General features: G+C 62.1%; 450 protein-coding genes, 2 tRNA genes, 5 pseudogenes and 1 riboswitch (2 of these 458 only partly in view). Of the genes and pseudogenes, 239 read left to right on the top strand and 218 right to left on the bottom strand.

Going from position 1 to position 444,025, the window contains the following annotated elements; translation table 11 throughout:
* Together J3R84_RS13800 and J3R84_RS13795 are read right to left on the bottom strand one after the other, a co-directional pair.
* Nucleotides 1-668, bottom strand: partial view of a helix-turn-helix domain-containing protein gene (locus J3R84_RS13800; protein WP_198956869.1) — the 5' portion only. The gene continues 19 nt to the left of window position 1, outside the view; only the first 668 of its 687 coding nucleotides appear in the window; it begins with the start codon at nucleotides 666-668; its stop codon lies off the left edge, out of view.
* 192 nt (nucleotides 669-860) lie between these two features.
* Nucleotides 861-1,553, bottom strand: coding sequence for a GntR family transcriptional regulator (locus tag J3R84_RS13795; protein WP_025428185.1), 693 nt, complete (start codon nucleotides 1,551-1,553; stop codon nucleotides 861-863).
* Nucleotides 1,554-1,675: 122 nt separating this feature from the next.
* Between J3R84_RS13795 and J3R84_RS13790 the strand changes: the two genes are divergently transcribed.
* The 4 genes from J3R84_RS13790 to J3R84_RS13775 all read left to right on the top strand — a co-directional run bounded on the left by J3R84_RS13790 (nucleotide 1,676) and on the right by J3R84_RS13775 (nucleotide 5,930).
* Nucleotides 1,676-3,043 carry a glutamine synthetase family protein gene (locus J3R84_RS13790; RefSeq protein ID WP_025428184.1) on the top strand — a complete coding sequence of 456 codons (1,368 nt, stop codon included), beginning with the start codon at nucleotides 1,676-1,678 and terminating at the stop codon, nucleotides 3,041-3,043.
* Nucleotides 3,040-4,353, top strand: a complete 1,314-nt coding sequence (locus tag J3R84_RS13785) for an NAD(P)/FAD-dependent oxidoreductase (protein ID WP_025428183.1) — start codon at nucleotides 3,040-3,042, stop codon at nucleotides 4,351-4,353. Before J3R84_RS13790 ends, J3R84_RS13785 begins: the two co-directional genes overlap by 4 nt.
* A 379-nt stretch (nucleotides 4,354-4,732) precedes the next feature.
* Entirely contained in the window at nucleotides 4,733-5,647 is a 915-nt protein-coding gene (locus J3R84_RS13780; RefSeq protein WP_025428182.1) for a transglutaminase-like domain-containing protein, read from the top strand.
* Nucleotides 5,648-5,780: 133 nt separating this feature from the next.
* Nucleotides 5,781-5,930, top strand: coding sequence for a hypothetical protein (locus J3R84_RS13775; RefSeq protein ID WP_025428181.1), 150 nt, complete (start codon nucleotides 5,781-5,783; stop codon nucleotides 5,928-5,930).
* A 16-nt stretch (nucleotides 5,931-5,946) separates the two neighbouring features.
* Here J3R84_RS13775 and J3R84_RS13770 read toward each other — a convergent pair whose 3' ends face one another.
* Nucleotides 5,947-6,339, bottom strand: coding sequence for a YybH family protein (locus J3R84_RS13770; RefSeq protein WP_025428180.1), 393 nt, complete (start codon nucleotides 6,337-6,339; stop codon nucleotides 5,947-5,949).
* Between the two features lie 46 nt (nucleotides 6,340-6,385).
* The gene (locus J3R84_RS13765; RefSeq protein WP_025428179.1) at nucleotides 6,386-7,003 is read right to left on the bottom strand and encodes a TetR/AcrR family transcriptional regulator; all 618 of its coding nucleotides are present in this window, start codon (nucleotides 7,001-7,003) and stop codon (nucleotides 6,386-6,388) included.
* 116 nt (nucleotides 7,004-7,119) lie between these two features.
* Here J3R84_RS13765 and J3R84_RS13760 point away from each other — a divergent pair, with 116 nt between their 5' ends.
* The 7 genes from J3R84_RS13760 (at nucleotide 7,120) to J3R84_RS13730 (ending at nucleotide 14,339) form a co-directional block, all read left to right on the top strand.
* Entirely contained in the window at nucleotides 7,120-8,214 is a 1,095-nt protein-coding gene (locus tag J3R84_RS13760; protein WP_025428178.1) for an ABC transporter substrate-binding protein, read from the top strand.
* Nucleotides 8,215-8,326: 112 nt separating this feature from the next.
* A complete protein-coding gene (locus tag J3R84_RS13755; RefSeq protein ID WP_025428177.1) occupies nucleotides 8,327-9,190 on the top strand; it encodes an ABC transporter permease in 864 nt (287 codons plus the stop codon).
* Nucleotides 9,190-9,981, top strand: a complete 792-nt coding sequence (locus J3R84_RS13750; RefSeq protein WP_025428176.1) for an ABC transporter permease — start codon at nucleotides 9,190-9,192, stop codon at nucleotides 9,979-9,981. Before J3R84_RS13755 ends, J3R84_RS13750 begins: the two co-directional genes overlap by 1 nt.
* The gene (locus J3R84_RS13745) at nucleotides 9,978-11,078 is read left to right on the top strand and encodes an ABC transporter ATP-binding protein (protein ID WP_025428175.1); all 1,101 of its coding nucleotides are present in this window, start codon (nucleotides 9,978-9,980) and stop codon (nucleotides 11,076-11,078) included. Before J3R84_RS13750 ends, J3R84_RS13745 begins: the two co-directional genes overlap by 4 nt.
* Nucleotides 11,079-11,082: 4 nt before the next feature.
* On the top strand, nucleotides 11,083-11,817 hold the full coding sequence (locus tag J3R84_RS13740; RefSeq protein WP_025428174.1) for an MBL fold metallo-hydrolase: 735 nt from the start codon (nucleotides 11,083-11,085) through the stop codon (nucleotides 11,815-11,817).
* Between the two features lie 16 nt (nucleotides 11,818-11,833).
* Entirely contained in the window at nucleotides 11,834-13,267 is a 1,434-nt protein-coding gene (locus J3R84_RS13735; RefSeq protein WP_025428173.1) for an aldehyde dehydrogenase family protein, read from the top strand.
* A gap of 226 nt (nucleotides 13,268-13,493) precedes the next feature.
* Nucleotides 13,494-14,339 carry a DMT family transporter gene (locus J3R84_RS13730; RefSeq protein ID WP_025428172.1) on the top strand — a complete coding sequence of 282 codons (846 nt, stop codon included), beginning with the start codon at nucleotides 13,494-13,496 and terminating at the stop codon, nucleotides 14,337-14,339.
* A 108-nt stretch (nucleotides 14,340-14,447) separates the two neighbouring features.
* Here the strand turns inward: J3R84_RS13730 and J3R84_RS13725 are convergent, their stop codons facing one another.
* The gene (locus tag J3R84_RS13725; protein WP_025428171.1) at nucleotides 14,448-15,626 is read right to left on the bottom strand and encodes an aminotransferase; all 1,179 of its coding nucleotides are present in this window, start codon (nucleotides 15,624-15,626) and stop codon (nucleotides 14,448-14,450) included.
* An 18-nt stretch (nucleotides 15,627-15,644) separates the two neighbouring features.
* On the bottom strand, nucleotides 15,645-16,691 hold the full coding sequence (locus J3R84_RS13720; RefSeq protein WP_025428170.1) for a LysR substrate-binding domain-containing protein: 1,047 nt from the start codon (nucleotides 16,689-16,691) through the stop codon (nucleotides 15,645-15,647).
* A 222-nt stretch (nucleotides 16,692-16,913) separates the two neighbouring features.
* Between J3R84_RS13720 and speB the strand changes: the two genes are divergently transcribed.
* The 11 genes from speB (at nucleotide 16,914) to J3R84_RS13665 (ending at nucleotide 26,828) form a co-directional block, all read left to right on the top strand.
* Entirely contained in the window at nucleotides 16,914-17,975 is a 1,062-nt protein-coding gene (speB, locus tag J3R84_RS13715; RefSeq protein ID WP_025428169.1) for an agmatinase, read from the top strand.
* A gap of 93 nt (nucleotides 17,976-18,068) precedes the next feature.
* Nucleotides 18,069-18,863 (top strand): transporter substrate-binding domain-containing protein, encoded by a 795-nt coding sequence (locus tag J3R84_RS13710; protein WP_025428168.1) that lies wholly within the window; start codon nucleotides 18,069-18,071, stop codon nucleotides 18,861-18,863.
* A 64-nt stretch (nucleotides 18,864-18,927) separates the two neighbouring features.
* On the top strand, nucleotides 18,928-19,596 hold the full coding sequence (locus tag J3R84_RS13705) for an amino acid ABC transporter permease (RefSeq protein WP_025428167.1): 669 nt from the start codon (nucleotides 18,928-18,930) through the stop codon (nucleotides 19,594-19,596).
* Nucleotides 19,593-20,240, top strand: coding sequence for an amino acid ABC transporter permease (locus J3R84_RS13700; RefSeq protein ID WP_025428166.1), 648 nt, complete (start codon nucleotides 19,593-19,595; stop codon nucleotides 20,238-20,240). The genes J3R84_RS13705 and J3R84_RS13700 overlap by 4 nt, the downstream gene beginning before the upstream one ends.
* A 73-nt stretch (nucleotides 20,241-20,313) precedes the next feature.
* A complete protein-coding gene (locus J3R84_RS13695) occupies nucleotides 20,314-21,393 on the top strand; it encodes an ABC transporter substrate-binding protein (protein ID WP_025428165.1) in 1,080 nt (359 codons plus the stop codon).
* Between the two features lie 119 nt (nucleotides 21,394-21,512).
* Nucleotides 21,513-22,550 (top strand): ABC transporter ATP-binding protein, encoded by a 1,038-nt coding sequence (locus J3R84_RS13690; RefSeq protein ID WP_025428164.1) that lies wholly within the window; start codon nucleotides 21,513-21,515, stop codon nucleotides 22,548-22,550.
* The gene (locus J3R84_RS13685) at nucleotides 22,547-23,401 is read left to right on the top strand and encodes an ABC transporter permease (RefSeq protein WP_025428163.1); all 855 of its coding nucleotides are present in this window, start codon (nucleotides 22,547-22,549) and stop codon (nucleotides 23,399-23,401) included. Before J3R84_RS13690 ends, J3R84_RS13685 begins: the two co-directional genes overlap by 4 nt.
* The gene (locus tag J3R84_RS13680) at nucleotides 23,398-24,198 is read left to right on the top strand and encodes an ABC transporter permease (protein ID WP_025428162.1); all 801 of its coding nucleotides are present in this window, start codon (nucleotides 23,398-23,400) and stop codon (nucleotides 24,196-24,198) included. Before J3R84_RS13685 ends, J3R84_RS13680 begins: the two co-directional genes overlap by 4 nt.
* The gene (locus J3R84_RS13675) at nucleotides 24,195-24,974 is read left to right on the top strand and encodes a carbon-nitrogen hydrolase family protein (RefSeq protein WP_025428161.1); all 780 of its coding nucleotides are present in this window, start codon (nucleotides 24,195-24,197) and stop codon (nucleotides 24,972-24,974) included. The genes J3R84_RS13680 and J3R84_RS13675 overlap by 4 nt, the downstream gene beginning before the upstream one ends.
* A gap of 214 nt (nucleotides 24,975-25,188) precedes the next feature.
* Nucleotides 25,189-26,142: a ring-cleaving dioxygenase gene (locus J3R84_RS13670; protein ID WP_025428160.1), complete on the top strand. Its 954-nt coding sequence runs from the start codon at nucleotides 25,189-25,191 to the stop codon at nucleotides 26,140-26,142.
* Between the two features lie 122 nt (nucleotides 26,143-26,264).
* The gene (locus J3R84_RS13665) at nucleotides 26,265-26,828 is read left to right on the top strand and encodes an NADPH-dependent FMN reductase (RefSeq protein WP_025428159.1); all 564 of its coding nucleotides are present in this window, start codon (nucleotides 26,265-26,267) and stop codon (nucleotides 26,826-26,828) included.
* A 230-nt stretch (nucleotides 26,829-27,058) separates the two neighbouring features.
* Here the strand turns inward: J3R84_RS13665 and J3R84_RS13660 are convergent, their stop codons facing one another.
* A complete protein-coding gene (locus tag J3R84_RS13660; RefSeq protein WP_025428158.1) occupies nucleotides 27,059-28,615 on the bottom strand; it encodes a VOC family protein in 1,557 nt (518 codons plus the stop codon).
* 95 nt (nucleotides 28,616-28,710) lie between these two features.
* Entirely contained in the window at nucleotides 28,711-29,568 is an 858-nt protein-coding gene (locus J3R84_RS13655) for an SDR family NAD(P)-dependent oxidoreductase (protein ID WP_025428157.1), read from the bottom strand.
* A 212-nt stretch (nucleotides 29,569-29,780) separates the two neighbouring features.
* Here J3R84_RS13655 and J3R84_RS13650 point away from each other — a divergent pair, with 212 nt between their 5' ends.
* A complete protein-coding gene (locus tag J3R84_RS13650; RefSeq protein ID WP_025428156.1) occupies nucleotides 29,781-30,536 on the top strand; it encodes a Crp/Fnr family transcriptional regulator in 756 nt (251 codons plus the stop codon).
* A 71-nt stretch (nucleotides 30,537-30,607) separates the two neighbouring features.
* On the opposite strand, the gene J3R84_RS13645 is transcribed toward J3R84_RS13650, so the two are convergent.
* Nucleotides 30,608-31,120, bottom strand: a complete 513-nt coding sequence (locus J3R84_RS13645) for a Dps family protein (RefSeq protein WP_025428155.1) — start codon at nucleotides 31,118-31,120, stop codon at nucleotides 30,608-30,610.
* 271 nt (nucleotides 31,121-31,391) lie between these two features.
* Here J3R84_RS13645 and J3R84_RS13640 point away from each other — a divergent pair, with 271 nt between their 5' ends.
* On the top strand, nucleotides 31,392-31,769 hold the full coding sequence (locus J3R84_RS13640; RefSeq protein WP_025428154.1) for a response regulator: 378 nt from the start codon (nucleotides 31,392-31,394) through the stop codon (nucleotides 31,767-31,769).
* A gap of 163 nt (nucleotides 31,770-31,932) precedes the next feature.
* On the opposite strand, the gene cysQ is transcribed toward J3R84_RS13640, so the two are convergent.
* Entirely contained in the window at nucleotides 31,933-32,709 is a 777-nt protein-coding gene (gene cysQ / locus J3R84_RS13635) for a 3'(2'),5'-bisphosphate nucleotidase CysQ (protein WP_025428153.1), read from the bottom strand.
* Between the two features lie 228 nt (nucleotides 32,710-32,937).
* Between cysQ and J3R84_RS13630 the strand changes: the two genes are divergently transcribed.
* From J3R84_RS13630 to ureG, 25 genes are all read left to right on the top strand, one after another.
* Nucleotides 32,938-34,188, top strand: coding sequence for a sarcosine oxidase subunit beta family protein (locus J3R84_RS13630; protein ID WP_025428152.1), 1,251 nt, complete (start codon nucleotides 32,938-32,940; stop codon nucleotides 34,186-34,188).
* A 185-nt stretch (nucleotides 34,189-34,373) separates the two neighbouring features.
* A complete protein-coding gene (locus tag J3R84_RS13625; protein ID WP_025428151.1) occupies nucleotides 34,374-34,652 on the top strand; it encodes a sarcosine oxidase subunit delta in 279 nt (92 codons plus the stop codon).
* Entirely contained in the window at nucleotides 34,649-37,606 is a 2,958-nt protein-coding gene (locus J3R84_RS13620) for a sarcosine oxidase subunit alpha family protein (protein WP_025428150.1), read from the top strand. The genes J3R84_RS13625 and J3R84_RS13620 overlap by 4 nt, the downstream gene beginning before the upstream one ends.
* Nucleotides 37,607-37,616: 10 nt before the next feature.
* Nucleotides 37,617-38,171, top strand: coding sequence for a sarcosine oxidase subunit gamma (locus J3R84_RS13615; RefSeq protein ID WP_025428149.1), 555 nt, complete (start codon nucleotides 37,617-37,619; stop codon nucleotides 38,169-38,171).
* A gap of 243 nt (nucleotides 38,172-38,414) precedes the next feature.
* Nucleotides 38,415-40,841 (top strand): GcvT family protein, encoded by a 2,427-nt coding sequence (locus J3R84_RS13610; RefSeq protein ID WP_057216132.1) that lies wholly within the window; start codon nucleotides 38,415-38,417, stop codon nucleotides 40,839-40,841.
* A gap of 291 nt (nucleotides 40,842-41,132) precedes the next feature.
* Nucleotides 41,133-42,035 carry a branched-chain amino acid ABC transporter permease gene (locus J3R84_RS13605; RefSeq protein WP_057206532.1) on the top strand — a complete coding sequence of 301 codons (903 nt, stop codon included), beginning with the start codon at nucleotides 41,133-41,135 and terminating at the stop codon, nucleotides 42,033-42,035.
* Between the two features lie 4 nt (nucleotides 42,036-42,039).
* Nucleotides 42,040-43,425: a high-affinity branched-chain amino acid ABC transporter permease LivM gene (livM, locus tag J3R84_RS13600; RefSeq protein ID WP_025428146.1), complete on the top strand. Its 1,386-nt coding sequence runs from the start codon at nucleotides 42,040-42,042 to the stop codon at nucleotides 43,423-43,425.
* Complete coding sequence (locus J3R84_RS13595) at nucleotides 43,425-44,312, top strand: ABC transporter ATP-binding protein (protein WP_025428145.1); 888 nt, start codon at nucleotides 43,425-43,427, stop codon at nucleotides 44,310-44,312. The genes livM and J3R84_RS13595 overlap by 1 nt, the downstream gene beginning before the upstream one ends.
* On the top strand, nucleotides 44,309-45,034 hold the full coding sequence (locus tag J3R84_RS13590; RefSeq protein WP_025428144.1) for an ABC transporter ATP-binding protein: 726 nt from the start codon (nucleotides 44,309-44,311) through the stop codon (nucleotides 45,032-45,034). The genes J3R84_RS13595 and J3R84_RS13590 overlap by 4 nt, the downstream gene beginning before the upstream one ends.
* A gap of 24 nt (nucleotides 45,035-45,058) precedes the next feature.
* Nucleotides 45,059-45,403, top strand: coding sequence for a DUF6867 family protein (locus J3R84_RS13585; protein WP_025428143.1), 345 nt, complete (start codon nucleotides 45,059-45,061; stop codon nucleotides 45,401-45,403).
* 115 nt (nucleotides 45,404-45,518) lie between these two features.
* Nucleotides 45,519-46,637 (top strand): branched-chain amino acid ABC transporter substrate-binding protein, encoded by a 1,119-nt coding sequence (locus J3R84_RS13580; protein ID WP_025428142.1) that lies wholly within the window; start codon nucleotides 45,519-45,521, stop codon nucleotides 46,635-46,637.
* A 226-nt stretch (nucleotides 46,638-46,863) separates the two neighbouring features.
* Complete coding sequence (locus J3R84_RS13575) at nucleotides 46,864-47,838, top strand: 2-hydroxyacid dehydrogenase (protein ID WP_025428141.1); 975 nt, start codon at nucleotides 46,864-46,866, stop codon at nucleotides 47,836-47,838.
* Between the two features lie 117 nt (nucleotides 47,839-47,955).
* Nucleotides 47,956-48,789, top strand: a complete 834-nt coding sequence (locus J3R84_RS13570) for an urease accessory protein UreD (protein WP_025428140.1) — start codon at nucleotides 47,956-47,958, stop codon at nucleotides 48,787-48,789.
* A gap of 25 nt (nucleotides 48,790-48,814) precedes the next feature.
* Nucleotides 48,815-49,117: an urease subunit gamma gene (locus J3R84_RS13565; protein WP_025428139.1), complete on the top strand. Its 303-nt coding sequence runs from the start codon at nucleotides 48,815-48,817 to the stop codon at nucleotides 49,115-49,117.
* A 12-nt stretch (nucleotides 49,118-49,129) separates the two neighbouring features.
* On the top strand, nucleotides 49,130-49,384 hold the full coding sequence (locus tag J3R84_RS13560) for a DUF1272 domain-containing protein (RefSeq protein WP_025428138.1): 255 nt from the start codon (nucleotides 49,130-49,132) through the stop codon (nucleotides 49,382-49,384).
* A 19-nt stretch (nucleotides 49,385-49,403) separates the two neighbouring features.
* Nucleotides 49,404-49,709 carry an urease subunit beta gene (locus J3R84_RS13555; protein WP_025428137.1) on the top strand — a complete coding sequence of 102 codons (306 nt, stop codon included), beginning with the start codon at nucleotides 49,404-49,406 and terminating at the stop codon, nucleotides 49,707-49,709.
* Nucleotides 49,710-49,714: 5 nt separating this feature from the next.
* The gene (locus J3R84_RS13550) at nucleotides 49,715-50,134 is read left to right on the top strand and encodes a lysozyme inhibitor LprI family protein (RefSeq protein ID WP_371412313.1); all 420 of its coding nucleotides are present in this window, start codon (nucleotides 49,715-49,717) and stop codon (nucleotides 50,132-50,134) included.
* A gap of 2 nt (nucleotides 50,135-50,136) precedes the next feature.
* On the top strand, nucleotides 50,137-50,784 hold the full coding sequence (locus J3R84_RS13545) for a hypothetical protein (RefSeq protein ID WP_025428135.1): 648 nt from the start codon (nucleotides 50,137-50,139) through the stop codon (nucleotides 50,782-50,784).
* A gap of 4 nt (nucleotides 50,785-50,788) precedes the next feature.
* Nucleotides 50,789-52,501, top strand: coding sequence for an urease subunit alpha (ureC, locus tag J3R84_RS13540; RefSeq protein WP_025428134.1), 1,713 nt, complete (start codon nucleotides 50,789-50,791; stop codon nucleotides 52,499-52,501).
* 13 nt (nucleotides 52,502-52,514) lie between these two features.
* Nucleotides 52,515-53,216, top strand: a complete 702-nt coding sequence (locus J3R84_RS13535; protein ID WP_025428133.1) for a TIGR02117 family protein — start codon at nucleotides 52,515-52,517, stop codon at nucleotides 53,214-53,216.
* Nucleotides 53,217-53,411: 195 nt separating this feature from the next.
* Nucleotides 53,412-53,951, top strand: coding sequence for a peroxiredoxin (locus J3R84_RS13530; RefSeq protein WP_025428132.1), 540 nt, complete (start codon nucleotides 53,412-53,414; stop codon nucleotides 53,949-53,951).
* A gap of 94 nt (nucleotides 53,952-54,045) precedes the next feature.
* On the top strand, nucleotides 54,046-54,342 hold the full coding sequence (locus tag J3R84_RS13525; RefSeq protein WP_025428131.1) for a putative quinol monooxygenase: 297 nt from the start codon (nucleotides 54,046-54,048) through the stop codon (nucleotides 54,340-54,342).
* A 1-nt stretch (nucleotide 54,343) separates the two neighbouring features.
* Nucleotides 54,344-54,817 carry an urease accessory protein UreE gene (gene ureE / locus J3R84_RS13520; protein WP_025428130.1) on the top strand — a complete coding sequence of 158 codons (474 nt, stop codon included), beginning with the start codon at nucleotides 54,344-54,346 and terminating at the stop codon, nucleotides 54,815-54,817.
* Complete coding sequence (locus J3R84_RS13515) at nucleotides 54,810-55,481, top strand: urease accessory protein UreF (RefSeq protein ID WP_203527925.1); 672 nt, start codon at nucleotides 54,810-54,812, stop codon at nucleotides 55,479-55,481. Before ureE ends, J3R84_RS13515 begins: the two co-directional genes overlap by 8 nt.
* Nucleotides 55,482-55,611: 130 nt before the next feature.
* Nucleotides 55,612-56,232 (top strand): urease accessory protein UreG, encoded by a 621-nt coding sequence (gene ureG, locus J3R84_RS13510; RefSeq protein ID WP_025428128.1) that lies wholly within the window; start codon nucleotides 55,612-55,614, stop codon nucleotides 56,230-56,232.
* Between the two features lie 201 nt (nucleotides 56,233-56,433).
* Here the strand turns inward: ureG and J3R84_RS13505 are convergent, their stop codons facing one another.
* The 9 genes from J3R84_RS13505 to J3R84_RS13465 all read right to left on the bottom strand — a co-directional run bounded on the left by J3R84_RS13505 (nucleotide 56,434) and on the right by J3R84_RS13465 (nucleotide 66,835).
* Nucleotides 56,434-57,114, bottom strand: coding sequence for a Crp/Fnr family transcriptional regulator (locus J3R84_RS13505; RefSeq protein WP_025428127.1), 681 nt, complete (start codon nucleotides 57,112-57,114; stop codon nucleotides 56,434-56,436).
* 235 nt (nucleotides 57,115-57,349) lie between these two features.
* The gene (locus J3R84_RS13500; protein ID WP_025428126.1) at nucleotides 57,350-60,664 is read right to left on the bottom strand and encodes an efflux RND transporter permease subunit; all 3,315 of its coding nucleotides are present in this window, start codon (nucleotides 60,662-60,664) and stop codon (nucleotides 57,350-57,352) included.
* Between the two features lie 14 nt (nucleotides 60,665-60,678).
* Entirely contained in the window at nucleotides 60,679-61,866 is a 1,188-nt protein-coding gene (locus J3R84_RS13495) for an efflux RND transporter periplasmic adaptor subunit (RefSeq protein WP_025428125.1), read from the bottom strand.
* Between the two features lie 536 nt (nucleotides 61,867-62,402).
* Nucleotides 62,403-63,395, bottom strand: coding sequence for an ABC transporter substrate-binding protein (locus J3R84_RS13490; RefSeq protein ID WP_025428124.1), 993 nt, complete (start codon nucleotides 63,393-63,395; stop codon nucleotides 62,403-62,405).
* 97 nt (nucleotides 63,396-63,492) lie between these two features.
* Nucleotides 63,493-64,362 (bottom strand): ABC transporter permease, encoded by an 870-nt coding sequence (locus J3R84_RS13485; RefSeq protein WP_025428123.1) that lies wholly within the window; start codon nucleotides 64,360-64,362, stop codon nucleotides 63,493-63,495.
* Complete coding sequence (locus J3R84_RS13480) at nucleotides 64,359-65,243, bottom strand: ABC transporter permease (RefSeq protein ID WP_025428122.1); 885 nt, start codon at nucleotides 65,241-65,243, stop codon at nucleotides 64,359-64,361. The genes J3R84_RS13485 and J3R84_RS13480 overlap by 4 nt, the downstream gene beginning before the upstream one ends.
* 2 nt (nucleotides 65,244-65,245) lie before the next feature.
* Nucleotides 65,246-65,581: a hypothetical protein gene (locus tag J3R84_RS13475; protein WP_025428121.1), complete on the bottom strand. Its 336-nt coding sequence runs from the start codon at nucleotides 65,579-65,581 to the stop codon at nucleotides 65,246-65,248.
* Nucleotides 65,578-66,000, bottom strand: coding sequence for a GNAT family N-acetyltransferase (locus J3R84_RS13470; RefSeq protein WP_225906277.1), 423 nt, complete (start codon nucleotides 65,998-66,000; stop codon nucleotides 65,578-65,580). The genes J3R84_RS13475 and J3R84_RS13470 overlap by 4 nt, the downstream gene beginning before the upstream one ends.
* A 43-nt stretch (nucleotides 66,001-66,043) precedes the next feature.
* Nucleotides 66,044-66,835 (bottom strand): ABC transporter ATP-binding protein, encoded by a 792-nt coding sequence (locus tag J3R84_RS13465; RefSeq protein ID WP_025428119.1) that lies wholly within the window; start codon nucleotides 66,833-66,835, stop codon nucleotides 66,044-66,046.
* Between the two features lie 121 nt (nucleotides 66,836-66,956).
* Between J3R84_RS13465 and J3R84_RS13460 the strand changes: the two genes are divergently transcribed.
* Nucleotides 66,957-67,370 (top strand): cupin domain-containing protein, encoded by a 414-nt coding sequence (locus J3R84_RS13460; protein ID WP_025428118.1) that lies wholly within the window; start codon nucleotides 66,957-66,959, stop codon nucleotides 67,368-67,370.
* A gap of 98 nt (nucleotides 67,371-67,468) precedes the next feature.
* Here J3R84_RS13460 and hydA read toward each other — a convergent pair whose 3' ends face one another.
* Both hydA and J3R84_RS13450 read right to left on the bottom strand, forming a co-directional pair.
* Entirely contained in the window at nucleotides 67,469-68,923 is a 1,455-nt protein-coding gene (gene hydA / locus J3R84_RS13455) for a dihydropyrimidinase (RefSeq protein ID WP_025428117.1), read from the bottom strand.
* An 82-nt stretch (nucleotides 68,924-69,005) separates the two neighbouring features.
* Nucleotides 69,006-70,256, bottom strand: a complete 1,251-nt coding sequence (locus tag J3R84_RS13450) for a Zn-dependent hydrolase (protein ID WP_025428116.1) — start codon at nucleotides 70,254-70,256, stop codon at nucleotides 69,006-69,008.
* Nucleotides 70,257-70,541: 285 nt separating this feature from the next.
* Here J3R84_RS13450 and J3R84_RS13445 point away from each other — a divergent pair, with 285 nt between their 5' ends.
* Entirely contained in the window at nucleotides 70,542-71,195 is a 654-nt protein-coding gene (locus J3R84_RS13445; RefSeq protein WP_025428115.1) for a TetR family transcriptional regulator C-terminal domain-containing protein, read from the top strand.
* A 12-nt stretch (nucleotides 71,196-71,207) separates the two neighbouring features.
* Here the strand turns inward: J3R84_RS13445 and J3R84_RS13440 are convergent, their stop codons facing one another.
* From J3R84_RS13440 to J3R84_RS13425, 4 genes are all read right to left on the bottom strand, one after another.
* Nucleotides 71,208-72,137, bottom strand: a complete 930-nt coding sequence (locus tag J3R84_RS13440; protein ID WP_051509177.1) for a DMT family transporter — start codon at nucleotides 72,135-72,137, stop codon at nucleotides 71,208-71,210.
* A 48-nt stretch (nucleotides 72,138-72,185) separates the two neighbouring features.
* The gene (locus tag J3R84_RS13435; RefSeq protein WP_203527928.1) at nucleotides 72,186-73,862 is read right to left on the bottom strand and encodes an adenylate/guanylate cyclase domain-containing protein; all 1,677 of its coding nucleotides are present in this window, start codon (nucleotides 73,860-73,862) and stop codon (nucleotides 72,186-72,188) included.
* Between the two features lie 139 nt (nucleotides 73,863-74,001).
* Nucleotides 74,002-74,160 carry a VOC family protein gene (locus J3R84_RS13430; RefSeq protein WP_143347943.1) on the bottom strand — a complete coding sequence of 53 codons (159 nt, stop codon included), beginning with the start codon at nucleotides 74,158-74,160 and terminating at the stop codon, nucleotides 74,002-74,004.
* A 128-nt stretch (nucleotides 74,161-74,288) separates the two neighbouring features.
* The gene (locus tag J3R84_RS13425) at nucleotides 74,289-75,188 is read right to left on the bottom strand and encodes a LysR family transcriptional regulator (RefSeq protein ID WP_025428111.1); all 900 of its coding nucleotides are present in this window, start codon (nucleotides 75,186-75,188) and stop codon (nucleotides 74,289-74,291) included.
* A gap of 106 nt (nucleotides 75,189-75,294) precedes the next feature.
* On the opposite strand from J3R84_RS13425, the gene J3R84_RS13420 reads away from it, so the two are divergent.
* Nucleotides 75,295-76,317 carry a zinc-dependent alcohol dehydrogenase family protein gene (locus J3R84_RS13420; protein ID WP_025428110.1) on the top strand — a complete coding sequence of 341 codons (1,023 nt, stop codon included), beginning with the start codon at nucleotides 75,295-75,297 and terminating at the stop codon, nucleotides 76,315-76,317.
* Between the two features lie 54 nt (nucleotides 76,318-76,371).
* Here J3R84_RS13420 and preA read toward each other — a convergent pair whose 3' ends face one another.
* A complete protein-coding gene (gene preA / locus J3R84_RS13415; RefSeq protein WP_025428109.1) occupies nucleotides 76,372-77,685 on the bottom strand; it encodes an NAD-dependent dihydropyrimidine dehydrogenase subunit PreA in 1,314 nt (437 codons plus the stop codon).
* A gap of 20 nt (nucleotides 77,686-77,705) precedes the next feature.
* Nucleotides 77,706-79,067, bottom strand: a complete 1,362-nt coding sequence (locus tag J3R84_RS13410) for an NAD(P)-dependent oxidoreductase (RefSeq protein WP_025428108.1) — start codon at nucleotides 79,065-79,067, stop codon at nucleotides 77,706-77,708.
* Nucleotides 79,068-79,379: 312 nt separating this feature from the next.
* Here J3R84_RS13410 and J3R84_RS13405 point away from each other — a divergent pair, with 312 nt between their 5' ends.
* From J3R84_RS13405 to J3R84_RS13365, 9 genes are all read left to right on the top strand, one after another.
* Nucleotides 79,380-80,333 carry a sugar-binding transcriptional regulator gene (locus tag J3R84_RS13405; RefSeq protein WP_025428107.1) on the top strand — a complete coding sequence of 318 codons (954 nt, stop codon included), beginning with the start codon at nucleotides 79,380-79,382 and terminating at the stop codon, nucleotides 80,331-80,333.
* A 209-nt stretch (nucleotides 80,334-80,542) separates the two neighbouring features.
* Nucleotides 80,543-81,853: an ABC transporter substrate-binding protein gene (locus tag J3R84_RS13400; RefSeq protein WP_025428106.1), complete on the top strand. Its 1,311-nt coding sequence runs from the start codon at nucleotides 80,543-80,545 to the stop codon at nucleotides 81,851-81,853.
* Between the two features lie 143 nt (nucleotides 81,854-81,996).
* Nucleotides 81,997-82,869 (top strand): carbohydrate ABC transporter permease, encoded by an 873-nt coding sequence (locus J3R84_RS13395; RefSeq protein ID WP_025428105.1) that lies wholly within the window; start codon nucleotides 81,997-81,999, stop codon nucleotides 82,867-82,869.
* Nucleotides 82,870-82,874: 5 nt separating this feature from the next.
* Nucleotides 82,875-83,705, top strand: a complete 831-nt coding sequence (locus tag J3R84_RS13390; RefSeq protein WP_025428104.1) for a carbohydrate ABC transporter permease — start codon at nucleotides 82,875-82,877, stop codon at nucleotides 83,703-83,705.
* A gap of 11 nt (nucleotides 83,706-83,716) precedes the next feature.
* Nucleotides 83,717-84,718: an ABC transporter ATP-binding protein gene (locus J3R84_RS13385; RefSeq protein ID WP_025428103.1), complete on the top strand. Its 1,002-nt coding sequence runs from the start codon at nucleotides 83,717-83,719 to the stop codon at nucleotides 84,716-84,718.
* Nucleotides 84,715-85,488, top strand: coding sequence for an L-iditol 2-dehydrogenase (locus J3R84_RS13380; protein WP_025428102.1), 774 nt, complete (start codon nucleotides 84,715-84,717; stop codon nucleotides 85,486-85,488). Before J3R84_RS13385 ends, J3R84_RS13380 begins: the two co-directional genes overlap by 4 nt.
* Before the next feature lie 40 nt (nucleotides 85,489-85,528).
* Complete coding sequence (locus J3R84_RS13375) at nucleotides 85,529-87,013, top strand: mannitol dehydrogenase family protein (protein ID WP_025428101.1); 1,485 nt, start codon at nucleotides 85,529-85,531, stop codon at nucleotides 87,011-87,013.
* A gap of 110 nt (nucleotides 87,014-87,123) precedes the next feature.
* Nucleotides 87,124-87,792, top strand: coding sequence for an HAD family hydrolase (locus J3R84_RS13370; RefSeq protein WP_025428100.1), 669 nt, complete (start codon nucleotides 87,124-87,126; stop codon nucleotides 87,790-87,792).
* Nucleotides 87,793-87,889: 97 nt separating this feature from the next.
* On the top strand, nucleotides 87,890-89,473 hold the full coding sequence (locus tag J3R84_RS13365) for an FGGY-family carbohydrate kinase (RefSeq protein WP_057206516.1): 1,584 nt from the start codon (nucleotides 87,890-87,892) through the stop codon (nucleotides 89,471-89,473).
* 319 nt (nucleotides 89,474-89,792) lie between these two features.
* On the opposite strand, the gene J3R84_RS13360 is transcribed toward J3R84_RS13365, so the two are convergent.
* Nucleotides 89,793-90,587, bottom strand: coding sequence for a response regulator (locus J3R84_RS13360; protein ID WP_025428098.1), 795 nt, complete (start codon nucleotides 90,585-90,587; stop codon nucleotides 89,793-89,795).
* A 135-nt stretch (nucleotides 90,588-90,722) separates the two neighbouring features.
* On the opposite strand from J3R84_RS13360, the gene J3R84_RS13355 reads away from it, so the two are divergent.
* The 3 genes from J3R84_RS13355 (at nucleotide 90,723) to J3R84_RS13345 (ending at nucleotide 93,137) form a co-directional block, all read left to right on the top strand.
* A complete protein-coding gene (locus J3R84_RS13355; RefSeq protein WP_025428097.1) occupies nucleotides 90,723-90,917 on the top strand; it encodes a NepR family anti-sigma factor in 195 nt (64 codons plus the stop codon).
* A gap of 8 nt (nucleotides 90,918-90,925) precedes the next feature.
* On the top strand, nucleotides 90,926-91,480 hold the full coding sequence (locus J3R84_RS13350) for an RNA polymerase sigma factor (RefSeq protein WP_025428096.1): 555 nt from the start codon (nucleotides 90,926-90,928) through the stop codon (nucleotides 91,478-91,480).
* Nucleotides 91,481-91,628: 148 nt separating this feature from the next.
* The gene (locus J3R84_RS13345; RefSeq protein WP_025428095.1) at nucleotides 91,629-93,137 is read left to right on the top strand and encodes a sensor histidine kinase; all 1,509 of its coding nucleotides are present in this window, start codon (nucleotides 91,629-91,631) and stop codon (nucleotides 93,135-93,137) included.
* Here the strand turns inward: J3R84_RS13345 and J3R84_RS13340 are convergent.
* The 7 genes from J3R84_RS13340 to hemP form a co-directional block, all read right to left on the bottom strand.
* Nucleotides 93,134-93,565 carry a hypothetical protein gene (locus J3R84_RS13340; protein WP_025428094.1) on the bottom strand — a complete coding sequence of 144 codons (432 nt, stop codon included), beginning with the start codon at nucleotides 93,563-93,565 and terminating at the stop codon, nucleotides 93,134-93,136. The genes J3R84_RS13345 and J3R84_RS13340 overlap by 4 nt on opposite strands.
* Before the next feature lie 80 nt (nucleotides 93,566-93,645).
* Complete coding sequence (locus J3R84_RS13335; RefSeq protein WP_203527930.1) at nucleotides 93,646-94,014, bottom strand: DUF883 family protein; 369 nt, start codon at nucleotides 94,012-94,014, stop codon at nucleotides 93,646-93,648.
* Nucleotides 94,015-94,173: 159 nt separating this feature from the next.
* Complete coding sequence (locus J3R84_RS13330) at nucleotides 94,174-94,965, bottom strand: heme ABC transporter ATP-binding protein (protein WP_025428092.1); 792 nt, start codon at nucleotides 94,963-94,965, stop codon at nucleotides 94,174-94,176.
* Between the two features lie 9 nt (nucleotides 94,966-94,974).
* Nucleotides 94,975-96,099: a FecCD family ABC transporter permease gene (locus tag J3R84_RS13325; protein ID WP_025428091.1), complete on the bottom strand. Its 1,125-nt coding sequence runs from the start codon at nucleotides 96,097-96,099 to the stop codon at nucleotides 94,975-94,977.
* Nucleotides 96,086-97,036, bottom strand: a complete 951-nt coding sequence (locus J3R84_RS13320) for a heme/hemin ABC transporter substrate-binding protein (protein ID WP_025428090.1) — start codon at nucleotides 97,034-97,036, stop codon at nucleotides 96,086-96,088. The genes J3R84_RS13325 and J3R84_RS13320 overlap by 14 nt, the downstream gene beginning before the upstream one ends.
* A gap of 10 nt (nucleotides 97,037-97,046) precedes the next feature.
* Nucleotides 97,047-98,108, bottom strand: a complete 1,062-nt coding sequence (locus J3R84_RS13315) for a hemin-degrading factor (protein ID WP_025428089.1) — start codon at nucleotides 98,106-98,108, stop codon at nucleotides 97,047-97,049.
* A 10-nt stretch (nucleotides 98,109-98,118) separates the two neighbouring features.
* A complete protein-coding gene (hemP, locus tag J3R84_RS38745) occupies nucleotides 98,119-98,346 on the bottom strand; it encodes a hemin uptake protein HemP (protein ID WP_081788881.1) in 228 nt (75 codons plus the stop codon).
* Nucleotides 98,347-98,511: 165 nt separating this feature from the next.
* Here hemP and J3R84_RS13305 point away from each other — a divergent pair, with 165 nt between their 5' ends.
* From J3R84_RS13305 to hmuQ, 5 genes are all read left to right on the top strand, one after another.
* Complete coding sequence (locus tag J3R84_RS13305; RefSeq protein ID WP_025428087.1) at nucleotides 98,512-98,949, top strand: hypothetical protein; 438 nt, start codon at nucleotides 98,512-98,514, stop codon at nucleotides 98,947-98,949.
* Between the two features lie 62 nt (nucleotides 98,950-99,011).
* The gene (gene tolA / locus J3R84_RS13300; RefSeq protein WP_025428086.1) at nucleotides 99,012-99,926 is read left to right on the top strand and encodes a cell envelope integrity protein TolA; all 915 of its coding nucleotides are present in this window, start codon (nucleotides 99,012-99,014) and stop codon (nucleotides 99,924-99,926) included.
* Between the two features lie 215 nt (nucleotides 99,927-100,141).
* A complete protein-coding gene (locus J3R84_RS13295) occupies nucleotides 100,142-100,558 on the top strand; it encodes a DUF2325 domain-containing protein (RefSeq protein ID WP_025428085.1) in 417 nt (138 codons plus the stop codon).
* Between the two features lie 62 nt (nucleotides 100,559-100,620).
* Complete coding sequence (locus tag J3R84_RS13290; RefSeq protein ID WP_025428084.1) at nucleotides 100,621-100,890, top strand: hypothetical protein; 270 nt, start codon at nucleotides 100,621-100,623, stop codon at nucleotides 100,888-100,890.
* Nucleotides 100,891-100,900: 10 nt separating this feature from the next.
* Nucleotides 100,901-101,215 (top strand): heme-degrading protein HmuQ, encoded by a 315-nt coding sequence (gene hmuQ, locus J3R84_RS13285; protein ID WP_025428083.1) that lies wholly within the window; start codon nucleotides 100,901-100,903, stop codon nucleotides 101,213-101,215.
* 31 nt (nucleotides 101,216-101,246) lie between these two features.
* Here the strand turns inward: hmuQ and J3R84_RS13280 are convergent, their stop codons facing one another.
* Nucleotides 101,247-101,615, bottom strand: a complete 369-nt coding sequence (locus tag J3R84_RS13280) for a DUF423 domain-containing protein (RefSeq protein ID WP_025428082.1) — start codon at nucleotides 101,613-101,615, stop codon at nucleotides 101,247-101,249.
* A gap of 7 nt (nucleotides 101,616-101,622) precedes the next feature.
* A pseudogene (locus tag J3R84_RS13275) lies at nucleotides 101,623-102,016 on the bottom strand (globin domain-containing protein).
* Nucleotides 102,017-102,155: 139 nt separating this feature from the next.
* On the opposite strand from J3R84_RS13275, the gene J3R84_RS13270 reads away from it, so the two are divergent.
* The 4 genes from J3R84_RS13270 (at nucleotide 102,156) to J3R84_RS13255 (ending at nucleotide 105,029) form a co-directional block, all read left to right on the top strand.
* Complete coding sequence (locus J3R84_RS13270; protein ID WP_025428081.1) at nucleotides 102,156-102,716, top strand: TetR/AcrR family transcriptional regulator; 561 nt, start codon at nucleotides 102,156-102,158, stop codon at nucleotides 102,714-102,716.
* 17 nt (nucleotides 102,717-102,733) lie between these two features.
* Nucleotides 102,734-103,075 carry a DMT family transporter gene (locus J3R84_RS13265; protein WP_025428080.1) on the top strand — a complete coding sequence of 114 codons (342 nt, stop codon included), beginning with the start codon at nucleotides 102,734-102,736 and terminating at the stop codon, nucleotides 103,073-103,075.
* Nucleotides 103,076-103,194: 119 nt separating this feature from the next.
* Nucleotides 103,195-103,980 carry a ThuA domain-containing protein gene (locus J3R84_RS13260; protein ID WP_203527933.1) on the top strand — a complete coding sequence of 262 codons (786 nt, stop codon included), beginning with the start codon at nucleotides 103,195-103,197 and terminating at the stop codon, nucleotides 103,978-103,980.
* Between the two features lie 5 nt (nucleotides 103,981-103,985).
* Nucleotides 103,986-105,029: a Gfo/Idh/MocA family protein gene (locus tag J3R84_RS13255; RefSeq protein ID WP_203527936.1), complete on the top strand. Its 1,044-nt coding sequence runs from the start codon at nucleotides 103,986-103,988 to the stop codon at nucleotides 105,027-105,029.
* An 8-nt stretch (nucleotides 105,030-105,037) separates the two neighbouring features.
* Here J3R84_RS13255 and J3R84_RS13250 read toward each other — a convergent pair whose 3' ends face one another.
* Both J3R84_RS13250 and J3R84_RS13245 read right to left on the bottom strand, forming a co-directional pair.
* The gene (locus J3R84_RS13250) at nucleotides 105,038-106,054 is read right to left on the bottom strand and encodes a substrate-binding domain-containing protein (RefSeq protein ID WP_025428077.1); all 1,017 of its coding nucleotides are present in this window, start codon (nucleotides 106,052-106,054) and stop codon (nucleotides 105,038-105,040) included.
* Nucleotides 106,055-106,119: 65 nt separating this feature from the next.
* Entirely contained in the window at nucleotides 106,120-107,343 is a 1,224-nt protein-coding gene (locus tag J3R84_RS13245; protein ID WP_239637579.1) for an alpha/beta hydrolase, read from the bottom strand.
* Nucleotides 107,344-107,677: 334 nt separating this feature from the next.
* Between J3R84_RS13245 and J3R84_RS13240 the strand changes: the two genes are divergently transcribed.
* From J3R84_RS13240 to J3R84_RS13215, 6 genes are read left to right on the top strand one after another with little or no spacing between them, the layout of a single operon-like run.
* Nucleotides 107,678-108,733, top strand: a complete 1,056-nt coding sequence (locus J3R84_RS13240) for a dipeptidase (protein WP_025428075.1) — start codon at nucleotides 107,678-107,680, stop codon at nucleotides 108,731-108,733.
* 49 nt (nucleotides 108,734-108,782) lie between these two features.
* Nucleotides 108,783-110,423, top strand: a complete 1,641-nt coding sequence (locus J3R84_RS13235; protein ID WP_025428074.1) for an ABC transporter substrate-binding protein — start codon at nucleotides 108,783-108,785, stop codon at nucleotides 110,421-110,423.
* A 42-nt stretch (nucleotides 110,424-110,465) separates the two neighbouring features.
* On the top strand, nucleotides 110,466-111,509 hold the full coding sequence (locus tag J3R84_RS13230) for an ABC transporter permease (RefSeq protein ID WP_025428073.1): 1,044 nt from the start codon (nucleotides 110,466-110,468) through the stop codon (nucleotides 111,507-111,509).
* A complete protein-coding gene (gene nikC, locus J3R84_RS13225) occupies nucleotides 111,506-112,438 on the top strand; it encodes a nickel transporter permease (protein WP_025428072.1) in 933 nt (310 codons plus the stop codon). The genes J3R84_RS13230 and nikC overlap by 4 nt, the downstream gene beginning before the upstream one ends.
* Nucleotides 112,435-113,268 (top strand): ABC transporter ATP-binding protein, encoded by an 834-nt coding sequence (locus tag J3R84_RS13220; protein WP_025428071.1) that lies wholly within the window; start codon nucleotides 112,435-112,437, stop codon nucleotides 113,266-113,268. Before nikC ends, J3R84_RS13220 begins: the two co-directional genes overlap by 4 nt.
* Nucleotides 113,265-114,029: an ABC transporter ATP-binding protein gene (locus J3R84_RS13215; protein WP_025428070.1), complete on the top strand. Its 765-nt coding sequence runs from the start codon at nucleotides 113,265-113,267 to the stop codon at nucleotides 114,027-114,029. The genes J3R84_RS13220 and J3R84_RS13215 overlap by 4 nt, the downstream gene beginning before the upstream one ends.
* A 192-nt stretch (nucleotides 114,030-114,221) precedes the next feature.
* On the opposite strand, the gene J3R84_RS13210 is transcribed toward J3R84_RS13215, so the two are convergent.
* From J3R84_RS13210 to J3R84_RS13180, 7 genes are all read right to left on the bottom strand, one after another.
* Nucleotides 114,222-114,959 carry a hypothetical protein gene (locus J3R84_RS13210; protein ID WP_038576354.1) on the bottom strand — a complete coding sequence of 246 codons (738 nt, stop codon included), beginning with the start codon at nucleotides 114,957-114,959 and terminating at the stop codon, nucleotides 114,222-114,224.
* Nucleotides 114,960-115,019: 60 nt separating this feature from the next.
* Entirely contained in the window at nucleotides 115,020-116,252 is a 1,233-nt protein-coding gene (locus J3R84_RS13205) for a class I SAM-dependent methyltransferase (protein ID WP_025428068.1), read from the bottom strand.
* Between the two features lie 7 nt (nucleotides 116,253-116,259).
* On the bottom strand, nucleotides 116,260-117,324 hold the full coding sequence (gene rfbG, locus J3R84_RS13200; RefSeq protein WP_025428067.1) for a CDP-glucose 4,6-dehydratase: 1,065 nt from the start codon (nucleotides 117,322-117,324) through the stop codon (nucleotides 116,260-116,262).
* Nucleotides 117,321-118,088 (bottom strand): glucose-1-phosphate cytidylyltransferase, encoded by a 768-nt coding sequence (gene rfbF / locus J3R84_RS13195; protein ID WP_025428066.1) that lies wholly within the window; start codon nucleotides 118,086-118,088, stop codon nucleotides 117,321-117,323. The genes rfbG and rfbF overlap by 4 nt, the downstream gene beginning before the upstream one ends.
* A 214-nt stretch (nucleotides 118,089-118,302) precedes the next feature.
* On the bottom strand, nucleotides 118,303-119,079 hold the full coding sequence (locus J3R84_RS13190; RefSeq protein WP_025428065.1) for a cephalosporin hydroxylase family protein: 777 nt from the start codon (nucleotides 119,077-119,079) through the stop codon (nucleotides 118,303-118,305).
* A 41-nt stretch (nucleotides 119,080-119,120) separates the two neighbouring features.
* Nucleotides 119,121-119,921, bottom strand: coding sequence for an NAD-dependent epimerase/dehydratase family protein (locus J3R84_RS13185; RefSeq protein ID WP_025428064.1), 801 nt, complete (start codon nucleotides 119,919-119,921; stop codon nucleotides 119,121-119,123).
* Nucleotides 119,918-120,349, bottom strand: coding sequence for an acyltransferase (locus J3R84_RS13180; protein WP_239637559.1), 432 nt, complete (start codon nucleotides 120,347-120,349; stop codon nucleotides 119,918-119,920). The genes J3R84_RS13185 and J3R84_RS13180 overlap by 4 nt, the downstream gene beginning before the upstream one ends.
* A 234-nt stretch (nucleotides 120,350-120,583) precedes the next feature.
* Between J3R84_RS13180 and rfbC the strand changes: the two genes are divergently transcribed.
* Together rfbC and J3R84_RS13170 are read left to right on the top strand one after the other, a co-directional pair.
* A complete protein-coding gene (gene rfbC / locus J3R84_RS13175; protein WP_025428062.1) occupies nucleotides 120,584-121,117 on the top strand; it encodes a dTDP-4-dehydrorhamnose 3,5-epimerase in 534 nt (177 codons plus the stop codon).
* Between the two features lie 89 nt (nucleotides 121,118-121,206).
* On the top strand, nucleotides 121,207-122,919 hold the full coding sequence (locus J3R84_RS13170; RefSeq protein WP_038577375.1) for an adenylate/guanylate cyclase domain-containing protein: 1,713 nt from the start codon (nucleotides 121,207-121,209) through the stop codon (nucleotides 122,917-122,919).
* A gap of 33 nt (nucleotides 122,920-122,952) precedes the next feature.
* On the opposite strand, the gene J3R84_RS13165 is transcribed toward J3R84_RS13170, so the two are convergent.
* A complete protein-coding gene (locus J3R84_RS13165) occupies nucleotides 122,953-123,696 on the bottom strand; it encodes an SDR family oxidoreductase (protein WP_025428061.1) in 744 nt (247 codons plus the stop codon).
* A 98-nt stretch (nucleotides 123,697-123,794) separates the two neighbouring features.
* Here J3R84_RS13165 and J3R84_RS13160 point away from each other — a divergent pair, with 98 nt between their 5' ends.
* Nucleotides 123,795-124,700 carry an AraC family transcriptional regulator gene (locus J3R84_RS13160; protein ID WP_203527939.1) on the top strand — a complete coding sequence of 302 codons (906 nt, stop codon included), beginning with the start codon at nucleotides 123,795-123,797 and terminating at the stop codon, nucleotides 124,698-124,700.
* Between the two features lie 192 nt (nucleotides 124,701-124,892).
* On the opposite strand, the pseudogene J3R84_RS39015 reads toward J3R84_RS13160, so the two are convergent.
* Nucleotides 124,893-125,033: pseudogene (locus J3R84_RS39015) on the bottom strand (TetR/AcrR family transcriptional regulator); the annotation flags it as partial.
* 400 nt (nucleotides 125,034-125,433) lie between these two features.
* Between J3R84_RS39015 and J3R84_RS13150 the strand changes: the two are divergent.
* The 3 genes from J3R84_RS13150 (at nucleotide 125,434) to J3R84_RS13140 (ending at nucleotide 129,552) form a co-directional block, all read left to right on the top strand.
* Nucleotides 125,434-126,885 carry a DUF1254 domain-containing protein gene (locus tag J3R84_RS13150; protein WP_025428058.1) on the top strand — a complete coding sequence of 484 codons (1,452 nt, stop codon included), beginning with the start codon at nucleotides 125,434-125,436 and terminating at the stop codon, nucleotides 126,883-126,885.
* Between the two features lie 379 nt (nucleotides 126,886-127,264).
* Nucleotides 127,265-127,783, top strand: a complete 519-nt coding sequence (locus J3R84_RS13145) for a GNAT family N-acetyltransferase (protein WP_081788909.1) — start codon at nucleotides 127,265-127,267, stop codon at nucleotides 127,781-127,783.
* 503 nt (nucleotides 127,784-128,286) lie between these two features.
* On the top strand, nucleotides 128,287-129,552 hold the full coding sequence (locus tag J3R84_RS13140) for a site-specific integrase (protein WP_203527942.1): 1,266 nt from the start codon (nucleotides 128,287-128,289) through the stop codon (nucleotides 129,550-129,552).
* Between the two features lie 12 nt (nucleotides 129,553-129,564).
* Here J3R84_RS13140 and J3R84_RS13135 read toward each other — a convergent pair whose 3' ends face one another.
* From J3R84_RS13135 to J3R84_RS13110, 6 genes are all read right to left on the bottom strand, one after another.
* Nucleotides 129,565-129,819, bottom strand: coding sequence for a hypothetical protein (locus tag J3R84_RS13135; RefSeq protein ID WP_203527945.1), 255 nt, complete (start codon nucleotides 129,817-129,819; stop codon nucleotides 129,565-129,567).
* Nucleotides 129,816-130,202, bottom strand: a complete 387-nt coding sequence (locus J3R84_RS13130; protein WP_203527948.1) for a hypothetical protein — start codon at nucleotides 130,200-130,202, stop codon at nucleotides 129,816-129,818. Before J3R84_RS13130 ends, J3R84_RS13135 begins: the two co-directional genes overlap by 4 nt.
* Nucleotides 130,199-130,465 (bottom strand): hypothetical protein, encoded by a 267-nt coding sequence (locus J3R84_RS13125; protein WP_203527950.1) that lies wholly within the window; start codon nucleotides 130,463-130,465, stop codon nucleotides 130,199-130,201. Before J3R84_RS13125 ends, J3R84_RS13130 begins: the two co-directional genes overlap by 4 nt.
* The gene (locus J3R84_RS13120) at nucleotides 130,462-130,650 is read right to left on the bottom strand and encodes a hypothetical protein (protein WP_203527953.1); all 189 of its coding nucleotides are present in this window, start codon (nucleotides 130,648-130,650) and stop codon (nucleotides 130,462-130,464) included. The genes J3R84_RS13125 and J3R84_RS13120 overlap by 4 nt, the downstream gene beginning before the upstream one ends.
* Nucleotides 130,650-131,147: a hypothetical protein gene (locus J3R84_RS13115; protein ID WP_203527956.1), complete on the bottom strand. Its 498-nt coding sequence runs from the start codon at nucleotides 131,145-131,147 to the stop codon at nucleotides 130,650-130,652. Before J3R84_RS13115 ends, J3R84_RS13120 begins: the two co-directional genes overlap by 1 nt.
* Nucleotides 131,148-131,222: 75 nt before the next feature.
* Entirely contained in the window at nucleotides 131,223-131,405 is a 183-nt protein-coding gene (locus tag J3R84_RS13110) for a hypothetical protein (protein ID WP_203527959.1), read from the bottom strand.
* 148 nt (nucleotides 131,406-131,553) lie between these two features.
* Here J3R84_RS13110 and J3R84_RS13105 point away from each other — a divergent pair, with 148 nt between their 5' ends.
* The 6 genes from J3R84_RS13105 (at nucleotide 131,554) to J3R84_RS13080 (ending at nucleotide 135,821) form a co-directional block, all read left to right on the top strand.
* The gene (locus J3R84_RS13105; protein ID WP_203527962.1) at nucleotides 131,554-132,096 is read left to right on the top strand and encodes a hypothetical protein; all 543 of its coding nucleotides are present in this window, start codon (nucleotides 131,554-131,556) and stop codon (nucleotides 132,094-132,096) included.
* 130 nt (nucleotides 132,097-132,226) lie between these two features.
* Entirely contained in the window at nucleotides 132,227-132,472 is a 246-nt protein-coding gene (locus J3R84_RS13100) for a hypothetical protein (protein ID WP_203527965.1), read from the top strand.
* On the top strand, nucleotides 132,469-133,230 hold the full coding sequence (locus J3R84_RS13095; RefSeq protein ID WP_203527967.1) for a DUF1376 domain-containing protein: 762 nt from the start codon (nucleotides 132,469-132,471) through the stop codon (nucleotides 133,228-133,230). The genes J3R84_RS13100 and J3R84_RS13095 overlap by 4 nt, the downstream gene beginning before the upstream one ends.
* 2 nt (nucleotides 133,231-133,232) lie before the next feature.
* Nucleotides 133,233-134,969 (top strand): bifunctional DNA primase/helicase, encoded by a 1,737-nt coding sequence (locus J3R84_RS13090; protein ID WP_203527970.1) that lies wholly within the window; start codon nucleotides 133,233-133,235, stop codon nucleotides 134,967-134,969.
* On the top strand, nucleotides 134,966-135,313 hold the full coding sequence (locus J3R84_RS13085; RefSeq protein ID WP_203527972.1) for a hypothetical protein: 348 nt from the start codon (nucleotides 134,966-134,968) through the stop codon (nucleotides 135,311-135,313). The genes J3R84_RS13090 and J3R84_RS13085 overlap by 4 nt, the downstream gene beginning before the upstream one ends.
* Nucleotides 135,314-135,485: 172 nt before the next feature.
* Nucleotides 135,486-135,821 carry a DUF6362 family protein gene (locus J3R84_RS13080; RefSeq protein WP_203527974.1) on the top strand — a complete coding sequence of 112 codons (336 nt, stop codon included), beginning with the start codon at nucleotides 135,486-135,488 and terminating at the stop codon, nucleotides 135,819-135,821.
* A 112-nt stretch (nucleotides 135,822-135,933) separates the two neighbouring features.
* Here J3R84_RS13080 and J3R84_RS13075 read toward each other — a convergent pair whose 3' ends face one another.
* On the bottom strand, nucleotides 135,934-136,161 hold the full coding sequence (locus J3R84_RS13075) for a hypothetical protein (RefSeq protein ID WP_203527976.1): 228 nt from the start codon (nucleotides 136,159-136,161) through the stop codon (nucleotides 135,934-135,936).
* Nucleotides 136,162-136,200: 39 nt separating this feature from the next.
* Nucleotides 136,201-136,521: a hypothetical protein gene (locus tag J3R84_RS13070; protein WP_203527978.1), complete on the bottom strand. Its 321-nt coding sequence runs from the start codon at nucleotides 136,519-136,521 to the stop codon at nucleotides 136,201-136,203.
* Nucleotides 136,522-136,584: 63 nt separating this feature from the next.
* Here J3R84_RS13070 and J3R84_RS13065 point away from each other — a divergent pair, with 63 nt between their 5' ends.
* The 15 genes from J3R84_RS13065 (at nucleotide 136,585) to J3R84_RS12995 (ending at nucleotide 152,489) form a co-directional block, all read left to right on the top strand.
* Complete coding sequence (locus J3R84_RS13065; RefSeq protein WP_203527979.1) at nucleotides 136,585-136,974, top strand: hypothetical protein; 390 nt, start codon at nucleotides 136,585-136,587, stop codon at nucleotides 136,972-136,974.
* Nucleotides 136,862-138,313, top strand: coding sequence for a terminase large subunit domain-containing protein (locus tag J3R84_RS13060; RefSeq protein WP_203527981.1), 1,452 nt, complete (start codon nucleotides 136,862-136,864; stop codon nucleotides 138,311-138,313). Before J3R84_RS13065 ends, J3R84_RS13060 begins: the two co-directional genes overlap by 113 nt.
* Nucleotides 138,313-140,370: a portal protein gene (locus J3R84_RS13055; RefSeq protein WP_203527984.1), complete on the top strand. Its 2,058-nt coding sequence runs from the start codon at nucleotides 138,313-138,315 to the stop codon at nucleotides 140,368-140,370. Before J3R84_RS13060 ends, J3R84_RS13055 begins: the two co-directional genes overlap by 1 nt.
* A complete protein-coding gene (locus J3R84_RS13050; protein WP_203527987.1) occupies nucleotides 140,367-140,606 on the top strand; it encodes a hypothetical protein in 240 nt (79 codons plus the stop codon). Before J3R84_RS13055 ends, J3R84_RS13050 begins: the two co-directional genes overlap by 4 nt.
* Before the next feature lie 32 nt (nucleotides 140,607-140,638).
* A complete protein-coding gene (locus J3R84_RS13045; RefSeq protein WP_203527991.1) occupies nucleotides 140,639-141,613 on the top strand; it encodes a hypothetical protein in 975 nt (324 codons plus the stop codon).
* Between the two features lie 24 nt (nucleotides 141,614-141,637).
* Nucleotides 141,638-142,633 (top strand): DUF5309 domain-containing protein, encoded by a 996-nt coding sequence (locus J3R84_RS13040; RefSeq protein WP_203527993.1) that lies wholly within the window; start codon nucleotides 141,638-141,640, stop codon nucleotides 142,631-142,633.
* 66 nt (nucleotides 142,634-142,699) lie between these two features.
* Nucleotides 142,700-142,903, top strand: coding sequence for a hypothetical protein (locus J3R84_RS13035; RefSeq protein WP_225906278.1), 204 nt, complete (start codon nucleotides 142,700-142,702; stop codon nucleotides 142,901-142,903).
* Nucleotides 142,900-143,223: a hypothetical protein gene (locus J3R84_RS13030; protein ID WP_203527996.1), complete on the top strand. Its 324-nt coding sequence runs from the start codon at nucleotides 142,900-142,902 to the stop codon at nucleotides 143,221-143,223. Before J3R84_RS13035 ends, J3R84_RS13030 begins: the two co-directional genes overlap by 4 nt.
* Nucleotides 143,224-143,389: 166 nt before the next feature.
* Complete coding sequence (locus J3R84_RS13025) at nucleotides 143,390-143,989, top strand: phage adaptor protein (RefSeq protein WP_203527999.1); 600 nt, start codon at nucleotides 143,390-143,392, stop codon at nucleotides 143,987-143,989.
* Nucleotides 143,986-144,588 (top strand): phage adaptor protein, encoded by a 603-nt coding sequence (locus J3R84_RS13020; RefSeq protein WP_203528002.1) that lies wholly within the window; start codon nucleotides 143,986-143,988, stop codon nucleotides 144,586-144,588. The genes J3R84_RS13025 and J3R84_RS13020 overlap by 4 nt, the downstream gene beginning before the upstream one ends.
* 2 nt (nucleotides 144,589-144,590) lie before the next feature.
* Nucleotides 144,591-146,201 (top strand): hypothetical protein, encoded by a 1,611-nt coding sequence (locus J3R84_RS13015; protein ID WP_373688521.1) that lies wholly within the window; start codon nucleotides 144,591-144,593, stop codon nucleotides 146,199-146,201.
* Nucleotides 146,198-146,644, top strand: coding sequence for a GNAT family N-acetyltransferase (locus J3R84_RS13010; RefSeq protein WP_203528007.1), 447 nt, complete (start codon nucleotides 146,198-146,200; stop codon nucleotides 146,642-146,644). Before J3R84_RS13015 ends, J3R84_RS13010 begins: the two co-directional genes overlap by 4 nt.
* Before the next feature lie 3 nt (nucleotides 146,645-146,647).
* On the top strand, nucleotides 146,648-148,249 hold the full coding sequence (locus J3R84_RS13005) for a tail fiber domain-containing protein (protein WP_203528009.1): 1,602 nt from the start codon (nucleotides 146,648-146,650) through the stop codon (nucleotides 148,247-148,249).
* A gap of 275 nt (nucleotides 148,250-148,524) precedes the next feature.
* Nucleotides 148,525-150,441 carry a phage tail tip lysozyme gene (locus J3R84_RS13000; protein WP_225906279.1) on the top strand — a complete coding sequence of 639 codons (1,917 nt, stop codon included), beginning with the start codon at nucleotides 148,525-148,527 and terminating at the stop codon, nucleotides 150,439-150,441.
* Nucleotides 150,441-152,489, top strand: a complete 2,049-nt coding sequence (locus J3R84_RS12995) for a hypothetical protein (RefSeq protein WP_203528013.1) — start codon at nucleotides 150,441-150,443, stop codon at nucleotides 152,487-152,489. The genes J3R84_RS13000 and J3R84_RS12995 overlap by 1 nt, the downstream gene beginning before the upstream one ends.
* Here J3R84_RS12995 and J3R84_RS12990 read toward each other — a convergent pair.
* The 4 genes from J3R84_RS12990 to J3R84_RS12975 form a co-directional block, all read right to left on the bottom strand.
* Nucleotides 152,459-152,704: a hypothetical protein gene (locus J3R84_RS12990; RefSeq protein ID WP_203528015.1), complete on the bottom strand. Its 246-nt coding sequence runs from the start codon at nucleotides 152,702-152,704 to the stop codon at nucleotides 152,459-152,461. The genes J3R84_RS12995 and J3R84_RS12990 overlap by 31 nt on opposite strands.
* A 72-nt stretch (nucleotides 152,705-152,776) precedes the next feature.
* Nucleotides 152,777-153,055 (bottom strand): hypothetical protein, encoded by a 279-nt coding sequence (locus J3R84_RS12985; protein ID WP_203528017.1) that lies wholly within the window; start codon nucleotides 153,053-153,055, stop codon nucleotides 152,777-152,779.
* A gap of 77 nt (nucleotides 153,056-153,132) precedes the next feature.
* A complete protein-coding gene (locus J3R84_RS12980) occupies nucleotides 153,133-153,402 on the bottom strand; it encodes a hypothetical protein (protein WP_203528019.1) in 270 nt (89 codons plus the stop codon).
* Between the two features lie 52 nt (nucleotides 153,403-153,454).
* Nucleotides 153,455-153,604 (bottom strand): hypothetical protein, encoded by a 150-nt coding sequence (locus tag J3R84_RS12975; protein ID WP_203528021.1) that lies wholly within the window; start codon nucleotides 153,602-153,604, stop codon nucleotides 153,455-153,457.
* Between the two features lie 94 nt (nucleotides 153,605-153,698).
* Between J3R84_RS12975 and J3R84_RS12970 the strand changes: the two genes are divergently transcribed.
* Nucleotides 153,699-155,111, top strand: a complete 1,413-nt coding sequence (locus J3R84_RS12970) for a hypothetical protein (RefSeq protein ID WP_057221847.1) — start codon at nucleotides 153,699-153,701, stop codon at nucleotides 155,109-155,111.
* The gene (locus J3R84_RS12965; RefSeq protein WP_203528023.1) at nucleotides 155,111-155,590 is read left to right on the top strand and encodes a hypothetical protein; all 480 of its coding nucleotides are present in this window, start codon (nucleotides 155,111-155,113) and stop codon (nucleotides 155,588-155,590) included. The genes J3R84_RS12970 and J3R84_RS12965 overlap by 1 nt, the downstream gene beginning before the upstream one ends.
* 176 nt (nucleotides 155,591-155,766) lie before the next feature.
* Here the strand turns inward: J3R84_RS12965 and J3R84_RS12960 are convergent, their stop codons facing one another.
* Entirely contained in the window at nucleotides 155,767-155,961 is a 195-nt protein-coding gene (locus J3R84_RS12960) for a hypothetical protein (protein WP_057221849.1), read from the bottom strand.
* A 77-nt stretch (nucleotides 155,962-156,038) separates the two neighbouring features.
* On the opposite strand from J3R84_RS12960, the gene J3R84_RS12955 reads away from it, so the two are divergent.
* The 5 genes from J3R84_RS12955 to J3R84_RS12935 all read left to right on the top strand — a co-directional run bounded on the left by J3R84_RS12955 (nucleotide 156,039) and on the right by J3R84_RS12935 (nucleotide 159,588).
* Nucleotides 156,039-156,761: a peptidoglycan recognition protein family protein gene (locus J3R84_RS12955; protein WP_057221850.1), complete on the top strand. Its 723-nt coding sequence runs from the start codon at nucleotides 156,039-156,041 to the stop codon at nucleotides 156,759-156,761.
* 25 nt (nucleotides 156,762-156,786) lie between these two features.
* On the top strand, nucleotides 156,787-157,110 hold the full coding sequence (locus J3R84_RS12950; protein ID WP_203528025.1) for a cell wall anchor protein: 324 nt from the start codon (nucleotides 156,787-156,789) through the stop codon (nucleotides 157,108-157,110).
* 12 nt (nucleotides 157,111-157,122) lie between these two features.
* Entirely contained in the window at nucleotides 157,123-157,293 is a 171-nt protein-coding gene (locus J3R84_RS12945; protein WP_203528027.1) for a hypothetical protein, read from the top strand.
* 99 nt (nucleotides 157,294-157,392) lie between these two features.
* Nucleotides 157,393-157,764, top strand: coding sequence for a hypothetical protein (locus J3R84_RS12940; protein ID WP_225906280.1), 372 nt, complete (start codon nucleotides 157,393-157,395; stop codon nucleotides 157,762-157,764).
* A gap of 492 nt (nucleotides 157,765-158,256) precedes the next feature.
* Nucleotides 158,257-159,588: a deoxyguanosinetriphosphate triphosphohydrolase family protein gene (locus tag J3R84_RS12935; RefSeq protein WP_225906281.1), complete on the top strand. Its 1,332-nt coding sequence runs from the start codon at nucleotides 158,257-158,259 to the stop codon at nucleotides 159,586-159,588.
* A 541-nt stretch (nucleotides 159,589-160,129) separates the two neighbouring features.
* Here J3R84_RS12935 and J3R84_RS12930 read toward each other — a convergent pair.
* From J3R84_RS12930 to xylF, 17 genes are all read right to left on the bottom strand, one after another.
* Nucleotides 160,130-160,597 carry a hypothetical protein gene (locus J3R84_RS12930; RefSeq protein ID WP_203528030.1) on the bottom strand — a complete coding sequence of 156 codons (468 nt, stop codon included), beginning with the start codon at nucleotides 160,595-160,597 and terminating at the stop codon, nucleotides 160,130-160,132.
* On the bottom strand, nucleotides 160,590-160,760 hold the full coding sequence (locus tag J3R84_RS12925) for a hypothetical protein (protein ID WP_203528031.1): 171 nt from the start codon (nucleotides 160,758-160,760) through the stop codon (nucleotides 160,590-160,592). Before J3R84_RS12925 ends, J3R84_RS12930 begins: the two co-directional genes overlap by 8 nt.
* Nucleotides 160,761-160,858: 98 nt before the next feature.
* The gene (locus J3R84_RS12920; protein ID WP_203528032.1) at nucleotides 160,859-161,092 is read right to left on the bottom strand and encodes a hypothetical protein; all 234 of its coding nucleotides are present in this window, start codon (nucleotides 161,090-161,092) and stop codon (nucleotides 160,859-160,861) included.
* Nucleotides 161,093-161,192: 100 nt separating this feature from the next.
* Nucleotides 161,193-161,438: a hypothetical protein gene (locus J3R84_RS12915; protein ID WP_203528033.1), complete on the bottom strand. Its 246-nt coding sequence runs from the start codon at nucleotides 161,436-161,438 to the stop codon at nucleotides 161,193-161,195.
* 55 nt (nucleotides 161,439-161,493) lie between these two features.
* The gene (locus J3R84_RS12910) at nucleotides 161,494-161,691 is read right to left on the bottom strand and encodes a hypothetical protein (protein WP_203528034.1); all 198 of its coding nucleotides are present in this window, start codon (nucleotides 161,689-161,691) and stop codon (nucleotides 161,494-161,496) included.
* 197 nt (nucleotides 161,692-161,888) lie between these two features.
* Entirely contained in the window at nucleotides 161,889-162,125 is a 237-nt protein-coding gene (locus J3R84_RS12905) for a hypothetical protein (protein ID WP_203528036.1), read from the bottom strand.
* Nucleotides 162,126-162,136: 11 nt separating this feature from the next.
* On the bottom strand, nucleotides 162,137-162,361 hold the full coding sequence (locus J3R84_RS12900; protein WP_203528038.1) for a hypothetical protein: 225 nt from the start codon (nucleotides 162,359-162,361) through the stop codon (nucleotides 162,137-162,139).
* Between the two features lie 20 nt (nucleotides 162,362-162,381).
* Nucleotides 162,382-162,690, bottom strand: a complete 309-nt coding sequence (locus tag J3R84_RS12895) for a hypothetical protein (RefSeq protein WP_203528040.1) — start codon at nucleotides 162,688-162,690, stop codon at nucleotides 162,382-162,384.
* 106 nt (nucleotides 162,691-162,796) lie between these two features.
* A complete protein-coding gene (locus J3R84_RS12890; protein ID WP_203528041.1) occupies nucleotides 162,797-163,474 on the bottom strand; it encodes a hypothetical protein in 678 nt (225 codons plus the stop codon).
* A gap of 117 nt (nucleotides 163,475-163,591) precedes the next feature.
* The gene (locus tag J3R84_RS12885) at nucleotides 163,592-164,059 is read right to left on the bottom strand and encodes a hypothetical protein (RefSeq protein ID WP_203528042.1); all 468 of its coding nucleotides are present in this window, start codon (nucleotides 164,057-164,059) and stop codon (nucleotides 163,592-163,594) included.
* A complete protein-coding gene (locus J3R84_RS12880; RefSeq protein ID WP_203528043.1) occupies nucleotides 164,056-164,478 on the bottom strand; it encodes a hypothetical protein in 423 nt (140 codons plus the stop codon). Before J3R84_RS12880 ends, J3R84_RS12885 begins: the two co-directional genes overlap by 4 nt.
* Before the next feature lie 455 nt (nucleotides 164,479-164,933).
* Nucleotides 164,934-166,217, bottom strand: coding sequence for a hypothetical protein (locus J3R84_RS12875; RefSeq protein ID WP_203528045.1), 1,284 nt, complete (start codon nucleotides 166,215-166,217; stop codon nucleotides 164,934-164,936).
* Between the two features lie 303 nt (nucleotides 166,218-166,520).
* Nucleotides 166,521-166,712: a hypothetical protein gene (locus J3R84_RS12870; RefSeq protein WP_203528046.1), complete on the bottom strand. Its 192-nt coding sequence runs from the start codon at nucleotides 166,710-166,712 to the stop codon at nucleotides 166,521-166,523.
* Between the two features lie 118 nt (nucleotides 166,713-166,830).
* Nucleotides 166,831-166,907: transfer RNA gene (locus tag J3R84_RS12865), tRNA-Arg, on the bottom strand.
* 394 nt (nucleotides 166,908-167,301) lie between these two features.
* The gene (locus tag J3R84_RS12860; RefSeq protein ID WP_025428054.1) at nucleotides 167,302-168,087 is read right to left on the bottom strand and encodes an ATP-binding cassette domain-containing protein; all 786 of its coding nucleotides are present in this window, start codon (nucleotides 168,085-168,087) and stop codon (nucleotides 167,302-167,304) included.
* 15 nt (nucleotides 168,088-168,102) lie between these two features.
* A complete protein-coding gene (locus J3R84_RS12855) occupies nucleotides 168,103-169,428 on the bottom strand; it encodes a sugar ABC transporter permease (RefSeq protein WP_025428053.1) in 1,326 nt (441 codons plus the stop codon).
* A gap of 340 nt (nucleotides 169,429-169,768) precedes the next feature.
* The gene (gene xylF, locus J3R84_RS12850; protein ID WP_025428052.1) at nucleotides 169,769-170,806 is read right to left on the bottom strand and encodes a D-xylose ABC transporter substrate-binding protein; all 1,038 of its coding nucleotides are present in this window, start codon (nucleotides 170,804-170,806) and stop codon (nucleotides 169,769-169,771) included.
* A gap of 576 nt (nucleotides 170,807-171,382) precedes the next feature.
* Here xylF and J3R84_RS12845 point away from each other — a divergent pair.
* Both J3R84_RS12845 and J3R84_RS12840 read left to right on the top strand, forming a co-directional pair.
* Nucleotides 171,383-172,603, top strand: a complete 1,221-nt coding sequence (locus J3R84_RS12845) for an ROK family transcriptional regulator (RefSeq protein ID WP_025428051.1) — start codon at nucleotides 171,383-171,385, stop codon at nucleotides 172,601-172,603.
* Between the two features lie 132 nt (nucleotides 172,604-172,735).
* Nucleotides 172,736-175,102 (top strand): bifunctional diguanylate cyclase/phosphodiesterase, encoded by a 2,367-nt coding sequence (locus J3R84_RS12840; protein WP_025428050.1) that lies wholly within the window; start codon nucleotides 172,736-172,738, stop codon nucleotides 175,100-175,102.
* 96 nt (nucleotides 175,103-175,198) lie between these two features.
* On the opposite strand, the gene iolG is transcribed toward J3R84_RS12840, so the two are convergent.
* Nucleotides 175,199-176,191, bottom strand: a complete 993-nt coding sequence (iolG, locus tag J3R84_RS12835; RefSeq protein ID WP_025428049.1) for an inositol 2-dehydrogenase — start codon at nucleotides 176,189-176,191, stop codon at nucleotides 175,199-175,201.
* 44 nt (nucleotides 176,192-176,235) lie between these two features.
* Here iolG and J3R84_RS38740 point away from each other — a divergent pair, with 44 nt between their 5' ends.
* Entirely contained in the window at nucleotides 176,236-176,802 is a 567-nt protein-coding gene (locus J3R84_RS38740) for a hypothetical protein (RefSeq protein ID WP_309141689.1), read from the top strand.
* A 7-nt stretch (nucleotides 176,803-176,809) separates the two neighbouring features.
* On the opposite strand, the gene J3R84_RS12825 is transcribed toward J3R84_RS38740, so the two are convergent.
* Nucleotides 176,810-177,250, bottom strand: a complete 441-nt coding sequence (locus tag J3R84_RS12825) for a hypothetical protein (RefSeq protein ID WP_025428047.1) — start codon at nucleotides 177,248-177,250, stop codon at nucleotides 176,810-176,812.
* 95 nt (nucleotides 177,251-177,345) lie between these two features.
* Entirely contained in the window at nucleotides 177,346-178,326 is a 981-nt protein-coding gene (locus J3R84_RS12820; protein WP_025428046.1) for a LysR family transcriptional regulator, read from the bottom strand.
* Between the two features lie 280 nt (nucleotides 178,327-178,606).
* Here J3R84_RS12820 and chvE point away from each other — a divergent pair, with 280 nt between their 5' ends.
* From chvE to araD, 6 genes are all read left to right on the top strand, one after another.
* Nucleotides 178,607-179,674 (top strand): multiple monosaccharide ABC transporter substrate-binding protein, encoded by a 1,068-nt coding sequence (chvE, locus tag J3R84_RS12815; RefSeq protein ID WP_025428045.1) that lies wholly within the window; start codon nucleotides 178,607-178,609, stop codon nucleotides 179,672-179,674.
* A 99-nt stretch (nucleotides 179,675-179,773) separates the two neighbouring features.
* Nucleotides 179,774-181,309 carry a multiple monosaccharide ABC transporter ATP-binding protein gene (mmsA, locus tag J3R84_RS12810; protein ID WP_025428044.1) on the top strand — a complete coding sequence of 512 codons (1,536 nt, stop codon included), beginning with the start codon at nucleotides 179,774-179,776 and terminating at the stop codon, nucleotides 181,307-181,309.
* Complete coding sequence (mmsB, locus tag J3R84_RS12805; protein ID WP_025428043.1) at nucleotides 181,309-182,517, top strand: multiple monosaccharide ABC transporter permease; 1,209 nt, start codon at nucleotides 181,309-181,311, stop codon at nucleotides 182,515-182,517. The genes mmsA and mmsB overlap by 1 nt, the downstream gene beginning before the upstream one ends.
* A 171-nt stretch (nucleotides 182,518-182,688) precedes the next feature.
* Entirely contained in the window at nucleotides 182,689-183,684 is a 996-nt protein-coding gene (gene araD1 / locus J3R84_RS12800; protein ID WP_025428042.1) for an AraD1 family protein, read from the top strand.
* A gap of 75 nt (nucleotides 183,685-183,759) precedes the next feature.
* Nucleotides 183,760-185,193, top strand: coding sequence for an aldehyde dehydrogenase family protein (locus J3R84_RS12795; protein WP_025428041.1), 1,434 nt, complete (start codon nucleotides 183,760-183,762; stop codon nucleotides 185,191-185,193).
* A gap of 53 nt (nucleotides 185,194-185,246) precedes the next feature.
* The gene (araD, locus tag J3R84_RS12790; RefSeq protein ID WP_025428040.1) at nucleotides 185,247-186,986 is read left to right on the top strand and encodes an L-arabinonate dehydratase; all 1,740 of its coding nucleotides are present in this window, start codon (nucleotides 185,247-185,249) and stop codon (nucleotides 186,984-186,986) included.
* 316 nt (nucleotides 186,987-187,302) lie between these two features.
* Here the strand turns inward: araD and J3R84_RS12785 are convergent, their stop codons facing one another.
* Together J3R84_RS12785 and J3R84_RS12780 are read right to left on the bottom strand one after the other, a co-directional pair.
* Nucleotides 187,303-187,644 carry a hypothetical protein gene (locus J3R84_RS12785; RefSeq protein ID WP_158071695.1) on the bottom strand — a complete coding sequence of 114 codons (342 nt, stop codon included), beginning with the start codon at nucleotides 187,642-187,644 and terminating at the stop codon, nucleotides 187,303-187,305.
* 33 nt (nucleotides 187,645-187,677) lie between these two features.
* Nucleotides 187,678-188,046, bottom strand: a complete 369-nt coding sequence (locus J3R84_RS12780) for a hypothetical protein (RefSeq protein ID WP_158071696.1) — start codon at nucleotides 188,044-188,046, stop codon at nucleotides 187,678-187,680.
* Nucleotides 188,047-188,070: 24 nt separating this feature from the next.
* Between J3R84_RS12780 and J3R84_RS12775 the strand changes: the two genes are divergently transcribed.
* Complete coding sequence (locus J3R84_RS12775; RefSeq protein ID WP_158071697.1) at nucleotides 188,071-188,883, top strand: GMC family oxidoreductase; 813 nt, start codon at nucleotides 188,071-188,073, stop codon at nucleotides 188,881-188,883.
* 172 nt (nucleotides 188,884-189,055) lie between these two features.
* Here J3R84_RS12775 and J3R84_RS12770 read toward each other — a convergent pair whose 3' ends face one another.
* Entirely contained in the window at nucleotides 189,056-189,397 is a 342-nt protein-coding gene (locus J3R84_RS12770) for a winged helix-turn-helix transcriptional regulator (RefSeq protein WP_025428038.1), read from the bottom strand.
* Between the two features lie 370 nt (nucleotides 189,398-189,767).
* On the opposite strand from J3R84_RS12770, the gene J3R84_RS12765 reads away from it, so the two are divergent.
* Complete coding sequence (locus J3R84_RS12765) at nucleotides 189,768-190,142, top strand: hypothetical protein (protein ID WP_025428037.1); 375 nt, start codon at nucleotides 189,768-189,770, stop codon at nucleotides 190,140-190,142.
* 152 nt (nucleotides 190,143-190,294) lie between these two features.
* Here the strand turns inward: J3R84_RS12765 and J3R84_RS12760 are convergent, their stop codons facing one another.
* The 4 genes from J3R84_RS12760 to J3R84_RS12745 form a co-directional block, all read right to left on the bottom strand.
* Entirely contained in the window at nucleotides 190,295-191,122 is an 828-nt protein-coding gene (locus J3R84_RS12760) for a transglutaminase family protein (protein ID WP_025428036.1), read from the bottom strand.
* 16 nt (nucleotides 191,123-191,138) lie between these two features.
* A complete protein-coding gene (locus J3R84_RS12755) occupies nucleotides 191,139-192,077 on the bottom strand; it encodes an alpha-E domain-containing protein (protein ID WP_025428035.1) in 939 nt (312 codons plus the stop codon).
* A 4-nt stretch (nucleotides 192,078-192,081) separates the two neighbouring features.
* Entirely contained in the window at nucleotides 192,082-193,476 is a 1,395-nt protein-coding gene (locus J3R84_RS12750) for a circularly permuted type 2 ATP-grasp protein (RefSeq protein WP_081788908.1), read from the bottom strand.
* Between the two features lie 235 nt (nucleotides 193,477-193,711).
* On the bottom strand, nucleotides 193,712-194,800 hold the full coding sequence (locus tag J3R84_RS12745) for a YeiH family protein (protein ID WP_203528047.1): 1,089 nt from the start codon (nucleotides 194,798-194,800) through the stop codon (nucleotides 193,712-193,714).
* A gap of 80 nt (nucleotides 194,801-194,880) precedes the next feature.
* Here J3R84_RS12745 and J3R84_RS12740 point away from each other — a divergent pair, with 80 nt between their 5' ends.
* The 3 genes from J3R84_RS12740 (at nucleotide 194,881) to J3R84_RS12730 (ending at nucleotide 197,370) form a co-directional block, all read left to right on the top strand.
* Nucleotides 194,881-195,750, top strand: a complete 870-nt coding sequence (locus tag J3R84_RS12740; RefSeq protein ID WP_025428032.1) for a LysR family transcriptional regulator — start codon at nucleotides 194,881-194,883, stop codon at nucleotides 195,748-195,750.
* A 96-nt stretch (nucleotides 195,751-195,846) separates the two neighbouring features.
* Nucleotides 195,847-196,335, top strand: a complete 489-nt coding sequence (locus J3R84_RS12735; protein ID WP_025428031.1) for a GyrI-like domain-containing protein — start codon at nucleotides 195,847-195,849, stop codon at nucleotides 196,333-196,335.
* 153 nt (nucleotides 196,336-196,488) lie between these two features.
* On the top strand, nucleotides 196,489-197,370 hold the full coding sequence (locus tag J3R84_RS12730) for a DMT family transporter (protein ID WP_038576343.1): 882 nt from the start codon (nucleotides 196,489-196,491) through the stop codon (nucleotides 197,368-197,370).
* A 113-nt stretch (nucleotides 197,371-197,483) separates the two neighbouring features.
* Here J3R84_RS12730 and J3R84_RS12725 read toward each other — a convergent pair whose 3' ends face one another.
* From J3R84_RS12725 to J3R84_RS12715, 3 genes are all read right to left on the bottom strand, one after another.
* Nucleotides 197,484-199,034 (bottom strand): DEAD/DEAH box helicase, encoded by a 1,551-nt coding sequence (locus J3R84_RS12725; protein WP_025428030.1) that lies wholly within the window; start codon nucleotides 199,032-199,034, stop codon nucleotides 197,484-197,486.
* 298 nt (nucleotides 199,035-199,332) lie between these two features.
* The gene (locus J3R84_RS12720) at nucleotides 199,333-200,307 is read right to left on the bottom strand and encodes a DNA alkylation repair protein (RefSeq protein WP_309141669.1); all 975 of its coding nucleotides are present in this window, start codon (nucleotides 200,305-200,307) and stop codon (nucleotides 199,333-199,335) included.
* A gap of 156 nt (nucleotides 200,308-200,463) precedes the next feature.
* Nucleotides 200,464-200,763, bottom strand: coding sequence for a hypothetical protein (locus J3R84_RS12715; RefSeq protein ID WP_057212598.1), 300 nt, complete (start codon nucleotides 200,761-200,763; stop codon nucleotides 200,464-200,466).
* A gap of 96 nt (nucleotides 200,764-200,859) precedes the next feature.
* Here J3R84_RS12715 and J3R84_RS12710 point away from each other — a divergent pair, with 96 nt between their 5' ends.
* Both J3R84_RS12710 and J3R84_RS12705 read left to right on the top strand, forming a co-directional pair.
* Nucleotides 200,860-201,534, top strand: coding sequence for a helix-turn-helix transcriptional regulator (locus J3R84_RS12710; RefSeq protein ID WP_025428028.1), 675 nt, complete (start codon nucleotides 200,860-200,862; stop codon nucleotides 201,532-201,534).
* 121 nt (nucleotides 201,535-201,655) lie between these two features.
* Nucleotides 201,656-202,105 carry a host attachment protein gene (locus tag J3R84_RS12705; RefSeq protein WP_025428027.1) on the top strand — a complete coding sequence of 150 codons (450 nt, stop codon included), beginning with the start codon at nucleotides 201,656-201,658 and terminating at the stop codon, nucleotides 202,103-202,105.
* A 108-nt stretch (nucleotides 202,106-202,213) separates the two neighbouring features.
* Here J3R84_RS12705 and J3R84_RS12700 read toward each other — a convergent pair whose 3' ends face one another.
* A complete protein-coding gene (locus J3R84_RS12700; RefSeq protein WP_025428026.1) occupies nucleotides 202,214-203,800 on the bottom strand; it encodes a trimethylamine methyltransferase family protein in 1,587 nt (528 codons plus the stop codon).
* A 135-nt stretch (nucleotides 203,801-203,935) separates the two neighbouring features.
* Complete coding sequence (mnmC2, locus tag J3R84_RS12695) at nucleotides 203,936-204,655, bottom strand: tRNA (5-methylaminomethyl-2-thiouridine)(34)-methyltransferase MnmC2 (protein WP_025428025.1); 720 nt, start codon at nucleotides 204,653-204,655, stop codon at nucleotides 203,936-203,938.
* 38 nt (nucleotides 204,656-204,693) lie between these two features.
* On the opposite strand from mnmC2, the gene J3R84_RS12690 reads away from it, so the two are divergent.
* Nucleotides 204,694-205,836: an NAD(P)/FAD-dependent oxidoreductase gene (locus tag J3R84_RS12690; protein WP_025428024.1), complete on the top strand. Its 1,143-nt coding sequence runs from the start codon at nucleotides 204,694-204,696 to the stop codon at nucleotides 205,834-205,836.
* Between the two features lie 65 nt (nucleotides 205,837-205,901).
* On the opposite strand, the gene J3R84_RS12685 is transcribed toward J3R84_RS12690, so the two are convergent.
* Nucleotides 205,902-206,291, bottom strand: a complete 390-nt coding sequence (locus tag J3R84_RS12685) for a PRC-barrel domain-containing protein (RefSeq protein WP_025428023.1) — start codon at nucleotides 206,289-206,291, stop codon at nucleotides 205,902-205,904.
* A 278-nt stretch (nucleotides 206,292-206,569) separates the two neighbouring features.
* Here J3R84_RS12685 and J3R84_RS12680 point away from each other — a divergent pair, with 278 nt between their 5' ends.
* From J3R84_RS12680 to J3R84_RS12655, 6 genes are all read left to right on the top strand, one after another.
* Nucleotides 206,570-207,370 carry a DUF1045 domain-containing protein gene (locus J3R84_RS12680; protein ID WP_025428022.1) on the top strand — a complete coding sequence of 267 codons (801 nt, stop codon included), beginning with the start codon at nucleotides 206,570-206,572 and terminating at the stop codon, nucleotides 207,368-207,370.
* Between the two features lie 78 nt (nucleotides 207,371-207,448).
* On the top strand, nucleotides 207,449-208,378 hold the full coding sequence (gene puuE, locus J3R84_RS12675) for an allantoinase PuuE (protein ID WP_025428021.1): 930 nt from the start codon (nucleotides 207,449-207,451) through the stop codon (nucleotides 208,376-208,378).
* Complete coding sequence (uraD, locus tag J3R84_RS12670) at nucleotides 208,378-208,881, top strand: 2-oxo-4-hydroxy-4-carboxy-5-ureidoimidazoline decarboxylase (RefSeq protein ID WP_025428020.1); 504 nt, start codon at nucleotides 208,378-208,380, stop codon at nucleotides 208,879-208,881. The genes puuE and uraD overlap by 1 nt, the downstream gene beginning before the upstream one ends.
* Before the next feature lie 96 nt (nucleotides 208,882-208,977).
* The gene (locus J3R84_RS12665; RefSeq protein ID WP_025428019.1) at nucleotides 208,978-209,475 is read left to right on the top strand and encodes an ureidoglycolate lyase; all 498 of its coding nucleotides are present in this window, start codon (nucleotides 208,978-208,980) and stop codon (nucleotides 209,473-209,475) included.
* 13 nt (nucleotides 209,476-209,488) lie between these two features.
* Nucleotides 209,489-209,851, top strand: coding sequence for a hydroxyisourate hydrolase (gene uraH / locus J3R84_RS12660; RefSeq protein WP_025428018.1), 363 nt, complete (start codon nucleotides 209,489-209,491; stop codon nucleotides 209,849-209,851).
* 99 nt (nucleotides 209,852-209,950) lie between these two features.
* Nucleotides 209,951-210,337, top strand: a complete 387-nt coding sequence (locus J3R84_RS12655; RefSeq protein WP_025428017.1) for a VOC family protein — start codon at nucleotides 209,951-209,953, stop codon at nucleotides 210,335-210,337.
* Nucleotides 210,338-210,626: 289 nt separating this feature from the next.
* Here J3R84_RS12655 and J3R84_RS12650 read toward each other — a convergent pair whose 3' ends face one another.
* The 4 genes from J3R84_RS12650 to J3R84_RS12635 all read right to left on the bottom strand — a co-directional run bounded on the left by J3R84_RS12650 (nucleotide 210,627) and on the right by J3R84_RS12635 (nucleotide 215,595).
* The gene (locus J3R84_RS12650; RefSeq protein ID WP_025428016.1) at nucleotides 210,627-211,763 is read right to left on the bottom strand and encodes an alpha-hydroxy acid oxidase; all 1,137 of its coding nucleotides are present in this window, start codon (nucleotides 211,761-211,763) and stop codon (nucleotides 210,627-210,629) included.
* 180 nt (nucleotides 211,764-211,943) lie between these two features.
* Nucleotides 211,944-213,260, bottom strand: coding sequence for a guanine deaminase (gene guaD, locus J3R84_RS12645; protein ID WP_025428015.1), 1,317 nt, complete (start codon nucleotides 213,258-213,260; stop codon nucleotides 211,944-211,946).
* Nucleotides 213,257-214,495 carry a urate hydroxylase PuuD gene (puuD, locus tag J3R84_RS12640; RefSeq protein WP_203528056.1) on the bottom strand — a complete coding sequence of 413 codons (1,239 nt, stop codon included), beginning with the start codon at nucleotides 214,493-214,495 and terminating at the stop codon, nucleotides 213,257-213,259. Before puuD ends, guaD begins: the two co-directional genes overlap by 4 nt.
* 158 nt (nucleotides 214,496-214,653) lie before the next feature.
* Complete coding sequence (locus J3R84_RS12635) at nucleotides 214,654-215,595, bottom strand: LysR substrate-binding domain-containing protein (RefSeq protein WP_025428013.1); 942 nt, start codon at nucleotides 215,593-215,595, stop codon at nucleotides 214,654-214,656.
* A 102-nt stretch (nucleotides 215,596-215,697) separates the two neighbouring features.
* Here J3R84_RS12635 and J3R84_RS12630 point away from each other — a divergent pair, with 102 nt between their 5' ends.
* Nucleotides 215,698-215,946: a hypothetical protein gene (locus tag J3R84_RS12630; RefSeq protein WP_025428012.1), complete on the top strand. Its 249-nt coding sequence runs from the start codon at nucleotides 215,698-215,700 to the stop codon at nucleotides 215,944-215,946.
* Nucleotides 215,947-215,998: 52 nt separating this feature from the next.
* On the opposite strand, the gene xdhB is transcribed toward J3R84_RS12630, so the two are convergent.
* The 3 genes from xdhB to J3R84_RS12615 form a co-directional block, all read right to left on the bottom strand.
* Nucleotides 215,999-218,338 carry a xanthine dehydrogenase molybdopterin binding subunit gene (gene xdhB, locus J3R84_RS12625; RefSeq protein ID WP_025428011.1) on the bottom strand — a complete coding sequence of 780 codons (2,340 nt, stop codon included), beginning with the start codon at nucleotides 218,336-218,338 and terminating at the stop codon, nucleotides 215,999-216,001.
* Between the two features lie 2 nt (nucleotides 218,339-218,340).
* Nucleotides 218,341-219,831: a xanthine dehydrogenase small subunit gene (gene xdhA / locus J3R84_RS12620; RefSeq protein ID WP_038577341.1), complete on the bottom strand. Its 1,491-nt coding sequence runs from the start codon at nucleotides 219,829-219,831 to the stop codon at nucleotides 218,341-218,343.
* 118 nt (nucleotides 219,832-219,949) lie between these two features.
* Nucleotides 219,950-220,726, bottom strand: a complete 777-nt coding sequence (locus tag J3R84_RS12615; RefSeq protein ID WP_025428009.1) for a 3-hydroxybutyrate dehydrogenase — start codon at nucleotides 220,724-220,726, stop codon at nucleotides 219,950-219,952.
* A gap of 264 nt (nucleotides 220,727-220,990) precedes the next feature.
* Here J3R84_RS12615 and glpK point away from each other — a divergent pair, with 264 nt between their 5' ends.
* The 5 genes from glpK to sbmA all read left to right on the top strand — a co-directional run bounded on the left by glpK (nucleotide 220,991) and on the right by sbmA (nucleotide 227,329).
* A complete protein-coding gene (gene glpK / locus J3R84_RS12610; RefSeq protein WP_025428008.1) occupies nucleotides 220,991-222,478 on the top strand; it encodes a glycerol kinase GlpK in 1,488 nt (495 codons plus the stop codon).
* A 258-nt stretch (nucleotides 222,479-222,736) separates the two neighbouring features.
* On the top strand, nucleotides 222,737-223,795 hold the full coding sequence (locus J3R84_RS12605) for an LLM class flavin-dependent oxidoreductase (protein WP_025428007.1): 1,059 nt from the start codon (nucleotides 222,737-222,739) through the stop codon (nucleotides 223,793-223,795).
* 87 nt (nucleotides 223,796-223,882) lie between these two features.
* Nucleotides 223,883-224,635 carry a type I methionyl aminopeptidase gene (map, locus tag J3R84_RS12600; protein ID WP_025428006.1) on the top strand — a complete coding sequence of 251 codons (753 nt, stop codon included), beginning with the start codon at nucleotides 223,883-223,885 and terminating at the stop codon, nucleotides 224,633-224,635.
* Nucleotides 224,636-224,717: 82 nt separating this feature from the next.
* Nucleotides 224,718-225,917: an MFS transporter gene (locus tag J3R84_RS12595; protein WP_164474910.1), complete on the top strand. Its 1,200-nt coding sequence runs from the start codon at nucleotides 224,718-224,720 to the stop codon at nucleotides 225,915-225,917.
* 152 nt (nucleotides 225,918-226,069) lie between these two features.
* Nucleotides 226,070-227,329: a peptide antibiotic transporter SbmA gene (gene sbmA / locus J3R84_RS12590; protein ID WP_025428004.1), complete on the top strand. Its 1,260-nt coding sequence runs from the start codon at nucleotides 226,070-226,072 to the stop codon at nucleotides 227,327-227,329.
* A gap of 21 nt (nucleotides 227,330-227,350) precedes the next feature.
* On the opposite strand, the gene J3R84_RS12585 is transcribed toward sbmA, so the two are convergent.
* Entirely contained in the window at nucleotides 227,351-228,370 is a 1,020-nt protein-coding gene (locus J3R84_RS12585) for a polysaccharide deacetylase family protein (RefSeq protein WP_025428003.1), read from the bottom strand.
* Between the two features lie 132 nt (nucleotides 228,371-228,502).
* Here J3R84_RS12585 and J3R84_RS12580 point away from each other — a divergent pair, with 132 nt between their 5' ends.
* The 3 genes from J3R84_RS12580 to der all read left to right on the top strand — a co-directional run bounded on the left by J3R84_RS12580 (nucleotide 228,503) and on the right by der (nucleotide 231,400).
* Nucleotides 228,503-229,090, top strand: coding sequence for an NnrU family protein (locus J3R84_RS12580; RefSeq protein WP_025428002.1), 588 nt, complete (start codon nucleotides 228,503-228,505; stop codon nucleotides 229,088-229,090).
* A gap of 93 nt (nucleotides 229,091-229,183) precedes the next feature.
* Complete coding sequence (locus tag J3R84_RS12575; RefSeq protein WP_025428001.1) at nucleotides 229,184-229,852, top strand: tetratricopeptide repeat protein; 669 nt, start codon at nucleotides 229,184-229,186, stop codon at nucleotides 229,850-229,852.
* 117 nt (nucleotides 229,853-229,969) lie between these two features.
* A complete protein-coding gene (gene der, locus J3R84_RS12570; protein ID WP_203528058.1) occupies nucleotides 229,970-231,400 on the top strand; it encodes a ribosome biogenesis GTPase Der in 1,431 nt (476 codons plus the stop codon).
* Nucleotides 231,401-231,509: 109 nt separating this feature from the next.
* Here der and J3R84_RS12565 read toward each other — a convergent pair whose 3' ends face one another.
* Complete coding sequence (locus J3R84_RS12565) at nucleotides 231,510-232,424, bottom strand: sugar kinase (protein WP_025427999.1); 915 nt, start codon at nucleotides 232,422-232,424, stop codon at nucleotides 231,510-231,512.
* Between the two features lie 179 nt (nucleotides 232,425-232,603).
* On the opposite strand from J3R84_RS12565, the gene bglA reads away from it, so the two are divergent.
* Together bglA and aac(6') are read left to right on the top strand one after the other, a co-directional pair.
* On the top strand, nucleotides 232,604-234,241 hold the full coding sequence (bglA, locus tag J3R84_RS12560) for a beta-galactosidase BglA (protein WP_025427998.1): 1,638 nt from the start codon (nucleotides 232,604-232,606) through the stop codon (nucleotides 234,239-234,241).
* Entirely contained in the window at nucleotides 234,241-234,702 is a 462-nt protein-coding gene (aac(6'), locus tag J3R84_RS12555; RefSeq protein ID WP_025427997.1) for an aminoglycoside 6'-N-acetyltransferase, read from the top strand. Before bglA ends, aac(6') begins: the two co-directional genes overlap by 1 nt.
* 12 nt (nucleotides 234,703-234,714) lie before the next feature.
* On the opposite strand, the gene ade is transcribed toward aac(6'), so the two are convergent.
* Together ade and aptA are read right to left on the bottom strand one after the other, a co-directional pair.
* A complete protein-coding gene (ade, locus tag J3R84_RS12550) occupies nucleotides 234,715-236,412 on the bottom strand; it encodes an adenine deaminase (RefSeq protein ID WP_025427996.1) in 1,698 nt (565 codons plus the stop codon).
* 89 nt (nucleotides 236,413-236,501) lie between these two features.
* Entirely contained in the window at nucleotides 236,502-237,830 is a 1,329-nt protein-coding gene (gene aptA / locus J3R84_RS12545) for an omega-aminotransferase AptA (protein ID WP_025427995.1), read from the bottom strand.
* Nucleotides 237,831-238,179: 349 nt separating this feature from the next.
* Between aptA and J3R84_RS12540 the strand changes: the two genes are divergently transcribed.
* Together J3R84_RS12540 and J3R84_RS12535 are read left to right on the top strand one after the other, a co-directional pair.
* Nucleotides 238,180-240,438: a glycoside hydrolase family 9 protein gene (locus J3R84_RS12540; RefSeq protein ID WP_239637558.1), complete on the top strand. Its 2,259-nt coding sequence runs from the start codon at nucleotides 238,180-238,182 to the stop codon at nucleotides 240,436-240,438.
* Between the two features lie 12 nt (nucleotides 240,439-240,450).
* Nucleotides 240,451-241,587, top strand: a complete 1,137-nt coding sequence (locus J3R84_RS12535; RefSeq protein WP_203528060.1) for a Gfo/Idh/MocA family protein — start codon at nucleotides 240,451-240,453, stop codon at nucleotides 241,585-241,587.
* Here the strand turns inward: J3R84_RS12535 and J3R84_RS12530 are convergent.
* From J3R84_RS12530 to J3R84_RS12505, 6 genes are all read right to left on the bottom strand, one after another.
* Nucleotides 241,582-242,628 (bottom strand): Gfo/Idh/MocA family protein, encoded by a 1,047-nt coding sequence (locus J3R84_RS12530; RefSeq protein WP_025427992.1) that lies wholly within the window; start codon nucleotides 242,626-242,628, stop codon nucleotides 241,582-241,584. The two genes, J3R84_RS12535 and J3R84_RS12530, sit on opposite strands and share 6 nt — an antisense overlap.
* Before the next feature lie 297 nt (nucleotides 242,629-242,925).
* The gene (locus J3R84_RS12525; protein ID WP_025427991.1) at nucleotides 242,926-243,270 is read right to left on the bottom strand and encodes an ArsR/SmtB family transcription factor; all 345 of its coding nucleotides are present in this window, start codon (nucleotides 243,268-243,270) and stop codon (nucleotides 242,926-242,928) included.
* Nucleotides 243,271-243,389: 119 nt separating this feature from the next.
* Nucleotides 243,390-244,133 carry a HugZ family pyridoxamine 5'-phosphate oxidase gene (locus J3R84_RS12520; RefSeq protein WP_025427990.1) on the bottom strand — a complete coding sequence of 248 codons (744 nt, stop codon included), beginning with the start codon at nucleotides 244,131-244,133 and terminating at the stop codon, nucleotides 243,390-243,392.
* A 90-nt stretch (nucleotides 244,134-244,223) separates the two neighbouring features.
* Nucleotides 244,224-245,273: a choline ABC transporter ATP-binding protein gene (gene choV, locus J3R84_RS12515; RefSeq protein WP_025427989.1), complete on the bottom strand. Its 1,050-nt coding sequence runs from the start codon at nucleotides 245,271-245,273 to the stop codon at nucleotides 244,224-244,226.
* Nucleotides 245,270-246,115: a choline ABC transporter permease subunit gene (choW, locus tag J3R84_RS12510; protein ID WP_025427988.1), complete on the bottom strand. Its 846-nt coding sequence runs from the start codon at nucleotides 246,113-246,115 to the stop codon at nucleotides 245,270-245,272. The genes choV and choW overlap by 4 nt, the downstream gene beginning before the upstream one ends.
* Before the next feature lie 81 nt (nucleotides 246,116-246,196).
* Nucleotides 246,197-247,153 carry a choline ABC transporter substrate-binding protein gene (locus J3R84_RS12505; protein ID WP_025427987.1) on the bottom strand — a complete coding sequence of 319 codons (957 nt, stop codon included), beginning with the start codon at nucleotides 247,151-247,153 and terminating at the stop codon, nucleotides 246,197-246,199.
* Nucleotides 247,154-247,423: 270 nt separating this feature from the next.
* Here J3R84_RS12505 and J3R84_RS12500 point away from each other — a divergent pair, with 270 nt between their 5' ends.
* The 8 genes from J3R84_RS12500 (at nucleotide 247,424) to J3R84_RS12465 (ending at nucleotide 257,306) form a co-directional block, all read left to right on the top strand.
* Complete coding sequence (locus J3R84_RS12500) at nucleotides 247,424-248,017, top strand: thymidine kinase (RefSeq protein WP_025427986.1); 594 nt, start codon at nucleotides 247,424-247,426, stop codon at nucleotides 248,015-248,017.
* A gap of 158 nt (nucleotides 248,018-248,175) precedes the next feature.
* Nucleotides 248,176-248,574, top strand: a complete 399-nt coding sequence (locus J3R84_RS12495) for a c-type cytochrome (protein WP_371412300.1) — start codon at nucleotides 248,176-248,178, stop codon at nucleotides 248,572-248,574.
* Nucleotides 248,575-248,739: 165 nt separating this feature from the next.
* On the top strand, nucleotides 248,740-249,828 hold the full coding sequence (locus J3R84_RS12490) for a hypothetical protein (protein ID WP_057205736.1): 1,089 nt from the start codon (nucleotides 248,740-248,742) through the stop codon (nucleotides 249,826-249,828).
* Between the two features lie 72 nt (nucleotides 249,829-249,900).
* A complete protein-coding gene (locus J3R84_RS12485) occupies nucleotides 249,901-251,049 on the top strand; it encodes a hypothetical protein (RefSeq protein ID WP_025427983.1) in 1,149 nt (382 codons plus the stop codon).
* 2 nt (nucleotides 251,050-251,051) lie between these two features.
* Entirely contained in the window at nucleotides 251,052-252,968 is a 1,917-nt protein-coding gene (locus tag J3R84_RS12480) for an AAA family ATPase (protein ID WP_203528062.1), read from the top strand.
* 19 nt (nucleotides 252,969-252,987) lie between these two features.
* The gene (locus J3R84_RS12475; protein ID WP_025427981.1) at nucleotides 252,988-254,277 is read left to right on the top strand and encodes a DUF6638 family protein; all 1,290 of its coding nucleotides are present in this window, start codon (nucleotides 252,988-252,990) and stop codon (nucleotides 254,275-254,277) included.
* Between the two features lie 3 nt (nucleotides 254,278-254,280).
* Complete coding sequence (locus J3R84_RS12470; RefSeq protein ID WP_203528064.1) at nucleotides 254,281-255,504, top strand: DUF2333 family protein; 1,224 nt, start codon at nucleotides 254,281-254,283, stop codon at nucleotides 255,502-255,504.
* A 122-nt stretch (nucleotides 255,505-255,626) separates the two neighbouring features.
* The gene (locus J3R84_RS12465; RefSeq protein ID WP_025427979.1) at nucleotides 255,627-257,306 is read left to right on the top strand and encodes a formate--tetrahydrofolate ligase; all 1,680 of its coding nucleotides are present in this window, start codon (nucleotides 255,627-255,629) and stop codon (nucleotides 257,304-257,306) included.
* A 306-nt stretch (nucleotides 257,307-257,612) separates the two neighbouring features.
* On the opposite strand, the gene J3R84_RS12460 is transcribed toward J3R84_RS12465, so the two are convergent.
* Nucleotides 257,613-258,119, bottom strand: coding sequence for a DUF1993 domain-containing protein (locus tag J3R84_RS12460; protein WP_025427978.1), 507 nt, complete (start codon nucleotides 258,117-258,119; stop codon nucleotides 257,613-257,615).
* Between the two features lie 228 nt (nucleotides 258,120-258,347).
* Between J3R84_RS12460 and J3R84_RS12455 the strand changes: the two genes are divergently transcribed.
* A complete protein-coding gene (locus tag J3R84_RS12455; RefSeq protein WP_025427977.1) occupies nucleotides 258,348-258,800 on the top strand; it encodes a YiiD C-terminal domain-containing protein in 453 nt (150 codons plus the stop codon).
* 96 nt (nucleotides 258,801-258,896) lie between these two features.
* Here J3R84_RS12455 and J3R84_RS12450 read toward each other — a convergent pair whose 3' ends face one another.
* Nucleotides 258,897-259,841 carry an extensin-like domain-containing protein gene (locus J3R84_RS12450; RefSeq protein ID WP_025427976.1) on the bottom strand — a complete coding sequence of 315 codons (945 nt, stop codon included), beginning with the start codon at nucleotides 259,839-259,841 and terminating at the stop codon, nucleotides 258,897-258,899.
* Nucleotides 259,842-260,136: 295 nt separating this feature from the next.
* Between J3R84_RS12450 and J3R84_RS12445 the strand changes: the two genes are divergently transcribed.
* The 3 genes from J3R84_RS12445 (at nucleotide 260,137) to J3R84_RS12435 (ending at nucleotide 264,710) form a co-directional block, all read left to right on the top strand.
* Complete coding sequence (locus J3R84_RS12445) at nucleotides 260,137-262,242, top strand: TonB-dependent hemoglobin/transferrin/lactoferrin family receptor (RefSeq protein WP_025427975.1); 2,106 nt, start codon at nucleotides 260,137-260,139, stop codon at nucleotides 262,240-262,242.
* A 120-nt stretch (nucleotides 262,243-262,362) separates the two neighbouring features.
* Nucleotides 262,363-262,407, top strand: a complete 45-nt coding sequence (trpLE, locus tag J3R84_RS12440) for a trpE operon leader peptide TrpLE (protein WP_178385073.1) — start codon at nucleotides 262,363-262,365, stop codon at nucleotides 262,405-262,407.
* Between the two features lie 113 nt (nucleotides 262,408-262,520).
* Complete coding sequence (locus J3R84_RS12435) at nucleotides 262,521-264,710, top strand: anthranilate synthase (protein ID WP_025427974.1); 2,190 nt, start codon at nucleotides 262,521-262,523, stop codon at nucleotides 264,708-264,710.
* Nucleotides 264,711-264,786: 76 nt separating this feature from the next.
* Here the strand turns inward: J3R84_RS12435 and J3R84_RS12430 are convergent, their stop codons facing one another.
* The gene (locus tag J3R84_RS12430; protein ID WP_025427973.1) at nucleotides 264,787-265,704 is read right to left on the bottom strand and encodes a LysR family transcriptional regulator; all 918 of its coding nucleotides are present in this window, start codon (nucleotides 265,702-265,704) and stop codon (nucleotides 264,787-264,789) included.
* A gap of 256 nt (nucleotides 265,705-265,960) precedes the next feature.
* Between J3R84_RS12430 and J3R84_RS12425 the strand changes: the two genes are divergently transcribed.
* The 3 genes from J3R84_RS12425 (at nucleotide 265,961) to queF (ending at nucleotide 268,963) form a co-directional block, all read left to right on the top strand.
* The gene (locus tag J3R84_RS12425; RefSeq protein ID WP_244494240.1) at nucleotides 265,961-267,427 is read left to right on the top strand and encodes an MFS transporter; all 1,467 of its coding nucleotides are present in this window, start codon (nucleotides 265,961-265,963) and stop codon (nucleotides 267,425-267,427) included.
* 154 nt (nucleotides 267,428-267,581) lie between these two features.
* Nucleotides 267,582-268,502 (top strand): cation diffusion facilitator family transporter, encoded by a 921-nt coding sequence (locus J3R84_RS12420; protein ID WP_057206125.1) that lies wholly within the window; start codon nucleotides 267,582-267,584, stop codon nucleotides 268,500-268,502.
* Nucleotides 268,499-268,963, top strand: coding sequence for a preQ(1) synthase (queF, locus tag J3R84_RS12415; RefSeq protein ID WP_025427970.1), 465 nt, complete (start codon nucleotides 268,499-268,501; stop codon nucleotides 268,961-268,963). The genes J3R84_RS12420 and queF overlap by 4 nt, the downstream gene beginning before the upstream one ends.
* Before the next feature lie 38 nt (nucleotides 268,964-269,001).
* On the opposite strand, the gene J3R84_RS12410 is transcribed toward queF, so the two are convergent.
* A complete protein-coding gene (locus J3R84_RS12410) occupies nucleotides 269,002-269,580 on the bottom strand; it encodes a HupE/UreJ family protein (protein ID WP_025427969.1) in 579 nt (192 codons plus the stop codon).
* Nucleotides 269,581-269,824: 244 nt separating this feature from the next.
* On the opposite strand from J3R84_RS12410, the gene J3R84_RS12405 reads away from it, so the two are divergent.
* Both J3R84_RS12405 and leuA read left to right on the top strand, forming a co-directional pair.
* Nucleotides 269,825-270,403, top strand: a complete 579-nt coding sequence (locus J3R84_RS12405; RefSeq protein ID WP_025427968.1) for an ATP-dependent Clp protease proteolytic subunit — start codon at nucleotides 269,825-269,827, stop codon at nucleotides 270,401-270,403.
* 451 nt (nucleotides 270,404-270,854) lie between these two features.
* Entirely contained in the window at nucleotides 270,855-272,564 is a 1,710-nt protein-coding gene (gene leuA, locus J3R84_RS12400) for a 2-isopropylmalate synthase (protein ID WP_025427966.1), read from the top strand.
* A 114-nt stretch (nucleotides 272,565-272,678) separates the two neighbouring features.
* Here the strand turns inward: leuA and J3R84_RS12395 are convergent, their stop codons facing one another.
* From J3R84_RS12395 to J3R84_RS12375, 5 genes are all read right to left on the bottom strand, one after another.
* The gene (locus J3R84_RS12395; RefSeq protein WP_025427965.1) at nucleotides 272,679-273,059 is read right to left on the bottom strand and encodes a DUF6481 family protein; all 381 of its coding nucleotides are present in this window, start codon (nucleotides 273,057-273,059) and stop codon (nucleotides 272,679-272,681) included.
* 37 nt (nucleotides 273,060-273,096) lie between these two features.
* Nucleotides 273,097-273,321, bottom strand: coding sequence for a hypothetical protein (locus J3R84_RS12390; protein ID WP_025427964.1), 225 nt, complete (start codon nucleotides 273,319-273,321; stop codon nucleotides 273,097-273,099).
* Nucleotides 273,322-273,506: 185 nt separating this feature from the next.
* The gene (locus J3R84_RS12385) at nucleotides 273,507-273,716 is read right to left on the bottom strand and encodes a cold-shock protein (protein WP_077503416.1); all 210 of its coding nucleotides are present in this window, start codon (nucleotides 273,714-273,716) and stop codon (nucleotides 273,507-273,509) included.
* 473 nt (nucleotides 273,717-274,189) lie between these two features.
* The gene (locus J3R84_RS12380; protein ID WP_203529128.1) at nucleotides 274,190-275,017 is read right to left on the bottom strand and encodes an anti-sigma factor family protein; all 828 of its coding nucleotides are present in this window, start codon (nucleotides 275,015-275,017) and stop codon (nucleotides 274,190-274,192) included.
* Between the two features lie 3 nt (nucleotides 275,018-275,020).
* Nucleotides 275,021-275,539, bottom strand: a complete 519-nt coding sequence (locus J3R84_RS12375; protein ID WP_025427961.1) for an RNA polymerase sigma factor — start codon at nucleotides 275,537-275,539, stop codon at nucleotides 275,021-275,023.
* 397 nt (nucleotides 275,540-275,936) lie between these two features.
* On the opposite strand from J3R84_RS12375, the gene J3R84_RS12370 reads away from it, so the two are divergent.
* Nucleotides 275,937-276,728: a DUF3313 domain-containing protein gene (locus J3R84_RS12370; protein WP_158268960.1), complete on the top strand. Its 792-nt coding sequence runs from the start codon at nucleotides 275,937-275,939 to the stop codon at nucleotides 276,726-276,728.
* Nucleotides 276,729-276,792: 64 nt separating this feature from the next.
* Here the strand turns inward: J3R84_RS12370 and J3R84_RS12365 are convergent, their stop codons facing one another.
* Nucleotides 276,793-277,341 carry a tetratricopeptide repeat protein gene (locus J3R84_RS12365; protein WP_038577333.1) on the bottom strand — a complete coding sequence of 183 codons (549 nt, stop codon included), beginning with the start codon at nucleotides 277,339-277,341 and terminating at the stop codon, nucleotides 276,793-276,795.
* A gap of 164 nt (nucleotides 277,342-277,505) precedes the next feature.
* The gene (locus J3R84_RS12360) at nucleotides 277,506-278,408 is read right to left on the bottom strand and encodes a metallophosphoesterase family protein (protein WP_203529130.1); all 903 of its coding nucleotides are present in this window, start codon (nucleotides 278,406-278,408) and stop codon (nucleotides 277,506-277,508) included.
* A gap of 110 nt (nucleotides 278,409-278,518) precedes the next feature.
* Between J3R84_RS12360 and J3R84_RS12355 the strand changes: the two genes are divergently transcribed.
* A complete protein-coding gene (locus tag J3R84_RS12355) occupies nucleotides 278,519-278,986 on the top strand; it encodes an NUDIX domain-containing protein (protein WP_107027893.1) in 468 nt (155 codons plus the stop codon).
* 107 nt (nucleotides 278,987-279,093) lie between these two features.
* On the opposite strand, the gene J3R84_RS12350 is transcribed toward J3R84_RS12355, so the two are convergent.
* On the bottom strand, nucleotides 279,094-280,071 hold the full coding sequence (locus J3R84_RS12350; protein ID WP_038576325.1) for a glutathione S-transferase family protein: 978 nt from the start codon (nucleotides 280,069-280,071) through the stop codon (nucleotides 279,094-279,096).
* Between the two features lie 259 nt (nucleotides 280,072-280,330).
* Between J3R84_RS12350 and J3R84_RS12345 the strand changes: the two genes are divergently transcribed.
* Nucleotides 280,331-280,888, top strand: coding sequence for a GNAT family N-acetyltransferase (locus tag J3R84_RS12345; protein WP_025427956.1), 558 nt, complete (start codon nucleotides 280,331-280,333; stop codon nucleotides 280,886-280,888).
* A gap of 13 nt (nucleotides 280,889-280,901) precedes the next feature.
* On the opposite strand, the gene J3R84_RS12340 is transcribed toward J3R84_RS12345, so the two are convergent.
* The 7 genes from J3R84_RS12340 to J3R84_RS12310 are packed head-to-tail and all read right to left on the bottom strand — an operon-like array spanning nucleotide 280,902 to nucleotide 289,872.
* The gene (locus J3R84_RS12340; RefSeq protein WP_025427955.1) at nucleotides 280,902-281,324 is read right to left on the bottom strand and encodes a GNAT family N-acetyltransferase; all 423 of its coding nucleotides are present in this window, start codon (nucleotides 281,322-281,324) and stop codon (nucleotides 280,902-280,904) included.
* Nucleotides 281,324-282,526, bottom strand: coding sequence for a glycoside hydrolase family 5 protein (locus J3R84_RS12335; protein ID WP_025427954.1), 1,203 nt, complete (start codon nucleotides 282,524-282,526; stop codon nucleotides 281,324-281,326). The genes J3R84_RS12340 and J3R84_RS12335 overlap by 1 nt, the downstream gene beginning before the upstream one ends.
* A gap of 54 nt (nucleotides 282,527-282,580) precedes the next feature.
* Nucleotides 282,581-283,054, bottom strand: a complete 474-nt coding sequence (locus J3R84_RS12330; RefSeq protein ID WP_038576313.1) for a GNAT family N-acetyltransferase — start codon at nucleotides 283,052-283,054, stop codon at nucleotides 282,581-282,583.
* Nucleotides 283,051-285,120 carry a membrane protein gene (locus tag J3R84_RS12325; protein ID WP_025427952.1) on the bottom strand — a complete coding sequence of 690 codons (2,070 nt, stop codon included), beginning with the start codon at nucleotides 285,118-285,120 and terminating at the stop codon, nucleotides 283,051-283,053. The genes J3R84_RS12330 and J3R84_RS12325 overlap by 4 nt, the downstream gene beginning before the upstream one ends.
* A gap of 10 nt (nucleotides 285,121-285,130) precedes the next feature.
* A complete protein-coding gene (locus tag J3R84_RS12320; protein ID WP_025427951.1) occupies nucleotides 285,131-287,938 on the bottom strand; it encodes a DUF4159 domain-containing protein in 2,808 nt (935 codons plus the stop codon).
* Nucleotides 287,935-288,855 carry a DUF58 domain-containing protein gene (locus J3R84_RS12315; RefSeq protein ID WP_025427950.1) on the bottom strand — a complete coding sequence of 307 codons (921 nt, stop codon included), beginning with the start codon at nucleotides 288,853-288,855 and terminating at the stop codon, nucleotides 287,935-287,937. Before J3R84_RS12315 ends, J3R84_RS12320 begins: the two co-directional genes overlap by 4 nt.
* A 3-nt stretch (nucleotides 288,856-288,858) precedes the next feature.
* Entirely contained in the window at nucleotides 288,859-289,872 is a 1,014-nt protein-coding gene (locus J3R84_RS12310; RefSeq protein ID WP_025427949.1) for an AAA family ATPase, read from the bottom strand.
* Nucleotides 289,873-290,067: 195 nt separating this feature from the next.
* On the opposite strand from J3R84_RS12310, the gene J3R84_RS12305 reads away from it, so the two are divergent.
* Genes J3R84_RS12305 through J3R84_RS12295 form a run of 3 tightly spaced genes read left to right on the top strand, consistent with a single transcriptional unit; the run spans nucleotide 290,068 to nucleotide 292,576 of the window.
* Nucleotides 290,068-290,691, top strand: coding sequence for a DUF1285 domain-containing protein (locus J3R84_RS12305; RefSeq protein ID WP_025427948.1), 624 nt, complete (start codon nucleotides 290,068-290,070; stop codon nucleotides 290,689-290,691).
* Nucleotides 290,688-291,320, top strand: coding sequence for a CoA pyrophosphatase (locus J3R84_RS12300; protein WP_025427947.1), 633 nt, complete (start codon nucleotides 290,688-290,690; stop codon nucleotides 291,318-291,320). Before J3R84_RS12305 ends, J3R84_RS12300 begins: the two co-directional genes overlap by 4 nt.
* Nucleotides 291,317-292,576, top strand: a complete 1,260-nt coding sequence (locus tag J3R84_RS12295) for a CCA tRNA nucleotidyltransferase (protein ID WP_025427946.1) — start codon at nucleotides 291,317-291,319, stop codon at nucleotides 292,574-292,576. The genes J3R84_RS12300 and J3R84_RS12295 overlap by 4 nt, the downstream gene beginning before the upstream one ends.
* A 108-nt stretch (nucleotides 292,577-292,684) precedes the next feature.
* Here the strand turns inward: J3R84_RS12295 and J3R84_RS12290 are convergent, their stop codons facing one another.
* Nucleotides 292,685-292,990, bottom strand: coding sequence for a hypothetical protein (locus J3R84_RS12290; RefSeq protein WP_025427945.1), 306 nt, complete (start codon nucleotides 292,988-292,990; stop codon nucleotides 292,685-292,687).
* Between the two features lie 381 nt (nucleotides 292,991-293,371).
* Complete coding sequence (locus J3R84_RS12285) at nucleotides 293,372-293,557, bottom strand: DUF1059 domain-containing protein (protein WP_025427944.1); 186 nt, start codon at nucleotides 293,555-293,557, stop codon at nucleotides 293,372-293,374.
* Between the two features lie 202 nt (nucleotides 293,558-293,759).
* On the opposite strand from J3R84_RS12285, the gene J3R84_RS12280 reads away from it, so the two are divergent.
* On the top strand, nucleotides 293,760-294,305 hold the full coding sequence (locus J3R84_RS12280) for an adenine phosphoribosyltransferase (protein ID WP_025427943.1): 546 nt from the start codon (nucleotides 293,760-293,762) through the stop codon (nucleotides 294,303-294,305).
* A gap of 6 nt (nucleotides 294,306-294,311) precedes the next feature.
* Here J3R84_RS12280 and J3R84_RS12275 read toward each other — a convergent pair whose 3' ends face one another.
* From J3R84_RS12275 to J3R84_RS12265, 3 genes are all read right to left on the bottom strand, one after another.
* Entirely contained in the window at nucleotides 294,312-294,524 is a 213-nt protein-coding gene (locus tag J3R84_RS12275; RefSeq protein ID WP_025427942.1) for a hypothetical protein, read from the bottom strand.
* Between the two features lie 265 nt (nucleotides 294,525-294,789).
* A complete protein-coding gene (locus J3R84_RS12270; RefSeq protein ID WP_025427941.1) occupies nucleotides 294,790-295,260 on the bottom strand; it encodes a MaoC family dehydratase in 471 nt (156 codons plus the stop codon).
* Nucleotides 295,260-295,712, bottom strand: coding sequence for a MaoC family dehydratase (locus J3R84_RS12265; protein WP_203529131.1), 453 nt, complete (start codon nucleotides 295,710-295,712; stop codon nucleotides 295,260-295,262). Before J3R84_RS12265 ends, J3R84_RS12270 begins: the two co-directional genes overlap by 1 nt.
* Nucleotides 295,713-295,964: 252 nt before the next feature.
* On the opposite strand from J3R84_RS12265, the gene J3R84_RS12260 reads away from it, so the two are divergent.
* The gene (locus tag J3R84_RS12260) at nucleotides 295,965-297,071 is read left to right on the top strand and encodes a hypothetical protein (protein WP_207207678.1); all 1,107 of its coding nucleotides are present in this window, start codon (nucleotides 295,965-295,967) and stop codon (nucleotides 297,069-297,071) included.
* Nucleotides 297,072-297,221: 150 nt separating this feature from the next.
* Here J3R84_RS12260 and ychF read toward each other — a convergent pair whose 3' ends face one another.
* Nucleotides 297,222-298,325, bottom strand: a complete 1,104-nt coding sequence (ychF, locus tag J3R84_RS12255) for a redox-regulated ATPase YchF (protein WP_057208775.1) — start codon at nucleotides 298,323-298,325, stop codon at nucleotides 297,222-297,224.
* Nucleotides 298,326-298,529: 204 nt separating this feature from the next.
* On the opposite strand from ychF, the gene clpS reads away from it, so the two are divergent.
* A complete protein-coding gene (clpS, locus tag J3R84_RS12250; protein WP_025427937.1) occupies nucleotides 298,530-298,841 on the top strand; it encodes an ATP-dependent Clp protease adapter ClpS in 312 nt (103 codons plus the stop codon).
* 3 nt (nucleotides 298,842-298,844) lie between these two features.
* Here clpS and J3R84_RS12245 read toward each other — a convergent pair whose 3' ends face one another.
* The 6 genes and pseudogenes from J3R84_RS12245 to J3R84_RS12220 all read right to left on the bottom strand — a co-directional run bounded on the left by J3R84_RS12245 (nucleotide 298,845) and on the right by J3R84_RS12220 (nucleotide 305,526).
* A complete protein-coding gene (locus J3R84_RS12245) occupies nucleotides 298,845-299,297 on the bottom strand; it encodes a GNAT family N-acetyltransferase (protein WP_025427936.1) in 453 nt (150 codons plus the stop codon).
* Between the two features lie 3 nt (nucleotides 299,298-299,300).
* The gene (gene pth, locus J3R84_RS12240) at nucleotides 299,301-300,020 is read right to left on the bottom strand and encodes an aminoacyl-tRNA hydrolase (RefSeq protein ID WP_025427935.1); all 720 of its coding nucleotides are present in this window, start codon (nucleotides 300,018-300,020) and stop codon (nucleotides 299,301-299,303) included.
* Nucleotides 300,021-300,082: 62 nt separating this feature from the next.
* Complete coding sequence (locus J3R84_RS12235; RefSeq protein ID WP_025427934.1) at nucleotides 300,083-300,817, bottom strand: substrate-binding periplasmic protein; 735 nt, start codon at nucleotides 300,815-300,817, stop codon at nucleotides 300,083-300,085.
* A gap of 30 nt (nucleotides 300,818-300,847) precedes the next feature.
* Nucleotides 300,848-303,219: pseudogene (locus J3R84_RS12230) on the bottom strand (putative bifunctional diguanylate cyclase/phosphodiesterase).
* A 283-nt stretch (nucleotides 303,220-303,502) separates the two neighbouring features.
* A complete protein-coding gene (locus J3R84_RS12225; RefSeq protein ID WP_025427932.1) occupies nucleotides 303,503-304,111 on the bottom strand; it encodes a 50S ribosomal protein L25/general stress protein Ctc in 609 nt (202 codons plus the stop codon).
* A gap of 233 nt (nucleotides 304,112-304,344) precedes the next feature.
* The gene (locus tag J3R84_RS12220; protein WP_025427931.1) at nucleotides 304,345-305,526 is read right to left on the bottom strand and encodes a benzoate/H(+) symporter BenE family transporter; all 1,182 of its coding nucleotides are present in this window, start codon (nucleotides 305,524-305,526) and stop codon (nucleotides 304,345-304,347) included.
* A gap of 248 nt (nucleotides 305,527-305,774) precedes the next feature.
* Here J3R84_RS12220 and J3R84_RS12215 point away from each other — a divergent pair, with 248 nt between their 5' ends.
* From J3R84_RS12215 to J3R84_RS12205, 3 genes are all read left to right on the top strand, one after another.
* Complete coding sequence (locus tag J3R84_RS12215) at nucleotides 305,775-306,731, top strand: helix-turn-helix domain-containing protein (protein WP_025427930.1); 957 nt, start codon at nucleotides 305,775-305,777, stop codon at nucleotides 306,729-306,731.
* Between the two features lie 267 nt (nucleotides 306,732-306,998).
* Nucleotides 306,999-308,507, top strand: a complete 1,509-nt coding sequence (gene adh / locus J3R84_RS12210; protein ID WP_203529133.1) for an aldehyde dehydrogenase — start codon at nucleotides 306,999-307,001, stop codon at nucleotides 308,505-308,507.
* A gap of 199 nt (nucleotides 308,508-308,706) precedes the next feature.
* Nucleotides 308,707-309,099: a DUF779 domain-containing protein gene (locus tag J3R84_RS12205; RefSeq protein ID WP_025427928.1), complete on the top strand. Its 393-nt coding sequence runs from the start codon at nucleotides 308,707-308,709 to the stop codon at nucleotides 309,097-309,099.
* Nucleotides 309,100-309,184: 85 nt separating this feature from the next.
* Here the strand turns inward: J3R84_RS12205 and J3R84_RS12200 are convergent, their stop codons facing one another.
* The 8 genes from J3R84_RS12200 to lgt all read right to left on the bottom strand — a co-directional run bounded on the left by J3R84_RS12200 (nucleotide 309,185) and on the right by lgt (nucleotide 316,522).
* Nucleotides 309,185-309,538, bottom strand: a complete 354-nt coding sequence (locus J3R84_RS12200; protein ID WP_025427927.1) for an EF-hand domain-containing protein — start codon at nucleotides 309,536-309,538, stop codon at nucleotides 309,185-309,187.
* 17 nt (nucleotides 309,539-309,555) lie between these two features.
* Nucleotides 309,556-309,795 carry an OmpA family protein gene (locus J3R84_RS12195; protein WP_025427926.1) on the bottom strand — a complete coding sequence of 80 codons (240 nt, stop codon included), beginning with the start codon at nucleotides 309,793-309,795 and terminating at the stop codon, nucleotides 309,556-309,558.
* Between the two features lie 516 nt (nucleotides 309,796-310,311).
* Nucleotides 310,312-311,244, bottom strand: coding sequence for a ribose-phosphate pyrophosphokinase (locus tag J3R84_RS12190; RefSeq protein ID WP_025427925.1), 933 nt, complete (start codon nucleotides 311,242-311,244; stop codon nucleotides 310,312-310,314).
* Nucleotides 311,245-311,452: 208 nt separating this feature from the next.
* Nucleotides 311,453-312,268 (bottom strand): hypothetical protein, encoded by an 816-nt coding sequence (locus J3R84_RS12185; RefSeq protein ID WP_025427924.1) that lies wholly within the window; start codon nucleotides 312,266-312,268, stop codon nucleotides 311,453-311,455.
* An 89-nt stretch (nucleotides 312,269-312,357) separates the two neighbouring features.
* On the bottom strand, nucleotides 312,358-313,509 hold the full coding sequence (locus J3R84_RS12180; RefSeq protein WP_025427923.1) for a M24 family metallopeptidase: 1,152 nt from the start codon (nucleotides 313,507-313,509) through the stop codon (nucleotides 312,358-312,360).
* A 1-nt stretch (nucleotide 313,510) separates the two neighbouring features.
* Nucleotides 313,511-314,305: a peptidoglycan editing factor PgeF gene (gene pgeF, locus J3R84_RS12175; protein WP_025427922.1), complete on the bottom strand. Its 795-nt coding sequence runs from the start codon at nucleotides 314,303-314,305 to the stop codon at nucleotides 313,511-313,513.
* Nucleotides 314,306-314,560: 255 nt separating this feature from the next.
* Nucleotides 314,561-315,664, bottom strand: coding sequence for a class I SAM-dependent methyltransferase (locus J3R84_RS12170; protein ID WP_203529135.1), 1,104 nt, complete (start codon nucleotides 315,662-315,664; stop codon nucleotides 314,561-314,563).
* Between the two features lie 12 nt (nucleotides 315,665-315,676).
* The gene (gene lgt, locus J3R84_RS12165) at nucleotides 315,677-316,522 is read right to left on the bottom strand and encodes a prolipoprotein diacylglyceryl transferase (RefSeq protein WP_025427920.1); all 846 of its coding nucleotides are present in this window, start codon (nucleotides 316,520-316,522) and stop codon (nucleotides 315,677-315,679) included.
* Between the two features lie 191 nt (nucleotides 316,523-316,713).
* On the opposite strand from lgt, the gene J3R84_RS12160 reads away from it, so the two are divergent.
* The 5 genes from J3R84_RS12160 (at nucleotide 316,714) to J3R84_RS12140 (ending at nucleotide 319,667) form a co-directional block, all read left to right on the top strand.
* The gene (locus tag J3R84_RS12160; protein WP_025427919.1) at nucleotides 316,714-316,974 is read left to right on the top strand and encodes an accessory factor UbiK family protein; all 261 of its coding nucleotides are present in this window, start codon (nucleotides 316,714-316,716) and stop codon (nucleotides 316,972-316,974) included.
* Between the two features lie 447 nt (nucleotides 316,975-317,421).
* On the top strand, nucleotides 317,422-317,922 hold the full coding sequence (locus J3R84_RS12155; RefSeq protein ID WP_025427918.1) for a type III secretion system chaperone family protein: 501 nt from the start codon (nucleotides 317,422-317,424) through the stop codon (nucleotides 317,920-317,922).
* Nucleotide 317,923: 1 nt separating this feature from the next.
* Nucleotides 317,924-318,742: a pyrroline-5-carboxylate reductase gene (gene proC / locus J3R84_RS12150; RefSeq protein WP_025427917.1), complete on the top strand. Its 819-nt coding sequence runs from the start codon at nucleotides 317,924-317,926 to the stop codon at nucleotides 318,740-318,742.
* A 15-nt stretch (nucleotides 318,743-318,757) separates the two neighbouring features.
* Nucleotides 318,758-319,099, top strand: coding sequence for a tRNA-binding protein (locus J3R84_RS12145; RefSeq protein ID WP_025427916.1), 342 nt, complete (start codon nucleotides 318,758-318,760; stop codon nucleotides 319,097-319,099).
* A gap of 4 nt (nucleotides 319,100-319,103) precedes the next feature.
* The gene (locus J3R84_RS12140; RefSeq protein WP_025427915.1) at nucleotides 319,104-319,667 is read left to right on the top strand and encodes a protein-tyrosine phosphatase family protein; all 564 of its coding nucleotides are present in this window, start codon (nucleotides 319,104-319,106) and stop codon (nucleotides 319,665-319,667) included.
* A 158-nt stretch (nucleotides 319,668-319,825) separates the two neighbouring features.
* On the opposite strand, the gene J3R84_RS12135 is transcribed toward J3R84_RS12140, so the two are convergent.
* The 4 genes from J3R84_RS12135 to J3R84_RS12120 all read right to left on the bottom strand — a co-directional run bounded on the left by J3R84_RS12135 (nucleotide 319,826) and on the right by J3R84_RS12120 (nucleotide 323,117).
* Nucleotides 319,826-320,329: a tetratricopeptide repeat protein gene (locus J3R84_RS12135; protein WP_198956839.1), complete on the bottom strand. Its 504-nt coding sequence runs from the start codon at nucleotides 320,327-320,329 to the stop codon at nucleotides 319,826-319,828.
* Between the two features lie 43 nt (nucleotides 320,330-320,372).
* The gene (locus J3R84_RS12130) at nucleotides 320,373-321,755 is read right to left on the bottom strand and encodes an ATP-binding protein (protein WP_025427913.1); all 1,383 of its coding nucleotides are present in this window, start codon (nucleotides 321,753-321,755) and stop codon (nucleotides 320,373-320,375) included.
* A 132-nt stretch (nucleotides 321,756-321,887) separates the two neighbouring features.
* A complete protein-coding gene (locus tag J3R84_RS12125) occupies nucleotides 321,888-322,589 on the bottom strand; it encodes a response regulator (RefSeq protein ID WP_025427912.1) in 702 nt (233 codons plus the stop codon).
* Nucleotides 322,590-322,634: 45 nt separating this feature from the next.
* Nucleotides 322,635-323,117: a MarR family winged helix-turn-helix transcriptional regulator gene (locus J3R84_RS12120; RefSeq protein ID WP_025427911.1), complete on the bottom strand. Its 483-nt coding sequence runs from the start codon at nucleotides 323,115-323,117 to the stop codon at nucleotides 322,635-322,637.
* Between the two features lie 271 nt (nucleotides 323,118-323,388).
* Between J3R84_RS12120 and J3R84_RS12115 the strand changes: the two genes are divergently transcribed.
* Nucleotides 323,389-324,279 carry a branched-chain amino acid aminotransferase gene (locus J3R84_RS12115; protein WP_025427910.1) on the top strand — a complete coding sequence of 297 codons (891 nt, stop codon included), beginning with the start codon at nucleotides 323,389-323,391 and terminating at the stop codon, nucleotides 324,277-324,279.
* 75 nt (nucleotides 324,280-324,354) lie between these two features.
* On the opposite strand, the gene J3R84_RS12110 is transcribed toward J3R84_RS12115, so the two are convergent.
* Together J3R84_RS12110 and J3R84_RS12105 are read right to left on the bottom strand one after the other, a co-directional pair.
* Nucleotides 324,355-324,621, bottom strand: coding sequence for a hypothetical protein (locus tag J3R84_RS12110; RefSeq protein WP_025427909.1), 267 nt, complete (start codon nucleotides 324,619-324,621; stop codon nucleotides 324,355-324,357).
* Between the two features lie 338 nt (nucleotides 324,622-324,959).
* Nucleotides 324,960-325,583, bottom strand: a complete 624-nt coding sequence (locus J3R84_RS12105; RefSeq protein WP_025427908.1) for a DUF1236 domain-containing protein — start codon at nucleotides 325,581-325,583, stop codon at nucleotides 324,960-324,962.
* A 243-nt stretch (nucleotides 325,584-325,826) separates the two neighbouring features.
* Here J3R84_RS12105 and J3R84_RS12100 point away from each other — a divergent pair, with 243 nt between their 5' ends.
* Nucleotides 325,827-325,991, top strand: coding sequence for a hypothetical protein (locus tag J3R84_RS12100; protein ID WP_164474916.1), 165 nt, complete (start codon nucleotides 325,827-325,829; stop codon nucleotides 325,989-325,991).
* Nucleotides 325,992-326,262: 271 nt separating this feature from the next.
* A complete protein-coding gene (locus J3R84_RS12095) occupies nucleotides 326,263-326,904 on the top strand; it encodes an MBL fold metallo-hydrolase (RefSeq protein ID WP_025427907.1) in 642 nt (213 codons plus the stop codon).
* A 106-nt stretch (nucleotides 326,905-327,010) separates the two neighbouring features.
* On the opposite strand, the gene J3R84_RS12090 is transcribed toward J3R84_RS12095, so the two are convergent.
* On the bottom strand, nucleotides 327,011-327,463 hold the full coding sequence (locus J3R84_RS12090; RefSeq protein WP_025427906.1) for a BA14K family protein: 453 nt from the start codon (nucleotides 327,461-327,463) through the stop codon (nucleotides 327,011-327,013).
* Between the two features lie 142 nt (nucleotides 327,464-327,605).
* On the bottom strand, nucleotides 327,606-327,821 hold the full coding sequence (locus J3R84_RS12085) for a cold-shock protein (RefSeq protein WP_203529137.1): 216 nt from the start codon (nucleotides 327,819-327,821) through the stop codon (nucleotides 327,606-327,608).
* Between the two features lie 219 nt (nucleotides 327,822-328,040).
* On the opposite strand from J3R84_RS12085, the gene J3R84_RS12080 reads away from it, so the two are divergent.
* Nucleotides 328,041-328,448 carry a hypothetical protein gene (locus tag J3R84_RS12080; RefSeq protein ID WP_128090426.1) on the top strand — a complete coding sequence of 136 codons (408 nt, stop codon included), beginning with the start codon at nucleotides 328,041-328,043 and terminating at the stop codon, nucleotides 328,446-328,448.
* Between the two features lie 77 nt (nucleotides 328,449-328,525).
* Here J3R84_RS12080 and J3R84_RS12075 read toward each other — a convergent pair whose 3' ends face one another.
* Nucleotides 328,526-329,422 carry a DMT family transporter gene (locus tag J3R84_RS12075; RefSeq protein ID WP_025427904.1) on the bottom strand — a complete coding sequence of 299 codons (897 nt, stop codon included), beginning with the start codon at nucleotides 329,420-329,422 and terminating at the stop codon, nucleotides 328,526-328,528.
* Between the two features lie 104 nt (nucleotides 329,423-329,526).
* Between J3R84_RS12075 and J3R84_RS12070 the strand changes: the two genes are divergently transcribed.
* Entirely contained in the window at nucleotides 329,527-329,979 is a 453-nt protein-coding gene (locus tag J3R84_RS12070) for a hypothetical protein (protein ID WP_038576303.1), read from the top strand.
* Nucleotides 329,980-330,014: 35 nt separating this feature from the next.
* Here J3R84_RS12070 and J3R84_RS12065 read toward each other — a convergent pair whose 3' ends face one another.
* The 3 genes from J3R84_RS12065 to J3R84_RS12055 all read right to left on the bottom strand — a co-directional run bounded on the left by J3R84_RS12065 (nucleotide 330,015) and on the right by J3R84_RS12055 (nucleotide 334,292).
* Nucleotides 330,015-331,163 carry a PQQ-dependent sugar dehydrogenase gene (locus tag J3R84_RS12065; RefSeq protein WP_051509213.1) on the bottom strand — a complete coding sequence of 383 codons (1,149 nt, stop codon included), beginning with the start codon at nucleotides 331,161-331,163 and terminating at the stop codon, nucleotides 330,015-330,017.
* A 125-nt stretch (nucleotides 331,164-331,288) separates the two neighbouring features.
* On the bottom strand, nucleotides 331,289-331,957 hold the full coding sequence (locus J3R84_RS12060) for a class GN sortase (protein WP_025427901.1): 669 nt from the start codon (nucleotides 331,955-331,957) through the stop codon (nucleotides 331,289-331,291).
* Nucleotides 331,947-334,292 (bottom strand): marine proteobacterial sortase target protein, encoded by a 2,346-nt coding sequence (locus J3R84_RS12055; protein ID WP_203529138.1) that lies wholly within the window; start codon nucleotides 334,290-334,292, stop codon nucleotides 331,947-331,949. The genes J3R84_RS12060 and J3R84_RS12055 overlap by 11 nt, the downstream gene beginning before the upstream one ends.
* A gap of 458 nt (nucleotides 334,293-334,750) precedes the next feature.
* Between J3R84_RS12055 and J3R84_RS12050 the strand changes: the two genes are divergently transcribed.
* Nucleotides 334,751-335,953, top strand: a complete 1,203-nt coding sequence (locus J3R84_RS12050) for a pyridoxal phosphate-dependent aminotransferase (RefSeq protein ID WP_025427899.1) — start codon at nucleotides 334,751-334,753, stop codon at nucleotides 335,951-335,953.
* 135 nt (nucleotides 335,954-336,088) lie between these two features.
* Here the strand turns inward: J3R84_RS12050 and J3R84_RS12045 are convergent, their stop codons facing one another.
* The 3 genes from J3R84_RS12045 to J3R84_RS12035 all read right to left on the bottom strand — a co-directional run bounded on the left by J3R84_RS12045 (nucleotide 336,089) and on the right by J3R84_RS12035 (nucleotide 338,222).
* Nucleotides 336,089-336,394 carry a hypothetical protein gene (locus J3R84_RS12045; protein WP_025427898.1) on the bottom strand — a complete coding sequence of 102 codons (306 nt, stop codon included), beginning with the start codon at nucleotides 336,392-336,394 and terminating at the stop codon, nucleotides 336,089-336,091.
* Between the two features lie 176 nt (nucleotides 336,395-336,570).
* Complete coding sequence (locus J3R84_RS12040) at nucleotides 336,571-337,437, bottom strand: NAD(P)-dependent oxidoreductase (protein WP_025427897.1); 867 nt, start codon at nucleotides 337,435-337,437, stop codon at nucleotides 336,571-336,573.
* Nucleotides 337,438-337,460: 23 nt separating this feature from the next.
* The gene (locus J3R84_RS12035; RefSeq protein WP_203529139.1) at nucleotides 337,461-338,222 is read right to left on the bottom strand and encodes an SDR family oxidoreductase; all 762 of its coding nucleotides are present in this window, start codon (nucleotides 338,220-338,222) and stop codon (nucleotides 337,461-337,463) included.
* A gap of 114 nt (nucleotides 338,223-338,336) precedes the next feature.
* Between J3R84_RS12035 and J3R84_RS12030 the strand changes: the two genes are divergently transcribed.
* From J3R84_RS12030 to J3R84_RS12020, 3 genes are all read left to right on the top strand, one after another.
* Complete coding sequence (locus tag J3R84_RS12030; RefSeq protein WP_025427895.1) at nucleotides 338,337-339,242, top strand: LysR substrate-binding domain-containing protein; 906 nt, start codon at nucleotides 338,337-338,339, stop codon at nucleotides 339,240-339,242.
* 93 nt (nucleotides 339,243-339,335) lie between these two features.
* Entirely contained in the window at nucleotides 339,336-340,094 is a 759-nt protein-coding gene (locus tag J3R84_RS12025; RefSeq protein ID WP_025427894.1) for an AraC family transcriptional regulator, read from the top strand.
* 30 nt (nucleotides 340,095-340,124) lie between these two features.
* The gene (locus J3R84_RS12020) at nucleotides 340,125-340,886 is read left to right on the top strand and encodes a sulfite exporter TauE/SafE family protein (RefSeq protein WP_025427893.1); all 762 of its coding nucleotides are present in this window, start codon (nucleotides 340,125-340,127) and stop codon (nucleotides 340,884-340,886) included.
* Between the two features lie 74 nt (nucleotides 340,887-340,960).
* Here the strand turns inward: J3R84_RS12020 and carA are convergent, their stop codons facing one another.
* Nucleotides 340,961-342,166 (bottom strand): glutamine-hydrolyzing carbamoyl-phosphate synthase small subunit, encoded by a 1,206-nt coding sequence (gene carA / locus J3R84_RS12015; protein ID WP_025427892.1) that lies wholly within the window; start codon nucleotides 342,164-342,166, stop codon nucleotides 340,961-340,963.
* 324 nt (nucleotides 342,167-342,490) lie between these two features.
* On the opposite strand from carA, the gene J3R84_RS12010 reads away from it, so the two are divergent.
* Nucleotides 342,491-342,940 carry a GatB/YqeY domain-containing protein gene (locus tag J3R84_RS12010; protein WP_025427891.1) on the top strand — a complete coding sequence of 150 codons (450 nt, stop codon included), beginning with the start codon at nucleotides 342,491-342,493 and terminating at the stop codon, nucleotides 342,938-342,940.
* Here the strand turns inward: J3R84_RS12010 and J3R84_RS12005 are convergent.
* On the bottom strand, nucleotides 342,921-343,178 hold the full coding sequence (locus J3R84_RS12005; protein WP_025427890.1) for a hypothetical protein: 258 nt from the start codon (nucleotides 343,176-343,178) through the stop codon (nucleotides 342,921-342,923). The genes J3R84_RS12010 and J3R84_RS12005 overlap by 20 nt on opposite strands.
* A gap of 236 nt (nucleotides 343,179-343,414) precedes the next feature.
* On the opposite strand from J3R84_RS12005, the gene dnaG reads away from it, so the two are divergent.
* The gene (gene dnaG / locus J3R84_RS12000) at nucleotides 343,415-345,433 is read left to right on the top strand and encodes a DNA primase (protein ID WP_025427889.1); all 2,019 of its coding nucleotides are present in this window, start codon (nucleotides 343,415-343,417) and stop codon (nucleotides 345,431-345,433) included.
* Nucleotides 345,434-345,490: 57 nt separating this feature from the next.
* On the opposite strand, the gene J3R84_RS11995 is transcribed toward dnaG, so the two are convergent.
* Complete coding sequence (locus tag J3R84_RS11995) at nucleotides 345,491-346,330, bottom strand: hypothetical protein (RefSeq protein ID WP_025427888.1); 840 nt, start codon at nucleotides 346,328-346,330, stop codon at nucleotides 345,491-345,493.
* Between the two features lie 198 nt (nucleotides 346,331-346,528).
* Here J3R84_RS11995 and recQ point away from each other — a divergent pair, with 198 nt between their 5' ends.
* The 4 genes and pseudogenes from recQ to tdh all read left to right on the top strand — a co-directional run bounded on the left by recQ (nucleotide 346,529) and on the right by tdh (nucleotide 351,693).
* Entirely contained in the window at nucleotides 346,529-348,406 is a 1,878-nt protein-coding gene (gene recQ / locus J3R84_RS11990; RefSeq protein WP_025427887.1) for a DNA helicase RecQ, read from the top strand.
* A 239-nt stretch (nucleotides 348,407-348,645) separates the two neighbouring features.
* Nucleotides 348,646-348,932, top strand: a pseudogene (locus J3R84_RS11985) (GIY-YIG nuclease family protein).
* Between the two features lie 411 nt (nucleotides 348,933-349,343).
* Nucleotides 349,344-350,534 carry a glycine C-acetyltransferase gene (locus J3R84_RS11980; protein WP_025431395.1) on the top strand — a complete coding sequence of 397 codons (1,191 nt, stop codon included), beginning with the start codon at nucleotides 349,344-349,346 and terminating at the stop codon, nucleotides 350,532-350,534.
* A gap of 124 nt (nucleotides 350,535-350,658) precedes the next feature.
* Nucleotides 350,659-351,693: an L-threonine 3-dehydrogenase gene (gene tdh / locus J3R84_RS11975; RefSeq protein ID WP_107028309.1), complete on the top strand. Its 1,035-nt coding sequence runs from the start codon at nucleotides 350,659-350,661 to the stop codon at nucleotides 351,691-351,693.
* Nucleotides 351,694-351,860: 167 nt separating this feature from the next.
* On the opposite strand, the gene J3R84_RS11970 is transcribed toward tdh, so the two are convergent.
* A complete protein-coding gene (locus J3R84_RS11970) occupies nucleotides 351,861-352,319 on the bottom strand; it encodes a GyrI-like domain-containing protein (protein WP_025427884.1) in 459 nt (152 codons plus the stop codon).
* A gap of 320 nt (nucleotides 352,320-352,639) precedes the next feature.
* On the opposite strand from J3R84_RS11970, the gene J3R84_RS11965 reads away from it, so the two are divergent.
* The 3 genes from J3R84_RS11965 to J3R84_RS11955 all read left to right on the top strand — a co-directional run bounded on the left by J3R84_RS11965 (nucleotide 352,640) and on the right by J3R84_RS11955 (nucleotide 355,978).
* Nucleotides 352,640-352,984, top strand: coding sequence for a GFA family protein (locus J3R84_RS11965; RefSeq protein ID WP_025427883.1), 345 nt, complete (start codon nucleotides 352,640-352,642; stop codon nucleotides 352,982-352,984).
* Nucleotides 352,985-353,443: 459 nt separating this feature from the next.
* Nucleotides 353,444-355,501, top strand: a complete 2,058-nt coding sequence (gene rpoD, locus J3R84_RS11960; protein WP_025427882.1) for an RNA polymerase sigma factor RpoD — start codon at nucleotides 353,444-353,446, stop codon at nucleotides 355,499-355,501.
* 183 nt (nucleotides 355,502-355,684) lie between these two features.
* Nucleotides 355,685-355,978: a GYD domain-containing protein gene (locus J3R84_RS11955; RefSeq protein ID WP_025427881.1), complete on the top strand. Its 294-nt coding sequence runs from the start codon at nucleotides 355,685-355,687 to the stop codon at nucleotides 355,976-355,978.
* 44 nt (nucleotides 355,979-356,022) lie between these two features.
* Here the strand turns inward: J3R84_RS11955 and J3R84_RS11950 are convergent, their stop codons facing one another.
* Nucleotides 356,023-356,817, bottom strand: a complete 795-nt coding sequence (locus J3R84_RS11950) for a DUF8605 domain-containing protein (protein WP_158268959.1) — start codon at nucleotides 356,815-356,817, stop codon at nucleotides 356,023-356,025.
* 34 nt (nucleotides 356,818-356,851) lie between these two features.
* On the bottom strand, nucleotides 356,852-357,265 hold the full coding sequence (locus tag J3R84_RS11945; protein ID WP_025427879.1) for a lysozyme inhibitor LprI family protein: 414 nt from the start codon (nucleotides 357,263-357,265) through the stop codon (nucleotides 356,852-356,854).
* Between the two features lie 234 nt (nucleotides 357,266-357,499).
* Here J3R84_RS11945 and J3R84_RS11940 point away from each other — a divergent pair, with 234 nt between their 5' ends.
* Nucleotides 357,500-358,069, top strand: coding sequence for a transglycosylase SLT domain-containing protein (locus J3R84_RS11940; protein ID WP_025427878.1), 570 nt, complete (start codon nucleotides 357,500-357,502; stop codon nucleotides 358,067-358,069).
* Between the two features lie 26 nt (nucleotides 358,070-358,095).
* Here the strand turns inward: J3R84_RS11940 and J3R84_RS11935 are convergent, their stop codons facing one another.
* Nucleotides 358,096-358,548 carry a VOC family protein gene (locus J3R84_RS11935; protein ID WP_203529967.1) on the bottom strand — a complete coding sequence of 151 codons (453 nt, stop codon included), beginning with the start codon at nucleotides 358,546-358,548 and terminating at the stop codon, nucleotides 358,096-358,098.
* Nucleotides 358,549-358,775: 227 nt separating this feature from the next.
* Here J3R84_RS11935 and J3R84_RS11930 point away from each other — a divergent pair, with 227 nt between their 5' ends.
* The 4 genes from J3R84_RS11930 to J3R84_RS11915 all read left to right on the top strand — a co-directional run bounded on the left by J3R84_RS11930 (nucleotide 358,776) and on the right by J3R84_RS11915 (nucleotide 361,058).
* Nucleotides 358,776-359,129 carry a DUF1428 domain-containing protein gene (locus J3R84_RS11930; RefSeq protein WP_025427876.1) on the top strand — a complete coding sequence of 118 codons (354 nt, stop codon included), beginning with the start codon at nucleotides 358,776-358,778 and terminating at the stop codon, nucleotides 359,127-359,129.
* A gap of 201 nt (nucleotides 359,130-359,330) precedes the next feature.
* Entirely contained in the window at nucleotides 359,331-359,753 is a 423-nt protein-coding gene (locus tag J3R84_RS11925; protein ID WP_025427875.1) for a secondary thiamine-phosphate synthase enzyme YjbQ, read from the top strand.
* Nucleotides 359,754-359,917: 164 nt separating this feature from the next.
* The gene (locus J3R84_RS11920; protein ID WP_025427874.1) at nucleotides 359,918-360,322 is read left to right on the top strand and encodes a ketosteroid isomerase-related protein; all 405 of its coding nucleotides are present in this window, start codon (nucleotides 359,918-359,920) and stop codon (nucleotides 360,320-360,322) included.
* Nucleotides 360,323-360,659: 337 nt separating this feature from the next.
* Nucleotides 360,660-361,058, top strand: coding sequence for a hypothetical protein (locus J3R84_RS11915; RefSeq protein ID WP_025427873.1), 399 nt, complete (start codon nucleotides 360,660-360,662; stop codon nucleotides 361,056-361,058).
* Between the two features lie 662 nt (nucleotides 361,059-361,720).
* Here J3R84_RS11915 and J3R84_RS11910 read toward each other — a convergent pair.
* The gene (locus J3R84_RS11910) at nucleotides 361,721-362,470 is read right to left on the bottom strand and encodes an SIMPL domain-containing protein (RefSeq protein ID WP_025427872.1); all 750 of its coding nucleotides are present in this window, start codon (nucleotides 362,468-362,470) and stop codon (nucleotides 361,721-361,723) included.
* 161 nt (nucleotides 362,471-362,631) lie between these two features.
* On the opposite strand from J3R84_RS11910, the gene J3R84_RS11905 reads away from it, so the two are divergent.
* Nucleotides 362,632-362,707: transfer RNA gene (locus J3R84_RS11905), tRNA-Ile, on the top strand.
* 113 nt (nucleotides 362,708-362,820) lie between these two features.
* Here the strand turns inward: J3R84_RS11905 and J3R84_RS11900 are convergent.
* Nucleotides 362,821-364,020: an IS256 family transposase gene (locus J3R84_RS11900; protein WP_025428899.1), complete on the bottom strand. Its 1,200-nt coding sequence runs from the start codon at nucleotides 364,018-364,020 to the stop codon at nucleotides 362,821-362,823.
* Nucleotides 364,021-365,207: 1,187 nt separating this feature from the next.
* Here J3R84_RS11900 and J3R84_RS11895 point away from each other — a divergent pair.
* Nucleotides 365,208-365,555, top strand: a complete 348-nt coding sequence (locus J3R84_RS11895; protein ID WP_038576297.1) for a hypothetical protein — start codon at nucleotides 365,208-365,210, stop codon at nucleotides 365,553-365,555.
* A gap of 180 nt (nucleotides 365,556-365,735) precedes the next feature.
* Nucleotides 365,736-366,758 (top strand): glycoside hydrolase family 26 protein, encoded by a 1,023-nt coding sequence (locus J3R84_RS11890; protein WP_051509175.1) that lies wholly within the window; start codon nucleotides 365,736-365,738, stop codon nucleotides 366,756-366,758.
* Between the two features lie 120 nt (nucleotides 366,759-366,878).
* Here the strand turns inward: J3R84_RS11890 and J3R84_RS11885 are convergent, their stop codons facing one another.
* The 3 genes from J3R84_RS11885 to J3R84_RS11875 all read right to left on the bottom strand — a co-directional run bounded on the left by J3R84_RS11885 (nucleotide 366,879) and on the right by J3R84_RS11875 (nucleotide 369,127).
* A complete protein-coding gene (locus J3R84_RS11885; RefSeq protein WP_025427868.1) occupies nucleotides 366,879-367,118 on the bottom strand; it encodes a DUF982 domain-containing protein in 240 nt (79 codons plus the stop codon).
* Between the two features lie 298 nt (nucleotides 367,119-367,416).
* Nucleotides 367,417-368,127 (bottom strand): GntR family transcriptional regulator, encoded by a 711-nt coding sequence (locus J3R84_RS11880; protein ID WP_025427867.1) that lies wholly within the window; start codon nucleotides 368,125-368,127, stop codon nucleotides 367,417-367,419.
* A gap of 205 nt (nucleotides 368,128-368,332) precedes the next feature.
* Nucleotides 368,333-369,127, bottom strand: coding sequence for a DUF1194 domain-containing protein (locus tag J3R84_RS11875; RefSeq protein WP_025427866.1), 795 nt, complete (start codon nucleotides 369,125-369,127; stop codon nucleotides 368,333-368,335).
* A gap of 160 nt (nucleotides 369,128-369,287) precedes the next feature.
* Between J3R84_RS11875 and J3R84_RS11870 the strand changes: the two genes are divergently transcribed.
* Together J3R84_RS11870 and J3R84_RS11865 are read left to right on the top strand one after the other, a co-directional pair.
* Nucleotides 369,288-370,598, top strand: a complete 1,311-nt coding sequence (locus J3R84_RS11870) for a glucoamylase family protein (RefSeq protein ID WP_025427865.1) — start codon at nucleotides 369,288-369,290, stop codon at nucleotides 370,596-370,598.
* Nucleotides 370,595-371,458, top strand: coding sequence for a (2Fe-2S)-binding protein (locus tag J3R84_RS11865; protein ID WP_025427864.1), 864 nt, complete (start codon nucleotides 370,595-370,597; stop codon nucleotides 371,456-371,458). The genes J3R84_RS11870 and J3R84_RS11865 overlap by 4 nt, the downstream gene beginning before the upstream one ends.
* A 75-nt stretch (nucleotides 371,459-371,533) precedes the next feature.
* Here J3R84_RS11865 and J3R84_RS11860 read toward each other — a convergent pair whose 3' ends face one another.
* The 3 genes from J3R84_RS11860 to J3R84_RS11850 form a co-directional block, all read right to left on the bottom strand.
* Nucleotides 371,534-372,328, bottom strand: coding sequence for a CbtA family protein (locus tag J3R84_RS11860; RefSeq protein ID WP_025427863.1), 795 nt, complete (start codon nucleotides 372,326-372,328; stop codon nucleotides 371,534-371,536).
* Nucleotides 372,329-372,525: 197 nt separating this feature from the next.
* Nucleotides 372,526-372,702, bottom strand: a complete 177-nt coding sequence (locus J3R84_RS11855; protein WP_025427862.1) for a CbtB domain-containing protein — start codon at nucleotides 372,700-372,702, stop codon at nucleotides 372,526-372,528.
* A 43-nt stretch (nucleotides 372,703-372,745) separates the two neighbouring features.
* A riboswitch (cobalamin riboswitch) is annotated at nucleotides 372,746-373,014 on the bottom strand.
* A complete protein-coding gene (locus J3R84_RS11850; RefSeq protein ID WP_025427861.1) occupies nucleotides 373,013-373,705 on the bottom strand; it encodes a TetR/AcrR family transcriptional regulator in 693 nt (230 codons plus the stop codon). Its footprint overlaps the riboswitch before it by 2 nt.
* 103 nt (nucleotides 373,706-373,808) lie before the next feature.
* Between J3R84_RS11850 and J3R84_RS11845 the strand changes: the two genes are divergently transcribed.
* Both J3R84_RS11845 and J3R84_RS11840 read left to right on the top strand, forming a co-directional pair.
* A complete protein-coding gene (locus J3R84_RS11845; RefSeq protein ID WP_025427860.1) occupies nucleotides 373,809-374,639 on the top strand; it encodes an NAD(P)H-binding protein in 831 nt (276 codons plus the stop codon).
* On the top strand, nucleotides 374,636-375,115 hold the full coding sequence (locus J3R84_RS11840) for an anthrone oxygenase family protein (protein WP_025427859.1): 480 nt from the start codon (nucleotides 374,636-374,638) through the stop codon (nucleotides 375,113-375,115). The genes J3R84_RS11845 and J3R84_RS11840 overlap by 4 nt, the downstream gene beginning before the upstream one ends.
* Nucleotides 375,116-375,161: 46 nt before the next feature.
* Here the strand turns inward: J3R84_RS11840 and J3R84_RS11835 are convergent, their stop codons facing one another.
* The 4 genes from J3R84_RS11835 to J3R84_RS11820 all read right to left on the bottom strand — a co-directional run bounded on the left by J3R84_RS11835 (nucleotide 375,162) and on the right by J3R84_RS11820 (nucleotide 377,840).
* The gene (locus J3R84_RS11835; RefSeq protein WP_025427858.1) at nucleotides 375,162-375,959 is read right to left on the bottom strand and encodes an SDR family NAD(P)-dependent oxidoreductase; all 798 of its coding nucleotides are present in this window, start codon (nucleotides 375,957-375,959) and stop codon (nucleotides 375,162-375,164) included.
* Nucleotides 375,960-376,069: 110 nt separating this feature from the next.
* Entirely contained in the window at nucleotides 376,070-376,633 is a 564-nt protein-coding gene (locus tag J3R84_RS11830) for an SRPBCC family protein (protein WP_025427857.1), read from the bottom strand.
* Entirely contained in the window at nucleotides 376,630-377,004 is a 375-nt protein-coding gene (locus J3R84_RS11825) for an ArsR/SmtB family transcription factor (RefSeq protein ID WP_225906551.1), read from the bottom strand. Before J3R84_RS11825 ends, J3R84_RS11830 begins: the two co-directional genes overlap by 4 nt.
* Nucleotides 377,005-377,048: 44 nt before the next feature.
* Nucleotides 377,049-377,840 (bottom strand): crotonase/enoyl-CoA hydratase family protein, encoded by a 792-nt coding sequence (locus J3R84_RS11820; RefSeq protein ID WP_025427855.1) that lies wholly within the window; start codon nucleotides 377,838-377,840, stop codon nucleotides 377,049-377,051.
* A gap of 95 nt (nucleotides 377,841-377,935) precedes the next feature.
* Between J3R84_RS11820 and J3R84_RS11815 the strand changes: the two genes are divergently transcribed.
* On the top strand, nucleotides 377,936-378,517 hold the full coding sequence (locus J3R84_RS11815) for a TetR/AcrR family transcriptional regulator (protein ID WP_203529968.1): 582 nt from the start codon (nucleotides 377,936-377,938) through the stop codon (nucleotides 378,515-378,517).
* Nucleotides 378,518-378,533: 16 nt separating this feature from the next.
* Here J3R84_RS11815 and J3R84_RS11810 read toward each other — a convergent pair whose 3' ends face one another.
* Together J3R84_RS11810 and J3R84_RS11805 are read right to left on the bottom strand one after the other, a co-directional pair.
* Nucleotides 378,534-378,920, bottom strand: coding sequence for a hypothetical protein (locus tag J3R84_RS11810; RefSeq protein ID WP_203529969.1), 387 nt, complete (start codon nucleotides 378,918-378,920; stop codon nucleotides 378,534-378,536).
* Between the two features lie 269 nt (nucleotides 378,921-379,189).
* Entirely contained in the window at nucleotides 379,190-380,257 is a 1,068-nt protein-coding gene (locus J3R84_RS11805) for an IS110 family RNA-guided transposase (RefSeq protein WP_025428410.1), read from the bottom strand.
* A gap of 219 nt (nucleotides 380,258-380,476) precedes the next feature.
* Here J3R84_RS11805 and J3R84_RS11800 point away from each other — a divergent pair, with 219 nt between their 5' ends.
* Together J3R84_RS11800 and J3R84_RS11795 are read left to right on the top strand one after the other, a co-directional pair.
* Complete coding sequence (locus J3R84_RS11800; protein WP_051509174.1) at nucleotides 380,477-381,409, top strand: LysR family transcriptional regulator; 933 nt, start codon at nucleotides 380,477-380,479, stop codon at nucleotides 381,407-381,409.
* Nucleotides 381,410-381,477: 68 nt separating this feature from the next.
* Nucleotides 381,478-381,828, top strand: coding sequence for a VOC family protein (locus J3R84_RS11795; RefSeq protein WP_025428215.1), 351 nt, complete (start codon nucleotides 381,478-381,480; stop codon nucleotides 381,826-381,828).
* Between the two features lie 55 nt (nucleotides 381,829-381,883).
* Here J3R84_RS11795 and J3R84_RS11790 read toward each other — a convergent pair whose 3' ends face one another.
* Entirely contained in the window at nucleotides 381,884-383,167 is a 1,284-nt protein-coding gene (locus J3R84_RS11790; RefSeq protein WP_025427853.1) for a cystathionine gamma-synthase family protein, read from the bottom strand.
* A 124-nt stretch (nucleotides 383,168-383,291) separates the two neighbouring features.
* On the opposite strand from J3R84_RS11790, the gene J3R84_RS11785 reads away from it, so the two are divergent.
* The 4 genes from J3R84_RS11785 to J3R84_RS11770 all read left to right on the top strand — a co-directional run bounded on the left by J3R84_RS11785 (nucleotide 383,292) and on the right by J3R84_RS11770 (nucleotide 388,115).
* Complete coding sequence (locus J3R84_RS11785; protein WP_025427852.1) at nucleotides 383,292-383,750, top strand: Lrp/AsnC family transcriptional regulator; 459 nt, start codon at nucleotides 383,292-383,294, stop codon at nucleotides 383,748-383,750.
* Between the two features lie 258 nt (nucleotides 383,751-384,008).
* Nucleotides 384,009-385,298 (top strand): mechanosensitive ion channel family protein, encoded by a 1,290-nt coding sequence (locus J3R84_RS11780; protein ID WP_025427851.1) that lies wholly within the window; start codon nucleotides 384,009-384,011, stop codon nucleotides 385,296-385,298.
* Nucleotides 385,299-385,611: 313 nt separating this feature from the next.
* On the top strand, nucleotides 385,612-386,244 hold the full coding sequence (locus J3R84_RS11775) for a LysE family translocator (protein ID WP_025427850.1): 633 nt from the start codon (nucleotides 385,612-385,614) through the stop codon (nucleotides 386,242-386,244).
* A 179-nt stretch (nucleotides 386,245-386,423) separates the two neighbouring features.
* Nucleotides 386,424-388,115, top strand: a complete 1,692-nt coding sequence (locus tag J3R84_RS11770) for an alpha/beta hydrolase (protein ID WP_025427849.1) — start codon at nucleotides 386,424-386,426, stop codon at nucleotides 388,113-388,115.
* Between the two features lie 15 nt (nucleotides 388,116-388,130).
* Here the strand turns inward: J3R84_RS11770 and J3R84_RS11765 are convergent, their stop codons facing one another.
* Nucleotides 388,131-389,021, bottom strand: coding sequence for a LysR substrate-binding domain-containing protein (locus J3R84_RS11765; protein WP_025427848.1), 891 nt, complete (start codon nucleotides 389,019-389,021; stop codon nucleotides 388,131-388,133).
* Nucleotides 389,022-389,168: 147 nt separating this feature from the next.
* Here J3R84_RS11765 and J3R84_RS11760 point away from each other — a divergent pair, with 147 nt between their 5' ends.
* The 4 genes from J3R84_RS11760 to J3R84_RS11745 all read left to right on the top strand — a co-directional run bounded on the left by J3R84_RS11760 (nucleotide 389,169) and on the right by J3R84_RS11745 (nucleotide 391,719).
* A complete protein-coding gene (locus J3R84_RS11760) occupies nucleotides 389,169-389,834 on the top strand; it encodes a cysteine hydrolase family protein (protein ID WP_025427847.1) in 666 nt (221 codons plus the stop codon).
* Nucleotides 389,835-389,895: 61 nt separating this feature from the next.
* The gene (locus tag J3R84_RS11755) at nucleotides 389,896-390,198 is read left to right on the top strand and encodes a GYD domain-containing protein (RefSeq protein WP_038576291.1); all 303 of its coding nucleotides are present in this window, start codon (nucleotides 389,896-389,898) and stop codon (nucleotides 390,196-390,198) included.
* A gap of 11 nt (nucleotides 390,199-390,209) precedes the next feature.
* On the top strand, nucleotides 390,210-391,025 hold the full coding sequence (locus tag J3R84_RS11750) for a transporter substrate-binding domain-containing protein (protein WP_025427846.1): 816 nt from the start codon (nucleotides 390,210-390,212) through the stop codon (nucleotides 391,023-391,025).
* Nucleotides 391,026-391,047: 22 nt separating this feature from the next.
* On the top strand, nucleotides 391,048-391,719 hold the full coding sequence (locus J3R84_RS11745) for an amino acid ABC transporter permease (RefSeq protein WP_203528234.1): 672 nt from the start codon (nucleotides 391,048-391,050) through the stop codon (nucleotides 391,717-391,719).
* Nucleotides 391,720-391,725: 6 nt separating this feature from the next.
* Here the strand turns inward: J3R84_RS11745 and J3R84_RS11740 are convergent, their stop codons facing one another.
* Nucleotides 391,726-392,592 (bottom strand): LysR family transcriptional regulator, encoded by an 867-nt coding sequence (locus tag J3R84_RS11740; RefSeq protein WP_025427844.1) that lies wholly within the window; start codon nucleotides 392,590-392,592, stop codon nucleotides 391,726-391,728.
* A gap of 128 nt (nucleotides 392,593-392,720) precedes the next feature.
* On the opposite strand from J3R84_RS11740, the gene J3R84_RS11735 reads away from it, so the two are divergent.
* The 3 genes from J3R84_RS11735 (at nucleotide 392,721) to J3R84_RS11725 (ending at nucleotide 399,149) form a co-directional block, all read left to right on the top strand.
* The gene (locus J3R84_RS11735; RefSeq protein WP_025427843.1) at nucleotides 392,721-395,168 is read left to right on the top strand and encodes a GcvT family protein; all 2,448 of its coding nucleotides are present in this window, start codon (nucleotides 392,721-392,723) and stop codon (nucleotides 395,166-395,168) included.
* The gene (locus tag J3R84_RS11730) at nucleotides 395,165-397,612 is read left to right on the top strand and encodes a GcvT family protein (protein WP_057211084.1); all 2,448 of its coding nucleotides are present in this window, start codon (nucleotides 395,165-395,167) and stop codon (nucleotides 397,610-397,612) included. The genes J3R84_RS11735 and J3R84_RS11730 overlap by 4 nt, the downstream gene beginning before the upstream one ends.
* A 250-nt stretch (nucleotides 397,613-397,862) precedes the next feature.
* A complete protein-coding gene (locus J3R84_RS11725) occupies nucleotides 397,863-399,149 on the top strand; it encodes an aromatic ring-hydroxylating oxygenase subunit alpha (RefSeq protein ID WP_025427841.1) in 1,287 nt (428 codons plus the stop codon).
* A 164-nt stretch (nucleotides 399,150-399,313) separates the two neighbouring features.
* Here the strand turns inward: J3R84_RS11725 and J3R84_RS11720 are convergent, their stop codons facing one another.
* Nucleotides 399,314-399,757, bottom strand: coding sequence for an Lrp/AsnC family transcriptional regulator (locus tag J3R84_RS11720; protein WP_225906328.1), 444 nt, complete (start codon nucleotides 399,755-399,757; stop codon nucleotides 399,314-399,316).
* A 114-nt stretch (nucleotides 399,758-399,871) separates the two neighbouring features.
* On the opposite strand from J3R84_RS11720, the gene J3R84_RS11715 reads away from it, so the two are divergent.
* Nucleotides 399,872-400,456: a cysteine hydrolase family protein gene (locus J3R84_RS11715; protein ID WP_025427839.1), complete on the top strand. Its 585-nt coding sequence runs from the start codon at nucleotides 399,872-399,874 to the stop codon at nucleotides 400,454-400,456.
* Nucleotides 400,457-400,480: 24 nt separating this feature from the next.
* Here J3R84_RS11715 and J3R84_RS11710 read toward each other — a convergent pair whose 3' ends face one another.
* The 10 genes from J3R84_RS11710 to J3R84_RS11665 form a co-directional block, all read right to left on the bottom strand.
* Complete coding sequence (locus J3R84_RS11710; RefSeq protein WP_025427838.1) at nucleotides 400,481-401,002, bottom strand: hypothetical protein; 522 nt, start codon at nucleotides 401,000-401,002, stop codon at nucleotides 400,481-400,483.
* A 160-nt stretch (nucleotides 401,003-401,162) separates the two neighbouring features.
* Nucleotides 401,163-402,275 carry an ABC transporter substrate-binding protein gene (locus J3R84_RS11705; protein WP_234907754.1) on the bottom strand — a complete coding sequence of 371 codons (1,113 nt, stop codon included), beginning with the start codon at nucleotides 402,273-402,275 and terminating at the stop codon, nucleotides 401,163-401,165.
* Nucleotides 402,276-402,310: 35 nt separating this feature from the next.
* Nucleotides 402,311-403,063: a siderophore-iron reductase FhuF gene (gene fhuF, locus J3R84_RS11700; protein WP_025427836.1), complete on the bottom strand. Its 753-nt coding sequence runs from the start codon at nucleotides 403,061-403,063 to the stop codon at nucleotides 402,311-402,313.
* Nucleotides 403,064-403,352: 289 nt separating this feature from the next.
* Complete coding sequence (locus J3R84_RS11695) at nucleotides 403,353-403,844, bottom strand: ester cyclase (protein ID WP_025427835.1); 492 nt, start codon at nucleotides 403,842-403,844, stop codon at nucleotides 403,353-403,355.
* Between the two features lie 67 nt (nucleotides 403,845-403,911).
* On the bottom strand, nucleotides 403,912-405,339 hold the full coding sequence (locus tag J3R84_RS11690; RefSeq protein ID WP_203528236.1) for a gamma-aminobutyraldehyde dehydrogenase: 1,428 nt from the start codon (nucleotides 405,337-405,339) through the stop codon (nucleotides 403,912-403,914).
* A gap of 25 nt (nucleotides 405,340-405,364) precedes the next feature.
* Nucleotides 405,365-406,180, bottom strand: a complete 816-nt coding sequence (locus J3R84_RS11685; RefSeq protein ID WP_025427833.1) for an ABC transporter permease — start codon at nucleotides 406,178-406,180, stop codon at nucleotides 405,365-405,367.
* Nucleotides 406,170-407,120 (bottom strand): ABC transporter permease, encoded by a 951-nt coding sequence (locus J3R84_RS11680; protein ID WP_025427832.1) that lies wholly within the window; start codon nucleotides 407,118-407,120, stop codon nucleotides 406,170-406,172. The genes J3R84_RS11685 and J3R84_RS11680 overlap by 11 nt, the downstream gene beginning before the upstream one ends.
* Entirely contained in the window at nucleotides 407,117-408,115 is a 999-nt protein-coding gene (locus tag J3R84_RS11675; RefSeq protein ID WP_025427831.1) for an ABC transporter ATP-binding protein, read from the bottom strand. The genes J3R84_RS11680 and J3R84_RS11675 overlap by 4 nt, the downstream gene beginning before the upstream one ends.
* A gap of 190 nt (nucleotides 408,116-408,305) precedes the next feature.
* Nucleotides 408,306-409,466, bottom strand: a complete 1,161-nt coding sequence (locus J3R84_RS11670; protein ID WP_025427830.1) for an ABC transporter substrate-binding protein — start codon at nucleotides 409,464-409,466, stop codon at nucleotides 408,306-408,308.
* Between the two features lie 205 nt (nucleotides 409,467-409,671).
* A complete protein-coding gene (locus J3R84_RS11665) occupies nucleotides 409,672-410,580 on the bottom strand; it encodes a LysR family transcriptional regulator (protein WP_025427829.1) in 909 nt (302 codons plus the stop codon).
* 160 nt (nucleotides 410,581-410,740) lie between these two features.
* On the opposite strand from J3R84_RS11665, the gene J3R84_RS11660 reads away from it, so the two are divergent.
* A complete protein-coding gene (locus J3R84_RS11660; RefSeq protein ID WP_373688527.1) occupies nucleotides 410,741-411,664 on the top strand; it encodes an alpha/beta hydrolase in 924 nt (307 codons plus the stop codon).
* A gap of 43 nt (nucleotides 411,665-411,707) precedes the next feature.
* On the opposite strand, the gene msrA is transcribed toward J3R84_RS11660, so the two are convergent.
* Nucleotides 411,708-412,385: a peptide-methionine (S)-S-oxide reductase MsrA gene (msrA, locus tag J3R84_RS11655; protein ID WP_038577286.1), complete on the bottom strand. Its 678-nt coding sequence runs from the start codon at nucleotides 412,383-412,385 to the stop codon at nucleotides 411,708-411,710.
* A 232-nt stretch (nucleotides 412,386-412,617) separates the two neighbouring features.
* Between msrA and J3R84_RS11650 the strand changes: the two genes are divergently transcribed.
* The gene (locus J3R84_RS11650) at nucleotides 412,618-413,019 is read left to right on the top strand and encodes an ACT domain-containing protein (RefSeq protein ID WP_025427826.1); all 402 of its coding nucleotides are present in this window, start codon (nucleotides 412,618-412,620) and stop codon (nucleotides 413,017-413,019) included.
* A 12-nt stretch (nucleotides 413,020-413,031) separates the two neighbouring features.
* On the opposite strand, the gene J3R84_RS11645 is transcribed toward J3R84_RS11650, so the two are convergent.
* From J3R84_RS11645 to J3R84_RS11615, 7 genes and pseudogenes are all read right to left on the bottom strand, one after another.
* On the bottom strand, nucleotides 413,032-413,451 hold the full coding sequence (locus tag J3R84_RS11645; RefSeq protein WP_025427825.1) for a GFA family protein: 420 nt from the start codon (nucleotides 413,449-413,451) through the stop codon (nucleotides 413,032-413,034).
* A gap of 124 nt (nucleotides 413,452-413,575) precedes the next feature.
* Nucleotides 413,576-415,171 carry an MFS transporter gene (locus tag J3R84_RS11640; protein WP_225906329.1) on the bottom strand — a complete coding sequence of 532 codons (1,596 nt, stop codon included), beginning with the start codon at nucleotides 415,169-415,171 and terminating at the stop codon, nucleotides 413,576-413,578.
* Complete coding sequence (locus J3R84_RS11635; protein ID WP_371412246.1) at nucleotides 415,164-415,631, bottom strand: SRPBCC domain-containing protein; 468 nt, start codon at nucleotides 415,629-415,631, stop codon at nucleotides 415,164-415,166. Before J3R84_RS11635 ends, J3R84_RS11640 begins: the two co-directional genes overlap by 8 nt.
* Before the next feature lie 133 nt (nucleotides 415,632-415,764).
* Nucleotides 415,765-416,332: pseudogene (locus tag J3R84_RS11630) on the bottom strand (TetR/AcrR family transcriptional regulator).
* Nucleotides 416,329-416,850 (bottom strand): HPP family protein, encoded by a 522-nt coding sequence (locus tag J3R84_RS11625; RefSeq protein WP_239637557.1) that lies wholly within the window; start codon nucleotides 416,848-416,850, stop codon nucleotides 416,329-416,331. Before J3R84_RS11625 ends, J3R84_RS11630 begins: the two are co-directional and overlap by 4 nt.
* Before the next feature lie 39 nt (nucleotides 416,851-416,889).
* Nucleotides 416,890-418,884: a CocE/NonD family hydrolase gene (locus J3R84_RS11620; RefSeq protein WP_057211091.1), complete on the bottom strand. Its 1,995-nt coding sequence runs from the start codon at nucleotides 418,882-418,884 to the stop codon at nucleotides 416,890-416,892.
* A 122-nt stretch (nucleotides 418,885-419,006) separates the two neighbouring features.
* The gene (locus tag J3R84_RS11615; protein ID WP_025427820.1) at nucleotides 419,007-420,596 is read right to left on the bottom strand and encodes an ABC transporter substrate-binding protein; all 1,590 of its coding nucleotides are present in this window, start codon (nucleotides 420,594-420,596) and stop codon (nucleotides 419,007-419,009) included.
* Nucleotides 420,597-420,724: 128 nt separating this feature from the next.
* On the opposite strand from J3R84_RS11615, the gene J3R84_RS11610 reads away from it, so the two are divergent.
* Nucleotides 420,725-421,519, top strand: a complete 795-nt coding sequence (locus J3R84_RS11610; RefSeq protein ID WP_057211094.1) for a helix-turn-helix domain-containing protein — start codon at nucleotides 420,725-420,727, stop codon at nucleotides 421,517-421,519.
* A 173-nt stretch (nucleotides 421,520-421,692) separates the two neighbouring features.
* The gene (locus J3R84_RS11605) at nucleotides 421,693-422,034 is read left to right on the top strand and encodes a PAAR domain-containing protein (RefSeq protein ID WP_057211096.1); all 342 of its coding nucleotides are present in this window, start codon (nucleotides 421,693-421,695) and stop codon (nucleotides 422,032-422,034) included.
* An 81-nt stretch (nucleotides 422,035-422,115) separates the two neighbouring features.
* Here the strand turns inward: J3R84_RS11605 and J3R84_RS11600 are convergent, their stop codons facing one another.
* From J3R84_RS11600 to bcoG, 9 genes are all read right to left on the bottom strand, one after another.
* Nucleotides 422,116-423,768: an ABC transporter ATP-binding protein gene (locus J3R84_RS11600; protein ID WP_025427817.1), complete on the bottom strand. Its 1,653-nt coding sequence runs from the start codon at nucleotides 423,766-423,768 to the stop codon at nucleotides 422,116-422,118.
* Nucleotides 423,761-424,588: an ABC transporter permease gene (locus J3R84_RS11595; protein WP_025427816.1), complete on the bottom strand. Its 828-nt coding sequence runs from the start codon at nucleotides 424,586-424,588 to the stop codon at nucleotides 423,761-423,763. The genes J3R84_RS11600 and J3R84_RS11595 overlap by 8 nt, the downstream gene beginning before the upstream one ends.
* Nucleotides 424,585-425,700 carry an ABC transporter permease gene (locus tag J3R84_RS11590; protein ID WP_025427815.1) on the bottom strand — a complete coding sequence of 372 codons (1,116 nt, stop codon included), beginning with the start codon at nucleotides 425,698-425,700 and terminating at the stop codon, nucleotides 424,585-424,587. The genes J3R84_RS11595 and J3R84_RS11590 overlap by 4 nt, the downstream gene beginning before the upstream one ends.
* Complete coding sequence (locus tag J3R84_RS11585) at nucleotides 425,700-427,289, bottom strand: ABC transporter substrate-binding protein (RefSeq protein ID WP_025427814.1); 1,590 nt, start codon at nucleotides 427,287-427,289, stop codon at nucleotides 425,700-425,702. The genes J3R84_RS11590 and J3R84_RS11585 overlap by 1 nt, the downstream gene beginning before the upstream one ends.
* A 340-nt stretch (nucleotides 427,290-427,629) precedes the next feature.
* A complete protein-coding gene (locus J3R84_RS11580) occupies nucleotides 427,630-428,412 on the bottom strand; it encodes a carnitinyl-CoA dehydratase (RefSeq protein WP_025427813.1) in 783 nt (260 codons plus the stop codon).
* Between the two features lie 4 nt (nucleotides 428,413-428,416).
* Complete coding sequence (locus J3R84_RS11575) at nucleotides 428,417-430,483, bottom strand: acetate--CoA ligase family protein (RefSeq protein WP_025427812.1); 2,067 nt, start codon at nucleotides 430,481-430,483, stop codon at nucleotides 428,417-428,419.
* Between the two features lie 230 nt (nucleotides 430,484-430,713).
* On the bottom strand, nucleotides 430,714-431,874 hold the full coding sequence (locus J3R84_RS11570) for an acyl-CoA dehydrogenase family protein (protein ID WP_025427811.1): 1,161 nt from the start codon (nucleotides 431,872-431,874) through the stop codon (nucleotides 430,714-430,716).
* 277 nt (nucleotides 431,875-432,151) lie between these two features.
* Nucleotides 432,152-433,642 (bottom strand): carnitine 3-dehydrogenase, encoded by a 1,491-nt coding sequence (locus tag J3R84_RS11565; RefSeq protein ID WP_025427810.1) that lies wholly within the window; start codon nucleotides 433,640-433,642, stop codon nucleotides 432,152-432,154.
* 11 nt (nucleotides 433,643-433,653) lie between these two features.
* Nucleotides 433,654-434,556: a 3-dehydrocarnitine:acetyl-CoA trimethylamine transferase BcoG gene (gene bcoG, locus J3R84_RS11560; RefSeq protein ID WP_025427809.1), complete on the bottom strand. Its 903-nt coding sequence runs from the start codon at nucleotides 434,554-434,556 to the stop codon at nucleotides 433,654-433,656.
* Nucleotides 434,557-434,664: 108 nt separating this feature from the next.
* On the opposite strand from bcoG, the gene J3R84_RS11555 reads away from it, so the two are divergent.
* Complete coding sequence (locus tag J3R84_RS11555; protein WP_025427808.1) at nucleotides 434,665-435,702, top strand: GlxA family transcriptional regulator; 1,038 nt, start codon at nucleotides 434,665-434,667, stop codon at nucleotides 435,700-435,702.
* Between the two features lie 232 nt (nucleotides 435,703-435,934).
* Here J3R84_RS11555 and J3R84_RS11550 read toward each other — a convergent pair whose 3' ends face one another.
* Nucleotides 435,935-437,131, bottom strand: coding sequence for a LysR family transcriptional regulator (locus tag J3R84_RS11550; RefSeq protein WP_025427807.1), 1,197 nt, complete (start codon nucleotides 437,129-437,131; stop codon nucleotides 435,935-435,937).
* Between the two features lie 209 nt (nucleotides 437,132-437,340).
* Between J3R84_RS11550 and J3R84_RS11545 the strand changes: the two genes are divergently transcribed.
* From J3R84_RS11545 to ertB, 6 genes are all read left to right on the top strand, one after another.
* Nucleotides 437,341-438,879, top strand: coding sequence for an aromatic amino acid lyase (locus J3R84_RS11545; protein ID WP_025427806.1), 1,539 nt, complete (start codon nucleotides 437,341-437,343; stop codon nucleotides 438,877-438,879).
* Nucleotides 438,880-438,921: 42 nt separating this feature from the next.
* Nucleotides 438,922-440,301, top strand: coding sequence for a hydantoin-5-propionate amidohydrolase (ertD, locus tag J3R84_RS11540; protein ID WP_057211100.1), 1,380 nt, complete (start codon nucleotides 438,922-438,924; stop codon nucleotides 440,299-440,301).
* A gap of 8 nt (nucleotides 440,302-440,309) precedes the next feature.
* Nucleotides 440,310-441,569: a Zn-dependent hydrolase gene (locus tag J3R84_RS11535; protein ID WP_025427804.1), complete on the top strand. Its 1,260-nt coding sequence runs from the start codon at nucleotides 440,310-440,312 to the stop codon at nucleotides 441,567-441,569.
* A gap of 1 nt (nucleotide 441,570) precedes the next feature.
* Nucleotides 441,571-442,668, top strand: coding sequence for a thiohydantoin desulfurase (gene ertC, locus J3R84_RS11530; protein WP_025427803.1), 1,098 nt, complete (start codon nucleotides 441,571-441,573; stop codon nucleotides 442,666-442,668).
* A gap of 111 nt (nucleotides 442,669-442,779) precedes the next feature.
* A complete protein-coding gene (locus tag J3R84_RS11525; RefSeq protein WP_025427802.1) occupies nucleotides 442,780-443,109 on the top strand; it encodes a TfoX/Sxy family protein in 330 nt (109 codons plus the stop codon).
* Between the two features lie 311 nt (nucleotides 443,110-443,420).
* A protein-coding gene (gene ertB / locus J3R84_RS11520) for a thiourocanate hydratase (protein WP_025427801.1) crosses the window boundary here: on the top strand, nucleotides 443,421-444,025 show its 5' end (the start). The gene runs 1,057 nt beyond the window's last position; 605 of the gene's 1,662 nt are visible here — the first part of the coding sequence; its start codon is at nucleotides 443,421-443,423; its stop codon lies beyond the right edge, outside the window.

The raw sequence follows: 444,025 nt of genomic DNA, 5'->3' as shown, positions 1-444,025 counted from the left end.
GGGCTTGCCGAGGCACTGCGACGGTCCTCGGCGCGTGTTACCGCGAATGCGCCTTCCGGCGTCTCCATTGCCTGCGCGTCGCCGAAGACATCCATCGTGCAGGTGTGCAGGATCACCGTCGGTTCGCTGGTGTGGTTCCAGGTGAGGTGGGTCAGACCCGACAGGAAATGTGCGGAATCGCCCGTTTCCAGCACCGTCTCTTCGCCATCAATCTCGATCGTCAGTGCGCCCTGGAGAACGAAGAACATCTCTTCGCCCTCGTGGGTCATGGCTTCGCTGCGGTGGCCGGGCGGTGTGTGCACCACGGTGCTGCGCAGAACGCTGCCGGGAAAGGAAGCCGACAGGCGTTCATAGGATATGTTGTTGTCGGGCGACCCAGCGAGCGCATAGGCGCGGCGCTGATCGTGGCGGGTAAATGGCGTTGCCACCCTCGGCGAATTGAGGAATGTCCCGACCTCGACCTTCAGCACCCGACAGACCGCGACCAGCGACGTCAGCGACGGCACGGTGATGCCGCGCTCGATCTGGGAGATGAAGCCCACAGAGAAATCGGCCCGATCGGCAACTTCCTTGAGCGTCAGCTTCAGGGCCTTGCGCCGCTCGCGCAGCCGATCGCCGAGCGAAGGAAGCTCCGATGCCGGATCACCCGGCCGAGACTGCGAATCCACTGTGAAATCCCCCTCATCCCACATCCTCCCCCAAGGGAAGATCTCCTGCGTGGGTACAGACATACACGCCCGGAAATCGCTAGGATTTCAGGGCTATGCACTTGTATTTCCTGAACTTTGCTGCGGCGATCGCGGCTTGTCAATGAAAATTTTAGCCACACTAAAATTTCAGTTGATGGCGTTGGTTTAATGTCAGGCTGCAAGCTTCAGCAGGCGCGCGACGGCCTGCTGGTCGAAGCCGCCGATACCCTCGCGAATATCGGCTGCAATGGCATCGGCAACGGCATCCTCGTCGCGGCGGCGCAAGGCGTCGATCGCCTCGCGATGGCGGTCGACGACATAGAGTTCGCTCACATGCTCCATGGCGATGCCGAGGATCGGACCCAGTTGCAGCCAGACGCTTTCGATCAGCGGCATGACGATCTGGTCCGGATTGGCGGTGTAGATCGTCCGGTGGAAGGCCTGGTTGGCGATCAGCGCCGCCACCTGGTCGCCGCGTTGGATTTCGTCCTCGATGCTGTCGTCGATCGCTGAGATTCGTTCGATCTGCCGCTCCGAAAGATGGGCGACGGCTCGGCGCGCGGCATGGCTCTCGAGCGCGATGCGAAGCGATATCAGCTCTTCGAAACGGGCGGGCGTGATGCGCGGCACGACGATGCGGCGGTTTTCAAGGAATTGCAGAGCGCCGATGGAAGTGAGCTGCCGCAGGGCCTCGCGCACCGGCGTCGGGCTGCTCTCCAGCGCTTCGGCAAGCCCCCTGATCGTGACCGAAGTGCCGGGGCGGAAGCTGCCGACCATGATCGCCTGGCGAAGCCTGGCAAAGGCATAGTCATGCGTGGTCATGCCCTCTGGCCGGTCGAGAAGAGGCAGCGATGGGGTCTTCAAATCAGCAGGCTCCTTCTGCCACGCGGGAATGATCGCGGGCTGATAACATCCGTCGAGGTTGACTCCAACTTCTAAATTATGTCAACTTTCTGCAAATGTGATCACAAAATGAGATTTGCGATATGTCCCTCGACGCGGAAGACCCGAGCGCCTTCAAGGCCTGGCTGGAGCAGAACGGCCCTATCGAAAGCATCCAGGCCGTGGTCTGCGACCTGAACGGTATCATGCGCGGCAAGCGTGTACCCGTGGAGCAGGCCTCCAAGGTGCTGGGGGGCGGCATCCGCATGCCGCTGTCGATCGTCGGCGTCGACGTCTGGGGCGAAGACATCATCAACAGCGAGCAGGTGTTTGCTAGCGGCGATAGGGACGGTATCTGCGCCGTTACCGGGCGCGGCGCGTTGCCGGTCAACTGGACCTCGCGGCCAAGTGCTCTGGTGCCGCTGTGGCTGCTGCTCGAGGACGGCAAGCCGTTCCTCGCCGATCCGCGCCAGGCGCTGGCGGCGATCGTACGCGAGTATCAGGAGTTGGGGTTGCGCCCCGTGGTCGCGACCGAAATGGAATTCTATCTGATCGACCCTGAGCCCGACAGCGCCGTGCCTCCGATTTCGCCCTATACCGGCAAGCGGCTCGATTCCGATGCGATCCTGTCGATCGACGAACTCGACGATTTCGGCGAGTTCTTCTCCGACGTCTACAAGGAATGTGCCCGCCAGAACGTGCCGGCGGATGCGGCGATCGCCGAGAATGGCATCGGCCAGTTCGAGATCAACCTGCTGCACACCGACGATCCCTTGAAGGCGGCTGATGACGCGATCTTCTTCAAGCGCATCGTCAAGGGCGTCGCCCGCAAGCACGGGCTGGCGGCGACCTTCATGGCCAAGCCCTATGGCACCCGCTCGGGCAACGGCATGCACATCCATTTCAGCCTGCTCGACGCTGATGGCAACAATGTCTTCAACGACGGCAGCGACGAAGGGTCGGCGGTCCTCAAGAATGCCGTCGCGGGCCTTTTGCGCGGCATGCCGGAAACGACGCTTATGTTTGCGCCGCATTTCAATTCCTACCGTCGACTGCGGCCGGATACGCACGCGCCGACGGCCGTGTGCTGGGGCTATGAAAACCGGACATCGGCGATCCGCATCCCCGGCGGCAATCCGGCAGCGCGCCGCATCGAGCACCGGGTGGCCGGCGCTGACGCTAACCCCTATCTCGTCATCGCCGCGATCCTCGGCGCGGCTCTCGTCGGTATCCGCAACAAATGGAAACCCTCGGCGCCGGTGACGGGCCGGGCCTATACGGCGGAGAAACTGCCCAAAATTCCCGCCGATTGGGGGCAGGCGGTCGATGCCTTCGAGGCAGGGCCGATTGCCGCCGAGATCTTCGATCCGACGCTGCGCTCGATGCTGATCGCCTGCAAGAGGCAGGAGATCGCCGGCTTTGCCGAGCAGGTGACGGACTATGAATTCAGCGCTTACCTGGAAATCGTGTGATGTCGAGAAACCAAAAATCCTATGCCGGCGACGGCAGCTATCCCACGAGCTACTACGCCTCCTCCCGCAACATCATCCGCACGCCGGTTTCGCTCAAAGGGCGCGTCGAGACGGATGTCTGTGTCGTCGGCGCCGGCTATTCCGGTCTGTCGACGGCAATCCATCTCGCCGAGAAAGGCTACAAGGTCGTCGTCGTCGAGGGCGCGCAGGTCGGCTGGGGCGCATCGGGGCGCAATGGCGGCCAGGTCGTCAACGGTCTCAACGCCAGCCTTGCGACCATCCAGCGCCGCTACGGCGAGGACGCAGCCCGCTTCGTCGGCGGGCTGGTGCAGGAGGGCGGCAAGATCATCCGCCGGCTCGTCAGCCAGTATCAGATCGACTGCAATCTGAAGCCGGGCAACATCTATGCGGCCTACACCCCGGCGCACATGAAGGAACTGGAAGCCAAGCAGGCGCTCTGGCGCAAGTACGGCATGGACGATCATCAGCTTCTCGACCGCGACGCGCTCAGCAAGCTGGTGAATTCCGACGCCTATTGCGGCGGCATGCTGGATACGACGGGCGGCCACATGCATCCGCTCAATCTGGTGCTCGGCGAAGCGCGCGCCTTGGAAAGCCTTGGCGGCACGATCTACGAACAGTCACCGGTCACGCGGGTCGACCATGAGGCGGCAAGGCCGACGGTCTATACCGCCGGTGGCGAAGTCACGGCGCGGATCGTTGTTCTCTGCGGCAATGCCTATCTCGGCGATGCGGTGCCGAAGCTCGTCTCGCGCGTGATGCCTGTTTCCACCCAGATGATCACCACCGCGCCGCTCGGCGAGGAGCTCGCCCATTCGCTGATCCCCAGCGACATGTGCGTCGAGGACGTGCGATACATCCTCGATTATTTCAGACTGTCGGCGGACAAGCGCATGATCTTCGGCGGCGGTACGGTCTATGGCGGCACCGACCCGGCGGACGTCGTGGCCAAGCTCAAGCCCAATCTGGAAAAGGTCTTCCCGAAGCTGAAAGGCGTGAAGATCGACTATGCCTGGAGCGGCAACTTCGCGCTCTCGTTTACCCGCGTGCCGCAGATGGGCCGCATCGGTGCCAATATCTATTTCGCTCACGGCTATAGCGGCCATGGCGTGACGGGATCGCATCTTTTCGGGCGCACGCTTGCCGAGGCGATCGACGGTGACGCAACGCGCTTCGACATGTTCGAGAAACTGCCCTGGTACCCGTTCCCGGGCGGGCGAATGTTCCGTGCGCAGTATTCGACGATCGGCTCCTGGTGGTATTCGTTCAAGGATGTCGTTGGCTGGTAGGGCGGGAACGCACCACTCGGGCCACCTTTCCGCACGGCAATGCGACCCGTCTGAAAAGCCGGAAAACCCGGCGGTGCCGTGTTCCTGCGGCGCCGGACGGCTCGCCGAATGCGGTTGTCGCCTGCCGCGTTCGGGCATAAAATCGACCGGGCAGGAAGACGGGCAGGAATGCCGCCAAGTGCCGTCGTTCTGGGGCGACTAAGGGGTGCGCTACGGCGCCTCGCCGTGGTTCGTGTGCCCTCCATTCGTACCCGGATCGAAGCGGCCGGGTGTTTCTCTTTGCGTGAGTTCACAATTGGCGACGGTAGCGCCATTTCACCGTCGATCCCGGGAACAAAAGGGTTCGCGAAACATTCCTGCCGAACGAGGGAGGTTGGAGATGTTCGTGCGCTTTGGCTATGAGATCGGCATCCGCTGCCCCCAGCCGACACCGATGATGACTTATCTTTCCGTCGCCAGCGAAAAGCGCCCTGACATCCGGCGCGAACGTGGCCCCGTAACCTCGCCGATCGTCAAGATGGAGGAGATTGTCGACCCGCACCGCAATGCGTGCCTGCGCATGATCGCGCCGGAAGGGGACTTCAAGCTCAGCTATGATGCCGTCATCGAAGACGACGGCCGGCCTGACGTTTCCGATCCGCAGGCGCAGGCCGTGCCCGTCGAGAAGCTTCCACCGAACACGCTGCCCTATCTGGCCGCCAGCCGCTATTGCGAAACCGATCGGCTGGGCGCGCTTGCCTGGAGGCTTTTCGGGGAGGTGGCGCCCGGTTGGCCGCGGGTGCAGGCGATCTGCGACTATGTGCATGCGCGCCTGGTGTTCAGCTACGGCTACGCCCAGGCGATGCGCACGGCGCTCGAAGCCCACGAGGATCGCCTCGGCGTCAGCCGTGACTATGCGCACCTTGCCATCGCATTTTGCCGCTGCATGAACATGCCGGCGCGCTACGTCAACGGCTACATGGCCGACCTTGAAACCGAGAACAGAGTGGCGCCGATGGACTTCAATGCCTGGTTCGATGTCTTTCTCGGCGATCGCTGGTACACGTTCGACGCCAAGAACAATGCGCGCCGTGCGGGGCGCATTGCCGTTGCCCGGGGCCGCGACGCCGCTGACATTCCGCTGATCCAGACCTTTGGAAAACACCAGCTGACGGGGTTTACGGTTTGGACCTGCGTCGAAGCCGATGGCGGTCTCACCCGCTCTCATCGCGATGCCAATGTGTCGCTTTTGACGCCATGGTTCAGCGAAAGCTGGTCGCGACATGTGCAGGAACGCGACCGTGATCGCCACTGAAGGCGCCGCCTGGCGGACGATTTTTTACTTTTGGGGTGGAATCGAGAAATTAATATCTATAAACTCAATCGAGAATATCGGAGAACATGGCTATTAACGGCCAAGTTCCCGGCCTGAACGACGGAGAGACGCGATGAACGCTGCGAAGCCGACAATCCAGTCCCGATATGCGTCCTACGCTGCAGCCCCGCCGCGCCGCTCACCCATCACCCTGTTTCCGCACGCGATCGCCTTTGTCGCTGCCTTCTGCTTCGTTTCCGCCGTCGTCATCGGTGCCCTCTAAACGCGTTTCGGGACTGCTATCCGGCGCGCGACAGATGCTCGTGGACCGCCAGCCAGGTTCCGGCCCCATCCCGTTCAAACACGATCGTTTCTCTTTCCTGCGACGTCAGTGCTTCACCGCCGATCTCAAGTTCGGTTCGAACGCCATGCGTGAAGACGGCAACGTTGCCGATCATTTGCACATGCCGATCGCTGGACTGGCAGCCTCGGACGCGGAAGCTGTCGCGGGTCTCCCACAACGCCCATTCCGCCTCATATTCTGCCCGGCTGCGCAGGGGTCGATCGAGATTGTGGAAGATGAAGGTCGCATTCGGCGCGAAGGCTGAAAAGTAGGCGGCGGCATCATGGCGGGCAAAGGCTGCGACGAGCCGATCGGCGGCGGCAAGCACCGACTGTTCCAAGTCTTGCATCGATACGCTCTTTATTGTGAGAGTTGGCTTCATTGTCCGGGTTGGATCATGGCGCCGCGATCAGCGTTGCGAGCGGCCGGTTCTGTCTGCTGACACGCGCCTTGAGCTCATCGAGCGGCATCGCCTCGTGCTTCGCGAATTCGATGAACATTAGATTGAGATTGTTGAACAGCATCTCGCCGACGGCGCGAATGTCGGTTCCGGGGGCGACGAGGCCCTTCACCTGCAGCTTGTGGATGAGCGTCGACACCTGGTCGCAAAGCCGGCGGTCGAGCTCGGTATAGCGCTTGCTGAAGGGGCTCTCCGGCTGCTGGATCGAAATCGCCATCGCAGTGCGCCACATCTCCTTGCTGAGATAGACGAGCGAGTGATCGTAATATTGACCGATCAGGGCCTCCAGCGCGCCTTCGACGGAGGAGGGGGGATTGTCGACGATGGTGCGCCCGGCGGCGAGAACTTCCTCCACTTCCATCGACACCGTGGCGACCAGGATGTCGCCCTTGTTTTCATAGTAATTGTAGAAGGTGCCGACCGACACTTCGGCCCGTTCGGCGATGTCCTCGATGCGGGCGCTGTCGTAGCCGACCTCGCGAAACAACTGAGCGGCGGCGTCCAGGATACGTCTGTTCCGGTCGGCTTTCTGCCGTGCGCGCAACCCTGTCATGTGGATTTCCTTGAATTCTGAATGTCTTCAAATTTGAGATTGACTTAAAAAATGAATTCATTCAATCTTTTTTTGAAGACGCCGAAACGAGCGTCAAACAAGAGGGCAACAGCATGATGCAGTCAGTTCATGACGGCGCGCACCTGCGCCGATTTTTCTCCTCGGTCGCTGCAGGCGCGATCGTCGCCGCTTCGCTTGTCTCGGTTCCGGCACCGGCTTTCGCGACCGAAGAACTCAATGCGCTCGTCTGGTGCGACCACACGGATCCGGCCCTGGTCGAGCCGTTCGAAAAGGCCAACGACGTCAAGGTCAACCTGAAGGTCTATGAAGGCACCGGTGCCGCGCTCTCGATCCTCGACCAGTCCCGTCCGGGCGACTGGGACGTCCTCGTCATCGACGGCGTCGATGTTCACCGCGCCATCGATCTCGATCTGCTCGCCGAAATGCCGGCCGATGCCTTGCCGACATCAGACCTCTTCCCCGAAGTCCGGATGGAGGCCAACAACACCAAGGACGGCAAGACTTATGCCGTCACGGAAAAGTTCGGCTACAACACCATCTCCTACGACAAGTCCAAGGTCGATCCGAAGGACATGCAGGATCTCTCGGTGATCTGGTCGGACAAGTACAAGGGGCGCATCGCGCTCTACGACTACTACCTGCCGATGATCGGCCTCGTCGGTCTCGGGCTCGGCAAGAAGACCGCAGAGCTAACCGAGGCGGACATGCCGGCGATCAAGGAAAAGCTGGCGGCAATGCGTGCGGTTTCCAAGCAGGTCAGCGATGTCGTGTCCTCCCAGACGGCGCTGGCAACCGGCGAGGTCGATATCCTGGTCGGTGGCGGCGAGTGGATCACCGCGGTGCTGTCGGCCGACAAGCCCAATCTCGACTGGACGATCCCGGAGCAGGGGGCGGTGCGCTGGGCGCAGTCGATTGGCGTGATGAAGGATTCGACCAAGCAGGATCTGGCGCTGAAATTCGTGCAGTACATCGTCAGCCCCGAAGGCCAGGCACGGCTTGCGACATCCTCCTGCTACTGGGCGATGCCGGCAAACAGCAAGGCCGGCGAGCACCTGACAGACCAGCAGAAGGCGGCGCTGCGGTTCAACGAGCAGGCCGAATACCTGAAGAAGACGCAGCTCTATCCGATCCCGTCCACCGAACTGGATCAGCAGTTCCAGGATGCCTGGACGGAAATGCTGCAGCAGTAACGCCCCGAACGGCGTTCGCCAATCCTGCAGCCGATCGCCGCCCCACCGTCCGGTGGGACGGTGAACTGCGGCCACCATCCTTGTCTGGTGGGCGCTCAGATCTGGAGCTTTCATGACCGCGACAACTCTCGAAGATGCCGACCGCCGGAAAGCCTGGGGTTTTGCTGCGCCGGCACTTTTGTGGACATTCGCCTTCTTCGTTGTGCCTTTCCTGTTCATGGCGGCGATGAGCCTCTGGAAGCGCGAGGGACGGGAGATCGTCCGCGTCTGGAATCTCGACAACTATCTGCGCTTCTTCTCCGAGAACGCGCTGTTGCAGGGCCTGGTCAATTCGCTCGAAATCACGGTTATCGTCACGGTCCTTTCGGTGCTGCTTGCCTACCCGCTCGCCTGGATCATTGCCGAGCGCGTGCCGAAACGGTTTCAGCGCATGGCGCTGATCCTGGCGATCCTGCCGTTCTGGACCTCCTATGTCGTCCGCTCTTACTCATGGTTGCTCGTGCTGTCGAAAAACGGCGTCATCAATCAGATACTGACGGGCGTCGGGCTGATCTCCGAGCCGCTCGCGATCGCCAGCACGCGCACGGCGACGGTGATCGGTTTCGTCCACTTCTTCGTCATGCTTTTGACGCTGACAATCTATTCGAACCTGATCCAGCTCTCGCCGAACTATCGCCGCGCGGCCGCCGACCTTGGCGCCAACGCCTTCCAGACCTTCTGGCATGTGGTGCTGCCGTTGACTTTGCCCGGCATCATGACCGGCGCATTTCTCACCTTCGTGCTCTGCATTGGCGACTATGTCACGCCGCAGATCCTCGGCGGCAACAACGAGCTGGTGCTGCCGCAGATCATCATGCTGCAGCTCGGCCGGCGCGCCGATTTCCCGATGGCAGCGGCGCTGTCGATCATCCTCATGCTGGCCGTCACCGTCGCCTATGTGCTGTGTGCCCGTTGGCTGAAGATCGAGAGGGCCTGATGCTGCGCAGAATTTTCATTGGCGGTGTGTCCTGGGCCTATCTCGCTCTCGTCTACGCCTTCATCTTCCTTCCGGTCGCGGTGCTCGTGCTGTTTTCCTTCCAGGACGGGCGCCTGCCGGTGCCGCCGTTCAACGGCTTTTCCACCCAATGGTACGAGGCTGTTTTCGTCGACCGCAAGCTGATGGCAGCACTCGGCAATTCGATGCTGGTCGCCATCTCCTCGTCCTTGGTCTCCTGCGTGCTCGGCTTTCTCGCCGCCTATTCGCTGGCGCGCTACAGGCTGCCGGGCTCGGCCTTGCAAAGGGGCCTGCTGATCGCGCCGATGACGGTCAGCTATCTGATCATCGCGCTCGGACTGCTGGCGCTTCTCAATGCGCTGCACATGCCGCTCTCGTTGTTGACGGTCGGCATCGGTCACGTGGTGATCAACCTGCCGCTCTGCTTTGCGATCATCTATGCCGCGATGGGTGACCACCAGATCAACATCGAGCGGGCGGCGCGCGATCTTGGCGCCAATGATTTCAAGGTCATGGCGCTGGTGACCGCGCCGATGCTGATGCCTTCGATCCTGGCTGCCTTCTTCCTGTCGGTGACCTTCAGCTGGGACGAGTTCATCATCGCCTTCCTGCTGTCGCGTTTCGACGTGACCCTGCCCGTCGAGATCTGGAGCATGCTGCGCTCTGGCCTCAATCCCAAGACCAATGCGATCGGCTCGCTGGTCTTTCTCGCCTCGGTGGCGCTGCTGCTGATCCTCGAGTTTTCCCTGTTCGGAAGGACGAAGAAACAATGACCGCTCCCGTCTCGATCGAAAACGTCAGCAAGACGTTCGGCCACTTCACGGCGCTGGACAGGGTCTCGCTCGACATCCGGGCAGGGGAGTTCATCGTGCTGCTTGGGCCCTCGGGCTGCGGCAAGACCACGCTTCTTTCCATTCTCGGCGGGTTCCTGTCGCCAAGCTCCGGGCGCGTCGTCATCGGCGATCGCGACATGACCTTCGTCACGCCGGCCAAACGCCCGACCACGACGATGTTTCAGGACTATGCGCTCTTCCCGCATATGCGGCTCGTCGACAATGTCGGCTTCGGGCTCCGGATGCGCGGTCTCGGCAAGGCCGAGCGGGACGAAAAGGCGCTCGGCTTCCTCGACCTCGTCGGTCTCAAGGCGTCCGCCGGCAAACGGCCGCACGAGCTTTCCGGCGGCCAGCGTCAGCGCGTTGCACTTGCCCGCGCGCTTGCCGTCGATCCCGAAGTGCTGCTGCTTGACGAACCCTTGGGCGCTCTGGACCTGAAGCTTCGCCGCCAGATGCAGGATGAGCTGAAGGCGATCCAGAAGCGGGTCGGCACCACCTTCGTGCATGTGACCCACGACCAGGAAGAGGCGATGGCGATCGCCGACCGGATCGTCGTCATGAACCAGGGGCGAATCGAGGATTTCGGTCCGCCATCGCAGATCTATATGCGGCCACGATCGCTGTTTTCGGCGGGCTTCATGGGCGAGGTCAATTTTGTTCCCGGCCGGATCAAGGCCGCCGACGCTTCGTCGGCCGAGGTTGAAACCTCGCTCGGCAACTTGGCGCTTCCCGCCGCCAATTTTACTGCGAGAGCGCCCAGGGCCGGCGACGCGATCACGCTCACCATTCGGCCGGAGCATTTTCGCGGGAACGACAAATCGGACGGTCCGATGTTCGCGCTCGGCGATGCGCGGGTCGCCGGCAGCGCCTTCTTCGGTACGCACTACCGTTGCCACCTCAAGCCTTGCGCAACCGACGGCGATGCGTTGGTGGCGCATCTGCCGCAATCCTCCGACGTGCGCGACGGCGAGATCGTCCCCCTTGCGGTGCGGGCTGCCGACGTCGTAGCCTTGCCGGCGGCAAGCGGAACCCTGTAGCAAGATGCGGCGAATTGCTCCGAAAGACTGGTATGCGGCGAAGCGTCTCGACGACGATGTCACCTACATCTGCGAACCCTTTATCCAGGAGTTCTACCGCTGCAACATGTGGCACGTGCGCGGGCGCGACCGTGACATGCTTGTTGATAGCGGCATGGGCGTGGTGTCGTTGCGCGCGTGGGTGCCGCTGGTCACCGAGCGCAAACTGACCGCCGTTGCCAGCCATACGCATTTCGACCATATCGGCTGCCATCACGAATTCGATTGCCGCGCCGTGCATGCGGCCGAAGCTGAGCTGCTGGCGCATCCGACGCGCATCAACACGCTTGCCGACCCCTATGTCGCCGACGAGATTTTCGACGCGCTGCCGCCCGAGCCCTATGCCTCGACCACCTACGCGGTGAAGGCTGCGCCTGCGACGATTGTTCTTGCCGATGGCGATCATATCGATCTTGGCGATCGCGTCTTCGAGGTGATCCACACGCCCGGGCATTCGCCCGGTGGCATCGCACTCTGGGAGGAGAAGAGCGGCGTGCTCTTTTCCGGCGACATCCTCTACGACGGGCCGCTGATCGAAGATACCTACCACGCCAATGCCGACGACTATCTGGCGTCGATGGAACGGTTGCTGCGCATTCCGGCGCGTATCGTCCACGGCGGACATTTTCCGAGCTTTTCAGGCGAGCGCTACCGCGCGCTCATCAAGGACTGGCTCGCGGAGAAAGAAAACACAATCTGACGGGAAGGAGGAGCGTATGCTCGACAAAAGGAAGTTTTATATCGACGGCCAATGGGTCGATCCGATCACGCCTAACGATCTGGAGGTGCTGAACCCGGCGACCGAGAAGCCGATCGCGGTGATTTCGATGGGTTCGGCCGCCGATATCGATCGCGCCGTTGCCGCTGCGAAGAAGGCCTTCGCCACCTATAGCCGTACAAGCGTCGACGAGCGGCTGGCGCTGCTCGAAAAGCTGTTGTCGATCTACAAGCGCCGCTATGACGAGATGGTGGCCACCATCACCATGGAGCTCGGCGCTCCGACGACAATGACGCGCGAGCAGCAGGCGGATGTCGGCGTCGGCCATCTGCAGGGGTTCATCGATGCGCTGAAGCGGCTGAAGACGCGCGATACGCTGGCGAACGGCGACGTGATCCTGCGCGAGCCGATCGGCATCTGCGGCCTGATCACGCCCTGGAACTGGCCGATCAACCAGATCGCGCTCAAGGTCGTTCCCGCACTTGCGACCGGCTCGACCTGCGTGCTGAAGCCGAGCGAATTCACGCCGCTCAACGCCATGCTCTATGCCGAAATGATCGATGAGGCCGGTTTTCCAGCGGGCGTCTTCAACCTCGTCAATGGCGATGGCATCAATGCCGGTGCCGCACTGTCGAAGCATCGGGACATCGACATGATGTCGTTTACCGGTTCGACCCGCGCCGGCATCGCCGTCAGCAAGGATGCGGCCGAAACGGTCAAGCGCGTGACGCTCGAACTCGGCGGCAAGTCACCGAACATCGTCTTTGCCGATGCCGATCTCGAAGACCGAGTGAGCGGAAGCGTGCTCGAATGCTTCAACAATTCCGGCCAGTCCTGCGATGCGCCGACGCGCATGCTGGTCGAGCGTAGCGTCTACGACAAGGTCGTCGAGATCGCCGGCCGCGTCGGTCGTGGAGCCGAGGTCGGCGATCCGACCAAGGAAGGCGGCCACATCGGCCCGTTGGTGAGCGACGTCCAGTTCGGCCGCGTGCAGGCGCTGATCGAAGCGGGTATCGCCGAGGGCGCGCGTCTTGTCGTCGGCGGTGCCGGCAAGCCCGAGGGCTTCGAGACCGGCTACTTCGTCAAGCCGACCATCTTTGCCGACGTCAACAACACCATGCGCATTGCTCGCGAGGAGGTGTTCGGGCCGGTGCTGGCGATCATCCCCTTCGATACCGAGGAGGAAGCGATCGCGATCGCCAACGACACCAATTACGGGCTGGCCGCCTATGTGCAGACCGGCGATCCCAAGCGGGCGGAGCGGGTGGCGTCACGCCTGCGCGCCGGCATGGTCCACATCAACGGCGGCCCCCATCGTTATGGCAGCCCCTTCGGCGGCTACAAGCAGTCCGGCAATGGACGCGAAGGCGGCATGTTCGGGCTCGAGGATTTCCTTGAGGTCAAGACCGTGCATATTCCGGACGCGGCCTGACGACACCAAGCATTGCGCCGACGAGGCGCGATAGAACCATTGGACGGTCGCCGTGTTTGCGCATGGCGGCCGTCTTTGTTGCTGCGGGCGATTTATTGCGACTGTTGCCGATGCCGCACTTCTGCTAGCTGCCTTCTCAGGGGCGCCATGATCGCCCGCCAGCAGAGAGCCGGACATTGACGTGACCTCAGCACCCGCCGCCGCCTCTTCTCATAATCGCCTTGCCATGGCTGCCCTGCTGATCGGCGGGGCTGCGATCGGCGGCTCGCCGATCTTCGTGCGCCTGTCCGAGGTCGGACCGATGGCGACGGCCTTCTGGCGCGTGGCGCTGGCGCTGATCCCGCTTCTCGCCTGGTCCTGGTTTCGTGGGGCGCCGGCGTCCGACCGGCGGCCCGAGCGGCTGTCGGAGTATGCGCTGCTGGTGCTGCCGGGTGTCTTCCTCGCAATCGACCTTGCCGCCTGGCACTATGCGCTGACCAAGACGTCGGTCGCCAATGCCACCCTGCTGGCCAACCTTGCCCCCGTTTTCGTGACGCTTGCGAGCTGGCTGCTTTTTCGCGCCCGCATCAGCACCGTGTTTGCCATCGGACTTGCGACGGCGGTCGCCGGCGTGATCATCCTCAAGGGCGGCCCGATGGCGCTTGCCGACGGCAATCTGCTGGGCGACGGCGTCGCCGTCATCGCTGCGATGTTCTATGCCGGTTACATCCTGGCAATCGGGCGGCTGCGCAGCCTGTTCAGCACCATCCGGATCATGGTTTGGAGCACGGCATCCGCCGCCATCTGCATGCTGCCGATCGTGCTTCTGTCCGAGCCCACGCTATTGCCGCCGACGCTCTTCGGCTGGTCGATGCTGTTCGGCCTCGCCTTCGTCAGCCATGCGGGCGGGCAGGTGGCGATCACCTATGCGCTCGCCTATCTGCCGCCGGCGTTTTCGTCGCTGACGCTTTTGCTGCAGCCGGTGGTCGCGGCGATCCTCGCCTGGATACTGCTCTCCGAGCCGGTCGGGCTGATGCAGGCAATCGGCGGGGCGATCGTGCTTGTCGGCATCCTGATCGCCCGCCGCGGTTAGAGCATTTCCAGGAAAGGTGCGAACGCGGTCTTCCGTCAGGAAATGTGTAAAAACATGGAGCAAGAGCGTTTCCGCGGCTGCGTCGAAACCGGATACGCTCTTGCCCTGTTACAGGCCGGGAAGGTTGAAGCCGGCGAGCCGCTCTTCCAGTTGGCGGATCGTGCCCGCGTCGGCATTGGCAAAGGCAAAGCGCAGGTAGTTTTCCTGGCCTTCGCCGAAGTAGTCGCCCGGCAGGCAGATGACACCGGCGAGTTTCGCCAGCTTCTCGGCCACGAACTGCGAATCGATGTCCGCGAAGGGATGCCGGATATAGGCGAAGTAGGCGCCGATCGCCTGCAGCTTCCATTGCGGCAGCCGGCCCATGACATCGCGCAGCGCGTCTGTACGCGCAGCGATCTCGGCGCGATTGCCGAGACGCCAATCGGCAAGTGCTGGAATAGCCTTGGCGACCGCGGCCTGCGCCGAACGGGGCGCGCAGATCTGCAGGTTGTCCATGATCTTGGTGACCTGCTCGACCAGCGCCGGCCCGGCGGTGATTGCGCCGAGGCGATGGCCCGGAATGCAGAAGGATTTGGAGAAGCTGTAGAGGCCGATGAAGCTGTCCTGCCATCCCTCCGTCTGCAGCAGGCCGTGCGGTGCAGCGCCGGCATCGGGCAGGAAGTCGCGATAGGTTTCGTCGAGGATCAGCCAGGTGCCGTTGGCGCGGCAAACTTCGTAGATGCGCGACAGAAGCTCGGGCGGATAGATCGCGCCGGTCGGATTGTTCGGCGATACCAGCGCGAGCGCCCGGATACCCGGCCGCAGCGCAGCAGTGATTGCGTCGATCTCCGGCAGGAAGCCGGCGCCGGCGTCGCAGGGCACCAGCTCGACATTGATGCCGAGCATGGCGAGCGTCGTTTCCTGGTTGAAGTAATAGGGGTTGGTCATCAGGATCGTATCACCGGCTGAGGCGATCGCCATCGCGGTGCAGATGAATGCCTGGTTGCAACCAGAGGTGATGTGGATGTTGTCGGCCGTGATCGCGGCGCGATAAAGGCCTGCCACATGCGCGGCATAGGCCTCGCGCAGCGCCGCTTCACCCTCGATCGCGCCATAGCCGGTATAGGCAGTCGACGCCGCGGCTTCGCCCAGCCATGCCAGCATGTCCGGGTGCGCCGGATAGCCGGGCACCGCCTGCGAGAGGTCGATCAGCGGCCCGCGGGAGCCATCATAGCTTTTCGCCCAGGCGAGCACCGACGGCACGGGCGGCGACGAGAGCTTTTCGACGAGCGGATTGAAATGCGGCATGGCAGGTGTTCCTATGGCTCAGGCTTTGTTCTTGCGTTTCTGTGGGCGTTCCGTGCGCCGGCCGCGGGCCGGAGCTGAAACCGGCTGAAAACCGTCCTTCACCGATTTACGGTCTGTCGGCTCGGATTTCGAGGCTCGGCTGCGAATAATCGTGCGCGCGGAGGTCTGCAGTTCCGGCATCGGGTCGTTTTCCAGCGCCGAGAACATCCAGTCGATGAAGATACGCACGATCGGGGCGGCCAGCACTTCATTGCGGCAGGCGACGTAAAAGGCGTCGTTGGCCGGAACCGTCAGGTCGAAGGGAGCGATCAACTCGCCGCGCGCGATCAGGCTGCCGGCGGTGATGGTGTCGCCAAGCGCGACACCCTGATTGTGCAGCGCCGCTTCGGTCGAAAGCCGCGCATCGCTCATGAAATGTTGGCGACCGCGCTGCAGGTCGCTGGCATCGGCCGCTGCCAGCCACGTGTTCCATTCGCGCCCGTCGTCGCCATGCAGCATCACATGGTCGCGCAGGTCGCGCACGGAGCGCAACGGCCGCATATTCAGCAATGTCGGGCTGACGACCGGGAACAGTTCCAGCCGGCTCCAGAGCTTCGACCAGCAGCCCGGCCAGTTGCCGTCGCCATAGATCAGGCAGACGTCGACATCGGACGCATCGAGATAGGCGGCATCATTGGAGGCGATCAGCGTCAGCCGCACATCGGGAAACTGCTCGGTGAAGAGGTGCAGGCGCGGGATCAGCCAGAAGGAGAGCAGGGCGGGGACGCAGGTGATGCGCAACTCGCCGCTGGTGGTCGGGCGCGTCATGGCGGCTGTTGCGGCGGCGATTTCGGCAAAGGCGTGGGTAACCGCCGGAAGTAGCAGCGCGCCCTGCGGCGTCAGCTTCAGCCGCTTTCCGCCGCGCACGAATAGCGTGGCGTTGATCGAGAGTTCGAGCGCGCGGATCTGGTGGCTGATGGCGCCGTGCGTCACGTTCAGTTCGCGCGCGGCAGCCGACACGGAGCCACGGCGCGCCGTCGCCTCGAAGGCGCGCAAGGGGTTCAGGGGCGGCAGGCGGCTGGACAAAAAGCTTGGTTCCGGCGGGCTGTTGTCATGTGAATTTTTCTCACACGAAACGCTATAACAATGTCAATTGATTTTCCAGAGGATTTGTCACCTAATGGAACTCAACAGGGCAAAAAGCCTGGGGAACTTGATTGAGCCGGAGAGAACCGGCCCCATCCGCAGATGCTGATCTGTGGCGCCTTTGTGCGCATTCCCCGGCTGACATGACGGAGGTTTGAGCGGATGGCCTGGGACGAAAAGAAGCTTGGCGAACTCAAGGCGAAATACGGTGAAAGCCATGGCGGCGAGCTGTTCGACCCGACCTTCCGCCGCGTCGCCGACAAGATCTTCACCAAGAGCGGCACGCGCCTTGCGCCCTATTCCGGCATCCCGACTTTCCTGACGGCGCCGCACATGGCTGTTGATGCGGACGAGCCCGATTTCGGCAATCTGCAGGTCGCGATCGTCGGCATCCCCATGGATCTTGGCGTCACCAACCGTCCTGGTTCGCGCTTCGGACCGCGGGCGCTGCGTTCGATCGAGCGCATCGGCCCTTACAACCATGTGCTCGGTTGCGCGCCGGTTCACGAACTGCGTGTCGCCGACATCGGCGACGTGCCGTTCCAGAGCCGCTACCGGCTGGAGCTTAGCCACGACGATATCGAAAAGCGCATCAACCAGATCGTCGATGCCGGCGTCATTCCGCTGTCTGTTGGCGGCGACCATTCGATCACCCATCCGATCCTGAAAGCCGTCGGCAAGAAGAAGCCGGTCGGCATGATCCACATCGATGCCCATTGCGACACCGGCGGCGCCTACGACCTCACCAAGTTCCACCATGGCGGCCCGTTCCGCAACGCGGTGCTCGACGGTGTGCTCGATCCGACCCGTGTCGTGCAGATCGGCATCCGCGGCTCGGCCGAATATCTCTGGGAGTTCTCCTACGAGTCCGGCATGACCGTCATCCATGCGGAGGAAGTCACCGGTCTCGGCATTCCCGCGATCATCGAGAAGGCCAAGAAGATCGTTGGCGACGGCCCGACCTATCTCTCCTTCGACATCGACAGCGTTGATCCGAGCTTTGCACCGGGCACCGGCACGCCTGAAATCGGTGGTCTCACCACCCGCGAAGTGCTGGAACTGATCCGCGGCCTCAAGGGCATCAACCTTGTCGGCGGCGACGTCGTCGAGGTCGCGCCGCAATATGACGCGACGACCAACACGGCGCATGCCGGCGCCCAGGTTCTGTTCGAGATCCTCAGCCTCATGGTGTTCAGCCCGGCCGTTACCGGCAAGTCCGCCTGACGCCTGAAAGAAAGATTGTCGGCTGCCGGACTGGAAGCGGCGGCCGACCAGCAAATGCCACAACCAACAATGCTTCCGGACAGGGGAACGACAATGACACTTCACAAGACGATGAAAGCAGCATTCGCCGCCGCTCTGATGCTGGGCGCGGCAACCGGTATCGCACGTGCCGACGCGCTCGCCGACATCAAGTCGGCCGGCCAGATCAATGTCGGCATCTTCTCGGACTTCCCGCCCTTCTCCTCGGCCAGTGCCGACATGAGCATCAAGGGTTATGACGTCGATGTCGCCCAGCAGATCGCCGACGGCCTCGGCGTCAAGCTCAACCTGGTCAGCGTCACCGGCCAGAACCGCATTCCCTATCTCAACGACAAGCGCGTCGACATCCTGATGAGCGTCGGCTTCTCCAAGGAACGTGCCGAGGTGATCGACTTCGCCGCGGCCTACGCACCTTACTACATCGCGGTCATCGGTCCGGCTGAGCTCAAGGTTGCCGGCAAGGACGACCTTGCGGACAAGACGATCGCCGTCAACCGCGGCACGCTGGAAGATACGTCGCTGACCGAGGCAGCGCCGTCGACCGCCGCGATCCAGCGCTTCGACAACTACAATGCCGTGATCCAGGCGTTCATCTCCGGCCAGACCCAGCTGATGGTCGTCGGCAACGACGTCGGTGCGCAGGTGCTGGCCCGCCAGGAGGCGCTGAAGCCGGAACAGAAGTTCCAGCTCCTGACCTCGCCGTCGCATATCGGCCTCAACAAGAACGAGGAAGCCCTGAAGACGGCCGTCAACGACGCGGTTGCCAAGATGCTTGCCGATGGCAAGCTGAATGCCAGCTCCGAGGCCTGGCTGAAGACGCCGCTCAACCCCGAAAACCTGAAAGACTAATCAGCACTTGACGCCCACGGGGACATGCGTCTCCGTGGGTGCCTTTCGGGGAAAGGTTGCGACGATGGGTTACAGCCTCGATTTCGGGTGGCTTCGGGATGCCGCGGGCGCGATCGCCCATGGCGCTGCGATGACGCTCTTTCTGATCGCCTGCACCATGGTGCTCGGCATTCTGATCAGCATTGTCTTTGCAGCCGCCCGCCGCAGCCGTTACGGCGTGCTGCGCAAGGCGGTTGCCGTCTATGTCGAAGTGATCCGCAACACGCCGTTCCTGGTGCAGTTGTTCTTCATCTACTTCGGTCTGCCGAGCCTCGGCATCCGGCTCGATCCGATCGTCGCGGCGATCCTGGCGATGACGCTCAACATGGCGGCCTACACCACGGAGATCGTCGGTGCCGGCCTTGACGCCGTGCCGAAGGGCCAGGGCGAGGCAGCCTTTGCACTCGGGCTGAGGCCACGGCAGGTGTTCGTCAAGATCATTCTGCCGCAGGCTCTGAAGGTCATCTTTCCGGCGCTGATCAGCCAGGTGATCATCATGATGCTGGAATCGGCGGTCGTGTCGCAGATCGCCGTGCGGGAACTCGCCCATGAGGCGGACCTGCTGCAGGCGCGGACCTTCCGATCCTTCGAAACCTATTTTGTCGTCACGCTGATCTATCTCGCGTTGTCGATGATGATCCGCCGTCTGTTCGTGGCGGGCGGCCGGCGCATGCTTGGGGCGGGCGTGTCATGATCGAGTTCACCTTCTGGGACATCCTGCGCAATCTGGTATTTGCGACCCGCTGGACGCTGCTTCTATCGCTTGTCGCCTTTGCCGGTGGGGCTGCCGTCGGCCTGATGATCCTGTTTGCGCGCATATCGAAACAGAAGTGGCTGCGTCGGTTCGGCTCGGGCTACATCGCGCTGTTTCAGGGCACGCCGTTGTTGATGCAACTGTTCCTGATGTTCTTCGGTCTGCCGATGCTTGGCTTTCGCATCGAGCCATGGACCGCGGCAGCATTGGGGTTGACCTTCTATGCCAGCGCCTATCTTGCCGAGATCTGGCGCGGCGGCGTCGAAGCCCTGCCGGCCGGCCAGTGGGATGCCGGCGCCAGCCTCGGGCTGCATCGCCTGCAGGAACTGCGCCTGGTGATCCTGCCGCAGGCGTTCGCGATCACCCGGCCGCCGGCTGTCGGCTTCCTCGTCCAGCTCATCAAGAGCACGGCGCTGACGTCGATCATCGGCTTCGAGGAGCTTCTCAGAACCGCCAATGCGATCAATAATGCAACCTTCGAACCTTTCACGGTCTATGGGCTGGTCGCGGTGATCTTCTTCGTGCTGTGTTATCCGCTGACACAATATGCACGCATGCTGGAACGCAAAATGCCCGCGCACTGAGACCGAAAATGTGCAAGAAATCAAAGAGAACAGGGAACAAGGCGGATCACCGCCGAAACAAAGGAGAAAGATGATGATCACCACTTCCATCAAGCGCCGCACGCTGCTCGGCGCGGGTCTTGCCGGCGCTTCGATGCTGGCGATGCCCTCGGTACTGCGCGCCCAGGACAAGTCGCTGAAGGTCGGCGTTTACGGCGGCTATTTCAAAACCTCGTTCGACAAGAACATCTTCCCGGAATTCACCAAGGCGACGGGCATTGCGATCGAATCGATCGCCGAGCCGACCGGCGAAGCCTGGCTCGTTCAGCTGGAGCAGGCCGCACGCGCCGGCCAGGCGCCGGCCGACGTTTCGATGATGTCGCAGGTGGCGATGCTCAAGGGACAGTCGACCGAGCTGTGGACGCCGATCGACATGGCGAAGATCAAGAACAGCTCGAACCTGCTCGACCGCTTCGTCAACAAATATCCGGATGGCCGCGTTGCCGGCATCGGGGCCGTGTCCTGGTACATCACGCTGGTCACCAACACCGATGTCTACAAGGAAGCGCCGACCTCCTGGTCCGCGTTCTGGGATCCGGCAAATGCCGACAAGCTGGGCCTGCTGGCGCTGGTTTCCAACTCCTTCCTACTGGAAGTGACCGCCAAGACCTACTTCGGCGGCACCAATGCGCTTGATACCGAAGAGGGCATCCTCAAGGTCTTCGAAAAGCTCGCCGAGGTTAAGCCGAACGTCCGGCTCTGGTACCGCGACGAGGCACAGTTCGAGCAGTCGCTGAAGTCGGGTGAAATCCCGATGGGCCAGTACTATCACGACGTGACCGGCCTTGCGGCCGCCGACGGCAATCCGGTGCGCTCGACCTTCCCGAAGGAAGGCGGCATCCAGGATTCCGGTTGCTGGGCACTGTCGCGCGCCTCGCAGAAGTCCGAGGAAGCCCATGTCTTCATCGACTACATGTGCCAGCCTTCGATCCAGGCGACCCTGTCGCGCAAGGTCGGCACGTCGCCGACCGTCAAGCGCGAAGTCACCGATCTGACGGATAAGGAATTTGCAGCCGTTTCGTCTGACATCGAGCCGATCGTGCCGCGCTACGACCTTTATCAGTCCAAGTCCGATTGGCTCAACCAGAAGTGGACCGAGCTGATCGTCGGCTGATGACAAGACGTTGGCCCTCCGCTTTTTTAAAGGGGAGGGCCGGAGCTTAAACGAAAGGGGGCATCGTCTCCCTTGCCACCCCTCCCGCAGACGGGAGGGGACTATCCCGCGGAGAGACAATGTCCGGACTCGCCCTTCAAAACGTCGTCAAGGAATTCGGATCCTTCAGAGCCGTCAACAATGTCGACCTCAACGTGCCGCACGGGACGTTCGTCTGCATGCTCGGCCCGTCCGGTTGCGGCAAGACCACGCTTTTGCGCATGATCGCCGGCCTTGACCTGCCGACCGGCGGGGCGATCCAACTTGATGGCGACGACATCACCCATGTGCCGACGCACAAGCGCAATCTCGGCATGGTGTTTCAGTCGCTGGCGCTTTTCCCGCATCTGACCGTCGGCGAGAACATCGCCTACCCCTTGCGCATCCGCGGTGCGGCAAAGGAAGACCAGAAGAAGCGCGTCGACGAACTGCTGTCGATGATCCATCTGACCGGTTATGCCGACAGGCCCGTTGCCAAACTTTCAGGCGGCCAGCGCCAGCGTGTCGCGATCGCGCGCGCACTGGCGATCTCGCCCAAACTTTTCCTTCTCGATGAGCCGCTGTCGGCACTCGACGCCAAGCTGCGCGAGGCGATGCAGGTGGAATTGCGCCAGCTGCAGCAGAAGCTCGGCATCACCACCATCGTCGTTACCCACGACCAGCGCGAAGCGATGACCATGGCCGACACGGTCGTCGTGATGAACGGTGGCGAGATCCGCCAGGCCGCGTCGCCGATCGAGATCTATCGCCGCCCCGCCGACAGCTTCGTCGCCGACTTCATCGGCCAGACCAATCTTCTCGAGGTGCAGGCCGACAGTGCCGGCCGCGTCGAGGTGCTGGGGCAGCCGATTGCCGGCCTTGCATTGCCTGCAGGCGCTTCCAAGGGAACGCTGTCGGTTCGTCCTGAAGATGTGCACCTGACCGCACCCGGTGCCGGCGCACTCACTGGCAAGGTCACCTTTGTGCGCGATCTCGGCGGCACGATCGAAACCTTCGTCGACATTGCCGGCCGGCAGATCGTCGCGGTCTCGACGCCGCGCGGCCGGCCAGACGTCACCGTCGGCCAGGAGGTCGGCATTGCGCTTACCCCCGACGTTTGCGTGGTGTTGAAGAAATGAGACGCGAACCGCCCCAGACCCTTGGCGATTACGCGCCGCTCCTCTTTCCCGCGGCGATGCTGACGATCTTCTTCGTCGTGCCCTTCGGCACCATGATCGCCGTCAGCTTCTTCCAGCGCCAGCAGGGCGGCTTCTACACGCCGGCCTTCGTCTTCGACAATTATGCGCGCTTCCTCTCCGCCTTCTTCGGCGGTGTGCTCGGCTTTTCGCTGCTGCTCGCCATCACCGTGGCGATCTGCTGCGTCGTGCTGGCGCTGCCCTTTACCTACATGCTGACCCGCATGGGACGAAAGGTGCAGGTGCTCTGGCTCGTGGCGCTCCTGTCGATCCTGTCGCTGTCGGAAGTCATCATCGGCTTTGCCTGGTCGACGCTGTTCTCTCGCACGGCCGGCATTACCAACATTCTGGTGGCGCTCGGCATCATGAGCGAGGCGAAGGCACTGACCCCGAGTTTCGGCGCGGTGCTGACCGGCATGGTCTACCAGGCTTTCCCCTATACGGTGCTGGTGCTTTTCCCGGCACTTGTGCGGCTTGACCCGACCCTGACGGAGGCTGCCCGGACGCTTGGCGCATCGCCGCTCAAAGCCTTCTTCACCGTCGTCGTGCCGGCGCTCAGAAACACCATCACTGCAACGCTGATCATGGTGTTCATCTTCGCGCTCGGTTCCTACCTGCTGCCGCAGCTGCTCGGCCGGCCGCAGCATTGGACCCTGTCGGTGCTGATCACCGACCAGGCGATCTACCAGTCGAACATGCCTTTTGCCGCGGCCATGGCGGTGTTCCTGGTGCTGGTGACGCTCGGGCTCGTGGCGCTGACCGTGATTGCCGGACGCAAGGGAGAAGCGGTATGACCTCGATCTTCCGCAAGGCCTACTTCTTCCTGATCGGGCTCTTCCTGGCGCTGCCGCTGATCGTCGTTGCCGGTGTATCGGTCAATGCCAAGCAGACGCTGGCTTTCCCGCCACAGGGCTTTTCGCTGTCCTGGTACGGCGAGATCTTCCTCAATCCGGAATGGCGCAGCGCGCTTTTCGCCTCCGTCACGCTGGCGTTGCTGTCGGCGGCCCTTGCCGTTGCGATAGCGTTGCCGCTGGCCTGGTTCCTCTGGCGCCGGATCGCGCCCTGGGCCAATATCTTCCAGTTGCTCGGCGTCGCGCCCTTTACGCTGCCGCCCGTGATCACCGCGCTTGGCATGCTCACCTTCTGGGCAACGGTCGGCTTCTACGGCCAGCCCTGGACGGCGGTCGTCAGCCACGCGATCTTCTTCGTGACGCTGCCGCTGGTGACGTTGTCGCTCGGCTTCACCGCGATCGACCGATCGCTGGTCGAGGCAGCCGCGACCATGGGGGCCGATGAGCGCACGATCTTTCGCACCATCGTCCTGCCGCTGATCCTGCCCTATATCGTCTCGGGCTACGCGTTCGCCTTCGTGCTTTCGCTCAACGAATACATCGTTGCCTACATGACCGTCGGCTTCACCATGGAAACGCTGCCGATCAAGATCTTCAATGCGCTTCGCTACGGCTACACGCCGACCATGGCGTCGGTGACGATCCTGTTCGTCACTACGGCCGCCGTGATCTTCGGTCTCGTTGCCCGTTTCGGCGACCTGCCGAAGCTTTTGGGCGCCATGTCGTCGGACGGAAAATGATGAAGCTCGCCGCGCTCCAGATGCAATCGGCCTGCGGCGATGTCGCCACCAATCTCGACCGCCTTGCGCGGGCGGCGAAGGAGGCGGCTGCGAGAGAAGCGACGCTGCTGATGACGCCGGAACTCGGCCTTACCGGGTATGGCGCGGGGGGGGCGATCCGCGATCTCGCCGAGCCGGCGGATGGACTGATCGTCCGGCGCCTGGCGCAGATTTCGCGGGAAAGCGGCATCGCGCTGATCGCCGGTTTCGCCGAACTCGATGGCAACGACATCTATAACAGCGCCGTCTATGTCGATGGCGATGCGACGCCGACCGTTTACCGCAAATCGCATCTCTACGGCGACTACGAGCGGTCGCTGTTTAGGGCCGAAAAACCGTCGACACGGCTGTTCGCCCACCGTGGCGTCACCTGTGGCATGCTGATCTGCTACGATGTCGAGTTTCCTGAGAATGTGCGCAGGCTGGCATTGGCGGGTGCCGAAGCGGTGCTGGTGCCGACGGCGCTGCCGGCCGGATGGTCGGGCACCTTCATCACCGACCACATGATCCAGACGCGCGCCTTCGAGAACCAGGTCTTCGTTGCCTATATCAACCATTGCGGCTCGGACCCGATGTTCTCCTTTGCCGGCCTCTCGCGCATCGCATCGCCGGACGGACAGGTGCTGGCCAAGGGTGACGCCGGCCACGAGGCGCTGATTTTTGCCGACATCAATCCGGCGAGCTTCGCGATCTCGCGGCTGGAAAATACCTATCTCGGTGATCTCAATCGCACGTAGGCTTCTCCGGTTTGGACGATCGTGGAAACGCTCTGTCTCCTAGTTTTACGCATTTCCTGACGAAGAACTGCTTCGCGCTTTTCCTGGAAATGCTCCGAGGTTGTGCGGAGATCGTTCACTCCAGAAGAACATTGCGTTCTACATTGTCCACTTTCGCAATCGCCGTGCCGCCCCATATTGTGCTCAACAGAAAAGCCACGCATTGGAGGCAATCATGAGTTTGCAACTGACGGGTATTCACCATCTGACGGCAATCACGGCGAACGCGCCGGAGAACCTGCACTTCTACACCAAGGTTCTCGGGCTGCGCCTGGTCAAGAAAACCGTCAACCAGGACGATACAACCGCCTATCACCTGTTTTACGCCGACGGCAAAGCGAGCCCGGGAACGGACCTGACCTTCTTCGACTGGCCGGTCGGACGCGAAGGCCGCGGCACGCACAGCATCTCGCGCACCGGCCTGCGGGTCGGCAGTGCCGATAGTGTTCGCTGGTGGAAGGGTCGCCTCGACGAGATGAAGGTGACCGCCGGCGATGTGCGCGAAATCGACGGCCGCATCTCTCTCGACTTCGAAGACGGCGAAGGCCAGCGTTTCCGGTTGATCGACGACGGCGGACTTTCACCCTCGCACCCCTGGGAAAAGAGCCCGGTTCCGGCCGAGCACCAGATCAAGGGTCTTGGGGCCATCACCATCAGCGTGCCTGATATCACCAACACCGAGCTGGTGCTGACGCAGGTGATGAACATGACCGAGGCAAGACGCTATCCGTCGCCGGATGGCGAGGGCCAGGTGCATGTGTTCTCGATGGGCGAAGGTGGTCCCGCAGCTGAACTGCATGTGGCCGTTCAGCCCGGCCTGCCGCCCGCCCGCCAGGGTGCCGGCGCGGTGCATCACGTCGCCTTCCGGGCGCCGGATACAGATGCGCTGACGGCGTGGACGGAGCGCCTGCAGGGCTTCCGCCTGCAGTCGAGCGGTGAGGTCGAACGCTACTATTTCCGCTCGCTCTATTTCCGCGAGCCGAACGGCGTGCTGTTCGAGATCGCCACCGACGGGCCGGGGTTTGCCGTCGACGAACCGATGGAAACGCTTGGCGAAAGCCTGTCGCTGCCGCCGTTCCTGGAGCCGAAGCGGGCCCAGATCGAGGCACGGCTGAAGCCGCTGGAATAACGATCAAAAGCAGAAAGCCGGGGCTCGTCCCCGGCTTTTTCGGTTTTACATCCCCCTGATCCCATTGGCTTTCCCGTCGCATCGACCCATGATGGCGGCAACAAGCAGCAAAGGGTCAGATCATGGTGAAAATCCTCGGCATTTCAGGAAGCCTCAGGAAGGCGTCGTTCAACACAGGCCTGATGAAGGCTGCCGCGTCAGCCTCGCCCGATGGTGTCGAATTCGGAACCGCGACGCTGCATGGCATTCCGCTCTATGACGGCGATGTCGAGGCCAGGGACGGCATCCCCGAGGCCGTTACCGCGCTGAAACAGAAGATCATGGCAGCCGACGGCGTGATCCTGTTCACACCCGAATACAACAATTCGATGCCGGGGGTTTTCAAGAACGCGATCGATTGGTTGAGCCGGCCATCGGCCGATATCGCCAAGGTGTTTCGTGGGCGACATTTTGCGCTCGCAGGTGCGTCGCCGGGCAATTTCGGCACGATCCTCAGCCAAAACGCCTGGCTGCCGGTCATGCGTACGCTCGGCGCCGAGCTGTGGTCGGGCAAGCGGCTGATGCTGCCGCGCGCGGAAAGCCTGTTCGATCAGGACGGGCTGCTGACGGACACGGACGCGAGCGACCGTCTGCGCGCCTTCGTCAAGGCTTTCGCAGACTTTGCTGCGGCAAAGAGTGGGAATTAAGGGCTTCAGTCCTGAGGGGACACTTGTCTAGCCTCCCACGAGGTGGCGAAAGACCGAATTTTGTCATCCTCTGGCTTGACCCGAGGATCCATCTGCGCGCGCACCGTCGGTGCAACGTGGCTCAAAGCCTTGAGGCCGTGGATGCTCGGGTCAAGCCCGAGCATGACGGAGAGAATTGAGGGTGCGCCTGCTACGCTGCCAACGCGAACTCTTCCTTCGTCCGCGAGCCCTCAGACGCTGTTTTCTGTCAGCCATTGCTGGATGGCAGCGATATCGGGAGCGCCGATTTCATGCCCCATGTCGAGATCGATGGCCGTGAGCCTGGCGCCGGTCTTCTCCAGCTCAGTTTTGAGGCGCGGCGCAAACTGGCCGTAGCCGTCGCTCTTGCCCGTCAAAAGCAGGATGTTCGTGCCGGCGAGATCGGGCGTCGGCATATCGTCGAGAACCACCATCGAGCGCATCAACACCACCTGCCGGATCAGGCCTGGATGCAAGGTCATCAGCGCGCCCAGCAGGTTGGCGCCGTTGGAATAGCCGATGAAAACGGCCTTTGAGAGATCGATACCGTAGCCATCGCGCGCGCCTTCAAGAAAGGCCGCAAAGGCGTCGGCCTCCGAGCGCGCATCCCTCTGGTCGAAGGTGGTCGAGGAATAGCGCCGGAACCAGCGCGGCGAGCCTTCTTCGGTGGAGCGACCGCGAACGCCGAGCAGCGTGGCGTCGTGATCCACCTGATGGGCGAGGTGCAGAAGCTGCGTCTCGTTGCCGCCGCTGCCGTGCAGGAGCACGAAGGTGCGGTCGTCGGGCGTCTCCGGATGATAGAAGCGATGAACGAAGGGCAGGTCCCGCTCCGCCAGGCGCGGCTCCCCCGGCAGCGCGAACTGCGGCAAGCTGACCAGCGTTTCCGCAGTGCGGTCGGCAAAATGGGCGGGGATGAACAGCTCCGTGCCGAGCGTCTCCTTCGGCTCGTCGACGGTGAAGCCGGGCTTGTCGGTTGCAAACTCGTAGAGCGAGCCGCCGGGTTCGCGGACATAAAGCGAATAGAAGTATTTGCGGTCGTGGGCGTTGATGACGCCGGCATCGTCACGTTTGAGGTCGTCGCGGACCTTCAGAACGGTTTCCTTGTCCGGGGCGCGAAAGGCGATATGGTCGATCGTGCCGGTGCCGGGTGCCGATGTCCAGAAACCGGTGGCGTCGCGCACGTCGATGATGTCGCCCGATTGCGAGGTGAAGCGGCGGATCGTGTCGGTGGCGCCGGTTTCGCTATAGCCGAAGTGCTCCGCGAGAAAACGGGCGGAGTCGGCCGGCTGCTCCGTCAGGATCGTCGCTCCGCGCAGGCGCCGGATCGCGTCTGCCTGGGGAATGTCGCGCGTGCTCCATGGTGCCGCTGCCGAAAGCGCATTGGTTCCCACGAGCTTGACGATGACGCCGTCGGGATCCTTGAGCCGCAGCACCGGTTCGCCGAATTCCTGGGCAGGACCGGAAATCTTGATGTTGTACTGGAGCGCCCGCGTCAGCCAGAAGCCGATGCTTTCCGGCGCGATGGCAAAGGCGATCTCGCTTGGCTGGCCGTGGCCAACGCGGCCGGGTGCGCCGTCCTCCCACATCAGGAAGGTCACAAGCGAGCCGGGGGAGCCCTCAGCGTCGCCGTAGAAGAGATGGAGCTGGGTGGCATCCTCGTAGCCGCCGGTTCGCTTTACCAGGCGCAGGCCGAGGAAGCCGACGTAGAAATCGACGTTCGCTTGCACCTTGCGAGCAATCAGCGTGATGTGGTGGATGCCGCTCGTCATTTTTCGTCTCCCGATATGATGCGCTCACAAACCACATGCGGATCGCTGGCGCCAGAACCGCGGCGGAGAACGCTGTGTTCACGTGGGCGGAAAAGTCAGCTCCGCTCCTTGGCGAGGAAGGCCTTGAAGGCGTCGGCATAATCCGGGTGCCAGCGCGACAGCGGCGGCCGGTTCTCGACGATGTCGCCGGCTGCCCACAGAATACGTTTCTCGTCAGTCGACCGGATCACGTCGTTGTCCGGGCAGAGGATGTAGAAGTCGCCGCGCTCAAGGCTTTCCATCATGAAGTCTACTGTCTGATCCGGCGTCCAGGCGCCTTCCGGTTTTTCCGTGCGGCCACTTGCGGTCAGCGACGTGTAGACGAAGCCGGGGATGAGCAGATGGGCGTGGACCTGGCCGCCGGCGATGTTGCGCAATTCATGTTCCAGCGCCTCGGTGAACGCCTTCACGCCGGCTTTTGAAACATTGTAGGCGGGGTCGCCGGGAGGCGTGGTGATGCCCTGCTTCGAGCCGGTGTTGATGATGACGCCCGGCTGGCCATGGGCGGTCATGTGCGAGGCGAAGACGCGTGAACCGTTGATGACGCCCCAGAGATTGACGGCGAGTACCGCCTCCCAGTTTGCCTGGGGGCCGAATATCGCGCTGCCGGGCTGAATGCCGGCATTGTTCATCAGCACATGGACTGGCCCGAAGCGCGCGCGGGCGTCGCGCTCCAGCGCTTCGATCTCTTCAAGGCGAGAAACGTCCGCCGGGATGGCTGCAACATAGTCCGTGCCCTGCGACGACAACTCTGCGACCTCGGCTGCAGCTCGCGTCAGGCGCTCGCCGTCGAGATCGGCGAGTACGACACGCATGCCGAGCCGCGCGAAACGGCGGGCGCTGGCAAGGCCGATGCCGGAAGCGGCGCCGGTGACGACGGCAAGGTGATCGGGGGCAAAGGCGGGGTGAGACATGGCGGAAGCTCCAGCGGTCAGGATCGAACGCAAGAGATAGGGCGCAAGGAGGCGCCTGTCCATCACTGTGGTCCGTTGCGCCTAGCGTTGAAGCGCCTGAAATCTATCCGTTTTCAGCACGCCAAACCTTGTCACCCCGACCGGGCACACTAGTTCCGATAAGAACCATCGGTAGCCAGAGTGGCCTGCCGCAACAGGTATCGGATGGATTGATGGCAGGAACGGCAACCCGCAACGACAAACGCATCCCATGCGAAAGCTGTCCCTTGCGCAAGCTCGATCATTTCCGGGCATTCACCGCGGACGAGCTGGCCTTCGTCTCACAGTTCAAGACAGGGGAACTCGCAGTCGACGGCGGGGCGACGATCCTGGTGGAAGGCGCACACAGCGCCTATCTCTTTACCGTGCTGAGCGGTTGGGGATTTCGCTACAAGATGCTCGACGACGGGCGCCGGCAGATCCTCAACTACATCATGCCCGGCGATCTCGTTGGACTACAGGGCAGCCTCATGGGGGAGATGCAGCATTCGATCGAGGCCCTCTCGCCTGTCACGCTCTGCGTCTTCGAACGCGGCAAGCTCAATCGGCTCTATAGCAGCTATCCTGATCTCGCCTATGACCTGACCTGGATCGCCGCGCGCGAAGAGCGCATCCTCGACGAGAACCTCTTGAGCATCGGCCGCCGGTCGGCGCTGGAACGTGCCGCCTATCTCATCGCCTTTCTCTATCAGCGTGCCAAGGCGTTGGACCTCTTCAACGGCAGCCGCGTGGCGATCCCGATTACGCAGCAGCACGTGGCCGATACGCTCGGCCTCTCGATCGTCCATACCAACAAGACACTGAAGAAGCTGGCCGAGCGTGGCATGATCCGCTGGGCGGACAAGGGCTGCAACGTTCGCGATATCGACGGCCTGCTGACGATCGCCGGCTGGGAAGGTTTCAGCGAGGCCAAGCGGCCGCTGATCTGACGCTTCGGTCTGGACTGATATGCAAGAAGCCCCGCCGGACGGCGGGGCTCGGTGACACCGTTCATCGGTCGTCAGGCGGCGACGATCGCTCTCAACATCCACAGCGCCTTCTCATGGAAATTGAGCCGGTCGGTCAGCATGTCCGTCGTCACCAGGTCGCCGTTGTCGTCGGCCTTGGTGCCGGCGTCGCGCATGCGTCGGGCCGCAGCCTCGTGGTCGGCAATGAGGTCGGCGACCATCTCGGCGGCGGTCGTGTGGTTCACCGAGGCGCTGGTCGGCGCAAACTGATTGGCCTCGCCAAGCTTTGCCGGCGCCAGGTGCCCCAGCGCGCGGATGCGCTCGGCGATGATGTCGGTGGCCTTGAACAGTGTGTTGTAGTGTTCCTCGGTCAGTTCATGCAGCGGCTTGAACAGCGGACCGACGACATTCCAGTGATAGATGTGGCTCTTGATGACAAGCTTGTACGTGTCGGCGAGAATGTCGGAGAGCGCGGCCGCCATCTGCTGGCGATAGGCCTTCTTCAGCCCGATGTCGAATTCCTCGTCCTTGACCTTCGGTTTCAGCACGGAGGCTGCCTGTGCCATGATCTTTCTCCAATCCGTTTCGGAAATTCATCCTGAGTATCGAGACGCGGCCGCGAATGCAGCTTTCAGCCGGCGATGCGCCGCTTCCTATTGAACGCCCCCCAGCGCGCCTTGTTCCTTCGCTGGCGCGGGTAGAGATGCGACAAAATCGCTGGGGGTGCCCGACATGTCTTTTTTAAATGCCGGGTGGGTTCGCGGGGTCTATAGATCAAGGTTGAATGCGGCGACCGCTTCTGCGGCCGGCGCATGGTTCTCGCGAAAGGTGGACCGAATGCCAACGATCGAGATTCCACCGTCGATCAGAACAGTGCTCGTTCTGGAAGACAATTTCATCATCGCGATGGATGCCGAAGAAATCCTGAAATCGATGGGTATCAGCGATGTCCAGATCGCCGCCAACGCCGATCAGGCGATGAAGCTGATTGCCGCCCAGTCGTTCGATTTCATCATCCTCGACGTCAATCTCGAGGATGAGACCAGCTTTGCGGTAGCGGATGCGATCCTCGCCCGCGGCTTGTGTTTCGGCTTTACCAGCGGCTACGGCGACGCGGAGATCTTCCCGGCGCATCTGCGGGGTATCCCAAGGATCGACAAGCCATTCAACGAGAGTTCGATCGGCAACCTGATCGCCACGGCCACCAGGCGGTGAGGCGGCTAGAGCCGTAGCCTCGGTCTCTTAATCTCGCCGGGTTCTGCATCAAGCCACCGGCTGAGAGCGGCGGTGGCGATGGTGAAATGACATCGCGTGGCGGCGAGGCGTTACCGGTCTCACGTCCATATCGTAATGACGCTCGTTCTGGCCGATTCCGGCCTCAGGTCTTGCCGCGGGAGACGAACCAGGGATTGGCAAAATCGCTGTCGCTCGTCTGATTGCGTTTGCCATAGGTGAGCGGCGTGCCTTCCATCGTCAGCGTCTCGCCGCCGGCCGCGCGCAGGATGGCATCGCCGGCGGCCGTGTCCCACTCCATCGTACGGCTGAAGCGCGGGTAGACGTCGGCAAGGCCGTCGGCCAGCAGGCAGAACTTGAGCGAGGAGCCGACGGCCTCGTAGTCGGTGATCCCATGTTCGGCGAGATAGGCAACGGTCTCGGCACTGTTGTGCGAGCGGCTCGCAAGCGCCACCAGCCGATCGCCGCGACTGCGACAGCCGATCACGGTTTCAGGTCCGACGTGAAAGGCTTCGGAGACCACTGCTTTCAGTGCCTTGCCGCCGGCGGCGGCGTAGAGGATGCCGAGTGCCGGAGCGTAGACGACGCCGGCAACTGGCGCGCCGTTTTCGATCAACGCGATGTTGACGGTGAAGTCGTTGTGGCGGCCGATGAATTCCTTGGTGCCGTCGAGCGGGTCGACGAGAAAGAATGACTTGCCTGAGATGTCGGGGATGGAGCCGGCCGCGACCGATTCCTCAGCCACGACGGGAATGTCAGGAAAGGCGGCGGCAAGATCGGCCAGGATGATGCGCTCCGCACACGCGTCGGCGTCCGTCACGGGCGAACAGTCGGGCTTGTAGGTCACTGCCGGGCCGGCGTTGTAGATGTCGAGGATGGCGCGCCCGGCGGCGATCGCGGATTTTTGCAGAATGTCGAGCATTGCCTGTCGTCTTTCGGGCCTTTGTCGGGCCATACCACACTCAACGACAGAAGTTGCCCATAGTTTTAGACGGTTCCTACGAAATGTCGTGTCGCAGGCGCCGGTTACGCGAGTTTTCGTGCCTTGCGGCAAATGGCCGGCTTGATTTTTGCAGCTGCGAGAAGCTTGCATCTTTGCTCCTCGCGCCGGCTGTGCAAATGTGCCGACGCAACTGAACTGGATGACTTCATGCGTTATTCCGCATACTCGATCGTCAGGAACGCCCTTTCCGGAAACCTGAACTGGAAACCGCAATGGCGACAGCCTCAGCCGAAATCCCATTATGACGTAATCATTGTCGGTGGCGGCGGCCATGGTCTTGCGACCGCCTACTATCTCGCCAAGGAATTCGGCGTGAAGAACGTCGCGGTGCTCGAAAAGGGCTATCTCGGATCGGGCAATGTCGGCCGCAACACCACGATCGTGCGCTCCAATTACATGCTGCCCGGCAACGAACCCTTCTACGAATTCTCGATGAAGCTCTGGGAAGGGCTTGAGCAGGACCTGAACTACAACGTCATGCTCTCCCAGCGCGGCGTCATCATGCTTTACCACAGCGACGCCCAGCGCGACGCCTATGTCAGGCGCGGCAACGCGATGTGGATGGAAGGGGTTGCGGCCGAGTTGATCGAGCGCGAACAACTGAAGAAGATGATCCCCTTCCTCAATTATGATCATGCGCGCTACCCGATCCTCGGGGGCCTCCTGCAGCGGCGCGCGGGCACCGCCCGCCATGACGCCGTCGCCTGGGGTTATGCGCGCGGGGCGGACCAGCACGGCGTCGACATCATCGAGCATTGCGAGGTGACCGGCATTCGCCGCGAGAATGGCGTCGTCACCGGGGTGGAAACGTCAAAGGGCTTCATCGGTTGCGGCAAGCTGGCGCTGGCAGCGGCCGGCAACTCCTCGCGCGTCGGCGAGATGGCCGACCTGAAGCTGCCGCTCGAAAGCCACGTGCTGCAGGCCTTCGTGACCGAGGGGCTGAAGCCGTGCATCGATCACGTGATCGTCTATGGCGGCGGACACTTCTATATCTCGCAGTCGGACAAGGGCGGACTGGTCTTCGGCGCCGAGATCGACGGTTACTCCTCCTATGCCCAGCGCGGTAATCTAGCGACGGCCGAACATGTGATGGAGGAGGGGGTGTCGATGATCCCCGGCCTGTCGCGCGTCCGGGTGCTGCGCGCCTGGGGCGGTGTCATGGACATGAGCATGGATGGATCGCCGATCATCGACCGCACCTCGATCGACAACCTCTACCTCAATTGCGGTTGGTGCTACGGCGGCTTCAAGGCGACGCCGGCCTCGGGCTACTGTTTCGCGCATCTCATCGCCAGGAACGACACCCACCCGGTGGCGCGCGCCCTGCGGCTCGATCGTTTCGCGCGGGGCTATGCGGTCGACGAGGCAGGGGCCGGGCCGCAGCCCAATCTTCACTAGAGCATCCCGCTTTCAAGTGGAATCACTGAAAGCGGATAAGATGCTCTAGAATCAAAGTGCTAGAGCGTCCTTTGTGCGTTCATCTGAACGCACGGCGCTCTAGATCGGCGCGAGCCGGATGACGACCATCCGGCTGACCAGGAATATTGAGGGAGCTGTGTTGAGGCTCCAGGATACGGAAGACAATGGCAAGCCTGATCACCTGTCCCCATTGCGGGGTCCGCCCGAAGGAAGAGTTCGCAATCCGTGGCGATGCGTCGGTCATTCGGCCGGCGCCTTCAGCCTCGGATGAAGCCTGGCATGACTATGTCTATGTGCGCGCCAACCCACGCGGCCGAACGGTAGAACATTGGCATCATGTTGCCGGCTGTCGCCGGTTCCTGGTTGTCGAACGCGACACGGTCACCCATGAGGTCTATTCGGCTGTCGACGGTGCGGCCGCGGCGCGTGAGGCGCAGCGATGACCGCTTATCGCCTGTCCGCCGGCGGTCTTGTCGATCGCAGCAAAGTGCTGAGCTTCACCTTCGACGGCAACCCGCTGCGCGGCTTTGCCGGCGATACGCTTGCCTCTGCCTTGCTTGCCAACGACCAGATGCTGGTCGGCCGCAGCTTCAAGTACCACCGGCCGCGCGGCATCGTCAGTGCCGGGCCGTCGGAGCCGAACGCGCTCGTGACCCTTGGTTCGGGCGCCCGCAGCGATCCGAATACCAAGGCGACGGTCGCCGAGCTCTATGCCGGCTTGACGGCGAAGAGCCAGAACCGCTGGCCATCGCTCGGGTTCGATGTCTGCGCGGTCAACGGCCTGCTTTCGCCGTTTCTCGGCGCCGGCTTCTACTACAAGACCTTCATGTGGCCCCGCCAACTCTGGGAAAAGCTTTATGAGCCGGTGATCCGGCGGGCCGCCGGTCTCGGGCGGGCGGTGCTGGAACGCGACCCCGAGAGCTATGAAAAATCCTGGGCCTTCTGCGATTTGCTCGTCGTCGGCGGCGGACCGGCGGGTCTGATGGCCGCCTTGACGGCCGGTCGCGCCGGGCTTCGCGTTATCCTGGCGGATGAGGATTTTCGCCTCGGCGGATCGCTGCTGTCGGAAACCGAAACGGTTGACGGTGCGTCGGCGCCCGCGTTTGCAGATCGTGCCGTCGCTGAACTGAAGTCACTCGAAAACGTCACGCTTCTGCCGCGCACCACGGTCTTCGGCTGGTATGACGACAATGTCTTCGGTGCGGTCGAGCGCGTGCAGAAACATGTGGCCGAGCCATCGACCAAGCTGCCGACCGAACGCGTGTGGCGCATTGCCGCCAAGCGCGCTCTGCTGGCGACCGGCGCTGAAGAGCGGCCGCTGGTGTTTGGCGGCAATGATCGCCCCGGCGTGATGATGGCCGGCGCCGTTTCGACCTACGCTAAGCGTTATGGCGTTTCTGCCGGCAAGTCGGTTGCAATCTTCACCAGCGGCAGCAGCGGCTATCGCACGGCTCGCGACCTGTCGGCGAAGGGCGTTGCGGTTTCGACTATCATCGACAGCCGACCGGAGACCAACGATGTCGCACCCGATGGCGTGCGGGTGATCCGCTCCGGCTCGATCGTCGACACCAGGGGCAGGAGGCGGCTGTCGGGCATCGTCGTCGAGCGCTCGGGCTTTGAGGAACTGATCGCCTGCGATGCGCTTGGCATGTCCGGTGGTTGGAGCCCGGTCATTCATCTCGCCTGCCAGCGCGGCGCTCGGCCGGTGTGGTCGGATACCCTTAAGGCATTCGCAGCACCCGATGTCGGCAATGCCCTTCGGGTCGCTGGAGCGGCCAATGGTGTCTACACGCTTGCCGGCTGCCTGCGCGACGGTGCCGAGAAGGCGACTGCGATTGCCTCAGAGCTTGGCTTCAACGCGGCCGCAGCACTGCTGCCGGTGACTGAGCCCGAGGTTGAACCTTCGTTTGCTGCTGTATGGTATGTGCCCGGCGCCAAGTCGAAGGCCTTCGTGGATTTCCAGAACGATGTGCACGCGAAGGATCTCGGTCTCGCGCTGCGCGAGGGTTTCGGCCATGTGGAGCACGCCAAACGCTATACCACCAGCGGCATGGCGACCGACCAGGGCAAGCTTTCCAATATCAATGCGGTCGGCATTCTCGCCGGCATGCGTGGGGTGAGTCCGGCCGAGGTCGGCACGACCACGTTCCGGCCGTTCTACACGCCGGTCTCCTTCGGTGCGCTGGCGGGGACATCCCGCGACAGCCACGCGACGCCGACCCGCAAGTCGCCGCTACACGAATGGGCGAAGAAGCACGGCGCGACCTTCGTCGATTCCGGCCTCTGGTTCCGCTCGGCCTGGTTCCCGCGCGCCGGCGAAAAGACCTGGCGCGAAAGCGTCGACCGCGAGGTCCTCAATGTTCGCGCCAATGTCGGGCTCTGCGATGTGTCGACGCTCGGCAAGATCGAGGTTTTCGGAGCTGACGCGGCGGAGTTTCTCAACCGGCTCTATTGCAACGCCATGCTGAAGCTGCCGGTCGGCAAGGCCCGTTACGGATTGATGCTGCGCGAGGACGGCTTCGTCTTCGACGACGGCACCGTGAGCCGGCTGGCGGAGGACCACTTCTTCGTGACGACGACCACTGCCATGGCCGGCGCGGTCATGTCCCACATCGATTATTGCGCGCAGGTGCTGTGGCCCGATCTCAAGGTCAGGTTCTGCTCGTCAAGCGATCAGTGGGCGCAGATGGCGATTGCCGGCCCGAAGGCGCGCGATGTGCTGCAGCAACTGGTCGACGAGGATATCTCGGAAACGGCTTTCCCGTTCCTGTCGGCACGCGCAACGGCGCTTCGCGGCGGCATCCACGCCCGGCTGTTCCGCATCTCATTTTCCGGCGAATTGGCCTTCGAACTTGCCGTTCCCGCCGGTTACGGTGAAGCGGTTGCCGAGCAGATCATGGAGGCCGGGCGAGCGCATGATATCTGCGCCTACGGTGTCGAGGCATTGAACGTGCTGCGGCTTGAAAAGGGGCTTCTGACTCATGCGGAATTCGACGGCCGCGTGACACCCGACGATGCCGGGCTTGGGCGCATGTTTTCGGCGCAGAAACCCGATTTTATCGGCAAACATCTGTCCGCACGCTACGGCCTGACGGCGGCAGACCGTATGCAGCTTGTCGGGCTGAGGCCGGTGGACAAGGACAAGGACATGCGTGCCGGCGCTCATCTTCTGAAAGAAGGCATGAAGCCGTCGACGCTCAACGATCAGGGCTGGGTCAGCTCCGCCGGCTATTCGCCGGTTTTGGGGCAGCACATCGCGCTTGCCTTCCTCAAGTCCGGGCGCGAGCGCTACGGCGAAAAGATCGTCGTCTGGGACAAGCTGCGCGATCACGAGGTCATCGCCGAGGTCTGCGACCCGGCGTTCGTCGATCCCGAAAACAAGAAGCTGAAAGCCTGAGGAGGCGGTGATGGTTCGCGACTACAACAACCGCCATGCGCTCGACCAGAAGCTGCGCGGCACCCCGAAGCCCGCGAATGCGGATCACCTCGAGGTCGGCCATTGGCAGGCAATCGCGACTGTGCTCGCCCATGTCGGACTTGAAGCGGCGGTACAACGGGCGCTTTCGTCGACACCCGACCTGTCGTTGCGTTATTGCGGACCCGGCGAGTGGCTGGTGGTGTCGCAGGTCGATACGCCAGTCGGGCTCATGCGCCGTCTCGATATGCTGTGTGGCACGCAGGCGCATGTCGTCGACCAGAGCGACGGCCGCGTTCTGTTGCGCCTCTCCGGGCCGTCCGTGCGGCAGATCCTGGCCAAGGGCATCGGCGTCGATCTCCACCCTGCGGCCTTCGCACTGGGTGGCAGCACCAATGTGCTTTGCGGCCATATCGGCATCAACCTGGCGCGCACCGGCGAGAACGCATTCGAGTTGATCGTTTCGCGCAGCTTTGCCGAATCGCTCTTCGACGACCTGATGGCGATGGGCCGCGCGTTCGACCTTTCGGCCGCTTTTTCCGACTAAAATCAAATGCGGCATCGAATGCCGCATTTGGGTCGCCAACCCGCCAGCAGATGGCGGAAACGGACAAGCGTTCTTCGCAGCCACGTCTTTAACGCGGCCATCTTTCTGACTAGGCTTTGCCCTGCTCGCCGCACGCTGTTCCCGTGCCTGAACAGACCGGGTGGGCGGTAGTCGTGCCTGACCCTTTCTTCCTGAAAACTGAGCCGCGCTTCGCCCGGATGCGCGGGAAAGCGGAGTGTGCGCATGAAAAGCCATGCCAGAGTCGTCGTGATCGGTGGCGGCGTTGTCGGTTGCTCGATCCTCTACCATCTCACGAAGTTCGGCTGGACCGACGTGGTGCTGCTGGAGCGATCGGAGCTGACCTCCGGTTCGACCTGGCATGCCGCCGGTGGCATGCACACGATCAACGGCGACCCCAACGTCGCCAAGCTGCAGAAATACACCGTCGAACTCTACAAGGAGATCGAGGAATATTCCGGCCAGGACATCGGCCTGCACATGACGTCGGGCATGATGCTGGCCGCGACCAAGGAGCGTTTCGACTGGATGAAGTCGATCCTCGCCAAGGGCCGCTACATGGGGCTCGAGGCCGAGCTGCTGACGCCCAAGGAAGCGCACGACCTGATGCCGCTGCTGGATCCAGATCAGTTCGTTGGCGCGGTGTTCGACCCGGTCGAGGGCCATCTCGATCCCTATGGAACGACCCATGCCTATGCCAAGTCGGCCAAGAAGAATGGGGCCGAGATCTATCTGCACACAAAGGTCGAGGATCTCGTGCAGCGCGAGGACGGATCCTGGCGCGTCATCACCAATCAGGGCGAAATCATTGCAGAGCATGTGGTCAACGCCGCGGGCCTCTGGGCGCGCGAGGTCGGCCGCATGGTCGGGCTGGAGCTGCCCGTTCTGGCGATGGAGCATATGTATCTCATCACCGAAGATATGCCCGAGGTCATCGAGTTCAACCAGACGCGCGGCAAGGAGCTGATGCACTGTGTCGATTTCGATGGCGAGATTTACTTGCGCCAAGAGCGCAATGGCATGTTGATGGGCACCTATGAGAAAGCCTGCCGCCCCTGGTCGCCGGTGACGACACCCTGGGATTTCGGCCATGAGCTGCTGGCCGAGGACATCGACCGCATCTCGCCGGAACTCGAGGTCGGCTTCCGGCATTTCCCGGCCTTCAACAGAGCCGGCATCAAGAAGGTCATCAACGGGCCCTTCACCTTTTCGCCGGATGGAAACCCGCTGGTCGGGCCGGTGCGGGGGCTGCGCAATTTCTGGTCGGCTTGTGCCGTCATGGCCGGCTTCAGCCAGGGCGGCGGCGTCGGCCTGGCGCTTGCCAACTGGATGATAGACGGCGATCCCGGCTTCGACGTCTTTGCCATGGACGTGGCGCGTTATGGCGATTTCGCCACGCTTGCCTATACCAACGCCAAGGTGCGCGAGAACTATTCGCGCCGTTTTTCCATCCGTTATCCGAACGAGGAGCTGCCGGCCGCACGGCCGCTGCTCACGACGCCGATCTATGACCGGTTGAAGGCGGCCGGTGCCGTGTTCGGTGCTTCCTATGGCCTGGAAACGCCGCTGTGGTTTGCACCTGCCGGTGTCGAGGATCACTTCTCCTGGCGCCGCTCGACCGATTTCGACACGGTCGGCGACGAAGCCCGCGCGGTGCGCGCCGCTGTCGGGCTGATGGAAACCTCCGGCTTTGCCAAATACGAGATCAAGGGGGCGGGGGCGGAAGCCTGGCTCGATGGGATGCTCGCCTGCCGTATCCCGGCTGTGGGGCGGATGTCGCTGGCGCCGATGCTGAAAGACGATGGCAAGCTGATCGGCGACTTCACGCTCGCCAAGCTCGGTGAACAGGATTTCCTCCTCATCGGCTCCGGCATCGCCGAGGATTATCATATGCGCTGGTTCGAGGCGCACCTGCCAGAGAATGGCTCGGTCTCGATCCGTCCGTTGAAGCTGGAGCTTGTCGGGCTGTCGATCGCCGGGCCGAAGGCGCGGGACGTGCTGGCGGCGCTGACCCATCTCGACGTCGGTGATAAGGCCTTTGCGTTCATGGATATTCGCCGGATGAATCTCGGTATGGCGCCGGCGATCGTCGGTCGGGTCAGCTATACCGGTGACGTCGGCTACGAGATCTGGATGAAGCCGGAATACCAGCGCTACCTGTTCGATCTGATCCTGGAAAAGGGTGCGGCCTTCGGCATCCGGCTGTTTGGCCTTCGCGCCCTCAATGCCCTCAGGGTCGAAAAATCGTTCGGCAGCTGGTCGCGCGAGTTTCGGCCGCTCTACGGTCCGCTGGAGGCCGGCCTTGGCAGGTTTGTGGCGCTCGGTAAACCGGCGGGTTTCATCGGAAAGGCGGCGGCAATGCGCGAGAAGGCAGAAGGCGGACAGCTTCGTCTGCGCACCTTCCTGCTCGAGACGCGCGATGCCGATGTCATCGGCGACGAACCGATCTATTTCGACGGCGCGGTGCGCGGTTGGGTGACATCCGGCGGCTATGCCCACGCCAGCGGGGTGTCGGTGGCGCTTGGTTACGTGCCCAAGGAGATCGCTGATGAAGAGGCAGGCTGGGCGATCGAACTGCTCGGTGAGATCCTGCCGGCGCGGTTGCAACCCTACCCATTGTTCGACGCAAACGGTGAGCGCATGCGTGGTTGACGGGAGGCAAATCGGCGAGCTGGTCTTGTTGCTTGCCGATTCATCCACAGGCCGGATTGCACGCGGTTTTAGACTAAAGTTGACTATTCCCCAGGCGAGACGTGCATTTTTTTTGTTTTTTATGACTTCAAAAGCGTCAAATCGATTTTATAGGCGAAGATTTTGCCGCTCCCACGTTTTTTAGCTTTTCTTTTCGTTTGAAAGAGGTATGGAATCGATCAACAGAACGCTCAACAATGAGCTCAAAAAACAAGAGACCGGACCTTATGGATCTGGTCCAGGGGAAGATTGATGGAGTATTTCGTCCAGCAGCTCGTCAATGGGCTGACTCTTGGGTCTATTTATGGTATGATCGCAATTGGTTATACCATGGTCTACGGCATCATTGGCATGATCAACTTCGCCCACGGCGATATCTTCATGCTCGGCGGTTTTGCCGCTTTGATTGTCTTTCTGCTTCTCACAACATTCATGGCTGGCATACCGGTTGTACTTGCCCTGTTGCTGATGATGATCGTCGGCATGCTGACGGCGGCGCTCTGGAACTGGACCATCGAGCGGGTGGCTTACCGGCCGCTACGCGGTTCGTTCCGCCTGGCTCCGCTAATCACGGCAATCGGCATGTCGATCGCCCTGTCGAACTTCATCCAGGTGACGCAGGGACCGCGCAACAAGCCGATCCCGCCGCTCGTTTCCTCGGTTTACGAGGTGTTGGGCATCACGATCTCGCTGAAGCAGATCATCATCATCATCATCACGGCGATCCTGTTGTCCGTGTTCTGGTACATCGTCAACAAGACGCCGCTCGGGCGCGCTCAGCGCGCAACGGAACAGGACCGCAAGATGGCGGCCCTCCTGGGTGTTGACGTCGACCGTACCATCTCGGTGACCTTCATCATGGGCGCAGCGCTCGCTGCTGTCGCCGGCACCATGTACTTGATGTATTATGGTGTGGTCGTCTTCACCGACGGATTTGTTCCGGGGGTCAAGGCCTTTACTGCAGCTGTTCTTGGCGGCATCGGCTCCTTGCCGGGCGCTGTTCTCGGCGGGTTGCTGATCGGCCTCATCGAGTCCCTCTGGTCCGCTTATTTCACCATCGACTACAAGGATGTTGCGACGTTCTCCATTCTCGCAATCGTCCTGATCTTCAAGCCGTCTGGCATACTCGGACGACCGGAAGTCGAGAAGGTATAAATCAATGGCAAACATTGCTTCTACATCTGCAAGCGCCGGCAGTGATCTGACGGCGCGGGCCCTGCGCGAGGCTGTCTTCGCGGGCCTTATCTCTCTCGGCCTCTTCGTCTTGTTCGTCGGCCTGAAGAGCGACCAGAACATTCGCAACGAGCTGGTCCTCAACCAGCGCTGGGGTCTGCTTGCGATCTTCGTGATCGTCGCCGCCGTCGGCCGGTTCCTGATGGTCGCCTATATCCAGCCGGCAATGGCGCGCCGCAAGGCCGCCAAGGCCGAAGCGGAGGAGGTCGTTAGGGAAGAGAGCTTCTTCAAGCGCAATTTCTCGAAGATCGCGATCATTGCGCTCGTTCTCTATCCGCCTGTGATCGTGGCGCTCGTCGGTGCGCAGGGCTCGCTGAAGTGGGTCGACAATTTCGGCGTCCAGATCCTGATCTACGTGATGCTCGCCTGGGGCCTCAACATCGTCGTCGGCCTGGCAGGTCTGCTGGACCTCGGCTATGTCGCCTTCTACGCGGTGGGTGCCTATTCCTACGCGCTGCTGTCGACTTATTTCGGGCTCTCCTTCTGGGTTCTGCTGCCGGTTGCCGGTATTCTCTCGGCCTGCTGGGGCATGGTCCTCGGATTCCCGGTCTTGCGGCTAAGGGGTGACTACCTGGCGATCGTCACGCTCGCCTTCGGGGAAATCATACGGCTTGTCCTCATAAACTGGACCGAAGTGACCAAGGGAACGTTCGGCGTCTCCGGCATCGCCAAGGCGACCCTGTTCGGCATCAAGTTCGACGCTTCCAAGGATGGTTTTGCAGCGATGATGGGGCTCCCCATGTCGTCGGCCTACTACAAGATCTTCCTGTTCTATTTGATCCTTGGCCTTTGCATGCTGACGGCCTTCGTCACCATCCGCCTTCGCCGGATGCCGATCGGCCGCGCCTGGGAAGCGCTGCGCGAGGACGAGATCGCCTGCCGCTCGCTCGGCATCAACACGGTCACGACAAAGCTTACCGCCTTTGCAACGGGCGCCATGTTCGGCGGCATCGCAGGTTCGTTCTTCGCCGTGCGCCAGGGTTTCGTCTCGCCGGAATCCTTCGTGTTCCTCGAATCCGCGGTCATTCTGGCGATCGTTGTTCTCGGTGGCATGGGTTCGCTCACCGGTATCGCCATCGCCGCGGTGGCGATGATCGGCGGCACGGAAATCCTGCGCGAGCTTTCCTTCCTGAAGGCGATCTTCGGACCGGACTTCACGCCTGAACTCTACCGTATGCTGATCTTCGGCCTGGCGATGGTCGTCGTGATGGTCTGGAAGCCGCGCGGTTTTGTCGGCTCGCGTGAGCCGACAGCGTTCCTGCGCGAACGCAAGGCGATCTCCGGCAGCTTCACCAAGGAAGGGCATGGCTGATGGCCCTCGAGACAACGACAATGACAAAAGATCCCATTCTCTCGGTTGAGCACCTGTCGATGCGCTTCGGCGGTCTCATGGCCATCAACGACTTCTCCTTCGAAGCCTATCGCGGTGACATCACCGCGCTGATCGGCCCGAACGGAGCCGGCAAGACCACGGTGTTCAACTGCATCACCGGCTTCTACAAGCCGACCATGGGCATGATCACCATGAAGCAGAAGTCCGGTAAGGAATATCTGCTGGAGCGCCTGCCGGATTTCGAGATCACCAAGCACGCCAAGGTCGCGCGCACCTTCCAGAACATCCGGATGTTCTCCGGCCTGACGGTGCTGGAAAACCTGCTGGTCGCACAGCACAACAAGCTGATGCAGGCGTCGGGCTATACCTTCCTCGGACTGCTCGGCTTTCCCGCCTACAAGCAGGCCTCGAAAGAATCGATCGAATTTGCCCGCCATTGGCTGGAAAAGGCGTCGCTGGTCGATCGTGCCGACGACCCGGCCGGCGATCTGCCCTATGGCGCCCAGCGGCGGCTCGAAATCGCCCGCGCCATGTGCACCGGACCGGAACTCCTATGCCTTGACGAGCCGGCAGCCGGTCTCAATCCGCGTGAATCGCTGGCGCTCAACGAGTTGCTGCAGGGTATCCGCGGCGAAACCGGCACCTCGATCCTGTTGATCGAGCACGACATGTCGGTGGTGATGGAGATTTCCGACCACGTGGTCGTTTTGGAATACGGTCAGAAGATTTCCGACGGCAACCCGGATTTCGTGAAGAACGATCCGAGGGTCATTGCGGCCTATCTGGGTGTCGAGGATGAAGAGGTCGAAGAGGTGATCGAAGAAATCGAGGAAATCGAAGGCGGACAGGGAGGATCCAAGCCATGAGCGCGCCTCTGCTGCAAGTAAAGGCCGTCGAGACCTACTACGGCAATATCCGGGCGCTGAACGGCGTCGACGTCGAAGTGCATCGCGGTGAAATCGTCTGCCTGATCGGCGCCAACGGCGCTGGCAAGTCGACGCTGATGATGACGATCTGCGGCAGCCCGCAGGCGCGCACCGGCGCGGTCATGTTCGAAGGTGAGGAAATTACCCGCATGCCGACGCACGAGATCGCGCGTCTTCGCATCGCGCAGTCGCCGGAAGGCCGTCGCATTTTTCCGCGCATGACCGTATTCGAAAACCTGCAGATGGGCGCAAGCCTCGACAACCTCAAACATTTCAACGAGGACGCCGAGAAGGTGTTCTCGCTGTTCCCGCGACTTAAGGAGCGCCAGGCTCAACGCGGCGGTACGCTTTCGGGCGGCGAGCAGCAGATGCTGTCGATCGCCCGCGCGCTGATGGCGCGCCCGAAGCTCCTTTTGCTGGACGAGCCATCGCTCGGCCTGGCGCCGCTGATCGTTAAGGGCATCTTCGAAGCCATCAAGAAGCTGAACAAGGAAGAGGGACTGACCGTGTTCCTCGTCGAGCAGAATGCGTTCGGCGCCTTGAAGCTTTCCGACCGCGGTTACGTGATGGTCAACGGCCGCGTGACGATGAGCGGCTCGGGCAAGGAACTGCTCGCCAATCCGGAAGTCCGCGCGGCCTATCTCGAAGGCGGCCGCCATTGATGCGCCGCATCTGGAGTTTGTGACATGCAGGGTATTCTCTACGAAGAAGTGTCGGTCTGGCAGTTTCTTTTCATCACCTGTGTTCTGGGCGGCTGGACCGCGTGGAGAACGGGAAAGAGCGTCGCCGAGGGCTGGGAGGAGCTTCCGCGCCTCTTCGTCTATGTGGCGCTGCTGGGGCTTGGGATCCGCTTCGTGCACCACGCCCTGTTCGGAGGTACGATGTTCAGTCTGCATTACTATATCGTGGACACGGTCGTACTTTTGTTGTTTGCTACCGCAGGTTTCCGGTACTACCGGACCAAGCAAATGACCAATAACTACTATTGGCTCTATGAGAAGGCTTCGCCTTTCTCCTGGAAAGCCAAATAATGGGAACAGCGCGCGCCGGCCGCCGCGGCCGGTGCGAAAGAAATACCGGCGCGAATTACGGTGGGCATTGCGCAGGTTGGTAACGAGACCCGCTCGGATAATTGGGAGTAACAAAATGAAAAAGTCTCTTCTGTCGGCCGTTGCGCTGTCGGCAATGGTCGCTTTCAGCGGCACCGCATGGGCTGATATTCTCGTTGGCGTTGCTGGCCCGCTGACCGGCCCGAACGCTGCGTTCGGTGCACAGCTGCAGAAAGGTGCCGAACAGGCTGCTGCAGACATCAATGCTGCCGGCGGTATCAATGGGGAACAGATCAAGGTTGTACTCGGCGACGACGTTTCCGACGCCAAGCAGGGCGTTTCGGTCGCCAACAAGTTCGTCGCTGACGGCGTGAAGTTCGTTGTCGGCCACTTCAACTCGGGCGTGTCCATCCCGGCTTCGGAAGTCTATGCCGAAAACGGCATTCTCCAGGTAACGCCGGCTTCCACCAACCCGCAGTTCACCGAGCGCGGCCTCTGGAACACCTTCCGCACTTGCGGTCGTGACGACCAGCAGGGCGCAGTTGCCGGCGCCTTCCTTGCCGCCAACCACAAGGACGCCAAGATCGCCGTCATTCACGACAAGACCCCTTATGGTCAGGGCCTTGCCGACGAAACCAAGAAGTCGATGAACGAAGCCGGCCTCAATGAAGCCCTCTATGAAGGCATCAACACCGGCGACAAGGACTTCTCGGCCCTCATCGCCAAGATGAAGGAAGCCGGCGTCTCGATCGTCTACTACGGCGGTCTGCACACCGAAGCTGGCCTGATCATGCGCCAGATGAAGGACCAGGGCCTCAAGGCTACCCTGATGTCGGGCGACGGTATCGTTTCGAACGAACTGGCCTCGATCGCAGGCGACGCTGTTGACGGCACGCTGATGACGTTTGCTCCGGATCCGCGCAAGAACCCGGCTGCCAAGGAACTCGTCGAGAAGTTCCGCGCCGCCGGCTTCGAACCGGAAGCCTACACGCTCTACGCCTACGCTGCTCTGCAGGTTGTCGCCGAAGCTGCCAAGGCTGGCGGCACGACCGATCCGCAGGCCGTTGCCGAAGCGATCAAGGCCAAAGGCCCGTTCAAGACCGCAATTGGCGAACTCGGCTATGACGAAAAGGGCGACATCACCCGTCCGGACTACGTCATGTACACCTGGAAGAAGGGTGAAGACGGCAAGTACAGCTACTTCGAAAACGAGTAAATCTCGCTTCGAGGTTCGTTGAACCACGTCAGAACTTCGAAAGCCCGGCGAGCGATCGCCGGGCTTTTTGTTTCTGGACGGGTGTTAACGGGGATGGCGATGATTCTCGTCGGACTTCGCCTCGGCAAGGCATTGCACCGGGCCTCTTTCGTTGGGCCGCGCGGGCTGTCTCTCGCCGTCATTTCGTGCACTATCGCCGAACGATTCTGTTTTTAGAGGTTGTCCCATGAGTTCCAAGCCGCGCATTCTCGTCACCCGCCGTTGGCCCGAAGCGGTGGAGCGCGTGCTGGCCGAGCGGTTTGATGGCGTCTTGAACGAGAGCGACGTACCGATGTCGGCCGATCAGCTGGCAAAGGCGCTGCGCGACTTTGACGCGGTGCTGCCGACGGTCTCCGACCGCCTGCCGGCAAGCCTGTTCGACGGCGGCGACATCAGGGCAAAGATCCTCGGCAACTATGGTGTCGGTTACAACCACATCGATGTTGCCGCCGCCAAGGCCGCAAACATCGCCGTTACCAACACGCCCGGCGTTCTGACCGATTGCACTGCCGATATCGCCATGACGCTGCTGCTTGCCGTCGCGCGGCGTGCGGGCGAAGGGGAGCGTCAGATCAGGGCCGGCGAATGGACCGGCTGGCGGCCGACCCACATGATTGGCAGCAAGGTGACCGGCAAGACGCTGGGGATCATCGGTTTCGGCCGCATCGGCAAGGCGATGGCAAAACGCTGCCATTTCGGGTTCGACATGGAGGTGGTGTTCTACAACCGCTCGCGTGTCGATGCGGCGGAAGCCGCACGCTATGGCGCGCGCCAGCTCGGTACCGTCGACGAGGTGCTTGCGATTGCGGATTTCGTCTCGTTGCACTGCCCCGGCGGTGGCGAGAACCGGCACCTCATCAATGCCGAGCGGCTGGCGATGATGAAAAAGGGCGCCTATCTCGTCAACACCGCGCGCGGCGATGTGGTCGACGAGCCGGCGTTGATCGAGGCGCTGAAGAACGGAGTGATCAAAGGCGCCGGCCTCGATGTTTTCGAGGCGGAACCGAATGTGCCGGAGGGCCTGCGGGCGCTCGAAAATGTCGTTCTGCTGCCGCATCTCGGCAGCGCGACCGAGGAGACACGCGTCGCGATGGGCATGAAGGTGGTCGACAACATCACCGCCTTCTTCGAGGGGCGAGAGCCGCCGGATAGGGTCGCCTGAGATGGTGGCTGTTTGATGGGCAAACGCTGCCCATAAAGCAATCACCTTGCCGATTTTCTTTGCAAAACAATAGCTTGACTTGGCGCCTCGGGATGCCGACGATGTCGGCCGATGAACATGAGCAATGCGGCTATCATCGCCCCGCAGCGGGCGTTCGGAAAAGGACGACTGGTCGCGAAAGTGGCCGTCGGTCAAACGCGCGTTGCCGAGCTTTACCAGGAAGGCTGCGCAAAGATTCGGCTGCCGAAAACCTTCGATACTTCGATGGAAGCCGTGCTGATCAACTCGTCGGGTGGGCTCACCGGCGGCGACCGCATGCTCTGGGAGATCGAGGCCGGTGCGGCGACCGAGCTCACCGTCACCACGCAGGCCTGCGAGAAGATCTACAAGGCGAGTGCCGGCACGGTCGATGTCACGACACGCATCGACGTGGCGGCTGGCGCACGCGTCGATTGGCTGCCGCAGGAGACGATCCTGTTCGACCGCGCATCGCTGACACGCTCGCTCGATGTCGAGCTCGAGGACGGCGCGACGTTCCTTGCCGTCGAGGCCGTGCTGCTCGGCCGCAAGGCGATGGGCGAAGCGATGCAGACAGGCCTCTTGCGAGATCGCTGGCGCATTCGCGTCGGCGGCCGGCTGTTGCATGCCGAAAACCTGACCTTTGCCGATGATATCGCCGCTCTTGTCGCCCGGACTGCAGTGCTCGGCGGCAGCGTGGCATTTGCGACGCTGTTCTACACCGGACCGGATTGTGAATTGCTGCTGCCGCGGCTGCGCGCACTCCTCGAAACGCAAGTGGGGGCGGGCGTCAGCCACATCAAGCTCGGTGGTCGCGACAAGCTGGTTGCGCGCTTTGCTGCCGCGGACGGCTTCTCGCTCAGAAAAATCCTCATCCCGGTCATTTCGCACTTGCGCAAGCAAGAGACAGTGCCGAAAGTCTGGGTCCTCTAATCCACAATCAAACCGGTGGCGACGCATGAATCTTACCCCGCGCGAAAAGGACAAGCTGTTGATTTCCATGGCTGCGATGGTTGCCCGCCGCCGCCTGGAGCGCGGAGTCAAGCTTAATCATCCAGAGGCGATCGCGCTGATTACTGACTTCGTTGTCGAAGGTGCGCGTGACGGCCGATCGGTCGCGGAGCTGATGGAGGCGGGCGCCCATGTGATCACCCGTGCACAGGTGATGGAGGGGATCGCGGAGATGATCCACGACATCCAGGTGGAGGCGACCTTCCCTGACGGTACCAAGCTCGTCACTGTGCACGAACCGATCCGCTGAGGAGGCTGAGACATGTTGGCACTGCGTCCGAACTGCGAATGCTGCGACAAGGATCTGCCGCCAGAGAGCCGCGACGCGATGATCTGCACCTTCGAGTGCACCTTTTGCGTCGATTGTGTCGAAGGCACGCTCGGTGGCACCTGCCCGAACTGCGGCGGCGAGTTTACCCGGCGCCCGGTACGCCCGGCCGCGCTGCTTGTGAAATATCCGGCATCGACCGAACGGGTGCTGAAGCCGCTCGGCTGCGCCGACGTCGACGCGGCCTGACAAGGGAGAGGGAACTCAGATGATCCCAGGGGAAATCATTGCCGCAAGCGGCGATATCGAACTCAACCACGGGCTTGAGACGGTGACGATCGAGGTCTCCAATACCGGCGACCGGCCGGTGCAGGTCGGCAGCCACTATCACTTTGCCGAGACCAATGCCGGGCTCGACTTCGATCGCAGTGCCGCCCATGGCAAACGACTGGACATTCCCGCAGGCACCGCCGTCCGCTTCGAGCCGGGACAGAAAAGACAGGTCACGCTCATCCCGCTTTCGGGCAAGCGCGAGGTTTTTGGTTTCCGCCAGCAGGTCATGGGAAAGCTTTGAGCATGATGATGCGAACGACGCTTATCGCGAGCGCCTTGCTGCTGGCGGCCATGCCCGCGCTGGCGCAGGAGGATGATGTCGATTGCGCCAATGCAATGACGCAGGCGGATATGAACATCTGCTCCAACAAGGATTATGAGGCGGCCGACGCTGAACTCAACACGGTCTACAAGCAGACCGTTGCGGCGATGCGGGCCAAGGACAAGGAACTGGGTGACATCAGCGCCGACTATGTCGGCGCGGAGGAGGCGTTGAAGAAGGCGCAGCGCGCCTGGATCGGCTACCGCGACGGCCAGTGCGAGCTTGCCGGCTTCGAAGCGCGCGGCGGATCGATGGAGCCGATGCTGGTATCCGGCTGCCTGGCGCAGCTGACTGCGGCCCGCACCACGGAACTCAAAGAGCTGCTCGAGCCCACGGAAAACTAGCGCTGATGTCTGGCCGCACCATCATGATCGTGGGGAATGGAGAAGTGCCGGAAGGCGCTGCGGCAACGATCGATACGGCCGATGTCGTCATTCGTTTCAACGATTGCCGTTCTGTCGGCACCGGCGGGGCGAGGACCGATATCGTCGCCGTCTGCAATACTGGCCGGCCGGCGCTTGCCATGCTTGGTGGCGGGCGCTGGAAGAACAGCGCCGCCGTGCGGCAGGCACGCGAGATCTGGAGCGTTCGGTCGGCTGAAAAGTTTGCCGGCATGCGCGCGGCACTGGCCGAAACGCATCCGGATCTCGACGACTTCTGCGACGACTACACTTGCGGTTTCGAGAGTTTTACAACGGCGACCGGCCGGGTGCATCGGGTCGTCCCCCTCGCAGCGCACGAGCAGCTGGACCGGGATCTGTCGCGGTTCGCGCCCACGCCTTATGTCGTGCCGTCGAGCGGCATGGTCGTGATTGCCGACGTGCTTTCCGGTTTTGCATCGGCCGACGATCTGGTCGTTCTGGCTGGCTTCGGCCATGTCGGTTGGGAGTGGCATCCCTTTGCCGCCGAGCGCCGGTACGTCGACGCACTTGCGGCCGAGGGCCGTCTTCGCCGTCTTTCCCCTTCTTCTTCAGACTTGTCCCAAGGAGCCTGAACCCATGCCCTACAAAATGTCGCGCGCGGCCTATGCCAACATGTTCGGCCCGACGGTCGGCGACAAGGTTCGGCTGGCCGACACGGAACTGTTCATCGAGGTGGAGAAGGATTTCACCACCTATGGCGAAGAAGTGAAGTTCGGCGGCGGCAAGGTGATCCGCGACGGCATGGGCCAAAGCCAGGTGACGCGAGCGGCGGGTGCGGTCGACACCGTGATCACCAACGCGCTGATCGTCGACCACTGGGGCATCGTCAAGGCGGATATCGGGCTGAAGGACGGGCGCATCGCGGCGATCGGCAAGGCCGGCAATCCCGATATGCAGCCTGGCGTGACGATCATCGTCGGTCCGGGCACCGAGGTGATCGCCGGCGAGGGCAAGATCGTCACCGCCGGCGGCATGGACAGCCATATCCACTTCATCTGCCCGCAGCAGATCGAGGAAGCGCTGATGAGCGGGCTCACCTGCATGCTCGGCGGCGGCACGGGGCCGGCGCATGGCACGCTCGCGACCACCTGCACGCCCGGGCCCTGGCATCTCGCCCGCATGATCGAGGCTGCGGACGCCTTCCCGATGAACCTTGCCTTTGCCGGCAAGGGCAATGCCTCGCTGCCCGCCGCGCTGGTCGAGATGGTGCTTGCGGGCGCGACCTCGCTGAAGCTGCACGAGGATTGGGGCTCGACGCCGGCTGCCGTCGACTGCTGCCTTGGTGTTGCCGACGAGTACGATGTGCAGGTGATGATCCACACCGACACGTTGAACGAGAGCGGTTTCGTCGAGGACACGATCGCGGCGATCAAGGGCCGCACGATCCATGCCTTCCACACGGAAGGGGCGGGTGGCGGCCATGCGCCGGATATCATCAAGATCTGCGGCCAGCCGAACGTCATTCCGTCGTCGACCAACCCGACCCGACCCTACACCAAGAACACGCTGGCCGAGCACCTGGATATGCTGATGGTCTGCCATCACCTGTCGCCGTCGATCCCCGAGGATATCGCCTTTGCCGAAAGCCGGATCCGTAAGGAGACGATCGCCGCCGAAGACATCCTGCACGATATCGGTGCGTTCTCGATCATCTCGTCCGATAGCCAGGCGATGGGCCGCGTCGGCGAGGTGGCGATCCGCACCTGGCAGACGGCCGACAAGATGAAGCGCCAGCGCGGCGCGCTGCCGCAGGAAACCGGCGACAACGACAATTTCCGGGTCAAACGCTATATCGCCAAATACACCATCAACCCGGCGATCGCCCATGGCCTCAGCCATGAGATCGGTTCGCTCGAAGTCGGCAAGCGCGCCGACCTCGTCCTCTGGAAACCGGCCTTCTTCGGCGTCAAGCCCGACATGGTGCTGATCGGCGGAACGATCGCCGCAGCACCGATGGCCGACCCCAACGCCTCGATCCCGACGCCGCAGCCGGTGCACTACCGGCCGATGTTCGGCGCCTATGGCAAGAGCCGCACGAACTCCTCCGTCACCTTCGTCTCGCAGGCCTCGCTCGATGGCGGGTTGGCGGCCAGGCTCGGCGTTGCCAAACAGCTCGTCGCCGTCAAGAACACCCGCGGCGGCATCGGCAAGGCATCGATGATCCACAACAACCTGACGCCGCATGTCGAGGTCGATCCGGAGACCTACGAAGTGCGGGCCGATGGCGAGCTCCTCACCTGCGAGCCGGCGACGGTTCTGCCGATGGCGCAGCGTTATTTCCTGTTCTGAGCGGCAAACGATTTTGTCTCGAAAAAGCGGTAGCTGGCGGGCCTTCAAGTGGACCGCCTACGGGGTGTCGGGTCTTGTCCTGGCAGTCGTCCTCGGGATGGTCGTGCCGCGACCGCTGTTGCCGAAGACGGCCACGGCCGCTGCGGTTGAGCCGGCTGTTGCCGGCGAACGCGTCCTGATCCTCGCCAGTCCGATCCACACCGATATCGCCATTCCCCTCAATGACGAGACGCGGACGCGGTTTGCCTTCGCCGGCGAGGCAGGCGTGCCTCTGGATCACCCGGAGGCGCGATGGCTGATCTTCGGCTGGGGTGGCCGCTCGTTCTACCTGGAAACGCCGACATGGTCGGAGCTGAAGCCAATGCCGGTCTTGAGGGCGCTGGCGCTCGACCGTTCCGTTATGCATGTCGATATTGCCGGGGCGATCGTCGAACCCCAGCCGTCGGTTACGAGCGTTGACCTCAAGCGCGCCGAGTTCGAGAAGCTGATGACGTTCATCTCCGGAAGCTTTGCCAGGAACGGCGGCGCCGTCTTTCCGATCGAGGGCTTTTCCTATGGTTATGCCGACCGCTTCTTTGAGGCGGAGGGCAGCTTCAATGCACTGTTTGGATGCAACACCTGGACGGCGCGGGCATTGAGAGAAGCCGGACTGCAGACGGGGTTCTGGAATCCCTTGCCTTCCACTCTTGGCCTGTCCCTGCGGCTACACAACTGAGACATTGTCCGCGCCGGTTCGGGATCGCCACAGGCATGCGCTTGTCGCATGTCTGCCATGCGCGGGTGTGAATCGACGCCTTTCGTGCTGCACCGCAGCGGAATTTCCGGTAGGAAACGAGCTGATATTTTCCTCGATCGCGACTGTTCTCCCAAGGCCGCTCGCAATCGAGTGCCTGCACTGAAGGAGATGACCATGCTCGGCAGAAAAGTACCCTCCGTAACGTTCCGCACCCGCGTTCGCGATGAAGCCGTCGGCGGCTCCAACCCGTTCCGTTGGCACGACGTTTCCTCCGACGATTACTTCGCCGGCAAGCGTGTCGTGTTGTTTTCGCTGCCGGGCGCCTTCACGCCCACCTGCTCGACCTTCCAGCTGCCCGACTTCGAAAAGCTGACGGCCGAGTTCCGCTCCGAAGGCGTTGACGAAATCTACTGCATCTCGGTCAACGACGCCTTCGTGATGAACGCCTGGGGCAAGTCGCAGAGCCTCGAGAACGTCAAGCTGATCCCCGATGGCTCGGGCGAGTTCACCCGCAAGATGGGCATGCTCGTCGCCAAGGATAATCTCGGCTTCGGCATGCGCTCCTGGCGCTATGCTGCCGTTGTCAACAACGGTGTCGTCGAACAGTGGTTCGAAGAGGAAGGCTACTCCGACAATTGCGACAGCGATCCCTACGGCGTTTCCTCGCCGCAGAACATTCTCGAGACGCTGAAGTCGCAGAAGCTCGCAGCCTGATCCGGCTGACGACGGATCGATTTTTGAAACCCCGGTGCTAGCGCCGGGGTTTTTTCTTGCTACAGTGCCAGGCAGAAAAGATGTCGAGGGTTCAATGGTTTACATTATTGCATATCTGACGGCGCACCCGGGCAAGGGCGTGGAAATCCTGACGCTGGCCGAGCCCCTGATCGAAGGAACGCGGCGGGAGGCAGGCTGCATCAGCTACGAGCTCTATCAAAAGCCTGCCGATCCCGACGCGCTGGTGTTTGTCGAAACCTGGAAGGACAAGGCCGCGGTCGACGCCCATTTTGCCGAGCCGCATCTGAAGGCGTTCCAGGTCGCGACGGCGGATCTGCTGGTCGAAGCGCGCATCGAGCTCGTGCACCCGGAAAAGGTCGAGGTGCTCTGAGATGCCCTATCGGTCGACCGAGGTACTTTCGCCCGGACCCAGGGACGAGGCGCCGTTGCACAGCATCACCTTGGCCCACGATGCGCGGCATCTGCGCCGCAAGCTGCTGCATCTCGAAAACGACGATGTCGTCATGCTTGACCTGAAGGAAGCGGTGATGCTGGCCGACGGCGACCTGCTGGTGCTCGAGGGTGGCGGTCATATCCGCATCGTTGCGGCATCCGAAGCGCTTTACGAGATCCGTCCGCGCGACCCGTTGCATCTCGTCGAACTGGCCTGGCATCTGGGCAATCGCCACCTCCCGGCGCAGATCGAGACAGGCCGCATCCTGATTTCCCGCGATCCGGTCATTCGGGCGATGCTTGAGGGGCTGGGGGCGGCGGTCGTCGAAATCTCCGAGCCGTTCCATCCGCTGCGCGGCGCTTATCACGCGGCCGGAGGCCACGATCACGGCCACCACCATCACCATGGCTGAACGGGTCGACACGCAGGCGCTGCTTCGCCTCGTGACCTGGCTGTCGCCGGCTTTCCCGGTCGGCGCCTTCTCCTATTCGAACGGGTTGGAGCAGGCAGTTCACGATGGCCATGTCAGCGATATCGAGAGCCTGCGGCTGTGGCTGGAGACGCTTCTTTGCCACGGATCCGGCTGGAACGATGCGGTGCTGCTTGGCGAAGCCTATCGCGGTTTCGGCGAGCCGGTGCAGCTTCAATCCGTGATCGAGCTTGCCGAGGCGATGGCGGCAAATTGCGAACGGCACATGGAAACCATGCTGCAGGGCGAAGCCTTTCTGGCGGCAGCGCGGCATTGGCCGCACACCGTGCTCGATCGGCTGGGAGAAAGAACCGCCTATCCGGTCGCCGTCGGTGCGGTTGCGGGTGCCCACGCCACAGGCCTCGAGCCGGCGATTGCCGCCTATCTGCATGCGTCCGTATCCAATGCCGTATCGGTGGCCATTCGCTGCGGCGTCACCGGCCAACGTGACGGCGTCGGGCTGATCGCAGCCCTTGAGCCGACCATCGCTGCAGTGGCGCGAAAGGCGAGCGCCGCATCGCTGGAAGACCTTGGCTCGGCCACGATCGCAGCCGATATTTCATCTCTCAGACACGAGACCCTGCATTCGCGGCTGTTCCGCTCGTAAGCGTGCGCGGCCATAGAGCGTTTCCAGTTCGGACGGAGACGTGGAAACGCTCTATCTCTTTGTTTTTACGCGTTTCCTAGCGGAGAAGGTTTCACGCTTTTCCTGGAAATGCTCTAGAAAGGAACGTCACATGGCATCGAAGAATGGTCCCCTGCGTGTCGGCATCGGCGGGCCTGTCGGTTCGGGTAAGACGGCGCTGACGGACAAGCTCTGCAAGGCGATGCGGGAGAATTACTCGGTCGCGGTCGTGACCAACGACATCTACACCAAGGAAGATGCCGAAGCGCTGGTGCGCATGCAGGCGCTGCCGTCGGACCGCATCGTCGGCGTCGAGACCGGCGGATGCCCGCACACGGCTATCCGCGAGGATGCGACAATCAACTTGCAGGCAATCGCCGATCTCAACCGTCGCTTTCCCGATCTCGATATCGTCTTCATCGAATCCGGCGGCGACAATCTGGCCGCCACCTTCTCGCCTGATCTGGCCGACCTGACGATCTATGTCATCTCCGTCTGCCAGGGCGAGGAAATCCCGCGCAAGGGCGGGCCGGGCATCACCAAATCTGACCTGCTTGTCATCAACAAGCGGGATCTGGCGCCCTATGTCGGCGCCGACCTCGACGTCATGGATCGTGACGCGACCCGGATGCGGGCGGAAAAGCCCTTTGTCTTCACCGACATGAAACGCGGCGACGGCGTCAACCGGATCGTCGATTTCCTGACGCTGCATGGCGGGCTTAGCTCGAGGTAGCGCCTGGGTCGAGCCGGGGCCACAGGGAGGAATGGTCGTCCTTCGTGATCGTGGGCGACGAGATTCCGCTTTTGCGTTGTGGCCTGCTGCGACCGCTAGCTAGAGCGCTTCCGATTTAGACGGAACCGCACAAACGCTCTATCTCTTTGTTTTTACGCATTTCCGGACGGAAAACCGCTTCGCACTTTTCCTGGAAATGCTCTAGAACCGTTCCAGCGCCTGACGGTCGTGGATCTCGATCATGCGTCCTTTAACGGTGACGCCGGAGCGGCGAAGAGCCGAAAAGGCCCGCGACAGCGCCTCTGGCGCCAGGCCCAGCTTGCCCGCCAGCACATTCTTCTGGAACGGCAGCCGGAACGAGAAGGTCGTCGAGCCATCCGGGCAGTGACCGAGGATGTAGCTCGCGACCCGCTGTGGCGCCGTCAGAAGACGATCCTCTGCCAGGCAGTCCTCGGCCATCTGGCCATGACGGCAGAGCAGCTCCATCAGCGCCTGGGCAATATCCGGATGCTGCTCGGCGAGCTTGCGCAGATTGCGGCTGTCGAGGCGGGCGATGGTCGAGGACCCGATGGCCTGTGCGTTGGCGGTGGCGCGGTGCCCGAGGAACATGGCGCTTTCACCGAAGAGCTCACCCTTTGGAAAGACGGCGATGTCGGCCTCGCGCCCATCCTTGCCGAGCCGGTAGACGCGCACAAGGCCGGACAGGACGCAGAAGACGCTGTCAATGGGTTCGTCCTGATGAAACAGAATGTCGTGTTCTTCGTGGTTCGTTACGACGGCGCCTTCGAGAACGGCATCGGATGCTGTCGGTGACAGCTTCTCGAAGAAGCGGGAGCCCAGCAGCACCGCTCTGTCATTCGAGTTCAATCGCAAGGTCTTCATCACACCGGCCCTGAGGTAAAGTCTAGAGCGTTTCCGCCTTAGAAGGAGCACGAAAACGCTCTTGCTCCCCGTTTTTACGCATCTCCCGACGAAAAGCTGCTTCGCACTTTCCTGGAAATGCTCTGGTGTCAGGGTAACCGGGCTTTTGAAACGTCAATTGACCTCGATCAAACAATTCTCACAAAAAAGCCCGCACCGGTGGGTGCGGGCCCGATTTTCAGGTGATTTTTGGCCACTATTCGGCAGCGAGCGCCGGATGATTGATTACCTTGCCCGTTTGCTTGCCTTTCGACTGCCCGTCCTCAATCGTTTTCAGGCGCTCTTCCAGGCCCTCGATCGTCTTGCCCTGGTCGTTGACGAATTCGGTCAACGCCTCGCGGTCGAGCGGCAGGTTTTCCTCGTCCTTCTTGCCGACGAGGCGGCCGAAGATCCAGGCGAGCAGGCGCGACAGATCATCCATGATCAGGAAGAAGGACGGTACCACGACGAGGCTGAGGATCGTCGAGACGATGATGCCGCCGATGACCGCGATCGCCATCGGCGCCCGGAACGAACCACCTTCGCCGACGCCGAGTGCTGAGGGCAGCATGCCCGCCGACATGGCGATCGAGGTCATGATGATCGGGCGGGCGCGCTTGCGGCCCGCTTCGATCATTGCCTGCGTGCGATCCATGCCGTGGTGCATCATCTCGATACCGAAATCGACCAGCAGGATCGCGTTCTTGGTGACGATGCCCATCAGCATGAGGATACCGATCAGAACCGGCATCGACAGCGAGTTCTGCGTCAGGATCAGGCCGGCAGCGACACCGCCCATGGCAAGCGGCAGCGAGAACAGGATGGTGAAGGGCTGGATCACATCCTTGAACAGCAGGATCAGCACCACCAGCACCAGCATCAGGCCGAGCAGCATGGCATTGACGAAGCTTTCCTGCATCTCCTCCTCGACCTCGGCGTCACCGCTCTTGAGGAGTTGAACCGTGCTCGGCATCTCGGCATCGTTTGCAATCTGCTCGAACCGTGCAGAGGCGGTGTTCAGCGCCACGCCGATCGGGAGATCGGCGCCAAGTGCAACGACACGGTTGCGATCGTAACGTTTGATCGAACTCGGGCCTTCTGAATAGTTGATATCGGCAACGCTCGACAGCGGCACCGTCAAGCCCGAAGCGGTCTGGATCTTCAGGTTGCGGATCGCGGCGATATCCGTGCGGAAGTCACGGTTGATCTGGACGCGGATCGGTATGAGCCGACCATCGAGGGCAATCTTCGTCAGCGCCGCGTCGATATCGCCGATTGTGGCAACACGGATGACTTCCGAGATTTGCGCGGTGGTAATGCCAAGGCGTGACATCTGCTCGTCACGCGGACGGATCTGCAACTCTGGACGGGGCAGGGCGCCGTCAGGGCTGACATTGGCCAGGAGTGGATCGCTGCGCAGCTTGGCTTCGAGAATTGCAACGGCCTGGTCCAGATCCGTCTCGTTGTTCGAGAGCAGGTTGAAGGACAGCTCTCGCTCACCGCGGTCGTTGAGCTTGATGACCCGGACGTCCGGAATATCCCGGACGCGGGCAAAGATTTCCTTTTCGATCTGGGCCTGAGGAATGATGCGGCCATCTGGCTCAAGCTTCGGCAGGTATTGGCCGATGACCGGCAGGCCGCCAATGACGTCGTTGACGATCTTGTTGAGAAGCGAGTGGTCGCGCTTTTCCAGCAGCACCGTCACGGTAGCCCGGCGCAGTTCCAGGTCGCCCTTGGGTGAGGCACCGCCGAGCACGAAGACGCTGTCCACGCCCTCGAGGTCCTTGACCCTCTCATAGATCTGCGCGGTCGTGCGGTCCGTGTCTTCGAGCATGGCATCCGGGGCCAGTTCGACGGAGAGGCTGACGCGCGACGTGTCGTCCGGGGGCAGGAAGCCGCCGGGCACGAACAGGAACAGCGCGGCCATGGAGGCCACGGTGACGCCGATGGCGATGAGCACCGTTAGGTAGCGCATGTACCAGCGCTTCGTGGTTGCATGAACCAGGCGCGTATACTTGCGCATCAGGTAGCCGTCTTCGAGATGATGTCCATCAAGTTTGGATGGACGCATCAGATAGGCGGCCATGACGGGCGTGATCAGCCGTGCAACCAGCAGCGAGAAGAACACCGAGACGGCGACAGTCAGGCCGAACTGGATGAAGTACTGGCCAACGATGCCCGGCATGAACGACACCGGTATGAACACCGCGATGATCGTGAACGTGGTCGCGATAACCGCAAGGCCGATTTCGTCTGCTGCTTCGATCGCCGCCCGATAGGGCGACTTGCCCATATGGATATGCCGCTCGATGTTCTCGATCTCGACGATCGCGTCATCGACGAGAATGCCGGTCGCCAGCGTCAGCGCCAGGAAGCTGACGAGATTGAGCGAGAAGCCGAGCAGTTCCATGACCCAGAAGGTCGGTACCGCCGAGAGCGGCAGGGCGACGGCGCAAATCAGCGTGGCGCGCCAGTTTCGCAGGAACAGCATGACGACGATGACGGCAAGCAGTGCGCCTTCCATCAGCGTATGCAGGGCCGCTTCATAGTTGCCGTAGGTGAAGTAGACGGAATCGTCGACCATCTCGATGGTGACGTCAGGGTTGGCCGCGCGGATCTTTTCCAGCGACTTGGCAACGGTTTCGGCAACGCTGACTTCACTGGCACCCTTGGCCCGGAAGACCGCGAAGGTGACGCCGGGATTGCCGTTGAAGCGCGAAAAGGAGCGGGGCTCCTCATAGGTATCGGTCACGGTGCCGAGTTCGGAAAGACGCACGAAGCGACCGCTTGGCACCGAGATCATCGTGTTGGCAAGCTGGTCGACATTGCGGGCGTCGCCGAGCGTACGGATCGCCTGTTCGCTGCCGCCCACCTGACCGCGGCCGGAGCCCAGGTCCATGTTCATGCGTCGAAGCTGGCCATTGACGTCGGCGGCGGTGATCCCCAGCGAATTCAGCTTGTCCTCGCTAAGCTCGACGCGAACCTCGCGGTCGGCACCGCCGTAGCGATCGACCCGGCCGATGCCGCTCTTGCCCTGAATTTCGCGCTTGATGACGTCGTCAACGAACCACGAGAGCTCTTCCAGCGACATGCCCGGTGCAGAGACGGAGAAGCTCTGGATCGCCTGGCCTTCGACGTCGACCTTGGAGACGATGGGCTCTTCGATCGAGGTGGGCAGGTCGCCGCGGATGCGGTCGATGGCGTCCTTGACGTCCTGGACGGCCTGGGTCGTGGGTACTTCCATACGGAAGATCACGGCCGTGGTCGATGTGCCGTCGTTGATCGTCGACTGGATATGGTCGACGCCGGTGACGCTGGCGACCGCGTCCTCGATTTCCTTGGTGACCTGGGTTTCGAGTTCGGCCGGCGAGGCACCGCTCTGCGCCACGCTGATCGACACGATCGGCACGTCGATGTTGGGGAAGCGGGTGATCGGCAGGCTGAAGAACGACTGATAGCCGAGCACCAGCAGCACGAAGAAGGCGAGGATCGGAGCGATCGGATTTCGGATGGACCAGGCTGAGAAGTTCATGGTCACGGTTCCTGTCAGTTGGTCGCTGGTTGCGCTGGTTTGACGGGGTTGATGCGGTCGCCGTCGCGCACATAGGCGCCGGCCCTGGCGACAACCTCTTCGCCGGCCTTCAACCCCTCGACCACCTCGACGAACTTGCCATCGGAGATGCCGGTCGTCACCGGGATGATGTTGACCACACCGTTGTCGACCTTGCGCACGATGGTCTTGCCGTTCTCATTGGTAACCGCCGTTTGCGGCAGAACGACAGCTGTTTTCTCTTCGGCGGTGATGATGGCGCTGGCATACATGCCGGAGCGTGCCTTGGCGGTGTCCTTGAGGCTGATGAACACGGTGCCGAGCCGGGAAACGGGATCGACCGTCGGGGCGATCAGGCGGATGGCGCCCTCGACCTTGGTGTTCCCGCCGGCAAGCGTGATCGTCGCCGGCTGGCCGACGGCAAGCTTGATGATGTCGGCTTCGGCGACATCCGCTTTCATCTCGATCGCGCCATCGCGGATCATCGCAAACAGCGGTTCGCCGCTGCCATTGGCGATCGCACCGATCTTGGCGTTCTTGGCGGAAATGACGCCGGCGACCGGGGCCTTGACCTCGGTGCGGGTGAGGCGAAGATCGATGTCGTCGATCTGGGACTGCGCCACCTTGATATCGGCCTTGGAGACCGCAGCGGCCTGTTCGGCGGAGCGGACCCGGGCACGGGTGGCCGCGGCAAGAGCGCGGACGCGATCGGCTTCCGCCGTCGAAACGGTGCCGTTCTTGGCAAGCTCCGCGTTGCGATCGCTGACGCGTGTCGCTTCTTCGGAATTGGCCTTTGCTTCGCTAAGTTGAGCGGTGAGCTGCGCCAGCCCGGCTTCCGCCTTGGCGAGCGCCGCTTCGAGCTGGCTTTTTTCAAGCCGCAGCGCGTCGTCGTTGAGAACCACCAGCACGCTGCCTGCTTCGACCTTGTCGCCGATATCGACATTGAGCGAGCGGATCGACAAGCCCTCGACCAGCGGCGCGACATAGATCTGCTCAACCGCCTGTATCGTCCCGGTTGCAACGACGCGATCGCTGATCGACTGATCGACTGCCTCGGTCACGACGATCGACGGCAGGCTCTGCGCGGGCTGCGCCTTGGCTGGTTCCTCGGCAAATGCACTTGAAAACGGAGCAATCATCATCGCAACGCAAACGCTGAGAGCAGGTAATACTTTCTGAGCCATCGGCTTTACAATCCTGGCAACGGAAACGACATAAAAAGGAACTGTGCCTTCGCAGGCCGGATCCCAATGCAATCAAGCGATTTTCAGTTTCGCCGACGCTTGTCTTCGCGGATTAAGCGAAACAAGGCATAGGCGCACGGCCATTTTCATTCATGCGCCACTCGCACGGTATCAGACCGTGAGCGCGGGCAGGACGGGGAGAGGCTCCCGCAGGCAAACTATTCGGAAAAATCAACTCCTCCGTGTTGCTTGCCTCCAACAAACATCCGCGCCTATGTAATCTTCACATCATCTGCTTACAAGTGCGGTGAAGTGATGGTTCCTCAATATTTCTTCCGTTCTGCAATCTTGGTTGCAATCTCGACACGATCTTGACAATCGAGGCGCATCAACGGCCCGTTGGCCCCGAATTGCCACCCCCACGCCCGGAAATTCGAGGCAACCTTAGCGGGCCATGAAAGGCCTGCACGCAAACGGAAGAGGGCCGCGCGATGGCTGTCGCGCGACCCTCTTCTGTCATTCGGTTTGTTTTCTTCCTACTTCAACGCGGCGTCGGTGATCTCGTGCGTCCAGGCGCCTTCCGGCTCCTTGGAGATGACCGGATCGGAACCGCCCGAAAGCAGCGACTGCACGGTGCGCTTGTAGTCGGCTTCATCCAGGGCGCCGTTCGAACCGGCGGTCAGCTTGGCCACTTCGCCCATCATGCGCTTCTGGTGCTTTTCGGTCTGGGCACCGGTTGAGTCATTCTCGAGAACGATGTCGGCTGCTTCATCCGGGTTCTGTTCGGCATACTTCCAGCCCTTCATCGAGGCGCGCACGAACTTGACCATCTTTTCCTTGAAGGCCGCATCCTTGAGCTTGTCTTCGAGCACGTAGAGGCCATCTTCGAGTGTCGCCACGCCCTGGTCTTCATACTGGAATGTCACGAGATCGTCCGGCTTGATGCCGGCATCGATGACCTGCCAGTACTCGTTGTAGGTCATGGTCGAGATGCAGGCCGCCTGCTTCTGGATCAGCGGATCGACGTTGAAGCCCTGCTTCAGGACGGTCACGCCTTCCGGGCCGCCGTCCGTCGGGATCTTCAGATGCGACATCCACGACAGGAACGGATACTCGTTGCCGAAGAACCAGACGCCAAGCGTGTGTCCCTTGAACTTGTCCGGGCTGGTGACGCCGCTCTCCTTGAGGCAGGTCAGCATCATGCCCGACTTCTTGAACGGCTGAGCGATGTTGACGAGCGGCACGCCCTTTTCGCGGGTGGCAAGGGCTGACGGCATCCAGTCGACGACGACGTCGGCGCCTCCGCCGGCAATCACCTGCGCGGGCGCGATATCCGGGCCGCCGGGCTTGATATCGACGTCGAGCCCTTCTTCTTCGTAGAAGCCCTTGTCCTTGGCGACGTAGTAGCCGGCAAACTGCGCCTGCGTGACCCATTTCAGCTGCAGTGTCACCTTGTCGGCGGCTTCGGCATGGAATGCTGCGAGCGAAAAGACGCCTGCGGCGAGAAGCGATGCAAGTCTCTTGTTCATGTCAGTTCCCTCTTGTTTTTGTTTCATTGTGTTTGAAGTAGGCAATTCGGGACGGAAAACCGTTTCACACTTTTCCTGGAATTGCTCCACGGTGTTCTCAGGCGCGCCCTCCGCGAATGGAAGGATGCCAGAAGGTGACGGCGCGCTCGATGAGCGCCACCACCCCGTAGAAGGCCGAACCTGCCACCGCCGCGACGGCGATTTCGGCCCAGACCATGTCGACGTTCATGCGGCCCACTTCCGTGGAGATCCGGAACCCCATGCCGACAATGGGTGTCCCGAAGAATTCGGCGACGATGGCGCCGATCAGCGCCAGGGTGGAGTTGATCTTGAGCGCGTTGAAGATGAACGGCCAGGCGGCCGGCAGGCGCAGCTTGACGAGCGTCTGCCACCAGGAGGCGGCATAGGTGCGCATCAGGTCGCGCTCCATGTGGCTGGACGCTGCCAGTCCGGCGATGGTGTTCACCAGCATCGGGAAGAACGTCATGATGACGACGACGGCGACCTTGGACTGCCAGTCGAAGCCGAACCACATGACCATGATCGGCGCAACGCCGATGACCGGCAGCGCCGAGACGAAGTTGCCGAGCGGCAGCAGCCCCTTTTGCAGGAATGGCGAGCGATCGATGAGGATGGCGACGACGAAACCAAGGCCGCAACCGAGGGCATAGCCTGTTAGCACCGCCTTCAGGAATGTCTGGCGGAAGTCTGCCGCCAGTGTTGGCAGCGAGTTGATCAGGCGCTGCCAGATCATCGACGGTGCCGGCAGCAGGACGGAGGGTACGGAAAAGCCGCGCACGATGCCTTCCCAGAGCACCAGCAGGGTGATGCCGAAGAGGAGCGGTACGGCGAAATGTGCGGCCCGGTTGGCGGCTTCGCTTTGAAACCGCTGGCGCACCAGCCATTCGTTGAAGGCCCAGGCCGCAAGCCAGAAGACGACGGCACCAATCAGGATCGGAAGATTCATGGCTTGGCCCCCATGCGCTTCAGGACGGCGGTGTGTGCAAAGCCGACGATCATGACCAGCACCGCCGCAAGCGCTGCCGCCATGAACAGCGCCGACCAGATCTGCACCGTCTGGCCATAATAGGAACCGGCGAGCAGGCGCGCGCCGAGGCCGGCTACGGCACCTGTCGGCAGTTCGCCGACGATGGCGCCGACGAGCGAAATTGCGACGGCAACCTTCAGCGAGGTGAAGAGATAGGGCATCGATGACGGCCAGCGCAGCTTCCAGAAGGCCTGCGCTTGCGAGGCATTGTATGTGTGCATCAGATCGAGTTGGATCGCCTCGGGGCTGCGCAGGCCCTTCACCATACCGACGACCACGGGGAAGAACGAGAGATAGGTCGAGATCAGCGCCTTCGGCAAAAGCCCGGAGATGCCGATCGCGTTGAGGACGACGATGATCATCGGCGCGATGGCGAGGATCGGGATCGTCTGGCTGGCGATCACCCAGGGCATCAGCGACCGGTCCATGGCGCGGTTGTGCACGATGCCGATGGCCAGGAGAATGCCGAGTACAGCGCCGATGCCGAAACCGAGCAGAGTGGCCGAAAGCGTGATCCAGGCGTGATAGACCAGGCTGCGTTTCGAGGTGATCGGCTTGTTGACGGTCGTATCCCAGATCTCGGCGATAACCTGGTGCGGTGCCGGCAGAACGGGGCGCTCCTGCGCCATGGTGTTGTGAACGATCTGCGAGAAACTGATCTCGGTGCCGGCGCGGGCAGCGGTGTCGCGCTCGAACGGCGCGTTCAGGAACACGACTGCAATGTACCAGACCACGATCAACAGCGCGACGACGGTGCCGACTGGCAAGAGCTTGTCCCTGAGGAAGCTTTCTTCTCTCATCGTCATGCCTTTCCGCTTGCCGGCAGCAAAATCAGGCCCATGGCGGCGATGCCGAGCATGACGCCGGCCGCCTGGGTGAGGCTCAGCTTTTCGCCGAAGACGGCAAAGGCAATGATGTTGACGAGAACCAATTGCACGATGGCTGACAACGAGATTGCAAGGCCAAGCCCGCCGTCGCGCATCAGCTTCACCATGATGATGTTGCCGACCATGTAGAGCCCGAGGGCCAGAACCAGCACGCCGACATGGCTGTTGGAGACATAGGCGCGCGAAGCCGTCGCGCCGCCGAGAAAAATGGTCGTGGCAAGCAGCAGCCAGAGGACATAGGCAAGGTTCATGGCCGTACCCCCGCTCCACGCCAATGGTAGAGAATGTCAGGCAGGCCTTCCTCGTTGTCGCCATCGGTGCGGCTTACGGCAGAGAAGCCCTGGCGTTCGTAGAAGCGCTGGGCGTTGCCGTTTGCCTCGAAGGTCCAGAGGTTCAACTCTGTTGCGGACAGCGACCTCGCGGTCTTGAGCAGATTGCTGCCGACGCCCACGCCGCGGTGGACGTCGTCGACATAAAGCGCCGTCACATAATGATCACTTGAGAGCGCCATGAAGCCTGCGACCCGGTCGTTGCGCTCGGCAACGATCACGGTCCGCTCGGGAAAGACCGTCTCGAGATAATATCGCTCGACGTCGGCATGCTGGTGTATCCGCGGCATCCACGGCGTCGCGTCGATCCAGCGGTTGAGAATGTCGGCGCAGGCACTCATGTCGGCCCGTGTTGCAGGACGGCAAATGGTCGAAGACGCCCCGCTATTCCTCATAGCTGTGCCCCGCTCTCAGGCCCTCGCGCACGCGATGGGCGACCTCGAGAAACTCAGGCGTTTCGCGAATGCCGAGCGGGCGCTCTCGCGGCAAGGGCGATTCGATGATGTCGGTGACGCGGCCGGGGCGAGGGCTCATCACCACGATCCTGGTGGAGAGATAGACCGCTTCGGGAATGGAATGCGTGACGAAACAGATGGTCTTGTTGGTACGGGCCCAGAGCTTCAACAGCTGCTCGTTCAGATGATCACGAACAATCTCGTCAAGCGCGCCGAAGGGCTCGTCCATCAGGAGAAGATCGGCGTCGAAGGCAAGCGCGCGGGCGATCGACGCGCGCTGCTGCATGCCGCCCGACAGTTGCCATGGGTATTTCTTGCCGAAACCGGCGAGGTTGACGAGATCCAGCGTGCGGTCGATGCGCGCCTTCTGCTCCTGCCTGTTGTAGCCCATGATTTCGAGCGGCAGGGCGATGTTCTTCTCGATGGTGCGCCAGGGATAGAGGGCGGCCGCCTGAAAGACATAGCCGTAGGCGCGTTGCCGCCGCGCTTCCTCGGGCGTCATGCCATTGACGGTGATCGTACCGGAGGTCGCCTTTTCCAGATCGGCGATGACGCGCAGGAACGTCGTCTTGCCGCAGCCGGAGGGGCCGATGAAGGAAACGAAATCCCCCTTGGTCACATCCAGATTGACGCCGGTCAGGGCGTTCACCGGGCCGTCGGCGGTCTCGAAGGTCAGACAGAGGTCCCGGGCCGAAACCACGGATGCGGTATTGGACGTCATCGGCGAATACTCATTCTGGCTTGGCTGTGTCAGACTGCTATCCGGACCGGCAACATGCAATCGCGGATTTGTAAGCGGAGCCGTTTGCTGCTGGTTTTTCAGGGAATTCTGGAGAACAGTCATGTCTCGATCATCCAATCCTGGCTGTCGCGTGGTTCGCCCCGGCAGCGGACATGCCGGAAAGCAGGGGCTCAGCTATTTCGAGGGCATCGCGGCGGAAACCGTTGGGGCGACCGGCATCTGCATGCACCTCCTGACAATCCCGCCCGGCGCCCGTGCCAAGGCGCATCTGCACGAGGACCATGAGACGGCGATCTACGTGCTGTCGGGCGAGGCGCACACTTGGTTCGGCGAGCGGCTCGAGGAGCATGCCGTCGTTCGCGCCGGCGAGATGTTCTACATTCCGGCCGGCGTGCCGCACCTGCCGGCAAACCTCTCCGATGCACCCTGTTCGGCCGTGATCGCCCGCACCGACCCCAATGGGCAGGAAAGCGTCGTCCTCTTGCCGGAGCTTGACGCTCTCGTGCCCGGGTGACGCGACCAGCAAACGCGCCGAAGCGTCCCGCCGGTGCGGCGGAACATGTCCGGTGGGACAGAGTGGTGGGAAGACGTGCAGGCCGTGAAGCACGGGGATCACACGCCTGTTGCCGGGATGCCGCTGCGCTGGACGGCGCGGGGGGCGGTGACTTCCTTCCAGGTGGTGAGCGCGGTGCTGACGGCCGGGAACGGATCGCGGCGGACGAATTCGCCATGGCCCTCGCGCGTCTTGACCGTGTTTTCCTCGATGGCGACGACGCCGCGCGTCAGCGTGTAACGCGGCAGGCCCTTTACTTCCTTGCCCTCGAAGACGTTGTAGTCGATCGCCGACTGCTGGTTCTTGGCCGAGATCGTCTTCGACCGCTTCGGATCCCAGACCACCAGGTCGGCGTCGGCGCCGACGAGAACAGCGCCCTTCTTCGGGTAGATGTTGAGGATCTTGGCGATGTTCGTCGACGTGACGGCCACGAACTCGTTCATGGTGATGCGGCCGGTGTTGACGCCGTGGGTCCACAGCATCGGCATGCGATCTTCAAGCCCGCCGGTGCCATTGGGGATCTTGGTGAAATCGCCGACGCCGGAGCGCTTCTGCTCTGAGGTAAAGGCGCAATGGTCGGTCGCGACCACCTGCAGCGAACCGGATGCGAGGCCGGCCCAGAGACTATCCTGGTGCAGCTTGTTGCGGAACGGCGGCGACATCACGCGGCGGGCGGCGTGGTCCCAGTCCTTGTTGAAATATTCGGTTTCGTCGAGCGTCAGGTGCTGGATCAGCGGTTCGCCGAAGACGCGCATGCCCTTGGCGCGGGCTCGGCGGATTGCTTCATGCGCCTGTTCGCAGGAGGTGTGGACGATGTAGACCGGGCTGCCCGCCATGTCGGCGATCATGATCGCCCGGTTGGTTGCCTCGCCCTCGACTTCGGCCGGCCGCGAATAGGCATGCGCCTCCGGGCCGTTGTTGCCTTCCGCCAGCAGCTTCGCCTGCAATTGGGCAACCACGTCGCCGTTTTCCGCGTGGACGAGCGGCAGCGCACCCAGGCCGGCACAGCGCTGGAAGGACGAGAACATCTCGTCGTCGTCGACCATCAACGCGCCCTTATAGGCCATGAAGTGCTTGAAGGTGTTGATGCCTTTGTCCCTGACGATGGTCTCCATCTCGTTGAAGACCTGCTCGCTCCACCAGGTGATCGCCATGTGGAAGGAATAGTCGCAGTTGGCGCGGGTCGACTTGTTGTGCCACATATCCAGCGCTTCGAGCAGCGACTGGTTGGGCGAGGGCAGGGCGAAATCCACGACCATGGTCGTGCCGCCGGCGAGTGCTGCCCGGGTGCCACTTTCGAAATCGTCGGAAGAGTAGGTACCCATGAAGGGCATTTCGAGGTGGGTGTGCGGGTCGATGCCGCCGGGCATGACGAAACAGCCGCTGGCGTCGAGCGTTTCGTCGCCTTTGAGGTCCGGGCCGATCTCGATGATCCTGCCGTCTTCAATCTTCACGTCCGCCTTGTAGGTCAGATCGGCGGTGACGATGGTTCCACCCTTGATGACAGTGCTCATTGATTTTCATCCTCGCGATTGTGCTTCCGGTGGCCCTTGGGCCGCCACGAAAAAGGGCGGAACTTTCGTCCCGCCCGCAAACTCATTCGACGATTTCGGCCGTTTCAACGACGGCGTGGAAGAGGACGTCGGCGCCGGCGCCGGCCCACTCCTTTGAGATGTCCTCCGCCTCGTTGTGGCTGAGGCCTCCGACGCAGGGGCACATGACCATGGTCGCGGGCGCGACCTTGGCTGCCCAGCAGGCATCGTGTCCGGCACCTGAGATCAGGTTCATGTGGCTGTAGCCGAGCCTTTCGGCGGCGTTGCGCACGGCAGTGACGAGTTTCGGATCGAAGGTCACCGGTTCGAAGTGGCCGATGGCCTCGACGGAGCAGCCGACGCCGAGCGCATCGGCGATCTCAGGCGCTTCCGCCTCGATCTTGGCGCGCATGCGGTCGAGCTTGGCCTTGTCGGGCGAGCGGATATCGACGGTGAAGACGACCTTGCCGGGCAGCACGTTGCGCGAGTTGGGCGAGAAGACCACCTGACCGACGCCGCCGACGGCGCCCGGCTGGTTTTCCATCGCCACGCCCTGAACCATCTCGATGATCCGCGACATGGCCAGGCCGGCATTGACGCGCATGTTCATCGGGGTCGAGCCGGTATGCGCCTCGCGCCCGGTCAGTGTGAACTCCAGCCACCACAGGCCCTGACAATGGGTGACGACGCCGATATCCTTGTTTTCGGCCTCGAGGATAGGGCCTTGCTCGATGTGATATTCGAAATAAGCGTGCATCTTGCGGGCGCCGACCTCTTCGTCGCCGACCCAGCCGATGCGCTTCAGTTCGTCGCCGAAGGCCTTTCCTTCCGGGTCCTTGCGGGCGTAGGCAAATTCCTGGCTGTGCACGCCGGCAAAAACGCCGGAGGCGAGCATCGCCGGCGCAAAGCGCGCGCCTTCCTCGTTGGTCCAGTTGGTGACGACAATGGGGTGCCTGGTCTTGATGCCGAGATCGTTCATCGAGCGCACGACCTCGAGGCCCGAGAGCACGCCGAGCACGCCGTCGAACTTGCCGCCGGTCGGCTGGGTATCGAGATGAGAGCCGACATACACAGGAAGGGCATCCGGGTCGGTGCCGGGCCGGGTGAAAAACATGTTGCCCATGGTGTCGACGCCCATGGTCAGGCCGGCCTGATCGCACCAGGACTGGAAGAGCTTGCGGCCCTCGCCATCCTCGTCGGTCAGCGTCTGGCGGTTGTTGCCGCCGGCGATGCCCGGGCCGATCTTGGCCATGTCCATTAACGTATCCCACAGGCGGTCGGCATTGACGCGCATGTTCTCGCCAGGTGCTGCCACGGCGGTCTCCTCATTTTTTTGGGCGGCACCTTGGGTGGTGCATGCCCCTCACGTTCCCTTGGTCAAATCCAGGCTTGGTTTTTTCTGGTGCCCTTCGATCAGTCGTTGCCTTTGCTGGCGAACTGGCTGATAATTTGACCGGTTGGTAAAACATTACAACTTCCGTTGCGGCACTCAAGTCGGAAAAACAAAAAAACGAAGTTGTTGCCCGAAAAGATGGCGGCGCCGAAATTTGGGCAGATACGACCTGTGCGGATGAACGCGCAGGCACCTGCAGGGGGCGAAATGGTACTTCCGAGAGCGGCCAAGACCCAGAGGCGTACACGCATCCAGGAGGAGAAGGAAGAGCGCATTCTGGAGGCAGCGCTGGAGGTGTTTTCGGCGAACGGCTTTCGCGGCGCGACCGTCGATCAGATCGCCGATGTGGCCGGCATGTCGAAGCCGAACCTGCTCTATTATTTCCGCACCAAGGAAGCGATGCACCGCGCGCTGATCGATCGCGTGCTCGATACCTGGCTTGATCCGTTGCGTGCCTTCGACGCCGAGGGAAACCCGGTTACCGAGATCCGCAGCTACATCCGGCGGAAGCTGGAGATGGCGCGCGATTTCCCGCGCGAAAGCCGGCTCTTCGCCAATGAGGTCCTGCAAGGCGCGCCGCATATCGAAGACGAACTCAAGGGGCCGCTGAAGGAGCTTGTCGATGAGAAGGCGGAGGTCATCCGCGCCTGGACCAAAGCCGGCAAGATCGCCAAATGCGACCCCTACCACCTGATCTTCGCGATCTGGTCGACGACGCAGCATTATGCCGACTTCGACGTGCAGGTGCGCGCCGTGCTCGGGCAGGGCAATTCCGGCGAGGGTCGGTTCGAGGATGCGGCGCGGTTTCTCGAGCGCCTGTTCGTCGACGGGCTGCAGGTGAGCGAACAGCCTGCCGCCTGAGCGCCGTTGGGATCAATCCGGCAGCAATGCCATCAACGCCAGCCCGCAGGCCGTCGTCAGTGCCCCGGCGAGAACCGGCAGGCTGACCCAGCCGTGACCGAGAATGCCCTCAAGCAGAATGATGAAGCTGGGCGTCAGATAGCCGTAGCCGAGCACTTTCGACGATGGCAGGCGCAGGGATGCGTATTGCAGCAGGAGGAAGGTGATCGCGGTGGTGACGACGGCCAAATATGCGACGGCGATCCAGACGATGGCCGGCAGGCTTGGAAAGTCGGTGCTGGCAAGGCCTGCGGCGCCGGGTACAAGCAGCCACGGCACGGTGCAGGCGGCAACCCAGAAGCCGAAGGCGAAGGGGTTTTCCTTGCGGTCGAACTTGCGGATCAGCGGCACGTAGATCGCGTGGCAGATGACGCCGACGAAGAAGATCAGCTCGCCCTGGCCGATGTCGAAGGCGAGGATTGCCTGGATGTTGGCGCGAAAGATCACCCAGACGGCGCCAAGTGCTGCGATGATCAGGCCTGCGAGCACGCCGGGACGGGTGTGCTGGCTGAGCAGTAGAAAGGCAAAGCCCGCGCTCAAGAGCGGCATCAGCGTGAAGACGGCGCCCGTCGACACCGGGTCGGTGAATTCCAGCGCCTTGAACATCGTCAGCATGTAGACGGCGATCAGCCCGCCGAGGATGAGGAAGCGCCACAACTGCCTGGGGATCCGAAACGGCACCCTGGCGTAACCGAAGGTGAGCACGCCAAGCACCACGACGGTCAAGAGATAGCGCCAGAGCGTCAGCGGGCCGGCGCCCATGTGCTGTGCCGCCAATCCGCCGAAGGAGAAGGAACCGGCGATGAGCGCCGAAAAGGTCAGCATCGCCAGATGCGCCTTGAGCTTTTCGACGCCCTTGGCGTGGCTCTGGTGCGCCGTTTTCGGCGAGACATCCTGTTTCATGCTGGCTTCCGGATCCGGTGCTGAAGACTCGAGCGAGCGCCCATACACCTAAGCCGGAGCGGGTGAGGGTTGCAAGGCCTTGGCGATATCGCCGGCATCTTCGACGATCCAGGTTTCGAGGGTCGCCTGGCGTCCGCGAAGGCTGATGTCGAGCCGCTTGTGCGCCTCCATCACCACACCGGCGCGATTGACGAGCTCGGCCGAAACGGCGAGTTGGGCGTCGTGTTCCTTGGCAAGGCCTTCGAGCCGGCTTGCCGTATTGATGGTATCGCCGACGGCAGTCAGAGACGTCGCCTGTCCATAGCCGATCTCGCCGATGATGGCTGGGCCGGCATGCATACCGATCGCGATCCGCAGCGGCTCGTCGAGCTCGCCCTGGAAGGTCTGGTTGAGAGCATCGATGCCCTTGGAAATGCGCACCGCGGCTGCAAGCGATTGCTGGCAGGCCTCGGTAAACGAGTTCTTCAGGCCGAAGATTGCCAGCGCGCCATCGCCGATGAACTTGTCGATGACCCCACCGGAATCCTCCACCGCCTCGCCGACCATCTCGAAATAGCGGTTGAGGAGGAAGACCGTATCGAAGGGCAGCTTATGCTCGGCGATGCTGGTGAAGCCGCGCAGGTCGCAGAAGAGCACGGCGATACGCCGCTCGCGCCCCTCGCCATCCTGGCGCACCAGCTGCTTCTTGATGCCGATGCTGTCGGTATCGAGGATAGGCACGACGGTGACGTTGTGGATCGGACGGAACTGGCAGGCAAGGCGGACATTGTCGGGTGCGCCGATCCGTGTCAGCGTCGTCAGCTCGGCATCTTCCGGCCCCGGCTGGCCTTCGAGACCCTGAATCACGCGCACGCGGCAGGTAGAGCAGCGGCCGCGACCGCCGCAGACCGAGACATGCGGGATGCCGGCGGCGCGGCTTGCCTCCAGCACGCTGAAGCCGAGATTGACGGTGGCGACACGGCCATCGGGGTAGCGCACGCGGATGCGCCCACCCTTGGGCAGGACGCGCAGGGCAAACGTGCCGACGATCAGCCCGGCAAAGCCGAGATAGAGACCGAGCCGGATATTCTCGAGCAGGTCGACATCGAAGGCCGGCTTGGCTTCAGCGCTGTCGCCATAGCCGCCATGCTCCGCATAGACGCGCTCGACCGAGCGGGCGCCGCTGAAGAAGCCGAGAAGCGCGAAGATCGGCACGAGGATCGCGATCGTGTAGAGCGGGACCTCGTAGCGCGGAAACCAGGTCCGTCCGCGCATCCAGAACCAGGCGCCGAGGCAGCCGTGGCTCCAGGCGAGCAAAAGGGCGAGAGATTGGCGAGTGGCATTGGTCCAGCTGGACCAGAGCGCCCGCAGCATGCCGGGATAATCGGCCTCCACTCCGGTCAAAAGCGGTTCGACCCGTGCGGCGGTCACGTGGCCCAGCAGCAGGAAGGGCAGGCTGAGGCCGAAGACGATCTTGAGCGCTTCGCGCATCGGCATGCGCAGCGTCTGGCGGCGATACAGGCTATCGAGTGCCATCATGAAATGCGCAAGCAGCGCACCATAGAGCAGCACCGTGCCGGGCACGCTGTGCCAGGCGACGTTGAAGACCTTGCGGCCGGACTCCATGGCATCGATGGAGATCAGTCCGAGCGAATGGTTGAGAAAATGGGCAAGGATGAACGTACCAAGCACTGCCCCGGAAACGAGGTGAATGCGCTTGCGTCTATTGGCGGAAATGATCGTCAAATAGCGAGCCCAGCTCTGCCGGCGAAACACCGGCTTCGGTTATTTCCCCCTTTATTATCCAGATCGCATACGCCGACAACTTACCTTTTCTACACAATCTGTTTCGTTATCGTGTCTTGCGCGTCATTGGCCACTGGCGCTATTCGGCGGGGTTCGGCTGCCAAAGCTCGATCGGGTTGCCTTCGGGGTCGTAGAGCCTGGCGGAGCGGCCGTTCGGATAGGTTTGCGGGTCGGCTGTCACCTCGATGCCCGCAGTACGAAGCTGCTCCGTCATGGCGTCGACGCGGAAGTTCAGCATCCACATCTGTTGGCTTTGGCCGAAACAGTCGGTGTCGCGCTTGAACGGGGCGAAGACGGTGCTGCCGGCGCGTTGCCTCCTTGCTTGGCTTCCGACGCCTCCGCTCGCAACAGGGATAGCCGTTGGCGTCATTCCATCATGGGCGGCAGCCGCGCGGCAAGGGTATCGATGAGCAGCCGCAGCTTTGGCGGCATATATTGGGTTTTCGGCCAGACGACATAGGTGCCGTAGGACAGAGCGGGCACATCGGCGAGTATCTGCACGAGCGAGCCGGAAGCGATGCGGTTGCCCACCAGCCAGCAAGGCAGCCAGGCGATGCCGAAGCCGTCGGCCGCCGCGTCGGCGATCGACGTCAGGTCGTCGAGCCGCAGACGCGCCGGCGGCGTGACGGTCTGCGTCTGGCCGGCCTTCACTGGAAAGGACCAGGCGAGAGGTTGTCCGCTGCGCCGATAGAGGATCGCCTGGTGCGCCGTCAGGTCTTCGATCGTCTCCGGTGCGCCATTCGCTTCGATATAGGCCGGGGAGGCGCACACGGTCATGCGCTGGTCGGCGATCTTGCGCATCATCAGTTCGGGCTCATCCCGTTGCGGGCCGGTGCGGATGGCGAGATCGAAGCCGTCCTCGACAAGGTCGACGTTGCGATCGCTGAAGTTGAGGTCGAACTCCAGCCGTGGATGTTGCTGCAGCAGTTTCGACAGCAACGGCATGATGCATTGGCGGCCGAAATGCACCGGCATCGACAGGCGCAGCCGTCCCTGTATCTCCTGTTTGCCGGATTCCAGCAGCGCCTCGCCGGCTCTGATTTCGCTGAGCGCCCTCTGGCAGTTTTCGTAGAACAGCTGACCCTCGTCGGTCAGGCTCTGGGTGCGGGTGGTGCGATGAAACAGGCGCACGCCCAGCCTTTGCTCCAGCTTGGCGACGGTCTTGCCGACGGCTGAACGCGACAGGTTGAGCCTTTCGGCGGCGGCGGAAAATCCGCCCGCGTCGGCCGCCTCCACGAACACCGAAACGCCGTTCAGGTAGCTCATCTTGTATCCCTCATGGAACCAATATGACGAAATCATATCGCAACTGGAGAGATAATTTCAACGCTATGCTTTCTCCATCAGATCAAATCCGATGAAAGGAAAGACCATGGCGAGACTGATGAAGGAATGGACCATCGATGCGTTCGGCCCTCAGAACCTGAAGCTCACGGAGCGGCCGATCCCACAGGCGGGGCCGGGCGAGGTGCTGGTTCGCACGACCGCCTTTTCGCTCAACTTTCGCGACAAGCTGGTGCTCGAAAACGGCATGGGCATGCCGCTCGTCTTCCCCTTCGTGCCGGGCTCCGACATGGCCGGCGTCGTCGAGGCGGTCGGCAGCGACGTGACGCGCTTTCAGGCCGGCGATCGGGTCATTTCCGTCTTCGACCCCAGCTGGATCGACGGTCAAAAGCCGGGAACGGCCCGTCAACCGACGTCGTTTGCGCTCGGCGGTCTCAATCCGGGCGTTGCTTCGGAATATGTCACGTTCCCGCAAGACTGGTTCGTCCATGCGCCAAAGAGCCTTGACGATGGCGAGGCAAGCACCTTGCCCTGCGCCGGTGTAACGGCCTGGTACGCGCTGGTCGAGAAGGGGCGGCCGAAGGCCGGCGACCGCGTCGTCGTGCAGGGGACGGGTGGTGTCGCGCTGTTCGGGTTGCAGATCGCCAAGGCGCATGGGGCCGAAGTCATCGTCACGTCGGCAAGCCGGGACAAGCTCGATCGCGCCCTCGAGCTCGGTGCCGACCATGGCATCGACCGCCTGTCGGAAGACTGGGTGGAGCGTGTGCTTGAGATCACCGGCGATCACGGCGCCGATCATATCCTGGAGCTTGCCGGTGGCGCCAATCTCGGCCGGTCGCTGCATGCGGTGGCGGTGCAGGGACGGATCTCGGTCATCGGGGTGCTCGAAGGCGCCGAGATCTCGGCGCCGGCGCCGCTGGTGCTGTTGAAATCGCCTGTCATCCAGGGCATCGGCGTCGGCCATCGCCGGGCGCTTGAGGACCTCGTCGCGGCTGTCGATCAAACCGGTCTGAAGCCTGTGGTCGATGCGCGCTATCGGTTTGCGGATTTCCGCGAGGCACTGGCGCATCTCGATCGCGGCGCCTTCGGCAAGGTGGTGGTCGCGGTCTGATCGAACACCAATTCCCGACGCCGCCGGACAAGAATCCGGCGGCGTCGGTTTTGGTCATTCCGCTGCCTGGCGGGCCATCGGATTGTTCGGATGCGTCGTCCAGTTGGCATAGTTCGGATCGACCGGCTTGCCGGTGCGTTGGTCCATGGCGCCTGCCGGCAGTTCTTCCATGGTGATGCAGTTCTCGACGGGACAGACGCTGACGCAGAGGTTGCAGCCGACGCACTCGTCGTCCATCACCTCGAAGTGGCGCACGCCGTTGACGAACTGGGTGATCGCCTGGTGCGAGGTGTCCTCGCAGACGATGTGACAGCGACCGCATTTGATGCAGGAATCCTGATCGATCTTGGCCTTGGCGATGTAGTTGAGGTTGAGGTACTGCCAGTCGGTGACATTCGGCACGGCGCGACCGGTGATGTCGTCGAGGTTGCGGTGACCCTTGGCATCCATCCAGTCGGACAGGCCGGAGATCATTTCCTGGACGATCTTGAAGCCGTAGGTCATTGCCGCGGTGCAGACCTGCACGTTGCCGGCGCCAAGCACCAGGAACTCGGCCGCATCGCGCCAGGTGGTGATGCCACCGATGCCTGATATCGGCAGGCCGTAGGTTTCCGGATCGCGGGCGATTTCGGCGACCATGTTGAGCGCGATCGGCTTGACCGCCGGGCCGCAATAGCCGCCGTGGGTACCCTTGCCGCCGACCGTCGGGTTCGGGGCGAAGTTGTCGAGATCGACGGAGACGATCGAGTTGATCGTGTTGATCAGCGACACTGCGTCGGTGCCGCCGGCCTTGGCGGCGCGGGCCGGCTTGCGGACGTCGGTGATATTGGGCGTCAGCTTGGTGATGACGGGCATGCGCGTGTACTGCTTGCACCAGCGAACGACCATTTCGATATATTCCGGCACCTGTCCGACAGCGGCGCCCATGCCGCGTTCGGACATGCCGTGCGGACAGCCGAAATTGAGCTCGATGCCGTCGGCGCCGGTTTCTTCGACCAGCGGTAGGATCGCCTTCCAGGCCTCTTCCTCGCAGGGCACCATGATCGATGCGATCAGGGCCCGGTCCGGCCAGTTCATCTTGACCTGCTTCATTTCCCGCAGGTTCACATAAAGGTCGCGGTCGGTGATGAGCTCGATGTTGTTGAAGCCCAACAACCGGCGGTCGGCGCCCCAGATTGCGCCGTAGCGCGGGCCGTTGACGTTGACGACAGGCGGTCCTTCCTCGCCGAGCGTCTTCCAGACGACGCCGCCCCAGCCTGCCTTGAAGGCACGCTCGACGTTATAGGCCTTGTCCGTCGGCGGCGCGGACGCCAGCCAGAACGGGTTCGGGGATTTGATGCCGACAAAATTGTTGCGAAGATCAGCCATTGTTCCGTTCTCCCGATCCGTTATGCAACGGCGCTCGCGCGCGGCATGGCCGCGGCGAAAGCCCGGTTGATCGCTTCAGCGGCATCGCGGCCCATGGCGACGGCGGAGACCGTCAGGTCCTCGCCACCCAGCACGCAGTCGCCGCCGGCCCAGACATTGGCGAGCGAGGTCTTGCCTTCGGCATCGGTGACGATGCGGCCGGCTTCGAACGTGAGCGATCCGAGGCCGGACGCCTCGAAGGACTGACCGATCGCCTTGAAGATCTGGTCTGCGGCAATGATACCCGTTTCGCCCGTCGTCGTCAGCTTTCCATCGACGAGCGTAGTGTATTCGAGTTCGATCCCGGCGACCTTGTCGTCCTTGAGCGCGATGCGCTTGGGCTGCAGCCAGTGGCGGATGGTGACGCCCTTGGAGGTGGCCAGGTCCTGCTCGAACTCGGACGCGTTCATGTGCTCCTTGCCGCGGCGATAACAGATCGTCACTTCCTCGGCGCCGAGCAGCTTGGCCTGGACGGCGGCGTCGATGGCGGTCATGCCGCCACCGAGAACCACGACCCGGCGACCGACCGGAATGTCGGCCTTGGTCTTCGACTGGCGAAGGGCGGCGATGAAATCGACGGCGTCGTCTACGCCCTCGGCGGTTTCGCCTTCGAGGCGCAGCGCGTTGACGCCGGCAAGGCCGAGACCGAGGAAGACGGCGTCATATTGTTCGGTCAAATCGCCAAGCGAAAAATCGCGGCCGAGCGCCTGGCCGTGGCGGACTTCGATGCCGCCGATCGACAGCACGTAGTCGACCTCGCTCTGGGCGAAATCGTCGACGGACTTGTAGGCGGCGATGCCGTATTCGTTGAGGCCGCCGGATTTCTCACGGGCATCGTAGATGACGACCTCGTGGCCCTTGACCGCAAGGCGGTGGGCGCAGGCAAGCCCCGCTGGCCCGGCGCCGACGACGGCAACCTTTTTGCCGGAGGTCGCAGCGCAGGTGTAGAACTGCTTGTTCTCCTTCATCGCGATATCGGTCGCATAGCGCTGGAGGCGGCCGATCTCGACCGGACGCTCCTCAGCCGTGTTGCGCACGCAGGCCTGCTCGCAGAGCGTTTCGGTGGGACAGACGCGGGCGCACATGCCGCCCAGGATGTTCTGGTCGAAGATCGTCTTTGCCGAGCCGATGGGGTTGCCCGTCGATATCTGCCGAATGAACAGCGGGATATCGATGGAGGTGGGACAGGCCGTCATGCAGGGCGCGTCATGACAGAAATAACAGCGGTCGGAGGCGACCAATGCCTCGTGCCTGTCGAGGGCTGGATGGAGGTCGGAGAAATTGGTTTCGTAGTCCGCGAGCGGCAGGCGGCCGCCGAGGATCCCAGATTGCGTCGTTCCCATTTTTGGCTCCCAATGTTTTCTCAGGATGATGGAACGGTAACACGCTTTATTTTTTTATCAAACGGTAAAAGTTTGGCATCGAAATGCTGGGAAAGCCTTGCGATCCGGGGATTTGCTGCAGACCTGCCAAGCCATTGTTCTTGACTGCTGTTTGACAGGGCAGGGCAAATAGTGGCAGCAAATCAGAGCGGGATGAGGAAAAGTGTGTGCGGTTTTCCGCCCGCATCCCGCTCTAACTTAGGGGAAGCGATCGCGATGTTTTGAGTTGATTCGACCCAAAACATCGCGATCGCGGGGGAATGGAGAAGTGGCATGGCGCGACGGGCTGAGGCGAACAACAGGCTTGATGATGCTGCCCGCGCGGGCTGGTTATACTATGTCGCCGGCCGTACCCAGGACGAGATCGCCACGGTCATGGGCATTTCGCGCCAATCGGCCCAGCGGCTGGTTTCGCTTGCCATGGCGGAGCGCCTGATCAAGGTCAGGCTCGATCATCCGATTGCCGCATGCCTGGAGGCTGCCGAACGGCTTCGGGAAAAATACGAGCTAAAGCATGTGGACGTGGTTCCGAGCGATCCCGGATCGAGTTCGACCACGGTCGGCATCGCCGAGGCAGGGGCCGCCGAGATCGAGCGCTGGCTCAAATTAACCGAGCCCCAGGTTCTGGCGATCGGTACGGGCCGGACCCTGAAGGCGGCGATCGACCAATTGCCGGCGATGGAATGTCCGCAGCATCGCATCGTGTCCTTGACTGGCAATATCAGGCTCGACGGCTCGGCCGCCTATTACAACGTCATCTTTAGCATGGCCGATGCCGTCAAGGCGCGGCATTTCCCGATGCCTTTGCCGGTTCTCGCCTCCTCGCCGGAGGAGCGCGCGGTGCTGCACAGCCAGAGCCTCGTCCAGGTGGCGTTGAAGCTGGGCGCGGAGGCGAATGTCGCCTTTGTCGGTGTCGGCGAACTCGGCCCCGAGGCGCCGCTTTGCCAGGACGGATTTCTGTCGCAGGACGAGATGGGGCAGCTGACGAAGTCCGGCGCCGCAGGGGAAATCTGCGGCTGGATGTTTGACCACGACGGCGCATTGCTGGCGGGCAGTTTCAACGACCGTGTCGCCTCCGTTCCTCTGCCATCGCGCGACAATGCGTCGGTGATCGGGCTTGCCAAGGGGCGGCGCAAATATGAGGCGCTGAAGGCCGCGCTCAAGGGGCGGATCATCAACGGCATTATCACCGATGAGGCGACCGCCGCCTATCTGCTCAACGCCTGATCGCAGCGTTTCTGCTTGGGAAGGGCCGGCCATGCGCCGGCCCTTTGGCGTTCATATCACCACCTGCTGATAAAAAATCCGCAATCAAAACAGATTCATAACGGCTCTGGTTGCAGCGCAGCAACGAAAGCGGATTGACATTTTTTCACAAGAAGTGAGTAATTGCCCATGAGCAAGGCAAATGCTCAATTTCTTCTGGGAGGAAGTCGATGAATTTGAGAACTTTCCTGCTGAGCACGTGCTCGGCAGTCGCTCTGGCAGGTCTGGCCCAAGCAGAAACGCTGACCATTGCGACCGTGAACAACGGCGACATGATCCGAATGCAGAAGCTGGCGGATGAATTCACGTCCAAGAATCCGGACATTACGCTCGAGTGGGTGACACTCGAGGAAAACGTGCTGCGCCAGCGCGTGACGACGGATATTGCCACCAAGGGTGGCCAGTACGACATCATGACCATCGGCACCTACGAAGTGCCGATCTGGGCCAAGCAGGGCTGGCTTATGCCGCTCGACAATCTCGGCGCCGACTACGACGTCGACGACCTGCTGCCGGCGATCCGCTCGGGCCTGACCATAGACGACAAGCTCTATGCCGCACCGTTCTACGGCGAAAGCTCGATGGTGATGTACCGCAAGGACCTGTTCGAAAAGGCCGGGCTGACCATGCCCGACGCGCCGACCTGGGACTTCATCGCCGACGCGGCGCGCAAGATCACCGACAAGGGCAACGAAGTCTACGGCATCTGCCTGCGCGGCAAGGCGGGCTGGGGCGAGAACATGGCCTTCCTGACCGCAACCGCGAACGCCTTCGGCGCCCGCTGGTTCGACGAGAACTGGAAGCCGCAGTTCGACCAGCCGGAATGGAAGAACGCGCTCGACTTCTACGTCAAGCTGATGAATGACGCCGGACCGCCCGGTGCATCCTCGAACGGCTTCAACGAAAACCTGTCGCTGTTCCAGACCGGCAAATGCGGCATGTGGATCGACGCGACGGTTGCGGCCTCGTTCGTGACCAACCCGAAGGAATCGACGGTTGCCGACAAGGTGGGCTTCGCGCTTGCACCTGACACTGGCCTCGGCAAACGCGGAAACTGGCTCTGGGCCTGGAATCTTGCCATCCCCGCCGGTTCGCAGAAGGTGGCCGCGGCCGAGAAGTTCATCGCTTGGGCAACCGGCAAGGACTATCTGAAGCTCGTTGCCGACAAGGAAGGCTGGGCCAACGTTCCTCCGGGCACGCGCACATCGCTCTACGCCAACCCTGAGTACCAGAAGGCAGCGCCCTTCGCGAAGATGACGCTCGACTCGATCAATGCAGCCGACCCCAAGAACCCGGCCGTCAAGCCGGTGCCCTATGTCGGCGTGCAGTTCGTGGCGATCCCTGAATTCCAGGGGCTCGGCACAGCAGTCGGGCAGCAGTTCGCGGCGGCTCTTGCCGGTCAGATGACCGTCGACCAGGCGCTTGCCAGCGCCCAGCAACTGACCGAGCGTGAGATGACCAAGGCCGGCTACATCAAATAAGGCTCCCAAGGGCCCGGGGTGCCGGCCGCAAATGGTTGGCGCCCCGGTAATTCCTGGAGGCAGTCAAGGGGCCCACGCGGGTAAACGCGCTGGCCCGACCCGATCTCGAAACAGCGTTGAATTCCGTCATTTGGGGGGACGCCATGGCGACCTTGCACACCCGCTCCGCCGCGCGTTTGATGATCGCGCCCTCGGTGCTTCTGCTTCTGGCCTGGATGATCGTTCCGCTGGCCATGACAATCTACTTCTCATTCCTGCGCTACAATCTCTTGATGCCGGGAATGGAGGAGTTCGCGGGCTTTTCGAACTACAGCTACTTCCTCACCGATCCCGCCTTCTTCCAGGCGATCTTCAACACGCTCGCCATCGTGCTGGGCGTGCTCTTCATCACCGTCGTCGGCGGCATTGCGCTGGCGCTTCTTCTCGATCAGCCGATGTTCGGTCAGGGGATCGTGCGCATCCTGGTGATCGCGCCGTTCCTGATCATGCCGACCGTCGCCGCGCTGGTGTGGAAGAACATGTTCATGAACCCGGTCAACGGGCTGTTCGCCTGGCTGGCCAAGCTCTTCGGACTGCAGCCCTTCGACTTTCTCGCCAATGCACCCCTGATGTCGGTGATCCTCATCGTCGCCTGGCAATGGCTGCCCTTTGCGACGCTGATCCTTTTGACGGCGCTGCAATCGCTCGATGAAGAGCAGAAGGAAGCAGCCCAGATGGACGGCGCCAGCGCCTGGAGCCGCTTCATCTATCTCGTGCTGCCACATCTTTCTCGTGCGATCACCGTGGTGATCCTGATCCAGACGATCTTCCTGCTCTCGGTCTTTGCGGAAATCCTGGTGACGACCAATGGCGGTCCGGGCACGCAGAGCACGAACCTCACCTTCCTCGTCTATGCGCAGGCCCTGCTGCAGTTCGACGTGGGCGGCGCATCCGCCGGCGGCATCATCGCCGTCATCCTCGCCAACATCGTCGCATTCTTCCTGATGCGCATGATCGGCAAGACGCTGGAGGCTTGATACCGATGGCACGCACTGTCTCCACCCAAAGAAAGATCGTCGTCACGGTCGTCGCCTGGACGATCGGCATCCTGATCTTCTTCCCGATCCTGTGGACGTTCCTGACGAGCTTCAAGACCGAGGCAGAGGCGATCGCCTCGCCGCCGTCCCTGTTCTTCTTCGACTGGACGACGGAGAACTATCATGAGGTCCAGAGCCGATCGAACTACTTCCTGCACTTCATGAACTCGGTCGTCATCTCCTTCGGCTCGACGCTGATCGGCCTGATCATCGCCATCCCGTCTGCCTGGGCGATGGCGTTCTCGCCGACCAAGCGCACCAAGGACGTGCTGATGTGGATGCTCTCCACCAAGATGATGCCGTCGGTCGGTGTGCTCGTGCCGATGTACCTGTTGTTCCGCAACACCGGCCTGCTCGATACCCGCACCGGCCTCGTCATCGTGCTGACGCTGATCAACCTGCCGATCATCATCTGGATGCTCTACACCTACTTCAAGGAAATCCCCGGCGAGATCCTCGAGGCGGCACGCATGGACGGAGCATCGCTGTCCAAGGAGATCATCTATGTGCTGACGCCGATGGCGATCCCGGGCATCGCCTCGACGCTGCTCCTCAACATCATCCTTGCCTGGAACGAGGCGTTCTGGACGCTGAACCTCAGCGCCGCGAAGGCGGCGCCGCTCACGGCCTTCATCGCCTCCTATTCGAGCCCCGAAGGCCTGTTCTACGCCAAGCTCTCGGCGGCCTCGACCATGGCGATTGCCCCCATCCTCATACTCGGCTGGTTCTCGCAGAAACAGCTCGTGCGCGGCCTCACCTTCGGCGCGGTCAAATAAGGGATACGACAATGGGAAACATTACACTCAGAAACGTCTCGAAGGTCTTCGGCGCCCATGCCGTCATCCCGTCGATCGACCTCAATATTGACGATGGCGAGTTCGTCGTCTTCGTCGGCCCGTCGGGCTGCGGAAAATCGACGCTGCTCAGGCTCATCGCCGGGCTAGAGGATGTCAGCGATGGTGAGATCGTCATCGACGGCAAGAACGCCACCGAGCTGCCGCCAGCGCAACGTGGACTTTCGATGGTGTTCCAGTCCTATGCGCTCTATCCGCATATGAGTGTGCGCTCGAACATAGGCTTCCCGTTGAAGATGGCGAACGAGGACAAGGCTGTCATCGACAAGAAGGTGGCCGACGCAGCGCGTGTGCTCAACCTGACCGACTATCTCGACCGAAAGCCTCGCCAGCTTTCCGGCGGCCAGCGCCAGCGTGTCGCCATCGGCCGCGCGATCGTGCGCCAGCCGAAAGCTTTTTTGTTCGACGAGCCTTTGTCGAACCTCGACGCAGCACTGCGCGTCAACATGCGGCTCGAAATCAGCCAGTTGCACCAGGATCTGAAGACGACCATGGTCTACGTCACCCACGATCAGGTGGAAGCCATGACCATGGCCGACAAGATCGTGGTTCTCAACCGGGGGCGCATCGAGCAGGTCGGCTCGCCGCTCGACCTCTATCACAAGCCGGACAATCTCTTCGTGGCGGGCTTCATCGGGTCGCCGCGGATGAACTTCGTTTCCGGTGCGCCGGCTACCGCCTACCAGGCGCACACTATGGGCATCCGGCCCGAGCATCTGGTGCTTTCAACGGAAAACGGCACCTGGGCCGGCACGGTCGGCGTTGCCGAGCACCTGGGCTCGGACACCTTCCTGCACGTCAACGTCGACAATATCGGAACGATGACCGCGCGTGTCAGCGGCGATTTCGCCGTCGCCCACGGGGACCGGGTGTTCCTGACGCCCGACGCCCAGCGCGTCCACAGGTTCGACGACAAGGGACTGGCAGTTCGATGAAACGTCTTCACGGGAAAAGCGCGCTGATCACCGGATCCGCGCGGGGTATCGGTCGTGCCTTCGCCGAAGCCTATGTGCGAGAAGGCGCCACAGTGGCGATTGCCGACATCAATCTGGCGCGGGCGCGTGAGACCGCATCGGAAATCGGCCCGAGCGCCTATGCCGTCGAGATGGATGTGACGCAGCAGAACTCCATCGACGCGGCGATCGCATCGGTTGTCACCGAGGCCGGTGGTCTCGATATCCTCGTCAACAACGCCGCGCTCTTCGATCTCGCGCCGATCGTCGAGATCACGCGTGAAAGCTATGACCGGCTGTTTTCGATCAATGTTTCGGGGACGCTGTTCACGATGCAGGCGGCTGCCAAACAGATGATCGCCCAGGGCAGGGGCGGCAAGATCATCAATATGGCGAGCCAGGCAGGCCGGCGCGGCGAGGCGCTGGTCGCCGTCTATTGCGCCACCAAGGCAGCGGTCATCAGCCTGACCCAGTCGGCGGGGCTGAACCTGATCAAGCACGGCATCAACGTCAACGCCATTGCGCCCGGCGTCGTCGATGGCGAGCACTGGGACGGCGTCGACGCACTGTTTGCCAAATACGAGAACCGCCCGCGCGGCGAGAAGAAGAGGCTCGCGGGAGCGGAAGTCCCCTATGGGCGCATGGGAACGGCCGAGGATCTCACGGGCATGGCGATCTTCCTCGCTTCTGCCGAGAGCGATTACGTCGTTTCGCAGACCTACAACGTCGATGGCGGCAACTGGATGAGCTGAGGCCCGTCTCCGGACGATGCCTCGATAAGGAAACGAGACCATGACGACCAAACTTTCTCTTGCCGCGCTCGACGCAGTGAAGGCCAAGGCCGGCGTGCCGAGCTACGATCGCGCCGATCTGAAAGCCGGTATCGTGCATTTCGGTGTCGGCAATTTTCACCGTGCCCATCAGGCCGTCTATCTCGACGATCTCTTCAATGCCGGGCACGACCATGACTGGGCGATCGTCGGTGCCGGGGTCCTTCCCTCCGATGAACAAATGCGGGCAAAGCTCGCGGCGCAGGATTTCCTGACGACGGTGGTCGAGCAGGACAACAACCGCACCGGCGCGCATGTGACTGGCGCGATGATCGACTATCTCAGGCCCGGCGACGTCGCTGGCATCGTCGCCAGGCTTGCAGACCCGGCGATCCGCATTGTTTCGCTGACGATCACCGAGGGCGGCTATTTCATCGATCCAGCCTCCGGCGTTTTTAATCCGACCCACCCGGCCATCGTTGACGATGCGCAAAATCCCGCCGCGCCGAAGACGGTCTTCGGTTTGATCGTTGCCGGTCTGAAGGCACGCCGCGACGGACAAATTCCGCCGTTCACGGTGATGTCATGCGACAACATTCCGGGCAATGGCGAGGTGACCCACGCTGCGGTTTCAGGCCTTGCCCGGCTGTTCGATCCTGATTTCGCCGACTGGATCGACGCCAATATCGCCTTTCCGAACGGCATGGTGGACCGCATAACGCCGGCCACGGGCGCACGCGAAATCGGCATCGTCGCAACCGATTACGAGATCGAGGATGGCTGGCCGGTGTTTTGCGAAGAGTTCAAGCAATGGGTGCTGGAGGATCATTTTCCGCAGGGACGCCCGGCGCTCGAAAAGGTCGGCGTGCAGTTCGTGCCCGATGTTGCGCCCTATGAGCACATGAAGATCCGCATCCTCAACGGCGGCCACGCGGCAATCGCCTATCCCGCAGCCCTGCTCGACATTCATTTCGTCCACGAGGCGATGGAGGAGCCGCTGATCCGTGATTTTCTCGCCAAGCTTGAGCATGACGAGATCATTCCGGTCATTCCGCCGGTGCCGAACACCGATCTCGGCGATTATTACAAGCTGATCGAGATGCGCTTTTCCAACCCGAAGATCGGCGACACGATCCCGCGGCTTGCACAGGACGGCTCCAACCGGCAGCCGAAATTCATCCTGCCCTCGACGGCCGACCGGCTGGCGCGGGGCGAAGACGTCGTCGGCCTGGCGCTGGTGTCAGCGCTCTGGTGCCGCTACTTCGACGGCACGACCGATAGCGGCAAGCAGATTGTCTTCAACGACCAGAACGCCGAACGGCTTCAGGCGGCAGCCCGTGCCGCAAGGCAGGATCCGACGGCTTTTCTGGCGCTGTCGGACATTTTCGGCGAGGTCGCCCAATCCGATCTCTTCCGCAAGCGCTTCACCCACGCATTGAAAACCCTCTGGGAAAAAGGTACGCGCGCTACGCTCCAGCTTTATCTGGACGGCAAGCTTACTGCATAATTCCTTAGAACGGGGCCCGATTTAAGGATGAAATTACGCAGCAATTCAAAGAGTTACAGCGACGTTGGCGCGTCTTAAAAGATGCGCGGCGCTGTAAGGGGTAGGGTGTTATGGCCGACGGCGCGTCCAGGTTGGTGATCTTCGATTGCGACGGCGTGCTGGTTGACAGCGAGCCGATCTCGCTCGAAGTCCTGGTCGACGTGCTGGCGGCGGCAGGCGTGTCGATGACCACGGAGGAGGCGACCGAACGGTTTCTCGGGCGCAGCCTGAAAAGCATGTCTGCCATACTTCACGACGAATATGGCCTGGCGACAGACGACGCCTTTCTCGAAGAAATGCGCACGCGGCTCTATCAGCGTTTCCGTACGGAGTTGCAGCCGATCGCCGGTATTCGCCGGGCGGTCGAAGACCTTGGCGTCGCCTGTTGCGTCGCCTCGTCCAGCCAGCCGGAACGCATCCGGCTGTCGCTGACCGTCACCGGTCTGATCGATCTTTTCGAGCCGAACATCTTCTCTGCAACGATGGTCAAACATGGCAAACCGGCGCCCGACCTGTTTCTGCTGGCGAGCCGGGAGATGGGCTATGCACCCAAGGATTGTATCGTCGTCGAAGACAGTCCGGCCGGCATCGAAGCCGCGCACGCCGCTGGCATGCGGGCCTTTGCCTTCGCCGGTGGCGGACATGCGCGCAGCGACCGTCATCGACAGACACTCGCCAAGCTCGACCCCGACGTGCTGTTTGACGACATGGGCGAATTGTTACAGTTTGTCCGCCAATAGTGCATAATTCCTCAAGTCGAAATCGATTTGATGGGAAAATTATGCGGCAGTTTCAAGATGTTGCAGCGTGCTGTAACGGGGACGGGGATCTCCATTGATGCGTGAATTCGTCGTTGCGGTCGATGTCGGTACCGGCAGTGCCCGTGCCGGAATTTTCGACCGGAATGGCAGGCTTCTGGCGCGTGCCGACCTGCCGATCGCCATGAACCGGCCGGAAGAAAATCATGCCGAACACGATTCGGAAGATATCTGGAGAGCTGTCTGCGGCTCGGTGAAAGCTGCCAGAGACAAGGCCGGCATCGCGCCGGAGAGCATTGCCGCCATCGGTTTCGATGCAACGTGTTCGCTCGTGGTGCGCGACCGGAGCGGCGCGCCGCTTTCCGTCAACCGAAAGGGCGAGGCGCGCTGGGACACAATCGTCTGGCTCGATCATCGGGCGCTGACGGAGGCCGATTTCTGTACCGCCACCGGACACCCGGTCCTCGATTTCTCCGGCCGCGTCATGTCGCCGGAGATGGAAATGCCGAAGCTGATGTGGCTGAAGCGGAATCTGCCTAGCCAATGGGAGAAGGCAGGCTTTTTCTTCGATCTCGCCGACTATCTCTCCTGGCGGGCGACCGGCAGTGCGGCGCGCTCGCGCTGCACCTTGACGGCGAAATGGAACTATCTCGCCCATGAACAGCGCGGTTGGCAGGCGGACTATCTCGCGCGGATCGGCCTCGAGGATCTGCTTGCGCGGGGCGGATTGCCGGAGGAAACGCAGCCGGTCGGAAGCTCGGTCGGGGGCTTGTCGGTGGAGGCTGCCGCCGAGCTCGGTCTTGATATCGGCTGCCAGGTGGCACCGGGTCTGATCGACGCCTATGCCGGGGCGCTCGGCGTGCTCGGCGGTTTTGCCGGCGAGCCGGAAAAGCTCGAGCGGCAACTGGCGCTGATCGCGGGCACCTCGAGCTGCATCGTTGCCTTCTCCAAGGATATGAAGCCCGGCTTCGGCATGTGGGGACCCTATTTCGAAGCGGTGCTGCCCGGCGCCTGGCTGATCGAAGGCGGCCAGTCGGCGACCGGCGCCCTGCTCGATCACATCGTGCGCATTCATGGCGGCGGCCTGGAGCCAACGACCGAGACCCACGGCCGGATCATCGCGCGCGTCCAGGAACTGCGCGTCCTGCACGGAACGCAGTTTGCCGAACGGCTGCATGTACTGCCGGATTTCCACGGCAACCGCTCACCGCTTGCCGATCCACACGGGCTCGGCGTCATCAGCGGCCTGCCGTTCGATTCGTCGTTCGATGCGCTGTGCCGGCTCTATTGGCGCACCTGCGTGGCGATCGCGCTCGGCATCCGCCATATCCTCGAGATGATGCGTGAGGTCGGCTACGAACTCGACACACTTCACGTCACCGGCGGCCACGTGCGCAATGCGCTTCTGATGGAGCTTTATTGCGACGTCACGGGTTGCCGGGTCGTAGCACCCGATGCGCCTGACGCCGTTCTTCTCGGAACGGCGATGGCGGCAGCCGTTGCCGGTCAGGTTCACGTCGATCTCGCCGTGGCCGGTGCGGCGATGGCGTCCGGCGGGCGCGAGCGGCGGCCGAACGACGCCATGCGTGACATCTACGATCGCGACTACCGCCGCTTCCTTGCGCTCTACCGCCATCGCGACGAACTGGACGCGCTGCAATAAAAAAATGATCGGCAAACGCGCAACTCCGGGAACCTTTGTTTGCGTCACGCATTTTATTTTCAGACCGGACGGTGGCGCGCATCGCCCCCAATGTGGCGCCGGAGGTAATCCGCCGGTTTACAACTCACACTCCCCCGGTGAGTTGAACAATGTCAGCCAGTGCCTTCCCTCGGCACTGGCTGTTTTGTTTCCAGCGCTTGCCATCAACGGGCATGCCAATCAGGACACCAGCGACGAAAGGCAAGGGCGGGCGACAGCAACAAGTGGACAAACAAAAGCCGGCGACCGAGGCCGCCGGCGATAGATGCTGTGTCGATGATCAGGCTGCGGCCTTCGTCGATTCGTTGAAGAACAGCGCCTGGCTGATCAGCGCCTTCACCATGTCAGGATTGAAAGGCTTCGTGACCAGGAAGGTCGGCTCAGGGCGTTCGCCGGTCAGCAGCCTCTCAGGGAAGGCGGTGATGAAGATCACCGGGATGGCGCTGGCCTTCAGGATATCGTTGACCGCATCGATACCGGAGCTGCCGTCGGCGAGCTGGATATCGGCAAGCACCATGCTCGGACGGGTCTTCTTATAGAGCGCGATTGCTTCGTCGCGGGTGCGGGCAATGCCGGTCACTCGGTGGCCAAGGCTCTCGACCATGTTTTCGATATCGATGGCGATCAGAGGCTCGTCCTCGATGATCATGATATCGGTTGCGACCTGTCGCGAGATTTCCTGCGAAGCGCGGTCGAGAAGGGAACCGATCTTGTCGTCGGTGACGGCAAGGATTTCGCTTGCTTCCTCGGGCCGGAAACCTTCGACCGAGACGAGAAGGAAAGCCTGGCGGGCAAGCGGCGAAACGTTTGCCAGATTGACCGAGGCGCGCTGCTCCCAGGCAAAGGGCGAAACCGGCTCGGGAACCAGCACCGACGAGGAGCCGAAGAGCGACGTGTAGAGGCGGAACAGCGCGACCCGGTCATTGCTGGCCTCCGGGAAAATGGAGGTATCGGCAATCAGGGCTTCGAGTACCGCGGCCACATAGGCGTCGCCTGATGTCTGCGACCCGGTCAATGCGCGCGAGTAGCGGCGCAGATAGGGCAGCAGCGGCGCGATCCGTGTGGACAATGTCATGGAGTACTCCCTCGAGAATATAATCTTGCAGTGATGCTCCAAAACGTTTCACGCAAAAAAAAGTTCCGGGAGGGAACATTTCATTTTTCAGACGCGTTAAGGCGGTAATGAACACCACAAGGCGACAGATTGACAATGAAGTATAAAACAGGGGCGGGGCGCACTTCCGGTACGACCTCATGGTCCGAAGACCCAAACACGCAGATCGCGGCCAAGTTAAAGGCGCTCTATCAGTCCGTTCAGGAAGAAGCGATACCTTCGCGCTTTCTCGATCTTCTGGAAAAACTCGACGCAGCCGAGCGGCAGTCGGTTCTGCAGGGAAGGGAGTGAGCGCCAGAATGTCGTCTGAAAAGAATGAGTTCAAGCGAGAGATGCTCGCCGCCCTGCCGAGCCTTCGCGCCTTTGCCATGTCTCTCATAGGTCGTCATGACCGGGCCGACGATCTTGTTCAGGACACGATCATGAAAGCCTGGGCCAAGCAGGACCACTTCCAGATGGGCACGAACATGAAGGCCTGGCTGTTCACGATCCTGCGCAACGAGCTCTACAGCCAGATGCGCAAGCGCGGACGCGAGGTGCAGGACAGCGACGGCCATTTCACCGAATCGCTTGCCCATCATCCGGAACAATATGGTTCGCTCGACCTGCAGGATTTCCGCCGGGCCCTCGAGACGCTGCCCCCGGACCAGCGCGAGGCGATCATCCTCGTCGGCGCGTCGGGTTTTTCCTATGAGGAAGCGGCGACGATCTGCGGCTGCGCCCTGGGCACGATCAAGAGCCGGGTGAACCGCGCCCGCCAGCGCCTTCAGGATATCCTCAAGGTGCAGGGCGAAAACGACTACGGTCCGGACGAAACGTCCGCTCCCATTACCTCACGGGCATTCGTTTCCTGATCCGACAGCTCTTTTTGGCCGCCAGAGCGTTGCAAATCGAGAGCAGCCCTGCTTTCACTGGCGGCCTGAACGTCTCCGCAGAAGAGCGCCGTGTGTCAATGGCAATCGGCGCCGGCTGACGGGTGCGGCAGTTTGGAGTTGAGGCCGGATGCGCGAAAAAAGAGAAGAAAAGACCGCCCCGCCGGAGACATCGCTGCTCGACGCGCCCGAGCGGTTGAGCGTGCTGCATGCGACGGTGCCGGACATGGCGGTACCCGATGCGGATTTCGACGGCATTGCCGAGATCGCTGTCCGCCTCTTCGATGCGCCGATCGCGCTCGTCAGCCTGCTTGACCGCGAGTGGCAATGGTTCAAGGCGGCGGTCGGTACCACGGAGACGCGGGCGTCATCGGAGGATTCGTTCTGCGTGCACGCGGCAGCCGATGCGGGAGGCAACGGCCTAGTTGTACTCGACGCCTCAGTCGATCTGCGTTTTCGCAATCGGCCGCTGGTCGCCGGCGCGCCATTCCTGCGCTTTTACGCCGGCGCGCCGATCGTTCTCGATGGCCAGCCGGTCGGCACGGTCTGCGTGCTCGACGTTGCCGCGCGCAGCGAGGTCGCACCGCATCTGATGGAGCAGCTGCGCCGGCTTGCCGATCTTGCCGCCTCGCTTCTCAAGCTCAAGGACGAGGCGCGACGGCGCGCCATCAAGGAGGCAGCGCTCTCCCGCGAGGAACAGCGCCACGCGATGGCGCTTGAGGCGGCCAATATCGGCAGCTGGCTCTGGAACGTTCGCTCCGGCGTGATCGTCGGCAACAGCGCCTTTATGCGCATGTTCGGCTTGCCGGCCGATCGGTCGTTCGGCGCCAGGGAAGTGTTCGGCGCCATCCATGCCGATGACCGCGGCGCAACCTTCGCCAAGCTTCGCCAGGCGATGAAGGCGGACGAGGAATATGACGGGATGTTCCGGGTCGGAAACACCGGCCGTTGGCTGCTCGGCCGCGGGCGGGTGCACGATCGGGATGCCAAGGGAAATCCGCTGACCTTCATCGGTGTCACCATCGATGTCACCGACCAGCAGGCATCGGTGCAGCGAACGCGGCTGTTGCTCAAGGAACTCAACCACCGGGTCAAGAATACCCTGGCGATGCTGCAGTCGCTCGCCCGCCAGACCCTGCGCCAGACCAGCGACCCGGCCGAATTCATGACCGCCTTTGCCGGACGACTGCAAGCGATCTCCGAGGCGCATGGACTTCTCTCGGACCATGAGTGGGGCACGATCCGGCTTGCGGACCTGATCTCCAAGCAATTGATGCCGCATGTCAGCGTCTATGCGGACCAGATCGAACTGCACAAGGACGAGGTGCTGCTCGGCCCCGACCAGGCCGTCGGCCTGGGGCTCGTGCTGCATGAACTTGCGACCAATGCGGTGAAATACGGCTCCCTTTCGGTGCCGACCGGCAAGGTGGTGCTGACGGCGCGCAACGTCGTCGAAGAAGGCGAAGCGGTATTGCACCTGACCTGGACGGAGGTCGGCGGACCGCCCGTGCGCGAACCGAAACGTCGAGGCTTTGGCTCCATCCTGATAGAGCGCAGCCTCGACAAGGTTCTCGGCAGTTCGGTGAAGGTCGAATATATGGCGGCCGGCGTGACCGCGCTGATCCGCTTGCCGCTTTAGGTTTCCCGTCGCGGCCTGCGCTTCCTGCCGGTGCCGAGCAAGGCGCCGATGGCAAGGGCCGTGCCCACGGCGAGCAGCGGCTGTTTGCGCAGGATGCTTGCTGCGGCCAGCATCGTCAGATTGGTTTGCATCATCGACCGACGGCGGCGCTCTTCGGCGAGCCGCCTATCCCGTCCTTGCAGGGCAATCATCACGATGATCAGGATCAAGGCCGTCAGGATGAGGGCTGCGGCTATCGACGCGGCGGCGACCACAGGCGAATAGGCGGCGCTGAGATAAAGCGCGATGGCGATCAGTGCGAAGATGTAGGCGGTGACAAGCAGCACGGCGACGACGGCGCACAAGGCGGCGTTGCGCTTGAAACGTGATGCGGTGGCGCCGATGTCGGCAGCCAGCAAGGCGGACAGAGCGGCCCCGAGTGGTCCCATGCGCATTTACTCCTGGTAACACGTCAAAACGGGTGGGATGCGTCTGGCGATCCCACCCCGTTCCAAGATCTGCATCGAACCTAGCGCCGCAGCAGTGCGGCGGCGATCAGACCGATGAGGGCTGCCGTGCCAAGCGTTGCGAACGGGTGCTCGCGTACCGCATGGCGAAGCTGCTTTTCCGTGCCGGCATAGCGGTCGCGCACATCGCCGAGCAGTTCCTCGCCGCTTGCGAGCAAATCCTGAAGGCCGGCTTCCGCGTGCTCGCGGGCATCGTGCGCCTTGCTACGCGCCTGTTTCGAAGCGTCGGCACCGCGATCGGCAAGCAGGGCAACGAGCGCCGCCATGTCGCTACGCAGTTCGCTGAGCTGGTCTTCGATGGAAATGTCAGCGAGCGCGCCGTTGCGCTTGCTCGACCGTGAACTTGAACCTGAGAAGAGGCCTGAAGCCATGATTGGTCTCCCTTTCGCTGCAACGCCGGCCAAGGACGACCGGCGTGATCCGTTGGCACCGACATGGCAAGCGCATTGCCACGACCGGTACTTCGAGGAGAACAACGCACGAGTGCGCAAATTGTTTCGATAAATCTTGAAGTTGGCGCGATTTGCCGGCTAGAGCGTCGCCGTCTGCGGCAACACGAAGGGCACGTCGGCTGCCGGCATGGCGCTGACCTGCATGCGGCAGCCGAACACCACCTCCATCGTCTCGTCGGTCAACACCTCTCGCGGCGCGCCGCCTGCGCGGATCTTCCCGGCCTTCATCATGATCATCCGGTCGGCGAACATCGCCGTCAGGTTGAGATCGTGCATGACGGCGATGACGCCACCGCCGCGCTCGCAGAACCGGCGCGCCAGTTGCATGATGGTCAACTGGTGGCGGATATCGAGGCTCGAGACCGGTTCGTCGAGCAGCAGATAGCGCGGTTCGCCATCGCCGACCGGGTTGGAAATCTGGCAGAGGACGCGCGCCAGTTGCACGCGCTGCTGTTCGCCGCCCGAAAGCTCCTGATAGAAGCGCCCGGCAAAGCCGCCGAGATCGACGGCCTCGAGCGCTTCGGCGGCAATGCGGTCATTGGCCCTGGCATCTGATGTCGCGCCTGCGGTCAGGCCGAGCCGCACCACTTCGCGGACCGTGAAGGGAAACGAGATCACCGTCGATTGTGGAAGCACCCCGCGTTTCAGCGCGAGCTCCCAGGGTTTCAGGCCCTTGAGATTGCGGCCATTGATGCTGACTGATCCGCTTTCCGGCGGCAACTCGCCGGAGATCGCCTTCAACGTCGTTGTCTTGCCGCAGCCGTTCGGCCCGACGATCGCGGTCAGCGCGCCCGGCTCTGCCTCAAGCGAGATGCCGTGGATGACCTGGCGGCCGCCAAGCCGGACGGAGAGGTTGGATACCTTGATCATGGTTTCGGCTCACAGTCCCATGGTCGTGCGACCGCGCAGCAGGATCCAGAGGAAGAACGGCGCGCCTATGAAGGCGGTGACGATACCGATCGGCAACTCTGCAGGCGAGGCAATGGTGCGGGCGATCATGTCGGCCAGGATCAGCAATGTTCCGCCGAGAAGCGCCGATGCCGGCACGAGATAGCGGTGATCCGGGCCGATGACGAGGCGCAGCAGATGCGGTACGACGATGCCGACGAAGCCGATGCCACCGCTGACGGCAACGGACGCACCGGTTGCTGCGGCGACGCTGACGATGGCGATGTTCTTCATGCGCTGCACCGGAATGCCCATGTGGAACGCGGCTGCTTCGCCGAGCGTGATGGCGTTGAGGCCGCGCGCCAGAAAGGGCGTGACCGCGAGCGACAACAGGATGATCGGCGCGGCCGCGGCGATCTTCGTCCAGCTGGCGCCGGCAAGCGAGCCGAGACCCCAGAAAGTGACGTCGCGCAGTTGCTTGTCGTCGGCGATGAAGATCAGCACGCCGGTGAAGGCGCCGGTGAGCGCGCCAAGCGCAATGCCGGCGAGAAGCAGGGTGGCAATCGAGGTTTGGCCGCCGCGGGTGGCGATCCGGTAGAGCAGAAGCGTGGTGACAAGGCCGCCGATGAAGGCTGCGACCGGGAGCGCATAAAAACCGAACAGCGCAAACAGCGGGCCGAACACGGCCGAGCCGAGCACGATCAGCAGAACGGCGCCGAGGCTTGCACCGGAGGAGACGCCGACAAGGCCGGGATCGGCCAGCGGGTTGCGGAATAGCCCCTGCATGACAACGCCGGAGACAGCAAGCGATGCGCCGACGAGCATTCCGAGCACCGCTCGTGGCAACCTGATGTCGAGAATGATGATGCGGTCGCGAACGCTCAGGACCTGATCCGCATCGCTCGCGCCGAGCAGCCAGCGCACGACGTTGGACAGCGAAGCGTCGGCGGCACCGGTCATGATCGAGCCGATGAAGGTGGCTGCCGCGAAGATGACGAGTAGAACAATGACGACGCGGGCCAGCCGCGCACGATTGCCCGACCGCCATTCGGCCCGGATATCGGCGGCGAGGGCGGTCACGCGCCTGCCGAGGTCCAAAGCCTCACTGCGAGGCATTGGCCTTCTTTCCGTAGATTGCGGCGTTGAGTTCGCGAATGGCGCTTGCGGTGCGCGGGCCGAATCCGAGCAGGTGCAGGCCGTCCATGCGGATCAGCGTCTTGGTCTTGGCGGCAGGCGTCAGGCTCAGCGAAGGCAGGGCGAAGAGTTCGTCCGCCTTGGCGCTGTGTTCACCGCCGCGGTCCATCATCAGGATGACGTCGGGCTTGGCTTCAATGATCGCCTCGTCGGTCAGGGCCTTGTAGCCCGGGAATTTTCCGGCGGCGTTGATCGCGCCGGAAAGCTCGATGATGCCGTTGGCAGCCGTGCCGGTGCCCGACGCCATGATCTTGCCGCCCTGGGTGCTGAGCACGAAAAGAACGCGCTTGCGCTCGCCTTCCGGGCGCTTGGCACCACCGGCAACCGCTGCAGCAAGGTCGGCTTCCACCGACTTTGCGAGCGCATCGGCCTTGTCGGGCACATTGAGGAAGGTGCCGACCGAGCGGATCTTTGCCGGGATGCTGTCCTTGTCGAAGGTTTCCGGCACGCTGGTGAAGGCGATGTTGGCATCCTTCAGGATGGCGAGCGCCTCCGGCGGGCCGCTGCCTTCGACGGCGACGATCGCGGTCGGATTGACCGCGATGATGCCTTCCGGGGCGAGCGCGCGCATGTAGCCGACATCAGGCAGCTTGGTTGCAGCTTCCGGATAGGTGCTGGTCGAATCGCGGCCGACCAGCCGGCCTTCCTCGCCGAGTGCGTAGATGATCTCGGTAACCGCACCGCCAACCGAAACGACGCGCGAGACGTCCGGCTGCTCAATGCTCTGTGCCATCGCCGGGCGGATGAACGACGGCGCCCCTGGCGCCACGGCGGGCAACAGGAAGGGAGCCGAAACCGCAAACGCGGCCAGAGCCAGCTCCCAGAGGCGAAGGCGGCGGAAGTCGAGACCGTTGATCATCACGCTGTCCTTAAGCTGCGACGGTGGTGTCAAGGCGTGCGAGGCCCTCGGCGATATCGCGCCACTCGGGACGCTCGGCAAAACCTTCCTTACGCTTGCCGAAGAACTGGATGATCATCTCGCCCTTGGCGTCGAGCGCCTCGATCGAGGTGACGTGACCATCGGCAGTCGGCTTGCGCACGGCCCAAAGCTCGGCGATGTGATCGGTGCGCAGGTGAAGATGGAAGGTCGGGTCCATGACGTTCAGCCACGGACCCATCGGGGCGATCTTGGCGATCGGGCCGGAATGGATCTGGATCACGCCGCGATTGCCGACGAAGCACATGATCGGCAGTTCGATCTCGGCGCTGGCACGCATCATCGTTTCGATGCTCGACGGGTCGAGACGCCAGGCGAAGTCGTCGCCGATATGCTGCAGCGCCTGGCGGCGGCCGATCTTCAGCTTGCGCAGCAGGCCGTGGAATTGATGCGTGTCGGTCATCTTGGACCAGCGGTCGCGCAGCTCGGTGACGTCGACGACGTTCTCCTGCTTGTCATCGGCAGCCGGTGCGCTGGCGTCCGCAACGAAGGTCTGCGACTGGTCGTCGAGACGGAAGTCTTCAACGATCTTGTCGTAGGCGGCGACATTTGACGCCGGGCGCAGGTGCAGCTTGTGCACCGCATTGCCCCATTTGTCGAAGAACTGCAGGCTCTTGCGGGCTTCGCCGCTGTCATCGGTCTTGGTTACGGCAAAGGCATGCGCCCAGGCGCTCGGGAAGACGCGCAGGTCGATCTGCTCGCCAAGCACGATGCTGGCCATCTCGCCGGTTGTGATCTTTTCGTAGACGCCGATCTTTTCGTGAACTGCGCTTTCGTTGCGGGTCAAAGCCATGACCTCACCCAGTTCCTCGGCGCGCAGCAGGAAGCGGTTGGCATCCGCGTCGATGCGCACGGCGGTCAAGCCACATTCGGCCGCCACGAGGGCTGCTTCCGAAACTCCGAGCTGGGCCGCGATGTCGCGCTCGCGCATTTTCGGGTTCTCAGCGCGGTAGGCACGGATTTCGGACGGGGTGGGACGGAGGCTCTCGGTCATTGTTATTTGCCTATTTGTTCAGGATCAGTTTGCCTTGGCGGGTGATCTTCATGCGGTAGATCGCCCCGTCGTGGGAAATGAGGATCTCGCTTTCGCCGCGAAAGAGGTCGCGGCTCTCGACGATCCGCTGGGCCCGCTGCGCGGAGGCTACAGGTTGTGAAAATCGCGCATAATCGGTGTCGTCGGCTGCCACGGTTCGGTCGTCTCTAGATGGCGGGAGGCGGTGTTTTTCCCGCATTTCCTGCCGTGCAATTCGTTTACTATCTTGACTTCATTACTCATATTTCTTTATGGACGCAATACCGGATCGCCACACTCAAGTTAAGATGTCCGCGCTTGTGGATAGATGGCGACGACTTCAACGCTCCCAGGGTTCGGAGCGCCGATCGTGAGTGGTATTAGAATGATGCACCTTTCCCGTATGGTTGTTCCCGTGGCATTCGCGTTTGTTCTTGCGGCAGGCGGTGCAGTCGCCCAGGAGGCGTCGTCCGCTGGCGCGCTCAACATCGAACTCAACGAGGTCACGCCGTCGCAGAAGGGCTGCAAGCTCACCTTCGTCGCCGGCAACGCCTTCGTGCAGAATTTGAGCAAGGTTTCCTTTGAGTTCGTGATCTTCGACCAGAAGGGTCTGGTCGAGCGCATGGCGGTGCTCGACTTCCGCGATCTGCCTGCTGGCAAGACCAAGGTTCGGCAGTTCGATCTTCCCGGCACGAATTGCGAAGCGGTGAAGAGCCTGCTGATCAATGACGCGCCCGCCTGCGTCGGCGATGGTGTAGAGGGCGATGCCTGCATGAAGGGCCTCAAGACCGGTTCGAAGTCGCCGGTCGAACTCAAGGGCTGAGGTTGATTTTTCGCATTGAGTACTGCGTTTGCGTCGCGGCTCGCGGCGAAGGTTAGGCCAAGATGAAGCATACCGTGAAATGGATCGGCGCAATTGCCTTCTCGCTCGTGGCGCATACCAGCGTTGCCATGTACCTTGCCTCCTCTACGCCGGAACAGCCGCAAGACCTGATCGCCGGCGGTGCCGAGGTCGAAGTTGCGATCCTCGGTGATGCCTTCGAAGAAACCTTGCAGTCCGGCGATCCGACGGAAGTCGTCGAGCCGACCGAAGACGTTCCCGACGAAGTCAAGCCCGAGGAGATTACCCCGGTCGAAGACGTCACGTCGACCACGCAGGAGATCACGGCGGAGCAACCGCATGATTTGATCGCCACGGAAGCCGATGTCATCCTGCCTGCCGAGCAGGTTCCCACCCTGCAGGTCGCCGAGGCTGTGGTTACTGCCAGCGTCGCGCCGATCGAGACGGTCGTGCCCGAGGAAAAGCCGGAGATCCAGGAGCCGAAGAAGGAGAAGGTTGAAAAGCCTGAACCCAAGAAGGATCCCGTCAGGAAAAAGAAAGTCACCCGCAAGAAAACGGGCGACAAGGGGGAACAGGCACAGAGCCAGGTCAAGGGTAAGCTGGATGGGGACGTAAACGGCAATTCTGCGGCGGCAACCGGCAAGAACCGCTCTACCGCGGTCGGCAACGCCGATATGTCGAACTACAATGGCAAAGTTCGCGCGAAGATAAACCGGCGATACAAGCTTCCATCCGAAGCGCGCCGACAGGGGCTGTCGGGCACGACGACGGTGAGTTTTACGGTGTTGGCGGACGGCGGTGTTTCCCGCGTCAGCGTTGCCGGGAGTTCAGGCTCACCCGTTCTGGACACGGCTGCTCTTGATGCCGTGCGCCGTGCGGCTCCATTTCCTGCCATTCCAGAGGGGGCCGGAAAAAGTGCAATACCGTTCACTTTGCCTATTCAGGCAAGTGTTCGCTAGGCGACTGCCGCCGGCCACGGTGTGATCCGCGGCAGAAGCCGAAGCCCTTCAAAACTGATGGGAAAAATATGATTATAAAACTCATGTTTATACTTTACTCTGATAATCAAGTTTAATAAGTTGCCGCCGTGACGCAACCGAACGGTGTGTGTCGATCCCGGTGCGATCGGTTGCCATGAGGGCCGTCGACGCAGCAAAGAGGCGGAGAAGATTGCATGCGCGGCAAGCGTCACCATAATGCGGCCAAGAACGGCAAGGGTCGTTCCGGTTCCGAACGGGTCGAGGTCTGCGAAGAGGCCGCCAAGGCGACACTCGAAGGCCGCAGTTTCCTCTATGTCGGCGGACGCGATTGCCAGGTTGCGCATCTGCGCGAGATTGTCAGCTCCTTCGGTGCCGAGCTGCTTCACCACGATGGCGGCCTGCGCGAGGCGGTATCGCGCATCGACCGTGTCCTTCCTTCCGTCGACTGTGTTTTCTGCCCGATCGATTGCATCAGCCACGATGCGTGTCTTCGCGTGAAGACCGGCTGCAAGAAGTGGGGCAAGGCTTTCGTGCCGTTGCGCAACGGCTCGAAGTCGAGCCTTGAGCGGGCGCTGCAGGACCTGACCAACAGCCGCAACGACTTGGCATAGCCAAACATATGACGCGCGATGGAGGTGATTGACCTTCCGCGCGCATGGAGATTTTTTTCGAGATGAATGAAAACCGCCCGGACAAGTGCATGATGATCGGCCTGCACAAATTGGCAGCGCAGAATGGCGACGGGCTGGTGCCCGAACTCTACGAATTGCTGACGCGGCGTTCGCGCATGATCGAGGAAAACCCCAATGTCACCGAGTTCCCGTCTTGGGAAACGCGCCGGCCCGGCCGCGACCCTTTCGGGCTTGCGGAGCCGCAGGAGGGCACTATTCTGGCCTTCCCGAGAGCCGCGAACGACGCGGCTCGCAAGAAAGACAGCGCATAGGAGGCAGGCCATGTTCTTCGCAATGAACCGTTTTCGTATCGCCATTGGCCAGGAAGAGGCTTTCGAAGCCGTCTGGAAGAGCCGCGATTCAAGCCTTGCGGACATGCCGGGTTTTGTCTCGTTTCATCTTCTGAGGGGCGAAAACGTGCCGGACGAGGGCTATACGCTCTTCGTCTCGAACTCGACCTGGAAGGACAAGGATGCCTTTTCCGCCTGGACGAAGTCGGAGAACTTCCGGGCCGCGCACAAGAATGCCGGCGAAAACCGCTCGATGTATCTCGGCCCGCCGAAGTTCGAAGGTTTTTCCGTCGTCGAAGGCGCCTGATCTCAAGAGCTTCAAACTGGCGCGTTGAGCGTCACGGCGCCTTTCGTGGAAGGAAGGCGCCGATTGAAACGGCAAGCCAGCCGGCCATGATCGTCGTGCCGCCGAGCGGTGCCGACATCGGAAACAGGCCCTGTCCGGTCACGTGACGCATGGCAAGGTCAGCGGAAAACAGCGCCGTGCCGAAAGCGATCAGCAAGGCTGCGACCGGAGCCGTGCGGAAGCTCGGCCAGGCCGCATAAAGCGCGACGAGCGCCGGCGCGTGCGCCAGGCACATGGCCGAGATCTCGGCGAGCAGCCTGGGGTCGGTGCCATGCGAGGCGGCTGCAGCACTGACCACCCCGGCAATCCCCATCAATCCCGCGACGAAGAGCGTCGTTGCGCGCAATCCACTGGTCGGCATTGTCAGGTCATTCCTTGTTCTGCATGTGCAAGGCGAGGCGGGTGATCGGATCGAGAATGATCTGCCGCAGTTTTGGGTGAGCCACCGTTTCTTCCAGTGCGCGGGTAAAGCAGAGCAGCCATTCGTCGCGCTCCTCCGGCCCAATCTCGGCAACGAAATGCCGGCGCCGCAGCATCGGATGGCCACGCTTTTCCACATAGATCGGCGGACCGCCAAGCCAACCGGTCAGATATTCGTAGAATTTTTTGCTCGCTGCCGGAAAGGTCAGGTGGATGAACCGCGCGGCAGCGTGCCGCTTCGGGCAGCGTATCCATCAGTTCATAGAAACGACGGGTCAGCGCGCGCACCGTCGGGTCGCCGCCGATCGCTTCGTAGAGTGTCGTCGTTTCCGGTTCTGCCATTGCCGCTTCCTTCGTCCCCGAAGTCCTAGCCCGCCAAGGTCTTGTGGACAACGGCTTTCCAGTCTCGCCTTTGCGGCGTTTCCGCGCGGTTCGACACATCGATCTTGACAAACCGTCCAGACGGTATCTTTATGGAAGCATGACAGAAGCCCATCGCCGCAAGAAGCAGCCCGAGCAGGTCCGCCAGCAATTGCTGGAGGTCGCCGCACGCCTGTCGCACGAGCAGGGGGTGGCGGGCATCACGCTCGATGCGGTGTCGCAAGCGGCCGGCGTCAGCAAGGGCGGGCTGCTGCACCATTTCCCCAACAAGTCGGCGCTGCTCGATGGCTTGTTCGACGATCTCGTCGCGCGTTTCGATGCGGCGATCGAGGCGGCGATGGCTGGCGATCCGGAGGCGCAGGGACGCTTTACCCGCGCCTATGTCGATGTCTGCTCGAAGCTCGATCCCGACACCGACGTTCCGGGCTGGCGAATGCTGACGATCGCGCTGATTGCCGAGCCGAACCTGAAGATCCGCTGGCGCGAATGGGTCAACCGCCGGGCTCAGGAGTTTGCGGAAACCGACTCTTCACCCAACTGCGTGCTCGCCCGTTTTGCCGCCGACGGTCTCTGGCTCGCCGACCTGATGCAGAGCCATGAACTCGATGCCGCGGCGCGTGTTGCCCTGGCTGAAAATCTCAAAGCGCTTTCGACGCGATAGACCGGATGGAGACCCAGATGAACCCCGCTATGCTCTATTCCGTCCTGGTCGTTGCCATCGTCTTCGAGGTGCTTGGCACCTCGGCGATGCAGGCGGCACAGCATTTCACCCGGCTGTTGCCGACCGTGACGATGGTCGTTTGCTACGCTGTCGCCTTCTTCTTTCTGTCCTATACGCTGCGCTACATCCCGGTCGGCATCGCCTATGCGGTCTGGAGCGGTCTCGGCATCGTATTGATTTCGCTCGTCGGATACTTTGCCTTCGGCCAGAAGCTGGATCTTGCCGCCATGCTCGGGCTCGGGCTCATCATCGCCGGCGTCGTGGTCCTCAACGTCTTCTCGAAATCCACGTTCCATTGATGTCTGGCCACTGACGCCTAGAGGGCAAAAAGCTCTTGCAAAGGCGCCGGCGTGTCACTAGCCTTACAAATTGAAACCGCTTTCAATTTTAACAGCTGCGCATAAACGGGAATTTGCCGATGTCAATCAGAACAATCGTATGGGGCGAGAATATCCATGAGCAGACCAATGAGGTGGTCAGGAGCATCTATCCGAACGGGATGCACAACACCATCGCGGCGGCGCTGAACACGGACGTTTCGATCGAGGCAACGACGGCGACGCTGCAGGAACCGGAGCATGGCCTGAGCGAGGAGCGACTGGCGAAGACCGATGTGCTTCTGTGGTGGGGGCACAAGGACCACGGTGCGGTCAGCGACGAGGTCGTCGAGCGCGTCGCCAAGCGTGTCTGGGAAGGCATGGGCCTGATCGTCCTGCATTCCGGCCATTTCTCCAAGATCTTCAAGCGGCTGATGGGCACGCCCTGCGCATTGAAGTGGCGCGAGGCCGGCGAGCGTGAACGTCTGTGGGCGATCAACCCGCGTCATCCGATCGCCGAGGGGATCGGCGAGAACTTCGTGCTCGAGAACGAGGAGATGTACGGCGAGCAGTTCTCCGTGCCGGAACCGCTGGAGACGGTGTTCATCTCCTGGTTTGCCGGCGGTGAAGTGTTCCGTTCGGGTCTGACCTGGCGCCGGGGCGCCGGCAACATCTTCTATTTCCGCCCGGGTCACGAGACCTATCCGACCTATCACGACGCCAATGTGCAGAAGGTGCTGCGCAATTCGGTCAAGTGGGCCTACAACGCCGACAACCGCTACACGGCGATCCATGACGCACCGAACGTTCCGGTCGAAAAGGCGCTGGAGCCGATCGTCGAGCGCGGGCCGAAGCTGCACCAGGCCGGCGAAGCGGGTTACAGGTGAGCATCATGCGTCTTCTCGTTGTTGGAACCGGCGGCATGGCCAACAGCCATGCCCAAGCCTTCGCTCAGATCGAAGGCGTGGAAATGGTTGGCGCGGTCGATGTCGACCCCAAGCGCGCCGAAGGCTTTGCCGAGAAACACGGCATCGCCAAGACGTTCACCTCGCTCGACGAGGCGATTGCCTGGGGCAAGTTCGATGCGGCGACGAACGTGACGCCGGACAAGGCGCACCACCCGACGACACTGGCATTGCTTGCCGCAGGCAAACACGTGCTGTGCGAAAAGCCGCTGGCGGAAAACTACGCCAAGGCGGCGGAAATGGCCGATGCCGCCGAGCGATCGGGGCTGGTGACCATGGTCAACCTGACCTATCGCAATGTCGCGCCGCTGCAGAAGGCGCGGGCGATGGTGCTGGCCGGCGACGTCGGCAGCCTGCGTCACCTCGAAGCCTCCTATCTGCAGAGCTGGCTCGTCTCCAAGGCGTGGGGCGACTGGGCGACGGAATCGCAATGGCTCTGGCGGCTGTCGACCAAACACGGCTCGAACGGTGTGCTGGGCGATGTCGGCATCCATATCCTCGATTTTGCCGGTTATGGCGCCGGCACCGAGGCCGAGCGGATCTTCGCGCGGCTGAAGACCTTCGACAAGGCGCCGGGAAACCGCATCGGCGAATATGACCTCGACGCCAATGACAGCTTCGTCATGACGGCCGAGTTCGGCAACGGCGCCATGGGCGTGATCCATGCCAGCCGCTGGGCCACCGGCCATCTCAACGAGCTGCGGCTGCGGCTGCATGGCGACAAGGGGGCGCTCGAAGTGGTTCATACGCCCGATGGCTCGACGCTTCGCGCCTGCCTCGGCACGGATGTTGAAACGGCAACCTGGCGTGATGTCGATGCCGGCACGGTGCCGACCAACTACCAGCGCTTCGTCGCCGCGGTTCGGGATGCCAAGACGGTCGAGCCCGGCTTCCGCCATGCGGCAAACCTGCAGAAGGTGCTCGATCTGGCGATGGAGACCGAGGCGGAAAGGCGCGAACTCTCGGTCTGATAAACGCCTCAGCCGGCCGGCGGGGCGGTGGAGTTGCGCATGACCAGCTCCACCGGCCAGACCTCGTTGAGGTCGGCGGCCGGCGTGCCCTGAAGCAGATCCAGAACCATTTCGGCGATCCGCGTTCCCGCAGCGCGGATTGACGAGCGTGTGGTGGTGAGCGTTGGGATCAGGTTCTCGGGGCTGAGATACGGAAAGACGTCGTCGTGGGCGATCAGCGAGATATGTTCGCCGACCGTCATTCCGGCGCTGCGGATTGCCCGCATGGCGCCGAGTGCCGACATCATCGAGCCGGCCAGCACCGCCGTCGGCCGGTTCTCCTGAGCCAGAAACCCCTGCATCAGGCGAAAGCCCATCTCGTCGGTGAAATCGCCGTTGCCGAGCAGGTTGGGATCGATGCCGATGCCGCGAGCGCCAAGCGCCGCCGCATAGCCATCCTGGCGGTGTTCGGTAAAGGTATAGCCGCGATGGCCGTTGACGAGCGCGATGCGGCGATGACCGAGCGCGGTCAGTAGGTCGGTTGCCTGGCGGATCGCGCCGTAATTGTCGATGTCGAGAAAGGCGAAATTGCCTGCCGTCTCGGTTCGTCCGTGCAGGACGAAGGGCAGCCGCAGGTCTGTCAGCAGAGCGATGCGGGGATCGTCGACCGCGGGCGAATGCAGGATCACCGCATCGACGCGCTTGCTGGCTGCAAGCCGGCGATAGGTCGCAAGCTCCGCTTCCCGACTGTCGACGGTTGAAAGCAGGATATCGACGTCGGCCTGTTGCAGCCGGCTACCGAGCCCACCCATGAACTCGCTGGTGTGCGGGCCGAAATCGCCGCCGCCGCGAAAGACGATGCCGATGGTGCCGACGCGTCCGGTCGCAAGCCCAAGCGCGCTGGTGTTCGGTCGGTAACCAAGTTCGGCCGCCGCCTTCAGCACCCGTTCGCGCGTCGCCTTCTTGACTTCCGGATAGCCGCTGAGCGCGCGGCTGACCGTCGTTTGAGATAGCCCCAGCCGGCCTGCGAACTCCTTGAGATTCATTTCATTTTCCCGTTGCCGTGGAGATCATAGCCTACCGGGCTTTGCCCGTGCAACAAGGCATGGCGTCAGGGGGCAACAGTCGAGCCGACGGTATTTTCCACTGATTGGCCAAGACGACGGACCTGATTGCCGTAGTTGGCGCGGGTACGCGGGTCGAAGATCATGATCGGCGTGGACACCGCGATGCTGGCAGCACTGCCGACGGTCTGGGCGGTGCCCAGCGCCACCGCGCCGACGCGTTCGCCGAGGCCGACATCGGAATCGGTCACCGTCTGCCCGGCGATCAGCCGGTTGCCGAGCAGTTGCACAACCTCAGGGCTTTCGGCGAATTTTCCATGATTCAGCTTGTCGCCGCCCTTGAGTGCCGTCAGGTCGAGAACGGTGATACCGGCCTGTTCCAGCTGGGTGCGATAAGGCTCGACCGTCGGGTCGATCTGCCCGAGCCGATCGATATTGCCGGAGATCCGGCGCGAGAGGTTGAGCGCGCGGTCGTCGCGTGACACGAACAGCGTGAATTTCGGCCGTGCCTTGCCCATCGCCTGGATCTGCTTGCCGAACACGTCGACGTCGAGATCCGGCGAGGCGAGAATGACGTCGGTAATCTTCGGTGCAATGCGGCCGTCGCGGATTGCCATCTGTCTGAGCGCCTCGACCGTGACCCAGGATCCCATCGAGTGGGCCATGACGGTGATTTCGCCGACCTTCGGGTCGCGGGAAGCGCGGCGCAGCAAATCTTCCAGCGCATCGCGGGAATAGTTGGTGCTTTCCTTGTCGTAATTGTAGTCGAAGACGCTGGCGCGCGACGGCCAGGTGAAGATCACCGGCGCGACGTCCGTTCCTGAATCGTGGACGATCTGGGCATAACGATAGACCGCATCCTCATAACGGTTGTTGAAACCGTGAACGAAGATCAGCACGCGCCGGCTTTTCGGCAGGTTGCCCTTCAGCCAGGACTGCGCATCATCCTTGCCCTTGAGCGGCGTTACGCTGACCGTTGAAAACTCGCGTTCGGGATTGGCAGGCAGTTTCTTCGGCCATTGAACCTGACCGACCTCGCGGTTCTTGCCCGGCGGGATCGAGACGACGATTTCCGTCAATGAGAGTTCGTCCGAGCGCTCACCGCTGAAAAGCACGCCCGGCTCAGTAGAGGGCGCGCGGGTGGTGGCGACCAGCAGGTCGACCTCCGAAGCGCCGCCGGCCGTTCCCGAGGGAACGAGCACGCCGACGGGCCGGCTGGCGCAGGCTGCGAGAAAGGATGCCAGGAACAATATGCTGGCGACGCGGCTGATTTGGCCCGGTCGGCCAGCCAGAGAGAACAAACGCAGCAACAAAACCCCCAATGCCGCATCATGCGGCGTGCCGATCCGTCATCGGGACCAGGCAATTCTCTTGCCTGAGAAATGGCAGGATTTCTGCCCTCGGAATAGCTTTTCGGCCTGTTCGGGACCTTTCTGGCGTCGCACGTGCGGCAAACATGCAACATTTCGCGACAGGCGGCCCTGGGTAAAACCCCTCGATATTCATTGAAAAGGGTTTGACCTTTCAATAGCATCCGATCTTCCTTCTTTCGGTGCGGCATCGCATGCCTCATCTGAACTCCCTGAAAACATAAGGAAATCCGGAATGCAGGCGGTTTTCGATGGCCATAATGACGTGCTTCTGCGGCTGTGGCAGAACGCACGCAAGGGAAGCGACTCCGTTGCCGAGTTCGTCGAGGGTACCGATAAGGGGCATATCGATGCGCCACGTTCGAAAGCCGGCGGTCTCATTGGCGGTCTCTGCGCCATCTACGTGCCCTCCGGCGATCTGGTGCTGGCGGGGCCGGACGAGAACGGCCACTATGTCACGCCGCTCTCGGCACCGCTCGAGCATTTGCCGTCGCTCGGCGTTGCCGTCGAGATGGCCGATATTGCGGTTCGTCTCGACCGCGCCGGTGCCTGGAAGCTTTGCCGGTCGACGGCGGAGATCCGCGATGCAGCCGGGCAGGGCACTTTTGCATCCGTTCTGCACATGGAAGGCTGCGAAGCCATTGGTGCCGATCTGTCCGCACTCGAAACCTTCTACGCCGCTGGCCTGCGTTCGCTTGGACCGGTGTGGAGCCGCCACAACGTCTTTGCCCACGGCGTGCCCTTTGCCTTCCCGATGTCGCCCGATACGGCGCCTGGCCTGACCGAGGCCGGCTTCGAACTGGTGAAGGCGTGCAACCGCTTGGGCATCCTGATCGATCTCGCCCACATCACCGAGAAGGGCTTCTGGGATGTCGCCAAGACGAGCGACCAGCCGCTGGTTGTCAGCCATTCGAACGCCCATGCACTGACGGCGGTTGCGCGTAATCTCACAGACAAGCAGCTGGATGCCGTCAGCGAGAGCAAGGGGCTCGTCGGCCTCAACTACGCAACCACGATGCTGCGCGCCGACGCGCAGGAAAATGCGGCGACACCGCTTTCCGATATGGTCCGCCACATCGACTACATGGTCGAGCGCATGGGCATCGACTGCGTCGGGCTCGGTTCGGACTTCGACGGCGCGACGATACCGGAAGACATCGCCGACGCTGCGGGCAGCCAGAAGCTCGTTGCCGCGCTTAGTGGCGCCGGATATGGTGACGCCGAACTGGCAAAGATATGCCGGGAGAACTGGCTGAGAGTTCTGGGGCAGGCTTGGCACGAGGCCGCCTGATCCATGAAGAAGAGCCCCCAAAGGGCACAAACGAGGGAACTGCAAAAAAATGATGCACAAGCTCAATGGACGTCTTCGTCTTCTGACCGCTTCGGCAGCGCTGGCCATGGTGATGGCCGCGACCGCACCGGCCTTTGCCGAAACGCCGAAGGACACGCTGGTCGAAGCCTTTGCGATCGACGACGTTATTTCCATGGATCCGGGCGAAGCCTTCGAGCTGACCGCGGCCGAAATCACCGGCAACACCTACAGCATGCTGGTGCGCCTCGACATCAACGACACCACCAAGATTGTCGGCGATCTCGCCGACAGCTGGACGGTTTCCGATGATGGTCTGACCTATACGTTCAAGCTGAAGTCCGGCCTGAAGTTCGCCTCCGGCAACCCGGTAACCGCTGCTGATGTCGCCTGGTCGTTCGAGCGCGCTGTCAAGCTCGACAAGAGCCCCGCCTTCATCCTCACCCAGTTCGGCCTTACCGGCGACAACGTGACGGAAAAGGCCAAGGCCGTAGACGATACGACCTTCGTCTTCACCGTCGACCAACCCTATGCGCCGAGCTTTGTCTTGAACTGCCTGACGGCGACCGTTGGTGCCGTGCTCGACAAGAAGCTGGTGCTCGAAAACGTCAAGCCGGTCACGCCAACGGATGACTACAAGTACGACAACGACTTCGGCAACGAATGGCTGAAGACCGGCTATGCCGGTTCGGGTCCGTTCAAGCTGCGCGAATGGCGCGCCAACGAAGTCATCGTTCTCGAGCGCAACGACAACTACTATGGCGAACAGGCCAAGCTCGCCCGCGTCATCTATCGTCACATGAAGGAAAGCTCGGGCCAGCGCCTGGCGCTGGAAGCCGGCGACATCGACATCGCGCGCAACCTGGAGCCGGGCGATTTCGACGCCGTTGCGAAGAATGCCGACCTCGGCACGACCAATGCGCCGAAGGGCACGGTCTATTACATCAGCCTCAACCAGAAGAATGCCAACCTTGCCAAGCCCGAGGTGCGCGAGGCCTTCAAGTATCTGGTCGATTACGATGCGATCGGCTCGACGATCATCAAGGGCATCGGCGAGATCCACCAGAGCTTCCTGCCGAAGGGCGTGCTGGGTGCCCTCGACGAGAACCCCTACAAGTTCGACGTCGCCAAGGCGAAGGAACTCTTGGCCAAGGCCGGTCTCGCTGACGGCTTCACCGTCACCATGGACGTGCGCAACGGCCAGCCGGTCACCGGCATTGCCGAATCCTTCCAGCAGACACTCGGCCAGGCCGGCGTGAAGCTGGAGATCATCCCCGGCGACGGCAAGCAGACGCTGACGAAGTACCGTGCCCGCAACCACGACATGTATATCGGTCAGTGGGGCATGGACTATTTCGACCCGAACTCGAATGCCGAAACCTTCACCAGCAACCCGGACAACTCCGACGAAGGCAAGAACAAGACGCTTGCCTGGCGCAATGCCTGGGACGTTCCGGAACTGACGAAGAAGACCAAGGATGCCCTGCTCGAGCGTGACAGCGCCAAGCGTGCGGAAACCTACAAGGAACTGCAGAAGACCGTTCTCGGCGAAAGCCCGTTCGTGATCATCTTCCAGCAGACCGAAGTTGCCGGCTACCGCGGCAACGTCAAGGGCCTGAAGCTCGGCCCGAGCTTCGACACCAACTTCGTTGCTGGCATCTCGAAGGAATAACCCGAAAGGATAGTTCCCTTGAGCATGAGCGGAACAGAACGGATGGGCGGGCGCCGACGCGCCCGTCCGGCGAAGATCATGGGCGCCGTGTTGCGCTTCCTCGTGATCGTCGTCACCACCTATCTCGGCCTTCTGGCCGTGACCTTCTTCATCGGCCGGGTGATCCCGATCGACCCGGTGCTCGCCGTCCTCGGCGACCGGGCGCCGACGCATGTCGTCGAAAGGACGCGCGAGGCGATGGGGCTGAACCTGCCCCTGTACCAACAATTCTTGATCTATGTGCGCCAGGCGCTGACCGGCGACTTCGGTATTTCAGTGCTGACGACCAACCCTGTGATGACCGATATCCGCCGCGTGTTCCCGGCGACCATGGAGCTTGCGACGCTCGGCACCCTGCTCGGCGCCATCTTCGGCGTGCCGCTCGGTGTTCTCGCTGCCGTCAAGCGCGGCAGCATCGCCGACCAGATCGTGCGCATTATCGGCCTTGTCGGCTATTCCGTGCCGATCTTCTGGCTGGCGCTGCTGTCGCTCCTCGTGTTCTACGCCCGGCTGAAGTGGGTCGCCTATCCCGGCCGTATCGATATCGTTTTCGAATACACCTTCACGCCGATCACCGGCTTCTACCTGTTCGACGCGCTCTGGCAACGTCAGTGGGATGTGCTGTGGGACGTCTTCCGCCACATCATCCTGCCGGCATCGCTGCTCGGTTATTTCTCGCTGGCCTATATCAGCCGCATGACGCGCAGCTTCATGCTCAATGAGTTGCAGCAGGAATACATCGTTGCCGCCCGCGCCAAGGGGCTCTCGGAATCCCGCATCATCTGGGGCCATGCGCTGCGAAATGCCGCCGTGCCGCTCGTGACCGTGATTGCGCTTTCCTATGCCGGGCTGCTCGAAGGTTCGGTCTTGACCGAAACCGTCTTCGCCTGGCCGGGCCTTGGCCTCTACATCACCAATTCGCTGCAGAATGCCGACATGAATGCCGTTCTCGGTGGCACCATCGTCATCGGTTCGGTCTTCATCGGCATCAATCTGCTGTCCGATCTTCTCTATCGGACGCTTGACCCAAGGACGCGCCAGCGATGAGCACCGTCACTGAAACACGCCCGATGACACGCCGCGAATGGCTGTTGTCCGACCGGCCGCAATCGCGCACCCAGGCGCGCCTCGGCCGCGCCTACATGACCTGGCAGCGCTTTTCCGCCAACAAGCTGGCCGTTCTCGGCCTGTTGATCCTGCTGGCATTGGTGTTCGTCGCCGCTTTCGCCAACGTGCTGGCACCGCATTCGCCCTATATCGGCGACCTCGCCAATGCCCGCTTGCTGCCGCCCGGCACCCAGGGTTATCTGCTCGGCACCGATGATCTCGGAAGAGACATTCTCTCTCGGCTCATCCACGGCTCGCGGCTGACGCTTGCCGTCGTGCTTTTGGTCGCGATCATCGCCGCACCCGTCGGCCTCATCGTCGGCGCGGTCGCTGGCTATGCCGGCGGATGGGTCGATGCGGTGCTGATGCGCATCACCGATATCTTCCTCGCCTTTCCGAAGCTGGTTCTGGCTCTCGCTTTCGTGGCAGCGCTTGGCCCGGGCATCGAGAATGCCGTCATCGCCATCGCCATTACCTCCTGGCCACCCTATGCCCGCATTGCGCGCGCCGAGACGCTGACGGTGCGCAATTCCGACTACATCGCCGCGGTGCAACTGATGGGCGCGTCGCCGACCCGCATCGTCTTCCGGCATGTGATGCCGATGTGCATGTCGTCGCTGATCGTGCGCGTCACACTCGACATGGCCGGCATCATCCTGACGGCCGCGGGCCTCGGCTTCCTCGGCCTCGGCGCACAGCCGCCGCTGCCGGAATGGGGCGCGATGATCGCATCCGGTCGCCGCTTCATCCTCGACCAGTGGTGGGTTGCCACCATGCCCGGCGTCGCGATCCTGATCGTCAGCCTCGGCTTCAACTTGCTTGGCGACGGCCTGCGCGACGCGCTCGACCCGCGGGAGAGCGGACAATGAACCCGCTTCTGACCGTTGACGACCTGAAGGTCTCGTTTCCAACCCGCACAGGGGTGGTTGAGGCCGTGCGCGGGGTCTCGTTCACGCTCGGCCGCGAGCGCCTCGGCATTGTCGGCGAGAGCGGCTCCGGCAAGTCGCAGACGGGGCGGGCGATCATGGGTCTGACGCCGGCGCATGCGCGGGTCACGGCCAAGACGCTTTCCTTCGAAGGCATCGACCTGCTTTCGGCCGCGCCGAAGGTGCGTCGGGATTTGCGCGGCAAGCGCATCGCCATGATCCTGCAGGACCCGAAATACTCGCTGAACCCGGTGATGAGCATCGGCCGGCAGATTGTCGAGACCCTCAAACGCCATGAGAGCGTCAGCCGCGCGGAAGCGCGTGAGCGGGCGCTTGACATGCTGGAGGCCGTGCAGATCCGTGATCCCGGGCGCGTCTATGATCTCTACCCGCACGAAGTCTCGGGTGGCATGGGGCAGCGCGCGATGATCGCGATGATGCTGGTGGCTGGCCCGGAACTTCTGATCGCCGACGAACCGACTTCGGCGCTCGACGTGACGGTCCAGCTCGAAGTGTTGTCGATCCTCGACAAGCTGGTCGCCGATCGCGGCATGGGCCTGATCTTTGTTTCGCACGACCTGCGGCTGGTGTCGTCGTTCTGCGACCGCGTCATCGTCATGTATGCCGGAAAGATCGTCGAGGAACTGGCCGCTTCCGACCTCGCAAACGCCAAACATCCCTATACCCAGGGCCTGTTGAACTGCATGCCGGCCATCGGTTCCGATCGCCATCCCCTGCCGGTTCTTGATCGCAAACCGGAGTGGGCCCTATGACGACCGCCACCGTATCCGTCGAAAATCTTGTCGTCACCTATGACGAGTTCAAGGCGCTGGACGACGTCAGCATCGACGTCGCGCCCGGTGAATCCTTCGGGCTCGTCGGTGAATCCGGTTCGGGCAAGTCGACCTTGCTTCGCGCGGTCGCCGGCCTTGCGCCGGTGACGTCAGGCAAGGTCCGCGTGCATGACCGGGTTCTGATCGGCAACCGCCGGGACAAGGCGTTTTATCGCGACGTGCAGATGGTGTTCCAGGACCCCTATGGTTCGCTGCATCCGCGCCAGACGATCGACCGCCAATTGCTCGAACCTCTCGCCATTCACGGCGTTGCCGATGGCGAACGCCGCATTCTGAAGGCGCTCGATGAAGTCGGCCTCGGCTCGGGCTTCCGCTTCCGCTACCCGCATCAGCTGTCCGGCGGCCAGCGCCAGCGCATTGCCATTGCCCGGGCGCTGATCCTCGAGCCCTCGATCCTGCTTCTCGATGAGCCGACTTCGGCGCTCGACGCCTCCGTGCAGGCCGAGGTCCTGAACCTGCTCGAACAGGTTCGACGCGACCGAAAGCTCACCTTCATCATGGTCAGCCATGACCTCGGCGTCGTCACGCACATGTGCGACCGCCTGGCGGTGATGCAGAACGGACGGGTGGTCGAACGCCTGTCCTCGGCGGATCTTGTCGCCGGGCGGATCGGCGAAGAGTACACGCGCAACCTGATGGTTGCGAGCAAGGGCTTCCAGCGCAAGGGTGCCGCTGCCTGACTTCAAGGGTTGCACAGTTGGGCCTGACAGGGCCCGACTGTGGTCCAAGGACCCTGGAATAGTTGGGCCTCTCGTTGAGGCGCGCAGCGCGCGACGAGGAGCGCGCGTCACATATGGACGCCATGGCGCCTTTAAGCACGTGGCATTGATTTCTCCCGCAACCGATTCCGATTTTGGAAGAAAAATAAGGCGTTAGCTTGCCTTCTCCCAGATCGATGTGGCGTTGGCAATGACCTTGCGGATGTTGCGCTGCTCGCGCCACTCGCGTCCCATGTCGCGAATGACCGGCTTTCTTTCCGGCGAGAAGATGTAGTTGCGGTAGCCTGCGACGTAGCCTTCCAATGCCGGGTTGACGCCGGAATAGAACTGCTTCTCCGGGTCGCGCGACAAGTCCATCATCTCGGCGCAGCGGCGCGCGAACGTCCCGCGCAGGATAGATGGGGAGGTCGTGAATTTCGGGAAGGTGCGGAAGAGCGGGATCTTGATCCCAAGCAGGCGGCCATACTCGTTTCGCTGATGGAAGTGCCCTTTTCGGCGGATATCCCAGTTCTGATCGGCGGTGTGAAACGACACCTGCATGATCGACGGATCGGCAAAGGGGGCCAGCAGATCCTCGCCCACGTCGCGCAGCGCGACCCAGTCGTCTTCCAGATGGAAGACATAGTCCGACGTGGTCGCGGCCCATACTCTTGCGACTGCGGCGCAAAAACCCGGATGCTGCGGTTCGGAGATCGTCGCGTCGGGGAAATGGCCGCGAACGATGTCGACGCAGGCGGCATGATCCTCCGGCGAGCCGAAGACGGGATCGAGATTGAGATGGGCGATCCCCACATCAAAACGGCATAGGACCTTTTCACGGAAGCTGTTCAGCGTTGCTGAAAGCAACTCCGGTCGCCTGGTTGCGACAATGCAAAGATCGATCCTGGACATTGTGCTCCTGCCCGATGCCGTTTCCTTCGCCGTTATCGCGGATTTTGATGAAGAGTTGGCCTAAATCAAGCGGACGAATGGTATGGCGACGACGAAACGACCGCCCCAGGCGCGGATGGTGGCATTGTCAGCGACGATCTCGTCGGTCAGGTTCCAGGGAAGGATAACGAGATAGTCCGGCTTGGCCACCTCCAGGTGGCTCGGCGCATGCACCGGGATGTGGGTGCCGGGCAAAAGCTTGCCCTGCTTGAGGTCGTTGCGATCGACCGCAAAGGCGATCTCGCCGGGCTTCACGCCGCAGACATTGAGGAAGGTATTGCCCTTCGCGGCTGCACCATAGGCAGCGACCGTCTTGCCCTCGGATTTGGCGAGAGCGAGGAAGTCACGGAATCCCTGGCAGACAGCGGCGATGCGCGTATCGAATTTCGCGTAGGTCTCCATCTGCGTGAGGCCAGCGGCCTCTTCGCTCGCACGTATCGATGCCAGGCGCTCCGTCGCCGGGCGCGTGCCGGTTTCGGTCTGGGCGAAAACCCGTAGCGAGCCGCCGTGGGTCGGCAACTCTTCCACATCGAAGACCTTCAGGCCGGATGCTGCAAAAATGCGTTCAACCGCCGCCAGTGAGAGATAGGAATAGTGTTCGTGATAGATCGTGTCGAACTGGACGCCTTCCATCAGGCGCAGCAGATGCGGAAACTCGAATGTTGCGACGCCATCCGGCTTCAGCAGAATTGCAAAGCCGGCGACGAAATCGGCGATGTCGGGCACGTGCGCCAGCACATTGTTGGCGGCAGTCAGGTCCGCACGGATGCCGCGGGCAACCAGGTCCGTTGCCGTCTTCCGGCCGAAAAAGGCGACCTCGGTCGGAACGTTGCGGGTCTCGGCGATCTTGGCCGCGTTGGCTGCGGGCTCGATGCCCAGAACCGGAATATCCTTGGCGACGAAATATTGCAGCAGGTAGCCGTCATTGGACGCGATCTCCACCACCTGCGAGGCTCCATCGAGCTGGAAGCGCTCGGTCATGGCATCGGCGTAGCGACGGGCGTGATCGAGCCAGCTGCTCGAAAAGGAGGAGAGATAGGCATAGCCATCGGTGAAGATTTCATCGGCCGGCACGGTTTCCGTCGTCTGAACGAGCAGGCACTCGGAACAGACCATTGCCTTTAGCGGGAAGGCGCGTTCACGCGCGATCGCTTCCTCGGTCGGCTCCAGGAAGGAGTTGGACCAGGGGGTCGATCCCAGATCGGCGACGACGGTCTTAAGCGGGGTCGAGCAGAAGCGGCAGTTGTGGGACATTGGGTCGTCAGCCTTTCATGAATGCGTCGATCTGGTCGAGCGTCAGAGCGCGAGCGTCGCCGCCCTTGCGCCAACCGTCGTACCAGTTTGCCGTCCACGCGATCGCTTCGTCTTGCGAAAGTCGGGAGGCCCAAGAGAGAGTCATGGCGGCAAGCGCCGGATCGAGCCCGAGCGTCTGCATTTCCCGCGGCTGGTCGGTCGAGGAAACATCGCGCCATTGCGGCGGCAGGCCCATCGCGGCCTGGACCGCTGAGGCGACGTCACGGACGGGGATCTGACGCTCGGCAGGCGAGGGGCCGAAGTTCAGGGCATCAACGGCAGTCTCGCCGGCATAGAGCGCTTCGGCATAGACGAAATAGCCGTTGAGGCAGTCAAGCACATGCTGCCACGGCCTCGTCGCCATGGGGCTGCGAATATCGAGCGCCTTGCCGGACAGAGCAGCGCGGACAATGTCGGGCACCAGTCGGTCGGTCGAAAAATCGCCGCCACCGAGCACGTTGCCGCCGCGTGCTGTCGCTACCCGGATGCCGCGCTCACGCAGGAAGGCATCACGCCAGGTCGAGACGACCAGTTCACAGGCGGCCTTGGAGCCGGAATAGGGATCGTGCCCGCCGAGCGTCGCATCTTCGGGAAAGTGCCTTCCGCTTTCGTCGTTGCGGTAGACCTTGTCGGTCGTGACCACGACGATTGCCTTCAATGCCGGAGCAATGCGTGCTGCCTCGAGCAGGCGCACGGTGCCCATGACATTGACATCGAATGTTTCGGCAGGGGTTCTGTAGCTTTCTCGCACCAGCGGCTGTGCCGCCATGTGCAGGATGATCTCGGGATTGCTCTTTTGCACCGCGGCCGCGAGCGCATCGGCGTTGCGGATGTCGCCGAGATGCTCCTTGCCGTCAGCCTGTCGCAAAAGGGTGTGCAACGACGGCTCGGCGAGCGGCGCCAGCGCATAGCCGGTGACGTCGGCACCCATTTGCCTGAGCCACAGCTGCGCCCAGCTTCCCTTGAACCCGGTATGCCCGGTTAGAAAGATGCGCTTGCCCGCCCAGAAGTTCCGGTTTGCCAGGCGGCTCATGCCCAGATTTTCCACGGCGCCGAGCCCTGCTGCCAGAGCTCTTCGAGTTGGGTCTTGTCGCGCAGGGTATCCATCGGTCGCCAGAAGCCATCGTGGGGGAAGGCCATCAGTTGCCGGTCTCTGGCAAGGCCCTCCAGTGGCTTGCCCTCGAAGGACGTGCTGTCGCCCTCGATGCGATCGAGAACGCTTCGGTTCAGCACGAAGAAGCCGCCATTGATGCGGCCGTTGTCGCCGGCCGGCTTTTCCGTGAAGCTTCGCACCTCGCCGTCATGGGTCGCCAGCGCACCGTAACGCCCCGGCGGCATGACGCTGGTAACCGTTGCTTCTCTGCCGTGGCGAAGATGAAAGTCGGTCAGCGCCTTGATATCGACATCGGCAACGCCGTCCCCATAGGTCAGGCAGAACGTATCACCCAAGTGGTCCGCCACGCGCTTCAGCCGTCCACCGGTCATCGATTCCGTGCCCGTATCTACCAGTGTCACGCGCCAAGGTTCAGCCTTGTTGGAGTGAAACAGCGTTTCACCCGTCGCCATGTCATAGGTCACGTCGGATGAGTGGAGGATGTAGTTGGAGAAGTACTCCTTGATCATATAGCCACGGTAACCGAGGCAGATGACGAAGTCCGAGAAGCCATAGTGGCTATAGATCTTCATGATGTGCCAGAGGATCGGCCGCCCGCCGATCTCGATCATCGGCTTCGGGCGCAGATGGCTCTCTTCCGAGATGCGGGTCCCGTAGCCACCCGCAAGAATGACAACTTTCATACGACTGCCCCTTGACGCAGTTTACGATATAATACCGTGAAGGATTGCTCCAATAGCGCTATCTGCCGCGGACGGCCCCTCTATATCAGCAGCCGCTTGCCCGATCTACATCTGCAATCGCTTACGCAATTTCGGTTTATTGGCAGCGAGAAATCGCTTTTTTTGACGCACACTTTCGATCGATACGCTGACGAGTGGGTTCTCCAACGGGCTGCTAGGCCCTGAGAAGAAAGCCCTCCGGAGCCACGGTCACCAGAAGCTTGCCGTCAATTTCGCCATTGACGCTGAATTCGGGATGGTCCGCCAGATAGGCGCGCACGGCCGTCTTGGGGTTGTCGCCGACGTTCCACGGACGGTCATTGAAGAAGTCCCGTGGGAGGTCCTCGACGAATGTATCGAACACCACGCAGTAGCATCCCGAGGTGACGAGGGGGGCATAGGCTTCCAGTTCGGCGAGCACGTGATCGTGCGTGTGCATGGAGTCGAGGCACACCATTACCCGTTCGTATCCCTGCGCCGCCTGTTGAACCTGGTCAACGACGTCCTTGGCGATCGAGGAACCTTCGATCAGCTGGATTCTCGACGCCATTGGATGCTCTTCAATGGCCTTGCGATTGTGCTTGCGGATGTCGATATCGATGCCGATCACCTTGCGGTTCGAGACCTTCGGATCGATCGTGACGCCTTTTTCGATCGCATCGCACATATCCAGCATCGCCAGCAGCGAGGCGCTCAGAACGATCGAGCCGCCATGCGCGATACCGGTCTCGATGATCAGGTCCGGCTTTGTCGCCCAGACCAGTTCCTGCATCGCCTGGATGTCCTGCGGATACTGGATGATCGGGCGCCCCATCCAGTCGAAATTGTAGACGTAGCGTTTGTCCATGGACATCTGCCGCCATTGCGACGACAGCGCGGTGAACGCCTCGTCGGTGCCGTAGCCGGCAATGGCAGCCATGCGCTCTGCGGAGAATTGCTTGATCGGGTCCATCCGAAGTCCTTTCGGTCGATGCTGAGGATCGCCAGCGTGTTTTAAGGGGCAAACGAGAGTATGTCCGCAATTCTGTCGATAACGCGCTCTGGTTTAAACGCGAACTCGGCCCGTATGCGGTCGATGTCTATCGGTGGGAATGTGATTGTCGGAGCATGGTCGGCGACGTCAACCCGGCAGCCCGTGTGGCGAGCGAGCCCAGTCACCCAGTCAGCATTGCTGGTCTGTTGACCGCTCGCCACGTTGTAGATCGTTTCCTGTCCATTTTCGGCAATTTGCGTCAAGAGTTTAACCGCGTCGTCGATCCAGATATAGTCCTTGGCCGACGCCATACTGCTCCGCAGCGTGATGTGACCGGCCGCTGCTTCCCGACAGAGATCGCCGATGAAACTCTCCGATGTGGCCGATGCCGGCCCGACGACGTTGGACAGGCGGGCGATGCGCACATTCGGCCTGCCGGACGCATTGCAGATTGCCTCACCTGAAAGCTTGGAGAGATTGTACAGATCCGATGGGTTGCCGGGGCGAACGGTCAAAGCTGCCAATTCGTCCGTGTTCGTGCTGCCGGCATAGACCCGCGTCGACGACAAATAGAGAAACGACGTGAAGTCGCAGTCTCGCAGCAGTTCGGCGGCCAAGCTGACATGCGCCTCGATCGTATCGAAAGGTCTCTGCCGAAAGTCGGCCGTAAGCCCTATGGCGTAGATCACATGCGTGCCATGGCAGGCCTCGGTCAGGCGGGCGTCGCGTGCAGGGGCGATCACTTCGTGGCCGAGTGACGTCAGATAGGTCAACAGGTGGCGCCCGACAAAGCCGCGGGCGCCGAGCAGGGTAAATCTCAAGATCGATATCCCAGGGTTCTCAATGGATTCCCGCCGGTGATCGAATAGGCCTCGACCGTGCCGCGCACGATGCTGCCTGCCGCGATCACGCAGCCCTTGCGCAGGATAGTTCCATCGAGAAGCACACAATTGGCCCCAAGCCAGACATCGTCCTCGATGACGATACCGCCTCTGCTTTCCTGGAAGCCCTGCTCACGTATCGGGCGGCTCTTGTCGCGGAATTCGTGATTGACGGGTGCAAGCGTACAATTCGCGGCGATCAAGACATTGTCGCCGATGGTGATGCCGTGACCGCTGTAGAAAACGCATCCACTGTTGATCGTGCAGTTGCGGCCGATCACGATGTCGCCACTGCCGCCGGCCGGCTTGAACTTCACGAAACTGTCGATGACCGAGTTCTCGCCGATCACGTATTTCGAACCGCGCACGGAGGCTTCCAAATCAGCCAGGTCGCTTATCCGCGCCGTGAGGTGTGCCTCGATCATTGTTCAAGCCGTTCGCTGTGCACGGCCTGCACCAGTCGCACCCTGCAGGGTCACACTACGCTTGTCCGTGCTTGCATTTCCGCGCGTCTTATGTCCTGAGAATTTGTTGGCCGTCAATATCTGCGGGCTGGAACACGACCCTTGTTCTGCCCACCGACCCGTTCCACGAGAAAGCCGATGTCGCGTTTCAATCGTATCGCCACACCTATCCCCGATCTTTTGGTCATCGAGCGTCAGCGCTTTGGCGACGAGCGCGGGTTCCTCTCGCGCTTCTTTTGCCGCGAAGAGCTTGCCGATTTCGGCGCCGATGGCACGATCGCCCAGATCAACCACACGATGACGCACCTCAAGGGCACGATCCGTGGGATGCATTTTCAGCGTGCGCCGCATGACGAGGCCAAGTTCGTGTCCTGTCTCGCCGGCTCCGTCTTCGATGTCGCCGTCGATCTGCGCCCGGGTTCGCCCACCTACCTGCAATGGCACGGCGAGGTTCTGAGCGCAGAGAACGCGCGATCGATGATGATCCCCGGTGGATTTGCGCATGGATTTCAGACGCTCTGCGAAGACTGCGAACTGATCTACCTGCATGACAAACCCTATGCGCCGGAGGCGGAGGGCGGGCTCAATGCGTTCGATCCGAAGCTGGCGATCGGCTGGCCGTTGCCTGTCGCCCAGATGTCGGCGCGCGACCAGGCATTCACCTATATATGAAGCGATTGCTAAAATAGCGTCTGCTGCCTGATCCCTTGCATTGTGCTATCCTCTCGCGCTGGCGGCCGAGTGTCGGCGAGGCGATGGAGATGCAGCGCAAGCTGGTTGCGATCATGGTGGCGGATTTCGTCGGGTCGACCGCGGCGATGGAATCCCATGAGGAAGAAGCCGTCGAATGCGTCTCTGCGTGCCTGAAGGCCGTGGGCGACACGGTCGCGCGCCATGATGGCCGGGTCTTCAACACCGCCGGCGATGCCGTGCTTGCGGAGTTCACGAGCCCGGTCAACGCCCTTCGCGCAGCCATGGAGGCGCGCAGCTCGCTTGCGGCCATCCCCGATGCCACGCCCAACCACATGCGCTTCGGGTTGCATCTTGCCGATGTGCTTGCCGTCGGCGACGACCTCAGGGGCAACGGTGTCAATCTCGCCGCCAGGCTGCAATCGAGTGCTGCCGCCGGCGAAATCGAAGTTTCCCAAGCTCTGTACGAGCAGGTGCGGCGGGTCTCGCCCTGCGCCTTCGAAGAGATCGGCGAGCGTCGCTTCAAGGGTGTCAGCGAGCCGATGCGTGTCTATCGGGTCGGGACGACGATCGACAGGCATCGGTTTCTCTCGGCGCCGACGCGCGAGGCGCCGCCGGCCGCGATGCGGCCCAATTCGGTGATCGTCACGCCCTTCGTCGCCTTCGCTGCCGGTCAAGACGACCAGTCCTTCCTGACGGAGGGGCTGACCGACGACCTCACGCTGGAGCTCGGCCGGCTGAAGAGCCTGTTCGTCAGCTCGCGGTCGGCCTCCGTGGTCCTTGCCATCCGTGATCCCGTCGAGGTGGGGAGGGCACTGGGGGTGCGCTATGTCGTTTCGGGCTCCGTGCGCAAACTGGGTAGCCTCGTGCGGCTCAACGTGTCGCTGTGCGAGACGACCCACGGGCATCTGGTCTGGTCCGACCGGATCGAGCGGCCGTTCGAGGAGCTGCTTGCCATCATCGACGAGGTGACCGCCCGCATCGCCGCAACAGTGGCAGGACGGATAGAGCAGGCGGAGCTGGTCGCCGCGCGGCTGAAGCGGCCGGACAACATGTCGGCCTACGAGTACTACCTGCTTGGCCTCGACCACCATCGCCTGATCGGTGTCGCCGATCGGCATATCGGCGAAGCCATGCACTGGTTCGAGCGCTCGATGGATGCGGATCCAACCTTCGGACGGCCGGTCGCCATGCATGTGTGCGCCTGGAGCAACCTGCCCGATTTCGACCTTTCGGCCGGCGAGCAGCAGGTCGCACACGCGCTCGATCTCGATCCTACCGACCCGGACTCCCATCGCATCATGGGTGCGATCAAGTGCATGGAAGGCGACTTCGCGGCATCGCGGCATCATCACGAGCGGGCGATAGACCTGGCGCCCAACGATGCCTACATCGCGGGCCGTTGTGCGGCTTTCTACACCTATGCGAACGAGGCGGAGCGGGCGCTCGAGCTGCTCGACCGGGCGGAGATGCTGGACCCGTTTCTACCGGTGTGGATTGTAGAGGAGCGCGTCGCCTCGCTCTATGTGCTCGGCCGGCATGACGAGCTTTTTGCCGTGGCGCGGGCGCTTCCCTATCAGACCCGGCGCACGCTGATCTATCGTATCGCCGCGCGGATGGCGCGCGGCGATATTGACCGGGCGCGCCAGTTGGTGGCGCAGATCCAGGCGCTCGATCCAAAACTGACGGCCGGCTATATCCGCACCCAGGAGTTCTTTAGGGATCGGACGATCACCGAAGCGCTTGTCGATCGCGTGCATGCCGCGGGCTTGCCATTGGCCTGATGGCGCTGTCGGCGGATGACGCCGCCCTCGGTTTCAGCTCGCGCGCGCCAAAGCCACGGCGTCGGCCCCCGCCGGGAAATGCAGCTGTTCCGACGTATCATTTGCAGCGCGCCATACCGCGTCCGCCACATCGCTCTCCGTGGTAATCAGGGCCGGGTTTGCAAAAGCGGCAAAGATCGGCTGCGCGAAGGCCGCATAGGTTTCAGGGATCAGATCTTCGATGCGCACGCCGACATTTTGCGAAAACCGCGTGCTCGGAGCGTAGCCGGGCTCGACCAGTTTGGCGCGCACGCCGAAGGCGCGAAGCTCGTGGGTAAGCGACCCGGTAAACCCCTCGATTGCCGTCTTGCTGGCGGTATAGGCGGCGGCAAGAGGCATGGCGGCGAGCGTCACGCTTGATGTCACATTGACCACGACGCCGGACCGCCTGCGGCGCAATTGCGGGATCACCGCCTGTGTCATTGCCATGACGCCGAACGTGTTGGTCTCGAAGATCTTCCGCACATGAGCCATCGGCGTTGCCTCGAAAGCCCCGACCACGCCGATACCGGCATTGTTGACGAGCGCATCAATCGGACCGCTTACCTCCAGTGCCACCGAAATGCTGTCGGGGTCGGTGACGTCAAGCTGCACGATACGCATGCGCTCCGACCGGGGCAGGATATCCTCGCGCGGCGTGCGCATGGTCGCGACCACGTTCCAGCCGTTGGCGTGAAAGAGGCGGGCGGTTTCGAGGCCGTAGCCGGACGAGCAGCCAGTGATCAATACGGTTTTCATGACAATTTCCTTGTTCGGTTCAGATGGTGTCATGATACCGAGCGAAAACCGGACGATATATAATTGAAAGTCCGTATTTGATTTGCGATAGTCCGGAAATGATCGATCCACTCTCGGAAATCATCACGCTGCTGCGACCCCGCGCAGTGTTTACGAAAAGCATCAGCGGTGCCGGCCGCTGGGGCGTGCGTTATTCCGATTTCGGTCATCCCGGCTTCTGCACCGTTCTCGAAGGTGCCTGCCGTCTGGCGGTCGACGGTCAGGACGTGCTGGCGCTTGAGGCGGGCGATTTCGTCCTGCTGCCGACAACGCCGGGCTTCACCATGTCGGGCTTCGAGCCGGTTACCCCTGAATTCATCGACCCGAAGGCAACACCTGATCCGGGCGACGAGGTTCGCCACGGCGACCTCGATGGACCGCCAAGCGTGCGGCTGCTCGGCGGCTACTTCGTCTTTGCAACGGAGGATGCGGGATTGCTGGTGTCGCTGCTGCCGGCGCAGGTGCATGTGCGCGGCGCCGAGCGACTTTCGATCCTGGTTCGGCTGTTGACAGAAGAAGCCGCCGAACAGCGCGCCGGTCGCGATCTGGTACTGGCGCGCCTGGTCGAAGTGCTGCTCATCGAGGCGCTGCGGCTGACCCAGCGGCCGGACGCTCCGCCGGGATTGTTGCGCGGGCTCGCCGATCAACGGCTGGCGGAAGCGATCAGGGTGATGCACGGCAACCCGGCGCGCTCCTGGACAGTGGCCGAGCTTGCGAAGGCGGCCGGGCTCTCTCGTTCGGCGTTCTTCGAAAGGTTCACGCGCAATGTTGGCCTGGCGCCGATGGAATACCTGCTCGCCTGGCGCATGGCGATGGCAAAGGACCTGCTGCGCAGCCACAACGCCGAAATCGCCGATGTCGCCGAACGGGTCGGCTACGGCTCGGCCAGCACCTTCAGCACCGCCTTCAGCCGGCACGTTGGACAGGCGCGGGGACGGTATGCGCGGGCGGGTGCAGAGGGGTAGTCGCTCGGCGCCAGCCGATATGCTGTGCCAATCTCCCGATGCGTATCGATAGATTTGTTCTGCCCTTGAGTGTTTTGGCTCGCTATAGCCTTGGGTGTCGTGCAGCGCGGCTCAGTGTCGGAGTAATCGGGACGGCAGAAGGGATTTGGTTTCCAACGTTACTTGGAAATCAACTCGTTGCGCGCTTCCTGGTGTCCTGCTGACCATGGCCACGATGATCTCAAAGAGTTCGTCTTGCGCCTGCTGAGCGGTGATTTCTGCTGTCGCTGCGGCATGGGACAAGGCGTCGGCGGCGCCCAGCATCGCCCAGAAGCTGGACTGCATGATACCTCTAGGCTGAAAGCGTCGGATGCCCGGTGCTTTCTCCCGCGCAGAAAGAAGATCTCGTAGAACTTTCCCACGGCGAACGCTCTGTTTTAACACCGCCATGACGCGACAGGGCAAGCCCTTTAAGGCGCAGGCGACACACATCGCGCTAACACCATGAGGGGGCTCTTTCGCCCATTCCTGAAAACGTACACGCTAACCAGTGGTCGCTGAGCCAAAGTACGCTCCACCCTCAGTCGTCCAGAGCATTCATGATACTCCGGCCCCGCAGGACGATGGGCCGCCAAGGAGGGGGCGAACGCCGTAAGTTACCGTAACGTACTTGCTACTACGGAGCTTTGCGAAAAGGCTGCCTCGGGCGGGCATCACCCACGTGAGCCGTTAAATAAAGCAACGGGAGAACACCATGAACAGGCACGTGATCGGTCTGTCCCTAGGACTAGTTTTAGGGCAGTCAGCGATGGCTCAGGCCGCGCAGCCCGCTCTTACCGAGGCAGAGGCGCACTCTATTGCCGTGGACGCCTATGTGTATTTCTACCCGCTGTTGTCCATGGACATCAGCCGAAAGACATTCACCAACGTCGAACCCGGCAAGGAATTCGGGAAGGGTCCGATGAACGTCTTCACCAACGTTCCCGAGTATCCTCCGGCGGATTTCAAGGGTGTGGTCCGCCCAAACTTCGACACGCTGTATTCCTCCGCGTGGCTCGACATGACGAAGGAGCCCGTAGTCATCAGTGCTCCGGATACCGACGGACGCTATTACCTGCTTCCGATGCTGGACATGTGGACGGATGTTTTTGCGTCGCCGGGTTGGCGGACCACGGGCACAACCGCAGGGACATTCCTTGTCACGCCGCCGGGCTGGAGACCCGACTTGCGCGACAAGTTCATTGAGGAGTTCAAGCTCCCCGAGAACACCCAGCGAATTGAAGCGCCGACGACGCATGTCTGGGTTATCGGTCGGACAAAGACCGACGGCCCGGCTGACTACGATGCCGTACACAAGATCCAAGCGGGGTACAAGGTTACGCTCCTATCGGACTGGGGCAAGTCAGCGAAGCCGGTTGAGGTTAAAATCGATCCCAGCGTCGACATGAAGACACCGCCAAAGATCCAGGTCGATACGATGGACGCTGGCAAGTATTTCGCATATGCCGCCGAACTGCTCAAGGTCGAGCCGCCCCACCTGACCGATCAACCGATCCTCGCGGAGATGAAGAAGATCGGCATCGAACCCGGCAAGAGCTTTGACATGAGCAAGCTCGATCCGACCGTACAGAAAGCCTTGGAGAGCGCGCCGCAAGTCGCCCAGAGACTGATGGAATGGAAGCTGGCGACGTTGGCGAGGGTAGAGAACGGCTGGTCGATGAATACCGATACGATGGGAGTATACGGCAACTACTATTTGAAGCGGGCCATTGTTGCGCAGCAAGGCCTTGGCGCGAATCTGCCGGAAGATGCCATCTACCCTCTCAATCTCGCCGACGAGTCAGGGCAGCCGCTCGATGGCGCGAATAAATACACGATAGCGTTCGAAAAGAATGCCATGCCGCCCGTCAACGCTTTCTGGTCGATCACGCTGTACGACGCAGCCGGATTTCAGGTTGGCAACAGCCTCGAACGTTTCGCACTCAGTAGCTGGATGCCGTTCAAAGACAACGCAGATGGCTCGCTTGATCTCTACATTCAAAACGAGTCCCCCGGTCCGGATAAGGAGGCCAACTGGCTGCCTACACCGAAGGGAGCGTTCACTCTGACGATGCGCATGTACGCTCCGAAATCCGAAGCGCTGATCGGAAAATGGAATCCGCCGCCCGTCAGGAAGGTGCAGCTTCCGGCCCTGGCTACTCAGTGAGTTTTCGAACAGCAAACCTCGGCTGGGAGACAACTCGGGCTTGAGATGTGTTTTGCCAGTGGCCGTGTGAACGGCTACTGGCAAAAACCTAGTTTGTGGCAATCCGCAACTCTTCAACCAACAGCTCGAATTTTCGGCGGTCTTCGTCTGACAACCGAAAAGCGCTGGCAGATAGTCAGCAAGACCTTTTTCGACTACAGTTGATTATAGCGTGAGCACAATCCACGAAGTTCGATGGAGCCACTGGGCAGGAAAATTTCCAAATGCCAGCGGGCGATTGCTTGAGCCCGACTCGATCCCGGCCTCCTTTTCGGCGTCCATGGAACTCGGGAAGGAGCGCCCGCTTTGCCGATGCAAAATTTGTGAGTGGGGCACAGAGGTGGAACAGAACTCGGAGATCGGCCCAGCCGGGCCTGACGACTTCCCTGCCATTCGAGCCTTGTGCAACAGCTTCATCGACTGGTGCCGGTCACGCTACGGCGAAAACGCTTGGTTCGTCGACCGCTATTACACACCAGAAGAATGGGCCGCGCTCCTGGACAGCCTGCCGAGGATCCACTCGGCTCCACATGGCGAGATCCTTGTTGCCCGCCTGAACGGAAAGGTGGTCGGTTGTGTTATGATGCAGCGGATCGATGAACACACATGCGAGATGAAGCGCATGTTCATCAGCCCCGAGGGCCGAGGCTTAGGGCTGGGCCGCCGTCTCGCCGAAAACATCGTGCGCGTGGCTGCTGAGCGGGGCTACGCGACCATGCGGCTGGATACCGGCCGCAACCACGATGAGGCGCTGAGCCTCTACCGCTCTCTCGGATTCCAGGAGATCGCGCCTTATTACGACGCACCTCCTGAACTGTGCAACCATCTCATCTTCATGGAAGCCCCTCTGGCGGGATAGCTTCTTGGCACGCCATGGCCGCAGATACCGCGTTTGTATCAACTCGGCGACAACACGAGGACAAATGGCAGCGGCTGGCGGTAACGAGCGGGCTCGCAGAGGATCGTCTTCTTGAGGGGGTGAGGATGCTCAAGGCGCGCGAGCCACGTCAGCCTGTCACGGACATACTGGCTGGGCAGTTCATGACGTCTTCGGCGGAAATACGGCCCTGGGCAACTGATAGAAGGAAAACGTCCGGTCGGCGGCGGGCGCGGACCTAGCACCATCATTGTTCTGGAATGGTGGAAAGATGGCGCACCCGACAGGATTCGAACCTGTGACCTTTGGAATCGGAATGCAGGTCTGAGCTATTTTCCCGTGCTTCCTCTTGTTTACCCGAAGTCGATTTTGTTATCCATATCAAGCGGTAAACCTTTTCCGCAATTACAACGGTTTGGATCAAATTTACCCGAGTTTGCTTCCTGCTGCTTCCTATATGCTTCCTTTTTTGCTTGGGGTGCCACGTGGCCAAACTGACAAAACGAACGATAGACGGCCTCCAACCGCGCGAGAAAGACTACTTTGAATGGGACGACGAGTTGCCCGGGTTCGGCGTGCGAGTTTGGCCCACCGGGCGGAAGACCTACGTTGCGCAGTACCGTGCCGGTAAACAGAGCAGGCGCTTCAAGATCGGCGTCCATGGCCCTCTGACAGTCGAGGAAGCCAGGAAGGAAGCAAAGGCGGTCCTGGGGGATGTGGCGCGCGGGGAAGATCCCCAGCAGGACAGAGCCACGCGACGCAAGTCTCTGACGATCGAGGAATTGGTTGACGATTACTTCGCTGCGGCCGAAAAAGGACTGATCCTCGGGAAGCGCAACAAGCCGAAGAAGGCGAGTACGCTCTACGTCGACAAAGGCCGCGCCAAGCGGCACATCGTGCCCTTGGTCGGTAAAAGGATCGTACGCGAGTTCACCGCTGCCGACGGCACGAAAATGATGCGCGACATCACGGCCGGCAAGACCGCGATCAACGAGAAGACTGACAAGCTCCGGGGCAGGGCCAAGGTTACAGGCGGTGCTGGCACGGCCTCGCAGGCTTTGACACTCTTGAGCGGGATTTTCACATTCGCGGCCTCAGAAGGGATCATCGACCATAATCCGTTGCGCGGCATCAAAAAGCCGGCAGTCGGCAAGCGCACCCGCCGTCTCAATCCGAAAGAGTATAGAGCGCTCGGGAAGGTGCTTGAGGCTGCAGACGATGAGATTTGGCAGGGCGTCGTAGGAACGAAGCTGTTCTTACTCACGGGCTTCCGGCTGAGTGAAATAGCTGCGCTGATGTGGCCAGAACTGGATGAGGACGGGCACTGCATCAGGTTGGACGATTCTAAGGAAGATGCGTCCGTCCGCCCAATCGGCCAGCCAGTGTTCGACGTGCTGGCGACGGTCAGCAAAGAGGGTGAAAACCCGTATGTGCTTCCGGGCCCGAGGAGCGAGGGCGGCTACTACACTTCTCTGGATGAGGCCATCAAGCGGCTGACGAAGAAGGCAGGCCTTACGGGTGTGACGTCGCACACGCTGAGGCACTCCTATGCCAGTGTGGCCGGTGACCTCGGGTTCACCGAAATCACCATCGCGGCGTTGCTGGGGCATGCAGCCGGCAACGTGACGCAACGATATATCCATCACCTCGACAGCGTTCTGATCGCCGCTGCGGACAAGGTTTCCGGCGAGGTCTATCGCATGATGACGACGGACCCCGCCGAAGTGGTTCGATTGCCAAGGCGGGCCTGAACCGTCTCCGCACTATCTGCCTTCAGATGTGGAGCGAACCGCCTTCGAAAGTCGCTCGTTGACCCAAGCGTCCAGATCCCGAACGTGATAGAGCGGAATGCGCCCGCTGTACTGCATTGCCGGGCCGCCGCCGACTGTGGCCATTTTGGCAAGCGTTGAAATGGCGATATCGATGCCGTGTTTCGCCGCGAGGTAGGCGGGAACATCGGCGCGACGGAGACGGGGGCGCTGATCGGCTGGCCCATCATTGTTCGACACTAGCTTCATCGGACGCCCTCCACGGCCCGCAGGTAGCGTTCGTCGCGTACCTTGATGTCGGCCACCACGATGCCCAACACCGCGTCGTTGAACGTTTCGCGGCTCCAACGATGCCCGCAACCTTCCGAGTGCCGGTGAAGCGGGTTGTCTAGCGAGAGCCGGATCGGTTTGTCGGCCGCGAGGATGTATTGCACCCGGTAAAGTACCGGCCCGTAGCCGTCGTGCAGGAGATAAAGTCCTTCACCGGCATATTCGGTGACCGGTGCGATGAGCACATAATCCCGTCGGTTTTTGAGCTGCGGCTCGAAGCCGTCGCCCTCGACCATGTGGACACGAAGGCTGGGCGACAAAACGCGATCGGCGGGAATGGCGGGTGCGAAGAAGTCGCTCATACTGTACCCCCTCGGACATCTCCGACGATGAGCGCGTAATAGTACTCATGATCTACATGGCTGCGCCAAGAGCGTTCCGGGTGCATTTCGGCTAAGGCGTCCATAAGCGCATTGGTGTGGTAGCGCATGCGTTCCGATGAAGACGCCTGCGAAAGGAAGTCGTCGATACTCAACTGAGCCGGTGCGGGATTGGCTGTGGCGGTTGCCACCGGCAGAGAAGCCGCTGCAACGCCACCTAAGAAGGACCGTCGGGTCGATTTCATTGGCTGGCCTCCTCGGTGCGGGCGCGGGCGCCCGAGATCTTATGGAAGGTGTGAACGCCATGCTCGTTGATCGAGATGCGCTCGATCTTCAGCTCAGGATGGTCCCGCAGAATTACGCCGGCCTCGTTGAGGAGCGCGCTCAAACGGCCCAGGGCTTGCGTTGTGCTGCCAAAGCTGCTCGCCATCAGATCATCTCCCCTTGTATGTAGGGGATGCAGGCGTCAATGAGCGCGATACCGAGGGCACCAACGACGAGGTGTTCGCTTTTGATAAGTTCGAGAGCAGCTACGACGGCTTCCCGAGAACGGGCTGGCTCGCTCCAACTGTCCAAGTCATCCAGCGGGGGGCCGTAGGTTTGGGCGACTGCAGCCATCTCGGCTTCTGTTGTCTCGAAATCCCCCGGCATAGCGGTGAACGCGTTGCAGCCAGCCTTATAGGCCTCGATCGCGACGAGCAGCGGATCTGTACCGTCATAAGGATTGCCACCAAAGACGACGGCAAACTGATTGCTTGCAGGGCGGATGTAGGCGAACTCGCGGTCGCCTATCTCTTCGAGAATCTGCGAAAGCTGCTTCCCAAGTTCGCGGACTTTCGTCCAGTTCTCAGTATAGTTGACTGGGTGCCCTGGGTTTGGACCGGTTGAAACTGCGGACGCAGTTGTGCTATTCCTGTGATCGCTCATCAGGCAGTTCCTTTGATTGCTGGTTGACATTCAGCAGCGACGGGGAGGTCGCCAAACTCAGCCCCGTCCTGCTGCCTATTGTTCGTTTCGAACAGGCGGTTTTAACTCGCTAATGGCTGACAAGCTTTCTTTTACCAGCCGTCGGATCGCCTCTGCGCGTGTCGGAATACGGTGCTCGTGCCGAAATGAATCAACCTTGTAGATGAGCTCTGGCTCCATCAAAAGCGGCACGCGCTGTCCCTTGTTTACTTCTGCCATCATTCGTCTCCGCTAAAAATCAGCGCTACTTGTGCCGATTTAATTCTAGATTAACCATGAGCCATCGGCGCTGTCAACGCCGCTTGTGCCGATTTTTCTTATCGGGTAAAACTATCAGCCAGTTCTTACGGAGAGGCGGATTTTTCTGATGGTAAAAGCACGTGAAAATCGAGTTCCGATTATGATGTCGGACGATGAACTCAAATTAATCGACGATTGGCGTTTCACGAACCGAATTGCCACCCGCTCCGACGCTATCCGTCGCCTTTGCCAGTTGGGCTTAGCCTTGGGGGAAATCGGAGACTTCGTCGCACCTCTTATGGCGATGCAGCAACGGCGGTTAGACGCTGCAGATATTGCGCTGGACAAGTCGCATAGAGCGCTTCCGAAAGCCGAACAGATTGTAGTCCTCGAGGAGCGTCTGCGGGCAATCGCGCTCTACGCACTAGAGGACACGGGATACTTGGTCGATAACATTGTTGGGCCGGTGGAAGAACTTGAGTACGCCAAGGATGTGAGATCACACGAGAAGGCCGCTGAGACCGTCGAACACCTTAGGGAAACAATGAAGGCGTCAAAACAAGATTTTGCGTCAATTCAAAAGCCTTTGCGGGAGTTGGATGAAGCTCTTTTTAAGACACCACCGTCTCGCAGCATTTGGAAGATTTTCTCCAAAAAAGACGCCGACTAGTGGAGTTTTCCAGGCAGTCGCGGGCCTGAAAAAATCGGCACAAGCGGCGTTGACAGCGCCGATGGCTCATGATTAGATAAGAAATAGGCGCTTATTGTGCCTATTTTTCTGATCATTGAGGTGGTGCCTTATGCCAGCCTATTCCCCTTCCCAAGAAGAACAGAATGTCGCGTGGGAGCGATATGCCGAGCTGAAGCGGACAGCTGATAAAACGCTGTGCCTGGACGATGGAAGAGCCGCTGTTGAGGCTTGGGTCGTGTTCATAAACTTGTTCCTGCCCGACCAGGAGAAGATGCCTTTCAAGCGTACACTAAACGGCAATGTCAGCTTATTCCCGGTACATAAGACTCGCTCACCCGGCGGGATCTCCGCATGAAGGAGGGAAAAGCACGGCACGTTGACTTCTACTTTGACGAATACATTGCCGGCGTTGCCGGAGTACTGAACGCTGAAGAGCAGGGCGTCTATTGGATGGTCTGCGCCCTGATTATGTCCGAGGGAGGACCGACCACAGAGAACCATCGCCGTCTTGCGATGCTGTGCGGCGTGCGTCCGTCTGACATCAAACGTGTTGTCGCGAGCCTCATCAAGAAGGGCAAGATCTTCATTCAAACTGACGGCAAACTTGCTCAGAAGCGTGCTCAAAGTGAGGTCGAAAAGTCCCTGAACCGCATCAAAAGAGCGTCTGAAGTTGGTGCGAATGGAGGGCGACCGCGCGGAAAAAGCAAACAAAATCAAGAAAGCGATAAAGCGGACGGTTCTTTTGCTGAAAAACTAACCACCAACCACCAACCAGCAACCACCAACCAGATAGAAAAAGAAGAACCTGACGGTTCTTCCAAAAAGCGGGGCTCTAGGCTTTCGCAGGATTGGGCACTGCCGGACGATTGGCGGGCATACGCTGCAGGAAAGGGGCTCCAAGATCGACAGATCGCCCTGGAGGCCGAGAAGTTCAAAAACCACTGGATCTCTCAGCCTGGCCAACGCGGGGTAAAGGTCGATTGGCTTGCCACCTGGCGCAACTGGATCATCAACTCTGGCGGCAATCTTGGGAAATCGTCTATGGCGCAGTCTGGCAGGCATCGCGGTCCAGGTGGCGATCTGACCAACGATTTCCTGTTCGCTAGGGGCTGACCATGGTGGACGTAAGATCAGCACTATCCGAGCACGGCATCCGTCTCCGCGATTACAAGGTCGGGGGCCATAAAACGACTTGCCCGAATTGTTCGAGCAGTCGCCGCAAGAAGAACGACCCCTGCCTTTCTGTCACGATCGACCAGGACGAACGCAGCGTCTGGAAGTGCCACCATTGCTCGTTTTCCGGTGCCGCCGGCGGTGAAGGCTTCAGGCCGGCAGTGGAGCGGCGTGTCTACCGCAAACCAGCAAGACCAGCCCGACGTGAGCAGCCGGATACGATGCTCGCTTGGTTCCACAAGCGTGGTCTCACGCAAGAGACCGTTCAGGCCTTCGGCGTCCACAAAACCCGAGCCTGGTTCCCTCAGACGAACCAGGAGGAAGACTGCATCGCATTCCCCTACGAGTGGGACGGCGAACTGCGCAATGTCAAATATCGGACAGCGAACAAATACTTCCGGCAGGAGAAAGACCCCGAGCCGGTTTTCTTCAACGCGGACAGCATCGGCGCCGGCGAGGAACTGATTATCTGCGAGGGCGAAATCGACGTCATGTCCTTCACGCAAGCGGGTTTCCCTCACGTGGTGTCGCTTCCAAATGGTGCGCCATCGGGCCCAGAGACCAGCGATAAGCGCTATGAACCCTTCGGTACGCATTGGGACCTGATCACGAAGGTTTCCCGCGTCCTGATCGCGACGGACATGGACGAAGCGGGGGAGGCGCTTGCGCAGGAAATAGCGCGCCGCGTCGGTCGGGATCGTTGTTACCGCGTCAAGATGACAGCAGGCAGCAAGGACGGGAACGAATGCCTTGTTGCGCACGGCGAGGAAGAATTGCGCCGTTGCGTCGATCGAGCCACGCCATGGCCAATCGACGGGCTGTATGGGGTCGACGATTTCAGCGCCGAGGTAATGGACCTCTACCACGGCCGCGGGCCACAACCGCTATCGACGGGGTGGTCTGAAATGGACCGGGCGTTTCGCTACATCCCTGGGCAGTTCATCGCACTCACCGGCGTTCCGAACCATGGAAAGTCGCGGTGGCTATCTCAGGTCATCGTGCAGACGGCGCGACTTAGAGACGAGAAGTGGGCAATCTTCTCGCCCGAAACCGGCCAGGCGAACCAGATCGCGGATCTCTGTGAAATCTGGGCAGGAAACCCGTTCTACGACGGACCCTCATTGCGGATGTCGGCTCAGGACGTCTCCAATGCAATGCATTGGCTTCAAGAGCGGGTGTTTCTGCTAGGCACGATCGAGCACACGCCGTCAATTGATTGGCTATTAGAGCGGGCGCGCGCCGCCGTCATACGTCACGGTGTCAGAAACATCGTCTTCGATCCCTATAACGAGATCGAAGCTTCACGCCCGGATACGTTGACCGAGACGGAATTCGTTTCGCAGCTCATCTCCAAGTGCAAACGGTTCGGGAAGCTCCACGACTGCACCGTCTGGATGGTAATCCACCCGACGAAGCTGAAGGCTACGGACGACGGGAAGGATCCCGTTCCGAACCTTTACGACCTGGCTGGCAGCGCTCACTGGCGCAACAAAGCCGACGCTGGCCTCGTGGTCTATCGCGACTATGCCAAGGAGGCGACCTACGTCATCGCCAAAAAGATCCGCCGGCAGCCGATGTGCGGAATGGTCGGATCGGTGAAGTTCCAATTTGTCGGCGCCGATCGGCGCTTTGAAGAAATCCCAGACAGCTATCAGCCTCTCGGAAAGGAAGGTGCATGAATAAGTCTCTCATCGTCGTCGTTCGCGAGAGCGCGACGTACACCATCTCTCGCGACTGCGATTTCGGCGCGAAGCTGGCTCATGCGGTGGAATCGTTTGACAGGACCCGCGTGCCACAGACCGTCAGCGTTGGCGCCTTCGGTTCAACGGCAAAGGTTGTCGGCGGTGACTTCCCTGGGGCCACGCAGGTCTATGTCGTTCAGGAGAACGACGCAGAGCGCGTGACTTCCGATCGCGGCTCACAGGCCGCCCTTGATGCCATGGTCAACGTCTTACGCGGTCACGGTTACCAGTGCATCCGCTCAATCCAGAAAGCTCAAGGGAAAGGATCGCCTGTTGCCTAAGATCCGGAAGACACGACAGCCAAAGACTGGAAAAGCGCAGCTTCCGGAGAACATATATCGGGTGACCGCAATTCATCGTCTTCCGAAGCAGCCGCCACGCCGGCCGGCGCCACGGGTGGTCTCCAATGCGCGATTGCCCCGCGCTGAAGTCGAGGAGCGTGTTCTTAGGGCCATGAATACGTTGCGAGTTCTGCCAGACAACGAACGACGCTATTTCATCGTCCGTTCGTCTTCCCCAGACTATGTGCAGGAAGCGGTGACGGCCTACAGCTCCGACAACGACGAACAGCCACGTTTCCGGCCAACACCCTATGATGTTTCGGATTGCCTCACCGCGCTGGCCTGGGTTCGCCATCTGGACAGGGCGGAATGGCGCATCATCTGGTGGCGCTCATTTGGATTGTCATTTGGCGTTATTGGCAAGCAGATTGGGCGCAGCGACGAGACCGCCAGGAAGCGATATGAAAATGCTATTACGGACGCTTGGATTGCGGCGAACAAGTCTTGAAAAAGAACAGAGCGCGAACTTTCTTATTGGCATTCGTGGCATTTCGTGTCATATAGCGAGGTAGATTGGGGAGTTTTCCTAATTTTAGAAGGGGTGGCTCTCGCCGCCCCTTTTATTGTCCGATTAACACTCGATCGAGTCGTCTCTCGGCGTCCTCTAGGCGGCGCTTCAGATCTTCGACTTCGTTCTTGGCTTCGTCGATCTTAATTCCCAGATAGACAGCGACACCAATTCCCAAAAAGAAAAAGACGGTTTGATCGTCGAATATGTCGGAATACCCGATAGCGATCGCAACGGCTAAGATGACTGCCCAGGCCCAAGTTGGTAATTTGTCCGTCAATGGGATCTCCCACGTTGTCAACATTCCGTAGTTCGGTGCTTAAACCCTGAAGGGCTTGGCAATGAGTGAGGACGGCTTGCGCGTCGGATGCGCACCCCATTCCTTTTGCCAAAGGTTCTCATCCTCCAAATAAATAAGGATCGTGTCGTATGGCGTTTGCTGAACAAGCTTGCGCGCGTTCGCTAGAGCGACTGGAACGGGTACCGGATTACCAAGAGCGGGCGAGAACAACTTGCCGGTAGTATCCTCAAAGACCGGGAAGAATGCCTCGGCCACAACCTCTCCGTCAAAAGCACGCACACGAACCGTGATCGCGTCGTTCGCGTCAAGCTCATCGGTCAGCCAGTATTCATTCGCCATAATGTGCTCTCCAGTTGAAGTCTTGAACAAGCTCGCGCAACTCCGTGCGAAAGGCAATCATAGATGACCGATGTGCCCCGAAAGAACGGGAAGAAAACGGGGAAGGGAAACCCGCCCGTTGAGCATCAATTCAAACCCGGCAATCCTGGCCGTCCTAAAGGTGCACGCAACCGCCTCGGCGAGATGTTCATCGAAGACCTGCTTTCTGCCTGGGAGAGTAAGGGCGCCGCCGCGATCCACACCGTTATCGAGAAGCGCCCTCAAGACTTCTTGAGGGTGGTCGCGTCGCTGATGCCGAAGGATCTGAATGTCAACGTCAACCAAATCGGCGAGATGACTGATGAGCAGCTTCTCGACCGGATCAGAAAGCTCGACGCCACCATCCAACCTTTCCTCGCTTCTCATGGAGAGGATGGAAATAGCGATGGAGATAGAGCGCCGACAGCGCACTAACCGGCTGCGGTTCTATCGCCCTTACAAAAAGCAAGTCGAGTTTCATAAGGCCGGCGCTTCGTATCGTGAGCGGCTGTTCATGGCAGGCAACCAGCTCGGCAAGACGCTCTCTGGCGCGGCCGAAGCGGCAATGCACCTGACAGGGCAATATCCAGACTGGTGGCCGGGTCGGCGATGGGACAGGCCGATCACGGCGCTAGCGGGGTCTGAATCGTACGAACTGACCCGCGATGGTGTGCAGCGCCTTCTGATCGGTCCACCTCTGAACGAAGAGGATTGGGGCACTGGCTATATTCCGAAAGCCGCAATTCTTGACACCACGCGCCGCGCTGGCGTGTCTGGCACGCTCGATAGCGTCACGGTTCGGCATGCATCGGGCGGAGCGTCAACGCTGTTGCTCAAAGGCTACGACCAGGGTCGCAGTAAGTGGCAGGCCAACACGGTCGATTTCGTCTGGTTTGATGAAGAGCCACCAGAGGACGTCTATCTAGAGGGCATCACACGCACCAACGCGACCGGCGGCTCTGTTGCTGTCACGTTCACGCCCCTGAAGGGCATGAGCACGGTCGTTGCGAGGTTCATCATGCCAGGTGAGGACGAGGGCGCCAAATACCGCACCGTCATCACCATGACGATCGACGACGCGGAGCACTACAGCCCAGAGGAACGGGCGCGCATCATCGCCAGCTATCCGGCGCACGAACGCGAGGCCCGCACGAAGGGTGTGCCATCGCTCGGCTCCGGTCGCATCTTCCCGATTGCGGAAGAGAGCATCGTCGTCGATCCATTCGAGATCCCGAAGCATTGGGTGCAGATCGGTGGCCTCGATTTCGGTTGGGATCACCCTTTCGGCGCTGCTTGCTTGGCATGGGACCGAGACGCCGACGTCATCTATCTGACGAAGGAATATCGCGAGCGCGAAGCAACGCCGCTCATTCACTCCGGGGCATTGAAGCCTTGGGGCGCCTGGATGCCGTGGGCTTGGCCTCACGATGGCTTGCAGCATGACAAGGGCAGTGGCGAGCAGCTTGCGGCCCAGTATCGAGGGCAGGGCCTCACGATGCTGCCGGAGCGCGCCACCTTCGATGACGGCACCAACGGCGTCGAGGCCGGTCTCTCGGACATGCTGCAGAGGATGCAAACCGGCCGCTGGAAGGTGTTTCGCACCTGCCCGCTCTGGCTGGAAGAGTTCCGCCTCTACCACCGCAAGGATGGCAAGGTCGTGAAAGAGCGTGACGACGTGATTTCAGCGTCTCGGTACGCGTTGATGATGAAGCGGTTTGCCAAGGTCAAGGCTGATGCAGCCGCCTGGAAGTTCCAAGATCGGAAGGTTGTCTAATGCCGGCATTGTCGACGCAGCAGCTTGCTGCCCAGGTCTCACAGCTGGTCAAAGACTGCGAGAGCTTCCGCGACCAGCTGTCGAAAGACCGCATGACGGCGATGGAATATTACGACGGCACGATGAAAGACGTGCCGGCCGATGCCAACCGGTCGAAAGTGGTTTCGCGCGATGTCCGCTCGTCGATCAAAAAGGTGTTGCCGTCTCTCATTCGCACGATCCTCGGCAATGACAAGGTGGTCGAGTATGAGCCGGTCAACCAGGGCGATGAAGCGAGCGCCGAACAGGCGACCGACTACATCAACTACATCGTCTTTCCGGAGAGTGACGGATACGACGCGGTACAGGATGCAGCACACGACGCGCTGAAGCTCCGCAATGGCGTGATCCGCTGGTGGTACGAGAAGAAGCGCAGCGTTGCCGTGTCGAGCCACACCGGTCTTGATGAGGCGTCAATGGTGCAGCTCGTCGCCGGAGATGATGTCGAAGTGCTGGAGCAGGCCCAGTCGCTCGCGACAATCGACACGCAGCAGGGGCCGGCGCAGGTGCCTGTCTTCGACCTGAAAATCAGGCGCACGATCGAGAAGGGATGCACTCGGCTTGCGGCGGTGCCGTTGGAAGAGTTCCTAATCCACCCAGACGCGATGTCGATCGAGGACAGCCTCTGCACCGGCATCAACATGCGGATGCGCCGGTCCGACCTCGTCGCCATGGGCTACGATCGGGCCAAGATCGACGGTATGGCCGAAGCGACCAGTGACGACGACAAGGAAGCGGAAGAGTACACGCGCCGTCGTGACGTGGTCGACAGCAAGGACCAGATCGACAAGGCCTCTCAGGAGGTCGAATACTACGAGCTGTATGTCCGCATCGACGCCGACGACGACGGGATTGCCGAGTTGCGCCGCATGGTGTTCGCGGGCGGTACTGCCGAGAAGAACCTCCTCGAAAATGAGGAGTGGGACGAAGCGCCTTTCGCCGACCTCATCACCGAGCGCCGGCCGCATCAGCGCGAGGGCAATTCGATCACCGACGACATGGCGGAGATCCAGCGCATCAAGACGGTGTTGCTCCGTCAGACGCTGGATAACCTGTACTGGCAGAACAACCAGCAGCCTATCGTGCAGGAAGACGTCATTCAAAACCCGGAATCGGTGCTAAACCCGAAGTTCGGCCAGCCGATCAGGGTGAGCCAGGGGACGGACGTCCGCGCCGCCGTCGGCTACAACACGGTCCCGTTCGTTGCGGGCCAGTCTTTCAGCATGCTTGGGTATCTCAACCAGGAGGCAACCGACCGCACCGGGATTTCTGATGCGTCGAGCGGCATGGCCCCGGATGCGCTGCAGAACATGACGGCGAAGGCCACGGCGTTGATCGAGCAAGCGGGCATCGGCCAGACCGAGCTTATGGTCCGCACCTTTGCGCAGGGCCTGAAGCGCGTGTTTCAGGGGCTGTTGCGCCTCACGATTAAGCACCAGGACAAGCCGCGTGCGGTTCGCCTGCGTGACCAGTGGGTCACCTTCGATCCTCGCCACTGGAATGCCGACATGGACGCCACCGTCAACACCGGCCTTGGCGCCGGTACGCGTGAGCGCGACATGATGATGGTGCAGATGATCCAGCAGTTGCAGGAGAAGCTGCTCGCAACGCTCGGGCCGGTCAACAACCCGTATGTTTCGCCCGACAACCTCTATAACTCGATCGCGAAGACGGTTGAGGCCGCGGGACTGAAATCTCCGGACCTCTATTTCACGAAGCCTGACCCCGCCCAGCTTGAAAAGCGCATGGCGGACGATGCTGCCGAGCCTGATCCGGAAATGCAGAAGGTCCAGATGCAGGCCCAAGCCGACATGGAGAAGGCAAAGCTTCAGGCTGAGACCGATCGGCAGAAGCTCGCGGCCCAAACGCAGGTCGATATGGCCAGGATCAAGGCCGACAGCGAGTTGAAGAAATATCAGATCGATCAGGAAATCGCGTTGAAGCGTCAGCAGAACGCCGCGCAGCTTCTGACGAGCCAGACCGTCACCTCGACGCAAATCGGAGGCATGGCAGGATGAAGCCCGCAGAGAAGCAGGCCGCGGCGCGTGCCATGCTCGATAATCCGCTCTTCCATTTGATCATGGATGATCTGGAGGCATCGGCGATCAACGGTTGCATCAACGCACCGGTCACCGACGACGAGACCCGCGGCGCCTTTGCGGCCGAAGCGCGGGCCATCAGGAAATTCCGCAGCAAGCTCAAGTTTCTCGCCGAGGAACAAGCCACTGCTGACGGCAAAGGCGCCCCGGCATAGGGCCCGGGCCAAACCTCAAAAGGCAGGACATCATGAACGAGAGCGTCAACCCGGCCTTCGCCGGGAACGAAACCGTTGCACCCTCGACCGACATCGACAACCCGGACAATCTGAACTTCTGGGAGCCAGGCGACGACAAGAAGCCGGCCAACTCGGAACAAGGCACGGAAGGGATCGAAGGCGAGACGGCTGAGACCATCGTGGATGGTCAAGAGGCCGGCGAAAACGCAGACAACGCCGAAGGCGACGAGCCGGCCGATGCCGAGAATGGCGAGGCAGCCAACGAAGCCGACAGCCAGATCATCACCCTGAAGGGTGGCGACCAGGTGCCGTTGTCCGAGCTGAAGCTCGGGTACCTGCGGGAGCGCGACTATCGTTATAAAACTCAGGAGGTCGCCAATAAAGGCCGCACTCTTGAAGGAATGACAACCCGCGTGACCAACACGGTCAAGGGTATCGCTTCCTATCTGGCAGAGCGCTTGCCGCCTGAGCCGCCGCGTCAGATGGCGTTTCAGAACCCTGTCGAATACACGCGCCAGAAGGCGATGTACGACGAGGGTTTGGCAAACATCAGTCAGATCATCGAACTTGCGAACGACTCCACCTCGGTTGCTGGCGAGCTGACATCGTCGATGAGCGAGGAGACGCTTCAAGCCGAAAGCGAGCGACTGGCGCAGGCATTCCCGCAGACGATGCAGGAGGAGGGACGCACAGCGTTCTTCAATCAGGCATTCGATGCGGCGCGTGAGCTTGGTTTCTCCGACGCGGAACTGAAGGGCATCGTCGATCATCGTCTTTTCGGGCTGGCCTATTACGCCCGAATCGGGATGAAGGCAGAAGAGGCGAAGGGCAAGGCGCTGCAAAAGGTGACCGCAGCCCCTCCCGCCACTCCGAAGGCACGGCCGAACGGTGGGGCCAGCCAGCAAGTTCGTTCGAGCAAGGATGCGATGCAGCGGTTGTCGAAAACCGGGTCGATGCGCGACGCAATGGCGATCGACTTCGACTAAACCTCTCATCGAAGGAAAACGACCATGGCCGCTTTGGCTAACACGTTCACCACCAACCAAGCCGTCGGCAACCGCGAAGAGCTGTCCGACGTCGTTTCCCGCATCACGCCGGAAGATACCCCGATCTATTCACTGATCGAAAAGGGCTCGACGAAATCGGTTCACCCCGAATGGGAAACCGACGAGCTCGCCGCGCCGGCCGCGAACATCAAGACTGAAGGTGACGAATACACCTTCGGTGCCATCTCTCCGCCTGACCGTCTGGGCAACTACACCCAGATCCTGCGCAAGGACTGGATCATCTCGGCCACCCAGGAAGTCGTTTCCGAGGCGGGCAATGTCCAGAAGCGCAAGTACCAGAAGCTGAAGAAGGGCGTCGAGCTCCGCAAGGATGTCGAATTCGCCATCGTTGACACCAATGCTTCCGTCGGCGGTGCGACACGCGAACTCGGTTCGCTGTCGACCTGGATCGAGACCAACGTCTCGCGCGGTGCAACCGGTGCCAACGGCGGCTTTGACACTCCGACCGGTCTGACTGTGGCGCCGACGAACGGCACGCAGCGCGCGTTCACCAAGACAATCCTGGACAGCGTCATGCAGCAGGGTTTCCAGAACGGGGCGAACTTCCGTCACGTCTCTGCATCGCCCTACGTGAAAAGCGTGTTCGTCACGTTCATGTCGGACAGCAACGTGGCACCGTTCCGCTATGCCGTCTCCAAGGGCGGCGAGCGCAACACCATCGTTGCCTCGGCCGACTACTACGAAGGCCCGTTCGGCACGGTGATGATCCACCCGAACCGCGTCCAGGCCGGCAGCGCTGGCCTTGCTCGCAACGCCTTCTTCATCGATCCGGAAATGCTGTCCTTCCTCTGGCTCCGCAAGATCCAGGAAGACAAGGACGTCGCAAAGACGGGCGATGCTGACAAGGGCGTCCTGATCGGTGAGGGCACGCTGAAGGTTCACAACGAGAAGGGCCTAGGCGTTGCCGCCGATCTCTTCGGCCTGACCGCCGCGAGCTAATCGCGTCAGTCTCATCATTGGCAGTGAAAGGGCGGGCTTCGGCTCGCCTTTTCCGTTTCAGGAGCAATGGAAATGACCGATCAGACAAAGCCGGCCGAGGCCGCAAAAGAGAAGAAAATCCCCGTCAAGCTGCTGCGCGACGTCTGGACCGACGAGGGCGAACGCCTGGTGGCCGGTGCCGAGACCGAGCTTCCGCTCACCTTCGCGAAAAAGCTCATCGACGAGCACAAGGCGAAGCGCAATGATCCGCTCCCGGGCGAATCCAAATGATCATTCGTGACGGGAGCTGGACGCTCTACGAACACGATATGATGACGGGCCGCTCGGTCTGGCATTATTTCGACGGGGAGAAAGACGTGTTCCGCGTCGACTACCCCGTCGACAATCTCATCAGCGAAAACCAGGACGTCCGCAACAGCGCCGAGAAGGCATGGCGCGGCGACTGGCACCGGGTCGCATCGATCCCGCTGAATATCGCTCACGATTCCGGAATTGTTCAGGCCCACTCCGAGGGTGACGACAAGTTCGTGAAGCGCTTCCTCAATAACTCCGACAATCGCGCCTGGCGGACCAAGGAAGGCCAACTATGAGCGTCGAGTATGATCGCATCAGATCGCAGGTGAAGGCCATCGAGGCGAGCCGGCCCAGTGCCGAGGACGCCCCGGAGGTTCACCGGGAAGCGAATGAGCGAATTACGCGCCTCATAGACCATTCCCGCATGTTCACTGCCGCCGATCGCGCGCGGAAGGTTCCCCTATGACCATTTCGGACTATGCGTCGTTGCTCGTCGATGCTGGCGAGTATTCCGGCCGCGACGACATTGCGCATCTCTTCCCGCGCTTTCTCGGCCTGGCAGAGCTGAAGCTCAACCGGGGCCTTCGCATCGCTGAAATGGAAGTCGTCGGCACGGTGTCGATCGTCAACGGCGAAGCGCCGGTGCCGACCGATTTTCTAGAGGCGCGTGAGGTGAAGACGGCGGCCGGCCATCCGATCCGCGCCGTTGCCCTGCAGCAGCTGACCGACAGTTTTGGCGCTCGCAGCGGCATTCCGGCCGGATATGCGGTCGTTGGCGGCAATATGCGCGTGCGGCCGGTCTGCGATCAGGATTTGACCGTCACCTACTATGGCAAGATCCCGCCGCTCACGCCGGCAAACCCGTCGAATTGGCTGCTCGACAAGGCGGCGGACCTCTACCTGTATTCGCTGGTTGAGGAAATCGCGATCTGGGAGCGTGACGTTGGCAAAGTTGGCGCTGCCCAACAGCTCAAGATGCTGGCTCTGTCCGGTCTGAAAATCGGCGACGAGCGCTCGCGCTGGGGCAATGCGCAGGTTGTTGTTGGAGGGCCGACGCCATGACCTTGCTCTCTGCTATCAACCAGGTCTGCGATGTCGTTTCCCTTGATCAGTTCGACAGCATCTATGGTTCGAACGATCCGAACGCGCGCACGATGGTTGCGCTTGCCCAAGAGGCAGGCGACGAAATTGCGCGCCGTGCTGACTGGCAGCAGTTGCTGAAGGAACGGGTTGCCCTGAGCTCGCCTGAGCCGTTGCCGGATGACTACGAGCGTTTGACGCCTGGTGGCGCCGTGCGCAGTGCAGCCGGTGCCTTCTATCGACCCGTCACGAACAGCTCACAGTGGGCCGTGATCGTCGGCGTGGTATCCGCTCAGCCGTATTTCTTCATCAAGGGCAACCAGGTGCTGTTTTCGCCGGCTGCTACCGGTGTCGGCTCAGTTATCGAATACGTGTCGAAGTTCTGGGTGCTGCATGACCCGGACGGCCCGGGCGACACGCTTGAGGCTGACGACGACACCACGCTTTTCCCGGAGCGGTTGCTCGTGAAGGGCATCCTGTGGCGATGGAAGCGGCAGAAAGGCCTACCATTCGACGACAATCTTGCCGAGTTCGAGGCCGACCTCCTGCAGGAAATCAACGCCGATCGGGGTGCATCATGAAGATGGCGGTGAGGCCGGCCCGAGTGGGTCAAAGCAATCGCGGCTCGGTGAGTGTCGGCCAGATGCAGTCATCGCAGCCGGTGACGTTCCCTGCGCCGCGCGACGGCCTTGTTACGGCGACGGATATGGCGTCGCAAAAGCCGGGATCGGCAATCGTGCTGCGCAATTTCTTCCCGACGCTGGTCGGATGCAAGATCCGTGGAGGCTCGCAGAAACGGGCCTTGGCTGCCGACGGCGGCGATATCAAGAGCGCCTTCAAATACAAGTACGGCGTCAATGAGAAGCTGTTCGTCGCGACAGACACGGCAATCTACAATGTGAGCTCGCCGGCAGCGCCACCAACCACGACCGCGGCGGACGTTTCAGGGCTTGCGGGCGGTGACTGGTGCACTTTCCAGCATACCAACGCAGGCGTCTCGAACCTGATTTGCCTCAATGGCGCGAACGATCGGCGGATCTACAACGGTACGAGCTGGACGACGTCACCGGCCATCACCTTCGTCGACGGCACGACCATGCCGCAGCTCAATTATGGCTGGCTCTTCAAGAACCGGCAGTTCTTCCTGAAGAACGCAACGCTTGATGCCTATTACCTGCCCGTCAATGCGATGGGTGGTGCGGCTGTCGTCTTCCCACTCGGCGGGGTGATGAAGCGCGGCGGTTCGTTGCTGACCGGCTTTTCCTGGTCGCTTGAGAGTGGCGACGGCCTGTCGGACATGTGCGTGTTTGTTTCGACCGAGGGCGAGGTAGCGGTTTATGCCGGATCTGACCCTAGTGATGCGAACAACTTTGCGCTGAAGGGCGTCTATCAACTCGGTAAGCCACTCGGAAAGAATGCATGGATCAGGGCAGGAGCCGATATCCTCATTGCCACGAGTGACGGGCTCACCCCGATCTCCCAGGTGTTTCAGCGTGACCGGCAGGCCCTCAGCCTCGTTTCTGTCTCGCGGCCGATCGAGGATGATTGGAAGCGGGCGGCCAACGCGACAGGCGGCGGTTGGACGCTGAAGCAATGGCCGGAGCAAAACCTTGTGTTCGTGGCCTTCCCCGAAAACACCGTCGTCACCGACACGACATTCGTTTTGAACGTCCTCACCGGGCGTTGGTCGACCATCACCAACTGGCAAGCATTCTGCTATGAAACCCTGCAAGGCGGGCTCTTCTTCGGCTCGTTCGATGGGTATGTCTGGCAGGGCGATACCAGCGGTACCGACGACGGCCTGACATTCAGCGCCACGTATCTTTCGCAGTTCGCGCCGGCAGGCCAGTTCGGGCAGCGCGCGACCGGAACCATGGCGCACATGTATTTTCGCGGGAAATCCCGGCCGAAAGTGCGGTTGTTCGCAAGGGCTGATTTCGACAAGACCACGCCGAACTTTAACAGCGTGACCGAGGGCAACACCACCTCTTCGGAGTGGGACGTTGGCCTCTGGGACGTCGCCGTGTGGGACGGTGTGTCGGAGTTGATGCGCTACGACTTTCGCCAGAATGTGCGGGCAGTCGGCGACATGTTAGCCGTCGGTTGCGTCATCACCTCGGGCGGCGCCGTCAAGCTCGATATCGAAGTCGACCTTGCCACACTGCAGGTTTCGGTTGGCGAGGCCAGCGCATGAGGCTTGTCTGGGGCGGGGCAGCTAATCCGGCCGACAACGCCGCCATCGCACATTTCGTCGCCAGCCACATTACCGGCTGCGATCGGGGTTTCGAGAATTTCACGACGCTCGGTCTTGTCGACCAGGATCAACTGGTCGCGGGCGTTGTGTTTCACAATTACGCACCAGAAGCCGGGGTTATCGAACTGTCCTCGGCTTCGACCTGCAAGCGCTGGCTGACGCGTCCGATGCTCAAAGGCATGTTCGGCTACCCGTTCGATCAGATCGGCTGCCAGATCGTCGTTTTGCGAGTCTCGGAACGCAACGCGGTCATGATCGAAATCGCCGAGCGGTTCGGCTTCAAAGCTTATCGCATTCCTCGCCTGCGTGGTCGCGACGAGGCGGAAATCCTGTTCACTCTGACAGATGACGACTGGCGGGCGCATCCCGTCAATCGGAGGTAAATCATGGGCAAAAGCAAAACACCGAAGGCACCAGACCCGCGCGAAACGGCGTCCGCACAGACGTCGACGAACATCGGCACGGCAATCGCCAATGGCTATCTCGGCAACGTCAATCAGGTGACGCCAGACGGCAGCCTGACGTACAGCCAGAGCGGCACCAACAAGTGGACGGACCCGATGAGCGGCGCCGTCTACGATCTGCCGACGTGGACAGCCACGCAGACGCTGTCGCCTGGGCAGCAGGCCATCAAGACGCAGAACGACGCGGCAGAACTCAATTTGTCGAAGCTGGCGAATTCTCAGTCGGGACGGTTGCAGGATCTGCTTGGCAAGCCGTTCAATCTAAGCGGCGCGCCGGCTGCTGGTGACCCGTCCAAGGTCGGACTGCCGCAGTATGCGCAGTATGGATCGGGCCCGAACCTGCAAACCAGCCTCGGCAATGCCGGCAACGTTCAGAGCACGATTGCGAACGCAGGAAACATCCAGAAGGGTGTCGCCGACGCCGGCACGATCCAGAAGACACTGGGCGACGCGGGCGACATCACCAAGACGTACGCCTACAGCGCCGACACCTCACGCTATGAAAATGCGCTGATGGAGCGGATGAACCCGCAGCTCGAACGCAGCCGCGCCGCCCTAGAAACGCAGTTGGCGAACCAGGGCCTGCAGCCGGGTTCAGAGGCGTTTAACCGTGCTATCGATGCGGCGACGCGGCAGGAGAATGACGCTCGGTTTGGCGCGATTCTCAATGCCGGTCAGGAGCAATCGCGTCTTGCCGGCCTCGCTCGTGACCAGGCGGGTTTCCAGAACAGCGCGCAGCAGCAGGCCTATAACCAGATGCTGTCGAGCGGTCAGTTCGCAAACACCGCGCAGCAGCAGCAGTATGGGCAGAACGCGAACAATATGCAGCTCGGCAATGCTGCCCAGCAGCAGCAGTTTGGCCAGAACCAGGCGCAGCTGCAGGCGAACAACACCGCGCAGCAGCAGAAGTTCGATCAGGGCCTAGCCTCGGCCACATTCGGGAACTCCGCCAATCAGCAGATGTACCAGAACAACCAGTCCCAGACCGCGGCGAATAACGCGCTCAAAGATCAGACGTTCAATGCCCAGCAGGCGCAGCTTGCGGCGCAGAACCAGGCACGCGCCCAGTATCTCAACGAGCAATACGCGCTGCGCAACCAACCGATCAACGAAATCGTCAGCCTCATGTCGGGCGCTCAGGTGAACAACCCGAATTTCGTGCCGACGCAAGGTCAGAGCATCCCGAACATCGACTATGCCGGGATGGTTCAGCAGGACTATGCCAACAAGGTCGGCGCCTACAATCAGAAACAGGCTGGCATCGGCTCAGTTCTCGGCGGCCTCGCCGGCATGTTCACGCTTTCCGACAAAACCGCAAAGAAGGACATCGAGAAGGTCGGGGAGCTGAAAGGCCATGGGCTCTACGAGTATTCCTACCGGGGCCAACACAACGACGGCAAACGGCACATCGGTGTGATGGCCCAAGACGTCGAGAAGAAGCGCCCTGATGCTGTTCGCAAGGGCAGTGACGGCCTCCGCCGCGTCGACTATGGCGCGCTCTTTGCAGCAGGAAGGAAGAAATAATGGTCGGGTTTCTCTTCGGCGGCACTACTGGCGAAACGGCGCAGTCGCTCGCCCGCAAGCGTGAGATGCAGGACGCCTTGGCGCGTCAGATTATGGGCAACCAGCCGAAGAACGTTGCCGAGGGCATCGGAGCAATGCTCAAGGGCGCGGCGGTCGGCATTGGCAAATATCGTGCCGATAGATCCGAGAAGGCCGGGACCGATGCGGCCTCGACGCTTTACAACTCGATCCTCGGCAATGCGACGGCGCCTTCGGCAGCAACAAACCCGGCGGCGATGGGTGGCAACATGCCAAAGGTAGACAGCCGCGGGAATATCTCGACGACGACGAGCGGCGACGTCTATTCCGGCTTTATGGACACTGTGAAGGGCGGCATCACGAACCCGTTTGGCCTCGCCGCCGTCGCGTCCACCGGCAATGCGGAAAGCCGGTTCTCCCCGGGCAATGCAAACCGCTCTTGGAGCGACCCGAGCGAACGAGGTGCTCCCGGTACAGCTGGCGGCATCATGTCTTGGCGCGGCCCTCGTCTGGAAGCTCTCTATTCGTTCGCCGGCCAGAAGGGTGAGAAACCTGGTGCGATTAGCCCGCAAACTCAGACTGAATTCTTCCTTCAGGAAGATCCGAACCTCGTCGCGGCGCTGAACAACGCGAAGTCTGTCGAGGAAGCGCAGCAGCTTATGAACCGCGCATGGCAGTTCGCCGGATGGAACCGCCCTGGCGGCGAGGCAGCGGCGCGCATGAGCTCGGCGAATGCCTACCTGCCGAAGTTCCAAGGTCAGCCGCAGTCGCGGGAGGTTGCCAGCCTCGACCCGTCGATCGGCATGCCGGATACGGCGGCAGACGCGGTCACGGCGATGGCGAGCAGTACCATGCCGGCGACGAGCCCCTTCGTCTCACCATTCGTGGATCCTGCTGCGCAGTCTGGTGCCGCTCAGGCCGGCGCATCGCTGTCCGACGAGGTCGTGGCCTATGAGCAGACGCCGGAGTATGCCGCTCGGTTCCCGGGAAGGAGTGCTCAGGCGCCCGGCATGGAGCAACCGCGTGACATTTCAGCGCTTCCTGTTCCACCTCAGTCGCAGCCGTTACCGGAAGGCATCCCCGCGCAGTTCCAAGGTTCACAGCAGCTTGCCAGTGCCCAAGGTGGCATTATGCCGGCTCTGACGAGTGGGGCGCCCGCGACCCCGCAGCAGATCGCCCAGGCAGAGGCAGTTGGTCAGCAGCAGCCATCGCAAGTTGCGCAGTCGGCAGGCGGCGTCGACCCCCGTCTTTACGAACTGCTGGCGAACGACTTTGCCACGCCTGAGATGAAAGCCGTTGCCCGATCGATGATTGAGCAGCAGATGCTTGCCAACGATCCGATGCGGCAGCTTGAAATGAGGAAACTGCAGCAGGACCTGAATGCTCCTCGCAAGCGTGAGACCTCTGTCGTCAACGGCCGGCTGGTCGATAACCAGACGGGGCAGGTCATTGCCGAATACCCTGATGCGCAGAAGCCGACGGCCGATCGGCAAAACTACGAGTATTATCGGGAGTTCGAGACAAAGAACGGGCGCACACCGCTCGGCCCGCTCGAATGGGAGCAGGCGCAACGCAAAGCCGGTGCCGGAACGACGAACGTCAGCGTCGGCGAGAGCGACAAGTTCTATGAGAACCTGGACAAGAAGAATGCTGAATCGTTCGCTGCTCTATCCGATGCTGGCATGCAGGCTCGGGCGCGTATGGGTCAGATCAACCGGCTAGAAGGCATCTTCGCCAATGTGCCGCAGGGCATCGAGGGTGGCTTCAAGAAGATTGCGGGCGATTGGGGCATTCCGATCGGAGAAGGCACGAGCGACATTCAGGCTGCATCTGCATTGCTCGAGAAAATGGTCCCTGAGCAGCGCGCTCCGGGTTCCGGCCCGATGTCCGATGCCGATATCAGGATGTTCCGGGCATCACTGCCCCGCATCATTAACCAGCCAGGCGGCAACGAGCTTATCTTCCAGACCATGCGCGGGATTTCCGAATACGAGCAGCAGATGGGCGTCATCGCCGATGCCGTCGCCGATCGGGAAATCACGCCTGCCGAAGGCCGTAAGCGTATCCGCGAGATGCAAAACCCGCTGGAAAACTACAAAATCCCGAATGGGCCCACCCCGAATGAGGGGACCAAAAAGACCCAAACCGGCGTCAATTGGAGCTATGGAGATTAATGGGAACTCTCACGGTCAACGGCGTCAAGGTTCAGGTCGACGACAGCTTTAAAACGCTGTCGCCAGAACAGCAGGAAGCCACCGTCAACGAAATCGCGACGCAACTGGCTGCCGGCGGCAAGGGGAACGCCCCAGCGCGCTCTGGTGGCGTTGAGGGGGCGGTCCGATCGGTCGCCCGGGGAACGCTTGGGATTGGCTCTTATCTCGACGAGCTCGACGCCGCCACGAATGCGACGTTCGCCCCGCTGGTCGACCCGTTCTTGCCGGATAGCTATGAAAAGCTGCCTGGCCAGACATGGGGCGAGCGCTACGACCAGGCGCTCAATATCCAGCGTCGGAAAGACGACGAGTACGACACGGATAATCCGAAGCTATCGACCGGCCTGCAGATCGCGGGCGGCGTTGGCTCGGCTGCTGCGCTTTTACGGGCAGCTCCTGCGATCGGTAACTATGCCCTCGGCAATACCGGTGCGTCTGTTGGGTCTCGCCTCGTCTCTGCTGGCGTCGCTGGCGGTGGGACGGGCGCGGTTCAGGGCTTCGGTGCTGGCGAAGGTGGCGCGAAAGAGAGAGCCAAGCAAGCCGCCTTTGAAACTGGCGTCGGTGTAGGGACAGGCGTTGTCATGCTGCCCGTCGCCGCCGGCGCCAACAAGCTCGCATCCTCGCTCGCCCGCAAAATCCTGGGTGAAAGCAACGATGCGCTTTCCACGGTCACCGACCAGGCGCGGCGCTATGTCGTCGACGAGCTATCCGATCCGTCGAAAGTCGGCCGATATCGTGATTCCCTTGAGCAGCTTGGGCCCAATGCCATGCTGGCCGACGTCTCGCCCGAATGGCTCGGCGTGGCTCGCGGCGCAGCAGCTCGACCGGGCACTCGCGGTCTTATCGTGGATCCGCTCAACGAGCGTAGCGACCTCGCCAACACTCGGCTGCGTGCGGATGTCGCCGACAATCTCGGTCCGGATCCGGTGCCGTCGCGCGTTGATCGATCGCTAGCGGCGGACCAGGACCAGGTGAGGCGTCGCTATGGGCCGGTGATGGCGGAGAGGTCGAATTACGATTTCATCCCGATTGCCGATGCTCTCGATGACGAGATCCAGCGGATGCGCGGGCCGGCCCAGCGCCAGTTGCGAAACGTCCGGCAGATGCTCAACGTCAATGGGCAAGACATGGTCACGACCGATCCGGCTATCGCGTTCGAAACCCGACAGGCGATCGATGGCATTCTCGAAACGGAGCAGAACCCGAAGGTCATTTCGGCCCTGACAGAGGCGCGTCAGATGATTGACGACGGCCTGCGCGCTTCGGTGCCGCGGATCAAGGAAGTCGATGGGCAGTTCGCGGAAATCGCGCGCCAGCGTGAGGCCTTGGGTGAGGGGCGTTCAATCATGAACAATGGTGCCACCGCCATGCGCCCGTCAGAACTTGACGAAACCCTCCGCCAGGGCGCGCTGCCCCAGGGCGAGATGATCGGACCGTCGGGCGTGCCCCTTCGCATGCAGCAAAGCTCCCTCGGGGAGGTTTACCGGGCGATCGGCACGGAAGCCAACGACCTGAACGCGCTGCGCAAGACGGTCAGAGGTGAGGGCGACTGGAACCGCGAAAAGCTGGGTATGCTGTTCGGCGAGGACAGGGCCGACAACGTGCTTAATTCGATTGACCGCGAGAATGTCTTTGCCGACACGGCGAACCGCGTCACGCGTGGCTCAGACACGGCCATGGGGTCGCGGTTCAATCAGTTTCTCGACGAGGTATCGAAGGGGCAGGAAATCCCCTCTGATGCGACGCTGACAGGAACGGCAGCCAAGCTGTTCAAGTCGATCATGAAAAGGGTGGTGCAGGGGAATGCCGATACCAACGCCGGCAAACTGGCGGAAGATATCGGCCGTCTCAGCGTTGCCACCGGTTCGACCCGAGACCAGATCGTCGAGGCGATCCTTCGGCGCGGTGAGAAGAACGTGGTCGACCAGCAACGGGCTTCGACGGTTCGAGCTTTGGCAAGATCTGGCGGCTTGGCGGGTTACTCTTCTCTGCCAGGCGTGCGGAACTGACGAGCTGCGTCCCAGCGGCCGGCGAAAAATCCGGCAGCAAATACCATGAAAGCAATCCCGAATGCTCCGACAGCCTCGGCGGGGAGCAATTCGGCAACCCAACGAACTCCAAAGGTCAGCGGAATAGACACGGCCAGGACGATCACAGCCGTAAGCACGCCGATGATTTTCAGCGCTTTGTGAGACGGCTCGTGTGGATTGTGGTCGATCTGCATGGTCTACAACATAAGCGAGCGACGCGGCAGGCGCAATTACTGCTATGCAGGTTGCTTGGACGGCCATCCGGATCATGAAGACAGAATAGTCGTGGTTCCGAAGAAAAAACAGGCAGCAGCTGCGGGTATCCAGTCAAGCAACCAATGAAGGCCATACCAACTTGTCGGTCGGCGCAGCCATGGTTCGTCGAAGAACAGCTTTGCTACGTCAATGATCGAAATCGGCTGCCAGGCGCCATCGTGGAGAAAGTCTAGGGTTTGATACCCGATAATTCCGAAGCCGGCCAATATCAGGACGATGCCGAAGAACACCTGACACACGACGCCATAGTCGGTCTCGGGATCTTTCAAAATGCTCCACAGACTGCCGTCTCGATTGTTCGACATCACACGAAGATACACGAGAGTGAAAGGAAATGAAGATGGGCTCAGTTCGCCTTATCCTGCGGGGTATCGAGCAATGCGATTTGGTGATTGAGGAAATCCCGAAGGGTAATTGCCGTATCTCGATCAAGTCTGATCCTGCTGCAGATGATGGGATCGTTGTGGATCTTTCCATCCGTGGTGGGGGTGAACCTGAAAACGCCGAGCGTGAAGTTGATCACCCCGTTGACCAAGCCGCCACCGAGCATAATGTTGCTGAACGTGACAGGGACGGTATGCGGATCGCTAATCAGGTCTGCCTCTTCAACGCTCATCAATATTCCCCCTTTTGAACGAGCACTATGCTCGCCACGCGGCATCATTGAATCAATCTTCGGTGGAGTCGAGCGGGATGTAGCTGCCACCCGTCAACCAGTCGCGAAGGATCCGCTTTATCGCCTCCTCGCGGCTGACGCCATATTCGGCCATGACCATCTGAACTCCACATTCAACTTCGCCGTCCAAGTCGATCGACATGCTTAGCCCCTCGGTTTGCCACGGGTGATGAAACCGAAAACCCGCAGAACTTGCAAGGCTCCCACCCGGGGGCCTTTTTTTATGGAGAATGCCCATGCCCAGAACAGGCGGCGTCTATAGCCCTCCGGCCGGCACCAAAGGTGTGCCGAACACGACCATTCAGAGCGTGCCGTACAACACGCTGATCGACGACCTGACGGCGGATGCGAACGCAGCTCGTCCGATCACGGCCGGCGGTACCGGTGCGACATCAGCGAGTGCTGCCAGGACCGCGCTCGGCGTTGCGATCGGGACGAACGTTCAAGCGTATGACGCCGGCCTTCAGTCGATCTCGGGATTGGTAACCGTCGCCGACCAGATGATCTACACGACGGCGCTGGACGTCTACGCGACGACGGCGCTGACGGCCTTTGCCCGCACGCTGCTTGATGATGCCAATGGGTCGACGGCGCTGACCACCCTCGGCGTCTCGACGTTCATGAAAACCGTGCTGGATGATGCGGACGCGGCCACGGCACGCGCGACGTTGGGAGCGAACAACGCGTCGAACCTGACGACAGGGACCGTTGCCGACGCCCTCATGGGCGCGGCGACCTACAATTTCGGCATCGTCAACATGTCGGGACGCCTAACGCTCACGCTGGGTGGTGAGGCGATCCGTATTGATTCAGGCGACGCCACCAGCGACCCGTTTGTGTCGTTCTACAAACAGGCCACGCGTCAGGGGTACATTCAGCACAACGATGGTGCGACAACCGCATTCGGCTTCAGAATCCAGAACGACATCGCCACAGGCGGCGCAACCGCAATGCTTCTGGCAAATACCGGCGGCGTCGACGGGTGCCGTTACATCGTTGGCGCCAACAACTACGCTGTCTGGCATACCGGCAACCTAACGCTGACGGATCTCGGAGGAGTTCCAACCGGCCGCACGATCACCGCCGGCAATGGTTTGACCGGCGGCGGCGATCTGTCGGCGAACCGTTCCTTCACCCTCGGCACGCCGACCAGCGTCACAAACACCTCGACGAACAGCGTCACCACGACCAGCCACACCCACGAATTGGTGCTGACGGCTGCCGATCTCAACGGCATCTATGGCTATACGCCCGTCAACCCAACTCGCCAGGTTATCGCCGGTAACGGTTTGACGGGAGGTGGGAGCCTGGCGGCGGACCGCACACTCGCTGTAGGGCAAGGCACTGGTATCACCGTTGCTGCTACTACGGTTTCCGTCGATACCACCGTCTGGCGTGACGGGAACCAACCTACAGCCGCCCAGATAGGCAGCCTCTACGCCGGTAACTCGCAAGGCGCGATCGGTACCTACGCCTTTGCCCTCAAGAAAACCGCTGGCACCATCAACCCCGGTTCCACCGTTGCCGGCACGGATCTCTACTGGTCGAACTCCGCCAACAGCGCCGTGCTCGGAATTGATGCCGGGACATGGCGGGCCATGGGTGTCATCACCAACGCTTCCGCCTCTGTCGCAATGAGGATCTCCTGATGAGCAATCTGACAATCGAAGCCGTGAGTGATCTTCGTTGGGCCGACGCAGTCCAAGAGACACTGACTGCGAACATCAAGTTTGCAGAGTTCGACGAGCCGCACCCGTTCGGGATGAGCGCAAGCGCGGCAGTGCAATATGAGCACGAGGCCGAGTTTTGGCAGAAGGCCCTTGCTGGCGACTACGGCGCAATTGCCGCGTATATCCCGCCGGCTGTCGAGGAGCTGCGAGCGGCCATGCCATCCCTGACGGCTCGCCAGCTTCGGCTTGGCCTGGTGACCAACGGCATTCCCCTTTCATCGGTCACATCGACGATCGGCGGCATGCCGGCCGGCCCTGACAAGGACAAAGCACAGATCGAATGGGAGTATGCGAGCACGTTCAATCGCATGCATCCGCTAATCGCGACCGTCGGTGCCGCGCTCGGCCTGACTGAGGAGGAAATCGACAACATGTGGTTGGCTGCAGCCGGCCTCTAATCGCAGAACGTGACGCAAAAAGGTCGGCCAACCAACGCTTGAATTCTCCAACTTTTCAGTCATAAGACCGGCTGTCTGTGAATTCGAACGCTCAGACGGGGCCTCTTCTCCTACTCGTAGGGGAAGGGGCCTTTTGCTTCCCGATTGTCCTTGGTTCCAGTCTGCCGGTCCCTGGGCTACTTCGGCGGCTTGAACCGATCGAGACGGTTGTCGGCGATGTATTTCTCGCAGATTTTCAGGTCTCGCGTAAGTTCGCTGATGCGTCGTGCGTCATCCTTTGTCCTCGCGCTTTCCAACTCAGCCTTCAGCTGATCACGCTGAGCAAGGTATCTTTTCGCGAACTCGGCGGCTCGTTTCGCTGCATCGGTCATTCTCTCGATCCTATCAACCTGAGCGTCGGTTCGACGCCGTGATAGCGAATTACCACACCCGAAACCAAAGGTGCACCATGAACACGACCGTGCAGGCTCTGCAGCGGCGCTTGATCGCGCTCGGGTTTCAGCTCCCAAAATCCGGTGCCGACGGTGACTTCGGCATTGAAAGTATCATCGCAACCGGAAATGCACTCGATGAACTGCAGTCGCTTCGCGCCTTTTCGTCGATGTACTCGCCGCCAGCCACTCCAGTCACGCCACAAGCGTTCGTGAAATCTCAGACGGTGCCGGCCGACTGGATGCCACCGGCCAAGATGGTTCGCATCATCTGCCACTGGACAGCTGGTGCTCACAAGGCGAGCGAGTTCGACCGCGGCCATTACCACATCCTCATCGAGGATGATGGCAAGCTCATCCGAGGCGGTCCGTCGATCGACTTGAACCAGTCGCCGACGAAGAAGGGTTATGCGGCTCACACGCTGAACTGCAACAGCGGCTCGATCGGCGTTTCACTCTGCTGCATGGGCGGTTCGAACGAGGCTCCGTTCGATCCCGGCAAATATCCAATGACGCGCAAGCAGTGGGACGCCCTGACTAGTGTCGTGGCGGATCTCTGCCGGCGCTACAACATCAAGATCACCGACAAGACGGTGCTCTCTCATGCGGAGGTCCAGAACAATCTGGGCATCCAGCAGCGGGGCAAGTGGGATTTCACCCGCCTTGCTTTCGACCCGTCGATCAAGGGCGCCAAGGCCTGCGGCGACAAACTGCGCGCGGAAGCATCCGCGAAACTCTGACCTTTCCAACATCGAAGGAACTACCATGCGTTCACTGATCATCGTATCAGCGGCGGCTCTTGTGCTGTCCGCTTGCACCACAACCACCGGCTCGATCGATACGGCCATTCAGAAGAACCTGCCGCAGATCTGCTCGGCAGCCGCAACGGCGCACTCTGCGTTCGTCGTCGTCGCCAGCACCGGAAATATCAAACCTCGCACCGTTGCCCGCGAGGCCGTTGCCTGGGAAGCACTCGAAACGGTCTGCAAAGATCCGGGCAGCGTCACCGCGGCGACAGCACTTGTGAAGGCCGCCGAGGCCTATGCAGCCATCACGCTCGCCGTTCGCGAAGCAAAAGCTGCCAGCTAAGGAGAATCGACCATGAACGTTTCGAAAGCAATTGCCGCCGCGGCCGGTGGCGCGCTGACCGGTACCGCCGGCATTCCCTTCATGCCGGATGACACGCCCTGGTACGGCTATCTGGCGCTCTACGCGCTGACGATCGGTCTGCCGGCGGTGCTGACCTACTTCGCACCGAAGAACCAGCAGTAACGGCTACGTGGCCGCCTCGCGGCGGGGCGGCCACCTTCCGACAAATTGCATGGCATGCATTCACGAGGGACAGGAATGGGGCAGCAACAAGGTGATGAAATGACAACCGTCAGAGCACCGGCCTGGAAATGGGAGTGGAATCTAAACACCGTCGTGATCCTGGTCGGCTTTGCCGGTGGGCTCGTCGCGTGGGGCGCCACCTGGGAACGCCTGAGTTCCAATCAGGGCGCGCACGCCCGAACTCTCGACCAGATCGACAAGCGCGTCACCACTCTTGAGGCGTCAATGCGCTTGCTCGACAATCACGAACTCCGAATTACCGGGGTGGAAAAGCAAGCCGCTGAGGCCGCGACCTCGATGCGCGCCGTCGAGAACACGCTCAACAATCTCAGTTCGGATATGCGGCTTGTCCGGGAGATACTGCAGCGCCTTGAGGAGAACGGGCGTGGATCGCGGTCGCGCGCGCCTTAGCCAATGCCAGGTTACCTTGAGAGGTAACCCAGTTGGTGGAATTCTTTGCAACATGTTGCGGAACGAAAAACTATCTTGGTTCGTTTCAAACGTGGGCGACGGACGTTGTGGTGCGTTGGTACGAGGCTATGTTGGGCGAACGGTGCGACACACCGCCGGCTATACAAGACGTTTAAACGCTGCTAGACGACGCCTCGGTCGTGAATTAAGGTACTGTTATTCGATTTGCCGTACCGTGTGTAACCGCTTTGATATGTTCGGAACCGATGGACGCGGCTCCGGTTTTATTGATATCGCAGTGGAGGGAAAAGTTATGCCGTATGACGAAATTCCATCCGACGACGTCGTCGTTCAAGCTCTAGTGGATCTAGGCGGTCGCGCGACTGCAGCGGAGTTGTGCAATCAGTTAGTGCGCACCAACCATTCGCGTCGCGATAGCCAGTTGGCGATTCAACGGGCCTCGGAGCGCGGTCGAGTTTCCGTCGGTGCGGATTGGAAGTTGAGCGTCGTTATGCAGGCGGTGGCTGCCTGACAAACGCCGGCTGGACCCTAGACCATCGCCAGGAGCGACGGCACCAAAAGGAGGGCCTGGACCAGCGCACGCATTTCGAGCGTGATCGGGACAGGCTCCTCTACTCCTCAGCATTCCATAGACTTGCCGGGATTACGCAGATTGTGCGAGCCGGTGAGGCGAATGTTTTCCATACCCGCCAACAGCATACGTTAAAGGTCGCGCAGGTAGGCCGGCGGCTAGCTCAGAAACTTGCGAAAGAGCAGAAGAGGGCGGGCATATTCAGAGGCCTCGACCCAGAAGTTGTGGAAGCGGCATGTCTTGCCCACGACCTTGGGCATCCTCCGTTCGGGCATGTCGGAGAGCACACGCTCAACGAGTTGGTGACCAAACACGACGACGATGGCTTCGAGGGGAACGCTCAGTCATTCCGAATTATGACGAAGCTCGCAATACGGTTCCCAGAGGTGAATGGGATCGACATGACCCGTGCCACATTGGCCGCCTGCCTGAAATACCCTTGGTATCGGGGGAAAACGGGCAAGGAAGCGAAGAAGTGGTCGGTCTACAAGTCAGAGCAAGAGGATTTTGATTTTGCGCGAGAGCATCACGCCAACCATTCTGAGAAAACCCTAGAGGCTGAGCTAATGGACTGGGCGGACGACGTCGCCTACTCTGTCCACGACCTCGAAGACTTTCACCGATGCAACGCTCTGCCTTGGCAGAAAGTCTTCGCTGAAAAGGACAAAATTATCTCGCACGCCAATCGCTCTCACCCTGTCGGAGAGCATCGATTGGATGCCGCTTATGAACGGCTCAAGGGCTTCTTAGAAGGTACTTACACAGAATTGCTGTCGGAGCCGTATGATGGCACGCGGGAGCAGCGCGAACAATTGCGTCGTATGACGTCGCAGTTGATCGGGACATACATCGGCGCGATAAGGATCAACGAGGATCGCTCATCTAACGTCGCGGTTACTTTCAATAGCGATTACGTCGACGAAGTCCACATACTGAAGCAAATCACACGCGACTATATTATTGGCAGTCCAACGCTTGCGGCTCAGCAGTTTGGTCAACAGCGAATCATCCGTGATTTGTTTGAAGCGCTTACCTCAAGTACAGACAATTCCATAGGCTATCCGCCATTCTTGCCGATCAGACTGCGCTATCTTCGCCCAATGGCCGGTACGAGCCCGGCTAGGTTCGTTGCAGATTGCATCGCCGGTTTGTCCGAGTCAGAGGCGATAGCGCTACATTCACGGCTCACAGGTGCGGTGACAGGGTCTGTATTGGATCCAATAGTGAGGTAATTCGCGCCAGTGCGGTGCAGGCCCGTACCCGAGCGCTAGCAAGTGGGCCTCGGAGGCAACCTCCACGTATCGGCGGATCGATCCCCGAAAGGCGACCGGCGCGGGGTCAAGCAAGGATGGTAGCGTCGTGGCTTCAAATACACGTCAGGGGGTAATTCTTGCCGACCAGATCCAGATTGGCGATCATACTGGTTGTTCTAATGTTTGTGCCGGCAGCGTGGTTGTACCTTCTAAACAATGATCCCTGCTCAAGCGAGCACTGCGTTGTAATCAGCGGCTTAGGAGCTATGGCCGTAAGTGCGGTACTTGGTCTTATCGCGCTGTATCACGCCCTGATAATCCTCGAAGGGCTCTGGATGTCCTTTCTACACCGCGATGAATAGCCTTCGTCGCCCATTCCTCGTCCCTATGCGGTCAATCTCGTCGATTACGGCGTCCTGCTCGTCGGTATCGCCATACGGAAAGCTGCGCTAAGCCTCGTTTAAGGGGCTGCGCGCCATCGCTGCGGTCGACAATCATCGTCTCTGTTTCCCCACCCGGATCACGTTACCGTTGTTGTTGCTGCACACTTTGCAGCGCATGCGTCGACCAAGGGCCACGATAGACTGCGTCGTGCCGAACCGGCGCGCCAGGCCGTGCCGATCAAGGTGACGTTCCCGGCCGCAGCGTTTGCAATGGCAGAAAAGCTCATACCAGTCCGGCAGATTGGCGAAGGTGATTTCTTCCGGTCGTCCGGCTGGCTCCGCATTGCCAGCCGGTACAATCGGGAGGGCGGGGCCTCCGAAGGCATAGGGTCGCTATATTTCAGTTGGCAGCGATCGTTGAAGTTGTTCTTGGTTTTCGAGCAGCCGTTGGCTTGAGCCAGTTTCCCTAGGAGGGACGGCATAGGCATGTCGCCGACACGTTCTAGCAGCGCCTTAGCGTCATATTGCTTCTTCATGCCGCATGAACATTCGACGCGAACCTTGGCGACAAGCTCCGACAGCCACCAGGCGCCGCTCTTAGGCATTGCCCTTCTTCCATTCCGGTCGGTGCTCGTAGCAGAACCAGTTCGGCGTGGCCCTTCCGACAGCAAAGCCGAAGCCGCCCCACTTCTTGCAGTCGGGGTGTTCGCATAGGTGGACATACGGGCCGCTGCTTGCGGCTTTCGCTGCGCCGGTTTCGTCGCTCATGCTCAATGCCTTCTGAGTATATTTGTTCTACAAATGTTCTCATTGAGGCAGAGAGTCAACACCGAGATTTGGGGAGTAAGCGTCCTGCTGCGGGAGCGTTATGGGGACACGAAGAAAAGAACGGCAGTAAGCAACCAGAGCAGCACACCGATCAATCCCGCCATGTCAGCGCGGCACATCAGCGAGCCATCGGCGACCCGTTTGAACCCGAGCCAGCTGAAACCTCTATCGGCCGAGGCTATTGGTTGAACGCGCACCTTTCCGAGAGTGATGATCGGAAGTACCAGTCTTGCGGTGGTGTAGCCAAACAGCTCAAGAAGAACGTCGATCAAGTCACAACCCCGGTTTTAAGGCTCCATGGCCGCATGGAATAATCGGCGACATGCGTTAATACCTGGAGAAGATGGTTTTCGAACTTGCCGTGGGGAGGGGTTAATGCGGTTTCGGTACAAGCACCACGACGCCGGCGCCAAGCTCGAACATTTCCGTTTCTGCATTCATTGCCAGATAGTGGTTCTCCGCCAGTTCAATCAAAGCCTCAGCGACGTCTTCCCGTGACCAGCCGGCCGCCTCAGCTTTTGCGGCCAGATGTTGGAATTCGGCCTCAATGGCTTCCTGGCAATGGAGACTACGGTCGGGATGGCATTTCGGATGCTTGGGCGCGGGGATTTTCGGCATGGCGTTTCCTCCTGCAGAAGATGTTGGGGCGCAATCCGCGTTCTGCAAGGCCCCGCTAATTTAATGATTCGCCTTCGATTTTAACGCGCCTGTCAGTCCAGCCCCGCCGATAGGCCTCGTCGAGCACGTCGCGCCACATGTCGTCGTCGACCCCGTTGACCCAATTTGCTTGAGCAAGCAGGAAAACGGCCACCAGGCAAACCTCACGAAGCTCGTCGTCGGCAAGTTCGGTGATCGAAGTGGATGTTTCCATGAGTGTCTCCTCTTGGGCAGAGGCTACGCCGTAACGGTCTCCGTTGGCTATTGTAGGATTCACCAAGCTAGATTTCGGGGTAGGCCGGCCAGACACTTTGTGACCACAGATTCGATTCCTCGCCGCGATCCTCGGCGGAGCAGGTGATTCGTGACTTCGAAGAAGAAATGAAGCGATAGGCGGCGGCTGACGGCAGTTCAAAAGCCTTCGACGTTACCTGTTGGCATTCGACCTGGGATATTGGCAGAGAAATCAACCAGAGTGAGCGGCTCGGCGCTGTATGTGGCGTAGCACGTGAGCTGGTAGGTCTTTACCTCCAACCCCGTTTTCGCCGCGAATTTCACCGCCGCATTAAACTCGCGCATCGCTTCGCGCAGCCGCTCCTTGGCTTCGCGCTGATCGCGGGTGAGCGGGAATTCTAGAATCTCTGCCATGACGGGTTCCTTTAGGAGGACGCCTTCAATCGTTGGAAGCCAATTGACCGAAAGTGCTCATCGGCCATCTCGGTTAACGCGATGGCGACATCATCGTCAGACCAACCGGCAGCCTCACAATGCGAAATGAACGCCCGGAAGGCATCGGCAATAGCTGTTTGGCATTCTTCTATTCTGTCATCATGTAAGTCGGGGCTGTTGGGCGGCGTCACAGCTGGCAGATACGATGGGGTCATTCTTTTGTTTCCTGCAGTCGTCAATTCTTGATCACCACCTCGGTCCCGGTGTCCAAGAGGATGCGCAACGTCCGGATCATGTCGGCCGCATCGAGCAGCGCTGCCGCAATCTGCTCCTCGGTCCGATTGTCAATCGCTCCAGCTATCGTCTGAAGCTCGATCACGGCATCAGCTTCCGTGTTGCTGCTCGGTATGCCGGCTTGCTCGCGCATGTCGCGTATGGTCGCGACGGCGCGCTCTAGCAGGCGCCGTTTTTCGAATGTCGTGAGATGCTGCGACTGGTTGGCGGCCCAGATGAGTTCGGAGACGAACGCGGTGGTGAGGGACATTTGTCTACCCCTAAAAAATCGACACGCGGTATATGATGGACGCGTCCTGCTTCGAGTTGGCAAGGCTGGTCGTCAATTTGTCTTTGCTCTGGTTTGGAGATGTTCTCTAAGATTTCGGCGGCTGGCAGCAGCCCACCTGGGCGCATGCGAATGTGTAGATTTTGTCCGTTGCGTCAAGATACCAATTCATCGCATCTAGCGCGAACCGGATGCCTTTTAGCAGTGAAGGATCAATTCGGGCCATAAGCTCGCCGATAGAACTAGCCCGGTGGTCTGGCGCGACTGGATTGTCTGCCAAGGCCTCAATGCCTGTTCTGTATTCTTTCAAACTTACAGCCTGATCGACGGCGTCAGCAGCCTCGGCTCCATCGAGGTAAGGGATCCCAATCGAGGCAAGAATTGTAGATACGAGGAGTTTGCATACCGCCTTACATGCTTTGCAGGTGAGGTCCTTGTTTGCGTTTTCGATCGTTCTCTTGAAGAAGCCAACGGTAGCGCGAAAAGCGGAGTCGCCTTTAGCTTTAATACGTAGGGAGAGGCTCCACAGCTTCTTAGACGGACGGTATAAATAAAGCTCCACCTTCTCTCTGGCATCCCGAGCAAGATTCTCGCCCTGATCACGCAGGTTGCTGTAAACGGCACCTCGTATCTTCTCAATAAGAACTACGATGAAACCATTGTCCTCGGAGATGGAGAAGTCGTGGACAAAGTCGACATCGCCTTCGCCCTCAATCTCGTGGATTTCCAGTGCATCCTCGCGGATAATAGTATGCGTAAGAAGCATGTCGACCTCCCCACTGGCTACGCAGCTGTGACTGCTGCTGGCAGTGTCGATGCTACTACCGCTTTAACGCGAATTGAATTCGCCCAATGAGGCTACAGCCTTGGCGCGCAGGGGCGTTCAAAGCACAGGGTATTTCGTTCTGTGTGCATCGAGCGCCCGCATTGCCTTTTGGCCCGCCTTGGTGAGCCAGACTTGATCCGGATTTCCCTGGCGATCCGTCTCAGCGCTCACGTCGATATAGCCGCGCTCTTGAAGCTTCCTTTGAGTATGTCGACCGAAGTTCTTCAACGTGTACCAATCGATCGCCTTATCCGGGCCAACCGTCATCAGATAATCCATTGCCCGCTTCTCCCGGTGGTCGAACGGAGGCTGGATCGGCTCGGGTGGATGCTCGCTTAACGGGATGTCTAATGGGTTCCGCGTCGGAGAAACCACGTCGTCGGCGGGTTGTGGGGTGTGCACACTGTTTGGGATCATTCGAAGCTTATAGTGCGCGGTCTCCACCTCGATCGTGATGACGTGACGATTGGCGACATCTGCCAGGCGCTGAAGCTCAGCCTGTTTTATAAGGGCTTTCGCGGTCATCGGATGCTCTCCCAAGCTTTGCGGCCTAACGCTGTCAGGTGAACGATCACCGGCCGGTCACCGCCCTTTTCCAGTGGTTTAAGTTCAATGGCACCGCGCTCGCTCAATCCGCGTAAGGTTGCTGGCCCACAGTGCGATAAACGGTTCGCAGCTAGCTTCCCCCCATGATTGACGAGCTGCTTGAGCGCCGAAGTCTCTCGCTGATTTAGGCCAGGGAGAACCTCCGGATTCTGCGCCTTCAATTCCTCTTGCTCTGCTTTCCATTTCTCAAGCGCTGACATCGGCTTTTTTGGATCTCCTGCTGAGGGAGCGACAACGATAGATCCGTCGGCCTTAAGCTCGATAGAAACGCCGAGTTCGACGGCGAGTTTGGCGGCGGATCTGATTTGACCGAGCTTCCAATTGTTCTTTTCCGGCACGCTACTACCTCGGCTAGTCACTAATCGTCGGTGGCTTGGGATTCCGCTTCGTGGCCTTTGTGCGTCTTTGCCTGATAGTTACCCGTTTGTTTGCGTTCATTCTCCATGGCTAGCGACTACCCCCGTAACGCCGAGCTCCTTTCGGTTTCCTCCCTTTCGTCAACCCCGTTCCAGAAATCGGTGTCATCGATCCATGCTTCGTAGACCCGAGACCGATCGTCGCTGGCCTCTCGCCGGCAGATAACCAGTGCCCACCCGAATGCACCAACCGTATTGAAGAAGTAACGCCTCATAACCTCATAGAATATGGGCGGCGCTTCCGGCATGAGGTCGTTGCAAAGCGTATCGCCGACTTGAGGGCAGATCCCATGGTAGTAGCTTATTGGCAGAATCGAGTGCGGCTCTAAGCTCCCGTCTTGCTGAATCTCATAGGTTCGGATCTCAACGGACATGGTCTATTCGTCCCAGTAGTTTTGTTTCGTAGGGGGATCGCCATCTGAATCGAAGAGATTGTCGGGATCGGGAAAAAGCTCTCTCGTTATCAAAGTCGTTTGGATTGCCTCGACTGTCGTCCTTGCCTCCAACTCGGTTAGGCGCTGTTTCGCCCACGCTATCATCCGCTCGTACTCGGGTGGAAGCTGCTCGGCCTCGGGAATCGTTTCGATTGTCAGCCGCATGTCCGCTATCTTACGGCGCGCCACGGCAATCTCTTCGAGATATGCCAATCTTTTGCCTTCACGCTCGGCGCGTAGACGAGCTAGGTCGCGGCGACGTAACATCGCTTGCCTCGCTCGCTCCTGTTCGGCCCTTTTCCGGCTTTCCTCGGCATTTGCGACAATGATAGTGCGCATCCCTGCGACAAAGTTCTCTAGGCAGCTCTCGACCGTCTGGGACTTGCCGTCAGACCACGATTTCCTCAATCCGCTTGCGTATCCGTCGTAGCCGAGGGTCAGTTTCCCTGTGTAAACGATGTCGAACTCAGGCCAGGGCTCCAACCGTTCGAACGACCAGATGCGTCGATTACGCTCCTTGTCCCGCTTGGCCTTTCGCCGCTGAAATTCGGCGAGCTCGGATTCTGTGGGGCTATGCTTCGGGCGTTTTCTTTCCTCCGTCAAACTGATGTGCACGGCGCCCTCGGAAGTAGTGAAGTGCAACCCGTGCTGATCGGCTTCCAGCTTTCCGCCCATAGCCTCGGTGTTGAGCGCGAGATAGTGAAGAATGCGCATGGCGCGCTCCCGAGTCCTTTCGTGAACGCACACGCCCTTTGCTGATATAACGCCGTCGCCATTCGGCTTCGCGTTTCGCAAGTGCTTCACAATTGGAGCGATGGATTTGTGGAAGACATCTATGGGCTGGTCTACATCAGGCAGTTCGACAGGCGCTGCATTCGGTGCTGCCGTTTCGGCCTTCTGCTTGCGCTCCTGGGCGATACGCTTTCGTTCCGCCTTTGCCGCCCCTAACGCAGCCAACACTATCTCGCTGGGCCTGTTCGGCGGGCCTATGTGGATCGTATGAAGGGCTTTGTTCTCGACGCTTCGAAGTGGTGTCTTTTTTGCCGGCAGCCCAGCCTCAACCTTCGCCCAATAGCCGCGCGGGGGAGTGGGCACGAGATGCCTAACGCATATCTTGGCGAGGCCTCTGTCGGAGAGACCGTATTCCTGGGAAAGCTTCAATATCGGGGTTGACCAGACAAGGTCATGAAGCTCTTCACGGGTAAGGGTCCGTTTCAGCTCTTCCATCCAATGGGCTCCGCCTAGTGGGTGAAACCGAGCGTGCTCAGGGCCAATGATCCAACAATCAAGCCAATTTCTTGCGCTTCCGTGGCTTCGCACTGGCTTTCACAGGAAACATCTCGGGTGGGTTCGCCGCAAATGCTGCAGCCGCAAGCTCTAGCGCACCGATGGTGACTTTCCTGCCTTTGCTACTGGGGCGGGGCATTTTGATGATAGTGCTCCCACCGAGATACGAGCCACGCTTGGCCATGTTTGATCCTTAGCACGTTCTGCGTGCAAAGTGTCACAGTGCTATTGAGAGTCAAGCGATCAAAGCCACTTGTCTTGGAACAGGTTCTCCAGAGCCTGCCCCATTGAGGCGACAACCGCTTCCTTGTTCTCCTTTGAACGATCGTTGGCGTAGCGCTCAATCGATTCCTCGACTATCCCGGCGGCATCGTCTCGCCTGGCCTTGTAGCGGGCGAGGGCCTTGACGAAGGCAATTATCGATGTCTCAGCCATTGGTCTCGCCAAGGTCTTTCGGCGCTTCCAGCCTTGTCCAACATTTTGTTCTGCTTCCTATATGCTTCCTGCGGCATTTCAGAAGGACTTTGTATATCGGGTAAGTTCTTGATTTTTTTGGCGCACCCGACAGGATTCGAACCTGTGACCTTTGGAATCGGAATCCAACACTCTATCCAGCTGAGCTACGGGTGCATCCGTTTGCAGCAAGGCCGCCGAAGCGGACTGTGAGCGGTTCATAGCTTAGCTTGCGCGTCGCTTCAATGGTGAAATGACGGAGTTCGCAGGGGAATTTGCGAGCGGCTCACAAATTGATGCGGAAGCCAGCCGATGGTCGAGCTTTGGAATGGGCCTGATGTGGCTGCCGGGCGGGGCGGGACAAGCTGTGCCCTTTGTGTCAGGCATGGCGGTGCGGGTGAGGGGAAAGGTCGGGCATGCAGAATGGATCAGTGGGGATGTCGAGGTGGTCTGCACCGGAGTCGAACATGACTCGTAAAGCGAGCTGAAGCCCTTGAAGCTTGCTACTCGGTTCCGCTTAAACCGATGAAACACATGGCCCGGCGATTGCCGGGCCATGTGGCGTCGTTGGTTAGGCGGTCTGCATGGCGCCGGGGCCGGGGATCGCCTTGGGCGGGACCTTGCCCATGATGATCATGCCGAGCACCTCGTCCTTGGTCACATCCTCTGTGCGGGCCTGGCCGACGACCTGGCCGTTCTTCATCACCGAGACGCGGTCGGCGAGGTCGAAGACGTCGTGGATGTCGTGGCTGATCAGGAAGATGCCGATGCCTTCGCGCTTCAGCTGCTTGATCAGCTCGCCGACCTGGGCGGTTTCCTGGGGCCCGAGGGCTGCCGTCGGTTCGTCCATGATCAGGATGCGGGCGTCGAACAGGATCGCGCGGGCGATCGCCACCGACTGCCGCTGGCCGCCCGAAAGCGCCTTCACCGGTTCCTTGAAGCGCTGGAAGTTGGGGTTGAGACGCCCCATGACTTCGCGGGCCTTGGCCTCCATCGCCACGTCGTCGAGCGTGCCCCAGGGGGTGCGCAGCTCGCGGCCGAGATAGAGGTTGGCGGCCGCATCGACGTTATCGGCGACGGCAAGCGTCTGATAGATCGTCTCAATGCCGTATTTCTTGGCGTCGCGCGGGTTGCTGATGTCGGCGGCTTCGCCATTGATCAGGATCTCGCCGCCGTCGCGCTTGTAGGCGCCCGACAGGATCTTGATCAGCGTCGACTTGCCGGCGCCGTTGTGGCCGAGAAGCGCCACGACCTCGCCGGGGTAGAGGTCGACGGAAGCGTTGTCGACCGCATGGATGCCGCCGAAGGAGATGGAAATGTTCTTCATTTCCACGAGCGGAGTGCGTTGGTCTTTCATTGGTCGGACTCCTTCTTACTTGGCACGGGCGCGGTAGATCGTGTCGAGCCAGACGGCGACGACAAGAACCACGCCGACGACGATGCGCTGGAACGGCGAGTCGATCCCCAAGAGCACCATGCCCGACTGCAGCGATTGCATGACGAGTGCGCCGATCATCGCGCCGGCGATCGTGCCGACGCCGCCGGCAAGCGACGTGCCGCCGATGACCGCGGCTGCGATCGTGTAGAGCTCGTCGAGCTCGCCTTGCGCGTTAGTTGCGGCGTTGAGGCGGGCCGTCGAGATCGCCGCGGCGATGGCGCAGAGCACGCCCATCAGCATGAAGATCTTGACGGTGACCCAGCGGGTCTTGATCCCCGCCAGTTCGGCTGCCTCAGGATTGCCCCCGAGCGCAAAGACATAGCGGCCGAAGCGCAGGCGAGTGGCGATGAATGTCATGACGATGCCGACGGCGATGGCGACCAGCACGGGGATGGCGATACCGTGCGAGATGAGCAAGCCGCCGTCCGGCCAGGCGATGCCGTTGGCGTCGGCATATTTGCGAGCAATGTTGACCGGCCAGTAATAGTGGTTGGCGATCGCCACCGCGCCCATCACCAGGATGCAGCCGAGGATGCCGAGGAAATATTCGGCCCAGACCGGGCGCAGCGGAAAGCCGAAGCGCTTGCGCTGCTTGCGCGAGTTGAGGATGGCCCCGACGATGGCGATACAGGCGATGATGCCGACAATCCAGCTGGCTGTCGCCCCGATGGACCCCTCGGTGCCACCGCCCATCAGGCGGAAGGTGGAATTCATCGGTGCAACAGTCTGGCCGCTGGTGACGAACCAGGTGGCACCGCGCCAGACGAGCAGGCCGCCGAGCGTGACGATGAAGGCCGGCACGTTGAGGAAGGCGATGATCGAGCCCTGGAGCGCGCCGATCGCGGCGCCGACGGCGATGCCGCAGGCAAGCGTGATGATCCAGATGGCGGGATGCTCGAGCCCGAGATATTGCGGCAGGACCTTGACCTGCATGACCGCCATGATCATGCCGCAGAAGCCAAGCACGGAGCCGACCGACAGATCGATGTTGCGGGTGACGATGATCAGTACCATGCCGGTCGCCATCACGGCGACGGACGAGGTTTGAACCGTCAGGTTCCAAAGGTTTCTCGGCGTCAGAAACAGGCCGCCGGTCATGATCTCGAAGCCGAGCCAGATGATGGCCAGCGCGCCGACCATGCCGAGCAAGCGGGTATCGATCTCGGTGGCGCGGAAGAAGCGCTTCACCGGGTTCTCGTCCGCGTTGCGGGCACGGTTGGCCTGGCTCTGTGTCTGATTGCCTTGTGTGATGTCGGCCATGGACGTGCCTTCCCCCCACTTTCTGTTGATGTCACCGCATCCGCCGGCGCCAAAGACCGGAATGGGACGCGACAAGTCTGATGATGAAGACAGTTGTCGAGCGCTTCTCTCGTTCGTGCCAACGCGTGCCTGAAGGTCTTACAGCGCCGCGTGTGAAATATGACGCGCTAAGGACGCTGTAAAACTTCAAGCATGCTTCATGATCCTCTCCTCAGATCGCTTCCGATTTAAGGGATCATGCAGCGGGCATTGTCCGCCCCGGTCACACCTTGCGCAAGCGCCGCAACGGGTTGCGTTGCGGCGCTTGTCGAAGGTTAGAGCTCAACTCTGTCCGGGCGGCTTATTTGCACGCAGCGACGTCGCCCTTGACGCCCTGGCAAGCTTCGTCCTTGGAGATCCAGCCGGCGTCGATGACGACGTTGAGGTTCTCCTTGGTGATCGGAAGCGGTGCGAGGAAGACCGACTGCATGGCGACGCCCTTGGGGCCGCCATTGAAGGCCGTCACGCCGGCGATTTCTTCCATCTTCTTGCCGCTCGCCAGTTCGGCGGCGATTTCGGCTGCGCGCTTGCCGAGTTCACGCGAGTCCTTCCAGACCGAAACGGTCTGGGTGCCGAGGGCGACGCGGTTGAGGGCTGCCTTGTCGGCGTCCTGGCCGGAGACCGGAACGGAGCCGGCGAGGCCCTGGGCATCGAGGGCTGCAATCGCACCGCCAGCGGTGCCGTCGTTGGAAGCGACGACCGCGTCGACCTTGTTGTCGTTTGCGGTCAGGAACTGCTCCATGTTCTTTTGGGCATTTTCCGGCTTCCATCCGTCGGTGTAGGCTTCACCGACGCTCTTGATCTTGCCGGCGTCGACAGCTTCCTTCAGCACTTCCATCTGTCCGGAGAACAGGAAGTCGGCGTTCGGGTCGGCAGACGAGCCCTTGATGAAGACATAGTTGCCTTCCGGCTTGACCTTGAACACTTCGCGAGCCTGCATGCGGCCCACTTCCTTGTTGTCGAAGGTGATGTAGAAGGCGGCCGGATTTTCGATCAGGCGGTCGTAGCCGACAACCGGAATGCCTTCGGCGGCAGCCTTTTCGATGGCCGGGCCGATGGCGTCGCTATCCTGTGCAAGCACGATCAGAGCGTTGGCACCCTGGGCGATCAGCGACTCGACGTCGGTCAGCTGCTTGGCAGCGGAAGACTGGGCGTCAGCGGAAATGTACTTGTCGCCGGATGCCTCAAGTGCTGCCTTGATGGCGGCTTCGTCGGTTTTCCAACGCTCTTCCTGGAAGTTCGACCAGGAAACGCCGACCACCAGATCCTTGGCGATGGCTGCGGAATGCATCGACGCGATGATGGCAGCCCCTGCCATCAGCTTCAAAACGGATTTCATTTCATCCTCCCGAGTGGCGGCCGGCTGAGCGTGCGAACCTCCCGCACCATCCTCGACCAGCCTTGCAACGCTGTCGAAATGCCACCGTAAACATCGTCCGGTTTTATTTTCTCGACAGTCGAGAAAATGAATGTCAGAGAATCCACGGCCTGTCAACACGGCCGACCCGGTTGCGTATGGACTGCCGATGCGCCGGTTTCCTGGGCTCGTCACCGGGGGTGCGGTGAGGGTCCGGGTGAAACGGACGCAGGCGGGAAGGGGATTGTTGTGTCATTTCAACAGTTCCGGCCGCCAAGCTCGGGTCGGGTGCCGCGTGATTTGCCGGCGACCCCGCTCGGTCTTGATCAATGGCCGTGCGTTTCAGCTCTGATGACAGCCTTCTCGCTCAGCGCCGAGCAAGTTCATTGCCACTCATCGCTGCCGGAAAGGGTCTGTGGATTATTTCTCGACAGTCGAGAAAATCAATGGCAGAGATTGACGAGGTGTCGACAAGGCGATCAGTGCCTTGCCTCGCCGTGCAACAGATGCTTTGGGAGGGCATGTGTTCGAAGGACCCGCCACCGGCAAGGACGTATGATGCTGACCAAGTCCAGCACTGAGCTCGTGCGTCAGCAGAACAGTGCGCTGGTCCTTGCCGCGCTCCGGCGCGCCCGCAATCTCTCGCATACCGAAATTTCCGCCGCAACCGGGCTCGCCTCGGCGACGGTGTCGGCGATCACGGCCGAGCTCGAGCGCGCCGGAGTGATCGCCAAGGCGGAACAGCATGTGCAGGGCGGACGAGGGCGCCCGCGCGTCCTGTTCACGCCACGTCGCGACTGCGGTTACATCGTCGTCGTGCGTATCTCTTCGGATGTGGTGCAGTATTCGCTGACCGACTATGGCGGCACGCTGCTCGACCGCTTCGAGGAGGGCCGCAATCACGACCAGCGCGGCACGGACGCGTTTGCGCGCACCTTCGTCGAGGCGCTGGAGCGCCTGCTGCAGCGCTCGCGCCTGACGCGCGACCGCGTGCTGGCCATCTCCATCAGCAGCAAGGGGCTGGTCGACGCCGATACGGACGCGGCACGGCTGCTCTGGTCTCCGGTGTTCGGCAGCGAGCAGCTCGACTTTGCCGCGTTGCTTGCGCCGGAATGGCGAGCGAGGGTGATGCTCAACAATGAGACCCTGCTGGTGGCACAGGCGCTGGCGGCCGAAGCGGAGCGCGCGCCGGACGGCGGATTTCGATCGCTTGCCGCCATCTCGCTCGGCCACAGCATCGGCCTCGGCGTTGCCCGCAAGGGCAGGTTCGGCGAGATCGACGTGACGGCGCCGAATTTCGGCCACATGCTGCATGCGCCATCGGCCGGACTGTGCCGTTGCGGCGCCTATGGCTGCATCGAAGCGGCTGCCGGTTTCTACGGCATTCTGCGGGCCGCCTTCGAAGTGCCGGCCGACACGATCCCGGCGAAATTCGTGCCAATTGCCGAAATGGACAAGATCGCAGCGAGTGCGCGCCAGGGGCATCGCATGGCCGGCTATGCCTTTCGCCAAGCTGGCATCGCGCTCGGCAACGGCGTCTCGCGCATGCTCAGTCTTTACGAGCGTATGCCGATCTACGTTACCGGCCCCGGCACGCGCTACTTCGATCTCTTGCGCGGCGGGTTGGAGGAGGGCGTATCCCAGTCACTCCAGCTCAGGCTTCAGGGCGCGCCCGAGATATCGGTCGTGCTCGACGAACAGCGGCTCGTGTTCGACGGCCATCTCGAGCGTGCTCTGGGCAAGATCGACAGCGAGATTGCTACGGCCGGATCGCACTAAGGAACAGCCGCTTTGGCGAGACGGGCGAGGCAACCATTTTTGGGGTTGTATCAAGGGCGAACAAACCAGCTAATACAATTTACAGTTATTTAGCAACTCCTTGTCAATGTGACATTGACGCGGGAGACGATGATGTTTTCAGTGATTGCATGCATACGCGATGATCACGATTGGCGTCTGGTGCTGGTGGCGGCCGTGGTTTGCCTGGCCGGTTGCGTCGCAACCATGCTGTTGCTGCTGCGTGCCCAGCGAAGCGAAGGCAGTCAGCGCGGTCTTTGGACCGCCGTCAGTGGTTTTGCCTGCGGCATCGGCGTCTGGTCCACTCATTTCATTGCCATGCTCGCCTATGATGGCGGGATGACGGTTTCCTATGGCGCCTGGGGGACGACGCTTTCGATCGTTCTCGCGATCGCGGCCGCCTGGGTTGCTTTCACGGTCGGGCTTGGCGCTCGCTCGCACTACGCCCTTGCATCTAGCGGTGTCATCCTGGGCGGCGGCATTGCCGCCATGCACTTTACCGGCATGCAGGCGCTCGAGATGCCGGGACACATTGTCTACGATGCAAGGTTCACGGTTTTCGGCATCGTCGCCGGCACCCTGCTGGCGATGGCAGCGCTGCATGCGTTTCATGTGCTGCGCAACGCCCGCAGGCTTGTCGTCTCGACGCTGCTGCTCGTCGTTGCCATCTGCGTCCTGCACTTCACCTCGATGAGTGGCATCACGCTGGTACCGGCGCCGGATATTCCGGCAGCCGATACCATCCATCCGGCCTGGCTTGCCGGCGGGGTCATTGCTGCCTCGACCATGCTGATCATCCTGGCCTTCGGCGCGCTGTTCGTCGATCGGCATCTGACCGACCTGCGCGGGCTTGCCAATGCATCGCTGGAAGGCATGGCCATCGTGCATGAAGGCCGCATCATCGACACCAACGAGCGTTTTGCGCGCCTGACGGGATGGAAGGTTTCGGAGCTCACCGGCCGAGATCCGGCGGAGGTTTTCGCCTTCGGTGAGGAAGGGCTGCAGAGCCATCATCGCGGCGACGGCCCCGGCGAAATCGATCTGATCAATGTGGCCGGCCAGTCCGTGCCGGTCGAGTTCATGTGCCGGACGGTCGAGTATCGCGGCCGCGAATGCGAGGTGATCTTCGTGCGCGACCTCAGCGCGCGCAAGGAAGCCGAGCGCACTATCGAGCATCTGGCCCACCACGATGTGCTGACCGATCTTCCCAATCGTGGTTTCTTCGACCGGCGCCTGGCCCAGGTCATGACGGTGGCGGCGGCGAAGAACGAGCAGCTTGCCATCCTTTGCCTCGACCTCGACCGCTTCAAGGCCGTCAACGACATTTTCGGCCATGGCGAGGGGGACCGCATCCTCATGAAGGTCGCCGACATCCTGCGCAAGGCGGTCGGCGAGGGGGATACCGTCGCCCGGCTGGGCGGCGACGAGTTTGCCATTCTTCAGGTGGGTGGCGAACAGCCCGACGCGGCGCGTCACCTGTCGGACCGCATCCTGACTTATTTTGCCGCCGAGATGGATACGAACCGCGATCCGACCGCCGTCGGCGTCAGCATCGGTGCTGCGATCTACCCTGCTGATGGCGACACGGCTGACCGGCTGCGCAACAATGCCGACACCGCTCTCTACCGCGCCAAACAATCGGGCAAGGGGATCGCCTGCTTCTTCGACACGGAAATGGACGAGACCGTGCGCACGCGACGGCAGATCGAAAACGACCTGCGCCATGCCGTGCTTCGCCGGCAGCTCTTCCTTGAATATCAACCGCTTGTCGATCTGCGCGGCGATCGGATCCTGGGCTACGAGGCGCTCTTGCGCTGGATGCATCCGGAGCGTGGCCTCATCAGCCCCGATGTCTTCATCCCGATCGCCGAGCAAAGCGGTTCGATCATCCAGATCGGCGAATGGGTGCTGGAGCAGGCCTGCAGGGAGGCGGCGAAATGGAACGAGCCTCTACCGGTTTCGGTCAATATCTCGCCGGTGCAGTTCCTGCTTCCCAATCTTTTCGATCAGATCTTTGGTATCCTGCGGCGAACGGGGCTGGAGCCGCGCCGGTTGGAGCTGGAGATCACCGAGGCGGCCCTTCTGCACAATCGCGAAGACGTTCTCGCCACCCTCGGACGACTGAGGATACATGGGGTGCGCATCGTCATGGATGATTTCGGCACCGGGCATTCCTCGCTCAGCAACCTGCAGACGTTCCCGTTCGACAAGCTGAAGATCGATTGCAGCTTCACTGCCGTGATCGACAAGGACCCTTCGGCGCACGCGATCGTCAGGGCGATCATTGCGCTTGGCAACAGCCTCAACCTGCCTGTCGTAACCGAAGGCGTGGAAACGGAGCGGCAAAGGCAGATCCTGGTCGACGAGGGCTGCCTCCAGGTTCAGGGCTTTCTCACTGGCAGGCCCGGCGTTGCCCCGAGCACCGGGCAGGAGGAGCAGTCAGGCGGATGGGAGAATGCGCCATTGCGCGCGGACGGCTGAGGCAATGAACTGAAACACGAAACGGCCGGGCGTGTCGCGCCCGGCCGTTTGTCTTTGCCAAACGGAAACCCGCTTCGCACTTTTCCTCGAAATGCTTTACGCGACGCTGATCTGGCGCTTTTCGATGACCGACTTCACGGCTGCGTCGGCAAGCGCGAGCGCTGCCAGGCCATCCTTGCCCGACGGGGTGATTTCCGTGCCCTTTTCGATCGCGGAGATGAAGCTCTCGATCTCGTTGGCATAGGCTTCGGTGTAGCGGGTCATGAAGAAATCGTGCAGCGGCGGGCGGGTGTAGCCTTCGCCATTGGCGATCTCGATCGACACCGGGCGCTGGTTTTCCGCCGAGACGACACCCTGGGAGCCGTGAACCTCGATGCGCTGGTCGTAGCCGTAGGTGGCGCGGCGCGAGTTGGAGATGATCGCCTGTTTGCCGGAGGCGGTCTGCAGGATGACGGACACACTGTCGTAGTCGCCGGCTTCGCCGATTGCCTTGTCGACGAGGACGGCGGCGGTCGCCGTTACCGATACGGGCTCTTCGCCGAGCAGGAAGCGCGCCATGTCGAAGTCATGGATCGTCATGTCGCGGAAGATTCCGCCCGAGCGCTTGATGTAGTCGACCGGCGGCGCGCCGGGATCGCGCGAGGTGATCGTCACCATCTCGACGTCGCCGATCTTGCCGGCGTCGATTGCCTGCTTGACGGCCATGAAATGCGGGTCGAAGCGGCGGTTGAAGCCGACCATCAGCTTGCCCTTGGTCTCGGCCACCACCTTCATGCAGGCCCGCACGCGATCGACATCGAGATCGATGGGCTTTTCGCAGAAGATCGCCTTGCCGGCGCGGGCGAAACGCTCGATCAGGTCGGCATGGGTATCGGTCGGCGTGCAGATGACAACGGCGTCGATATCGGCCGATTTTTCGATTGCCTCGATGGTGCGGACCTCGCAGCCATAGGCCTTGGCGATGGCATCGGCGGCGGCCGGAAAGGCGTCGGCCACGGCGACGAGCACGGCATCGGGATTGCCGCTGACGGCCTTTGCGTGAACCTTGCCGATGCGTCCGGCGCCCAGAAGACCAAATCTCACTGTCATCTCTGTCTCTCTCGAAATCCGGTCCTCGACCGGGAAGGTGCGTGATGATCGGCGCTCATCGCGCAAAGGCGCCGCGGAGGGGCAATTCCGCGATTGGGTTGCAAGGTGGTTGTCAGCGATGGTGCCCGAGCGGATGCCGCGCGCTTTCCTCTCCCTTGCCCGACCGTTTCTTCCGTGCGGGCGTCCGGCGCCATCTGTTCGGAATGAAATGGTCGAAGAAAACAATTTCGGAATTTTTATTCTATTTTCATGGTGCCCGTCAAGGGCGTGATGCGGTCGCGGGCTTGCGGCGGCCGGTGGATTTCCCCTACAAGACATCCGTTGCCGATCACGAGCGCAAGCACCCAGAGGACAGGATGATCAAACTCATCGACCCGGACCACGCCTTTTACCGTCCCTTGTGGCGGCGGGTTTTGATCTTTTTAGTCTGCGCCGGCTGGGCGGCGCTCGAATTCTATCACGACCAGCCGTTCTTCAGCATCATCGCTCTGGCGATCGCCGCCTATGTCGGGTCCTCTCTGCTGCTGTTTTACAAGCCGACAGACAAGACTGCCGGTGCTGAGGGCTCGGCGTCAAAAGACGAGACGCCCAAGGCTGACAACGACGCGTGAGCGGCGGTCAGGCCGCCTGCAATTGGCGCGACGCCTCGTCGATGAGCATGTTGGCGAGTTTCATCCGGACCGTCGCATTGGCGCGGTAGTCCTGCGGCAGGCGATCGGGATGATTGGCGGCGGCGAAGCTTCGCCGCTTGGCAGCGAGCGTCGTCAATGTCTCCCCTTCACCAAGGTCAAGTTCCTCGGCGACTTCGGCAAGGCTGATGCGGTTGAGAAATTCCGGCATCGGCTCTATCGGCGGCGGCTCGACGAAGGACGCATCGAAATAGGCTCGCTCGACGGCGCTGCGCGCAGCAGACGCGCTGTCGGCGCCGCCGGCGACGAACGTGGTTGCGAACAGAGGCGTGCGCGACGTCGCGAAAACCTCCGCATTGGCGGTCTCTTCCTCGTCTTCTTCCGTCTTCAGCCGCTCGAGCACGGACTGAAACACCGACATTCCGAACATGCAGCCTCCGCTATCCCGGCGCAAAATGCCGGATGGAGATTATCCCAGGCTGATCAACTTGATCATGCCCAGGCTGATCAACCAATGCTGGCTGATCATGCTCGTCCCTGTTTGAGAATGAGGTCGTAGAGCAGCTTGGCGCTCGGCGGCAGCGCGCGTCCCTCGGCGGTGATCAACCCATAGGGCTTGATGCGGATCGGGATCTCGGTTTTGAGGATGCGGATCTCGCCGGCCGGCGTGCCGTTGTCGGCGATCAGGTTGGCGACATCGAGCGCCACCGGCGCAATCGCATTGGTGTTGCGCACGATCGACAGCGTCAGGATGATCGACGAGGTGTTGATGACGGTCGCCGGTAGGCGCACACCCGCGGACATGAAGCTGTCTTCGACGGCGCGGCGCAGCAGCGTTCCCGGCGGCTGGAACACCCAGTCGTAGGCGGGCAGATCTTCGGCGCCGGCAATGGGCTTGTCGAGCAGCGGATGGCCGTCGCGCACGATCAGGCAGACCTCCTCGTAGCCGATCTCGACCATGTTGAAGAGCCGCGGGCTGAGATCGTCTGGGATGCGTCCGACGACGAAGTCGTGGCGGGCGGCGAGCAGCTCGCGCGTCAGCACATTGCTGTTTTCGATCTGGATGTTGATCTCGATGCCGGGATAGGCGGTGATGACCTGGCGGATTGCCGGAACGGCGAGGTTGAGCGCCGGCCCGGTCACCGAGCCGATCGACACCGAGCCGCCGCTGCCGGTCTTCAGTTCGCTGATCTCGCGCGAGGCCTCCCGCAGTTCCAGAAAGATCGTGCGCGCCCGCCGCGCCAACGCCTGGCCGTAGCGGGTCAGTTCTACGCCGCGTGCCACTCGCTCGCAGATCGGCGCCTTCAGGATCGTCTCGATCTCCGCCAGCATGCGCGAGGCGGCGGGCTGGGAGATGCCGAGCGTCTCGGCGGCCGCACTGATGCGACGATGATCGTCGATCGCCAGGATCAGCCGGAGGTGATTGATCTTCAGCCCTGAGCGAAAGAGCCCGCTGTCGAACTGTTCGGCGGCAATCCCTGTCGTGCCGGGCTTTCCTTCTTTCATCATCGTGGGCAATCCAGTTTTCAGGATGTTTCAAAAATCACACTGTTTTCGAGTAGTATATCAATATTGGTATGGTAGCAAAGCGATATTGTATTTGACAGTTATGGCTTTTGATTCCAGTTTTTCCCCATGTGCCAGTGCATGTGGGAGCATGCGGGCGGGGAGGACTTCCTTCACCTGGATCCACCGCCGGAGACGCGATCTCCGGGCCGGTGGATCGCTGCGCATAGGACGGGGAGGCTGCGGGCCTGCCGGCTTCAACACTTTTGGGAGAGACCAGATGAAATTGATTACTTCGCTTCTCGCAGCGGCCGCGATCTCCGTCGCGTCGTTTGCTGCGCCCGCCTTCGCACAGGACAAAGGCACGGTTGGCATTTCCATGCCGACGAAGACCTCGACCCGCTGGATCTCCGATGGCGAGACCATGGAGAAGCTGTTCAAGGAAGCCGGTTACACGCCGGACCTGCAGTTTGCCGACGATGATATTCCGAACCAGCTCGCCCAGATCGAAAACATGGTGACCAAGGGTGCCAAGGTTCTCGTCATCGGCGCCATCGACGGCACGACGCTTTCCGACATCCTGCAGAAGGCCCATGACGCCGGCGTCAAGGTCATCGCTTACGACCGTCTGATCCGCGATTCGGGCAATGTCGACTACTACGCCACCTTCGACAACTTCCAGGTCGGCGTGCAGCAGGCAACGTCGCTGGTGCAGGGCCTGAAGCTCGACGGCGCGACCGAGCCGAAGAACGTCGAACTCTTCGGCGGTTCGCCTGACGATAACAACGCCTTCTTCTTCTACGACGGTGCGATGTCGGTCCTGCAGCCGCTGATCGACAGCAACAAGATCGTCGTCAAGTCCGGCCAGAAGGGCATGGACCAGGTCGGCACGCTGCGCTGGGATGGTGCCGTTGCCCAGGCCCGCATGGAAAACCTGCTGTCCTCCAACTACACCGATGCCAAGGTCGATGGCGTTCTGTCGCCCTACGACGGCCTGTCCATCGGCATCATCTCGGCGCTGAAGGGCGTCGGCTATGGTTCCGGCGACATGGCGATGCCTGCCGTTACCGGTCAGGACGCCGAACTGCCTTCGGTCAAGTCGATCCTTGCCGGCGAACAGTATTCGTCGATCTTCAAGGACACGCGCGAACTCGCCAAGGTCACGGTCGGCATGGTCAATGCGATCATGGAAGGCAAGGAGCCGGAAGTGAACGACACCAAGACCTATGACAACGGCGTCAAGGTCGTTCCGTCCTACCTGCTGAAGCCGGTCGCGGTCGACAAGTCCAACATCAAGGATGTGCTGGTCTCCTCCGGTTACTACACCGAAGATCAGATCAACAACTGATAGGATGACGCACCTGAGGGTCCGCGATCCATCGCGGACCCTTTTATCCCGGTGAGGGAGCCTGTACTCTCTTGCCGACTGCCGCTGGAATGACTGAACATGGACAATATCATTCTCGAAATGCGTGGCATCACCAAGACGTTTCCGGGCGTCAAGGCGCTGGACAATGTCAGCTTCAAGGTTCGCGAAGGTGAGATCCACGCTCTGGTCGGTGAAAACGGTGCCGGCAAATCGACGCTGATGAAGGTACTGAGCGGCGTCTATCCCGCCGGCACCTATGACGGCGAGATCTACTACGACGGCGAGCCTCGCCGCTTCTCGACCATCTCTGACAGCGAACATCTCGGCATCATCATCATCCACCAGGAACTGGCGCTGGTTCCGCTGCTGTCGATCGCCGAAAACATCTTTCTCGGCAACGAGATCGCCACCAATGGGGTGATCCATTGGCCGCAGACCTTTGCCCGCACGCAGGAACTTCTGAAAAAGGTGGGCCTGAGCGAGCCGCCCGCCACGCTGATCACTGACATCGGCGTCGGCAAGCAGCAGCTGGTCGAGATCGCCAAGGCGCTGTCGAAGAAGGTGCGGCTGCTGATCCTCGACGAACCGACCGCCTCGCTCAACGAAAACGATTCTGACGCGCTCTTGAAGCTCTTGATGGAGTTTCGCGCGCAGGGCATGACTTCGATCATCATTTCGCACAAGCTGAACGAGATCCGCAAGGTCGCCGACCAGATCACCATCCTGCGCGACGGCGGAACCGTTGAAACGCTCGACTGTCAGACCGAGGATATCGGCGAAGACCGGATCATCAAGGGCATGGTCGGTCGTGCGATGGAAGATCGTTACCCGCCGCGCGAGCCCAAGATCGGCGAGACGCTCTTGGAAGTGAAGAACTGGAACGTCTTCCACCAGCATCACCGCGACCGGCAGTTCCTGCACGACGTCAATTTTACCGTGCGCGCCGGCGAAGTCGTCGGCATCGCCGGCCTGATGGGGGCGGGGCGAACCGAAACGGCGATGAGCATCTTCGGCAAGTCCTGGGGGCACAAGATCACCGGCGACGTCCTGATGCGCGGCAAGCCGGTCGACGTCAGCACCATCCCCCGCGCCATCGACGCTGGTCTCGCCTATGTCACCGAAGACCGCAAGCAACTGGGTCTCGTGCTGATCAACAACATCAAGGAGAACACCACGCTCTCCAACCTGAAGGCGGTGGCGTCCAACGGCGTCATCGACGATCGCAAGGAGGTCAAGGTCGCCTCCGACTATCGTTCGAAGCTGCGCATCCGCTCGCACTCGATCTATCAGGAAACGGTCAATCTTTCCGGCGGCAATCAGCAGAAGGTGGTGCTGTCGAAGTGGCTGTTCACCAATCCGGAAGTCCTCATCCTCGACGAGCCGACACGCGGTATCGATATCGGCGCGAAGTATGAGATCTACACCATCATCAACCAGCTTGCAGCCGAGGGCAAAGGCATCGTGATGATTTCATCGGAGATGCCGGAACTGCTTGGAACCTGCGACCGCATCTACGTCATGAACGAGGGCCGCATCGTCGCCGAGCTTTCAAAGGCCGAAGCGAGCCAGGAATCCATCATGCGTGCCATCATGCGTTCAGGGGAGAAACACTAATGGTCGCCGATACGAGCACCCAACCGAACAAACCCTCGATCGGGGACTATCTCAAGAACAACATCCGCGAATACGGCCTCCTGGTCGCGCTCGTGGTCATCATGCTGTTCTTCCAGTTCGTCACCAACGGCGTGCTGTTCCGCCCGGTCAACATCACCAACCTGGTGCTGCAGAACTCGTTCATCGTCATCATGGCGCTGGGCATGCTGCTGATCATCGTCGCCGGACACATCGACCTTTCGGTCGGCTCGATCGTCGCCTTCATCGGGGCGATATCGGCGATCATGCTGGTCAAGTGGGGCCTGCCGGCCTTCGTCGTCATTCCTGCCTGTCTTGTTGTCGGCGGCATCATGGGGGCGGCGCAGGGTTACTGGGTCGCCTATCAGAAGATCCCGTCCTTCATCGTCACGCTTGCCGGCATGCTGGTCTTCCGCGGGCTCACCTACGTGGTGCTCGGCGGCCGGCCGATCGGTCCGTTCCCGAAGGAGTTTCAGCTGCTTTCGACAGGCTTCGTTCCGGATTTCCTCTACTTCCTCAATCCGAGGCCCGACCTCATCCAGAACATGGTGGCGCTGGTGGCGGTGCTGGCACTCGTCGGCTACGCCATCTATGCGGGCGTGCGCAATCGCCGGGTCAACGAGCAGCACGGTAGCGAAAACGAGCCCTTCGTCTTCTTCGCCATCCAGATGGCGGTCATCGCCGTCGTTGCGCTGTTCATCGGCTATCAGCTTTCGACCTATCGCGGCCTGCCCAACGTGCTGATTGCCATGGGCGTGCTGATCGCGCTCTATACCTTCGTCACCACGCGCTCGACGATCGGCCGTCGCATCTATGCCATGGGCGGCAACGTCAAGGCGGCGAAGCTCTCCGGCATCAACACCGAGCGGCTGACGTTCTACACCTTCATCAACATGGGTGTTCTGGCCGCACTTGCCGGCATGATCATCACCGCCCGCCTCAACTCGGCAACGCCGAAGGCCGGCCAAGGCTTTGAACTCGACGTGATTGCGGCCTGCTTCATCGGCGGCGCCTCAGCGTCCGGCGGCGTCGGCAAGATCATCGGCGCGGTGATCGGGGCCTTCATCATGGGCGTGATGAACAATGGCATGTCGATCATGGGCATCGGCATCGACTACCAGCAGCTGATCAAGGGTCTGGTGCTGCTCGCTGCCGTCTTCTTCGACGTCTACAACAAGAACAAGGGCTGACCAGCGACCGAACGGCCCGGATCGAACCAGTACCATTGAACGGGCAGCTCCGGCTGCCGGGAGTGACAGCCCGGACTGTCAGGATTGGGTGGCGAGAGCCACCCGAGGGGCCGCGGTTTGCCTGAGATCAGGCGCGAGCAAGGCCCGAACGATGCAAGGAAGGACAGGATCGTGCTGATTTCTCAGATCAGGAACGAAGACGGATCGACAACGGTCGCGGTACGCGCGCCGGGCGAGGTTGCCCGCGCAGTCAACGGCGCGGCGAGCGTCTATGCACTGGCGATGGACGCGGCCAATGCCGGGCGTAGCCTCAAGGACACGATCGAGGCAAAGGGTCTTGGTGCTGCCGTCGATCTCGAAAAGGCCTATGCCGAAGGCCGTCTTCTGCCGCCGATCACCCACCCCGACCCCGCGCACCTGCATCTGACCGGAACGGGGCTGACGCATCTTGGTTCAGCCGCGACCCGCGACGCCATGCACAAAAAGACGACCGAGGCGGCGGAGGAGACGCTGACCGACTCGATGAAGATGTTCCGCATGGGCCTTGAAGGCGGCAAGCCGCAACCGGGCGAAACCGGCGTGCAGCCGGAATGGTTCTACAAGGGTAACGGCACCTCCGCCGTCGCGCCCGGTTCGGCGCTCGTCTCTCCGGCCTTTGCCGAAGACGGTGGGGAGGAGCCGGAGATGGCCGGCATCTACGTGATCTCTGACAAGGGCATGCCGTTCCGTATCGGCTTTGCCGTCGCCAACGAGTTTTCCGATCACAAGACCGAGCGGGTCAACTATCTCTGGCTCGCGCATTCGAAGCTGCGCCAGGCGAGCTTCGGGCCGGAAATCCGCGTCGGCGCAGCACCCGACGATATCAGAGGCACCTCGCGTATCCTGCGGAGCGGCAAGGTTCTGTGGGAAAAGCCGTTCCTATCGGGCGAAGCCAACATGTCGCACAGCTTTGCCAACCTCGAGCATCACCATTTCAAATATGGCCTGTTCCGCCAGCCGGGGGACATCCACGTCCACATGTTCGGCACGGCGACGCTCTCCTTCGGCGATGGTATCCGCACGGAAGAGGGGGATGTCTTCGAGATCGAGGCTGCCGAATTCGGCCTTCCCTTGCGCAATCCGCTCGCAATCGCCGCCGCCGAACCGGTCGCCATACATCAGCTCTGACATATGCGGTATGCCAGTGGCAGGCCGCGACAGGCGCGGTTGCCCGCGAAAAGTAGATGAAGGAGGCTGAGGCCCATGACATTGCACCAAAACCTGATTGCCGGCGAATGGGTTGGCGGTGATGGCGTTGCCAATATCAATCCGTCCGACACCAACGACGTGATCGGGGAATATGCCCGCGCCTCGGCCGAGGATGCGAAGGCGGCGATTGCTGCGGCCAAGGCGGCCTTTCCGGCCTGGTCGCGCTTCGGCATCCTCGAGCGTCATGCGATCCTTCGAAAGACCGCCGACGAGATCCTGGCGCGCAAGGACGAGCTCGGGCGACTGTTGTCGCGCGAAGAGGGCAAGACGCTGGCGGAAGGCATCGGCGAGACCGTGCGCGCCGGCCAGATCTTTGACTTCTTTGCCGGTGAGGCGCTGCGATTGGCTGGCGAGGTCATCCCCTCGGTGCGCCCTGATATCGGCGTCGAGATCACCCGCGAGCCGGTCGGCGTCGTCGGCATCATCACGCCATGGAATTTCCCGATCGCCATTCCCGCCTGGAAGATCGCGCCGGCGCTCTGCTATGGCAACACCATCGTCTTCAAGCCGGCCGAACTGGTGCCCGGTTGCTCCTGGGCGATCGTCGATATTCTCCATCGCGCCGGCCTGCCGAAGGGCGTGCTGAACCTGGTGATGGGCAAGGGCTCGGTCGTCGGCCAGACGATGCTCGACAGCCCCGACATCCAGGCGATCACCTTTACCGGCTCGACCGGCACCGGCAAACGCGTGGCACTGGCCTCGGTCGAGCACAATCGCAAGTACCAGCTGGAGATGGGCGGCAAGAACCCGTTCGTGGTGCTCGACGACGCCGATCTTAGCGTTGCCGTCGAAGCCGCCGTCAACTCCGCCTTCTTCTCCACCGGCCAGCGTTGCACCGCGTCGTCGCGGGTGATCGTGACCGAAGGCATTCACGACCGGTTCGTGGCGGCGATGGGCGAGCGCATGAAGGGGCTCACCATCGACGATGCGCTGAAGGCCGGCACCCATATCGGCCCGGTGGTCGACCAGAGCCAGCTCAACCAGGACACCGACTACATCGCCATCGGCAAACAGGAAGGCGCCAAACTCGCCTTCGGCGGCGAGCTTTTGAAGCGTGACACGCCCGGCTTCTACCTGCAGCCGGCGCTGTTTACCGAGGCAACCAACCAGATGCGCATCTCGCGTGAAGAAATCTTCGGACCGGTCGCTTCGGTGATCCGGGTGAAGGATTATGACGAGGCGCTTGCCGTCGCCAACGACACGCCGTTCGGGCTGTCGTCGGGCATTGCCACCACCAGCCTGAAACATGCGACGCATTTCAAGCGCAATGCCGAGGCCGGCATGGTGATGGTCAACCTGCCGACCGCCGGCGTCGATTTCCACGTGCCCTTCGGTGGCCGCAAGGGCTCCTCCCATGGCTCGCGCGAGCAGGGTCGCTACGCCGCCGAATTCTACACAACCGTCAAGACCGCATACACCCTGGCTTAATGGGCGCCGTCGCAGGCCCGCGTTACGGCGCGGGCCGCTCAAGGAAGGATAAGATGAAGAAGAAAGCTGAGTGGCCGCGCAAGCTGCGTTCGCAGGAATGGTTCGGTGGCACGGGGAAGAATGCCATCATGCATCGCTCCTGGATGAAGAACCAGGGTCTGCCCGCCGATACGTTCGACGGCCGGCCGATCATTGGCATCTGCAACACCTGGTCGGAACTGACGCCGTGCAACGCGCATCTGCGCGATCTCGCCGAGCGAGTGAAGCGCGGGGTCTACGAGGCGGGTGGTTTCCCGGTCGAATTCCCGGTGTTTTCCGTGGGCGAGAGCACGCTACGGCCGACGGCGATGATGTTCCGTAACCTCGCGGCCATGGATGTCGAAGAGGCGATCCGCGGCAATCCGGTCGATGGCGTCGTGCTGCTCGGCGGCTGTGACAAGACCACGCCGAGCCTGCTCATGGGGGCGGCGAGCGTCGACATCCCGGTCATTCTGGTCTCCGGCGGCCCGATGCTGAACGGCAAGTGGCGCGGCAAGGACGTCGGGTCCGGTACCGCCATCTGGCAGTTTTCCGAAATGGTGAAGTCCGGCGAGATGTCTCTGGCCGAATTCATGGATGCGGAGCAGGGCATGGCCCGTTCGGCCGGCAGTTGCATGACCATGGGCACGGCCTCGACCATGGCGTCGATGGCCGAAGCGCTCGGCATGACGCTGCCCGGCAATGCGGCAATTCCCGCTGTCGACGCCCGCCGGCGGGTGATCTCCCAGCTTTCCGGCCGCCGCATCGTCGACATGGTCAAGGAAGATCTGAAGCCGTCCGATGTCCTGACCAGGCAAGCCTTCGAAAACGCCATCCGCGTCAACGGTGCCGTCGGGGGCTCGACCAATGCCGTGCTGCATCTTCTGGCGCTCGCCGGTCGTATCGGCGTTGACCTGACGCTGGACGACTGGGACCGGCTTGGCCGCGACGTGCCGACGATCGTCAACCTGCAGCCGTCGGGCAAGCACCTGATGGAAGAGTTCTACTATGCAGGCGGTCTGCCGGTGGTCATTAAGGCGGTCGGCGAGATGGGCCTCCTCCACAAGGACGCCTTGACGGTTACCGGCGATACGATCTGGAACGGCGTCAAGGATGTCACCAACTACAATGACGATGTCATCGTGCCGCGCGAAAAGGCGTTGACGCAGTCGGGCGGCATCGCCGTGTTGCGCGGCAATCTGGCGCCCAAGGGCTGCGTACTGAAACCTTCGGCTGCGTCGCCGCACCTGATGCAGCACACGGGCCGCGCCGTCGTCTTCGAAAGCATCGAGGACTACCACGCCCGCATCAACCGCGACGATCTCGACATCGACGAGACCTGCGTCATGGTGCTGAAATACTGCGGCCCGAAGGGCTATCCCGGGATGGCCGAGGTCGGCAATATGGGGCTGCCGCCGAAGGTGCTGAAGAAGGGCATTACCGACATGATCCGCATTTCCGATGCGCGCATGTCGGGCACCGCCTATGGCACCGTCATCCTACACACCGCACCGGAAGCGGCGGACGGCGGCCCGCTGGCGCTGGTCGAGAACGGCGACATGATTGCGGTGGATGTTCCCGCCCGCACCATCCGGCTCGATGTTTCCGATGACGAACTGGCTCGGCGTCGGGCGGCGTGGGTTTCTCCGGTGAAGCCGCAAAAGGGCGGTTATGGCGGCCTTTACGTCAACACGGTGATGCAGGCCGACACCGGCGCCGACCTCGACTTCCTTGTCGGCACGCGCGGTTCTGTCGTCGAACGCGACAGCCACTAGCAGTTTGAGCCGCCACGGCCCGCCGATGCCGATTTATCCCGGCTTCGGCGGGCCGTGGTGGCTTTATTTTAGCGCATTCTTAAGATTGTCGAGTTCGCGAGTTTCACGCCGCCGGTATCCGGTGTAATGATGCAAGCGGAGTAGAATTTTGGGGACCGTGACGCTTTGCTCTCTTCCTGTCCGCAGGAGGCAGACGAGCGTCGCAGCATTGCATCTCAGACTATTGATTTAAGCTTCGTCTGTATTCGCGGGAGGTGTGTGTTGCTCTGCCGTGGTGCCGGTCGTTCACTTGCAGCAAAGCGGGTGATGCATGATCCTACGTGAACGGATCGATATTCCTGCCGACAAAACGTTCGACATTTGCATCGTCGGGGCCGGTGCGAGTGGATTGACGATCGCGTCGGATTTCGCCGGTGGACGCGTTTCCGTCTGCGTGCTCGAAAGCGGAGGGGCCGATGCGATCCCGACGGCCAGTGATCTCTCGGCGGGCGAAAGCACCGGGCTCACCTATGCCGAACTCGATACATGCAGGCTGCGCGGCTTGGGCGGCAGCACCCAGGCCCTGGGCTGGGGTGGTCTCTGCAAGCCGCTCGACGAGCAGGATTTCGCGGTACGCCCCTGGGTCCGGCACAGCGGCTGGCCCTTCGGCCGCGAGCATCTCCTTCCCTATTACCGACGCGCGCAGAAAACGCTAGGGATTGCGGATGTCGAGGCGCTTGGCCAGCGGCAGCCGCTGTTTCCGGGGAGGTCCGACATCATCTCCGTCGATCATCTCGAGCTCTGTCGGCACAATCGGCCCGGCAAACGCCTGCGTCATGCCCTCGAAAACGCTGACAATATCAGCATCCTTCTGCATTCCACGCTGCTCTATCTTTCGTTTGATGAAGAAAAGCGCACGGTCGGATCGGCTGTCGTCAAAAACGGGGCTGACGAAACCATTCACATCCGAGCGCGGACGTTCGTGCTTGCCGCCGGTGGCATCGAGAACGCGCGTCTCTTGTTGCTGAGCGGCGGACCGGGGAGCGACGACAGAACCACTGGGCGGTTTTTCATGGATCATCCGCGATTTTCCATCGGCACGCTGGTGCCGGCCAATGGCAGTGTTCTGAGAACTCTCAACGCTCTTGATCGAATCCGGATCGCGCGCGGCCAGCGGATCCGCGATGCGTTGAGTTACACGCGACAGCGCCCGTATCTCGTCAACGGGCTGACGCTGCCGGCGGAATTGCAGCAGCGCGAGGAGCTTCTCAATTATCGAGCATGGCTCGAGCCATGCTTCATCGGCCAGGACACAGCCAAGCTGCAGGCGATGAAAGAGAAACTGCTCGCTTACAGGGAGCAGCGGCTGCATGGCGTGGAGGCGAAGTCGGCGGTCCGCGCGGCGGGCAAGGAGGGTCTGGTCAGTTGGACCTGGCTCATGCATCTCGTGCGGCCCTCAAGCCTTCTGCGTTCCTTTCGCCTGCTTCACATCGTGGAGCCGGAACCGGAACCGGAAAGCCGCGTCATGCTGTCGAACAAGAAGGACCGTTTCGGATTGCCGATGGTCAATCTGCGCTGGCAGCTTTCGGCCAAAACGGTCGATTCCGTCATGCGTACGATCACAATTTTAGGCAGCGAGTTGACGAAGACCGGCCTGGGCAAGCTGATCGTGAAACCAGAGGAATTGACCGGGCTCGAAAAGCCGATGTGGACCTGGCACCACATGGGCACGACACGGATGCACGTGGACCCCGGTCAAGGGGTCGTGGATACGCAATGCAAGGTCCACGGAACGGATAACCTTTTCATCGCTGGCAGTTCAGTTTTTCCGACGGCTGGAAATGATACGCCAACCCTTACCGTCGTGGCGCTCGCCCACCGCCTCGCCGACCATCTGCTGCAGGTGGTTGGCGGATAGCTTGTCGGTGACTGGGGCGGTCGACGCACCAGCCAGCGCAATCCTTCTCAAAGTTTCATCCGACCCCAGGAAAAACAGCTGCGCCGCGATCGTACGGCTTCATTTTTCCGTCGGCGCGCTGGCGCCGGCCAAATCCGGAAAGCCGCGTCATGCGGACGACCCTAAGCTGAATTTACGGCGTTTCAGGAGATGGTTCTGGGGGACCTTTAGGCACAGGCACGAGATGGAATTGCTCAGCCCAATGGCATAACCCCACCGCTCCAGCGTTGAGCGCTGTCCCGCTTTCCGTCAGTGAATAGACGACCTTGGTCGGGGAACCCGGATAGACTTTTCGGTTCACAAGCCCGTCGGCCTCCAGTTCACGCAATTGCTGCGTCAGCATCTTTTCACTGACCGCAGGGATAGACTGCCGCAGCCGGCCAAATCGACGGGGCGCTGTGCCGAGCTCGCAAAGGATAGTTATCTTCCACTTGCCGGCGACCATCTTCATCGCTGTCGAAAAACCATTGTCCATAGGCCAGTCCGTCCCATTCGCCTTACCTGCGGGTAACCACTTACGCTTCTGTGCGTATTGGCACAGTACTCTTCACATCGTAGCTCTCTCAACGGCAAGCGTACCGAGCGTTGTGCCGACCAATATGGGGTGTCGGAATGAGGCCTGCAATCAGTGTTTTGGGGACCGGACGCATGGGATCGAGGGACCGAACAGCATCTTGCGGCCAGCCAGCCGACCCCATGACGGCCAGCTGGTTCCGGCAAAAGAAGGAGGACGCGCTCGGGTCTTGTTGCCTGCGCAGCAATTCAAAGTGCTACAGCGACCTTTGGGCGTCAAATAAGACGCGCGGCGCTGTAGTCAGACCAATGATCCATAGGAGTAGAATAAAATGCCTTTAGCGCATCTCATCGATTCGTACTGCGCTGCATGGTCGAACGAGGACGGCGAGCAGCGGCGGGCGTTGCTGCTGCCGATCTGGGCCGACGGCGCAACGTATACGGATCCAACAGTTCATGCTGCTGGCGCAGAAGAACTGCTCGCGCACATCGCAGGAATACAGGCCAAGCATCCTGGTGCACGCATTGCACGGACAAGCGACGTGGATGTTCATCATGGGATCGCACGCTTCGCGTGGAGGTTTGTGATGCCGGACGGATCATCCTTCCCTGAGGGGCTGGACATCATCTTCCTCCACCCTGGGCAGGAGCGGATAACACGGGTCGTGGGCTTTTTCGGGCCGTTGGTAAGGTCTTCAGGGGCATAGGCCCCCAATGGCGTGCTGTGGAAGCCGATCTGCAAAGAGGGTGTCGGCCCGATGCACCGGCGTTTTCGGCATTCGATATCGTCGAACGAGATCGAGAATTGATGCCGGACGGAGTTCGATGGGGCGCACTGCGGTGCGCCCCATCGCCAACCTTATTGGCTTTGCGTCTGGCTCTGGCTTTGCGCCTGCTGCTCGACGGTCACCGATACCTTCAGCGTCTCGTTGGCCTCACCATGGATCAGACCCGATATCGGGGCCGCATCGCGGTAGCAGAGGCCGGAGGCGATGCGCACATAGCGGTCATCCGGGCAGATCTTGTTGGCGGCATCGAAGCCGACCCAGCCGAGGCCCGGCAGATGGATCTCGGCCCAGGCGTGGCTTGCTGTCTGCTCCGTTTGCCCTTCCATCATCAGGTAGCCTGAGATGTAGCGCGCCGGCATGTCGAGCGAACGTGCCGCCGAGATCAGGATATGGGCATGGTCCTGGCAGACGCCGTGGCCGGCCTCGAGCGCATCCTCGGCCGCCGTCTCGGCGTGGGTTTCGCCGGCCTTGTACTCCACCGCCTCATGGATCATCGCCATCAATGCATGCATGCGGGCAAGATCGGTGTCGCCCTCGGCCGATTTCGCCAGGTCGCGGATCAGCTTGCCCCCCTTGGTCAAAGGCGTTTCGCGGGCATAAAGCCAAAGCGGGACGTAGGACTGATGCGGGCCCAAGACGCCGTGGCGGTCCTCGGTGTGGACTTCGCCGCTGGCGGTAATGCGGATCGCCTCGCGGTCGCCATCGACGCTGACGAGATGGACGCGATTGCCGAAGTGATCGTCGTAGCTCACCTCCATCACAGCACCGTCGACGAGCGTCTGCCAGCCGAGCACGGTCTGGCCGACCCCGGTGATCGGCGTCAGGCGCAGCCGCTGCAGCGCATACTGCACCGGCTCGTCGTAGTGGTATTCGGTCGTATGGCTGATTTTCAGGTGCATGCTGTCCTCCCGAAATTCAGTTGAAACGATAGCCGTCGGAGATTTCCTGTCCCAGAAGATTGTTCTGGCTGATGAAATCCTCGAGATATTCGTGCAGGCCCTGGTCCATGATGTCGGTGATCGAGCGGCTGCGCAGCGCGGCCAGCGTACGTTCCGCCGTTTCGTGCGCCTCGTGGCGCTCGCCATATTCGCGCTCGAGATAGCCGAGGTTGCTGGCGATCTTTTCATAGCAATAGGCAAGCGAACGCGGCATGCGACCGTTGGAGATCAGGAAATGGGCGATATTCGCCGGCTTCAGTTCGGCATCATAGACCCAGCCGTAGGCGCGGTGGGCCGAGACCGAGCGCAGGATCGATTCCCACTGCACATTGTCCATCGACGAGCCGACGGCGGCGACCGCCGGCAGCAGTACGTAGTATTTGACGTCGAGGATGCGCGCGGTGTTGTCGGCCCGCTCGATGAAAGTGCCGATGCGTGAGAAATTGAAGATCTCGTTCCTGAGCATCGTGCCGTGGAAGGCGCCGCGGATGAGGCCGGCGCGACGCTTGATCGTGTCGATGATCTCCGGCATGTCGGTCGGACGCGCTTTCCTGGAGAGCATCGCCTTCATCTCGAGGTAGCATTCGTTGGTCGCTTCCCACGTCTCGCGCGTCAGCGCCGTGCGCACCATGCGGGCGTTGTGGCGGCCCGCCTCGATGCAGGACATCACGCTCGATGGATTGCTGCGGTCGCGCAGCAGGAAGTCGATGGCATCGATGCTCGTCAGCGCCTCGTGCACTTCGTCGTAGAGTTCGCGCACACCAGCGCTTTGCAGCACGCCGTCCCAATCGCCTTCCGTTGCGCCGCTGCGCGTCAGCGCCATGCGCAGGCCGGCATCGATTAGCCGGGCGCTGTTTTCGGCGCGTTCGATGTAGCGGAACATCCAGTAGAGACCGTTTGCAGTTCTTCCCAACATGGTCTCAGTCCTCCAGCACCCAGGTGTCCTTGGTCCCGCCGCCCTGGCTGGAATTCACGACAAGCGAACCAGCCTTGAGGGCGACGCGCGTCAGGCCGCCGGGAATGATCTGCACCTTGTCGGAGACAAGGACATAGGGACGAAGATCCACATGCCGGGGCGCGATGCCCTTGTTGACGAGGATCGGAACGGTCGACAGCGACAGTGTCGGCTGGGCGATGTAGTTGGTCGGGCGTGCCTTCAGCTTTTCGGCGAAGAGCGCGCGCTCCTTCTTGCTGGCTGTCGGGCCGACCAGCATGCCGTAGCCGCCGGAGCCGTGCACCTCCTTGACGACAAGTTCTTCCAGGTGTTCGAGCACGTATTTCAGGCTTTGCGGCTCGGAACAGCGCCAGGTCGGCACGTTTTCTAAGAGCGGCTTGCGGCCGGTATAGAACTCGACGATCTCGGGCATGTAGGAATAGATCGCCTTGTCGTCGGAGATGCCGGTGCCGGGCGCGTTGGCAATGGTGATGTTGCCGGCGCGGTAGACATCCATGATGCCGGGAACGCCGAGCGCGGACTCCGGGCGAAATGTAAGAGGATCGAGGAAGTCGTCGTCGACGCGGCGATAGAGGACGTCGATCGCCTCGTAACCGCGGGTCGTGCGCATCTTCACCTTGCCGTCGATCACGCGCAGGTCCGATCCCTCGACCAGCTCGACGCCCATCATGTCCGCTAGGAAGGCATGTTCGTAATAGGCGGAATTGTAGATGCCGGGGGTGAGAACGGCGACGCGCGGCTTGCCGCTGCAGCCGGGGGGCGCCAGCGACGCCAGGCTCTGGCGCAGCAGGTTGGGATAGTTCTCGACCGGGCGCACGCGGTTCTGATGGAAGAGTTCGGGGAACATCTGCATCATCGTTTCGCGGTTTTCCAGCATGTAGCTGACACCGGACGGCGTGCGGGCATTGTCCTCCAGCACGTAGAACTGATCCTCGCCGGTGCGCACGATGTCGGTGCCGACGATATGGGTGTAGACGCCGCCCGGCGGCCGGAAGCCGATCATCTGCGGCAGGAACGCCACGTTCTTCTCGATCAACTCGCGCGGCACCCGTCCGGCGCGGATGATCTCCTGCTTGTGGTAGATGTCGTCGAGGAAGGCGTTGAGGGCGATGACCCGCTGTTCGATGCCCTGGGCGAGCTTGCGCCATTCTCGACCTGAAATGATGCGGGGGATGAGGTCGAAGGGGATGAGCTTTTCGGAGCTGTCTGCGTGTCCGTAGACCGCGAAGGTGATGCCGGTTTTCCGGAAGATGTTCTCGGCGTCCTTTGATTTCGCTATGAGCCGATTTCTGTCCTGGCTGGCATACCATTCATGATAGGTCGAATATGGCTGGCGCGGACTGCTGTCCGCATTCATCATTTCGTCAAATGCCAAAGGCGTGATCCCCTTATTTTTGACCATTTGAGTACAACGCTGGATGCAATGCAAGAAGCGTGCACAGTCGCGGGACAAGAAAGTTTTGGCGCGTTATCCCGCCGCTTCCGGGCAAGGCGATGCTCAACAATGGGGCGGGGACGGCCAGTCACCCGATCGGCCCCGACTTTGGCGTCTTAGAAAATAAGCAAATGCTTGAAATTTGGGCGTGTCTGGGAAGCTAGCCCAGGCCGAACACGGTGATTGCGGCGGCTGCCAGACCGGCCAGAACCAGCAGCGACAGCATGGCGGCGGCGCTGGCGCGCGGCCCGGCATCGGCGAGCTTGCGGATGTCGACCTCCAGCCCGAGTGCCGCCATGGCGATGACGGTGAGCCATGTGGCGAGGTGAGCAGCACCGGCGGCGGCCGCGTCGGGGATCATCCCGCTGTTGCGGGCGACCGCCACGGCGAGGAAGCCGAGAATGAACCAGGGCACGAAATACGCAAACGTGGCAAGGCGCACGCGGCGATTGCCGGCAGGCAGGTTAGGCGCCAGGGGATGCGCCTCGCTCTCGCGGTTGATGATCGAGAAGCACAAGACGACCGGGCCGAGCATCAGCACGCGCACGAGCTTGACCAGCGTGCCGACCTGGACGGACAGGGCGCTGAACGGAGCGGCAGCGGCCAGTACCTGCGGTACGGCGTAGACGGTCATGCCGGCCAGAACGCCGAAACCATAGGGCGACATGTCGAACCAGCCGCCGATCAGCGGCAGGGATAGAACGACGGCAATGCCGAGAATTGCGGTGAACGAGATGGCGGCGGCGACGTCATCGCCCTCAGCACCGATGGCCGGCGCGACGGCGGCGATCGCCGAATTGCCGCAGATGGCATTGCCGCAGGCGATCAGGGTCGCCATCCGCTTTGGCAAGCCGAGCAGCCGCGCTATCAGATAACCGGAGACGATCGACAGAAAGACGATGCCGACGATGGTTGCGAGCAGCACCGGGCCGCTTGCCAGGATCGCCTTTAAGCTGAGGGTCGCGCCGATGAGGACGATCGCCGCCTCCAGCAGCAGCCTGGAGGAAAAGCGGATGCCGGCCATCCAGCGATCGCCCGGTGTCCAGAAGGTGCGCAGCAGGGCACCGAGAAGGATGGCGATAACAAGCGCTTCCAGCCATGGCCGGCCGGTCCAGCTTGCCTCGAGGCGCTCAAGGCCGAAGGCGGCGAGTGCTACGAGACAACAGAGGATCAAACCCGGCGCGATGCGCGCTATGCGGGAAGAGAGCGTGGGTGCGGGGGCGGCCGATGGGGAATGCGATCTGGACATGGCCGCAACCTAGTCCGATTGATGAATCAGTCTAACGGATTGTTCTTGTCAATTCGATCGCTTTTTGCGATTGATTTTCCATGACCCTTGATCAACTTCGCATTTTCGTGGCTGTCGCCGAGCGTCTGCATATGACACGCGCGGCCGAGGCAATGAACGTCACGCAGTCTGCCGCCAGCGCGGCGATCGCGGCGCTTGAAACGCAACACAACGTCAGGGTGTTCGATCGCATCGGCCGCGGGCTGGCGCTGACGGAGGCGGGGAAGGCGTTTCTGCCGGAGGCGAAAGCCGTGCTTGCGCGCGCGACGGCTGCGACCGCTTGCCTCAACGACCTCTCGCATCTGCGCCGCGGCACGCTCGCGATCGCCGCAAGCCAGACGGTGGCAAGCTACTGGCTGCCGGCACGTCTCGCCCGCTTCACCCATGATTATCCGCATATCGACGTGAAGCTGACCGTGCGCAACACGGCGGTGGTCGCCGAGGCGGTCGAGGAGGGAACGGCGCAGCTCGGCTTCGTCGAGGGCAGGGTCGATGCGGAAAAGCTGGACCATCGCAGCGTGGCGGTCGACCGCATCGCGATCTATGCGCCACCCCGCCACCCGCTTGCCGGAAGGCCGGTCGATCTCGAAGCGCTGCTTGCCGCACGGTGGGTGTTGCGCGAGGAAGGATCGGGGACGCGGGCAATGTTCCTGCAATCGATGCGGGCACATGGTGCGGATATCGATCAGCTGAAGGTCGAACTCGAATTGCCGTCGAACGAGGCGGTACTGACGGCCGTCGAGAGCGGTCCCTTCATCACCGCCGTTTCCAGGCTCGCCGCCCAGCCTTTCGCCGATAGCGGCCGGTTGGTGGAATTGCCGTTCGAACTTGCCGAGCGCAGCTTCGAATTGTTGACGCATCGCGACCGCCAGTTCAGCCGCGCGGCCCGCGCTTTCGTCGATCTGCTCTAGGCGAACGCGAAGGCGATTGCCATCCGGTTCGGCTGCCCTAACAATAGTCGCGCCGGTCCCGGGCGGGCCGGTTCTGGTCTTGCCAGGAGGTGCACCGTGTTCGAAATCGTCGAAAGGCCGGCGCAGCGGATTGCCGGCTCCTTCTGGGAGGGGACCTTCGTCGAGGCGGCCGACGGGGCCGTTCGCCGGCTGATCGCTGAGATGCAGGAGCATCACCTGCGTGTCCATCCGAAGGACCATCCGACGCTCGTCGGTCTGTCGTGGAACGACCGTCCTGATGGCTTCCGCTATCTCGTCGGCTTTGTTTCCCAGACGGCGGAAACGACGCGTCACCCTGGCCATGTGGACCTACCGGCCATGCGTTTCGTCAGCGCCATGCACCACCCTGATGATGGCGACGTCTTCGCGCATTATCAGCACATGTTTGACTGGATCGGGTCTGAAGGGCTCGTGGTCGATACCGGCAGGCTGCACTATCGCGAAGAGTACGAGCCGGGCTTCGTCTCTCTCTCGCTGTCGTCGCTCAGGTTGATGGTTCCGATTACAGCGCCGCGCGTCAAACATGACGCGCAAAGGACGCTGTAACACTTTGAACTTGCTGCATAAGTTTGCCATTAAATCGATTCCGATTTAAGGAACTATGCAGTAGCTGATCGTCAGTATCAGAAAAATTGCTTTGACCATCAACGCCCCCGCGTCTATCGCGGCTGACCTCCCTTTGCCCATTCGGATAGGTCAATGACACTCGCCCGCCTGGCTCCGGCCATCTTCGTACTGCTCTGGTCGACCGGTTGGGTCGTCGCCAAATATGCGGCCGTCTATGCCGATCCGCTGACGTTTCTGGTGCTGCGCTACACCCTGGCGATCCTGCTGTTCATCGGCTTCTGCCTGGTGACCGGGGCGAAATGGCCGAAGTCGTGGTCGGCCGCGGCCCATGCGGTCGTCTCCGGCATGTTTCTGCACGGGCTTTATCTCGGCGCCGTCTGGTGGGCGATCGGGCAGGGCGTGCCGGCTGCGATCTCGGGCATCATCGCCGGGTTGCAGCCGTTGATGACGGCCGTCGCCGCCTCCGTCGTCATCGACGAGAAGCTCAGCGTTCAGCAGAAACTCGGACTGGTGCTCGGCTTCTTCGGCATCGCGCTTGCCGTGCTGCCCAAGGTGTTTTCGATCGACACCGGCGCAACGCCGATCCACCTTTTCCCTGTCATCATCAACGTGCTCGGCATGGCCGCCGTGACCTACGGCACGCTCTACCAGAAGCGGCACCTCCAGAGCGGCGACATCCGTACGATCGCAGCGCTTCAATATCTCGGCGCCCTGATCGTCACGGTCCCGCTGGCCCTGGTGCTGGAGGATCTGCACGTCACCTGGAACCTGCAGATCTTTGCGGCACTCGCCTGGTCGGTGCTGGGGCTTTCCATGGGCGCGATCGCGCTGCTGCTTTATCTGATCCGCCGCGGCCAGGTATCGCGCGCAGCCTCGCTCATCTATCTCGTGCCGCCGCTTGCGGCCGTGCAGGCATGGCTGTTCTTCGGCGAGGCGCTGACGCTGCCGATGATCATCGGCACGGTCATTGCCGTTGCCGGCGTCTATCTCACCAACCGCAAACAGCAGGCATAAAAAACGGCGGGCCGAAGCGACCCGCCGTTCTTATCACTTTGTTTTTACGCATTTCCTGATGGAAAACCTGCTTCGCAGGCTTTCTGAAAATGCGCTAGGCAATGTCTTGCCGATCAGCCCTGCTGGCCGCGGTTGCCGCCACCGGCGCCACGACGCATGCCGCCCTGGCCGCCTTCGCGGCGGTCGCCGGCCTGGCCTTCAGGGCGCGGGCCCTTGTTGCGCCATTCGCCCGGCTTCTGGCCGGGACGACCGTGGTGCTTCTTGGGTTCGTGGTTGCGGTTGCCTTCCGAACGGCCGTCGGCGTGGGGCTGGCCAGCCGGACGCTGATCGCGGCGGTCCTGCTTCGGGCGGTCGTCGCGCAGAAGATCGTCACCGGCAAAGCTGCTTGGAGCCAGTGCCGACTGGCGAGCCGGGCGTTCGCGGCGCGGGCGGGCGTCCTGACGCTGGCCGCCGCCGCCATTGCCGCGGTGCTGGCCGTTGCCATTGCCGTTGCCGCGACCGCCGCGTCCCTTGGACGGACGGGCCTGGTCGGCAGGCGCTTCGCCGCTGGCAACCGCGATGTTGATGCCCATCAGCTTCTCGATGTCGCGAAGCAGGCGGATTTCGTCCGGTGCGCAGAAAGCGATCGCGATGCCGTCGCGGCCGGCGCGGGCAGTACGGCCGATGCGGTGAACGTAGGCATCGGGAACTTCCGGCAGGTCGTAGTTGTAGACGTGGGTGACGCCGGGGATGTCGATGCCGCGGGCAGCGACGTCGGTTGCCACGAGCACGCGGATCTCACCGTCACGGAAGGACTTGAGCGCACGCTCACGCTGGCCCTGGCTCTTGTTGCCATGGATCGAGGCGGCCTTGAAGCCGACGTGGTCGAGATGCTTCATCAGCTTCTCGGCGCCATGCTTGGTACGGCTGAAGATCAGCGACAGGCCATCCGGATTGTCGGTCAGGGTCTTCTTGAGGATGGTCGTCTTCAGGTCCTTGCCGGGGACGAAATGAACATACTGTTCGACCTTGTCGGCGGCCTTGCCCGGAGGCGTCACCTGAACCTTGACCGGGTCGGTCAGATATTCGCCGGCGAGTTCAGCGATCAGCTTCGGCATCGTCGCCGAGAACAGCAGCGTCTGGCGGTTCTTCGGCACGAGCTTCGAAATCTTGCGCAGGTCATGGATGAAGCCGAGATCGAGCATCTGGTCGGCTTCGTCGAGCACGAGGTAGCGACCCTGGGTCAGCGTCACGGCCTTGCGGTTGATGAGGTCGAGCAGGCGGCCCGGCGTTGCGACCAGGATGTCGACGCCGCGGGCGAGCTGTTCGGTCTGCTTGTTGATCGAGACGCCGCCGACGACAACGCCGATCTTCAGCGGGGACTTCTTGACGAACAGCTTGAGGTTGGCTGCGATCTGGTTGACCAGTTCGCGGGTCGGCGCCAGCACCAGGGCGCGGATGTTGCGCGGGTCGGGGCGCTTGCCGTCGGCAACGAGCTTTTCGATCATCGGCAGGCCGAAGGCGGCCGTCTTGCCGGTTCCGGTCTGGGCGAGACCGATGAGGTCGTGGCCCTTCAACACCAGCGGAATGGCCTGCGCCTGGATCGGCGTCGGCTTTTCGAAGCCGTTGGCGGACAGGGTCTCCAGAATGTGTTCGGAAAGACCAAGATCTTTGAAGGTGGACAAATGTATATACCTTTTGGGGGCGCCAAACGCATTCGCCGGAACCGCTATCTGCTGTTCCGGTGTCGTTTGGCGTCAAGAACCCCGCGTGAATTGGGAACTTGTGGGTTAAGAAAAAAGTCGTCAAGCGCCTGTGCTGTCGCCGGTTACGGCGTATGGTTGCGCTTTTCCTTCTTCACGGCTTTCTGTGTTGCCGAGGGCGCGCTCACGCGGCGGCCTGAAGGTGACGCTGCGTCCATGTCGTCGTTTTGGCCCCAAAAGTCAAGGTCCATCTTTTCGCAGGTGCGAAATGAGGTGGGGGCTATTCGGCGACCGACAGCTCGAAATCGGCGTCGGCAGCCTCCTGGCCGTTGACGAGGATCACCACGCGATGGGTGCCGGAATAGTAACGACGGGTTGTGATTGGCCGAATCGCGTGACGCTTTTCGATCCTGATCGTCGCGCCCGGCTCCAGCGTCGCCGATGTCCACTTGAACACCTTGGGCGAGGTCGTGCCATTCGCTTTGCGGTGGTGTACGGCGTAGTCGATCATGATCTTCTGGGTGGTCTTCGCGGTGTGCCTGACCGAAAGCTTGAAGACGAGGCTTTCGCCGAGCGCGATGTCCGACCGGTCGAGCGAGAAGGCTGCGTCTATGCCGGCGGGTGCGGCAAAGCCGAAGTTCGAAAGAGCTGCCTCATGTCCCTGTTTCAGAAGCGTTCGCGAGGCATGGCGCAGCAATTGCTGCCGCTCCGGCGAGGCACCCACCATGTGTTCGGCCACGAAACCGGCCACCAGATCCGGGTGATCCTTGGCAATGTCGTTGAGGCTGTTGGCAACCGAGCGGCGCACATAGTCCTCGGGGTCGTCGAGGAGGGCCGTCAGGATCGGCAGGATCGGCAGGATCGGCTGGGGATCGCGGATGAGCTTCGGCAGCCGCATTGCCCAGGGCAGGCGCGGGCGGGTGCCTTCGCTCGCCAGACGCCTGACATGGTGATTGGCGTCCGTTACCCATGAGCCGATGATCGTGAGCGCCCGCTCCTGGTCCGTGTCGATGAACACGCGGATACCGAACTCGGAGGTGAAGTGCGGCGTCAAAGCGCGCAGCAGCCACAGCGATAGCTCGAAATCGCCAAGCCCGCGTGCGGCGACATATTGGCTGACGGGCAACAGGGTCCAGCCGCTGAGGCCGGGCCTCTCGTCGGTGTGCAGACAATCGCCAAGCTTTGCCGCGGCTTGCGGGAAGGACTGCGGTAGGGTTTCGATGAGCGCATCGCGGATCTGCAGCGATCGTTGCATCAGTTCCAGTGCCTCGAGATTGTCGCTGGCAAGCGCCTCGAACCTTTTGCGGTCGAATGTCGGGCAGCCGCGCTCAGGCGGTCTGCGATGGCGGTGACGACGCCCGGATGCAACAGGTTTTTCAGTGGCTCCGCCATCTCTCGGTACTCTCCCGGCTCAGATCTGCTGTTCGACAGCAAAATGCTGCATCAGCATTACCGCGCTGATTGCCGCCATGTAAGGGGCGAAATCCGGGTCGCGACGCACGCGTTCGCCTGCCGATCTGGCATCATCGAGCGTTTCCCACTCGACCAGATCCGCGAGCATGTCGGGCTTTTCGCACGAGCCGACGGCGCGCCAGGAAATGAAGCCCGGATAGTTTGAAACGGCCTGCATCGCCCGATGGCGCGCGGCTGCGGCCGCGGGCTTGTCCACAACGATGCAGACGGCGAGTTCGAGGATGCTCTTGGTGGTCATGTCATGCTCCATGTTGATTGCCGCTTGACTAAAGCACAGTGCAACTGACAGCCTTATGGCCATAGCCTTACATCGACATGCGATGGGAATACGCGAATGAGACCTGCCGACCGGCTGTTTCGAATCATCCAGCTCATGCGGGCGACCGGCCGGGCGATGACGGCGCAGGAAATCGCCGACAAGATGGAGGTGGCGCGGCGGACCATCTACCGCGACATGGAACACCTGATGGCTTCGGGTGCGCCGATCGACGGCGAGCGCGGTGTCGGATACCTCCTGCGCGAGAGCTTTGACGCGCCGCCGCTCGCTTTCACCTTCGAGCAGCTCGAAGCGCTGGCCTTCGGCGCGCGGGCCGTGCAGATGCTTGGCGACCACCGGCTGGCGCAGGCCGCGCGCGAGGCCATGGAAAAGATCGAACACGGACTTCCGCCCGAGCACGTGGCGCGGCTGCGCAGCGCCCCGATCCGCGCCTTCCGTTCGGCGCTGCAGCCGAAGCCGCCGCCGATGCTGGGTGACCTGCGCCGGGCGATCGCCGAGGAGCGCAAGGTGCGCATGGCCTATGAAAGCCTCGCCGATCAGAGCTCGGAGCGCACCGTCTGGCCGCTCGGCCTCAGCGTCTTCGGCCATCACTGGCTGCTGACCACCTGGTGCGAGCTGCGCCAGGACTTTCGCGACTTCCGGGTGGATCGCATCCGGGAGATGAAACTCGAGCGCGATCATTTCCAGTCGTCACCAGAGCGCAGCTTCGACGCCTATCTCTCGCGCATGTAGGATGACACCGTAAAAGTGCGCGCGATCGAGGAAAAGATGGAACCGGATCGGGCTTCATCCGTTTCTATTAAGGGCTTATTCTGGCCTGCCCACGAGCAACATCATTGCATGGGAGACAATCGTGCAGAACCGGACTTGGATACTGGCCGCGGATGGCAATACGGCGCGCTTCGTCAAGGGCGTCAACCTGCGGAAGGACGAACGTCAGCACCCGGAAGAAGAGGTTATTCACACCGACCCGAAACGCGCCCAGGATATCATGGCCGACAAGCCGGGACGCAGCCATTCGTCCGTCGGTCATGGCCGGTCGGCGATGGAATACAGCAGTGATCCGGTACGCGAGGAAAAGCATCGCTTTGCCGTCGATGTGGCCAGCAGGCTCGAAGGCTATCTGAACGACAACGCCTTCGACAGCCTGGTGATCTGCGCGGCGCCAAGGACGCTCGGAGATTTGCGCAAGCTGCTTTCTGCCAATGTAAGGCAGAAGACGGTGGCCGAAATCGACCGCAACTGCGTCACTGTGCCGATCGAGCAACTGATCGCCACCGCCCGCTCGGCCGTTTATCCCTGAAGCTTTTGCAGGGAAAGTGCTTAGCGGTTTCCCGTCTGGGCATGCGTAAGGCAGAGGGCGGAAATGCTCTCATACGCATGCCGCATCTTGATGTAACAAGGCGTCCCGTCAGAAATCCGTCGGGACGCCGCCTTCCTCCTTGCGTTTTGCAACGAAGGCGTCGAGTTCGTCTTCGATCACCGGGTCCAGCGGCGGCCGTTCGTATTCGTTGAGCTTCTGCTTGAAGACACGGTTGGCGTGGTCATAGGTCGTCGGCCGGCCCGCCTCCGTCCAGGTTTCGAAGTTGCGCCAGTCGGAAAGGATCGGCGAATAGAACGCTGTCTCATAGCGTTGCAACGTGTGCAGCGTGCCGAAGTAGTGCCCGCCGGGGCCGACGTCGCGCACCGCGTCGAGCCCGAGTGCATCCTCGCTGACATCGAGCGGCGTCAGGAATTCCGCCACCATCTGCAGCATGTCGACGTCGAGGATGAATTTTTCGAACGAGGCGGTCAGTCCGCCCTCGGTCCAGCCGGCCGCATGCATGACGAAGTTGCCGCCGCCTTGCGTCAGTGCCCAGAGCGATAGCGCGGACTCGTAGGCTGCCTGCGCATCGAGCGTATTGGCGGCGTTGGTGTTGGACGTGCGGTAGGGAATGTTGTAGCGGCGGGCGAGCTGGCCGCCGGCAATGACCGCCTTCATGTATTCCGGCGTGCCGAAGGCGGGTGCGCCCGTCTTCATGTCGACATTCGAGGTAAAGCCGCCATACATGACCGGCGCGCCGCGCCGGACCATCTGGGTGAAGGCGATGCCGCACAGCGCCTCGGCATTCTGCTGCACCAGGGCACCGGCGATCGTGACCGGCGCCATGGCGCCTGCGAGCGTAAATGGCGTGACCACCACCACCTGATTGCGCGACGACATTTCGATGATGCCCTGCAGCATCGGCCCGTCGAGGCGCAGCGGCGAGGAGGTGTTGATGATGGTGAACAGCGACGGTTCGCGCTCCATCTGCTCCATGGATATGCCGCGACCGATGCGGGCGATCTCGATGCCGTCGGTGTTCCGCTCGCGGCCGAGCGAATAGACGTGGAAGACCTTGTCGGTGAGCTTCACCATGTCGGAGAGGCAGTCGAGATGACGCACGGATGCGTGCAGGTCGACCGGCTCGACGGGATAGCCGCCGGTGGTGTGGATGATGTCGTAGGACTGGGCGAGCTTCACCAGCTTGCGGAAATCCTCCTGATTGCCGGTGCGCCTGCCGCCTTCGCGGTCGGCCACGAAGGGGGCGCTGGCGATCTGGGCGAAGACCAGATTGTTGCCGCCGATCGCGACGTTGCGGGCCGGATTGCGCGCATGCATGGTGAAGGAGGAGGGAACCGAAGCGATCATCTCCATGATCAGCCCGCGATCGAAGCGCACGCGGTCGGTGCCGGGGGTGATATCGGCGCCCGCTGCCTTCATGCGCTGGCGCGCCTCGGGCAGGATGACATCCATGCCGATCTCTTCCAGGATCGTCAGCGACGCCTGATGGATCGCCTCGAGCGCGTCTTCTGACAGTACCGAGGATTTGCTCTGGGTGTTGACGAGATTGAGATATTTACCGCCTGAGGATTTTCGTGTGCGCTCGCCACTGCGGCCGCCGGGCCGGCGTCGCCGCTCGAGCGGGGCTGAGGAAGTTTCACCTGTGGCAGCATCCGGAAACTGATCGTCGTTCATGAAAAACCCACCGCGTTGCCGATGGATTTCTGTCGCAGATTTTTCGCGGTCATGCCCCTGCCATTTGCGACAGTTCAGTTCTCTGGTGGAGTAAAGGCCGTCAAAATGCCCGCGGACGCCGACTGCTCGCCTCGCTCAGCGCTTGTCTCCGCGCAGCATCTCGCGCTTCCCGGCGAAGCCCTTGCGCTTCTCGACGGCAAAGCCGGCCGCCTGCAGATTGCGGCGAACGAAGCCGGCGGCGGCATAGGTGGAGAAGCTGCCGCCGGCCGCGGTCTTGTCGAACACCAGCCGCATCAGCTCCTCCGACCACATGTCGGGATTGCGGGACGGTGCAAAACCATCGAGGAACCAGGCATCGAAGCGCTCCTTCGCTTGGGCGAGCCCCTCCAGTGCTGTGCCGCAAACGACGGTCAGGCGAACGCCATCGCCAAGATCGATCTCGATCCTGCCGTCGTTGGTTGCCGGCCAGCGATCGGTGAGGGCCAGCCGTTCGGCGTCGATCTCCGGCCAATGGGACAAGGCGCGGGAGATTTCCTCCGCCTGCATGGGAAAGCGCTCGAAACTGACGAAATGCAGCGTGCCGTCCGTGGTCGCCGTAGCTTTCCATTGCCGCCAGGTTTCACAGAAATTGAGGCCGGTGCCGAAGCCCAGTTCGCCGATGGTGAATGCCCCGCCGGAGGCCCAGCGTTCGGGCAGGCCGTTGCCGGCGAGGAACACATGTCCGCATTCGAGCCGACCGTCGGTGCGGCAATAAAAATGATCGCCAAACTCCCTGGAATAGGGCATATCGCCCTCGTGCCAATCGAGGCTTTGATGGGCCGGGGGCTGGTTCGGTTCTGCGGCGGATCCTGTCATGCGATGGCGATAATCCCGCCACCGGAGAAGGTCAATCGATGAGCGAACTTTTGATCGTCGGCGGCGGCATCATGGGGCTCTGGGCAGCCCTTACGGCAGCACGGACCGGCATGGACGTGCAACTGGTCGACGAGCATCGCATCGGGGCCGGCGCCAGTGGCGGCATACTCGGCGCGCTGATGCCGCACATGCCGGACAAATGGAACGCCAAGAAACAATTCCAGTTCGACGCCCTGGTGTCGCTCGAAAGCGAGATCGAAACGCTCGAGGCCGAAACCGGACTTTCGGCAGGTTACCGCCGCAGCGGGCGGATCATGCCGCTTGCGAAGCCGCATCTGCGCGAGATCGCTCTTCGCCACGAGCAGGATGCGACGCGCAACTGGCGGGCAGGCGACCGCCAGTTCTTCTGGCACGTGCGCGACGAGCTGCCGTCCGGATGGCTCAGTGCCGAGGCGGCGGCTTGCGGATTGGTGTTCGATACGCTTGGCGGTCGGCTTTCTCCACGCCAGATGCTGGCGGTTCTGCGTGCGGCACTGGCGCAATCGCCGAACGTGCGGATCGTCGAGGGGACGGGCGTTCGAGCAATCCATCCGGGCCAGGGCCGCGCCGAACTCGATGACGCCACGGAAATCGCCTTCGGCCATTGCATAGTTGCTGCCGGCGTCGACAGCTTTCCGCTCGTCGATGCGCTGTCGGGACCTCTCCGTGGACCGAGCGGCACGGGGGTCAAGGGCCAGGCGGCGCTGCTTCTGGCCGATGTCGATCCGCAATTGCCCGTCATCTTCACCGACGGCGTCTATATCGTCGCCCATGACGACGGGCATATCGCGGTCGGCAGCACCAGCGAGAACAAATATGCCGATCCGCAGTCGACGGATGAACTGCTGAATGAGCTGCTGGTGCGCGCCGAGGCGCTGGTCCCGTCCTTGCGCGGGGCGGAGGTGGTCGAGCGCTGGGCCGGCATCCGGCCGAAATCGACCGGCCGGGAGCCGATCGCCGGGCGCCATCCGGATCACGAAAACCTGTCGGTCCTGACAGGCGGCTTCAAGGTGAGCTTCGGCATCGCCCACCGCCTCGCGCGCTTCGTCGTCGACGAGATCACCGGCCAGCCGTTGATCGACATTCCGGGATCCTTCTTGTGCCAGAATCACATAGCGGCACTTCGCGAGAAACATCTTTAAGCTGGCGGCATAAGAACGGCCCCGCCATCGGCGGAGCCATGTCGGGACGATCGTAAACCCGATCCTTACATCCAGTAAGGCGGCACGCCGTAATAGTCATAGACCCGGCGTCCGTTCTCGCTGTTCCAGTCGTATTCCTCGTTGCCGTGATATTTCGGCGCCCGCTCGACCTGTTCGCGAGTCACATCAGTCCGATAGCCGCCGAGGTTCTCATCATAGGTCAGCTTGGCCCAAGGCAGTGGATAGTGATCTTCCCCGATGCCGAGAAAACCGCCGAACCCGAGCACGGCATAGGCCACGCGACCGCTGCGCTTTTCCAGGATAACGCGCTCGATCGAGCCGATGTGCTTGTTGTCGGCGCCATAAACCTTCGTGCCTTCAACCTTGTCGCTGGCGATCAGGTCATGGGTTTCCTTGATCCCGGCGTCCTGAAGGTTCGCATTGTGATAGGTCACGCTTCTTCTCCATCGTTGTTTGCTACCTCAGGGGAACGGCTGGTCGGTGGGATGGTTCCGAAAAAGCTGCGGGCGCGATCCGGACGGTAATCGCGTGGTATTGCCCCTTCCACTTCGTCAAGCTGTCACGCAAATCACCTAAGACGCGGGCAATAGAGCGTCGCGTCTTCCCGGGGAGGGTATTGTTGAAGCTCTAAGATTTTGAACCTGCGCACCCTGGCGACGATCGAGATCGATTGTCGCGGGTCTGTGCCAGAACGGATTTCCGGAGCATGCGCATGCGTTACGCCATTTGTTTCACGCCGCCGATGGCCGACCCGCTTTCAACGGTTGCCGCCAGTTGGCTCGGCCGCAATGTCTATTCCGGCGAGCCCACCGAGTTACCATCGATCTCCGGATTGACCGCATCCGAGATCGCCTTCCATACGGCTGTCCCGCGTCGCTTCGGCTTTCAGGCGGTGGTGATGTCGCCCTTCCGGCTTCACCCCGATATGGACGAGGCGCAGCTACTCAAGGCGCTGATGCATTTTGCCGGCGCCCAGACGCCGTTCGAGATCGAGCGCCTGGAAGTGGCCCGGCTCGGCCACTGCTGGGGACTGATGCCGCAGATCCCGAGCACGGCGATGCATCTGCTGGCCGCCAGCATCATCCAGGAATTCGACGCGTTCCGCGCGCCGCTCAGCGAAGACGACATCGAGCGCTCCGACCCCGACAGGCTGACGGCGCCGCAATTTTCCAACCTGCATCGCTGGGGCGATCCTCATGTGATGGATGAATATCGCTTTCACATGATGCTGACCGGGCCGCTCAATCTGGACGCGATGCGCAGCATCGAGGCACCGCTTCGCGACCTGTTCGAACCATGCCTGGCGCCGCCGCTGACGATCGGCAGCCTGGCGCTGTTCGTGGAGCAGGAATCGGGCGCGCCGATGCGCGTCCACTCGCAACACCCGCTCGGCAAGATTTCGGCGGCCAAGCGGGCCGAACGGATCAAGCGGCCGGCAGCCGAGGCGACGCTTGCGCCAGGCCCTATCCCGCCACTGTCGCGGATGGTCGCCTCGCTGATGGCCGGCCGCTAACCGTCTGCACCGACGTCATTTTGTCTCGACAATCCGGTCGGCGGTGATACCGTTCCGGAAAATTCGAAGGGTGATTTGATGTCTGAGACTTCCTATCCGCGTGACCTCGTCGGCTATGGCCGCAACCCGCCCAAGGCAAACTGGCCGGGCGATGCGCGTATCGCCGTGCAGTTCGTGCTCAACTATGAAGAGGGCGGCGAAAGCTGCATCCTCGATGGCGACCTGGCCTCCGAGAGCCTGCTCTCGGAGATCGTTGGTGCACAGCCTTGGCAGGGCCAGCGCAACCTCAACATGGAATCGATTTATGAGTACGGTTCGCGCTCCGGTTTCTGGCGGCTCTGGCGCATGTTCACCAGCCGCGACGTGCCGTTGACGGTCTACGGCGTGACGTTGGCGATGGCTCGCAATCCCGAAGCGGTCGCCGCCATGAAGGAAGCGGGCTGGGAGATCGCCAGCCACGGCCTGCGCTGGCTCGAATACAAGGATTTCCCCGAAGAGGTGGAGCGCGAGCATATCCGCGAAGTCGTTCGGCTGCATACCGAACTGACCGGCGAGCGCCCGCTTGGCCTTTACCAGGGCAAGCCTTCAAGCAACACGCTGAAGCTCGTTCTCGAAGAGGGCGGGTTCCTCTATTCCTCCGATTCCTATGCGGATGAGTTGCCCTATTGGGTGGCGGGGCTGACGGCCGACAAGCCGCATCTGATCATCCCCTACACACTCGACGCCAACGACATGCGCTTTGCGACGAACCAGGGTTTCAACTCCGGCGACCAGTTCTTCACCTATCTCAAAGACACGTTCGACGTGCTCTATGAGGAGGGCAAGGAAGGCAACGCCAAGATGATGAACATCGGCCTGCACTGCCGCCTCGTTGGGCGTCCAGGCCGCGCCGCGGCGCTGGCGCGGTTCATCGACTATGTCATGTCGCACGACAAGGTCTGGGTGCCGCGGCGCATCGACATCGCCCGTCACTGGTATGAACACCACAAGCCGGAAGGGGCTCTCTGATGTCCGATCGCGACGCCTTCGTCAGCCGCTTCGGCGGCGTGTTCGAGCATTCTCCATGGGTTGCCGAACGGGCCTACGACCGGGCGGCCGCAACGGGACTTTCGGCCGGCAACGTGCACTCGGCACTTTGCCAGGCCTTTCGCGCCGGTCTGCCGCGCGAAAGGCTGGCGGTGCTGCGCGCCCACCCGGATCTTGCCGGCAAGCTGGCGATCGCCGGCAAGCTGACGGCGGACTCGACGGCGGAGCAGGCGTCGGCCGGCCTCGACCGCCTTTCGGCCGACGAGCATGCCCGGTTCACGGCGCTGAACGAGGCCTATACGCAGAAATTCGGCTTTCCCTTCATCATCGCGGTCAAGGGCCTGACGAAGAACGACATTCTCGCCTCGTTCGAAAGGCGCATTGACAATTCGACCGAAGAGGAATTTGAAACCGCCTGTGCGCAGGTGGAGAAGATCGCCCGCCTGCGGCTGCAATCCATGCTTCCAGGAGACGAAAATGCCTGACATACCCGTTCGCTATCTGCGCTCATCTTTACCGAGGGCAGTCGAACCGGACCATGCCGACGCCGCCGGCAATGAGCACCGCGGGGCGATGGCCTGATGTCGCGTATTCTTTCGATCGAACCCCTGACGCAGGATGCTTTCGCGCCGTTCGGCACGGTCATCGAGGCTGATCCGGCTTCGATGCGGTACATCAATGGCGGGACCACCGAACGCTTCCATGGCCTGGCGCGTGCCGATGTTGTCGGCGAGGGTGCCGATGTCATCATCAATATCTTTCGCGGCCAGCCGCGCGCCTTTCCTTACGCGGTGGCGATGATGGAGCGACACCCCTTCGGCAGCCAGAGCTTTTCGCCGCTCGAGGACCGGCCCTGGCTCGTCGTCGTTGCCGAAGACGAGGGGGGCCGACCGGGAATGCCGCGGGTGTTCCGGGCGAACGGGCGGCAGGGCGTCAACTACGGGCGCAATGTCTGGCACCATCCGCTGATGTCGGTGGGCGCGGTCAGCGACTTCATCGTCGTCGATCGGGATGGGCCGGGAAACAATCTCGAAGAATATGTCTACGACGAGCCCTTCGTCATCGAGAGCGCAATATGAAGGAAGAGCAGCGATGAGCAGCACCGGCCGCCTGACCACCCATGTCCTCGACACTGCGCTCGGCACGCCGGCCGAAGGCTTGCGCATCGACCTCTTTTGGCTCGAAGGCGACGAGCGGCAACTGATCCGCACCGTTCATACCAACAGCGACGGACGCGTCGATGGGCCCATGGTCGAAGGCATCGGCTTCATGGCGGGCAGCTACGAGTTGGTCTTCCACGCCGGCGACTATCTTCGTCGTGTCGGTGCGGACCTGCCGGAGCCTGCCTTCCTCGACCTGATCCCGCTGCGCTTCGGCATTGCCGATCCGGCCAGCCATTATCACGTGCCGCTGCTTCTTTCGCCCTACGGCTACTCGACCTATCGCGGCAGCTGAGCGTGGGTGGATGAGTGTTCGCGGCGTAAAATTCAGTCGAAAACCGTCGCCTTGATCGGGATTGTGTGAGACGATTTTGAGACTCACGAGGGGAATTCGATGCGTTTCATCAATCCGATCCCTTTCGTCCGCGACATCGATCGATCCAGGGACTTTTACCGGGAGACACTCGGTCTGACGGTGTTGAAGGACTTCGGAAACTTCGTTCTCTTCGAGACCGGTTTTGCGATCCACGAGGGTCGTTCGCTGGAACAAACAGTCTGGCGGGAAGTCGGTCCCGCGGAAGAACCCTATGGGCGAGGGAACCTGCTGCTCTACTTCGAGCATGAGAATATCGAAGCGGCCTTCGAAAGCATTGCGCCGCAGGTGGAGCTGATCCACCCGATTGAGCGGCAAGCCTGGGGACAGCGGGTGTTCCGTTTTTATGATCCCGACGGGCACGCAATAGAGATCGGAGAGCCGCAAACTCTTGGATCTACTGCATAATTCCTCAAATCTGATCCGATTTGAGGATAGAATTATGCAACAAGTTTGAAGCGATACAGCGTCCTTTGCGCGTCATATTTGACGCGCGGCGCTGTAAAGGCGACCTGCATCAATCCTGAAGCTTACGACTGAACCGCCCGTCTCAAAGGACGGTTCGCCGCAAGAAACGATCGCATACGTTTAGTTTATGCGACCAATTTGGAACTGCAGGCATTCCACACACGTGTTGGAGGCCGGCCGCGAAGCCGCCCTTTTCAGGCAATCCGGCTTCGCCGGTTGGCGCGCTCGATCAATCCGCGAGAATGTCGCGGTTGACGTCGTTGATATCGCGCTTGCCGCAGAGCGCCATGGTGATGTCCATCTCCTTGCGGATGATTTCCAGCGCCTTGGTCACGCCTTCCTTCCCCATGGCGCCGAGGCCGTAGAGGAAGGGGCGGCCGATATAGGTGCCCTTGGCGCCCATGGCGACGGCCTTCAGCACGTCCTGGCCGGAGCGGATGCCGCCATCGAGATGCACCTCGATCTGGTGGCCGACCGCATCGACGATGCGCGGCAGCATGCTGATCGAGGAATGGGCGCCATCGAGCTGGCGGCCGCCGTGGTTGGAGACGATGATCGCGTCGGCGCCGGTCGCCGCCGCCATCTTGGCGTCTTCCGGATCGAGAATGCCCTTCAGGATCAGCGGACCGCCCCAGCGCTCCTTGATCCATTCGACGTCCTTCCACGAGAGTTGCGGGTCGAACTGTTCTGCCGTCCAGGCGCCGAGCGAGGACAGGTCGGTGACGCTCTTGGCGTGGCCGACGATATTGCGGAAGGTGCGGCGGTTGGTGCCGAGCATCTTCATGCACCAGCCGGGACGTGTCGCCATCTGCCAGAGATGCTTGGGGGTCAGCTTCGGCGGGGCCGACAGGCTGTTGCGCAGGTCCTTGTGGCGCTGGCCGAGGATCTGCAGGTCGAGCGTCAGCACCAGTGCCGAGCACTTGGCGGCCTTGGCCCGGTCGATGAGGTTCAGCACGAACTCGCGCTCGCGCATGACGTAGAGCTGGAACCAGAAGGGCTTGGTTGTGACCGACGCGACATCCTCGATTGAGCAGATGCTCATGGTCGACAACGTGAAGGGAACGCCAAAGGCTTCGGCCGCCTGGGCTGCCAGCATCTCGCCATCGGCGTGCTGCATGCCGGTCAGCCCCGTCGGCGCCAGCGCCACCGGCATCGACACTTTCTGGCCGATCATGGTCGTTTCCAGCGAGCGGTTGGTCATGTCGACCAGCACCCGCTGGCGCAGCTTCACCTTGGCGAAGTCTTCCTCGTTGGCGCGATAGGTGCCCTCGGTCCAGGCGCCGCTGTCGGCGTAATCGAAGAAGAGCTTCGGTACGCGGCGCTTGGCAAGGGCCTTGAGGTCGCTGATTTCGAGGATTTGCGTCATGGAAACGGCCTTCATCTGAAACACAGGTTAGAGCGGGATGCGGGCGGAAAGCCGCGGACACTTTTCCGCACCCAACTCTTGGGATGACTACCGAGGCCTTACCATGTTTGCCGGAGGCTTGTTAATAGCGCGGACGCAAAGAGGTCAATTTTTTTGACCTCTTTGCCAATGACGGTGAAGTCAGGCAGCAGCGAGTGCCGCCTTGGCCGGTTTTCCCGCCACATAGGTCTCGACGATCGCGCGGTCGTCGCCCATGGTCTGGAGCAGGAAAAGTTCATCGGCGAGTGAGTTGACCACTTCGGCGCGCAGCGCCATCGCCGGTGTTGCCGCCATGTTGAGCACGATGAAGTCGGCGTCGGTGCCGGCCTCGAGCGTGCCGATGCGATCGACCAGCGACAGCGCCTCGGCGTTGCCGCGGGTCATCATGAAGAAGCTGTCGAACGGGTTCAGCCGCTCGCCCTGCAGTTGCAGGATCTTGTAGGCCTCGTCGAGCGTCTTCAGCATCGAATAGCTGGTGCCGCCGCCGATATCCGAGGCGACCGAGGTGCGTACCGGCTTTTCGCGCCGGTTGAGCGCCCGCAACGGGAAAAGGCCCGAGCCGAGGAAGAGGTTGGATGTCGGGCAGAAGACCGCGACCGATCCCGTCTCGCACATCACGTCCGCCTCGCGGTCTGAGAGGTGGATGCAGTGGCCGAACAGGCTCTTCGGCCCAAGCAGCCCATAACGGGCGTAGACGTCGGTATAATCGGTGGCTTCCGGATAGAGTTCGCAGGTAAAGGCGATCTCGTCGCGGTTTTCCGACAGATGTGTCTGGACATGCAGGTCGGGAAACTCATGCACCAGCGATTTTGCGACGTCCATCTGCTCCGGCGTCGAGGTGATGGCAAAGCGCGGAGTGATGGCGACATGGTTGCGGCCCTTGCCGTGCCAGTCGCGGATTACCGCGCGGGTCTCGTCGTAGCCCATCTGCGGCGTATCGAGCAACCCCTGCGGGGCATTGCGGTCCATCATCACCTTGCCGGCGATCATGCGCATGTCGCGGCGTAGCGCCTCGGCGAAGAAGGCGTCGGCGGATGCCTTATGCACGGTGCAATAGGCGGCCGCCGTCGTCGTGCCGTGGCGGACCATTTCGTCGAAGAAACGGCTGGCGATGCGCTCGGCATGGGCGGTCTCGACGAAGCGGCACTCTTCCGGGAAGGTATAGGTGTTGAGCCATTCCAGCAGGTTGGCGGCGTAGGAGGCCATCACCTGCATCTGCGGGAAATGCAGATGCGTGTCGATGAAGCCCGGCACGATCAGGTGCGGGCGGTGATCGATCTCGACGATATCATCCGCTGCCTCGGCCTTCACAGTCGCGTAGGTGCCAGACGTTTTGATCCGGCCGTCTGCGACCAGCAGCGCGCCATCGCTTTCATAGGTGTAGGCGGCGCTGTCCTCGATTGCCATTGGCGCGCGGTGAAAGCTCAAGAGGCGGCCGCGGATGAGCGTCGTTGTCATTGTGTCTTGCCTTCCTCGACGGCGCTTTCGAACCAGGCTGCCAGCAACTGGCGCTCGTCCGTCGTCATGTCGGTTATGTTGCCGGGCGGCATGGCATGGCTGCGCCCCGCCTGGATATAGATTTCGCGGGCGTGGGCGGCAATCTCCTGATCGCTCTCTAACACCACACCCTTCGGCGGCCGGGCGATGCCCTCATAGACCGGTTCGGCTGCGTGGCACATGGAACAGCGGGTCGAGATCGCGTCCTTGACGGCGGGGAAATGCGCATTCTCCGCAAACCGGGCAAAGACCGGCGCGACCTCGGCTTTTTCTTCGCCGGTCAGCACCTTCGGCACGGTCGACAGCCACATGATCAGGATGAAGAGGAGGACGGTGACGAGCCACGTCCAGGTAGGCCTACCCTTGCGGGCATGGGTCGTATTGAACCATTGCCGGATGGTGACACCCATCAGGAACACCAGCGCCGCGATGATCCAGTTGAAGGCGGTGGCAAAAGCCAGCGGATAGTGGTTCGACAGCATGAAGAAGATGACCGGCAGGGTCAGGTAGTTGTTGTGCAGCGAGCGCTGCTTGGCCTGGGCGCCGAGCTTCGGGTCGGGCGTGCGCCCGGCGATCAGGTCGGCAACGACGATCTTCTGGTTGGGAATGATGAGGAAGAAGACGTTGGCCGACATGATGGTGGCGGTGAAAGCGCCCAGATGCAGGAAGGCGGCGCGGCCTGTAAACACCTGGGTATAGCCCCAGGCCATGATCACCAGCGCCACATAAAGAAGCGCCATCAGGCCCCAGGTGTTGTTGCCGAGCGGCGACTTGCAGAGCAGGTCATAGAAGACCCATCCGATGCCGAGCGAGGCGAGCGAGATCAGGATCGCGGACGTTGCCGAGATATCGAGCACGTGGCGATCGATCAGGAAAAGATCGGCACCGCCGTAATAGACCAGACAGAGCATGGCGAAGCCCGAAAGCCACGTCACGTAAGATTCCCATTTGAACCAGGTCAGGTGCTCGGGCATCGAGGCGGGGGCGACCAGATATTTCTGGATGTGGTAGAAGCCACCGCCATGCACCTGCCATTCCTCGCCGTAGGCTCCAACAGGCAGGTGGTCGCGCTTCACGAGACCGAGGTCGAGCGCGATGAAATAGAAGGATGAGCCGATCCAGGCGATGGCGGTAATGACATGCAGCCAGCGCACAGCAAAGGCCAGCCATTCCCAGGCGATGGCGAACTCGTACATTCAGGTCCCCTTTATTCTCTCCGTCAGCGCACCTTGCGCAAAAACCGGGAGTTGGGGAAGGGGGCGAATGCGCCTCCAAGCGTAAATTGCCGCGATCGGGACGATTTCGGGGTGAATTCACCCGGAATGATAAACCTGATGGATTCTAATGGGTTACCCTAGCTCGCGGAAGCCGCCTTGCGCTCTTCTACCCAATCGGCCCCGAACTGAACCGACGGGCAGAGTTCGCTGAGGATCCAGTCGCGGAAGATGCGGATCTTCGGGGTGTTGCGGCGCGCATGCGGGTAGGCCAGCCAGTAGTCGCAGCCGTCGCTGCAGCGCAGGTCGAAAGGCTGGTAGAGCCGGCCAAGCGCTACGTCGTCACCGTAGAATTCCGGTGTCAGGATCGCCACGCCCTGGCCGGCAACGGCGGCGCGCGCCTCGAAGGATTGCGCGCCGAGCCGGCTTGTCGGGCGGCCCTCGAGATCCGGATCGTCGACGCCGGCGGCCGAAAACCAGATCCGCCACCAGGGGTCGCCGGCATCGATGATCCTGAGCTTCAGGAGATCACGCGGCTCGCGGATGCCGCCAACGGTTTCGGCGAGTGCCGGGCTCAGCATCGGGCTGAACTCGACGCGCATCAGCGGATGTGTGTCGAGGCCCGGCCAGACGCCGGCGCCGGAGCGGATGGCGAGATCCGTGGGTTCCTTGGCAAAATCGACGAGGTTGTCGTTGGTGTCCAGGCGCACGGCGATGGTGGGGTGGGCGAACTGAAACGAGCCGATGTTGCGGGCGAGCCATTGCGAGGCGAAGGTCGGGGTCGAGCTGATCAACAGTGTGCTGTCGATATCGCCGCGCGCTGAGGAGACGGCCTCCTGCAGCATCTCGAAGGCTTCGGTGACCCGTGGCGCCAGCCGCTGGCCGACATCGGTCAACGCGATCTGGCGTGGGCGGCGCAGGAACAAGGGCTCGCCGACGCTCTCCTCGATCAGCTTGACCTGGTAGCTGACGGCGGTCTGGGTCATGCCCAGCTCCTCGCCGGCCTTGGTAAAACTGCCGAGCCGGGCGACGGCTTCGAAGACCCTCAACGCATTCAGCGGAAACTGCTTGGACATCTTCATGGATAAGTTCTCTTGATGCATGCAGACGGATGTTCGATTGGAACTCAATCCTCTTCCACGGCATCCTGCAAGTCAACTTCCCAAGACGAACAGGTGCTCAAAATGACTTGCGACGTTATCGAACATACTGAAAGAAAACCGCTTCTTTCGCTGGATGCGGTCGTGCGGCTCACGTCCACCCTGTTTGGCCGTGCCGTTGTCGCCAAGCCGGTGCTCGACGTCAATGCGCTGTCCGACCATATCAAAAGAGACATGGGTTTCATGGATGGCCGTGGCCCCTATGGGGACGATGTCGAGGCGCAGGCCGACGCGCACCGCCTCGTCAACATCGACGAGCTGCCCCGGATCTGACCGGAGCTCTCACACGCCGCGCGTCGAACGGGATGCGCGGCGATGTCATCAATCAAGACGATTGTCGAAGGCGTTCGACGGCCATCAGCACGCGCTCCGGCGTCGCCGGCGCATCAAGGCGCGGGCATTCGCGATAATCGGCAACGCTCGCCACCGCCATCGACAGCGCCTCGAGCACGGAGATCGGCAGCATGAAGGGCGGTTCGCCCACGGCCTTTGACCGCCCGATGGTCTTTTCCGCATTTTCCGACCACTCGGCCAGTTTGACGTTGAAGATCTTCGGCCGGTCCGAGGCGAGCGGGATCTTGTAGGTCGAGGGTGCGTGCGTGCGCAGTCGGCCCTTGTCGTCCCACCACAGCTCCTCCGTTGTCAGCCATCCCATGCCCTGGACGAAACCGCCTTCGATCTGGCCAAGGTCGATCGCCGGATTGAGCGAGCGGCCGACATCGTGCAGCACGTCGACGCGATCGACCATGTATTCGCCGGTCAGCGTATCAACAGATACTTCCGACACCGAGGCGCCATAGGCGAAGTAGTAGAAGGGCGTTCCCCGTCCGGTCGCGCGGTCCCAATGGATTTTCGGCGTCTTGTAGAAGCCGGCGGCCGAAAGCTGCACGCGCGCCGTATAGGCAAGCTTGATGAATTCCGGGAAGGGTACCAGTTCTTCGCCGATCTTCACGTGATCGGGAACGAAAGTGACGTTTTCCGCCGTCGTCTGCCAGCGCTCGGCTGCAAAGGCGACGAGCCGTTCCTTGATCTGGCGCGCCGCATCGAAGGCGGCCATGCCATTGAGGTCGGAGCCGGACGATGCAGCGGTCGCCGAGGTGTTGGGGACCTTGCCGGTCGTGGTCGCGGTGACGCGCACGCGGTCGAGATCGACCTGGAAGCTGTCGGCGATGACCTGCGCGACCTTCACATAAAGGCCCTGGCCCATTTCCGTGCCGCCGTGGTTCAGGTGGATCGAGCCATCCTGATAGATGTGCACGAGGGCGCCGGCCTGGTTAAATGCGGTCATGGTGAAGGAGATGCCGAACTTCACCGGCGTCAGCGCGATGCCCTTGCGAATGACACGGCTCGCACGGTTGAACTCGATAATGGCCATGCGGCGCGCCTGGTAATCGGCGTCGACTTCAAGCTCGGCGACGATCCGGGCGATGATGTTGTCTTCGACCTGCTGGTGGTAAGGGGTGATATCCCGGCCGGAACCCTTCTCGCCGTAGAAATTGAGCTTGCGGATCTCGAGCGGATCCTTGCCGAGAGCGTAGGCGATCTCTTCGATCATGCGCTCGCCGCCGACCATGCCTTGCGGGCCACCGAAGCCGCGATAGGCGGTGTTGGAGACGGTGTTCGTCTTCAGCGGCTGCGACGTCAGTTTTACATGCGGGTAGAAGTAGGAGCTGTCTGCGTGGAACAGCGCGCGGTCGGTCACCGGTCCGGAGAGATCGGAGGAGTAGCCGCAGCGCGCAGCGTAATTGGCGTGAACGGCGTGGATGCGGCCTTCCTCGTCGAAGCCGACATCGTAGTCGACGAGGAAGTCGTGACGCTTGCCGGTGGCGGTCATGTCCTCGTCGCGGTCGGGGCGAAACTTGACCGCACGGCCGAGCTTTTTCGCCGCCACGGCTGCAAGGGCTGCGAACTGGTTGCCCTGCGTTTCCTTGCCGCCGAAGCCGCCGCCCATGCGGCGCACATTGACCGTGACCGCATTGGAGGGAACGCCGAGCACGTGCGAGACCATGTGCTGGATTTCGCTTGGGTGCTGGGTCGACGACCAGACGGTGACCTCGTCGTCCTCGCCGGGAATGGCAAGGGCGATATGGCCTTCGAGGTAGAAGTGCTCCTGGCCGCCGATGCGCATCCGGCCCTTCAGCCGGCGCGGCGCCTTTTCCAGTTCAGCGTCGGCATCGCCCCGCTGCAAGGTCAGGGGCTGGGTGACGAGCTCGCCGCCATGGGCTACCGCATCGGTGATATCGGTGAAATGCGCCAGGTCGCGATAGCTGATCTTCGCCAGCCGGGCAGCACGACGGGCGATGTCGCGCGTCTCGGCGATGACGGCAAAGGCCGGCTGGCCGTGGAACTGCACGATGCCGTCGGCAAGCACCGGCTCGTCATGCAGGTGGCTGGGGCTGATATCGTTGGAATGCGGCATGTCGCTCGCCGTCAGCACGCAGACGACGCCGGCCGCCGCGGCGACGGCCGAGAGGTCCATGGCGGTGATTTCGGCGTGGGCGCGGTCGGTCATCCCCAGCGCACCGTGCAGCGTGCCCGCCGGTTCCGGCATGTCGTCGATGTAATCGGCGGTGCCGGTCACGTGCTTGTGGGCGCTGTCATGGCGCTGGTGCGAATGCATCTGCCCCTTGATCGCCTTGCGTTCTTCGAAGGTCGACTTGTCCATGATTACCTCTCTCCCGCCGCGTAGCGCACGAGCTCCGCCGGCTGGCCGCCACTTTCCAGGAAAAAGCGCATCAGCAGGTTCTTCGCCGCCAGCATGCGATAGGTGCTGGTGGCGCGCCAATCGCTCAAGGGCTGATAGTCGGCCTCGAAGGCTGCCTGAGCGGCGCGCACCATTTCCTCGGTCCAGGGCTTGCCGATGAGCGCGGCCTCGACGGTTGCAGCGCGTTTCGGCGTGCCGGCCATGCCGCCAAAGGCGATGCGGGCGGTCTCTACCCGGTTGCCGTCAAGCGAAATGCGGAAGGCGCCGAGTAATGCGGAAATGTCCTCGTCGCGGCGCTTGGAGAGCTTGTAGGCCGCAAACAGCTCACCCGCCGGCAGCGCGGGCACGAAGACGCTCTCGACGAATTCGCCGGCTTTGCGGTCCTGCTTGCCGTAGGCGATGAAGAAATCTTCAAGCGGCAGCGTGCGCGTCCCTTCCGTCGAGCGCAGCGTGACAGTTGCCCCCAGCACGATCAGGGGCGGTGGACTGTCGCCGATCGGCGAACCGTTGGCGATGTTCCCGCCGATCGTGCCCATGTTGCGCACCTGTTCGCCGCCGATACGGTCGATCAACCGGCCGAAGGCTGGATAGGCTTTGCTGAGCGCTGCAAAGGCGGCTGAATAGCTGACGCCGGCACCAATGGTCAGGCCGCCGTCGCTTTCCTCGATGCGCTGCAGTTCGGCGATGCCGTTGATGAAGACGACGGGATCGATCGGACGCATCTGCTTGGTGACCCAGAGGCCGACATCGGTGGCGCCGGCAACCACCGTCGCGCCTTTGTGCTCGGCAAGAGCGGTCGCGAGGCCGGTGGCATCCGCCGGCACGATCAGACAGCTTTCACCGTGGCGGACGGTGATCGTTTTCTCGGGTTGAAGCGCCTTGAGGCGGGCGATGGTGGCCTCGCGCGCAGCCGTGATCGGATCGAAGATAGCAGAAGGCCGCGCGCTTGCGGCGGCCTCGGCCGCCTTGACGATCGGCTCGTAGCCGGTGCAGCGACAAAGGTTGCCTTGCAGCGCCTTTTCGATGTCGGCCCGGCTGGGATTGTCGTTCGAAAGCCAGAGGCCATAAAGCGACATGACGAAGCCGGGCGTGCAGAAGCCGCATTGTGAGCCATGGAAATCGACCATCGCCTGCTGCACGGGATGAAGCGTTCCATCCCTGGCGGCGAGATGCTCAACGGTGACCACATGGGTCGCATGCAACGATCCGACGAAGCGGATGCAGGCATTGACGCTTTCATAGACCAGCGTTTCGCCGGCGAGCCGGCCGACGAGCACGGTGCAGGCACCGCAATCGCCCTCCGCGCAGCCTTCCTTGGTTCCTGTCAGCCGGCGCTCAAGCCTGAGATAGTCGAGCAGGGTCGCGGTCGGCGCGACGTCGGAAAGCGCCACCTCGCTATCATTGAGGATGAAGCGAATGCTGTCGTCGTCCTTGCGTTCCCTAACCTTAGGCATGCCATTCATTCCTGCTGATGCATGGCCGCAAAAACCGGAAGCGTTCCCGGCGACGGACCATGCGCATTTTCATAGAGTTAGGGCGTCGTCCGCCTCGTCTCAATGGACGGGCGGCTCTCTATTGCGCCGTCCAGCCGCCGTCCATGGAAACATGCGTGCCGGTGATCTGCGCCGCATCATCGCTTGCGAGATAGACGGCGAGCGACGCTACCTGCTCGACGGTGATGAATTTCTTGGTCGGCTGGCCCTTGAGCATTACGTCGTTGATGACCTGCTCTTCGGTGATGCCGCGGGTGCGGGCCTGATCCGGGATCTGCTTTTCGACCAGCGGGGTCAGCACATAACCCGGGCAGATCGAATTGGCGGTGATGCCATTTTCCGCAACTTCGAGCGCGACGGTCTTTGTCAGCCCCATGATGCCGTGCTTGGCGGCGACATAGGCCGATTTGAACGGCGAGGCGACGAGCCCGTGGGCAGAGGCGATGTTGACGATGCGGCCCCAGCCCTTTGCCTTCATGCCGGGCAGGGCGGCGCGAATGGTATGGAAAGAGGAGGAGAGGTTGATGGCGATGATCCGGTCCCATTGCTCGACCGGGAAATCCTCGACCTTCTCGACATATTGAACGCCGGCATTGTTGACCAGAATGTCGACGCTGCCGAAGCGTTTTGCCGCCGTTGCCATCAGGTCGGCGATCTCGTCCGGCTTCGTCATGTCGGCCGGGTGATAGATGACCGTTCCCGTGGTGAGCGCCCCGACTTCGTCCGTCGCAGCCTTGATTTCGTCCGGCGTGCCGAAGCCGTTCAAGACGATGTTGGCGCCGCCCTTGGCAAAAGCCTTGGCAATGGCAAGGCCGATGCCGCTCGTCGAACCGGTGATGACCGCAGTTCTCGTCATTCCTGATCTCTCCCTTTGCAGCGCCGCTGATCTTGCCCGTTTTTTGCGGCGCAACAGCGTCAACCTACGCGTAAAACCGCTGAGGTGACAATTGTGTTTTTCAGGCCGCCGACGCAGAGTTGCGGCGGGAGGCCTTGTCACGATTTCTTGCGTTTTGTTTTCGTTTGACATTCGTTTTGCCATCGTATTGAAGTTTTTCGAAATGGACGCCACGCCCAAGAGGAAGGGCGTCGAGACACGTGATGTGAGGCCGGGGAGGGGCATATGGGCGGATATATTCTCGCGATCGATCAGGGCACGACATCGAGCCGGGCGATCGTCTTCGACGGCAAGCAGCAGGTAGCAGGCCTCGACCAGAAGGAATTCAGGCAGCACTTTCCGAAATCCGGCTGGGTCGAGCACGATCCGGAGGAAATCTGGGATAGCGTCGTCGTCACCGTCAACGAGGCGATCAGGAAGGCGGGGATCTCCCCAAGCGATATCGCCGGCATCGGCATCACCAACCAGCGCGAAACGGTGGTGGTCTGGGATCGCGAAACCGGCAAGCCGATCCACAACGCCATCGTCTGGCAGGACCGCCGCACATCAGCCTATTGCGACAAGCTGAAGAAACAGGGTCTCGAAAAGACCTTCACCAAGAAGACCGGTTTGCTGCTCGATCCCTATTTCTCCGGCACCAAACTCAACTGGCTGCTGTCGAATGTGAAGGGCGCCCAGGCCAGAGCTGCCAAGGGCGAGCTTTGCTTCGGCACGATCGATACTTTCCTGATCTGGCGGCTGACAGGCGGAAAGTCCTTCGTCACCGATGCGACCAACGCCTCGCGCACGCTGCTCTACAACATCGCCGACAATGCCTGGGACGACGAGTTGCTCGACATCCTGCGCGTTCCCCGCGCCATGTTGCCGGAGGTGAAGGACTGCGCCGCCGATTTCGGCGTCACCGACAAGGAGCGCTTCGGCACGGCGATCCCGATCCTCGGTGTTGCCGGCGACCAGCAGGCCGCCACCATCGGCCAGGCCTGCTTCAAGCCGGGCATGCTGAAATCGACCTACGGCACGGGCTGCTTCGCATTGCTCAACACCGGCAAGGACATGGTGCGCTCGAAGAACCGGCTGCTCACCACCATTGCCTACCGGCTGGATGGCGAAACCACCTATGCGCTCGAAGGCTCGATCTTCGTTGCCGGCGCGGCGGTGCAGTGGCTGCGCGACGGCCTGAAGGTCATCAAGGCGGCTCCGGACACCGGCACGCTTGCCGAAGGCGCCGACCCGTCGCAGGAGGTTTACCTCGTCCCGGCCTTCACCGGTCTCGGTGCGCCGCATTGGGATCCCGACGCTCGCGGCGCGATCTTCGGCATGACCCGCAACACCGGGCCCGCCGAGTTTGCGCGTGCCGCGCTCGAAGCGGTCTGCTACCAGACGCGCGATCTGCTCGAAGCCATGCACAAGGACTGGCGCAGCAACGGCAAGGAAACCGTGTTGCGCGTCGACGGCGGCATGGTCGTCTCGGACTGGACGATGCAGCGGCTTTCCGACCTCCTCGATGCGCCGGTCGACCGGCCGACCATCCTCGAGACGACGGCGCTCGGCGTTGCCTGGCTCGCCGGCAGCCGCGCCGGCGTCTGGCCGAAGCAGGAGGAGTTCGCCAAGTCCTGGGCGCGCGATCGCCGTTTCGAGCCGGCGATGGACGAAGCGACGCGCAAGACGAAGCTCAAGGGCTGGCGCAATGCGGTCAAGCGCACGCTGACCTAGAGCATTTCCAGGAAAAGTGCGAAGCGGTTTTCCGTCAGGAAAAGTGCGAAGCGGTTTTCCGTCAGGAAATGCGTAAAAACAAGGAGATAGAGCGTTTCTGCGACTCCGCTTAAACCGGAAACGCTCTCGCCCCGGACCCTTGGCTTGATCCAAGCGCCGTTTGGCATCATCCGGGAAACACAGTGTTTCCCGGACGCGCATTTGCTGCTTTCGCCGGGGCCAACTATCTGTCGGTAGAACAACGATAGGATGGGCATCATGGAACTCGGGCTTTACACATTTGCGGATGTCGATCCGAACGCTGCCGACAAGGGCCGGGAAGGCCAGCGTCGGCTTGCCAATTTGCTGGAAGAGATCGAACTGGCAGATCAGGTCGGCCTCGATGTCTTTGGCCTTGGCGAACATCACCGCCCTGATTATGCAGCCTCGGCACCAGCCGTCATCCTTGCGGCAGCCGCCGCGAGGACGAAGACCATAAGGCTGACGAGTGCCGTGACGGTGCTGAGCTCGGACGACCCGGTGCGCGTGTTCCAGCAGTTTTCCACGCTCGACCTTCTCTCCAACGGCCGGGCCGAAATCATGGCCGGGCGCGGCTCGTTCATCGAGTCCTTCCCGCTCTTCGGTCAGTCGCTCGACGATTACGACCAGCTCTTTGCCGAAAAGCTCGACCTGTTGATGGCGCTGCGCGAAGCGGAAAAGGTCTCCTGGGCGGGCGAGATGCGCCCTGCGATCAGCGATCGCGGCGTCTATCCGCGTCCGCTGCAGGAGGTGCTGCCGCTGTGGATCGCCGTCGGCGGCACGCCGCAGTCGGTTGCCCGTGCCGGTGCCCTCGGGCTGCCGGTGGCACTTGCGATCATCGGCGGAGAGCCGCGCCGGTTCGCTCCGCTGTTCGATCTTTATCGCGAGGCCGCCCGTCGTGCCGGCCAGGATCCGGCAAAGCTGAAGACCAGCATCAATGTCCATGGCTTCATCGCCGATACGACCGATCTTGCCGCTGACCAGTTTTATCGCCCGCAGGCCGAGGTGATGAACCGCATCGGCCGGGAGCGCGGCTGGGGGCCGACGAACCGGGCGCATTTCGACCAGGCGCGCAGCCCTGCCGGCAATCTCTTCCTCGGCGACCCCGAAACCGTGGCGGAGAAGATCGTCGAGAACTGGAAGCTCTTCCGCAACGACCGCTTCCTGCTGCAGATGGCGATCGGCCCGATGCCGCATGCCCAGATCATGCGCGGCATCGAACTCTACGGCACCAAGGTCGCGCCGCTGGTGCGCAAGGCGCTTGCCGAGCAGGGGGCCGGACAGACCGTTTCGGCCTGAGCCGCCACAGGCCGTTCATGTCTCGCTTGTCGGCGCTGGAAAATCCGGCACCGACCGGTTACATGTGGGCACGAAAGCGAGACACGGATGACCCTCAACAACGAAGAAGATCTGCTGCGGCTGAAGGAAATCGGCCGCATCTGCGCCAATGCGCTGCAGGCTATGGGCGAAGCGCTCGAGCCGGGCATCACCACGGCGGAACTGGATGCCATCGGCCGCAAGGTGCTGGAAGAGGCAGGTGCGCGCTCTGCGCCGGAACTCTGCTACCAGTTTCCGGGCGCCACCTGCATCAGCGTCAACGAGGAAATCGCCCACGGCATCCCCGGCAGCCGCATCATCCGCGCCGGCGATCTCGTCAATATCGACGTTTCGGCTGAGAAAGACGGCATCTTCGCCGACACCGGCGCTTCCTTTCCGGTGCCGCCGGTCTCGGCAGCCATCGACCGCCTCTGCCGTGACGGCAAGCGGGCGATGTGGGTCGGCCTCAAGCAAGTGCGTCCGGACCAGTCGCTTGCAGCGATCGGCAATGCGATCGGCGATTTCGCCCGCAAGAACCGCTATTCGCTGGTCACCAACCTTGCCAGCCACGGCATCGGCCGCTCGCTGCACGAGGAGCCGAAGGAGATCGCGACCTGGCCGGATCCGAGCGAGCGGCGGCGCATGACCGACGGTATGGTCTTTACCGTCGAGCCGTTCCTCTCGATGGGCGCGGACTGGGCCGAGAGCGGCGACAAGGACGACTGGACGCTCTACAGCGAACCGCGGGCACCGACCGTGCAATATGAGCACACGGTCGTCGTCACGCGCGGCGGTCCGTTGGTGGTGACGCTGCCCGGCTGACGGGCCATCGTTCGATTCCTTCAATAGGACATTCAATTATAGTGATTTGTGGTGTTCGTTTTGCAGTGCAATAAAACTGCTTATGACCACGATCGACAGACCACATCACGCAAGCCTCGCCTCCACCGCTACCGCCGGCGCCATTGCCATGGCGGTCGCCATGGGCTTCGGCCGCTTCTCCTACACGCCGATCCTGCCGGCGATGATGACGGACCTCGGCCTATCGCCGGCGGATGCCGGCCTCATCGCCTCGGCCAATTTCGTCGGCTATCTCGCCGGCGCCGTGCTTGGCGCTTACGGCTGGGCGCATGGGCAGGAGCGAAGGATCGGGCTTGCTTCGCTCGCGGCAACCACACTGCTGCTGGCGGCGATGGGCCTGACGTCCTCGGTCTTGGTGCTCAGTCTCATCCGCTTTCTCGCCGGCCTTGCCAGCGCGTTTTCGATGATCTTCATCTCCGGCATCGTCCTTGGTCACGGGCTGTTGGCGCGGTCTGAACATGTGCCGGCCATGCATTTCGGCGGCGTCGGGCTCGGCATCGCCTTCTCCTCGCTCTGCGTCTGGTTGGCACCTCTCGCTGGCGCCGCCGGGCTTTCAGCGTCGCAAGCCGACTGGTTCACCGGCGCTCTTGTCGCGCTTGTCGGCACGGTCGTCGTCGCTCTGATGCTGCCGGCCGGTCCCGTCTCCGGCAACGGCGCCGCACGTGAAAAGCCGCTGACCTGGACCCGCCCCCTGACGGTGGTGACGCTGACCTATGGGTTGTTCGGCTTCGGTTACGTGATCACGGCCACGTTCCTGGTGGCCATGGCCCGCGACGCGAGCGGCGGCCACAGCATCGAGTTCCTTGCCTGGCTGTTGACGGGCCTAAGTGCAGCGCTGTCGGTCTATCTCTGGCGCTTCGCCGTGCCGCGCTTCGGGCTTGCCGGTGTTTACGCGATCGGTCTTCTGGCCGAGGCTGTCGGCCTTGTGCTCACCGTCAGCCTGCCGCTGCCCTATGCGCCGCTTGCCGGTGGCCTGATGCTGGGCGCCACCTTCATGATGATCACCGCCTACGGCCTGCAGATCGGCCGGCATCTGGCGCCGGAAAGTCCGCGCAAGGCACTGGCGCTGATGACGGCGGCCTTCGGTATCGGCCAGATCATCGGTCCGGTGGTTGCCGGCTGGTTGGCCCAGCGCACCGGCAGCTTTGCAGCGCCGACCTTGATCGCGGCCGCGGTGCTGTTCGTCTGCGGCGGGGTGATCGTTGCCGAACTCAGGCGGATCGCAGCGGCGCTGCCGCGCTGAGCGGCGGCGGGAAGGTTGCGCCGCTTGCCGTAACACATGATGAAATAACGGTAACGTTCATATTACCTGATTGTTGAAAAAGGTGCTTTGCCCTAGTTTCGGCGCTTCGAGAGGCGAGTTGTTCTCCTCCCCCGAAACGAGAGTGCCGTACTTTGTTCCTATCTTTCTTCCCGAAGCCGAAGCTCTTTTTCATTTCCTTTGTCGTCTGGTCGCTTGTCGCCATCGCCTTTTGGTATGGTGAAGGCGAGCAGTTGGGTGCAGTCTTCGGAATGCCGCCCTTGCCCTCGGATGCGCCGCCGATCACCGGGATTTCTGCCTTCTGGTCGCCCGCCTTCCTCTGGTTCTATCTCTACTTCGGGCTGGTCGTCGGGCTGTTCGCAGCATTCTGGTATGTCTATTCGCCACATCCCTGGCAGAACTGGTCGATCCTCGGCTCAGCCCTCATTCTTTTCGTCACCTATTTCCAGGTGCAGGTGAGCGTCGCGATCAACAATTGGTACGGGCCGTTCTGGGATCTGATTCAGGCGATCGTCTCGAAGACGAAGGTGGTGACCGCGGCAGAGTTCTACGGAGAAATCGCCGTCTTCCTCGGTATCGCCTTGGTCGCTGTCGCTGTCGCGGTCATGACCCGCTTCTTCGTCAGCCACTATATCTTCCGCTGGCGCACGGCGATGAACGAGTACTACATGGCCCACTGGGGCAAGCTGCGTCGTATCGAAGGTGCTTCGCAGCGTGTCCAGGAAGACACAATGCGCTTCTCCACGACGGTGGAGGGCCTCGGCGTCAGCCTGATCGACAGCGTGATGACGCTGATTGCGTTTACGCCGGTATTGATCCGGCTTTCGGCCAATGTCACCGAACTGCCGATCGTCGGTGACATTCCCTATCCGCTGGTTACGGCCGCTGTGCTTTGGTCGCTGTTCGGCACGGTGTTCCTGGCGCTCGTCGGCATTAAGCTGCCGGGCCTCGAGTTCCGCAACCAGCGTGTGGAAGCGGCCTACCGCAAGGAACTGGTCTATGGTGAGGACCACGCCGATCGCGCTCAGCCGCCGACGGTCGCCGATCTCTTCGAAAACGTTCGCCGGAACTATTTCCGGCTCTATTTCCACTATCTCTACTTCAACATCGCCCGCATTTTCTATTTGCAGATCAACGGCATCTTCTCGTTGCTGATCCTGGCGCCGTCGATCATCGCCGGCAAGATCACACTCGGCGCGTTGAACCAGATCTCGGGTGCCTTCGGGCAGGTGACGTCGTCGTTTCAGTACCTGGTTTCATCCTGGCCGACGATTGTCGAACTGCTTTCGATCTACAAGCGTCTGCGCGCCTTCGAAGCGGCAATCGACGATGAGCCCCTGCCGGAAATCGAGCAGAAGTTCATCGCGGTTGGTGGCGAGGAAGAACTGGCCTAAGCTGGGCCAGGAGAGGACCAATCAGAAGGCGGAGCGATCCGCCTTCTTTTTTGCCTGCTCGATCATCGGCAGCGCCTGGGCGTAGCTGACGCAGGCGACATCAGGCTTGCTGCAGACCTCGGTCAGCAGCCGGTCGAGCGCGCGCCAGTAGGCGCCGCCATTCATCTCGACGAAATGGAAGCCGAGCTGCAGCGGGATGCGGTTGCCGGCATATTCCTTGTCGAAGGCTTGTCTGTAGGCCTCGTAGGTGCGCGCTTCGAAGGTGGCGCTGTCCTTCTTGTTTTCGATACCCATGGAATGGCGCACGAACAGATTGTAGTCCATGCCGATCACCGGCCGCTTGGACGGCCCTTCCGGGATCAGCGGCAGGCCGAAGCGCGGCAGACCGTCCTTCTCCATCGGCCAGCCCGGCCCCTTGGTCACCAGGCTCGCGTCATAGGTAAAGACCGATGCCTTCAGGGCTGGCAGCAGGCCGTCGCTCAGCGACAGGTAGGGCGCACGGAAACCCTTGATGCCGGTGCGGGCAAATTCCGCCCAGCCTTGCGGCTCGGCATCCGGCCTGTCGGCCTTCTTCCAGGCATCGCGCAGGGCGATGTCGAATGTCGAGAATTCGCTTTGCCAATCGGCCTTCGTCCAGCCCTTGCCGTCGAAATGGCCGCAGGCGTGGCTGGCAATGTCGTGACCGTCGAGATGGGCCTGCCAGATGTGACCGGCGCGGGCCGCGATTTCCTCTCGGCTCTGGGCAAAGCCGACATTGGAACGACCCGGTTTCAGCCCCGGCGGTCTGTAGCTCTGCTTGCCGTCGGCGCGCGTCATCAGGAACGTGCAGGAGAGGAAATAGGTGAAATGCGCATTGGTGCGCTTGGCCATCGCCAGGCTTTTCTCCCACAGCGCGTTGTCATGCGCCCCATCGAAAGACACGATGACGAGCTGCTTGTCCTTGGCAGGAACGGTCGGTGCGGCCATATCGGGCGTGGGTTCGGCAGCCGCGACGAGGGCAGGGCAAAGGGCGAGGGAAAGGGCAATAAATGTTCGGATCATGATATCTGCGACGATTTGCGTATGCCGTCCCTTTATCCAGGAATGCGGCAATCCTTTGATCTGTCTGGAAATTTCTGTGCACTCCGGCTATGTCGATAGCCGACAGAACAATAATGAAGGACGGGTGACGACATGGCGCTACTGATATTGGGTATCGTGATCTTCTTGGGCATCCATCTCGTTCGCAGCTTTGCACCCGGCCTGCGCGCATCGGTGATATCCAGCAGCGGCACCGGCGCCTGGCATGCGATCCACGGTATCTGTGCGCTTGTTGGCCTCGGTCTGATTGCCTATGGCTTCGATCAGGCGCGCGCCACCACCGGCATGCTCTATACGCCCCCGGTCTTTCTTGCACACATCGCGCTGACCCTGATGCTGATCGCCAGCATCTGTCTTGTGGCCGCCTATCTGCCCCCGGGCAAGATCCGCGCGGCCACAAAACATCCGGCGATCCTCGCAATCAAGATCTGGGCACTTGCCCACCTGCTTGCCAATGGCGAGGCGTCGTCGGTGCTGCTCTTCGGCACCTTCCTCGTCTGGGCGGTGATCCTGCGCATTTCGATGAAAAAGCGCTGGCGCGCCGGCGAAATCACCTATCCGGCGTTCGTTTCCTATCGCTACGACCTCATCGCCATCGTGCTTGGTGCGGCCCTTTATGGCGTGATTGTGTGGAAGTTGCACGAACTGGTGATCGGTGTTTCGCCTATGGTTGTCGGCTAAATAACGCGCGCCCCCTTACAACAGCCGCAAAATCGGGTAGAAGGCGCAAAATCCTAATAGCGTGCAGGGAAGGCCGAGAGGCCGGGGCAATCGATGGCGAACCAAGACGACAGCTTTATCCGCGAGGTGAATGAAGAACTGCGTTCGGACCAGATGAAGAACATCTGGGCCCGTTTCGGCAGCGTCATCGTGGCGATTGCCGTGCTCATCGTTCTCGGAACCATCGGCAAGGTCGGCTACGACTACTGGCGTGACAACGCGTCGTCGAAGTCCGGCGACGAGTTCCTCCAGGCGCTGAACCTCGCCAAGGAAAACAAGGCCGACGAGGCGCTGGCCGCCCTCAACAACTTGCAGAAGGACGGCTATGGCGCCTATCCGGTGCTGGCTCGCCTTCGTGCGGCGACGCTGCAGGCCGAGAAGGGCGAGACCGATGCCGCCATCAAGGCGTTCTCGGAGATCGGCAAAGACACCGGCCTGCCTGAGGCGCTTCGCGACGCCGCCCGCCTGCGCGCCGCCTATCTGCTGGTCGATACCGGCACCTATGACCAGGTTTCGGCCGAAGTCGAACAACTGGCCGTGCCGCAGAACAATATGCGCCACTCGGCCCGTGAGGCGCTTGGCCTTGCTGCCTACAAGGCCGGCGATACCGCCAAGGCGAAGAGCTGGTTCCAACAGATCGTCGATGATCCCCAGAGCCCGCGCAATGTTGCAGGCCGGGCGCAGATGCTGCTCGACGTGATTGCCGCGAGCGGCAAAGCCTAAGCGCATATCCCTGAAGGCCGGCACCGGCCTTTGGAAAGGATATGTTGATTTTCAAAGTGTTGGAGCGCTGTATGTCTTGACGACGTGCAGCGCTTCAGGACGGAAACGGATACGTTCATGAGTTTCACCGTCGCCATCATCGGGCGCCCCAATGTCGGCAAGTCCACCTTGTTCAATCGTCTGGTTGGCAAGAAGCTGGCGCTCGTCGACGATACGCCGGGTGTCACCCGTGACCGCCGTCCGGGCGATGCCAAGCTCATCGACTTGCGCTTCCGCATCATCGATACCGCCGGCCTGGAACAGTCCGCACCCGACAGCCTTCAGGGCCGCATGTGGGCGCAGACCGAAGCCGCGATCGACGAGGCCGACCTGTCGCTGTTCGTGGTCGACGCCAAAGGGGGCCTGACGCCGGCCGACAACACACTTGCCGAGATGCTGCGTCGGCGCGGCAAGCCGGTCGTGCTCGTCGCCAACAAGTCCGAGGCCCGCGGTTCCGACGGCGGCTTCTATGACGCCTTCACGCTCGGTCTTGGCGATCCTTGCCCGATCTCGGCCGAACATGGCCAGGGCATGCTCGATCTGCGCGACGCGATCGTCGCTGCGATCGGCGAAGACCGTGCCTATCCTCAGGAAGACGACGTTGCCGAGACCGATATCGACCTGCGCCCGACCACCGGCGAAGCGGCGGAAAAGGACGACGAGGCCGAGCCTGCCTATGACGAGACCAAGCCGCTGCGCGTGGCGATCGTCGGCCGGCCGAATGCCGGCAAGTCGACACTGATCAACCGCTTCCTCGGTGAAGACCGGCTTTTGACCGGGCCGGAAGCCGGCATCACCCGTGATTCGATTTCGGTCGAATGGGACTGGCGCGGCCGCACCATCAAGATGTTCGACACCGCGGGCATGCGTCGCAAGGCCAGGGTGCAGGAGAAGCTGGAGAAGCTTTCGGTCGCCGATGCGCTGCGCGCCATCCGCTTTGCCGAAACGGTGGTCATCGTCTTCGACGCGACCATTCCGTTCGAAAAGCAGGACCTGCAGATCGTCGATCTCATCATTCGCGAAGGCCGGGCCGCCGTGCTTGCCTTCAACAAATGGGATCTGGTCGAGGACTGGCAGGCCGTGCTTGCCGATCTTCGCGAAAAGACCGAGCGGCTGTTGCCGCAGGCGCGCGGCATTCGCGCCATACCGATCTCCGGCCATACCGGCTACGGCCTCGACCGCCTGATGCAGGCGATCATCGACACCGACAAGACCTGGAACCGCCGTATCTCGACGGCGCGTCTCAACCGCTGGCTCGATTCCCAGCAGGTGCAGCATCCGCCACCGGCTGTCTCCGGCCGCCGCCTGAAGCTGAAATACATGACGCAGGTGAAGGCCCGCCCGCCGGGCTTCATGATCTCGTGCACGCGGCCCGACGCGCTGCCGGAATCCTATACCCGCTACTTGATCAATGGCTTGCGCAACGATTTCGACCTGCCGGGCGTGCCGATCCGCATCCACTATCGCGCGTCGGAAAATCCCTTCGAGAATAAGCGCAAGAAGCGCTGAGCCATCGGCGGCAGCGTCTGTGTCTTTGCAGCCCCTCGCGTCGATTTTGACGCGCAAGGGATGCTATCATGCCCAAAATCCGCAAGCGGCGGTCGGCTGCGGCGATGCCTCAGTCGACGAGCTTGTTCTTGTCGACCAGCGCGCCGTGATGGCCGATGACGCCGGCAGCGATGCGGGCGGCAAAGGCTGCAGATTCACTCGGCGTGTCGCCCGTGACGAGACGCGAGAGGAAGGCACCGTTGAAGCTGTCGCCGGCGCTGGTGGTGTCGACCACGCGCTCGACCGGCGTTGCCGGGACGTGGCTTGCTTCTGATCCCTCGAACGCCAGCGTCACACCCTTTTCCCCGTCCTTGACGACCACGTCGGCGACACCCAGCGCCTTGTAGCGCTCGATCGTCGCCTTGATCGAGCCGTCACCGAAATGCGTGACCTCGTCGTCGAAGCTCGGCATCACCAGGCTGGCGGCACGGGCGCCATCCGTCAGTGTCTGGCGCATGCGCTCGGCGTCGTCCCAAAGGCGAGGACGGATATTGGGGTCGAAGACGACGCGTTTACCCGCGGCCTTGGCGCGGCGCAGTTCGGCAAGCAGCGTTTCCACCGCCTCGGGCGCCAGGATCGCAAGGGTAATGCCGGAAAACAGGATGAGATCGGCGCCCTCGATGGCGCGGCGCAGATGCTCTGGGTCATCGGCGAGAAGTCTCGCTGCTGAAGCCGAGCGCCAATAGGAGAAGCTACGCTCGCCGTCCTTCAGATGGATCATGTAGAGGCCCGGCGTGCGACCCTTGATTTTGCGGACGGCCGCCGTGTCGATGCCCTTCTCGGCCATGAAGGCGAGCATTTCGTCGGAAACCGTGTCGGTGCCGACGGCAGAGCAATAGGCGACGGACCAGTCGATCGGCAGGAACAGGTGTGCATAATAGGCGGCGTTGAAGGTGTCGCCGGCATAGCTTTTGCGCAACAGGCCGCCCTCGGCCTGCATCAGTTCGACCATGCATTCCCCGATCGAAAGCATCGTTCCCGCCAACGTCTTCTCTCCCTTTGGTTTTTGCCGTGCTGACGGGATAAGGTTCAAGACCGGTCTCGGCAAGAGTTGTTTTTAGGGCGCTTGAGATTTGAGCGATGACTTGGCTGCCCTCCGGCGTTTACTCCCGCGCCGGGCGCGGTTACATCTTGGCGCACAGATCGGTTTCACGGGGGCAGGGCATGGCGTCTCAGCAGGTTTCGGGTGACGATTGGTGGCGCGGCGCTGTGATCTATCAGGTCTATCCGCGCTCGTTTCAGGATACCGATGATGATGGCATCGGCGACTTGAAGGGCGTCACGCGGCGGCTCGGCCACATCGCCTCGCTCGGCGTCGACGCCATCTGGCTGTCGCCCTTCTTCACCTCGCCGCAAGCCGACATGGGCTACGACGTCTCGGATTATTGCGACGTCGACCCGATGTTCGGCACGCTTGCCGATTTCGACGCGATGCTGGCGGAGGCGCACCGCCTCGGCCTCAGGGTGATCATCGATCAGGTGATTTCGCATTCATCCGACCGCCATCCCTGGTTCGTCGAAAGCCGGACCAGCCGCGAGAATCCGAAGGCAGACTGGTATGTCTGGGCCGATCCGAAGCCTGATGGCACCGCGCCCAACAACTGGCTTTCGATCTTCGGCGGACCGGCCTGGGAGTGGGACGGGGTGCGCAAGCAATATTACATGCACAACTTCCTTGCCTCGCAGCCGGACCTCAATTTCCACAATTCTGATGTTCAGGATGCAGTGCTGGATGCAGCGCGCTTCTGGCTCGACCGTGGCGTCGACGGTTTCCGGCTCGATACCGTGAACTTCTATTTCCACGACCGCCATCTCAGGGACAATCCGCCGCTGGTGCCGGATCCGGATGCGACGAGCAATGATGCGCCCGACGTCAATCCCTACGGCATGCAGGATCACCTCTACGACAAGAGCCAACCGGAAAACGTCGCCTTTCTCCAGCGGTTCCGGGCCTTGCTCGATGGTTATGGCGGCCGAACGACGGTCGGCGAAGTGGGGGACGGCGCGCGATCGTTGAAGACCGTGGCCGCCTATACCAGCGGCGGCGACAAGCTGCACATGTGTTATACCTTCGATCTGCTCGGCCCGGATTTCACTGCAGGTCATATCCGCCGCTGCGTCGACAATTTCCAGAAGGCTGTCACCGACGGCTGGGTGTGCTGGGCTTTTTCCAACCACGACGTCATGCGCCATGTCAGCCGCTTTGCGCGAAGCGATGCGGAACGGGAAGTGGTCGCAAAGCTGGCAATCACGCTTCTGGCGACCTTGCGTGGCTCGATCTGCCTCTACCAGGGCGAAGAGTTGGGTTTGACGGAAGCGGATCTTGCCTTCGAGGATTTACGCGATCCCTATGGCATCCGCTTCTGGCCGTCGTTCAAGGGGAGGGATGGCTGCCGCACGCCGATGGTGTGGGAGGCGGCCGCCAGGCATGCCGGGTTCTCCGTCGGAAAACCGTGGCTGCCGGTGCCGACAGAGCAGGCCCGCCTGGCGGTCGATACGCAGGAGGCTGGCGCTGGCACGGTGCTCAACCATTATCGCGCCATGCTGGCTTTTCGCCGGTCGCATGCGGCCCTGCACGATGGTGACATGTCGTTCATCGAGAGCAACCGCGACCTGCTGGCATTCATCCGCGAGAAGGATGGCGAGCGGCTGCTCTTCGTCTTCAACCTGACGCGCGTGCCGCAGGAATTTCTCGTTTCCGACGCGGCGATGGAAGGCGTGCCGTTGCCGGGTCAATCGGTGCGGGTCGCCGGCGGCGTGCTGAAACTCGATGCTCTGAGTGCCTATTGCGGGAAGCTCTGATGCGTGTGTTGCTAATGGACGGGGAGATGGTCGGCCGCTGGCTGGAGATGCGGCTTGCGCTCTGGTCCGACACGCCGGCCGCCGTGCACCGCGACGAGATCGATAGCAGTCTGGCTGCAGCCGAGCGACAGGCCGCGTTTCTTTGCGAGGACGATGCCGGTGTCGCGGTAGGCTTCGCCGAAGTGTCGCTACGCACCGACTACGTCAACGGCTGCGAGACATCGCCTGTTGCCTTCCTCGAAGGCATCTATGTGCTTCCGGGCTATCGCCGCCATGTCGTTGCGCGGGCGCTGATTACCGCGGCGGAACGCTGGGCGATCAGTCGCGGCTGCCGCGAGCTTGCATCCGACACCGATATCGACAATCTGGAAAGCCATGGCCTGCATATGGCGCTCGGCTTCGAGGAAACCGAACGCGTCGTCTATTTCCGCAAAGAGCTGTCGGTCGCCGCGGATAACTGAGCGAGCCGCGCTTCAGCCGATCAGCATGAACTTGTCGACGTCGACGAGGCCGCGGTCTGATATCTTCAGGTGCGGGATTACCGGTAGCGGCAGGAAGGCAAGTTGCAGGAATGGCTCTTCCAGCGTGGCGCCCAGCGCAAATGCCGCCTGGCGCAGATGGTGCAGGGTGTCGCGCACGGATTCGTGCGGTTCCAGGCTCATCAGGCCCGCGACCGGAAGCGCGATCTCGCCGGTGAGCTTGCCATCCTCGACGACGACGAAGCCGCCCTTGATCTCGCCAAGGCGATTGGCGGCGGTCGCCATGTCCTCGACGTTGACGCCGACGACGCAGATGTTGTGGCTGTCATGGCCGACCGTCGAGGCGATCGCGCCCTTCTTCAGGCCAAACCCCTGTACGAAGCCGTTGGCGTGGTTGCCGTTGACGCCGTGGCGCTCGATCACCGCCACCTTGATGATGTCGCGACCGAGGTCGACGCCGGTCTCGTTGCCATCCGCGGGCAGCCGGTAGCGGCGGTGCTCGGTGATGATCTTGCCCGGCAGGACGCCGATGACGGATGTCTCGCTGTCGGAGTAGGGCACGCCGAAGTCGCTGGCATTGACATGGCCGGCCTTGACGCTGTCGAGGCCGACGGGGGCGACCGGCTTGCGGGTGGCAAACAGTGCGTCGGTGACGCGGCGGCCGCCGGAAAAGACCATCTGCGCCCGGCAGCTTTCGAGACTGTCGACGACGACGAGGTCGGCGCGCCAGCCGGGGGCCACAAGGCCGCGGTCGCGAAGGCCGAAGGCGCGCGCGGCCGAGATCGAGGCGGCGCGATAGATCGCCAGCGGCTCGACGCCGGCGGCGATCGCGGTGCGGATCATGTGGTCGAGGTGGCCCTGCTCGGCGATATCGAGCGGATTGCGATCGTCGGTGCAGAGCGCCAGATAGGGCGAAAGCCGCTCGGTAATGATTGGCATCAGCGCGTGCAGGTCCTTGGAGACGGAACCTTCGCGCACCAGGATATGCATGCCCTTGCGGATCTTCTCCATCGCCTCGTCCGCGGTGGTGCACTCATGTTCCGTGCGGATGCCGGCCGAGAGATAGCCGTTGAGGTCCTTGCCGCGCAGCAGCGGCGCGTGCCCGTCGATGTGCCCACCCTGGAACGCCTCGAGCTTGGCGAGGCATACCGGATCCTTGTGGATGACGCCGGGGAAATTCATGAACTCGGCAAGGCCGATCACCTTCGGATGATCCCGGAAGGGCAGCAATCTTTCGATCGGCAGGTCGGCGCCCGCGGTCTCCAGATGCGTCGCCGGCACGCAGGACGACAGTTGCACGCGGATATCCATGATGGTTTCGAGAGCGGAATCGAGAAAGAACTGGATGCCCTCGGTGCCGAGCACGTTGGCGATCTCGTGTGGGTCGCAGATAACTGTGGTGATGCCGAGCGGCAGCACGCAGCGATCGAACTCATGCGGGGTGACGAGCGAGGATTCGATGTGCAGATGCGTATCGATGAAGCCGGGAACGACGATGCGGCCGGAGATATCGATCTCCTCGCGTCCCTCATAATCGCCATAGGTGCCAACGATGCGGCCGGCCGATATGGCGATATCGGAGGCGATCAGTTCACCCGTCACCAGATCGAAGAAGCGCCCGCCCTTGAGCACGATGTCGGCCGGCTCGCGGCCGACGCCCTGGTCGATCATTCGTTCCAAAGCCCTAGACATCTCTGCACCCCTCACTTCAGACCCGTAGATAAGATTAACCCTCTCCCCGTTGCCGGGGAAAGGGCCCTATTCGCAGATGGACGACGCAATCAGATATTGTTGACGAGAACGTCGCGAAGCTTGTCGAACAGCTCGTCGATCTCTGCCTTGGAGATGATCAGCGGCGGCGACAGCGCGATGATGTCGCCGGTGGTGCGGATCAAAAGGCCCTTTTCGTAGGCCTTCAGGAAGGCATTGAAGGCGCGCTTGGTCGGTTCGCCGGCGATCGGCTGCAGTTCGATCGCGCCGATCAGGCCGACATTGCGGATGTCGATGACATTAGGGCAATCCTTGAGGGAATGTAGGCCGTCTTCCCAATAGGAGGCAAGCTCGGCGGCGCGTGTCAACAGGCCCTCTTCCTTGTAGGTGTCGAGGGTGCCAAGCGCTGCAGCCGAGGCGATCGGGTTGCCGGAATAAGTGTAGCCGTGGAAAAACTCGATCAGGTGTTCCGGGCCGTTCATGAAGGCGTCATGGATTTCCGAGGTCACGAACACCGCGCCCATCGGGATCACGCCGTTGGTCAGCCCCTTCGCGGTGGTGATGATATCCGGCGTCACGTCGAAATACTGCGCGGCGAACGGCGTGCCGAGGCGGCCGAAGCCGGTGATGACCTCATCAAAGATCAGCAGGATGCCGTGCTTGGTGCAGATATCGCGCAGCTTCTTGAGATAGCCCTTCGGCGGGATCAGCACGCCGGTCGAACCTGCAACCGGCTCGACGATGACGGCAGCGATCGTCGAGGCATCGTGCAGGGTGACGATGCGCTCAAGCTCGGTCGCCAGATCTCCGCCATGCTCGGGCTCGCCACGGGTAAAGGCGTTCTGGGCCGGCAGGTGCGTGTGCGGCATGTGGTCGACGCCGGTCAGGAGCGTGCCGAACATCTTGCGGTTGGAGACGATGCCGCCGACCGAGATGCCGCCGAAATTGACGCCGTGATAGCCGCGCTCGCGGCCGATCAGGCGGAAGCGCGAGCCGTCGCCCTTGGCACGGTGATAGGCGAGCGCCACTTTCAGCGCGGTCTCGACCGATTCAGAGCCGGAATTGGTGTAGAGAACGTGGTTCATGCCCTCAGGCGCGATATCGACCAGGCGGTTCGCCAGTTCGAAGGCTTTTGGATGTCCGAGCTGGAAGGCCGGCGCATAGTCGAGTTCGCCTGCCTGTTCGCGGATCGCCTCGGTGATCTTCGGGCGACAATGGCCGGCATTGACGCACCAGAGACCCGCCGTGCCGTCGAGGACCGTGCGACCGTCATGCGTCGTATAGTGCATGTCCTTCGCGCCGACGAAGAGGCGCGGTTCCTTCTTGAACTGCCGGTTGGCAGTGAACGGCATCCAGAAGGCGCGCAGGTCGTTCGGCGTGGTGTTGAGGCGGTTCGACATTCCAGTTCTCCTCGGCATGGTCCCGTGTCGGGCGATCGCGCCCGCTTGGATTCTTTTACCCTTTGGTCAAACTATCAGGGCGCCGGTTCGGGTCAAGTCTGGAGCGCCGGCGCGTTATCGCTCAGGGCGCGCCCCGGAATTCGAGTGCGGTATATTCCGCTGGTGGCAAATGCCCGCCTATCCGAGGCGTCCCAAGAGTGGGAATTTCCGTTATCGGCTCAGACGTTTTCTCAAGTTTAACCTGTTTGCGTCAACGCTACCGCGCCGTGTATCGCCGGATCCATGGCAGTGTTTCCCGCCGTCCCCCGACGGTGCGGTCCGGTGGCGAAAGATGCGGAGTGGCGAGACAGTGTCGAGGTTGGGGATAGCGCCGGCGGCCATTGCCGTCCTCTTTCTGCCAGGCATGGCCGCGGCCGCCGACCTGATCGTCGACGGACGCTTCGAGCAAGGCCGGGACACTTTTTGGGCCGGGGAAGGCGTGGCTCTGACCCGGAGCGGAAGGCAGCTTTGTGCCGACGTTTCGGCGGGCGGTGACACCTGGGACAGGCTCATTGGTGTCAACGGGTTGAAACTCGAGCCCGGCCTTCACTACAGGCTCTCGCTGTCGACCGCGGCTGATCCTGCCCGTGCCGTGTCCGCCCGCATCCAGCGTGGCGCCGAGCCCTGGACGGTGCAGAGCGAGTTCAGCATCGCAGGCGCGCCGGAGCGTGCGCCGTTTTCGGCAGATTTCATGGCCTCCGAAGAGGATGAGGCCCAACTGATTTTCCCGCTCGGCGGCGCTGAAAAATCCTGGCGCTTCTGCATCGATGACTTGTCCTTGGTGGAGATCGAGGCCTCTGCTGGTGCGGCCAGCCGAGCGAACCAGGGGCCGGCCATTCGGGTGAACCAGCTCGGCTATTTCACCGATGGTCCAAAGCGGGCAACGGTGATCTCCGATGCGCGCCGCGCCATTTCCTTCCAACTGATCGATGCAGGCGATGCCGTCGTCGGCGAGGGGACAACGCGACCGAGCGGGTTTGATCCGTCCGCCGGCGTCAGGACGCACGTGGCGGACTTTTCCGCCTATGCCGTTCCCGGCAACGGGTACCGACTGGTCTCCGGTGACTGGACTAGCGATCGCTTTTCGATCTCTGACGATCTCTATGGCCGCCTGCGCGTAGACGCGCTCTCCTGGTTCTACCCGCAGCGCAGCGGTATCCAGATCCGCGGCGATATCGCCGGCAAGGCCTATGCCAGGCCGGCTGGGCATATCGGCGTCGCGCCGAACGAGGGCGACCAATCAGTCGGCTGCTTGACTGGCGACGAGGCCAAGGCGCTCTATGGCGACTGGTCCTGCTCCTATCGTCTCGACGTTTCCGGCGGCTGGTACGATGCCGGCGATCACGGCAAATACGCGGTCAACGGTGCGGTCTCGGTCGCGCAGCTGCTGGCGACATTCGAGCGCGGCCGTGTCTTTGGCGGTGCTGCCTCGCCCGTCCTCGGCGATCGGCTTTCGCACATTCCCGAAAGCGGCAACGGCATTCCCGATCTGCTCGACGAGGCGCGATGGGAGCTGCAGTTCCTGCTTGCAATGATGGTGCCGGACGGTGAGCCGCTTGCCGGGATGGTGCACCACAAGATCCATGACACAGAGTGGTCGTCGCCGCCGATGCTGCCAAGCGAGGATCCGAAACCGCGGGCGCTGCACCGGCCCTCGACGGCGGCGACCTTCGATGTGGCGGCCGTTGCCGCGCAGGCCTCGCGGCTGTTCGCGAAGGACAACCCGACCTTTGCCGCAACGCTGCTTTCGGCAGCGCGCAAGGCATGGGTGGCGGCCAATGCCAATCCGGTCCTGCTCGCGCCGAAATCCGACGGCAATTCGGGCGGCGGCGATTACGATGACGACGACGCGTCGGACGAACTCTATTGGGCCGCGGCAGAACTGTTCCTGACAACCGGAGAGGCGACGTACCTCGATGCGCTGCGCGCTTCTCCGCACTGGTCCGGCGATGTGCTGCCGTCGACCGGCGCGTTCCACTGGCGCAATGTTGCCGGTTTCGCCCGGCTGCAGCTGGCGCTCTACGGCGTAGCCCTGCCCAAGGCCGAACTCGACATGGTGCGAAGTTCGGTTCTGACGGCCGCGCGGACATTCCTGTCGCTGCAGGCAGCGGAACCGTTCGGGCAGATCTACCGCCCGGCGAACCACCAGTACGACTGGGGATCGAACCAATTGATCCTGCAAAACATCATCGTCCTGTCGACGGCCTTCGACCTTTCGGGCGACAAGGCCTTCCTCAATGCCGCGCGCGAAAGCATGGATTACATTCTCGGCCGCAATGCCATGGCGATGTCCTACATTACAGGTTATGGCGCGCGCTCGCCCGAGAACCAGCACAGCCGCTGGTACGCGCACCAGGTGGACCCGACCCTGCCCAATCCGCCGGTTGGCTCGCTTGCCGGCGGGCCGAATTCGACGCCGGTGGATGCGATCGCCAAGCAGCGGCTGCAGGGCTGTGCGCCGCAGACCTGCTATGCCGACGATATCGAGGCTTATGGCTCCAATGAGATCACCATCAACTGGAATGCGCCGCTCGTCTATGTCGCGTCGTTCCTTGCCGACGCACGCTAGGGGGCTGCAGCAATGACGGGGATAGCCTTTGTCGGAACCGGCTTCGTTGCCGACTACTACATGACGACGCTTGCCAACCATCCGCAACTGCGCCTCGCCGGCGTCTGGGATCGCGATGAAACCCGCCTGGCGGCGTTTGCCGGCTACTGGAAGGTCAACCGCTACGCTTCACTGGACGCGGCGCTGGCGGATCCCGCGGTCACGATCGTCGTCAATCTGACGACGCCGGAAAGCCACTACATGGTAAATCGCGCAGCACTTCTGGCCGGCAAGCATGTCTATTGCGAAAAGCCGCTGGCCATGGATGTCGAGCAGGCCAGCGAGCTGGTGGATCTGGCGCGAGTGCGGGGGATGGTGCTTGCCGGTGCGCCGGCCAATGCGCTCAGCGAAGCGCACGCGCTCTGCACCTCGCTTCTTGCGAGCGGCGCCATCGGCACGCCACGCCTCGTCTATGCGGAAATGGAAGATGGTCCGGTGTTCCAAGCCAACTGGCGCGAGTGGCGCAGCCGTTCCGGCGCCCGCTGGCCCGGCGTGCATGAGTTCGAAGTCGGCTGCACACTCGAACATGCAGGTTATGCCGCAAGCTGGCTCGTTTCGCTGTTCGGACCGGTTGCCGAAGTCAGCGCCATTTCCGCCCTGACCTTCCCGGACAAGGGGCCGGGCACGGAAAACTTAAGCCTTGGCCCGGATTTTTCGGTCGGTTGCCTTTCCTTCCGCTCCGGCGTGACGGCTCGTGTGACCTGCGGGCTTGCGGCTCCGCGCGACCGCTCGCTGACCATCATCGGCGACAAGGGCACCATCGTCGTGCGCGATCTCTGGGACAACCGCTCGCCCATACATCTGGAGGCCTTCGGGGCGAAGCGCCCGCTGCAACACCGTATCCTCGACTGGGTCGAGTGGAAGGTCGGCCGCAAGCTGCCGCTCCGGCTCTATGCCGGCCGGAAGGTACGCTATCCTGCCCGGGTCGTGGCGTCGCAATTGCCCGCCTATCCCTCGAAGATCGATTTCGTTGGCGGGATTGCCGCCCAGGCCGAGGCGATCGCTCGTGGGGAAACGCCGTACTTCTCCGGCGCGACCGCGCGCCATCTGACCGAGATCGTGCTTGCGCTCAACAGCGGTCGTCAGGGCTATCGCCCGCTCGATCTATGACGGCGGTAAAGCACGGATCGTCTCGATGATTTCGATCGCCTGGATGCTGCGCGATGTCGGCATCAGGATGTGCTCGTGCCAGCCCTCCAGGATCGCCGCACTTGCCGCCTCGATCTCGAATTGCAGTCCGTTGCCCGGGAACGGCAGATCGAAGCGTTGAAGGCCGGGCAAGGAGACGCGCCTGGCAATGCGCGTCAGCATCTTTGCCCACGGGCCCTGGCCCCGAGGTGCGATGACTTTGCGGACAAGACCGTTGTCGCCAAGAAACAGTCGGCTCGCCTTCAGAAACGGCGCGTCGATGACGAGGGTGCCGCGATCGCCGTCGATGATGAACCGATTGTCGCCGTCGCGGTCGAAGCCGCAGGAAAGATGGGCCTGGAAGCCGGTGTAGGAAAGCCGCATTTCGGCCGAAAGATCGACGCCGGTGGGCGCGCTTTGCCAGCGTCCGTCGACCGCCCGTGGTTGTCCGAACAGGTTGAGGCACAGGGACAGTGGATAAATGCCGAGGTCGAGCAGCGATCCGCCGCCGAGCCTTGCGTCGAAGAAGCGGCTGGTGGGATCGAATGGTTTTTCATAGGCAAGCTCGGCTATGACATGCCGGATGCGGCCGAGAGCCTCTGCGCCGAGCAGGGTCCGGACTTTGGCGATCGCTGGCAGGAAGCAGGTCCACATGCCTTCCATGGCGAAAAGGTTTTTGGCTGCAGCCAAGGCTGCGAGTGAGCGCGCATCGTCGAACGACGTTGCCAGCGGCTTTTCGACCAGCACAGTTTTGTTCGCCGACAGGAAGACGATCGCGTGCTCCAGGTGCACGGCGTTTGGCGAGGCGACATAGACGGCATCGATACCTGGATCGGCGGCAAAGGCATCGATGCTGGAATGGCTGGCGATGCCGCCGAAACGGGCGGCGAAGGCGTTGGCCTTCTCCTTGCTCCGGGAATAGACAGCGGCCAGCTCAGCATTGCCGGTAAACTGGATATCGGACGCGAAGCTGTTCGCGATCGCGCCGGTACCAGCGATGCCCCAACGGACCTTGTCTTGCATTGCGTGAAACCCGATGTCCCGGCAGTAGGTTCAAAATGCTACAGCGTCCTTTGCGCGTCATATTTGAGGCGCGGCGCTGTAATGTCCGGGCGCATCCTGACCCCGAAACCTCAAGGCCGCGTAAACATCGCAGGCAAGCCCCTGGCAACATTGACGGTCGATGTTACCTGGGCAACGAGGCACTTCGGCCGGGCAATGGCTTGCCCCGTCTGCCGATCTTCCAGAAAAGAGTAAGCCCCGCGCGATTTCTCGTGTGGGGCTACTTCAGGGCATGATCCCTGTTACGGACTGAGTAGGTCAGGCCGAGCGGCGGACCAAAGTCTTTTCTGTCACGGCATTTGCTTCGACGCCGTAGATATCGGAGAGCGTACCCAGAATTCTCATGACCGCGTCGGACGAGCTGGAATAGTAGATCGTCTGAGCGTCACGGCGAGTGCTGACCAGATTCTGGGCTCTCAGTTTGGACAGGTGCTGGGACAGGGCGGACTGGCTCAAGCCCACCTTATTGGCCAATGCGCCGACAGCCATCTCTTCCTTGACAAGGGAATCGAGGATGAGAAGGCGCTTAGGATTTGCCATGGCCGAGAGGAAGCCAGCTGCTATCTCAGCTTCATCGTGTTTTTCAGGCGAAAGTGGCTGCATTGCGTGCTCCATGCGAAAATTACATCACACGTAGTTATGGTTGACGAAGGACGATAATTAGTCGTGATGCATAAAAGGGCAACCACCTACTGCAAGAAATGGGGGTATCTGGCGAGCGATTAACCGTAAAGTTCGCGCAAAAGTGGCCGTAACTCCGAGCTGTCCCGCATTGGCGCGGGGAACTCGAGCCGCTTCAGTTGGTCGCCAAGGGCCAGATCCAGGCCGGCAGCGTCGATACCGACCACTTTCCAGTCACCCTCCGGGCCGTTGCAAAGTTTTTCAGCGTAAAATCTGACCGCTTCGGCATGATCGGCGTTCATATGCTCGATAGCGCCTGCTTCCATGGCGGCGAGCGATGCGGTGGCGGGTGATTCGATCACCAGATCCTGCGCGGTCAGCACATAGGCGCGGCCGAAACCACCGTTAAGGCTGGCGCGTAACGGGTTCAGGCGGAAGAAACCGAAATCCGGAAAATCGACATAGAGCTTCGATTTCGGATGGCGGCGAACGAATCGTTCGCGGATGCGGGCATGGGCATCCGAATCACGCGAGATCGCTTCGGCCTCGCACTGAACCGTCAGCCGTGGATGGGCGAGGGGATCGCCCTTGCCGGGGTCGCCCGTCAGCAGCGAGGCGCGCGTGTCGGCAAGCAGTGCCTTGGTATGGGTCGACAGCTTGGAAATCAGGATCAATGGCACGCCGTCGACATCCATGCCGACGAGAACGCGACTGACGAAAGGAAACCCACCGCTCTCCGGTTCGATCGCCGCAAGCGAGCCGCTGCGTGCGCCGCGCAGAAGCGTGTGCGCAAGCTTGCGCGCCTCGTCATCGGTTTCGCGCAATACGTTCGGTTTGTCGGTCATTCGTCGGTCCTTCCAGAAATTCAAGCGCGGTTCCAGACGAAAAAGCCCGGAACTGGTGCCGGGCTTTTATTGGCTTCTTGTGCGTTTTCGTCAACTTTTGTTGCGGTGTCGCGTCAGGCCTTCAACGATGTTTTGCGCGTTGATCGTGCCGACGACGGAGCCGTTGTCGACGACGCCGACGCTGCCCGGCTGTCGGGACATGGCGTCGAGGATATCGACGAGCGGCGTCGTCGGCTTGGCGGTCGCCGTCACGCCGGCCACGGCCGCTCCGCGTTGGATGCCGGTCTGCATCACGTCCTTTGCCGTCAGCATGCTGATCGGGTTCATGTGCTGGACGAAATCGGCGACATACTGGTTCGCCGGGTTTCTGACGATGTCCTGCGGGGTTCCGCACTGGATGATGCGGCCACCTTCCATGATGGCGATGCGGTTGCCGATGCGGAACGCCTCGTCGAGGTCATGGCTGACGAAGACGATTGTCTTCTTCAGGCGGCGCTGGAATTCGAGCAGTTCGTCCTGAAGCCGGGTGCGGATCAGCGGGTCGAGGGCCGAGAACGGTTCATCCATCAGGAGGATCGGCGCGCCGGTTGCAAAGGCGCGGGCAAGACCGACACGCTGTTGCATGCCGCCTGAAAGCTCGTTGACCTTGCGGTCGGCCCACTTCGTCAGGTTGACGAGCTCTAGCTGCTCGCCGACGCGGGCCTTGCGTTCCGCGTCGGGCATGCCGGCAAGCTCTAGGCCGAAGCCGACATTGTCGGCGACGGTGCGCCAGGGCAAGAGCGCGAACTGCTGGAACACCATCGACACAGTGTGCATGCGGAAGTCGCGCAGCGACTTTGGTGTGGTGCGATAGGGGTTGAGCGGCCCGTTTGCGGTCTTGACCTCGACCTCGCCGCGAACGACGGGCGCAAGGCCGTTGACGGCGCGGAGCAGCGTCGACTTGCCAGAGCCTGACAGCCCCATCAACACGAGGATTTCACCCTCGTTGATCGCGAGCGACGCACCGGCGACACCCAGCACCAGGCCGGTTGCGGCGCCGATTTCGTCACGGGTCTTGCCCTGGTCAACCATCTGGAGCGCGGTCTGCGGATTGTTGCCGAAGATGATGTCGACATTCTTGAAAACGACGGCGTCGGTCATGCACCCTCTCCTTCGTCGGACGAGCGGAACAGGCGGTCGAGGATGATGGCGAGGATGACGATGCAGAGACCAGCCTCGAAACCCTTGGCGACGTTCACCGAGTTCAGTGCGCGAAGCACGGGAACGCCAAGGCCGTTGGCGCCGACGAGTGCGGCGATGACCACCATCGACAGGGAGAGCATGATCGTCTGGGTAAGGCCCGCCATGATCTGCGGCATGGCGAAGGGAAGCTCGACCTTGCGCAGCACCTGGCCGGGTGTCGCGCCGAAGGCCTGTGCCGCCTCCACCAGCGAGGGCGGCGTCGAGATGATGCCGAGACGGGTGAGGCGGATCGGTGCGGGAATGGCGAAGATCACCGTTGCGATCAGGCCCGGCACCATGCCGAGACCGAAGAGAATGAGCGCGGGGATCAGATAGACGAAGGTCGGGATCGTCTGCATCAGGTCGAGGATCGGCCGCATGACGGAGTAGACCCAGGCCCGGCGCGCGGCGGCAATGCCGAGCGGAACGCCGACGGCCATGCTGACGACGCTGGCCGCCAGCACCAGCGCCAGCGTTTCCGTCGTTTCCTTCCAGTAGCCCTGATTGATGATCAGCAGCAATCCGAGGCCGGTGAACAGTGTCACGCCGAGCGAACGGCGGAACCACCAGGCGAGTGCGGTGATAACCGCAACGACGATCAGCGGGTGCGGCGTCTGCAAGATATAAAGCAGAACGCCGACGACGCCGGACAGGAAGCGAGCGAGCTGGTCGAAGAACAACTCGAAGTTCGTCGTCAGCCAGTCGACGAACGCCTTGGCCCAGCCGCCAATGGGAATGCGGTATTCTGTCAGAAATTCCACAGGGTGAATCCGTCTCGTCAGATCAACACTATCGCGCGATGCGGTGAAAAAAGGCGGGGACTTCCCCCGCCTTGCTGCCGGTCAGAGCCCGAGCGCGGTCTTGACAGCGGCGAGACCTTCGCCGCCATCCTTGGTCGTGACGCCGGCAAGCCATGGGTCGATCGCCGTCGGGTTGGCCTTCAGCCATTCCGTTGCGGCAGCGTCCGGCTCCTTGCCGTCATTCAGGATCTTGCCCATGATCTCGTTTTCCATCTGCAGCGAGAACTTGAGGTTCGTGAGCAGCTTGCCGACATTAGGGCATTCGGTGGTGTAGCCGGCGCGCACATTGGTAAAGACGCTGGCGCCGCCGAAATTGGCGCCGAAGATGTCGTCGCCGCCGGAGAGATAGGTGAGCTTGAAATTGGCGTTCATCGGATGCGGTTCCCAGCCGAGGAACACGATCGGCGCGCCATCCTTCTCGGAGCGGGCGACCTGAGCCAGCATGCCCTGTTCGGAGGATTCGACAACTTCGAAACCCTTGAGCCCGAAGGTGTCCTTGTCGACCATGTCGATGATCAGGCGGTTGCCGTCATTGCCCGGCTCGATGCCGTAGATCTTGCCCTCGAGCGCGTCCTTCTTGGTGGCGATGTCCTTGAAGTCCTTGATGCCGAGTTCGGCACCCTTGGCGTTGGTCGCCAGCGTGTATTTCGCGCCTTCGAGGTTCGGTCCGAAGGATTCGACCGACTTGTCGTCGAGATAGGGGCGCACGTCGTTTTCCTGGGTCGGCATCCAGTTGCCGAGGAAGATGTCGATGTCCTTGTTTTTGAGCGAGGTGTAGGTGACCGGAACGGAGAGAACCTTGATATCCGTCTCGTAGCCCAGGCCCTTGAGGACAGCGGAAACCGTAGCGGTGGTGGCGGTGATATCGGTCCATCCGACGTCGGAGAACCGGACGGTGCCACAGTTTTCAGGCTCGGCTGCCGCGGCGTTTCCGGCAACAAGGGCAGCCACCGAAACGGCGCCCGCGAGCATGAATTTGAGAGAGAGTGCTTTGTTCATCGTTGTCGTTCCCCTGCCTCTATTATTGTTTTAGCCAAACACATTGGAGCTTTAGCCAAACACCATTGGATAGCGAATTCAAGCGCTTTGATGTCGAAGGAAGTGTATTGCGTCAATACGCGGACGGGATGCACGCTGCGACGCAGAATGTCGCAATGCCCACGAAATGGTTAAGTTGGGCGAAAAACTGTGGGTCGCGCAAACGGGCTCTGGCCTTCGGGCCCAAGCCTCGTCATGAACCGGCAAGACGATTTCCGGGAACGGCAGGATATGGCCAAACTCTATTTCAGCTATGCGACGATGAATGCGGGCAAGAGCACATTGCTGCTGCAGGCATCCTACAACTACCAGGAACGCGGCATGCGCGTCGTCATGCTGATCGCAGCGTTCGACGACCGTGCCGGCACCGGGCGCATTTCGTCACGCATCGGCCTCGATGCGGATGCCATTCCGTTCCACGGTGGCGACGATCTCTACGCGTTGATCGAAAAGCTCAACACCGATGGTGCGGGCCAGATTGCCTGCGTCTTCGTCGACGAAGCGCAGTTTCTCGACGAGGAGCAGGTCTGGCAGCTGGCGCGGGTCGCCGACCGCATCGGCGTTCCCGTCATGGCCTACGGGTTGCGCACCGATTTCCAAGGCAAGCTTTTTCCGGGCTCGATGGCGCTGCTGGCCATTGCCGACGAGCTGCGCGAAGTGCGCACGATCTGCGACTGCGGCCGCAAGGCGACCATGGTCGTCCGTCTCGACGGGCAGGGCAACGTCGTTCGCGAAGGCGCCCAGGTCGAGGTCGGCGGCAACGAGAAATATGTCTCCTATTGCCGGCGCCATTGGGAAGACAAGATGCGCTGCGACCCCGCCTGAAGCCGATAAACCGGATTCGATTCAGGGCGTTATGCCGCGAGTTTGCAGTGCTACAGCATCCTTCGCTCGTTCTATCGGACGCGCGGCATCGCGGTGCGACTGCATGGCGTCTTGAAAGCCACGCATTCTGGATGCCATGCTGATCCCGGTTTTCCCCGATGAGGTTCGCGATGCCGCGTCTGCTTCCCTATCTTCTGCTCTGTCTCTGTCTCGGAGCGACGCCCGGCCATGCTGGCGGTGACGCCAAGGCGGGGGCATCAGTCTTCCGTAAATGCGGCGCCTGCCACACGGCGACCGAGCCCAACAATAGGGTGGGGCCGAGCCTGATGGGCGTGATCGGCCGTCCGGCCGCCTCGGTCTCCAGCTACAGCTATTCGGAAGCGATGAAGGCCTTCGGATCCGAGGGGCATGTCTGGGACGAAGCGACGATGAGCGAATATCTCCTCAGCCCCAAGGCGATGGTCGGCGGCACCAAGATGAGCTTTGCCGGGCTGAAGAAGCCGCAGGACATTGCCGACGTCATCGCCTATCTCAAGGACCCATCCGCGGCCAAATAGGCAATGCCTTCGATATCTCAATCACTTCGACGGGACGGCTGACCAAAAAAGCCGGCCGGCGAGGCTTGTTCTCTTTCGATAAACACCCTTTATATACCTGCAATCGAAGGCTGAACAATTTGGCCCGGATGGCATCTGTTGCCTCAACCGATCCAGGGGGATGATATGGCGACTCTTCAGAATTTTGACGCGGAAATCGAGAAGACGAAAAGCGTTGTCGAGCAGATGCGCGGCAAGCTTGAGCAATCCGGCGTCGTGCTGGAGCAATTCGCCAAGGCCGAGACCAAGCTCGGCGACGTCAATTTCGATATCGAGAACGCCCGCATCCAGGACGTCATCAGCCAGCAGAAGGTGATGGAGGCCAACATCGCCGACCTGATCATCGGGCTCGAAGATGCGACCAACGTCTTCGGCTCCGAATTCGAGAGCATGAAGAACTATACCGGCTACGAGAAATTCATCGGCATGTTCTCCAAGCAGAAGATGCAGCGCATGCGCACCGACCGGGTGCGCAACATGTCGCTCGCCGGCAACCTGCAGGAGCTGCTGTCGAAATCCGATACCATCGTCGGCATCCTCAAGGACCAGAAGTCGATCCTCGACCAGCGCTACAAGACCTCCGAGCAGAGCCTGATCCAGGTGATCGAGCGCCGCAAGGGCACGATGTCCAATCTCGAAGCGGTGCAGAAGCGTATCGAGGAGCTCAACCCGCTGCTGCTCGACATCGAGAACCGCATTGCTGCGTCGACCGAGCAGAAGGTGCGCACCGAGCTTGAAGGCGAGCGCTCGGCGCTGGCGACGGAATACAACGAGAAGCAGGCGAAGGAGCAGGAGCTGCTGGCCGAGAGCCAGACGCTCGAGCGCTACACCTCGATGTTCCAGACCTTCGTCGATTCGCTCAACAACCAGATCGCCGCACAAAACACTCTGATCAACAAGCTGACGATCGATACCGAGCAGCGCATCGTGCTCTACAAGGCGCTCGAGGATTCGTTGAAGACCGCCGCCCAGCAGGATGTCGCCCACAAGATCAATACGCTCGGAAGCCAGGTCGATACGGCAGCGGAAGAGACGATGGCGGGCATCGGCGCCGCTGCCCAGCGCCATATCGGCGACTTGCTCGAAATGCACGAGAAGAACATGCTGTCGACGCAGGATATCCAGCGCCGCAAGAAGCTGGCCGACGATGCGTTTGCCCGACGCTTCCAGACGGTCATGGACAAGCACAACACCGCCAACTACGTGAAGCAGTGATCGGCGGCAGGGCACGGGCATGCACATGATAGGGTCCGAGTTTGCCTTGCGGCACGCGCCAGGGGGAACGGCATGAAAGTGGCTGCATCCCCCGCCGTGACGCAGTATTTCGCCTCAATCCATTCGGCTCTTGCCGGGCTCGAGCTGTTTCTCGGTGACCGCAATTCGCCGCTCTATCGCAATACGGTGGTCGGTGAGGTGATCGTTCCCTATCTCGCCCGGCTGAAAGCTTCGATCGCCTGCTGGGAGAACCGCATCGGCTTCGTCGATCAGTTCAGGATCTCCCGGGCCGAGAGCGGCTTCCCGGTTTTCCAGAACGTGCTCGAACTGGAAAACGACCGCCAGGCGGCGCCGAAGCGGCTTGCGGATATTCCCTCGGCCGATGCCCTGCGCGAGGAGATGGCCGACTTCATCCTTAGGCAGAAGGCTTTTCCTGAGGCGCTGCAGTCGCGCATGGCCGAGCGGCTCTATCTCGAGCAGATCGGCAAGGGCGAGATTTTTTCGCCGTTCATCCTGCCGGAAACGATCCGCGTTGCCGTCAACCCGAAGACGATGCGGCCCTATTACATCGTGAGCTGGGGCGCCTTCGACGGCACCCAGACCCTGCCGATGGTCTATATGGCGACGATCGAGGATTCCTCCGAGAAGATCGTCGAGATGCTCGTCACCGCGGATGGCAAGCTCAACCCACAGGTCGAGATTCCGCTGCCGGTCGGCGGCCTGCTCAATCCGGAGCTTGCCAGCCGCTTCGATGATTTCGCCTCTAAGAACAGCACCTACTCGCTGACGCCGGTGACGATCGCGACCAATATGGACAAGGATTTCCCCGAGCTGCACCCCAAGCAGTTGCGGCGCATCGTGCTTGGCCCGTTCTATTCGGCCGGGATCACCGAGAACAATGCGAAGATCAACGAGATCCTGTCCAAGGTGCGCAAGCCCGAAAATGCCTGGCTCTTGACCTGGACCGTGCAGGAGGTGTTTTCGAAGGCCGAACGCGCCGCACAGCGCGGCTTCTGGTCGACGACGCCGGCGCAGGAGGAATTCCACATCGACACCGACAATCTGGAGGCCACGCGCATGGGCGTTTCGTCCTACGAGAAACATGCGCTGGTGCCGCACGACGCCTATCAGGCGCTCTATGCATCGGGCGAGGCGGCCCAGGTGTTCGGTGACTACAAGGTGCATGTCATCTCCGGAAACCAGGTCGTGAGCGAGGTTTAAGCATGACGCTCAATACCGGGCTGACGACGCTGCACGAGGACGAGATCGCCAAGCACCAGGCGGTCGCGCAGGGGCTGGTGACCAAGCTGGTGATCCTCGAGCGGGACGAGGGATCAGCCGGCACACCGCTCGCCGGCACCGGGCGACGGTTTGTTTCGACGGTTTCGACCGGCGGCCAGCGCCGCACCCGCGAGGTCGAGCTTGCGCGCACGGTTCAGGCGGTGCGGCAGGGCGACCAGATGCTGTCGCCGGCGCAGCATGCGGTTCTCTACAGGACCCGTCGCGGCATCCAGGTGGCGCTGGCTGTCGCCGACGTCTTCGCGCGCCAGACGAACCTCGAACAGCTGCAGGCGTGCAACACGACCGCGCCGCTTGCCGGCGAGGACGCCAACCAGTTCAAGGCGCTGCTCAACGCTTCCGCCTATATCTCCGCCTTCACGCTGGCCGCCTATCTCGGCTCGACGCTGTCGGGCGAGGGCGAGCCGGTGGACGATGCCGTCGAGCCGGACTTCCTGTTCGATACGCCGCAGGATGCCCTGAAGGGGCTGATCGCGGCGCTCGACCGCAGCATTTCCGGTGCGGCCGACGATTTGGCGCTGACGGCGCGTGCCCGTGCGTTTTCGCGCGTTGCCATCGAAGGGCTTATTGCGCGCAAGGGCCGCTTTACCGGCCTGCAGAGCTTCGAGAACGTGCATATCCGGCTCGACCAGGACGACTTCACCCTGAACGGCTTCGACGTCGCGCCCGGCCAGAAGCGCAAGCCGCTGGTGATGACCTTCAAGAAACCGGAAGAGATCATCGGCAACCATATCGCCAAGTATCAGGCGCTGAAGCTTGCCAAGATGCTGATGGCCTATGACTTCGACCGACAGATGAACCCGTTCGTCGAACTTGGCGGCTTCCTGTTCACCTTTATCGGCGACGGCATGCCGGGCACCGGCAAGACGATCCTGATCCAGATGCTCGCCGGCATGCTCAACGAATATTGCGAGATCGCCGGCTACGCCTTCCACTACGAAAACTTCGGCGTCGACCAGATCTCCTCCTATCAGGGCAAATCGGGCCAGAACTGCAAGGAGTTCGTCAACAACGTCATCAACCCGCGCGCCATCGGCTTCGGCACCATCGACGATGTCGACCAGGTTGCGGCCAAGCGCTCCGACGACCGGGCATCGGCCGGCCAGCACGAGGTGACGGCGGTGCTGATGGAAAGCTTTGCCGGCGCATCGACGGTGGTGCGCGGCAACTGCACCTTCGGCATGTTCTCCAACTATCCCGAGAATGTCGACGATGCGCTGCGCCAGCGCGCCGGCGCCCGCTGGCTGGTCGACGGGCCGCAGACGGAAGACGACTATATCGACATCTTCGCGCTGCTCGTCGGCAAGAACCACAAGATCCCACTCGGCGAGCACGCGCTGTTCGAGGGACAGGAGATCAAGCGCGCCGTGTCGCAATCCTACGGGGCGCATTCGCGACCGCAGGAGGAGGGGCTGGTTTCCGTCTGGGAGCGGTACCAGAAGGAGAAGGGCGCGCTTGCCACGCTTGCCGATGTCGGCGCCTATCTGCACATGATCAAGGAGGCAGAGCCGCGCTTTACCGGCCGGGCGATCAAGAACATCACCGACGCGGTCAAGCTCAGGGCGATGGACGTCGAATTGCCCGACGACTGGTTCAAGGATGCCGGCTCGTTCATGCACAAGGGCTATGACGAGAAGAAAGCGATGATCGAGGCGCTTCGCGGCCCGATCACCATCGAGATGGTGCTGCAGGAAATCAACCGCTACGCCGACAGCGAATTCCGCTACACCGACAAGTCGGACGATGCCGCCGTCACCGACATCATCCGCCGCGAGCGCCAGCGCGAAAAGGCGATCCGCGAGATCGAGGCGATGAAACGCGACGGCCGGTGGCAGGGCTGATGGCGGGGAGCGCTGAGCTATGAAACGTCTGCTCGAAGCCGAGCTTATCTATGGACGCCTGCTCGATATCGCCGAGCCGCATCTGATCGCGCGCTACAACAAGGCGCTGGAGGGCTTTGGCCTGCGTCCGACGGCGCTGGAACGCTTCAGCATCGACATGACGGGGTTCTCGCCGGAGATTGCCGACGAGCTTGGCGATCGCGACTATCTCGACCCCAACCGGGTGAACCGCCGTTTCATCATCATGACGCCGGATCAGGCGGAACTGCCGGTGGTGCACACAAGCTTTTCCAACACGGCGGCGTTGATGCACGAGTTCTTCAACGCCAACAGTCGGGCGATCAACGCAGTGACGATCAAGGATGCACTCTACGGCGAGATCGAGGATTCGGTTTCCATCGTCGACGACATCGATGATCTGCTGTCGATCAACGAGGTGCGCTTCCGGGTGCTTTCCGCAGAAGACATGCTGGGCAAGGCGGCCGAACTCAGGAGCCTGGTCGACCGACTGAAGAAGGTGCCGACCGCCTGGACTGATGACGAGATGCTGAACCGCATGGTCGAACTGGCGAAGGTGACGGGCGACATCCGCCAGAACGCGCTGGTGCCGGATCAGCTGGTTTTCCGCCACGATGCCTTCTGGGCCAATCACTTCGGCGGCGTCTATGTCTTCCTCGACGAGAAGACGACGACCGTCATCTGCGACCCGTCGGTCCCCGGTTTCCGCCGGTCGCGGCCCTGGCAGGTCAGCTACATCGCGATCGACGATCACGCCCGCATCTACGATTTCCTGGCCTCGACAAAGCGGTTGCAACTGCCCCAGGCGTCCTGGGTCGAGGACTCAGGGCTCTACCAGCATCGCGCCGACATGGTGGTGCGCGGTTTGATCAACGATGCCGATCCGACGACGGATCTTGCCCGCGCCGACCGGATCTGGCTGCAGACCTGGATGCATCGCAACGCGGCACTCGTTGCCCAGGATGCCACCTATCCCTTCCTGCAGGAGATGCAGCGCATGGTGCAGACGACGGGCAGCATCCGGATGCAGGATGTCGCGCCGGCAAACCGCTTCATGCTGGTGAGGGCCGCGCCCGTTCATCCCGATCAGTGGCTGGTCAACCGCTTGATCGCCCAGCTCGTTCCCCGCGATTTCGTTTCCCGCTTCGTCTTCGACAAGCAGGGGTTTTATGACGCCTACGAGCGTTACAGCGAAAAGTTCAGGGAATATGTTGTGACGACCTTGACCGGCACATATCTCAAGGACAAGGCGGCCTTCCGCCGCAAGCTTTACGGCCTCAGAGAGGAATAGGACATGTTTGATCCGATCGTCGCGTTTTTCCAGCGTGTCTTTACCGCGATCGGTCGCGGCATCGGCCTGGCCGTTGCCTGGCTGCTGTGGCCGTTCGTTGCGCTTGGAAACTGGTATCGCCAGCGCAACTGGATCATCAAGGGGCCGATCGGCATCATCCTGCTCGGCCTGATCTTCTTCTACGGCTATTTCATCTGGCAGACCCAGGCCTGGACGAATTTCGATGCCGACTATGTTGATCGCTACAAGCTCGCCGAGCGCAAGGTGCCGGCGGGTTCGCCTGTGGCGGGGCCCGGTGTCACGACCGGACAAACGACGACCGGCGCAGCGGCAGCCAACCAGGCGGCCGCGGTTACGCCGCCGGCCGAAGTTACGCCTGAGGCACTTGCCGCCGTGCAACTGCCCGCCGGGACCCAGTGCCAGACCTCGGCGATCGTCGATGTCGCGGCCGATCTCATCGATTTCAACGTCAATGAGAATGCCTGGATTTCGTCGATGCTGCTCTACAAGGTCGGCTTCTTCGGCCTCGATTGGGACGATACGCCTTGGCTCGACAACAAGGCATCGTTCCAGCGCGGCATCAACCAGGCGGTTCGCCGTACCTCGGTTGAACTGGTCGATTCACTCGGTCGCGTTCGCGGCACGTCAGGCATCAACAACGATCTGCAGCGGGCGCGTGGCAACATCCAGTTCGACGAGGAGACCTGGTACTTCGGCCTCAATCCGTTTGGCCCGAAGACCCCGACACCGAGCTTCTATCGCGCTGCCATGCGGGACATGCGCACCTTCAACGCCACGCTTGCCAAGTGCGATGCCGTCTTTGACGGTCGCGCCGATAACCTGGTGGAGTTCCTCGACCGCATCGCCAACGATCTCGGCAACACCTCGGCGATCATTCGCGAGCGCTCGGAAAACCACAATGGCGGCTGGTTCGACACGCGTGCCGACGACCGTTTCTGGTTCGCCTACGGACAGCTCTACGGTTACTACGGCATCCTTTCGGCTGCCGGCGCCGACTTCGAGAACGTCGTCGCCCAGCGCGGCCTGACGCCGATCTGGACGGAAACGATCAAGCAGCTGCGCTCGGCACTTCGCATCCAGCCGTTCATCATCTCCAACGGCGAAGAGGCCGGCTGGATCATGCCGACGCATCTGGCGACCATGGGCTTCTATATCCTGCGGGTGCGCTCCAACATCGTCGAGATGCGCGACATTCTCGCGCGATAAAGATCAGCGCCTGATGGGCGGCAGCTCCAGCCGGAGTTGTGCCTTCCGGCGAAGGTGCAAGAAACGCCTCATCCCGAATGGGGTCAGGCACAGAAATGCAGCTTGGGGGGAGGGGAAAACCCATGGTGGAGGTCAAGTCCGATATCGAAATCGCGCGTGCCGCGAAGAAGAGGCCGATCCTGGAGATCGGTGCAAAGCTCGGCATTCCGCCGGAGCATCTGCTGCCCTACGGCCATGACAAGGCAAAGATCGGCGCGGAATTCATTGCTGCACAGAAGGACCGCAAGAACGGCCATCTGATCCTGGTGACCGCGATCAATCCGACGCCCGCCGGCGAGGGCAAGACGACGACGACGGTCGGTCTCGGCGACGGCCTCAACCGCATCGGCAAGAAGGCGATCGTCTGCATCCGCGAGGCGTCGCTCGGCCCCTGTTTCGGCGTCAAGGGTGGGGCGGCCGGCGGCGGCTACGCCCAGGTGGTGCCGATGGAGGACATGAACCTTCATTTCACCGGCGATTTCCACGCCATCACATCCGCCCACAACCTGCTTGCGGCGCTGCTCGACAACCATATCTATTGGGGCAACGAGCAGAACATCGACATCCGGCGCATTTCCTGGCGACGGGTGATGGACATGAACGATCGGGCGCTGCGCAACATCGTCGGCTCGCTCGGCGGCGTTGCCAACGGTTATCCGCGCGAGACCGGTTTCGACATCACAGTTGCTTCCGAGGTCATGGCGATCCTTTGCCTTTCGATGGATCTGAAGGACCTGGAAAAGCGCCTCGGCAACATCATCATCGGCTACCGGCGTGACAAGAGCCCGGTCCTTGCCCGCGATATCAAGGCGGACGGGGCGATGACCGTGCTGTTGAAGGATGCGATGCAGCCGAACCTGGTGCAGACGCTGGAGAACAATCCGGCCTTCGTGCACGGCGGCCCGTTCGCCAATATTGCCCATGGCTGCAACTCGGTGATCGCGACGACCACGGCGCTGAAACTCGCAGATTACGTGGTAACCGAAGCCGGCTTCGGCGCCGATCTCGGCGCGGAAAAATTCTTCGACATCAAATGTCGCAAGGCCGGGCTCAAGCCCGATGCCGCCGTCATCGTCGCCACCGTGCGCGCCATCAAGATGAATGGCGGCGTCAAGAAGGACGATCTCGGCAAGGAGAACCTCGAGGCGCTGCGCAAAGGCTGCGCCAACCTCGGCCGCCACGTCCAGAACGTCAAGAAGTTCGGCGTGCCTGCGATCGTCGCGATCAATCACTTCACCTCCGATACCGAGGCCGAGGTGCAGGCAATCAAGGACTATGTCGCAACGCTCGGTGCAGAGGCCGTGCTCTGCCGCCACTGGGCCGAAGGTTCTGTAGGCATCGAGGAACTGGCGCGAAAGGTAGCAGCACTCGCCGAAGGCGGCCACTCGCAGTTTTCGCCGCTCTATCCCGACGAGATGCCGCTGTTCCACAAAATCGAGACGATCGCCAAGGACATCTACCACGCCAGCGAAGTGATCGCCGACAAGTCGGTGCGTGATCAATTGCGCACCTGGGAGGATCAGGGCTACGGCCACCTGCCGATCTGCATGGCCAAGACGCAATATTCGTTTTCGACCGACCCGAACCTGCGCGGCGCGCCGACGGGCCACACGGTGCCGATCCGCGAAGTGCGGCTTGCCGCCGGCGCCGGCTTCATCGTCGTCATCACCGGCGAAATCATGACGATGCCGGGCCTGCCGAAGGTGCCGTCATCGGAGAAGATCTACCTCAATCAGCAGGGCTATATCGAAGGCCTGTTCTAGAGCAGTTCCAGGAAAAGTGCGAAGCGGTTTTCCGTCAGGAAATGCGTAAAAACAAAGAGATAGAGCGCTTATGCGATTCCGTCTAAATCGGAAACGCTTGAGCTCCCGGCTACTGTAAGTTTCCGTAAATCGCATTCGATTTAGGGATAAAAGCAGCGGCAATTTAAAGCGCTACAGCGACCTTGGCGCGTCTAACAAGACGCGCGGCGCTGTAGGCATAACGCCTCAAACCGAGATCGATTTGAGGCGTTATGGATTGATTTTAAAGCGTTTCCGCTCCCGTTTCGCTTCCCGAGGCGCCACGTCTCAGTTGAGGCTGATGAAGTCCGCCTTGCCGACGGGAACGCCCTTATGGCGGAGAATGTCGTAGGCCGTGGTCAGGTGGAAATAGAAGTTCGGCAGCACGAATTTCAACAGATAGTCCTCGCCGCTCAACGTCATCTTCAGCTTGGTGAAGGTCAGGGTGACCTCGCGGGTTTCGCTGCCGTCGAGATCGGACGGTCGAACGGTCTCCAGGAATGCGACGGTCTTGCCGATGCGCTCGCGCAGTTCCCCGAACGTCTTCTCCTCATCGGGAAAGCTCGGCACCTCGAGCGCGGTCAGCCGGGCGATGGTGCCCTTTGACGTGTCGCTGGCGCGCTGCACCTGGCCTGCAAGCGGCAGCATGTCGGCGACCAGTCGGGCGTTGACCAGATCGTCGAGCGAAAGACCGGTTTCGCCGGCATGGGCCTCGGCCTTGTCGAGCAATTTGCCGAGGACATTGAAGCCATGGACGAAGGTGGGAACGGAGAGCCTGTACATTGTGAGCGCCATGGAGGTTTCCTCGGGCTTGGGGGGCAGTGATATTCCTGGGCTGCTATCTGGGGAAGGAAACCTGATCCTGCAAGGTATCTACGCCACCTTTGTTGCCGTGCAAGCCGTGCGGGTTGCTCGCTTGATGGTGACGAAAGGGAGAGGGTATTGTCCTGATCAGTGCGTCCGTGCTGATGTTGCGAGTGCCTGCCCACCGATACGATGTGAGCAAAATCGATCTGAGCCGCCATGACCCCGTTGGACCTTGAAGCTTATCTTCACGCCCATATTCCGCTTTCGGCAGCGATGCAGGTTCATGTCGACGAAGCGATTGATGAGCACGTGCGGCTATCTGCGCCGCTCGCTCCCAACATCAATCATCGCGAAACGGTGTTCGGCGGCAGTGCCTCCGCACTCTCCATCCTTGCCGCCTGGTCGCTGCTGCACGTGCGGCTGACGCACGCGGGCGTTCCGGCCCGCCTCGTGATCCAGAGCAACCGGATGGAGTATCTGAAGCCGGTTGCCGGTGCATTCTCCTCTCGGTCAACCCTTGCGGACATGGGGCAATGGCCGAGCTTCCTGCGGCTGTTTCACCGTCGGGGCAGGGCAAGGATCGTCGTTGCCGCCGAGTTGCTGGATGACGGTGAGCTTGCCGGGCGTTTCGAAGGCGAGTTCGTCGCCCTTGGCTATGGTGCGGATTAAAGCGTTCCAGATAAGGCGCGAAGCGGTTTTCCGTCAGGAAATGCGTGAAGCAAAACGATAGAGCGGTTCAGCGACTCCGTACAAGGCGGAAACGCTCTATCGGCAGTAACGATATCCGTTCCCGCGCTCGATCACGTCGAGATGCAGGTGCGTCTCATGCGCCGCGTCGCTGCCCGGATCGAGCACGGTCTTGAAATACAGGCAGGCCGAAGCGGTGATCGCACGCTGGAAGGCGCCGGTCATGGTGCCATCCTCGTCGCGAGGCTGGATCTCGATGGTCTTGCCGTCGCTGAGCGTGAACGAAGCGATGTCGACGGCGTTGCCGTGGGCATGCTCTGAGATCTTGCCTGTCGGGGCGTTGTTGCGCAGGCGGCAGATATAGGTGGAGGCCTGGTTCAACATCTTGACGGTCGTACCCTTGGCAAACGCCACGTCGGCCGCCGGCTGTACTGCTTCCTTGGTCCAGCGCGCCAATGCCAACGCCGCCTCGCAGCGCATCAGCCCCTTCGGCGCCAGTTTCACGTCGGGCAACACGCTTGTCACATCAAGCGGCTTGTCGATGCCGCAGCCCTTGCCATCGTCGATCCGCTTGGCTTCGGTGAAAACGGCACCCAATGCTTTCAGCTCCGATAGGCACTTGGCGTATTCGGTCGGGTTCTCGTTTTCGACCGGCGGGTAGATGACGGGGGGCTCTTCCGCCTTGTAGTCAGTCGGCTTGTCCGTGGTCTTCTCCTCGCTGGCGGCGTCGCCCTTCTTGCCGTCGGCTCCCTTGTCGCCGTCCTTCTCAGTTTCTGTGCCTTCCGCCGGCTTCGGCTCAGGCGTTGGCGCTTGGCTGCCCTGTTGACCGCTGGGAGGCTGCTGGTCCTTGTCTTCGTCACCTTCCTTCACCCGCGTTTCCGGCTTCTTTTCAGGAGCGGGTACCGGCGCCTCGGCCTGTGCGTCCGCAGGTGGTTTGGGTAGGGGAAGGGGGCCGGTTTTGGGAAGGCTCGCGCCTGTGAGGAGCAATGTCGACAGGAAAATCAGGGGGATATGGCAACGCATGCGTTTCCTTTCACATGTCCGCGAGGGCAGGCCTCGACGGGGAGGAACGCATGGGAAGCCATCTGGTTTCATCGGCTTGATGCAAAGAGCGTTGCAGTTCGGCAACGCCCCGAATTGGGACGATCCCATAAATTGTTGGGGAGGCGTTTCTATCTTGACAATAATAGTCATGTTTTTTATGCGGCATAAATGAGGCGACGCAATGTCGCCACGTATTCGAACCCCACGCCCAGCCAGCCCCTTGAGTTCGCCGCTCAACAGCAAGCCCGGCCCATGAATTCAAAAGGATTGGTCCATGCTCAACCGGCACCGTCGCCTGGCACTTTTGGCGTGCACGACTACACTTGCTCTTTCCGCCGCCTCTGGTGCCTTCGCGCAGACCGCGACGACCGCGCCGAAGGCAAACGAACAGAATGCCGAGGCCGCCAAGAAGGGCGAGACCTTCCTTTCGCCGATCGTCGTCAAGGGCGCGCGCACCAGCGACCCCTATGCAAAGGCCGGCCCGGTCAGCGTGGTGACGACCGACCAGATCGACCTGCAGTCCGGGCTTGAAACCGATGACCTGCTGCGCGGTGTTCCCGGCACGTCGACGGCGAACAATCCGCAGAACCCGGGTGTGGCCGTCAACATTCGCGGCTTCGAAGGTTCCGGTCGCGTCAACATGATGATCGACGGCGTGCGCCAGAACTTCCGCTTCACCGGTCACGAAGCGCAAGGTCTCGCCTATTTCGACCCGGCGTTCCTGTCCGAGATCGACGTCACCCGCGGCGCCGTCACCGGTGTCGGCGGTGGCGCATTGGCCGGCTCGGTCAACTTTAGGACCTATGACATCGAAGACCTGATCCAGGACGGCAAGACCTATGGCGGCATTGCCTCCGCCACCTATGGCACCAACGGTGCCGGCTGGTCGGAATCGCTGATCGGCGCCTACCGCTTCAACGACGTCTTTTCGGTACTGGGCGGTATCAGCAAGGCCGACCCTGGCAATTACGACAACGGCAATGGCGTTCAGGTGCCCTATACCGAGGAAGACCTGCTGTCTGGCATGCTGAAGTTCGAGATTACGCCGGATGAGGATCATACCTTCAAGTTCAGCGGCATCACCTATGACAATGACTTCTTCGCCAACTCCTACTTCCAGAACGTGAAGAACCAGACGCTGGCCGCAAGCTATTCCTATACGCCAGACAACGAACTCATAGATTTCCGCGCCAACGCCTATTGGAACCGGTTGAAGATGAAGTACGACACCGACGTCAGAGGTGGCGGTACTGCCGCCGGCCGTCAGATCATCGACACCGGCAAGGGCTTCGACATCTCCAACACCTCGCTGTTCGATCTTGGTGACGTTGCGGTCAGGGCCAATTACGGCGTCGAGTATTTCCGCGATGATTACGACGTCATCAACAGCACGGCGCGGCCGAGCGGTGGTGTCAACGGTGGCGGTCGCAATGCCACGACCGGCGTCTTCAGCACGACGACCTTCACCTACGGTATCGCCGACCTGACGGCCGGGCTGCGCTACGACCACTACAGCCTCGACGGCTCGGGCGCCGTTGTCGCCGGCAACCCGATCGGCCTTCCGGCAGGTCCCTACACAGTTGACAAGTCCGATGGACACCTCAATCCGAGCATCACGCTTGCGCTCAACCCTACGGACTGGTTCCAGCCCTACGTGACCTACGCAGAGACCTCGCGCCCGCCGACGGTCAACGAAACCTTTGCCGGTGGAACACACCCGGGCTCTAGCGGTCAGTCCTTCTTCCCCAATCCGTTCCTGGAGCCTGAAATCTCCAAGGGCTGGGAAGTTGGTGCCAACTTCTCCTTCGACGGTCTGCTCGACTCCAGCGATAGCCTGCGTGTGAAGGCCAACTACTTCCACAACAGGATCGACAACTACATCACCGCGGCAATGCTTGGTGGCGGTCGCCAGATCTTCTTCGTCAACAACCCTGGCACGTCGACGGTTCAGGGCTTCGAACTGCAGGCGGCCTATGATGCAGGCTTCGTCTTCGGCGACCTCGCCTATACCTATACCGACAGCAAACTGCCATCGCAGATCAACGGTTTCGGCGTGCAGACCTACCTGCCGGACACTATCGTCAGCGCGACGCTCGGCGCCCGCTTCCTCGAAGATCAGCGCCTGACGGTCGGCACGCGCTTCTACGCGGTTTCGAGCGCCGACGTCGGTGCGATCAACCGCACGCCGCCGACCGTTCCGGGTTACGGGCTGGTCGATATGTTCGCGAACTACAAGTTCGAGAATGGCTTCGAAGTGACGGCAACGGTCACGAACCTGTTCGACAAGGCCTACACGCCGTCGTCGAGCACCATTGCCGGCAGCACGATCGACACCGGTCGCGGCCGGACCTTCCTGGTCACGGCGAAGGCCAAGTTCTGATCGATCGCAGACGAGCTCCAGTCGGAAAGGCGGCCCTTCGTGGCCGCCTTTTCTTTTGCTCCTGCGGCGGCACTTTTTCCCGCTTGCGCAAGGCTGCAACCCGCGCTAACACTTTCGCCCATGACAAATGCACGCAACATTTCGATCTGGTGGTGGGCTCGCTGAGGCGGCCTTGACCAGTCATGCGTGATTGAGACATCAAGCCGCCCGGAGATTTCGAGGCGGCTTTTTCGTATTCTGGCCGCGTGGAAAAACCGGGCTTTTACGGAGCGAGACGAATGGCAACGGTAATTCTCGAAGACGGCGCGGAAAGCTATACCACCAGGGGCGGGATCGTCGTCACCCGCAGGCGGCGCGAAGCCTCCTATGCGGATTCGATTTCAAGCTATGTCGACAGGCTGGACGAACGTCGCGGCGCGGTGTTTTCGTCCAACTACGAATATCCGGGCCGCTACACGCGCTGGGACACTGCCGTCGTCGACCCGCCGCTCGGCATTTCCTCCTTCGGCCGCTCGCTCTGGATCGAAGCCTATAACGGCCGCGGCGAAGTGCTGCTGTCGATCATTTCGGACCATCTGAAAACCGTCGCCGACATCACGCTCGGCACCTCGACGGCGACCCGTCTCGACCTGACGATCAACGCGCCCGACCGTGTCTTCACCGAGGAAGAGCGCTCGAAGATGCCGACGGTCTTCACCGTGCTTCGGGCCGTCACCAACCTCTTCCATTCGGCGGAGGATGCGAGCCTCGGCCTTTATGGCGCCTTCGGTTACGATCTCGCCTTCCAGTTCGACGCCATCGAGCTGAAGCTGAAGCGCCCGGACGACCAGCGCGACATGGTTCTGTTCCTGCCGGATGAGATCCTGGTCGTCGACCACTATGCCGCCAAGGCCTGGATCGACCGCTATGACTTCGCCAAGGACGGTGTTTCGACTGAAGGCAAGACGGAGGAGATCGCCAGCGAACCCTTCCAGACCGTCGACATCATTCCGCCGCATGGGGACCACCGGCCCGGCGAATATGCCGAGCTTGTGGTCAAGGCGAAGGAAAGCTTCCGCCGCGGCGATCTCTTCGAGGTCGTTCCCGGCCAGAAGTTCTTCGAGCGCTGCGACAGCAAGCCGTCGGAGATCTCCAAACGGTTGAAGGCGATCAACCCGTCGCCCTATTCCTTCTTCATCAATCTCGGAAACCAGGAATACCTGGTCGGCGCCTCGCCGGAAATGTTCGTGCGCGTGTCCGGCCGCCGCATCGAGACCTGCCCGATTTCCGGCACGATCAAGCGCGGTGACGACCCGATCGCCGACAGCGAGCAGATCCTGAAGCTGCTGAATTCCAAGAAGGACGAGTCCGAACTGACCATGTGCTCGGATGTCGACCGCAACGACAAGAGCCGCGTCTGCGTTCCCGGCTCCGTCAAGGTCATCGGCCGCCGCCAGATCGAGATGTATTCGCGCCTGATCCACACGGTCGACCACATCGAGGGGCGCCTGCGCGACGATATGGACGCCTTCGACGGCTTCCTCAGCCACGCCTGGGCCGTCACCGTCACCGGTGCGCCGAAACTCTGGGCGATGCGCTTCATCGAAGGCCACGAGAAGAGCCCGCGCGCATGGTATGGTGGCGCCATCGGCATGGTCGGCTTCAACGGCGACATGAACACCGGCCTGACGCTCCGCACCATCCGCATCAAGGACGGCATTGCCGAGGTGAGGGCGGGCGCGACGCTGCTCTACGATTCAAACCCGGAAGAAGAAGAAGCCGAAACCGAACTGAAGGCCTCTGCCATGATCGCAGCCATTCGTGACGCGAAATCCGCCAACAGCGGCAAGGCCGGCCGTGACGTCGCCGCCGTAGGCGCCGGCGTCAACATCCTGCTTGTCGACCACGAGGACAGCTTCGTGCACACGCTGGCGAATTACTTCCGCCAAACGGGGGCAACGGTGACGACGGTGCGCTCGCCGGTGGCCGAAGAGATCTTCGACCGGGTGAAGCCGGATCTCGTCGTGCTGTCGCCGGGACCCGGCAACCCGAAGGATTTCGACTGCAAGGCAACGATCAAGAAGGCGCGTGCCCGCGATCTGCCGATCTTCGGCGTCTGCCTCGGCCTGCAGGCGCTTGCCGAAGCCTATGGCGGCGATCTCAGGCAGCTGGCGATCCCGATGCACGGCAAGCCGTCGCGCATCCGCGTGCTCGAACCCGGCATCGTCTTCTCCGGCCTCGGCAAGGAGGTGACCGTCGGTCGCTATCACTCGATCTTTGCCGATCCGTCGAGCCTGCCGCGCGATTTCATGATCACCGCCGAAAGTGAAGACGGCACGATCATGGGCATCGAGCATACCAAGGAGCCGGTGGCAGCCGTGCAGTTCCACCCGGAATCGATCATGACGCTCGGCGGCGATGCCGGCATGCGCATGATCGAAAACGTGGTGGCGCATCTGGCCAAGCGGGCGAAGGTCAAGGCCGCCTAAGAAACGAACCGCAGACAATCAGGCGCCGCCTCCGTATCAAAGGGCGGCGCTTTCGTTGTCGGGCTGGCAGGTGCCTTCATGGGGCGCTTGGCGCGCCCGGAATTTCGCAGCGATCGGCAAACAGCCGCTCGCTGAGGAAATCGACGAAGACCCGGACCTTGGGCGAGAGGTGCCGGTTCGAGGGCCAGAGAAGGTGAAACTGGCCGGGTGCGTTGAGATGGGCGTCGAGCACCGTTTTAAGCGCGCCGTCGGCAAGCGGCCCGCGCGCCAGAAAGTCCGGCATGCAGCCAATGCCGAGACCGCTGATCACGGCGCCACGCAATGCCTCCATATTGTTGCAGGTCAGCACTGTGCACATCGGCGGCATGGTGCCTGACATGACAATCGGCCAGTCCTGCAGTTTGCGGCTGTTGGGAAACCGGAAGCGGATTGCCCGGTGACCATCGAGATCCCGTGGGCATTCGGGCGTGCCGTGATCGGCGAGGTAGCTTGGGGCGGCGCAAAGCAGAAGCCGGAACGGGCGCAGGGCTCTCGACATCAGCCGGGAATCCGGCAAATCGCCGCTGCGGATAGCGACATCGACCTCCTCATCGATCAGGTCGACGATGCGATCGTTGAAATCGAGATCGAGTTCGACTTCGGGATAGCGCTCAACGAATTCCGGCAGCACCGGCAGCAGCAGGTGATAACTGACGATCGGAACGCTGACGCGCAGGCGCCCGCGTGGAGCCGCGACGGCTTGGGCTAGCGATGCCTCGGCATCGTCTAGATCGTCGAGGACGCGACGGCAGCGCTCGTGAAACAGCCGCCCTTCCTCCGTCAGCCGGATGCTGCGTGTCGAGCGTTGAAACAGGCGAACGCCAAGCTGTCTCTCGAGATTGGTCACCGCCTTGCCAACGGCCGAAGCGGATAGGCCAAGGACCCGTCCGGCAGCGACAAAGCTGCCGAGATCGGCGGTTCGAACAAAGGCCGTCAGTCCACCCAAGCGATCCATTGCCTCTCCTATTCGAGCGTTTTTTTCCGCCAAGAGTGGAATGATGGCGGTATTTCCCAGCCATTCTGTCCAATCTATCCTCCTCAAGTCAATCGATACCCACCGACCGGCGACCGGTCGCCTCACGAAGTGCGACCGGCGGGTCCTTCCTTGCTCGAACACATCGGGACTGCAAGACATGAGAGAAAAGACCAGGAGTAGGAGCAACGCCGGACGGTTGTGCGTTCTTGTTGCTGTTTGTTGTGCGGCCGCCGCCATGCCGCTGACCTTCACCGGGCCGGCGGTGGCACTGCCCGCGATCAGCCGGACGCTGGGTGGAAGCCCGCTGGCGCTCAACTGGGTCACGAACGCCTTCATGCTGACCTTCGGCAGCACCCTGATGGCGGCGGGCGCGCTTGCCGATAGCTATGGCCGCAAGCGCATGTTCCTCGGCGGGCTTGCAGCCTTCGGCCTGTTCTCGCTCGGCCTTGCCTTCGCCAACGATATTGTCTTGTTCGACATTCTCAGGGCCTTGCAGGGTGTCGGGGCGGCGGCAGCGTTTTCGGGCGGCATGGCTTCACTGGCACAGGAGTTTGAAGAGGGGCAACGGCTGCGGGCGTTCAGCGTCGTCGGTGCGAGCTTTGGCGTCGGCCTGGCATTTGGCCCCATTGCCTCCGGCCTCGTGGTCGAGGCGCTCGGCTGGCCGGCAATCTTCCTGCTTGTCGTCGCGCTCGCGGCCTTTGCCTTTGCGCTCGGTGCCGTTTTCCTGCGGGAAACGCGCGACCCGAATGCGGGCGGCCTCGACTGGAAGGGGGCGGTGACGTTCACGCTGGCGCTGGCATTCCTGACATTTGGCATCCTGCAGCTGCCCGAGGCCGGCTGGAGCGATCCTTTCGTCCTCGCTGTGCTGGTAGCTGCGGTTGTCTTCTTCTTTGTCTTCTACCGAATCGAGCGTTCCGTGGCGCGGCCGATGCTGGATCTGTCCTTGTTCAAGTATCCGCGCTTTGTCGGCGTACAACTGCTCGCGGCGGCGCCGGCTTATGGTTTCGTCGTGCTGCTCATTCTTCTGCCGGTGCGGTTCATCGGCATCGAAGGCATGAGCGAGATTGCCGGGGGGCGGATGATGATTGCGCTCTCGGCTCCGCTGCTCCTCCTGCCGATCGCCGCCGGTCTGTTGACGCGCTGGTTTGCGCCGGCCGTCATCTGCGGGACCGGATTGCTGGTTTCAGCCGCCGGGCTTGGCTGGCTCAGCCAGTTTCCCGTGGGCTCGGCGCCGGGGCTGCTGGTCCCACCATTGCTGCTCGTCGGCATCGGCATCAGCCTGCCCTGGGGTTTGATGGATGGGCTGGCGGTCAGCGTGGTGCCGAAGGAGCGGGCGGGAATGGCGACGGGTATCTTCAGCACCACCCGTGTTGCGGGCGAAGGGATCGCCCTTGCGGTGGTGACAGCGCTTCTCTCTGTCTTCACGCAGATCAAATTGGGGTCGGCAGCCGGCGGCCACGCCGCCGATGTCGCCCAGAGGCTCGTCACCGGCAACGTGGCTGCGGCCGGCAGCATAGTGCCGTCGGTTGAGCGCCTTGCACTGCTTCAAGCCTATAGCAGCGCGTTCGGGACGCTGCTCTGGCTGTTGACGGCCATTACCACGGCAACGGCCGTGGTCGTCTTCCTGTACCTCGGCAAGGGCGCCGAAGAAGTCGAAAGCGCCGAAACCGATCTGATGCCGGGTACGATTACGGACCCTTAAAAAACGGGCAGGAGCCGAACGCACCTTTGACAAGCCGGCATCGATGGCACATATGTTTCCCATTGACCGCCTGCGCGAAATTCGCGCGGGCGGTTTTGCGTTTCAATGGGCTTGCGTTTGCAACTCGTTTGCATCTGCATGAGGAATGAAGAAGATGTCTCTATCCGATAACCGAACCGTCCTGCGGCTTGCCTTCTGGGGCATTCCGCTTTCTCTGGCTGTGCTGGGGCTGAAGCTGCTTGCCTGGTGGCTTACCGGCTCGGTGGCCCTTTTGTCGGATGGTCTTGAGTCGACAGTCAATGTGATTGCGGCGGTGATCGCCTATCTGATGATCGGCTATGCGGCGAAACCGGCGGATGCCGGCCATCCCTTCGGGCACCACAAGGCGGAGTATTTTTCCGCGGTTATCGAGGGCGTGCTGATCGTCGTTGCCGCATTGCTGATCGTCTGGGAAGCGGTGCCGGCGATGATGGCGCCGGTGATGTTGGAAGCTCCGGCGCTCGGCCTGGCGATCAACTTTGCTGCTGGTGTCGTCAACGCCATCTGGGCCTATGTGCTGATCAGCGCCGGTCGGAAGCATCGCTCGCCGGCTCTCAGCGCCGACGGCCATCATATTCTGTCTGACGTCGTGACCTCGATCGGCGTTTTGATCGGCCTTGGTCTTGCCATTGCCACGGGTTACGCGATCCTTGATCCCTTGCTGGCCGTCATCGTCGCCTGCAATATCCTGTTCCAGGGCTGGATGGTGATCTCGCGGTCGATTGACGGGTTGATGGACCGGGCGGTGCCGGCCGAGGAGGAGGAGGCGATCAAGCAGGCGATCGCCGCCAACGGCAAGGGCTCGCTTGGAGTGCACGATCTCAAGACCCGCCAGGCAGGCCCGGTGATTTTTGTGGATTTCCACATGGTCGTGCCGGAAATGATGCCGGTCGGCGAGGCGCATGATATCTGCGATCGCATCGAGGACGCGATACGCGCCGTTCACCCCGGCGCCAAGATCGCGATCCATGTCGAGCCGGAAGGTGAAAAGGCGCACGGCGTGCGCGTAAAGGTAAGTGGAGCACCACGCAAATGAGCAAGACTGACGTATCCGGCCTGTCGCAACTGGGCGCCAAGGTCGACCTGCCGCAGAGCCCCGACGAAGCGGTGCTCGAGCGCGTGCCGAGCGGCAATCAGGGCGCGGACTTCCTGGTGCGGTTCACCGCGCCGGAATTCACCTCGCTTTGCCCGATGACCGGCCAGCCGGATTTTGCCCACATCGTCATCGACTACGTGCCGGATGAATGGCTGGTGGAATCGAAGTCGCTGAAGCTGTTCCTGCATTCCTTCCGCAATCATGGCGCCTTCCACGAGGACTGCACCATTGATATCGCCAAACGGCTGGTCAGCCTGTTGTCGCCGCGCTGGCTGCGCATCGGTGCCTACTGGTATCCGCGCGGCGGCATTCCGATCGACGTTTTCTGGCAGACCGGCAAGCCGCCGGAAGGATTGTGGCTGCCCGATCAGGGCGTGCCGACCTATCGCGGTCGCGGATAAAAATGGCGGGCATGACCCGCCATTCCCCGTTCGTTTCGTCAGCCGAAGATCAGGGCCGTGCCGGCAAGTGCCGTAAGGCCGCCGAGAATGCGCGCCAGCGTGCCGCCGCCTGAGAGGCGACCAAGCGCCACGCCAAGGCCGATGCCGGCCGCGTGAAGGGCGGCGGTGGCAAGCATGAAGCCGATGGCGAAGGGAAGGGCGCCGGCGCTGCCGAGTTCGCCGCCATGGGCATGGCCGTGAAAGAGCGCGAAGAGGCCGACGACCGCAGCCGACGCGGCCGCATCGAGGCGCACGGCCATTGCCACCAGCAGGCCCAGCGCGACAACCGAGGCGAGGATCGCGGGCTCGACAAAGGGAAAATGGATGCCGGCCGTTGCCAGCGAAAAGCCGGCCGCCATCATCGCGACGAAGGCCGACGGCACGAGCCACAGCGCCCGGCCGCCGATCTGTGCGGCCCAGAGGCCGACGGCGACCATGGCCAGGATATGGTCGAGGCCGAAGAGCGGATGCGAGAAGCCGGCGGCAAACGAGCCGTGCTCATCAGGGTTGAGGTGAGCGAAGGCCGGTGCCGCGGATGCCATCAGCACGGCCGCTGCAATCAGGATGCGTCTGTTCATATCTGTCCCCATGGATCGACAGGACCTGGGAGGGAGCCCTGTCCTTGCAGTTTTTTGACCGGCTCGATCTTATTGGGCTCTGTGTCTCTGTCCATACGGCATTTGGCGGTGGCGCCGTTTACCATAGGCGCAGTGCAATCCGCTTCGCCCTTTGTCGCCCTTTCGGTTTGTTGCATTGTCTTCGCTGTCGAGTCGCATTATCTGACTTTGACAAAGAAATTCATGAGACGCCGGAGAACAACGGATGAGCGACGAGGAAGACAAGAACACCGAACTGCCCTTGGGCAAGGAAACGGAGGCGAACCTTTTCAAGTCGCGCTCGATTTTCATTTACGGCACCATCACCCAGGAGTTGGCGCAGAAGGTTTGCTCGCAGCTCGTGGCGCTTGCGTCGGCCAGCGATGACGACATCCGCCTCTTCGTCAGCTCGCCAGGCGGCCACGTCGAATCCGGCGACAGCATTCACGACATGATGAAGTTCGTGAAGCCGAAGGTCTGGACGATTGGCACCGGCTGGGTCGCGTCCGCCGGCGCGCTGATCTATGTCGGCGTTCCCAAGGAGCGTCGTCTCTGCCTGCCGAATACCCGCTTCCTGCTTCACCAACCGTCGGGCGGCACCCGCGGCATGGCTTCGGATATCGAGATCCAGGCCCGCGAAATCATCAAGATGAACGAGCGCCTGAACAAGATCTTCTCCGAAGCGACCGGCCAGACGGTCGAAAAGATCGCCAAGGATACCGAACGTGACTATTGGCTGTCGGCTGAAGAGGCCAAGAACTATGGCCTCGTCTCGCGCATCATCACCTCGGTTTCGGATATCTGAGACCGATATACCGTCGGCAACGGCGTTGAAATTGCAAAGGGCATCGGCGGCAGCGCCGGTGCCTTTTTCGTTTGGCGGGGCTCGCGCCAGAGGGATGGTCGCACTCCTCACGTTTCCGCACGGGCATGCCTTGCTCCGGTTCGGCAAGCCGTGTATAGGCTTTGTCATGACCAAGGCCAGCGCATATCGGATCGCTACGATCTCTGCCGCACACGATGACAATCGTGCGCCGCTGCACGCCTTCGCCTCGCTTCTTCTTCTCGGCCTTACTCGCGGTTGCCGGGTTCGCTGAGGAGCGCCCGGCGGCCGAAAAAGCCACGCCGGCAGATGCTCCTCGAATCCAATAGAGTTTTAGGACAAACGCGCCCGCCACGGCATTTGCCATCGCAATCCGATCCCCGATCGGTTATGGCAAAGCGGCCAGAGCGCTCAGTGATGAAGAGAAGCTGCAATGATCCAGAAATCCCATTCCATCAAGAACGGCATGCCGGAAGCGGCGGTGAAGTATCAGCCTTACCCGCAGATCGCGCTCGCCGACCGGACCTGGCCGTCGAAGACCATTTCCCAGGCGCCGATCTGGTGCTCGGTCGACCTGCGTGACGGCAACCAGTCGCTCGTCGACCCGATGGGCCATGACCGCAAGGCGCGCATGTTCCAGCTGCTCCTGGACATGGGCTTCAAGGAAATCGAGATTGGCTTCCCCTCGGCCTCGCAGACGGACTTCGACTTTGCCCGCTGGTGCATCGAAGAGGGCAATGTCGCCGAAGACGTGTCGCTGCAGGTGCTGGTGCAGTGCCGGCCGGAGCTGATCACCCGGACCTTCGAGGCGCTGCAGGGCGCCCATAAGCCGATCGTGCATTTCTACAACTCGACCAGTGAGTTGCAGCGCCGGGTGGTGTTTGCCAAGGATGTTGCCGGCATCAAGCAAATTGCGACCGATGCTGCCAAGATGATCACCGACATGGCCGCCAAGGCCGGTGGCGATTTTCGCTTCGAGTATTCGCCGGAGAGCTTCACCGGCACCGAGCTGGAAGTGGCGCTGGAGATCTGCAACGCGGTCACCGCGATCGTCAAGCCGACGCCGGATAACAAGCTGATCCTCAATCTGCCGTCGACCGTCGAGATGGCGACGCCGAACATCTATGCCGACCAGATCGAGTGGATGTGCCGCAACCTCGACAATCGCGAGAGCCTGATCATTTCCCTGCACCCGCACAACGACCGCGGCACGGGCATTGCGGCGACGGAGCTCGGCCTGATGGCCGGTGCCGACCGCGTCGAAGGCACGCTGTTCGGCAATGGCGAGCGCACGGGCAATGTCGACGTGGTGACGCTGGCGCTGAACATGTTCACGCAAGGCGTGGACCCGCAGCTGGACTGCTCCGACATCGAGCGGATCAAGGAAGTCTACGAATATTCCAACCAGATGGTGATCCCCGAGCGCCATCCTTACGTCGGCGAACTGGTCTACACGGCCTTCTCCGGCTCGCACCAAGATGCGATCAACAAGGGCATGAAGGCGATCAAGACCGCCAACAAGCCATTGTGGGAAGTGCCTTACCTGCCGATCGATCCGCGTGACGTCGGCCGCTCCTACGAGGCGATCATCCGGATCAACTCGCAGTCGGGGAAGGGCGGCATCGCCTATATCCTGCAGGAAGACTACGGCATCAACCTGCCGCGCAACCTGCAGGTGGAGTTCCGCGAGGACATCCAGCACATCACCGACGAAGAAGGCAAGGAGCTACCCTCCAAACGCATCCATGAACGCTTCATCGAGCGTTATGTCGAGCAGCCCGGCGCGCGCATCAAATTCGTCGATCACAACACCTATCCGGTCGGCGAGCACAAGGGCGTGCGTGTGGTTTCGGCCGAGATCACCGACAACGGCGAGCTCAAGCGCATCGAGGGCAAGGGCACCGGTCCGATCGACGGTTTCATTAACGCGCTGTCGATCTATCTCGGCGTCGATCTCTCGGTCGCCGACTATTCCGAGCATTCGCTGCAGCACGGCTCGAACGCAGCCGCCATCGCCTATGTCGAGATGGAGCACCCTGATGGTAAGCTGTTTGGCGCCGGCATCAACACCAACATCGTTGCAGCCTCGCTGGAAGCGATCGTCTCGGCTGCCAACCGCGTGTTGGAAATGAAACGTAGCTGATCATCAAAACGCCGCGCGCCCTGAGGACGCGCGGCGTTTTCGATCGGTACTTGACGCTACCCTCAATCACGGCTCGCCATGGTGGGGGCTTCAAAGTCCATTTGCGGGCTGCGGTTAAGCCTGCCGCGCCTTGCGGTTGGCGTAGCGCCGGTCGCGCTCGGCCTTGCGAGCAGCCTCGTCCTCGATCACGCGTGAAATGCGGTTCTTGTCGGCGGCTTCGCGCGCTTCGGCCTCAGCTCTTGCAGCAGCCGTGAGTGCCGCCTCGCGCTCAGCGGCCTCGGCCTGCAAGCGCTCGCGCTCCTCATTCTTTACCCGTTCGCGTTCGATGCGCCGCTCTTCGCGGGCTGCAGCGACCGCCTGACGCTCGGCCTGGCGGGCGAGTTCGGTCGGTTCTGCGGCTTCCTTTGCCGCGCGGTAGGCTTCAAGAAGCGCTTTCTTCGCATCGGCCGCGGCGCTGCGACGGTCGGTGAGTTCACTGTTTCTGATGTTTCTCAAGTCTCTATTCCAGTTGAGGTGTCACCCTGACTGAAAGTCAGGTTTTTCTGACGCGTTTCGAAGCGGGGGCGGCAGCCGCCGCCAGGCGGTCCTGCAATTCCTTCGCCAGCCGCGCTTCGCGCAGACGCAGGGTCTTCTCTTCGCGAGCCTGGACGATGGAGTCGAGTTCTTCAACGGCGCTGTCGCGGGCAAAGAACTGCGATTGCTCTTTGGCAAAGGCGATCTCGGCCCGCTGGCGCGATTTGTTGTGTGTCTCTGTCATGGGATATCCCCGACTTTGGCGCGCGTCTACGGTGTTGCACGTCACTCCCGATGCATAATGCAGTTGCGGGATCGTGCAGTCGGCGCGCGGAAATAAAAAAGGCCAGGCATGTTGCCTGACCTTGATGGGTATCATGCTCTCGACAGTGCCAGTACATCCGTGGTCAAGGGAGAGCCGATACCGATTTAGGCTGCCTGCAGATTGCAGGCAGACATCTTGCCCGACTTGTTGTCGCGCTCCATGTCGTAGGCAACCTTCTGGCCTTCGACGATTTCGCGCATGCCAGCGCGTTCGACGGCAGAGATGTGAACAAATGCGTCCGGACCGCCGTTGTCAGGCTGAATGAAGCCGAAGCCCTTGGTGGAATTAAACCATTTAACTGTGCCAGTGGTCATGATGAACCCTTTCATAGCATATTGAATGACCGCCGCGCACAAGCGCTGCGGATGAAGATAGCGATTTTTGAAAGGAAGGTTCGTCAGGGCGCAGTTGCTAAATGCGCGGTAACCAAAGTTCAGCAAGCAAATATCGATTTGTCAGAGATATAGACAAAGTATTGATATGTCAACCGTTGGTTTTTTCTTGCCGGGTTTTGCCAATTTTGCGGGTGTTGCGAAACGGCAATTCGGAGCGAAATTTTTTTCGGTGCAGCATATGTATTTTAGGCCGGGAAAGCAGGTGTAACTATTTGGTTGCCTGCAAAAATTTCCGCGTGAGCTAACATCAGCCCGGCTCGGCATAGGGCCGCTCGCGCGGATGATGCAGTCTGCCGCGCTGCGGTCGATGTCTGATTTTGACGGCAACACGATCCACCCTGGCAACAGGCGCTGCCATGGTTCCGTTGCCTGGTTCAGGCGGAGGTCGCGGCTCAGATTGTCGTGGAGACCGCTTCGGCCAGATCGTGCAGACCGATGCTGGCCGACGGGCCGACGAGCACGAAAGACGCGCCGCCGCGCTGCCAGGAAACCATGCCGAGATTGTCGCGGATGCTTTCGGAGAACTTGTCTGACTGCGGGCTGTCGCTGTCCTTGAGGAAGCAGATGGCAAACACGTCGCCATCGGCATTGCGATAGATAAGTTGCGCGACGGGTTTGCTGTTGGCGACGAGCAGACGCGCACCCTCGAAGTTCAGACCCTTGCCGGTGAGGTTGGGAATGGTGAACGGGACGCCGACGCTGGAGGCGAGCCAAGCCTCGATCTTCGGCGCTTCGGAGGCCGGGACCTCGACGAGCCGTTCCTTCTGGCGGGAATAAATGCGGTGGTAGTCGGCGATGTCGTCAAGCCAGGTGCGGGCGGAGGCGACCCTTGTCGGCTCGCCGGCGTGGTTGGCCGTGCCGATGATAAACCCGGTGAAGCCACCGACCAGCACCAGCGCCACGGAAGCAGCCATCACCCGCGGCCAGATGCGCACGCTGCGCACATTGGCGGCAGCGATCGTCACGCGTTCCGCCTTGGGATTGATGCCGGAGCCCTGCTTGATCTGACGCACCAGCGCCAGCGGCACGGGATCATGAAGGAAATCCTCGAATGCCGTGTTGCCGAAGGCGCTGCCGGCCTTCAGCTTTTCAAACAACGCCTTGGCTTCCTCGTCGCGGGCGAGGAGCGTCTCGAGTTCAGTCTTTTCTGCCTCGCCGAGTTCGCCATCGATATAGGCGCACAACCGGACTTCGAGCGCGTGACCTTTTGTTTGCTGCAACGGTCATGCCCTCCTTTCGGTGTTTTCGGAGATCATCGCGGCGAGCCTCAACCGCGCGGTCGACAGCCTGCTCATCACCGTGCCGATCGGGATACCGAGGATATCGGCAGTCTCGCGGTAGCTGTGGCCTTCGACATTGACCAGCAGGAAGGTGCTTGCCAGGCCCTCAGGCATCGAGAGGATCATCTTCTGCAATTGGTTGGCGTAGACGGCTTTCTCGGCGGAGGCCTCGATGCTCAGTTCGTCCTGGTCGGACACGTCGACCGTACCGCTGCCGGTGCGGACTTTCCGTTTGCGGATCTCGTCGATCCAGAGGTTGCGCGTCATGGCGTAGATCCAGCTTTCGAGCCGGCCTTCTCCGTTCCAGAGGTGACTGCGCGTAATCGCTCTTTCGCAAGCTTCCTGGACAAGATCATCGGCATCATGTGCATTGCGCGTCAATGTCATCGCGAAGCGGCGCAATTTGGGCAGCAAGCTGACCAAGTCGCGTCTGAAGTCCTTCGTTTCTGCCGCTGGGCGCATTGCTCTTCCAAATGAAACGTGCGGGATCGTGTCTTTATTCGCTAGGTAATTCCACGGTGAATGATATGAAACATTTGACCGTTAGTCTGCAAGGGAAGTCACGGATCGGAAAGCGAAATCTGCTCTTTCTTTCGCCGTTATCCCAAAAACCCTTGCCGATCCGCATGTCGTCTCGCAGGGCGGTCGTTACCGTAAACTGCAAGGGTGGGCCGGCATTGCGTCAAAGTTCGGCCCGAATCTGATCGGCACTCATCCGCACAACTCCAGGTCGATCACAGAGGACGCGTCAATGAACGAGCATGCATGCGGCGAGAGACGAAATGACGGTCGACCTTCCACAGGGCGACCGCGTGATGGCGGGTGGCGCCCCGCTCCGAAATTCTTGCGGGTGGCCGGCTTGACCGTATCCCTGGCGGGCCTCGCCGGTTGCCAGAGTGCGTCTCTCAGCGAAACCGGTTCGCTGTCCTCCTACAAGGATTTCGTCGCAAGCGACGGGATGGTAACCAAGACCAAGTATCGGGTGGATGCCGCTTCGACCAAGACGGTCAAGACCGTGCATCTGATCCCGACGACCTTTGCCTCCAATGCCGATGTCGGCACCCTCGGCGACCCCCAGAAGAAGCTGGTGGCGACGGCGATCGACCGCTCGCTGTGCGAGGCGCTAAGCGCGCATTTCGATGTCGTTCCGGTGTCGAAGCCGGCGGATATGGCGGTGCGTTCCGTTGTAACGAAGGTGAAAGCCACCAACGCCGTCGTTGCCGGCGTGTCGAGTGTCGCTTCGAAAGTCTCGCCTGTCCCGGTTCCGCGCCTTCCGATCGGTCTCGGCAATCTATCGGTCGAAGCCGAGGCCTTCGATGCCAGAGGCAAACAGATCGCGGGTCTGACCTGGGCGCGGGGGGCAAACATCGTCACCAGCGGTTCGCGCGCGTCGACTGCCGCCGACGCCTTCGAGCTTGCCGGAGACTTTTCCGACGATTTCAGCGCGATGCTGGCAAAGTCGAACGATCCGATGAAGTCCGACTTCGAGCTGCCGTCGATGAAGAACGTCTCGAATAGCGTGTCCTATGCGGTTACCGGCAAATCGACCGATCCCGATTGCGCGGTTTTCGGGCGTGGCTCGGGGGTCACGGGCATTGTCGGCGGCGCGCTGGGCTTGCCGCCGGAATGGACCGAGAAGAAGCGCAACTGAGGAGACGCTTCAAGGATCGATGCCGCGGCTGCCTTCCCAGGTTCGGGAAGGCAGTGGGCATGCATCAATATTGCCTGACGCCGCCCAAAGACTGCAGCAGCGAGCGATAGGCCCAGGTGTCTTCGCCGCCGCGATCGCGAATCTCGACCAGTTGCACGCGGGCATCCTCTACCTGACCCTGTTCGATCAGGGCCTGGCCCATGTAGGAGCGGGCGAGGATATAGTTCTCGTCGGCTTGGAGCGCGCGCTTGTAATACTGCATGCCGAGCTCCATGCGCCCGGCCTTGCGGTTGGCATAGCCGAGATAGTTCAGCACGCGGGCGCTCTTCTGATCCTTGACGGCGCCGAGGACCTTGATGGAGTTCTCATACTGGCCGGCATAGGCAAGCTCGCGGGCGGCCTCGAAGAGGATGTCGTCGCTAAGATCGCTCTTCTTGGCATTGACGCAGGCGTTCTTCTTGGCATCCCAGATCTTGCCGTTGGTGCATTCGCTGCTCGTCTTGGTTTTCTTCGGCGGTTCGCTGGTGTCCTCGCCGGCGGCCATGGCGGTCTGCCCTGCAAAAACGGCCGCGCTGGCGGCAAACAGGGCGCATAGAATGGTCTTGCGGTTCATCATGCCTATCTCCCAACATATGGAATGGCGCCGAGCACACCATTCACGGCACAGAGGATAGATCGCTCTGCCGGTCGTGGGAACCCGAACGGGAGTGTGACGCACGAATAGGGGCATTTATTCGCCCGGCGATGGGATTTCGGCGAAAAGTCGGGCGAGCGGGCCTAGAAGCGGGTGGTTTCGACCAATGTGGCGCCGGTCGCATCGGCGTTGAGCGCGTAGCGCTCGCGGGTGAGGAACCAGTTGCCGGCCTCGCCGGCAATCGTGAACAGATTGTAGGCAGACTGTGGCTTGTGTCCGCCCGGACCCTGCGACGCCGAGGAGATACCGACGACCGGCACCGGGCCATTCGGGCCCTGCAGCGAGTAGACCGTATTGAGGTGGGTGTGGCCGTGGATCACCAGCTCGGCGCCGCCCGACGAGATCGTTGCCGCAAACCGGCGGATGCCGAGCATGCGCTTGTGCAGCGAGGCGGCGCCGTGGATCGGCGGATGGTGGATCATCACCACGCGGAAAAGACCGGCGTCAGCGGCCTGGCGAAGCAGGTTGACGGTGGCGCGCGCCTGCCGCTGGCCGAAATAGCCGCTGGCGGCAAAGGGCGGCGTCGCGACCGCAGTCGAGCAACCGATCAGCGCCACCGGGCCGCGCACCCGCAGATAGGGGAAGCAGCGATGGCCCTCATGCCACTCGGCCGGTGCGCCATCCGCCCGCATAAAGGGATACCAGGCGCGCGTCGTCTTCTCGTAGGCGCCGGGCACATAGGCATCGTGATTGCCCGGGACGATCGAGATGTTGGCCGGGTCGCCAGCGTCCTCGAGCCAATCGGTCACCGTTGCGATCTCCCGCGACGAGGCGAGGTTCACCAGGTCTCCGGTGATCGCCATATGGTCGGGATCGCGCTTCTCGATATCGGCCATCAGGCAGTCGAGCGTGCCCGTGAACAGGTGCCGGCTGCGGTTCCGGTGCCAGTTGACGAAGCCGGTGATGCGCTTGGAGGCAAGTTCCCTCAAGGAGAGATCGGGCAGGGGGCCGAGATGGATATCGGAGATATGGGCAAGTTTGAACATCGTCCCCGTCTAGCGCATATTCCGGTTGAGGGGAATCATGTCGCCGGATTAATCCGGTCTGACAGTCAATGCGGAAGGATAGGCATCTGAAGCAGGAGCGGCCACCGGAGATGCGACGCTGGTATCTCCGCGTCCTGATGCGCCTGGTGCACGGCTATTACGCGTTGTCGCGCGGCATGACGATCGGCGTGCGTGCCGCTTGCTTCGACGTTGAAGGGCGCGTCTTCCTGGTGCGGCATTCCTACCTGCCCGGCTGGCATTTGCCGGGTGGCGGGCTCGACCGCGACGAGACCGCGCTCGAAGGGTTGCTGCGGGAGTTGCGCGAGGAGGGCAATCTGGAAACGACCGCCCCGCCGACACTGGTACAGGTCTATTACAACAGGCGCACGAGTCGCCGCGATCACGTGGTCTTCTACCGTTGCGACGGCGTGCGCCAGACCTTGCCGAAGGTGCCGGATCTGGAGATCGCCGCGAGCGGTTTCTTCGCGCTTGATGCGCTGCCTGACGATACGACGCCGGCAACGCGCCGCCGGCTTGGCGAGCTTGCGGGCAGCACGGCTTTCGACAGCTACTGGTAGGGCCGGCCGCGCGCCGCCGCACGCGTGAACGCGCGGCGGCGGCTTAAGGCTCTTTTTTTGCGCATGTCATGATCGCAAAACCGCTACACACTTTTGCGCGACATGCGTTAGGCAGCCTGCCGCCCATGCGGCGCATCCAGATCGATGATCGGGCCGACGGGTACGACGCCGGTCGGATTGATCATCGTGTGGCTGCGGTAATAGTGTTCCTTGATGTGGTTCATGTTGACCGTCTCGGCCACGCCAGGCACCTGGTAAAGGTCACGCAGATAACCCTGCAGGTTCCTGTAATCGGCGATCCGGCGGATGTTGCACTTGAAGTGCCCGACATAAACGGGATCGAAGCGCACCAGTGTCGTGAACAGCCGCCAGTCGGCCTCGGTGAGCCTGCTGCCGGTCAGGTAGCGCCGGGTGGCAAGCCGCTCCTCCAGTTCGTCGAGCATGTCGAACAATGGGGTGACGCCTTCCTCGTAAGCTTCCTGGCTCGTGGCGAAACCGGCCTTGTAGACGCCGTTGTTGACCGCGCCATAGATGCGGGTGTTCAGCTCGTCGATTTCGCCTCGCAGTTCCTCCGGGTAGAAATCGTCGTTCGAGCCTGTCAGTTCGTTGAAGGCGGAGTTGAACATGCGGATGATTTCGGCGGATTCGTTCGAGACGATCGTGTTTTTCTGCTTGTCCCACAGGACGGGCACGGTCACCCGGCCGGAATAGGTTGGGTCGGCGCGGGCGTAGACCTGCCAGAGGGCGTGGAAGCCGTAGAGGTGGTCGACAGTGCCGCCATCCTTGCCCTTGAACTCCCAGCCCTTCGTCAGCATCAGCGGATCGACGATCGAGACCGAAATCAGGTCTTCGAGCTTCTTCAGCTTGCGGAAGATCAGCGTGCGGTGCGCCCAGGGGCAGGCAAGCGAGACGTAGAGATGATAGCGCCCGGCCTCGGCCTTGAAGCCGCCCTCGCCGGATGGGCCTGCCGACCCGTCGGCGGTGATCCAGTTGCGAAACTGCGATTCGCTGCGCTTGAAATGGCCTTTCGTCGCCGCCGTGTCATACCAGACGTCCTGCCAGATGCCGTCTACAAGCCTGCCCATGGGCGATCTCCTTTGTCGTTTCGTCGTTCATAGATAGCGTCTTTGCCGGTCTTCGATAGGTATCGATTTCTGAACAGTGCGTTTTGGGCTTTGACATCGGGCAATTTTCTGGTATCGGCGATTTCAGAAAATTTCTCTGTGTCCGGAACGAACCGTACTCATGACCTTCTCGGGAAACCTGCGACGACGCTGATGCTGCCAACGCCCTCTTCGGGTGACGCCATCCCCATGTCCGTTCGTATGCCTGGTTCCTGATCCCATGAAAAAGCACGACCTCGTCTACCTGACCGAAGACGCGTCCCATGACGCAGCCATCGAAATCATCAACGAAGAAGCCTTTGGCCCCGGCCGGTTTGCCCGGGCGGCTGCGCGCATTCGCGAGCAGGGGCCGCACGATCGGTCGCTGTCCTTCATCTGCGCCGACAATGGCGGGACGATCGCCTCGGTCAGGATGACGCCTGTGATGGCCGGTTCGATCAAGGGCCACCTGCTTGGACCGCTTGCTGTCAGGCCGTCGCACAAGAACATGGGCATCGGCCGGGAACTCGTGCGCATCGCCGTGGAGGCGGCACGGCGGAAGGGGTCGCAGGCCGTCATCCTCGTCGGCGATCCGCCCTATTATCAGCCGCTCGGCTTTGAAAAGGTCCGTTACGCCGCACTGGAATTTCCGGGCCCGGTCGATCCGGCACGGGTGCTGGTGGTGCCGATGGCTGAAGGCGTTCACGCCGGCCTTGCCGGCGTCATCGGCTGGCGGGACGACGCGGCCGCCCATGACGCGGCCGAGTTGGCCGATATCGAACTGGCGCTTGCCGTTTGATGGCCTTCGGGCCTTACTGCGAAACCAGCAGCTTTTTCAGGAAGACGCGGCTGCGGCCCGGTGGAAAGTCGGGCAACTCGCCGAAGGTCTCATAGCCCTGGCGCTTGTAGGCGCGCAGCGCCTGCGGGTTGAACGTGTCGATCCAGGCGCCGTGGCAGCCGCGACGAATGGCCTCTTCCTCGGCCGCCGTCAGCAGCTTGCCCGCAAGGCCCTGTCCGCGCAGGTCTTCCGGTAGCCACAGCCATTGCACGAACAACCAGCCCCAGGCGGTGTAGCCGCTGAGGCCGCCGCGTTTGCCCGCCGCATCGGGTCCACCGACGAGCACTGCCAGCGGCCGCCGCTCGGATGGGCCGACATCGGCGGCGTTGAACGCCGTCAGCCCGTTGCCGATCGCCTCGAGTGCTTCGGCCGGCGGTGCGTCGGTGATCTCGAACATCACTGCTCCTCCTTTGCCAGCCGTTTGGCTATCGGTTCGAATTCCGGTGTCGCCGTGCGCTTGACCGGATCCGGCGTGCCGGCGTCGATCGCGTCCCAGTATTTCCAGTGGACCTTCTTCGATCCCAGTTCGTAGTCCATGCCGTCCCAGCTGTCTTCGCGGAAGCTGTAGAAGGCCCAGTGCAGGCTGTTCTTGTCGAGCGTCGTCAGCACGTCTTCGAGGTAAGCCTTGCAGCCGGTCCAGCGGCGCATGCAGCCGAACTCGCCGGCAACGACGCGATTGAGCGGTATGCCCTTGTCTTTCGCCCATTGCACCGGTTGGTCGAGATAGGATGCGACCCGCGCCTTGTCCCAGTCCTCATCGCCTTCGCCGAAGGGCACCTTGCCGGGATAGGTATAGGGCTTCTCGCGCTTCATGTTGGGTGCGCTCGTCGCGGCGTAGGGCTCATACATGTGGAAGCTGTAGACCACCTTCTGGTCGCTGAGGCCCGACGGCCAATAGGTGAAGCCGTCGGCTGCCGCGTACCATCCGGCGTCGGCCATGATCGGGGTGGCCGGATCGACCTCGCGGATTGCGGCGATGACCGTTTCGTAGAAGGCCACGAGGTCGGATGCGCTGCCTTTCTTGCCGGCATACCAGTCGAGCATCGCCTTCCTGTCGGCATGCTCGGCAAGGCCGTTTTGCTTTTCAGGCGCCGGTTCGTTGATGATGTTGTAGGCGGCAACGCCAGGATGATCCCTAAGTTCGCGCGCGAGATCGCGCCAGAAGCTTGCGGCCTCAGCCCACCAGGCCTTGTCTTGCCAGATGCGCCCATCGAACTTGTTGCCGTTGTTCTGCGACCAGCGCATGCCGGGCAGCGACAGGGGAGTGATGACGACCTTCAACCCGGCCTTGTCGGCCCGGTCGAGCGTTTCCTTCAGCATCTTAAGGTCGGCCGCAGGAATGCCCTCGTATTTGTCGGCATCGCCGATCAGATAATCGCGCTTGGCCGGCTTCCACTTGTCGTAGGAGAGCCGGACCCAAGTGGCGCCGTAACCGGACAGCGCCTTGAAATAGGCCTCGTCCGGCGGCAGCCGGTTGAAGCTGTTGCCGCCGTGCTGCGGCTTGTCCCAGAAGCCGATGAGATCGGCCGCATGAGCGGGCCCGGTGACGACAGAACCGGCTACGGTGAGAGCGAGGAGGGAGGAGACGATCAAACGCATGTACAGGGCTCCTAAAAACTATCCCTGCGATTTCGACAGTCATTGTGGCCTAAATCAGGAACGGCGCATGCTGAAGACGTCGAGCCGGCTTTCACCCACATCGTTTTCGTCGAGCTGCCAGCCGCCGCGTTGATAGAATGCTCGCTTCTCCGGCAAGGAGCAGAGATGCACGCTCTCGACGCCGGTGGCCAAAGCCGCGTCCGCGGCATGGCGAACGATGCTCGCGCCGATGCCGAGTCCACGAAAGGTCGGCTCTACCCAGACCGCCGCGACCCAGGGACGAAGTGCCGGCCGCTCGTCGAGATCGGATTCGATTACCGATGCGGTGCCGATGAAGGTCGCGCCGCGATGGGCGACGATGGCAAACGGGATGTGGTGGTCGCCAAGGCTTCCGGCAACCAGTTCGGCGATATGGCCAAGCGGAAAGCCACGCGGCTCCCACCAGGCCCGCCAGACACGGTCGGCGATATCATCGGCGAAATAGGGCACATCGCGCAGGTTGCTGATGGCGACGCTCGGATCGGTCATCGACCCTCGCGGTACCAGGTCGCCGATATCAGGAAGAGCAGGACGGCAAGGCCGAAGAGACCGGTAAACAGCGACAGCGAGTTGATGCCCCTGAGCACGGTTTCATCCGTCATGCGCAGCGACAGCCGCTGGTCGTCGGCGACACGGACGGCGCCGCGCACCGGCAGGATCGATGGCAGGTCGATGGCGCCATCGGCACTTGCCAGCCGGCGCACAAGCCCCTTGGTCTTGTCAGCCCAGGGGCGCAGCTTGTCCTCGGTCGAGATCGCCGCCCTGAACTCCGGTGCGTCGACATTGCCGACATGCACAAGCGTCGTCAGTTCGTCGTTGGCGACTTCGAACAGGCCGGTTTCCGTGGTCTTGATTTCGGCGCTGTAAAGACCCGGCTCGCGCTGGGCGAGCGTCAGCTCCTCGGTCTTGCCGGACGGGTAGGTGAGGGTCGCATGGCCGGGGTCACCTTCGATGGTCTGACGGGTGATCTCCAGCGTGCGGCCGGCGGCACGCGCGGTCAGCGCTTCTTCTTCCAGCGCCGGCTCCTGCATCAGCCAATGGGCGGTGCGGCGATAGAGCGAGACGTGCGGACCGCCGCCCTCGAAACCGCGCGCCCAGAGCCAGCCCTGGTCGGACAGCAGCATGGCGACACGGCCCTTGCCGACGCGGTTCAGCACCAGCAGCGGCTTGCCGTCAGCCGCTTCCATCACGGTCTGACCGAGCGGCCTGTCGACGTCGACGGTGCGGAACCAGCGGCCCCACTGCGGCGGTTCGCTTGCCGCACCTTCGAGGCCACGGGTGACCGGATGCTTCTTTCCCTCGTCCGACAGGCGGGGGTAAAAGCCTTTTTCATTCATCACGCCGGTCGGGTTTGCCGGCAGCACGGCCGACAGGGGCGTTGCGGCAATGGAATCGTTGCCGGCATGTTCGGGACCGGCGGCGATCAGCAGCGCACCGCCGTTCTGAACATATTGCGCGATGTTGTCGTAGTAGAGGATCGGCAGGACGCCGCGGTGCTGGTAGCGATCGAAGATGATCAGGTCGAACTCGCTGATCTTGTCCACGAACAGTTCGCGCGTCGGAAAGGCGATCAGTGACAACTCGTTGATCGGGGTCCCGTCCTGCTTTTCCGGCGGGCGCAGAATGGTGAAGTGCACGAGATCGACGGCGGCATCAGATTTCAGCAGATTGCGCCAGGCGCGCTCGCCCGCATGCGGCTCGCCGGAGACGAGCAGCACGCGCAGGTTCTCGCGGATGCCGTCGAGCACATGGACGGCACGATTGTTGGTCTCGGTGACTTCACCGGGGACGCCGTTGACCGCGAATTCGAGAATGTTGTTGCCGCCGCGCGGCACGGTGAAGCTGAAGGGCACGTCAGTGCCGGGCTCGACCACTTCGGTTGCGATCTCGTTGCCGTTGAGGCGGATGGTCACCTGCGCGGTTCCGCCCGGTGCCGCACCGTCATCAACGACGCGGAAGGACAGCTTCTGCTGTTCGCCGACGATGCCGAAACGCGGCGCGCTGACGATCTCGATGCGGCGGTCGAACTCATCCGGCTTGCCGCTGATCAGCCCATGGATCGGCGCGTCGAAGCCGAGCTTCTGGTTGATATCGGGGACGTCGTGGATCTGGCCGTCGGTGATGAAGATCGCACCGCCGACCCGTGCCGGCGGCACATCGGCAAGCACGGAGGTCAAGGCGGAGAAGAGCCGCGTCGATGGCGCTTCGCTCTCTTCGCTGTCGGCAGCCTCGACGATGCGGGTCTCGATCTGCGGGAAGCGCGACAGCCGGTCCTTGAGATCGGCAAGCGCCTTGTCGGTCTGCTCGCGCCGGCCGGCATAGTCCTGGCTCTGGCTGCGGTCGACGACAACAGCGACGATGGTCGACAGCGGCTCGCGCTCCTCCTGGAAGAGGATCGGATTGGCCAGTGCCAGGCAGAAGGCGGCAAGGGCTGCGGCACGCACCCAGGCTCCGCGCACGCCGCGCCAGATGCCAAGCGCAGCCAGAATTGCGGCTGCAACGGCAAGCACCGCCAGATAGGGCCAGGGGATGAAAGGCGAGAAGTCGGCGGTCATCGATCGGCCCTCATTGTCCGAGCCGTTCGAGCAGGGCCGGCACGTGCACCTGGTCGGCCTTGTAGTTGCCGGTCAGCATATACATCATGATGTTGACGCCGGAACGGAAGGCGTATTCGCGCTGCATTTCGTCCGGCGGCACCGTCGGCAGCAGCGCGACGCCATTGGCGTCCACCGCCCAGGCGCCGGCAAAGTCGTTGCCGGTGATCATGATCGGCGTCACGCCGTCGCCCGAGCGCGCTGGGCGGTTGCTTGGCTCTTCGCGATTGTCGAGCTGCGCCTCGATCCAGAGCGGGCTGCCGGTATAACGGCCTGGGAAGTTCGCCAGCAGGTAAAAGGCCTTGGTCAGCACGTGGTCGGTAGGAACCGGCTCCAACGGCGGGATGTCGAGGTTGGCAAGGATCGCCTGCAGCCTCTCGGTGTTGGGGCTGGTGCCACCGGATGACGCGCCGAGCGAGGAGAACTGGTCGCGCGTGTCGAACAGCACCGTGCCGCCGGCGCGCATATAGGCGTCGATGCGGCTGACGGCCTGTGGGCTCGGCATCGGCGCCGAGGCGGAGACCGGCCAGTAGATGATCGGGTAGAACGAGAGCTCGTCCTTGGTGATATCGAGGCCGACGGGCGTGCCGGGCTCCAGCGTGGTGCGATAGGTGAGGAAGTCGGTGAGCCCCGTCAGCCCGCGCTCGGACAGGCGGTCGACTTCACTCTCACCGGTCACCACATAGGCCAGATGCGTGGTGTCGAGGCGCTCGAGAATGGCGGCGTCTTCCGGTCGACTGTCATCGGCCAGACTATCCGGCGGCGAAACGAGAAAGGCGCTTGCCGCCAGCAACAGGACCGCGGTCATGGCCTTTGCTGCGCGCAGCCGCGAGAAGGCCCCGCCCATGAACAACACGATCAGCGCGTCGACGAGCAGCAGCAGCAGGGCCAGTGTGAACAACGCCGGCTTCAGCGACCAGCTCTCGGACCCGGCCAGTTGCTGGGCGGTGTGAGCGCCGGCGGCCGTCATGTCGATCGGCTGCAGCTCGGCATTGCGTGGCAGCAGGTTGAGCGCGGTGAAACCGTCTTCGGAGCCATAGAGACCCGGAGGGTTTTCCGGTGTGGCGACCGGCACCTTGCCGGGGATGACGTCGAGCGGCCGGGCGTTGCCGGTCTCGGCCACGAGCACGCCGTCGGCATTGAGCAGCCGATAGGGCGCGAGCGTCTGCTGTTGCGCCTTGCCCTCGTTGGCAACGCCGCCGCCGCGCGAAAGCTGGACGCTGCGGCGAAGCATTTCGACGAAATCGCCCGAGATCGGCAGGTTCGACCAGGTGGCCTCGGCGCTGACATGGAAAAGGATGATGCGACCGGCGCCGTGAGCTGAGGTCGTTACCAGCGGCGTGCCGTCGGCAAGGCTTGCCCAGGTGCGCTCGGCAAGATCGGAGGTCGGCTCGGCCAGCACCTGCCGCTTGACGAGAATGTCTGTCGGGCGTGCCATGCCGGCAAACGGGCTGTTTCCGGGGTAGTCGGCAAGCGGCTGCGGTTCGGACCAGGACAGCGCGCCGCCAAGCGCGCGTTCACCCTGGCGCAGCGTCACCGGCACAAGCGGATCGTCTGCGGGGGCAGCGGCAAGCCGCGGGCCGGCAAAGCGGATGAGCATGCCGCCATTATCGATCCACTTCGACAGCTTCGGATAAATCTCCTCCGGCAGCCGGCCGATATCGGCCATGATCAGTACGGACGGCTTCTGCTCCAACAGTTCCGGAATGGCGACGGCGAGATCCGTCTCGTGCGGTTCGACGAGATCCGCATAGGGGGTGAGCGCACGGTTGATGTAGTAGAGCGGCGATAGCAGCGGCTGCGACAGGTCGCGGGCCTCGCCGCTCAGCAGGGCGACGCGGCGACGGCGGAAGCCATCGTCGAGCAGATGCACGCTGCCGGCGGTCGCTGCATTCTCGATGCCGATGCGGGCAAAGTCGTTGCGCAGTTCGAAGGGCGCTTCGATGCTGCCCTTGGCAACGCCTTCGCCCGAGGCGAAGGCGATCTGTCCATCGGCGATCGCGCGCCCACGCGTATCGTAGGCGACGATCGGCAGGGTCAGCGCGCCGTCCTTGCGCAGGCGCGTTGCCGTCACCGACATGCCGGTCGAGCCGTTGCTGGTATCGGTCAGCGCTACGGTGCGGCTACCATCGGCCTCGACGACCCGCAGTTCGGCAGCTCCCACGTCAGCAAGCGCTGCCATCGTCTTCTGATCCGCAGCCTCGATGCCGTCGCTGACGAAGGCGAGCGTGCCGGGATTCGTGCCCTCAAATGCGGTTTTCAGCGCGGCTATCGCCTGGGCTCGGTCGACGGCAAGGGGAATGGGGGCGGCAGCGGCAAGCCTGTTGCGCGCGGTTGCTGCCGAGCCTGGCGTGGCGTCGTGCTGGCGATCACCGGTGAAGGCGATGGAGACTGCAAGGTCGCGCGCTTCCGCGTCGTCAATCAGCGTGCTCACGGCATCGACGCGCTGTTCCCAGTCGGTGGCGGTTGCCCAGCTGTTGTCGACGACGATCGCCAGCGGGCCGCCGGTAGCAAGTGTGTTCTGACGCGGGTTCACGACGGGATCGGCGATCGCGAGGATGACGGCGGCCGCCATCAGCATGCGCAGCAGGGTCAGCCACCACGGGCTTTTCGATGGGGTTTCCTCGCGCTTCAACACGGAGGCGAGAATGCGCAACGGCGGGAACACTTCGGCCGCCGGTTTCGGCGGCGTCATGCGCAACAGCCACCAGATCACCGGCAAAGCGATCAGGGCTGCCAAGAGTGCCGGATTGGCGAAGAGGAAGGGAAGGCCGGTCATAGCTGGCCTCCATGCGTAGCGCGTCCTGGCATGCCGGACAGATACATGTGGACGGCAACCAGCGCCTCGGAGGCGGGCCGATCGGTCCTGTGCGGCGTGAAGGTCCAGCCGAGATGGCGCAGCGTGACGCCGAGGCTTTCGCGGCGGGCGAGGTAGGCGCGCTGATAGTCCTCGCGCAGGACCTCGGCGCGGCCGGCCGTCAGTTTCTGGCCGGTTTCCGGGTCGCTGAATTCAGTCCGCCCGGCATAGGGGAAGACTTCCTCCGCCGGATCGGCAACCTCGACGACATGACCGCGCAGGCCGCGGCGGGCGAGCGGGCCCAGCCGCTCCATGATCCTGTCGGTCGGATCGAGAAAATCGCCGATCAAGACGAGATCGCTGGCGCTGCGGATCATCCCCGTCTCGGGCAGCCCTTCGGAGAGCGGGCTCAGCATGATCGCGGTTGCCAGCCGTTCGGCGGCGTTGCGGGCGGAGATCGGCTCCATCACGCCGGGGCATCCGATGCGTTCGCCGGAGCGGGCGAGGATTTCGGCGAGCGCCAGCATCAAGACCAGGGCCCGGCTTTCCTTTGACACCGAACCGAGCGTTGACTTGTACATCATCGACGGAGACAGGTCGGCCCAGAGCCAGATGGTGTGGGCCGCTTCCCATTCGCGGTCGCGCACATAGGTATGGTCGTCGCGGGCCGAACGGCGCCAGTCGATGCGCGACAGGCTTTCGCCGTCGCTATAGGGGCGAAACTGCCAGAAATTCTCGCCGATCCCGCGCTTGCGCCGCCCATGCCAGCCGGAGATCACCGTATTGGCGATGCGGCGGGCCTCGACCAGGCAGTCAGGAACGAGCATCGCGCGCTGCTGCGCACGGGAAAGAACCTCACCAGCGGGGGTACGCGCAACTATGTGCCCGATGGAGGCCATTCTTTATCCCTTGGCTTGCTTCACCAGCTCGGCGACGACATCGCGCACGGTCATGCCTTCGGCACGGGCAGCGAAGGTCAGCGCCATGCGGTGCTGGAGAACGGGCTCGGCGAGCGCCAGAATATCGTCGATCGACGGCGCCAGGCGACCGTCGTAGAGCGCACGGGCGCGGGCGCAGAGCATCAGCGCCTGTCCGGCGCGCGGACCCGGGCCCCAGGCGACGTTCTTGTCGGTGGCGGCATTGCCGTTGCCGGGGCGGGCGGAGCGCACGAGATCAAGGATGGCATCGACCACCTTCTCGCCGACCGGCATCTGCCGGATCAGGCTCTGGATCTGCTGCAGGCGGGCGGCGTCGATCACCGGCCGGGCCGAGGCCTCCGTGACGCCGGTGGTCTCAAGCAGGATCTGTCGTTCGGCGGCAAGCTCGGGATAACCGACGTCAACCTGCATCAGGAAGCGGTCGAGCTGGGCTTCCGGCAGGGGGTAGGTGCCTTCCTGCTCCAGCGGGTTCTGGGTGGCCAGCACGTGGAACGGCTGCGGCAGGTCCTTGCGGGCTCCGGCAACGGTGATGTGATACTCCTGCATCGCCTGCAGCAGCGCCGACTGCGTGCGCGGCGAGGCACGGTTGATTTCGTCGGCCATCAGCAGCTGCGTGAAGATCGGACCGGGGATGAAGCGGAAGGAGCGGTGGCCGGCGGCATCCTGGTCCATCACTTCCGAGCCGAGAATGTCCGATGGCATCAGGTCGGGCGTGAACTGCACGCGGCTGGAATCAAGGCCGAGAACGGTGCCGAGCGTCGCGACCAGCTTGGTTTTCGCAAGGCCGGGAACGCCGACGAGAAGGGCGTGGCCGCCGGACAAAACGGCAAGCAGCGTCTGCTCGACCACGTTCTCCTGACCGAAGATGACCTTGCCGACTTCGGCCCGCACGAGCGCGATCTCCGCGAGCGCGTTTTCCGCCGCGGCAACGATCGCCCTTTCGTCGGTCGCTTCCGTGGCGCCCTTCATCACACTCATGGTCGTACTCCCCGGTCGCCCGTTGTTGAACCGAATCGCCCCGCGGGGGATTTTCAGTTGCCTTATTCCAATTTAGACCCTGGCTGACGGCTGACAAGTCGCCGCAGACGCACTATCTCGTGACAGCATACACGCCGCATCTCGCGACGACATACACGCCTCCGGTGCAAAATCGGGGCCAATCGGGACGGAACGATGGCAGAAGCCGAAATTCAGCGAACCGGGGACGCGGCCGGACTGGCGGCCCTGATCGCGCGTGCGGCCGGCCAGACAGGCGACCGCAAGCGTGGCCTGCCGCCGGTGGAGCGCTGGAATCCGCCGTTCTGCGGCGATATCGACATGGAAATCCGCGCCGACGGCACCTGGTTCTATCTGGGCACGCCGATCGGCCGGCAGCCACTGGTGCGGCTGTTCTCCACAGTTTTGCGCAAGGACGAGGATGGCGTCACCTATCTGGTGACGCCTGTGGAAAAGGTGGCGATCCGCATCGTCGACGCGCCCTTCGTTGCCGTCGAAATGAGCGTGACGCAGGCGGACGGCGTGCAGGTGCTGACCTTTCGCACCAATGTCGGTGACGTTGTCGAGGCCGGGCCGGAGCATGCCCTGCGTTTTGTCATTCATGGCGAGAACCGCGAACTGAAGCCGTACCTGCACGTGCGCGGCCGGCTCGAGGCGCTGGTTTCCCGGCCCGTCATGTACGATCTCGTCGAACTCGGCGAGACCGTGGTGGTCGACGGCGTCGAGATGTTCTGCGTGCGCTCGGGTGGGTCCATCTTCCCGATCATGAAGGCTGCCGAACTGGAAGCGCTGTCGCGATGAACCGGCATCCCTATTCTGCCGACGAATTTCGCCGCCGGGCCCTGACCCAGATGGGCGGGCCAGTGGAAAGCGCGTGGCGGGAACACGGAGATTTCCTGCTCAATCCCAGTATCGTGCCGCATCTTGAAACCCTGCATCTGAAGGATGCGGCCGTGCTGGTGCCGGTGGTCGACGACGGCGAGGATGCGCATGTCATCTTCACCCAGCGGACCGCAAGCCTGCGCAAGCATTCCGGCCAGGTGGCGTTTCCCGGCGGCGCGGTCGACCCGGAGGACCGCTCGATCGAGTCCGCCGCCCTTCGCGAGGCGCAGGAGGAGATCGGTCTTGACCCGCGGTTCGTCGAGACGATCGGACGACTGCCGCACTATATGGCGTTGTCCGGTTTCAAAATCACGCCGGTTCTGGCGGTGGTGCAGCCCGGCTTCGAGCTGGTGCCCAACCCCGACGAGGTCGAAAGCGTCTTCGAAGTGCCGCTGTCCTTCCTCATGAACCCCGGAAACCATGGGCGTGGAAGCGGCCACTGGCAGGGTGAAGACCGGCATTTCTATCGCATGCCCTATGGCGACAGGAATATCTGGGGTATCACCGCCGGCATCGTCCGAATGCTTTATGAAAGGCTTTATGCATGACCTCGGTTGCCGGTGAGAGCTGGTTTTCGGCTCCATCCCTTCGTCGCGTCTTCGATCTCCTGAATGTCGAGGGCGGGGAGGTGCGCGTCGTCGGCGGCGCCGTGCGCAACAGCCTGATGGGGGTGCCGGCCGGCGATGTCGACATGGCCACCACCTGGCATCCAGACGAGGTCGTTGCCCGCGCCAAGGCAGCCGACATCAAGGTGGTACCGACAGGCATCGACCACGGCACGGTGACGCTCGTCATCGACGGTACGCCCTATGAGGTGACGACGCTGCGCCGCGATGTCGCGACCGACGGGCGCCGCGCTGAAGTTGCGTTCGGAACCGACTGGAAGGTGGATGCCGAGCGGCGCGACTTCACCATCAACGCGCTCTACGCGGACCATGAGGGCGAGGTCGTGGACGACGTCGGCGGCCTTGCCGATATTAAGACCCGCACTTTGCGCTTCATCGGCAATGCTGCCGAGCGGGTGGCCGAGGATTATCTTCGCATCCTGCGCTTCTTCCGCTTCTTCGCCCATTACGGCAACGGTCGCCCCGATGCCGATGGCCTGAGGGCCTGCGCCCAGGCGCGTTCCAAGCTGTCGACACTTTCGGCAGAGCGGGTTTGGGCCGAGACGAAGAAGCTGCTTTCAGCCGAGGACCCGGGCCGGGCGCTGCTCTGGATGCGCCAGGCGGGCGTGTTGACCGAAATCCTGCCCGAGACCGAGAAATGGGGCATCGACGCCATTCCGGAACTGGTTGCTGCCGAGAAGGCCTTTTCTTGGGCACCGGATCCACTGCTGCGCCTTGCGGCAATCGTGCCGCCGGATGAAGATCGGCTCGAAGCCATGGCCGCGCGGCTGCGCCTGTCGAAGGCCGAGGCAGCGTATTTTTCGCGCTTTGCGAATGCGCCAGCGCTACCGGCAAAGACTGTGGATGCGGCGCTCGATCGCTTGCTCTACCGCCACGGCGCTGAGGGGATTTCCGTCCGGCTTCGCCTCGCGCTCGCCTCGGCCAGACGCAAGTCCGAAAACGATCCGGCCTTGCTTGCCGAGACGGCGGCGTTCCAGCGCCTCTTGACGCGCACCGAGGCATGGAAGCGCCCGAGCTTCCCGCTGACGGGCGCCGATGTGCTGAAGGCCGGCATCCCCGCCGGGCCTCGCGTCGGCCAGATCCTCGGTGAGCTGGAGGCCCTGTGGGTAGACCGCAATTTCAGTGTCGACCGGGCAAACCTTGTCGCCCGCCTCGAGACGATGGTGCCGCGCGCGTAAAGCGCGTGGCGCGCGACCATGTTAGATGTAGATGACCGATCTTTCCTGGCACCAACTGCCGGTATTGAGCAAGCTGTGGGCTCGTAGAGCGAGGGAGCCGAGAGGCTGTTACTTGGTCGGCCTCACCAGCGAGACGACCCGTGGCTTCGATGGGGCGTCCAGCCATTCGATCCATTTGTCCCTTTCCTCGAGCGTGTCGAAGAACCGCCAGAGCTTGTACTCTTCGTCGGTGGTCTGCAGCATCTCGCCGATGGATACGAGCTCCAGAGGCAGCATTACCTCGTTGCCGTCGAAGCGAATGAAGTAAATCCCTTCGGCAGCGAGGCGAATAACTTGACCCGTGCCGTAACTTCCATCGGGATCGTCGACCGTGAAGTACATGCCGGTCAAAGTGTCAAAAACTTTGTCGTTCATAGGTTCCGAATGCCAGTTAAAAAGAATGAGGGCATGAGACGTTGGCGCAGCCCACCGGTAAACGCAAGAGATCGCCATACAGGTAAGGACAACAGGCCACGTGCTATAGAGCGTGAGCACCGCGCGGGTCAAATCTTCCTTCGCGTCATTGCCATAGCATAGGGATCGGCGAATGCGGTGCCGTGTGCCTCAGATCCAGACCTGGATGACGGTCACGGTCAACTCGGCCTGAAAATCCAGATCGGGCGGCTCGCCGGGACAGACTTGGTCCCTCGCACCGGTTCGATGCGACGCACCATCATTCGGTGTCAGGGCAAACGGCACGCGTCGCGGGCGTTGTCATTGCAAGACCCGCGCGCGTTCGGAGTAGATGTAGTTTCGTCAGGCGGCCTTGGTTTCTTCGACGATGCGGGCCTTGATGTTATCGATCATGTTTTCGCGGATCATCGTTTCACCGTGGGCCTGGCGCATGTGTTCCACCACGCGGCGGACGATTTCGGCGTCGTTATCGGCGCGGGTGTGCCATTCGCACCCCGGGACAAGAGAACCGCATTCAAACAGGCGCATGATGTTCCTCCTTCCGATGTGGGCTCAACGTGAGGCATGCGGCGCGCGCATCTCCTCCGCGTGCCATGGGCCTCAGCGTAGCATCAACCCCCGGCACGACCAAATTGTTCCAGCCATCCGTGCGGCAGAAACCGTTATAGACATGCGGGTCGATGGTGTTATGGGTTTGCGGTAACAAGAGACACAAAGGCCTTCTTTGCCCATGACCACTACCGTTCAATCGGAACTGATCGCCGCCATCCGCAACATTCCGGACTATCCGAAGCCGGGCGTCATGTTCCGCGATATCACCACCCTGCTCGGCAATCCCAGGGCGTTCCGCCGTGCGATCGACGAACTGGTGCACCCCTATGCCGGTACCAAGATCGACAAGATCGCCGGCATCGAGGCGCGCGGCTTCATTCTTGGCGGCGCGATCGCCCACCAGCTTTCCTCCGGCTTCGTGCCGATCCGCAAGAAGGGCAAGCTGCCGCACGACACGGTGCGCATCGCCTATAGCCTCGAATACGGCGTCGACGAGATGGAGATGCACAAGGACGCGATCAGCCCGGGGGAGAAGGTCATTCTGGTCGACGACCTGATCGCGACCGGCGGCACAGCGGAAGCGGCCGTCAAGCTGTTGAAGCAGATGGGCGCCGATATCGTCGCGGCCTGTTTCGTCATCGACCTGCCGGAACTCGGTGGCCGCAAGAGACTCGAGGCGCTCGGCGTCAATGTCCGCACGCTGATCGAATTCGAAGGTCACTGACACCGCTCAGGCGCGGTTGATCGTCGGCAGCATCAGTTGCACCTCGCGCTGCGTTGCCGGCGTCAGTGTTTCCACCTCTTTCCGCCAGAAGGCGTCGGCTTCCGGCGGTTCGTCTTCCCAGCTTCTGATCGAGGTTTCGTTATCGTCGATGGCCACGCGCCGGTGGCCGCCGAGGCGAAGATATTCCTCCGCCAGTTCGCGAACATGGGTCTTTTCCATCGATAGCCCTCCGTTCCTTTCTGTCGAAGTTCCCACGCGTGCTGGCCTTTCGGCCACTGGCGCGGAACTCTGAAGGTCCGAACGGATTTTACGCCCAAATCGTTCCTGATTTAAGGAATAACGGGGACGCGCGTCGTTTGGACGGGCGACGGTCGCTCAACAGAGCGTTTCCGGGTTAACCGGAGTTACGGAAACGCTCTATCTCTTTATTTCCAAGCATTTCTTGACTGAAAGCCTCTTGGCGTTTTTCCTGGAGATGCCCTGGCTAAACGAACTCGATGACCTTGCTTTCGAAACGGATGACCGCCTCGCCGTGCTGGTTTTCGCCTTCGCAGAGGATCGTGTTGATCCGCCAGCCCGGCCGCGAAGCGAGCGTGCGGCTTTCGAGGAACGTGACGGCATAGGTCACGGTATCGCCGGCATAGACCGGCTTCAGCCATTTCAGATCCCGGAAGCCGGGCGAGGGGCCGAGCCGTGGCGCGTGCAGGCCTTCGGCCGCAAGCCGCCGCTGTTCGTCCTTCCAGAACCGGACGAAACACTGCATCCATCCGGCCGCGGTGTGCCAGCCGGAGGCGCATAGACCGCCAAACAGCGAATGCCGAGCCTCTTCCGCGTCGAGGTGGAACGGCTGCGGATCGAAGTCACGGGCGAAGCGGACGATATCCTCGGCGGTAAAGGCCAGGGTGCCGATGACGGTCCTGCGACCGGTGGCGTAAAACTCCTCCATCGTCATCATTAATTCTGACCTTTGTCGCGGCAGCGGAAGAGCACGGTACATTCCGAAACCGCCACCGGTTCGCCGGTCTGGTTGACGATTTCGTTGCGGAACTTGACGATGCCGAGGCTCGGCTTGGACTTCGACCGGCGCGCTTCGAGCACCTGGCTGAAACCGGTGAGCACGTCGCCTGCTATCACCGGCTTCTTCCAGTCCATGAAATCGATGCCGGGAGAGCCTTGAGACGAAGAATGGCCCATGAAGGCGTCGAGCATCATGCGCATGCCGACGGCGCTGGTGTGCCAGCCGGAGGCAGAGAGGCTGCCAAGGATGCTGAGTTTGCCAGCTTCCTCGTCGAGATGCATCGGCTGCGGGTCGAATTCACGGGCAAAGGCGATCATGTCCGCAGGCTTCATTTCGACCGGCTTGTAGTCGAAGCGTCGCCCTTCGGAAAAATCCTCGAAATACAGCATGCTGAGTTGTCCCGTCTGATTTGCTGACGCTTTACGTACTGCATAATTTCTCAAACCGGAATCGATTTAAGCGGGAAATTAAGCAGTGGCTTTCAAACGTTAGAGCGTGCCTCATTCGTCATCTCTGACCTGTGGCGCTCTCGTGTCGGTTGATGCCACCGTATCGTGGAATTTCCAGGTTGCGCATGCCGATTGTTCATGCAACCACCTGATTTATGGGTGTATCGACCGGCTTTTGATTGAGGAATGCTCGTGACCGAACTGAACAGGGCGCTCGCAGGCGCTGCCGAAAAAGGGATCATCTCTGCCCGTCAGGTGAGCGATCTCGAAGCCTATCTCGCTGACCGTGGCATCAGCTTCGGGCCGGTGGCACCGGATGCTGCCGCCGACCGGGACGATGCGGCGTTCGATGCCCGCGCCGCCGAAGACAGCGAACAGCCGCGGTTCGTCAGGGGATTTCACGATATCCTGATCACGATCGGCGTCGTTGTCGTGCTGATCGGCCTCTGGGGCTTGGGCGGCCCATTCGTAACGCTGCCGGTCATTCTTGGGCTCGCGGAAATCCTGGTGCGGCGCCAGCGGCTGGCGCTGCCGTCGGTGGCGCTGACGGTTGCTCTCGTGCATTGGGTCGGGACGACGTCACTGTTGTTCGTGAGCGAGCATGATGATGCCTGGAAGCCGATGGTCTTTGCACTCGCCTATCTATCAGCGTTCCCGATCCCGCTTGGTCTGTTCTACTGGCGCTATCGCGTTCCGCTGGCGCTGGCCGGTCTGATGGTGTCGGTCGCACTCATCTGCGTGGTCGCGATCCTTCTTGCCTTCGAGAGGAGCTTGGGGATCGACCTCGCCAACGACGACCATTTCATGCTTCTCGCGCTCACCGTTCTTGTCGGAGCCCTGGGTCTCTTTGCGACCGCCATGCGCTACGACGTTTCCGATCCACAGCGTGTGACGGCGCGCTCCGATACGGCGTTCTGGCTGCATCTGGCCGCCGCGCCCGCATTGCTCTACTCGCTGATCGGTCTGGTCTTCGTGTCGAACGGCCGCGGCACGTGGTGGGACGGGCAGGCCGGGCTTGGCCAGGCGATTGCCGCCATTCTGATCGTTGCCCTGTTCATGCTGGTCGGATTGGTCATCGACCGCCGCGCCTTCGTCACTTCAGGGCTGTTGTCGCTCGGAGGCGCGATCTGGACGATGCTCAACCAGACCGGCGCGTCGCTTGACAACTACGTCTTCGTTGCCTTCGCGGCGGTCGGCGTCACCGTGCTTTTCATCGGCATTTTCTGGCAGAAGCTGCGGCGCATTGTCATGAACCTGTTGCCGGAAGTGATTACGGCGCGGTTGCATGCCGCGCCGTAATATCGGGTAACGCGCGTTGCGATCTTTCAGATCGCTTTCTGCGCTTTAAGCTCTTGTTCTTTGCGCATGTCGTTATCGCAAAACCGCAGCACACTTTTGCGCGACATGCTTCAATGGCTGCGCGCGTGAAGCGCGCCTCATCTCATTGTCTTACGTGTTGAAGCGGAAGTGGATGACGTCGCCGTCCTGGACGACATATTCCTTGCCTTCGTCGCGGGCCTTGCCGGCTTCCTTGGCGCCGACTTCGCCGCCGAGCGCAATGTAATCGTCGAAGGCGATGGTGTTGGCACGGATGAAGCCGCGCTCGAAGTCGGTGTGGATGACGCCGGCGGCCTGCGGTGCCTTGGTGCCGCGCGGGATCGTCCAGGCGCGCGTTTCCTTCGGACCGACCGTGAAATAGGTGATGAGATCGAGCAGCTTGTAGCCGGCGCGGATCAGGCGGTCGAGACCAGCCTCCTCGAGACCGAGCGCGCTCAGGAACTCCTTGGCTTCCTCTTCCGGCAGCTGCGCCACTTCGGATTCGATCGCCGCCGAAATCACGACGCTTTCAGCGCCTTGGGTCTTTGCCATTTCGGCAACCGCGCGGGTGTGCTCGTTGCCGTCGACGGCATCGCTTTCCGCGACGTTGCAGACGTAAAGCACGGGATGGGCGGTCAGGAGATTGAGGCCCTGCAGAATGCGCAGTTCTTCGGCATCAAGCTTGGCAAGCAGCGTGCGCACCGGCTTGCCGTCCTGCAGCAGCTTCAGCGACGCGTCCATGATCGGCAGCTGTGCCACCGAATCCTTGTCCTTGCCGCCGGCGCGCTTGCGGGTCTGCTCGGTGCGGCGCTCCAGGCTGTCGAGGTCGGCGAGCATCAGCTCGGTCTCGATCGTCTCGGCATCGGCGACCGGGTTGATGCGGCCTTCGACGTGGGTGATGTCGTCATCTTCGAAGCAGCGCAGCACGTGCACCACCGCATCCACTTCGCGGATGTTGGCGAGGAACTGGTTGCCGAGGCCTTCACCCTTCGACGCGCCGCGCACCAGGCCGGCGATGTCGACGAAGGAGATGCGCGTCGGGATGATTTCCTTCGACTTGGCAATGTCGGCCAGCTTGCGCATGCGCGGATCGGGAACCGCGACTTCGCCGGTGTTCGGCTCGATCGTGCAGAACGGATAGTTGGCAGCCTGAGCCGCCGCCGTCTTGGTGAGTGCGTTGAAGAGGGTGGACTTGCCGACGTTCGGCAGCCCGACAATACCGCATTTAAAGCCCATGGCTAAAACCTGTCGTTCTCGAATTCGTTGGGCGTGGCTATGGGATAAAGGAGCCGAACGGTCAAGCCTTCGCGCGTTTCGGCGCGGTGAAGGAGCGGGCTTTTGCTTGATTGGCGGTGTCTGGCGTACGATATTGAGTGGCAGCGTCCTGGGGCCGGATGGCCAACCGCGACCGCCTTCCTGTCATCAACGGGTGGATTTCCGATGAGTGACGACGATCTTGCCGCAAAACCGAAGCTGAAGCCGAAACCGAAGCTGGAGCGGCCGAAGCTCTACAAGGTCATTCTCGTCAATGACGACTACACGCCGCGCGACTTCGTCGTCATGGTACTGAAGGCCGTGTTCCATATGAGCGAGGAGGCGGGCTACCGGGTGATGATGACGGCGCACAAAATGGGGGTTTCCGTCGTTGTCGTCTGCGTGCGCGATATCGCCGAGACCAAGGCAAAGGAGGCGACCGACCTCGCCAAGGATGCCGGCTTCCCGCTGATGTTCATGACCGAGCCGGAGGAGTGACGGTCAGGGGCGGCGGATCTGATAGCCGGTCTTGTCCTGCCGGAAGCCACAATTTTCGTAGAAACGCAGCGTCGCGGGATCCTTCGACCCCGTCAGCAGCATGACTTTGTAGCAGCCGGCGGCCCACGCATCGCCGATGGCATGCAGGATCAAAGCGCGGGCAAAGCCGCGCTTGCGAAAGGCGGCCGAAGTGACGACGTTTTCGATGAGAGCGTAGGGTGCGCCGCCCCGCGTCAGGTTCGGCACGACGACCGACGTGACCGATGCGGCGGCGACATCGCCGGCAAACCCGATGAAGACCGTCATGCCGGGTTGTGCAAAGATTGCCTGAAAGCGATCGGTGGCGAGGGTTGTGTCGAGCGAAGGGTCGTCCGGGTTCAGTTCGCCATAAAGCGCAAGAAGTCCCGGCAGATCGTCTGCCGATGCCGCACGGATCGCGAAGGGCAGGGGCGACACCTGTCAGTCGCCCTTGGGGCCGAACAGCTTCTTCAGCATGTCGGCCATCGGACCGCTCGTAGGCAGCTTCTTCGGCTGAGCCGAATTGCGCGCCTGATGGATATGGGATTGCGCGCCCTGCTTCTTTTGCGCCTGCGGCTTGTCCTCGTCCGGCTTGCCGCCGGTCGCAAGCGCGATCTTGTTCAGAAGCTGCGAGTCCTCACCGCGCACCAGCATGTCGGCATTGTCGGCGATGGCGTCGAGCAGCGGCACCAGCCAGGTCTGGTCGACCTTGGCGAAATCGCCGAGCACATGGGCGTGGACGAGGTCCTTGACGCCAGGATGGCCGATGCCGAGCCGCAGACGGCGATACTCCTTGCCGCAATGGGCGTCGATCGATTTGATGCCGTTGTGGCCGCCGTGGCCGCCGCCGACCTTGATGCGGGCTTTTGCCGCCGGCAGATCCAGCTCGTCATAGATGACGGTGATATCCTTCGGATGCAGCTTGTGGAAGCGCATGGCTTCGCCGACCGCCTCGCCGGAGAGGTTCATGAAGGTCTGCGGCTTCATCAGCAGAACCCGTTCGCCGCCGATTTCACCCTCGGCGATCTCGGACTTGAATTTCTTCGACCAGGAGGAAAAGTTATGGCGGCGATGGATGACGTCGACAGCCATGAAACCGATATTGTGGCGGTTTGAGGCATATTTCGAACCTGGATTGCCAAGTCCTGCAATGATCAGCATGTCGTTACGCTCCGTCGGGCTTTCCCCGCTTCACGAGCGCGAAACGCCATCAGAGTCAATCCTTATTTCGTTGCCTGTTCGCTTCCGCTCGGCCGAACGCCGTAACGATCGAAGATCGCATCCTGGGTGCCGTTGCCGATCAGGCGGTCGAGTTCGCGCTGCATCTTCTCGACCGTTTCCTTGTCCATGTCGCGATGGCAGGCGATGCCGTAATATTCTCCTTCCAGCATCAATGCCGCCTCGACGGGCTTGCCCTCGGCACGCATGCTTTCGAAGGTCTTCTCCGATGTCATCATCAGGTCGATGCGGCCGCCGATCAGTTTCTTCAGCGTCGAATCGAGATTGGTCGCATAGTCGATCTTCTCGAAGCCGTGTTCCGTGAGGTAGGTGGCGGAAAAATCTTCCCGCTGGGTGCCGATGGTGAACCGCTTTGCCGCATCGATCGAACCGGGGGCGGTGTCAGATCCCTTGCGCCGGACCATGATCATGTGGTCGACGAGCAGCGGCTGCACCCACTGGAACAGCTTTTCGCGCTCGGTGTTGCGGCCGGTGGTGAAGACGCAATAGGACGCATCGGTTTCTGCCAGCATGTAGGCCCGCGCCCAGGGCAGGACTTCGATCGTATAGGGAAGCTTCAGCCCCTCCATGATCGCGGTTACCTGCTCGACCGAGGCGCCGCTTGCGCCGCTCGAAGTCGAGAAGTTGTAGGGCGGGTAGTCCTCGGTGACGAATTTGATCGTCTGTGCTTCGGCGGCGGTGGAAAGGCCGAGGAACAATGCCAGGATCAGCTCTTTCACGCCTTGCTCCTTCGCGCCAGTGTCTGGCCGTTATGCCTGGATGTTGGCCTTGACTTCGGAATCGCTCTCCAGCATGGCCAGCATCTTGCCGATCGGCATGGGGCGGCTGAAAAGATAACCCTGCCCACAATCCACACCAAGCTTGCGCAGGAGTTGCCACTGCTCCTTGGTCTCGATGCCTTCCGCGACCACGGTGCAGCCCATCTGGTGCGAGATCGTGCGGATGCCCTTGATCAGCATCCGGCTCTTGCGGCGGATATCGGCGGTGCCGGAGCTGAGCGAACGGGTGAAGGACTGGTCGACCTTGACGATGTCGACCGGGAAGCGGTTGAGGTAGCTCAGCGACGAGTAGCCCGTTCCGAAATCGTCGAGCGCGATCCGGCAGCCGAACTCGTTGAGCTGCTTCAGCACCGCGTGCACTTCCGGATTGTCGAGCATCAGCACCGCCTCGGTGATTTCGATGACGATCCGGTTCGGCGAAATATGGTGTTTGAGGAGCAGGGCCGCGAGCTTGTGCGGCAGCGTAAGCTCGAACTGCAGCGGCGAGAAGTTTACCGCGAGATAGGTGTTCTGCGTGCCGTCGAGGGCGGAGATATCAGCCAGATGCCGGATAGCCTTTTCGAGAATGCAATCGCCGATGCGGGCGATCGTTCCCGTTTCCTCGGCAATGCCGATGATCTTGCCCGGCGGCATCACGCCCTTTTCCGGGTGGTTGAGGCGCATCAAGGCCTCGAAGCCGGCGATCTGGCCGTCGCTGAGGCTGACGATCGGCTGCAGCCACGCCTCGAAGTGATCGTCCTTGAGGGCCGCTTCGATGCACTGTTCGATCTCGTGGCGCTCGCGCGCGGCATCGAGCATGCTGGCGTCGAAGACCTGCAGACCGTTCTTGCCGTCGCGTTTGCGCGCATACATCGCCATGTCGGCGTTGAGCAGCAGGTCCGAAGCATTCTCGGCGTGCTCGGGATAAACGGAGATGCCGACGCTGGCGCTGACGAAAAGTTCGTTGCCGGCAATCGGCATCGGCTCGCGCAGGGCACTGACGATGCGCTCGCCGATTTCAGACGCAAGAGTGGCGACGTCCTTATCCGATACCAGGATCGCGAACTCGTCACCGCCGAGGCGTGACATGACATCGTCAGGGCGCAGGGTTGCGCGGATCAGCTCGACCGTGTGGCGCAGAACCTCGTCGCCGGCGGCATGGCCGAAATTGTCGTTGATCCACTTGAAGCGGTCGAGGTCGATGAACAGGCAGCCGACCTGGATGCCGCAGGCATCGGCGGTGACGATCGCCTCGTCGAGTGCCGCCTCGAAGCCCTGGCGGTTGAGAAGGCCGGTGAGGTGATCGGTGATCGCCTGGGCATGGTTGCGGCTTTCGGCCTGCTTCAACGCGGTGACGTCGGTCATGACGGATAGCGACAGGTCGCCATCGCCGGCCGTTTCCGTCTCCAGGATCAGCACGGTCATGAACGCGCCGTCTGCTTTGCGGAAGGGGACTGTGACCTCGCAGATGTCGTGGTCGCCGACGGCAATCGCCTTGGCGTGGCTGCGGTAGGTCTCGTGCCAGTGCGGGTCGATGAAATCGGTGAAATCCTCGCCGATCACCTGTTCGCGGTGATAGCCGGTTGCCAGCAGCCAGTAATCGCTGACGGCGCAGAGGCGGTTGTCGGTGTCGAGCGAGAACAGCATCGCCGGGGTCAGGTTGTAGATGTCGGTGGCGCGCTCATGCGCGCTCTTCAACTCCATCGACTCACGCTCGAGCCGGTCCTGCATCTCGTTGAAATTGGCAGCCAGCGCGCCCATTTCGTCGTCCGAGGTCCAATCGACCCGGTGGCGCGAGCCCAGGCGCCGGGTCGCCTCTATGGCGGACGTCAAGCGCATCAGTGGGCGAATGACGGTGAAGCGGTTGCCGATGAGCGCGGCGGCAAAGACGGTGGCTACGGCAATCAGCAGGATGGCGAGGATAGCCAGCTCGTCCTTGCTGAACTGCGATAGCAGGCCGGGTGTCGGCGCGCGCACTTCGATGCTGCCGATTTCCTTGATGCCGTCGATCGAGTCGTAGGAAATGGGTGTTTTCAGGCTGCGGCTGTCGCTGTCGATGCCGAGGCCGCCGGAGGGCATCTGCGCGAGGTCGAGCCGGAGGTGTCGCGGATGGTGACAGCGACGATATCGGTGTCGTTCATCAGCGAGCGGGCGATGCGCTTGATGCCGTCGCTGTCGAAATCCCAGATCGGCTTGCCCAACGCTTCGGCGCTTGCGCCCATCAGAAGCTCGATGTTGTGCAGGCGCTCACGGGCGGCGCGTTCGCTGGAGATGCTGAGGAAGAGCACGAAGAGTGGGGCAACGAAAACCAGCATTGCACCGCAGACAATCGCAATAAATCGGTTCTCGACGGAATGCATCACTGGACGCATCCCCCAGGCGTTGCCACTCGTGTCATTTCGGATTCTCTTTAGACGCTTGCTTACAAATTTCCCCGGCGCAAGAACATCATCAAAACCTTAAATGTTGCTGAAATTGCTACGTGACAATTCGTGAGGAAGCCTGCTCGATTGCAGGACAGGGACAGCACGGCGGCAACCGGTGCGTTCAACGCAAAAGGCCCGCCTCGTTTGACGGGGCGGGCCTTTCAATGGGTACCGCAGGGTATCCGGCCGATGCCGGATCGCCGCTTCACCTCAAGGTGAATCAGGCTTCTGCTTCGCCTTCTTCTTCTTCCTTCAGACCGCCAGCCGGAGCAGCGATCGTGGCAACCGTGAAGTCGCGGTCGGTGATGACCGGGGTCGCGCCCTTCGGCAGCTTGATGTTGGAGATGTGGATCGCGTCGCCGACCTTGTGACCCGACAGGTCAACGGTCAGGAATTCCGGAATGTCGTCGGCAGCAACGGCCAGTTCGACTTCGTGGCGAACGATGTTGAGAACGCCGCCGGCCTTGAGGCCCGGGGACTTCTCTTCGTTGACGAAGTGAACCGGAACCTGAACGGTGACCTTGCTGTCCTTGGAGACGCGCAGGAAGTCAACGTGCATGGTGAAGTCGCGGACCGGATCCAGCTGGTAGTCCTTCGGCAGGACGCGGATCTTTTCGCCGTTGACGTCGATGACCGCAACGGTGGTCATGAAACCGCCGGCGTGGATCTTCATCGTCACGTCCTTGGTGGACAGCGCGATCGAAATGGGGGCCTGCTTGTCACCGTAGATGACAGCTGGGATAAGACCGTTGCGACGGAGTTCACGGGAGGACCCCTTACCAACCCGTTCGCGCGTCTCGGCCTTGAGCTCATAAGTTGCGTGGCTCATAGGTAGACCTTTCTATGTCTAATTCTGGAGAGTTCATCCGCAATGCGGAAAAACCGAAGCCGCATGGGCTTCATCCGCGTTGCCTCCAAGGGTGTCTACGCGGACGGGCGGTGCATAGACGAGATCACCCGCAAATGCAAGCTTTGCCGCGGTTTTAAAGCATGTGGCGCAGAGTGCACAGCGGTTTTGCGATAACGACTTGCGTGAAATCAAAGTGCGAAGGCGCGTCGCGCTCAGGCCTTTTTGCGCGTGAAGCGCGCCAGCGCCAGCATCAGGCCACCGGCGATCAGCCCCCAGAAGGCGCCCGAAACGCCGCCGAAGCTGACGCCGGAGGCGGTGACCAGGAAGGTGATTGCGGCCGCCTCGCGTGTCCTGGCGTCGGTGAAGGCCGCCATGGCGGAGCCGGCAAAGGCGCCGACAAGCGCAAGACCGGCGACTGCCTCGATCAGCACCGATGGTGCGAGGCTGACGAAGGTGGTGACCGCGCCGGCGAGCAGGCCGAAGATGACATAGAAGATGCCGGCATTGATCGTCGACCAGTAGCGTCGCGCCGGATCCGGATGGCTGTCGGCGCCGGCACCCATGGCCGCCGTGATCGCCGCAAGGTTGACCGCATGGCCGCCGAAGGGCGCGCTCAGCATCGAAAACAGGCCGGTCGTCGCGAACAGCGGGCCGGGGGTGGGGTTATAGTCATTGACCTTCATGACGGCGATGCCGGGAATGTTCTGCGACGCCATTGTAACGATGAACAGCGGCAGCGCGATGCTGATCATCGCAGGCGTCGTGAAGGCGGGCATCACGAATTCCGGCCGCGGCACCAGAGCCGAAGACAGCTCGGCCAGGGCATCAGCAGGCATTTCGACGCCAAAGGCGATCACCAGCACGAAGGCGAGCAGGGCGGCCGGCACCGCATAGAGCTTGTTGACGCTGCCGACGATCGCCCAGGCCAAGAGGATCGGCAGGCCGAACAGCGGATTGAAGCCGATCGCCTTGACCGGGGCAAAGCAAAGGCTGAGCAGGACGCCGGCCAGCATGGCATTTGCCAGTGTCGCCGGAATGGACGAGACCATGCGGCCGAGCGGCTTCCAGAGGCCGGCAATAACGATGAGCAGGCCGCAGACGAGGAAGGCACCGACCGCGGCGTTGAAGCCGCCCTCGACCATGCCGGAACTGGCGAGCAGCGCGGCACCAGGCGTCGACCAGGCGACGCTGACCGGCAGCCGGGTCACGGCACTGAGGATGACGGCGCATACGCCCATCGAGATCGACAGCGCCATCAGCCCGGATGCGGCCTGTGCTTCTGTCGCACCGACGCCGCCAAGGCCGTGAAGGACGACGGCGAAGGAGCTGGCGAAGCCGACAAAGGCGATCAAGAGACCCATGAAGAGGCTCTGGAGCGAGAAGTCACGAAGCATGGCTGGCAACCGGTTGTTGTGAATGAGTGTCGGATGATGCTCGAACTCGCGTATCATATTCCGCCGGCGTGTCGATACCGCCGGCGTGATGAACGCATCAAACGCGCTGATGCGGGCATGAAGGTGGACCTTCGTCTTGCTGGACCTCTCATCCAATCGATGCCTATAGTATGGCCAAAGCAGGCTCAGCCGTTTGGGAGATCGGGTGGGACTTGCGTTGCCGGACGTGGCTTGCAGGGAGGAAACCGATGCCTGCCGTCAGGGATCATACGGAATACGTCTATCAGGTTGCGCACCGGTCCTCGGCGGCTGCAAGCTCGCCGGTGGCCGCATCCTGGCGCCGCTGCATGACGCTCCATGGCCTGGCACCTGAGGATCGGCGCACACCGGTTCGACTTTCCGATAGCGAGTTCCGATTGGCGCGGCAGCGATCGGCCGAACTGATCGCCGAGGCGGGCGGCGAACTCGACCGGCTGTTTGCGACGGTCGGCAAGGCCGGCTGCTGCCTGCTTCTGACCGACGACAAGGGCGTGGCGCTGGAGCGGCGTGGTGCGGTCGGTGACGATGCGGATTTCCGCGATGTCGGACTGTGGTCAGGAACTATCTGGAGCGAGGCCAGCGTCGGCACCAACGGCATCGGCACGGCGATCGCCGACGAGCGCGCCGTCATTATCCAGCGTGATCAGCATTTCCTCAGCAGCAATATCGGGCTTAGCTGCACGACCGCGCCGATCCGCGATCACCTCGGCCGGCTGGCGGCGGCGATCGACATCTCCACCTGCCGCGATGATGCGTCGGAGATCACCGTCTCGCTTTTGTCACAGGCCGTGCGCGATGCGGCCGCGCGTATCGAGGCGGGGCTCTTCCGTCGAGCCTTTGCCGGATCGCGGATCGTGCTCGTGCCGATCGACCGGGCAGGGCCGGCACTTCTGGCTGTCGATCGCGACGACCTCGTCAAGGGCGCGACACGCGCGGCGCGGCAATGGCTCGGACTCGACGACAAACGCATCGCCTCGGGCATTCCGGCATCCGATCTTCTCAAGGAGGATCCGTCCGGCGACGGGAGCGAGCTTCCCGATGCCGAGCGGGCCGCGCTTCGGCGCGTGCTGTCGCGCGCCAATGGCAATGTGTCGATGGCAGCCGAACTGCTCGGCATCAGCCGCGCCACGCTTTATCGCAAGATGAAACGGCTTTCGGTTAACTGAACTTTTACCTCATCTGAGGCTGCCCCCTCATCCTAACCCTCTCCCCGCTGGCGGGGAGAAGGTCCCGGCAGGGGGATGAGGGGCGGAAGCGGCTCGAATCACTCATCAACGCGCCGCTTATTGCGCTGCAGCACGCTGACCTCAGCCCAGGTGTCTCACATCTGAAACAGATCGCGTCGCTGGCGATCGTGCCTCACTATCGAACACGCACGTTCGGCTTCACCTTCCTCTCACAGCTTTGGTTGCTGTTCACAGGGAGGAATGAACATGTTGCATCAGAAGATCGTCGAGAGCCCGTTCAAGCAGAAATACGGCAACTTCATCGGCGGTGAATGGCGCGAGCCGGTGGCCGGGCGCTATTTCGACAATACGACGCCGGTGACCGGCGGCGTGCTGTGCCAGGTCGCGCGCTCGGATGCGGCCGACATCGAGCTTGCGCTCGACGCTGCCCATGCCGTCCGCGAGAAGTGGGCGCGCACGTCGGCTGCGGAGCGGTCGAACATCCTGATGAAGATCGCCAGCCGCATGGAAGACAATCTGGAGCTTCTGGCGCGCGCCGAGACCTTCGACAACGGCAAGCCGATCCGCGAAACCATGGCCGCCGACATTCCGCTGGCGATCGATCATTTCCGCTATTTCGCCGCCTGCATCCGCGCCCAGGAAGGTTCTATCGGCGAGATCGACCACGACACGGTTGCCTATCATTTTCACGAGCCGCTCGGCGTCGTCGGCCAGATCATCCCCTGGAACTTCCCGATCCTGATGGCCGCATGGAAACTCGCGCCGGCGCTGGCCGCTGGCAATTGCGTGGTGCTGAAGCCGGCCGAGCAGACGCCGGCCTCGATCCTGGTCTGGGCAGACCTCGTCGGCGACCTGTTGCCGGCCGGCGTGCTCAACATCGTCAACGGTTTCGGTCTTGAAGCCGGCAAGCCGCTGGCCACCAGCCCGCGCATCGCCAAGATCGCCTTTACCGGCGAGACGACAACCGGGCGGCTGATCATGCAATATGCCAGCCAGAACCTCATTCCGGTCACGCTCGAGCTTGGCGGCAAGTCGCCGAACATCTTCTTCGCCGACGTGCTGGCCGAGGACGACGACTATTTCGACAAGGCGCTCGAAGGTTTCGCGATGTTCGCGCTCAACCAGGGCGAAGTCTGCACCTGCCCGAGCCGCGCCCTGGTCCAGGAAAGCATCTATGATCGCTTCATGGAGCGGGCGTTGAAGCGTGTCGAGGCGATCCGACAGGGCAACCCGCTCGACAGCGCCACGATGATCGGCGCGCAGGCGTCGAGCGAGCAGCTCGAAAAGATCCTCTCCTATATCGACATCGGCAGGCAGGAGGGCGCTGAGGTGTTGACCGGCGGCGGCCGCAACGTGCTCGAAGGCGAGCTGGCGGAAGGCTTCTACGTCAAGCCGACCGTCTTCCGCGGGCACAACAAGATGCGGGTGTTCCAGGAAGAGATCTTCGGGCCGGTGGTGTCCGTCACCACCTTCAAGACCGAAGCGGAAGCGCTGGAGATCGCCAACGATACGCTCTACGGCCTTGGCGCCGGGGTCTGGAGCCGTGACGCCAACCGTTGCTACCGCTTCGGCCGCGAGATCCAGGCGGGCCGGGTGTGGACCAATTGCTACCATGCCTATCCGGCCCATGCGGCCTTCGGCGGCTACAAGCAATCGGGCATCGGTCGCGAGACCCACAAGATGATGCTCGACCATTACCAGCAGACCAAGAACATGCTGGTGAGCTACAGCCCGAAGGCGCTCGGCTGCTTCTGAGGCTTCGCCATCGTTCCCTCTCCCCTATGGGAGAGGGCCTCCCAGGTGTGGCCGAGGGCTCTTCTCCAGCTCTCGCCCTCGGTCCACCCCGACTTTGAAAACGCAAGGCGCGGCGCTTGTTTCAAGGCGCTTGATTCGCGCATATCGTCATAGCAAAACCGCTGCACACTTTTGCGCGACATGCGCAAGGAGGCTCAACATGACCACCACCGAACCGCGCGTGCTGGCGACCGACGCGGCGCTCGAGTTCATCGCCGAGATCAGGCGCGATCATCCCGACATCCTGTTCCATCAATCGGGTGGCTGCTGCGACGGCTCGTCGCCGATGTGTTATCCCGCCGACGACTACATCGTCGGCGACAATGACGTGAAGCTCGGCGAGATTGGCGGCGTTCCCGTCTATATCAGCGCCAGCCAGTTCGAAGTCTGGAAGCATACGCAGTTGATCATCGACGTGGTGCCGGGCAGGGGCGGGATGTTCTCGCTCGACAATGGTCGCGAGCGACGCTTCCTGACGCGTTCGCGCCTCTTCGGTGGTGGCGAGGCCTGCCCGCTGGCGGCCACAGCCACGGCGACAAGCGCCGGCGCATGACCGCTACTTCCGCCAGCGTGAGCTGACAGCCGTGTCCTCTGTTGCGCTGCCTTCGCGACCGTTTTTCGTCCGATCCGCGCGCGTTCTACTGCAGACTGCCGTCGCCGCCGCGGTCGGCCGCCTTGAAATCGGCCATCACGCTGTTCAGGAACTCGCTTTGGGTGATCTTGCCGTCGCGGTTCACGTTGATGGCGGCAAACTGTTGGGCGTTAAGGACAGGCGCTACCTCGTCGGCGCTTAGAGTGCCGTCCTTGTTCTTGTCCAGATTTGCGAAAGCCGTTGTCATGAAGGCCTGATATTCGGACCGGCTGATCACGCCGTCGCCGTCGCGGTCGAGCCGATCCATTTGCCCCTGATACATCGCCGCAGGCTTATCCTGTGCGGCGACCGGAGCGAACTGGCAAAGCACGGATGCCATAAGGAGAGTCACTTTTCGCATCTCGTAGCCTTTCGCAATCAGCGGCAAGTCAAGGCATTACCAACCGCACCGCCAAGGGTGGCGCCGCCGCCGACAGCCCAGAGCTGACCGGTGCCTGCGCCGATGGCCGAGCCGGCGAACCCGCCAAGGATTGCGCCGCTGACGGTCCCGGCAAGGCAGCCGAAATCGCCGGTGCTCGTCCGAGAGTACGTAGCAGATTGGCAACCAGACAAGGCGAGGCCGCCTGCAAGAATGAGGGTTAGCGTACAGTTACTCATCTTTTCCTCCAAAATTATCCGGGGTGATCGGGATAGATCGGGGAGCCGCCATTTGCGTGGCGCTGCATGGAAGTAACGTTCCGATTATGTTCTTCTAAGAATCAAAAAGGCTTCTGTTCGATCAGAAGCACGTCATTGATGAACAATGCTGTCTGCAGAGAAAGGTGTCAGCAACAGCGGGCAGATGTTACCCCTTGGGATGGAAGATGACAACTCTCGGGGGCCGTTGCTACAGCGCCGCGCCTCCAACTAGACGCGCAAAGATTGCTGTAGCGCTTTGATTTACTGCATAATTCTTTCGCTAGACCGTTTTCGATTTAACGAAAGAATTATGCGCTAAGGCATGTCGCACAAGAGTGCACAGCCGTCTTGCGACAACGACATGCGTGAAATCGAGCCTTGGAAGCGCGTTGCATAGGGCTGCCTAAACGCAACGCGCTTTTCAGGAACGACAGAAAATGGGCGCCAAATCCCGCTTGACGAAGACGGATGCTTTTGCGGGCGGCCGAGCCTCTCTCAGTCGAAGAGGCTCGAAACCGATTCTTCCTGGCTGGTGCGGTTGATCGCCTCGCCGAGCAGAGTTGCCGTGGTGATGACGCGGATGTTGTGCGCCGACTGAACCGCCGTCGTCGGCTGGATCGAGTCGGTGATGACAAGTTCCTTAAGCATCGACGAGGTGACGCGGGCAACCGCGCCGCCGGAAAGCACGCCGTGGGTGATATAGGCGGTAACGCTCGTTGCGCCGTTCTTCAACAGCGCTTCGGCCGCGTTGCAGAGCGTGCCGCCGGAATCGACGATGTCGTCGATCAGCAGGCAGTCCTTGCCCTTCACGTCACCGATGACGTTCATCACTTCGGATTCACCCGGGCGGTCGCGGCGCTTGTCGACGATGGCAAGCAGACAGTCGAGACGCTTGGCGAGCGCACGGGCGCGTACCACGCCGCCGACGTCGGGCGAAACGACCATGACGTTCTTCAGGTCGTAGTTTTCCTTGACGTCGCGGGCGAGGATCGGGATCGCATAGAGGTTGTCGGTCGGAATGTCGAAGAAGCCCTGGATCTGGCCGGCGTGAAGATCGAGGGTCAGCACGCGATCGGCGCCGGCCTCGGTGATCAGGTTGGAAACCAGCTTGGCCGAGATCGGCGTGCGCGGACCGGGCTTACGGTCCTGGCGGGCGTAGCCGAAATAGGGCAGCACCGCGGTGATGCGGCGGGCCGAGGAGCGGCGCACCGCGTCGATCATGATGAGCAGTTCCATCAGGTGATCGTTGGTGGGGAACGAGGTCGACTGGATGATGAAGACATCCTCGCCGCGCACGTTTTCGCCGATCTCGACGAAAATCTCCTGATCGGCAAACCGCCTTACGGTCGCTTTTCCAAGAGGCAGGTTGAGATAGTTGCAGATCGCTTCGGCCAGCAGCCGGTTCGAATTGCCTGCGAAAACCTTCATTGACGGACCGCCTTGAGCTGGCGCGGCTACCGTCCGGGTTCATTTCCGGGAGCGGCATTTTCCGCGCAGATTCCGAGAGCCATTCCAATCGCGGACATTCATTGCGGATGGCCGCCGTTCAGAGCTGATCGGCCGCTTTTTAGCGACACTGAACTTGAATGCAAGGGGAATGCTGCGCCGCGAAGCGCATTATCCTAAAAACTTTGTATCAACCGGGTCTGGATTGCCGCCATTCGAGGTAGGCGCTGATGGTTTTGGTGGCGATTGCCTGCATGGTTTCGGCCGGAATGCCCTCCCAGAGATCGGCACCGACAGTGGCAACTGAGTCCTGCCCCTGAATGCGGTGCAGCCGATTGCCGCTGCCGTCGAGCACATCCCAGACGTAGACGATCGTGGTCTTGCCATTGTCCTTCAGGGCCGAGAAGTAGCCCTTGAGGATATGTTCGCTGCTGGCATCGGCCGAACCCTTGATCGTCAGGCCATGGCTGCGCGCCTCGGCGCCGAGCTGTTTCGACAGCGGCGTGACGGCGGCGACAGGCGCGCCGATGATCGGCAGGAAGCGGATCGTCCCGCTCGTCGCCGTGCTTGCGGAAGGCACGGAGGCAACGGCCGGCTGCTGCTGCTGAACCTCTTCGGCAACAGGTTCGGATGTTTCCACAGGCGCCGGCTCGGCGAGCATCGTCGTGTTCTGCACCGGTTCCACACCGGAAGCCAGGCGACTTGCCTGCGCCTCAAGCGAGCCGGCGGGATCGGTGTAGGTGCTGTCGCCGGTCGCATATTCCGTCGGCATGCTGGCAGGTGCCGGCTGGGAGGCGAAGGCCCGGGTCCGCTGCACCGGCGAGCTTTGCACCGGAACGACGGCGGTCTGCGTCGACATCGATTCGAGGTCGGACTGCGTCACCGGCGGCGAGCGGAACGTTCCGCCGCCGACATCGACCTGCGGTATCAGCGCGTCCGTGCTGTTACAACTTGCCAGGGCCGCTACAAGGCCAAGGCTTGCGATGGGCGTGATAAGCTTTCGCATCGTTCAAACCGTCCGTCTTTCCTTCGCGGCAGTTCTGTGAAGTCATCTCCTGTTGTCTGCCATTTCAGCGCGAGTGTAGGCGGATTTCCCTAAGCAGAAATGAAGTCCAGCCCATAACGGGAAAGAGCACGCGGCGTATCGGTGGTTGTGATGTAGGTCTGGCCGAGCGTCATGGCCGTGCCGCTGTCGGAATCCATGATGATCATGTGCACGAACAGCGACATGTCAGGCTCGATCTCCTGCGGGTTGCCGACATGGAACATCTGGTGCTCCATCCAGGACGGCGAGAAGCGCGCGCCCAGCGAATAACCGCAGGTGTTCAAGCGGTGCCGGGCCAGGCCGCGCTCGTCCATGATCTTGGCGTGCACGTCGAAGACCGTGCCGAAGGTGTTGCCGGGGCGCAGCACCATCTCGATCGCCTGGATGGTCTCACGGCAGGCGCTGTAAAGCTCGCGGTGGCGGTTGGTCGGTTCGCCGATCACGACGGTGCGCATCATGGCGGCGTGATAATGGGCGCTGACGCCCGCCCATTCCAGCGTCAGCTGATCCTGGCTGTCGAGCAACCGGCGGCCGGCCTTGTAGCGGCAGAGCAGCGCGTCGGCGCCCGACCCGATGATGAACTCGTTGGCGGGGTAGTCGCCGCCGCCGGCAAGGATCGCTCCCTGCATCGCGGCAAGGATGTCAGCTTCGTTGCCGCCGGGGCCGATCAGCGGCAGCGCGGCGTCGAGCGCGTCATCGGCAAGGCTTGCGGCCTTTTCCACATGGGCGATTTCGGCCGGGCTCTTGATCAGGCGCAGCCGGCTGACGAGCAGCGAGGCATCGACGAGCTCGCCGAAGGTCGAAAGCTGGTTGTCGACAAGGCGTGCGGTGCGGCCGGTCATGCCATGGGTGTCGTATTCGACGCCGATGCGGCTGCCGAGCAGGTCCATTTCGCTCAAGAGGTTCTTCAGGTCCATCGTCGGGTCGGCGTTGACACGGTCGACCCAGATCTCGATGCGCTCGATATTGGAGGTGTGACGGGCCTGGCGCAGGTCGGCCGAGCGCGTCAAAAGCACCATTGAACCGTCCTTCTTGACCACCAGCGTCTGGAAGAAGCAGTAGCCGAAGGTGTCGTAGCCGGTCAGCCAGTACATGCTTTCCTGGGCAAAGAGCAGAACCGCGTCGAGCTTGTCTTCGCGCATCTTCGCGGTCAGCCGCTCAAGGCGGGCGGCATATTCCTCCTGGGCAAATTGAAGCGCCATGTCAGGTCTCCCGTATGCAAATTGCGGATATCTGCCGGCCGTAGTCCGGCTCCTGCCGATGCGTGGTGCGGCGGTAGGAGAAGAAGCGATCCTCGTCTGCATAGGTGCAGATGTCGAGGTTTTCGGCGGTAACGCCGGCTGCGGTAAGGCGTGCGATGGTCAGGCCCGGCAGATCGAACATGGCGTGGCCGTCGCGTTCGGATGGGTTGAAGAATTGCGCATAGCTGCCATCGGTCGCCAGGAACCGATCGACGAACTCGGCGCCGACTTCGTAGTTGCGCCGGCTGATCGAAGGTCCGAGACAGGCGACGATGCGTTCGCGGCTGGCGCCGAGCGTCAGCATCGCCTCGATCGTGCTTTCGAGCACGCCGCCGAGCGCGCCCTTCCAACCGGCATGGGTCGCGCCGATAACACCGGCGTCGGCATCGGCAAACAGAATAGGTCCGCAATCGGCCGACAGAACGCCAAGCACGATGCCGGGCGTCGCCGTCACCAGGGCGTCGGCCGTAGGTCGGCTGCCGTCGTAGCTTGCGTCCACGACGATGGCGTCGGGGGAATGGACCTGATGGACGGTGGCAAGCTGTTCCGGAGCGGCGCCGAACCAGCGGCTGACACGAGCGCGGTTCTCACCGACCCGCTCCTTGTCGTCATTCGAGCCGAGACCAACATTCAGTCCGCGATAGATGCCTTCGGAAACGCCGCCTTGGCGGGTGAAATAACCATGTGCGATCGCCGGACCGGCCTTGTCGCTAAAGAGCGAGCTTTGCACGGGGGAAAGCGCGGCATCATGCTGCATCGGTGTTTTCGCCCTTTGCTTTGACGTGAGTTTCAATGGGGTTGGGGGCACGTGTGGCCCGGTGGCTGGCGGCTGATTTGCCAGCGCGATGTTGACCCGCGATGGCGGGGCTGTCAATTGCCGAACGACAGGGGTGCCGTTCGGCGCGGGCTTAGGGCCGATGGCGCAAGGCGCCAATCCCAAGGCTCAAGGGGCGCAGGAACACCCCAGGCCCTCTATATGATTTTCACCCTTGGCCGGCCACGCCCGAAGCAATCATGCCTTGGGTTTGCGAAACGGCGGAAGCGCGATTGGCGGGCTGCTGACGGCGAGCACCTTGAAAAGTTCGCCCATCTTGCCTTCGCCGGATCCGGCAAGCCTTTCGACGTCCTGGCGGATGCCTTCCTGGATCATTGCATCCTTCTCGCGGCCCAGCGCCGCGGCGCGCTCCAGAAGACCAAGGCCGATCAGGAAATCGCCCTGGTGAGCAAGCCCATTGATCCGCACGCCGTCGTTCTGCGCGCGCCGCGCCAGTTGCTCGAAGTCGACATGGCTGGTCAGGTCGGCGCGTCCAGGGTTGGCAAGTGGCGGATCGTACTGATGGTCGAGCAGCGCTTGCAGCGTGTCGCCGTAGTTCGTCGCCAGGTGCCCGTAGTCGATGATGACGGCGGTGCCGCCGCCGATCTTCAGCCGTTCGCAAAGGGCGGCCATGACTGCGTCGCGGGCAGGCGCGATCTCGAAGATCGTGCCTTCGGCAACTGCTTGTGCGGGCGTCGGCAACAGTGTCGGGTCGATGCCGGCAATCCCCGCGGCAAATGTCAGCTCGTCCTCAGCGTCGAGGCCGACCATGCGTTCGCGAAACCCTTGCGGCGTTCGCACGAACTGGCGGATCGGGATGGCATCGAAAAGCTCGTTGGCCGCCAGGAGCACAAAACCCTCCGGCAGCGTTTCGAAACTGGTGTGCCATTCCACCTTCTCGCCATGGGCGGCCAGTGTTTCCGCCTGGATCTTGCGCAGGCGATCACTCGTTTCGACGAGATGGACGCTGGCGGTGGCATAGAGTTCGGGGGACAGGCGCCTGACGACCCGTAGGACGTCGGACATCATCGTGCCGCGGCCGGGGCCGATCTCGACGATCACGGGCTGCTCCGGCGCGCCATGCTGCTGCCAGGCATGAACCAGGAAGATGCCGATCATCTCGCCGAAGAGCTGGCTGATTTCAGGCGCCGTGGTGAAGTCGCCCGCTTTGCCGAAGGGTTCGCGAACGCGATAGTATCCGTGCTCCGGATCCGCGAGGCAGAGCGAGAAATAGTCGGTGACGCTGATCGGTCCGTTGGTCCTGATCAGCGTCTTTATCTTGTCCGCGAGTGGTGTCGTCATGCGCCCGTCCAATTATGCAGCAGCGACGGCGGCCCGGCACGCCCGGGCGATGGCCCAGATGCCGGCAAGCGCCATCGGCAGCGAAAGCAGCATGCCCATGGTCAACCAACCGCCGGCGAGATAGCCGATCTGCGCGTCCGGTTCGCGGAAGAATTCGACGAAAATGCGGCTTGCGGCATAACCGAGCACAAAGATGCCGGTGACAAGACCCGGCGATTTCAGCGCATGGCGGCGATAAATGAACCAGGCGATGACGGTGAGCAGCACGAGACCCTCGAGTGCCGCCTCATAGAGTTGGCTCGGGTGGCGGGCAAAGGGGCCGCCGGTCGGAAACACCATTGCCCAGGGCATGGACGACAGCCGGCCCCAGAGTTCGCCATTGATGAAGTTGGCGATGCGGCCGAAGAACAGGCCGATTGGCACCACGGTCGCGACGATATCGAACATGCTCCAGATGGCGATGCCGTTCCTGCGCGCAAAGACGATCATGGCGATGGTCGTGCCGAGGAAGCCGCCGTGGAACGACATGCCGCCATTCCAGATCTCGAGCGCGCGGATCGGGTTTTCGAGAACGGAGCCCAGATCATAGAAGAGGATGTAGCCGATGCGGCCGCCAAGCACGATGCCGCCGGCGGCCCAGAGCAGGAAGTCGTCGAGCTGCGCCAGGGTTGCCGCGGGTTCGCCATTGCGCCAGAGCGACGTGTTCTGCACGAGGCGGCGCGCGTAGTACCAGCCGATGAGGATACCGGCGACATAGGCCAGTCCGTACCAGTGGACAGCGAGCGGACCGATCTGGAAGATCACGGGATCGATTTGAGGGAAGGGGAGAATGGCGAGGCGGGTCGCGATGGTTTCCAAAATGTCTTCTCGTTCCGGACCGGTTGTTTTGCCGGAACATGGCGATCGAATCCGGCGGGGTCAAGGCCGCTTGCGGCCGACGGCCAGCCACAGTTTGGTGATTTTTCTTGCATCCGTTCGCGCCTGACCCTACCTGAAAACCAGGACCGCATCGCAGTGCGAGGCGGCGGCTGAATATGGAGATCAGAACGATGAGCACAGGCGCCAACCGCATCATGGATGATTTTGCCAAGTTGATGACCGATGCCGCAGGGGCGGCCCAGGGTGTGCGTCGCGAGGTCGAGACCGCGTTTCGCGCCCAGGCCGAGCGCGCGATGAATTCGCTCGATGTCGTCAAGCGCGAGGAGTTCGAAGCCGTGAAGGAAATGGCGATCAAGGCGCGCGACGAAAACGATGCGCTTCTGGCGCGTATCGAGGCTCTGGAAGCGCGTCTCGCCGAAAGTGGCAAGTAACGCGATTCTTGCGAAATAACGGCTTTTCAACGTTTCTACTTCGCCCGCGGATCGATTCTGCGGGCGTTTTGCTGTCGTTATTCCTTGGCGGTGTGAAACGCCGCACAGGGAGGTTAATAAAACCTGAAAAGTTTTCCACCTGTGGACACTGGCAAAAAACCCTTATGCCAGAGTCGCTTAACCACCCGCGCTGAATCGAAATGGCAACACGCAAGTGGTTGTACCCGGCTATTTTTCGGCCGGGGGGCTGGCAGCCTGACTCCGCCATTATACACTGATTTTAAATGATGATTCGAAACGGACCACGCAAGCTCCAGGCAGGGTAAGTCAGCCAGGATGGATGTGAGTTCAGCAATCATAGTGTGTTCTTATTCAGTGCCAGGTTTGCAGAGTTGCGTCTTGTAAACGTGATAACGCGCGCCTGTGTCGCGCCTACTAGGGTGATGCATGAGCCTTTTGGAAATGGAAATCGAGCGTCAGTCCAACCCGGTCGATATGATCGAGTTTGTGGCCGCCACCAATGACTGGTCATTCGAACGGTCGGGCGAGGACGAGATCGCCATGACCGTGGAGGGCAAGTGGGCGGACTACCACGTTTCCTTCTCGTGGATGGAAGAGTTCGAGGCGCTGCATCTTGCCTGTGCCTTCGACATCAAGGTTCCCGACAGCCGCGTCAACGAAGTCATCCGTCTTCTGTCGCACATCAACGGTCAGGTGCTCATGGGGCATTTCGATCTGTGGCGGCAGGAAGAGGTGGTGATCTTCCGGCAGTCGCTGCTGCTCGCCGGCGGCGCCGAGCCCACCAATCAGCAGGTCGAAGTTCTGCTTTCGAGCGCGCTTGATGCCTGCGAGTCCTATTTCCAGGCGTTCCAGTTCGTCGTCTGGTCGGGCATGGATGCGCAGCGCGCCGTTGATGCGGTGCTGTTCGAAACGGTCGGGGAGGCTTGAGATGGCAGCCGTCGCTTCCGGTCCCATCGTTCTCATCGGCGCCGGCAACATGGGCGGCGCCATGCTCAGCGGTTGGCTGAAGAGCGGCGTCAAGGGCGCCGACATTCTCGTCATCGATCCCGGCCCGCCGCCGGCGATGGCAAAGCTGATCGCCGACAATGGCGTCAGTCACGCGACCTCGGCTCCCGCTGGCGTCGAGGCTGCGGTGATTTTCATCGCCGTCAAGCCGCAGGTGATGGAGGCGGTGCTGCCGCCGCTGAAGACACTCGTCGGTGCAAGCACGGTGATAGTTTCAGTCGCTGCCGGCAAGACGCTTGCCTTCATCGAAAGCCATCTGGGTGCTACCGCCACCGTGCGCGCCATGCCCAACACGCCGGCGATGATCGGGCGCGGTGTTACCGGCGCCTTTGCCAATGCCCGCGTCAGCGACGCGCAGCGCGGCCAGGTACATGATCTCCTGAAGGTCAGCGGCCCGGTCGAATGGGTCGAGACTGAAGCCGATATCGATGCCGTCACCGCCGTTTCCGGAAGCGGTCCGGCCTATGTCTTCTACCTCGTCGAGTGCATGGCGGAGGCCGGGCGCAAGGCCGGTCTCAAGGCGGACCTCGCCATGCGGCTCGCGCGGGAAACCGTCGCGGGGGCTGGTGAACTCCTTTATCAGTCCCCCGACGACGCTTCGCGGCTGCGCCAGAACGTAACCTCGCCGGGTGGCACGACCGCCGCAGCACTCGCGGTGCTGATGGCCGATGACGGGATGCAGCCACTTTTCGACAAGGCCATTGCCGCTGCCCGCCAGCGCGCCGAGGAACTGGCCGGTTAATTCAAGAGCATTGTCATGTCGGAAACGATTACTTTCGCAGATTTCGAACGCGTCGATATTCGTGTCGGCACCATCATCGAAGCCGAGGTTTTCCCCGAGGCGCGCAAGCCGGCCTACAAGCTGCAGATCGATTTCGGCCCTGAAATCGGCATAAAAAAGTCATCGGCGCAGATCACGGTGCACTACCAGCCTGAGGATCTCATCGGCCGGCAGATCATGGCAGTGGTCAATTTTCCGCCACGCCAGATCGGTCCTGTCCGTTCCGAGGTTCTTACGCTGGGCTTTGAAGACGAGGCTGGCGCAATCGTGCTGGCCGCCATCGACAAGGCGATTCCCAACGGCCGCAAACTGATGTGATCCGATGACAATCCATGTTGATCTGATACCCGAGCGCGTCAAGGTCTCCTGCCTTTGGCGCGCGGCTGATGCTGCGCGCGACTGGCGCGCCAGCCATGTTCTCTCGCTGCTCGATCCGGAATTGCCCGATACCGACGTGCCTGTTATCGCCGAGGCGAGCCACCGCGTCGTGCGCATGCGCGATCAGGAAAACGCCGGTGCGACGCAGCATTTCCCGGATCTGGTCCTTGAAGTGTTCGAAGCGATGCGGCCGGCTGCCGACGACAGGTCGAGCCGCATTCTGGTGCATTGCCATGCCGGCGTCAGCCGTTCGACCGCTTTTGCCTATGGTTTGATCGCCCACCAGCTCGGCGCCGGCCGCGAGGACGAGGCTTTTCGGGCGCTTTTGATGATCACCAGAAAGCCCTGGCCGAACCGCCGGATCATCGAGATCCTCGATGCGTCGCTTGGTCGTGAGGGCCGGTTGCTTGCACCGCTCGACGCCATGCGCGCGCGCCATCCGCGTCGCATCGATGCCTGGCACCGCTTCAACGAGCGGCGCGGCCTGATTTCCATATATTCGCGCTAGAGCATTCCAGGAAAAGTGCGAACCGGTTTTCCGTCAAGAAATGCGTAAAAACAAAGAGATAGAGCGTTTGTGCGGTTCCGTCTAAATCGGAAACGCTCAAGAATAAACCGGCCGAAGGTGGGCAGCGCTTTCGGGGAAAACGACTTGCTTGGGGATGCTCACGCGTCCGACAGCAACGCGTCGGCGTAGCGCTTGAGCGAGCGATTGTAGCGGGGCAGATGGCGCGCCAGACGGCCGAGCGCCAGGCCCGCCGCCTCCTGCGCTCGTCCGGCATCGACGAGCGAGAGCGCCAGAAAGCCTAAGACCGCATCGTCGAGTTCGTCGGATGGCATTGTCCGTTCGGCCTCCAGCAAGGCAATGCTCTCTTCGATCTGCCCGAGATTGCGCAGCGTGCTTGCAAGCTGGATGGTGGCGCGGCGGCGGCGAATGCCGGAGAGGCCACCGGCAAGCGCCTGCCGATACAGAGGTGCTGCATTTGCTTCGTTGCCGAGGGAATCCTGGGCTGATGCACGCTCGAAGAGGCCGATCGGATCGCCGTCCGGAAGTTCGGCGGCCAGCACATCGAGCCGTGCGATAAACGCGTCCGCGTCCATATGGCCGAAATCCGCCCAGTGCAGCGCCAGCCGCTGTTCCCAATCGTCCCAGTCTAGCGTGTCGGACAAGTCCGGAGCCTCCATATTTGCAGCGCTGACCAGATCGCCCCGCTCACGCCGGCAAACGCACGGTTGCCCGCAGGCCGCCAAGCGGGCTGTCGCCAAGCGTGACGTTGCCGCCGTGGCTGCGGGCGATGTCGCGGGCGATCGCGAGGCCGAGGCCGGTTCCCGAACTGTCGAGATTGCGCGCCTCGTCGAGGCGGAAGAACGGCTTGAACACGTCCTCGCGCGAGCGCTCGGGAATGCCGGGCCCGTCGTCGTCGACCGTGATCGTCACCCATTTGGCGCTGTGGCGTGCCTCGATATTGACCCGGTTGGCGTAGCGATAGGCGTTGGATGCCAGGTTGGCGATAAGGCGGGTGAAGGCGTTCGGGCGAACACGGACCTGGTCCTCCCCCTCGACGGAGGTCGTCAGCGTCTTGCCGTGCAGTTCTGCTTCGGCGGCAAGACGCGTCATCAGGTCGCTGAGCTTCAATTGCCCGACGTCTTCCTCAGCCTCCCCACGGGCAAAGGCGAGGTAACCTTCGAGCATGTTCTGCATGTCGTCGACATCCTGATTGAGGCTTTCGAGGTCGGGGTTGTTGCCGGCGAGCGCCAGCTGCAGCCGGAAGCGGGTCAGGATGGTTCGAAGGTCATGACTGACGCCGGTGAGCATGGCCGTGCGCTGCTCGATCTGGCGCTCGATGCGCTCGCGCATCTGGATGAAGGCAAGGCCGGCGCGGCGAATTTCATCAGCGCCACGCGGTGCGAAGTCGTCGATCTTCTGGCCCTTGCCGAAACTTTCCGCTGCCTTGGTCAGCGCCAGGATCGGCCGGATCTGCCCGCGCAGGAACAGGATGGCGATCGACAGCAACACCAGCGAGGCGGCAACCATCCAGACGATGAAGATATGGGTGTTGGAGGCGTAGGCCCGGTTGCGGCGGGCATAGACCCGGAGCATGCGGCCGTCGTCGAGCTTGATGCGGATTTCGACAAGGTTGGAATTGCCGACCGTGTCGATCCAGAAGGGGCGGCGGACCTGGTCGGAGATCTCCTCGCTCAAGATTTGATCGAGGATCTCGAAGAAGGGCTTGGGCCGCGGCGGCGGCAGTTCGCCGCCCGGTTCGACGGAAATGCTGAGATTGAGCTGGTCGCGGGCGATGCGGACGATTTCCGAAATGTCGCGATCGGCGGGGAAAGTGGCGATCAGATCGACGATTGCCGCGATATCTCCGGTCACGGCTGCCGAGAGGCGCTGTGTCACCAGTTGCCAGTGCCGCTCCATGAAGATGAAGGCGACCACCGATTGCAGCAGCACCATCGGGATGATGACGATGAGCAGCGAGCGGGCATAGAGGCCCATCGGCAACCGCCGGCGCAGCCAGCGGGTGACGCGCTTCCACGGATTGTCGCTCGGGTTTGCCGCCTCGCGCCGCATACTGTCAAAGCTTGCCATCGGTTTCCGCTGCCCTCATCGGGGTCGCCACTCTAAAGCGCGTCGCGATCTCCGGGATTCGCTTCTTGCGCTTTAATTTCTTGTTTCTGCGCATGTCGCGCAAAACCGCTGCGCACTTTTGCGCGACATGCTTTAGTCCACGCTCAATCTATAGCCGATGCCGCGGACCGTCTGTAGCCAAACGGGATTGGAGGGATCGTCCTCGATCTTGCGCCTCAGGCGATTGATCTGGACATCGATGGTGCGCTCGCCGACCTCGGCATCGTCGCCGATCAGTTCGTGGCGCGGGATCGTCTCGCCGGCGCGTTGGGAGAACAGCGTCATGATTTCCTGCTCGCGGTCGGTAAGGCGGATGTGATCGGCGCCGCGTCGAAGCTCCTTGCGTACCACGGAGAAGGTGTAGGGACCGAAGATCACCTGATCGATCTTGGGCGCCTGGGCCGGCTGGTTGCGCCGCAGGATATTGCTGATGCGCAGCACCAGTTCGCGCGGCTCGAACGGCTTGGAGAGATAATCGTCGGCGCCGGCTTCGAGGCCCTCGATGCGAGAATTCGATTCCGCCAGCGCCGTCAGCATCAGGATCGGCACGGTCTTGATCTGGCGCAGGCTCTGCGTCAGGGAAATGCCGCTTTCGCCGGGCATCATCACGTCGACGATCAACAGGTCGAAATCGAGACCGACCAGCTTGCGTCGCGCTTCATCGGCGTCGGCGGCGGTCGTGACGCGAAAACCCTGTTCGACCAGATAGCGGTTGAGCAGATCGCGGATACGCCTGTCATCGTCGACGATCAGTAGATGGGCTGCATCGTCGGAGACTGTCGCTTTTGTTGTCATGCCTAGCTTTCCCCCGTCGCCCGCCGATAGCGGGCTTTCGACATTTCAGTCCCCGGCGCCGTTCTTCATGCAGGCAAGGAAGCGCTTGACGGTTTCGCGCGCGCCGGGACCCGTCTTTGCCAATGCATCGGCTATGCGGCGGGACTGTGGCTCGGCAAGCGCACGGGCAAGCGCCTGGCCTTCCTCGGTGGTATAGAGCATGCGCTGGCGCCGGTCCTCTGGCCCCGTGACCTGCCGGATATAGCCGGAATCGATCAGCTGCTTGAGCACGCGGGCCAGGCTCTGCTTGGTGATCTTCAGCGTATCGAGCAGGTCTGCCACGGTCATGCCCGGCTCGCGGTCGACAAAGTGCACGACGCGGTGATGGGCGCGGCCGAAGCCGCTCTTTTCCAGGATCGCATCCGGATCGGAGGTGAAGTCGCGATAGGCGAAGAAAAGCAGCTCGATGATTTCGAAGTCGATCGTATCATCGTCGTGCGCGACCGTGTCGCCCACATATCGGGTGTTTTCTTTGGATTGGCCGGCCACGCGGTCATTTCCTTTCAGCCAAGTTGCAACTTACGAAACAATCGGAAAAATATGTCAGCTTTATTGACATATTTTTACCGCGTTGGTAGCGTCCATGCTCGGTAAGCGAGACATTTGGCGGCGGTAATACCTCAGGAGGATATGCCGCGCCGCACTGATCGCAAATCCAAAATCTCGAAATTGAATTTTCCCACAATCAGTTTGCCGATAAACTGAAAGCGGGAAGATAATCAACAGCAAGAATGGCGCACAAGCGCCAGAGGACGACATCATGGCAGCGGTTCCTTTTGATCAGTTGGACGGCGAAATCTGGTTCAACGGCGAGTTCGTCGCGTGGAAGGACGCCAAGATCCACGTGCTGACCCACGGCCTGCACTATGCAAGTGCCGTATTCGAGGGTGAGCGCGCCTATGGCGGCCGCATTTTCAAGCTGACCGAACACAACCAGCGCCTTCACAACTCCGCCGAAATCCTCGGCTTCAAGATTCCCTATTCCGTCGAAGAACTGGACGCGGCGAGCGTCGAACTTCTGAAACGTCAGGGCTTCTCCGAAGCCTATGTCCGGCCGATCGCCTGGCGCGGCAGCGAGATGATGGGCGTTTCGGCCCAGAGCAACCGCATCAACGTGGCGATCGCCATCTGGCAGTGGGGCAGCTATTTCAACCCGGCCGAAAAGCTGAAGGGCATTCGTCTCGATATCGCCGAATGGCGCCGCCCGGATCCGAAGACGGCGCCGTCGAAATCGAAAGCTGCCGGCCTCTACATGATCTGTACGATCTCCAAGCATGCGGCGGAAGCCAAGGGCTATGCCGACGCGATGATGCTCGACTACCGCGGCCAGGTGGCTGAAGCGACCGGCGCCAACATCTTCTTCGTTAGGGATGGCGTCATCCATACGCCGGTGCCGGATTGCTTCCTCGACGGCATCACCCGCCGCACGGTGATCGAGCTGGCGAAGCGCCGCGGCTACCAAGTGGTCGAACGGGCGATCATGCCGGAAGAACTGTCCGGTTTCAGCGAGTGCTTCCTGACCGGCTCTGCCGCCGAGGTCACGCCTGTTTCCGAGATCGGCCCCCATCGCTTCACGCCGGCAACCATCTGCGAAACGCTGATGAACGACTACATGAAGGAAGTCTATCCGGTTGCAGCGGCAGCCGAGTAACCGGATTATCCCTGAATGCAGAAAAGGCGGCCCAGGGCCGCCTTTTGTCTTGCTACGGATATCGTTCGGAAGGCGTCAGGCTTGTTTTCCGAGGAATTGCCCGACGATGCCGCTCAACACACCGCCGCCGACGAGGCCGCCGAGTGCCTGCATCGCAAGACCAGTTGCGGCCGCTTCGCCACCGAGCATCTGGATCAGGAACCCCCCGCCGAGGCCGCCGATAGCGCCGACGATCGTGCGTGCGACGACACTGAATGCCCCTTGCTTCAACACTGCGCTGGCCGCGTTGCCGCCGGCCGCCCCCGCGATCAATTGGGTAATGATTGGCATTAATGCTTCCATTGATCCCTCCGTATCCAGGCCCGTCGAAGACGAGCCGCCAAATGCCGATGATCCGGCAAGGACAGGTTGAGGCCGAATTTAGACTCTTGTCAATTTGGGGAAGTCACGGCTGCCTTCTGTGAAGGCGTTACTCGCTAAAATGTTGCTGTTTCATGCCGGAAACCGCGCTTTTCGAGCTTCGAAAGCCGAAAAATGACAGAATTACTGCAGTGTTCGAGGATCGTTTCAGCCGCCCGTGGCTAAAAAAGACTGGTGATTCGCTGCAGTGCAAACGAAAACTCCAGCGGCCAAGCCGCTGGAGTTGGTTGTGTATTCGCCCACGTGGAGGCGTGTTTCGTTTAGCGATAGACGTAGACGATGCGGCGTGTTGTCGGCTCGACCAGAACCGGCTGGCCGTTGATGCTGACATAGTCGTAGCTATAGTCCGGCACGCGGCGCACTTCGACTGTCTGCGGCAGCTCGGCGCCGACCACGACTTCGCCGTCGAGATAGACGGTTTCGCCCGGGTTGGTGGTGATATAGGTGCGCACCGTATCCGGCGGCGCGATCGGATCGACCTCTTCGACAGGGCCGAGCAACTCGTCACCGGGTGCAGGCATTGGCGGATCGCCGGCCTGCGCCTCATAGGTCACGACGGGAACCGCCAGGTCGGCGCGTCGATCCTGAACGACGACAGCAGCGCCGCCGAGATCGGTGGTCAGATATTGGGCATAGACCCAGCCACGAAGGCCGTTGACGTCGACACGGCACCACTTGCTGCCTTCGATGCAGCCATCAAGGACTGCGGTGCTGCCGCGTGTTGCCAGGCCAACGGTGGGATATTGCGGGCCCGGGCCAGCGCGGACATTGAGGTCAGTGACGGTTGTGGCGGTCATGGCTGCGAAGGCTGCCGAGGTGCCAGCTACGAGTACGAAACCCGCAGCCGCGGCAGTTCGCAACAGGGTGCTGGTAAGGTTCTTCATCATCATGCTCCTTCGTTATCCCTGATGAGCAAACGCAGCGATGGTGGGGATGTTCCCGCGGTAACGTCACGAAATGTGAAGATGCGACATACTAACCCTGTCGCAGTTCAACCCGGCGTTACGCCGAGGGAACCGTTTCGCGATCAAAGTATTTTTCCTGTCGATGTCGGGCAGGCGCCCGAGGGAACGATCAGCGATATGCCCGCGCAAAGAAGGTGAGCACGGGCAGGAGAGGGAGGTTCAATGTCGAATTCAGCTGTTAATCCGGTAAATCCTGCCATCAACGGCTTGCGCCCGGTGGTGGCAATCGTCGTTGCGGCCGAACTGCTTGTCTCGGCCTTGCTGCTTACCACCGTGCAGCTCCCCGCACCTCAGTCTCCATCAGCGGAAATTGCCAGCCTGCGTTAAAGCGCGTCGCGATCTCCACTGCATGTTTCCTTAGATCGTATTCGATTTAAGGCAGCATGCAGTCATTTAAGTGCTACCGCGACCTTTGCGCATCTAATATGACGCGCGGCGCTCAAGGATTCGCTTGCTGCGCTTTAAGCTCTTGTTTTTGCGCATGTCGTCATCGCAAAACTGCTGAACACTTTTGTGCGACATGCTTTAATTCGCGCTGTGTCTGATGCCGTTTGGCGCTATAGGTGTGCCAACGACATCTAAGTGAGGCGCAGACGGCATGCTACAGGCGGGCATCATCCCGGTTACTCATTTCCAGCAGAACTGCACGGTTCTCTTCGATGCTGAAACCAAGGAAGGCGTGATCGTCGATCCCGGCGGCGACGTCGATGTGATCCTCCAGACGATCCAGGAGAACGGCATCACGCTGAAGGCGATCTGGCTGACGCACGGCCACATCGACCATGCCGGCGGTGCCAAGGAACTGAAGGAAGCGCTCGGGCTTTCGATCATCGGCCCGCACAAGGACGATCTGCCGCTGTTGTCGCGGCTGGAAGAGCAGGCCGAGAAATTCGGCCTGGCGATGAAGGTCGAGAACGTCGTACCCGACCAATGGCTGGAGGACGGCGATACCGTCTCCTTCGGCAATCATGTGTTTGAAGTGCTGCATTGCCCCGGCCATGCGCCTGGCCACGTGGTCTATTTCAACCGGGTGCAGAATTTTGCCCATGTCGGCGACGTGCTGTTCCACGGCTCGATCGGTCGCACCGATCTTCCCGGCGGCAATCATCAGCAATTGCTCGATTCCATCCGCGACAAGATCCTGCCGCTCGGCGATCAGGTCGGCTTCATTTGCGGCCATGGCCCCGGTGGACAGATTGGTGAAGAGCGGCGCACCAACCCCTATCTGCGTGGTCTCTGACCCCGAAAAGACGCGGGCCCCGGTTCGGGAATATAGGCCGTAATGAAAAAGCGCATGCCCCGGGAAAAGGCATGCGCTTTTTGTTTATCGCATCGCGGCTTTTCAATCAGCCTGCGTCGCAGAAGTAGCTGCGGCCGTCGTAGCCGCGGAACGTACCGTTGTCCGGGTTGAACGAGCGGTAGCGCTGCGAGCAATAACGATACCAGGACGGGGTCCAGGGCTCGAGCGAACCGTAGCCGCCGCCGCCGTAGCCGCCGCCATAGTTGTCGACGACAACCGGACGCGCGCGATAGACAGGGCGCGGACGATAGACCGGGCGCGGCTCGTAATAATCGGGCTCCGGGTCGACATAGACGCGCTCGCTGTAACGCGGCTGCGAAGCAATCGCGCCGCCGATGATCACGCCGGTCGCCAGGCCAAGAGCGCCGAGTGCAACGGCGTCACCGTTGTCATAGTGCCTGCGGCGGTTCCAATCACCAGCCTCAGCCGTGCTGAGGGTCGGGAGAACCGAGGCGGCGGCGATGACCGAGAGAACCGTCGCTTTGATGAACTTGTTCATGGCTTCAATCCTGTGCATGGTCCGGAGCGTTTCCGGCCTTCATGATGAAAGAGTGTTAACCACGCCAAACTGAACGGGGCCTGAACAAAAAAACCCGGCATCGCTGCCGGGCTTCAACTTGAATCTTTCAGCAAAACCGGTGTTAGCCGGAGATCTGCAGGTTGACCGCCTTCGGGCCTTTGCCGCGGCGATCCGGTTCGGTGTCGAAGCTTACCTTCTGATTTTCCGACAGGCCGTCCAGGCCGGAAGCCTGGACAGCGGAGATGTGTACGAAGATATCTGCACCACCGTTGTCAGGCTTGATGAAACCAAAGCCCTTGTCGGTGTTGAAGAATTTAACAGTGCCAGTTTCGGCCATGCGTCAGGTCCTTTTCTCTCCACCCGTTTGACGGACGGGTAGCATTGCAGTTTGCCCGATTGGGCGTTGGGCAGGCAGTTCTCGATATTTGAGGAAAGGTTCCTGTTACCGCAGCCAGCCATCGGAAAGGTTGCAAACTCGCGTCCCCCCCAGTCTGGCCACCCGGAGTTTTTGCGTCTCCGGCCCGCTTTTATTTCAAGATCTTCCCATGCTCGTAGATTGCCCGAACAGAGTAAGATTGATGGGTTTATTTTGAATTGGCAAGCAAAACTTTTTAGAAGTGGTATTGCGTCTTGCCATTGCTCAAAATTCGGTCAGTCGCCGATTTTTCAGGTGATATTGAAGGTGCATCGCAAGCTGTTGAAATCACAGCTTTTTGAACGAATGTGCCGAGAAGTTGAGTGCTTTGCGCCGTTTTTCGCCGCAATCGGCGACGCCGCGATGGCTGCCAAACAGGTCCATTCATTTGTCAAGCGACTGATATGGTTGAAGCTTCTTGCCAAAGTGATGCTGTCGGGCACCGTGGCGGTTCGCTTTGCAGAAATCCTGCAAGTAATAACCGGGAATCGGCAGGTTGCATCGCGGCGCTTTAAAGTGAAGCAACAGCTTTGCGGGGCGGGGCAATAACAAGTAACGCAGCAGTTCAGTACCCGCCAAAATCAAGGGTTATAGTTCTGCAGGTCCCCGCGCATGCCTATCTCGTCTCAGGCTGCGGCTTCCTTCCGGCCACCTTTCGTGATCTCGGGCACGATCTCGACGACCAGCATGGCGGCAAAGATGATGGCGCAACCGACATAGCCGATGGGCGTGATGATCTCCCCGAGCAGCAGCACCCCGAAGAGGGCTGCAAACAGCGCCTCGCTCGACAGGAAGATCGCTGCCTGCGGTGCCGTGGTGTAGCGCTGGCCGACGACCTGGCAGATGAAGGCGACACCACTGGAGAAGATGCCCGCATAGAGGATTTCCGGCAGCGCGCCCTTAACCGCCTCCATGCTCAGGGGCTCGATCGCCAAAGCGACGACGCAGCCGAGTACGGCGCAAACGGCAAACTGCGTCATCGACAGCAGCATCGGCCGGCCGCTGCTCGGTGCGAAGATGCCGACAAGCATCAGCTGCAGTGCCCAGAACAGGGCGCAGACAACAGTCAGATAATCACCACCGGTCAGGCTCGACAGAGCGCCACCACTCAAAAGGAAGATACCGAGCAGGGCCATCAGCGCGCCGGGCCAGATGATCCAGTGCGGCCTGCGGCGGAGGAAGATGATGGTCAGCACCGGGACGAAGACGACGTAAAGCCCGGTTAGAAAGCCGGAGTTGGTGACGCTGGTGGTGAGCAACCCGTATTGCTGCGTAACGGCGCCTGCAAAAAGCGCGAGCCCGACAAACACGAAGTTGCGAAGGGTCCTGCCGGTCAACGGCTGCGGCGCCCGCCTGGTTTCAACGACGGCGAGCGGCAGCGCGACCAGGGTTGCGATGGCAAAACGAAGCGTGATGAACCAGAGCGGTCCGATCGCCTGCATCGCCGTCGACTGGGCGACGAAGCCGGCACCCCAGATGGCGCCGGAAAACAGCAGGAATAGATTGGCCTGGACGCGGGTCATCATTGCTCTCCTCAGATGCTTCGCCGTCTATCAGTTGCGATTTTTCCGGGCAAGGCTCATCGTCGGCGGCCGGCTGATCTGCGCGGCGTGCCGGCGACGGTTGCATGGTGGAGATGGGGACGGTGGAGATGGGCGAGAGCGGTTATTCGGGAACGCCGCTTGTCCGCAAGCTGGGCATGAGGGGCGGGCAGTCAGCGCTGTTGCTTGGCGTCCCTGACGATCTGACCGATATTGCCGGCTTTCCAGGGTTCTCCAGGTGCGAAACCGCCGTCGACGGCCCGGCGTCACGTCGGCACGACTACATCCACGTCTTCGCCGTGGAGAGGGCAAAGCTTGAAGCGCTGGCACTACCGCTTGCGGCGAGCCTCAAGGCCGACGGCATGATGTGGATCTCGTGGCCGAAGCGCGCATCGAAGGTTCCGACGACGCTGACGGAGGACGTCTTGCGCGAGATCTTTCTGCCGCTCGGGCTCGTCGACACCAAGGTCTGCGCCGTCGATGCGGTCTGGTCCGGATTGAAGTTTATGTTCCGCAAGGACGTTCGCGCCGATCTCTGATCCCGAATTTGGATTTATACGAGCGCCGGTTGGTATTACTGCGTCGGTGCCTTGGAGACCCTGAGCAAGGCGCCATCCTCTTCGTCCGTCACCATCAGCAGTGCGCCGTCCGGCGCCACCACGATGTCGCGGATACGGCCGAACTCGCCGTCGAACAGCCGTTCCTCGGAGGTCACAGCGCCGGTGTCGTCCCGCTCCAGCCGGGCGAGGAGCTGATACTTCAGCGCCGCCACCAGCAGGTTGCCATCCCACTCCGGAAACATCTTGCCGCGATAGACCGCGAGCGCGCCTGGCGCAATCGAGGGATCCCAGTAGTAGATCGGCTGGTCGAAGCCGTCCTTGGCCGTGCCTTCGCCAATCTCGGCGCCGGAATAGTCCTTGCCGTAGGTGATCACCGGCCAGCCGTAGTTATGGCCGGATTGCGGGTTGTTGACCTCGTCGCCGCCGCGCGCGCCGTGCTCTGCCGTCAGAAGCGTGCCGTCCTTCGGATCAATGGCGATGCCCTGCGGATTGCGATGCCCCTTGGACCAGATTTCCGGCAGGCCCTCGGTGCCCCCGCGATAGGGGTTGTCGGCGGGAATGCTGCCGTCGGCGTTGATGTGCAGGATGGCGCCGGCATGATCGTGCAGATCCTGGGCGCGCTCGCGCTCGCCGCGGTCGCCGATGCCGAAGAACAGGCTGCCATCAGGCGCGAATGCGATGCGCGAGCCGAAATGCTGGCCGTTGCGGGTCAGCTTGTTCATCCGGAACAGTTCCTTGACGTCGGTCAGGTCCGAATTATCCGCCGACAATGCCGCCCGCACCAGGACCGTTCCGAAACCGCCGTCTCCACTGGCCGCGAGCGTCAGGTAGAGCGTGCGGCTGGTGGCAAAATCGGGGGCAAGGGCGATGTCGAGCAGGCCACCCTGGCCCTGCTCGGCCACCTCAGGCACGCCGGAAAGCGGCGCCGAGGCCTTGCCGTCGCGGATGATGCGCAGCCGACCGGCGCGCTCGCTGACGATGTAACTGCCGTCCGGCAGCACCTCGACGGACCAGGGATGTTCGAGCCCGCTCGCCAGCGTTTCGACGAGAACGTCGCCATGCTGGGAGGGAAACTCACGCGTTTCCTGTGCTGCGGCAGCAAACGGGGCGGCAAACGAAACAAGGCCGGCGAGGAGCGGCAGCGCGCGAATTGTTCCCGCCATCCGGGTCGTTTCCAGCCTTGATGCCTGCGCCTGCCACATTCGATATCTCCGATCAGTTCATGCCGCCACACGCCAAGCTGGAGTGGTCACCCGGTTCGTTCAAGTCAAATCGGATCAAAATGGCTTTATTTCGAAACCGAGCCTGTCGTCAGCGGCACCGGATGCTGCTCGCCGACCAGTTCGGCGGTCACGATGTAGCGCATCGGTCCCGGCTCGATCGCATCGAAAGGGAAGCAGGTGGCAAGCGCCAGCTTGTGGCCACTGGCCGAGGCGTTGATGCCGCTCTCGTCCCAGCGCGCGACCCGGCCTTCGCCGGCGCGGAAGAGAAAGCGCCGCCCGTCCTTGCGGGTCAGCACCAGCAGGTCGCCCGCGGACACATCCTTCAGCCAGCGGAAATGCGTGTCGCGGTGGGCGGCGATGACCGAGGTGCCTTCGTCGCCGGGAAGGGGGGTGTTTGTGAGCCAGGCAGGTCCGAAGGCAAGCGCCTGGCCGCTTGCGCCCTTGAGCACGATCGCCGAGCGGTTGATGCGCGGCGCCATGATTTCCGCTGTCGTTTCGAAGTCGGCCCAGGGCCAGGGCCTGCCATTGGCCTCGCCGTGCAATTGCGCCTCGAAGCTCTTTTTCAAGAGGACTTGAGAGACCTCGGCCTTGGCCTTCATGTAAAATCCCTTGCCGACCAGCATCAGGCCGGCAAGGGCGAACAGGGCAATGAGCGCGACCACGATCGTCTCGATCGCCGAAAGACGGGCGAGGAAGCCCGGGCGTGGCCCGGGCAGGTCGTCGTCAGCGGCCATGGCGTCGAACCCCTGATGTGACGAGGGCGGCGATCTGCCCACGCCAGAAGACGAAGGTGCTGCCGGCAGCAAGGGCAAAGGCGAGCAGCATCAGCCCGATGAGGATCTGCTTGTCTGCTTCGGTTGCCGTCTGCGGCAGGTTCACCTGGTTGTTGGCTTCGGCAATCAGGCCGGCGGCGCGCGCCGTCGGTGCCGCCAGCATGCGGTCGGCGGTCAGCATTGCGAGCTTCGTCTGGCTTTCGGCCGAAGCCTCGCGCTCGTCGACCTTTTCTGTCGCATCGGACTTCTCGCCGAAAACCTTGCCGAAGTCCCAGCCGGCCGGCAGGTTGAGCGGCACAGCGGTTTCCGTCAGGTTTTCGCCGGTGGGCCGCGACGGTGTCGCATCGACGGCGACAAGGCTGGTGACGCGCGAGACCAGGTGATGGGCGAGCGCGACGGTTTCGATCTGCCTGTCGAGCGTTGCCGGGTCGGCGATCGTCGCCGCGCTTGCCTCGAGATCGTCGATCTTACGGCGGGCCCAGAGCTTGGCGACGCCTTCGCCGGTTGCCGCCTTGGCGATGTCCATCTCGACGCGCCAGGGCTGGTCGCCGGCCTTGCCGACGATGCGAAGCTTGCCTTCCGGCGCGGCGCCGTCGAGTTCGGCCGTCAGCACGACCGGCTCGCCGCGATAGAGATCGGGCATCGGGTTCGGGGTGATGTCGCCCGTGGCCGCACCCTCGAAAGTGGCGGAGATGTCGGTCATAACAGGGCTCTCGAGCTTGGTGAAAAGCTCGCCCATACGGGCGGCCACCTGGCTCTCGGAACCGATCAGCGTGAAGGTGCCGCGGCCGTACTCAGCCGCCTTGGTCATGAAATGGCTGTTGGGCGCGGACCCGATGCCGACGGTGAAGACGCGCGCGTCGCCGCGGTTGTTCTGGATTTCCTGGAAAAGCTGGCCTTCATTGCCGATGGCGCCATCGGTGAGGAAGACCACCTGGCGAAGGGCGCCAGCGGCAACCGGTCCCTGCGTGCGCAGGGCCGCTTCCAGCGCCGGCAGCATTTCGGTGCCGCCGTCGGCGGTCAGGCCGCGCACGAAGGAGATCGCGTCCTCGCGCTTGTCAGGTGTCGCCTCGACGAGCCCAGGGAAATGCACAGTCATCGTGTCGTCGAAGCGGATGACGTTGAACCGGTCTTCCGGCTTCAGCCGCGAGATCGCCAGCGCCAGGCTTTCCTTTGCCTGCTCCATCGACGGGCCGGCCATCGAGCCGGAATTGTCGATGACGAAGACCACCTCGCGCCGGAGTGGTTTGTCAGTCGCGGTCGCAGTGACCGGCGGGGTGACGAAAGACAGGAGATAGGTCTTGCCGTCGACGGTCTCGCGGAAGAGGCCAGCATAGGGGCTCTTGCCTGCGACAGCCTTCCAGCTGAGTTCGAAATCCCTGTCGGCCGGAACGCTTCCTGCTTTCAACGTGATCTTGCGAGTAAGCTGGTCGAGGGTGGTCGTTTCGATCTCGTGAAAGGCCGATGTCACTTCGCCGATCGGGAAGCCCGCCTTCAGGTTGATCGTCAACGTCACCGGGTTGATCCTGGCGTTCTCGCGCGGATCAAGCACCGGCGGCTCGATCTTTTGGCGATCGGGGACCGGATCGCTGACGGCATAACCGGAGCGGCTGTCGAGATCGACGGTCTGGACGACCGGCTGCGGATTGTAGCGAGGGGCGACCACCATCGGGAAGCGGAAGGTGAAGGCGTCGTTCGACTGGGGCACACCGCTTTGATATTCGATCTGCACCACCACCGTTTCGCCAGGGCCGATATTGGCGACCTGATTGGTGAAGAGGTTGGGGCGTTGCTGCTCGAGCAGCGCCGCCTTCTTGCCCTCGGCCTTTGCCTGCTCGTAGATCTCCTTGGCCGCCTGGCGCGGCTTGATCTGACCCTCGATGAAGCGGTCGCCGATCTGCATCTTCAGCGTGTCGACGGCGGAATCATCGGGAAGCGGGAAGACATAGGTGCCTTCGACCCATCCCTTGCTCGGGTTCTGGAACCGTTGCGTCACCCGGGTGCGCATGATCGGGCCGTTGACGTCGATCTGAACGTCGGTCGCCAGTCGCGGCGCCTCGACGAAATAGCCGGGCTCCTTGGAGGGGAAGAGCAGGGCGCCGGTGCCCATGTCGTTGGGCCTGACATAGCCGGCCATCTGCTCGGGCCTGGCGTTTGCTGTCTGGGCCGAGGCCTGGGTCATCAGGCCGAGGATCATCACGATGCAGGCGGCGAGCGCTGCGAGCGCCAGATACATGCCCCAGCGCGCTTCGTTTTGCCGTGTCCGTGATTCAGCGATTTCGTCGTCGAGAAACATTGCATACCCCCGTCATGCCATGCGTTCGGATCATGGAAGGAAAGGCCCGGAAATCGGCTGTTGCGGGACGGAATTGCGGCGTTCCGCGACAGTTGTTGTGGCCAAAATATGGCTTTTCGAAAAAAGTCGAAATCCGCTGTTTTTTCTGAATAAATCGGGACCGTGGCACGTGTCTGACCGACCGCGCCTTCATCGGATGGAAGCCCCGGTTTCTTGTCGGTATGCGGACCGTTCTGGCCGGGGCTGCCATCACCTCAGGCGGAGCGCGTCGATCGTGATTGCTGATCACACTCATGAAACTTTGTCATGGTGACGCATTTTGCCCGCATTCCGGCGGTTTTTCAGGCTCTGGCGCTTGCAAGACCGGGCGTCTTTCGACATAGACCTAACCGCTATGGAGCCTGACTTTTTCGTTCCGTAGCGCTCACCGCGTCTCGAAACGATCAGGACCTTTCATCATGGCCTTCCTTGCCGATGCCCTTTCCCGTGTAAAGCCTTCCGCCACCATCGCCGTTTCGCAGAAAGCCCGCGAGCTGAAAGCGAAGGGACGCGACGTGATCGGCCTTGGTGCAGGGGAGCCGGATTTCGACACGCCTGATAATATCAAGAAGGCTGCGATCGACGCGATCAACCGCGGCGAGACGAAGTACACGCCGGTATCCGGCATTCCGGAACTGCGCGAAGCGATCGCCAAGAAGTTCAAGCGCGAGAACAACCTCGACTACACCGCCGCCCAGACGATCGTCGGCACCGGTGGAAAGCAGATTCTTTTCAACGCCTTCATGGCGACCCTGAACGCGGGCGATGAAGTCGTCATCCCGGCGCCCTACTGGGTTTCCTACCCGGAGATGGTGGCGCTGTGCGGCGGCACGCCGGTGACTGTTTCGGCGACGCAGGAAAACAACTTCAAGCTCCAGCCTGCCGACTTGGACAAGGCGATCACGCCGAAGACCAAGTGGTTCATCTTCAACTCGCCGTCCAACCCGTCGGGCGCTGCCTACAGCCACGCAGAACTCAAGGCGCTGACCGACGTCCTGATGAAGCACCCGCATGTCTGGGTGCTGACCGACGACATGTACGAGCACCTGACCTATGGCGACTTCAAGTTCGCGACCCCTGTCGAAGTCGAGCCCGGCCTCTACGACCGCACGCTGACCATGAACGGCGTCTCCAAGGCCTATGCCATGACCGGCTGGCGCATCGGCTACGCCGCCGGCCCGCTGCAGCTGATCAAGGCCATGGACATGATCCAGGGCCAGCAGACCTCGGGCGCAACCTCGATCGCGCAGTGGGCTGCCGTCGAGGCGCTCAACGGCACACAGGACTTCATCCCCGAGAACAAGAAGATCTTCGAAGGTCGCCGTGATCTCGTGGTGTCGATGCTGAATCAGGCCAAGGGCATTGCGTGCCCGACGCCGGAAGGCGCCTTCTACGTCTACCCGTCCTGCGCCGGCCTGATCGGCAAGACCGCACCGTCGGGCAAGGTCATCGAGACTGATGAAGACTTCGTCTCCGAGCTGCTCGAAGCCGAAGGCGTTGCCGTCGTGCATGGCTCGGCCTTTGGCCTCGGCCCGAACTTCCGCATCTCCTACGCGACGTCGGAAGCGCAGCTGGAAGAAGCATGCCGCCGCATCCAGCGCTTTTGCGGCGCCTGCAAGTAAGCTCAGGCATTCCATCTCATGAAAAGCCCGCCGGCAACGGCGGGCTTTTTTGTTCGTAAACGGATTCAACGGGCGGTCAATTTGATTCAAGCGCGGCGGCTAAGGCGTTGAAATCAGAGTCGAACTGCCCTTCGTTCAAGCCCCCGGAACCTCGTCATCGCCGACGACGCCGCCCTCGCTTTCGAGAATGGAGAGGCGACGTGCCTCGGAACGGGTAAACTTCAGGCAGACGCCGATGCCGCGTTCGCCTTCCGGCAGAAAAATGGCGCCGGCATTTTCGAGTGCATGCGTCAGCGACACGATCACCGCGTCGGCGGGCTTTTCCAGCTTGCGCTCGAACTTCAGGATCGTGTCTTCGTCGACGCCTGAAAAGCTCGCCAGCATCTCGCGCGAAATTTCGATCAGAGCCCGGGCGGCGCGGCACTGTGGACCTGTAATCATCGTCACCTCCAGTTGCGGCGAGGATGCGTGAAGCCCGGCGGCGGGTCAACAGCAAGCGAGGGCCCGCGACCTTTCGACCGCGGACCGTTTTGCTCGAGCCGGTTGGTTATGACGATGTTTAGGCGAGCGGCGGACGCTGCTTTCGCCGGCGCCTGCCACCCGTGGACGACAGAACCCTATTTTGCCCGCATTCCCTCGATGATGCCGGAGATCTCGTCGGCACCGAAGCCGCCGGCGAGGCGCTTTTGCGCCAGTCTTTCGATCGGATCCATGAACGCCGGATCGATGCCCTGGCTGCGGCTTGCGGCGACGATATTGGTGATCGCCACCGATTGCATCGCAAGGTTCGACATCACGTCGCGGGCGTGGTCGCCGCTGTCGATCCGCTCGGCAAGGTCGGGCAGAGCCGTCATCATCGCTGCCAGCCAGGGCTCGACGAAGGCTAGGAACTGTATTGCCGTGACGCCAACGCTGCCGGCAAGCGCCGTTGCGTGCAGATAGCCGCCGAAGAGGCCGTACATCGCCGACAGCAATGCGAGGTCGTTGACCGCGGCGAGAACAGGATCTTCGCCGAGATAGTGGCTCTGGCCAAAGGCAGCTAGTTGCTCCTTTGCGCCCTCAAACGCATCGGCGCTGCCGCTGTAGAGAATGAAGGCGTGCGACGAGCCGATCATCGGCGGCGTCGCCATGATGCCGCCGTCGAGATAGAGCGCACCGTATCCGCCAAGACGGCCGGCGGTCGCCCGGACCTCGTCCGGGCGACCATCGGTGAGGTTGACGACGGTCTTGCCGGCCAGCAAGGGAGCGGCGTCGGCAAGCGTGGCTTCGGCGGCGGTATAATCGGTGAGGCACAGCACGATCACGTCGCTGACGTCGATGGCTTCCTGCACCGTTTCGGCTCGGCGCGCGCCGCGGGCAACAAGTGTGTCAGCCCGCGCCTGGGTGCGGTTCCAGACCGTCGTTACGTTGCCTGCTTCGATGAGGGCGTTTGCGAGGGCCGTGCCCATGGCGCCGAGGCCGATGATGGTGATGCAATTGGACATCCGATTCTCCGTTCTGGCTTGTTTCAGGCAGCCGGCGACAATTGCTGGCCGAGACCGCCATCGACCGTCAGCCTCGCGCCAGTGGTAAACGTCGCGTCGAAGGCGAGGAACAGCACGGCGCGGGCCACTTCGTCGGCGGTGCCGTTGCGGCCCATGGGCGTGATCGCGTCCCCCAGCGCCTTGAACTCTGCACGCTCGGCATCGGTGATGCCGGCAACGCCCTTGGTCGGCGTGTCGATGAAGCCGGGGCTGACCGAGTTGACGCGGATGCCGCGTGGCAACAGTTCGGCGGCAAAGACGGAGGCAAACGAGATCAGTGCCGCCTTGCTGCCGCTATAGACAGCCATGCCCGCATGACCGCCGACATCGGCGACAGAAGAGGTGAAGACGATGGAGCCGCCGTCGCGGATGAGCGGCGCCAGCCGCTGCACGGTGAAGAAGGCGCCCTTGGTGTTGATGGTGAACTGTCGGTCGTAGGAGGCCTCCGTCACCTGGTCGAACAGTTCGAGCAGCGACGTGCCGGCGTTGACGTGCAACAGATCGATCGACCCCAGCTTTTGGCCGACGGTCGCCCCGAGCACGGCGATCTCGCCGAGGTCGGAGATGTCGGATTTTACCGCATGGACACGCGCCCCGAAGCGCTCCTGGATCTTGGCGAGGTTGGCCGCATTGTTGCCGGTCAAGAGTACTTCCGCGCCGCCGTTGACGAGCCGTTCGACTGTCGCCAGGCCCATGCCATGCGTGCCGCCGATGACGACGGCTTTCTTGTCCTGATAGCTACCCATGATCTTTTCCTTCGATGTGAGTTCGATGGAGAAGAGATAAATTCATGGACGATATTGCGGAAGACGGGCAAATGTGGATGTATCGTCCACATTTGTAGACATCGGAAAATGGCCATGCGCAATCTCAACGACTTCATCGTCTTTGCCCATGTGGTCGATCACAAGGGGTTCGCGCCGGCCGCGCGCGCGCTCAACATGCCGAAATCGACGCTGAGCAAGCGCGTGGCCGAACTGGAAAAGACACTCGGCGTCAGGCTGATCAACCGCACGTCGCGCCGCTTCACCGTGACCGAGATCGGCGAGGACTTCTATCGACATGCCGCGGCGATGCTGATCGAGGCGGATGCGGCCGAAGCCATCGTCAAGGGCCGGCTCGCTGAGCCGAGCGGCACGGTCAGGATCACCGCCTCAGTGCCGACGGCGCAGATGACGCTGGCAGGCCTTCTACCGCCGTTGGCGCTCGCATACCCTAAGATGCGCGTGATGGTGCACGCGACCGACCGTTTCGTCGACGTCGTCCAGGAAGGCTTCGACATCGCCGTGCGCGATCACTTCGCGCCCTTGCCCGATTCGGGTCTTGTGCAGCGGCGGGTGGCAACGGACGCCATCTGGCTGGTGGCGGCACCGGCCTATCTCGAAAGCCGCGGGGCCCCGCGCGAACCGAGCGAGCTTTCGCGTCATGACGGACTTCTGGCGTCGTTGACCGCCGAGGGATGGACGATGCGCAATGATGCGGGTGTGGTCGTCCGGGTCCGTCCGGAGCCGCGTTTCCTTGCGGACGAATCCAATGTGCTCCGTGCGGCCGCCGTTTCCGGCCTCGGCATCACCGCGCTGCCGCGCAAACTCTGCCGGGCGGAAATCGAGGAGGGCAGCCTCGTTCGTGTCCTGCCCGATTGGGAAGCGGGCAGCGTCACCACGACCCTGCTGATGCCGCATCGGCGGGGGCAACTGCCGTCGGTGCGCGCGGTGGTCGACTTCATCGCCGAGCATCTGCCCGGCGCGCAAGGGTCGGCCGCATAGCTGCAATGATTGGCCAGATGGCGTGCATCACTGCCGTTGCGCGTCGGGCGGCCCCAACCTATCCTTCGCCCGAACGGATGCCCGAGTTGTCGAATGATCCCGCACGAGAACCATCAATGGACTTATTGGCTGGGCCGGGCGTCGCCTGAAGTCGAGTACGCCTTCTGGGCTGGCGGGCCTGCACCGGCACTTGGCATGCATTTCCACCCCGAAAGCCAGCTGACGACGGTGCATTCCGGCTGTCGCGCCTTTCAGGTGGGAAGCGTGATACTCCGGGTCGAGGCGGGGCAGTGCCTGCACATTCCCGCCGGTATGCCGCACCGAAGCCTTGCTGCCGAGCCCGAGGGCGCGCAATGCCTCAACCTCTACGCTGCCCTGCCGGATGCAGGCTGTGGCCCCACAGTATACTCGCTTCGTGAACTCGGGCTTTCCGAAGGGGAGGCCGATCCGCTCGCGCTGCTCCGCGGCGTTGGGGAACGATTGCAAGCGGGTGGCAGGTTGCCGGGACATGCGAGCGACGATCTCTGGCTTGGCGATATCGGTGTAAGCAGCATGACGGTCGGCAAGATCGCCGTTCGTCATGGTCTGAGCCGCGAAGGTTTCAGTCGTCGGTTCACGCGGCTGATCGGTATGTCGCCGCACGCCTATCGGCTGATGCACCGCCTGAACGCGGCCCGGCGCGATCTGCGATCGGAAACGTCGGTGGCCGACATCGCAGCAAAATATGGTTTTGCCGACCAGAGCCATCTCGGCCGTCATTTCCGCCGCGTCTTCGGCGCCACACCACGCGCCTATGGCGAAAACATGCGGGCGGTCACAAACGTTCCAGACGTGGTCACGGCCACAGGCTAGATCTCTTCGCATCATTGCGAAAGGCATGGCATGGACGGACTGATCGCGCCTCTTCTGTTTCTCGCCGGCATAGCCGGCGGCATCATCAATGCGCTAGCAGGGGGCGCAACGCTGATCACCTTCCCGGCGATGCTTGCCGCGGGTCTTCCGCCTGTTGTTGCCAATGCCTCGAATGCCATTGCCATCGCACCTGGGCACCTGCTGGCGGCGATTGCCGATCGCGAGAAGCTGCCGACCTTCGATCGGCGCATGCTGGTCCTGCACGCCCTCTGCGTCGTTGGCGGCGTCATCGGCGCACTGGTTCTGCTTGCGCTTCCCGATCGCCTCTTCGTGCTGCCGGTTCCCGGGCTCATCGGCCTTGCCACGCTGCTCTTTGCGTTTGCGCCGCGCATCGGCCAGTGGACCGTAACGCATCGCGGGAAGGGACAAGCATCAAGGACCGAAGGAATGGCCGCGCTGTTTGCCACTTCGATCTATGGCGGTTTCTTTGGTGCGGGGCTCGGCATCCTCCTGACGGCGGTGCTTTCGCTGCAAGAGCCGGGCGACATCCGCAAGGTCAAGGTGATGAAGAACCTGCTCGGCAGCTGTGTCAGCCTCGCGGCGATCGTCATCTTCATCGCGAAGGGCATGGTGCAATGGCCTGAGACGCTGACGATGTTGTCGGGCGCGCTGATCGGCGGCTATGCCGGCGGTCATCTGGTGCGGGTGCTGCCGGCCCAAGTCGTGCGGCTGTTCGTGATCCTCTCCGGCGCGGTCATGACCTGCGTCTATGCCGGCCGCTACTGGTTTTAAGGATGGCAGAAAGTTAGGGTTCAAATGAAAAAGGCCCGCTTGGAGCGGGCCTCTATGCTGTCTCGGTCGCGCGCTCAGCGCTCGGCAAGCGCCGGTTCGCCCTTTTTCTCGCGCACGAGGTTCATGAACCGGCGGAAGAGGTAGTGGCTGTCCTGCGGGCCCGGCGAGGCTTCCGGGTGATGCTGCACCGAGAACACCGGCTTGCCGGCGACGCGCAGGCCGCAATTGGTGCCGTCGAACAGCGAAATGTGAGTCTCTTCAACACCTTCCGGCAGCGACTTCGAATCGACCGCGAAGCCGTGGTTCATCGAGACGATCTCGACCTTGCCCGTGGTGTGATCCTTGACCGGATGGTTGGCGCCATGGTGGCCCTGGTGCATTTTTTCGGTCTTGCCGCCAAGCGCCAGCGCCAGCATCTGGTGACCGAGGCAGATACCGAACACCGGGATATCGCTCTTCAGCAGGTCCTGGATGACAGGCACGGCGTATTCGCCGGTTGCCGCCGGGTCGCCCGGGCCGTTGGAGAGGAAGATGCCGTCCGGCTTCTGGGCAAGCACCTCTTCGGCGCTCGTCGTTGCCGGCATCACGGTGACGCGGGCGTTGAGGCCGGTGAAGAGGCGCAGGATGTTGCGCTTGACGCCGTAGTCGAGGGCGACGACGTGGTAGTCGGCCTCGGCATCGCCGAGCGTCGAATAGCCTTCGTCCCAGACCCAGGGCTTCTCGGTCCACTGCGAGGACTGGCCGGAGGTCGCGACCTTGGCAAGATCGAGGCCTTCAAGCCCGCTCCAAGCCTTGGCTTCCTTCTTCAGCGTCTCGATGTCGAAGACGCCTGAGGGATCGTGGGCGATGACGGCGTTGGGCATGCCGTTTTCGCGGATCCAGGCGGTGAGTGCCCGGGTGTCGATGCCGCAGAGGCCGATGATGCCGCGGGCTTTCAGCCAGGCATCGAGGTGCTTGACGGACCGGTAGTTCGACGGCTCGGTGATATCGGCCTTGAAGATCACGCCGACCGCGCCGTGGCGGGCTGCCGGCGTCAGGTCTTCGATGTCCTCGTCATTGGCGCCGATATTGCCGATGTGCGGGAAGGTGAAGGTGACGATCTGGCTGAGGTAGGAAGGATCCGTCAGGATTTCCTGGTAGCCGGTCAGTGCCGTGTTGAAGCAGACTTCCGCCTGCACCTTGCCGGTTGCGCCGATGCCCTTGCCTTCGATGACGGTGCCATCGGCAAGAACGAGCAAAGCGGTGGGTTTTTCAGTGGTCCATGCGGGTGTCGCGGTCATCGTTCCTATCCCGTTGCGGCGCGAGGCGGGGCTTGAAAGCCCGACGGCTGATCGCCATTTTATGTGCTCAGGCATGGACGCGCGGAATCCCCGCGAAAAGTGCTCACATGCCAATGTCGTGCAGGTGCGGGAAAATAGCCAAAGCGCAAAGCCCGGTCAACCAGCCGCTGTGAATTGTCTGGAAATAAAATTCCTTTTAATTCAAGCGGTTGTGTAATCCGTTTGATTGCACCTGCCACACTGGTTTAAGACGACGACAACATTGACGCATCGAACCGGTTCCGGGCAAGAGCACCGCGGGCCGGCTTCGACATGGAGAAAGACATGCGCGACCAGTTCGCTGAGGTACTGAAAGAAGCCCTGAAGGCCAAGGACACGCGGCGCACCTCAACCGTGCGGCTGATCCAGGCTGCGATCAAGGATCGTGATATTGCCAACCGTGGCCTGGGCAAGGATCCGGTCGGCGACGACGAGATCCTGCAGATCCTCGCCAAGATGATCAAGCAGCGCGAGGAATCGGCGCGCATCTACGACCAGGGCGGCCGGCCGGAGCTTGCCGAGCAGGAGCGGCAGGAAATCGTCATCATCAACCAGTTCCTGCCGGCTCAGTTGCCAGAGGATAAGGTCAAGGAACTCTGTGCTTCGGTGATCCAGGAAACCGGCGCGCACGGGCTTCGCGACATGGGCAAGTGCATGAACGCGCTCAAGGAACGGTATCCCGGCCAGATGGACTTCGCCAAGGCCTCCGGCCTGGTCAAGGACCTGCTGAAGTAACCGACTGCGCCCGCTCGTCTGCGGCGGGCGCCGTTGCGGCATTGAAATTGCCGGTGAGCCTTTCATGGGCCTGATCGATCAGCGCGAACTTCTCCGCCTGATAATCCCAATATTCCCGGATGAAACCCTGCGACAGCCAGAGGCTGCTGCGACCCGGCGGGCCATCCCATCCCATGCCGCTGGGCACGGCGTTGAAGAAGCCGGCGCTGGATGCAAGTGCTTCGACGGTGATGGCCATGATGCGGGATCCGAGGTCGGGAGGCGAATTCATCCTGTTGTGCTTGGTCGGAGTCAGGGTCGATGCACGGCCTGGGTGTAGAAACATGTTCGCGCTAGACGCGCATCATCCGATGACCTACAGCAAGCGGGGTTTGCAATTGCCTTTTTACAGCCTGTGAATTGCGGGCAAGGCCGGTCAGCGCTGTGGCGTCCGGCGGTTTCGCCGCCTATATGGAGGATTGACCAGAGGTACCCATGCGCTTTTCACAGTCCTTTCTTGACGAGATACGCGACCGCGTGCCGATTTCGGACGTGATCGCCAAACGCGTCACCTGGGATCGGCGCAAGACCAATGTCTCGCGCGGCGACTACTGGGCCTGCTGCCCGTTCCACGGCGAGAAATCTCCGAGCTTCCACTGCGAGGACCGCAAGGGCCGCTACCATTGCTTCGGCTGTGGCGTTACCGGCGACCACTTCCGCTTCCTCACCGATCTCGAAGGCCTGAGCTTCCCCGAGGCGGTGCAGCAGATCGCCGACATGGCCGGTGTTGCCATGCCGCAGCCCGACCCGCAGGCCGAGAAGCGCGAAAAGGAACGCACCAGCCTGCTCGATGTGATGGAGCTGGCGACCCAGTTTTTCGAGGACCAGCTACAGACGGCCAATGGCGCCAAGGCGCGCGCCTATCTGCGCGAGCGCGGGCTGACCGGCCGCACCATCGAGACCTTTCGCCTCGGCTTTGCGCCCGACAGCCGCAATGCGCTGAAGGAATTTTTGGCCGGCAAGGGCATCGGCAAGGAGCAGATAGAGGCCTGCGGCCTGGTGGTGCATGGTCCCGAAGTGCCGGTTTCCTACGACCGCTTCCGTGACCGCATCATGTTTCCGATCCTGTCGTCGCGCGAAAAGGTCATCGCCTTCGGCGGCCGCGCCATGTCGCCGGATGCGCCGGCGAAGTATCTCAATTCGAATGAGACCGAGCTCTTCCACAAGGGCAACGTGCTCTACAACTTTGCCCGGGCACGCCGTGCAATGTCCGGGGGCAGCCGCCCCGGTGATGCCGGGCAAAACGAAAGTGCTACGGCGACGATCATCGCGGTCGAGGGCTATATGGACGTGATCGCGCTCCACCAGGCGGGCGTCGAGAATGCCGTTGCGCCGCTTGGAACAGCACTCACCGAAAACCAGCTCGATCTGCTCTGGAAGATGACGTCGCAGCCGGTGCTCTGCTTCGATGGCGACGGCGCCGGCATCCGCGCTGCCAACCGCGGCGTCGATCTGGCGCTGCCGCATCTGAAACCCGGCCGCTCGGTGCGCTTTGCCATGCTGCCTGACGGCAAGGACCCGGACGATCTGGTGCGGCAAGAGGGGCGGGCGCCCTTCGACCAGGTGCTGGCCAATGCAAGGTCGCTGGCCGAGATGGTCTGGCAACGTGAAATCCAGGGCGGCTCGTTCGATACGCCGGAAAAACGCGCCGAACTTGAAGCGAGGCTGAAGCAGGTCACCGCCGTCATTGCCGACGAAAGTGTGCGGCGCCACTATGGCCAGGACATGCGCGACCGGCTGCACGCCTTCCTGCAGGCCTCAAGCCCCGGTCGCGGCGGCGAGCGGCGGCAATTCGAGCGCGGCGGCCGCCAGGGCGGCGGCCAACGCGGCGGGCAGGGTGGACGCCAGCCCAACACCTCGGGTCCGACGGCAATCTCGGACCGGCTGGCGCGCTCGTCGCTGGTCAGCGGCCAGCAGGCGGTGCCCTCGTTGCGCGAAAGCGTGCTGGCGCTCACCATCGTCAACCACCCGCAACTGCTGTTTGACGAATACGACGAGATCTCGACCATCGAGTTCGACCACCGCGATCTGCAACGCTGCTGGGCGGCGGTGCTCAATGCGGCTGCCGCCAACGGCCCGCGCCTGACGCGTGAAGGGCTGGTGGAACAGCTGGAAGCCGAAGGCTTTGCGCCCTTGATCGCGGCCATCGACCAGCAGATCCGCTATGCCCGGCTGTGGACGGCGACAGCTGCTGCGGCACCCGAGGATGCGCGCGAGGGTTACCTGCAGGCGCTGGCGCTGCACCAGCGCTCCAAGGCGTTGCATTGGCAGCGGCGCGAGCTGGAGCGGGAACTGGCGCATGCGACCGAGGAGGGAGACCTCGAGGCCGTGCCTCAGCTCCTGCGCACACTTCAGGAAGTACAGTTCGAAGTGACGCGGCTTGAAAACCAGGAAGCGATCATCGAAGGCTTCGGTGTGCTCTCCGGCCGCGTGAAGGGACCGGCGGCCCGGTGACCGCCGAAAAGTCGCGCGCCCACGCCGAAATCCGGTCCGGTCTCAACAGTATGCCGACTATTCGCGCCAATGTTCGGCCACCCAGGGAGCTGGGCGGATATAGTGGCGCAGGTAGCGGATTGGATTCTTTTCACGCCGGTCACCGGAAAACAGGCGCCGGATATGCCCGAGCGGCGTGTCCACGCGGCCGCGATAGCCATACTGTCCGTCGATCGCATGCTGCGGCAGCAGGCTGCGGGGGAAAAGCACCACGCGTGCATCGGTCGGCAGGCGCGGCGCGAAGAAGTAGTTTAGGGGGAGCGGCCAGTGGCAGTCCTGCCGGAAATGCAGCACCCAGCGCCTTGGGAAAAGTTTTACGCCGCCCGGCGCGTTGCGCGTCACGAAACGCTGCTCGAAGCGGTATTCATTGGCAACGGCTTGCGGATCGGCCAGGAACTTCTGCTGCAGCGGCACCAGCTTGCCGACCGGGAAGCGAAACAGCGAGGTCTGGCCGAGCCGTTCGAACGGCGTCGTCTGGTTGCGCGCCAGGATCACATCGTCGGGTTCTCCGACCTCGAAGAAGGCGTCGAGCGACCCGACGATGACGATATCGAGGTCCAGAAACAGCACCGGTCCGCTGAGGTTGCCCAGCTTGGCGCCCCATAGCCGAGATTTGTTCCAGATGCCCGGCGTCTTCTCGGGCATTTTTCCAATGTCCAGCGGCGGCAGATCCTCGCAGAGAATTTCCGGGTGCAGACCCTCGCGATTGTCGGTGAAGCAGGTGAAGGTGAAGGGCGGGGTGATGTTGCGCGCCGCCATGGCATAGAGGCGGTTGATGAAGGGCGCGCCGTATTTGGTCCCCCAGTTGATGCAGATTAACTGCTTGACGCCGCCGCTTGCCGCCAGAATGCTAGACATCGTTACTTTCCAGTTTTTTCAATCCACGAGATTGCCGGTGACCGGAAGGGTCGCATCGGCGGCGAGTTCAGCTAACAGGTCCGAAGCCGCCCGTCCAGCCGCCGCGATTTGCCTTGCTCTATTCCGTTGACCGGAAGGCTATGGCATTGCGGTCGCTTGGGGCGATGATGATCAGGTGATTCCCGTAAAGGAGATATGATGGAGATTGGGCAAAGGGCGCAATGCGCCAAGGGCGTCGCCGGCCATCTCTTCGACGGAGCCGCGCCGGCACCTTTGGATGTGCTCAAACGCGTCTATGGCTACTCCGCCTTTCGCGGCCGGCAGCAGGAGGTGGTCGAGCATGTGGCCGCCGGAGGCGATGCAGTCGTTCTGTTTCCGACCGGCGCCGGCAAGTCGCTCTGCTTCCAGATCCCTGCACTCTGCCGTCCCGGCCTCGGCGTCGTCGTTTCGCCGCTGATCGCGCTGATGCGCGATCAGGTCGAGGCGTTGAAGCAGCTCGGCGTCAATGCGGCGGCACTCAATTCGTCCCTGACGCGCGAAGAAGCGGTGGCCGTGCGCCGGCAGATTGCCGATGGCACGCTTGACCTCCTCTACGTCACGCCCGAGCGCATCGTCACCGATGGTTTCGCCGATCTCATCGGCAATGCCCGCATTGCGCTTTTCGCCATCGACGAGGCCCATTGCGTTTCGCAGTGGGGTCATGATTTCCGGCCGGAATATCGCACCCTCGGCCTGCTTGCCGAGCGCTATCCCGGCGTTCCGCGCATCGCGCTGACGGCGACGGCCGATCCGCATACCCGCGAAGACATTATCGAGCGCTTGTCGCTGCAGGGCGCCGAAGTCTTTACCACCAGCTTCGACCGACCGAACATCGCCTATGAAATTGTCGAGCGCGACCAGCCGCGCCAGCAGTTGCTGCGCTTTGTCTCCCGCTTCCGCGGATCGTCCGGCATCGTCTATTGCCTGTCGCGGGCAAAGGTCGAGGACACTGCGGAATGGTTGAACGGGCAGGGCATTCGAGCGCTGCCCTATCACGCCGGCATGGACCGGACGCTGCGCGACACCCATCAGGACGCGTTCCTCAAGGAGGAGAGCCTCTGCCTGGTCGCAACCGTCGCCTTCGGCATGGGCATCGACAAGCCGGATGTGCGCTATGTCGCCCATCTCGATCTGCCGGGCTCGGTCGAGGCCTATTACCAGGAGACCGGCCGCGCCGGACGTGACGGCCAACCGTCCGAGGTCTGGATGGCCTATGGCATGGCCGACGTCTTGCAGCGCCGCCGGATGATCGACGAGGGCGCAGTGGCGGACGAAATCAAGCGCATCGAGCGCGGCAAGCTCAATGCGCTTTTGGCGATCTGTGAGACGGCTGGCTGCCGCCGACAGGCGATCCTCGCGCATTTCGGCGAGGCGCATCCCGGTCGTTGCGGTCATTGCGATACCTGCCTGAAGCCCGTGGAAACCTGGGACGGCACCGAGGCCGCGATCAAGGCGCTCGCCGCCGTCTACCGCACCGGCGAGCGCTTCGGCACCGGCCATGTCGTCGACGTGCTGATGGGGACCGTCAACGAAAAGACCGAGCGTTTCGGCCATGTCGACATCCCGGTCTTCGGCGCCGGCAAGGATCTGCCGGCGCGTACCTGGCAATCGGTGTTTCGGCAATTGCTGGCCGCCGGTCTCGTCAGCGTCGATCACACGGCCTTCGGCGCAGTCAAGCTCGAAGCGGAGGCCCGCGCCGTGTTCAAGCGCGAGCGCCAGGTGCTGTTTCGCAAGGACCGCCCGCAGACGGGCAAGGCGGCGCGGCAGGCGAAATCGGGCAGCCAGCGCGAGCGCGCCGACCTTGCCGGTTCCGACCTCGAACTGTTCGAACTGCTGCGCGCCGAGCGCTTCACCATCGCCAAGGACCTGAACGTGCCGCCCTACGTCGTCTTCCCGGATGCAACGCTGATCGCGCTCGCCAAGGAGCGCCCGCGCGGCTTCGACGAGCTGCTCGACATCCCCGGCATCGGCGAAAGCAAACGCGAGCGGTACGGCGAGGCATTTCTGGCCGTGATCGACGGGTATTTGGAGGGGTGAGGCCCGACGATTAGCTCTCGCGGTTGGGCTTTGTCCCGATTCTCGTATCTTTTCGGCACTGGTGCAGTACGAAGTTGGGGGAGTTCCGCCCTCAGACCAGCTAAGTCGCGCCGCCGACGCGGCGCGGCTGGATTCCTGTGACAAGCACAGGAATGAGGGCGTGGCGGGCGGTCGAAATTCTTTCACCCAACTACAATTTTTACTTGTGCAATAAGCGCGATATCGCCAATTTCCCTTTCATGAGGGGCTATGTCTACATCCTCGCGTCCAAGCGAAAGGCACGCTTTATGTTGGCGTGACGAAGGATCTCGCCACCCGGCTTTACGAACATCAGAACGACCTGACGCCCGGCTTCACATCGAGATACGTCAAGACGCTGGTCTGGTTTGAGGAGTTTGATTTGCTGACCGCGGCGATAACTCGGGAGAAAACGATCAAGAAATGGCCTCGAAAGTGGAAGTTGAACCTGATCGAACGCATGAACCCGGATTGGGAGGATATCTCGCCCTATCTGCATGCCCTCTGACCAATGATCCCGTCTCATTGTCCTGAGCTTGGGATAATATTGCCGCGATTGTTGGGGACCAGATTCTGAATACGCTGGCTGCAACTACGTCCCCTCCCTCATTCCTGTGCTTGTCACAGGAATCCAGCCGCGCTGCGTCGGCGGCGCGAATGGATGGTGCTTGATGGGACAAAGGGTGCCAGCTTCGATCTTCGACCGCTCAAAAGCTGGAGTGGCCGAAGCAATATGTCTCGCACCGCCAAGGGCGCGACATAAAATTTCAGACCAGCGGGTCTGTTGCGAAAGGCCCTGTCGTTTTCCCTCACTACTGCCTCTGCGCATGGCCTGGCCGCTGGAATTTGCTGCAACGGGAAAGCTGTCGTGGTACTCGTCTGGCACGAAACGTCCTTTTCACAGTGAAAGCGGCCCGCCATGACCAATGCTTTTCTTTCCCACCTCCGCTCCGAACTCGATGGCTTGAAATCATCCGGTCTCTACAAGTCGGAGCGGGTGATCGTCTCGAAACAGGCGGGCGAGATCGAGGTTGCCTCGGGCGAGCGGGTGCTGAACTTCTGTGCCAACAACTATCTCGGCCTGGCCGACAATGCGGAACTGACTGAGGCCGGCAAAAAGGCGCTCGACCGTTACGGCTACGGCATGGCCTCGGTGCGCTTCATCTGCGGCACGCAGGAAGAGCACAAGCAGTTGGAGGCGCGCATCTCCGCCTTCCTCGGCCTGGAAGACACGATCCTTTATTCCTCCTGTTTCGACGCCAATGGCGGCCTGTTCGAGACGCTGCTGGGCGAAGAGGACGCGATCATCTCCGACGCCTTGAACCACGCCTCGATCATCGACGGCGTGCGCCTCTCCAAGGCCAAGCGCTTCCGCTATGCCAACAACGACATGGCGGCGCTGGAGGAAGAGCTGAAGAAGGCCGAAGGCAGTCGCTTCAAGCTGATCGCCACCGACGGCGTGTTCTCGATGGACGGCATCATCGCCAATCTCGGGGGCGTCTGTGACCTCGCCGAGAAGTATGGCGCCATGGTCATGGTCGATGACAGCCATGCGGTCGGCTTCGTCGGCAGGAACGGTCGCGGCTCGGCCGAACATTGCGGTGTCGAGGGCCGCGTCGACATCATCACCGGCACGCTCGGCAAGGCGCTCGGCGGCGCCTCGGGCGGTTACACGTCGGCCAAGGCCGAGGTTGTCGACTGGCTGCGCCAGCGCTCGCGGCCCTATCTGTTTTCCAACACGCTGGCGCCGGTGATTGCCGCCGCCTCGCTCAAAGTGTTCGACCTGATCGACAACGGCGATGCGCTGCGGGCGCGGCTGTCGGACAATGCGGCGCTGTTTCGTGACCAGATGTCGAAGCTCGGCTTCACGCTGGCCGGCGAGGGCCATCCGATCATCCCGGTGATGCTCGGCGATGCCGCACTGGCGCAGGAGATGGCGGCGCGCATGCTCAAGAAGGGCGTCTACGTCATCGGCTTCTCCTTCCCGGTGGTGCCAAAGGGCCAGGCGCGCATCCGCACGCAGATGTCGGCCGCCCACAGCGAAAACGACGTGCGCCGGGCGATTGCCGCATTCGAAGAGGTCGGCCGCGAGCTCGGTGTGATCAAGTGAGTGTAGAGCTCTGCCCCTCACCCTAGCCCTCGGCATGTTCCTTCTCCCCGTCTCGCGGGGAGAAGGTGGCGGCAGCCGGATGAGGGGCGGCCCCAGGCGGGCAGTTGATTTTGGAGACAACCAAATGACGAAGATGATGAAGGCGCTGGTCAAGACGAAGCCGGCGGTCGGGCTCTGGATGGAACGTGTGCCGGTGCCGGAGGTCGGACCGAACGACGTGCTGATCAAGGTGAAGAAGTCGGCGATCTGCGGCACCGACGTGCATATCTGGAACTGGGACCAATGGGCCCAGAAAACCATTCCGGTGCCGATGGTCGTCGGCCATGAGTTCATGGGCGAGATCGCCGCGGTCGGCTCGGCCGTCACCAAATACCATGTCGGCGAGCGGGTCTCGGGCGAGGGCCATATCGTCTGCGGCAAGTGCCGCAATTGCCGCGCCGGCCGTGGCCATCTTTGCCGCAACACGCTCGGCGTCGGTGTCAACCGGCCGGGTTCGTTCGGCGAATTCGTCTGCCTGCCGGAATACAATGTCGTGCCGATCCCCGAAGACGTTCCCGACGAGATCGCCGCGATCTTCGATCCCTTCGGCAATGCGGTGCACACCGCACTGTCGTTCGATCTGGTCGGCGAGGATGTGCTGGTGACCGGCGCCGGGCCGATCGGCATTATGGGGGCACTGGTTGCCAAGCGCTCGGGCGCGCGCAAGGTGGTGATCACCGACATCAACCCGACGCGGCTGGAGCTTGCCCGCAAGGTCGGCATCGACCATGTCGTCGATGCGTCGAAGCAAAACCTCGCCGACGTGATGAAGGCGATCGGCATGACCGAGGGCTTCGATGTCGGGCTGGAAATGTCGGGGGCAGCACCCGCCTTCCGCGACATGATCGACAAGATGAACAATGGTGGCAAGATCGCCATTCTCGGCATTGCGCCGGCCGGATTCGAGATCGACTGGAACAAGGTGATCTTCAAGATGCTCAACCTCAAGGGCATCTACGGCCGCGAGATGTTCGAGACCTGGTACAAGATGATCGCCTTCGTCCAGGGCGGGCTCGACCTGTCACCGGTCATCACCCACCGCATCGGCATCGACGAGTTCCGCGACGGCTTCGAGGCCATGCGCTCCGGCAACTCCGGCAAGGTCGTCATGGACTGGTAAGCGGGACGCTTCGGCGCAGTGCCGGAAACCACCAGGCCGCGCGTTCCACGGATGCGCGGCTTTTTCGTCAGCGTTTCCCGTTTAGACGGAATCGCAGAAACGCTATATCTCTTTGTTTTTGCGCATTTCCTGACGGAAAACCGCTGCGCACTTCTCCTGGAAATGCTCTAGTTGGCAAGGCCGAACTGGATCTCGATCTCGTGGTAGCGGGCGCCCGGGCCGGCCCAGCGATGATAAATCTCGCGGCTCTCGCCGGAGAAATTGTGTCTGCTCATCTCGATCTTTTCCACCAGCGGCGCATAGCCCTGGGTGAAGAGGCTTCGCATCGGGCCTTGATGCAGGGTCGAGGCTACCATGATCGGCTCGAGCTCGATCATATCCAGCGCGCCGCGATAGCCCTCGCCACGCTCGACGGGTCGGCAGATGCGCCAGTCAAAGACGGTTCTGGCGTTCTTCGGCAGGTTCTGCGCGATGAAGATCCAAGGCCCTGCGGGCTTGCGCCCCGCCCGGCCGATCTCCGCCTCGATCAGCGGTGCCAGCTCGGCGGCTGCATGCCTGACGTCCGGGATTGTGATCCTGCGCGCAATGCTGATGACGCGCATGGCGTCGGTTTCCTTGATGTTCATTCTGGCCTCCGTTTCCTGCAGCGCCGCGCGTCTTTTCAGACGCGCAAAGGTCGCTGTAGCGCTTTGAATTGCCGCATGTTTTTGTCCATAAATCGGGTACGATTTAAGGAAACATGCAGTAGGGCGGAAGGTCTTTCGAGATCGGGTCGCGGGCAAGCGAAAAACCGGAATAATGTTGCGAACTCTAAGACGAAGTCCGCCGTTTCAGGAATTGTTTTGCGTCTTGTTGATCCGGCTTGTTCGTCGGCTGCGGTGCACTATCTTTGCCGACGCTGCCGATGTCTGCGATCAGCGGTTGAGACGATCAGAGGAGCCCGTGCATGCGCTATGAGGGAAGCTGTCATTGTGGAAAGATTGCCTTCGAAGTTGAGGGCAACTTCGCCGAGGCGATCGATTGCAATTGTTCGATGTGTCGCCGGCGTGGCGGATTGCTGGCCTTCGTTTCGCGCGACAGTCTGAGGCTGAAGACGCCGGAAGCTGATCTCTCGACCTATGAATTCAACAGGCATGTCATCAAGCATCATTTCTGCAACCATTGTGGCATCGCACCCTTCGGCGAAGGGGCCGGTCCGAACGGACCCATGGCGGCCGTCAACCTGCGCTGTCTGCCGGAGTTCGACATTGAGGCAGTGAAGATCGTCAAATATGACGGGCTTTCGGTGTGAGGGTGCCAACGCGTATAGTCATGGTTGCGCCGTTGGCCAAGGCACAACGGAGCCTTGCCGATAAGCGGTATCGACCCTTGTCTTTTGACGGGCAGCGCCTACATGTTCAGCGGACGCTGATAAACACCAAAAAACATGAACTGAGGCGATTTTTGCCGAATCGGGCGGTTTTTCAGCGGAAATGCTTGACGGGATCGAAAATTCTGGGAATCACCATTTCCAAGCAAGAAATGGCGAAATGACACGGCGGTTAGGATATCATGCCAGTAGTGCTTCAGTGGCAGGACTGTCGGAGCTTGCCCGCTTTGCCACGATCGCTATCGTGGTTAATCAGGAATTAAACATCATCCCGTTACGTCAGGGGAAATGATTCGGTGGCGGGTGCGCGGCGCACCCGGACCTTCGAGCGGCATTTGCACCGGGCTCACGCCGGTTGCGACAAGGAAAGCGACGAACTAAATGGCAACCAAAGTCAAAGAAAACGAAGAAGCTGACGTTGAACGCGAAGGCGCTCCGGACGGCCCGCTTCTCGATCTTTCCGATGACGCTGTCAAGAAGATGATCAAGGCCGCCAAGAAGCGCGGCTATGTGACGATGGACGAATTGAACTCCGTCCTGCCGTCCGAAGAAGTCACCTCCGAGCAGATCGAAGACACGATGGCGATGCTCTCCGACATGGGCATCAACGTCATCGAAGACGAGGAAGCTGAGGAAGCCGCCGGCGGCAGCAGCGACGACGAAAGCAGCGACGACGACAACGACGGCGAAGGCGGCGAACTGGCCCCTTCCGGCGGCACGGCGCTTGCGGCGACGAAGAAGAAAGAGCCGACCGACAGAACCGATGACCCGGTGCGCATGTATCTGCGCGAAATGGGTTCGGTAGAGCTTCTGTCGCGCGAGGGCGAAATCGCGATTGCCAAGCGCATCGAGGCTGGCCGCGAGACGATGATCGCTGGTCTCTGTGAGAGCCCGTTGACGTTCCAGGCGCTGATCATCTGGCGCGACGAACTCAACGAAGGCCAGACGCTGCTGCGCGAGATCATCGATCTCGAAACCACCTATTCCGGTCCCGAGGCAAAGGCTGCTCCGCAGTTCCAGAGCCCGGAAAAGATCGAGGCTGACCGCAAGGCTGCCGAGGAAAAGGAAAAGACCCGCAAGGTTCGCGCCGCCAACGACGACGACATCACCAATGTCGGCGGCGATGTCATGCCGAGCGAGGAGGAAGAGGAAGACGACGACGAGTCGAACCTCTCGCTCGCCGCCATGGAAGCGGAACTGCGCCCGCAGGTCATGGAAACCCTCGACATCATCGCCGAGACCTACAAGAAGCTGCGCAAGCTGCAGGACCAGCAGGTGGAAGCCCGCCTGGCTGCCACTGGCACGCTGTCGCCTGCCCAGGAGCGCCGCTACAAGGAGCTCAAGGACGAGCTGATCAAGGCGGTCAAGTCGCTGTCGCTCAACCAGAACCGCGTCGACAGCCTCGTCGAGCAGCTCTACGACATCTCCAAGCGCCTGATGCAGAACGAAGGCCGCCTGTTGCGCCTGGCCGAATCCTACGGCGTCAAGCGTGACTCGTTCCTCGAGCAGTATTCCGGCGCCGAACTCGACCCGAACTGGATGAAGTCGATCAGCAACCTGGCCGGCAAGGGCTGGAAGGAATTCGCCAAGAGCGAAAACCAGACGATCCGCGACATCCGCCAGGAGATCCAGAACCTTGCGACCGAAACCGGCATCTCGATCGCCGAATTCCGCCGCATCGTCTCGATGGTGCAGAAGGGCGAGCGCGAAGCGCGCATCGCCAAGAAGGAAATGGTCGAAGCGAACCTGCGCCTCGTCATCTCCATCGCCAAGAAGTACACCAACCGCGGCCTGCAGTTCCTCGATCTCATTCAGGAAGGCAACATCGGCCTGATGAAGGCGGTCGACAAGTTCGAATACCGTCGCGGTTACAAGTTCTCGACCTATGCGACCTGGTGGATCCGTCAGGCGATCACCCGTTCGATCGCCGACCAGGCCCGCACGATCCGCATTCCGGTGCACATGATCGAAACGATCAACAAGATCGTTCGCACGTCGCGCCAGATGCTGCATGAAATCGGTCGCGAACCGACGCCGGAAGAATTGGCCGAGAAGCTCGCCATGCCGCTCGAAAAGGTCCGCAAGGTCCTGAAGATCGCCAAGGAGCCGATCTCGCTCGAAACCCCGGTGGGCGACGAAGAGGATTCGCATCTCGGCGATTTCATCGAGGACAAGAATGCGCTGCTGCCGATCGATGCCGCCATCCAGGCGAACCTGCGCGAAACGACGACCCGCGTTCTTGCCTCGCTGACGCCGCGCGAAGAGCGCGTCCTGCGCATGCGCTTCGGCATCGGCATGAACACCGACCATACGCTCGAAGAAGTCGGCCAGCAGTTCTCGGTTACCCGCGAACGTATCCGTCAGATCGAGGCGAAGGCGCTGCGCAAGCTCAAGCATCCGAGCCGCTCGCGCAAGCTGCGCTCGTTCCTCGACAGCTAAGCGGTCGAAGGTCGAACCATCAAGAAGCCGGGCGCTCAGCCCGGCTTTTTTGTTGTTCCGATGCTTTCTTGTAGGTGTCTCCGCACAGGACTATACTTCCCCTTTCGGAGCAATTGGGGCACCCGGCTTGAAGCACGGGCAGTCGCACCGTGGGCGTGAAGCGTGCCCTCATGGAGGTGTGAAATGACCACTTATGTCGTGCTCCTCAACTGGACAGAGCAGGGCGTTAAGAACGTGCGCGAGTCTCCCAAGCGGCTCGACGCGGCCAAGAAGATGCTCGCCGACATGGGCGGCTCCTTCAAACATTTCTTTCTGACCATGGGCGAGTACGACATGGTGGCTATCTGCGAGGCGCCTGACGATGCGGTGGCGGCGCGCTTTGCCATGACGCTCGGCATGGGTGGCAATGTGCGCACGCGGACGCTCAAGGCCTTCCCGGAAGCCGCCTATCGCGAGTTGGTCGCGTCCCTGGGCTGAGATCAGCAGGCGCTGAGCGCAACAATCGGCAATACGATGCTTATCTACGGCGCGCCGTTGCCGGAGAGTATGCGCGCGGCGCCGCGCATGGCATCCCGAAAGGCCTCGTCGAAGCTGACGCCGCGGATCTGCCAGCGATACTCCCTGCCGTTTTCGGTGATGCGCCAGTCGGCGATCCAGCCGCGGGCGGCATCGGACCATACGAGGGTGCCGGCGAGGGGCACTTCCGCGCCGATATCCGTTGCGAGCTGTTTGAGCTCGGCCGGCCGCTGGCGCGATAGATGGACGAAATCAAGGTCTTTGCTTGTAAGCGTTGCAGCATCGGGCAGCCGCACCGAGAGCGCCAGCGGTACTGCCGCGACGGCAAGCGAATCCGCCATATACGGGCTCTCGCTGCCGTCGCGCGTCAGCACGAAGCGGCGCCTCTGATCGTGAACGGCAAGCAGCACGGCGATTGTCGGCCGCGGCGACAGCCACGGCTTGCGCCCGAGCTTTGCCAGGAGCGGATCGATGGTGGTGGGATCGAAACGGCAGGTAAGGTCATGCGGGCGGTCATGCGTTCCCTGCTCGTCATGAATCGGGACGCCTTCCAGCCGGTCGCGGTAGGAGAACGAGGCGACGAACTCTGCGGCTTGCACCTGCAGGGCGGCAAGTGCCGTGCTCCCCGTGAGCGTGAAATCGCCGGAGACCTTGACGAGAACCTCGCTCAGGCATTCGCGAAAGCCGATCTGCCGGTTCTGCTCGCCGGTGCCTGTGACGATCGCATCGCTGACATAGAGCGCCGTCCGGTCGGCGGCTTGCGCGCCGGTCCACAACAGCCCGATGATCGCTGCGGTCATCACAAGCGTTTTGGCTAGCCTGCCCATCAGCCCGTCAGTTTACCGGCGGCAGCGGGCAGCTGAGGTCGCCTTCCTGACAGCTGAGATAGCCCTTGAAATCCTTGACGCGGTTCTGGGTCAGGTTATCGCGGCACAGAAGGACGATCATCGGATAGGCGGTGCCGCCCGTAACCCCGGCGGCGGAAAAATCGCATTCGGCATCACGGAAGGCGATCCATGCCTTTTGTGCGGCAATGAGCAGCTTGGTGGTGTCCTGGTCGTCCTTCAGGCGCGCCTCGATCTGCTTGTAGAGGGTGTTGAGTTCGGTGTCGGAGGCCTTGAGGGATTTATCAGCGCATTCGTTCATCGTCGCCTGGTCGCTGGCATTGGCGCAATCGTCGGCCCATGCGGCGGGTGCAAGGCCCACCAGTCCGACAAGGGTTGCAAACATCAAAGCAGGAAACCGCATGTCTTCGCTCTCCTCGTTTCGCGCCTGCCGCCGTCGACGCGCGCTCGCATGATCTTCGGAAACCTGCGGACGCGCAAAGGACGCCGTAGCACTTTGAACCTGCTGCATAATTTATCCTTAAATCGGATCCGACTTCAGGACGTATGCGGTAGCCCCGCAATCAATCGTATTCGATTCAAAACCGATCCTTAACGTTTACGTTTTATCAATCTCTCGGAAACGAGAGGTTCGAAGATGCGTTGCGTTTTTGTCGTCGTCCTCCTGTTGCTGGCCGGTTGCGCAACGGTGCCGAGAGACACCCGGAACGCGTGCGCGGTTTTCGAGCAGCGAGATGGCCTTTTCAACAATTGGCGCCGCGCCGCCTATCAGGCGGAGCGCGAATATGGCGTGCCCGTTCCGGTGCTGATGGCGACGATCTATACGGAATCCGGCTTCCGCCATAATGCCAAGCCGCCGCGCACAAAACTCTTCGGCTTCATTCCCTGGACGCGCGTTTCATCGGCCTATGGCTATTCGCAGGCGCTCGACGGCACCTGGGCGCGCTACCAGAGCGAAACCGGCCGCTGGACGGCGCGGCGTTCGGATTTCGGCGACGCCATCCGCTTCATTGCCTGGTATCACCGCGAAAGCAGCCAGAAGAACGGCATCGCGCTCAACGACGCCTATCGGCTCTACATCGCCTATTATCACGGGCATGCCGGTTATGCCCGCGGCAACTGGAGCGACACGGCCAAGACCGGCGCCAAACGCGCCTCTGGCATGGCCTCGCTCTATAGCCGCCAACTCAACGGTTGCGGAAGCTGATGTCATATCAGCAGCTGGCATAGGGCTCAGCCGGCGGCGGCCTTTTCAAGCCCGGCGACGTCGATCTTGACCATGCCCATCATCGCCTGCTGGGCGCGGCCGGCGCGGGCCGGATCAGGATCGCTCAGGTGCTGCATCAGCGCATCCGGTATGATCTGCCAGGCAAGGCCGAAGCGGTCCTTCAGCCAGCCGCAGTGCTGCGGCGTGCCGCCGTCGAGCAGGCGCTCCCAATAATAGTCGACCTCCGCCTGATCGGCACAGCGCACGAAGAACGAGACGGCTCCGGAAAACTTGAAATGCGGCCCGCCGTTGAGCCCAATGAACGCCTGTCCCTCAAGCTCGAACGAGGCGGTGAACGCCTTACCGTCAGGCCCTTTCTTGACGTCGGTGACGCGGGAATTGCGGAAGATGGAGGTATAGAACTGGATGGCGTCTTCGAGCTGGTTGTCGAACCAGAGAAAGGGCGTGATCTTCTGCATGACTGTTGCTCCCTTGGGCGGTGGTCTTCCCAAGGACGAACGAAAAGCGGATGTGCCGACAGGCGACCCGGATTTTTTCTCAAAGCCTTGAGTGGCCGCAACAGGCCGGCCGGCAAAGGCGGCGAGGGCACCCAAGCATTCATCATCTGAAAAAATCGCTGGTTTTGTCGGAACCTTTCCATCCCGTTCGTCCTTTGTTGGTCGAAGCAACCGAGGAGGATATCGACATGAGTTACGTGGATGGTTTCATCGTTGCCGTGCCCAAGGGCAATATCGAGGCCTACAAGGACATGGCGCGGCAGGCGGGCGATGTGTGGATGGAGCATGGCGCACTCTCCTATGCCGAATGCCTCGGCGACGACGTGCCCTATGGCGAGGTGACGTCCTTTCCCCGCGCCGTGCAGGCCAAGGACGACGAGACCGTGGTCTTTTCCTGGATCGTCTACAAGTCGCGCGCCGACCGTGACGCGATCGTTGCCAAGGTGATGGCGGATCCGCGGCTGCAAGGCGATGCCTGGAAGGATGTGTTCGATGGCAAGCGCATGATCTATGGCGGATTCGAGGCTTTTCTCGAGAAATAGACTTGGCGGGAGGCCTACAGCGCCGCGCGTCTTATTAAACGCGCAAAGGTCGCTGTAGCCCTTTGAATTGCTGCATGTTTTATCCTTAAATCGAATAGGATTTAAGGAGACCTGCAGTGGGCTTGACTTGGCAGCGGCTTTTGCCAAACCCGTTCAGGTGGCGGCGCGCTTGCCGCCGCCAGCCGAGGAGAACCAACGCCGATGCCGCAGACCACGATCGTCATTTCCACCCGCGGCCAGGGGCTCTACGAGTTCACCGACGAGGCGGCAGACTTCGTCAGCGCCAACGGCGCGGGCGAGGGGCTTTTGACCCTGTTCGTCCGCCACACCTCCTGCTCGCTGTTGATCCAGGAAAACGCCGATCCCGACGTGAAGCGGGACCTCCGCGAGTTCTTCGCCCGGCTGGTGCCGCCATCCTCCGATCCGTCGATGCGCTGGGTGGTGCACACGCAGGAGGGGCCAGACGATATGCCCGCTCACATCAAGGCGGCGCTGACGCAGGTGTCGATCGGCGTGCCCGTCAATGCGGGCCGCATGGCGCTCGGCACCTGGCAGGGGCTCTATCTCTTCGAACACCGCGACCGGCCGCACCGCCGCGAGATCGTGCTGCATCTGGGGCCATGACATCTGCCGATTGACCGCGGCAACGTCTTGAAGGGGACTGTCACCCCTCCATATTGGTTAGGGAACGGGGTGCGAACGAAATTTGCCGGCGCGTTCGTTCGATCGTCGTTTCCTCGTCTGCCGTCCGAAAGGCATGGCCATACGCAATCAGCATCGAGGTAGATATGACCGACGCGCAGACCATTGCCAGCCGCTTCATCGAGGCGCTCAACGACCGCGATTTCCACGCCTTGGCGCGGCTTGTCGACGAGGACGTGGCGCTTGATTCGCTGACCGGCCAGCGCACCGTCGGCGTCGAGCCGCTGCGGGCAAGCATCATGACCTATCTCCGGCATTTCGACGAAACCTATGGCGACATCGTGCTGATGCGCGACAATTTCGGCCAGCGGATTGCCGCCGATGTGACGGCGCGCGGCACCTATCGTGAGACGCTGGAGGGCTTTCCCGCCGCATCCGGCCAAACCTATTCGATCCCCACCGTCTTCGTATTCGAGATCGAGGACCAGTCGATCACCCGGCTCAGCCATTATCGCAACATGCGGGCTTTCGAAGCCGAACTTGCCGGCTGATCGGCAGCGACGCATCACGGCCGCCTCAAGGAAATCGTGGCGATCTTTTTATGCCGCCCGTCGCGCGCGGTATCGCAATCCTGCGTGCCGGGGATTCCATTAATCAACTGATATTTCTAGCGAAAATCCGGTTCTGGTGCGGCAGCACCGCGCCGTTGCGGCTCGCTTAAAAGTCGAACGAATCTTTGTCTCCCGCCGGTTTTCGTCAGGTGCCCGCAATCTGAACCCCGCATGAATGTGCAGTTCCGCTAGCGTTCAGTTTGGCGCCGCTATTGTCCGATCAATCGCTTGGGACGGTGATTGCAGATTGAACCCTTCAAGCCCTCGGAGAAAGACCATGAAGAATACCCTCATCAACGCAGCCGCCGCCGTCGTCATCGGTTTGACCGGCCTCGTGGGCGCCGCTTCCACCGCTTCCGCAGAAACCGTCGAATTCGGCTTCGGCTCGGGCGGTGGCGTCCAGGTCCAGTATCGCGACTACGACGGTGGTTATGGTGACGAGCGCGACTGGGGTCGCGAGCGCCGCGGTCCGGACCGTGGCTGGGATGGCGGTGGCCGCCGTAGCCGTTGCGCCCCCTGGATGGCCGTCGACAAGGCCCGTGACCATGGCCTGCGCCGCGCCCATGTCGCCGATGTCTCGCACCGCCGCGTCGTCGTCGAAGGCAGCCGCCGCGGCTATCGCCAGACGATCGCGTTCGCCAACGTTCGCGGCTGCCCCTTTATCGGCCGCTGGTAATCCAAGCCTTTTCCGTCCTGTCTCCCCCGGCCGGCGGAAATGCGCCCCCTCACGCCCCAGGCGTGAGGGGTTTTTCTTTGTCTGAGACACATCGCAGAAGAGCAGGGCTGGGCCGCACGCCACAAGTCTCTGGTCCACCTGGCGCTGTTGCGAAGCCGCGACCCACTTTGCGTTGTTTGGCGGGAGGGCTGCCTCAGTGGCCGGGCAAAGCGTGGCTCTGCCAATCAAAGCGCGCAGCAATTCCAAGTGCTACAGCGACTTTGCGCGTCTGATACGACGCGCGGCGCTGTCGTGCGTGGGACCGTATGCGCTCCATCCGGTGAGCAGCATACCGCAGAGCGATGCCTTGGCATCGGCCGCGACGCTGGTTAGCCGACAGAGGGTCCACCCGGAGGGGGTCGGTGCTTCTGGCCTCCAGACGGGGTCGATAATCCTCAGCGGCCGGGTTCTCTTGTTTTACCCATGTCGTTATCGCAAGCCTGCGGCACACTTTCGCGACATGCTTCAATCTCAAGCCGGACAGAAAAAGCCCCGCGCGGTTGTAACCGCACGGGGCTTTGCTATGCGACTGATGCCCGCCTAAGCGAAGCGTCGTACCGAGCCAACTGCAGGCCCGCAAAACCCGCCCGCACTTTCCGCGGGACGGGCCTCAGCGGTCGGTCTTACTGCTTGATCGCGAAGGTGACGTTGACGGTCACGTTGTAGCTGTTTTCGCCCGTTGCCATCGGCACGGAGTCGGCTGCGTATTCCTTGGCCATGCCGGCGCGCATCATCGGCACCGGCTCCGGGCGGAAGCCCTGTTCGGTGATCTCGACGATGTTGCCGAGCGAGACGCCGGCAGCTTCGGCCAGAACCTTGGCCTTCTCGATGGCGTCGGCAACGGCTGCCTTGCGCGCTTCGGTGATGGTGCCTTCCGGCTTGTCGTTGGTGAACTGGATGCCGCCGCCCTGGTTGACGCCCAATGTCACCGATTTGTCGACGATGTCACCGAGCTTGGCGAGGTCGCGCACGCGCACGCTGACGCCGTTGGCCACCTGGTAGCCGATCAGCTCCGGCGGGCGGTTGCCGCCGTCATTGTTGGGCGGGTAGTTGTATTGCGGGTTGACCGAAAAGCCGCTCGTCTGCAGGTCGCGCTCGGCAATGCCGCCGTCCTTCAGCGCAGCCAGAACCTCGGCCATCGTCTTGTTGTTGGCGTCGAGCGCCTCGCGGGCGGTCTTGGCGTCCTTGACGACGCTCAGCTGCAGGATGGCCATGTCAGGCGCGATCGATGAGCGGCCTTCGCCGGCCACGGTGATGATCGCTTCGCGCTTTTTGGCGGGATCTTGCGCGTGCGCGCCGGCAGCGGCAATACCCGCAAAGGCGGCGGCCAAGGCAGCAATGGAAAGCGTGCGGGCAGTGCGTGTGGAATTCATGGTTCGTGTCTCTCCGGTTGTTTCTGTCCCTGCTGCTTTCATGCTTAGCGATTGTGTGGGCATTGCGGCAATGACTTGTCGTCAAAAAGGTTTTCGGCTAGAGCCATTGCCGATCACGAACTGCCATTGGTTCGCTGAGTCCCGGATCTTTGATCCGGCGTGGGCCTGTAGCTCAATGGTTAGAGCCGGCGGCTCATAACCGCTTGGTTGGGGGTTCGAGTCCCTCCGGGCCCACCATTGTAACCTACCGGCGAATGTTTGCGAGATCTGCGTCTCAAGCCGATCGTGTCCATGGGAGTGGTGTAGCTGACGGCTGATGGCCGTGCTTTCCGACATAGGCCGGAGGGATATCAGCGGGCCACAGCGGGCAGACTGATTTGGGGATCATCGCTCATTTGGGCCATGGTCTCAAGTGTCATATACCTGGCACGTTGGACGGCCCACTCATCATTCTGTTCGAGCAGTAGCGCGCCGACGAGGCGGACGATTGCTTCGTCGTTCGGAAAGATGCCGACGACCTCGGTGCGGCGCTTGATTTCGCCATTGAGGCGTTCAATCGGATTCGTTGAGTGCAGCTTTGCCCGATGCTCCTTTGGGAAGGTCATGTAGGCCAGTACGTCCTCTTCAGCATCGTCCATGATGGTGGCAAGCTTCGGCACTTTTGGTCTGATCTGGTCGGCGACACTACGCCATTGAGCGCTTGCTGCCTCCGGCGTCTCCTGGGCAAAGGCCGTTGCGATGAAGGCGGATACGACTCGCCTGCCGCTCTTTCCAGCATGCGCCAGCACGTTCCTCATGAAGTGAACCCGGCATCTTTGCCAGGTGGCATTGAGAACCTTGGTGACGGCGGCCTTGAGACCTTCATGCGCATCGGAGACGACAAGCTTCACGCCGCGCAATCCTCGGCGTGTCAGCTTACGCAGGAATTCCGTCCAGATCGGCTCGGCCTCCGACGTGCCGACCTCCATGCCCAAGACCTCGCGCCGGCCATCGCTGTTGACGCCGACGGCGATGATGACTGCGACGGAAACAATACGTCCGCCACGCCGAACTTTGAGGTAGGTCGCATCGACCCAGACGTACGGCCACTCGCCTTCAATCGGCCTGTCGAGGAACGCCTTCACCTTGACGTCGATCTCCTCACATAGCCGGCTCACCTGGCTTTTGGAGATGCCGCTCATACCCATGGCCTTGACCAGATCGTCGACAGAACGGGTCGAGATTCCCTGGATATACGCTTCTTGGATAACGGCCGTCAGAGCCTTCTCTGCCATACGGCGCGGCTCAAGAAAGCTCGGAAAATAGCTGCCCTTGCGCAGCTTGGGAATGCGAAGCTCGACCGTTCCGGCCCGCGTCTCCCAATCCCGATCACGGTAGCCGTTGCGTTGAGCAAGGCGCATCGGATTCTTCTCGCCGAAGTCAGCACCCGTGGCTGAGCCGACCTCCAGCTCCATCAGCCGTTCGGCGGCAAAGCCGATCATCTCGCGCAATAAATCTGCATCCGCGCTCTTCTCAACAAGTGAGCGCACGTTCATCATGTCATTGGTCATCGGTGGTCTTTCCGTCAGGTTGGTCTTGAACAACCCGACCCTATCGGAAAACACTGATGGCCGCCCGCAAACCCGATCACCCGCTACAGCGCTATGAAAAGCGCGCGGGCGTTCGGCTTTGCTACCTCCCGCCACCTACACCACGTCCCGGGACACGATCCTCAAGCCTGTTAAATCATTGCGTTCGATGAAGCGTAAAGCGGGCGTGAGGTCTCTATCCTCGTGCAACGCGTAGGATGTGAGCGGAAATCCTGTAAAATGCTAACAACACGCGCTTGATTGCTGAAGCTATATGCAAGGCAGACGTGAAACGCCTAAAAATTGCAATGGCCGACAAAGCGAGCCTGATAAGGACGTCTCTCATGAAAGGCTCGCGCCGGCCCGGGACCTCGCGCCCACCAGGGTTCTTTCCGCGACCTAAAAATGGCTCAACAGCAGTCGTGCTGGAGAACCGCGCTCCTGGCTGCTCTACGGTTAGATACTTCTCATCTGTGAGATAACCGCCGAGCGGTCAAAAAAATGCCCGCCGGAGCGGGCAGTTTTGGAGTGGGCGCATACGCTCAAACATGTTGCGCCTGGAAGCCAAGGTGCGTCACAGAGGTCAACACTGTGTAAACAGCCGGCAGCCAGAAATGAGGGGGACTTTGGTCGGGCCCGGTTTTGCGCCGAGCGTCCCGCGGACGAACGGCTGTTGCGGCTTGACAGGTGATCGGCGCGCATGGCGGCGATGGCGGCTGTTGCGGCAGGCGCTGCGAAGGGAAGGAAGACAGGCGCGCAACTGGCGCATGGTCGACGTCGGTGTGCGGTTGAAATCGGTGCGCGTGGGTTGGCGGCCCGGCCTGATGATCTCACAGCGTTTCTTTGTTGCGGCCACGTATCGCGCCTTGGCTGGGCGGCGGCTGGCGAGGCGAAGGCCCGTGCCTGCCGCGCCGATTTCGGTCGTCCGTACGTGTGAAAAGACATCGCTAAGAAAGAAACTCTTAATTTTAGCTGTCAATAATAAGAAGTGGGGGTTGAACTTCTTGGGTGATTCCCGCTACTGCATGTTTCCTTAAATCCTATTCGATTTAAGGATCAAAACATGCAGCCATTCAAAGTGCTGCAGCGACCTTTGCGCGTCTAACAAGACGCGCGGCGCTGTAGGGAAGTTGCCAAGCGGCGCTGGCCGCTTCTTCGAAAGGATGCTTATGCGAAGCCTAACCGCCTTGGGCGGCGCACGCCGCACCACCGTTTCGGGTTTCAAGTATCTCGTACCTGCCTCGCTTCTCGGTCTTCTGCTTGTCTCATCCGGCTGTTCGTCGGCGAGTATGGCTGAAAGCCCGCTGTTTGCGTCTGCCGGCTCCAAGGCAGCCGTAAGCGCACCGAGCGCGGGCGCGAAGCAGGGCAAGCTGATCAAGGTTGCGGAAGAGGACGATATCGTCGAGCCGCTGCCGGCAAGACGGCGCGTTTCCGCCTATCTCGGCCGCGCGCCCTATATCTGCTCGCCGAGCGGTTTCGGCCATACGTCGCGCTGCTTCCTCAGAAGCTCGCTGTAAAGCCATTCCCATAGGGCGGAGCGCCACAGCACCCCGTTTCATTCCGAGTGCCGTTAGACCGTTTCCGCGTTGGATGCACGAACGGAAATACTCAAGCTCCTTGTGTTCCAGGCAACTCCGGGCGGAACCTTCCCGGGCTTTTCCTGGAAATGCTCAAAGTCCTCCTGCCGGAGACAGCTCTTGTCGATTGCGATGTTCAGATCGGTGTTTTTGGCCGGCCTCATGGCGCTTCTGCCGGTGGCGGGTGCCTCGCGGGTTGCGGCTGCCGATCTCGGCGGCACGGTCGATCGCGTGCTGACGACGGGCTCGATCAGCTCGGCGGCGCGGTCTGCCGGCACGCCCGGCGGCGAGGTCGCGATCGGCGTCTACGATCCGCATGACGCGGTCACGGGCAGCGCTGCGCTCACGATCGAGCATGTCTTCATCTATTGGCAGGCGCTCGACAAGGCGATGCTGAAGCGCAAGATCGCCATTGCCGAGGGCCAAGGGCGGGCGCTGATGATCTCCGTCGAGCCCTATACCCATGCGAGCAACTGGCGGGCGGGCGGCGAGCGGCTGTTTGCCGATATCGGCCGCGGTCGTTTCGACCGCGAGATCGGCGATATCTGCCGGCGTGCCGGCGCGGTTGCAGCGCCGGTCTACATGCGCTGGGGCCACGAGATGGAGGACCCTGACGGCCGCTATCCCTGGGCGCGGCGCGACATGGACGGCTATAAGAAGGCGTTTCGCTATTTCGTTAGAAGCTGCCGGGAGCTGGCGCCTGACGCTCGCTTCGTCTGGTCGCCCAAGGGCCATCGCAACCTTGCCGGCTACTATCCCGGCGACGATGTCGTCGATGCCATCGGCATTCCCGTGTGGGGTCTGCAGAAGATGGATGTGGACTATTGGGGGCGGGAGCGCAGCTTCGGCGAGACGCTTGGCGAAAAATACCGCCGCGTCGAAGGCTTTGGAAAGCCTGTGATGATTGCCGAGCTTGGGGTTGCCGGTTCAGCGGATTACAAGCGCGCCTGGTACGCAGAAATCTTCGATCGCAGGACTTATCGCGCGCGTTTCCCGCTGTTGACGGCCGTGGTGTTCTTCAACGACAGGGAGCCTTACAAGTGGCCGCTTGGCTATGGCTCGCCGGACTGGCGGCTGGACAAGGCCGCGCTGGCAGCACTTGTTTCCGACAAGGTCGAAATCGTCGGCCGGCCGACGCAATAGCGGCTGATGCATGTCGCGCAAAAGTGTGCAGCGGTTTTGCGAAAACGGCATGCGGTTTAAGAGCGGTGGACGCACCGGCCGTTCAGTCGGTGCGTGAATGTCGGAAAACTGGAGTTTTTCTCAGGCAAGCAGAAGGCCCGATTCACGGGCGGCCGCGGTGAAGCATTGGCTTGCCCTGTTGACGCTGGTCAGCCCGTCAAGCGCATCCAGGCAGCGCTGAAGGGCGGCACGATATTCCCGTCCACGTCTGCCCGGCCATTGCCGCAGCAGTTCGAGCGCCTCCCAGACCGTCCTGACGACGGTCTGCCGCTTGGACGACAGTTTCAGGTGGATCGGCGTTGCGAAGGTTTTTTCGCTCATCTTGCATTCCTCGTTCATAGTCTTTTGAGCGCGAGGCCAACGCCGGGGAGCGCCAATGGTTCCCTCCGCGGCTGCACTTTTTTAACCATGACGATGCCGACCCGATGTGTTCGGCCAGATGGGGGGCCGTCGGAAGCCCTGGAAGACAAGGCTTTCGGACGAGAGCCGGCACGCTTTCGCCGTGACAATTTTTGCGAAAGATTTTTTCGAATGATGGAGGCGTGGGGAGCGGCGAGGGGCCTGCGGCCGGGTGCAGGCCGTCTCCCTGAAACCGTTCAAGCGTTTTGGCTGTCAGCGATCAGAGATCGAGCGCGGCCCTGAGGTCGGTCGGCTTGCGCTCCCTGAGGTCGAGATCGGCCTCGATGTGATCGATATGGCGGATCATCAGCGCACAGGCGGTGTCGATGTCGCCGGTTTCGATCGCAGTCAGGATGTCGCCATGCTCGTCGTGGCCACAGGTCGAGACGCTCGATTGTCCATAAAGCGCGATGACGAGCGAGGAGCGCGCCACCAGCTCATCCATGAAGCGCCTGAGAATGACATTGCCGCTGAGATCGGCGAGCGCCAGGTGGAAATCACCCGAGGCCTTGATCTCGGCGCGGCGCGCCGACCGGCCGCGCTGTGCGGTCAGTTGATGTTCGGCGGCAAGCAGGCGGCGCAGCTCATCGATATCAGCCGCGCCAATGCGCGGCGCGGCGGCGCGCACGAGGCCCGGCTCGATCAGTCGGCGGGTCGCAAAAATCTGGCGGGCTTCATCCGGCGAGGGATGGGCGACGAAGGCGCCGCGGTTCTTCTCGACAGTGACCAGCCCCTCATAGGCGAGCGACTGCAGCGCGGCGCGCACCAGCGTACGGCTGACGTTGAACAGATCGCCGACATCGCTTTCGGACAGCTTGGTTCCGGGCGCAAGCCGTCGTTCGACGATCGCATCGCGCAGCTTGTCGCGAATCTGTCGGGTGCTGGTGTCGGTGGACGCGTCGGCCGCCGCAGGATGGGTGGTCAGGGACATGAAGGAAATCGATCCACGATTGAACGCGGCATCTTATCGACGCGCGCGCCCTACAGCGCCGCGCGTCTTATTAGACGCGCAAATGTCGCTGTAGCACTTTGAATGGCTGCCTGTTTTTATCCTTAAATCGAATAGGATTTAAGGAAACATGCAGTAAGGAAACGACAATCTGGCATGGCAAAGCGTCGTTGCCAATGTGGGCCGACTACTTGTCAAGTTCGGGATAGACGCGGTCGATGAAGCCTGGCCGGAGCTTCTCGCCGATCAGGCAGTCGGGAGCGGGCAAGGCATCGACGAGGCGCACACGCGGCGGTGGCGGCAGGCCGCTGACCTCCAGGATCAGCTTCTGGCGGATGGCGATGGCGAAATCTTCCGGCTCATGCACCGGCAGCACGAAGGAGCCCGGGCCGCCGACGACGCACTCGGCATAATACTGGTCGAGCGGCCCGGTCGAGACGGACGGTCTAATCAGGATCGCCAGGCCATTGATGATGATGCCGCGGGCAATGGCGATGTCGCGGGCGGGAATGACCGGTGGGCCGATATTGTTGGGTCCGTCGCCAGACACGTCGATGATGCGGCGCATGCCGGCAAAGGCGTTGGAGTCGATCAGCGCTGTGCCGTAAGTGAGCGCGTTGGAGATCGAGGTGCCGCGGCGGGTGCCGACGGGGCGGGCCTCGATCAGCGCGGCAAAGGCGTCCGCTTCGGCGGCGTTGGAGATCACCTGCCAGGCAACGACGGAGGATTCGTTGACGGTGCCGGCCCATTCGAAATAGCCAAGGGCGATCCGGCCATAGCGACCGCTCGTTACCGCATTGAGGAAGTCGGAATGGCGCAGCGCCTGCACGTAGCCGGCGCGCTGGACGCGGGCTTCGTCCAGATCCATCGAGCCGGACATGTCGACGGCCAGCACCAGTTCGACATCGACGTCGGTGTGCGCGGCGGTCGATTGGGTCGGGCCACCAGTCAGGGAAAGGATCAACGCCAGCATGGTTAACATCGCTTCAACCCGTCATTGCGAGCCGCGTCATCTCAGGAAATGTAGCACAGGATTGGCTTATCGCGACTGTTTGGGGTTGGCTGACCTTCAATAAAAGGTGATATCGACAGGGTTTACTGCCGATCGATACCGTGCCGACGGGCCTGCATGAGCTGAGGATATGCTTCAACAGACACGGAATACGGAGCGTTTTCAGGTCGATAGGCTGCAGTCCGCCGCTTTCGACTATTTCCTGCGCTATAGCGATGCCGGCACCGGGCTTGTCGCCGATACGTCGCTTCCCGACGCGCCCTCAAGCATCGCTGCCACCGGTTTCGGGCTTTCCTGCTACCCTGTTGGCGTCGAGCGCGGCTGGATCGGGCGCGGCGAAGCGGCCGGCCGGGTGCTGATGACCCTGCGGTTTCTGGCGCAAAGCCGGCAGGGGAGCGATGCGCTCGCCACCGGTTATCGCGGCTTCTACTATCACTTTCTCCACATGAAGACCGGCGAGCGGGTGTGGCAGTGCGAGCTTTCCACCATCGATACCGCGCTGCTGATTGCCGGCGTTTTGACCGCAGGCGCCTATTTCTCCGGCGACAGTGCGGGGGAGCGGGAAATCCGCGCGCTTGCGGATAAGCTCTATGCCCGGGTGGATTGGCGCTGGGCGCTCGGCCGTGGCGAGATACTGACGATGGGCTGGCGACCGCCCGGGCGGTTTCTTAAGTATCGATGGCAGGGCTACAGCGAGGCACTGCTGCTCTACGTGCTCGCGCTCGGCGCGCCGCACCATGCAATCGGCCCGGAGCACTACCGCGAATTCACGGCCGCCTATGCGTGGACCACGGTCGACGGTGCGCCGCATCTGCAGGCCGCGCCTTTGTTCGTCCATCTCTTTCCGCAAGCCTGGTTGGACCTTCGCGGCATTGGCGATGCGCCGATGCGTGACGAGGCGACTGATTATTTCGACAATACCTGCCGGGCGATCGCGCTGCAGCGAGCCCATGCCGAGCGCAATCCCGGCGATTTCGCCGGTTACGGCGGGGATATGTGGGGCCTCAGCGCCTGCGGTGGACCGGCGGGGCGGCAGCGGCTTGTCGATGGGCGTTGGCAGCGGATGCTCGGCTATGCGGCGCGCGGCGCGCCCGGTGGTCCTGACGATGGCACGCTGGCACCTTGGGCACCGGTTGCCTGTCTGCCTTTCGCTGCCGATGCGTCGCAGTCGGCACTCGCCGAGCTCGAGAACTGTTACCCGGACATTCTGTGCGAGAGCCGGTTTCCCGGCGGGTTCAATCCGAGCCTGCCCGGTGTGGGCCCGGAGGGTTGGGTCGACGACCGCGTGGTCGGGCTTGACCAGGGGCTTGTCGTGATGATGATCGAGAATGCCAGAAACGGTTTCGTCTGGGAGCTGACGCGCAGCATTCCGGCCATACGGCGCGGATTGCAGCGGGCGGATTTTCGCGGCGGCTGGCTTGAGACCAGGGAGACGGCATGAGCTTGGGCCACGAGCGGCAGGACGAGCGCCCGGCGGAGGACGAGGCGGACGCGGCGTTGCGCCAGAGCGCCCTTGGCGTTCTCGCGCACCTGCAGTCGTCTTTCCCCGAAGTGGGCTTTTCGCTCGGGGCCGCCGGCGACGTATTTCTTCCCGAGGCGCGGTTCTGGGTGGAGGAGGGCGTCGGGCTTGAAGACAGCCTTGCCTATCAGGATCGCTTTGCCGAGGGCATGGACGACAAGATCCGCGCCGCCCATCTGATTGCCTTTTACAGCAACCAGCTCACGCTCGCGCTTGGCGGCCTCTATCTCGGTGGGGGCATCGTGGCAGCCGTTCGCGGCCTTCGCTTCGAAGAATTTTCGCGGGCCTATGGCGAACGGCTTGTCGCGGCCAAGCGGTTTCATTTCAGCCTTGCCTTGCCCGCAGCCGGGGATCATGCCCCGGCGACTGCGGACGTCTTCGGCGAAACCTTCGCTGCGCATCTGGCGCCGATCGTCGTCATGTTGAAGCGTCGCACCGGCCTGTCCTCGGGCGCGCAATGGCGGCTTGCGGCGGATTCGCTTGCCGGTGGGTTCCTGGAGATCGGCCGCGTCCTCGGCGACGAGGAGACCGCGATGGCGAGGGCGCTGGCGATCGTCAAGCGCGCGGGTACGTCGCTATTTTCCGACAAGCTCCGTTACGAGGACATCGTGATCGAGATCGGCGGCAATCATGCGCTGTCGCGCACCTATCGCCTGCGCGGCGGCTGCTGTCTCTATTATCGAACGGAAGGTGGCAGCTTCTGCGACAGTTGCGTGATGCTGGCGCCGGACGACCGCCGCGCGCGGTTGCAGGCGCATCTGCTGGCATTGCAGGCGCGCTGAGACATCTCGACGACAAAGCCCCTGATATCGGCGATATCAGGGGCTCCGGGTTGATGGCGAAATCTGGCCGGTCTGTTACGCCTTGGCGAAACGATCGTTGATGAAGCCCGACACGACGCCGAGAACAATCCAGAACGCGAGCGTGGTGGCAAGGGCTGCCACGGCGAATTCAGCGCCGAGCACGGCCGGCACATTGCTGGAGATGTCCGACGGTTGCGGCGCGCCATAGACATGCGGTGCCGCGATCAGCACGAGGCCGATGATCTTGGCGGCGATCTCTTGCCGCAAGACCAGCAGATAGAGACCGGCGGCAGACAACAGCACGGTTGCACCCCACCAGACCTGGCGGTCGCCGAGTTCCGCGGCCGGGAAGCCCGGCAGTTCCGGCGGCAGACCGATTGCCGGCAGCATGTGCACGGCAAGCCAGCCGCAGGCGCCCCAGAGCGCGCCGTTCCTGAGCGTGATCGGGTAGCCGATGACGAGGCTGACGCCGGCGAGCAGCAGCGCGAAGCCGGAGCCGGTCACCAGATTGGCGATCAGCGTGCCGGAAAAGCGGCTCATGCCGAACATGATGCCGCCTTCCTCGTGTTCGCCCTCATGGGCGTAGGCAGGCGTGATCGGCGACAGGGCGTCAAGCAAAGCGCCAATCGGCGAAACCGCCTTCAGCGACGAATGCTGGTCGTGGTTTGCTGCGGCCGGATCGGCCGTTCCCGGCTGAACGGCTGGTTGTTCGCCGGCGGCCGGTGCCTCGCCTTCGAATTCTTCCGCGTGCAGGATCAGCGGTACGACGCGCAGTTCCTGGGCGCCGGTCATGAAGACACCGGCAATCAATCCAGCCACGATCGCGGCCAGAAGCGTTCTGACAATCATTTTCGATATCCCTCGATATCGGCGCGCCATGCATCTGGCAGGCAGCGCCGTGTCCCACTGGCAAATATGCGAACGGCTCCGTCCGGCAGATCTTCAATCTGCATCAGACGCGAGCAAACGCGTCCGGCTGTCTGCCGGAAGCGTTTTTGTCCGCAGCTATGTCGATGCGGAACGCAAGTCGCGTCCCGGAACATCGCTTAGTGGCAGGGGAAGCCATAGGAGTGGCGGGTGTCGTGCGCGGTATCGTGCAGCACGGCCGAGTTCGCCAGGCCTGCGCCGAAGACGAGGAAGCCGCCGATGAGGAGCGCGATGATACCTGCGGTCAGACGATCGCTGAGGGAGAGCGGAATGCTCGAAACTGTAGATGTAGCCATGACAACCTCCGTGATGGCGTCGGGATCTTTCCCGGTTTGGGCCCTATGCCCGCATCGACTGGCAGGTTTCCTGGCTCAGGACGTCGGGTGAGATCACCCTGGATTTGCCTCGCCTTCCCAGAGCAAGGGCCGCCCTCTCGCGGTCTTGTCTCCAGTGGCTTCTTCCGGATCGCTCCGGAACGGCGCATTCACGTCGCTCTACAGTCGCGGGGTCGGCCGTGATTTGAATGCCCAGCATGGGTCCATCCGTCACGTTCCCGTTTACTCCCGAAACGCGTTCGCGTTGCGGGAACCAATCGATCCACGATGATTAGGATCGCACCCCGGAGATGTCAATTAGACTTGCGCCGCCGCCCGGTCCATCCGCGACAAAATCACGAAGGATCATGCGTTTATAGGCTTCGACGATCTGGTCGCCCTCTGCTCTGGTGACGGAGACCGCAAGCCGCATCGTGCAATCGCCGAGATGCATGATCAAAAAGGCGGCGCTGTCGATCGTTTCGCGCGGCGTGTCGGGCGCAAACCGAGCCCAGACGTCGGCCAGAAGCTGGCCGCCGGCACGGCTTTGCAAAAGGTCGATCTCGCGCAGCGCCTTGTCGGCCTGCATCGCTGACCAGATGTCGCGCATCACAGGCTCGGCCAGGAACATATCGTAATAGATGTCGAACAGCATGGAGAAGGCGTCACGCAGTTCCGAGATCGACGTCACCTTGGCAAGCTCGGCCCCGATGCATTCATTGCAGACCGCATTGTAGCGCTCGGCCAGCGTGCGCACGATCGCCGCCTTGTCGGGGAAGTACTGGTAGAGGGAGCCGATCGAGATTCCAGCCTTTTCAGCGACTTCGCTCATGCGCATGGCGTCGCTGCCCTTCTCCTGGATGATCGCCGTGGCGCAGGAAAGGATGTGCTCGACGCGCTCGCGGCTGCGCTTCTGGCTGGGCGTGCGGCGCAGCGCCGGCTCGTCGTCAGCGGGGATTGTGGAAGGGCTTGCATCGGGAATCATGAGTAATGCTCACATTTTGACTTGACTCCTAAAATACGAGGATTTATCACATTTGCAAATGTGAGAGATGCTCATGTTTTGCAATCAACCTCAGGAGGAAGCGATGACTGACAAACTCACACTGGTTCTGGGCGGTACGGGCAAGACGGGGCGGCGGGTGGCGGCCCGCCTTGAGGAGCGGGGTATCGCGGTGCGCATCGGCGCCCGTTCGGCATCGCCTTCCTTCGACTGGACGGATGAGGCGACCTGGGCGCCCGTGCTTGAAAATGTCGAGCGCATCTATATCAGCTACCAGCCGGATCTGGCGGTGCCGGGCGCCGTCGAAACCATCCGCAAATTCTCGAGGCTTGCCGTTCGCTCGGGCATCAAGCGGCTGGTGCTTCTGTCGGGGCGCGGCGAGGACGAGGCGGAAGCGGCCGAGCGCGAACTGCAGGCCTCCGGCGCCGACTGGACGATCATCCGGGCAAGCTGGTTCTTCGAGAATTTCAGCGAGGATTTTTTGACCGATTCCGTTCGCAGCGGATCGGTGTTCCTGCCGCCGGATGAGATCACCGAACCCTTCATCAGCACCGACGACATCGCCGACGTGGCAGTTGCAGCCCTTCTGGACGAGGGGCATGTCGGCAAGGTCTATGAGCTGACAGGCCCGCGGCTGATGACCTTTGCCCAGGCCGTGGCCGAGATCGCGACGGCTGCCAACCGCCGGATCGGCTATCAGTCCGTGCCGGTTGCCGACTTCACGGTGCAGTTGCGGGCCGACGGATTGCCTGATGACTATGTCGAACTCATCCGCTATCTCTTCACGTCGGTGCTCGACGGGCGCAATTCGCAAGTGACGTCCGATGTCGAGCGCGTGCTTGGGCGCAAACCGCGCGACTTCGCCGACTATGCCCGGGAGACCGCTGCAACTGGTGTCTGGAGTATCGCCGCATGATCCCGCTGATCCCCGCTCTGGCGTTTGCCGCCGCAATCGGCTCCGGCCTGATGGCCGGGCTGTTCTTCATCTTCTCGGTCTGCATCATGCAGGCTTTGTCGCGGCTGCCGGCGGAGCAGGGGATCGCGGCGATGAACGCCATCAACGTGGTGATCCAGAATCCGCTGTTCCTCAGTACCTTCATGGGCACGGCGCTTCTGGGGCTCGCGCTGGTCGTCGCGGCCTTCATCTGGGGCGGTAACGGCAGCCTGCTGCTGGCGGCCGGCGGCATCGCCTACGTCGCCGGCGTGCTGATCGTCACCATTATCTTCAACGTGCCGATGAACGATGCGCTGGCGGCTGCCACGTCTGGGCAGGCTGCCACCGAAATCTGGCAGCAGCACTACCTGACCGACTGGGTCTGGTGGAACCATGTGCGCACGATTTCCTCGATCGGCGCTCTGGCGCTGTTCATTCTGGGTTTTGCGCGCAGCTGAAGAGAACGACCGACGCGACCCTGTGAAGGTCCGCCGGTCGTTCATTTCAATCAACCAGCGAGCCGCAGGTGAGGTTGGCGATCGCGCCGGTCATGGCGCCCGCCCGGTCCGAGGCGACGAAGGCGGCATAGTCGGCGACCTCGTCGAGCCTCGGGAAACGGCCGAGCAATGTGCCGGACTTTGCCCGACCGTCGAGCATCTCCTCCACAGTGGTATCGAACCGGTCGGCAAACCCTTGAAAGACGGCGCGCGCATGCGAAGCTGGCAGTGCCTCGGGAATGGCATCCGGCCGCAGGCAGATGACGCGGATGCCATGGCTGCCGAGTTCGCCGGCGAGAATGCGCGAGAAGGTCTCGATGGCGCCGCAGGTGGTGCCGTAGCCGAGGAAACCCGAGCCGGACATGCGCGAGCCGGGCGTCGAAAGCGTCAGGATGACACCGCTGCCGTTTCTTTCCATCTGCGCTGCTGCCGCCTTGGCGGTGATGAAGTTGGCGCGGGTATAGGCTGCAATCGGGTGCTCGAACTGTTCCAGCGTCAGCTCAGAAAGCGGCGGGCCCTGAATGTGGGCAAAGCCGACAGCGGTCAGGACCACGTCGATCCTGCCGGTTCGGTCGACAACCGATTGCGCATGCCGCTCGACGGCGGCTTGATCCATCACGTCGAGGACGTCGAACTCCGCCTTTCCACCCGCCGCCCGTATTGCCTTGGCCGTACGATCCAGGGTTTCGGCCGTTCGTCCAACGAGAAAGACACTCGCGCCTTCGCGGGCAAAGGCACGCGCCGCAGCACCGCCGATGGCGCCGCTGCCGCCATAAACAATCGCACTCTTATCCTGAAGCAACATTGTAGCCTCCCTTGATCCTGTTGGGGTGAATGGGCGTGCGGCATGGGCCCCTGGATCGATATCGATCCAAGGGAGAAAACCGTGCAGCAAGTATGATGTGTTAACGGGTACTAGCGCGCAGCGATCTGCCGCGCATATTCCTGTTCGAGCCTAGTATGCTTGTTCCAGAAGCCATGCGAGGTGCGGCCGGAAACCACATCGGCGAGAATGTCGAGATGGGTGTGCCAGCCGGCAGCCACGCTTGCCATCATCTCCTGTGTCGCGATGCGCGAATGGGTGACCACCAGCAGCACTTCTGAGCCCTTGGCCTCCAGATCGAAGCGCACCTGCGACGGCGTCGGCGTGCCTTCGCCCCAGGTATAGGCCAACAGGTACGGCGGCTTGCAGGCGATGATGCGGCCATGGATACGGCTTTCGCCGGCAAGGGCGGCATATTTGGTTGGCGGCTCACCGCAATCCGTGCCGAGGTCCTCATGGCGGAAGATATGTTCGACCGTCGATTCGGCTATAGCACCTATGGTGCCCGACGCCATCCACTGGCGGCGCTTGTCCTCCTCCGTCAGGTAGGCCCAGATGCGCTCGATCGGGCCGGGCAACAACCGCTCGATGCGTGCCGCATCCGGCGCGACGATCCGGGCATATCCGCCGTCGTCCATGCCGGCTTGCGGTGTCATCGCTTCTTCTCCGTTTGCTGCGGCGTCGTGGTCTGCCTGTCTGCGGCCTTCGCGGCGTCCTCGGCCAGAAGCAGTGCCTCCAACACATCGATGCGTTGACGCCAGAAGGCTTCGTAATGGCGCATCCATTCCATGCCGGCATGCATCGGCTCGGCGTCGAGCCGGCAGACATGCGCCCGGCCGCGCACTTCGCGCCGCACGAGACCGGCGCCTTCGAGCACCTTGATGTGTTTCGATGCGGCGGCAAGCGAGATCGAGAAGGGTGCGGCCAACTCGCCCACCAGCCGCTCACCCGCTGACAGATCCTGCAGCATCGCCCGCCGCGTCGGGTCGGACAGCGCATGGAATACGGCGTCAAGCCGATCGTTCATATATTCAACCATGTCGTTGAATATCGCCGATCTCGCGGTTATTGTCAACCGATTGGTTGAATATCTCTGTGCCGATCCTTCCAGGCGACCAACGCCTCTGTGAGGTCCGCGGTCGGCACCATGCGGGCAAATTGTTCGCTTTCCACCAGAAGCCCCTCTGATATCGACATGTTGAGGCCGCGGGTGACGGCGGTGATGATCGTCTGGACGACAAGCGGTGAATGTCGCAGGATGCGTCTGGCAAGCGCGCGGGCGGCAGGCATGAGCTCGTCGTGGGCAACGACGCTGTTGACCAGCCCCAGTTCGAGCGCGTGTTCGGCCGAAAAGTCGTCGCCGGTCAAAAGCAGTTCCAGCGCGCGTTTGCGGCCGGCAAGCCGGGGCAGGCGCTGGGTGCCGCCAAAGGTCGGCGGCATGCCCAGCCTGATCTCGGGCTTGGCGAAACGGGCGCGATCGCTGGCAACGGCAAGATGCACGGCCTCGGTGATTTCGCAGCCGCCGCCATAGGCGAGACCGTTGACGGCGGCGATGATGGGCTTGGGAAATGCCTCCAGCCTTGCGGTCAGGCGCTGGCCGCGGCGGACGAAATCACGCACGGCGGTGTTCGCCCCCTTGGCAACGCTCCCGGAAAACTCGGGAATGTCGCCGCCGGCGGAAAAGGCCCGTTCGCCAGCACCGGTGATGATCACCGCGCCGACGGTGTCGTTCACCTCGATCATGTCGAGCAGACCCAAAAGCCAATCGATCAGTTCGTAGTTCAGCGCATTGAGCTTGGCCGGTCGGTTCAGCGTCAGAAGCGCGATGCCATCGGAAATCTGCAGCAATACGGTGTCGGACATGGTGTTCTCCCTTCCTCGCGTCGAGCGAGGCATTGACGAAAGAAGGCTAGGTGAGGGAAGATCAAAAGTATATTCACTAGTCGGTATACATCGATATGGCAAAACCAGAGCGCACCACCCGGGAAGGCATCATCGATGCCGCCTCGAAACTCTTCTATGCCGAGGGCATTCGCGCCGTCAGCGTCGACGCGGTGGCTGAAGCTGCCGGGGTGACGAAACGCACGCTCTATTACCATTTCGGGAGCAAGGACGAGCTGATCGCCGCCTATCTCGAAGGGCGCGACCAGCCGAACCTGGCGCTCTTCCGCAGATGGTTCGATGCAGCAGACGGCGATCTTGCCGCGAAGGTCGAGGCGATCTTCGTCAATCTCGCCCGGGCAGCGCGGCATTCGAAATGGAAGGGGTGCGGCTTCCTGCGCACGTCGGCCGAGCTTGCGAGCATGCCCGGCCATCCCGCTATCCGCATCGGTGCCGCCCACAAGAAGAAGTTCGAGGCCTGGCTGACGCAGATGTTTGCCGTGGCGGGCATCGATGATGCAGGCGAGCTGGCGCGCCAGATGCTGTTGCTGCTCGACGGCAGTTTTGCAGTCGTGCTCCTGCACCGGGATGCGAGCTATATGGAGAGTGCCGGCAAGGCGGCAGCGACCCTCGTGCGTGTGGCGACGGCTGCCCGCTGATCTCGGGTTTCTGTCGTCAGGTTTTTTCGTCAGCTTCGACCTTGATGGTGCCGCAGGGATCGAGCACGACGCCGTCTTCGAAAGTGCTGGAGACCAGCCCGCTGACATCGACCCGGTCTCCCGGCTTCAAGGCGCTGTTGTTGTATTCCAGGCAAACGACGCGGGTCCTGGTTTGTGGGCAAAGGGTGGTGACGGCGATCGGATCCTGAACCTCCAACGACACGACCTCGGCCGTCAGCTCGACATCGGGCCACTCCGGCGGTTGCTTCTGCCAGCCCGCAACCATATGGAAGATCGCTTCGCAGCTGGTAACGTGCGGGCCGCCATCTTCGGCGATGGATGGCGCCGGCAGCAACAGAAGCGGCAGCAAAGTGCTGCGGGCGATCCGTTTCAGGTCAAGCATTGAGGTCTCCAATGAAAGAACACAAGGGGCGAAACGCCTTCGATTGGCGGCTTTTCCTTGGGTTCGGTTGGTTATTGATCGGCATTTTCGCCGATCGGCTAAATCTCTTCCTTCCGCGCGACAGGCATCTGCCGTTCGGTTCTTGAACCAGTCTCCAATGCGTGACCCTGATGCCGTGCTGGCTTCGGTCACAGAGTGGCGTTCGGCTCCCGGCTTCCCATTCTCCTTGAGGAGCGCAGCCCAGTCCTGCCGGGCTCGCTAGACGACAATCAGGACAGCCGGGATATCGTCGACGCGCCTTCCGTGGTGCTGGTGCCGCGCGGCTCGTAAGCGCGCTGGTCACGCAGGATCTGGAAGGCGATCGTCAAAAGCTTGCGCGCGATCGCCACACGCGCCTTGTTGGTTCCTCTGATCTTCAGATGCTCGTACTGGTCATGAAGTTGCGCATCGCTGGCGATGGCGGGGGTGACGGCTTCGACGAAAGCCCAGCGCAGCCACTTGTTGCCCTGCTTGATGATCTTGCCGTGAAAGGTCTTGCCGCCGGAGGAATAGGTCGAGGGCACCAGTCCGGCATAGGCGGCGAGCTTCTTCGGATTGCGAAAGCGGGATACATCGTCAATCTCCGCGTCGATCAGCCGGGCGAAGAACTCGCCGATGCCGGGGATCGTCTTCAACAGCTTGACGTTGGCATTGGCCTTGGTCATCGCCCGGATCGTTGCTTCCGACTGCTTGATCCGCACGTCAATGTCGCCGATGAAGGCGAGGCCACGGTCGATCTGGATGCGGTCGATCTCCGAGACGTTGACTTGCGCCAGCTGGACGCGGCCGGCCTTGCCAAACAGATCCCCGAGCTTCTTCAGCTGTGCCGTCTGCTCCGGATAGCGATCAAACACCGTGACAATGCGGTTCTTCGTCATCGTGCGCAGCCGCACGTAAAACATCCGCTCGCGCAGGGCGACGCGCAGGTCTCTTGCTCGTTCGCTGGGCGCCCAGGCCTCCGGCACCAGGTCGGCCCTGAGCAGATGCGCGAGCACCGTCGCATCGATCTTGTCGGTCTTGATCTTGGCGTCGGCAATCGCCTTGACCTTCAAAGGATGGGCGAGAACGACATCATCGCAAATGTCGTCGAGCCAGTCGTACATCACCATCCAGTTGCGCGTCGCCTCGACCACGGCATGCGAGTTCTCGCGGTAGCGTTCGAGAAACCCACCGAGCGACTGGCGATCGTTCTTCACCCGGCCCGATCTGAGCGTCTTGCCGCTGCTGTCCTGCACCACCAGATGACTATAGGATTTGTGGTAGTCGACGCCGATATGGTAATCATAAGAGGCAGTCATGCTTCCAACTCCCTTGTTGAGATCTTCGAAACCCCAATAAGGTAAGCCGAAAGGCCGGAAGCGTGACTGTCCCTCGATCATCACCTGCATCTCAATGGTCCGTTCTCTCCTGGGACGCGGCTGCTTTCATGCCACCTCCTGTGTTAAGGAGCCGCTGTAGCAAGGCCAACGATCGCTGGAAAATGATCGCTCCTCATCTCGCATTGAACGGAATTCAGCATGCTCGACTGGCGTCGCATCGACCTCAACAATCTGAAAGTGCTGCATGCACTGATGCTGGAACGCCATGTCGGGCGGGCGGCGGTGCGGCTCGGGGTGACGGCGTCGTCGATCAGCCACAGGCTGCGGCGCATGCGGGAGGATTTTTCCGACGAACTGTTCGCGCGCACGCCAACCGGCATGGCGCCGTCGCCGCGGATGGAAGAGATCGCGGTGCCGCTCAGCGAGATGATTGCCAGCATTACGCTCGCGGTTTCATCCGGCGCTTTGGAAGCGTTGCCCCAGGCGCGCCGGTTTACCCTGGTGGTGCCCGACGGCCTGCGCCAGCAGTTGCTGCCGGTGCTGATCCAGGGCGTGCAACAGGACCATGCGTGCCATAGCCTGGAGATCCGCTCCTTCGAGCGCCGCTCCTACGCCACCGAACTGTCGCAGGGCGAAGTCGATGCGGTCATCTCGGTCGGCGGCGATCGTGACGACCGCAGCCTCGTTGACCGGACCCCGGTTGCGATCGACCGCCTCGTCTGCCTGTTCGGTCCGCTCTGCCCGTTGGCTCCGACGGATGAGGTCACGGTCGAAGGCTATTTGTCAGCCTCGCATCTCTATTCGTTGCCGTGGCCGGTCTCGGACAACCATTTTGATCGGCTGCTGGCGCGGGACGGGCGCTCGCGCCGTATCATGCTCATCATGCCATCGCATCTGGGGATCGGCGATGCACTGACCGCGAGCCGGCTGGTCGCCACCGTTCCGTCGTCACTCGCCCGGCATCTGGCGGGCCTGCATCCGGCGCTCGTCATCCGCCCGCTCGCAATCGACGGCACCGAGGGAACGGTCTTTCTGGAGACCTCGCGCCAGCAGCAGCGGCGGCCGGAGATCGCGCGCTTCAAGGCTGTGGTCGAAACCGCGATCCGGACCGTGCTGCCGCGATCGGAGTAGGCACCACTGCTCTTGGCAAACTTGTCGTGGCGATACAGATTGCCGAGTGGCAAAACCGGGAGGACGACATGGCAGTCAAACGTATCGTGTCCAATCTTTACGCGTCAGATCCGCAGGCCGCGCACGCCTTTTACGCAGATCTGCTCGGGCTCGAGCTGGTGATGGATCACGGCTGGATTCTGACATTCGCGGCCAAAGGGCAGACGGCATTGCCGCAGGTGAGCGTGGCGAGTGAGGGCGGGAACGGCACGCCGGTGCCGGTGCTTTCGATCGAGGTTGACGATGTCGATGCGGTCTATGCCCAAGCCCGGGAAAAGGGCGTGGCGATCGTCTATGACATTACCGATGAGCCCTGGGGTGTCAGGCGCTTCTATCTCCGCGACCCGTTCGGCAACGTGATCAACATCCTGTCCCATTGAGCAGACCGGTCGCGAAGGCGTCGGCGGCCGGTCTGCTGATGTCAGGTTCTCGAAATCAGGCGAGCGTCAGCGCGTTGGCGAGGTCGGCGACCAGATCGTCGGGATGTTCGATGCCGATCGAAAGCCGGATCGTCGTGTCGAGAACGCCGATCCGGCGGCGCACGTCGATCGGCACGCCGGAATGGGTCATCGCCGCCGGGTGGCTCGCCAGCGATTCCGTGCCGCCGAGGCTGACGGCAAGCTTGAAGATCTGCAGTGCGTTGAGGAAGCGGAAGGCCGCTTCCTGGCCGCCTGATATATCGAAGGAGAAGGTCGAGCCGGCGCCAGTGCATTGCGCCGCATAGGCCTTGCCGAGCGGTGAGGCTTCGTCGTGGAAGGGCAGGTAGTGGATACGCTCGACCTTCGGATGGTCGCGCAGGAACTCGGCGACGACGCGGGCGTTATCGTTGGCCTTGTGCATGCGCACCGACAGGGTTTCGAGCGAGCGGCCGAGCATCCAGCAGGAATGCGGATCGAGCTGCGTGCCGATGGCGCCGCGCAACGCCTTCACCTGCTTCATCACCGCCTTCGAGCCGAGGGCTGCGCCGGCGATGAGGTCGGAGTGGCCGCCGACATATTTGGTCAGCGAATAGAGCGAGATATCGGCGCCGTGTTCGATCGGCCGCTGGAAGACCGGTCCGAGCAGGGTGTTGTCGCAGGCGATCACCGGCGTGTGACCCTGCTTGGCGCCGATCGCGTCGGCGACGCGGCGGATCATGGCGACGTCCACTAGGCTGTTGGTCGGATTGGCAGGCGTTTCGATGAGAATGACCGAGACGCGGCCCTTGGCCATCGCCTCTTCGGCGGCCGCGGTCACCGCCGCCTCGTTGACGCCATCGGCAAAGCCGACGGCCGAAACGCCGAGATTGAGGAAGGTTTTCGCCAGCAGCGTTTCCGAACCGCCATAGAGCGGCTGGCTGTGCAGCACCGCGTCGCCGGGCTTGACGAAGGCGAGCAGTGTCGTGGCAATCGCCGACATGCCGGAGGAAAACAGCGCGCAGCTTTCCGTGCGCTCATAGACGGCAAGGCGATCTTCGACGATTTCGCTGTTCGGGTGGTTGAAGCGCGAATAGACAAGACCAGCGCCGACACCCGCCGGCGGCTCGCGGCGGCCGGAGACGAAATCGAAGAAGTCGCGGCCTTCCTCGGCCGAACGGAAGACGAAGGTGGACGTCAGGAACACCGGCGGCTTGACGGCCCCCTCCGACAGTTCAGGATCGTAGCCATAGTTCAGCATCAGTGTTTCGGGATGCAGCTTGTGGTTTCCGATATGAGTCTTGTAGGGGTGCGGCGCGGTCATGGCTTTCTCCTGAAGCGAAACGGGGCGACTGACAGGCAAATTATATCAGACGCCTGGACCGATCCTTGCTATTTGCGATCACATACCCTTGAGTTGCGCAAACTATTGGCAGGACTGAAGGAATATGACGCAGAAAATTGCCGATGAAACCGACCGCCGAATTCTGAAGGAATTGCTGGCCGACGCGCGCATCACCAACAACGAGCTCGCCGAGCGCGTCGGGCTATCGGCGTCGCCTTGTTTGCGCCGGCTGCGGCGGCTGGAGGAGACCGGCGTGATCCGCGGCTATACCGCCTTGATCGACCCGGCGGTCGAGGGCTGGACGATGACGGCGATCGCGACCGTCAGGCTCAGTCGTCAGCACGAGGACGAGATCGTCATGTTCGAGCAGGCGATCCGCGGCTGGGACGAAGTGCTCGAATGCCACCTCGTCACCGGCTCGCGCGATTATGTGCTGAAGGTGATGAGCGCCGGGCTCGAACAATACGAGCGCTTCATCAAGGAGAAGATCGCGCGGCTCAAATGCGTGGCCTCGATCGAGACAAGCTTCGTCATGAACACGATCAAGGAGCGGCGGATCTGAGAGGACTGCGCTGTATGCGGGTCGCATTTTCCCGACGCGACCGCACCAGGTTTTCGGGCGGCGGCTTTGAAAGTGCAAAGGGTGCGCTAGATTCAAAAGAGAGCGTCCCTGGATCACGATGATTTTCGGTCGATCGACCCACGATCATGAACGTGATCGATTCTGGCTAGGGCGGGATGCGGGCGGAAACCGCGCCCACTTTTCCTCACCCCGCTCTCGTGCGCTCAGATGGACGCATGGCGCTCGCGGAGAAAGGCGATGGATTTCGTAGAAGCGTTCGACGCCGTTGGTTCCTGGATGCGGACGGTCCTTCTCAACGAGTGGACGTTCTATCAACTCGCCCTGATTGTCGCCGGCTACCTGGTTTGTGGCCTCCTGGCAAAGCGGATAGAGCCGGCAGTCGAAGCTCGCGCACGCACCATCAAGGGCAATCCGGACTTGCTGCGCGTCATCATCGCTTTCATGCGGCGGCTACGGTGGCTATTTCTGATTATATGGCTGTGGATCGCCGATGCGATGCTGTTGCGCTTTGGATGGCCGTCATACCGATGGCTGGTCGGCACCGCGCTTACGCTTACGGCGGCGTGGTTTGTTATCTCGGTCCTCACGCGCATCATCAGAAATCAGACGCTGGCGCGTGTTGTTGCCGTCACTGGCTGGATCTACTTTGCGCTCTACGCGATTGGCCTCGATCGCGTGATCCTGACGACGCTCGATGGCGTGGCGTTCAATCTCGGCGCGGTTCGCCTTTCGCTGTTGCTTGTCTTGAAGGCTATCGTCCTTTCCTTTGCGCTGATCTGGCTCGCCGTCCTGTTCGGTAACGTCTCGGCGCATTGGATACAGAGGTCTGCGGATCTCACCCCCTCCTTCAAGGTCCTCATCAGCAAATTGGTCAAGATCGCATTGATCTGCTTCGCCGGCTTAATCGCCCTGAACGCCACCGGTATCGACTTGACCGCATTGACGATCTTTTCCGGTGCCGTCGGTGTCGGCATCGGCTTTGGCCTGCAGAAGGTGGTCTCCAACTTCATCTCGGGGATCATTATCCTGCTCGATAAATCCATCAAACCGGGCGACACGATCACACTCGGCGATACCTTCGGCTCGGTCCGCGACCTGCGATCCCGGTTCGTCTCGGTGATCACGAGAGACGGCAAGGAATACCTCATTCCAAACGAAGACTTCATTTCGCAGCAAGTCGTGAACTGGTCGTTTTCCAGCGACTATGTTCGCATCGAGATCGACTTCGGAACATCCTATGACAGCGATCCGCACGAGGTCGCGCGCATCGCCATCGAGACCGCCGCATCGATTCCGCGGGTCGCCAGCACCTATGCCCGGCCGGTCTGCTGGATGACCGGTTTCGGTGCATCATCGCTCGATTTCAAATTGAGGTTCTGGATTTCCGATCCGAGCAACGGGCTGACGAATATTCGCGGTCAAGTGCTGATGGCGCTATGGGATGCGTTCAAGGCGGCCGGCATTTCCATCCCGTTCCCGCATCGTGAAATCATCATGAAGACACCTGTCGAGGTGACCCGCGTGTGAAGCGGAACGCCGCTACGCGGGTGGTGTGGAGGACGATGAAACGCCCGACGCTGCACACGTCTTGGGCTCGCAACACCGGACTGGACAACTATGGGAGGCGACGTTGCGGCCTGCGCGTCGGTCGCCCTCGGCTGGGAGATGCGCGCCGCATTCCGGCTTGTAGATTCCAAAACGGCAGGCAGGTGGGCGTGGCAAGGTCGGGCCGGCCCGCAATGTCTGCGTGCGCGCATTGGCCCATTCGCCTTGCCAAGCAAGCGCAGGCATTGTCTATTGCCAGCTTATCCGCACCGTCCAGCCTATCGGGAGCACATCGATGCCTTCAATGGAACTGCTGTTGGCTTTCCTCGCCACCACGGCGATCTTCGCCTATATCCCCGGTCCTGCGATGCTCTATGCGGCGGCGCAGACGATGGCGCGCGGCCGCTGGTCCGGATTGATGGCGACGCTTGGCATTCACCTCGGCGGTTATGTGCATGTTTTCGCGGCGGCTGCCGGCCTGTCGGTGCTGTTTCATGCGGTGCCGGTGCTTTACATGGTCGTCAAGTTTGCCGGTGCGGCCTATCTCGTCTGGCTCGGCATCTCGCTGTTTCGCGCCAAGACGCAAGGGGAGCGCGCCTTGCCCGGCATCCAGGCGAAATCCGGCCGGCGCGCCTTCTTCGAGAGCATCACCGTCGAAGTGCTGAACCCGAAGACGGCGATCTTCTTCGTCGCCTTCCTGCCGCAGTTCATCGATGCATCCGCGGCGTTTCCGGTCTGGCTGCAGTTCGTCATCCTCGGCACGATCGTCAACCTGATGTTTTCGTCGGCTGATATTGCCTGCGTCATCCTCGCGGGCGTGCTGATCACCCGGCTCAAGCGTTCGAGCATGGCGCAGCGCGCCATGCAACGCGTCGGCGGTGGTGTGCTCGTCGGGCTCGGCGTTCACCTGGCCTTCCAGAAGAGCTGATCCGCACCCACCGCGTGTAAGGGGATGCCGCATTCGCCGCTTTGGCAAGGGTTGTCGCGCCCGTAGCGGTTGCAGGGCCGATACGAGGTTGTCGGCGCGGTGACTGGCGGTTATCAATCGGGTAACGCGTCGATCGGAATGGCGCGCTCGATGAACGACCGTGAACAAGGAGCCTGCCGGTGGATCACCTTCAAGAGACAGGTCTGCGCGTGGCAAAGTGGCCCATTCCACAGTTCGTGTCCGGGCATAGGGCGTCGTTTTCGACGACGGGCCTCATCGTCGGGGTGCTGTTTTTCGCTGCATCGCTGACGCCAAGCCTGATCCCGCGCCCCTATGTCATCCAAGCGGTCATCTCAGGTCTTTCGCTGTCTGCCGGCTATGCCATCGGCGTGTTCCTTCGTTGGCTGTGGTCGTTTCTCGAGCTGCCCGATGTGCGGCCACGGACCGGGCTGATCCTCAAGCTGGTGGCTGCCCTCGGCTGCACCGCCGTTGCACTCGCCTTCCTCTGGCGGGCGGCGGCGTGGCAGAATACCGTGCGGAACCTCATGGGCCTCGACCCGGTCGAGAGCGCGGAGCCGCTGAAGCTTGGCCTGATTGCCGTGCTCGTCTTCATCTTCATCGTCCTGCTGGCACGGCTGTTTCGGTTGACGTTCCGCGTTCTCGCCAGGCGCTTCGAGTATGTGTTGACGCGGCCACTGGCAAAGCTCGCCGCAGTAGCGGCGGCAATTGCACTGTTCTGGTCGGCCACCGACGGGGTGATCTTCCGCTACGCTCTGCATGCGGCCGACAGCTCGTTCCAACGGCTCGACGCGCTGATCGATCCTGATGTGGCGCCGCCGACTGACCCGATGAAGACGGGCAGTGGCGCGTCGCTGATGACCTGGGATGAACTCGGGCGGCAGGGACGCCAGTTCATCGCGTCAGGGCCGAGCGCCAAGGACATCGGCGCCTTCTTCAATGGCGGGGCGAAGGAGCCGCTGCGGGTCTATGCCGGGCTCAATTCGGCCGAGACGGCAAAGGAGCGAGCGAAGCTCGCGCTCGAAGAACTGAAGCGCGTCGGCGGGTTCGAGCGCTCCAACCTTATGATCGTTGTGCCGACCGGAACGGGCTGGATCGATCCGCCGGGGCTCGATTCGCTCGAATATCTGTTGAAAGGCGACGTCGCCAGTGTCGCGGTGCAATACTCCTACCTGACGAGCTGGCTCTCTCTGCTGGTCGAGCCGGAATATGGCGCCGAGACAGCCAACGCCCTGTTCGACGCGGTTTACGGCTACTGGACGACGCTGCCCAAGGACAAGCGGCCGCGGCTCTATCTCTACGGCCTCAGCCTCGGCTCGATGAATTCGCAGGGTTCGGTCGACCCGTTCGACATCATCAGCGATCCGTTCCAGGGCGCGCTCTGGGTCGGCTCGCCGTTTCCGACGAAGACCTGGCTATCGATCACCCGCAATCGCAATCCAGGGTCTCCGCAATGGCGCCCGCTCTATCGCGACGGATCGGTGATCCGCTTCACCAACCAGGCGAATACGCTTGATATTCCGGGCCCTGAATGGGGCAATGTCCGCATCGTCTACCTGCAATATGCCAGCGACCCGATCACCTTCTTCGATCCGTATTCCTTCTACCGCGAGCCGGACTGGATGAAAGCGCCGCGCGGGCATGACGTCTCGCCCGATCTTCGATGGTTTCCTGTCGTGACGATGTTCCAGCTTCTGGCCGACATGGCGATGGGCACGACGACGCCGATCGGCTACGGCCACGTCTATGCGCCGGAACACTATATCGATGCGTGGATGCAGGTTGTCGATCCGCCGGGCGTAACCGCGGATGATGCGGTGCGGCTGAAGGCGCTGCTCAAAGGGCGCTATTGAAGGGTACGGCGCCAGTCAGTCGCCACGCAGGTGGGCGGCGATCTGGTGGGCAAGCGCCTGGATCAGCGGTTCCTCGGCCTTCTCCGTCGGACAGAGAAGATAGTAGCCTGCTGATGCCGGTATCGCCGTCGGGAACGGCTGGATCAGCCGGCCTTCCTGCAGGTAGGAGCGGGTGAGAACGTCCGAGACGAGCGCAATGCCCTGTCCCTGCAGGGCGGATGCGACGGCGACGGCGACCGAGGGCACCCGAACGCTGCGGCTGCCTTCGAGCGAGATGCGCGAGGCGGCCGACCAGCGCGTCCATTCCCGCCCGTCATCCTCATGCAGCAATGTGACGTCGCGCAGCTTCCTGTCGCGGTGCGAGCCTTCCAGCCGCGGGAACAATAACGGCGAACATATGGTCCTGAGCTTCACGTCGCTGACCACCTGCCACCACAGGCCGTCGAAGGGCGGATTGTCGTAGACGATCGCCAGGTCGACATCGTCCCAGAGGACGTCGCTTGCGCGAATGCAGCTGCGCATGGCGAGATCGCTGACGCCGCGCGCATCGGCGAACTGCACCAGGAGGCTGGCCATCCAGGCGATCGCCAGCGCCGGCGGCAGGGCGACCGTCAGCTTCTTCTGGTGGTTTTCGAGCTGCCGCTCGGCACCATTCTCGACCGCGACGGCAAGATTGCCCATGGCATGGGAGACGGTCTGGGCGAAATCACGTCCGGCCGCCGTCAGGCGGATATTGCGTCCCGATTTCTCCAGAAGTGTCAGTCCCGTCGTCTCTGAAAGCCGGCGCAGCTGCAGCGATACCGCGCCGGGGCTGAGGCCCAGTTCGTCGGCCGCCTGGCGCACGGAGCCGATCCGGGCGACGGCTTCGAAGGCCCTGAGATAAGGCAGGAAATGCAAAGCTTTCATTCGAACTTCCGCCTTGATTGACAATCGACTGTCGCGTGCAAAGCAATGGCAATTGTTTAGCAAAACTAGACAATATCAAGCACAAAAAATCGCTATTCCCAATCGATTTTTGCTCCTATGAATTGGATCGGAGAGAGGGAGACATGCATGATCGAGGCCCAACCATTTGATTTTCCTTATGACGGAAAGCTGGTTCCGTCGCAGACCGCGCTGATGGTGATCGACCTGCAGATCGACTTCTGCTCGCCCGACGGCTACTTCGCTTCGATGGGCTATGATCCGGCGCCGCTTAGGGCAATTCTGCCGGCCGTCAACCGTGTCATCGCCGCGGCGCGGCAAGCCGGATGCCTGATCATCCATACGCGCCAGGGCTATCGTGCCGACCTCGCCGACATGACGCCTTACGAAAAATGGCGCCGCAAGCGCTCGGGGCTGGAAAACACCGAGGTCCTGCTGCGCTCGAGCCCCGGCTTTCAGCTGCTACCCGAGCTCGATGTCGCAGACAGCGACGTCATCATCGACAAGACCTGCAACAGCTCGTTCACCTATACGGATCTCGAGCATGTGCTCAGAGCGCAGGGCATCACCCATATGCTGTTTACCGGCTGCACCACCGACGTCTGCGTGCATACGACGTTGCGCGAGGCCTGCGACCGCAATTTCCAGTGCCTGACGATCTCGGATTGCTGCGCCAGCGGCGAGCAATGGGCGCATGAGGCGGCGATCAACATGATCTCGATCGAGAACGGCATCTTCGGCACGGTCTCGACCAGCGACGCGGTCATCGCCGGCCTGGCAAAAGCTAGCCGCTAACACTGACGCCAACACCACATCACCGGTTCTGATGCCAACCGTTTCAACGGAATGATGCCCCATGCAACGATATATCTCGCTAATGAAACTGACGGCCAAGGGATTGGCCGAACTCGCCGACAGCGGCGCGCGGCGCAAGGTGAGCGAAGACCGCGTTTCTTCGCTCGGCGGCCGCTCGGTCGCCTTCTACGCCACGCTCGGAACCTATGATTTCGTCCAGGTTTTCGAGATGCCTGATAATGCGTCGATGATGCAATACGTGCTGACGGCACGACGCGACGGGTTCGTCGACCCGCTTATCCTTCCCGCCTTCGACAGCCAGACCTATGGCGACATCGTCGGGCGCGTTTCACCAACACAATGAGGGGAATAGAGATGATCAGACTGGCATCGCATGCAACCCTTCTCGGAACCATCCTGCTGTCGGCGGGGCTTGCCCAGGCGGAGCCGCCGGCTTTTGCCGCCGATGGCGATATCGGTGTGTGCACCACCGCGGCCTTTCCGCCGCTGACCTTCAAGGAAAGTCCGGCCGATCTAACCCCGACCGGCATCGATATCGAGATCGTCGAAGCGCTCGCCGGTCTCTGGAATGCCAAGGTCAACTATACCGTCACGGAGTTTGCCGGGCTGTTGCCGACGCTCGGGGCCGGGCGCTGCGACTTGATCGTCAGCGGCATCTACATCAACGCCAAGCGCCGCGAGACTTATGACGGCGTGTCCTACATGAAATCGGCCACCGCGATGGTGACCAAGGCCGGTAGCGACACAATCAAGGCGCCGGAGGATCTGAGCGGCAAGGTGATCGCGCTCGAAGCCGGCGCCTACTACAAGCAGGAGCGGATCGAGCCCCTGAACAAGGAACTGATCGCCAAGGGTCAGCCGCCGGTCGAGGTCCAGGAATATCCGACCCAGCAGGCGGCCTACCAGCAGGTCCTCGTCGGCCGCGTCGATGCGACGATGACCGAAGAGGCCGAAGGCGCCTACCGCGCCTCGCGTTCCGACGGGACGCTGCAGCTTCCCTACACGTGGGCATCGGATTTCACCTACGGCATCTACAGCCGCCAGGAAGGCAGCGATGCGGCCGCGGTCAAGGCTGGGCTGAAGGCCCTGAAGGAGCAGGGTTTTTTTGCCGGCATCGCCAAGAAATACGGGCTGGACCCGGCGCTGTTCGACGTCGATTACGATCGTTGAGGCTTGAAAAGGTGGACAGGGCATGAACTTCGACACGAAACTGTTTCTGGATGCCCTGACCATGCCGGTCATGTTGCAGGGGGCGGCCATCGCGATCCTGCTGTCCATCCTGGTTCAGGTCGCCTCGTTTCTGCTCTGCCTGCCGCTCGCCGTCGCCCTGAACTCGATGGCGGCGGTGCGGCGCACGGCGGCCCAGCTCTATGTCTGGCTGTTTCGCTCGTCGCCGCTCATCCTGGTGCTGCTGATCGTCTGGAACGGTGCGCCGCAGCTCTTTCCCGGCCTGACGCGCGCGCCCTGGTACACGCCCTTTGCCGCCGCCTTCATCGCCTTCACGCTGGTGACGACCGCCTATATGGCCGAAGCGATGCGCGGGGCGCTCACGGCGATCGGCCAGGGGCAGACAGATGCGGCACGCGCGCTCGGGCTCAACCGCCTGCAGACCTTCGGCCTCGTCGTCCTGCCGCAGGCCTTGCGCATCGTCATGCCGGTGCTCGTCAACGAGTTCATCAACCTGATCAAGCTGACCTCGCTTGCCTATGTGATTTCGATGCGGGAGATCATGGCCGTCGTCAACGACGCGATCGCGTCGAGTTTCCGCTTCGTCGAATGGTATTCGGCAGCACTCGTCTACTATCTTGCGATCGTCTCGATCCTGATGTTTTTACAGCGGCTGATCCAGCGCCGAATGGCGTAACGTACATTAGGCTTCCTCCTCATTTCCTGCGGAAAGCAGCACCTCCATCGCACCGATGATCTTGCGGTGCTGATGGGCATGACGGGTGCGCAGACTGGTGGCGGCGTAGACCGTCTGCGGGATCACCGGCGCATCGGCAACAAGGGCGACGTGGCCGGATTGCGTCAGCCGTCTGGCCGTTGCGGTGGTGACATAGGCGGCTCCGCCGAGCGAATGCAGGAGCATGGTGATCGCCATGTTCTGGCCGGTCGCAACAGGCGCTGCGGAGAGATGCGGCAGAGCCAGCCGGTGAGCGCGATCGAAGGCCGGCGAATAGATCGCCTGGATATAGGTCTCGACCCTGATATCCGATAGCGCAGCCGCTTCCGTGCTCACCATCATGTAATGCAGATCGCCGATCCTTTCGTAATGAAGATCGGGCAGATAGTGCGGGGTATAGAGCATGGCGAGGTCGAGGTTGCCGGCGCCGAGATCCCGGTTCATCTGGTTGGAATAATCCGCTTCCATGTAGATTTCGGTTGTCGGCAGCTCACGCCTGATCGTGAATAGCCATTCGCCGGCAAAGGCTTCGGCCAGATCGTGCTGGATGCCGAGCCGCATGGAGCGCTCCAGCGCGCCGGCATTGGTGACCGCGCGCGTTGCCTCATGCCACTGGTTTTGCAAGGCTATTGCGTAGTCTAGAAACCTGAGTCCGGCGGCTGTCGGCACGGTTCCACCCTTGTTGCGGGTAAAGAGCTTGCGATTGAACTGTGCCTCCAGCGCCTTGACGCGGTGGGAAACGGTGGACTGGGTGATGTTCAGCCGCTCGGCCGTGCGGTTGAAGGAACGGGTTTCCATCAGGTCCAGAAACGTCTCGATCAGATCCACTTGCATCGGCATCCCATCCGGTTTCGAAGTTCCACTCAATCTAATCGAATTCTTCGATCAATAAAGCCTGTTTCCATCGCTTGATGGCGCCTCGTTTCGACGGCAAGAATTCCGGCAAAACGAGGGAACAGTGCATGTCGAATTTGCCGTCTCACGCGCGTGTCGTGATCATCGGTGGGGGAGCGATCGGCGCTTCCTCGCTCTACCATCTTGCCAAGGCCGGCTGGACCGACTGCGTGCTTCTGGAAAAGAACGAGCTGACGGCCGGATCGACCTGGCATGCGGCCGGCAACGTGCCGACCTTCTCGTCGTCCTGGTCGATCATGAACATGCAGCGCTATTCCGCCTCGCTCTACCGCGATCTCGGTGCGCTCGTCGATTATCCGATGAACTACCACGTCACCGGCTCGATAAGGCTCGGCCACTCGAAGGAGCGGCTGCAGGAGTTCAAGCGTGTCGTCGGCATGGGTCGCTACCAGGGCATGGACCTCGACATCCTGACGCCCGACGAGATGCGCAGCCGTTATCCGTTCCTCGAAACGCACGAGCTGACCGGTGCGCTCTACGACCCCTATGACGGCGACATCGACCCGGCGCAGCTGACGCAGGCGCTGGCCAAGGGCGCGCGCGACATGGGCGCAAAGATCATCCGCTTCTGTCCCGTTACGGCGGCGCGCCGCGAAAACGACGAATGGGTGATCTCGACGCCGCAGGGCGAAATCCGCTGCGAATACGTCGTCAACGCCGCCGGCTACTATGCCCGCGAGGTCGGCAAGATGTTCGGCCGCGACGTGCCGATGATGGTGATGAGCCATCAGTACGTGCTGTTCGACGAGATCCCGGAACTGGCCGCCTGGTCGAAGGAGGTCGGACACAAGCTGCCGCTCTTGCGCGATGTCGACAGCTCCTATTATCTCCGCCAGGAGAAGAACGGCATGAACCTCGGGCCCTATGAGCGTAACTGCCGGGCACACTGGACGACATCAGACGATCCGATGCCCGAGGACTTTTCGTTCCAGCTCTTCCCTGACGATCTCGATCGGCTGGAATGGTATCTGAACGACGCTGTCGAGCGCGTGCCGATCCTTGGGACCGCGGGGCTGTCGCGGATCATCAACGGCCCGATCCCCTATGCGCCCGACGGCAATCCGCTGATCGGGCCGATGCCCGGCGTGCCGAACGCGTTTGAGGCCTGCGTCTTCACCTTCGGCATCTGCCAGGCCGGCGGCGCCGGCAAGGTGCTGGCTGAGTGGATCACCGAGGGCCAGACGGAATGGGACATGTGGTCCTGCGATCCACGCCGGTACACCGACTATACCGACCAGGACTATTGCATCGCCAAGGGCATGGAGATCTACGGCCACGAGTACGCGATGCATTTTCCGAAGCACTATTGGGCGGCGGGTCGCGGCAAGAAGCTGTCGCCGATCCACGACCGGATCCAGGCACTCGGCGCGCAATTCAAGCCCTATAACGGCTGGGAACGGGCGATGTGGTACGCCAAATCAGGTGACGACACCTCCGAAGAGGCAACGCAGACCTGGGGGCGGGCGGGGCCGTGGGCCAAGCGCATCGAGGAAGAGTGTCTCGCCGTGCGCGATGCCGCCGGCATCCTCGACCTGCCGGGGTTCTCGCGCTTCCGGATCAAGGGCAAGGGCGCGACCGAATGGCTCTCGGGCCTGATCACCGGCCGGGTGCCGAAGCCGGGCCGCATCGGCCTTGCCTATTTCTCCGACGACAAGGGCCGCATCGTCACCGAAATGTCGGTGATGATGCTGGACGAGGATTTCTTCGTCCTGATCACGGCGGCAACGGCGCAGTGGCACGATCTCGAATGGCTGCAGAAACATCGGCCCGCCGATGCCGCGTTCACGCTTGACGATGTCACCACGCAGTTTAGCTGCCAGATCCTCACCGGGCCGAAATCGCGCGACATCCTTGCCGATGTCAGCGATGCGGATCTCGCCAAGGGCTGGCTCACGCACCAGACAGCGCAGATTGCCGGGCGCTACTGCCAGTTGGTGCGGGTATCCTTTGCCGGTGAACTCGGCTGGGAGATCCACACCAAGGTGGACGATACCGCCGCGATCTTCGATGCCGTCTGGGCTGCCGGAGAGAAACATGGCCTGAAACCCTTCGGCATGGAGGCGCTCGACAGCCTGCGCATCGAGAAGGGCTACCGCGCCTGGAAGGGCGACCTTTCCACCGATTACACCATCCTGCAGGGCGGGCTGGAGCGCTTCGTCGACTGGGCAAAGCCCGGCTTCAAAGGCAAGGCGGCGCTGGAGCGCGAAAAGCAGCAGGGTGTCAGCAAACGTTTCGTCACTTTGACAGTCGCCGCCGACGGCTGCGACGCGCCGTATATGTCGACGCTCTGGTCGGACGGCCAGGTGGTGGGCGAAACGACCTCGGGCAACTGGGGCTACCGCGTCGGCAAGTCGATTGCGCTCGGCATGCTGCGCGCCGATCTCGCCGTGCCCGGCAACGAGATCGAGGTCGAGATCTTCGGCGACCGCTTCAAGGCGACCGTCGAGGCCGACCAGCCGCTCTGGGATCCCTCCAATGAAAGACTGCGCGCATGACCAAGCCGATTCCCTCGAAAGCCCGGGCAGTCATCATCGGTGGCGGCGTCTCCGGCTGTTCGGTCGCCTATCACCTCGCCAAGCTCGGCTGGACCGACGTGGTGCTGCTCGAACGCAAGCAGCTGACGTCGGGCACGACCTGGCATGCGGCCGGCCTGATCGGCCAGCTACGCGCCTCGCAGAACATGACGCGGCTGGCAAAATATTCCGCCGACCTCTACGTCAAGCTGGAGGCCGAAACCGGCATCTCCACCGGCATGCGCCAGAACGGTTCGATCACCGTGGCGCTGACGGAAGAACGCAAGGAGGAGATCTACCGCCAGGCTTCGCTGGCGCGCGCCTTCAACGTCGATGTGCGTGAAATCACGCCTGACGAAGTCAAGGCGATGTATCCGCATCTCAACACCTCGGATGTGAAGGCGGCGGTGCATCTGCCGCTCGACGGCCAGTGCGACCCGGCCAACATCGCCATGGCGCTCGCCAAGGGTGCGCGGCAGAACGGCGCGACGATCATCGAGGGCGTCAAGGTGACCGCGGTTCTGAAGAAGGACGGCCGGGTAACGGGCGTGACCTGCGAGCAGAACGGCGAAAGCTATACGATCGAAACCGACAACGTCGTCAACTGCGCCGGCATGTGGGGCAGGGAGTTCGCGCGACAATCCGGCGTCACCGTGCCGCTGCATGCCTGCGAGCACTTCTACATCGTCACCGAGGCGATCCCCGGCCTCAAGCGCCTGCCGGTGCTGCGCGTGCCGGATGAATGCACTTACTACAAGGAGGATGCCGGCAAGATGCTGGTCGGCGCCTTCGAGCTGAAGGCCAAACCCTGGGGCATGGACGGTATCCGTGAGGATTTTTGCTTCGACCAGTTGCCAGACGATTTCGACCATTTCTCGCCGATCCTCGAAATGGCCGTCAACCGCATGCCGATGCTGGAGACGGCGGGCATCCATACCTTCTTCAATGGGCCGGAAAGCTTTACGCCGGACGACCGCTACTATCTCGGCGAGGCGCCGGAAGTGAAAGGCTATTGGGTCGCGGCCGGCTACAACTCGATCGGCATCGTATCGTCAGGCGGCGCCGGCATGGCGCTCGCCCAATGGATGAACGACGGCGAGCCGCCCTTCGATCTCTGGGAGGTCGATATCCGCCGGGCACAGCCCTTCCAGAAGAACCGCGCTTACCTCAAGGATCGGGTCTCTGAGACGCTGGGGCTGCTCTATGCCGACCATTTCCCCTATCGCCAGATGGCGACGGCGCGTGGCGTGCGCCGCTCGCCGCTGCACGAGCATCTGAAGGCGCGTGGCGCGGTCTTCGGCGAAGTGGCCGGCTGGGAGCGAGCCAACTGGTTTGCGAATGACGGCCAGGAGCGCGAATACCGCTACTCCTGGAAACGGCAGAACTGGTTCGAGAACCAGAAGTCCGAACATCTGGCGGTTCGCAACGGCGTCGGCCTGTTCGACATGACCTCCTTCGGCAAGATCCGGGTGGAGGGGCGCGATGCGCTTTCCTTCCTGCAGCGGCTTTGCGCCAACGAGATGAATGTCGAGGCCGGCCGTATCGTCTACACCCAGATGCTCAACGGCCGTGGTGGCATCGAAAGCGACCTCACGGTCACGCGCCTTTCTGAAACCGCGTTCCTGCTCGTCGTTCCGGGCGCCACGCTTCAACGTGATCTTGCTTGGCTGCGCAAGCATGTGCGCGACGAGTTCGTCGTCATCACCGATGTCGGTGCCGGCGAAAGCGTGCTCTGCGTCATGGGGCCGAAGGCGCGCGAACTGATGCAGAAGGTGAGCCCGAACGATTTCTCGAATGCGGCGCATCCCTTCGGCACGGCGCGCGAAATCGAGATCGGCATGGGGCTCGCCCGCGCCCACCGCGTCACCTATGTCGGCGAACTCGGCTGGGAGCTCTACGTCTCGACCGACCAGACGGCGCATGTGTTCGAGGCGCTGGAGGAGGCGGGGCAGGATGTCGGGCTGAAACTCTGCGGCATCCACACGCTCGACAGCTGCCGTATCGAAAAGGCCTTCCGCCATTTCGGCCACGATATCACCGACGAGGACCATGTGCTCGAAGCCGGGCTCGGTTTTGCGGTGAAACCCGACAAGGGCGATTTCATCGGTCGCGAGGCGGTGCTGGCCAAGCACAATCGCGGGCTTTCGCGCCGGCTGGTGCAATTCCGGCTGGCCGATCCCGAGCCTTTGCTCTTCCACAACGAAGCGATCGTGCGCGACGGCCAGATCGTCGGCACCATCACCTCGGGCAACTACGGCCACCATCTCGGCGGTGCCATCGGCCTTGGTTATGTGCCGTCGGAAGGCGAAAGCGACGCCGACGTGCTCGGCTCCAGCTTCGAGATCGAGATCGCCGGCACGCGGGTGAAGGCGGAGGCGTCGCTGAAGGCGATGTACGATCCGCGTTCCGAGCGGGTGAGGATGTAACGACGGCGTTTGAGGCTGCCCCTCATCCGGCCTGCCGGCCACCTTCTCCCCGTTTGACGGGGAGAAGGAGACGTGTGGCGACCGCCGTGCCTGAGTAAGGGCGCGGTTGAGGTGCGGGTGGAGCGCTCTCCCTCTCCCCCGCGTGCAGGGAGAGGGTGGGGGTGAGGGGCAGCCTCGTACATCAAGGCAAATTTAGCATGCGCGCGCCGGGACGCGGTTCTTCCGGTTCTTCTTTCAGGAGTTCAGGGCCATGTTCGCATCGGACCTTTCCAATACGACTGTCGCGGGCGACCGCATCGATCAGCTGGTCGCTGCGCATCGGCCGGGCCATGGGCTGGTGCGGGCCTTCTACCACGACGAGGATATCTACGAGCGTGATCTCGACCGGGTGTTTCGCCGCCATTGGCACTGCGTCGCGCATGAAAGCGTGATCCCCAACCCCAATGACTTCGAAGTCTTTCGCATGGCCGCCGAGCAGGTGATCGTCACCCGCACGGCCACGGGCGCGATCCATGCGATGCTGAACGTCTGTCGCCATCGCGGCGCCGAGGTCTGCACCAAGGAAAAGGGCAACGCCCGCGCCTTCGTCTGTCCCTACCACGCCTGGACCTACGGCAATGACGGTGCGCTGAAGGCGGCGCGGCTGATGCCGAAGGATTTCAAGCGTGAGGACCATGGGCTGAAGAAGCTTCATGTGCGCGTCGTCGAGGGGCTGATCTTCATCTCCTTTGCCGAACAGCCGCTCGATTTCACCGAGGTCGAGAACCTGCTGCATGCCACCTGCGGCCAATATGGCTGGGCCGAGGCCAAGGTCGCGCACCGGCAGTCCTATCCTGTCGACGCCAACTGGAAGCTCGCGGTCGAGAACTATGTCGAGTGCTACCATTGCGGCCCGGCGCATCCTGAGTATTCCGAGACGCACGCGCTCGAACAGCCGTTGCACATGATCGAGGAGCTGAACGCCAAGATGGAGGCGCGCACCTGCGCTCTCGGCATCGAGGTCGGTTCCGGCGATCACTGGCAGAGTTCCGCCGGCGGCAAGGAGACGGTGCATGCCTTCCGCTATGCGCTCTATGACGGCGTCAAGACCGGCAGCAAGGACGGCCAGCCGCTTAGCACCCTGATGGGCCGGTTCAGCGATTTCGACGGCGGCGTCACCTCCATCCACCTCGGCGGCACGACCTTCCTCGTCTGCTATCCCGATCACGGCATGATCTACCGCTTCATTCCGAAGACGGCGGGCACCTGCGAAATGGAGCTGATCTGGCTTGTCGACGGCAAGGCCGAGGAGGGGCAGGACTACGACCTCGAAAAGCTCACCTGGCTGTGGAAGGTCACGACCGATGAGGACAAGGCGATCATCGAGCACACCTCGCGCGGCGTGCGCTCGCATTATTTCGTGCCGGGCCCGATCGCGCCGATGGAGCAGAACGAGCTGCGCTACATCAACTGGTATCTCGACGAGATCAGCCGGCCTTCGCAACCATCATCCCTGTTCTTGTCACAGGGATCCAGCAGCGCCGCGTCGGCGGTGTGAAAGAATTCTGAAAACGCCTGATGTGACGAAGAATGTCACTGACGGCGCGGACGCGCCGTCGCTAGATTCCTGTGACGAGCACAGGAATGAGGTAGGTATCCGTGGTCTCAGTTGCGGCATGGAGGCCGAAACAACGCCAGGCATCGTCTATCGGCGCAGCGCGATCAGTCACGCCTATCGAAATGGGTGCGCAGCGCCACATGGGTCTGCACGGTGGCGACGCCCGATATCAACGAGATCTGCCGACGGATGGTGTCAAGATCGCCGTTCGAAGCGCATTCGACCAGCAGCATCAGGTCGGTCTCTCCGGCGAGCGACCAGCAGCTGACGACCGGCGGCATGCCGGCGAGATGCGGTACGATGTGGTCGCAGTTCTTACCGGGCTGGAAGGATATCGCGATCAGCGCGCGCACGACCGGCGCCTTGTCCTCGATGCCGATGCGGATCGTATAGCCGGCGATGACGCCCTTGGTTTCGAGCCGGCGCAGACGTTCATGGGCGGCGCTGCGTGACAAGCCGGCATGGCGGGCAAGCGCCACCAGGCTCTGGCGCGAATCCTGCCGCAGGGCGGCCACCAGCAGCCGGTCCTTTTCATCAAGTTCGGTCAATGTGTCGTCCCCTTGGTCATTTTGCCGGACAATCGTCCGGTCTTCCGCCATCATGTCCAGTGAAACCGGACGATAGGACGGCTAGCTTCCCGAGGCAATCAAGGAGCGTTAGCCATGACCATTCCGAGACTTCCCGACAATGCCGTCCTCATCCCGATCGACATGCAGCAGGCATTTGATGCCGCTCCCTGGCCGCCACGCTGGAACGGGGACGTTGACAACAACGGCCGCGCCTTGCTTGCCGCCTGGCGCGCGGCCGGCCGGCCGATCATCCATGTGCGGCACGACAGCGTCGCGCCGGGCTCGACCTTGAGGCCGGGTGCGTCTGGCAACGCGCCGCGCCCGGGCTTCGAGCCCGTTGGCGACGAACCGCTCGTCAACAAGAGCGTCAACGCCGCCTTCATCGGCACCGATCTCGATCTTCGCCTGCGCCGGCTCGGCGTTGATACGATCGTCCTCTTCGGCATCTCGACTGATATGTGTGTTTCGACCTCGGTGCGGGTCGGCGCCAATCTCGGTTACCGGGTGGTCCTGGTGGAAGATGCCTGCGACTGCTTCGACCAGCCGGATGGCGACGGCGACATGATCCCGGCGCGGGACATCCACCGTGCCCATGTCGCAACGCTGCGGGCGGAATTCGCGGAGGTGACGACCACGGCGGCAATCATTTCGGCCATGCGGCCGGCGTCGGCAGCGTAAGGACGCCGCAACGCGTGCAGTGGCTTATCGGCTGGCGGCGCCGCGGACTTCCAGCACCTGGTAGGTCCATTTCGGCGTCGTCAGGCTTTCGCCCTCTCGGCTCGGGAAAGTGAGGAAAGTCTCGAAAGGCCTTGCCTGGCCGACGGGCACGCGGGCGAGAACCAGGGCTGAGTCGTCGCCGATCTTCGCGCATGCGTCCTGCGGGCAGTCTTCGAGCGTCACGGAAAGCCGGAAATATTCGAGCGGTGTTGCGCCATTGTTGCTGACGGTGCCGCGCAGGCGGAAGCTGCGCTCCGGCTGGCTTTGTTCGAACGTCATGCCGTCGAGGCTGATGTTCTGGGCGGCCGGAGCCGCCGGGGCCGTCGCCACCGGCTCAGGTGCTGCAGCCTTGCGCTCGCCGCGGTCGCTGATCCAGACGACGAAGGCAGAGAGCAGGGCGATCGCCACTGCGACCGAGAGGATGGGCTCGGCCCACCGGCGAAAGCGGCTGAAACGCGCCGCCAGATACACGATCGCCACGCCAACCAACGCTACCAACCAAAGCATGAAGCTCCTCCTCGTCGACCCTTATATAGTGTGAGGAGCGGGTGGCAACATCGCGTGGCTCTGGTCGAAGGTCACGCTTGCGACATTTGGTGGATTGAACGGCGAGCGATTTCGTCAACCCCTTGCGGCGATTGCAAATGTTGCGGGCTTTTGGGCGCTTCTACCGGGGCGTAACGGCCCCAAGGCTGACGGTATAGGTGCCCTCGAAAGGAACGGCTGCGAAGCGTTCGTTGATGTCGGCGAGGCTCTTTTCCGGGTCGAGATCGGCGAAGATGTCGGGCCGCAGCCAGTGGGCGAAGGCTTCGGCAGCGACAATATTGAGCGGGATGGCGTTGAAGAAGTTCCAGACGCCATGGACGCGGCCGTTCTCGACCGCCGCAACGCTCGATAGCGCCGGCGTTGCGACGGCCGCAGCCAAGGTCTGCTGCGCCTCTTGCCTGGCAACGCCGGGACCGATGGAGAAGCCGCTATAGGTGCCGCCGGGCGAAGAGGTGGCGATGTAGACGTCGGGGTTTGCCGCCATCACCGCTTCTGCATTGACGGTGCCGCCGACGCGCGGCAGCGCGCCTTCGGCGATGTTGCGGCCGCCGGCGATCGTCAGGAATTCGCCGAGCCCACCGACGCCATAGGCCCAGCAGCAACGGTCAGGCTTGGGAAACGCATCCATCAGCACGGTTGGGCGCGGTTCGGGCTTGGCGGCGACACGGGAGCGGATCAGCGCCAGCTTGTCTTCGTAGTAGCGTGCGAAGGCTTCGGCCTGCTCGTCGCGTTCGAAGATACGCCCAAGGAGCCGCATCATATCCGGCGTGCTCTTCAGGGGATCGCTGTTGAAGTCGACGACGATGACCGGCACGCCGGTGCTGGTGAGATAGTCGATGGCGCGCTGGCCCGGCTCGGTGTCGGCCTGCCAGTTGGCGAGGATCGCGAGGTCGGCCTTCAGCGTCAGCAGCGTTTCGAAAGACAGTGCGGCGCCGGTGCCGCCGTCGTCGATCAGCGGCACGTCGGCGATTGCAGGAAATTTTTTGCGAAAGCTCTCGTAGATCTCAGGGTTGTCGCCCTTCATGTCTCCGGACCAGCCGGCCAGCAGGCTGACGGGGTCCGGATGAATGAGCGAAAGCGCGACCAGGTTGAAGCCGCTGCCAAGCAGGATGGCTTTTGGCCTTTCCGCTAACGTCACCTCGCGCCCGGCCGCGTCCTTCACCGTCAGCGGCCATCGGTTTTCGGCCCGGGCGCCAGTGGCGAAAAGCGTGGTGGTGACGAAGATGGCCAGCAAGGCCCGGACCGTGGATCGCGATAGGAGAAGCAAAACTACTGTTTCCGTTGGGTGGGAAGGGCGCAGAGGCTGCCGCAGCTGCGGACCCCCGGCAGCAGATAGCGCAGGCAGCAGATCTTGCGCCGGCACACCCGCGCACCGTCCTCTTCCTCGTGACGCAGGCAATCGAAGAAGGGGTTGGGCGAGCCGTCGGGCAGGGATCTGCTGCCGATGAGGGCTTCGGCCTGGGCATGAAGCGGCTCGACGCCGGCGGCGCGCAGGGCATAGTCGATGTAAACCAGCGCGTTGTTCCAGGCGAGTTTCGGCGCGATGCCGCCACTCGACTTGAGGTAGCCGACCACTTCGCGCAGGTGCTCGCCCATCAGCGGCGCCAGGGTGGCAAACACGTCGTCGTCATCGCCCGCCTGCCAGTTACCGGCATCGGCGACGCCAAAGGCGCGGGGCAGGCCATCTTCTGCCAGCGCCACCTTCATGCGGTTGAAGGCGACCGGCAACACCTGATGGTCGAGCACGCGAGCAACGAGATAGGGGATGGTGAGCGCCGAGAAGTAGTAGAGCGACCACATGGAGGCGATCGCGCGGCGGTCGGTGCCGCCGGACCTTTCAGCGTAGGTGTCGAGGGCGCGGTCGAAGGCGCCGGAGGCGAAGAACTCGGGCAGGACCATGCCGTCGGAAAGATCGTCCGACAGCACCATCTTTTCGTTGCACCAGGCGTGCGGGCCGGAAAAGGCAGCAGACAGAACCTTGGGGGCGCCTGTCTCCATGATCGCTTCGGATACGGCAGTCATTGGGGCACCCGCGTGTGGCCCGTGGCCGGCCCACTGCCGTTGCGAGGCCTGCCGCGCGGAGCCGTCGCGAACACAAATGCGGGGGCGGACAGACGCCATCTTGCAACCATGCGACACCTTCTGAACGGGTCAGACATTCATAAGATGATCGTGTTACTCATGTTTATTCGTTGTGCAAGTTATTTTATGAGTTTTGTCCGCATGTTTTAATGCGCGGGCGAGGCGCGAGACAGCCGCAAGCTCGGGCTTGCGGCTACTGAAGGGCCGGTGCCGCGGGCTCGACGGCCGCCTACATCAGGCCGAGCTGCTTGTAGAAGCCGAGCGCGTCGTAATAGTCGCTTTGAGTGGCGATCTTGCCGTCCTTGACCGTGAAGACCGAGGCGCCGGTGAACTTGAAGCTCTTGCCGGTCGCGGCCGTGCCATCGGCCCAGGCGCCTGAGTTGGTGCCGGAGAATTCCCATTCGAAGGAGACCTTGTCGCCGGCGGCGATGGGGTCGCCTTTCATGGTCCAGACGGCGTCGGGAACCGCATTCAGGAAATTGTCGATGACACCGGTCTTGGCGGCATCCTTGCCGGTGACAGGCTTGCCGACGGACGCGTCGTAATAGGTGACGTCGTCGGCGAAATAGGATGCGGCCTTGCTCGAGTCATGGGCATTCCACGCTGCGACATAGGCACCGACGACATCAGGCGCCGCGTCGGCGGCGAGGCCGGCGGGCGCCAGAAGAAGTGTGCTCAGACCCAATGCACCTGCAGCAGCAAGCAGTTGACGGCGATACATGGCATTTTCCTCCCGTTTATCTTCGTTTGCATGCTTTGTCCGCACCGCGGCCAACGTCCTGCCGGCGTCAGCCGTGGTTGATCATGATGTGACGGACAGCAGTGTAGTCCTCGAGCGCATAGACCGACATGTCCTTGCCATAGCCCGACTGCTTGACGCCGCCATGCGGCATCTCGTTGGTCAGCATGAAGTGGGTGTTGATCCAGGTGCAGCCATATTGCAGGCGCGAGGCGGCCTTCATCGCCTTGGAGATGTCCTTCGTCCAGACCGAAGAGGCGAGGCCATAATCGCTGTCGTTGGCCCAGCCGACGGCATCGTCCTTGCCGGTGAAGCGGGTGACCGAGACGACAGGGCCGAACACCTCGCGACGGACGATCTCGTCTTCCTGCGTCGCGCCGGCAATCACCGTCGGCTGGAAGAAGAAACCGTCGGCGCTGCCAGGAGCACCGCCGGTGGTGATCTCGATATGCTTCTGGTCGGCCGCACGTTCGACGAAGCTTGCGACGCGATCACGTTGGCGCCGCGAGATCAGCGGGCCGATCTCGTTTTCGGTGTCGTCGGCGAGATTGTAACGGATGGTGGAGACGGCCGAACTCAGGTCGGCGACGAGCTTTTCGTAGATGCCGGCTTCGGCATAGATGCGGCAGGCGGCGGTGCAGTCCTGGCCGGCATTGTAATAGCCGAAGGTGCGGATGCCGTTGACGACGGCTTCGAGGTCGGCGTCGTCATAGACGATGACAGGGGCCTTGCCGCCGAGCTCCAGATGCGTGCGCTTCACCGTCTTGGCGGCGGCCGTCAGCACCTTCTTGCCGGTGGCGATGTCGCCGGTGATCGAGACCATCGCGATCTTCGGGTGGTTGATCAGCGCGTTGCCGACGGTTTCGCCGCGGCCCGTGACAACGTTGACCACGCCTTCCGGCAGGATGTCGGCGAGCAGACGGGCGAGCTTCAGCGCCGTCAAAGGCGTCTGTTCGGACGGCTTGAAAACGACGGTGTTGCCGCCGGCAATCGCCGGTGCCAGTTTCCACGCCATCATCATCAGCGGGTAGTTCCAGGGCGCGATCGAGCCGACGATGCCAACCGGATCGCGACGAACCATGGAGGTATGCCCCGGCAGATACTCGCCCGATGTCGGCGCGTGCAGATTGCGGATGGCGCCGGCAAAGAAGCGCCAGCAATCGACGATCGCCGGCAGTTCGTCGTTCTTCACCGCATTGATCGGCTTGCCGCAGTTGAGCGCTTCAAGGGCTGCGAAATCGTCGGCGTGCTTTTCGATCGCGTCGGCGATCCTGAGCAGGTAACCGGAGCGTTCGCCGGGTGTCGTCATCGACCAGGAGACGAAGGCGCGTTCTGCCGCCCTCACCGCCGCCTCGACCTGAATGTGCGAGGCTTCGGCGAGGTCGATGATCTTTCCGCCGGTGCGCGGGTTCAGGATATGCTCTTCGGCCTCGGTTCCGGCTTCGAAGCGCGATCCGATCAAAAGCTGGGTGTCCATGTCTGTTCTCCCTTGAAAGTCGAGTTCACTTGCCGGCACCGGCGATCTGGTCGCCGTCGCGGGTCAGGTAGTAGGCGCCGAGGATCGGCAGGAAAGTGACCAGCACCACGATCATGGCGACCACGTTGGTCACCGGTCGCTGGCGCGGGCGGATGAGTTCTTCGAGCATCCAGATCGGCAGCGTCGACTGCTGGCCGGCGGTGAAGGTGGTGACGATCACCTCGTCGAAGGACAGCGCGAAGGCGAGCATGCCGCCGGCAAGAAGTGCGGTGCCGATGTTCGGCAGGATGATGTGGCGGAAGGTCTGGAAGCCGTCGGCACCCAGGTCCATCGAGGCTTCGATCAGCGAGCCCGATATGCGGCGGAAACGGGCCACCGCATTGTTGTAGACGACGACGATGCAGAAGGTCGCGTGACCGAGCACGATCGTCCAGAAGGAGAATGGCATCTCCGCCATGGAAAAGGCCGAGCGCAGCGCGATGCCGGTGATGATGCCGGGCAGCGCGATCGGCAGGATGACCAGCAGCGAGATCGTCTCGCGGCCGAAGAAGCGGGTCTGGCTGACGGCGGCGGCACAGAGCGTGCCGAGCACCAGGGCGACCGCGGTCGCGATCGAGGCGACCTTGACCGAGAGCGTCAGCGCCGCCCAGACATCCGGCCGGTTCCAGGCAACCGCAAACCATTGTGTCGTCAGCCCCGGCGGCGGGAACTGGTAGCTCTTTTCCTCCGTGGTGAAGGCATAGAGGAAGATCAGCAGGATTGGCACATGCATGAAGGCGAGGCCGGCGGCAGCTGCGATCTTCAGTCCGAGGGGCGAGCGGTTGAGGCGGTCAGAGCGCATCGAAGGCCCCCATGCGTTTGGCCATCCAGAGATAGGCGCCCATGATGACGATCGGCACCACGGTAAAGGCGGCGGCAAGCGGAATGTTGCCGGCAGTGCCCTGCTGGGCATAGACCGCCTGACCGATGAACAGCCGGGAGGAGCCGATGATCTGCGGAATGATGTAATCGCCGAGCGTCAGCGAGAAGGTGAAGATCGAGCCGGCGACGATGCCCGGCAGCGCCAGCGGGAAGAGCACGTGGCGAAAGGTCTGGGCCGGCGTGCCGCCGAGATCGGAGGAGGCCTCGATCAGGTTGGTCGGCACGCGCTCCAGCGCTGCCTGGATCGGCAGGATCATGAACGGCATCCAGACATAGACGAAGACGATGAAGGTGCCGGTGTAGCTGACCGAGAGCGAGTTGCCCCCGACGACGGGAAGCGAGAGCCAGGCATCGAGCACCCACAGAAGATGCAGCTTCGCGAGGAACCAGGTGACGATGCCTTCCTTGGCCAGGATCAGCTTCCAGGCATAGATCTTGACCAGGTAGCTCGACCAGAGCGGCAGCATGACGCCGAGATAGAACAGCACCTTCCATTTTCCCTGCGCGTAGCGCGCCGCGTAATAGGCGATCGGGAAGGCGATGAGCGCCGAGGCGAGCGTCACGATTGCCGCCATTGATACGGTGCGCAGGATGATGTCGAGATTGGTTTCGCTCAGCAGCTGGCGGTAGGTGGCGAAGGTGAACTCGTAATTGATCAGGCCGGAGAAGTCGTCGATCGAGAAGAAGCTCTGCAGCAGGAGAGCAAAGAGCGAGCCGACATAGACGACGCCGAGCCATAAGAGCGGCGGCGCCAGCATGACGACAAGCAGCACATGCGGGTGCTTCCAGAAGAAGTCCGAGAGCCGGCCGGTCGGGCCGCGGCGATCCGGGACTGCGAGATTTTCAGCGACGGCGGTCATGCGTCCTCCATCGGGTGCAGTTCGTCGGCGGCAAAGCTGATAGTGACGGGGCTGCCGATTTGCGGGACGGCGAGCGAGGCGGGGCTTGCAACCGCGATGCGCGCGCCTTCGACGTCGACGACGACGCGGTTGACCGCGCCGAGGAAACTATGGGCCGACACGGTGCCGTTGAGGCTGAGCGCGCCTTCGCGCGGGGCCGACAGCGCGATCGCCTCGGGGCGAAGGCTGGCATAGGAGGATCTGACGCCCAGCCTCTGGCACAGCTTTGCCGGCAAGACGTTTGACGAGCCGACGAAATCGGCGACGAAGCGTGTCTTCGGCTGCTTGTAGACTTCTTCTGGGCTGCCGAGCTGCTGGATGCGGCCGTCGTTGAAGACGGCGATGCGGTCGGCCATCGACAGCGCTTCGCCCTGATCGTGGGTGACGAAGACGAAGGTGATGCCGAGCGATTTTTGCAGGGTCTTCAGTTCCTCCTGCATCTGCTCGCGCAGCTTCAGGTCGAGCGCGCCGAGCGGCTCGTCGAGCAAAAGCACCTTGGGCTTGTTCACCAGCGCGCGGGCGAGCGCCACGCGCTGACGCTGGCCACCCGAGAGCTGGCCGGGGCGGCGGCTGCCATAGTCCGGCAGCTTGACCATGGCGAGCGCATCTGCCGCCGCCTTGCGGCGCTCCTCGCGGCCGACGCCCTTGACCATCAGCCCGTAGGCAACGTTGTCGAGGATCGAGAGATGCGGGAACAGCGCATAGTCCTGGAACACGGTGTTGACGCTGCGGCGATAGGGCGGCACGCCCTCCGCGGTTTCGCCGAAGATTTCGATATGACCGCCTGTCGGCTGTTCAAAGCCGGCCATCAGCCTCAGGCAGGTGGTCTTGCCCGAGCCCGAGGGGCCGAGCATGGCGAAGAACTCGCCCTCGGCGACTTCGAGGTCCACACCATCGACCGCGCGTACGGCGCCGAAGTGGCGGGAAACATTGTCGAAAAGAACGGCGGTGGACATCAAATTGCTCCAGGATTCCAGCCCCTCATCCCGCTGCCGCAACCTTCTCCCCGCTCGGGGGGAGAAGGGAACGTGCGGTTGGCGTCTCGCCCAAAGCTCACCCGGCGGGTTTGCCGGGGGCGTTCCCTCTCCCCGCGTGCGGGGAGAGGGTCAGGGTGAGGGGCGATGCTTGCGATATGGTCGTGGCGGCTCAGCGACCGCCGATAACGCCGATGTAGTCGGAGACCCAGCGGTGGTAAGGCACACATTCGCCCTGGCTTGCGCATTTCGTCACCGGCGTCTTCCAGAACTTGACCTTGTCGAAGTCCTCGTAGCCGTTGGTCTTGCAGCCGGCGTCGGTCAGAAGGTCATTGCCCTTGCAGGCTGCGCCGACGGACGGGTTGGCGCCGAACCAGGCAGAGACGTCGCCCTGGACCTTTGGCGACAGCGAATGCTCCATCCACATATAGGCGCAGTTCGGATGGGCGCTTTCGGCGTGCAGCATGGTGGTGTCAGCCCATCCGGTGACCCCTTCTTCCGGGATGGTTGAGGCGATCGGCAGCTTTTCGGCTTCCATCAGGTTGACCTGGAACGGCCAGGAGCCGGAGGCGACGACGCCTTCGTTCTTGAAGTCGTCGATCTGGATCATCGCATCGTGCCAGTAGCGGCCGACGAGCGTGCGCTGGGTGCGCAGCAGATCGAGCGCTGCCTTGTACTGGTCTTCGTTGAGTTCGTAGGGATCCTTGATGCCGAGCTCGGGCTTGTGCTTGATCAGGTAGTTGGCGGCGTCGGCGACATGGATCGGGCCGTCATAGGCCTGGACACGGCCCTTGTTGGACTTGCCGTCGGGCAGGTTCATTTCCTCGAAGACGACGTTCCAGCTCTTCGGCGCTTCGCCCTTGAAGGCATCCTTGTTGTACATCAGCACGTTCGGACCCCAGACATAGGGAGTGCCGTAGTGAACGCCGTTGACCGTGTGCCAGGGCGCGTTCTGCATGCGCTCGTCGATCGTCTTCCAGCTGGGGATGAGATCGGTGTTGATCGGCTGGACGCGCTTGCCGGCGACGAGCCGCATCGAGGCGTCGCCCGAGGCGGTGACGAGGTCGAAGCCGCCTTCGTTCATCAGCGCCACCATTTCGTCGGAGGTCGCGGCCGTCTTGACGCTGACCTTGCAGCCGGTCTGCTTTTCGAAATCGGTGACCCAGTCGTAGTTCTTGTCGGTCTCGCCGCGCTCGATGTAGCCAGCCCAGGCGACGATCGACAGTTCGCCTTCGCCCTTGCCCAGTTCCTTCAGCGGCTCCTGCGCCAAGGCGGGCGCCACGAGGCCGAGCGACAACGTCAGCGCGGTGCAGGATTTCAGGATCTGCTTCATCTGAATTCTCCCAATTTTGAGCCGCATTTTACGGCTTCGTTCCCAGATTGAAACGTGCCTTGATTTCTCCGCATTCGCAAATTCATTAATCAGAATGCCGCTATCGGTTTTACCGATATCAGGGCCGTGTCAAGGCTCCAACGTGCCCGGCAAATGCCGAGTAGCTACATGATTTTACTCGTGGTTCTGGATCGCACCGGGATTTTTAGCGCGGCCGGGCGCTGCGAAGCGCTTCGGCTATGCCGACGAAATCGCGGGCCGATTGCGGCAGGCTGGAGCCCTTGCGCCAGACCATGCCGACCTGGACGACGGGCAGGGCGCCGGAGACGTCGCGGCTCTCGATGCGGTCGCCTTCAAGCGACCAGGGGCGGTAGACGAGATCGGGCAGGAGCGCGATGCCGGCGCCAGTCGCCACCAGGCTGCGCACCGCTTCGACCGAGCGGGTGCGGAAGGCGACATGCGGGCGGGCGCCGAGCGCCGACAGCAGCTTGCCGGTGTTCTCCTCGATTTCATCCACCGTCAGCATGATCAGCGGCTCCTTGGCGATATCGCTGATCGAGATGATGTCGGCGCTGACAAGCGGATGGCCGATCGGCAGCCAGAGGCGATAGGGCGAGGTTTCGAGAATCTCAGCCTGCAGCGCCATGCGGTCGCGCAGGTTGGAAATGACCATGACGGCAACGTCGAGTTCGCCGCCGATCAGCAGGTGTTCGAGATATGAGCCGTTGTCCTCGATGGCACTGACATCGACGCCGGGACAGGCGCGGCGATAGCGAGCGAGCAGGTCGGAGAGGACGTAACCGGCAACCAGCGAGGTGACGCCGAGATTGAGCTTGCCGCCGGTTTCCTCGCGGCTGTCGGAAAAACTGCGCCGGGCGTCGGAGACATCGGAGAGGATCTTGGTCGCATGCCGCAGGAACTGATGGCCGTTGTGGGTGATCGAAAGACCGCGCGGATGCCGGTCGAACAGCTCGACGCCGAGGTCCCCTTCAAGCTCCTTGATCGCCTCGGTGATCGAGGATTGCGAGATCGAGAGGTTCTGCGCCGCCCGCGTGATCGAGCCTTGCTCGGCGACGGCGACGAAATACTGCAACTGTCTGAAGGTGAAGGCCATCCGTGCAGTTAATCGTTGTGGAGGCGCGCTTGCAAGCGCTGCCAAGAGATCGTCCCCGACAACGCAACTGCGGCGGGATTTGTCCGGTTATGTCGGTTTCCGGATAGAAGACCGGCGGCCTGCTGCTAGACTTCCGCCGGAGAGATCAGGGAGGCGGACTTTGGCTCAGGCTGTATCGAAACCGATGCCGACGGAGGAGGGCATCCTCGCCTTTCACCGGCGCTGCGAAGAATTCTATCCCGCCGATGCGGTCGATGCGTCGATCGAACAGCAGCGCAAATGGTACGATGCGCTCTGCGCAGAGTTCGACGCGCCGTCGCCGGCGGGGCTGACGCGCGAGGACGAGCTTGTCGACGGCCGGATCCCGATCCGGCGCTATCGGCCGGCGAGCGTTTCGACCGACACCCGAATCTACTACATTCACGGCGGCGGTTGGGTCGTCGGCTCGCTCGACAGCCATGACGCCATCTGCGCCGAGCTTGCCGATTTCGCAAGGGCAGAACTGGTGTCGGTTGATTATCGGCTGGCGCCCGACCACGTCTGGCCAGCCGCCTTCGAGGATTGCTACGCGGTCTTGAATTTCCTGGTGGCCGATGGCCGACCGGTGGTGGTCGTCGGCGACAGTGCCGGCGGGAACCTGACCGCAGGCATCGTGTTGAAGGCCCGGGCGGACGGGGTGTCTGGTATCGTCGGGCAGGCGCTGATCTATCCTGGCCTCGGCGGTGACCTGGCTTCCGGTTCCTATCTCGAAATGTCCGATGCGCCGGGACTGACGACTGCCGATACCAGCTACTACCGAAAGATTTTGCAGGCGCCGGCCGACGACCCGTTTGCGGTGCCGCTGGCGGAGAAGGATCTTTCCGGCTTACCGCCGACCTATATCGCTGGTGCCTATTTCGACCCCTTGCGCGATGACGCGCGCCTCTATGCCGCGCGGCTTGCGACGGCCGGCGTCAACGTCACCTTTCGCGAAGAGCCGCAGATGATCCACGCCTGGCTGCGGGCACGGCACATGAGTGAGGGTGCGCGCGAAGGCTTTCGGCGCTTGGCCGAAGGTATTGCGGTGCTTGTCGGAACCGGCTGAACGCTCCAGTTTTCACCGGAGCGCAATTGCGGGCGGAAACGCGCTAGCTCTTCGCCTTGAACACCAGCACCGGATTGGGGCGGAAGCTCTGCGGGAACAGTTTGCGCAGGCTCTCGATCTTCGGCATGTCGTTGTAGACGATGTAGGGATAGGTCGGGTTGCGCGTCAGGAAATCCTGATGGTAGCCCTCCGCGACATAGAAGCCCTTCAGCGGCGCGATCTCGGTGACGATCTCGGTCGGAAAGACGCCTGATTTTCCGAGCTCGGCGACGTAGGCCTCGGCGATCTTCTTCTGCTCCGGCGTGGCAACGAACAGAGCCGAACGATACTGCGTGCCGTGATCCGGCCCCTGATAGTTCAGCTGCGTCGGGTTGTGGCCGACGGAGAAGAAGATCTGCAACAGCTTGCCGTAGCTGACCTGGCTCGGATCGTAGGTCACTTCCACCGATTCCGCGTGGCCGGTGTCGCCATTGCTGACCGCCTCATAGGACGCCGTGTCGCGGCTGCCGCCGGCATAGCCCGAGACAGCGTTGGTCACGCCCTTCACATGCTGGAAGACGCCCTGGACGCCCCAGAAACAACCGCCGGCAAATACCGCCGTTTCCGGACCGCTGGCCGCTTTCTCATCCAGCGACGGCGGGGGAATGGATACGGCCGGTTCGGCGGCGCGGGCTGAGGGCGCAATCGAAAGGGCGGCGCAGATGGCAAGTGCCGGAGCCATCAGCCAGAGATGGTGGTTGATAGCCGGAGCGAACGGCAGAATGTTGCGTGTCGAAGACATGGTTGCTTCCTCTGCCGCGTTCGGGCGGCGGCCGTGTGAACCCATGTTTTTCGCGGACCCGGCCGAATGCAAATCGCAAGAGCGTGCTTCACGGCAATGTGACGATCCGCTACCACTGCATTGGCGACTTGATCCCGCATAGCGGGGACTGTGGAAGGTTAGAGGAGGGGTGATGGCTGGCGAAACGGATTTGACGAAGCTGCTGGCGACGATGGCGCCGGTTCTGTTTCCGCAGACCTATGTCTATTGCACCGTGCCCCATGACGAGGCGCAGCGTTACATGCCGGTGGAGCCGCTTGCCACCTATCGCGAGGACGAGGGGCTGACGCTGATCCTGGAGCGTCATGCTGCCGATGCGGCCGGCCTTTCCTATGGTCCGCTGCTTCGCCGCATCACGCTCAATGTGCATTCGGCGCTTGAGGCGGTCGGGCTGACGGCGGCGGTGGCGACGGCGCTGACGCGGGAGGGCATCAGTGCCAACGTCGTGGCCGCCTATTATCATGACCACATCTTCGTGCCGGAGGCCGATGCCGAGCGTGCGCTCGAGGCGCTGCTGGCATTGAGCCCGGCCTGATCGCCTCGGCGATCACATGAAGCGGATGTCGCGCGGCGGGTTTTCGTAGTCGTCGTGACGACCGTTCTCGTAGATGATCGGTGCCGTGCCGAGTTCCTCGTCGCTGACGCCGTCAACGCAGGCGACGTTGACGGCGTAGAAATGGCCGAGGAAATCCTCGAGATAGCCGCGCGAAAACGGCCGGATGCCGCAGCGGCTGCAGAAGTAGTGATCGACGTCGCCCTCCCGCCAGTTCGAAGGCTCCGCCCGATAGCTCGTCAACGCCTCCTTGCCCCTGGTGATGGCAAACTCGTCGCGCAGCGCGAAGGATTTCTGCATGCGCGTCTTGGCGCAAAAACTGCAATTGCAGCGGCGGATGCCTTCGGCAAGGTCGAGCTGGCATTCGAACTCAACGGTGCCGCAGTGGCAGCTGCCGCGATAGCGCTTTTTCATCGGACGGGCTCCTGTCTTTGGACAGTCGTCGGCTGTCCCTGGTCTTTCGACCGGGGAAACGACGCTGGCGAGTTGAACGTTGATGCGATTTATGTGTTGGCGTCCGTTGTGCGGACGCCGGTTATTATCCGGCTTTGACCGAGGCCTCCGCCTCGTCGGCAATTGCCGGATCGCTGTCGGCGCCGTCACCGGTTGCCTTGCGCAAGAGCAGGAAGGCGAGCAGTGCCGTCAGCAGCGACAGGGCCACGCAGATCGATGCGGTGAAGGCAAACGAATTGGTGAACACGTCGCGGGCGGCATTGAGCAGCCGTTCGGATTGCTCGCCCGGAAGTTGCTCGGCGATGGCGACGGCGCCGCCAAGCGTCTGGCGTGCGGCCTCCACGGTCTCAGTCGGAAGGCCGGTGACGATCACGGCGTCCATGCGGGTGCGATAGGCTGATGTCAGCATGCTGCCGAGCACGGCGATCCCGAGCGCACCGCCGAACTCGAAGCTCGTCTCCGAGATCGCCGATGCAGCGCCGGCGCGCTCCGGCGGGGCGGAGCCGACGATCAGGTCCGTCGTCAGCGTGCCCACTGGCGCAAAGCCGAGGCAGAGAACGACGAGGCCCGTCGTGACGAGCAGCGGACTGCTCGTCGTTTCGACCTGGGTGCAGATCGCAAAGCCGATGGCGGTCAGCACGAAGCCGGCAGCAATCAGGTTCGAGGCGGCATAGCGGGCGGCAAGCGACGGAACCAGGATCGAACCGAGCACCATGGCGACCCCTGTCGGCACCGACCAGAGACCGGCGACGAAGGGCGACAGGCCGAGCACGAGCTGCAGATACTGCGCCACGAACAGGAAGGCGCCAAAGCCGACGAACAGGCCGAGAATATTAACGCCGAGGGCGGCGCTGAAAGCCGGGGTCCTGAACAAGGCGAGGTCGATCAACGGATCGGCAAGCCGGCTCTGGCGCCGGGCAAACAGGATGGCGACGATCAGCCCGAGCAGGATGAAGAACACGGCGGTGACGTCGAGACCGTCCTCGGCGATGCGCTTCATGCCATAGATTACCGACAGCACGGCAACCAGCGACTGTCCGGCACTGATGAAATCGAGCCGGCCGGCATTCGGATCGCGGAACTCCGGCAGCAGCATGGGACCGAGGATCAGAAGCAGGATCATCACAGGCACCGCGAGCAGGAACACCGAACCCCACCAGAACTGAGACAGCATCAGCCCGCCGACGACAGGGCCGATGGCGCCGCCGGCGGAGAAGCTGGCGATCCAGATGCCGATCGCCAGCGTGCGCTGCTTGTCATCGAGGAACATGTTGCGGATCAGCGACAGCGTCGAGGGCGCCAAGGTTGCTGCTGCGACGCCGAGGACAGCACGTGCGAGGATCAGCGTTTCGGCGCTCCAGGCGAAGGCGGCCAGCACCGAGGCGATGCCGAAGGCGATGGAGCCGATCATCAAGAGCCGGCGCCGGCCGATGCGGTCGCCAAGCGTGCCCATGGTGATCAGAGAGCCCGCCACCATGAAACCGTAGATATCGACGATCCACAGGAGCTGCGAGGCCGATGGCTTCAGCTGCTCGGTCAGTTGCGGCACCGCGAGATTCAGGACCGTCAGGTCCATCGAATAGAGCATGCAGGGCAAGGCGAGGACGGCAAGGCCGATCCACTCCCGCCGCGTGGCCTTCGGGCCCGGTGTGTTGTCCGCGGTGGTCATTGTCTCAGACATCGGAAAGATACTCCTCCAGTCTTTCGAGGCACTCGCCCCAGCCTTCCTGGTGCGAGTCGCGCTCGTCGACGCTGTCGAAGGGGGTCTGGTGGAAGGTCAGACGGGTCTTGCCGCCGACATCGACGAATGAAACGGTGATCAGCGTGTCGGCACCCGGCTTGCCTTCTTCGTCCCAGGCGAAGGTGAAGATGAGTTTCTCCGGCTCGATCACCTCGCGATAGACGCCGCCCATCCAATAGTCGCGCCCTTCCGGCGAACGGATGCAGGCGCGCCAGGCGCCGCCGGGGCGGAAATCCATCGTCAGCGAGTGCGGGCTGAAATCGCGCGGTCCCCACCAGCGCAAGGCATGCTCGGGCGTTGACCATACCCTAAACACCAGGCTGCGCGGCGCATCGAAGATCCTGGTGATTTCGAGGCTCAGTCTGTGTTCGCGCGATGCGTTTTCACTGGTCATTGCCATAACAATTCCTCCCGCAGCCAGCGCTGTCGCTTGGCGCGGCCGTTCTTTAACCTGAAAGTTATTTAACTTGATGGTTAATAACTGGGCGCGCGGGGAATTGTCAAGGCGGCCGAGGCCTGAGATCTGATTTTTGTCAGTTATGCGACAGGGTGCATCGGCCCTTAAGGCGGAGGGGCACGCGGCCGAAAGCTTCGGCGTCACCAAGGCTGCGGGCAAGAATGAGTGCCCCCTGGATGCCGCCGATCACTTCTTCGGCCAGCGCCTGCCGCTCGTTCTCGGCGATACCCTGGCGGCCGAGCGCCTCGGCGAGGGCAGTCCGCCAATCGGCAAAGTATCGGGTGAGCTCGACGGAGAAGCGATCATGGGCGCCGCTGGCGGGCAATGACGCCCATCAGGCAGAGGCGGCGTCCCCGGCGAAAGTAGCTGTCGACGGAGGCAAACATGTCGTCGATCGCAGCCGCCGGCCTTTCGCTGTTGCGCAGCAGGTCGAATATGTTGGTCTGGAACCATAGGGCGATGTCGCCAAGCACCGCCTCGGCCATCTCCTCCTTCCCACCAGGGAAGAAGTGATAGAGGCTGCCCTTGCCGAGCCCGGTCTTCTCGGTGATCAGGTTGAGGCTCGCGCCATCATAGCCGTGTTCGCGAAAGACCTCCGCGAGCGTGGCGATGACGTCCTGGCGCTCGGCGACGACGCGGCTCATGCGGGTTTCCTCGGCAGCGGATACTCGACCTTGCCAAAACGATGAAACAGCGTTCCAACCGCAACCAGCACCAATGAGCCGGTCAGAACGGGGAAAAGCAGGAAGTCGAGGCCGGGGTCGCTGGCAAAGACCACGAGCGGAGTGGCGCCCGCCGGCGGATGGGTGATGCGCAGCGCTGCCATCAGCGCGATCGCAGCACCGACCGCAAGGCCGACCGCCCACCACTCATTGGGGAAGACTGCGCGCATGACGAGGCCGACCAGCGTCGCGAAGAAATGTCCACCGACGACATTGGCGGGCTGGGAGAGCGGGCTGCCGTCGACCGAGAAGATCAGCACGCAGCTGGCGCCAAACGGCGCCATCAGAAGCGGTTCGCCGACGATATTGGTGAGCGCGCCGACGGCGGCGATGGCCACGAGGCCACCCATGCCGGCAACGAGGCCGCGGCCGATATGGACGGCAGGTTGGTGGCAATTGAAGAAATGGCGCACGACTGTAACTATCAGTAAAATGTTCACCGATTGGTGCAGTCATACGCTTTTGGAGCCAAGACGGTGTTACATCAGGTCGCGTGCGACCCGCTTGGCAAAGCTCTTCTCGAAGATGGGCGCGTCGTTTTCATAGGCGACGATCTTGGCTTCGGTGATCCAGTCGTCGGCATCGCAGGTGAGAACCGAGGTCGAGACCGTGCGCACCGACCAGCCCTCGCGTTTGGAAATGCAGGTCCAGGTCGAGGTGCCGATCATCGAATGCGGATTGTCGGGAGCGATGGACCAGGTCTCGTCGCGGATGTCCTGCGTCGCGAGCCCGGTATCCGGATGCTCGCTCAAGCCCCCATCCTCGTAGATGCGATAGTGGGTGACGCCGTTGGTCATGTCGCGTTCGACGGTGCGGCTGGTGCTGCCGGCCGTCCGCTCGATGTATTTCGGCAGCGGATCCGGATTTTCCGGCTCCGGCACGACGACCTCGTTGTGCTGGCCGAGCAGCGGAAGGGCAAGCGTCAGGCTCGCTGTGTCGATGGTGAGGCCGGGATCATCAGGCGGCGGCAAAATCATCGGCCAGTAGGACGTCGACAGCGACAGCCGGATGCGGTGGCCGGCGCGCACGCGATAGCCGCAGGCGTCGAGCACCAGTGTGATCCGCGTGCGGCGACCCTTTTCCATTGCCCGCGGTTCGGCATTGCCGTCGCGATGCGCCAGATTGAGCACGCCGAAGGCGATGCGGGTGGCGGTACCATCCGGGTGCACGTCGACGATGCGGGCGACAAGGTTGGCCGTGTCGGCCGGGCAGGTGACATCGACCGAGAGGCTTGGCTGGCCGAGATAGTCTTCAGCCTCCAGCAGCGGCCGCGTTTCGAAGGTCAGCGCTCCGGCATCGTCGATGCGCTGGTCACCGGCCATTTCGGCATCGGGTTTCAGGGTGAAATATTCGCCGGAAGCCGTGCCGGTATCGAGCGGTGATTTCAGATAGACCTCGCCGGTGCCCATATCTTTGGCGTCGGTGGAAAGCCTGCCGTCGAGCGTGATGCCGAGAACCTGCATCTCCGGCTTTTGCCAGACGTCCTTGGCGACCCAGCGGCCAGGGTCGTTGTCGCGCCGGACGGCCGGGCGCGGGCCGTCGAGGATATAGGCGCGCACCTGCGGTCCGCCTTCGGCGCCGTTCTTTTCGTCGCGCAGCCAACGGTTCCACCAGCGGATCGCCTCGCCGTGAAAATCGGCGCGGGGCTTTGGCCAGGCGAAATGCGGATATTTGTGCACCCAGGGGCCGATCAGCGCCTTGGCCTTTGCGCCGAGGCCCTCGACGGCTTTCAGCGGCGTGTTGCGATAACCGTCGGCCCAACCGGCGATGACGAGCGCGGGAGTGTCGAAGCCGCCGAAATCCTCCGAGATCGAGCCGTGCTGCCAGAAGGCGTCGCGGCGCTGATGCTCGAGCCATTCCTCCATGAAGTAGGGTTCGTTCTCCAGGCGCTCCAGCCACATCTCCTTCCAGCGGTCGCCGACGATCGCAGGGTCGGGCGCGCGCGATTGATAGGCAAGCATGGTCGCCGCCCAGGAAAGCTGGGCGGAGAGATGGCACCCATTCTTGTAATGGATGTCGTCGTTGTAGCGGTCGACGGTCGAGGCGATCGAGATCACCGCCTTCAGCGCCGGCGGCTTGAGGGCTGCCACCTGCAGGCAGTTGAAGCCGCCCCAGGAGATGCCCATCATCCCGACCTTGCCATTCGACCACGGCTGGGCGGCGATCCATTCGATGATCTCGCAGCCGTCGGAAAGCTCGCGCGGCGTATATTCGCCATCGATGACGCCATCGGATTCGCCCGAGCCGCGAATGTCGACGCGCACGCCGGCAATGCCGGCGGCGGCAAAGACCGGATAGGTCGATTCATCGCGGAGACTCGTGCCGCCGCGCTTGCGGTAGGGCAGGTATTCGAGCACGGCCGGCACCGGCTCAGCGTCGGCGCCATCCGGCATCCAGATGCGGGCGGCAAGCCGCGTGCCGTCCTTCAATCGGATCCACTCGTTCTCGATCAGGGTGAATTCACGCTCTGACATATCGGTTGTTCCGCTCACTCTCATTGTTCTTACGCGTTTCCAGACGCAAAACCGCTAAACACTTCTGCTGGAAATGCTCTAACGCATTGTTTTTACGCGCTTCCGTACGCGAAACCGTGTTCTTAGCTGTCGAACCAGACGCGGCTGGCAACATAGCCGTTCGAAAGGTCGTTGCCGATGTCGTGGACGAAACCCTTCAGCGATGCGGAAGCGGCGTTCACGTAGTCGTTGAACACCGGCAGGATCAGGCCGCCCTCGTCGCGCACCGTCATCGCCATCGTACGGTACATCTCCTTGCGCTTGGCATCGTCGAGCTCCGAGCGGGCCTGAAGCAGGAGCTTGTCGAAGTCCTCGCGCTTGAAGCGCGTGTCGTTCCACTCGGCGCTGGAGAGATAGGAGGTGGAGTAGCGTGAATCCTGCGTCGGCCGGCCGCCCCAGTAGGAGGCGCAGAACGGCTGGACGTTCCAGACATTGGTCCAGTAGCCATCCTCCGGCTCGCGGCGCACTTCGAGCTCGATACCGGCCTTCTTGGCGCTTTCCTGGAACAGAACCGCGGCGTCGATGGCGCCGGGGAAGGCGGCATCCGAGGTGCGCAGAAGGATCGGCCGGTCGTGGCCCGATTTCTTGAAGTGGAAGGCGGCCTTGTCGGGGTCATAGGCGCGCTGCTCGATGCCCTCGGGCGCCAGCGCATAGTTCTCGTTGACCGGATAGTCGTTGCCGAGCGTGCCGAAACCACCGACAACGCGGTCGAGAATCGCCTGTCGGTCGACCGCATATTTGAGTGCGAGCCTCAGGTCGTTGTTGTCGAAGGGCGCCGTGTCGCAATGCATCAGGAAGCTGTAGAAGCCCTTGCCGGCGGTCCGGAGAATCTCGACGCGCGGCGCACGCTTCAGGAGCGGCACCGTCTTCGGGTCGATGTTGTTGATGAAATGCACCTGGCCGGAGGAAAGCGCGGCGATGCGCGCGGTCGTGTCGTTCATCACGATGATTTCGACGCTGTCGACGAAGCCGCGGTCCTGGCGCCAGTCATTGGCGTTCTTCTCGAAGGTCGAGCGCAGGCCGGCTTCATAGCTTGCAAGCTTGTAGGGGCCGGTGCCGATGGGCGAGGCGGGATTGTCGACGCCGCCGCGTGGCTGGATGATCAGGTGATAGTCGGTCAGAAGCAGCGGCAGGTCGGCATTGCCTTCGGTCAGTGTCAGCACCAGCGCGCCGGCCTTTTCCTCGATGTTCTTGATCGAGCGCATCAAGCCGAGCGCACCTGATTTCGAGCCTTCGTCCGAATGCCGCTTCAGCGTGGCGATGACATCGGCGATGGTCATCTTGCTGCCGTCGTGGAAGCTGACGTCGCTGCGGATCTTGAAGGTCCATTGCGACGCATCCGCCGAGGGCTCCCAGGATTCGGCCAGTGCCGGCAGCGGCGCGCCGGTCTTCGGATCGGATTCGACCAGGGTGTCGCCCCAGAGGTGGCCGATGACGAAGGACACCGAGCCGCTATAGCCGGCGGGATCGAGCGTATCGGTGGTGGCGCCGCCCTTCAGGCCCAGTTTCAGGTGACCGCCGCGCTTGGGCTCCTCGGCGCGTGCATCGCCCGCAACCATCGTGCCGCCCAAGCCTGCCGCCAGACCGAGGGCCGCGGTGCCCGCCAGGAAGCCGCGGCGGTTGATGCCTGTCGGCACGATGAGGCCGTCGGGACGCTTGGTGAATTCGCTCATATGCAGGTTCCCTCTGAAGTGTTGTTTCAAGGGAAAACCTAACGGCTGCGGCGGGTTGCACAATTTCGCGACTTGACGCTGATTTACGCGACTTTACGCTATCTGTTCCGGATCGCTGGGAGCCGCTCGTGCACGACGCCGACAACTTTGCCGCCAATCTTCGTTTCGCCTGCGCGACGCGGCGCTCGATCTCGCAGATCTGTCGCGAGATCGGCATCAACCGTCAGCAGTTCAACCGCTACATCAGTGGCGAGGCGCGGCCGTCGGCGCATAATGTCGCGCGCATCGCCAGCTTCTTCGGGCTGCAGGCGCAGGACTTTTCCCTGTCGTCGAAACTGTTCGAAGCCCGCATGGTCAGGCCCGATCGCGACCGCTCGCAAGCCGGGCTGCTGCTTGAAGGATTTCCCGGTGATCTGGCCGGGCTTCGCCGCCATATCGGCTATTACCAGACCTACCATCTCTCGCCGTCGTGGCCCGGCCGCGTCGTCTGTTCCTGCGCCCGCATTCACGAGGAGAGCGGATCGATCCGGGTGAAGTCGATTGAGCGCATCCGCGATGCCGCCAACGAAATCCAGCAGTTTTCGAAATATGTCGGCCTCGTCACCTTCTGGCGCAATCGCATCTTCATCGCCGAGCGCAGCGTCGGGCGCCAGCCGATGCTGTCGCAGACGATCCTGATGCCGTTCGAAGTGCATCAGCGCGTCTATCTGCGCGGCACGACCATGGGCGTTTCCTGGCGCAAGGAAAACCTGCCCTATGCCTCGCGGATGATCTGGCGCACCCTCGGCCAGGAGCCGGATATCCGGCAGATGCTGTCGCGCTGCGGCGTGCTGGCCACAGGCTCGCGGCAGATGCCCTCGACGGTCAGGGCCTTTCTCGAAACGCCTGATGCCGACGTGCTGACGGTGCCGACCGATTATTGAGATAGCGTGCGCGGCGTTGCCGACTTAAAGCGCATCGCGATCTCCAGGTTTGCTCGCTGCGCTTTAAGTTCTTGTTCCTACGCATGTCGTTATCGCAAAACCGCTGCGCACTTTTGCGCGACATGCTCTAGATTGCGTTGCATTCCGCGTCTGCACCGTCGAAGGAGAAGCTGATGAAATCTGCAGATATCGCCATGTCTGGACTTCTGCTCGCGGTCTCGGCCATGCCGTCTGCCGCCGAAGATGCGCGCCCGCCCATCCCGGCTTGCGCGCTTTCCGGCTCCACCAGCGTCATGATCGGCGGCCAGCCGGCGCTTCGGCTCTCCGACGTCGCCAACTGTCCGCCGGAGCTTTACGAGGTGGTGCCGAGCATCATGATCGAAGGGCAGCCGGTCGTGCATTTCCGGTCAGGCAGTGGCGCCACCGGCGACTGCACCGCCAAGGCGGAGCCGTCGGTGACCTTTGAGGGCGAAGCGGCGCAACGATTGGGCGATGTCGATTGCAAGGTGAAGTGACGGCTGGATCGTCTTGACCAACCTAGCCCTCTCCCCGCAGGCGGGGAGAGGGGACTACGTAGGCACTTTCGGCGCTGGCCCTCAGTTGCCCGCACTTTCCATGCGGCGGGTCGTCAGCACCCGCTCCAGCCAGCCGATTTCCATCTCGGGAACGGACTTTAGCAACAGGTCGGTATAGTCGTCGAAGGGCGGTGCCAGCACCTTGGACTTCGGGCCGAAACGCACCAGCCGGCCGCGATGCATCACCGCGACGCTGTCGGCAATCGCCCGGACGATGGCGATGTCGTGGGTGATAAAGACATAGGAAACAGCGGTTTCCTCCTGAAGCTTCAAAAGCAGATTCAGGATGCCTTCGGCCACCAGCGGGTCGAGGGCCGAGGTTGGCTCGTCGCAGAGGATGAGTTCCGGCTCCGCGGCGAGCGCCCGGGCAATGGCGACGCGCTGCTTCTGGCCGCCGGAAAGCTCGGCCGGATAGCGATCGAGGAACTTCGTTCCCATCTCGATCTGGTCGAGCAGTTCCTTGACCCGCGCCGTCTTCTTGGCGCCATGCATGCCGAAGTAGAAGGACAGCGGTCGGCCGACGATGTCGCGCACCGTTTGGCGCGGGTTCATCGCCGTATCGGCCATCTGGTAGATCATCTGGATGCGGCGCAGTTCGTCGTTGCTGCGGCCCTTCAAGGCGCGCGGCAGTTCCTTGCCTTCGAAGGTGATGCGCCCTTCGGTCGGCGGCAAGAGGCCGGTGATGACGCGCGCCAGCGTCGACTTGCCGGAACCGCTTTCGCCAACGATCGCCAACGTCTGGCCCTTGGGCAGATGCATGGAAACGTCGTGCAGCACCTTGAAGCCGTTGGCATAGCCAGCGCTGATATGCTCGATCTTCAATTGCGTGCCGGTCTGGTCCGGCGCTTCTTCGCGCTTGGTCTGGCGTACGCTGACCAGTGCCCGGGTATAGTCTTCGGCCGGAGCCTCGATCACCTGTTTGGTGGTGCCGTACTCCACCGTCTTGCCGTGGCGCAGCACCATGATGTCGTCGGAGATCTGGGCGACAACGGCAAGGTCATGGGTGATGTAGAGGGCTGCGGTGTGCGTTTCCTCGATCGCGTGCTTGATCGCGGCGAGCACGTCGATCTGGGTCGTCACGTCGAGCGCCGTCGTCGGCTCGTCGAAGACGATCAGCTCCGGGTTGGGGCAGAGCGCCATAGCGGTCATCGCCCGCTGCAACTGACCGCCGGAAACCTGGTGAGGATAACGCTCGCCGAAGCTTTCCGGATTCGGCAAGCCGAGCACCTGGAACAGGTAGAGCGCACGCTTTTTTGCTTCCTCGCGGTTCATGATGCCGTGGCGAAGCGATGCCTCGATCACCTGATCACCGAGCCGGTGCGCCGGGTTGAAGGCGGCGGCCGCCGACTGTGCGACGTAGCAGACGCGGGCGCCGCGGATCGAGCGGATGCCGTTCTTGTCGAGCGGCAGGATATCCTTGCCGTCGAGCAGCACCTGGCCCCCGGTGATGCGCACGCCACCGCGGCCATAGGCGAGCGCCGACAGGCCAATGGTCGACTTGCCGGCCCCGGATTCGCCGATCAGGCCAAGCACCTTGCCCTTCTGGAGGTCGAAGGAAACGCCTTCGACCAGGGTCACGGTTTTCGGTGGCTCGCCCGGGGGATAGCTGGTCGCTTCGATCTTCAGGTTCTTGACGGAAAGAAGCGTGTTCTTGTCAGGTGAAGCCTCAGGCATCGCCACGCCCTCCTTTCAGGCTGGAGGTTCTCTTCATCAGCCAGTCGACCACGAGGTTGACGCAGATCGCCAGTGTCGCGATCGCAGCACCCGGGATCAGGGCAGCTGATATGCCGAAGATGATGCCATCCTTGTTGTCCTTGACCATGCCGCCCCAGTCGGCGGCCGGCGGCTGGATGCCGAGGCCGAGGAAGGAGAGGGTGGAAAGAAACAGGATGGAAAAGGCAAAGCGCAGGCCGAACTCGGCAAGCAGCGGCGACAACGTGTTGGGCAGGATCTCGCGGAAGATGATCCAGACGCTGCCTTCGCCTCTTAGTCTGGCCGCCTCGACGAACTCCATGACCGCGACATCGAGCGCGACCGCGCGGCCGATGCGGAACACGCGGGTGGAATCGAGCACGGCCATGACCAGGATCAGGATCCACAGATGCTGCGGCAGCACCGCCAGCACGACGAGGGCGAAGATCAGCGTCGGGATCGCCATCATCAGATCGTTGAAGCGGGAGAAGAACTGGTCGACGAACCCGCCCATGACCGCGGCGGTGAAGGAGAGGATCATGCCGAGCGAGAAGGACAGCACGGTTGCCGCCAGCGCCACGAAGATGGTGGTGCGGGCGCCGTAGATCAGGCGCGACAGCAGGTCGCGCCCGAGATTGTCGGTGCCGAGCAGGAAGTCGCCACCGGAAGGAAGCCAGACGTCGCCGACGACCTCGCGTTCGCCGAAGGGGGCGATGACAGGGGCGAACAGGGCGCAGAAGATCGCAATGGCGATGCCGGCGATGCCGATCCAGGCGCTAAGGGGGATGGATCTCAGGTTCATCGCGGATGCCTCAGTCTCGGGTTGGCGAGAATGGCGATAATGTCGGCCGCCATGTTGAGGAAGATGTAGAAAGCCGCGAAGATCAGGCCGCAGGCCTGCACGACCGGCATGTCGCGCACGGTCACGGCATCCACCATGTATTGCCCCATGCCGGGATAGACGAACACCACCTCGACCACGACGACGCCGACGACGAGATAGGCAAGGTTGAGCGCGATGACGTTGATAACAGGTGCCACGGCATTGGGAGCGGCGTGGCGGGCGATGATGCGGAACATGCCAAGCCCTTTGAGTTCGGCCGTCTCGACATAGGCCGACGACATGACGTTGAGGATCGCCGCTCGGGTCATGCGCATCATGTGGGCGAGAACGACGAGCACGAGGGTTGCGACCGGAAGCGCGATCGCCGAAAGCCGCTCGCTGAAGGTCATGCTGTCATAGACCGTCGCCGGGAAGGTGGCGACGCCGAATTTGACGGCGAAGAACATGATCAGGAGATAGCCGACGAAGAACTCGGGCAGCGAGATGGCCGCCAGTGAGACGACGTTGATGATCTTGTCCGGCAGCCGGTTGCGGAACTGCACCGCCAGCATGCCCAAGCCGACGGCAAGCGGCACGGAGACGAGCGCGGCGAAGAAAGCGAGGAACAGCGAATTGCCGAGACGCTTGCCGATCTGTTCCCCGACCGAGTTCTTGCTGGCCCAGGAGGTGCCGAAGTCGCCTTGCACGGCGCCGCCGAGCCAGGAGAGGTAACGCTCGCTCCAGGGCTTGTCGAGGCCGAGGTCCTTGCGGATGTTTTCCACCGCCTGCGGCGTTGCCGACTGGCCGAGATAGGTGGTGGCGAAGTCGCCGGGAAGCGCCTCGATGCCGCCGAAGATCATCAGCGACACGGCAAAGAGCAGGCCGACGCTCAGGCCGAGGCGCTGAAGGATCAGCGCCGCGAGAGGACGGCGAAAGATAAAGCGCCGCCTGAAGGTGCCACCGAGTTCGCCCTGGGCGTCGGCGGGGTTGGGTTTTGCTGGTACACCGGAAAGATCGGCAGACCGCGGATGTGCTCCATCCGCGGTCCCATCCGTCGGAACCGGACCAGTCATCGGTCCGCTTTCCATCATCAGGCGTCGAGCCAGACGCGGGTCGCGACGTAGCCATTCGACATGTCGTTGCCGATATCGTGGACGTAGCCTTTCACCTGCTTGGTGGAGGCGTTCACGAAGTCGTTGAACATCGGCAGGATCAGGCCGCCTTCGTCGCGCACCATCATCGCCATGGTGCGATACATGTCCTTGCGCTTGGTCTCGTCCAGTTCGGAGCGTGCCTCGAGCAGGATCTTGTCGAAGTCGGGGCGCAGGAAGCGCGTGTCGTTCCAGTCGGCGGTGGACAGATAGGCTGTCGAATACATCTGGTCCTGGGTCGGGCGCCCGCCCCAGTAGGATGTGGAGAACGGCTGGACGTTCCAGACGTTCGTCCAGTAGCCGTCGCCCGGTTCGCGCTTGACCTCGATCTCGATGCCTGCCTTCTTCGCGCTTTCCTGGTAGAGCACGGCCGCATCGACGGCGCCTGGGAAGGCGACGTCGGAGGTGCGCAGCAGCACCGAGCCACTGTGGCCGGACTTCTTGTAATGGAAGGCCGCCTTGTCGGGGTCATAGGCGCGCTGCTCGATGCCTTCGGGGAAGAGGGCGTAGGTGTCGTTGATCGGGAAGTCGTTGCCGACCTTGCCGTAACCGCCGAGGATGCGCTCGACCATGGTCTCGCGGTCCATCGCATATTTCAGCGCCATGCGCAGGTCGATATTGTCGAACGGCGCAGTGTTGCAGTGCATGATGAAGACGTAGTGGCCGCGGCCGGACGTGTTCAGGATCTCGACGGTCGGCGCCTTCTTCAGGAGATTGACGGTCTTCGGATCGACGCGGTTGATGAAGTGGACCTGACCGGAGGAAAGGGCCGCGATGCGAGCGGTGGCATCGTTGATTGCAATCAGCTCGACCGAATCGACAAAGCCGCGATCCGTCCGCCAGTCGTCGGTGTTTCGCTCGAAGGTGGCGCGAACGCCGGCCTCGAAGCTCGCCACCTTGAAGGGTCCGGTGCCGATCATGGCGTCGGGAGCGTCGATGCCACCATTCGGCTGGATGATCAGGTGATAGTCGGACAGAAGCAGCGGCAGATCGGCATTGCCCTCCGTCAGCTTCAGCACCAGCTTGTCGCCGTCGGCCTTGATCTCCTCGATCGATTTCATCACGCCGAGCGCGCCGGACTCCGACTTCTCGTCGGTGTGGCGCTGCAGCGTCTTGATGACGTCGTCGATGGTCAGTTCCTTGCCGTCGTGGAACTTCACGCCCTTGCGGATGGCGAAGGTCCAGGTCGAGGCATCGGCAGATGGCTCCCAGGATTCGGCGAGCGCCGGCACGGGTGCGCCGGTGGTCGGATGGCTTTCGACCAGCATGTCGCCCCAGTTGCGGCCGACGACGAACATGAACTGCGAGAGTGCCTTGGCCGGATCTTTCGAGTCGGTCGCGGCAGCGCCTTCGAGGCCGAGTTTCAGATGGCCGCCGCGCTTCGGCTCCTGGGCCGCGGCGCTGGTGGCAAACAGTGTTCCTGCCGTCGATGCGAGGATGCCGGCTGCAGCCGCGCGTCCGAGAAATTCACGCCGGTTCATCCTGCCGAGCATGACCTGTCGTGTGAGGTAATCCTTGTAATCGCTCATTCCCCTGTTCCCTTCTGTGTCGGCATTCGCCGTTCGTTGTGGTTGGTAGAGATTGCTGCGTACCGCCACCTTGCGGATGGCTTTCGGATCGGCCGTTTGGGCCAATTTTTTGTCTTCGCTTGCCTCGTTTCTCCTTTCTCGGGCGGACGCTCTTGGCTTCAGATCGATAAGCCTAATCGCTCGATTGCACCTTGTAACGTCCTAAATTATAATTCATTTCCATAAGCTACATTTATGGATAGGCCTTCGGCGGCGCGCGGGAGACCCCACACGTTCCGTGACGTCGCTTTGCCGGTTCACCGGCCCGTCGTCAGTCCTGCGCCGCCCGTGGCAGCGTCTGTCAGCGCCCCTTCCAGACCGGGTCGCGCTTCTCGGCAAACGCCTTTGCGCCCTCCAGCTGGTCCTCGCTCGAATAAAGAATGTCGACAGTCTTGAACTGCCGGCGGGTGATCTTGTTCATCGTCGCCTGGAAGGTCTCGCCCTCGGCTGCGCGCACCACTTCCTTGATGGCGGCATAGACGAGCGGCGGGCCGCTCTCGAGCAGGCGGGCGAGCTCCCAGGCGCGCGCCATCAGCTTGTCGGCGGGCAGGATCTCGTTGACGAAGCCCCAGCGGTTGGCTTCGACGACATCGAGCCAGCGGCCGGTCAGGAGCATGTCCATGGCGATGTGATAGGGGATGCGCTTCGGCAGCTTGATCGAGGCGGCGTCGGCGACGGTGCCGGAGCGGATTTCCGGCAGCGCGAAGGTGGCGTGCTCGGCTGCGAGGATCAGATCGGTGGAAAGCGCGATTTCGAGGCCGCCACCGCAGCAGATGCCGTTGACGGCTGATATCACAGGCTTGTTGAGATCGCGCAGTTCCTGCATGCCGCCGAAGCCGCCGATGCCGTAGTCGCCATCGACAGCATCGCCGGCCGCCGCCGCCTTCAGGTCCCATCCCGGACAGAAGAATTTTTCGCCGGCCCCGGTGATGATGGCGACGCGCAGCGTGTCGTCGTCGCGAAAGTCGCGGAAGATCTCGCCCATCACCCGGCTGGTCTTCAGGTCGATGGCGTTCGCCTTCGGCCGGTCGATCGTGACTTCGAGAATGCCGCCTTCGCGGCGGGTAAGGATCGGTCCGGTCATGGCGTCAGTTCCTCCGGCGGATCAGGGCGTCGGCGGCGATGGCTCCATGGCCTTCCGGTAACACCATTAAAGGATTGATATCGAGTTCTTCGAGGTTTGAAGCGTTTGAAACGACATAGGATGCCGCAGCGGCGACAGCGTCGGCAAGGGCCGCGAAATCGCCCTTCGGTCCGCCGCGGTAGCCGTCGAGCAACTTCCTGATCTTCAGTCCGTCGATCGCCTCGCGGATCAGCTCCGGCGTCGTCGGCAGCGTCAGGATTGCGGAATCATCCAGCAGTTCCACGAGGATGCCGCCGGCGCCGATGGTCAGCACCGGGCCCGCGACGGGATCGCGCATCGCGCCGATGATGAGTTCGGCCACGGGTTTTGCCACCATCTTCTCGATGAGATAACCCGATGCCACGGCAGCCATGCCTTCCGCGGCGCTAAGCACCTCGGCACTGCTTGCAAGGTTCAGCTTGACGGCCCCGGCCTCGGTCTTGTGGGCGACGCCCAGCCCCTTGAGCACGACGGGGAAACCGAGGCTTTCGGCTGCCGTGGCGGCCTCTTGCGGCGTCGATGCGGTCGTGCCCGGCGGAACCTTAAGGCCCGAAGCCGCAAGCTCGGTCTTGGCTTCATGTTCGCTAAGGGTGATGGCATTGCCACCGCCTGAAACGCCGCCGTTCAGGAGCTTCGGCGGTGCGGGTCTGGCCCAGGCCGCGCCGATGCCGGCAGCGGTCTCGACGGCTGCCAACGCCTCGTCGATCCCAAAGAAGGGGATGACACCGGCAGCCATCAGAGAGAGTGCCGTCTGTTCCGGCATGTTTTCGCCGAGGCTGGCGACGATACCGGCGCGGGCGCTGGTCGCGTTTGCCGCATCGATCACCGCGTCGCAGGTCGTCACCCAGTCGGCCGCGTCGCAGCGGTCCTGGCGGGGGAAGTCCAGCACGATCAGGTTGAGCGCATAGCCGCCCTTCATCATCGCGCTGAAGGCGGTCGTCTGTTTCTCGCGGTTGCCCCAGACGAAGGTGTGGTAGTCGAGCGGGTTGGCGATCGTCACCATCTCGCCGAGGCTTTCCTTCAGGGGGCGTCGCTGTTCTTCCTTCAGTGCCCGGAAGTTGACGCGATAGCGCACGCCGGCATCCGCCATCAGCGAGGCCTCGCCCCCCGAACAGCTCATCGAGGAAATCTCGCTGCTTTCGAGCGGGCCGGCGACATGCAGCAGCTTCAACGTTTCCAGCAGCGCCGGCAGCGTGTCGACGCGGCCGATGCCGAGGCGGGCGAGAAGTGCGGAGGAGACCCGGTCGTTGCCGGCAAGCGAGGCCGTGTGCGAGACCGTGGCAAGCTGGGCTGCCTCCGACTTGCCGACCTTCAAAGTCACGACCGGCTTGCCGAGTTCACGGGCGCGCGTTGCCAGCCGCTCGAGCGCTGCAATGCTGTCGAAACCCTCGATATGCAGGCCGACGGCAGTGACGCGCGGATCTTCCAGCACGGCGCAGGCGATGTCGGACAGGCCGGTCTGCGCCTGGTTGCCGGCGGTCATGAGATAGGCGAGCGGCAGGCCGCGCGTCTGCATCGAGATGTTGCAAGCGATGTTGGAGGATTGCGTCAGGACGGCAACGCCTCTTTCGACGCGCTGCATACCGTGCTGGTCGGGCCAGAGCAGGGCGCCGTCGAGCATGTTGATGAAGCCGTAACAATTCGGGCCGACGATTGGCATGTCGCCGGCAGCGGCAACGAGCGCTTCCTGCATGTCGTTGCCGTCATCGAGTTCGCTTGCCGCCTCGCGAAAACCCGAGGCATAGCAGACGGCGCCGCCGGCACCGCGCGCCGAAAGCGCCGCGATGATGTCGATGGTGAGCTGCCGATTGACGCCGACGAAGGACGCGTCCGGTGCTCCGGGAAGGTCGGCGACCGAGCGGTAGCACCTGCGTCCGAGGATCTGGTCCTCCCTCGGATGCACCGGCCAGATATCGCCGGCGAAGCCCATCTTGTCGCATTGTTCGATGACCCGCCGCGCCTCCTTGCCGCCGAAGACGGCGATGGATTTTGGTCGGATCAGCCTGTCGAGGGAACGGGGTGTTTGGGTCATCTAATCAGACACTCCCACGTTCCTGTGTTTCGCGACGCCCTCATTCCTGTGCTCGTCACAGGAATCCAGCCGTCTTGCATCGGCAAGCCGGTGAAGAGTGTTTCTGCCTTGGAGGCGGTGTCGGGTCTGGTGTTCGTCAAAGGGTCAATCGCGGCACGGACGTGCCGCTGCTGGATTCCTGTGACGGGCACAGGAATGAGGGGTGGGGAGGAGCGCCGCTCGATCATTCGTTACGCTCCGAGCGGCCGCAGCAGGTCGCGGCTGATGATGTGGCGCTGGATCTCGGAGGTGCCGTCCCAGATGCGCTCGACGCGGGCGTCGCGCCAGAAGCGGGCGAGCGGCAGGTCGTCCATCAGCCCCATGCCGCCGAAGATCTGGATCGCCTCGTCGGTGACGCGGGCAAGCATTTCGGTGGCGTAGACCTTGGCAGAGGCGATCTCGCGGTTGGAGGGCAGGCCCTGGTCGAGGCGCCAGGCGGCCGAAAGCGTCAGCAGATCGGCGGCGTCGATCTCGGTGATCATGTCGGCGAGCTTGAAGGAGACGCCCTGGTTGGCGCCGATCGGCTTGCCGAACTGCTTGCGCTCGGCGGCGTAGTTCAGCGCGTAATCGAAGGCGCGACGCGCGCGGCCGACCGAGGTCGCAGCCACCGTCAGCCGTGTGGCGAACAGCCAGTCGTTGGCGACGTCGAAGCCTTTGTGTACTTCGCCGAGGATCTGGGCGGAGGGCAGGCGGCAGTCGTCGAAGGTCAGGATGCAGTTGTTGTAACCGCGGTGGGAGACGGAGCTGTAACCCTTGCGGATCTCGAAGCCGGGCGTGCCGCGGTCGACGAGGAAGCAGGTGATCTTCTTTTTTGGCCCGCGCGGTGTGTCCTCTTCACCCGTTGCGATGAAGACGATGACGAAATCGGCGATGTCCGCATGGCTGATGAAATGCTTGGTGCCGTTGACGATCCAGTCGTCGCCGTCCTTGCGGGCAAAGCACTTCATGCCGCGCACGTCGGAGCCGGCATCCGGCTCGGTCATGGCGAGCGCGTCGAACTTGTCGCCCTTGACCGCCGGCAGCAGGTATCTTTCGCGCTGCTCGTCGTTGCAGGCCATCAGGATGCCCGAAGGGCGGCCGAAGAAGACGGTGAGGCCCATCGAGCCGCGGCCGAGCTCGCGTTCGACCAGCGTGAAGGACGTATGGTCGAGACCGGCGCCGCCCACCTCTTCGGGGAAATTGCAGCCGAAGAAGCCGATTTCCTTGCACTTGCGGGCAATATCCTGGCCCAGTTCGGGCGGCACGATACCCGTGCGCTCGACCTCGTCCTCATACGGATAGATTTCGGTCTCGACGAAGCTGCGGACCGTGTCGACGATCATCTGCTGTTCATCGGTCAGTGCGAAATTCATGTGTTCTCCCTCGCAATTTATCTGCCTGCCCTCTGGCCGATCTCCCCATCGGCCGCTGGCATGCGCGGTTGCCTGCCCCTCACCCTAACCCTCTCCCCGCAGGCGGGGAGAGGGGACGCTTTGCGACTGCGCTCCTACTGCCGAAGACAGGGGCGAGCGGCTGCAGCATGTTCCTTCGCCCGTTGACGGGGACAAGGTCGCGGCAGCGGGATGAGGGGCGGCCGTCGCCCGACTTTTCCCGCAAAGACTGCCCCTTCCACGTCGAAGGAGCCGTCCGTTAGCGCTTCTGGCCGACGAACCGTCCGGCACCTTCGGGCGTCGGCAGGCCGGCGTGGGCCTCGGTGATCGCCTTCAGCTTGTCCAGGACCTTGGCTGGGGCAGCGACCGATTTGCCGGCCTTGCTGTCGACGTGCAGCATCATCTGCTCGGCGGTTGCGATGGCTTCCTTCGTTTCGGCATTGTAGATCGTCGAGAAGAGATGCAGGCGCTTCTCGTCCGACGACAGAAGCTGGCAGGTCGAATAGAGCGCATCGCCGAGCTTGGCCTCGCCGAGGTTCCGGATATGGGTCTCGACCGTGTAGTAGCTGTGGCCGTCGCGGACATAGTCGAGGTCGACGCCGATCAGGCGCAGCAGGCCGTCGGAGGTATCGCCGAACACCTGGAGATAGCGGTGCTCGGTCATGTGGCCGTTATAGTCGACCCAGGCGGCGCTGACCTTGGTGTCGAGAATGTGCAGCGGCTTGACGTCGCCGAGATCGGCTTCAGGCTTCTTGGCGTTGGCCCAGAGCTTCGCCTCGAAGTCGGCAAGCAGCTTGCCGGCGCCCCAGCCTTCGCCGCCATTGCCCGATTTCAGCGCATGCATGATGCCGACGAGGTTTTCGTCGCGGATGCGCTCGAGCTCGCGGATCGAGCGGCCGGCGGCCTGCGCGTCCGACTGTGCACCGATCTTCTCCACCAGCGCATCGTCGAGATCGACGACATCGGTGAACTTGGTCCAGGGCCATTTCAGGCAGGGGCCGAACTGGGCAAGGAAGTGGCGCATGCCGGCTTCGCCGCCGGCGATGCGGTAGGTCTCGAACAGACCCATCTGCGCCCAGCGCATGCCGAAGGAGTAACGCATGACATTGTCGAGCGTCTCGGTATCGCAGATGTCATCCTGGATCAGCCACAGCGCCTCGCGCCAGAGCGCTTCCAGCAGACGGTCGCCGACGAAGGCCTCGATCTCCTTGGCAATGACGACGCCCTTCATGCCGATCTGTTCGACGCCCTGCATGGCGCGCTCGATGGTCGCCTTCGACGTCTTCTTGCCGCCGACGAGTTCGACGAGCGGCAGCAGGTAGACGGGGTTATACGGGTGCGCCACGAACATGCGCTCGGGGTGCTTCATCTCGGCCTGCAGGTCGGATGGTAGCAGCCCCGAAGTGGAGGAGCCGATCAGCGCGTCAGGTCTTGCGGCGGCATCGATCTGAGTGATGACGCCGCGCTTCAGCTCCAGCCGCTCGGGCACGCTTTCCTGAATCCAATCAGCGTCCTTGACCGTTTCCTCGATGCTTTTGCAGAAGGTGAGTTTTCCCTTCGGCGGCAGCGGCGCCATGGTCAGCATCGCATAGGCGCGCTCGGCATTGGCCATGACTTCGCCGATGATGCGTTCTGCCTCCGGATGCGGGTCGAAGATCTTCACATCGATGCCGGCAAGCGCAAACCGCGCTACCCAGGCGCCGCCGATGACGCCGCCACCGACGCAGGCTGCTTTCGTTATAAGGCTCATGATATCCCCGCTCAGCGCTTCGTCAGCTTCAGTTTCTTGCGGACCTCATCCGGCCCGATGATCTTGGCACCCATGCCCTCGATGAGGCCGACTGCCTTTTCGACGAGCTGACCGTTGGTCGCGAGCTGGCCCTTGCCGATATAGAGATTGTCTTCGAGGCCGACGCGGACGTTGCCGCCGGCAAGGACTGCTGCTGCCGGGTAGGCAAGCGCGTTCCGGCCGATTGAGAAGGCAGAGAAGGTCCAGTTATCCGGCACGTTGTTGACCATGGCCATGAAGGTGTTGAGGTCATCAGGCGCCCCCCACGGAATGCCCATGCAGAGCTGGATCAGCACCGGATCCTCGATCAGCCCTTCCTCGGCGAGCTGCTTGGCGAACCAGAGGTGGCCGGTGTCGAAGGCCTCGATCTCGGGGCGGACACCGAGCGCCGTCATCTGCCGCGCCATTTCGCGCAGCATCGACGGCGTGTTGGTCATGACATAGTCGCCGAGCGAGAAGTTCATGGTGCCGCAGTCGAGCGTGCAGATTTCCGGCAGGCAGTCGGCGACATGGGCAACGCGCTCGGTGGCGCCGGCCATGTCGGTGCCTTTTTCGTTGACCGGGAACGGGCTTTCGACATTGCCGAAAACCAGGTCCCCGCCCATGCCGGCTGTCAGGTTGAGCACGACATCGACATCGGCGGAGCGGATGCGGTCGGTGACTTCGCGGTAGAGATCGAGCCTGCGGGCAGGGGCGCCGGTGTCCGGATCGCGGACGTGGCAGTGGGCCACGGCAGCACCCGCCTTGGCGGCTTCAATCGCCGCATCGGCAATCTGCTTTGGCGTGATCGGAACGTGGCTGGACTTTGAAACGGTGTCTCCGGCGCCGGTGACGGCACAGGTGATGAATACCTCGCGGTTCATGCTGAGCGGCATTGCAGTCTCCCTTTTATTAAAGCCATTACGAGCCAAGAACGGCGGCTCTGCTTTTCATAATCGGTTCTATCTTGTACATTATCGGCAACGATAAGGAGAAGTTTGCGAATGGATCAGAGCGTTTCGCAGGTGCAGCACGCCGACATCCTGGTGTTGCCGGAGACCAACCTGATCCTCGTTGCCTCGGTGATCGAGCCGATGCGCGCTGCCAACCGCATCGCCGGCCGGCCGCTCTACAGCTGGACGCTCTACAGCCCTGACGGCGAGCCGATCGAAACCAAGAGCGGCATCCCCATTCCGGTTGCAGGCGCTTTCCGACCACAGCGCGAAACGGCGCCGCTCTTCATCCTGTCGAGCTACAATTGGCAGCGGAGCGCCACCTCGCAGCTGAAGATGATGCTGTCGCAGACGGCGCGCCATCGCGAGCTGATGGCGGGCATCGAATCCGGCTCCTGGCTGCTTGCCGAAACCAGCTTGCTCGACAATTCCAAAGCCACCACCCACTGGGAGGATTTCGAGGATTTTACCGCCACCTATCCGCAGGTGACGATGGTGCGCGAACGGTTCGTCATCGACGGCAAGCGCATCACCACCGGCGGCTCCCTGCCGACGCTCGACCTGATGCTGGAGCTGATCCGCCGGGCGCACGGCTATTCGCTGGCGCTCGAAGTGTCGCGCCTGTTCATCTACGAACAGGAGCGCACCCGCGGCGACCTCCTGCAGATGCCGGCGATCGGCAACATGCGCATCCTCGACCCCCGTGTCGGCGCCGCGGTCAAGCTGATGGAGGAAACGGTTGAGGCGCCTTTGACGCTCGCGCGGCTCGCCCGCCGCATCGGCGTCGGTGCCCGGCACCTGCGGGACCTGTTTCGCGACACGATGGGGGTGGGGCCGCACGAACATTACCTGGCGCTGCGCCTTAATGCGGCGCGGCGTAAGGTGATCGAGACGCGCATGGAATTTGCCGACATCGCCGCGATCACCGGCTTCAATTCGTCATCATCCTTCTCGCGCAGCTACCGCGCCCATTACCGCGAGAGCCCGAGCGAGACGCGTCGTCGGCTGAAGCTTGGCCATGGAGCCGAGGATCGCGGCCGTTCGCCGGAGGGTGCGATCGGCAAGGCCAAGGCGACTGGACATCCCTAAGGCACGTCGCGCAAAAGTGTTCAGCGGTTTTGCGATGACGACATGCGAAAAAACAAGAGCTTAAAGCGCAGCAAGCGAATCCGAAAGATCGCGACGCGCTTTAGCTGCTCAGGTGGAGACACCGGCTTTGAGGCGACGATGCACCTCATGAGCTGATTCAACGGTGCGGTATTCCTGAGTCGTTTCAGCTGTTTGACGGCAGATCGTGAAGAACTGATTCCGGCGATCCCGATTACGCTGGCGAGGCTGTCGCTGCCTGCGGACCCGTCTTCATCATGCCGATCATCAGGTCGCCGACCTCGCTGGAAAAGGCGCCGCGCGGCCAGATGAGCGTCAGCGACTGGCGGTAGAGCGGCCCTAGCCGGATCATGGCGGGTGGGCGCTGGACCCGCGACAGCGAGGTTTCCGGCAGCACCGAGAGATAGCCATGGTGGCTGACCAGGTTGATGATGACGGGGATGGAATCGACCTCGACCAGTGTCACGCGGCGGTGCTCATGCTCCGTGAGCGTGTCATCGAGAAAGCGGGTGACCTCCCGGCGCAGGCCGCTTCGCACGCTCGGAACGGCGATCGGGCAGGTGGCGAGCAGCCGGGGGAGATCGCCGCCCATTTCCGAAAGGGCCGGTGCCGGACCGGCGAGCACCAGTGCGGTTTCGGACACGAGACGGCCGTCGAAATCTGGTGGAATGCCGGCGATATCGAGCAGGGCGGCGTCGAAGCGCCGGCTCTTGAGACCGGCGAGAAGCTCGTCGGCGGTGGTGCTGGAGATGAACAGCGATTGCCGCGGGCGGGAGCGGTGCCAAGTGGCCGTCAGCGCCGCCAGCATGCGGGCAATCTCGCTTTCCGGCCCGAGCGGCATGACCGCGCCGAGGCGCCAGGTGGTGACGTCGCGGCGGAACCGGTCGGCCGAAGCGCGCGTCAGCCGCGCCCAGATGTCGAGCAGGCGTTCGACTTCAGGGATGATGCCGAGGGCTGTCGGGGTGCAGACGATGCCGCCATGGGACCGCCCGAGCAGCCGGCATTGCAGATGACGTTCGAGGTCGGCGATCTGCCGTGTCAGTTGCGGCTGGCCAAGGCCGAGGGTGCGGGCGGCCGCCCGGATGCTGCCGGCCCGGGCGATCCGGACGAAACGGTCGAGGGCGACGAGGCCGACAGGCGGGATCGCAGTCGGTGGTTCGCCGCTAGCCGTAGTCAGCAGCGCCCGGATTGTGGCGCTTGCTTCGGTCACATCGGCCTGGCGTGCACGGGCCTCCAGCGTTAGGGCCACGAGGCCGCCGTCGCGACGGAAAAGCGGGATCGAAACGGCCTGTTCGAAGCGGCGAACGGCGGCGCTGACGCTCGACGGCGCACGGCTGCTCAAGGTGGCGGCGCGCCTTATGCCGCCTTCGCGCATGACGGCCTCGACGAGCAGGATCGTGGCGATATCCATTGCGTAAGTTCTCCGCCGGCATCGTCGGTGCCACCATGTTCAGAATTTGGCATCGGCCGTTCCGGATTTGGGATATATCACGAGAGCGAACAAAACGCATAGCATGCTGGCAGACGATCCCTCGCCCATAGAGGCGGGATCGCATCAAGTCTTTGCATCCACGCATCGTTTCGGCGTCGAGGCGGATCGCGTGGTAAGGTTCTCGAGGCATGCTGCAACAGGTCAAGTCCATCGTTCTCTGCGGAAAACCGCTCGACTTCGCGACGCTCGAGGAAATCGGCTCGGGTGCGGCGCGACCGGTCGCGGACGAGGGCGGCATGGAGCGGGTGGCGGCTGCCCACAAGGTGATCGCCGATCGCATCGCGCTCGGCCTGCCGGTCTACGGGTCCAACACCGGCGTCGGCTCGATGAAGGACCGGCTCTGGACGGCGGACGATCTGGCGGAGTTCAATACCTCCTTGGTGCGTGCCCATCATTTCGGCACCGGCGAATTTTTTGCGGTGCCGATCGTGCGCAAGGCCATCGCCATTCGCTGCAACACCGCGATGCGCGGGCATACCGGATGCAGCCCCGAGCTGATCCACGCCTTCCTCGCACTCATCGAGCACGACATCATCCCGGCAGTGCGTCGGCACGGCTCGATGGGCTGCGCCGATATCGGCCTGATGGGGCAGATCGCGGCCGTTCTGACCGGGGTCGGCGAAGCCTATCATCGCGGCCGGCTGGTTCCGGCCGAAACGGCGCTTGCCGATGCCGGGCTGACGCCTTTGGTGATGCGGCCGCGCGACGCGCTTGCGGCACTCAGCGTCAATGCGATTGCCTATTCGGCGGCCGCCGACGTGCTGCGCGAGGCGGCAGCGGCCATCCGCGTGCTGCTGGTGACCGGCGTGATGTCGTCGCAGGCGCTTGGCGCTTCGGCTGATCCGTGGCGGGTGGCCGCGACGCTGTCGACGCGGGGCGAGGCGCTGGTCGGCTCCTGGCTCTACGGCCAATCGGGCGTTTCCGACTGGCCCTTGCCGACGGCGATCCATGACCCATTGAGCCTGCGCATGACCGCACAGGTGTTCGGCGCCGTTGTCGATACGCTGCTGGTTGCCGCCGGCCGTCTGGTCGAGGCGACCTATCTTTCCGACGACAATCCGGTGGTGCTCGGCGGCCAGGTGCATGCCTCGGGTGCTTCGCTGCCCTTGACCACGACGCTCTATGTCGAAACGGCGCAAATCGCGTTTTCCCATGTGGCGCGCAACGTGCTCAACCGTTGCATCCTTCTGTCGAACGGCGGGCGCCGCAACCTGCCGGTCAATCTGGTGGCGCCGGGCGAAATCGCCACCGGCCTCGGCCCGCTGATGAAGCTTGCGGTCGAGCTCTACATGCGCGTGCAGTCGATGGCGGTGCCGCTTTCGGCCCAGTCGATCGTCGTTGCCGGCGGGTTGGAGGAAGAGGCGACCTTCCTGCCTTTGATCGTCGAGCGCATGGAAACCCAGGTGCGCGATCTGCGGCAGTTGGCGGCGATCGAGGCGATCCTGTCGTCGCAGGCGATCGATCTTGTCGGCGATGCGCCACACGGCATCGTCAAGCTCGCGCATGAGCGCACCCGCTCGATCAGCCCGATCTATCTGAAGGACCGGCCGCTATCGAAGGAAATCGAGGCGTTGCAAGGCGCGTTTACCTGCCATGACCTGCTGCGCACCTTCGTCACCATGGCGCCGATGCCGGAGTTCGACGACTTCTTTGCGCTGAGCAAGTGATCCAGGCTGATCCAACAAGGCTGATCCGATGGAGAGAACACGATGTCCGATTTCGATCTTGTCCTGAAAGGCACCATCGTTCTCCCGCACCGGATCGTCGAAGGCGGACATGTGGCCGTGCGCGATGGCAAGGTCGTGCATGTCGGGCAGGGGGTGGCACCGGCTGCCCGTGAACGCCACGATCTCGGACGCGCAATGATCCTTCCCGGCGCCATAGACGCGCAGGTGCATTCGCTGTCGCAGAAGAACCAGGAGGATTTCGTCTGGTCGACGCGCTCGGCCGCGGCCGGCGGTGTGACCACGATCGTCGACATGCCCTATGACGAAGGCAATCTCGTCTGCTCGGCGGAGGCCGTTGGGCGCAAGGTCGCCCATGCGAGCCCGCAGGCGCGGGTCGACTTCGCCCTCTACGGCACGGTCGACCCCGAGGAGGGGCCGGCCCGCATCCTCGAAATGGTCGAGGCCGGCGTTGCCGCCTTCAAGTTCTCCACCTTCGGCACCGACCCCAAGCGCTTTCCGCGCATTCCCGCAGCGCTGCTCGAGGATTGCTTTCGCGCGATCGCGCCGACGGGGCTTACAGCCGGGGTGCACAACGAGGACGACGAGGCGGTGCGCGGCGCGATCGAAAAGGTCAGGGCCGCTGGGATCACCGATTATCGCGCCCATGGCCTTTCCCGTCCGCCGCTCACCGAGCTCTTGGCGACCAACCAGATCTACGAAACGGGTGCTTCGACCGGATGCCCGGCGCATGTGGTCCACTGCTCGCTCGGGCGCGGCTACGAGATTGCCGACGCCTACCGGCGCCAGGGCCACGCGGCGACGATCGAATGCTGCATCCATTATCTGACGCTCGACGAGGAGAACGACGTTCGCCGGCTTGGCGGCAAGGCGAAGATCAATCCGCCGATCCGCCCGCGTGCCGAGGTGGAAAAGCTATGGCGGCATGTGGCCGATGGCACGGTGACGATGGTTTCGACCGACCATGTCAGCTGGTCGGAGGATCGCAAGACCAATCCGGACATGCTCGCCAATGCCTCCGGCGTGCCGGGTCTGGAGGTCATGGTGCCGCTGTTCGTCAAGGGCGCGCTTGAGCGCGGCATCCCGCTGACGCGGGCGGCCGAGCTGATGACGCTGAACCCGGCGCGGCATTTCCGGCTCGACCACCAGAAGGGCGCGCTGGAGGCCGGCAAGGACGCCGATATCATCGTCATGACGCCCGAGCCCTATACCTATGATGCGGCGACAAGCGGTCACAACGTCGTCGGCTGGTCGCCCTATAACGGCATCAGGCTGCCCTGGCGGGTGTCTGCCACCTATCTGCGCGGGTCGCTTGCCTTTGACGGGCGCGCCGTCGTCGCCAAGCCTGGCACCGGCGCCTTCGTTCGCCCGCTGCAGACTTTGCCTTTGCAGGAGGCCCGATGAGCACGAGCATCAAGACCAATCTGCCGGTGGATGCCAGCCGGATCGCCGGCATCGTCAACGGGCTTGCGGGGATCACGGAGCCGGATCGGCCCTATACCCGCCGGGCTTTCACGCCGCTGTTTCTGGAGGGCCGCGCCTTCCTCGATCGCCGCTTTCGTGCGGCGGGGCTGGAGACGCGCATCGATGCGGCCGGCAATCTCATCGGCCGGCGCAAGGGGCGAAAGTCCGCGCTCGGAACGCTGATGCTTGGTTCCCACTCCGACACGGTGCCGGAGGGCGGTCGCTTCGACGGCATTGCCGGCGTCGCCGCGGCACTTGAAGTGGCGCGCGCGCTTTCCGACGGCGGCATCGAACTCGATCACGACCTGGAGATCGTCGATTTCCTTGCCGAGGAAGTGTCGATCTTCGGCGTTTCCTGCGTCGGCAGCCGCGGCATGGCCGGCATCCTGCCGGATGGCTGGCTGAGCCGGGTGCAGGGCGAACTGAGCCTGCGGCAGGGCATCGTCGAAGTTGGCGGCGATCCGTCGCGGCTGCCAGCGCTCAAGCGTTCCGACATCAAGGCCTTTCTGGAACTGCATATCGAGCAGGGGCCGGTGCTGGAGACCGGGCGCCTGGATATCGGCGTCGTCACAGCGATCTCCGGCATCACCCGCATCGAGATCATCGTCGAAGGGCAGGCCGACCATGCCGGCACGACACCGATGGACCACCGGCGCGATGCGCTTGTCGCAGCCTCCCGGCTGGTGCTGGCAATCGAGGCGCTGGCAACCGAATTCTCCAAGGGCGAGGGACACTTCACCGCGACCGTCGGCGAGTTCTCGATCGAACCGAACGCCGCCAATGTCGTGCCGTCGCGGGCGCGGTTGCTGATCGATGCACGTGCCGAACTGCAGCCGCAGATGGAGAAATTCATCGTCGAACTGGGCGCGCTTGCCGCGCGCGTTGCCGGTGAGGCCGGCGTGACCATCGCGCCCGCCAATGTTATCTCCGACAATCATCCCACACCCGGCGATCCGCTGCTGCTTTCGACGCTGGAGGAAAGCTGCGGCCAGATCGGTGCCCGCCACCGGCGCATGGCCTCCGGAGCCGGGCATGACACCGCGTGGATGGGGCGCATCACCCGCTCGGCGATGATCTTCATTCCGTGCCGGGGCGGTCGTTCGCACGCCCCGGACGAGTGGGCGGAGAACGACGATATCGCGCTAGGCACTGCCGTGCTCTTCGATGCCGTCAGAAGGCTCGACAAACAATTGCAGGAGAAGGTTTGAGATGGGTCGGATATTGACGGAGAAGGATGTCGAAGCTGCGGTCAAGGGCGGCTCCGTCTATGCCGCCGGCGGCGGCGGCTGGGCCGATCACGGCCGCATGCTCGGCTATGCCGCGGTCTCGATCGGCAAACCGGAACTGGTGTCGGTCGACGAGCTTGATGCCGACGACTGGGTGGCGACAGCAGCCGCCATCGGCGCGCCGGCCTCGACCACCCCCTGGGAAATGCGCGGCGTCGACTACGTCAAGGCGGTGCAACTGCTGCAGGAGGCGCTCGGCGAGAAGCTTTCGGGCCTGATCATCGGCCAGAACGGCAAGTCCTCGACGCTCAATGGCTGGCTGCCATCGGCGATCCTCGGGACCAAGGTGGTCGATGCGGTCGGCGACATCCGGGCGCACCCGACCGGCGACATGGGCTCGATCGGCCTTGCCGGGTCGCCTGAACAGATGATCCAGACCGCCGTCGGGGGAAATCGCGACGAGAACCGCTATATCGAGCTGGTGGTCCGCGGCGCGACCGCCAAGGTCTCGCCGATCCTGCGCACCGCCTCCGACATGTCCGGCGGTTTCATCGCCTCGTGCCGCAATCCGGTCCGCGCGTCCTACGTCAAGGCGAATGCGGCGCTCGGCGGCATCTCGCTGGCGCTGGCGCTCGGCGAGGCGATCATCGCGGCGGAAGCCAAGGGCGGCAGCGCGGTGATCGATGCGATCGTCAAGACGACCAATGGCGCGATCCTTGCCGAAGGCACGATCACCGACAAGTCGGTCACCTACACCAAGGAGGCCTTCGACATCGGCACGGTGACGCTGGGGAAGGGGGCTGACTCAACGGTATTGCACGTGATGAATGAATACATGGCGGTTGACTCTGCGGAAGGCCGGAGGCTTGCCACCTTCCCTGACGTCATCACCACGTTGTCATCAGAGGGCGAACCCTTGAGCGTCGGCCAACTGCGGGTCGGCATGACGATCTTCGTGCTGCATGTGCCGAAGTCGGTGATCCCGCTTGCGTCCAGCGTGCTCGACCCGACGGTCTACCCCTCGGTCGAAAAGGCGATGGGCATAGAGCTCGCCCGCTACGCTCTGGCCGGGCGGTCGTAGAGCATGTCCAGGAAAAGCGCGAAGCGGTTTTCCGTCCGGAAATGCAAGAGAACAATGAGGTAAAGCGTTTCCAGATTTCGTGTGCACAGGAAACGCCAGGGGAGAGAGGTCATGGCGCGGGATGCGGGACTTGAGGAACTGATCAAGGACGAGATCGCCGGGCGGCCGGGGCTGTCGGAAAAGGCGATGTTCGGCGGCTGGGCGTTTCTGCTCAACGGCAACCTGCTCTGCGGCGCGCGCGAAGGATCGATGCTGGTGCGGCTCGGCAAGGGCAATGACGGCTGGGCGCTGGCGCTGTCCGATGTCGAACTGATGGTGATGAACGGCCGCGCGATGCATGGCTGGGTGCGGGCCGGGGCAGACGCTTATGGCGACGACGCCGTGCGCAAGCGGCTCATCGATGCGGCGACTGCCTTCGTCGAAACGTTGCCGCCGAAGTGAATGCAGAGAGTGGTTTTGCCCCTCACCCTAACCTCTCCCCGTAGGCGGGGAGAGGCGACGTCGTTGCGACCCGGGGCGGCAAGCCGTGGTTATTCTTCTCGCCGAGAAGGGGAGAGGCACGATTGTGATGAGATGGCGCGTTGGCAGCGAGCAGGGGAGCCGTTTACGCCCCCGGCCTGTGGGCAATGGACCATAGCGGCTTCGCACGCGATGTTCGCCGCAAGCTGTGAACAATCCCCTCTCCCCTTGCGGGGAGAGGGTTAGGGTGAGGGGCAGCGAGCTGCCTCGCGACAACGAAGAGGAACGAGACGATGCCCAAGGCCAACCCCCGTCACCCGAACTTTCCGATCCCCGGCGGACTGGTGCTGCGCGCCAAGGGCTGGCGGCAGGAGGCCTTGCTGCGGCTACTCGAAAACGTGCTTTCTGTCGGCGAGGATCCGGACAACCTCATCGTCTATGCCGCGCTCGGCAAGGCCGCGCGCAACTGGCCGGCGCACCGCGCCATCGTCAAGACGTTGATCGAGATGGACGAGGACCAGACGCTGATCATCCAGTCCGGCAAGCCGGTCGGGCTGCTCAAGACCCATGCCAAGGCGCCGCTGGTGATCATGGCCAACTGCAACATCGTCGGCCAATGGGCCAAGGCCGAAGTCTTCTACGAGCTGCAACGCAAGGGGCTGATCTGCTGGGGCGGGCTGACGGCCGGGGCCTGGCAATATATCGGCAGCCAGGGGGTGATCCAGGGCACCTACGAGATCTTCATGCGCATTGCCGAGCGGCGGTTCGGCGGCGATCTTTCCGGCCGCTTCGTGCTGACGGCCGGGCTCGGCGGCATGGGGGGCGCGCAGCCGCTTGCCGGCCGCATGGCGGGCGCCGCCATCCTCTGCGTCGATATCGACCCGGAGCGGGCGAAGAA

Source organism: Ensifer canadensis, from assembly GCF_017488845.2.
GTDB lineage: Bacteria > Pseudomonadota > Alphaproteobacteria > Rhizobiales > Rhizobiaceae > Ensifer > Ensifer canadensis.
Note: the sequence above shows the minus strand (reverse complement) of the source record. Positions and strands in the feature narration are given on the sequence as shown.

Bases quoted from the DNA above. Each gene is read 5' to 3' on its own strand.
- J3R84_RS13790 (WP_025428184.1), top strand. From the start codon at position 1,676: ATGTCCCTCGACGCGGAAGACCCGAGCGCCTTCAAGGCCTGGCTGGAG.
- J3R84_RS13780 (WP_025428182.1), top strand. From the start codon at position 4,733: ATGTTCGTGCGCTTTGGCTATGAGATCGGCATCCGCTGCCCCCAGCCG.
- J3R84_RS13775 (WP_025428181.1), top strand. From the start codon at position 5,781: ATGAACGCTGCGAAGCCGACAATCCAGTCCCGATATGCGTCCTACGCT.
- J3R84_RS13770 (WP_025428180.1), bottom strand. From the start codon at position 6,339: ATGCAAGACTTGGAACAGTCGGTGCTTGCCGCCGCCGATCGGCTCGTC.
- J3R84_RS13765 (WP_025428179.1), bottom strand. From the start codon at position 7,003: ATGACAGGGTTGCGCGCACGGCAGAAAGCCGACCGGAACAGACGTATC.
- J3R84_RS13760 (WP_025428178.1), top strand. From the start codon at position 7,120: ATGCAGTCAGTTCATGACGGCGCGCACCTGCGCCGATTTTTCTCCTCG.
- J3R84_RS13755 (WP_025428177.1), top strand. From the start codon at position 8,327: ATGACCGCGACAACTCTCGAAGATGCCGACCGCCGGAAAGCCTGGGGT.
- J3R84_RS13750 (WP_025428176.1), top strand. From the start codon at position 9,190: ATGCTGCGCAGAATTTTCATTGGCGGTGTGTCCTGGGCCTATCTCGCT.
- J3R84_RS13745 (WP_025428175.1), top strand. From the start codon at position 9,978: ATGACCGCTCCCGTCTCGATCGAAAACGTCAGCAAGACGTTCGGCCAC.
- J3R84_RS13740 (WP_025428174.1), top strand. From the start codon at position 11,083: ATGCGGCGAATTGCTCCGAAAGACTGGTATGCGGCGAAGCGTCTCGAC.
- J3R84_RS13735 (WP_025428173.1), top strand. From the start codon at position 11,834: ATGCTCGACAAAAGGAAGTTTTATATCGACGGCCAATGGGTCGATCCG.
- J3R84_RS13730 (WP_025428172.1), top strand. From the start codon at position 13,494: ATGGCTGCCCTGCTGATCGGCGGGGCTGCGATCGGCGGCTCGCCGATC.
- J3R84_RS13725 (WP_025428171.1), bottom strand. From the start codon at position 15,626: ATGCCGCATTTCAATCCGCTCGTCGAAAAGCTCTCGTCGCCGCCCGTG.
- speB (WP_025428169.1), top strand. From the start codon at position 16,914: ATGGCCTGGGACGAAAAGAAGCTTGGCGAACTCAAGGCGAAATACGGT.
- J3R84_RS13710 (WP_025428168.1), top strand. From the start codon at position 18,069: ATGACACTTCACAAGACGATGAAAGCAGCATTCGCCGCCGCTCTGATG.
- J3R84_RS13705 (WP_025428167.1), top strand. From the start codon at position 18,928: ATGGGTTACAGCCTCGATTTCGGGTGGCTTCGGGATGCCGCGGGCGCG.
- J3R84_RS13700 (WP_025428166.1), top strand. From the start codon at position 19,593: ATGATCGAGTTCACCTTCTGGGACATCCTGCGCAATCTGGTATTTGCG.
- J3R84_RS13695 (WP_025428165.1), top strand. From the start codon at position 20,314: ATGATCACCACTTCCATCAAGCGCCGCACGCTGCTCGGCGCGGGTCTT.
- J3R84_RS13690 (WP_025428164.1), top strand. From the start codon at position 21,513: ATGTCCGGACTCGCCCTTCAAAACGTCGTCAAGGAATTCGGATCCTTC.
- J3R84_RS13685 (WP_025428163.1), top strand. From the start codon at position 22,547: ATGAGACGCGAACCGCCCCAGACCCTTGGCGATTACGCGCCGCTCCTC.
- J3R84_RS13680 (WP_025428162.1), top strand. From the start codon at position 23,398: ATGACCTCGATCTTCCGCAAGGCCTACTTCTTCCTGATCGGGCTCTTC.
- J3R84_RS13675 (WP_025428161.1), top strand. From the start codon at position 24,195: ATGATGAAGCTCGCCGCGCTCCAGATGCAATCGGCCTGCGGCGATGTC.
- J3R84_RS13670 (WP_025428160.1), top strand. From the start codon at position 25,189: ATGAGTTTGCAACTGACGGGTATTCACCATCTGACGGCAATCACGGCG.
- J3R84_RS13665 (WP_025428159.1), top strand. From the start codon at position 26,265: ATGGTGAAAATCCTCGGCATTTCAGGAAGCCTCAGGAAGGCGTCGTTC.
- J3R84_RS13660 (WP_025428158.1), bottom strand. From the start codon at position 28,615: ATGACGAGCGGCATCCACCACATCACGCTGATTGCTCGCAAGGTGCAA.
- J3R84_RS13655 (WP_025428157.1), bottom strand. From the start codon at position 29,568: ATGTCTCACCCCGCCTTTGCCCCCGATCACCTTGCCGTCGTCACCGGC.
- J3R84_RS13650 (WP_025428156.1), top strand. From the start codon at position 29,781: ATGGCAGGAACGGCAACCCGCAACGACAAACGCATCCCATGCGAAAGC.
- J3R84_RS13645 (WP_025428155.1), bottom strand. From the start codon at position 31,120: ATGGCACAGGCAGCCTCCGTGCTGAAACCGAAGGTCAAGGACGAGGAA.
- J3R84_RS13640 (WP_025428154.1), top strand. From the start codon at position 31,392: ATGCCAACGATCGAGATTCCACCGTCGATCAGAACAGTGCTCGTTCTG.
- cysQ (WP_025428153.1), bottom strand. From the start codon at position 32,709: ATGCTCGACATTCTGCAAAAATCCGCGATCGCCGCCGGGCGCGCCATC.
- J3R84_RS13630 (WP_025428152.1), top strand. From the start codon at position 32,938: ATGCGTTATTCCGCATACTCGATCGTCAGGAACGCCCTTTCCGGAAAC.
- J3R84_RS13625 (WP_025428151.1), top strand. From the start codon at position 34,374: ATGGCAAGCCTGATCACCTGTCCCCATTGCGGGGTCCGCCCGAAGGAA.
- J3R84_RS13620 (WP_025428150.1), top strand. From the start codon at position 34,649: ATGACCGCTTATCGCCTGTCCGCCGGCGGTCTTGTCGATCGCAGCAAA.
- J3R84_RS13615 (WP_025428149.1), top strand. From the start codon at position 37,617: ATGGTTCGCGACTACAACAACCGCCATGCGCTCGACCAGAAGCTGCGC.
- J3R84_RS13610 (WP_057216132.1), top strand. From the start codon at position 38,415: ATGAAAAGCCATGCCAGAGTCGTCGTGATCGGTGGCGGCGTTGTCGGT.
- J3R84_RS13605 (WP_057206532.1), top strand. From the start codon at position 41,133: ATGGAGTATTTCGTCCAGCAGCTCGTCAATGGGCTGACTCTTGGGTCT.
- livM (WP_025428146.1), top strand. From the start codon at position 42,040: ATGGCAAACATTGCTTCTACATCTGCAAGCGCCGGCAGTGATCTGACG.
- J3R84_RS13595 (WP_025428145.1), top strand. From the start codon at position 43,425: ATGGCCCTCGAGACAACGACAATGACAAAAGATCCCATTCTCTCGGTT.
- J3R84_RS13590 (WP_025428144.1), top strand. From the start codon at position 44,309: ATGAGCGCGCCTCTGCTGCAAGTAAAGGCCGTCGAGACCTACTACGGC.
- J3R84_RS13585 (WP_025428143.1), top strand. From the start codon at position 45,059: ATGCAGGGTATTCTCTACGAAGAAGTGTCGGTCTGGCAGTTTCTTTTC.
- J3R84_RS13580 (WP_025428142.1), top strand. From the start codon at position 45,519: ATGAAAAAGTCTCTTCTGTCGGCCGTTGCGCTGTCGGCAATGGTCGCT.
- J3R84_RS13575 (WP_025428141.1), top strand. From the start codon at position 46,864: ATGAGTTCCAAGCCGCGCATTCTCGTCACCCGCCGTTGGCCCGAAGCG.
- J3R84_RS13570 (WP_025428140.1), top strand. From the start codon at position 47,956: ATGAGCAATGCGGCTATCATCGCCCCGCAGCGGGCGTTCGGAAAAGGA.
- J3R84_RS13565 (WP_025428139.1), top strand. From the start codon at position 48,815: ATGAATCTTACCCCGCGCGAAAAGGACAAGCTGTTGATTTCCATGGCT.
- J3R84_RS13560 (WP_025428138.1), top strand. From the start codon at position 49,130: ATGTTGGCACTGCGTCCGAACTGCGAATGCTGCGACAAGGATCTGCCG.
- J3R84_RS13555 (WP_025428137.1), top strand. From the start codon at position 49,404: ATGATCCCAGGGGAAATCATTGCCGCAAGCGGCGATATCGAACTCAAC.
- J3R84_RS13550 (WP_371412313.1), top strand. From the start codon at position 49,715: ATGATGCGAACGACGCTTATCGCGAGCGCCTTGCTGCTGGCGGCCATG.
- ureC (WP_025428134.1), top strand. From the start codon at position 50,789: ATGCCCTACAAAATGTCGCGCGCGGCCTATGCCAACATGTTCGGCCCG.
- J3R84_RS13530 (WP_025428132.1), top strand. From the start codon at position 53,412: ATGCTCGGCAGAAAAGTACCCTCCGTAACGTTCCGCACCCGCGTTCGC.
- J3R84_RS13525 (WP_025428131.1), top strand. From the start codon at position 54,046: ATGGTTTACATTATTGCATATCTGACGGCGCACCCGGGCAAGGGCGTG.
- ureE (WP_025428130.1), top strand. From the start codon at position 54,344: ATGCCCTATCGGTCGACCGAGGTACTTTCGCCCGGACCCAGGGACGAG.
- J3R84_RS13515 (WP_203527925.1), top strand. From the start codon at position 54,810: ATGGCTGAACGGGTCGACACGCAGGCGCTGCTTCGCCTCGTGACCTGG.
- ureG (WP_025428128.1), top strand. From the start codon at position 55,612: ATGGCATCGAAGAATGGTCCCCTGCGTGTCGGCATCGGCGGGCCTGTC.
- J3R84_RS13505 (WP_025428127.1), bottom strand. From the start codon at position 57,114: ATGAAGACCTTGCGATTGAACTCGAATGACAGAGCGGTGCTGCTGGGC.
- J3R84_RS13500 (WP_025428126.1), bottom strand. From the start codon at position 60,664: ATGAACTTCTCAGCCTGGTCCATCCGAAATCCGATCGCTCCGATCCTC.
- J3R84_RS13495 (WP_025428125.1), bottom strand. From the start codon at position 61,866: ATGGCTCAGAAAGTATTACCTGCTCTCAGCGTTTGCGTTGCGATGATG.
- J3R84_RS13490 (WP_025428124.1), bottom strand. From the start codon at position 63,395: ATGAACAAGAGACTTGCATCGCTTCTCGCCGCAGGCGTCTTTTCGCTC.
- J3R84_RS13485 (WP_025428123.1), bottom strand. From the start codon at position 64,362: ATGAATCTTCCGATCCTGATTGGTGCCGTCGTCTTCTGGCTTGCGGCC.
- J3R84_RS13480 (WP_025428122.1), bottom strand. From the start codon at position 65,243: ATGAGAGAAGAAAGCTTCCTCAGGGACAAGCTCTTGCCAGTCGGCACC.
- J3R84_RS13475 (WP_025428121.1), bottom strand. From the start codon at position 65,581: ATGAACCTTGCCTATGTCCTCTGGCTGCTGCTTGCCACGACCATTTTT.
- J3R84_RS13470 (WP_225906277.1), bottom strand. From the start codon at position 66,000: ATGAGTGCCTGCGCCGACATTCTCAACCGCTGGATCGACGCGACGCCG.
- J3R84_RS13465 (WP_025428119.1), bottom strand. From the start codon at position 66,835: ATGACGTCCAATACCGCATCCGTGGTTTCGGCCCGGGACCTCTGTCTG.
- J3R84_RS13460 (WP_025428118.1), top strand. From the start codon at position 66,957: ATGTCTCGATCATCCAATCCTGGCTGTCGCGTGGTTCGCCCCGGCAGC.
- hydA (WP_025428117.1), bottom strand. From the start codon at position 68,923: ATGAGCACTGTCATCAAGGGTGGAACCATCGTCACCGCCGATCTGACC.
- J3R84_RS13445 (WP_025428115.1), top strand. From the start codon at position 70,542: ATGGTACTTCCGAGAGCGGCCAAGACCCAGAGGCGTACACGCATCCAG.
- J3R84_RS13440 (WP_051509177.1), bottom strand. From the start codon at position 72,137: ATGAAACAGGATGTCTCGCCGAAAACGGCGCACCAGAGCCACGCCAAG.
- J3R84_RS13430 (WP_143347943.1), bottom strand. From the start codon at position 74,160: ATGCTGAACTTCCGCGTCGACGCCATGACGGAGCAGCTTCGTACTGCG.
- J3R84_RS13425 (WP_025428111.1), bottom strand. From the start codon at position 75,188: ATGAGCTACCTGAACGGCGTTTCGGTGTTCGTGGAGGCGGCCGACGCG.
- J3R84_RS13420 (WP_025428110.1), top strand. From the start codon at position 75,295: ATGGCGAGACTGATGAAGGAATGGACCATCGATGCGTTCGGCCCTCAG.
- preA (WP_025428109.1), bottom strand. From the start codon at position 77,685: ATGGCTGATCTTCGCAACAATTTTGTCGGCATCAAATCCCCGAACCCG.
- J3R84_RS13410 (WP_025428108.1), bottom strand. From the start codon at position 79,067: ATGGGAACGACGCAATCTGGGATCCTCGGCGGCCGCCTGCCGCTCGCG.
- J3R84_RS13405 (WP_025428107.1), top strand. From the start codon at position 79,380: ATGGCGCGACGGGCTGAGGCGAACAACAGGCTTGATGATGCTGCCCGC.
- J3R84_RS13400 (WP_025428106.1), top strand. From the start codon at position 80,543: ATGAATTTGAGAACTTTCCTGCTGAGCACGTGCTCGGCAGTCGCTCTG.
- J3R84_RS13395 (WP_025428105.1), top strand. From the start codon at position 81,997: ATGGCGACCTTGCACACCCGCTCCGCCGCGCGTTTGATGATCGCGCCC.
- J3R84_RS13390 (WP_025428104.1), top strand. From the start codon at position 82,875: ATGGCACGCACTGTCTCCACCCAAAGAAAGATCGTCGTCACGGTCGTC.
- J3R84_RS13385 (WP_025428103.1), top strand. From the start codon at position 83,717: ATGGGAAACATTACACTCAGAAACGTCTCGAAGGTCTTCGGCGCCCAT.
- J3R84_RS13380 (WP_025428102.1), top strand. From the start codon at position 84,715: ATGAAACGTCTTCACGGGAAAAGCGCGCTGATCACCGGATCCGCGCGG.
- J3R84_RS13375 (WP_025428101.1), top strand. From the start codon at position 85,529: ATGACGACCAAACTTTCTCTTGCCGCGCTCGACGCAGTGAAGGCCAAG.
- J3R84_RS13370 (WP_025428100.1), top strand. From the start codon at position 87,124: ATGGCCGACGGCGCGTCCAGGTTGGTGATCTTCGATTGCGACGGCGTG.
- J3R84_RS13365 (WP_057206516.1), top strand. From the start codon at position 87,890: ATGCGTGAATTCGTCGTTGCGGTCGATGTCGGTACCGGCAGTGCCCGT.
- J3R84_RS13360 (WP_025428098.1), bottom strand. From the start codon at position 90,587: ATGACATTGTCCACACGGATCGCGCCGCTGCTGCCCTATCTGCGCCGC.
- J3R84_RS13355 (WP_025428097.1), top strand. From the start codon at position 90,723: ATGAAGTATAAAACAGGGGCGGGGCGCACTTCCGGTACGACCTCATGG.
- J3R84_RS13350 (WP_025428096.1), top strand. From the start codon at position 90,926: ATGTCGTCTGAAAAGAATGAGTTCAAGCGAGAGATGCTCGCCGCCCTG.
- J3R84_RS13345 (WP_025428095.1), top strand. From the start codon at position 91,629: ATGCGCGAAAAAAGAGAAGAAAAGACCGCCCCGCCGGAGACATCGCTG.
- J3R84_RS13340 (WP_025428094.1), bottom strand. From the start codon at position 93,565: ATGGGACCACTCGGGGCCGCTCTGTCCGCCTTGCTGGCTGCCGACATC.
- J3R84_RS13335 (WP_203527930.1), bottom strand. From the start codon at position 94,014: ATGGCTTCAGGCCTCTTCTCAGGTTCAAGTTCACGGTCGAGCAAGCGC.
- J3R84_RS13330 (WP_025428092.1), bottom strand. From the start codon at position 94,965: ATGATCAAGGTATCCAACCTCTCCGTCCGGCTTGGCGGCCGCCAGGTC.
- J3R84_RS13325 (WP_025428091.1), bottom strand. From the start codon at position 96,099: ATGCCTCGCAGTGAGGCTTTGGACCTCGGCAGGCGCGTGACCGCCCTC.
- J3R84_RS13320 (WP_025428090.1), bottom strand. From the start codon at position 97,036: ATGATCAACGGTCTCGACTTCCGCCGCCTTCGCCTCTGGGAGCTGGCT.
- J3R84_RS13315 (WP_025428089.1), bottom strand. From the start codon at position 98,108: ATGACCGAGAGCCTCCGTCCCACCCCGTCCGAAATCCGTGCCTACCGC.
- hemP (WP_081788881.1), bottom strand. From the start codon at position 98,346: ATGCGGGAAAAACACCGCCTCCCGCCATCTAGAGACGACCGAACCGTG.
- J3R84_RS13305 (WP_025428087.1), top strand. From the start codon at position 98,512: ATGATGCACCTTTCCCGTATGGTTGTTCCCGTGGCATTCGCGTTTGTT.
- tolA (WP_025428086.1), top strand. From the start codon at position 99,012: ATGAAGCATACCGTGAAATGGATCGGCGCAATTGCCTTCTCGCTCGTG.
- J3R84_RS13295 (WP_025428085.1), top strand. From the start codon at position 100,142: ATGCGCGGCAAGCGTCACCATAATGCGGCCAAGAACGGCAAGGGTCGT.
- J3R84_RS13290 (WP_025428084.1), top strand. From the start codon at position 100,621: ATGAATGAAAACCGCCCGGACAAGTGCATGATGATCGGCCTGCACAAA.
- hmuQ (WP_025428083.1), top strand. From the start codon at position 100,901: ATGTTCTTCGCAATGAACCGTTTTCGTATCGCCATTGGCCAGGAAGAG.
- J3R84_RS13280 (WP_025428082.1), bottom strand. From the start codon at position 101,615: ATGCCGACCAGTGGATTGCGCGCAACGACGCTCTTCGTCGCGGGATTG.
- J3R84_RS13270 (WP_025428081.1), top strand. From the start codon at position 102,156: ATGACAGAAGCCCATCGCCGCAAGAAGCAGCCCGAGCAGGTCCGCCAG.
- J3R84_RS13265 (WP_025428080.1), top strand. From the start codon at position 102,734: ATGAACCCCGCTATGCTCTATTCCGTCCTGGTCGTTGCCATCGTCTTC.
- J3R84_RS13260 (WP_203527933.1), top strand. From the start codon at position 103,195: ATGTCAATCAGAACAATCGTATGGGGCGAGAATATCCATGAGCAGACC.
- J3R84_RS13255 (WP_203527936.1), top strand. From the start codon at position 103,986: ATGCGTCTTCTCGTTGTTGGAACCGGCGGCATGGCCAACAGCCATGCC.
- J3R84_RS13250 (WP_025428077.1), bottom strand. From the start codon at position 106,054: ATGAATCTCAAGGAGTTCGCAGGCCGGCTGGGGCTATCTCAAACGACG.
- J3R84_RS13240 (WP_025428075.1), top strand. From the start codon at position 107,678: ATGCAGGCGGTTTTCGATGGCCATAATGACGTGCTTCTGCGGCTGTGG.
- J3R84_RS13235 (WP_025428074.1), top strand. From the start codon at position 108,783: ATGATGCACAAGCTCAATGGACGTCTTCGTCTTCTGACCGCTTCGGCA.
- J3R84_RS13230 (WP_025428073.1), top strand. From the start codon at position 110,466: ATGGGCGGGCGCCGACGCGCCCGTCCGGCGAAGATCATGGGCGCCGTG.
- nikC (WP_025428072.1), top strand. From the start codon at position 111,506: ATGAGCACCGTCACTGAAACACGCCCGATGACACGCCGCGAATGGCTG.
- J3R84_RS13220 (WP_025428071.1), top strand. From the start codon at position 112,435: ATGAACCCGCTTCTGACCGTTGACGACCTGAAGGTCTCGTTTCCAACC.
- J3R84_RS13215 (WP_025428070.1), top strand. From the start codon at position 113,265: ATGACGACCGCCACCGTATCCGTCGAAAATCTTGTCGTCACCTATGAC.
- J3R84_RS13210 (WP_038576354.1), bottom strand. From the start codon at position 114,959: ATGTCCAGGATCGATCTTTGCATTGTCGCAACCAGGCGACCGGAGTTG.
- J3R84_RS13205 (WP_025428068.1), bottom strand. From the start codon at position 116,252: ATGTCCCACAACTGCCGCTTCTGCTCGACCCCGCTTAAGACCGTCGTC.
- rfbG (WP_025428067.1), bottom strand. From the start codon at position 117,324: ATGAGCCGCCTGGCAAACCGGAACTTCTGGGCGGGCAAGCGCATCTTT.
- rfbF (WP_025428066.1), bottom strand. From the start codon at position 118,088: ATGAAAGTTGTCATTCTTGCGGGTGGCTACGGGACCCGCATCTCGGAA.
- J3R84_RS13190 (WP_025428065.1), bottom strand. From the start codon at position 119,079: ATGGACCCGATCAAGCAATTCTCCGCAGAGCGCATGGCTGCCATTGCC.
- rfbC (WP_025428062.1), top strand. From the start codon at position 120,584: ATGTCGCGTTTCAATCGTATCGCCACACCTATCCCCGATCTTTTGGTC.
- J3R84_RS13170 (WP_038577375.1), top strand. From the start codon at position 121,207: ATGCAGCGCAAGCTGGTTGCGATCATGGTGGCGGATTTCGTCGGGTCG.
- J3R84_RS13165 (WP_025428061.1), bottom strand. From the start codon at position 123,696: ATGAAAACCGTATTGATCACTGGCTGCTCGTCCGGCTACGGCCTCGAA.
- J3R84_RS13160 (WP_203527939.1), top strand. From the start codon at position 123,795: ATGATCGATCCACTCTCGGAAATCATCACGCTGCTGCGACCCCGCGCA.
- J3R84_RS13150 (WP_025428058.1), top strand. From the start codon at position 125,434: ATGAACAGGCACGTGATCGGTCTGTCCCTAGGACTAGTTTTAGGGCAG.
- J3R84_RS13135 (WP_203527945.1), bottom strand. From the start codon at position 129,819: ATGAAGCTAGTGTCGAACAATGATGGGCCAGCCGATCAGCGCCCCCGT.
- J3R84_RS13130 (WP_203527948.1), bottom strand. From the start codon at position 130,202: ATGAGCGACTTCTTCGCACCCGCCATTCCCGCCGATCGCGTTTTGTCG.
- J3R84_RS13125 (WP_203527950.1), bottom strand. From the start codon at position 130,465: ATGAAATCGACCCGACGGTCCTTCTTAGGTGGCGTTGCAGCGGCTTCT.
- J3R84_RS13120 (WP_203527953.1), bottom strand. From the start codon at position 130,650: ATGGCGAGCAGCTTTGGCAGCACAACGCAAGCCCTGGGCCGTTTGAGC.
- J3R84_RS13115 (WP_203527956.1), bottom strand. From the start codon at position 131,147: ATGAGCGATCACAGGAATAGCACAACTGCGTCCGCAGTTTCAACCGGT.
- J3R84_RS13110 (WP_203527959.1), bottom strand. From the start codon at position 131,405: ATGGCAGAAGTAAACAAGGGACAGCGCGTGCCGCTTTTGATGGAGCCA.
- J3R84_RS13105 (WP_203527962.1), top strand. From the start codon at position 131,554: ATGGTAAAAGCACGTGAAAATCGAGTTCCGATTATGATGTCGGACGAT.
- J3R84_RS13100 (WP_203527965.1), top strand. From the start codon at position 132,227: ATGCCAGCCTATTCCCCTTCCCAAGAAGAACAGAATGTCGCGTGGGAG.
- J3R84_RS13095 (WP_203527967.1), top strand. From the start codon at position 132,469: ATGAAGGAGGGAAAAGCACGGCACGTTGACTTCTACTTTGACGAATAC.
- J3R84_RS13090 (WP_203527970.1), top strand. From the start codon at position 133,233: ATGGTGGACGTAAGATCAGCACTATCCGAGCACGGCATCCGTCTCCGC.
- J3R84_RS13085 (WP_203527972.1), top strand. From the start codon at position 134,966: ATGAATAAGTCTCTCATCGTCGTCGTTCGCGAGAGCGCGACGTACACC.
- J3R84_RS13080 (WP_203527974.1), top strand. From the start codon at position 135,486: ATGAATACGTTGCGAGTTCTGCCAGACAACGAACGACGCTATTTCATC.
- J3R84_RS13070 (WP_203527978.1), bottom strand. From the start codon at position 136,521: ATGGCGAATGAATACTGGCTGACCGATGAGCTTGACGCGAACGACGCG.
- J3R84_RS13065 (WP_203527979.1), top strand. From the start codon at position 136,585: ATGACCGATGTGCCCCGAAAGAACGGGAAGAAAACGGGGAAGGGAAAC.
- J3R84_RS13060 (WP_203527981.1), top strand. From the start codon at position 136,862: ATGAGCAGCTTCTCGACCGGATCAGAAAGCTCGACGCCACCATCCAAC.
- J3R84_RS13055 (WP_203527984.1), top strand. From the start codon at position 138,313: ATGCCGGCATTGTCGACGCAGCAGCTTGCTGCCCAGGTCTCACAGCTG.
- J3R84_RS13050 (WP_203527987.1), top strand. From the start codon at position 140,367: ATGAAGCCCGCAGAGAAGCAGGCCGCGGCGCGTGCCATGCTCGATAAT.
- J3R84_RS13045 (WP_203527991.1), top strand. From the start codon at position 140,639: ATGAACGAGAGCGTCAACCCGGCCTTCGCCGGGAACGAAACCGTTGCA.
- J3R84_RS13040 (WP_203527993.1), top strand. From the start codon at position 141,638: ATGGCCGCTTTGGCTAACACGTTCACCACCAACCAAGCCGTCGGCAAC.
- J3R84_RS13035 (WP_225906278.1), top strand. From the start codon at position 142,700: ATGGAAATGACCGATCAGACAAAGCCGGCCGAGGCCGCAAAAGAGAAG.
- J3R84_RS13030 (WP_203527996.1), top strand. From the start codon at position 142,900: ATGATCATTCGTGACGGGAGCTGGACGCTCTACGAACACGATATGATG.
- J3R84_RS13025 (WP_203527999.1), top strand. From the start codon at position 143,390: ATGACCATTTCGGACTATGCGTCGTTGCTCGTCGATGCTGGCGAGTAT.
- J3R84_RS13020 (WP_203528002.1), top strand. From the start codon at position 143,986: ATGACCTTGCTCTCTGCTATCAACCAGGTCTGCGATGTCGTTTCCCTT.
- J3R84_RS13015 (WP_373688521.1), top strand. From the start codon at position 144,591: ATGGCGGTGAGGCCGGCCCGAGTGGGTCAAAGCAATCGCGGCTCGGTG.
- J3R84_RS13010 (WP_203528007.1), top strand. From the start codon at position 146,198: ATGAGGCTTGTCTGGGGCGGGGCAGCTAATCCGGCCGACAACGCCGCC.
- J3R84_RS13005 (WP_203528009.1), top strand. From the start codon at position 146,648: ATGGGCAAAAGCAAAACACCGAAGGCACCAGACCCGCGCGAAACGGCG.
- J3R84_RS13000 (WP_225906279.1), top strand. From the start codon at position 148,525: ATGGGTGGCAACATGCCAAAGGTAGACAGCCGCGGGAATATCTCGACG.
- J3R84_RS12995 (WP_203528013.1), top strand. From the start codon at position 150,441: ATGGGAACTCTCACGGTCAACGGCGTCAAGGTTCAGGTCGACGACAGC.
- J3R84_RS12990 (WP_203528015.1), bottom strand. From the start codon at position 152,704: ATGCAGATCGACCACAATCCACACGAGCCGTCTCACAAAGCGCTGAAA.
- J3R84_RS12980 (WP_203528019.1), bottom strand. From the start codon at position 153,402: ATGAGCGTTGAAGAGGCAGACCTGATTAGCGATCCGCATACCGTCCCT.
- J3R84_RS12975 (WP_203528021.1), bottom strand. From the start codon at position 153,604: ATGTCGATCGACTTGGACGGCGAAGTTGAATGTGGAGTTCAGATGGTC.
- J3R84_RS12970 (WP_057221847.1), top strand. From the start codon at position 153,699: ATGCCCAGAACAGGCGGCGTCTATAGCCCTCCGGCCGGCACCAAAGGT.
- J3R84_RS12965 (WP_203528023.1), top strand. From the start codon at position 155,111: ATGAGCAATCTGACAATCGAAGCCGTGAGTGATCTTCGTTGGGCCGAC.
- J3R84_RS12960 (WP_057221849.1), bottom strand. From the start codon at position 155,961: ATGACCGATGCAGCGAAACGAGCCGCCGAGTTCGCGAAAAGATACCTT.
- J3R84_RS12955 (WP_057221850.1), top strand. From the start codon at position 156,039: ATGAACACGACCGTGCAGGCTCTGCAGCGGCGCTTGATCGCGCTCGGG.
- J3R84_RS12950 (WP_203528025.1), top strand. From the start codon at position 156,787: ATGCGTTCACTGATCATCGTATCAGCGGCGGCTCTTGTGCTGTCCGCT.
- J3R84_RS12945 (WP_203528027.1), top strand. From the start codon at position 157,123: ATGAACGTTTCGAAAGCAATTGCCGCCGCGGCCGGTGGCGCGCTGACC.
- J3R84_RS12940 (WP_225906280.1), top strand. From the start codon at position 157,393: ATGACAACCGTCAGAGCACCGGCCTGGAAATGGGAGTGGAATCTAAAC.
- J3R84_RS12930 (WP_203528030.1), bottom strand. From the start codon at position 160,597: ATGCCTAAGAGCGGCGCCTGGTGGCTGTCGGAGCTTGTCGCCAAGGTT.
- J3R84_RS12925 (WP_203528031.1), bottom strand. From the start codon at position 160,760: ATGAGCGACGAAACCGGCGCAGCGAAAGCCGCAAGCAGCGGCCCGTAT.
- J3R84_RS12915 (WP_203528033.1), bottom strand. From the start codon at position 161,438: ATGCCGAAAATCCCCGCGCCCAAGCATCCGAAATGCCATCCCGACCGT.
- J3R84_RS12910 (WP_203528034.1), bottom strand. From the start codon at position 161,691: ATGGAAACATCCACTTCGATCACCGAACTTGCCGACGACGAGCTTCGT.
- J3R84_RS12905 (WP_203528036.1), bottom strand. From the start codon at position 162,125: ATGGCAGAGATTCTAGAATTCCCGCTCACCCGCGATCAGCGCGAAGCC.
- J3R84_RS12900 (WP_203528038.1), bottom strand. From the start codon at position 162,361: ATGACCCCATCGTATCTGCCAGCTGTGACGCCGCCCAACAGCCCCGAC.
- J3R84_RS12895 (WP_203528040.1), bottom strand. From the start codon at position 162,690: ATGTCCCTCACCACCGCGTTCGTCTCCGAACTCATCTGGGCCGCCAAC.
- J3R84_RS12890 (WP_203528041.1), bottom strand. From the start codon at position 163,474: ATGCTTCTTACGCATACTATTATCCGCGAGGATGCACTGGAAATCCAC.
- J3R84_RS12885 (WP_203528042.1), bottom strand. From the start codon at position 164,059: ATGACCGCGAAAGCCCTTATAAAACAGGCTGAGCTTCAGCGCCTGGCA.
- J3R84_RS12875 (WP_203528045.1), bottom strand. From the start codon at position 166,217: ATGGAAGAGCTGAAACGGACCCTTACCCGTGAAGAGCTTCATGACCTT.
- J3R84_RS12870 (WP_203528046.1), bottom strand. From the start codon at position 166,712: ATGGCTGAGACATCGATAATTGCCTTCGTCAAGGCCCTCGCCCGCTAC.
- J3R84_RS12860 (WP_025428054.1), bottom strand. From the start codon at position 168,087: ATGAAAGACCAACGCACTCCGCTCGTGGAAATGAAGAACATTTCCATC.
- J3R84_RS12855 (WP_025428053.1), bottom strand. From the start codon at position 169,428: ATGGCCGACATCACACAAGGCAATCAGACACAGAGCCAGGCCAACCGT.
- xylF (WP_025428052.1), bottom strand. From the start codon at position 170,806: ATGAAATCCGTTTTGAAGCTGATGGCAGGGGCTGCCATCATCGCGTCG.
- J3R84_RS12845 (WP_025428051.1), top strand. From the start codon at position 171,383: ATGCTGACCAAGTCCAGCACTGAGCTCGTGCGTCAGCAGAACAGTGCG.
- J3R84_RS12840 (WP_025428050.1), top strand. From the start codon at position 172,736: ATGTTTTCAGTGATTGCATGCATACGCGATGATCACGATTGGCGTCTG.
- iolG (WP_025428049.1), bottom strand. From the start codon at position 176,191: ATGACAGTGAGATTTGGTCTTCTGGGCGCCGGACGCATCGGCAAGGTT.
- J3R84_RS38740 (WP_309141689.1), top strand. From the start codon at position 176,236: ATGATCGGCGCTCATCGCGCAAAGGCGCCGCGGAGGGGCAATTCCGCG.
- J3R84_RS12825 (WP_025428047.1), bottom strand. From the start codon at position 177,250: ATGTTCGGAATGTCGGTGTTTCAGTCCGTGCTCGAGCGGCTGAAGACG.
- J3R84_RS12820 (WP_025428046.1), bottom strand. From the start codon at position 178,326: ATGAAAGAAGGAAAGCCCGGCACGACAGGGATTGCCGCCGAACAGTTC.
- chvE (WP_025428045.1), top strand. From the start codon at position 178,607: ATGAAATTGATTACTTCGCTTCTCGCAGCGGCCGCGATCTCCGTCGCG.
- mmsA (WP_025428044.1), top strand. From the start codon at position 179,774: ATGGACAATATCATTCTCGAAATGCGTGGCATCACCAAGACGTTTCCG.
- mmsB (WP_025428043.1), top strand. From the start codon at position 181,309: ATGGTCGCCGATACGAGCACCCAACCGAACAAACCCTCGATCGGGGAC.
- J3R84_RS12795 (WP_025428041.1), top strand. From the start codon at position 183,760: ATGACATTGCACCAAAACCTGATTGCCGGCGAATGGGTTGGCGGTGAT.
- araD (WP_025428040.1), top strand. From the start codon at position 185,247: ATGAAGAAGAAAGCTGAGTGGCCGCGCAAGCTGCGTTCGCAGGAATGG.
- J3R84_RS12785 (WP_158071695.1), bottom strand. From the start codon at position 187,644: ATGCTCGCGGCCGAAGGGCCAGCCGCTGTGCCGGACCCAGGGGCGTAC.
- J3R84_RS12780 (WP_158071696.1), bottom strand. From the start codon at position 188,046: ATGATCCATGAAAAACCGCCCAGTGGTTCTGTCGTCGCTCCCCGGTCC.
- J3R84_RS12770 (WP_025428038.1), bottom strand. From the start codon at position 189,397: ATGGACAATGGTTTTTCGACAGCGATGAAGATGGTCGCCGGCAAGTGG.
- J3R84_RS12765 (WP_025428037.1), top strand. From the start codon at position 189,768: ATGCCTTTAGCGCATCTCATCGATTCGTACTGCGCTGCATGGTCGAAC.
- J3R84_RS12760 (WP_025428036.1), bottom strand. From the start codon at position 191,122: ATGCACCTGAAAATCAGCCATACGACCGAATACCACTACGACGAGCCG.
- J3R84_RS12755 (WP_025428035.1), bottom strand. From the start codon at position 192,077: ATGTTGGGAAGAACTGCAAACGGTCTCTACTGGATGTTCCGCTACATC.
- J3R84_RS12750 (WP_081788908.1), bottom strand. From the start codon at position 193,476: ATGATGAATGCGGACAGCAGTCCGCGCCAGCCATATTCGACCTATCAT.
- J3R84_RS12745 (WP_203528047.1), bottom strand. From the start codon at position 194,800: ATGTCCAGATCGCATTCCCCATCGGCCGCCCCCGCACCCACGCTCTCT.
- J3R84_RS12740 (WP_025428032.1), top strand. From the start codon at position 194,881: ATGACCCTTGATCAACTTCGCATTTTCGTGGCTGTCGCCGAGCGTCTG.
- J3R84_RS12730 (WP_038576343.1), top strand. From the start codon at position 196,489: ATGACACTCGCCCGCCTGGCTCCGGCCATCTTCGTACTGCTCTGGTCG.
- J3R84_RS12720 (WP_309141669.1), bottom strand. From the start codon at position 200,307: ATGCAACGATCGCTGCAGATCCGCGATGCGCTCATCGAAACCCTACCG.
- J3R84_RS12715 (WP_057212598.1), bottom strand. From the start codon at position 200,763: ATGACCACCAAGAGCATCCTCGAACTCGCCGTCTGCATCGTTGTGGAC.
- J3R84_RS12710 (WP_025428028.1), top strand. From the start codon at position 200,860: ATGAGACCTGCCGACCGGCTGTTTCGAATCATCCAGCTCATGCGGGCG.
- J3R84_RS12700 (WP_025428026.1), bottom strand. From the start codon at position 203,800: ATGAACGACGATCAGTTTCCGGATGCTGCCACAGGTGAAACTTCCTCA.
- mnmC2 (WP_025428025.1), bottom strand. From the start codon at position 204,655: ATGACAGGATCCGCCGCAGAACCGAACCAGCCCCCGGCCCATCAAAGC.
- J3R84_RS12690 (WP_025428024.1), top strand. From the start codon at position 204,694: ATGAGCGAACTTTTGATCGTCGGCGGCGGCATCATGGGGCTCTGGGCA.
- J3R84_RS12680 (WP_025428022.1), top strand. From the start codon at position 206,570: ATGCGTTACGCCATTTGTTTCACGCCGCCGATGGCCGACCCGCTTTCA.
- puuE (WP_025428021.1), top strand. From the start codon at position 207,449: ATGTCTGAGACTTCCTATCCGCGTGACCTCGTCGGCTATGGCCGCAAC.
- uraD (WP_025428020.1), top strand. From the start codon at position 208,378: ATGTCCGATCGCGACGCCTTCGTCAGCCGCTTCGGCGGCGTGTTCGAG.
- J3R84_RS12665 (WP_025428019.1), top strand. From the start codon at position 208,978: ATGTCGCGTATTCTTTCGATCGAACCCCTGACGCAGGATGCTTTCGCG.
- uraH (WP_025428018.1), top strand. From the start codon at position 209,489: ATGAGCAGCACCGGCCGCCTGACCACCCATGTCCTCGACACTGCGCTC.
- J3R84_RS12655 (WP_025428017.1), top strand. From the start codon at position 209,951: ATGCGTTTCATCAATCCGATCCCTTTCGTCCGCGACATCGATCGATCC.
- J3R84_RS12650 (WP_025428016.1), bottom strand. From the start codon at position 211,763: ATGACGCAAATCCTCGAAATCAGCGACCTCAAGGCCCTTGCCAAGCGC.
- guaD (WP_025428015.1), bottom strand. From the start codon at position 213,260: ATGACAACGACGCTCATCCGCGGCCGCCTCTTGAGCTTTCACCGCGCG.
- puuD (WP_203528056.1), bottom strand. From the start codon at position 214,495: ATGTACGAGTTCGCCATCGCCTGGGAATGGCTGGCCTTTGCTGTGCGC.
- J3R84_RS12635 (WP_025428013.1), bottom strand. From the start codon at position 215,595: ATGAAGATGTCCAAGCAGTTTCCGCTGAATGCGTTGAGGGTCTTCGAA.
- J3R84_RS12630 (WP_025428012.1), top strand. From the start codon at position 215,698: ATGACTTGCGACGTTATCGAACATACTGAAAGAAAACCGCTTCTTTCG.
- xdhB (WP_025428011.1), bottom strand. From the start codon at position 218,338: ATGGACAAGTCGACCTTCGAAGAACGCAAGGCGATCAAGGGGCAGATG.
- xdhA (WP_038577341.1), bottom strand. From the start codon at position 219,831: ATGCCTAAGGTTAGGGAACGCAAGGACGACGACAGCATTCGCTTCATC.
- J3R84_RS12615 (WP_025428009.1), bottom strand. From the start codon at position 220,726: ATGACGAGAACTGCGGTCATCACCGGTTCGACGAGCGGCATCGGCCTT.
- glpK (WP_025428008.1), top strand. From the start codon at position 220,991: ATGGGCGGATATATTCTCGCGATCGATCAGGGCACGACATCGAGCCGG.
- J3R84_RS12605 (WP_025428007.1), top strand. From the start codon at position 222,737: ATGGAACTCGGGCTTTACACATTTGCGGATGTCGATCCGAACGCTGCC.
- map (WP_025428006.1), top strand. From the start codon at position 223,883: ATGACCCTCAACAACGAAGAAGATCTGCTGCGGCTGAAGGAAATCGGC.
- J3R84_RS12595 (WP_164474910.1), top strand. From the start codon at position 224,718: ATGACCACGATCGACAGACCACATCACGCAAGCCTCGCCTCCACCGCT.
- J3R84_RS12585 (WP_025428003.1), bottom strand. From the start codon at position 228,370: ATGATCCGAACATTTATTGCCCTTTCCCTCGCCCTTTGCCCTGCCCTC.
- J3R84_RS12580 (WP_025428002.1), top strand. From the start codon at position 228,503: ATGGCGCTACTGATATTGGGTATCGTGATCTTCTTGGGCATCCATCTC.
- J3R84_RS12575 (WP_025428001.1), top strand. From the start codon at position 229,184: ATGGCGAACCAAGACGACAGCTTTATCCGCGAGGTGAATGAAGAACTG.
- der (WP_203528058.1), top strand. From the start codon at position 229,970: ATGAGTTTCACCGTCGCCATCATCGGGCGCCCCAATGTCGGCAAGTCC.
- bglA (WP_025427998.1), top strand. From the start codon at position 232,604: ATGGCGTCTCAGCAGGTTTCGGGTGACGATTGGTGGCGCGGCGCTGTG.
- ade (WP_025427996.1), bottom strand. From the start codon at position 236,412: ATGTCTAGGGCTTTGGAACGAATGATCGACCAGGGCGTCGGCCGCGAG.
- aptA (WP_025427995.1), bottom strand. From the start codon at position 237,830: ATGTCGAACCGCCTCAACACCACGCCGAACGACCTGCGCGCCTTCTGG.
- J3R84_RS12535 (WP_203528060.1), top strand. From the start codon at position 240,451: ATGACGGGGATAGCCTTTGTCGGAACCGGCTTCGTTGCCGACTACTAC.
- J3R84_RS12530 (WP_025427992.1), bottom strand. From the start codon at position 242,628: ATGCAAGACAAGGTCCGTTGGGGCATCGCTGGTACCGGCGCGATCGCG.
- J3R84_RS12525 (WP_025427991.1), bottom strand. From the start codon at position 243,270: ATGCAGCCACTTTCGCCTGAAAAACACGATGAAGCTGAGATAGCAGCT.
- J3R84_RS12520 (WP_025427990.1), bottom strand. From the start codon at position 244,133: ATGACCGACAAACCGAACGTATTGCGCGAAACCGATGACGAGGCGCGC.
- choV (WP_025427989.1), bottom strand. From the start codon at position 245,273: ATGACCGACGCCGTCGTTTTCAAGAATGTCGACATCATCTTCGGCAAC.
- J3R84_RS12505 (WP_025427987.1), bottom strand. From the start codon at position 247,153: ATGAACAAAGCACTCTCTCTCAAATTCATGCTCGCGGGCGCCGTTTCG.
- J3R84_RS12500 (WP_025427986.1), top strand. From the start codon at position 247,424: ATGGCCAAACTCTATTTCAGCTATGCGACGATGAATGCGGGCAAGAGC.
- J3R84_RS12495 (WP_371412300.1), top strand. From the start codon at position 248,176: ATGAGGTTCGCGATGCCGCGTCTGCTTCCCTATCTTCTGCTCTGTCTC.
- J3R84_RS12490 (WP_057205736.1), top strand. From the start codon at position 248,740: ATGGCGACTCTTCAGAATTTTGACGCGGAAATCGAGAAGACGAAAAGC.
- J3R84_RS12485 (WP_025427983.1), top strand. From the start codon at position 249,901: ATGAAAGTGGCTGCATCCCCCGCCGTGACGCAGTATTTCGCCTCAATC.
- J3R84_RS12480 (WP_203528062.1), top strand. From the start codon at position 251,052: ATGACGCTCAATACCGGGCTGACGACGCTGCACGAGGACGAGATCGCC.
- J3R84_RS12475 (WP_025427981.1), top strand. From the start codon at position 252,988: ATGAAACGTCTGCTCGAAGCCGAGCTTATCTATGGACGCCTGCTCGAT.
- J3R84_RS12470 (WP_203528064.1), top strand. From the start codon at position 254,281: ATGTTTGATCCGATCGTCGCGTTTTTCCAGCGTGTCTTTACCGCGATC.
- J3R84_RS12465 (WP_025427979.1), top strand. From the start codon at position 255,627: ATGGTGGAGGTCAAGTCCGATATCGAAATCGCGCGTGCCGCGAAGAAG.
- J3R84_RS12460 (WP_025427978.1), bottom strand. From the start codon at position 258,119: ATGGCGCTCACAATGTACAGGCTCTCCGTTCCCACCTTCGTCCATGGC.
- J3R84_RS12455 (WP_025427977.1), top strand. From the start codon at position 258,348: ATGACCCCGTTGGACCTTGAAGCTTATCTTCACGCCCATATTCCGCTT.
- J3R84_RS12450 (WP_025427976.1), bottom strand. From the start codon at position 259,841: ATGCGTTGCCATATCCCCCTGATTTTCCTGTCGACATTGCTCCTCACA.
- J3R84_RS12445 (WP_025427975.1), top strand. From the start codon at position 260,137: ATGCTCAACCGGCACCGTCGCCTGGCACTTTTGGCGTGCACGACTACA.
- J3R84_RS12435 (WP_025427974.1), top strand. From the start codon at position 262,521: ATGGCAACGGTAATTCTCGAAGACGGCGCGGAAAGCTATACCACCAGG.
- J3R84_RS12430 (WP_025427973.1), bottom strand. From the start codon at position 265,704: ATGGATCGCTTGGGTGGACTGACGGCCTTTGTTCGAACCGCCGATCTC.
- J3R84_RS12425 (WP_244494240.1), top strand. From the start codon at position 265,961: ATGCCGCTGACCTTCACCGGGCCGGCGGTGGCACTGCCCGCGATCAGC.
- J3R84_RS12420 (WP_057206125.1), top strand. From the start codon at position 267,582: ATGTCTCTATCCGATAACCGAACCGTCCTGCGGCTTGCCTTCTGGGGC.
- queF (WP_025427970.1), top strand. From the start codon at position 268,499: ATGAGCAAGACTGACGTATCCGGCCTGTCGCAACTGGGCGCCAAGGTC.
- J3R84_RS12410 (WP_025427969.1), bottom strand. From the start codon at position 269,580: ATGAACAGACGCATCCTGATTGCAGCGGCCGTGCTGATGGCATCCGCG.
- J3R84_RS12405 (WP_025427968.1), top strand. From the start codon at position 269,825: ATGAGCGACGAGGAAGACAAGAACACCGAACTGCCCTTGGGCAAGGAA.
- leuA (WP_025427966.1), top strand. From the start codon at position 270,855: ATGATCCAGAAATCCCATTCCATCAAGAACGGCATGCCGGAAGCGGCG.
- J3R84_RS12390 (WP_025427964.1), bottom strand. From the start codon at position 273,321: ATGACAGAGACACACAACAAATCGCGCCAGCGGGCCGAGATCGCCTTT.
- J3R84_RS12385 (WP_077503416.1), bottom strand. From the start codon at position 273,716: ATGACCACTGGCACAGTTAAATGGTTTAATTCCACCAAGGGCTTCGGC.
- J3R84_RS12375 (WP_025427961.1), bottom strand. From the start codon at position 275,539: ATGCGCCCAGCGGCAGAAACGAAGGACTTCAGACGCGACTTGGTCAGC.
- J3R84_RS12365 (WP_038577333.1), bottom strand. From the start codon at position 277,341: ATGAACCGCAAGACCATTCTATGCGCCCTGTTTGCCGCCAGCGCGGCC.
- J3R84_RS12360 (WP_203529130.1), bottom strand. From the start codon at position 278,408: ATGTTCAAACTTGCCCATATCTCCGATATCCATCTCGGCCCCCTGCCC.
- J3R84_RS12355 (WP_107027893.1), top strand. From the start codon at position 278,519: ATGCGACGCTGGTATCTCCGCGTCCTGATGCGCCTGGTGCACGGCTAT.
- J3R84_RS12350 (WP_038576325.1), bottom strand. From the start codon at position 280,071: ATGGGCAGGCTTGTAGACGGCATCTGGCAGGACGTCTGGTATGACACG.
- J3R84_RS12345 (WP_025427956.1), top strand. From the start codon at position 280,331: ATGAAAAAGCACGACCTCGTCTACCTGACCGAAGACGCGTCCCATGAC.
- J3R84_RS12340 (WP_025427955.1), bottom strand. From the start codon at position 281,324: ATGTTCGAGATCACCGACGCACCGCCGGCCGAAGCACTCGAGGCGATC.
- J3R84_RS12335 (WP_025427954.1), bottom strand. From the start codon at position 282,526: ATGCGTTTGATCGTCTCCTCCCTCCTCGCTCTCACCGTAGCCGGTTCT.
- J3R84_RS12330 (WP_038576313.1), bottom strand. From the start codon at position 283,054: ATGACCGATCCGAGCGTCGCCATCAGCAACCTGCGCGATGTGCCCTAT.
- J3R84_RS12325 (WP_025427952.1), bottom strand. From the start codon at position 285,120: ATGACCGCCGACTTCTCGCCTTTCATCCCCTGGCCCTATCTGGCGGTG.
- J3R84_RS12320 (WP_025427951.1), bottom strand. From the start codon at position 287,938: ATGACCGGCCTTCCCTTCCTCTTCGCCAATCCGGCACTCTTGGCAGCC.
- J3R84_RS12315 (WP_025427950.1), bottom strand. From the start codon at position 288,855: ATGGCCTCCATCGGGCACATAGTTGCGCGTACCCCCGCTGGTGAGGTT.
- J3R84_RS12310 (WP_025427949.1), bottom strand. From the start codon at position 289,872: ATGAGTGTGATGAAGGGCGCCACGGAAGCGACCGACGAAAGGGCGATC.
- J3R84_RS12305 (WP_025427948.1), top strand. From the start codon at position 290,068: ATGGCAGAAGCCGAAATTCAGCGAACCGGGGACGCGGCCGGACTGGCG.
- J3R84_RS12300 (WP_025427947.1), top strand. From the start codon at position 290,688: ATGAACCGGCATCCCTATTCTGCCGACGAATTTCGCCGCCGGGCCCTG.
- J3R84_RS12295 (WP_025427946.1), top strand. From the start codon at position 291,317: ATGACCTCGGTTGCCGGTGAGAGCTGGTTTTCGGCTCCATCCCTTCGT.
- J3R84_RS12290 (WP_025427945.1), bottom strand. From the start codon at position 292,990: ATGAACGACAAAGTTTTTGACACTTTGACCGGCATGTACTTCACGGTC.
- J3R84_RS12285 (WP_025427944.1), bottom strand. From the start codon at position 293,557: ATGCGCCTGTTTGAATGCGGTTCTCTTGTCCCGGGGTGCGAATGGCAC.
- J3R84_RS12280 (WP_025427943.1), top strand. From the start codon at position 293,760: ATGACCACTACCGTTCAATCGGAACTGATCGCCGCCATCCGCAACATT.
- J3R84_RS12275 (WP_025427942.1), bottom strand. From the start codon at position 294,524: ATGGAAAAGACCCATGTTCGCGAACTGGCGGAGGAATATCTTCGCCTC.
- J3R84_RS12270 (WP_025427941.1), bottom strand. From the start codon at position 295,260: ATGATGACGATGGAGGAGTTTTACGCCACCGGTCGCAGGACCGTCATC.
- J3R84_RS12265 (WP_203529131.1), bottom strand. From the start codon at position 295,712: ATGCTGTATTTCGAGGATTTTTCCGAAGGGCGACGCTTCGACTACAAG.
- ychF (WP_057208775.1), bottom strand. From the start codon at position 298,325: ATGGGCTTTAAATGCGGTATTGTCGGGCTGCCGAACGTCGGCAAGTCC.
- clpS (WP_025427937.1), top strand. From the start codon at position 298,530: ATGAGTGACGACGATCTTGCCGCAAAACCGAAGCTGAAGCCGAAACCG.
- pth (WP_025427935.1), bottom strand. From the start codon at position 300,020: ATGCTGATCATTGCAGGACTTGGCAATCCAGGTTCGAAATATGCCTCA.
- J3R84_RS12225 (WP_025427932.1), bottom strand. From the start codon at position 304,111: ATGAGCCACGCAACTTATGAGCTCAAGGCCGAGACGCGCGAACGGGTT.
- J3R84_RS12220 (WP_025427931.1), bottom strand. From the start codon at position 305,526: ATGCTTCGTGACTTCTCGCTCCAGAGCCTCTTCATGGGTCTCTTGATC.
- J3R84_RS12215 (WP_025427930.1), top strand. From the start codon at position 305,775: ATGCCTGCCGTCAGGGATCATACGGAATACGTCTATCAGGTTGCGCAC.
- adh (WP_203529133.1), top strand. From the start codon at position 306,999: ATGTTGCATCAGAAGATCGTCGAGAGCCCGTTCAAGCAGAAATACGGC.
- J3R84_RS12205 (WP_025427928.1), top strand. From the start codon at position 308,707: ATGACCACCACCGAACCGCGCGTGCTGGCGACCGACGCGGCGCTCGAG.
- J3R84_RS12200 (WP_025427927.1), bottom strand. From the start codon at position 309,538: ATGCGAAAAGTGACTCTCCTTATGGCATCCGTGCTTTGCCAGTTCGCT.
- J3R84_RS12195 (WP_025427926.1), bottom strand. From the start codon at position 309,795: ATGAGTAACTGTACGCTAACCCTCATTCTTGCAGGCGGCCTCGCCTTG.
- J3R84_RS12190 (WP_025427925.1), bottom strand. From the start codon at position 311,244: ATGAAGGTTTTCGCAGGCAATTCGAACCGGCTGCTGGCCGAAGCGATC.
- J3R84_RS12185 (WP_025427924.1), bottom strand. From the start codon at position 312,268: ATGCGAAAGCTTATCACGCCCATCGCAAGCCTTGGCCTTGTAGCGGCC.
- J3R84_RS12180 (WP_025427923.1), bottom strand. From the start codon at position 313,509: ATGGCGCTTCAATTTGCCCAGGAGGAATATGCCGCCCGCCTTGAGCGG.
- pgeF (WP_025427922.1), bottom strand. From the start codon at position 314,305: ATGCAGCATGATGCCGCGCTTTCCCCCGTGCAAAGCTCGCTCTTTAGC.
- J3R84_RS12170 (WP_203529135.1), bottom strand. From the start codon at position 315,664: ATGACGACACCACTCGCGGACAAGATAAAGACGCTGATCAGGACCAAC.
- J3R84_RS12160 (WP_025427919.1), top strand. From the start codon at position 316,714: ATGAGCACAGGCGCCAACCGCATCATGGATGATTTTGCCAAGTTGATG.
- J3R84_RS12155 (WP_025427918.1), top strand. From the start codon at position 317,422: ATGAGCCTTTTGGAAATGGAAATCGAGCGTCAGTCCAACCCGGTCGAT.
- proC (WP_025427917.1), top strand. From the start codon at position 317,924: ATGGCAGCCGTCGCTTCCGGTCCCATCGTTCTCATCGGCGCCGGCAAC.
- J3R84_RS12145 (WP_025427916.1), top strand. From the start codon at position 318,758: ATGTCGGAAACGATTACTTTCGCAGATTTCGAACGCGTCGATATTCGT.
- J3R84_RS12140 (WP_025427915.1), top strand. From the start codon at position 319,104: ATGACAATCCATGTTGATCTGATACCCGAGCGCGTCAAGGTCTCCTGC.
- J3R84_RS12130 (WP_025427913.1), bottom strand. From the start codon at position 321,755: ATGGCAAGCTTTGACAGTATGCGGCGCGAGGCGGCAAACCCGAGCGAC.
- J3R84_RS12125 (WP_025427912.1), bottom strand. From the start codon at position 322,589: ATGACAACAAAAGCGACAGTCTCCGACGATGCAGCCCATCTACTGATC.
- J3R84_RS12115 (WP_025427910.1), top strand. From the start codon at position 323,389: ATGGCAGCGGTTCCTTTTGATCAGTTGGACGGCGAAATCTGGTTCAAC.
- J3R84_RS12110 (WP_025427909.1), bottom strand. From the start codon at position 324,621: ATGGAAGCATTAATGCCAATCATTACCCAATTGATCGCGGGGGCGGCC.
- J3R84_RS12105 (WP_025427908.1), bottom strand. From the start codon at position 325,583: ATGAAGAACCTTACCAGCACCCTGTTGCGAACTGCCGCGGCTGCGGGT.
- J3R84_RS12100 (WP_164474916.1), top strand. From the start codon at position 325,827: ATGTCGAATTCAGCTGTTAATCCGGTAAATCCTGCCATCAACGGCTTG.
- J3R84_RS12095 (WP_025427907.1), top strand. From the start codon at position 326,263: ATGCTACAGGCGGGCATCATCCCGGTTACTCATTTCCAGCAGAACTGC.
- J3R84_RS12090 (WP_025427906.1), bottom strand. From the start codon at position 327,463: ATGAACAAGTTCATCAAAGCGACGGTTCTCTCGGTCATCGCCGCCGCC.
- J3R84_RS12085 (WP_203529137.1), bottom strand. From the start codon at position 327,821: ATGGCCGAAACTGGCACTGTTAAATTCTTCAACACCGACAAGGGCTTT.
- J3R84_RS12075 (WP_025427904.1), bottom strand. From the start codon at position 329,422: ATGACCCGCGTCCAGGCCAATCTATTCCTGCTGTTTTCCGGCGCCATC.
- J3R84_RS12070 (WP_038576303.1), top strand. From the start codon at position 329,527: ATGGTGGAGATGGGGACGGTGGAGATGGGCGAGAGCGGTTATTCGGGA.
- J3R84_RS12065 (WP_051509213.1), bottom strand. From the start codon at position 331,163: ATGGCGGGAACAATTCGCGCGCTGCCGCTCCTCGCCGGCCTTGTTTCG.
- J3R84_RS12060 (WP_025427901.1), bottom strand. From the start codon at position 331,957: ATGGCCGCTGACGACGACCTGCCCGGGCCACGCCCGGGCTTCCTCGCC.
- J3R84_RS12055 (WP_203529138.1), bottom strand. From the start codon at position 334,292: ATGTTTCTCGACGACGAAATCGCTGAATCACGGACACGGCAAAACGAA.
- J3R84_RS12050 (WP_025427899.1), top strand. From the start codon at position 334,751: ATGGCCTTCCTTGCCGATGCCCTTTCCCGTGTAAAGCCTTCCGCCACC.
- J3R84_RS12045 (WP_025427898.1), bottom strand. From the start codon at position 336,394: ATGATTACAGGTCCACAGTGCCGCGCCGCCCGGGCTCTGATCGAAATT.
- J3R84_RS12040 (WP_025427897.1), bottom strand. From the start codon at position 337,437: ATGTCCAATTGCATCACCATCATCGGCCTCGGCGCCATGGGCACGGCC.
- J3R84_RS12035 (WP_203529139.1), bottom strand. From the start codon at position 338,222: ATGGGTAGCTATCAGGACAAGAAAGCCGTCGTCATCGGCGGCACGCAT.
- J3R84_RS12030 (WP_025427895.1), top strand. From the start codon at position 338,337: ATGCGCAATCTCAACGACTTCATCGTCTTTGCCCATGTGGTCGATCAC.
- J3R84_RS12025 (WP_025427894.1), top strand. From the start codon at position 339,336: ATGATCCCGCACGAGAACCATCAATGGACTTATTGGCTGGGCCGGGCG.
- J3R84_RS12020 (WP_025427893.1), top strand. From the start codon at position 340,125: ATGGACGGACTGATCGCGCCTCTTCTGTTTCTCGCCGGCATAGCCGGC.
- carA (WP_025427892.1), bottom strand. From the start codon at position 342,166: ATGACCGCGACACCCGCATGGACCACTGAAAAACCCACCGCTTTGCTC.
- J3R84_RS12010 (WP_025427891.1), top strand. From the start codon at position 342,491: ATGCGCGACCAGTTCGCTGAGGTACTGAAAGAAGCCCTGAAGGCCAAG.
- J3R84_RS12005 (WP_025427890.1), bottom strand. From the start codon at position 343,178: ATGGCCATCACCGTCGAAGCACTTGCATCCAGCGCCGGCTTCTTCAAC.
- dnaG (WP_025427889.1), top strand. From the start codon at position 343,415: ATGCGCTTTTCACAGTCCTTTCTTGACGAGATACGCGACCGCGTGCCG.
- J3R84_RS11995 (WP_025427888.1), bottom strand. From the start codon at position 346,330: ATGTCTAGCATTCTGGCGGCAAGCGGCGGCGTCAAGCAGTTAATCTGC.
- recQ (WP_025427887.1), top strand. From the start codon at position 346,529: ATGGAGATTGGGCAAAGGGCGCAATGCGCCAAGGGCGTCGCCGGCCAT.
- J3R84_RS11980 (WP_025431395.1), top strand. From the start codon at position 349,344: ATGACCAATGCTTTTCTTTCCCACCTCCGCTCCGAACTCGATGGCTTG.
- tdh (WP_107028309.1), top strand. From the start codon at position 350,659: ATGACGAAGATGATGAAGGCGCTGGTCAAGACGAAGCCGGCGGTCGGG.
- J3R84_RS11970 (WP_025427884.1), bottom strand. From the start codon at position 352,319: ATGAACATCAAGGAAACCGACGCCATGCGCGTCATCAGCATTGCGCGC.
- J3R84_RS11965 (WP_025427883.1), top strand. From the start codon at position 352,640: ATGCGCTATGAGGGAAGCTGTCATTGTGGAAAGATTGCCTTCGAAGTT.
- rpoD (WP_025427882.1), top strand. From the start codon at position 353,444: ATGGCAACCAAAGTCAAAGAAAACGAAGAAGCTGACGTTGAACGCGAA.
- J3R84_RS11955 (WP_025427881.1), top strand. From the start codon at position 355,685: ATGACCACTTATGTCGTGCTCCTCAACTGGACAGAGCAGGGCGTTAAG.
- J3R84_RS11950 (WP_158268959.1), bottom strand. From the start codon at position 356,817: ATGACCGCAGCGATCATCGGGCTGTTGTGGACCGGCGCGCAAGCCGCC.
- J3R84_RS11945 (WP_025427879.1), bottom strand. From the start codon at position 357,265: ATGCGGTTTCCTGCTTTGATGTTTGCAACCCTTGTCGGACTGGTGGGC.
- J3R84_RS11940 (WP_025427878.1), top strand. From the start codon at position 357,500: ATGCGTTGCGTTTTTGTCGTCGTCCTCCTGTTGCTGGCCGGTTGCGCA.
- J3R84_RS11935 (WP_203529967.1), bottom strand. From the start codon at position 358,548: ATGCAGAAGATCACGCCCTTTCTCTGGTTCGACAACCAGCTCGAAGAC.
- J3R84_RS11930 (WP_025427876.1), top strand. From the start codon at position 358,776: ATGAGTTACGTGGATGGTTTCATCGTTGCCGTGCCCAAGGGCAATATC.
- J3R84_RS11925 (WP_025427875.1), top strand. From the start codon at position 359,331: ATGCCGCAGACCACGATCGTCATTTCCACCCGCGGCCAGGGGCTCTAC.
- J3R84_RS11920 (WP_025427874.1), top strand. From the start codon at position 359,918: ATGACCGACGCGCAGACCATTGCCAGCCGCTTCATCGAGGCGCTCAAC.
- J3R84_RS11915 (WP_025427873.1), top strand. From the start codon at position 360,660: ATGAAGAATACCCTCATCAACGCAGCCGCCGCCGTCGTCATCGGTTTG.
- J3R84_RS11910 (WP_025427872.1), bottom strand. From the start codon at position 362,470: ATGAATTCCACACGCACTGCCCGCACGCTTTCCATTGCTGCCTTGGCC.
- J3R84_RS11900 (WP_025428899.1), bottom strand. From the start codon at position 364,020: ATGACCAATGACATGATGAACGTGCGCTCACTTGTTGAGAAGAGCGCG.
- J3R84_RS11895 (WP_038576297.1), top strand. From the start codon at position 365,208: ATGCGAAGCCTAACCGCCTTGGGCGGCGCACGCCGCACCACCGTTTCG.
- J3R84_RS11885 (WP_025427868.1), bottom strand. From the start codon at position 367,118: ATGAGCGAAAAAACCTTCGCAACGCCGATCCACCTGAAACTGTCGTCC.
- J3R84_RS11880 (WP_025427867.1), bottom strand. From the start codon at position 368,127: ATGTCCCTGACCACCCATCCTGCGGCGGCCGACGCGTCCACCGACACC.
- J3R84_RS11875 (WP_025427866.1), bottom strand. From the start codon at position 369,127: ATGTTAACCATGCTGGCGTTGATCCTTTCCCTGACTGGTGGCCCGACC.
- J3R84_RS11870 (WP_025427865.1), top strand. From the start codon at position 369,288: ATGCTTCAACAGACACGGAATACGGAGCGTTTTCAGGTCGATAGGCTG.
- J3R84_RS11865 (WP_025427864.1), top strand. From the start codon at position 370,595: ATGAGCTTGGGCCACGAGCGGCAGGACGAGCGCCCGGCGGAGGACGAG.
- J3R84_RS11860 (WP_025427863.1), bottom strand. From the start codon at position 372,328: ATGATTGTCAGAACGCTTCTGGCCGCGATCGTGGCTGGATTGATTGCC.
- J3R84_RS11855 (WP_025427862.1), bottom strand. From the start codon at position 372,702: ATGGCTACATCTACAGTTTCGAGCATTCCGCTCTCCCTCAGCGATCGT.
- J3R84_RS11850 (WP_025427861.1), bottom strand. From the start codon at position 373,705: ATGATTCCCGATGCAAGCCCTTCCACAATCCCCGCTGACGACGAGCCG.
- J3R84_RS11845 (WP_025427860.1), top strand. From the start codon at position 373,809: ATGACTGACAAACTCACACTGGTTCTGGGCGGTACGGGCAAGACGGGG.
- J3R84_RS11840 (WP_025427859.1), top strand. From the start codon at position 374,636: ATGATCCCGCTGATCCCCGCTCTGGCGTTTGCCGCCGCAATCGGCTCC.
- J3R84_RS11835 (WP_025427858.1), bottom strand. From the start codon at position 375,959: ATGTTGCTTCAGGATAAGAGTGCGATTGTTTATGGCGGCAGCGGCGCC.
- J3R84_RS11830 (WP_025427857.1), bottom strand. From the start codon at position 376,633: ATGACACCGCAAGCCGGCATGGACGACGGCGGATATGCCCGGATCGTC.
- J3R84_RS11825 (WP_225906551.1), bottom strand. From the start codon at position 377,004: ATGAACGATCGGCTTGACGCCGTATTCCATGCGCTGTCCGACCCGACG.
- J3R84_RS11820 (WP_025427855.1), bottom strand. From the start codon at position 377,840: ATGTCCGACACCGTATTGCTGCAGATTTCCGATGGCATCGCGCTTCTG.
- J3R84_RS11815 (WP_203529968.1), top strand. From the start codon at position 377,936: ATGGCAAAACCAGAGCGCACCACCCGGGAAGGCATCATCGATGCCGCC.
- J3R84_RS11810 (WP_203529969.1), bottom strand. From the start codon at position 378,920: ATGCTTGACCTGAAACGGATCGCCCGCAGCACTTTGCTGCCGCTTCTG.
- J3R84_RS11805 (WP_025428410.1), bottom strand. From the start codon at position 380,257: ATGACTGCCTCTTATGATTACCATATCGGCGTCGACTACCACAAATCC.
- J3R84_RS11800 (WP_051509174.1), top strand. From the start codon at position 380,477: ATGCTCGACTGGCGTCGCATCGACCTCAACAATCTGAAAGTGCTGCAT.
- J3R84_RS11795 (WP_025428215.1), top strand. From the start codon at position 381,478: ATGGCAGTCAAACGTATCGTGTCCAATCTTTACGCGTCAGATCCGCAG.
- J3R84_RS11790 (WP_025427853.1), bottom strand. From the start codon at position 383,167: ATGACCGCGCCGCACCCCTACAAGACTCATATCGGAAACCACAAGCTG.
- J3R84_RS11785 (WP_025427852.1), top strand. From the start codon at position 383,292: ATGACGCAGAAAATTGCCGATGAAACCGACCGCCGAATTCTGAAGGAA.
- J3R84_RS11780 (WP_025427851.1), top strand. From the start codon at position 384,009: ATGGATTTCGTAGAAGCGTTCGACGCCGTTGGTTCCTGGATGCGGACG.
- J3R84_RS11775 (WP_025427850.1), top strand. From the start codon at position 385,612: ATGCCTTCAATGGAACTGCTGTTGGCTTTCCTCGCCACCACGGCGATC.
- J3R84_RS11765 (WP_025427848.1), bottom strand. From the start codon at position 389,021: ATGAAAGCTTTGCATTTCCTGCCTTATCTCAGGGCCTTCGAAGCCGTC.
- J3R84_RS11760 (WP_025427847.1), top strand. From the start codon at position 389,169: ATGATCGAGGCCCAACCATTTGATTTTCCTTATGACGGAAAGCTGGTT.
- J3R84_RS11755 (WP_038576291.1), top strand. From the start codon at position 389,896: ATGCAACGATATATCTCGCTAATGAAACTGACGGCCAAGGGATTGGCC.
- J3R84_RS11750 (WP_025427846.1), top strand. From the start codon at position 390,210: ATGATCAGACTGGCATCGCATGCAACCCTTCTCGGAACCATCCTGCTG.
- J3R84_RS11745 (WP_203528234.1), top strand. From the start codon at position 391,048: ATGAACTTCGACACGAAACTGTTTCTGGATGCCCTGACCATGCCGGTC.
- J3R84_RS11740 (WP_025427844.1), bottom strand. From the start codon at position 392,592: ATGCAAGTGGATCTGATCGAGACGTTTCTGGACCTGATGGAAACCCGT.
- J3R84_RS11735 (WP_025427843.1), top strand. From the start codon at position 392,721: ATGTCGAATTTGCCGTCTCACGCGCGTGTCGTGATCATCGGTGGGGGA.
- J3R84_RS11730 (WP_057211084.1), top strand. From the start codon at position 395,165: ATGACCAAGCCGATTCCCTCGAAAGCCCGGGCAGTCATCATCGGTGGC.
- J3R84_RS11725 (WP_025427841.1), top strand. From the start codon at position 397,863: ATGTTCGCATCGGACCTTTCCAATACGACTGTCGCGGGCGACCGCATC.
- J3R84_RS11715 (WP_025427839.1), top strand. From the start codon at position 399,872: ATGACCATTCCGAGACTTCCCGACAATGCCGTCCTCATCCCGATCGAC.
- J3R84_RS11710 (WP_025427838.1), bottom strand. From the start codon at position 401,002: ATGCTTTGGTTGGTAGCGTTGGTTGGCGTGGCGATCGTGTATCTGGCG.
- fhuF (WP_025427836.1), bottom strand. From the start codon at position 403,063: ATGACTGCCGTATCCGAAGCGATCATGGAGACAGGCGCCCCCAAGGTT.
- J3R84_RS11695 (WP_025427835.1), bottom strand. From the start codon at position 403,844: ATGTATCGCCGTCAACTGCTTGCTGCTGCAGGTGCATTGGGTCTGAGC.
- J3R84_RS11690 (WP_203528236.1), bottom strand. From the start codon at position 405,339: ATGGACACCCAGCTTTTGATCGGATCGCGCTTCGAAGCCGGAACCGAG.
- J3R84_RS11685 (WP_025427833.1), bottom strand. From the start codon at position 406,180: ATGCGCTCTGACCGCCTCAACCGCTCGCCCCTCGGACTGAAGATCGCA.
- J3R84_RS11680 (WP_025427832.1), bottom strand. From the start codon at position 407,120: ATGACCGCCGTCGCTGAAAATCTCGCAGTCCCGGATCGCCGCGGCCCG.
- J3R84_RS11675 (WP_025427831.1), bottom strand. From the start codon at position 408,115: ATGTCCACCGCCGTTCTTTTCGACAATGTTTCCCGCCACTTCGGCGCC.
- J3R84_RS11670 (WP_025427830.1), bottom strand. From the start codon at position 409,466: ATGAAGCAGATCCTGAAATCCTGCACCGCGCTGACGTTGTCGCTCGGC.
- J3R84_RS11665 (WP_025427829.1), bottom strand. From the start codon at position 410,580: ATGGCCTTCACCTTCAGACAGTTGCAGTATTTCGTCGCCGTCGCCGAG.
- msrA (WP_038577286.1), bottom strand. From the start codon at position 412,385: ATGGCTCCGGCACTTGCCATCTGCGCCGCCCTTTCGATTGCGCCCTCA.
- J3R84_RS11650 (WP_025427826.1), top strand. From the start codon at position 412,618: ATGGCTGGCGAAACGGATTTGACGAAGCTGCTGGCGACGATGGCGCCG.
- J3R84_RS11645 (WP_025427825.1), bottom strand. From the start codon at position 413,451: ATGAAAAAGCGCTATCGCGGCAGCTGCCACTGCGGCACCGTTGAGTTC.
- J3R84_RS11640 (WP_225906329.1), bottom strand. From the start codon at position 415,171: ATGTCTGAGACAATGACCACCGCGGACAACACACCGGGCCCGAAGGCC.
- J3R84_RS11635 (WP_371412246.1), bottom strand. From the start codon at position 415,631: ATGGCAATGACCAGTGAAAACGCATCGCGCGAACACAGACTGAGCCTC.
- J3R84_RS11620 (WP_057211091.1), bottom strand. From the start codon at position 418,884: ATGTCAGAGCGTGAATTCACCCTGATCGAGAACGAGTGGATCCGATTG.
- J3R84_RS11615 (WP_025427820.1), bottom strand. From the start codon at position 420,596: ATGAGCGAATTCACCAAGCGTCCCGACGGCCTCATCGTGCCGACAGGC.
- J3R84_RS11605 (WP_057211096.1), top strand. From the start codon at position 421,693: ATGAAATCTGCAGATATCGCCATGTCTGGACTTCTGCTCGCGGTCTCG.
- J3R84_RS11600 (WP_025427817.1), bottom strand. From the start codon at position 423,768: ATGCCTGAGGCTTCACCTGACAAGAACACGCTTCTTTCCGTCAAGAAC.
- J3R84_RS11595 (WP_025427816.1), bottom strand. From the start codon at position 424,588: ATGAACCTGAGATCCATCCCCCTTAGCGCCTGGATCGGCATCGCCGGC.
- J3R84_RS11590 (WP_025427815.1), bottom strand. From the start codon at position 425,700: ATGATGGAAAGCGGACCGATGACTGGTCCGGTTCCGACGGATGGGACC.
- J3R84_RS11585 (WP_025427814.1), bottom strand. From the start codon at position 427,289: ATGAGCGATTACAAGGATTACCTCACACGACAGGTCATGCTCGGCAGG.
- J3R84_RS11580 (WP_025427813.1), bottom strand. From the start codon at position 428,412: ATGACCGGACCGATCCTTACCCGCCGCGAAGGCGGCATTCTCGAAGTC.
- J3R84_RS11575 (WP_025427812.1), bottom strand. From the start codon at position 430,483: ATGACCCAAACACCCCGTTCCCTCGACAGGCTGATCCGACCAAAATCC.
- J3R84_RS11570 (WP_025427811.1), bottom strand. From the start codon at position 431,874: ATGAATTTCGCACTGACCGATGAACAGCAGATGATCGTCGACACGGTC.
- J3R84_RS11565 (WP_025427810.1), bottom strand. From the start codon at position 433,642: ATGAGCCTTATAACGAAAGCAGCCTGCGTCGGTGGCGGCGTCATCGGC.
- bcoG (WP_025427809.1), bottom strand. From the start codon at position 434,556: ATGCCGCTCAGCATGAACCGCGAGGTATTCATCACCTGTGCCGTCACC.
- J3R84_RS11555 (WP_025427808.1), top strand. From the start codon at position 434,665: ATGGATCAGAGCGTTTCGCAGGTGCAGCACGCCGACATCCTGGTGTTG.
- J3R84_RS11550 (WP_025427807.1), bottom strand. From the start codon at position 437,131: ATGGATATCGCCACGATCCTGCTCGTCGAGGCCGTCATGCGCGAAGGC.
- J3R84_RS11545 (WP_025427806.1), top strand. From the start codon at position 437,341: ATGCTGCAACAGGTCAAGTCCATCGTTCTCTGCGGAAAACCGCTCGAC.
- ertD (WP_057211100.1), top strand. From the start codon at position 438,922: ATGTCCGATTTCGATCTTGTCCTGAAAGGCACCATCGTTCTCCCGCAC.
- ertC (WP_025427803.1), top strand. From the start codon at position 441,571: ATGGGTCGGATATTGACGGAGAAGGATGTCGAAGCTGCGGTCAAGGGC.
- J3R84_RS11525 (WP_025427802.1), top strand. From the start codon at position 442,780: ATGGCGCGGGATGCGGGACTTGAGGAACTGATCAAGGACGAGATCGCC.